General features: G+C 72.3%; 399 protein-coding genes, 8 tRNA genes, 1 other RNA gene, 10 pseudogenes and 2 riboswitches (2 of these 420 only partly in view). Of the genes and pseudogenes, 186 read left to right on the top strand and 232 right to left on the bottom strand.

Annotated elements, in window-relative coordinates; all coding sequences use genetic code 11:
• Positions 1–717 carry the 3' portion of an NAD(P)/FAD-dependent oxidoreductase gene (locus OG455_RS22220; RefSeq protein WP_266296314.1) on the top strand. The gene continues 474 nt to the left of window position 1, outside the view, so only the last 717 of its 1,191 coding nucleotides appear in the window; its start codon lies beyond the left edge, outside the window; the stop codon is at positions 715–717.
• 80 nt (positions 718–797) lie between these two features.
• On the opposite strand, the gene OG455_RS22215 is transcribed toward OG455_RS22220, so the two are convergent.
• Complete coding sequence (locus OG455_RS22215; protein WP_266296312.1) at positions 798–2,090, bottom strand: GNAT family N-acetyltransferase; 1,293 nt, start codon at positions 2,088–2,090, stop codon at positions 798–800.
• Positions 2,091–2,172: 82 nt separating this feature from the next.
• Entirely contained in the window at positions 2,173–3,612 is a 1,440-nt protein-coding gene (locus OG455_RS22210; RefSeq protein WP_266296310.1) for an MFS transporter, read from the bottom strand.
• A 93-nt stretch (positions 3,613–3,705) separates the two neighbouring features.
• On the opposite strand from OG455_RS22210, the gene OG455_RS22205 reads away from it, so the two are divergent.
• Entirely contained in the window at positions 3,706–4,626 is a 921-nt protein-coding gene (locus OG455_RS22205) for a LysR family transcriptional regulator (RefSeq protein ID WP_266296308.1), read from the top strand.
• A gap of 45 nt (positions 4,627–4,671) precedes the next feature.
• Here the strand turns inward: OG455_RS22205 and OG455_RS22200 are convergent, their stop codons facing one another.
• Positions 4,672–5,001: a helix-turn-helix domain-containing protein gene (locus OG455_RS22200; RefSeq protein WP_266300908.1), complete on the bottom strand. Its 330-nt coding sequence runs from the start codon at positions 4,999–5,001 to the stop codon at positions 4,672–4,674.
• A 299-nt stretch (positions 5,002–5,300) separates the two neighbouring features.
• Between OG455_RS22200 and OG455_RS22195 the strand changes: the two genes are divergently transcribed.
• Positions 5,301–5,711 carry a VOC family protein gene (locus OG455_RS22195; RefSeq protein ID WP_266296306.1) on the top strand — a complete coding sequence of 137 codons (411 nt, stop codon included), beginning with the start codon at positions 5,301–5,303 and terminating at the stop codon, positions 5,709–5,711.
• Between the two features lie 49 nt (positions 5,712–5,760).
• Here OG455_RS22195 and OG455_RS22190 read toward each other — a convergent pair whose 3' ends face one another.
• From OG455_RS22190 to OG455_RS22170, 5 genes are all read right to left on the bottom strand, one after another.
• Positions 5,761–7,068: a C40 family peptidase gene (locus OG455_RS22190; protein WP_266296304.1), complete on the bottom strand. Its 1,308-nt coding sequence runs from the start codon at positions 7,066–7,068 to the stop codon at positions 5,761–5,763.
• A 227-nt stretch (positions 7,069–7,295) separates the two neighbouring features.
• Positions 7,296–8,246 (bottom strand): hypothetical protein, encoded by a 951-nt coding sequence (locus OG455_RS22185; protein WP_266296302.1) that lies wholly within the window; start codon positions 8,244–8,246, stop codon positions 7,296–7,298.
• Between the two features lie 164 nt (positions 8,247–8,410).
• The gene (locus OG455_RS22180) at positions 8,411–10,378 is read right to left on the bottom strand and encodes a threonine/serine exporter ThrE family protein (protein ID WP_266296300.1); all 1,968 of its coding nucleotides are present in this window, start codon (positions 10,376–10,378) and stop codon (positions 8,411–8,413) included.
• Positions 10,379–10,608: 230 nt separating this feature from the next.
• The gene (locus OG455_RS22175) at positions 10,609–13,050 is read right to left on the bottom strand and encodes a hypothetical protein (RefSeq protein ID WP_266296298.1); all 2,442 of its coding nucleotides are present in this window, start codon (positions 13,048–13,050) and stop codon (positions 10,609–10,611) included.
• Positions 13,047–15,053, bottom strand: coding sequence for an ATP-binding protein (locus OG455_RS22170; protein WP_266296297.1), 2,007 nt, complete (start codon positions 15,051–15,053; stop codon positions 13,047–13,049). Before OG455_RS22170 ends, OG455_RS22175 begins: the two co-directional genes overlap by 4 nt.
• Positions 15,054–15,325: 272 nt before the next feature.
• Here OG455_RS22170 and OG455_RS22165 point away from each other — a divergent pair, with 272 nt between their 5' ends.
• Positions 15,326–15,643: a hypothetical protein gene (locus tag OG455_RS22165; RefSeq protein WP_266296296.1), complete on the top strand. Its 318-nt coding sequence runs from the start codon at positions 15,326–15,328 to the stop codon at positions 15,641–15,643.
• 7 nt (positions 15,644–15,650) lie between these two features.
• Here the strand turns inward: OG455_RS22165 and OG455_RS22160 are convergent, their stop codons facing one another.
• Complete coding sequence (locus tag OG455_RS22160) at positions 15,651–17,048, bottom strand: TetR/AcrR family transcriptional regulator (protein WP_266296295.1); 1,398 nt, start codon at positions 17,046–17,048, stop codon at positions 15,651–15,653.
• Between the two features lie 197 nt (positions 17,049–17,245).
• On the opposite strand from OG455_RS22160, the gene OG455_RS22155 reads away from it, so the two are divergent.
• Positions 17,246–18,403: an acyl-CoA dehydrogenase family protein gene (locus OG455_RS22155; RefSeq protein ID WP_266300907.1), complete on the top strand. Its 1,158-nt coding sequence runs from the start codon at positions 17,246–17,248 to the stop codon at positions 18,401–18,403.
• Between the two features lie 188 nt (positions 18,404–18,591).
• Here the strand turns inward: OG455_RS22155 and OG455_RS22150 are convergent, their stop codons facing one another.
• Both OG455_RS22150 and OG455_RS22145 read right to left on the bottom strand, forming a co-directional pair.
• Entirely contained in the window at positions 18,592–18,870 is a 279-nt protein-coding gene (locus tag OG455_RS22150) for a hypothetical protein (protein WP_266296294.1), read from the bottom strand.
• A 58-nt stretch (positions 18,871–18,928) separates the two neighbouring features.
• Positions 18,929–19,525: a TetR/AcrR family transcriptional regulator gene (locus tag OG455_RS22145; protein WP_266296293.1), complete on the bottom strand. Its 597-nt coding sequence runs from the start codon at positions 19,523–19,525 to the stop codon at positions 18,929–18,931.
• A 186-nt stretch (positions 19,526–19,711) separates the two neighbouring features.
• On the opposite strand from OG455_RS22145, the gene OG455_RS22140 reads away from it, so the two are divergent.
• From OG455_RS22140 to OG455_RS22130, 3 genes are all read left to right on the top strand, one after another.
• Positions 19,712–21,349 carry an MFS transporter gene (locus tag OG455_RS22140; protein ID WP_266296291.1) on the top strand — a complete coding sequence of 546 codons (1,638 nt, stop codon included), beginning with the start codon at positions 19,712–19,714 and terminating at the stop codon, positions 21,347–21,349.
• A gap of 413 nt (positions 21,350–21,762) precedes the next feature.
• Complete coding sequence (tatA, locus tag OG455_RS22135; RefSeq protein WP_266296289.1) at positions 21,763–22,035, top strand: Sec-independent protein translocase subunit TatA; 273 nt, start codon at positions 21,763–21,765, stop codon at positions 22,033–22,035.
• Between the two features lie 149 nt (positions 22,036–22,184).
• Positions 22,185–23,498 (top strand): hypothetical protein, encoded by a 1,314-nt coding sequence (locus tag OG455_RS22130; protein ID WP_266296287.1) that lies wholly within the window; start codon positions 22,185–22,187, stop codon positions 23,496–23,498.
• Here the strand turns inward: OG455_RS22130 and OG455_RS22125 are convergent.
• Together OG455_RS22125 and OG455_RS22120 are read right to left on the bottom strand one after the other, a co-directional pair.
• The gene (locus tag OG455_RS22125) at positions 23,453–24,196 is read right to left on the bottom strand and encodes a response regulator transcription factor (protein WP_266296285.1); all 744 of its coding nucleotides are present in this window, start codon (positions 24,194–24,196) and stop codon (positions 23,453–23,455) included. The genes OG455_RS22130 and OG455_RS22125 overlap by 46 nt on opposite strands.
• The gene (locus OG455_RS22120; protein WP_266296283.1) at positions 24,193–25,380 is read right to left on the bottom strand and encodes a histidine kinase; all 1,188 of its coding nucleotides are present in this window, start codon (positions 25,378–25,380) and stop codon (positions 24,193–24,195) included. Before OG455_RS22120 ends, OG455_RS22125 begins: the two co-directional genes overlap by 4 nt.
• 243 nt (positions 25,381–25,623) lie before the next feature.
• Between OG455_RS22120 and OG455_RS22115 the strand changes: the two genes are divergently transcribed.
• Entirely contained in the window at positions 25,624–26,283 is a 660-nt protein-coding gene (locus tag OG455_RS22115; protein WP_266296281.1) for a zinc ribbon domain-containing protein, read from the top strand.
• A gap of 34 nt (positions 26,284–26,317) precedes the next feature.
• Here the strand turns inward: OG455_RS22115 and OG455_RS22110 are convergent, their stop codons facing one another.
• Positions 26,318–27,310, bottom strand: coding sequence for an MmcQ/YjbR family DNA-binding protein (locus tag OG455_RS22110; protein WP_266296279.1), 993 nt, complete (start codon positions 27,308–27,310; stop codon positions 26,318–26,320).
• Positions 27,311–27,490: 180 nt separating this feature from the next.
• Here OG455_RS22110 and OG455_RS22105 point away from each other — a divergent pair, with 180 nt between their 5' ends.
• Complete coding sequence (locus tag OG455_RS22105; RefSeq protein WP_266296277.1) at positions 27,491–28,162, top strand: MerR family transcriptional regulator; 672 nt, start codon at positions 27,491–27,493, stop codon at positions 28,160–28,162.
• A gap of 7 nt (positions 28,163–28,169) precedes the next feature.
• Here OG455_RS22105 and OG455_RS22100 read toward each other — a convergent pair whose 3' ends face one another.
• Complete coding sequence (locus OG455_RS22100) at positions 28,170–29,867, bottom strand: protein kinase (RefSeq protein ID WP_266296275.1); 1,698 nt, start codon at positions 29,865–29,867, stop codon at positions 28,170–28,172.
• A gap of 372 nt (positions 29,868–30,239) precedes the next feature.
• On the opposite strand from OG455_RS22100, the gene OG455_RS22095 reads away from it, so the two are divergent.
• Both OG455_RS22095 and OG455_RS22090 read left to right on the top strand, forming a co-directional pair.
• On the top strand, positions 30,240–31,070 hold the full coding sequence (locus tag OG455_RS22095; RefSeq protein WP_266296273.1) for an ABC transporter ATP-binding protein: 831 nt from the start codon (positions 30,240–30,242) through the stop codon (positions 31,068–31,070).
• 190 nt (positions 31,071–31,260) lie between these two features.
• The gene (locus tag OG455_RS22090; protein ID WP_266296271.1) at positions 31,261–32,199 is read left to right on the top strand and encodes a triacylglycerol lipase; all 939 of its coding nucleotides are present in this window, start codon (positions 31,261–31,263) and stop codon (positions 32,197–32,199) included.
• A 71-nt stretch (positions 32,200–32,270) separates the two neighbouring features.
• Here the strand turns inward: OG455_RS22090 and OG455_RS22085 are convergent, their stop codons facing one another.
• The 6 genes from OG455_RS22085 to OG455_RS22060 form a co-directional block, all read right to left on the bottom strand.
• Positions 32,271–32,870 carry a cation transporter gene (locus OG455_RS22085; protein ID WP_266296269.1) on the bottom strand — a complete coding sequence of 200 codons (600 nt, stop codon included), beginning with the start codon at positions 32,868–32,870 and terminating at the stop codon, positions 32,271–32,273.
• A gap of 105 nt (positions 32,871–32,975) precedes the next feature.
• Positions 32,976–34,019 (bottom strand): GNAT family N-acetyltransferase, encoded by a 1,044-nt coding sequence (locus OG455_RS22080; RefSeq protein ID WP_266296267.1) that lies wholly within the window; start codon positions 34,017–34,019, stop codon positions 32,976–32,978.
• Between the two features lie 272 nt (positions 34,020–34,291).
• Positions 34,292–34,579, bottom strand: a complete 288-nt coding sequence (locus OG455_RS22075; protein WP_266296265.1) for a hypothetical protein — start codon at positions 34,577–34,579, stop codon at positions 34,292–34,294.
• 8 nt (positions 34,580–34,587) lie between these two features.
• A complete protein-coding gene (locus OG455_RS22070) occupies positions 34,588–36,054 on the bottom strand; it encodes a hypothetical protein (RefSeq protein ID WP_266296263.1) in 1,467 nt (488 codons plus the stop codon).
• Positions 36,054–36,386, bottom strand: coding sequence for a WXG100 family type VII secretion target (locus OG455_RS22065; RefSeq protein WP_266296261.1), 333 nt, complete (start codon positions 36,384–36,386; stop codon positions 36,054–36,056). The genes OG455_RS22070 and OG455_RS22065 overlap by 1 nt, the downstream gene beginning before the upstream one ends.
• 101 nt (positions 36,387–36,487) lie before the next feature.
• Positions 36,488–36,907, bottom strand: coding sequence for an ATP-binding protein (locus OG455_RS22060; protein WP_266296259.1), 420 nt, complete (start codon positions 36,905–36,907; stop codon positions 36,488–36,490).
• Between the two features lie 167 nt (positions 36,908–37,074).
• Here OG455_RS22060 and OG455_RS22055 point away from each other — a divergent pair, with 167 nt between their 5' ends.
• The 3 genes from OG455_RS22055 to OG455_RS22045 all read left to right on the top strand — a co-directional run bounded on the left by OG455_RS22055 (position 37,075) and on the right by OG455_RS22045 (position 39,162).
• Complete coding sequence (locus OG455_RS22055) at positions 37,075–37,890, top strand: helix-turn-helix transcriptional regulator (RefSeq protein ID WP_266296257.1); 816 nt, start codon at positions 37,075–37,077, stop codon at positions 37,888–37,890.
• Positions 37,887–38,078, top strand: coding sequence for a DUF397 domain-containing protein (locus OG455_RS22050; protein ID WP_266296255.1), 192 nt, complete (start codon positions 37,887–37,889; stop codon positions 38,076–38,078). The genes OG455_RS22055 and OG455_RS22050 overlap by 4 nt, the downstream gene beginning before the upstream one ends.
• Before the next feature lie 235 nt (positions 38,079–38,313).
• A complete protein-coding gene (locus tag OG455_RS22045) occupies positions 38,314–39,162 on the top strand; it encodes a hypothetical protein (RefSeq protein ID WP_266296253.1) in 849 nt (282 codons plus the stop codon).
• Positions 39,163–39,241: 79 nt separating this feature from the next.
• On the opposite strand, the gene OG455_RS22040 is transcribed toward OG455_RS22045, so the two are convergent.
• Entirely contained in the window at positions 39,242–40,891 is a 1,650-nt protein-coding gene (locus tag OG455_RS22040; protein WP_266296251.1) for an NRAMP family divalent metal transporter, read from the bottom strand.
• A gap of 352 nt (positions 40,892–41,243) precedes the next feature.
• A riboswitch (M-box (ykoK) riboswitch) is annotated at positions 41,244–41,421 on the bottom strand.
• A gap of 223 nt (positions 41,422–41,644) precedes the next feature.
• Between OG455_RS22040 and OG455_RS22035 the strand changes: the two genes are divergently transcribed.
• The 7 genes from OG455_RS22035 (at position 41,645) to OG455_RS22005 (ending at position 48,931) form a co-directional block, all read left to right on the top strand.
• The gene (locus tag OG455_RS22035) at positions 41,645–42,001 is read left to right on the top strand and encodes a winged helix-turn-helix domain-containing protein (RefSeq protein WP_266300906.1); all 357 of its coding nucleotides are present in this window, start codon (positions 41,645–41,647) and stop codon (positions 41,999–42,001) included.
• Positions 41,998–42,231: a hypothetical protein gene (locus OG455_RS22030; protein ID WP_266296249.1), complete on the top strand. Its 234-nt coding sequence runs from the start codon at positions 41,998–42,000 to the stop codon at positions 42,229–42,231. Before OG455_RS22035 ends, OG455_RS22030 begins: the two co-directional genes overlap by 4 nt.
• Positions 42,228–42,923, top strand: a complete 696-nt coding sequence (locus OG455_RS22025; RefSeq protein WP_266296247.1) for a sensor domain-containing protein — start codon at positions 42,228–42,230, stop codon at positions 42,921–42,923. Before OG455_RS22030 ends, OG455_RS22025 begins: the two co-directional genes overlap by 4 nt.
• Before the next feature lie 122 nt (positions 42,924–43,045).
• The gene (locus OG455_RS22020) at positions 43,046–43,891 is read left to right on the top strand and encodes an ABC transporter ATP-binding protein (protein ID WP_266296245.1); all 846 of its coding nucleotides are present in this window, start codon (positions 43,046–43,048) and stop codon (positions 43,889–43,891) included.
• Positions 43,888–46,500 (top strand): FtsX-like permease family protein, encoded by a 2,613-nt coding sequence (locus OG455_RS22015; protein WP_266296243.1) that lies wholly within the window; start codon positions 43,888–43,890, stop codon positions 46,498–46,500. The genes OG455_RS22020 and OG455_RS22015 overlap by 4 nt, the downstream gene beginning before the upstream one ends.
• A gap of 334 nt (positions 46,501–46,834) precedes the next feature.
• The gene (locus tag OG455_RS22010; protein ID WP_266296241.1) at positions 46,835–48,439 is read left to right on the top strand and encodes a serine/threonine-protein kinase; all 1,605 of its coding nucleotides are present in this window, start codon (positions 46,835–46,837) and stop codon (positions 48,437–48,439) included.
• Positions 48,440–48,490: 51 nt separating this feature from the next.
• Positions 48,491–48,931, top strand: coding sequence for a hypothetical protein (locus OG455_RS22005; RefSeq protein ID WP_266296239.1), 441 nt, complete (start codon positions 48,491–48,493; stop codon positions 48,929–48,931).
• A gap of 492 nt (positions 48,932–49,423) precedes the next feature.
• Here OG455_RS22005 and OG455_RS22000 read toward each other — a convergent pair.
• The 10 genes and pseudogenes from OG455_RS22000 to leuE form a co-directional block, all read right to left on the bottom strand.
• Positions 49,424–49,591: pseudogene (locus OG455_RS22000) on the bottom strand (integrase); the annotation flags it as partial.
• A gap of 323 nt (positions 49,592–49,914) precedes the next feature.
• Complete coding sequence (locus OG455_RS21995; RefSeq protein WP_266296237.1) at positions 49,915–51,267, bottom strand: hypothetical protein; 1,353 nt, start codon at positions 51,265–51,267, stop codon at positions 49,915–49,917.
• A gap of 144 nt (positions 51,268–51,411) precedes the next feature.
• Positions 51,412–52,530 carry a ComEC/Rec2 family competence protein gene (locus tag OG455_RS21990; protein WP_266296235.1) on the bottom strand — a complete coding sequence of 373 codons (1,119 nt, stop codon included), beginning with the start codon at positions 52,528–52,530 and terminating at the stop codon, positions 51,412–51,414.
• Entirely contained in the window at positions 52,527–53,237 is a 711-nt protein-coding gene (locus OG455_RS21985; protein ID WP_266296233.1) for a response regulator, read from the bottom strand. The genes OG455_RS21990 and OG455_RS21985 overlap by 4 nt, the downstream gene beginning before the upstream one ends.
• A 16-nt stretch (positions 53,238–53,253) precedes the next feature.
• Positions 53,254–55,479, bottom strand: coding sequence for an ATP-binding protein (locus tag OG455_RS21980; RefSeq protein ID WP_266296231.1), 2,226 nt, complete (start codon positions 55,477–55,479; stop codon positions 53,254–53,256).
• A 779-nt stretch (positions 55,480–56,258) separates the two neighbouring features.
• A complete protein-coding gene (locus tag OG455_RS21975) occupies positions 56,259–59,441 on the bottom strand; it encodes a type I restriction endonuclease subunit R (protein WP_266296229.1) in 3,183 nt (1,060 codons plus the stop codon).
• Positions 59,441–60,673: a restriction endonuclease subunit S gene (locus OG455_RS21970; RefSeq protein ID WP_266296227.1), complete on the bottom strand. Its 1,233-nt coding sequence runs from the start codon at positions 60,671–60,673 to the stop codon at positions 59,441–59,443. Before OG455_RS21970 ends, OG455_RS21975 begins: the two co-directional genes overlap by 1 nt.
• Positions 60,670–62,640: a class I SAM-dependent DNA methyltransferase gene (locus tag OG455_RS21965; RefSeq protein ID WP_266296225.1), complete on the bottom strand. Its 1,971-nt coding sequence runs from the start codon at positions 62,638–62,640 to the stop codon at positions 60,670–60,672. Before OG455_RS21965 ends, OG455_RS21970 begins: the two co-directional genes overlap by 4 nt.
• Positions 62,641–62,708: 68 nt before the next feature.
• Positions 62,709–62,782: transfer RNA gene (locus OG455_RS21960), tRNA-Thr, on the bottom strand.
• A 173-nt stretch (positions 62,783–62,955) separates the two neighbouring features.
• Entirely contained in the window at positions 62,956–63,618 is a 663-nt protein-coding gene (gene leuE / locus OG455_RS21955) for a leucine efflux protein LeuE (protein ID WP_266296223.1), read from the bottom strand.
• 146 nt (positions 63,619–63,764) lie between these two features.
• Here leuE and OG455_RS21950 point away from each other — a divergent pair, with 146 nt between their 5' ends.
• The gene (locus tag OG455_RS21950) at positions 63,765–64,361 is read left to right on the top strand and encodes a TetR/AcrR family transcriptional regulator (protein WP_266296221.1); all 597 of its coding nucleotides are present in this window, start codon (positions 63,765–63,767) and stop codon (positions 64,359–64,361) included.
• A 22-nt stretch (positions 64,362–64,383) separates the two neighbouring features.
• On the opposite strand, the gene OG455_RS21945 is transcribed toward OG455_RS21950, so the two are convergent.
• From OG455_RS21945 to OG455_RS21920, 6 genes are all read right to left on the bottom strand, one after another.
• Positions 64,384–66,048 carry an alpha/beta hydrolase gene (locus tag OG455_RS21945; RefSeq protein WP_266296219.1) on the bottom strand — a complete coding sequence of 555 codons (1,665 nt, stop codon included), beginning with the start codon at positions 66,046–66,048 and terminating at the stop codon, positions 64,384–64,386.
• A gap of 107 nt (positions 66,049–66,155) precedes the next feature.
• Positions 66,156–67,307 carry a hypothetical protein gene (locus OG455_RS21940; RefSeq protein ID WP_266296218.1) on the bottom strand — a complete coding sequence of 384 codons (1,152 nt, stop codon included), beginning with the start codon at positions 67,305–67,307 and terminating at the stop codon, positions 66,156–66,158.
• Positions 67,308–67,495: 188 nt separating this feature from the next.
• Positions 67,496–68,710 (bottom strand): DNA polymerase III subunit delta', encoded by a 1,215-nt coding sequence (locus tag OG455_RS21935; RefSeq protein ID WP_266296216.1) that lies wholly within the window; start codon positions 68,708–68,710, stop codon positions 67,496–67,498.
• Between the two features lie 142 nt (positions 68,711–68,852).
• Positions 68,853–72,119 (bottom strand): dTMP kinase, encoded by a 3,267-nt coding sequence (gene tmk / locus OG455_RS21930; RefSeq protein WP_266296214.1) that lies wholly within the window; start codon positions 72,117–72,119, stop codon positions 68,853–68,855.
• A gap of 163 nt (positions 72,120–72,282) precedes the next feature.
• Positions 72,283–75,165 carry a type I DNA topoisomerase gene (gene topA, locus OG455_RS21925; protein ID WP_266296212.1) on the bottom strand — a complete coding sequence of 961 codons (2,883 nt, stop codon included), beginning with the start codon at positions 75,163–75,165 and terminating at the stop codon, positions 72,283–72,285.
• Between the two features lie 362 nt (positions 75,166–75,527).
• The gene (locus tag OG455_RS21920) at positions 75,528–76,046 is read right to left on the bottom strand and encodes a hypothetical protein (RefSeq protein ID WP_266296210.1); all 519 of its coding nucleotides are present in this window, start codon (positions 76,044–76,046) and stop codon (positions 75,528–75,530) included.
• Between the two features lie 166 nt (positions 76,047–76,212).
• Between OG455_RS21920 and OG455_RS21915 the strand changes: the two genes are divergently transcribed.
• A complete protein-coding gene (locus OG455_RS21915; RefSeq protein ID WP_266296208.1) occupies positions 76,213–76,476 on the top strand; it encodes a hypothetical protein in 264 nt (87 codons plus the stop codon).
• A 35-nt stretch (positions 76,477–76,511) separates the two neighbouring features.
• Here OG455_RS21915 and OG455_RS21910 read toward each other — a convergent pair whose 3' ends face one another.
• From OG455_RS21910 to bldG, 5 genes are all read right to left on the bottom strand, one after another.
• Entirely contained in the window at positions 76,512–78,053 is a 1,542-nt protein-coding gene (locus OG455_RS21910) for a methyltransferase (RefSeq protein ID WP_266296206.1), read from the bottom strand.
• 48 nt (positions 78,054–78,101) lie between these two features.
• Positions 78,102–78,965 (bottom strand): hypothetical protein, encoded by an 864-nt coding sequence (locus tag OG455_RS21905; protein ID WP_266296204.1) that lies wholly within the window; start codon positions 78,963–78,965, stop codon positions 78,102–78,104.
• A gap of 320 nt (positions 78,966–79,285) precedes the next feature.
• On the bottom strand, positions 79,286–81,754 hold the full coding sequence (locus OG455_RS21900) for a sodium-translocating pyrophosphatase (RefSeq protein ID WP_266296202.1): 2,469 nt from the start codon (positions 81,752–81,754) through the stop codon (positions 79,286–79,288).
• Between the two features lie 531 nt (positions 81,755–82,285).
• Positions 82,286–82,696, bottom strand: a complete 411-nt coding sequence (locus OG455_RS21895; RefSeq protein WP_266296200.1) for an ATP-binding protein — start codon at positions 82,694–82,696, stop codon at positions 82,286–82,288.
• A 435-nt stretch (positions 82,697–83,131) separates the two neighbouring features.
• Positions 83,132–83,473, bottom strand: a complete 342-nt coding sequence (gene bldG / locus OG455_RS21890) for an anti-sigma factor antagonist BldG (RefSeq protein WP_266296198.1) — start codon at positions 83,471–83,473, stop codon at positions 83,132–83,134.
• Between the two features lie 274 nt (positions 83,474–83,747).
• Here bldG and OG455_RS21885 point away from each other — a divergent pair, with 274 nt between their 5' ends.
• Positions 83,748–86,069, top strand: coding sequence for a DEAD/DEAH box helicase (locus OG455_RS21885; RefSeq protein WP_266296196.1), 2,322 nt, complete (start codon positions 83,748–83,750; stop codon positions 86,067–86,069).
• Between the two features lie 351 nt (positions 86,070–86,420).
• Here the strand turns inward: OG455_RS21885 and OG455_RS21880 are convergent.
• The 7 genes and pseudogenes from OG455_RS21880 to ssd form a co-directional block, all read right to left on the bottom strand.
• Positions 86,421–86,792 (bottom strand): annotated as a pseudogene (locus OG455_RS21880) (Rv3654c family TadE-like protein); the annotation flags it as partial.
• Between the two features lie 56 nt (positions 86,793–86,848).
• The gene (locus OG455_RS21875; protein ID WP_266300905.1) at positions 86,849–87,238 is read right to left on the bottom strand and encodes a TadE family type IV pilus minor pilin; all 390 of its coding nucleotides are present in this window, start codon (positions 87,236–87,238) and stop codon (positions 86,849–86,851) included.
• Positions 87,239–87,434: 196 nt separating this feature from the next.
• Positions 87,435–87,815: a DUF4244 domain-containing protein gene (locus OG455_RS42105; RefSeq protein WP_323185548.1), complete on the bottom strand. Its 381-nt coding sequence runs from the start codon at positions 87,813–87,815 to the stop codon at positions 87,435–87,437.
• A gap of 126 nt (positions 87,816–87,941) precedes the next feature.
• A complete protein-coding gene (locus OG455_RS21865; RefSeq protein ID WP_266296194.1) occupies positions 87,942–88,817 on the bottom strand; it encodes a type II secretion system F family protein in 876 nt (291 codons plus the stop codon).
• A gap of 8 nt (positions 88,818–88,825) precedes the next feature.
• A complete protein-coding gene (locus OG455_RS21860) occupies positions 88,826–89,896 on the bottom strand; it encodes a type II secretion system F family protein (RefSeq protein ID WP_266296192.1) in 1,071 nt (356 codons plus the stop codon).
• Between the two features lie 239 nt (positions 89,897–90,135).
• A complete protein-coding gene (locus tag OG455_RS21855; RefSeq protein ID WP_266296190.1) occupies positions 90,136–91,323 on the bottom strand; it encodes a TadA family conjugal transfer-associated ATPase in 1,188 nt (395 codons plus the stop codon).
• Positions 91,324–91,493: 170 nt separating this feature from the next.
• Positions 91,494–92,606: a septum site-determining protein Ssd gene (ssd, locus tag OG455_RS21850; protein ID WP_266296188.1), complete on the bottom strand. Its 1,113-nt coding sequence runs from the start codon at positions 92,604–92,606 to the stop codon at positions 91,494–91,496.
• A gap of 700 nt (positions 92,607–93,306) precedes the next feature.
• Here ssd and OG455_RS21845 point away from each other — a divergent pair.
• Complete coding sequence (locus OG455_RS21845) at positions 93,307–94,323, top strand: HAD family phosphatase (RefSeq protein ID WP_266296186.1); 1,017 nt, start codon at positions 93,307–93,309, stop codon at positions 94,321–94,323.
• Positions 94,324–94,770: 447 nt separating this feature from the next.
• Here OG455_RS21845 and OG455_RS21840 read toward each other — a convergent pair whose 3' ends face one another.
• A complete protein-coding gene (locus tag OG455_RS21840; RefSeq protein WP_266296184.1) occupies positions 94,771–95,700 on the bottom strand; it encodes a Fic family protein in 930 nt (309 codons plus the stop codon).
• 197 nt (positions 95,701–95,897) lie between these two features.
• Between OG455_RS21840 and OG455_RS21835 the strand changes: the two genes are divergently transcribed.
• On the top strand, positions 95,898–96,908 hold the full coding sequence (locus OG455_RS21835; protein ID WP_266296182.1) for an ATP-binding protein: 1,011 nt from the start codon (positions 95,898–95,900) through the stop codon (positions 96,906–96,908).
• A gap of 497 nt (positions 96,909–97,405) precedes the next feature.
• Positions 97,406–99,739, top strand: coding sequence for a SulP family inorganic anion transporter (locus tag OG455_RS21830; RefSeq protein ID WP_266296180.1), 2,334 nt, complete (start codon positions 97,406–97,408; stop codon positions 99,737–99,739).
• A 63-nt stretch (positions 99,740–99,802) separates the two neighbouring features.
• Here OG455_RS21830 and OG455_RS21825 read toward each other — a convergent pair whose 3' ends face one another.
• Positions 99,803–100,735, bottom strand: coding sequence for a chitinase (locus OG455_RS21825; RefSeq protein ID WP_266296179.1), 933 nt, complete (start codon positions 100,733–100,735; stop codon positions 99,803–99,805).
• A gap of 207 nt (positions 100,736–100,942) precedes the next feature.
• Entirely contained in the window at positions 100,943–101,467 is a 525-nt protein-coding gene (locus OG455_RS21820) for a hypothetical protein (RefSeq protein WP_266296178.1), read from the bottom strand.
• A 514-nt stretch (positions 101,468–101,981) separates the two neighbouring features.
• Here OG455_RS21820 and acs point away from each other — a divergent pair.
• A complete protein-coding gene (gene acs, locus OG455_RS21815; RefSeq protein ID WP_266300903.1) occupies positions 101,982–103,937 on the top strand; it encodes an acetate--CoA ligase in 1,956 nt (651 codons plus the stop codon).
• 198 nt (positions 103,938–104,135) lie between these two features.
• Here acs and OG455_RS21810 read toward each other — a convergent pair whose 3' ends face one another.
• Positions 104,136–105,671 carry a serine hydrolase gene (locus tag OG455_RS21810; protein ID WP_266296176.1) on the bottom strand — a complete coding sequence of 512 codons (1,536 nt, stop codon included), beginning with the start codon at positions 105,669–105,671 and terminating at the stop codon, positions 104,136–104,138.
• Between the two features lie 507 nt (positions 105,672–106,178).
• Here OG455_RS21810 and OG455_RS21805 point away from each other — a divergent pair.
• The 8 genes from OG455_RS21805 to OG455_RS21770 all read left to right on the top strand — a co-directional run bounded on the left by OG455_RS21805 (position 106,179) and on the right by OG455_RS21770 (position 114,054).
• The gene (locus OG455_RS21805; protein WP_266296174.1) at positions 106,179–106,997 is read left to right on the top strand and encodes an ABC transporter ATP-binding protein; all 819 of its coding nucleotides are present in this window, start codon (positions 106,179–106,181) and stop codon (positions 106,995–106,997) included.
• A gap of 55 nt (positions 106,998–107,052) precedes the next feature.
• Positions 107,053–107,901: a hypothetical protein gene (locus tag OG455_RS21800; RefSeq protein WP_266296172.1), complete on the top strand. Its 849-nt coding sequence runs from the start codon at positions 107,053–107,055 to the stop codon at positions 107,899–107,901.
• 25 nt (positions 107,902–107,926) lie between these two features.
• A complete protein-coding gene (locus tag OG455_RS21795) occupies positions 107,927–109,207 on the top strand; it encodes a sensor domain-containing protein (RefSeq protein WP_266296170.1) in 1,281 nt (426 codons plus the stop codon).
• A 182-nt stretch (positions 109,208–109,389) separates the two neighbouring features.
• Entirely contained in the window at positions 109,390–110,034 is a 645-nt protein-coding gene (locus OG455_RS21790; protein ID WP_266296168.1) for a response regulator transcription factor, read from the top strand.
• A 399-nt stretch (positions 110,035–110,433) separates the two neighbouring features.
• The gene (nhaA, locus tag OG455_RS21785; protein WP_266300902.1) at positions 110,434–111,723 is read left to right on the top strand and encodes a Na+/H+ antiporter NhaA; all 1,290 of its coding nucleotides are present in this window, start codon (positions 110,434–110,436) and stop codon (positions 111,721–111,723) included.
• A 129-nt stretch (positions 111,724–111,852) separates the two neighbouring features.
• A complete protein-coding gene (locus tag OG455_RS21780; protein ID WP_266296166.1) occupies positions 111,853–112,320 on the top strand; it encodes a phage holin family protein in 468 nt (155 codons plus the stop codon).
• Positions 112,321–112,707: 387 nt separating this feature from the next.
• Positions 112,708–113,592 (top strand): alpha/beta fold hydrolase, encoded by an 885-nt coding sequence (locus tag OG455_RS21775; RefSeq protein WP_266300901.1) that lies wholly within the window; start codon positions 112,708–112,710, stop codon positions 113,590–113,592.
• A gap of 258 nt (positions 113,593–113,850) precedes the next feature.
• Positions 113,851–114,054, top strand: a complete 204-nt coding sequence (locus tag OG455_RS21770) for a hypothetical protein (RefSeq protein ID WP_266296165.1) — start codon at positions 113,851–113,853, stop codon at positions 114,052–114,054.
• Between the two features lie 12 nt (positions 114,055–114,066).
• Here OG455_RS21770 and OG455_RS21765 read toward each other — a convergent pair whose 3' ends face one another.
• The 8 genes and pseudogenes from OG455_RS21765 to OG455_RS21730 all read right to left on the bottom strand — a co-directional run bounded on the left by OG455_RS21765 (position 114,067) and on the right by OG455_RS21730 (position 123,240).
• On the bottom strand, positions 114,067–114,768 hold the full coding sequence (locus OG455_RS21765; RefSeq protein WP_266296164.1) for a metal-dependent hydrolase: 702 nt from the start codon (positions 114,766–114,768) through the stop codon (positions 114,067–114,069).
• 373 nt (positions 114,769–115,141) lie between these two features.
• Positions 115,142–116,329 (bottom strand): MarP family serine protease, encoded by a 1,188-nt coding sequence (locus OG455_RS21760; protein ID WP_266296163.1) that lies wholly within the window; start codon positions 116,327–116,329, stop codon positions 115,142–115,144.
• A gap of 85 nt (positions 116,330–116,414) precedes the next feature.
• Positions 116,415–117,083: a CoA pyrophosphatase gene (locus tag OG455_RS21755; RefSeq protein WP_266296162.1), complete on the bottom strand. Its 669-nt coding sequence runs from the start codon at positions 117,081–117,083 to the stop codon at positions 116,415–116,417.
• Positions 117,080–117,919: an endonuclease III gene (gene nth / locus OG455_RS21750; RefSeq protein WP_266300900.1), complete on the bottom strand. Its 840-nt coding sequence runs from the start codon at positions 117,917–117,919 to the stop codon at positions 117,080–117,082. The genes OG455_RS21755 and nth overlap by 4 nt, the downstream gene beginning before the upstream one ends.
• Positions 117,920–118,092: 173 nt before the next feature.
• A pseudogene (locus tag OG455_RS21745) lies at positions 118,093–118,273 on the bottom strand (IS5/IS1182 family transposase); the annotation flags it as partial.
• Between the two features lie 604 nt (positions 118,274–118,877).
• Positions 118,878–119,259 (bottom strand): annotated as a pseudogene (locus tag OG455_RS21740) (6-pyruvoyl tetrahydropterin synthase family protein).
• 44 nt (positions 119,260–119,303) lie between these two features.
• Complete coding sequence (locus OG455_RS21735) at positions 119,304–121,985, bottom strand: AAA family ATPase (protein WP_266296161.1); 2,682 nt, start codon at positions 121,983–121,985, stop codon at positions 119,304–119,306.
• 580 nt (positions 121,986–122,565) lie between these two features.
• Entirely contained in the window at positions 122,566–123,240 is a 675-nt protein-coding gene (locus tag OG455_RS21730; RefSeq protein WP_266296159.1) for a TetR/AcrR family transcriptional regulator C-terminal domain-containing protein, read from the bottom strand.
• 127 nt (positions 123,241–123,367) lie between these two features.
• Here OG455_RS21730 and OG455_RS21725 point away from each other — a divergent pair, with 127 nt between their 5' ends.
• Positions 123,368–123,694: a hypothetical protein gene (locus OG455_RS21725; protein ID WP_266296157.1), complete on the top strand. Its 327-nt coding sequence runs from the start codon at positions 123,368–123,370 to the stop codon at positions 123,692–123,694.
• Between the two features lie 254 nt (positions 123,695–123,948).
• Entirely contained in the window at positions 123,949–124,623 is a 675-nt protein-coding gene (locus tag OG455_RS21720; RefSeq protein WP_030288117.1) for a Crp/Fnr family transcriptional regulator, read from the top strand.
• 50 nt (positions 124,624–124,673) lie between these two features.
• On the opposite strand, the gene OG455_RS21715 is transcribed toward OG455_RS21720, so the two are convergent.
• The 4 genes from OG455_RS21715 to OG455_RS21700 all read right to left on the bottom strand — a co-directional run bounded on the left by OG455_RS21715 (position 124,674) and on the right by OG455_RS21700 (position 127,397).
• Entirely contained in the window at positions 124,674–125,495 is an 822-nt protein-coding gene (locus tag OG455_RS21715) for an MBL fold metallo-hydrolase (protein ID WP_266296143.1), read from the bottom strand.
• Between the two features lie 193 nt (positions 125,496–125,688).
• Positions 125,689–126,606, bottom strand: a complete 918-nt coding sequence (locus OG455_RS21710) for an NUDIX domain-containing protein (protein ID WP_266296141.1) — start codon at positions 126,604–126,606, stop codon at positions 125,689–125,691.
• A 168-nt stretch (positions 126,607–126,774) separates the two neighbouring features.
• Positions 126,775–127,239: a RidA family protein gene (locus OG455_RS21705; RefSeq protein ID WP_266296139.1), complete on the bottom strand. Its 465-nt coding sequence runs from the start codon at positions 127,237–127,239 to the stop codon at positions 126,775–126,777.
• Positions 127,239–127,397 carry a DUF4177 domain-containing protein gene (locus tag OG455_RS21700; protein WP_100889483.1) on the bottom strand — a complete coding sequence of 53 codons (159 nt, stop codon included), beginning with the start codon at positions 127,395–127,397 and terminating at the stop codon, positions 127,239–127,241. The genes OG455_RS21705 and OG455_RS21700 overlap by 1 nt, the downstream gene beginning before the upstream one ends.
• A gap of 261 nt (positions 127,398–127,658) precedes the next feature.
• Between OG455_RS21700 and OG455_RS21695 the strand changes: the two genes are divergently transcribed.
• A complete protein-coding gene (locus tag OG455_RS21695) occupies positions 127,659–128,675 on the top strand; it encodes an ArsA-related P-loop ATPase (RefSeq protein ID WP_266300899.1) in 1,017 nt (338 codons plus the stop codon).
• Complete coding sequence (locus tag OG455_RS21690) at positions 128,672–129,895, top strand: ArsA family ATPase (protein WP_266296131.1); 1,224 nt, start codon at positions 128,672–128,674, stop codon at positions 129,893–129,895. The genes OG455_RS21695 and OG455_RS21690 overlap by 4 nt, the downstream gene beginning before the upstream one ends.
• A gap of 171 nt (positions 129,896–130,066) precedes the next feature.
• Here the strand turns inward: OG455_RS21690 and OG455_RS21685 are convergent, their stop codons facing one another.
• Positions 130,067–130,390, bottom strand: coding sequence for a WhiB family transcriptional regulator (locus OG455_RS21685; protein WP_145905440.1), 324 nt, complete (start codon positions 130,388–130,390; stop codon positions 130,067–130,069).
• A gap of 434 nt (positions 130,391–130,824) precedes the next feature.
• Between OG455_RS21685 and OG455_RS21680 the strand changes: the two genes are divergently transcribed.
• Positions 130,825–133,224 (top strand): transglycosylase domain-containing protein, encoded by a 2,400-nt coding sequence (locus tag OG455_RS21680; RefSeq protein WP_266296127.1) that lies wholly within the window; start codon positions 130,825–130,827, stop codon positions 133,222–133,224.
• A gap of 100 nt (positions 133,225–133,324) precedes the next feature.
• Here OG455_RS21680 and OG455_RS21675 read toward each other — a convergent pair whose 3' ends face one another.
• On the bottom strand, positions 133,325–133,783 hold the full coding sequence (locus tag OG455_RS21675) for a GatB/YqeY domain-containing protein (protein ID WP_266296125.1): 459 nt from the start codon (positions 133,781–133,783) through the stop codon (positions 133,325–133,327).
• A gap of 205 nt (positions 133,784–133,988) precedes the next feature.
• Between OG455_RS21675 and OG455_RS21670 the strand changes: the two genes are divergently transcribed.
• The 3 genes from OG455_RS21670 (at position 133,989) to OG455_RS21660 (ending at position 136,340) form a co-directional block, all read left to right on the top strand.
• On the top strand, positions 133,989–134,933 hold the full coding sequence (locus OG455_RS21670) for a metallophosphoesterase (protein ID WP_266296123.1): 945 nt from the start codon (positions 133,989–133,991) through the stop codon (positions 134,931–134,933).
• Positions 134,934–135,009: 76 nt separating this feature from the next.
• Positions 135,010–135,083, top strand: a tRNA-Pro gene (locus OG455_RS21665).
• A 348-nt stretch (positions 135,084–135,431) separates the two neighbouring features.
• Positions 135,432–136,340: a restriction endonuclease gene (locus tag OG455_RS21660; protein WP_266296121.1), complete on the top strand. Its 909-nt coding sequence runs from the start codon at positions 135,432–135,434 to the stop codon at positions 136,338–136,340.
• Between the two features lie 91 nt (positions 136,341–136,431).
• On the opposite strand, the gene OG455_RS21655 is transcribed toward OG455_RS21660, so the two are convergent.
• The 3 genes from OG455_RS21655 to OG455_RS21645 form a co-directional block, all read right to left on the bottom strand.
• The gene (locus OG455_RS21655; RefSeq protein ID WP_266296119.1) at positions 136,432–136,881 is read right to left on the bottom strand and encodes a tyrosine-type recombinase/integrase; all 450 of its coding nucleotides are present in this window, start codon (positions 136,879–136,881) and stop codon (positions 136,432–136,434) included.
• Positions 136,882–136,950: 69 nt separating this feature from the next.
• Positions 136,951–137,442, bottom strand: a complete 492-nt coding sequence (locus tag OG455_RS21650; RefSeq protein ID WP_266296117.1) for a TrmO family methyltransferase — start codon at positions 137,440–137,442, stop codon at positions 136,951–136,953.
• Positions 137,443–137,455: 13 nt separating this feature from the next.
• Entirely contained in the window at positions 137,456–138,838 is a 1,383-nt protein-coding gene (locus tag OG455_RS21645) for a Tat pathway signal protein (protein WP_266296115.1), read from the bottom strand.
• 448 nt (positions 138,839–139,286) lie between these two features.
• Here OG455_RS21645 and OG455_RS21640 point away from each other — a divergent pair, with 448 nt between their 5' ends.
• From OG455_RS21640 to OG455_RS21630, 3 genes are all read left to right on the top strand, one after another.
• Positions 139,287–139,436 (top strand): hypothetical protein, encoded by a 150-nt coding sequence (locus tag OG455_RS21640; RefSeq protein ID WP_266296113.1) that lies wholly within the window; start codon positions 139,287–139,289, stop codon positions 139,434–139,436.
• Positions 139,433–139,636 (top strand): hypothetical protein, encoded by a 204-nt coding sequence (locus OG455_RS21635; protein WP_266296111.1) that lies wholly within the window; start codon positions 139,433–139,435, stop codon positions 139,634–139,636. Before OG455_RS21640 ends, OG455_RS21635 begins: the two co-directional genes overlap by 4 nt.
• Before the next feature lie 85 nt (positions 139,637–139,721).
• Positions 139,722–140,744, top strand: a complete 1,023-nt coding sequence (locus tag OG455_RS21630; RefSeq protein WP_266296109.1) for an NAD(P)-dependent oxidoreductase — start codon at positions 139,722–139,724, stop codon at positions 140,742–140,744.
• On the opposite strand, the gene OG455_RS21625 is transcribed toward OG455_RS21630, so the two are convergent.
• Complete coding sequence (locus OG455_RS21625; RefSeq protein WP_266300898.1) at positions 140,741–141,571, bottom strand: glycosyltransferase family 2 protein; 831 nt, start codon at positions 141,569–141,571, stop codon at positions 140,741–140,743. The two genes, OG455_RS21630 and OG455_RS21625, sit on opposite strands and share 4 nt — an antisense overlap.
• 61 nt (positions 141,572–141,632) lie before the next feature.
• On the opposite strand from OG455_RS21625, the gene OG455_RS21620 reads away from it, so the two are divergent.
• The 3 genes from OG455_RS21620 to OG455_RS21610 all read left to right on the top strand — a co-directional run bounded on the left by OG455_RS21620 (position 141,633) and on the right by OG455_RS21610 (position 144,593).
• Positions 141,633–142,394 (top strand): hypothetical protein, encoded by a 762-nt coding sequence (locus OG455_RS21620; protein ID WP_266296107.1) that lies wholly within the window; start codon positions 141,633–141,635, stop codon positions 142,392–142,394.
• 396 nt (positions 142,395–142,790) lie between these two features.
• Positions 142,791–143,729 (top strand): hypothetical protein, encoded by a 939-nt coding sequence (locus tag OG455_RS21615; protein WP_266296105.1) that lies wholly within the window; start codon positions 142,791–142,793, stop codon positions 143,727–143,729.
• A gap of 207 nt (positions 143,730–143,936) precedes the next feature.
• Complete coding sequence (locus OG455_RS21610; protein WP_266296103.1) at positions 143,937–144,593, top strand: hypothetical protein; 657 nt, start codon at positions 143,937–143,939, stop codon at positions 144,591–144,593.
• Positions 144,594–145,015: 422 nt separating this feature from the next.
• On the opposite strand, the gene OG455_RS21605 is transcribed toward OG455_RS21610, so the two are convergent.
• Positions 145,016–146,440, bottom strand: coding sequence for an ATP-binding protein (locus OG455_RS21605; protein WP_266296101.1), 1,425 nt, complete (start codon positions 146,438–146,440; stop codon positions 145,016–145,018).
• A gap of 700 nt (positions 146,441–147,140) precedes the next feature.
• Here OG455_RS21605 and dacB point away from each other — a divergent pair.
• A complete protein-coding gene (gene dacB, locus OG455_RS21600; protein ID WP_266296099.1) occupies positions 147,141–148,766 on the top strand; it encodes a D-alanyl-D-alanine carboxypeptidase/D-alanyl-D-alanine-endopeptidase in 1,626 nt (541 codons plus the stop codon).
• A 1,291-nt stretch (positions 148,767–150,057) separates the two neighbouring features.
• On the opposite strand, the pseudogene OG455_RS21595 reads toward dacB, so the two are convergent.
• The 4 genes and pseudogenes from OG455_RS21595 to OG455_RS21580 form a co-directional block, all read right to left on the bottom strand.
• Positions 150,058–150,162: pseudogene (locus tag OG455_RS21595) on the bottom strand (N-acetyltransferase); the annotation flags it as partial.
• Between the two features lie 35 nt (positions 150,163–150,197).
• Positions 150,198–150,617, bottom strand: a complete 420-nt coding sequence (locus tag OG455_RS21590; protein WP_266296097.1) for an arsenate reductase ArsC — start codon at positions 150,615–150,617, stop codon at positions 150,198–150,200.
• A gap of 47 nt (positions 150,618–150,664) precedes the next feature.
• Positions 150,665–151,411 (bottom strand): MIP/aquaporin family protein, encoded by a 747-nt coding sequence (locus OG455_RS21585; RefSeq protein WP_266296095.1) that lies wholly within the window; start codon positions 151,409–151,411, stop codon positions 150,665–150,667.
• Positions 151,408–151,800 (bottom strand): helix-turn-helix transcriptional regulator, encoded by a 393-nt coding sequence (locus OG455_RS21580; RefSeq protein ID WP_266296093.1) that lies wholly within the window; start codon positions 151,798–151,800, stop codon positions 151,408–151,410. Before OG455_RS21580 ends, OG455_RS21585 begins: the two co-directional genes overlap by 4 nt.
• Positions 151,801–151,885: 85 nt before the next feature.
• Here OG455_RS21580 and OG455_RS21575 point away from each other — a divergent pair, with 85 nt between their 5' ends.
• Entirely contained in the window at positions 151,886–152,395 is a 510-nt protein-coding gene (locus OG455_RS21575) for an ArsI/CadI family heavy metal resistance metalloenzyme (RefSeq protein WP_266296091.1), read from the top strand.
• 192 nt (positions 152,396–152,587) lie between these two features.
• Here the strand turns inward: OG455_RS21575 and OG455_RS21570 are convergent, their stop codons facing one another.
• Positions 152,588–153,895, bottom strand: a complete 1,308-nt coding sequence (locus tag OG455_RS21570; RefSeq protein WP_266296089.1) for a hypothetical protein — start codon at positions 153,893–153,895, stop codon at positions 152,588–152,590.
• A gap of 204 nt (positions 153,896–154,099) precedes the next feature.
• Here OG455_RS21570 and sigJ point away from each other — a divergent pair, with 204 nt between their 5' ends.
• Positions 154,100–155,044: an RNA polymerase sigma factor SigJ gene (gene sigJ / locus OG455_RS21565; RefSeq protein ID WP_266296087.1), complete on the top strand. Its 945-nt coding sequence runs from the start codon at positions 154,100–154,102 to the stop codon at positions 155,042–155,044.
• 123 nt (positions 155,045–155,167) lie between these two features.
• Positions 155,168–156,373: an NAD(P)/FAD-dependent oxidoreductase gene (locus tag OG455_RS21560; RefSeq protein ID WP_266296085.1), complete on the top strand. Its 1,206-nt coding sequence runs from the start codon at positions 155,168–155,170 to the stop codon at positions 156,371–156,373.
• A 216-nt stretch (positions 156,374–156,589) separates the two neighbouring features.
• On the opposite strand, the gene OG455_RS21555 is transcribed toward OG455_RS21560, so the two are convergent.
• Positions 156,590–157,273: an SGNH/GDSL hydrolase family protein gene (locus OG455_RS21555; RefSeq protein ID WP_266296083.1), complete on the bottom strand. Its 684-nt coding sequence runs from the start codon at positions 157,271–157,273 to the stop codon at positions 156,590–156,592.
• Between the two features lie 55 nt (positions 157,274–157,328).
• On the opposite strand from OG455_RS21555, the gene OG455_RS21550 reads away from it, so the two are divergent.
• Positions 157,329–157,967 (top strand): TetR/AcrR family transcriptional regulator, encoded by a 639-nt coding sequence (locus OG455_RS21550; RefSeq protein ID WP_266296081.1) that lies wholly within the window; start codon positions 157,329–157,331, stop codon positions 157,965–157,967.
• Between the two features lie 107 nt (positions 157,968–158,074).
• Here the strand turns inward: OG455_RS21550 and OG455_RS21545 are convergent, their stop codons facing one another.
• The 3 genes from OG455_RS21545 to OG455_RS21535 all read right to left on the bottom strand — a co-directional run bounded on the left by OG455_RS21545 (position 158,075) and on the right by OG455_RS21535 (position 160,239).
• On the bottom strand, positions 158,075–158,872 hold the full coding sequence (locus OG455_RS21545) for a hypothetical protein (protein ID WP_266296079.1): 798 nt from the start codon (positions 158,870–158,872) through the stop codon (positions 158,075–158,077).
• Positions 158,869–159,216 carry a PadR family transcriptional regulator gene (locus OG455_RS21540; protein ID WP_266296077.1) on the bottom strand — a complete coding sequence of 116 codons (348 nt, stop codon included), beginning with the start codon at positions 159,214–159,216 and terminating at the stop codon, positions 158,869–158,871. Before OG455_RS21540 ends, OG455_RS21545 begins: the two co-directional genes overlap by 4 nt.
• A gap of 129 nt (positions 159,217–159,345) precedes the next feature.
• On the bottom strand, positions 159,346–160,239 hold the full coding sequence (locus tag OG455_RS21535; protein WP_266296075.1) for a phytanoyl-CoA dioxygenase family protein: 894 nt from the start codon (positions 160,237–160,239) through the stop codon (positions 159,346–159,348).
• A 220-nt stretch (positions 160,240–160,459) separates the two neighbouring features.
• Between OG455_RS21535 and OG455_RS21530 the strand changes: the two genes are divergently transcribed.
• The 4 genes from OG455_RS21530 to OG455_RS21515 all read left to right on the top strand — a co-directional run bounded on the left by OG455_RS21530 (position 160,460) and on the right by OG455_RS21515 (position 164,246).
• Complete coding sequence (locus OG455_RS21530) at positions 160,460–161,239, top strand: SigE family RNA polymerase sigma factor (RefSeq protein WP_266296073.1); 780 nt, start codon at positions 160,460–160,462, stop codon at positions 161,237–161,239.
• Positions 161,236–162,198: a hypothetical protein gene (locus OG455_RS21525; protein ID WP_266296071.1), complete on the top strand. Its 963-nt coding sequence runs from the start codon at positions 161,236–161,238 to the stop codon at positions 162,196–162,198. Before OG455_RS21530 ends, OG455_RS21525 begins: the two co-directional genes overlap by 4 nt.
• Positions 162,199–162,276: 78 nt before the next feature.
• The gene (locus OG455_RS21520) at positions 162,277–163,263 is read left to right on the top strand and encodes an N-acetylmuramic acid 6-phosphate etherase (RefSeq protein ID WP_266296069.1); all 987 of its coding nucleotides are present in this window, start codon (positions 162,277–162,279) and stop codon (positions 163,261–163,263) included.
• The gene (locus OG455_RS21515) at positions 163,260–164,246 is read left to right on the top strand and encodes an N-acetylglucosamine kinase (protein ID WP_266296067.1); all 987 of its coding nucleotides are present in this window, start codon (positions 163,260–163,262) and stop codon (positions 164,244–164,246) included. The genes OG455_RS21520 and OG455_RS21515 overlap by 4 nt, the downstream gene beginning before the upstream one ends.
• Before the next feature lie 27 nt (positions 164,247–164,273).
• Here OG455_RS21515 and OG455_RS21510 read toward each other — a convergent pair whose 3' ends face one another.
• Positions 164,274–165,461, bottom strand: coding sequence for an FAD-dependent monooxygenase (locus OG455_RS21510; protein ID WP_266296065.1), 1,188 nt, complete (start codon positions 165,459–165,461; stop codon positions 164,274–164,276).
• Between the two features lie 132 nt (positions 165,462–165,593).
• Between OG455_RS21510 and OG455_RS21505 the strand changes: the two genes are divergently transcribed.
• Positions 165,594–166,367, top strand: coding sequence for a TetR/AcrR family transcriptional regulator (locus OG455_RS21505; RefSeq protein WP_266296063.1), 774 nt, complete (start codon positions 165,594–165,596; stop codon positions 166,365–166,367).
• On the opposite strand, the gene OG455_RS21500 is transcribed toward OG455_RS21505, so the two are convergent.
• Positions 166,368–166,997: a hypothetical protein gene (locus OG455_RS21500; RefSeq protein WP_266296061.1), complete on the bottom strand. Its 630-nt coding sequence runs from the start codon at positions 166,995–166,997 to the stop codon at positions 166,368–166,370. It lies immediately after the preceding gene.
• A gap of 327 nt (positions 166,998–167,324) precedes the next feature.
• Between OG455_RS21500 and OG455_RS21495 the strand changes: the two genes are divergently transcribed.
• Together OG455_RS21495 and OG455_RS21490 are read left to right on the top strand one after the other, a co-directional pair.
• Positions 167,325–167,957, top strand: coding sequence for a TetR/AcrR family transcriptional regulator (locus OG455_RS21495; RefSeq protein ID WP_266296059.1), 633 nt, complete (start codon positions 167,325–167,327; stop codon positions 167,955–167,957).
• Between the two features lie 166 nt (positions 167,958–168,123).
• A complete protein-coding gene (locus OG455_RS21490) occupies positions 168,124–170,313 on the top strand; it encodes an MMPL family transporter (RefSeq protein ID WP_266296057.1) in 2,190 nt (729 codons plus the stop codon).
• A gap of 7 nt (positions 170,314–170,320) precedes the next feature.
• On the opposite strand, the gene OG455_RS21485 is transcribed toward OG455_RS21490, so the two are convergent.
• Positions 170,321–173,050, bottom strand: coding sequence for a LuxR family transcriptional regulator (locus tag OG455_RS21485; RefSeq protein ID WP_266296055.1), 2,730 nt, complete (start codon positions 173,048–173,050; stop codon positions 170,321–170,323).
• A gap of 100 nt (positions 173,051–173,150) precedes the next feature.
• Between OG455_RS21485 and OG455_RS21480 the strand changes: the two genes are divergently transcribed.
• From OG455_RS21480 to OG455_RS21470, 3 genes are read left to right on the top strand one after another with little or no spacing between them, the layout of a single operon-like run.
• Positions 173,151–173,513, top strand: a complete 363-nt coding sequence (locus tag OG455_RS21480) for a nuclear transport factor 2 family protein (protein WP_266296053.1) — start codon at positions 173,151–173,153, stop codon at positions 173,511–173,513.
• 57 nt (positions 173,514–173,570) lie between these two features.
• Positions 173,571–174,974 carry an MFS transporter gene (locus OG455_RS21475; protein ID WP_266296051.1) on the top strand — a complete coding sequence of 468 codons (1,404 nt, stop codon included), beginning with the start codon at positions 173,571–173,573 and terminating at the stop codon, positions 174,972–174,974.
• Positions 174,975–175,019: 45 nt separating this feature from the next.
• On the top strand, positions 175,020–176,840 hold the full coding sequence (locus OG455_RS21470; RefSeq protein WP_266296049.1) for a prolyl oligopeptidase family serine peptidase: 1,821 nt from the start codon (positions 175,020–175,022) through the stop codon (positions 176,838–176,840).
• A gap of 56 nt (positions 176,841–176,896) precedes the next feature.
• On the opposite strand, the gene OG455_RS21465 is transcribed toward OG455_RS21470, so the two are convergent.
• The 6 genes from OG455_RS21465 to OG455_RS21440 form a co-directional block, all read right to left on the bottom strand.
• Positions 176,897–177,697 carry an SURF1 family protein gene (locus tag OG455_RS21465; RefSeq protein WP_266296047.1) on the bottom strand — a complete coding sequence of 267 codons (801 nt, stop codon included), beginning with the start codon at positions 177,695–177,697 and terminating at the stop codon, positions 176,897–176,899.
• Positions 177,698–177,818: 121 nt separating this feature from the next.
• On the bottom strand, positions 177,819–179,045 hold the full coding sequence (locus OG455_RS21460) for a hypothetical protein (protein ID WP_266296045.1): 1,227 nt from the start codon (positions 179,043–179,045) through the stop codon (positions 177,819–177,821).
• The gene (locus tag OG455_RS21455) at positions 179,038–179,559 is read right to left on the bottom strand and encodes a SigE family RNA polymerase sigma factor (RefSeq protein ID WP_266296043.1); all 522 of its coding nucleotides are present in this window, start codon (positions 179,557–179,559) and stop codon (positions 179,038–179,040) included. The genes OG455_RS21460 and OG455_RS21455 overlap by 8 nt, the downstream gene beginning before the upstream one ends.
• Before the next feature lie 339 nt (positions 179,560–179,898).
• Complete coding sequence (locus OG455_RS21450; RefSeq protein ID WP_266296042.1) at positions 179,899–180,972, bottom strand: aspartate-semialdehyde dehydrogenase; 1,074 nt, start codon at positions 180,970–180,972, stop codon at positions 179,899–179,901.
• On the bottom strand, positions 180,969–182,249 hold the full coding sequence (locus OG455_RS21445; RefSeq protein ID WP_266296041.1) for an aspartate kinase: 1,281 nt from the start codon (positions 182,247–182,249) through the stop codon (positions 180,969–180,971). The genes OG455_RS21450 and OG455_RS21445 overlap by 4 nt, the downstream gene beginning before the upstream one ends.
• Before the next feature lie 337 nt (positions 182,250–182,586).
• Complete coding sequence (locus tag OG455_RS21440; RefSeq protein WP_266296040.1) at positions 182,587–184,044, bottom strand: MFS transporter; 1,458 nt, start codon at positions 184,042–184,044, stop codon at positions 182,587–182,589.
• 208 nt (positions 184,045–184,252) lie between these two features.
• On the opposite strand from OG455_RS21440, the gene OG455_RS21435 reads away from it, so the two are divergent.
• Positions 184,253–184,786 carry a MarR family winged helix-turn-helix transcriptional regulator gene (locus OG455_RS21435; RefSeq protein ID WP_266300897.1) on the top strand — a complete coding sequence of 178 codons (534 nt, stop codon included), beginning with the start codon at positions 184,253–184,255 and terminating at the stop codon, positions 184,784–184,786.
• A 21-nt stretch (positions 184,787–184,807) separates the two neighbouring features.
• On the opposite strand, the gene OG455_RS21430 is transcribed toward OG455_RS21435, so the two are convergent.
• From OG455_RS21430 to ffs, 5 genes are all read right to left on the bottom strand, one after another.
• Positions 184,808–185,473, bottom strand: coding sequence for a DUF5063 domain-containing protein (locus OG455_RS21430; RefSeq protein WP_266296039.1), 666 nt, complete (start codon positions 185,471–185,473; stop codon positions 184,808–184,810).
• Positions 185,466–186,065, bottom strand: coding sequence for a recombination mediator RecR (gene recR / locus OG455_RS21425; RefSeq protein ID WP_266296038.1), 600 nt, complete (start codon positions 186,063–186,065; stop codon positions 185,466–185,468). The genes OG455_RS21430 and recR overlap by 8 nt, the downstream gene beginning before the upstream one ends.
• A 252-nt stretch (positions 186,066–186,317) precedes the next feature.
• Complete coding sequence (locus OG455_RS21420; RefSeq protein WP_266296037.1) at positions 186,318–186,662, bottom strand: YbaB/EbfC family nucleoid-associated protein; 345 nt, start codon at positions 186,660–186,662, stop codon at positions 186,318–186,320.
• A 107-nt stretch (positions 186,663–186,769) separates the two neighbouring features.
• A complete protein-coding gene (locus OG455_RS21415; RefSeq protein WP_266296036.1) occupies positions 186,770–189,064 on the bottom strand; it encodes a DNA polymerase III subunit gamma and tau in 2,295 nt (764 codons plus the stop codon).
• A 60-nt stretch (positions 189,065–189,124) separates the two neighbouring features.
• Positions 189,125–189,215, bottom strand: an RNA gene (gene ffs / locus OG455_RS21410) — signal recognition particle sRNA small type.
• 144 nt (positions 189,216–189,359) lie between these two features.
• On the opposite strand from ffs, the gene OG455_RS21405 reads away from it, so the two are divergent.
• Positions 189,360–189,444, top strand: a tRNA-Ser gene (locus OG455_RS21405).
• An 80-nt stretch (positions 189,445–189,524) separates the two neighbouring features.
• On the opposite strand, the gene OG455_RS21400 is transcribed toward OG455_RS21405, so the two are convergent.
• Positions 189,525–190,868: a hypothetical protein gene (locus OG455_RS21400; RefSeq protein WP_266296035.1), complete on the bottom strand. Its 1,344-nt coding sequence runs from the start codon at positions 190,866–190,868 to the stop codon at positions 189,525–189,527.
• A 33-nt stretch (positions 190,869–190,901) separates the two neighbouring features.
• Here OG455_RS21400 and OG455_RS21395 point away from each other — a divergent pair, with 33 nt between their 5' ends.
• Positions 190,902–191,297: a hypothetical protein gene (locus OG455_RS21395; protein WP_266296034.1), complete on the top strand. Its 396-nt coding sequence runs from the start codon at positions 190,902–190,904 to the stop codon at positions 191,295–191,297.
• A gap of 138 nt (positions 191,298–191,435) precedes the next feature.
• Here the strand turns inward: OG455_RS21395 and OG455_RS21390 are convergent, their stop codons facing one another.
• On the bottom strand, positions 191,436–192,665 hold the full coding sequence (locus tag OG455_RS21390) for a site-specific integrase (RefSeq protein WP_266296033.1): 1,230 nt from the start codon (positions 192,663–192,665) through the stop codon (positions 191,436–191,438).
• A 10-nt stretch (positions 192,666–192,675) separates the two neighbouring features.
• Entirely contained in the window at positions 192,676–192,978 is a 303-nt protein-coding gene (locus OG455_RS21385; protein WP_266296032.1) for a helix-turn-helix domain-containing protein, read from the bottom strand.
• A 281-nt stretch (positions 192,979–193,259) separates the two neighbouring features.
• Here OG455_RS21385 and OG455_RS21380 point away from each other — a divergent pair, with 281 nt between their 5' ends.
• Together OG455_RS21380 and OG455_RS21375 are read left to right on the top strand one after the other, a co-directional pair.
• Positions 193,260–194,381, top strand: a complete 1,122-nt coding sequence (locus OG455_RS21380; protein WP_323185645.1) for an IS630 family transposase — start codon at positions 193,260–193,262, stop codon at positions 194,379–194,381.
• Positions 194,382–194,470: 89 nt separating this feature from the next.
• Positions 194,471–195,433, top strand: coding sequence for a WGR domain-containing protein (locus OG455_RS21375; protein ID WP_266296031.1), 963 nt, complete (start codon positions 194,471–194,473; stop codon positions 195,431–195,433).
• Positions 195,434–195,562: 129 nt separating this feature from the next.
• On the opposite strand, the gene OG455_RS21370 is transcribed toward OG455_RS21375, so the two are convergent.
• Positions 195,563–196,267: a helix-turn-helix domain-containing protein gene (locus tag OG455_RS21370; protein ID WP_266296030.1), complete on the bottom strand. Its 705-nt coding sequence runs from the start codon at positions 196,265–196,267 to the stop codon at positions 195,563–195,565.
• A gap of 281 nt (positions 196,268–196,548) precedes the next feature.
• Between OG455_RS21370 and OG455_RS21365 the strand changes: the two genes are divergently transcribed.
• The 10 genes from OG455_RS21365 to OG455_RS21320 all read left to right on the top strand — a co-directional run bounded on the left by OG455_RS21365 (position 196,549) and on the right by OG455_RS21320 (position 208,073).
• The gene (locus OG455_RS21365; protein ID WP_266296029.1) at positions 196,549–198,342 is read left to right on the top strand and encodes a DnaB-like helicase N-terminal domain-containing protein; all 1,794 of its coding nucleotides are present in this window, start codon (positions 196,549–196,551) and stop codon (positions 198,340–198,342) included.
• Between the two features lie 162 nt (positions 198,343–198,504).
• Entirely contained in the window at positions 198,505–199,281 is a 777-nt protein-coding gene (locus OG455_RS21360; RefSeq protein ID WP_266300895.1) for a DUF2637 domain-containing protein, read from the top strand.
• Between the two features lie 246 nt (positions 199,282–199,527).
• Positions 199,528–200,400 carry a hypothetical protein gene (locus OG455_RS21355; protein ID WP_266296028.1) on the top strand — a complete coding sequence of 291 codons (873 nt, stop codon included), beginning with the start codon at positions 199,528–199,530 and terminating at the stop codon, positions 200,398–200,400.
• Positions 200,390–202,120: a relaxase/mobilization nuclease domain-containing protein gene (locus OG455_RS21350; RefSeq protein ID WP_266296027.1), complete on the top strand. Its 1,731-nt coding sequence runs from the start codon at positions 200,390–200,392 to the stop codon at positions 202,118–202,120. The genes OG455_RS21355 and OG455_RS21350 overlap by 11 nt, the downstream gene beginning before the upstream one ends.
• A gap of 119 nt (positions 202,121–202,239) precedes the next feature.
• A complete protein-coding gene (locus OG455_RS21345; protein WP_266296026.1) occupies positions 202,240–203,571 on the top strand; it encodes a helix-turn-helix domain-containing protein in 1,332 nt (443 codons plus the stop codon).
• Positions 203,572–203,675: 104 nt separating this feature from the next.
• Positions 203,676–203,879 (top strand): hypothetical protein, encoded by a 204-nt coding sequence (locus tag OG455_RS21340; RefSeq protein WP_266296025.1) that lies wholly within the window; start codon positions 203,676–203,678, stop codon positions 203,877–203,879.
• A gap of 57 nt (positions 203,880–203,936) precedes the next feature.
• A complete protein-coding gene (locus OG455_RS21335) occupies positions 203,937–204,677 on the top strand; it encodes a hypothetical protein (protein ID WP_266296024.1) in 741 nt (246 codons plus the stop codon).
• A 2-nt stretch (positions 204,678–204,679) separates the two neighbouring features.
• Positions 204,680–205,981 carry a UDP-N-acetylglucosamine 1-carboxyvinyltransferase gene (locus OG455_RS21330; protein ID WP_266296023.1) on the top strand — a complete coding sequence of 434 codons (1,302 nt, stop codon included), beginning with the start codon at positions 204,680–204,682 and terminating at the stop codon, positions 205,979–205,981.
• Positions 205,982–205,983: 2 nt separating this feature from the next.
• Positions 205,984–207,027, top strand: coding sequence for a serine hydrolase (locus tag OG455_RS21325; RefSeq protein ID WP_266296022.1), 1,044 nt, complete (start codon positions 205,984–205,986; stop codon positions 207,025–207,027).
• Between the two features lie 11 nt (positions 207,028–207,038).
• Positions 207,039–208,073, top strand: a complete 1,035-nt coding sequence (locus OG455_RS21320; protein WP_266296021.1) for a UDP-N-acetylmuramate dehydrogenase — start codon at positions 207,039–207,041, stop codon at positions 208,071–208,073.
• A gap of 273 nt (positions 208,074–208,346) precedes the next feature.
• Here the strand turns inward: OG455_RS21320 and OG455_RS21315 are convergent, their stop codons facing one another.
• The gene (locus OG455_RS21315) at positions 208,347–209,798 is read right to left on the bottom strand and encodes a hypothetical protein (RefSeq protein ID WP_266296020.1); all 1,452 of its coding nucleotides are present in this window, start codon (positions 209,796–209,798) and stop codon (positions 208,347–208,349) included.
• Positions 209,785–209,907 carry a hypothetical protein gene (locus OG455_RS21310; protein WP_266296019.1) on the bottom strand — a complete coding sequence of 41 codons (123 nt, stop codon included), beginning with the start codon at positions 209,905–209,907 and terminating at the stop codon, positions 209,785–209,787. Before OG455_RS21310 ends, OG455_RS21315 begins: the two co-directional genes overlap by 14 nt.
• 335 nt (positions 209,908–210,242) lie before the next feature.
• Between OG455_RS21310 and OG455_RS21305 the strand changes: the two genes are divergently transcribed.
• Complete coding sequence (locus tag OG455_RS21305) at positions 210,243–210,659, top strand: hypothetical protein (RefSeq protein ID WP_266296018.1); 417 nt, start codon at positions 210,243–210,245, stop codon at positions 210,657–210,659.
• A 96-nt stretch (positions 210,660–210,755) separates the two neighbouring features.
• Here the strand turns inward: OG455_RS21305 and OG455_RS21300 are convergent, their stop codons facing one another.
• Positions 210,756–211,973: an IS110 family transposase gene (locus OG455_RS21300; protein WP_266300894.1), complete on the bottom strand. Its 1,218-nt coding sequence runs from the start codon at positions 211,971–211,973 to the stop codon at positions 210,756–210,758.
• A 342-nt stretch (positions 211,974–212,315) separates the two neighbouring features.
• Between OG455_RS21300 and OG455_RS21295 the strand changes: the two genes are divergently transcribed.
• Positions 212,316–212,885 carry a peptide deformylase gene (locus tag OG455_RS21295; RefSeq protein ID WP_266296017.1) on the top strand — a complete coding sequence of 190 codons (570 nt, stop codon included), beginning with the start codon at positions 212,316–212,318 and terminating at the stop codon, positions 212,883–212,885.
• 89 nt (positions 212,886–212,974) lie between these two features.
• Here OG455_RS21295 and OG455_RS21290 read toward each other — a convergent pair whose 3' ends face one another.
• From OG455_RS21290 to OG455_RS21280, 3 genes are all read right to left on the bottom strand, one after another.
• Entirely contained in the window at positions 212,975–214,546 is a 1,572-nt protein-coding gene (locus OG455_RS21290) for a hypothetical protein (RefSeq protein WP_266296016.1), read from the bottom strand.
• A 670-nt stretch (positions 214,547–215,216) separates the two neighbouring features.
• Positions 215,217–216,521 (bottom strand): hypothetical protein, encoded by a 1,305-nt coding sequence (locus tag OG455_RS21285; protein WP_266296015.1) that lies wholly within the window; start codon positions 216,519–216,521, stop codon positions 215,217–215,219.
• A gap of 159 nt (positions 216,522–216,680) precedes the next feature.
• On the bottom strand, positions 216,681–216,854 hold the full coding sequence (locus tag OG455_RS21280) for a hypothetical protein (RefSeq protein WP_266296014.1): 174 nt from the start codon (positions 216,852–216,854) through the stop codon (positions 216,681–216,683).
• Between the two features lie 837 nt (positions 216,855–217,691).
• On the opposite strand from OG455_RS21280, the gene OG455_RS21275 reads away from it, so the two are divergent.
• The gene (locus OG455_RS21275) at positions 217,692–218,492 is read left to right on the top strand and encodes an HNH endonuclease (RefSeq protein ID WP_266296013.1); all 801 of its coding nucleotides are present in this window, start codon (positions 217,692–217,694) and stop codon (positions 218,490–218,492) included.
• A complete protein-coding gene (locus OG455_RS21270) occupies positions 218,489–219,790 on the top strand; it encodes a GNAT family N-acetyltransferase (protein WP_266296012.1) in 1,302 nt (433 codons plus the stop codon). Before OG455_RS21275 ends, OG455_RS21270 begins: the two co-directional genes overlap by 4 nt.
• A gap of 155 nt (positions 219,791–219,945) precedes the next feature.
• On the opposite strand, the pseudogene OG455_RS21265 reads toward OG455_RS21270, so the two are convergent.
• Both OG455_RS21265 and OG455_RS21260 read right to left on the bottom strand, forming a co-directional pair.
• A pseudogene (locus OG455_RS21265) lies at positions 219,946–220,149 on the bottom strand (site-specific integrase); the annotation flags it as partial.
• A 381-nt stretch (positions 220,150–220,530) separates the two neighbouring features.
• Positions 220,531–222,147: an ISL3 family transposase gene (locus OG455_RS21260; protein ID WP_266296011.1), complete on the bottom strand. Its 1,617-nt coding sequence runs from the start codon at positions 222,145–222,147 to the stop codon at positions 220,531–220,533.
• Between the two features lie 68 nt (positions 222,148–222,215).
• On the opposite strand from OG455_RS21260, the gene OG455_RS21255 reads away from it, so the two are divergent.
• The 3 genes from OG455_RS21255 (at position 222,216) to OG455_RS21245 (ending at position 224,137) form a co-directional block, all read left to right on the top strand.
• Entirely contained in the window at positions 222,216–222,392 is a 177-nt protein-coding gene (locus OG455_RS21255) for a hypothetical protein (protein ID WP_266301101.1), read from the top strand.
• Positions 222,393–222,599: 207 nt separating this feature from the next.
• Positions 222,600–223,571, top strand: a complete 972-nt coding sequence (locus OG455_RS21250; protein ID WP_266296010.1) for a helix-turn-helix transcriptional regulator — start codon at positions 222,600–222,602, stop codon at positions 223,569–223,571.
• Positions 223,568–224,137, top strand: a complete 570-nt coding sequence (locus OG455_RS21245) for a peptide deformylase (protein WP_266296009.1) — start codon at positions 223,568–223,570, stop codon at positions 224,135–224,137. The genes OG455_RS21250 and OG455_RS21245 overlap by 4 nt, the downstream gene beginning before the upstream one ends.
• Positions 224,138–224,209: 72 nt before the next feature.
• Here OG455_RS21245 and OG455_RS21240 read toward each other — a convergent pair whose 3' ends face one another.
• Entirely contained in the window at positions 224,210–224,875 is a 666-nt protein-coding gene (locus OG455_RS21240; protein WP_266296008.1) for a nitroreductase, read from the bottom strand.
• Positions 224,876–225,456: 581 nt separating this feature from the next.
• On the bottom strand, positions 225,457–225,654 hold the full coding sequence (locus OG455_RS21235) for a hypothetical protein (RefSeq protein ID WP_266296007.1): 198 nt from the start codon (positions 225,652–225,654) through the stop codon (positions 225,457–225,459).
• Between the two features lie 173 nt (positions 225,655–225,827).
• On the opposite strand from OG455_RS21235, the gene OG455_RS21230 reads away from it, so the two are divergent.
• The 3 genes from OG455_RS21230 (at position 225,828) to OG455_RS21220 (ending at position 227,452) form a co-directional block, all read left to right on the top strand.
• Positions 225,828–226,292, top strand: a complete 465-nt coding sequence (locus tag OG455_RS21230) for a hypothetical protein (protein ID WP_266296006.1) — start codon at positions 225,828–225,830, stop codon at positions 226,290–226,292.
• Between the two features lie 345 nt (positions 226,293–226,637).
• Entirely contained in the window at positions 226,638–227,099 is a 462-nt protein-coding gene (locus tag OG455_RS21225; protein ID WP_266296005.1) for a prevent-host-death family protein, read from the top strand.
• Positions 227,096–227,452 (top strand): hypothetical protein, encoded by a 357-nt coding sequence (locus OG455_RS21220; RefSeq protein ID WP_266296004.1) that lies wholly within the window; start codon positions 227,096–227,098, stop codon positions 227,450–227,452. Before OG455_RS21225 ends, OG455_RS21220 begins: the two co-directional genes overlap by 4 nt.
• Positions 227,453–227,611: 159 nt before the next feature.
• Here the strand turns inward: OG455_RS21220 and OG455_RS21215 are convergent, their stop codons facing one another.
• Together OG455_RS21215 and OG455_RS21210 are read right to left on the bottom strand one after the other, a co-directional pair.
• Entirely contained in the window at positions 227,612–228,823 is a 1,212-nt protein-coding gene (locus tag OG455_RS21215; RefSeq protein ID WP_266296003.1) for a Shedu anti-phage system protein SduA domain-containing protein, read from the bottom strand.
• Positions 228,824–229,252: 429 nt separating this feature from the next.
• A complete protein-coding gene (locus OG455_RS21210; RefSeq protein ID WP_266296002.1) occupies positions 229,253–230,242 on the bottom strand; it encodes a YafY family protein in 990 nt (329 codons plus the stop codon).
• Positions 230,243–230,298: 56 nt separating this feature from the next.
• On the opposite strand from OG455_RS21210, the gene OG455_RS21205 reads away from it, so the two are divergent.
• The gene (locus OG455_RS21205; protein ID WP_266296001.1) at positions 230,299–230,766 is read left to right on the top strand and encodes a hypothetical protein; all 468 of its coding nucleotides are present in this window, start codon (positions 230,299–230,301) and stop codon (positions 230,764–230,766) included.
• Entirely contained in the window at positions 230,763–231,389 is a 627-nt protein-coding gene (locus tag OG455_RS21200; protein WP_266296000.1) for an NIPSNAP family protein, read from the top strand. The genes OG455_RS21205 and OG455_RS21200 overlap by 4 nt, the downstream gene beginning before the upstream one ends.
• A gap of 442 nt (positions 231,390–231,831) precedes the next feature.
• On the opposite strand, the gene OG455_RS21195 is transcribed toward OG455_RS21200, so the two are convergent.
• A complete protein-coding gene (locus tag OG455_RS21195; RefSeq protein WP_266295999.1) occupies positions 231,832–233,196 on the bottom strand; it encodes a glutamate decarboxylase in 1,365 nt (454 codons plus the stop codon).
• A gap of 689 nt (positions 233,197–233,885) precedes the next feature.
• On the opposite strand from OG455_RS21195, the gene OG455_RS21190 reads away from it, so the two are divergent.
• Positions 233,886–234,287, top strand: coding sequence for a hypothetical protein (locus OG455_RS21190; RefSeq protein ID WP_266295998.1), 402 nt, complete (start codon positions 233,886–233,888; stop codon positions 234,285–234,287).
• Between the two features lie 604 nt (positions 234,288–234,891).
• Positions 234,892–235,812 (top strand): hypothetical protein, encoded by a 921-nt coding sequence (locus OG455_RS21185; protein ID WP_266295997.1) that lies wholly within the window; start codon positions 234,892–234,894, stop codon positions 235,810–235,812.
• A gap of 290 nt (positions 235,813–236,102) precedes the next feature.
• Here the strand turns inward: OG455_RS21185 and OG455_RS21180 are convergent, their stop codons facing one another.
• Positions 236,103–237,209, bottom strand: coding sequence for a winged helix DNA-binding domain-containing protein (locus OG455_RS21180; RefSeq protein WP_266295996.1), 1,107 nt, complete (start codon positions 237,207–237,209; stop codon positions 236,103–236,105).
• A complete protein-coding gene (locus tag OG455_RS21175) occupies positions 237,206–238,378 on the bottom strand; it encodes an epoxide hydrolase family protein (protein WP_266295995.1) in 1,173 nt (390 codons plus the stop codon). Before OG455_RS21175 ends, OG455_RS21180 begins: the two co-directional genes overlap by 4 nt.
• A 63-nt stretch (positions 238,379–238,441) precedes the next feature.
• On the opposite strand from OG455_RS21175, the gene OG455_RS21170 reads away from it, so the two are divergent.
• Entirely contained in the window at positions 238,442–239,407 is a 966-nt protein-coding gene (locus tag OG455_RS21170) for a YafY family protein (protein ID WP_266295994.1), read from the top strand.
• A 194-nt stretch (positions 239,408–239,601) separates the two neighbouring features.
• Here OG455_RS21170 and OG455_RS21165 read toward each other — a convergent pair whose 3' ends face one another.
• Positions 239,602–240,417 carry an AraC family transcriptional regulator gene (locus OG455_RS21165; RefSeq protein ID WP_266295993.1) on the bottom strand — a complete coding sequence of 272 codons (816 nt, stop codon included), beginning with the start codon at positions 240,415–240,417 and terminating at the stop codon, positions 239,602–239,604.
• A gap of 139 nt (positions 240,418–240,556) precedes the next feature.
• Here OG455_RS21165 and OG455_RS21160 point away from each other — a divergent pair, with 139 nt between their 5' ends.
• Together OG455_RS21160 and OG455_RS21155 are read left to right on the top strand one after the other, a co-directional pair.
• Complete coding sequence (locus OG455_RS21160; RefSeq protein ID WP_266295992.1) at positions 240,557–240,934, top strand: VOC family protein; 378 nt, start codon at positions 240,557–240,559, stop codon at positions 240,932–240,934.
• 24 nt (positions 240,935–240,958) lie between these two features.
• Entirely contained in the window at positions 240,959–241,375 is a 417-nt protein-coding gene (locus OG455_RS21155) for an SRPBCC family protein (protein WP_266295991.1), read from the top strand.
• A 252-nt stretch (positions 241,376–241,627) separates the two neighbouring features.
• Here the strand turns inward: OG455_RS21155 and OG455_RS21150 are convergent, their stop codons facing one another.
• Positions 241,628–242,350 (bottom strand): TetR/AcrR family transcriptional regulator, encoded by a 723-nt coding sequence (locus tag OG455_RS21150; RefSeq protein WP_266295990.1) that lies wholly within the window; start codon positions 242,348–242,350, stop codon positions 241,628–241,630.
• A 97-nt stretch (positions 242,351–242,447) separates the two neighbouring features.
• On the opposite strand from OG455_RS21150, the gene OG455_RS21145 reads away from it, so the two are divergent.
• Complete coding sequence (locus OG455_RS21145; protein ID WP_266295989.1) at positions 242,448–243,641, top strand: FAD-dependent monooxygenase; 1,194 nt, start codon at positions 242,448–242,450, stop codon at positions 243,639–243,641.
• A 236-nt stretch (positions 243,642–243,877) separates the two neighbouring features.
• On the opposite strand, the gene OG455_RS21140 is transcribed toward OG455_RS21145, so the two are convergent.
• Together OG455_RS21140 and OG455_RS21135 are read right to left on the bottom strand one after the other, a co-directional pair.
• Positions 243,878–245,299 (bottom strand): DHA2 family efflux MFS transporter permease subunit, encoded by a 1,422-nt coding sequence (locus OG455_RS21140; RefSeq protein ID WP_266295988.1) that lies wholly within the window; start codon positions 245,297–245,299, stop codon positions 243,878–243,880.
• A 14-nt stretch (positions 245,300–245,313) separates the two neighbouring features.
• The gene (locus OG455_RS21135; protein ID WP_266295987.1) at positions 245,314–245,946 is read right to left on the bottom strand and encodes an NADPH-dependent FMN reductase; all 633 of its coding nucleotides are present in this window, start codon (positions 245,944–245,946) and stop codon (positions 245,314–245,316) included.
• A gap of 113 nt (positions 245,947–246,059) precedes the next feature.
• Here OG455_RS21135 and OG455_RS21130 point away from each other — a divergent pair, with 113 nt between their 5' ends.
• Complete coding sequence (locus tag OG455_RS21130) at positions 246,060–246,746, top strand: TetR/AcrR family transcriptional regulator (RefSeq protein WP_266295986.1); 687 nt, start codon at positions 246,060–246,062, stop codon at positions 246,744–246,746.
• 393 nt (positions 246,747–247,139) lie between these two features.
• Here the strand turns inward: OG455_RS21130 and OG455_RS21125 are convergent, their stop codons facing one another.
• Positions 247,140–248,318, bottom strand: coding sequence for a hypothetical protein (locus OG455_RS21125; protein WP_266295985.1), 1,179 nt, complete (start codon positions 248,316–248,318; stop codon positions 247,140–247,142).
• Positions 248,319–248,771: 453 nt separating this feature from the next.
• On the opposite strand from OG455_RS21125, the gene OG455_RS21120 reads away from it, so the two are divergent.
• Positions 248,772–249,920, top strand: a complete 1,149-nt coding sequence (locus OG455_RS21120) for a metallophosphoesterase (RefSeq protein ID WP_266300893.1) — start codon at positions 248,772–248,774, stop codon at positions 249,918–249,920.
• Between the two features lie 95 nt (positions 249,921–250,015).
• On the opposite strand, the gene OG455_RS21115 is transcribed toward OG455_RS21120, so the two are convergent.
• The 3 genes from OG455_RS21115 to OG455_RS21105 form a co-directional block, all read right to left on the bottom strand.
• Entirely contained in the window at positions 250,016–250,642 is a 627-nt protein-coding gene (locus OG455_RS21115) for a glyoxalase (protein WP_266295984.1), read from the bottom strand.
• Positions 250,643–250,771: 129 nt separating this feature from the next.
• The gene (locus OG455_RS21110; protein ID WP_266295983.1) at positions 250,772–251,428 is read right to left on the bottom strand and encodes a response regulator transcription factor; all 657 of its coding nucleotides are present in this window, start codon (positions 251,426–251,428) and stop codon (positions 250,772–250,774) included.
• Positions 251,425–252,627 (bottom strand): sensor histidine kinase, encoded by a 1,203-nt coding sequence (locus OG455_RS21105; protein WP_266295982.1) that lies wholly within the window; start codon positions 252,625–252,627, stop codon positions 251,425–251,427. The genes OG455_RS21110 and OG455_RS21105 overlap by 4 nt, the downstream gene beginning before the upstream one ends.
• 169 nt (positions 252,628–252,796) lie before the next feature.
• Here OG455_RS21105 and OG455_RS21100 point away from each other — a divergent pair, with 169 nt between their 5' ends.
• Complete coding sequence (locus tag OG455_RS21100; RefSeq protein WP_266295981.1) at positions 252,797–253,705, top strand: ATP-binding cassette domain-containing protein; 909 nt, start codon at positions 252,797–252,799, stop codon at positions 253,703–253,705.
• Positions 253,702–254,448, top strand: a complete 747-nt coding sequence (locus OG455_RS21095; RefSeq protein WP_266295980.1) for an ABC transporter permease — start codon at positions 253,702–253,704, stop codon at positions 254,446–254,448. Before OG455_RS21100 ends, OG455_RS21095 begins: the two co-directional genes overlap by 4 nt.
• A 163-nt stretch (positions 254,449–254,611) precedes the next feature.
• Here OG455_RS21095 and OG455_RS21090 read toward each other — a convergent pair whose 3' ends face one another.
• Positions 254,612–255,898 carry an MFS transporter gene (locus tag OG455_RS21090; RefSeq protein WP_266295979.1) on the bottom strand — a complete coding sequence of 429 codons (1,287 nt, stop codon included), beginning with the start codon at positions 255,896–255,898 and terminating at the stop codon, positions 254,612–254,614.
• A 2-nt stretch (positions 255,899–255,900) separates the two neighbouring features.
• Complete coding sequence (locus OG455_RS21085) at positions 255,901–256,875, bottom strand: DMT family transporter (RefSeq protein ID WP_266295978.1); 975 nt, start codon at positions 256,873–256,875, stop codon at positions 255,901–255,903.
• Between the two features lie 134 nt (positions 256,876–257,009).
• Here OG455_RS21085 and OG455_RS21080 point away from each other — a divergent pair, with 134 nt between their 5' ends.
• The 4 genes from OG455_RS21080 to OG455_RS21065 all read left to right on the top strand — a co-directional run bounded on the left by OG455_RS21080 (position 257,010) and on the right by OG455_RS21065 (position 262,441).
• The gene (locus tag OG455_RS21080; RefSeq protein WP_266295977.1) at positions 257,010–257,927 is read left to right on the top strand and encodes a LysR family transcriptional regulator; all 918 of its coding nucleotides are present in this window, start codon (positions 257,010–257,012) and stop codon (positions 257,925–257,927) included.
• A gap of 72 nt (positions 257,928–257,999) precedes the next feature.
• Complete coding sequence (locus tag OG455_RS21075; RefSeq protein ID WP_266295976.1) at positions 258,000–258,824, top strand: M55 family metallopeptidase; 825 nt, start codon at positions 258,000–258,002, stop codon at positions 258,822–258,824.
• 118 nt (positions 258,825–258,942) lie between these two features.
• Complete coding sequence (locus tag OG455_RS21070; RefSeq protein WP_266295975.1) at positions 258,943–259,713, top strand: class I SAM-dependent methyltransferase; 771 nt, start codon at positions 258,943–258,945, stop codon at positions 259,711–259,713.
• A gap of 334 nt (positions 259,714–260,047) precedes the next feature.
• Positions 260,048–262,441 (top strand): helicase-associated domain-containing protein, encoded by a 2,394-nt coding sequence (locus OG455_RS21065; RefSeq protein WP_266295974.1) that lies wholly within the window; start codon positions 260,048–260,050, stop codon positions 262,439–262,441.
• A 98-nt stretch (positions 262,442–262,539) separates the two neighbouring features.
• On the opposite strand, the gene OG455_RS21060 is transcribed toward OG455_RS21065, so the two are convergent.
• Positions 262,540–263,964, bottom strand: a complete 1,425-nt coding sequence (locus OG455_RS21060; protein WP_266295973.1) for an amino acid permease — start codon at positions 263,962–263,964, stop codon at positions 262,540–262,542.
• A 233-nt stretch (positions 263,965–264,197) separates the two neighbouring features.
• On the opposite strand from OG455_RS21060, the gene OG455_RS21055 reads away from it, so the two are divergent.
• On the top strand, positions 264,198–264,821 hold the full coding sequence (locus OG455_RS21055; protein WP_266295972.1) for an HhH-GPD-type base excision DNA repair protein: 624 nt from the start codon (positions 264,198–264,200) through the stop codon (positions 264,819–264,821).
• A gap of 46 nt (positions 264,822–264,867) precedes the next feature.
• Here the strand turns inward: OG455_RS21055 and OG455_RS21050 are convergent, their stop codons facing one another.
• On the bottom strand, positions 264,868–267,624 hold the full coding sequence (locus OG455_RS21050; protein WP_266295971.1) for a lectin: 2,757 nt from the start codon (positions 267,622–267,624) through the stop codon (positions 264,868–264,870).
• A gap of 110 nt (positions 267,625–267,734) precedes the next feature.
• Here OG455_RS21050 and OG455_RS21045 point away from each other — a divergent pair, with 110 nt between their 5' ends.
• The 4 genes from OG455_RS21045 (at position 267,735) to OG455_RS21030 (ending at position 271,239) form a co-directional block, all read left to right on the top strand.
• Complete coding sequence (locus OG455_RS21045; RefSeq protein WP_266295970.1) at positions 267,735–268,499, top strand: rhomboid family intramembrane serine protease; 765 nt, start codon at positions 267,735–267,737, stop codon at positions 268,497–268,499.
• A 96-nt stretch (positions 268,500–268,595) separates the two neighbouring features.
• Entirely contained in the window at positions 268,596–269,780 is a 1,185-nt protein-coding gene (locus OG455_RS21040; RefSeq protein ID WP_266295969.1) for a hypothetical protein, read from the top strand.
• A 132-nt stretch (positions 269,781–269,912) separates the two neighbouring features.
• Positions 269,913–270,209, top strand: coding sequence for a type II toxin-antitoxin system VapB family antitoxin (locus tag OG455_RS21035; protein WP_266295968.1), 297 nt, complete (start codon positions 269,913–269,915; stop codon positions 270,207–270,209).
• Between the two features lie 268 nt (positions 270,210–270,477).
• Positions 270,478–271,239, top strand: coding sequence for a LytR C-terminal domain-containing protein (locus tag OG455_RS21030; protein WP_266295967.1), 762 nt, complete (start codon positions 270,478–270,480; stop codon positions 271,237–271,239).
• A 139-nt stretch (positions 271,240–271,378) separates the two neighbouring features.
• Here the strand turns inward: OG455_RS21030 and upp are convergent, their stop codons facing one another.
• Positions 271,379–272,014 (bottom strand): uracil phosphoribosyltransferase, encoded by a 636-nt coding sequence (gene upp / locus OG455_RS21025; RefSeq protein WP_266295966.1) that lies wholly within the window; start codon positions 272,012–272,014, stop codon positions 271,379–271,381.
• Positions 272,015–272,121: 107 nt separating this feature from the next.
• Between upp and OG455_RS21020 the strand changes: the two genes are divergently transcribed.
• The 6 genes from OG455_RS21020 to OG455_RS20995 all read left to right on the top strand — a co-directional run bounded on the left by OG455_RS21020 (position 272,122) and on the right by OG455_RS20995 (position 275,795).
• Positions 272,122–272,388, top strand: coding sequence for a hypothetical protein (locus tag OG455_RS21020; RefSeq protein WP_266301100.1), 267 nt, complete (start codon positions 272,122–272,124; stop codon positions 272,386–272,388).
• Between the two features lie 283 nt (positions 272,389–272,671).
• Positions 272,672–273,235, top strand: coding sequence for a tRNA adenosine deaminase-associated protein (locus OG455_RS21015; RefSeq protein WP_266295965.1), 564 nt, complete (start codon positions 272,672–272,674; stop codon positions 273,233–273,235).
• A gap of 47 nt (positions 273,236–273,282) precedes the next feature.
• Complete coding sequence (tadA, locus tag OG455_RS21010) at positions 273,283–273,792, top strand: tRNA adenosine(34) deaminase TadA (RefSeq protein ID WP_266295964.1); 510 nt, start codon at positions 273,283–273,285, stop codon at positions 273,790–273,792.
• A 66-nt stretch (positions 273,793–273,858) separates the two neighbouring features.
• Positions 273,859–273,948: transfer RNA gene (locus OG455_RS21005), tRNA-Ser, on the top strand.
• 140 nt (positions 273,949–274,088) lie between these two features.
• A complete protein-coding gene (locus OG455_RS21000; RefSeq protein WP_266295963.1) occupies positions 274,089–274,304 on the top strand; it encodes a hypothetical protein in 216 nt (71 codons plus the stop codon).
• 288 nt (positions 274,305–274,592) lie between these two features.
• A complete protein-coding gene (locus tag OG455_RS20995) occupies positions 274,593–275,795 on the top strand; it encodes a hypothetical protein (RefSeq protein WP_266295962.1) in 1,203 nt (400 codons plus the stop codon).
• 47 nt (positions 275,796–275,842) lie between these two features.
• On the opposite strand, the gene OG455_RS20990 is transcribed toward OG455_RS20995, so the two are convergent.
• The 8 genes from OG455_RS20990 to OG455_RS20955 all read right to left on the bottom strand — a co-directional run bounded on the left by OG455_RS20990 (position 275,843) and on the right by OG455_RS20955 (position 284,669).
• Complete coding sequence (locus OG455_RS20990) at positions 275,843–276,427, bottom strand: hypothetical protein (protein ID WP_266295961.1); 585 nt, start codon at positions 276,425–276,427, stop codon at positions 275,843–275,845.
• A 142-nt stretch (positions 276,428–276,569) separates the two neighbouring features.
• Positions 276,570–277,937 carry an NAD(P)/FAD-dependent oxidoreductase gene (locus tag OG455_RS20985; protein WP_266295960.1) on the bottom strand — a complete coding sequence of 456 codons (1,368 nt, stop codon included), beginning with the start codon at positions 277,935–277,937 and terminating at the stop codon, positions 276,570–276,572.
• Positions 277,937–279,535, bottom strand: coding sequence for a class I adenylate-forming enzyme family protein (locus OG455_RS20980; RefSeq protein WP_266295959.1), 1,599 nt, complete (start codon positions 279,533–279,535; stop codon positions 277,937–277,939). Before OG455_RS20980 ends, OG455_RS20985 begins: the two co-directional genes overlap by 1 nt.
• Positions 279,532–280,494, bottom strand: coding sequence for a UbiA family prenyltransferase (locus OG455_RS20975; RefSeq protein ID WP_266295958.1), 963 nt, complete (start codon positions 280,492–280,494; stop codon positions 279,532–279,534). Before OG455_RS20975 ends, OG455_RS20980 begins: the two co-directional genes overlap by 4 nt.
• A 107-nt stretch (positions 280,495–280,601) precedes the next feature.
• Positions 280,602–281,417: a class I SAM-dependent methyltransferase gene (locus tag OG455_RS20970; RefSeq protein ID WP_266295957.1), complete on the bottom strand. Its 816-nt coding sequence runs from the start codon at positions 281,415–281,417 to the stop codon at positions 280,602–280,604.
• A gap of 80 nt (positions 281,418–281,497) precedes the next feature.
• Entirely contained in the window at positions 281,498–282,001 is a 504-nt protein-coding gene (locus OG455_RS20965) for a hypothetical protein (protein WP_266295956.1), read from the bottom strand.
• Between the two features lie 303 nt (positions 282,002–282,304).
• Positions 282,305–283,441 (bottom strand): DegT/DnrJ/EryC1/StrS aminotransferase family protein, encoded by a 1,137-nt coding sequence (locus OG455_RS20960; RefSeq protein ID WP_266295955.1) that lies wholly within the window; start codon positions 283,439–283,441, stop codon positions 282,305–282,307.
• 28 nt (positions 283,442–283,469) lie between these two features.
• Positions 283,470–284,669, bottom strand: a complete 1,200-nt coding sequence (locus tag OG455_RS20955; RefSeq protein WP_266295954.1) for a DegT/DnrJ/EryC1/StrS aminotransferase family protein — start codon at positions 284,667–284,669, stop codon at positions 283,470–283,472.
• 253 nt (positions 284,670–284,922) lie between these two features.
• On the opposite strand from OG455_RS20955, the gene OG455_RS20950 reads away from it, so the two are divergent.
• From OG455_RS20950 to OG455_RS20905, 10 genes are all read left to right on the top strand, one after another.
• On the top strand, positions 284,923–285,960 hold the full coding sequence (locus OG455_RS20950; RefSeq protein ID WP_266295953.1) for a Gfo/Idh/MocA family oxidoreductase: 1,038 nt from the start codon (positions 284,923–284,925) through the stop codon (positions 285,958–285,960).
• Complete coding sequence (locus OG455_RS20945; RefSeq protein WP_266295952.1) at positions 285,950–286,951, top strand: sugar phosphate isomerase/epimerase; 1,002 nt, start codon at positions 285,950–285,952, stop codon at positions 286,949–286,951. The genes OG455_RS20950 and OG455_RS20945 overlap by 11 nt, the downstream gene beginning before the upstream one ends.
• Positions 286,945–288,267: a M20/M25/M40 family metallo-hydrolase gene (locus OG455_RS20940; RefSeq protein WP_266295951.1), complete on the top strand. Its 1,323-nt coding sequence runs from the start codon at positions 286,945–286,947 to the stop codon at positions 288,265–288,267. The genes OG455_RS20945 and OG455_RS20940 overlap by 7 nt, the downstream gene beginning before the upstream one ends.
• A complete protein-coding gene (locus OG455_RS20935; RefSeq protein WP_266295950.1) occupies positions 288,258–289,538 on the top strand; it encodes an Ldh family oxidoreductase in 1,281 nt (426 codons plus the stop codon). Before OG455_RS20940 ends, OG455_RS20935 begins: the two co-directional genes overlap by 10 nt.
• Positions 289,535–290,503, top strand: coding sequence for a Gfo/Idh/MocA family protein (locus OG455_RS20930; RefSeq protein ID WP_266295949.1), 969 nt, complete (start codon positions 289,535–289,537; stop codon positions 290,501–290,503). Before OG455_RS20935 ends, OG455_RS20930 begins: the two co-directional genes overlap by 4 nt.
• Complete coding sequence (locus OG455_RS20925) at positions 290,500–290,910, top strand: hypothetical protein (protein WP_266295948.1); 411 nt, start codon at positions 290,500–290,502, stop codon at positions 290,908–290,910. The genes OG455_RS20930 and OG455_RS20925 overlap by 4 nt, the downstream gene beginning before the upstream one ends.
• Before the next feature lie 375 nt (positions 290,911–291,285).
• Complete coding sequence (locus OG455_RS20920; RefSeq protein WP_266295947.1) at positions 291,286–291,450, top strand: hypothetical protein; 165 nt, start codon at positions 291,286–291,288, stop codon at positions 291,448–291,450.
• Positions 291,451–291,523: 73 nt separating this feature from the next.
• Positions 291,524–291,817, top strand: coding sequence for a Dabb family protein (locus OG455_RS20915; RefSeq protein ID WP_266295946.1), 294 nt, complete (start codon positions 291,524–291,526; stop codon positions 291,815–291,817).
• Positions 291,818–292,039: 222 nt separating this feature from the next.
• A complete protein-coding gene (locus OG455_RS20910) occupies positions 292,040–292,960 on the top strand; it encodes an RNA polymerase sigma factor SigF (RefSeq protein ID WP_266295945.1) in 921 nt (306 codons plus the stop codon).
• A 172-nt stretch (positions 292,961–293,132) separates the two neighbouring features.
• The gene (locus OG455_RS20905; RefSeq protein WP_266295944.1) at positions 293,133–294,023 is read left to right on the top strand and encodes an RNA polymerase sigma factor SigF; all 891 of its coding nucleotides are present in this window, start codon (positions 293,133–293,135) and stop codon (positions 294,021–294,023) included.
• A gap of 100 nt (positions 294,024–294,123) precedes the next feature.
• Here the strand turns inward: OG455_RS20905 and OG455_RS20900 are convergent, their stop codons facing one another.
• Positions 294,124–295,053, bottom strand: a complete 930-nt coding sequence (locus OG455_RS20900; protein WP_266295943.1) for a tyrosine-protein phosphatase — start codon at positions 295,051–295,053, stop codon at positions 294,124–294,126.
• A 397-nt stretch (positions 295,054–295,450) separates the two neighbouring features.
• Here OG455_RS20900 and OG455_RS20895 point away from each other — a divergent pair, with 397 nt between their 5' ends.
• The 8 genes and pseudogenes from OG455_RS20895 (at position 295,451) to OG455_RS20860 (ending at position 305,596) form a co-directional block, all read left to right on the top strand.
• A complete protein-coding gene (locus OG455_RS20895) occupies positions 295,451–297,691 on the top strand; it encodes a hypothetical protein (RefSeq protein ID WP_266295942.1) in 2,241 nt (746 codons plus the stop codon).
• 193 nt (positions 297,692–297,884) lie between these two features.
• Positions 297,885–299,348: a GT4 family glycosyltransferase PelF gene (gene pelF, locus OG455_RS20890; protein WP_266295941.1), complete on the top strand. Its 1,464-nt coding sequence runs from the start codon at positions 297,885–297,887 to the stop codon at positions 299,346–299,348.
• Positions 299,345–300,850: a hypothetical protein gene (locus OG455_RS20885; protein ID WP_266295940.1), complete on the top strand. Its 1,506-nt coding sequence runs from the start codon at positions 299,345–299,347 to the stop codon at positions 300,848–300,850. Before pelF ends, OG455_RS20885 begins: the two co-directional genes overlap by 4 nt.
• 109 nt (positions 300,851–300,959) lie before the next feature.
• Positions 300,960–301,952: an SDR family NAD(P)-dependent oxidoreductase gene (locus OG455_RS20880; protein ID WP_266295939.1), complete on the top strand. Its 993-nt coding sequence runs from the start codon at positions 300,960–300,962 to the stop codon at positions 301,950–301,952.
• Between the two features lie 59 nt (positions 301,953–302,011).
• Positions 302,012–302,716: pseudogene (locus tag OG455_RS20875) on the top strand (NDP-sugar synthase); the annotation flags it as partial.
• 122 nt (positions 302,717–302,838) lie between these two features.
• Entirely contained in the window at positions 302,839–303,744 is a 906-nt protein-coding gene (locus OG455_RS20870) for an NAD(P)-dependent oxidoreductase (RefSeq protein WP_266295938.1), read from the top strand.
• Positions 303,741–304,550: a spherulation-specific family 4 protein gene (locus OG455_RS20865; RefSeq protein ID WP_323185545.1), complete on the top strand. Its 810-nt coding sequence runs from the start codon at positions 303,741–303,743 to the stop codon at positions 304,548–304,550. Before OG455_RS20870 ends, OG455_RS20865 begins: the two co-directional genes overlap by 4 nt.
• Complete coding sequence (locus OG455_RS20860; protein ID WP_266295937.1) at positions 304,547–305,596, top strand: endo alpha-1,4 polygalactosaminidase; 1,050 nt, start codon at positions 304,547–304,549, stop codon at positions 305,594–305,596. Before OG455_RS20865 ends, OG455_RS20860 begins: the two co-directional genes overlap by 4 nt.
• Before the next feature lie 69 nt (positions 305,597–305,665).
• On the opposite strand, the gene OG455_RS20855 is transcribed toward OG455_RS20860, so the two are convergent.
• Positions 305,666–305,863 (bottom strand): hypothetical protein, encoded by a 198-nt coding sequence (locus tag OG455_RS20855; protein WP_266295936.1) that lies wholly within the window; start codon positions 305,861–305,863, stop codon positions 305,666–305,668.
• Between the two features lie 125 nt (positions 305,864–305,988).
• On the opposite strand from OG455_RS20855, the gene OG455_RS20850 reads away from it, so the two are divergent.
• Positions 305,989–306,948: an aldo/keto reductase gene (locus OG455_RS20850; protein ID WP_266295935.1), complete on the top strand. Its 960-nt coding sequence runs from the start codon at positions 305,989–305,991 to the stop codon at positions 306,946–306,948.
• A gap of 76 nt (positions 306,949–307,024) precedes the next feature.
• Here OG455_RS20850 and OG455_RS20845 read toward each other — a convergent pair whose 3' ends face one another.
• The 4 genes from OG455_RS20845 to OG455_RS20830 all read right to left on the bottom strand — a co-directional run bounded on the left by OG455_RS20845 (position 307,025) and on the right by OG455_RS20830 (position 312,955).
• On the bottom strand, positions 307,025–308,107 hold the full coding sequence (locus tag OG455_RS20845; protein ID WP_266295934.1) for a C40 family peptidase: 1,083 nt from the start codon (positions 308,105–308,107) through the stop codon (positions 307,025–307,027).
• A complete protein-coding gene (locus tag OG455_RS20840; protein WP_266295932.1) occupies positions 308,104–309,282 on the bottom strand; it encodes an SPFH domain-containing protein in 1,179 nt (392 codons plus the stop codon). Before OG455_RS20840 ends, OG455_RS20845 begins: the two co-directional genes overlap by 4 nt.
• Before the next feature lie 89 nt (positions 309,283–309,371).
• On the bottom strand, positions 309,372–312,119 hold the full coding sequence (locus tag OG455_RS20835; protein ID WP_266295930.1) for an Ig-like domain-containing protein: 2,748 nt from the start codon (positions 312,117–312,119) through the stop codon (positions 309,372–309,374).
• Between the two features lie 206 nt (positions 312,120–312,325).
• Positions 312,326–312,955, bottom strand: coding sequence for a helix-turn-helix domain-containing protein (locus OG455_RS20830; protein WP_266295928.1), 630 nt, complete (start codon positions 312,953–312,955; stop codon positions 312,326–312,328).
• Between the two features lie 64 nt (positions 312,956–313,019).
• Here OG455_RS20830 and OG455_RS20825 point away from each other — a divergent pair, with 64 nt between their 5' ends.
• Positions 313,020–314,303 (top strand): MFS transporter, encoded by a 1,284-nt coding sequence (locus tag OG455_RS20825; RefSeq protein WP_266295926.1) that lies wholly within the window; start codon positions 313,020–313,022, stop codon positions 314,301–314,303.
• A gap of 52 nt (positions 314,304–314,355) precedes the next feature.
• On the opposite strand, the gene OG455_RS20820 is transcribed toward OG455_RS20825, so the two are convergent.
• The 3 genes from OG455_RS20820 to OG455_RS20810 form a co-directional block, all read right to left on the bottom strand.
• A tRNA-Arg gene (locus OG455_RS20820) sits at positions 314,356–314,431 on the bottom strand.
• A 39-nt stretch (positions 314,432–314,470) separates the two neighbouring features.
• A tRNA-Arg gene (locus tag OG455_RS20815) sits at positions 314,471–314,543 on the bottom strand.
• Between the two features lie 155 nt (positions 314,544–314,698).
• Positions 314,699–314,789: transfer RNA gene (locus OG455_RS20810), tRNA-Ser, on the bottom strand.
• 201 nt (positions 314,790–314,990) lie between these two features.
• On the opposite strand from OG455_RS20810, the gene OG455_RS20805 reads away from it, so the two are divergent.
• A complete protein-coding gene (locus OG455_RS20805; RefSeq protein ID WP_266295924.1) occupies positions 314,991–318,383 on the top strand; it encodes a PAS domain-containing protein in 3,393 nt (1,130 codons plus the stop codon).
• A gap of 92 nt (positions 318,384–318,475) precedes the next feature.
• Here the strand turns inward: OG455_RS20805 and OG455_RS20800 are convergent, their stop codons facing one another.
• Entirely contained in the window at positions 318,476–320,152 is a 1,677-nt protein-coding gene (locus OG455_RS20800; protein WP_266295907.1) for a long-chain fatty acid--CoA ligase, read from the bottom strand.
• Between the two features lie 147 nt (positions 320,153–320,299).
• The gene (locus OG455_RS20795; protein ID WP_266295905.1) at positions 320,300–321,658 is read right to left on the bottom strand and encodes an FAD-dependent monooxygenase; all 1,359 of its coding nucleotides are present in this window, start codon (positions 321,656–321,658) and stop codon (positions 320,300–320,302) included.
• A gap of 77 nt (positions 321,659–321,735) precedes the next feature.
• Between OG455_RS20795 and OG455_RS20790 the strand changes: the two genes are divergently transcribed.
• A complete protein-coding gene (locus OG455_RS20790) occupies positions 321,736–322,386 on the top strand; it encodes a TetR/AcrR family transcriptional regulator (protein ID WP_266295903.1) in 651 nt (216 codons plus the stop codon).
• 51 nt (positions 322,387–322,437) lie between these two features.
• On the opposite strand, the gene OG455_RS20785 is transcribed toward OG455_RS20790, so the two are convergent.
• Positions 322,438–323,415: a LysR family transcriptional regulator gene (locus OG455_RS20785; RefSeq protein WP_323185644.1), complete on the bottom strand. Its 978-nt coding sequence runs from the start codon at positions 323,413–323,415 to the stop codon at positions 322,438–322,440.
• Positions 323,416–323,526: 111 nt separating this feature from the next.
• On the opposite strand from OG455_RS20785, the gene OG455_RS20780 reads away from it, so the two are divergent.
• Together OG455_RS20780 and OG455_RS20775 are read left to right on the top strand one after the other, a co-directional pair.
• Positions 323,527–324,468 (top strand): zinc-binding dehydrogenase, encoded by a 942-nt coding sequence (locus tag OG455_RS20780; protein WP_266295899.1) that lies wholly within the window; start codon positions 323,527–323,529, stop codon positions 324,466–324,468.
• 87 nt (positions 324,469–324,555) lie between these two features.
• Entirely contained in the window at positions 324,556–324,969 is a 414-nt protein-coding gene (locus OG455_RS20775; protein WP_266295897.1) for a nuclear transport factor 2 family protein, read from the top strand.
• Positions 324,970–324,973: 4 nt separating this feature from the next.
• Here OG455_RS20775 and OG455_RS20770 read toward each other — a convergent pair whose 3' ends face one another.
• The 7 genes from OG455_RS20770 to OG455_RS20740 form a co-directional block, all read right to left on the bottom strand.
• On the bottom strand, positions 324,974–326,005 hold the full coding sequence (locus OG455_RS20770; RefSeq protein WP_266295895.1) for a DUF1906 domain-containing protein: 1,032 nt from the start codon (positions 326,003–326,005) through the stop codon (positions 324,974–324,976).
• A gap of 208 nt (positions 326,006–326,213) precedes the next feature.
• Entirely contained in the window at positions 326,214–326,543 is a 330-nt protein-coding gene (locus OG455_RS20765) for a hypothetical protein (RefSeq protein ID WP_266295894.1), read from the bottom strand.
• Between the two features lie 280 nt (positions 326,544–326,823).
• Positions 326,824–328,188 carry an FAD-binding oxidoreductase gene (locus OG455_RS20760; protein WP_266295893.1) on the bottom strand — a complete coding sequence of 455 codons (1,365 nt, stop codon included), beginning with the start codon at positions 328,186–328,188 and terminating at the stop codon, positions 326,824–326,826.
• A 126-nt stretch (positions 328,189–328,314) separates the two neighbouring features.
• Positions 328,315–329,133: a hypothetical protein gene (locus OG455_RS20755; protein WP_266295891.1), complete on the bottom strand. Its 819-nt coding sequence runs from the start codon at positions 329,131–329,133 to the stop codon at positions 328,315–328,317.
• A gap of 138 nt (positions 329,134–329,271) precedes the next feature.
• The gene (locus OG455_RS20750) at positions 329,272–330,069 is read right to left on the bottom strand and encodes a hypothetical protein (RefSeq protein ID WP_266295889.1); all 798 of its coding nucleotides are present in this window, start codon (positions 330,067–330,069) and stop codon (positions 329,272–329,274) included.
• A gap of 95 nt (positions 330,070–330,164) precedes the next feature.
• Positions 330,165–330,252 (bottom strand) — tRNA-Ser (locus tag OG455_RS20745).
• A 68-nt stretch (positions 330,253–330,320) separates the two neighbouring features.
• Positions 330,321–332,108, bottom strand: coding sequence for a S1C family serine protease (locus tag OG455_RS20740; protein WP_266295887.1), 1,788 nt, complete (start codon positions 332,106–332,108; stop codon positions 330,321–330,323).
• A gap of 230 nt (positions 332,109–332,338) precedes the next feature.
• A riboswitch (TPP riboswitch) is annotated at positions 332,339–332,485 on the top strand.
• Between the two features lie 108 nt (positions 332,486–332,593).
• On the opposite strand from OG455_RS20740, the gene OG455_RS20735 reads away from it, so the two are divergent.
• Both OG455_RS20735 and OG455_RS20730 read left to right on the top strand, forming a co-directional pair.
• Positions 332,594–333,928, top strand: a complete 1,335-nt coding sequence (locus OG455_RS20735; RefSeq protein WP_266295885.1) for a cytosine permease — start codon at positions 332,594–332,596, stop codon at positions 333,926–333,928.
• Between the two features lie 65 nt (positions 333,929–333,993).
• On the top strand, positions 333,994–334,872 hold the full coding sequence (locus OG455_RS20730; protein ID WP_266295884.1) for a glycerophosphodiester phosphodiesterase family protein: 879 nt from the start codon (positions 333,994–333,996) through the stop codon (positions 334,870–334,872).
• Positions 334,873–335,241: 369 nt separating this feature from the next.
• Here the strand turns inward: OG455_RS20730 and OG455_RS20725 are convergent, their stop codons facing one another.
• Entirely contained in the window at positions 335,242–335,454 is a 213-nt protein-coding gene (locus tag OG455_RS20725) for a hypothetical protein (RefSeq protein WP_266301099.1), read from the bottom strand.
• Between OG455_RS20725 and OG455_RS20720 the strand changes: the two genes are divergently transcribed.
• Both OG455_RS20720 and OG455_RS20715 read left to right on the top strand, forming a co-directional pair.
• Complete coding sequence (locus OG455_RS20720) at positions 335,353–335,898, top strand: ATP-binding protein (protein ID WP_266300892.1); 546 nt, start codon at positions 335,353–335,355, stop codon at positions 335,896–335,898. The genes OG455_RS20725 and OG455_RS20720 overlap by 102 nt on opposite strands.
• An 80-nt stretch (positions 335,899–335,978) precedes the next feature.
• Positions 335,979–336,962, top strand: a complete 984-nt coding sequence (locus OG455_RS20715) for a DUF5926 family protein (RefSeq protein ID WP_266295883.1) — start codon at positions 335,979–335,981, stop codon at positions 336,960–336,962.
• Between the two features lie 320 nt (positions 336,963–337,282).
• Here the strand turns inward: OG455_RS20715 and OG455_RS20710 are convergent, their stop codons facing one another.
• Positions 337,283–338,032, bottom strand: coding sequence for a bifunctional DNA primase/polymerase (locus OG455_RS20710; protein WP_266295881.1), 750 nt, complete (start codon positions 338,030–338,032; stop codon positions 337,283–337,285).
• A gap of 504 nt (positions 338,033–338,536) precedes the next feature.
• Here OG455_RS20710 and OG455_RS20705 point away from each other — a divergent pair.
• From OG455_RS20705 to OG455_RS20695, 3 genes are all read left to right on the top strand, one after another.
• Positions 338,537–340,135: a PP2C family protein-serine/threonine phosphatase gene (locus OG455_RS20705; protein WP_266295879.1), complete on the top strand. Its 1,599-nt coding sequence runs from the start codon at positions 338,537–338,539 to the stop codon at positions 340,133–340,135.
• A gap of 140 nt (positions 340,136–340,275) precedes the next feature.
• Entirely contained in the window at positions 340,276–341,775 is a 1,500-nt protein-coding gene (locus OG455_RS20700; RefSeq protein WP_266295877.1) for an aminopeptidase P family protein, read from the top strand.
• Between the two features lie 262 nt (positions 341,776–342,037).
• Positions 342,038–343,078 carry a helix-turn-helix domain-containing protein gene (locus tag OG455_RS20695; protein ID WP_266295875.1) on the top strand — a complete coding sequence of 347 codons (1,041 nt, stop codon included), beginning with the start codon at positions 342,038–342,040 and terminating at the stop codon, positions 343,076–343,078.
• Between the two features lie 36 nt (positions 343,079–343,114).
• Here OG455_RS20695 and OG455_RS20690 read toward each other — a convergent pair whose 3' ends face one another.
• Positions 343,115–343,612 (bottom strand): rhodanese-like domain-containing protein, encoded by a 498-nt coding sequence (locus OG455_RS20690; protein WP_266295873.1) that lies wholly within the window; start codon positions 343,610–343,612, stop codon positions 343,115–343,117.
• Positions 343,613–343,874: 262 nt separating this feature from the next.
• Between OG455_RS20690 and OG455_RS20685 the strand changes: the two genes are divergently transcribed.
• A complete protein-coding gene (locus OG455_RS20685; RefSeq protein ID WP_266295871.1) occupies positions 343,875–344,660 on the top strand; it encodes an aquaporin in 786 nt (261 codons plus the stop codon).
• Between the two features lie 21 nt (positions 344,661–344,681).
• On the opposite strand, the gene OG455_RS20680 is transcribed toward OG455_RS20685, so the two are convergent.
• The 8 genes from OG455_RS20680 to OG455_RS20645 form a co-directional block, all read right to left on the bottom strand.
• Positions 344,682–345,962 (bottom strand): hypothetical protein, encoded by a 1,281-nt coding sequence (locus OG455_RS20680; RefSeq protein ID WP_323185543.1) that lies wholly within the window; start codon positions 345,960–345,962, stop codon positions 344,682–344,684.
• Between the two features lie 180 nt (positions 345,963–346,142).
• Complete coding sequence (locus OG455_RS20675) at positions 346,143–347,351, bottom strand: hypothetical protein (protein ID WP_266295869.1); 1,209 nt, start codon at positions 347,349–347,351, stop codon at positions 346,143–346,145.
• Positions 347,352–347,654: 303 nt separating this feature from the next.
• The gene (locus OG455_RS20670; RefSeq protein WP_266295867.1) at positions 347,655–348,245 is read right to left on the bottom strand and encodes a GNAT family N-acetyltransferase; all 591 of its coding nucleotides are present in this window, start codon (positions 348,243–348,245) and stop codon (positions 347,655–347,657) included.
• Between the two features lie 190 nt (positions 348,246–348,435).
• On the bottom strand, positions 348,436–349,008 hold the full coding sequence (locus OG455_RS20665) for a GNAT family N-acetyltransferase (RefSeq protein WP_266295865.1): 573 nt from the start codon (positions 349,006–349,008) through the stop codon (positions 348,436–348,438).
• Positions 349,009–349,136: 128 nt separating this feature from the next.
• On the bottom strand, positions 349,137–349,943 hold the full coding sequence (locus OG455_RS20660) for a pentapeptide repeat-containing protein (RefSeq protein WP_266295863.1): 807 nt from the start codon (positions 349,941–349,943) through the stop codon (positions 349,137–349,139).
• 107 nt (positions 349,944–350,050) lie between these two features.
• Positions 350,051–350,935, bottom strand: a complete 885-nt coding sequence (locus OG455_RS20655) for a LysR family transcriptional regulator (protein WP_266295861.1) — start codon at positions 350,933–350,935, stop codon at positions 350,051–350,053.
• A gap of 91 nt (positions 350,936–351,026) precedes the next feature.
• A complete protein-coding gene (locus OG455_RS20650; RefSeq protein WP_266295859.1) occupies positions 351,027–351,821 on the bottom strand; it encodes a hypothetical protein in 795 nt (264 codons plus the stop codon).
• Positions 351,822–351,990: 169 nt separating this feature from the next.
• Complete coding sequence (locus OG455_RS20645; RefSeq protein WP_266295857.1) at positions 351,991–354,426, bottom strand: glycosyl hydrolase family 18 protein; 2,436 nt, start codon at positions 354,424–354,426, stop codon at positions 351,991–351,993.
• A gap of 343 nt (positions 354,427–354,769) precedes the next feature.
• On the opposite strand from OG455_RS20645, the gene OG455_RS20640 reads away from it, so the two are divergent.
• Positions 354,770–356,473 carry a DUF4132 domain-containing protein gene (locus tag OG455_RS20640; RefSeq protein WP_266295855.1) on the top strand — a complete coding sequence of 568 codons (1,704 nt, stop codon included), beginning with the start codon at positions 354,770–354,772 and terminating at the stop codon, positions 356,471–356,473.
• 58 nt (positions 356,474–356,531) lie between these two features.
• Here OG455_RS20640 and OG455_RS20635 read toward each other — a convergent pair whose 3' ends face one another.
• Positions 356,532–357,989 carry an MFS transporter gene (locus OG455_RS20635; RefSeq protein ID WP_266295853.1) on the bottom strand — a complete coding sequence of 486 codons (1,458 nt, stop codon included), beginning with the start codon at positions 357,987–357,989 and terminating at the stop codon, positions 356,532–356,534.
• A 156-nt stretch (positions 357,990–358,145) separates the two neighbouring features.
• On the opposite strand from OG455_RS20635, the gene OG455_RS20630 reads away from it, so the two are divergent.
• A complete protein-coding gene (locus OG455_RS20630) occupies positions 358,146–359,138 on the top strand; it encodes an Lrp/AsnC family transcriptional regulator (RefSeq protein WP_266295851.1) in 993 nt (330 codons plus the stop codon).
• A 30-nt stretch (positions 359,139–359,168) separates the two neighbouring features.
• On the opposite strand, the gene OG455_RS20625 is transcribed toward OG455_RS20630, so the two are convergent.
• Positions 359,169–361,547 carry an FtsX-like permease family protein gene (locus OG455_RS20625; protein ID WP_266295849.1) on the bottom strand — a complete coding sequence of 793 codons (2,379 nt, stop codon included), beginning with the start codon at positions 361,545–361,547 and terminating at the stop codon, positions 359,169–359,171.
• Positions 361,544–362,248 carry an ABC transporter ATP-binding protein gene (locus tag OG455_RS20620; protein WP_266300890.1) on the bottom strand — a complete coding sequence of 235 codons (705 nt, stop codon included), beginning with the start codon at positions 362,246–362,248 and terminating at the stop codon, positions 361,544–361,546. Before OG455_RS20620 ends, OG455_RS20625 begins: the two co-directional genes overlap by 4 nt.
• 209 nt (positions 362,249–362,457) lie before the next feature.
• On the opposite strand from OG455_RS20620, the gene OG455_RS20615 reads away from it, so the two are divergent.
• Together OG455_RS20615 and OG455_RS20610 are read left to right on the top strand one after the other, a co-directional pair.
• Complete coding sequence (locus OG455_RS20615; RefSeq protein WP_266295847.1) at positions 362,458–363,774, top strand: sensor histidine kinase; 1,317 nt, start codon at positions 362,458–362,460, stop codon at positions 363,772–363,774.
• 14 nt (positions 363,775–363,788) lie between these two features.
• Complete coding sequence (locus OG455_RS20610; protein WP_266295845.1) at positions 363,789–364,472, top strand: response regulator transcription factor; 684 nt, start codon at positions 363,789–363,791, stop codon at positions 364,470–364,472.
• 3 nt (positions 364,473–364,475) lie between these two features.
• Here the strand turns inward: OG455_RS20610 and OG455_RS20605 are convergent, their stop codons facing one another.
• From OG455_RS20605 to OG455_RS20590, 4 genes are all read right to left on the bottom strand, one after another.
• A complete protein-coding gene (locus tag OG455_RS20605; protein WP_266295843.1) occupies positions 364,476–364,724 on the bottom strand; it encodes a hypothetical protein in 249 nt (82 codons plus the stop codon).
• A gap of 44 nt (positions 364,725–364,768) precedes the next feature.
• The gene (gene alc, locus OG455_RS20600) at positions 364,769–365,905 is read right to left on the bottom strand and encodes an allantoicase (RefSeq protein WP_266295841.1); all 1,137 of its coding nucleotides are present in this window, start codon (positions 365,903–365,905) and stop codon (positions 364,769–364,771) included.
• Positions 365,906–365,975: 70 nt separating this feature from the next.
• On the bottom strand, positions 365,976–366,887 hold the full coding sequence (locus OG455_RS20595) for a LysR family transcriptional regulator (protein ID WP_266295839.1): 912 nt from the start codon (positions 366,885–366,887) through the stop codon (positions 365,976–365,978).
• 67 nt (positions 366,888–366,954) lie between these two features.
• The gene (locus OG455_RS20590) at positions 366,955–367,587 is read right to left on the bottom strand and encodes an ATP-binding protein (protein ID WP_266295837.1); all 633 of its coding nucleotides are present in this window, start codon (positions 367,585–367,587) and stop codon (positions 366,955–366,957) included.
• Between the two features lie 252 nt (positions 367,588–367,839).
• Between OG455_RS20590 and OG455_RS20585 the strand changes: the two genes are divergently transcribed.
• From OG455_RS20585 to OG455_RS20545, 9 genes are all read left to right on the top strand, one after another.
• The gene (locus OG455_RS20585) at positions 367,840–368,643 is read left to right on the top strand and encodes a hypothetical protein (protein WP_266295835.1); all 804 of its coding nucleotides are present in this window, start codon (positions 367,840–367,842) and stop codon (positions 368,641–368,643) included.
• 131 nt (positions 368,644–368,774) lie between these two features.
• Positions 368,775–369,518 (top strand): YcnI family protein, encoded by a 744-nt coding sequence (locus OG455_RS20580; protein ID WP_266295833.1) that lies wholly within the window; start codon positions 368,775–368,777, stop codon positions 369,516–369,518.
• A gap of 94 nt (positions 369,519–369,612) precedes the next feature.
• Entirely contained in the window at positions 369,613–370,287 is a 675-nt protein-coding gene (locus tag OG455_RS20575) for an SCO family protein (RefSeq protein WP_266295831.1), read from the top strand.
• Positions 370,287–370,772 (top strand): copper chaperone PCu(A)C, encoded by a 486-nt coding sequence (locus tag OG455_RS20570; RefSeq protein ID WP_266295829.1) that lies wholly within the window; start codon positions 370,287–370,289, stop codon positions 370,770–370,772. The genes OG455_RS20575 and OG455_RS20570 overlap by 1 nt, the downstream gene beginning before the upstream one ends.
• A gap of 7 nt (positions 370,773–370,779) precedes the next feature.
• Positions 370,780–372,882: a copper resistance protein CopC gene (locus tag OG455_RS20565; RefSeq protein WP_266295827.1), complete on the top strand. Its 2,103-nt coding sequence runs from the start codon at positions 370,780–370,782 to the stop codon at positions 372,880–372,882.
• A 2-nt stretch (positions 372,883–372,884) separates the two neighbouring features.
• Positions 372,885–374,108: an iron uptake transporter deferrochelatase/peroxidase subunit gene (efeB, locus tag OG455_RS20560; RefSeq protein WP_266295825.1), complete on the top strand. Its 1,224-nt coding sequence runs from the start codon at positions 372,885–372,887 to the stop codon at positions 374,106–374,108.
• Positions 374,109–374,214: 106 nt separating this feature from the next.
• Complete coding sequence (pheA, locus tag OG455_RS20555) at positions 374,215–375,150, top strand: prephenate dehydratase (RefSeq protein ID WP_266295823.1); 936 nt, start codon at positions 374,215–374,217, stop codon at positions 375,148–375,150.
• A 495-nt stretch (positions 375,151–375,645) separates the two neighbouring features.
• Positions 375,646–376,920, top strand: a complete 1,275-nt coding sequence (gene serS, locus OG455_RS20550; protein WP_266295821.1) for a serine--tRNA ligase — start codon at positions 375,646–375,648, stop codon at positions 376,918–376,920.
• Positions 376,917–377,762, top strand: coding sequence for an HAD family hydrolase (locus tag OG455_RS20545; RefSeq protein ID WP_266295819.1), 846 nt, complete (start codon positions 376,917–376,919; stop codon positions 377,760–377,762). Before serS ends, OG455_RS20545 begins: the two co-directional genes overlap by 4 nt.
• A gap of 43 nt (positions 377,763–377,805) precedes the next feature.
• On the opposite strand, the gene OG455_RS20540 is transcribed toward OG455_RS20545, so the two are convergent.
• Positions 377,806–379,500 (bottom strand): LCP family protein, encoded by a 1,695-nt coding sequence (locus tag OG455_RS20540; protein ID WP_266295817.1) that lies wholly within the window; start codon positions 379,498–379,500, stop codon positions 377,806–377,808.
• Positions 379,501–379,711: 211 nt separating this feature from the next.
• Here OG455_RS20540 and OG455_RS20535 point away from each other — a divergent pair, with 211 nt between their 5' ends.
• Positions 379,712–380,452 (top strand): FadR/GntR family transcriptional regulator, encoded by a 741-nt coding sequence (locus OG455_RS20535; protein WP_266295815.1) that lies wholly within the window; start codon positions 379,712–379,714, stop codon positions 380,450–380,452.
• Positions 380,453–380,532: 80 nt separating this feature from the next.
• Positions 380,533–381,819, top strand: coding sequence for an MFS transporter (locus OG455_RS20530; RefSeq protein WP_266295813.1), 1,287 nt, complete (start codon positions 380,533–380,535; stop codon positions 381,817–381,819).
• A gap of 69 nt (positions 381,820–381,888) precedes the next feature.
• Here the strand turns inward: OG455_RS20530 and OG455_RS20525 are convergent, their stop codons facing one another.
• The 10 genes from OG455_RS20525 to OG455_RS20480 form a co-directional block, all read right to left on the bottom strand.
• Complete coding sequence (locus OG455_RS20525; protein WP_266295811.1) at positions 381,889–382,605, bottom strand: ABC transporter permease; 717 nt, start codon at positions 382,603–382,605, stop codon at positions 381,889–381,891.
• A 30-nt stretch (positions 382,606–382,635) separates the two neighbouring features.
• Positions 382,636–383,553 carry an ABC transporter ATP-binding protein gene (locus tag OG455_RS20520; RefSeq protein WP_266295809.1) on the bottom strand — a complete coding sequence of 306 codons (918 nt, stop codon included), beginning with the start codon at positions 383,551–383,553 and terminating at the stop codon, positions 382,636–382,638.
• 9 nt (positions 383,554–383,562) lie between these two features.
• Complete coding sequence (locus OG455_RS20515) at positions 383,563–384,474, bottom strand: ABC transporter permease (protein WP_266295807.1); 912 nt, start codon at positions 384,472–384,474, stop codon at positions 383,563–383,565.
• Positions 384,471–385,412: an ABC transporter ATP-binding protein gene (locus OG455_RS20510; RefSeq protein WP_266295805.1), complete on the bottom strand. Its 942-nt coding sequence runs from the start codon at positions 385,410–385,412 to the stop codon at positions 384,471–384,473. Before OG455_RS20510 ends, OG455_RS20515 begins: the two co-directional genes overlap by 4 nt.
• A 172-nt stretch (positions 385,413–385,584) precedes the next feature.
• Complete coding sequence (locus tag OG455_RS20505; RefSeq protein WP_266295803.1) at positions 385,585–386,655, bottom strand: hypothetical protein; 1,071 nt, start codon at positions 386,653–386,655, stop codon at positions 385,585–385,587.
• On the bottom strand, positions 386,652–387,668 hold the full coding sequence (locus tag OG455_RS20500; RefSeq protein ID WP_266295801.1) for a hypothetical protein: 1,017 nt from the start codon (positions 387,666–387,668) through the stop codon (positions 386,652–386,654). Before OG455_RS20500 ends, OG455_RS20505 begins: the two co-directional genes overlap by 4 nt.
• On the bottom strand, positions 387,665–388,567 hold the full coding sequence (locus OG455_RS20495; RefSeq protein ID WP_266295799.1) for a hypothetical protein: 903 nt from the start codon (positions 388,565–388,567) through the stop codon (positions 387,665–387,667). Before OG455_RS20495 ends, OG455_RS20500 begins: the two co-directional genes overlap by 4 nt.
• A gap of 58 nt (positions 388,568–388,625) precedes the next feature.
• On the bottom strand, positions 388,626–389,465 hold the full coding sequence (locus OG455_RS20490) for a hypothetical protein (RefSeq protein WP_266295797.1): 840 nt from the start codon (positions 389,463–389,465) through the stop codon (positions 388,626–388,628).
• A gap of 264 nt (positions 389,466–389,729) precedes the next feature.
• On the bottom strand, positions 389,730–390,773 hold the full coding sequence (locus OG455_RS20485; RefSeq protein WP_266295795.1) for an NAD(P)-dependent alcohol dehydrogenase: 1,044 nt from the start codon (positions 390,771–390,773) through the stop codon (positions 389,730–389,732).
• Positions 390,774–391,343: 570 nt separating this feature from the next.
• Entirely contained in the window at positions 391,344–392,342 is a 999-nt protein-coding gene (locus tag OG455_RS20480) for a hypothetical protein (RefSeq protein WP_266295793.1), read from the bottom strand.
• Positions 392,343–392,532: 190 nt separating this feature from the next.
• Here OG455_RS20480 and OG455_RS20475 point away from each other — a divergent pair.
• Positions 392,533–392,656, top strand: a pseudogene (locus OG455_RS20475) (LLM class flavin-dependent oxidoreductase); the annotation flags it as partial.
• Between the two features lie 45 nt (positions 392,657–392,701).
• Here the strand turns inward: OG455_RS20475 and OG455_RS20470 are convergent.
• Both OG455_RS20470 and OG455_RS20465 read right to left on the bottom strand, forming a co-directional pair.
• Positions 392,702–393,103: a DNA-binding protein gene (locus OG455_RS20470; RefSeq protein ID WP_266295791.1), complete on the bottom strand. Its 402-nt coding sequence runs from the start codon at positions 393,101–393,103 to the stop codon at positions 392,702–392,704.
• The gene (locus OG455_RS20465) at positions 393,100–393,348 is read right to left on the bottom strand and encodes a type II toxin-antitoxin system CcdA family antitoxin (RefSeq protein ID WP_266295789.1); all 249 of its coding nucleotides are present in this window, start codon (positions 393,346–393,348) and stop codon (positions 393,100–393,102) included. The genes OG455_RS20470 and OG455_RS20465 overlap by 4 nt, the downstream gene beginning before the upstream one ends.
• Positions 393,349–393,409: 61 nt before the next feature.
• On the opposite strand from OG455_RS20465, the pseudogene OG455_RS20460 reads away from it, so the two are divergent.
• Positions 393,410–393,622: pseudogene (locus OG455_RS20460) on the top strand (LLM class flavin-dependent oxidoreductase); the annotation flags it as partial.
• A 178-nt stretch (positions 393,623–393,800) separates the two neighbouring features.
• Here OG455_RS20460 and OG455_RS20455 read toward each other — a convergent pair.
• Positions 393,801–394,688, bottom strand: a complete 888-nt coding sequence (locus tag OG455_RS20455) for an LLM class flavin-dependent oxidoreductase (RefSeq protein ID WP_266295787.1) — start codon at positions 394,686–394,688, stop codon at positions 393,801–393,803.
• A 229-nt stretch (positions 394,689–394,917) separates the two neighbouring features.
• Between OG455_RS20455 and OG455_RS20450 the strand changes: the two genes are divergently transcribed.
• Complete coding sequence (locus OG455_RS20450) at positions 394,918–395,565, top strand: DUF433 domain-containing protein (protein ID WP_266295785.1); 648 nt, start codon at positions 394,918–394,920, stop codon at positions 395,563–395,565.
• Positions 395,562–396,023, top strand: coding sequence for a DUF5615 family PIN-like protein (locus tag OG455_RS20445; RefSeq protein ID WP_266295783.1), 462 nt, complete (start codon positions 395,562–395,564; stop codon positions 396,021–396,023). The genes OG455_RS20450 and OG455_RS20445 overlap by 4 nt, the downstream gene beginning before the upstream one ends.
• A 35-nt stretch (positions 396,024–396,058) precedes the next feature.
• On the opposite strand, the gene OG455_RS20440 is transcribed toward OG455_RS20445, so the two are convergent.
• Positions 396,059–396,304 carry an LLM class flavin-dependent oxidoreductase gene (locus OG455_RS20440; RefSeq protein ID WP_266295781.1) on the bottom strand — a complete coding sequence of 82 codons (246 nt, stop codon included), beginning with the start codon at positions 396,302–396,304 and terminating at the stop codon, positions 396,059–396,061.
• A gap of 92 nt (positions 396,305–396,396) precedes the next feature.
• Here OG455_RS20440 and OG455_RS20435 point away from each other — a divergent pair, with 92 nt between their 5' ends.
• Positions 396,397–396,678: a hypothetical protein gene (locus OG455_RS20435; protein WP_266295779.1), complete on the top strand. Its 282-nt coding sequence runs from the start codon at positions 396,397–396,399 to the stop codon at positions 396,676–396,678.
• Positions 396,675–397,067, top strand: coding sequence for a type II toxin-antitoxin system VapC family toxin (locus tag OG455_RS20430; RefSeq protein WP_266295777.1), 393 nt, complete (start codon positions 396,675–396,677; stop codon positions 397,065–397,067). The genes OG455_RS20435 and OG455_RS20430 overlap by 4 nt, the downstream gene beginning before the upstream one ends.
• A gap of 45 nt (positions 397,068–397,112) precedes the next feature.
• Here OG455_RS20430 and OG455_RS20425 read toward each other — a convergent pair.
• Positions 397,113–397,350 (bottom strand): annotated as a pseudogene (locus OG455_RS20425) (LLM class flavin-dependent oxidoreductase); the annotation flags it as partial.
• Positions 397,351–397,435: 85 nt separating this feature from the next.
• Between OG455_RS20425 and OG455_RS20420 the strand changes: the two are divergent.
• The 4 genes from OG455_RS20420 (at position 397,436) to OG455_RS20405 (ending at position 401,529) form a co-directional block, all read left to right on the top strand.
• A complete protein-coding gene (locus OG455_RS20420) occupies positions 397,436–397,747 on the top strand; it encodes a hypothetical protein (RefSeq protein ID WP_266295775.1) in 312 nt (103 codons plus the stop codon).
• A gap of 52 nt (positions 397,748–397,799) precedes the next feature.
• Positions 397,800–399,047 carry a hypothetical protein gene (locus OG455_RS20415; RefSeq protein WP_266295773.1) on the top strand — a complete coding sequence of 416 codons (1,248 nt, stop codon included), beginning with the start codon at positions 397,800–397,802 and terminating at the stop codon, positions 399,045–399,047.
• A gap of 16 nt (positions 399,048–399,063) precedes the next feature.
• The gene (locus OG455_RS20410) at positions 399,064–399,225 is read left to right on the top strand and encodes a hypothetical protein (protein ID WP_266295771.1); all 162 of its coding nucleotides are present in this window, start codon (positions 399,064–399,066) and stop codon (positions 399,223–399,225) included.
• A gap of 240 nt (positions 399,226–399,465) precedes the next feature.
• Complete coding sequence (locus tag OG455_RS20405) at positions 399,466–401,529, top strand: phosphocholine-specific phospholipase C (protein WP_266295769.1); 2,064 nt, start codon at positions 399,466–399,468, stop codon at positions 401,527–401,529.
• 84 nt (positions 401,530–401,613) lie between these two features.
• Here OG455_RS20405 and OG455_RS20400 read toward each other — a convergent pair whose 3' ends face one another.
• The 5 genes from OG455_RS20400 to OG455_RS20380 all read right to left on the bottom strand — a co-directional run bounded on the left by OG455_RS20400 (position 401,614) and on the right by OG455_RS20380 (position 406,560).
• Complete coding sequence (locus tag OG455_RS20400) at positions 401,614–402,753, bottom strand: hypothetical protein (protein ID WP_266295767.1); 1,140 nt, start codon at positions 402,751–402,753, stop codon at positions 401,614–401,616.
• Between the two features lie 369 nt (positions 402,754–403,122).
• Complete coding sequence (locus OG455_RS20395) at positions 403,123–403,773, bottom strand: hypothetical protein (protein ID WP_266295765.1); 651 nt, start codon at positions 403,771–403,773, stop codon at positions 403,123–403,125.
• Positions 403,770–405,032 carry an MAB_1171c family putative transporter gene (locus tag OG455_RS20390; protein ID WP_266295763.1) on the bottom strand — a complete coding sequence of 421 codons (1,263 nt, stop codon included), beginning with the start codon at positions 405,030–405,032 and terminating at the stop codon, positions 403,770–403,772. The genes OG455_RS20395 and OG455_RS20390 overlap by 4 nt, the downstream gene beginning before the upstream one ends.
• Positions 405,029–405,697, bottom strand: coding sequence for a hypothetical protein (locus OG455_RS20385; RefSeq protein WP_266295761.1), 669 nt, complete (start codon positions 405,695–405,697; stop codon positions 405,029–405,031). The genes OG455_RS20390 and OG455_RS20385 overlap by 4 nt, the downstream gene beginning before the upstream one ends.
• Before the next feature lie 302 nt (positions 405,698–405,999).
• Positions 406,000–406,560, bottom strand: coding sequence for a helix-turn-helix domain-containing protein (locus OG455_RS20380; RefSeq protein ID WP_266295759.1), 561 nt, complete (start codon positions 406,558–406,560; stop codon positions 406,000–406,002).
• 346 nt (positions 406,561–406,906) lie between these two features.
• Between OG455_RS20380 and OG455_RS20375 the strand changes: the two genes are divergently transcribed.
• Positions 406,907–407,782: an HAD family hydrolase gene (locus OG455_RS20375; RefSeq protein WP_266295757.1), complete on the top strand. Its 876-nt coding sequence runs from the start codon at positions 406,907–406,909 to the stop codon at positions 407,780–407,782.
• A gap of 43 nt (positions 407,783–407,825) precedes the next feature.
• On the opposite strand, the gene OG455_RS20370 is transcribed toward OG455_RS20375, so the two are convergent.
• From OG455_RS20370 to OG455_RS20320, 11 genes are all read right to left on the bottom strand, one after another.
• Positions 407,826–408,650, bottom strand: coding sequence for a phosphate ABC transporter ATP-binding protein (locus OG455_RS20370; RefSeq protein WP_266295755.1), 825 nt, complete (start codon positions 408,648–408,650; stop codon positions 407,826–407,828).
• A 66-nt stretch (positions 408,651–408,716) separates the two neighbouring features.
• A complete protein-coding gene (locus OG455_RS20365) occupies positions 408,717–409,637 on the bottom strand; it encodes a sortase (protein WP_266295753.1) in 921 nt (306 codons plus the stop codon).
• On the bottom strand, positions 409,634–411,616 hold the full coding sequence (locus tag OG455_RS20360; RefSeq protein WP_266295751.1) for a substrate-binding domain-containing protein: 1,983 nt from the start codon (positions 411,614–411,616) through the stop codon (positions 409,634–409,636). Before OG455_RS20360 ends, OG455_RS20365 begins: the two co-directional genes overlap by 4 nt.
• A 59-nt stretch (positions 411,617–411,675) precedes the next feature.
• Positions 411,676–412,824, bottom strand: a complete 1,149-nt coding sequence (gene pstA, locus OG455_RS20355; RefSeq protein ID WP_266295749.1) for a phosphate ABC transporter permease PstA — start codon at positions 412,822–412,824, stop codon at positions 411,676–411,678.
• Between the two features lie 176 nt (positions 412,825–413,000).
• The gene (gene pstC / locus OG455_RS20350) at positions 413,001–414,005 is read right to left on the bottom strand and encodes a phosphate ABC transporter permease subunit PstC (RefSeq protein ID WP_266295747.1); all 1,005 of its coding nucleotides are present in this window, start codon (positions 414,003–414,005) and stop codon (positions 413,001–413,003) included.
• A 110-nt stretch (positions 414,006–414,115) separates the two neighbouring features.
• Positions 414,116–416,875: a hypothetical protein gene (locus OG455_RS20345; RefSeq protein ID WP_266295745.1), complete on the bottom strand. Its 2,760-nt coding sequence runs from the start codon at positions 416,873–416,875 to the stop codon at positions 414,116–414,118.
• Positions 416,876–417,041: 166 nt separating this feature from the next.
• Entirely contained in the window at positions 417,042–417,641 is a 600-nt protein-coding gene (locus OG455_RS20340) for a hypothetical protein (protein WP_266295743.1), read from the bottom strand.
• A 194-nt stretch (positions 417,642–417,835) separates the two neighbouring features.
• On the bottom strand, positions 417,836–418,900 hold the full coding sequence (locus OG455_RS20335) for a PstS family phosphate ABC transporter substrate-binding protein (protein WP_266295741.1): 1,065 nt from the start codon (positions 418,898–418,900) through the stop codon (positions 417,836–417,838).
• Between the two features lie 317 nt (positions 418,901–419,217).
• Entirely contained in the window at positions 419,218–419,628 is a 411-nt protein-coding gene (locus OG455_RS20330) for a hypothetical protein (RefSeq protein ID WP_266295739.1), read from the bottom strand.
• Positions 419,621–420,133, bottom strand: a complete 513-nt coding sequence (locus tag OG455_RS20325) for a DUF1508 domain-containing protein (protein WP_266300889.1) — start codon at positions 420,131–420,133, stop codon at positions 419,621–419,623. Before OG455_RS20325 ends, OG455_RS20330 begins: the two co-directional genes overlap by 8 nt.
• Before the next feature lie 314 nt (positions 420,134–420,447).
• A complete protein-coding gene (locus OG455_RS20320; RefSeq protein WP_266295737.1) occupies positions 420,448–420,930 on the bottom strand; it encodes a DUF3224 domain-containing protein in 483 nt (160 codons plus the stop codon).
• Between the two features lie 93 nt (positions 420,931–421,023).
• Between OG455_RS20320 and OG455_RS20315 the strand changes: the two genes are divergently transcribed.
• Positions 421,024–421,995, top strand: coding sequence for a YafY family protein (locus OG455_RS20315; protein WP_266295735.1), 972 nt, complete (start codon positions 421,024–421,026; stop codon positions 421,993–421,995).
• On the opposite strand, the gene OG455_RS20310 is transcribed toward OG455_RS20315, so the two are convergent.
• Positions 421,983–422,456, bottom strand: a complete 474-nt coding sequence (locus OG455_RS20310) for an ATP-binding protein (RefSeq protein ID WP_266295733.1) — start codon at positions 422,454–422,456, stop codon at positions 421,983–421,985. The two genes, OG455_RS20315 and OG455_RS20310, sit on opposite strands and share 13 nt — an antisense overlap.
• Positions 422,457–422,611: 155 nt before the next feature.
• Between OG455_RS20310 and OG455_RS20305 the strand changes: the two genes are divergently transcribed.
• Together OG455_RS20305 and OG455_RS20300 are read left to right on the top strand one after the other, a co-directional pair.
• The gene (locus OG455_RS20305; RefSeq protein WP_266295731.1) at positions 422,612–423,451 is read left to right on the top strand and encodes a helix-turn-helix transcriptional regulator; all 840 of its coding nucleotides are present in this window, start codon (positions 422,612–422,614) and stop codon (positions 423,449–423,451) included.
• On the top strand, positions 423,448–423,645 hold the full coding sequence (locus tag OG455_RS20300; RefSeq protein WP_266295729.1) for a DUF397 domain-containing protein: 198 nt from the start codon (positions 423,448–423,450) through the stop codon (positions 423,643–423,645). The genes OG455_RS20305 and OG455_RS20300 overlap by 4 nt, the downstream gene beginning before the upstream one ends.
• 17 nt (positions 423,646–423,662) lie before the next feature.
• On the opposite strand, the gene OG455_RS20295 is transcribed toward OG455_RS20300, so the two are convergent.
• The 6 genes from OG455_RS20295 to OG455_RS20270 all read right to left on the bottom strand — a co-directional run bounded on the left by OG455_RS20295 (position 423,663) and on the right by OG455_RS20270 (position 429,085).
• Positions 423,663–424,382, bottom strand: a complete 720-nt coding sequence (locus OG455_RS20295) for a YafY family protein (RefSeq protein WP_266295727.1) — start codon at positions 424,380–424,382, stop codon at positions 423,663–423,665.
• 68 nt (positions 424,383–424,450) lie between these two features.
• A complete protein-coding gene (locus tag OG455_RS20290; protein WP_266295725.1) occupies positions 424,451–425,395 on the bottom strand; it encodes an alpha/beta hydrolase in 945 nt (314 codons plus the stop codon).
• Positions 425,396–425,468: 73 nt separating this feature from the next.
• Complete coding sequence (locus OG455_RS20285; protein ID WP_266295723.1) at positions 425,469–425,894, bottom strand: DUF6542 domain-containing protein; 426 nt, start codon at positions 425,892–425,894, stop codon at positions 425,469–425,471.
• Between the two features lie 178 nt (positions 425,895–426,072).
• Positions 426,073–426,660, bottom strand: coding sequence for an RloB family protein (locus OG455_RS20280; protein WP_266295721.1), 588 nt, complete (start codon positions 426,658–426,660; stop codon positions 426,073–426,075).
• A complete protein-coding gene (locus OG455_RS20275; RefSeq protein ID WP_266295719.1) occupies positions 426,653–427,966 on the bottom strand; it encodes an ATP/GTP-binding protein in 1,314 nt (437 codons plus the stop codon). Before OG455_RS20275 ends, OG455_RS20280 begins: the two co-directional genes overlap by 8 nt.
• Positions 427,967–428,164: 198 nt before the next feature.
• Entirely contained in the window at positions 428,165–429,085 is a 921-nt protein-coding gene (locus OG455_RS20270; RefSeq protein WP_266295717.1) for an MBL fold metallo-hydrolase, read from the bottom strand.
• A 146-nt stretch (positions 429,086–429,231) separates the two neighbouring features.
• Between OG455_RS20270 and OG455_RS20265 the strand changes: the two genes are divergently transcribed.
• The 3 genes from OG455_RS20265 to OG455_RS20255 all read left to right on the top strand — a co-directional run bounded on the left by OG455_RS20265 (position 429,232) and on the right by OG455_RS20255 (position 431,854).
• Complete coding sequence (locus OG455_RS20265; RefSeq protein WP_266295715.1) at positions 429,232–430,155, top strand: AraC family transcriptional regulator; 924 nt, start codon at positions 429,232–429,234, stop codon at positions 430,153–430,155.
• A gap of 122 nt (positions 430,156–430,277) precedes the next feature.
• Positions 430,278–430,700, top strand: coding sequence for a GntR family transcriptional regulator (locus OG455_RS20260; RefSeq protein ID WP_266295713.1), 423 nt, complete (start codon positions 430,278–430,280; stop codon positions 430,698–430,700).
• Positions 430,697–431,854, top strand: a complete 1,158-nt coding sequence (locus OG455_RS20255; RefSeq protein ID WP_266295711.1) for a DUF1648 domain-containing protein — start codon at positions 430,697–430,699, stop codon at positions 431,852–431,854. Before OG455_RS20260 ends, OG455_RS20255 begins: the two co-directional genes overlap by 4 nt.
• Positions 431,855–431,909: 55 nt before the next feature.
• Here OG455_RS20255 and OG455_RS20250 read toward each other — a convergent pair whose 3' ends face one another.
• Positions 431,910–432,392, bottom strand: a complete 483-nt coding sequence (locus OG455_RS20250; protein WP_266295709.1) for a MarR family winged helix-turn-helix transcriptional regulator — start codon at positions 432,390–432,392, stop codon at positions 431,910–431,912.
• A 92-nt stretch (positions 432,393–432,484) separates the two neighbouring features.
• Between OG455_RS20250 and OG455_RS20245 the strand changes: the two genes are divergently transcribed.
• Positions 432,485–433,048, top strand: a complete 564-nt coding sequence (locus OG455_RS20245; protein WP_266295707.1) for a carboxymuconolactone decarboxylase family protein — start codon at positions 432,485–432,487, stop codon at positions 433,046–433,048.
• Between the two features lie 96 nt (positions 433,049–433,144).
• On the opposite strand, the gene OG455_RS20240 is transcribed toward OG455_RS20245, so the two are convergent.
• The 16 genes from OG455_RS20240 to OG455_RS20165 all read right to left on the bottom strand — a co-directional run bounded on the left by OG455_RS20240 (position 433,145) and on the right by OG455_RS20165 (position 454,873).
• Positions 433,145–434,941 (bottom strand): GAF domain-containing sensor histidine kinase, encoded by a 1,797-nt coding sequence (locus OG455_RS20240; protein ID WP_266295705.1) that lies wholly within the window; start codon positions 434,939–434,941, stop codon positions 433,145–433,147.
• 123 nt (positions 434,942–435,064) lie between these two features.
• Positions 435,065–435,469 carry a hypothetical protein gene (locus tag OG455_RS20235; protein WP_266295703.1) on the bottom strand — a complete coding sequence of 135 codons (405 nt, stop codon included), beginning with the start codon at positions 435,467–435,469 and terminating at the stop codon, positions 435,065–435,067.
• 152 nt (positions 435,470–435,621) lie between these two features.
• Positions 435,622–439,248 (bottom strand): thiol reductant ABC exporter subunit CydD, encoded by a 3,627-nt coding sequence (cydD, locus tag OG455_RS20230; protein ID WP_266295701.1) that lies wholly within the window; start codon positions 439,246–439,248, stop codon positions 435,622–435,624.
• Positions 439,249–439,252: 4 nt separating this feature from the next.
• Positions 439,253–440,287, bottom strand: a complete 1,035-nt coding sequence (gene cydB / locus OG455_RS20225) for a cytochrome d ubiquinol oxidase subunit II (RefSeq protein WP_266295699.1) — start codon at positions 440,285–440,287, stop codon at positions 439,253–439,255.
• Between the two features lie 16 nt (positions 440,288–440,303).
• On the bottom strand, positions 440,304–441,848 hold the full coding sequence (locus OG455_RS20220; RefSeq protein ID WP_266295697.1) for a cytochrome ubiquinol oxidase subunit I: 1,545 nt from the start codon (positions 441,846–441,848) through the stop codon (positions 440,304–440,306).
• Between the two features lie 251 nt (positions 441,849–442,099).
• Positions 442,100–442,720: a Uma2 family endonuclease gene (locus tag OG455_RS20215; RefSeq protein WP_266295695.1), complete on the bottom strand. Its 621-nt coding sequence runs from the start codon at positions 442,718–442,720 to the stop codon at positions 442,100–442,102.
• A 101-nt stretch (positions 442,721–442,821) separates the two neighbouring features.
• A complete protein-coding gene (locus tag OG455_RS20210; protein ID WP_266295694.1) occupies positions 442,822–444,459 on the bottom strand; it encodes a cell wall metabolism sensor histidine kinase WalK in 1,638 nt (545 codons plus the stop codon).
• Positions 444,460–444,466: 7 nt separating this feature from the next.
• Entirely contained in the window at positions 444,467–445,276 is an 810-nt protein-coding gene (locus OG455_RS20205) for a response regulator transcription factor (protein ID WP_266300888.1), read from the bottom strand.
• Between the two features lie 159 nt (positions 445,277–445,435).
• Positions 445,436–446,125: a VC0807 family protein gene (locus OG455_RS20200; RefSeq protein WP_266295693.1), complete on the bottom strand. Its 690-nt coding sequence runs from the start codon at positions 446,123–446,125 to the stop codon at positions 445,436–445,438.
• A 241-nt stretch (positions 446,126–446,366) separates the two neighbouring features.
• Positions 446,367–447,122: a hypothetical protein gene (locus OG455_RS20195; RefSeq protein ID WP_266295691.1), complete on the bottom strand. Its 756-nt coding sequence runs from the start codon at positions 447,120–447,122 to the stop codon at positions 446,367–446,369.
• A gap of 76 nt (positions 447,123–447,198) precedes the next feature.
• Positions 447,199–448,407: an ABC transporter permease gene (locus OG455_RS20190; RefSeq protein ID WP_266295689.1), complete on the bottom strand. Its 1,209-nt coding sequence runs from the start codon at positions 448,405–448,407 to the stop codon at positions 447,199–447,201.
• Entirely contained in the window at positions 448,404–449,288 is an 885-nt protein-coding gene (locus tag OG455_RS20185) for an ABC transporter ATP-binding protein (protein WP_266295687.1), read from the bottom strand. Before OG455_RS20185 ends, OG455_RS20190 begins: the two co-directional genes overlap by 4 nt.
• Positions 449,288–450,964 carry a biotin/lipoyl-binding protein gene (locus tag OG455_RS20180; protein WP_266295685.1) on the bottom strand — a complete coding sequence of 559 codons (1,677 nt, stop codon included), beginning with the start codon at positions 450,962–450,964 and terminating at the stop codon, positions 449,288–449,290. The genes OG455_RS20185 and OG455_RS20180 overlap by 1 nt, the downstream gene beginning before the upstream one ends.
• 359 nt (positions 450,965–451,323) lie before the next feature.
• Positions 451,324–453,612: an FtsX-like permease family protein gene (locus tag OG455_RS20175; protein WP_266295683.1), complete on the bottom strand. Its 2,289-nt coding sequence runs from the start codon at positions 453,610–453,612 to the stop codon at positions 451,324–451,326.
• Positions 453,609–454,352, bottom strand: a complete 744-nt coding sequence (locus tag OG455_RS20170) for an ABC transporter ATP-binding protein (protein WP_266295681.1) — start codon at positions 454,350–454,352, stop codon at positions 453,609–453,611. Before OG455_RS20170 ends, OG455_RS20175 begins: the two co-directional genes overlap by 4 nt.
• Positions 454,349–454,873, bottom strand: a complete 525-nt coding sequence (locus tag OG455_RS20165; protein ID WP_266295679.1) for a PadR family transcriptional regulator — start codon at positions 454,871–454,873, stop codon at positions 454,349–454,351. Before OG455_RS20165 ends, OG455_RS20170 begins: the two co-directional genes overlap by 4 nt.
• 143 nt (positions 454,874–455,016) lie before the next feature.
• Here OG455_RS20165 and OG455_RS20160 point away from each other — a divergent pair, with 143 nt between their 5' ends.
• Positions 455,017–455,412 (top strand): VOC family protein, encoded by a 396-nt coding sequence (locus OG455_RS20160; protein WP_266295677.1) that lies wholly within the window; start codon positions 455,017–455,019, stop codon positions 455,410–455,412.
• A 44-nt stretch (positions 455,413–455,456) separates the two neighbouring features.
• Here OG455_RS20160 and OG455_RS20155 read toward each other — a convergent pair whose 3' ends face one another.
• The 3 genes from OG455_RS20155 to hisC form a co-directional block, all read right to left on the bottom strand.
• A complete protein-coding gene (locus OG455_RS20155; RefSeq protein WP_266295675.1) occupies positions 455,457–456,200 on the bottom strand; it encodes an SDR family NAD(P)-dependent oxidoreductase in 744 nt (247 codons plus the stop codon).
• Positions 456,201–456,405: 205 nt separating this feature from the next.
• Positions 456,406–456,939 (bottom strand): hypothetical protein, encoded by a 534-nt coding sequence (locus tag OG455_RS20150; RefSeq protein ID WP_266295673.1) that lies wholly within the window; start codon positions 456,937–456,939, stop codon positions 456,406–456,408.
• Positions 456,940–457,126: 187 nt separating this feature from the next.
• The gene (gene hisC, locus OG455_RS20145) at positions 457,127–458,206 is read right to left on the bottom strand and encodes a histidinol-phosphate transaminase (RefSeq protein WP_266295671.1); all 1,080 of its coding nucleotides are present in this window, start codon (positions 458,204–458,206) and stop codon (positions 457,127–457,129) included.
• 393 nt (positions 458,207–458,599) lie between these two features.
• Between hisC and OG455_RS20140 the strand changes: the two genes are divergently transcribed.
• Both OG455_RS20140 and OG455_RS20135 read left to right on the top strand, forming a co-directional pair.
• Positions 458,600–459,775, top strand: a complete 1,176-nt coding sequence (locus OG455_RS20140; protein ID WP_266295669.1) for a LacI family DNA-binding transcriptional regulator — start codon at positions 458,600–458,602, stop codon at positions 459,773–459,775.
• 152 nt (positions 459,776–459,927) lie between these two features.
• A protein-coding gene (locus OG455_RS20135; RefSeq protein WP_266295667.1) for a metallophosphoesterase crosses the window boundary here: on the top strand, positions 459,928–460,067 show its beginning. Its footprint extends 1,072 nt past the window's final position; the window shows 140 of its 1,212 coding nt (coding positions 1–140); it begins with the start codon at positions 459,928–459,930; its stop codon lies beyond the right edge, outside the window.

The raw sequence follows: 460,067 nt of genomic DNA, 5'->3' as shown, positions 1-460,067 counted from the left end.
GCGGACGGGATGCGCTCGCAGGTGGCGCGCCAGGTCCGGGCCGAGGTGCTGGCCGGCGCCGCGCCCAGGAGCTGCGCGTACTACGCGTTCTGGGACCTGCCGCCGGACAACGTGCTGTCGATGACCCGGGCCGACGGTGTGCTGGTCGGCTCGACCGGTACCAACGACGCCACCATCGTGGCCTGCTACCTGCGCCAGGAGGAGTTCGCCCGGGCCCGGCAGCGGCCGCTGGAGGTCTACCTGGAGACCATCCGCGAGCACGACGGCGAGCTCTACGAGCGCCTGCTCCATGCCGAGTTGACCGAGCGGCTGTACGGCACGGGCGACCAGCGGAACTTCATCCGGCAGGCCGCGGGCCCGGGTTGGGCCCTGGTGGGCGACGCCGCCGTGCACAAGGACTCGATCACTGCCTGGGGCATCACCGACGCCTTCCTGCAGGCCCAGCTGCTCGCCGACACCCTCGCCTCGGCCCCCGAGCCGGACCAGGCACTGACCGAGTACGCCACCGCCCTGCGAGGCGCCGCGCAGGGCGGCTACCAGGTCACCCTGGCCGCCGCCGAGCTGAACCTCGACGACACCGGCCTCGCCCACCTGCGCCGCCTGGCCGACCACCCGGAACTCGCCGACCTCTTCTTCTCCATGGCCTCCGGCGCCGCCACCCCCCAGGAGTACTACACCGCCCTCCAGGCCCACCCCCTGCCCGCCACCACGGGCTGAGCCGCCGCAGGCAGCCCGACGCGTGCGAACCCCCTTGCCGGTCGGCCAGGGGGTTCGCACGCGTCAAGCCCTACGTTCCGTCAGAAGCTGTCCGGGTTCCACGCCTTGAGCGGCGTGCTCAGCAGCCGGTCCAGCGCGAACGCCGCACCCGGCCGCAGCTCCTCCACCAGCCCGCCCGCCGCGAGCCGGCTCGCCGACTCGGCGCCGAGGTAGAGCGTGCCGAGGGCGCGGGCGTCGAGCGCGAGGTCGGGCTCGTCGGCGGTCTCGACGGCCTGCCCCGCTCCCTCGGCGTCCGCCGTCAGGGCCCAGCGGCCGGCGACGTACCCGGCGGGGTCGGTCACCTCCAGGACCACCCGGCCGGCGCCGGCGTAGCGGCGGGCCGCGAAGGCGGCGGGCAGGTCCAGCACCCGCAGCCAGGTGAAGTCGGTGTTCTCCTCGTACGGCTTGGTGCCGCGCGGGTCGACCAGCAGCAGCGGCAGCGGGCTGTCGGGCCCGACGTTGGGCGCCTGCACCTTGCTGACCCAGTCGACCGAGCAGAGGTAGCGCCACAGGCTGACCTCGGTCGCCCGGTCCAGCGCGAGCAGGTCCCTGACCTTCAGGGTGCAGTCGGGGTAGCTGCCGTCCCAGTGGTCCTCGACCTGGTAGGTCGCGAGGCCGGTGACGACACCGGCGGCGTCCCGGTGGACCACCGCGAACGGCTCCTTCCAGGAGTGCCCCGGCGGCTTGAGCTGACCGGTTGCCGCCCCCCAGTACGCCTCGTCCCGCGAGATCGCGCCCGGTCGGCCACGGCGCCAGCGCTCGTGCAGCTCGGGTCCGATCTTGGCCAGCTCGGTCATGTCCACCAGGTCGAGCCGGCCACCCACCGCGGCGAAGGAGGCCGGCAGGTCGGTGCGGATGCCGCCGGAGCGGCGCAGGTCGACCAGCCAGCCGTGGTGCTCGGTCGCGGGGCCGAAGCCGAACCGCCCGTAGATGGCGTACTCGGCGGCGATCAGGATCGCCACGGCCTCGCCCCGGTCGCGGGAGGCGGCGAGGTCGCGGGCCATCATCCGGCTGAGCAGGCCGCGCCGCTTGTGGGTCTGGGTGACCGTCACGCCGGTGATCGCCGAGACCGGGAGCAGGGCGCCACCGGGCAGCGTCAGTTCGAAGGGCATGCTGCGGAAGGTGCCGACGCAGCGACCGCCGTCGAAGGCGCCGACCATCCGGCCCGGGTAGTGCCGCAGCCGGCGGTACTCCGCGCCGTCGGGCTGGCCGGTCAGCAGGAAGCCGGTGTTGACCGCGGCGCCCCAGACGCCCACCTCGTCCTCGCCGAGCGCCCGGATCTCGATCTCGTCGGTGGTCTTGGTGGCGCTCTCGGCGGCTTCGTCGGTGCTCATCCGACCACCGTAGGACGGGCGACAGCACCCCGGCATCCGATTTTCCCGCTGCTCGGCCGGGAGCCGCCCGCCGTATCCGCGGTCAGCCCGAGCGACGCACCCGCGCCGCCGCGACCAGCCCGCACGCCAGCACCCCGGTCACGACCAGCACCGCGCCCGCGCCCGCCAGGCCGCCCGCCGTGCCGAGCACCGCGACACCCAGCGCCGAGCCGCCCTGCCGGATCCCGTTCAGCGCGCCCTGCCCGGTGGCGGCCAGCTCCACGGGCGCGGCCACGGCCATCTCGGCGGCGGCCCCGGGGATGGCGAGGGTGCCGGCCGTGGCGAGCGCGAGTTCGGCCGCCACCAGCACCGGCATCGACACCTGGTCGCCGCCGCAGCAGAGCAGCAGCGCGCCTGCCAGCACGGTCAGGGCCATGGCGGTCAGCAGCACCGGCCGGGCCCCGTGCCGGGCCACCAGCCGCCCGGTGAGGAAGGGCATCACGCAGATCGGGAGGGTCAGCGGCAGCGCGGCCAGGCCGGCGCGCAGCGGGGAGAGCCCGTCCTGGTGCTGCAGCCAGACGTCGATCAGGTACATCCCGCCGAAGAAGGCGAAGCAGGAGACCGCGGCGGCCACCAGCGCGGCCCGCACCCGGGGCAGCGCGAGCAGCGCGGGCGGCAGCAGCGGCGCGGCCACCCGGCGCTCCACCAGCGCCAGCGCCGCGAAGGCCGCCACCGCGGCGGCCATCGGGAGGAGCGCGGCCGGCGCGCTCCAGCCCGCGCTGCCCGCCTCGACCAGGCCGAAGGTGAGCGCGCCGAGCCCGCCGGAGGAGAGCAGCAGGCCAGAACTGTCCAGCGCCCGGACGGTCCTGACCGGCGAGCTGGGCAGCCGGCGCGCGAGCAGCAGCGCGGCCAGCGCGATCGGCGGGTTGACCAGGAACACCAGCCGCCAGCCGCCGAGTTCGACCAGCCCGCCGCCGAGCACCGGCCCGATCGCGGCGCCGATCCCGCCCACCGCCGCCCAGGCGCCGATCGCCCGGGTGCGGCGGGCCGGGTCGGGGTGCAGCGCGATCAGCAGCCCCAGCGAGGCGGGCACCAGTCCCGCGCCGGCGGCGCCGAGCAGCGCCCGGCCCGCGATCAGGGCGCCGACGGCGGGTGCGGCCGCGCAGAGCGCGGAGAGCAGGGCGAAGGCGCCGAGCGCGGCGGTGTAGACGCGGCGCGCGCCCCAGCGGTCGGCGAACACGCCCGCTGCCAGCAGCAGTCCGGCGAAGACCACGGTGTAGGCGTCGACCGCCCAGGGCAACGTGGCGGCCGAGGCGTGCAGTGACCGTTGGACGTCCGGCACGGCGACGTTGAGGATCGAGGTGTCGAGCAGCACGAGCAGGTTGCCGATGGCGATCCCGGCGAACGCCAGGCGGGAGCGGGCACGGGCGCGGTCCGGTGGGACGGCGTCGGTCGGTGGCGCCCAGGTGCCGGTGCCGGGCTGGGTGCCAGTCTCGGTGCCAGTCTCGGTGCAGGTCTCGGTGCCAGTCTCGGTGCGGGTCATGGCAGCAGCCTGTCCCGCCGCCCGGTCGCCGAGCGACGCCGCAAACCCGATCACCCCATCGGAGACTCCGATGGGCCGTGGCATGCTGGCCGGGTGGACTCCCGCTACCTGCGCGCCTTCGTCGCCGTCGCCGACCACGGCGGGATCTCCGCCGCCGCCCAGCGGTTGGGCTACGCCCAGTCCAGCGTGAGCGCCCAACTCAAGCGCCTGGAGGCGGACCTGGGCACCGGCGTCCTGCTGCGCGCGGGCCGGGGCGCGACGCTCACCGAGGCCGGGCAGCGCCTGCTGCCGTTCGCCCGCGAGGCCCTGGAGCTGGAGCAGCGGCTGCGCCGGGCCACCCTCGGCGAGCGGCCCCGGCTGCGGATCGGCAGCCAGGAGTCGCTGGCGCACGCCTGGTTGCCGGAAGTGCTCGCGGCGCTGGAGTACGGAGCCGGCGGCGCCGGGTCGAGCGCCGATGTGGAGCTGGTCGCCGGCAGCCGCGCCCAGGTGGACCGCGCCTTCCACGCCGGCGAGTTGGACGTGGTCTTCCGGTACGACGACAACGAGCGCACCCTCGACCCCTCCACCGTGGTCGGGCACGACCGCACCGTACTCGCGGCCTCGCCCCGGCACCCCCTGGCCGGCCTGGAGTCGGTGACGCCGGATCAGTTGCTCGCCTACGAGTTCCTGGTCGCCGAGCCGAACTGCACCTCACAGATGCTGGTCGACCGCTTCGGGCGCGACCTGCTGCTGGACGCCCAGCTCTCGATGGTCACCGGCTCGCTCTCGGCCCTGCTGCGGCTGGCCGGGCACGGCCGCGGCCTGGCCCTGCTGCCGCAGCTGTCGGTCGCCCGGGAGCTGGCAGCCGGCGAGCTGGTCGAGCTGCGCCTCTCCGAACCCGCCCGGCCGGTCAGCATCGTGGCCCAGTGGCACCCGCGGCTGGGCCTGGCCGAGCGCCCGCTGCACGCACTGCTCGACCTGGCCCGCCGCGCCGACCCGCTGCCGGACGTCGCGCCGCGGGCGGAGGTGGGCTGAGCCGGCCGTTCGCCCCCGGGCCCCGCGGCCGTCGCCCATGACCGGCTATCCGGCCGCGGCCGCCTGGTCGTAGACGGCACGGGCCCGGTCGATCTCGTGCAGGTGCCGCTCCGCCCAACCGGTCAGCGACAGCAGCGAGTCGTAGAGCTCACAGGCCATCGGCGTGGCGAGGTACTCCACCTTCGGCGGCACGGTCGGGTAGACGGTGCGGGTCAGCAGGCCGTCCCGCTCCAGGTTTCGCAGGGTCAGCGTCAGCATCCGGCGACTGATCCCCTTCACCTGCCGCTCCAACTCGGTGAACCGGGCGGGCCCCTGGGTGGTGACCAGCAGAATTCCGATGCTCCACTTCCCGCTCACCCGCCCGAGCGCCTCCATCACCGAGCAGGCCGCCGCCGCGGCGGGCGACTCGCACTCGACGGCGGCACCGTCCCGGACCGCCGCACCACTCTGCCCCTGGGCCATGAGGGCCCCCCTTCCACCGGGCCCCATGGTCACAGAACGTGCCCTCGGTTACAAGGCGTGCCCCTGGCAGCTCGGCACCCCACTCCTCGGCGCGCTCCGGCCACCGCCCCGAAGTGGGTTCCCGCCATCGGTCACATTCTCCCGCCGGGGTCCGTCATTGCGGTGGCGAACCACCAGAGGTCGCCGGACCGGCAGTTGGAGAGGACAGCACGATGCTGACGAACATCATGTACGTGACGCTCTACGTCACCGATCAGGACCGCGCGCTCAGGTTCTACACGGAACAACTCGGCCTGGAGAAGCGCGTGGACCACCCGGGCCCCGACGGACGCTTCCTCACCGTCGGCGTCCCCGGCAGTGCGCTCGACATCATCCTCTGGTCGAACACCGCCGCCTCGGGGCAGCCGGCCGGCCCGCAGCAGGGCGCGACGCCCGGTCCGGTCCTCCTCGAATCGGACGACCTGCGGGCGGACTTCAAGGTCTTCCGCGACCGCGGTGTGCCGTTCGACAAGCCCGAACCGGAGGACTACGGCTTCGGGATCCGGATCGAGGCGACGGATCCGGACGGCAACCGGATCTCCCTGCGCCAGCGCGCGTCCTGGCAGAGCCCTCGCGAAAGCTGACGGGGCCCTTGAGTGGCTGGGGCCGCCCCTACAAGCCGGCCCCGGCCGCTCAGGGGCGGGCGTAGAAGTCGGGGGTGCCCATGATCCAGAGGCTTGCCTGCTTGATCGGCACGCCGGTGCGCGGGGCCTCGATCATCTGGTCGTCACCCAGGTAGATGGCCACGTGGTAGATGTCGGCGGCGCGGCCGGTGTGGGTCCAGAAGACCAGGTCACCCGGGCGCAGCTGGTCGTAGGTCACGGGGGTGGACTCGGCGTACTGGTCGGCGGCGAAATGGGTCAGCTGCCGGCCGCCCTGCCGCCAGGCGAGCATGGTCAGGCCCGAGCAGTCGTAGCCGTCCGGTCCCTCGCCGCCCCAGACGTAGGGCAGGCCGAGCTTGCCGCGGGCGAAGTCGAGCGCCGCCCGCGCGCCCGCCTCGGACCACGGTGCGGCGGGCGGTGGTGGCGCGGCGGGACCGCTCGGCGCTGCCGGAGCGGCCTGCTGCGACGCCGCCGCCTCGGCAGCCGCGGCCTGCTGCGCCGCCTGCTGCCGGGCAGCGGCCTGGGCTGCGGCCTGGGCCGCCGCTGCCTGCGCCGCCGCCTTGGCGGCCGCCTCGGCCTGCTGGGCGGCGATCGCCTCCAGCGCCTCCTGCCGCGCGCGTTCGAGCTCCACGGTGGTGCTGCGGGCGGCGGCCAGCTGGGCGAGCAGGCGCTCGCGGCGCCGCCCCAGCTCGGCGACCCGCGCCTGCTGGGACGCGAGCCGGGACTGTGCCTGCTGCCTGGCCTGGTCCACGGCCGCCGCGGCGCGCTGAGCCTGGTCGGTCGCGCTGCTCGCGGCCCGCGCGGCGTCGGCGGCGGCCTTGGCGGTGGCGGTGGCCGCGTCCAGGATCTCCCGGGTGCTGCGCCCGGCGGCGCCCACGGCGGCGGCCCGCTCACCGGCCTCGCGCGGACCGTGCGCGTTCAGCAGGTCGTTGATCGCGGTCAGCTCGGGGCTGCCGCCCAGCCGGTAGGTGGCGGCGGCCAGCCCCGCCGCGTCCTCGGCGGCCGCGGCCCGGGCGGCTTCGGCGGCCACCGCCCGGGTGCCGGCATCGGCGACGGCGGCGCGGGCCCTGGCCAGCTTGACCTGGGCCCCGTCGTAGGCCTCCACGGCCTGTTCGGCGACCAGCCCGGCCTGCTCCAGCTCGGCCCGCGCACCGGTCAGCCGGGCCTCGATCGCCGCGACGGCCGCCGCCTGCCGGTCCGCCTCGGCCCGGGCACCGGAGACGGCGCCGGCCGAGGGGTAGGGCGGGTCGTCGGCCAGGCTGGACGCGGGCACGGCCAGCAGCGTGGCGAGCGCGGTCAGGGTGAGCAGTACGGCGGTCAGCAGTCTGCGTGGGAGCACGAGTCCTCACCGTCCAACGATCAACAAAATATCCCATCACGTGACTAATCGGTCACTGGACGGCATGCTCTCAAAACGGGACGGCGCTCAGCGCCAGGACCCGTGCCTCATGCGGGTGATCGTGGGGCACCTGATGTCGGACCGGCCCCGGTGCCCCGCCACCGGCCCCGGCGGCTGCCCTGCCCTGCTCTGCTCTGCCCTGCCCTGCCCTGCCACCGCCCGCCCCTTCAGGAGCTGCGCCGCCGCGGGCCCCGGGGGCGGTAGGAGCGGGCCCGACCGGCCTGCACGGTGCGGCGGCGCTGGTCGGCGCCGCGCTCGGGCGCCTGCTCGCCGCGGGCCGAGCGGGCGGCGTCCAGGTGCGCGGCGGCCCGGGCGGCCATCGCCTCCGCCATCCGGTGGGTGGCCGTGTGGTGCGCGGGCACTTTGTCGGGGGCGCCGGCGATCAGGTCGAAGACCCAGGTGCGGGCCCGGTCGGCCCTGGTGTGCAGCCGGCGCTCGCGGCGCAGCGCCCTGGCCAGGCGGCGCGGGCGCCCGGCGTACCGCCAGCGGGCCCAGGGGCTGGACGGGCGGGCCAGCCGGATCGCACCGATCCAGGAGAGGCCGGGCACCATGATGCCGAGCAGTCCGGTCCACACCTTGCCCTTGAACAGCGCGACCACGGACATCAGCGCGTTGACCGAGATCACCGCGACCAGCCCCCACCGCCCCGAGCCCGCGCCACCGCCCGGCGTCGGCACCACCCCGAGCGGCACGTACCCGGTCAGCAGCAGCGCGGTGAGCAGGATGCCGAGGATCACCGCGTCCACCGATTTGCGGCCCTGCTCGCTCCAGTAGACGTCCTCCAGGTGCAGGATCAGCGCGAACTCGTCCAGCACCAGGCCGCAGCCGATCCCGAAGAGCAGCCCGAACCAGTCGATCCAGGGGTGTCCGCCGTTGGTGGCGATCACGCCGATCCCGGCCACCAGCAGGCAGCCCACCCCGAAGACCATGTGGTGGATGTGCAGCCCGCCGGGGGTGATGTTGCCCGGCCACCAGCGGACCTGGGCCCGGATCATCCGGACGCTGACGCGGATCAGGACGAACGAGCTGATGAAGCCGACCAGCAGCAGGAAGAGCGGTTGCTTGTGGGCGGCGACGATGTGCTCGCGGTATCCCTCCACCAGGCCGGCGATCTGCATGGGCGGTACGTCCTCGGTACTTCGTCGGTGCTTCGTCAGTGCTGTGGCAGTGCTTCGTCGGTGTTTCGTCAGTGCTTCGTCAGTGCTTCGCCGGAACTGCCGGCGGAACTCCCGCGCGACTCCCGGCGGCGCGGCGTGCGCGCTTCGCTGCGTCTAACGGTTCATCAGAAGCCTCGGGTACGTTTCGCCGCGCGCCGCGGTCCGGTCAGGTACGGCACCAGGCGTCCCTCGCCCCCCGCGAGCGTGCCGATCCCCGGCACCTTCATGAAGAGCCGCGCCACCTCGCCGCCCAGGTTCACCCCGATCGCCAGCGCCATCGCGATCGCGGCCGCCCGGCTGACGAAGACCAGCCCCGCGGAGGGGTGGCCCTGGGCGAAGGAGAGCATCCCGAGGTAGAGCGCGGAGCCGGGCATCAGCGGGCCGAGCGCCGCGGTGACGTACGGCAGCGCCGAGGCGTAGCGGTAACGGGCCATCAGCTGGCCGAAGAGGCCGACCAGCCCTGCGGCTATCCCGGTGGCGATGATCGGCGAGATCCGCGCGTTGTAGGCCAGCACCCCGTAGACGGCCCAGCCGATGCCGCTGTTGAAGGTGACCAGTGCCAGCGTGCGCCGGCCGGTCTGCAGCAGCATCGCGAAGAAGAGGGTGAGCAGCATCGCCGCGACCAGCTGGACCGGCGGGTTGTAGATGCCGCTGAGCGACTCGGCGGGACGCAGCTGCGCGTCGTAGCTCACCCCGGCGTAGAGGACCAGCATCACGCCGATCACGATGCCCGCCACCAGGTAGACCACTTCGAGCAGCCGGGCGGCGGCGGTAATGTAGAAGCCGGTCAGACCGTCCTGCACGGCGGCGACCAGCGCGCGCCCGGGCAGCAGCGCGAAGAGCCCGCCGGTGATCACCACCGAGCCGCGCAGCCCGGCGCTGCTGAGCGACAGGATGATCCCGCAGAGCGCGGCCGGCATCGCGGCCAGCACGAACTGGTAGAACTCCGGCAGGCCGCGCCCGGCCACCAGCGAGGCCAGCCGGTCACCGATGATCGCGGCCACCACGGCGTTGACGAAGACCAGCCAGGCCTTGGCGTCCACCCGGCCGCCGACCAGGAAGGTCGCCGCGCCGGCCAGCAGTCCGGCGGTGACCGAGAGCAGCCAGGCCGGGTACGGGTGCCGGTTGCGGCGGATCAGGGCCAGTCGGCGGTAGGCGTCGTTGACGGTGATCTTCTCGGCGGTGATGTCGGCGACCAGCCGGTAGACGGCGGCCAGCCGCGTGTAGTCGGAGGTGCGGCGGCGCACCACCCGGGCGGCGGTGACCGGGGCCTCGACCAGCGACGGCTGGTAGGAGATGGAGATCAGCGTGAAGGTGACCTGCGGTTCGCAGCGGTCCAGCGCGAAGGCGTGGGTGACGCCGAGCATCGCGGCCTCGACGTCCTCCGCGCTCTCGCCGCTGGCCAGCAGCAGCTCACCGATCCGCAGCGACAGGTCGAGGATCCGCGGCACGTTGCGGGCGGTGGCCTCGGACCTGGCCTCGCGCGCGGTGCGCTCGTAGGCGGGGCGCTCGGACATCGGGATGCGCAGCAGGGTGCGCATCCGGTCCGGCCAGGGCGCGCCGCCCGGCGCTCCCGGGTTCAGCAGCGGGATGGCGCCGCTGGCGGGGTTGTAGCCGACGGCGCGCCAGACCTCGGGCGGCAACGTGTCCTCGGACCCGCCGCCGACCTCGACGAAGGCGGCGAACTCGGCGGGCACGGCCGACGCGGTGGGCACGGCCGACGCGGCGTCAGAACCAGGATCGGTCGGCGCGGCCGTCTCGACCGTCTCATCCGCCTCGGCCGCTCCATCCGCCTCAGCCGTCTCACCCGTCTCACCCGTCTCACCCGTCTCCGGCGCGCTCGGCCCGGTCTCGGTGGCCGGCCCGAGCAGCCCCTCGGTCTCCAGCGGCAACGGTGCCAACGGGATCAACTGGACCTGGTCGGCCGGCGGGGCCGCGTTGCCGAGCAACCCCTCGGTCGGCGGCGCCTCGGCGGGGGCCGGCGGCGGGGGCACCGCGCCGGGAGCGGACCGCGCCCGCCCGCCGCTGCCCCGCTCCGCACCCTGCCCGCCGCGCGCACTCCTGCCGCCGCCCGGTCGGCCCCGCTTCGGCACTGCCGCTCCTCACCGCCCCGGGGTGGCCGTGCCACCGCCCGTGATCTTCGCCTCCACCTTGCCCGATGCAGAGTCGGGACGCATATGTACAAGTCGTCCAGGCTTGTCGGGAAGGTTCCGAAGTGCAGACGATACGACGATCGGCTGGTCCGGAGCACGCCGCGCCCAGGGGCCCGTGACGCTCGGACCCCGCGGTGCTCGGACCCCGCAGCGCTCAGAGCCCGCAGCGCTCAGAGCCCGTAGCGCTCGACGATCTCCTGGTGGCGCGCCGGATCGGCCCCGGCCGCCTTGGCCAGGTCGAGCCAGCTGAGCGGGTGGGCCCAGCCGGCCGTGAGCCCGGTCAGCAGCGCGTCCGCCTCGGCGGCCGCGGCGGTCGGCGGCACCCCGAGCGCGGCGTAGACGCCCGGCAGCCCGGCCCGCTCGTCGGCCGGATCGGTGATCACGTACTGCTCACCGCTGTACGCCCAGATCCCGTAGCCCGCCTCCCCCAGCGCGCCGCGCAGCGCCGTCCAGGCCTCGGTGCCCGGCCAGGCGCCGTCCACGAAGTAGGTGGTGTAGCCGGCGGGGTCGAGCAGGGTGAGCAGCTCGAAGGTCGGCCGCCAGCGGTCGCGCTGCTCCTGGTCGGCGTCCTCGGCCGGGAACGGCTCCAGCAGGGCGGGGGCGAAGACCACCACGTCCCGGTGGTTGAGCGCGATGTCCTCGCCGAGCACCGGCAGGATGCGCGCGGTGGCCGGTCCGGTCCGCACCGCGGGCAGGTCGGTGGGCGCCCCGTTGCTGAGCCTGGCCCGCACCGTGACCACCTGCCACTCCTCGTCGACCGGCCCCTCCGGCTCGTCGAACTCGATGCCCAGCCGGGCGCCGGCCTCCCGGACCACGGCCCAGTCGCGGTTCGCGGTGGCGGCGGTGGCCAGGTGCCAGAGGTCGCCGGAACGGACAGTGCGGTGCAGGTCCTCGGGCGCGGCGCCCTGGAGCGGCAGGGCGTGCGCCAGCAGGTCCTGGTAGAGCCGCTGGGCCAGGCCGTGGTCACCCAGCTCGGTGGCCGCGGCGGCGGCCAGCCGGCGCGGGTTGATCCGGTCCGGCTCCAGCGCGAGCAGTGCCTCGCAGCTCTCCACCGCCTGGGCCCAGCGGCTCTCGGCCACCGCCCAGCGCGCCCGGATCCAGTGCGCGTCGGCCGGGCTCGCGGCGTCGAGGCGGTCGGCCAGCCGGCGCAGGCCATCGCCGTCCCTGGCCTCGATCAGCACCGAGGCGAGCATGCCGACCAGCTCCTGGTGGCCCGGGTCCTGCTCCAGCCGGGCCCAGAGCAGCTCGGCGGAGGCGCGCTCGTGGCCGAGGTTCGCCAGCCCGGCGGCCAGCCGCAACAGCAGCTCGGTGGCGTCGGACACGGCCTCGCCGGTGGCGGCCGACGGCTCACCGGACGGCGCGCCCGACGACTCGCCGGCCGCGACGGCGCGCCAGCGGGCCGCCAGCAGATCGAGCTCCGGCTCCGGATCACGCTGCTCGCGATCGGCCTCCTCGCCGTCGGCCTCCTCGCCGTCGACCTGCCCGCCGTCGACCTGCTCGTGCTCCGCCGGCGGCTCGGCCACCACCAGCGCCTCGGCCGCCGCCCGCAGCTCGGCGAGCTCGGCGGCCACGCCCTCGGTGCGCCGCAGCAGGACCAGCTTGCGCTCCCCGGTGGCCACCAGCGCCAGCGCGACCTCCCGGGCCCCGCGCCGCACGGCCAGCCGCGCGGCCGTCAGTGCCAGGTCAAGACACGGCCGGTGCGAGCCGGCCGTGTCCAGGTAGGAGACCCAGTGGGCCAGCCGGACCCCGAGCCGCCAGTCGTTCGGGTACCGCTCGGCGGCCACCAGGCGCTCCACGGCGTCCGTCCAGCGGTGCCGGATGTCGGCGAAGCCCTCGGCCTGCTCCACCGCCGGCAGCTGCGCCAGGGCCTCGTCGTAGCGGCCCAGCGCGGCCAGCGCGCGGGCCCGGATCACGCCGAGCTTGCGCCGGTCGTCATCGTCCAGGGTGTGCCGGGCGGCGGTGTAGGCCTGCTCGGCCGCGGCCAGCGCGGCCAGCGCGTCCTCGTACCGGCCGAGCTTGAAGAGCGCGGCGGCACGGGCCTGACCGAAGGAGAGCGAGACGCTCTCGCCGGCCGCCTCGATCCGCAGCTTCGCCCGGTCCAGATGGGCCAGGGCGGCGTCGGCCCGGCCGTCGTCCTCCAGGGTGTCGGCGTACTCGCGGGAGAGGCAGTCGAAGCAGGCGCGGGCCGGCTCGACCCGCTCCAGCGCCTCCTCCAGCACGGCGAGCCGCTCGGGCACGTAGCCGGGACCGTCGATGTTGGCGTGGCAGATGGTGAAGTCCTGCACGGCGCAGACCGACTGCGGGCAGCCGGCGGTCTCCTCGCGGTGCGCGAACTCCAGCAGCGAGACCGCCTCGGTCATCGCCCGCTCGCCCTGGTGCCGCTTGTTCAGCAGGTTCTGCAGCCGCCAGTGCCGCAGGAAGACCTCCACCCAGGGCAGCCCCAGCGCCCGCGCCGAGGCGAGCGCCTCCGGGTACATCGCGTCGAGCTGCTCGTTCCGCCCGTCGACGGCGTGGCCGGCGATCTCCACCAGCGCCGTGGCGAGGCGGTGCTGGCCGGACTCGACCAGCCGGCCGTGGGTGTCGTGGACCCAGCCCCACACGTCGGTACTCATCGTTCGCTCTCTCCCTGCTCGCCCTGCTCGCCCTGCCCGTTCTGCTCGCCCTGCCCGCCCTGCTCGTTCTGCGGGCCGCCACCGAGCAGCCGGTCCAGCCCCGCTGACAGGCCCGCCGCTGACAGCCCCGCCACCGACGACTCTCCGGTCGACTGCCCCTGCGCGACGGGCGCGGTCAGCGCGGCCACCGCCGTGCCGACCCCGGCCAGCGCGGCGCCCAGGTCGCCGCCGCCCGGACCGGCGCTGCCGGCCGCCGCCATGATCACCTTGAGCGAGCGGAGCAGGCCGGCCGCCGTGGCGCTGCCGGTGTGCCCGGCCCGGTAGGCCCGCAGCAGGTCCTGGACGGCGGGCGAGGCGGTGTTCAGGTAGAGCCGGGCACGGACCGCGCCGTCCGTCCGCGCGGTGAACGCGCGGGCCAGCCGCAGCGCGGCCGAGGGGATCCGGGCGTCCGCCTGGTCGTCCTCGATCCGTGCCTTCAGCTCGGCCTCCCGGTCGGGCACCAGCACCAGCGGCAGCCCGGGCGGGTCGAAGCGGGCCGGCACCAGCTGCTCGCCCGGGTCCGCCAGCGCCGCGCTCAGCCAGCCCAACTCCTCGGCCGGCAGCGGCCGCTCGGGGTCGCGGAAGAGCTCCTTGTTGCCGTCCTCGCTGCCCAGCTCGACGATCCGGCAGTCGCGCAGCAGCGCGTACCGGCGCAGGAACGGCAGCACCGCGTACCGGTCGCCGCGCGCGATCGGCACCCGCATGGCCCGGTAGAGCATCTCCTCGAAGCCTCCGCCGGTGCCCAGCGCGACATGCAACACGCCCCCGCCGGCCGCCCGCAGCGCGCCGGCCGTCAGGTCGCCCTGCGAGCTGGGCACCGGGACGTCGTCGGCGAGCAGGGTGAAGAGCCGGTCGTCGCAGAGCGCGGCGCCCAGCAGGTCCTGGCCGTGCCGGGCCAGGATCCGGCGCCAGGCGGCCGGGTGCAGCCGGGCGGTCTCGTAGAGGCCGTTGACGATCGCCTCGCTCAGCGCCTGCTGCAGCGCGCGGTAGTTCTCGTCGCGTTGCAGGTCCTCGCGGCTGGCGGTGGGTGTCAGCCGACTGGACTCGACCACGCCGCCGATGAACCCGGCCCAACTGGGCAGCAGGTCACGGGCGTCGTCGGCGAGCAGCATGCCGCGCAGGTAGACGGCGAGGTCGCGGTTGTCGCTGCTGCCGTAGCTGCCGCCGTCCTGCACCCAGAGCAGCCCGATCGCGTCGGTCGAGCCGTCGACCGGCTGGAACGGGAAGGCGGTCAGCGGCTCGAAGCGGCGCCCGAAGGCGGCCGCGAACTCCATCCGGGCCGCATGCTGGTGGCCCTGCGGGACCGGCTCGCGCCAGGGCACCGCGATGTCGTTGACCGGCTGCTCGTCGTCGCCGACGTGCACCGGCACGGTGAGCAGCACGCAGTAGCGGCCGAGCACTTCGCGCAGCGCCTCCTCGTCGGCCAGGTGCGCGTGCTCGGGCTTGAGGGCCAGCTCCACCACTGTGCCGGGGACGGGCCTGGCCGGCACCGGCTCGACGCTGTACTGCTCGCCGCCCCGGCTGCGGTAGCGGTGGCCGAGGGCCGGCTCGCGGTGCGAGGTGGTGGTGACGGTGACCTCCTCGGCCACCGAGAAGGCGGAGAGGAAGCCGAGCCCGAAGGCGCCGATCAGCTCCTCGTTGCCGGTGACCTCGCGCAGCAGCCGGGTGTAGCCGGTACCGACGGTGGCCAGGTAGGCGTGGATCTCGGGCTCGGTCAGGCCCGCGCCGGTGTCCTCGATCGACAGCCTGCGCGCGGTGGCATCGGCGCGCACCCGGATCAGCGGCTCGTACGCGGCCGCGGCCTGCGGATCCTCCAGGCGGCGGCGGGTGTGCGAGTCGTGCGCGTTCTGGACCAGCTCGCGCAGGGCGACCAGCGGCGTGGAGTAGAGGTGGGTGGCGAGGACGCTCACCAGACCGCCGAGATCGACCTCGGTGGTGCGCAGGTTCTCCTGACCTTCAGACATGGTGCCCCAGTCTGCCAGTCCGACAATCATGGGACCACCGGTTTCCGGGCCGTCGGATCGACCACGCTCGCCCAACTCTGCGGTGGTTAAACATGTTTCGGGCGATACCTGGCCCTTAATGACCCCATCGAGCGAATTGCCACCGGATCGCTGGCCTCCGGCCGGAGCAGCGGGCGATGCTGATCGAGCGACGTCAGGCAACCGGCGCACCCGGGGCGGCCACCCCGTGAGCGCCAACTCGCAGCATTACCAGTACTCCTAGGGAGACCATCGTGTCCCGTACCCGTGCCATCACCGCCGTCACCGCGCTCGGCGCCTTCCTCCTGCTCGGCATCGGCAGCGCCCAGGCCGACAACGGCGCCGGCGCCAGCCAGGGCTCCAACAGCAGCGTGGTCAGCAACTGGGGCTCCGGCAACGTGGTCGGCAGCGTGACCGGCAACGGCAACGCCGCCCAGCAGACCGCCACCGGCTCCGGCGGCAGCAACCAGAACAACACCACCGGCGTGGCCGGCAACTCCGGTGGGGTGGCCGCCGAGCAGGGCAACCTCAACTTCCTGCACTCGGTGCACTACCTGCCGGTCGCCGGCTGAGTCGCGCTCAGCCGGCGACGGCCGGAAGAGCAGACCGCTGACGAAGGGGCGGGCCCGGCGCCGGGCCCGCCCCTTCGGCCGTCCCCTCGGCCGCCCCTTCGACCGTCCCCTCGGCCGTCCCTCCGGCCGTCCCTCCGGCCGTCCCGAGCACCGCGTGCGCCAACCGGTGCAGCAGCGGCGCGAGTTCCGCCCCCGGCGCCCGGGAGCCGTTCCGCACACCGTCGTTGACCAGGGCGAACATCGCGTGCACCCGGATCCGGGCCTCGGCCTTGTCGTCCGCCGGCCGCACCTGGCGCAGCAGTTCCACCCAGAGCCGCAGGAAGTCCCGGCGGAAGTCCAGCGCGGCCTTGCGGTCCGGCTCGGCCAGCCGCTCGGTCTCGCTCACCATCGCTCCCAGGTAGTGGTGGTGGCGGCAGGCGAAGGCCACGTAGGCGCACAGCCCCCGATCCAGCGCGGCGGCCGGCTCGCCCGCGGCCAGCAGCACCGGTGCCACCTCGTGCCAGAGTCGCTCGCGGCAGCGGACCAGCGCGGCGGCCAGCAGATCGCCCTTGGCCGGGAAGTGCTTGTACAGGCTGGGCCCGGCGATCCCCACCGCCGCCCCGAGCCGATCGGTGCTGACGTTGTCGAATCCTCGTTCGTCGAAGAGCCGCACCGCCGCCGCGAGCAGTTCCTCACGCCGCCCGGGCGCCGCGGCCACGCCGGACGGAGCGGTCTCCGCGCCCCGGAGCTGAACTGACGGATCGCCAGACACCTCGACCCGCAGGACCTCGGAAAGCAGGACCTCGGACAGCAGCTCGGCCATCAGCCGCTCGAACCGTCGGCGCGGCGGCGCGAAGGTGTGGTACGACAGACTGCCCGCCACCGAAAGTGCCGACCAGACCAGCAACTCGCACTGCTGGGAAGACAGTTCAGGTCGATCGGCGGCTATGATCCGGCTCGCGGCGCGGACGCTGGCGCGCAGCGCCCGACGCAGTTCCGCCCGGCTGGGCGGCGGCAGCAGCCGGGCATCGCGCTGCCACAAGGTGGCAAGCGCACGCTCGTCCAGGGCCACCGCCGCGAGCGCCTCGGCAAGCACCGCCGGCCCGCCCCGCCCGGCACCGCCCCGCGCAGCTCCGACCTGCGCAGCTCCAGTCTGACCGGCACCGCCACGCGCCGCCTCGGCCACGGCCACGGCCGCCGCCAGCTCGCCCAGCCCGCCGCGCACCGCCTGGCGCAGCAGCTCGGGCTTGCCCCGGTAGTGCCGGTAGAGCGCGGGGGCGGTGATCCCGACCGCCGCCGCCACCTCGGCCATCGCCACCTGGTGGTAGCCGCGCCGGTGGAACTGCTCGGCGGCCGCCGCCAGGATCTGCGTCCGCCGCCCGCGCGGTCGGCGCGCGGGACCGCCCCCGACCCCGTCCGCTGCCATCCGCCCGCCTCCTGCCGACACCCGCCGCCGCCCGCCACCGGCTAGCAATCATTCACATAAAGCCCGCACAGGTCTACTGCCGCAGCATGGCTGAGCACGCCGGTCGGCTGCGCGCGGGCTCTGGACAGGAAAGCTACTGGGGATTAACTTGGCGAGCGATCAGCACCCCGCAGGACCCGCGCGAAGGGAGCGCCGCCGTGCGCCGCACTGTGTACAACGAGGACCACGAGGCGTTCCGGGCCACCATCCGGGACTTCATCGCCAAGGAGGTCGTCCCGGTCTACGAGAGCTGGGAGGCCGAGGGCCACCCGCCGCGTGCCTTCTACAACAAGCTCGGCGAGCTGGGCATCTTCGGCATCGAGGTGCCCGAGGAGTTCGGCGGCGCGGGCGAGACCGGCTTCAAGTACCAGGCGGTGATCACCGAGGAGGTGGCCCGCGCGGGCGTCAGCTTCGGCTCCTCGGGCGTGCACACCGGCCTGGTGCTGCCCTACATCCTGGAGTACGCCAACGAGGAGCAGAAGCGGCGCTGGCTGCCCGGCTTCGTCTCGGGCGACATCATGACCGCGATCGCGATGACCGAGCCGGGCGCCGGCTCCGACCTCGCGGGCATCACCACCACCGCCAAGCTCTCCGCGGACGGCACCCACTACGTCCTCAACGGCGCCAAGACCTTCATCACCGGCGGCGCGCTGGCCGACCTGGTGCTGGTCGTCGCCCGGACCAGCGCGTACGACCCGGCCAACCGCCGGGCCGGCCTGTCGATCCTCTGCGTGGACACCAAGTCCGAGGGCTACTCGGTCGGCCGCAAGCTGCACAAGATCGGCCTGCGCACCTCCGACACCGCCGAGCTGGCCTTCTCCGACGTCAAGGTCCCGGTCGCCGACCTGCTCGGCGAGGAGGGCAAGGCGTTCAGCTACCTGACCCACAACCTGGTCCAGGAGCGCCTGGCGATCGCGGTCGGCGCCTACGCGGCCGCCGCCGCGGCGGTCAACTTCGCGCTGCAGTACGTCAAGGACCGCAAGGTCTTCGGCCAGGCGGTCGCGGAGTTCCAGAACACCAAGTTCGTGCTGGCCGACTGCAAGTCGCAGGTCACCGCGATGCAGACGATGGTCGACCAGTCGCTCGAGCTCTACCAGAACGGCGAGCTGACGGTCGCGGACGCGGCCGAGGGCAAGCTGTTCTGCACCGAGGCGGCCTCCGTCGTGATCGACAAGTGCCTCCAGCTGCACGGCGGCTACGGCTACATCCTGGAGTACCCGATCGCCCGCCTCTACACCGACAACCGGGTGTTCCGGATCTACGGCGGGACCAGCGAGGTCATGAAGACGATCATCGCGAAGTCGCTGGGGCTCTGAACGCCGGGGCTCTGAACGCCGGGGCTCTGAACGCCCTCGACCGCGACCGCAGGGGGCCACCGCCGTACGTACGGCGGTGGCCCCCTGCGGTCGCGGCGCGGTCGAGGCGAGGGCGAGGCGCACGCGGCGGTGCGCGGCGGTGCGCGCGAGCGTCGAGCCGCGGGGCGGCGGCCCGCTCGTCCGCGCGCCTAGTTGAAGCTCGGCTGGTTCGGCGAGTTCGCGCTGCGCCAGGCGTCCAGCCCCGCCTGTGAGGCGGCGCGGGCCTGCTGCAGCGCCCGGGCGGCGCGCTCGCTGGGCGGGGTGTCCAGCTGTTGGACCCAGCCCCGGCCGGCCGTCGCCAGCGCCACCCCGACCAGCACCGTGCCGAGCAGTCCGGTCACCGCGCCGACACCCCCGAGCAGCAGGCCGGTGCCGAGCAGCTTGCGGTTGGGCTGGAATCCGCCGAAGGTCTTCTGATTGATCGTCATACGGCCCACTGTCGGCGAGCCGGTCACCGGCCGCACCCCGAGCGGGTCCGACCGGGCGTCAGGACGGCGCGGCGGCCGAGCCGAGCACCCCGGAGGCCAGTAGCTGCAGCCCGCGGAACAGGTCACGCCCGCGCGGCACCTGGTCCGGCGCGACCAGCCACTGCGCGGCGACGCCGGCCAGCATCGCCTGCAGGAAGGCACCGCGAAGGATCTCGTCCTCGGTGTCCGGCACCTCCTCCTTGCCCTGGAACATCGCGGAGAGCCCGAGCCGGGCGTCCTTCTGCGACTCCCCCAGGGTCGACGCGATCTCGGGCAGGTGGTCCACCTGCGCGATCATCTCGAACTGCGCCTTCCACAGACCGCGCCGCTCGGCGAAGGTCTCCAGGATCCGGTCCCAGCAGAGCTGGAAGCGCTCCTCGGGCGTCAGCCGCTGGCCGGCCGTCGAAGCCAGTGCCGTGCCCACCGCCCGGCCCCAGTCCTCCATGGCTTCGATCAGCGCCGCGTTCATCAACGCGTCCTTGGAGCCGAAGTGGTAGCCGATCGCGGCCAGGCTCACTCCGGAGGCGGTGGCGATGTCGCGTGCCGTGGTGCGGCCGTAGCCCTTCTCGGACAGGCAGCGCTTGGCCCCGGCGAGCAGGGCTTCTCGGTTTCCCATGGCCCGATGGTACCCGGCGGGCGTACGTCCGTCTTGGACGGTCGTTTCAGACATTCGATTCACACACGCGAACCAGACGAGCGAGTGAGACATCTGAGTAAGACATCTGAGTGAGACGCACGAGTGAGACAGGTGAATGAGACATACGTACTAGACAGACGTCTGAAACGGACGTACCTTCATCCCATGACCGCAACCAACGGCCTCGCCGGCCGACGCGCCTGGGCGGGACTCGCCGTCCTCCTGCTGCCGACCCTGGTCCTCTCGATGGACATGGGCGTCCTCTTCTTCGCCGTGCCGTTCATCAGCACGGACCTGCGGCCCAGCGGCACCCAGCAGCTGTGGATCATGGACATCTACTCGTTCCTGCTCGCCGGGCTGCTCATCCCGATGGGGGCGCTCGGCGACCGGATCGGCCGCCGCAAGCTGCTGATGCTCGGCGCCGCCGGGTTCGCCGCGGCCTCCCTGCTGGCCGCCCGCTCCGACGGCGCGGCGCAGCTGATCGCGGCCCGCGCGCTGCTCGGCATCGCCGGGTCGACCCTGATGCCCAGCACCATCGCGCTGATCCGCACGCTGTTCACCGACCCGAAGCAGCGGCGGGGCGCCATGGCCGCCTGGACCGGCGCGCTGACCGGCGGCGCCACCCTGGGCCCGGTGGTCGGCGGCCTGCTGCTCGATCACTTCTGGTGGGGCTCGGTGTTCCTGGTCTCGGTGCCGGTGATGGCCCTACTGCTGCTCCTCGCCCCGCTGCTGCTGCCCGAGTACCGGGCGCCGCGCACCGGCGGCTTCGACCTGCTGGGCTCCGGGCTCGCGCTGGCCGCCGTGCTCCCGACGGTCTACGGCGTCAAGACCCTCGCGGTGGACGGGTTGAGCGCCCTGTCCGCGGTGGCGCTCGCGGTCGGCCTGGTGATGGGCGCGCTCTTCGTCTGGCGGCAGCGCACCGCCGCGTACCCGCTGATCGATCTCGACCTCTTCCGCAACGGCACCTACAGCGGCGCGATCACGGTCAACACCATCGCGATGTTCGCGATGATGGGCTTCACCCTCTTCACCTCGCAGTACCTGCAGCTGGTCAAGGGCATGAGCCCGCTGACCGCCGCGCTCTGGGCGCTGCTGCCGAGCGTCGGGGTCGGCGCGGCGGTCGGCGTCTCCGGCGCGCTGGCCGGCCGGGTGCGCCCGGGGCACCAGATGGCGGGCGGCTTCCTGGTCGGCGCGGTCGGGTTCGCGCTGATGACCCAGGTCGGCCCGCACTCCCCGCTCGCCCTGATCCTCACCGCCGCCGGGATCCTGGCCGCAGGCACGGTCGGCACCATGACCCTCACCGCCGACCTGGTCGTCTCCGCCGCGCCTGCCGAGCGGGCCGGTGCCGCGGCCGCCACCTCGGAGACCGCGACCGAGCTCGGCAGCTCGCTCGGCATCGCGTTGCTCGGCGCGGCGGGCGCCGCGGTCTACAAGTCGCAGCTGGCCTCCTCACTGCCGGCCGGCCTGCCGACCGAGGCCGCCCGGGTGGCCCACGACTCGCTCGGCGGTGCGGTGACGGTGGCCGCCGGCCTGCCTGCGGCCACCGCCCACCAGCTGCTGGCGGCGGCCGGGTCGGCCTTCACCTCCGGCCTGCACGTGGCGGCCTCGGTCGGCCTGGTCTGCCTGCTGGGCGCGGGCCTGCTGGCGTCGCGGCTGATGCGGCACCTGCCGGCGGCGGGAGCGGAGACCGCAGGAACCGCACAGGCCGAGCACCAGGCCCAGCACCGGGCCCAGCAGGCCGAGGAGTCGGTCACGGAGGAGCGGGTCACGGAGGAGCCGGTCACGATGGAGCTGAGCGCCTGACGGCGGCTCGACCGAGATGGAGCCCGCGTGGTGTTCGCCGCGCGGGCTCCACCTGGTTCACCCTCAGGAGTGACTTGCGGCACTTCCGGGTTGACCAGTGACCACGCCCGGGCAGCTCCGGCATCCTCCGGCCCGGCCGCCCCGCCGCCCCACCCCGGGCGCGGTCCGACCGACGCCTCGCAGGTATGGTCGGCCGCCTGCCGGGGAGCCGACCGGGGAGTCGGCCGGGCTCCCCGAGTGGTCTAGACCACACGCGAGAGAAACCGGCTGAATCCTCCCCTGTCACCGGCTCTTTGACCACCGTTTCCCGAGCGGTGTATACGTTCCGGCGCGGGGCCAGGCATACTGGCGGTGTCGGGCGGCTCCGCCCGGCCCAGCAACCGCGAGAAAACCGAAGGGACCGGTGGTCAGGGATGTTCCGCAACGGTCTGGAGCCCTGGCACCTCCTGGTGGTGCTGGCTGTCGTCATCCTCCTGTTCGGCTCCAAGAAGCTGCCGGAGATGGCCCGAGGCCTGGGCAAGTCCATGCGCATCCTGAAGGCCGAGACCAAGGCCATGCGCGAGGACGACACCCCGGCGACCGACACCACGGCCAACTCCACGGCCGCCGAGCAGCCGCGGCCCGCGGTCGAGCCGGTCACCGTCACCAAGGCCGACGAGACCTCCAAGTCGAACACCACCGCCTGATTCCGAGCGGTTTCCGAAGCCCCTGACAGGCCGTCCGCGGACGGCCTGTCAGGGGCTTCGACGTGTCCGGGGCCGTTCGGCCGCCGACTGGCCGCCCCCTCTGTCCTGGTATCTGCTGATCTGACAGCGGCTACCGGAGGTGACGGCGGATGGGCACCGCACTGGAGCGCCCGCGGCGCAGGTCGAAGTCGGCGTTCGCCGTGCTGCTGATCGTGCTGGCCTCCGTGCTCGCTCCGCTCGGGGTGCTCTCCGTCTGGGTGAAGTCGCAGCTCACCGACACCGACCGCTACCTGGCCACGGTGGCCCCGCTCGCCCACGACCCGGCGGTGCGGTCGGCCGTCACCAACCTGACGACCGACCAGATCATGAAGTACCTCCCGATCGACTCGCTGCTGAACGGGCTCGCGCCCGATGACCAGTCCCTGCTCAACGGCCTGCTCGGTCAGCTGGGCGGTGCGCTGAACGACGGGCTGACCGGCTTCGTGCGCGGCCAGGTGGCACAGGTGGTGGACAGCGACGCGTTCGCCGCCGTCTGGGTGGCCGTGAACCGCACCGCCCACGCCTCGCTGGACAAGGCGCTGACCGGGCAGGGCGGTGGCGCGGTGCGGATCAGCGGCGACACCGTGACCCTGGACCTCGCCCCGCTGATCGACCAGGTGAAGACCGGCCTGGTCGCCGGCGGCCTCCCCCTCGCCGCACAGATCCCCGAGGTGCACACCGACTTCGTGCTGGTCAGCTCGGACACGGTCGGCTCGGTGCGCCTCTGGTTCCGGCTGCTCGACCTGGCCGGCTTCTGGCTGCCCGTGATCACGCTGGCGCTGGCGCTGGCCGGAGTACTGCTGGCGCGGCGCCGCCGGCGGGCCGTGATCGGCGCGGCGCTCGGCATCGCGGGCGGCGCGGCGGTGCTCGGCATCGGGGTGGACGTATTCCGGGCCTTCTACCTGGACGGGCTGACCGCCGGGGTGGACCAGGCGGCCGCCGGTGCGATCTACGACGCGCTGGCCCGGTTCCTGCGCAGCTCGGTGCGGACCGTGGTGGTGCTGGGCGTGCTGGTCGCGCTCGGCGCCTGGCTGACCGGCCGGGGCCGCCAGGCCCGGACGGTGCGCGGGCTGTGGCAGGCGGGGCTGGGCGCGGTCCGGCAGGCGGCCGAGCGGCTGGGGCTGCGGCTGGGCGCGGTGGGGCGGTTCACCCACCGCTTCAAGGCCTGGCTCGGGTGGGCGGCGGTGCTGGTGGCGGTGGTCGTCCTGCTGCTCCGGGGCTACCCGACGGCGGGCACGGTGCTCTGGCTGGCGGTCGCCCTGCTGGTGGTGCTGGCGGTGCTGGAGTTCCTCGACGAGCCGGGCGAGGCCGTCGGCGGGTACGGGAGCGGGCGCGGGGAAGGGGACGGGGACGGCGACGGCCAGGGGCCGAGCGACGGTCAGCCGCCGTCCTCCGCGGGGACCAGCCCGACCCGGTACGCGTAGCGGACCGCCTGGGCCCGGTCCCGGGCGCCGGTCTTGGCGAAGATCCGGTTGACGTGCGACTTGACCGTGGCCTGGCCCAGGTAGAGGCGCGCGGCGATCTCCCCGTTGCTCAGCCCCTGCGCGATCAGCACCAGCACCTCGCGCTCACGCTCCGTCAGCAGTTCGGCGGGCGGGGACGCGGGTGGCGCGGCGGGCGCGGTGGGCGAGGCGGCGGCGACCGGGGAAGGCAAGGGGGTGGCGGCGGCCAGAGCCGCGTCGACCAGCCGCTGCTGGACCACCGGGTCCAGGAAGGTCTGCCCGGCGTGCACCGCCCGGATCCCGGCCTCGATCCGGTCCGAGTCGGCGTCCTTGGTCAGGTAGCCCCTGGCGCCGGCCCGCAGCGCGGGGAAGACCGAGGCGTCGTCCGCGTAGGTGGTCAGCACCAGCACGGGCGTGTCCGGCAGCTGCTCGGCGAGCGCCGCGGTGGCGGCGGTGCCGTCCAGCACCGGCATCGACAGGTCCATCAGCACCACGTCCGGCCGGTGCTCCAGGGCGGCGGCGACCGCCTGGGCGCCGTCGGCGGCCAGCGCGACCACCTCCATGCCCTCGTTCAGCCCCACCAGCAGGGCCAGCCCCTCGCGGGTGACCCGCTGGTCGTCGGCGATCACCAGGCGGATCACCTGCCGCCCTTCCGCCGCGCGCGGCTCGGGAACGCTCATGCCGGAACCTCCATCGTGACCAGCCAGCCGCTCGGGGTCGGCCCCGCTCCGGCGGCGCCGCCGACCCGTTCGATCCGCTCGCGCATCCCGCGCAGGCCGTTGCCGCCGCCGCCCGACGCCTCGGCCGCGAGCGTGCCGGCGGTGTTGGCGACGGTGAGCACCACCCGGTCGGGACGGTACTCCAGCGCCACTTCGGCGCGCGAGCCGCTCGCGTAGCGGGCCACATTGGTCAGCGCCTCCTGCACCCCGCGGTAGAGCGCGAACCCGGCCTGCGACTCGCAGACCCGCTCGGCGCCCCGCACTTCGAGGGCCACGTCGAGCCGCAGGTCCCGGCCGCTGCGCTCGACCAGCGAGGCCAGGTCGGCCAGGTCCGGCAGCCGGTCGCCGCGCAGCGCGCCGACGGCCTGCCGGGCCTCGTCCAGGCCCTCCCTGGTCAACTCGACCGAGCGGCCGATGATCTGCTGGAGCAGCGGGCCGGCCTGATCGCGCTCGGCGATCTTGCGGGCCCCCTCCAACTGGATGGCCAGGGCGGAGAGCGACTGGGCCAGCACGTCGTGCAGCTCACGGGCGATCCGGGCCCGCTCGGCACCGGCCGCCGCCCTGGTCTCCGCCTCGCGGGCGTCCTCCAGCTCGGCGAGCAGCAGCTCGGTGCGGTCGTGGCTGGCCCGACTGGTGCGCAGCAGCTGGGCGGTGACGGCCAGCACCACGCAGAGCAGCACCGCGGCACTGGCCGCCTCCAGCGGGAAGTCCGCCGTCAGTGCCATCACCACGGCGAGCGCCAGCGTGGTGCTCCCGCCGATGATCAGCGCCGGGCGGGGTTCCAGCCGGATGAAGCAGGTCATCACGACGCCCGAGACCGGCAGCACGTTGAGGGTGCCGTACGGCTCCAGCGCGGTGAGCAGCACCGCGGGCACGCAGGCGAGGACCGCCAGGACCAGCCGTGTCCTGGGCGCGAGGCGAGGCGGGTGCCCGGTGCCGACCACCGACATCGCGACGGCGTACCAGAGCAGCACCAGGCTGACGACCAGTCGGCGCCCGGACAGCCCCGGCGGGTACGCGCTGGTCCAGCTGGAGATCGCCACCCCGGCCAGCAGCAGCCAGCCGAGCGGGCGCAGCCGGGCCGTGTGGCCGTCGCGTCGTTGCTGGGCCCGGGCCTCGGCACGGGCCACCCGCTCACTCACCATGACTGGCAGCATAGGGAACCGGGCCGGCGCCGTGACCAGCCGGGCCGGTGGCCGTGACCAGCCGGGCCGGTTCGGTGGCCGGCCGGGCCGGCGACGGGAAACGGGCAGGTGAACAGCGGTCAGCAAGGCTTCCGTTCAGCCGGGCTGACGTGGCACCCTTCGGGACCGAGAACCACCGGGCGGCGAGTGACGTCGTACGGCTGGCCGACGCGTCGACACGAACCACCCTGGGGGGACCCACCAGTGAGCACCGAGATCTACTTCACCAACAACTCCCGCGACCTGTGCGAGCAGTACGGCACCGGCGCGGGCTTCCAGTTCGAGTTCAACTGCCAGCGCTGCTACGACACCTGGCGTTCGCCCTTCGAGGCGTTCAACACCGGGCGGGCGGCGGGCTGGGTCAGCAAGGGCGTCGGCGCGGCCTGGAGCCTGCTGGGCGGCAACGGCAACACCATCAGCAACGCCGCCGACGGCCTCGCGGGCGCGAGTTGGGGGCATGCCAAGGACGCGGCCTTCGAGCGGGCCATCGCCAGCGCGCAGAACCACTTCCACCGCTGCGCCCGGTGCACCCAGCACGTCTGCGACAACTGCTGGAACCCGGCCCAGGGCCTGTGCCAGGGCTGCGCGCCGGACACCGCGGCCGAGGCCGAGGCGGCCCGCCGGCGCGGGCTCAACGAGGAGGTCAGCCAGCGCGCCTACGCGGCGGGCCAGCAGGCGGCACAGGCCTACGACGTGACCACCGAGCGCCAGCTGGTCTGCCCGCAGTGCAACGCCGAGACGCACGGCGGCGCCTTCTGCGCCGGCTGCGGCTTCAAGCTCGCCTCGCCGGCCAACTGCGCCGGCTGCCAGGCAGCGGTGCCGGAGGGCGCCGCCTTCTGCCCCGGCTGCGGCAGCAGGCAGTAGCGGTCGCGGGGCCGGCACGCGGCGGCGGGCCGCCTCAGCCCGCCGCCGCGGCGGTGATCGTCACGTACAGGTAGTCGTCCAGGACCTTGGCCAGCGGGACCGTGGGCCGCCCCAGCGCGGCCGGCAGCTCGGCCTCCGCGAGGCCGGACTCGGCGAGCACCGCGCGCGCCCAGGCCCGGCCGCAGCGCAGGTGGCGGTGGAAGGCCGCGCCGTCGCGGGCGCCGTGCAGGCGGGTGGCGATCGCCGCGTCCCAGGGCATCACGGCGGCCGGGCGCAGCGCGTAGAGCGCCTTGGCGGCGGCGGTCGGGCCCAGGGTGCGGGCGGGCGAGACGCGCAGGGCGGCGAGCTCGGCGTAGGCGGTCGCCAGCGCCGAGATCTGATGGTCCGTCAGATTACTGATGGCGACGCCCTGTTCGGGGAGACTCGCACCGTGCTCGGTCCACCAGGCGGCGAGTGCCGCGTCGAACAGGTCGGGCTCACCCGGGCGCGGATAACGGATCCGGCAGCCCCAGGAGTTGAGCCAGCGGTGCAGCGCCGCCCGGTGCTCGGCCGCTGCCAGGTCGGACCCGGAGCCGGTGGCCGCCGCCCAGCGTTGCCACCCGGAATCGACGCCGTAGCCCGCGAAGACGGCCGCGGCCGAGCGCAGTTGGGCCAGACTCGGCCCCGGGACGAGATCGGCCGCCGCGCGTTCGGCAGCGTGCTCGGCGGCCACTCGCTTGGGGACCACCATCCGCCAGGCCGCCTCGACGATCTCGCGGAGTTCGGCCTCCTCCACCACGGCCAGCCGCAGGCGCAGCCAGTTGTAGCGCTCGTCCGAGGGCAGCGGGGGCAGGAAGGTCTCGGGGGCGGCGGCCAGCAGCATCGGCCGCTCCTCCTTCGGGCAGGCGAAGCCGAGCAGCGTCTCGTCCGGCGACAGCGCCAGGTAGACGAGCCGGCCGACGCGGAACTTCACCTGGTCCCGGATCAGGTGCTCCTCGGTCCGCGGCAGCACCGCCGCCAACGCCCGGACCTGCTCGACCGTCGCCATCGCGCCCACCCTCGTCCGCGTCCCGGTGCACCGCCCGACGGCGCACCCCTCGGCGGGCATGGTGCCACAGCTGACCGACAGTCAGGTTCGGGAGAGGTCTGGCTGCCGCACCCGCGGGGCGCCTAGGGTGGTGCTTCACCGGCATCACCGCTGCTCCAGGGCGGGAGAGGAGAGCGGCCTGTGCGCGTCGGGGAGCTGAGCCGGCACACCGGGGTCCCGGTGCCCACGATCAAGTACTACCTGCGCGAGGGCCTGCTCCCGGCCGGCGAGTTGACCTGTCCGAACCAGGCGCAGTACGGCGAGCGGCATGTGCGCCGGCTCAAGCTGGTGCGCGCCCTGCTGGACGTCGGCGGGCTCTCCATCGCCGCCGCCCGCGACGTGCTCGGCGCGCTGGACTCCCCCGAGGTCTCGCTGCACGCCACCCTGGGCATCGCGCAGCGGGCCATCGCCCCGGCCCGTGGCGACGCGGTGGAAGCCACCGCACCGGCCGAGACAGACGATCCCGCCTGGCGCGAGGCGGTCGGCGCGGCGAACGCCTGGGTGGCGGCGCACGGTTGGCAGGTGCGGGAGGACGCTCCGGCCCGCACCTCGCTCGCGCGGCTGATCCGCACCCTGCACGAGCTGGGCCACCCCGACCTGCTCGACCTGCTCGACGAGTACGCGACGGCCGCCGAGCGGCTGGCCGCCGCCGAGTTGGCCCTGGTCGGCCGCCGCCCGGACCCGGACGGCCGGGTGGAGGGCGCGGTGCTCGGGACGGTGCTGGGCGACGCGCTGCTCGCCACCCTGCGGCGACTGGCCCAGGAGGACGCCTCGCGGCGCACCTTCACCGGGCCGACCGTGTCAGCCATCTGACGTTCGGTCAGTTGTTCGCGCTGTCACCGTTGTCGCCGTTGCCGTCACCACCGCCGTCCCCGTTGCCGCCCCCGTCGTTTCCCCCGTTGCCGCCCGCCGCGCTGCCGCCGCCCTGGGCGTTCAGCGAGGTGATGATCGAGTCGAGCCGGTGCTGCCAGGAAGCGGAGGTCTGCGCGTCCACCGTGTGCTTCTTCGCCAGGTCGCGGACCTGCTTCTGGGCCGCTTTCAGCGCCTGAACGGCTTCCGGCGCCCGCCCCGCGGCTGCGGCCGTCGAGGCGACGTCGAGCGTGTGCAGCAGCGGGACCTGCCGGTCCTTCGGCAGCGCGGCCGCGGCCATGTCGGCGCGCAGCGCGCCGATCGCGGCGACCGGGGTCGTCGGCGACGGCTTGGCGGGGGTGCCGGTCGCCGTGCCGGGCAGGGCGGCGGCCGGGGTCGCGGGGTCGACCGGAGCGGTGACGACGGAGGTGGCGGAGGCCGGCGGACGGGCGCTCTGCTTGGTGGGGGCGGCGCTGCCGGAGGAGGAGTTGGCGAAGGCCAGGGCCCCGACCAGACCCACCACCGCCAGGCCCGCCGCACCGAGCGCCAAGGCCATGGCACGACGCGGGCGCCGGGCGGGAGCGTCGGCGCCGGCGCCGGCGCCGGACCGGTCGCCGGCGTCGAACCCACTGCCCGGGTAGTCGGGCAGCGGCGCCATCACCGAGGTGTGCGCGCCGCCCCCGTGCGCACTCCCGTGCCCAGCCCCACTCCCGCCCCCGTGCCCACCCACGCGCAGCGGCGGCGGCTCGGGCAGCGGGGCCGTCATCGGCGGCAGCACGGTGGTCCGGTCGCCGTCCGCCCCCGGGGCGGAGGTGGCCAGCAGCTCGGCCGTGCGGTCCACCGCGCCCGCCACCGTCACCGCCGCGAGCAGCTCGGCCCTGGCGGCGCCCGCGTCGGCCGGCCGGTCGGCGGGGCGCTTGGCGAGCAACCGGGCCACCACCAGGTCGAGGGCCGGCGGCACGTCGGGGCGGCGCAGGCTGACCGGCGGCGGCTCCTCGGTGACCTGCTTGAAGGCGACCCCGACCGGCGTGTCGCCGATGAACGGCGGCTGTCCGGTGAGCATCTCGGTGAGCACGCAGCCCAGGGCGTAGAGGTCGGCCCGTCCGTCCACCTCGGCCGCGGTGGCCTGCTCGGGCGAGAGGTAGGCGGCGGTGCCGAGCACGGTGGCGGTCTGGGTCAACTGCTGGCCGGCGGCCGAGGCCCGGGCGATGCCGAAGTCGACGACCTTGACCCCGCCGTCGTCGGTGATCATCACATTGGCGGGCTTGATGTCCCGGTGCACCAGGCCGGCCCCGTGCGCGACCTCCAGCGCCTCGCACACCGCAGCCGCGATCCCGACCGCGCGCTCGACCGGCAGCGCCCCCTGCTCGGCCAGCACCGAGCCGAGCGACCGGCCTCTGACCAGCTCCATCACGATGTACGGGGAGTCCTGGTCCAGCCCGGAGTCGAAGACCATGGCGATCCGCGGGTGCACCAGCATCGCGGCGTGCTGGGCCTCGCGGCTGAAGCGCTCGGCGAACCGCGGGTCCTCGGCCAGGGCGTTGTTGAGCACCTTGACGGCCACCGGCCGCCCGAGCACCCGGTCCATGCCGTGGTAGACGGTGGCCATGCCGCCGACCCCGAGGGTGCCGACCAGTTCATAACGGCCGTTCAGTGCTCGTCCGATCACTGGTCCTGCTCCTCACGCTCCGTCGGCCGGCCACCCGCGCGCCCGGCACCCGCGCCATGATCCGGTATCACCGCGCCCCATCCCCAGCCGGGGCACCGCAGAGGGTACCGGCGACGGCCCGCGGCCCGGGAGTCCACCAGCTGGAACAGTCCTCAGGCCGCTGCCGACGACTGCTAGCGTGCTGATCCCGAACGCGGAAGCCCGGTGCGGACACCCGGTGAGTACGGACGTGGGACGGCGCCGCCCGGTTGCCCCGGCCGCCGACGAATCCCGCGCCGACCCGCACTGAACCGGCCCGCACTGAGCCGACCCGAGCCGCTCCACCCCGTCCCGCACCACCCCGTCCCGCACCGACCTGCGAGGAGTGCCCCCATGACCGCCGCCGCCACCGACCCGGCACCGCACGGCCCGCTGCTGCACGCCGAGGAGGTCGACGTGGTGCGCGACGGCCGCTACCTGCTGCGCTCCGTCTCCCTGACCATCGAGCCCGGCGAGCACTGGGCCGTGCTCGGCGCCAACGGTGCCGGCAAGAGCACCCTGCTGGGCCTGCTCGGCGCGGTCTCCCACCCCACCAGGGGCGTGGTGCGGGTCCTCGGCCGCCAGCTGGGCCGGGTGGACATCCGCGAACTGCGCGCGCACCTGGGCCACGTGAACCCCCGCCACCCGCTGCGCTCACCGCTGACGGTCCGCGAGGTGGTGCTGACCGGACTGACCAACACCATCGAGCCCGACCTGCACCGCGAGCCCAGCACCGAGCAACTCGCCCACGCCGACGAGCTGATCGCCACCCTCGGGATGACCCGCCGGGCCGGGGCCGCCTGGACCACCCTCTCGCAGGGCGAGCGCGGCCGGACCCTGATCGCCCGCGCGCTGATGCCCCAGCCGCGCCTGCTGCTGCTCGACGAGCCCGCCACCGGACTCGATCTGACGGCCCGTGAGCAACTGCTGAGCAGCCTGGACGAGCTGCGCGAACGGCACCCGGAGCTGGCCAGCGTGCTGGTCACCCACCACCTGGAGGAGCTGCCCAGCAGCACCACGCACGCGCTGCTGCTGCGCGAGGGCGAGTGCGTGGCGCGCGGCCCGGTGGCCGAGATCGTCACCACCGAGCTGGTCAGCGCCTGCTTCGACCACCCGATCCGGATCACCCGGGAGGACGGCCGCTGGGCCGCCCGGGCCGACCGGCGGCCGACCGTCCTGGTGTAGTCGGCGGGTTGGCGACGGGGCGAGCGGGCGAGCGGTGCGCGGCCGAGAGGCGGCACCGTTCCCTCCTCCGGGTGTCAATTAGCGCGCGGTGTCTGGCCAAGGCCGTAACTCGGAAGTAACTTACCGGCCAGTTCCCCGGTGCGCCCCCACGCACCGTTCGTGTACCTCCCACCCCACCCGGAGGACAGCCATGTCTGGAACAGCCCCGCGCTCCACCCTGCCCGGAACCGGGTTCGCCCGGCGCCTCGCCACCCTCGCGGCCGGCTGCGGCCTGCTCACCGCCGCGCTGGCCGGCGCCGCCCCGGCGCAGGCCGCCGCCCGTGGCGCCGGCGACCCGATCGCCGCCGCCCAGGCGCTCGCCGCCCCCGGCGTGCCCGGCGCCAACAACTGGTCCTGCCGCCCGAGCGCGGCCCACCCGCGCCCGGTCGTGCTGGTCCACGGCACCTTCGCCAACGGCTCGGACAACTGGCTGACCGTCGCCCCGGCGCTGGCCGCCGACGGCTACTGCGTCTACGCCCTGACCTACGGCTCGGTGCCGGGCGTCCCGGTGCTGGCGGCGCTCGCCCCGGTGGCCGACTCCGCGCAGCAACTCGCCACCTTCGTGACCGGGGTGCTGGCGGCCAGCGGCGCCGGCCAGGTCGACGTCGTCGGCCACAGCCAGGGCGGCATGATGCCGCGCTACTACCTGAAGTTCGACGGCGGCGCGGCCAAGGTGCACACCCTGGTCGGGCTCGCCCCGAGCAACCACGGCACCACGCTGGACGGCCTGACCGTGCTCGCCCAGTCCTTCCCCGGCGCCCAGGCCCTGGTCTCCTCGGCCTGCCCCGCCTGCGCGGACCAGGAGGTCGGCTCCGCGGCGCTGACCCGGCTCAACGCGGGCGGCGACACCATGCCCGGCGTCCACTACACGGTGATCGCCACCGAGGACGACGAGGTGGTCACCCCCTACACCTCGCAGTTCCTCAGCGGCCCGAACGTGGAGAACGTGACGGTCCAGCAGCTCTGCCCGCTCAACCACCCGGACCACGTGCTGATGGCCGTGGACCCGGTGGTGCTGCACGAGGTCCGGCACGCGCTGGACCCCGCGCACGTGGGCGAGGCCGACTGCACGGCCAACGTGACCGGCTGAGCCGGCACTTGACGGGTGCCGAACCGCCTCGCCGTGCGGCGAGGCGGTTCGGCGAGGCGGTGCGGCACCCGTCAGCGGGTGGCGCGGGCGGCCTCCCGCACCTCGTACACCGCGTAGCCCGCCAGCGCGTAGCCGGCCAGCGGGTCCGCCCACCACCAGCCCAGCGCCCCGTCCAGCAGCAGGCCGAGCAGCACCGCGAGGGCGAGCAGCCCGTCGACCAGCGTGACCCGGCCCTCGGTCCGCAGCACCGGGTTGTCGAGCGCCGCCCCGGTGCGGGCCTTGCCGGCCGCGAGCAGGAACATCACGGCGGCGGTGGCCGCCGTCCAGGCGACGCCCAGCGGTGAGTGGTGCGCGCGGAAGCCGGTGGCCAGCAGCAGCGTGGACTGGACCAGCAGGTAGCCGGCCAGCAGCGCGAAGGCGCCGCCGATCAGTCGCAGCGCGATCTTCTGGCGCGCCTTGCCCGACCCCGTCAGCTCCCAGAGCACGACGGTCGACGCGCCGATCTCGATCAGCGAGTCCAGCCCGAAGCCGGCGAGTGCCACCGAGCGCGCGGCGAGCGCGGCCACGGCGAGCACGACGACGCCGACCACGTTCCAGCCCAGGGTGGCGCATTCGAGGGCGACACCCCGGCGGAGCAGGGTCTGGCGGGAGATCTCGCGAACGGTCCACACCAGCGGCAGTCTGCCAGCCGCCGGTCCCGGCCCGCCAGGAACTGCGGATGGCAGGGCCGTACGTTCACCCGGCCCCGCCGCCTCCGGCGCCCCGGCCAGGCCGGCTCAGCTGCCGGTGGAGGACGCGGTCAGTCGTTCGGCCAGCCTCGCCGTCGCGGTCTCGGACCAGATCACCGTCCGAGCCGCGTGGTAGCCGAGCGCCTCGTTGATGCCGATCATGTGGGTGTTCGTGGTGGCGGTGGTGGTGAGGATGCGTTCCATCTCCGGCCGCTCGTCGGTGAGTCGGCGCATCATGGCTGCCTTCATCGCCAGGCCGAGCCCGTGGCCGCGGTGCGCGGCCGGCACGGAGGTGTCCTGGATCAGGCCCAACTCACGGCGGTGCGGCGGCCTGTGGATGACGTGGACGCCGACCACCTGGTCGGTGGCGTCCTCGATGGCGACCACCACCAGCTGCTCGGTGCCGGCAGCCGCCAGTTCGCGGTCGGTCTCGCGGATCCGGGCCGGCGTCCACGGGGTCGGCAGGTAGCTCGTCCGGCCCAACGGGGCGTCCTCGATGGCCTGCCGGGCCACGGCGTAGGAGTCGATGAGCGGCTCGGGAGTCACTCCCGTCCATTGCTCCAGGCGGTAGCCGGTCGGCACCGGAACGTCCCACAGCTGCGCGGGAGTCGAGGCTATGGGCAGGACCTGCAACACCATGCTCTGGGTCACCTCGAACCCCAGGCCGCCCGCCCAGCGGGCGGCGGGGGAGTCCGGATTCATGAAGAACCCGAGGACGGTGTCGCGCCGGGTCTCCAGGACGGCGGGCAGCACGGCACGGAGCAGTGCGGTGCCGACCCCGCGGCGCCGCAGTTCGGGGTGCACCTGGACCTCGACGTTGACGATCCCGCTGTTCGGGCCCTCGGGAAGCGCGAACCCGACCGAACCGGCCAGGCGTCCGTCCAGGTGGCCGACCCAGAAGCGCCACGGTCCGTCCTCAAGTGGCGGCGTGCGCAGGCGCCCGATCGCCGCTTCGTAGCTCAGCGGCGGGTCCTTGGGCGTGTCCACCGCCACGGTCGCCGCCCGCATCGCGTGGTAGTCGGCGAGGAGTTGCTCGGGCGCGTGGTGGGGGTCGAGGGGCTGGATGTCGAGCGTCTGAAGGTCGAGGGTCACCGGGGTCTCCGTGGTAGCTGGTATGACGATACGTCCGCTCACGAAACGTATGGGCAGCACCGCCGGTGGGCCAGTCAATTAAGGGAATCAGGGCGCGTACTTGAGCGTGAACCACACCGTCTTGCCGACCCCGCACTCCGCCTGGGCCCTGCTGCGCCGCAGCCCTGCCATCCCTCCCGCCAAAACCCCACTGCCCAGACGTCAGCGCAGGCCGACCCACCGAACCTGACGCTTTCAGGAGAACGAACACTCCGCCCAAAAAGGGCTGCAGCCTAGTCCGGCGGCAGGGGAGCCTGCTCACTTCCAAGGAAAAAGAAATTGTATACCTGCTGCAAGTAGGTGTACAGATCATCATCGGTTTCGAACTCGATGAAGGTGAGGTCACAGTACTCACCACGCGACAGGCTGCGCTCGGCCAATAGCCCATCGAGCATACTGCGGACATCCTCGGCATACGCCGATCCGGACTGTACAATTCCAGCCTTGATTCCATCCATATAGTAGTAGGCAACTTCGACATTGAGATACTGCTCGATAAATCCGGCTGGATCGATGCTCAAGGCTCTCCTCATGGATGCCTACCCGGTGCGGGATTGGCGTAAGATGTCACAAGATTATAGCCGCCATTTCCATCAGGTACATACACAGCTATGATGTTTCCACCCTCAAAATCGACAGGGAGATACTGCCCAGGGTTCGCCGGATCCTTGTAGAAGCCCGTGAACTTCAGATGCCCACTGGGTCCGAGTATGTCCTCGATTGGGGTTGACGTAGGAGGCAAGGCACCCCCATTGCTACTGATCTTCTGCCGCATGTAGTTGTCAACATCGACCAGTGCCTTCGGATCATTGTAGCGCGTTGCATAAGGGCCGCACTTATGAACTCCGCCCGTATCTCCATCCACGGTAGTGCCCGTCAAGGGATCAATGTGGTCCTTTGACTTCACATGACCCGCGTTGCTGGACGACGAGGTGTAGGTCTTGGGCGTACCATCCGGATTCGTTATAGTCGTACCCAGACGTCGCTGAAGTGTCGGATCGTCTGGATCAAGATGCCTCCCAGGAGCATGCCCTTGGTTTCGCAACCCAGCGAGCTGCTGAGCGTCAGCCGGACTCAAACTATCGCCATCGACCTGCGCCCCCTTCCCCTTTCCCGCCGCACCGCCGATGGCTCCACTCAGGACGTCAAGAAGATTGACATTTCCACCGTCGAAAAGCGCGTCCTGACCGGCTCCGACGCCAGCGCCGACGATCATGCGGCCCGGAAGGGAGTCCAACGCGGTGGGCAGTCGGGTGGCGATAGCAGCCAGCGACGGGGCAATGCTGCCGGACCCGTCGGCGGCAACCGAGAGGGCCTTCGCCCCCGCACCCATACCGCTGGTGAAGCCGCCGGCGAGAGCGCCCGTCCCGGCAGAGTCGAGGATCTCGGTGGCGCTGATGCCCTTTTGGTCACCGAAGCCGATCTTGATGGGCTGAGCAACAGCTAGGTCGATGGTCGCCGACTCGACCGCGCCGAAAGCGGCCCCCGTCAGGACCGTTCCCGCGATGTCGGCGACAGCGGTGGCGACCGTGACCCCCAAGGCGTCGGCTGCGGAGACGATGGCGGCCGACGCACCGATAGCAGCGCCCTCGGAGAGACCGCCCGTGAAGAAGGCGAGCGTGGTGCCGGCAATAAGGACGCCGCCGACCAGGGCGACCTCTTCCTCCAGCTTCTTCTTGGCTGCGGCGATCTGGTCGGCGTACTGCGAGCAGGCCTTGGCCATCGCACGGCAAGAGGCGGAGGCATCAGGCAGCCAGCCGGAACCGCTCGTGTAATAGCGGGCCCAGAAGGTGTCGAACGCGCTGACCGCTGGGCCGCTGTTGCCGTGGATAACCCCCTGAGCAGTGGAGTTGGCAGTAGCGGTACTGCTATCAATGGCGTCGGCGAGGGTGTTCCAGGCGGTGGCCACTTGGCGCAGCCCGTCCTCGTCGGCGTCCGGCCACCACATTCCTGTCAGCTTACGGACGATCTTCTCCGCGTCTTGCTTGGCGCCCACTACTCGCTCGCCTTCGCGGACAGCCCGGCGGCCGATGCGGTGTCAGCACCTTGATGGTTGCCGGCCATCGCCTCCAGGCCGAGATGAATACTGGCAAGGCCTTGCACGAGGACGCCCATGCTCTGAATGAGCTGAGTGTGCTGCGGGGTGTACGCCGCAGCAAACGCTTTGCCCTGCTTGTCCGCTCCCCAAGGTGAGCCGATCCTACCGAGCGTGGACTCCAGGTTCGCGACCGCAGCCTTGATGTTCTCGCTGTCGGACGTGAACTGCGGTGCTGCTGCCAGGATCTCGTCCGGATGGACAGAGAACCCCCCCCCTGCTGCGTCGGACATGAGTGCCCCCGGCTTCCATGAAGTACGTCTGTCCGATAATACCCATGGTACCGAGGTCGCTACAGATGGTTTCGGAGGTTCGCCGCTCCGCAGGCCAACCCTCAGGGCGCGTACTTGAGCGTGAACCACACCGTCTTGCCGACCCCGCACGCGCGCGGGTGGGCGCCCCAGGCAGTGGCGAGGGCGGCGAGGAGTTCGAGACCACGGCCCGACTCCTCGTCGGGGCCGCTGGCGCGTGGGATCGGGAGCGTGCGGTCGGCGTCGGAGACCTCGACGCGGAGGAGGGTGGCGGTGGGGTCCAGGGTCCAGCGGGCGGCGAGGTAGCGGTCGCGGGGGCAGCGGGCGTGCCGGCAGGCGTTGGTCATCAGCTCGGAGAGGAGCAGGACGGCGGTGTCGACGGCCTCCTCCGGCAGGCCCCACGAGGCCAGTTGCAGGCGTAGGTACTCGCGGGCGAGGCCGACGCTGCTCGCGGTGCGGGGCAGGCGGTGCTCGGCGGCGAGGGGCTGCTGCTGCGTGGGCATGGCGGGTCCTTGCAAACGCGGAGGGGCGGATCAGCACCCGAACGAGGCGTGATCCGGGGATCGGACTCCTACGGTGCTGGTCGGGCCGTAGCCTCGGAAGTGACGAGACGGGTCCAGCGGGCCGAGTACCCGCCGTGTACCCGGGAAAATTTTTTGGGGGCGCCAGGATGACCGGAACACCCGAGCGACCCCTGGCGTGGCAGTACTGCGGCAACCAGCTCAAACTGTGGCGCGAGCGAGCGGGTGTGACGCGGGAGCGACTGGCCGAAGAAGCCGAGTATGACTACGAGACCGTGAAGTCGATGGAGCAGGGGCGGCGGAAACCGACCCTGAAGGTGCTCCAGGCGGCCGAGCAACTCTGCGACGCACGCGGGTTGCTGCTCGCGGCGGCCGGATACCTGCGGCCGGAGCGGTTCCCGCACCACGCGAGGAGCTTCGTGGCGGTGGAGGACGAGGCGATCGTGCTGAACTCGTACGAGAGCCTTCTGATCCCCGGGCTGCTGCAGACCGCCGAGTACGCTCGGGCGCTGATCGCGCACCGCACCCCGCCGCTCGACGACGACGCGGTGGAAGCGCGGGTACAAGCGCGACTCGAACGACAGCAGAAGCTCACCCGGACCCCGCCCATCCTGTTCAGCTTCACGATCTTCGAGGCCGCACTGCGCACGAGAGTGGGCGGGCCAGAGGCGATGAGGCGGCAGCTCCAACACCTGCTGGAGACAGGACAGCTGCGCAATGTGTCGATCCAGGTGCTGCCGGTCGACAGCGGCGCTGACGCCGCGGCGCTCGTCGGTCCCTTCGTCCTGGTAGAAACCGGCGATCACCAGCGCTACGCCTATGTGGAGGGCCAGGCGACCGGCGCCCTGTACAGCGACGCACAGACGGTGAGCACTCTCGAACAGCGCCATGGCATGATCCGGATGCAGGCCCTCGGGGTTGGGGAGTCTGCCCGGTTCATCGAAGGGTTGATGGAGGAGCTATGAGCGCCGAACTCGCGTGGTTCAAGTCCAGCTACAGCGACAGCGACGGCGGCAACTGCATCGAGGCCGCCCGCTCCCCCGAGATCGTCCGCATCCGCGACTCCAAGGACAAGGCCGGCCCGCAGCTCGCCTTCTCCCCCGCCGCGTGGGCCGGATTCGTCACCTTCGCGGCCCAGCAGCCCCTTCGCTGAGACACCCGAGCTTCGGGCTTCGGCACCCGAGCTCTCCTTCTGAGGAACGGTGGGCGGCCTACTCCCACCCACCCCCCAAGGTGCGCGCCGACCATTGAATATGACTTATCGTCACGACTTGCCACCACCCCGCGACTGCGGTGTACGGTTCGCGCAAAGGCAAAGAAACGACCCCCGCCGGTGCTACCAACACCATGCAGGGGTCTGACCGACACGAATCGAGTCAGTCGATCCAGTGGCTACCACCCACCCTACTGCCGCGCCCGGCTACGGCAAGCGGTCCGCGCCGTCGCAACACCCCCTCGAATCGCGCACCTTCGCGCACCTGCCCGAGCGCGAGGCGTACCTCGCCGCCTTCCTCGACCGCCTGCCCGACGGCGCGGCCGTCGACGCCAAGACGCTCGCGGCCGCCCAGCCCCGGTTCGGGCAGCAGGCCGTCCGCAGTGCGCTGCGCCACCTCGCCCGACTGGGGCACCTGCTGCGCATCCGGGAGACCGTCGGTGAGGGCGTCACCCGCTGGGTCTCCCGCACCTACTTCTCGCGCACGGCCCGGGCCGCCTCCTGGTGGGAGCGGTTCCTGACCGACCGCCGCACGGGCGGGAGTGCGGACCCCTCCCCCGCGCCCCCGGCGCGCTCCTTCTCGTACCGCGCGCTGGCCTCGCTCGCGGCCGCCGACCGGCGGATGATGCTCTCCGCGCGCGAGTGCGAGGAACTGGAGGCGCTCGCCGCCGAGTGGTTCGCACGCGGGGTGACGGTGGAGCAGTTCCGCTTCGCGCTCACCAACGGGCTGCCCGCGAGTGTGCAGTGCCCCGGCGCCTTCGCCCGGCGGCGCCTGCTCGACCGGGTGCCGCCCGAGCCCGCCCCCGCGCCCGTCCGAGCACCCGTCCGAGCGCCCGTCCCCGAGCCGCCGCTGACGGCCACGCATCAGCAACCCCACCGGGCCACCTGCCGCACCTGCCACGCCGCCGGCCCGCCCGGTTCCCTCCGGGAGGACGGGTTCTGCCCCAAGTGCCGCGACCGCGGCCACACCGCCACCTTGATCGCCGGTATCCGCGCCACCATGAGGGAGCGCCCGCGGCCGTGAGGAGGCAGCGCCGCCCTGGGCAGGGCGTGCACAGGCACGCCCCCGACCGACTCTGACGGGACGTCAACTCACCGAAGGCTCAGTGCCCGAGCGCCGTCCGGACGAGCTTGATGACGACCAGCACCATCGAGATCAGCAGGTAGGTGCGGAGCGCGCCCATGCCGATCTTGCGGCCACTGGACATCACCGGGCGGGCCAGGGTCTCCAGCGGGGGCATCCGCCAAGTGTCCCTTCCCGTGCGGTCGATGGGGTCCTCCTTGGTCGCGGTGCGCCGCCGGGTGAAGGCGAAGCCGGCCGCCAGCACCCCGACCACGCCGCAGCCGGCCATGATGTCCAGGATCGCGCCGGAGGAGATGTCCGGGAAGAGCACCGAGGCGGTCAGGACCACCGAGAGGGTCACCAGCACCCCGACCACCGCCGAGGTGAAGGCGTTCGTCCTGGGCCCGTTGGTCCACGGGCCGAGCACCTGGCGGTCGTTGCAGAGCAGCAGCAGGAAGACCGAGGCGGAGGGCAGCAGCACCCCGGCCAGCACCTGCACGCCCTGGGTCAGCAGGCCCAGCGTGTGGTCGCTGGCAACCAGCACGATCGCCGCCGCCGCGCAGACCACGCCCGCGTAGACGGCGTAGAAGCCCTTCGCACCCTCGACCCCGCGGTGCAGCGAGTGCTTGAGGCCGAAGACGTCACCGATCGCGTAGGCCGTGGAGAGCGAGACCGCGAAGGCGCCGATGATCGAGGCGTCCAGCAGCGCGATCGCGAACAGCACGCCGACCAGCTTGCCCGAGTGGTCCGCCAGGCCCTTGGCCACCGCGCCCGCGTCCGAGAACTGGCCGACGCCGTCCGTCCCGGCGAACGCCGCCGCCGTGAAGCCCATCATCGCCGCCGCGCCCACGACCACGATCACGATGCCGATCCACAGGTCGACCTTCTCGTACTTCATGAACCGCGGCGTGATCCGCTTGTCGATCACGTACGACTGCTGGAAGAAGAGCTGCCACGGCGCCACAGTGGTGCCGACGATCGAGATGATCAGCAGCATCACGGTCGCCAACTGGCCGGTCCCGCCGGGCATGTCGGGCACGACGAAGTCATGCGCCAGCTGCGAGGTCTTCGGGTGGACCATGAAGTAGATCGGCACCAGCAGCAGCGAGCCGGCGCAGAGCGCCACCGCGATCCGCTCGAAGCGCCGGAACGAACCGGTGAACGCCGACGCGATGATGATCCCCGCCGCCAGCACCACCGACAGCACCTTGGGCAGCCCCAGGTAGCCGGCCGCCAGCGTGATCCCGATGAACTCCGTCACCAGGGTCAGCGCGTTCAGCAGGAACAGGTCGATCACGCTGAACGCGCCCCAGAACCTGCCGAAGCGCTCCAGGATCAGCCGGGCGTGCCCGACCCCGGTGACCGCGCCCAGGCGCAGCACCATCTCCTGGTTCACGTACAGCACCGGGACCAGCAGCAGCAGCGTCCACAGCAGGTGGGTGCCGTAGTTCTGCCCGGCGTTGCCGTAGGTCGAGAACGCGCCGGCGTCGTTGTCTCCGACCATCACGATCAGGCCGGGGCCGACGATCGCCAGCAGCGTCTTCAGCTTGGCCGACAGGCCCTTGCGCTCGGCGGTGTCGTCCAGCCGGATCGTGCCCAGCGCACCCTTGATGTCGCCCAGGTGGGCGTCGTCCAGCACCGCGGCACGCGGAGCGGGAACCTTCGAGTCGAGCGTCACGTTGGTGGTCATGGTGAACCTCCCTCAGCCCCCACGCAGTCAGGGGGAGTTCGGAGGCGCGCGGCAGCGATCCCCGCTACGGGGCGCCGAGTTGCCCGGGTGGCACGAGGCCGACCGGAGCGGATCAGGGCATGGCGGATCGCGCGTCGGACGGCGCGGCGAGCCGCGGGGCCGATCGGCGGGAGCGCGTAGCGAAGGTGGTTACCGCGAGCCGAAGAAGTACGAGTCGTACGAGGACAGGCGGGGGTAGGGGCAACTATGGCCCGGACTACTGCAGTCCATCTCTCTCGCCTCCTCCCGGCCGGTGCGCGCGACACCCGCTGCGCACTGCGACACGGCAAGGAGCTCGCCGCCCCCGAGGGACGGCTCACCCCAACTCGTCAGAGCTTTGGCACTTCACGGCGTAATCCAACTCACCCGAGCCGGAAGCCACTTGGGATCAACCCTTAGGTCGGGAAGATCTGTCCTGATCCGGAGCGTCTCTCGACGGTTGGGATCAGTGGCCTGTGTCCGTGAAGACGCCTCACCGAACGAGGTGCCTGCTAAACCTCGACCAGCTTAGACCCGATCCGATGGAACGCTTGCCGTATTTACTAAATCTTGACCATCCGGCCCTGGACACCGCCTGCGGATCAGGGCACGCCACGGCGCCCCATCCGCCGGCCGACCATGGTTGACCGCCATTCCAGTCATGTGTAAGTTCTGACTTACAGGGTCGACAGGCTGAAGGCTTGCAGGCCTCGAAGATCGCGAGGAGGGTGGGCCATCAACAGCGAGGAACTGCTGGCGTTTCTCGCCGCAGTGGGTCACGCACAGCGCCTGCGGGTGGTCGTCGAGCTCGCCGACGGACGGATGTACGTCAGTGAGCTGGCCCGTCGACTGGGCATCTCCCGCCCACTGCTCTACATGCACCTGGAGCGGCTGGAGGCAGCCGGTCTGGTGGTCGGCCGGCTCGAACTCTCGGATGATGGCAAGGCCTTGAAGTACTTCGAGCTGGTCCCGTTCGAGCTGCGGATCAATCTGGAGACGATCCTGGCCGCCGTCCAGGAGGATCAACTGGCCGACCCGGGCGGACCGGAGGCCGAGCAAGAATCGAACGACCTTAAGGGGAAGCGGACATGACCGGCGCCATCGTCGCCATCGCTATCGTCACGATCGTCATCGGCGGCATCACGACGAGCGTGGTCTCGCACTTCAGGCTGCAGCGGCACCGCGCGGACGCCGTGGCGCTGGCCGGCTACCGCAAGCTGGCCGAGCAGGCGGTCGCCGCCCAGGAGGCCCAACAGGCCACCCTGACCGAGCTGACCGAACGGCTCGCGTCGGTCGAACTCCTGTTGCGAAGTGTGGAATGAGCACCTTGCGAGCAGTCCGCCTGCGGACCAGCGCCAACCCGTTCCGGATGCTCTTCTCGGCCGCCCCCTGGCAGGCGGCCGCCTACCTGGCCTGCTACCTGGTGACGGGCCCGGCCCTGTTCGCCGTGGCCGTCGTCACGGTGGTGGCGGGCGCCGTGCTGGGCCAGTTCACCGTGGCACTGCCCCTGCTCGCCGGCCTCCCGTGGATCCTGCGGGGCTGCGCGCAGGTCGAACGCGGCCGCGCCGCCCTGATCGCCGAACCGATCCCGTACGAGTACCGGGCGGTCACCGAGCCCGGCCTGACCGCCCGGATCAGGACCCGCTGCACCGATCCCGCCACCGTGCGCGACTGCGCCTACCTCGTACTGCTCTTCCCGCCGCTGCTCGCGCTCGACGTGCTCGCCCTGGCCCTGTGGGTGGCACCGCTCGCCGGCACCGTGCTGCCGCTGCTGGCCTGGGCCGACGGCGCCGCGGGGCACAGCGTCGTGCTGCGGATCTGGGGTGACGACCTCCCCTCCGCACTGCTCATGGCAGCCGGCTGCCTCGCCCTGGCGGCGGTGCTCGGCAGCCGCCTGGTGGTCGCCGCCGCCCGCCTGCACCTGACGGTCGCGCACGCGGTGCTGCGCCCGCCCACCGACCCGCTCGCCGAGGCGAAGCGGATGCTCAGCGAGCCAGGCCCGCTGCATTTCTGACGGGCCGTCATCCGCATTCGATCACCAATGCGCTGCGCCCACGGCCACGGCCGCTGGTCAGCCATGCCCAACAGCCATGCCCGCAGCCATGCCCACAGCCATTTCCAAGGGGGAGAAAGCACGTGAACAGCACGGCAGTCAGGCACCCGGACGAAGTCGTCCGACTCCAGGACATCTCCAAGACCTACGGCAACGCCAAGAACAGGGTGGCCGCGCTCGACGGGGTCACCATCGGCCTGCGGCGCGGCAGCTTCACCGCGGTGATGGGGCCCTCCGGGTCGGGCAAGAGCACCTTCCTGCAGTGCGCCGCGGGCCTCGACCGGCCGACCTCCGGCTCGGTCATGCTCGACGGCACGGAGCTGTCCGGCCTCAACGAGCGGGAGTTGACCAAGCTGCGCCGCCGGCGCGTCGGCTTCGTCTTCCAGGCCTTCAACCTGCTGCCCGCGCTGAACGTGCTGGAGAACGTCACCCTGCCGCTGCGCCTGGCGGGGATCCGGCCCAGGTCCGCCGAGGTCGACGAGATCATCGAACGGGTCGGCCTGGGGGCCCGGCGCAAGGCCCGACCGGCGGAGCTCTCCGGCGGCCAGCAGCAGCGCGTGGCCGTCGCCCGGGCGCTGGTGACCAAGCCCGCCGTGCTCTTCGGCGACGAGCCGACCGGCGCGCTGGACACCCGCACGGCCCGCGAGGTGCTGACGTTGTTGCGCGAGTCCGTCCAGTGGGCCGGGCAGACCATCGTCATGGTCACCCACGACCCGGTGGCCGCCTCGCACGCCGATCGCGTGCTGTTCCTGACGGATGGTCAGATCATCGACTCCCTGGAGCGGCCGACCGCCGACCGGGTCGCCGAGCGGATGACCCACCTCGGCGCCTGGGGCGACCAGCCCGCCGCGCGGGGCCTCGCACAGGGCCTTGAGCAGGGCCTTGAGCAGGGCCTCGCGCACGGCCTCGCGCAGGGAGAGCAGCGGTGATCAGGATCGCGCTGCGCACCCTGCGCTTCCACCGGATCGGCTTCCTCGCGTCGTTCATCGCCATGTTCCTCGGCGCCATGATCGTGGTGGGCTGCGGTGGCCTGCTGGAGACCGGCATCCACGACGCGGCTCCGCCGCACCGCCTCGCGGCCGCGCCGATCGTGGTCTCCGGCGACCAACTGCACCCGGACACCCGCAACGGCGTCTTCCCCGAGCGGGTGCCGGTGGCGCTGTCGCTGGTCGACGGCATCCGCTCGATCCCCGGCGTCTCGGCCGCCGTGCCGGACGTCTCGTTCCCGGCGGCGCTGGTACCCGGCGGCGGCCACGGCATCCAGCAGACGACCGGCCGCGACTGGTCGGCCGCGCAGCTGTCGCCCTACGCCCTGGACCAGGGCAGCGCGCCCACCGGTTCCAGCCAGGTCGCGCTGGACAGCCGCCTGGCGGCGTCGGCGGGCCTGCGGATCGGCTCGGGCGTCGCCCTGGACGTCCACGGCGGCACCCGGCAGTTCACCGTCACCGCCCTGGTCAGCGGCCCGGGCGACGCGGCGACGGTCTTCTTCGCCGACGCCGACGCGATGGACTTCGCCGTCCGGCCGGACACCGCCGACGCCATCGGCGTGTTCACCACCCCGGGCAGTGACCCGGGCCAGGTGCGCGGGGCGATCAGCGCGCTGGTGGCCGGCGAACAGGTCGACGTGCTCGTCGGTGACGAGCGCGGCCGGGCCGAGGACCCCGCGGTCGTCACCCACGGCAAGAACCTGATCCCGCTGGCCGCGGTCTTCGGTGGACTGTCCGTCATGGTCACCGTGTTCGTGGTGGCCGGCACCCTGGGCCTGTCGATCCAGCAGCGCCGGCGGGAGATGGCGCTGCTGCGCGCCACCGGCGCCACGCCCGGCCAGCTGCGCCGGCTGATCCTCGGCGAGACCATGCTGGTGGCCCTGATCGCCACCGCGCTCGCCTGCTACCCCGGCCCCCGGCTCGGACGCCAGCTGCTCGCCGCCTTCGTCCACGGCGGAGTGGTGCCCGCCGGCATCGTCTACCGCGCCGGAGCGGTCCCGATGTTCGTCGGCGCGGGGGTCGCCCTGCTCACCGCGCTCGGCGCCGCCTGGATCGCGGGCCGGCGCGCGGCCCTGACCCGTCCCATCGAGGCGCTCGCCGAGGCCGCCCTGCAGCGCCGCTGGTTCAGCTGGGTCCGGCTGCTGTTCGCCGTGCTCTGCCTGGCGGGCGGGACCGCGCTGGCCCTGGTCACCGCGCTGGTGATGGATCCCCGGAAGGCGGGCAGCACCGCCACGCCCGGGGCGATGCTCTGGGTGGCCGGCTTCGGACTGCTCGGGCCCGGCCTGAGCAAGGTCATCACGGCGCTGCTGCGCCGCCCGCTGGCCGCCTTCACCGGATTCTCCGGCCAGCTGGCCATGCTCAACGCCAAGGCCCGCTCGATCCGCCTGTCCGGGGCCGTGATGCCGGTCATGCTCGCCACCGGGCTGGCCACCTCGCTGATCTACCTGCAGACCACTCAGGCGGGCGGGGACGACCGGGCGTTCACCGACAACCTGCGCGCCGACCTGGTCCTCACCTCGGCCACCGGCGGGCTGCCGCCCGCCCTGGTGGACACCGTCCAGCAGCTGCCCGGCGTCGCGGCGGCCTCCGCCCTCACCTCCAGCTCCCTGTTCCTGGAGCCCGCGCAGAGCCCGGCGCAGAGCCCAGGGCAGAGCCCGGCGCAGAGCCCAGGGCAGAGCCCGGCGCAGAGCCCCGCCCCGCAGGCCGCCGGAAAGCACGACCGCAAGGTCGACGTCCCGGACCTCCCGGTGTTCGGGGTCTCCCCCCAGGGCGTGGCCGGCACGACGTCGATCCAGGTCCTCAGCGGCAGCCTCGACGACCTCAGCGGCGACACCGTGGCCCTGCCCACCGCGGACCTCGGCGGGCACCGGCTGGGCGACCTGGTCCCCACCCGGCTCGGCGACGGGACCCCGGTCAGCCTGCGCCTGGTCGCCACCGTCAGCGCCCGGCGCGGATACGAGACCGCGCTGGTCCCGGCCCCCCTGCTGCTCGGCCACACCACCAGCGGCCTGCTGCCGCAGATCCTGGTGCGCGGCGCCGCCGGCCAGGACACCGCCCAGCTCTCCCGGCGGCTGTCCGCACTCGCCGGCAGCACTCCCGGGCTGCGGGTGGTCAGCCGGGACCAGGTCACCGCCGCTCACCAGGACAGCGACAACACCCAGGCCTGGATGGCCTACCTGCTGGTGGTCATGGTCATCGGCTACGCGGCGATCGCCCTGGTCAACACCCAGGTGATGGCCACCGCCGAGCGGCGCGGGGAGTTCTCCCTGCAGCGCCTGATCGGGGCCACCCGGGGCCAGGTGCTGCGGATGACGACGGTCGAGTCGCTCCTGGTGGCGCTGGCCGGCCTGCTGCTCGGCACGCTGGTCGCGGCGGCAACGCTGGTGCCGCTGAGCCTGAACATCCTCGGCTCCCCGATCCCCGCCGGGCCGGTGTGGATCTTCCTCGTGGTGGTCGTGGCGGCCCTGGCCCTCACCCTGTCCACCACCCTGCTCTCCACCGCCGTGGCCCTGCGCGTCAGGCCCGCTCTGGCGGTCGCCGGCCGCGACTGACCCGCCGGCGCCCGCTGCCGACCGTGTCGGCGATCGGCTACCACCGCCGCCGGACACCACCGGCTGCTCTCCGTACGGGCGCACCTGCTGGAGAAGGCCGGCGACGCGGCCGGGGCCTACGAGCACTACCAGCGCGCCGCGAAGGCCACCGCCGGCATCGCCGAGCGGCGCCACCTGGAGTCCCGAGCCGGCCGGCTGCGGCCTCGGACCCACCTCGGCCACCCGGTCCAGCAGATGCAGGAGCACGCACAGCCCGAGCCGCGGCCCGATAGAGTGCTCGATCGGTAGGGCGCACCCGGAGCAGCCGCGCCCCCAGGGCCGTGACGGGGTGGAGATGCACGGAGCAAGGCTGGACGACCGGTACCACCTGGAATCAGTCCTGGGCTCCGGCGGCATGGGCCAGGTCTGGCGTGCCTTCGACGAACGGGTCGCCCGCCCGGTGGCGGTGAAGCTGCTGACGGGCGCCGACCCGGCCTCCGACGGCACCGAGCGGTTCGCCGCGGAGGCCAGGGCCGCCGGCAACCTCAGCAGCCCGCACATCGTGACCATCCACGACTTCGGCCGGGCCGGCCCCGAGCACGGCGGCGCGCCGTTCCTCGTCATGGAGCTGCTCAACGGGCAGTCCCTGGAGGAGATCGTCCGGCAGGGTGCGCTTCCGCCCGTGCCGGACGTGCTGGACTGGACCCTGCAGATCTGCACGGGCCTCGCCGCCGCCCATCGTGCCGGGATCGTCCACCGGGACGTCAAACCGGCGAACGCCATGCTGCTGCCCGGGAGCACGGTCAAGATCCTCGACTTCGGGATCGCCAAGCACGTCTACGAGGAACTCTCGCTCACCGGCGCGGGCCACATCGTCGGTACTCCTGCCTACATGTCCCCCGAACAGGCCCGAGGCGACCGGAACATCGGCCCCGCCGCGGACCTGTACGCCGTCGGCTGCCTGCTCCACACCCTGCTGACCGGACAGCCGCCCTTCTCGGGACAGCCACTGGCGGTCCTCCAGCAGCACCTCACCCGTGAACCCGAGGCCCCGAGCACCCACCGCGCGATCATCCCCGCGGGCGTCGACGACCTGACCCTGCGCCTGCTCGCCAAGACCCCCAGCCACCGCGGCACCGACGCGGCTCAAGTGGCCGAGGAGATACGGGCGTTGCTCGCGCCGCCGGCACCGCGCCGGCGGGCGGAGCCGCTGCCGCGCCCGGCTCCGGCTCCGGCTCCGGACCTGTCCTCCCTGACGACCCGTAGCGCCCGGTGGTCACCCGCTGTCCCCCACCCTCCGACAGTCCTCGCGCCACCGGCCGCGGCCCCGCAGGCCGCTGCCTCCGCCCGGCGGGAAGCCCCAGCCCCCGAGACCACGCCGGAACCCGCTCCCGCATGGCCAAAGGCGCCGAGGAGCAAGGCCGTGCGGCGGGCCGCCGCGGCAGGCGGCGCGCTGGCCGCCCTCCAGGTCTTCGCGTTCGCCTCCTGGTCCGCCACCTGGGCGGTCGTGGTCGGAGTCGCCGTCGCCCTGGTCCTCGCACTCGGCATGAAGCTCGACGAGCCCTCCAAGGGCGTCGAGGACGGCACCGGCGGGTTCTTCGTCTCGATGGGCGTGACGATCGTCTCCTGCCTGCTGCTCCTGATCGTCTCGCCGATGCCCTGGTGGGGTGTGCTGATCACGAGCTGGGTCATGTGCCCGGCGCTGCTGGGCGCGCAGAGACCGCTCGTCAGGAGCCTCGGCCGCACGCTGACGCGTCGCGGCTCCGAGGTGCAACTGGCGGTGAGCGCGGCCCTGGTGAACGCGACGATCGCCACCGGGTTCCTCGCCGGCACCTGGCTGCCGGTGCTGATGACGGCGGTCCTCGGAGTACTGACGTGGCTCGTGCTGTCGACAGCGGTCTCCGTCCTCATGCCCTTCAAGCCGCCGCGGGCGTCCCTGGACGCCTCACCCACTGGCTGACCACGTCACGCCGGTGGCACACGAAGGGTGCCTTCCTGTACTGATGGGCCCATGAAGAACGTCGCCCCGTACCTGCCGGTGCTCCTGGTCGTCGGTGTGCTGGCTGTCACGGTCGCGGTATCGCGCGCACGCCGTCGGCGCGAGCGCGCGACGCTGGCCGCGCAATGGGCCTGGCTGCTGCGCGAGCAGGAGGCCCGGCGGTCGGCGGGCGCTCGGCTGCTGCAGGTGGCGAGCGTGTACCAGCGGGCCCGGCGGGGGTCGAAGGCTCAGGTCCGGTGGTGCGACTCGGGGAGGCTCCAGGACGCGTGGTTCGAGGGCCGGCACGTGCCTCCGGGCGCGTTCATGTTGGTGACGGGCCAGGTCGGGTGGGGCCCGCACAACCGGATCCGGGATGTGCTGTACGTCGGGCCCGCGCAGGTGCACGGCTGGGTGCCCGCCTCGGCACCCACGGCGTGGCAGCGGGAGCAGTCAGCCGGACGCTCCCCCGCCTAGGCCACAGGGAAGACCAAAGGCCCAGGTCATGGGCTGCATGACCTGGGCCTTCACTGAGCCGCCTTCGGGATTCGAACCCGAGACCTACGCATTACGAGACCATGAGCGATCACATTGCATGGTGTCGCACCGTGCTGCCTCGTGATGTTCTGGCTGGCCAGAGCACTTGCGGCAGGTTAGCCGGTGACATCTCGCGTTGCGCCGTCCAAAGGCATCCGTCCACCGACTGTCCACCGGAGCCGCCAGATTGCGGCCCTGATGCCCGAATAGGCCCGTTGTCGAACTTCTACAATAGAGCCCTTGTGGCACCGCTTGACTGTCGGAGGACGATCCGCCAATTCAGGGCGCTTCTTTGAACATTTCGATTTATGGACCACCGTGATGACAACATTGGCAACCACAGTGGCAACAGTGACCGTGCCCTGGCCGATGGCTGAAGGCTGCATCCTTATCGGAAGGCGACTGCTCCCGCACCACTTCCTGCAGCCCTTCCACGGCCAGCAGGCGCTGGAGGTCAGCGGTCACAACTCGGTATGCCTTGCCGAGCCTGAGCACTTTGCATGGGTACTCTCCTCGCTTGGCCAATCCATAGCCAGTGCTCCGACCCAGGGACAAGATCCTGTTCGCCGTCTGCAAGTCGACGGTCGGAGGAAGAGCCATCAGGTACTGGCGAAGCAACGACACTCCCACCAGCGGAAAATCAACGATGGGAGCGGCCTGGCCAGGCTCGTCCGGCACTGATCCCCTCCACCTCTCGTGCGACTGCAAGCTATCGCCCCCAACATGGATGGACTTGCCCGCTCGAAGCACCGCCATTCGAGGGACTCAAGGAAATCACCCGCACGGGTGACCTCCTACCCGATGAGGTGACGCTTTGCTGCTCGGCCACGGGGCACCAGACCGGTGTACTCACAGACAGGCAGAGAGTGATCTTCGCGCAATGCCTCGGTCACCGCCTGTCGGCGCCGGGTAGGGCATGGCAGTCATCTCTGCTCGTCCTCGGAGCCCCACGGCAACGACCGGATGGCGGTGACGGTGAGGTGCCGGCAACGGATGCGCTCGTCCAGCCACTTCGCCGTCTCGGGTCGTTCCAGAACCCTGAGCAGTTCCCGGCAGCGATCTATACCTTCAGACTTGGGGCTGGCCACGATCAGGTGGTTGTCCACGGCCACGGGCTCGTCGCCAACCACGAGCACCCCAGCCCCCCTGCTCCCGCCCTTACTGCCCTGACCGGGGCGTGAGGTACGACGCATGACGACGAAGGGTGGCGCGATCAGCCGCTTGGGATAGTTCCGGACACGTTCAGGCAGACTCATCTCGCCCTCAGCTGGCAGGTCCCGGGCTGTGAGGTAAGGGGCCCGCGGTCCTGTCCGAGGGTCACGATTGTCGACGACAGGCCCGACCCGGATGTCGAAGAGGTCTTCCAGTGTCCTCCCGGTGGCTGCCTGCGGCTCCGGCCACCAGGAGACTTCTCCTGAATGCCCCCGATGGCGCCGCACGGTGGAGAGCAGGAAGACGTCCACATCGGTGTGAATGTCGAACATGCCGTGCGGCTTGATCTGCTCCACTGTGAGCAGTCCGGCCAGCTCGTCGCGCCACGCGCGGTACCGACTTCCGCTGCGCAGCACATCGGGCAGGACCGCCGTGAGCCTCCCGCCGCCGCGCAGTGCCGCTGCCGCTGCGGCGGTGAACGTCGCCGCCTGGGAGGTGCTGCCCGAAGACCAACGGCAGGAGGGCGTTGCTTCGGCCATACCGTAGGGCGGGTTGAGCAGGATGTGGCCGCGGAACCGGGCAGAGGCTCCACGGGACTGCAGCTCCTGTAGGCCGTCCCCTAGTTGGAGCAGCGGAAACGCCCCGGCTACCCGGTCTGACGCAAGCCGAGTATCACTTCCGACCTGCCGGTGCCGCTCCAACAGTGCGAGGACCAGCCGCATCCGGGCAGCCGTGATGTACGGCTCCTGTAGGTCGTGGCCTCGCAGCCGCCTGTTCCAGTCGGTCAGGGTTCTGGCAGGCGTGGCCGCCAGCGGCAGTCGGGCGGTGGCGGCGAGCAGGAGGTCACCTGCACCGCAGGTGGGATCCCAGTACGTCCGTGTGTCCGGCTGGACACCGATCGGCGGCAACAACTGCTCGAAGGATTCGCGGACTGCACCGGTGGTGAAGAAGGACCCGGTGTCCCGTCGAATCTGCCTGGGCACCAGCGACCGCAACTTTGACGCGGCCTGGCCGTTGAGCGCCGCATGGACGTCGTCAGCGATTCGCTCCCAACGGCCACGTGATGCCTCGGCAGCCAGCAGCCCGAGCTGACGGGCGTAGGTGTCGTACGGTACGGCTCCCATAGCGCTCCCCCTCCTCGTGATCCAGGAGGTGAAGTTCCGGGGATCAGTGTGCTTCAACGCTCCAAGGTCAACAGCATTCTGCAGCAGGATGACGGACGGCAACAGCCGATCCGTCATCCTGCTGCGACCTGCCTGATAAGGACCCTACGCCTTGGGGGTCTTTGACGGCTTTGGCTGCGTCACCGCGCGTGCGGCGGACCGCTGGCGCGGTAGCGGCAGTGGGACGCGGCACTGCGCCGAGTCCACCGACGCCGTCACGAAATCGCGGTGGTTCTTCAACGGCGGGTCGAAGGACAACTCACCGGCGTCCGCGGTGACGGAGATCGTTCCAGCGCAGCAGCGCCCGCCGCCCCGGCCGGCAGCGGGCCGCTGGGCCAGATGGTGAGCCGCAACCTGCTGATCCTTGTCATGGCAGTGGGCGGACAACTGTGTGCAGGCGATATGCGCCTCAGGGGCTGCCTCCCTGACGCCGGCCACAATCTCCGGGTGGGGGTTTCGGGGCCGAAGCCCCCCACCGATGGAGAAGACCACAAGATCCGGCGAAACCAGCTGCGTGAGGTTCCTGGCGAACTCCCGCGGCGCGCGGCTACTCCCGGGCAAGCCGCCGTGGTGCGGGAAGACCAGGACCGACGCCGACAGCTCCTGCTTGGAGTCCACGATGTGCGCCAGCCCTGCGGCATCGACGTCAGCCGCGAGCAAGGCCACTGGCTGCCCGTCCAGGTGGACTCGGATCACCACGGACGTCGAATTGCTGGTCAAGGAGCCGTGCTGGGACGGCTGACTCGTACTGCCGCCGAGCACCATGGTGATGTCAGGGTGTAGCACCTCAAGCCTGGCCCGCCCGCAACGAAGCACCTGGCCTGTCTCAGTGGTGATCATCTGATGACCATCCAAACCGCCCCGACGCTTGCGCATCATGACGGCCATCTGCAGGCGCTTCCAGATCGCCGTGTCCTTGCGCCAGTCCGGATTCATCCAGACGGTGCCGATAGTGAACGCGTCGTCGAGCAATAAGGCAGGCGATCCGCCGATATGATCCTCATCCCCATGGGAGAGCACCAGGTGGACCATCCTTGAGACTTTCCGGCGTTCCAGCTCCGCCTGCGGAACCGTGCCTGAACGCCCGGCGTCAATGACCGCGCACAGGTCTCCGTCGTGGACCACTGCCGAGTTGCCGTGCCCGACGTCGAGGATGGTGATACCAAGGGAAGCAGTGTCGCCGTCCGGTACGTGGCCACTGACCTGGGTGAGGTTGTCGCTCACACGAACATCCGCTCGCTCGGCTGATCGGGTGAAAGCACAATATTGCGGTAGTAGAGGTCTTCGGGCTTCTGTGCGTAGCAGTTGACCTCAGCCTCCAACCACTGTCCGACCAGGCTCTCGGACCGCAGGCCGGTTGCCTCAATGATCGGATCCAGCGGCATCCAGATCGGGGACTTGATGTCCCACCCCACGACAACGACCTGGGCCCGACGCACCTCCCCCTTGGGGTCGACTCCGAGTACCTCGATCGGGGTCGGGAAGGCTCGGCGTTCGCGGGCGAAGTCGCCATTCAACTCAGCCACCGCGCGGGCCATGGCCGGCAGGATCTCCTCGTCGAGATCGGATTTCCCGACCACCTGGGGGATGCCCATCCGCCAGCGGCTGATCGAACCCTGTTGGGCAGTGTTGATGTGGCTACTGATCAACACTGCCGGCAGCGGGGCAGAGCTCTGCAGGTTGGCCTTGCTGACCACCTCGGCCCCAGTGAAGCCGACCCGGCCGTGACCGCTCAATACGTGGTCGCAGATAAAGGCGTCGTACTGCCCGACCAGGGACGCCAGGAAGGCATCCGCGTCGGAGTTCGGGTCGAACTCGGTGATGATGGTGGTCTGGTAACCGGCGTCCTTGAGCCGGTTCTCCACCGCCATGGCGTCCCGTCGGTCGTCGTCAGCGATGACGACCGATGCCCCCCTGGATAGCGTCAGCACTCCCCTACCGCTCCCATCAGTCGAACTGCCCACCGTCAGTGACCGCACCCGTTCGAGCCGGCAGTTGCACCAGGATACGCGCTCCACCCAACTCCCCCTTCGCGCGCGCCTCCTGCCTCCCCTTCAGGTCTCCGACGATGTCGCGGACAATAGTCAGACCGAGCCCAGTGCCGTTGTCAAAGGTCGTCTTCCCAGGCAGCCAGATCGACTTGAGCGCGATGCCGATGATGCCTGGTCCCGAGTCGTCAACGCAGAGCACGACGTCCTGACCAGTCGCGTCCTCCCGGTCCACCAGCCGGGTCCGGATGCGGACGATGCGCTCGGGGCCCATCGGGACGTCTGTGCGAGTGAAGGCGTGGGCGGCGTTGGCCAGCAGATTGGACAGGACGGACTCGATGTCGGCCGTCGTGGTACGGACCGCCGCACCCCCGGCGTGCAGATCGAAGAGGATCTTGATGTTCCGCTCGTCGAGGTAGCCCTCGAACAGCTTCACCACCGAACGACAGGTGGCATCAATATCAATATCCCCGACCTCACGCTTGCTCTTCTCCAGGAGGCTGAGCGGGAGTCGGGCGAAGGTCTCCAAGGTTTTCGCACTGTCAATGGACGACTCGATGGGGCTCTTGAACGACTCCTCGTACACCTCAGCGCTGACATGCGGTTCGATCCTGCGCCGCAGGGTCTTCAGCCCACTGCCGATCCTTGCGGCCGGGCGAAGCGCTTCATGAGCGAAAACCGCCGTGCTCGTCCCGACCGTGGCCAGGGATCGGTAGAGCAACAAGTCCTCGCGAAGGGCCTCGATTTCCAGCCTCTGGATGTCCACCACACGGGTCGCACTGTCGGCGAGCGATCGCAGAGTGGCCTGGTCGCTGGGAGCATCGATGGGAAGCATGCCCTCATCGGGAGGTGCGATGGCGGCGAGGATCTGCTGGAAGCGGACTCCGGCTTCCTCCGCATCGTCATGGGCTTTGGTCGCAGCACCCACCCGCGCCTGCTCACGCTTGTCGAGACGCTGGTCAGCAGCCCAGTCCATGGCGGACTTGGCAAACTCCTGAAGCTGGCTGAACTGGAACGTCTCGACAAAGCCGCTACGGTCGGTCTTAGGACGCAGCACATCGCCCTGGTCGGCCACCAGCAGTCGGCCCAACGCCGTAGCCGTTGACGGCCGCAACTCCGGGTTGCCGGCGCGGCGAAGGTTGATGTTCAGCCAGTCATTGCCCTTGTCGCCATAGGGCTGCACCCGCAGTCCCCGGTGGTAGAGATGGATCCCGCCGACCTGGCGAAGCCAGCCTTGGATCTCCCGCGTCGGCTGCTCAGCCAGCCTGACCTCCTTCTTGGTTGCCGAAGGATTTAGATTGAACATCCAGAGCTCAAGGGTCGCAGCAGGCGCGTCGAAAGCCATGGGCGGAGTCGGGTTCTTCTTCTTGCGGCGGGTTCCCTGGCGGTGCCCCACGTCCGCGTGACCACCCATGAATTCAGCTTCATCACGCCAGTTGTACAGCGTCGCTGACGCCTGCCCGTTGCCGTCCAGTACCGCTACGAGCCGATACTCGAAGTAGCGCAGGAGCTTCGAGTTCACCAGCCGTGAGAGCTCCGTGTATTCCGGGGCATCGCACACCACCTGGAAGGCCGTGCTGTCAGCGAACGGCCCGCTGAGCAGAAGCAGCGATCGGGCTAGCTGCTCCGCCGCGCTCGGGGAGATGCTGTGGCGGAGACCGGTGACAGCGACCGTGGTCCCCTGCCGCCATACGGCGGACCCATCGGAGACAGACGGGTCGAATTCCCGCGTCACTATCCGCAGGGGCACATCCTCGACAGCCTGCGCAGCATCGATGCGATCCCAGTCGATTCTCAGGACATGCTCAATACCAGGCTCGGCCCGGGACCGCGTGGTCACCGTCACCGTGGTACCGAGCCGCAGCGCGGCGAGTCGACCGAGCCCCTTCTCGCCGACCTTGCGCCGTCCGAGGCGAAGGGTGTGTGTGGACGAGACCTTGCCAGATTTGCCAATCAGCAGGAACCCTGACGCTAGCTCCGCCTCTGTCATCCCGTCACCGTCATCGGAAACGGTCAGCGTGCCTCCCGCTTCGGATGCACCACTCAGCTTGATAGTGCACAGCGCCGCATCAGCGTCGTAGGCATTGCGGACCAGCTCCATGATCCCCAAATCGGGATGTGGAACGAGCTCTTCGCCGAGACGGGCAAGGATCTCTGGGGCGAAGCGGAGTCGATGGTCGATCAAGCGAGCCTCCCCGATACGAACGGTGCTGGGCAGTCCCCTACCCCCTCGCCCGCATGGTAGCCGGGCGACAGCGCAGCAGGGCAGGGCGCAGGTGGCGACCAGACGACACTTGCCTATAGCTGGCTGCAACCGAACCGACACTAGGAGCTCTGCCTTGCCGGAAACGGACGGCCCCAGCCGCAGTCTTGTGACCGCCGAGGATCACCCCTTCTGCACTACCAATGCACGCTTGTCCACCGACTGTCCCCCAAGGCGCTCCGGCGCCGAGTAGACCAACTCGCCATCGCCGACAAAGCCGCAGTTCACAGGCACGACGGCGAATCGATGACACCAACGAACCGAAGACCTACGCATTGCGATGCATCGAGTCCAGGTGCCCGATTTGCCCGACTCCCATGGTCATTGGAACGAGAAAACCCCAGGTCAGAAGCCTGACCTGGGGTTTACCTTGAGCCGCCTTCGGGATTCGAACCCGAGACCTACGCATTACGAGCCCGGGGGTGATCATGTTGGCTGCTACCGCCGTCGGTCACCTGGTGACGAAACCGCAGGTCATGGCACGGTCACGTGCTCCACGATCCTGCTCGGACCAGCATGTACCGCACTGTCCGCTCACGCATCGCCCCTCCCTCCGGGAGGAATCGATCGAGGGCAGCATTGATGTGGTTGAGGATCTCCGCCGCGGACGGCGGAGTCTTGTCGCCCCCCGCCATCGCCCTGTGCCGAGGTGCACGGCCTCGGCGGCCTCAAGCCCCCCGGGGGCAGCCCCGCAGACGTCGTCACCCAACGGGTGGCGCGCCGCGCCGCGCCGCGATGGCAGCGTGGATCATCGCGCCGATCTCCACGATGATCCTGCCGGCGTCGGCGTGGCCGGAGGCGATGTAGTCGGCGATGGCGTTGTGGGAGTTCTGGTTCGCGAACACCGCGTCGACGACGGCGTCGCCCAGGTCCGGCGACTCGAGGAACTGGGCCCGTGAGTTGGCGCCCGCCTGGTCGACGAGGTCCTCGTTCTCCAGGAGGACGGCGCCGAGGATGTCGACGAACCCTTCGACCTGGCCGCGGGAGAACTCGGCTCCGAAGAGTTCGTTGAGCCGGTCTATGACTGCCTGAAAGGCAACCATGACGGGGTCCGGGGTCCTGCCGGAGCCGGCGGCGCTGATACCGCGGATGCCTGTGCCGCCGCCGAGGCTGATGTCGATCGCGGCGTTCCTGGTGTGCTTGATCTTCTTGAGCTCGACGTCGGACAGGTCGATCTCCGCGGTGACCGTGGTGGGTCGGATGTACCGCTCGAGCAGGCGCAGGAAGATGGACCGCTTCTCCAGCTGGGTGTCGGCGTAGTCGACGACCTGACTCATGAAGTCGTACAAGCGCACGAACGTGGCGACGTCCTTGCAGAACTGGTCGAGAGCATCGACCTCGGCGGTGTCGTCACGCTTGACCGCGTCGATGTACCGCTTGGCGTACTCGTCCCGGGCGGGCTTGATCGCCGCGGCGAGGGCGTTGTTGCCGGCTCGGTCCAGCCACGCGGTGGCGCAGCTGTCGACCTGGGCGTCGGTGAAGATGCCGGCCTGGTCGAGTTTGGCGGAGATGTCGTGGACGATGTTCGGGTCGGTCGTGGTCTCGAGGCGGGCGTCGGTGTAGTACGGCTCGAAAGCCTTGCGGATCTCCTCGGGGTCGTTGACGAAGTCCAGGACGAACGTGACGTCCTTGCGCTCGCCCGACGGCGCGCGATAGGTGCGGTTCAGCCGGGACAGGGTCTGCACGGCCAGTACCCCCGACAGGCGCTTGTCGACGTACATCGCGCACAGCAGCGGCTGGTCGAACCCGGTCTGGAACTTGTTCGCGACGAGCAGGACCCGGTACTCCGGCCCGGCGAACGCCGACGCGATACCGGAGCCGACCTTGGTGGGGTTCATCGAGGTCTCGGTGAACGGCCCCGGGCCGGTCCTGGGGTCGTCGACGGAACCGGAGAAAGCGACCAGGGAGCCGACGCCGGTGTAGCCGCGCTCGGCGACGTACTTGTCGATGAGCGTCTTGTAGCGGACGGCGGCCTTGCGGGAGTCGGTGACGACCATGGCTTTGGCGTGCCCATCGAGCAGGTGGGCGACGTTCTCACGGAAGTGCTCGACGATGATGGCGCACTTCTGGCTGATGTTCGTCGGGTGCAGCCTGACCCACCGCATGATGCCCTTGGTCGCGGCGGACTCGTCGACGAGCTCGTCCTCGACCGCACGCGCGTCCTGGACCACGCCGCCGACGGTGTCCGACTCCTTGACCGCGGTCCGCGCGATCTCGAACGCCGTGTTGTACGTCTGGTAGCCGCGCAGCACGTCGAGGATGAACTCCTCCTCGACGGCCTGCTTCATCGTGTACGTGTGGAACGGGTGCGGGATCCCGTCCGCGTCCGGAGTGCCGAACAGCTCCAGGGTCTTGGCCTTCGGGGTCGCGGTGAACGCGAAGAACGACACGTTCGGCGTCGTGGCCCGCGCGGTCATCTGCGCGACGAGCTCGTCCTCCGCGGACACCTCGCCACCGTCGTCCAGGTCCCCGAGCTCGGCAGTGGACAGGATCTCGCGGATCCTGCCCGCCGTGGCACCCGACTGCGACGAGTGGGCCTCGTCCGCGATGACCGCGAACTTCTTGCCCGCCAGCCCCTGGTTCGCGGCGATGGCGTCCATCGCGAACGGGAACGTCTGCAACGTGACGACGACGATGAGCTTGCCGCCGGCCAGCGCCTGGGCCAGTGCGGTGGACTTGGACCCGGCCTTGCGGGCCTCGACCTCGTCGACCGTGGTGATGATGCCCCCGCCCGACGCCGATCCCGTGTCGGCGGAGTCGATCTGACGCACGGCCACCTGGAGCTGGTCGTCCAGGACCGTGCGGTCGGTGACGACGATGACGGTGTCGAAGACCTTCTTGTCGTTCTCGTCGAAGAGACGCGCGAGGCGGTGCGCGGTCCACGCGATCGAGTTGGTCTTCCCCGACCCCGCCGAGTGCTGGATCAGGTACCTGCTGCCCGGACCGCTCTCGCGGGCGTGGGCGACCATCCTCGTGACGGCCTCCCACTGGTGGTAGCGGGGAAACAGCAGCGTCGTGGACTTCTCGATGGCCCCGGTGATCGGGTCGCGCCGTTCGCGGGTCTCGGTGTGGCAGAACTTGCCCAGGATCATCAGCCAGTTGTCCCGGTCCAGCACCTTCTCCCACAGGTACGACGTCGCGGACCCGTGAGGGTGGGGAGCGTTGCCCTTGCCACCCTGCCCGTCGCCCGCGTTGAACGGCAGGAAGTACGTCTTCGCGCCGGCGAGCTTCGTGGTCGTCCACACCTCCTCGTTGGAGACCGCGAAGTGCACCAGGGCCCGGTTCCCGAATCCGAGCAGGGGCTGCGCGTGCCCACCCGCGTCCTTCGGCGCGCGGGCCTTCTTGTACTGCTCGATCGCCTCCGCCACGGACTGCGTGAAGTCCGTCTTCAACTCCAGGGTCGCCACCGGGAGGCCGTTGACGAACAGGACCAGGTCGAGGGACCGGTTGTCCTTCGTCGAGAAGTGCACCTGCCGCATCACCCGGACACGGTTCCTGCTGTAGTCCGCCGTGGTCGTGGCGTTCATCGTGGTGGCGGGCTTGAACTGGCACATCCGCAGCGAGGCCGAGACGTGCTTGAACCCCCGGCGCAGCACGTTCAGGGTGCCCCCGCCCTGCGCGGCATCGGTGTCCAGCACCTTGCACAGCCGGTCGAGCAGCACCTCACGCGACTTCTGCTCCGCCGCGGTGCCGGCCCTGGTGGCCTTGGCGAACTCGTCCGGCTGCGTCTCCTCGAGCCACGCGAAGACATCGTCGGGAATGAGCGCCCGCTCGCGGTCGTACACGACGCCCGGCTCGTGGTCGGTGGGCGAGTACAGCCAGCCGCTCCTTGCCAGGTGGGTACAGAACTCGGTCTCGAACGACTTCTCGTCGTAATCCGCCATCACGCCCCCGATGTCGCGGCCCGCCCCACGGCGCGCACGTCCAGTTGCCCGGTCACGGCGGCGGTGATGAGCGCCGCGCGCCGCTCCTTCGCCAACACGATGTGTTCCTTGGCCTTCGAGACCAGCGCGTCGATCCGCGACGTCTGCTCATCCAGGTCTGCCGCGATCGCCTGCTGCTCGTGCAGGGGCGGACGCGCCACCCGCAGGTTGGCCAAGTCGTAGCACGTCAGTCCGCCCTTCGTGCTGCCGTTCTCATCGCTCATGAGCCGAAGGTCGTCATACCTCGAGCGCAGTGCCCACAGCAGGTAGCGCGAGTCCCAATGCGCTGCCTCGGGCTGCACGTACGCGACATGCTGGCTCACGGTGGCTTCGATCTCGAGGATGGTCGCCATGCCGCGCGTCCGTCCCTGACCGGTCAGTCCGACCAGGACGGCTCCGGGGCGCACGATCGGCAGATGGCATTCGAGCCGCGCCCGCTCGGTCACGTACTGATCGGATCCTGTCACGGACGCGGAATTCACCACAGCGCTGTTGAGCCACGGGAGATCCCCTCCGAACCAGAACGCCGCCTGTTCCCGTCTGGGAGTCGAGCCGTTCCCCACCCGCGTGCGACGGGCCAGTTTGTCGGGTGTCGACGCCGTACTCGCGGCGTCGATGGCGACGCGGATCACCGCCGCACGTCGTTCATGGAGGGTGTCGATGAGCTGGTTCTGCTTGCCGATCAGCGTGTCGATCCGGGACGTCTGCTCGTCCAGGTAGTCCGCGATCGCCCCCTGCTCCTCCAACGGCGGCAGATAGGCATCGAGGGCGGCGATCTGCGCTACTCCGATGCCCGGCTGCGCGGCGGTGACCGAGTACTGCCCCAGGTCCATCGTCCGGAGCAGGTGAGCCAGCCATCTGGCGTCCACCCCTCGTGCCGGCGTACTGACGATGGCGTGTTCACTCGCCCAGAACGCGCCCCTGGCGAGGTGGACGTTGCCGCAGAGCGCGCCCTGACGGCCGATCAGGACATGGACCCCGTCATGGGTCGGCACTTCCGTGAACCCGCGCACACCGTTGCCGCCGTAGACCGGGACGCTTCCCGCGTCCTCGATCCGCTCGGCGGTGATGGCGTCTCCGGCCCGCATCTCGGACACCAGGTGCTTGACCTTCGTCCGGCGCCACGCCGCCGGCACGTGGACGCCGCCCAGCCAGGCGATGTCGGACTTCTTCCTGGCACGCTCCGCCGTCACTGCTCGACCTCGCGGAGGAGGTCCATGATCTCGGCGACGACCTTGTTGAGGTCGGCGTCGATCTCCTCGAGCGGGCGCGGCGGGGTGTAGGTGTAGAAGTGGCGGGTGAAGGGGATCTCGTAGCCGACCCTCGTCTTGGAGCGGTCGACCCAGGCGTCAGGTACGTGGGGGTGCACCTCGGCGTCGAAGTACGCGTCGATGACAGCTCGTGCCGCTCCGTCGGCCTCGGCGGTCTTGGGGGTGCCGTTCCAGCCGAAGGGGATGTTCTCGGTGTCGCGGAGCTTGGTGTCGGGCTCGATGCCGCCCTTGGGGTCGCGGATTTCGTCGGCGGTCTCGTCGCGCTCCCCGAGGGCGGTCCACAGCGCCTTGCGTTGCGGCGCCGACAAGATCACGCCCTGGGAGCCGAGGTGCTTGCCCAGGTCCGCTGTGAAGGCCTCCTGATTGCGGTACAGCTCCTCGCCGAAGGTGGCGAGCACGCCCGCGAGCCGCTCGCGGTCCACGGTCTTCAGCTTCGGGTCGGTGCGCGCCGCTTCGATGCGTTCCGCGGTGCACGCGAAGTTCAGTCGCAGCGGGCGCTCGATCGTGATGGTCCAGTAGCCGAAGTCCTCGTTGTCGAACACCTTCGACGTCCCGCTCTCCTCGAAGGCGTCGTAGTCGGCGAGAATGGCGGCCCGGTCGTCGTGGCTGATCTCCACCCGCTTCGAGCCGAGGGACTTGCGCATCTTCGTGTACCGCCCGGACCCGTCGATGAGCTGGACCCGGCCGGTGCGCTCGGCGGCCTTGTTGTTGTCCAGGACCCACACGTACGTGGAGATGCCGGTGTTGTAGAACATGTCGTTCGGCAGGGCGACGATGGCCTTCACCATGTCCATCTCCAGCAGCCAGCGGCGGATTTCCGACTGCCCGGACCCTGCGCCGCCGCTGAACAGCGGCGAGCCGTTCATGACGACACCGACGAGGCCGCCGCCCTCGCCGCGCGGGCGCATCTTGGACGCGAGGTGCAGCAGGAACAGCATCTGACCGTCGCCGACGCCGGGCAGGCCAGGGCCGAACCGGCGGGTGAAGCGGAGCTTGTGCTCCTCCTTCACGACCTTCTCCGCGGCCTTCCAATCCACCCCGTAGGGCGGGTTGGACAGGCAGTAGTCGAAGGTGCGGCCGGGGAACTTGTCGTCGGCGAGGGTGTCGCCGAGCTTGATGTTGTCGGGATCCTGGCCCTTGGCCAGCAGGTCGGACTTGCAGATCGCGTAGGACTGCGGGTTGATCTCCTGCCCGTACAGCGTCAGGCGGGCGTCCGGATTCTGCGCGCGCAGGTGCTCCTCGGTCAGCGACAGCATGCCGCCGGTGCCAGCGGTCGGGTCGTACACCGTCCGCACGACGCCCCTGGCGCCGAGGGCGTCGTCGTCCTCGGCGAACATCAGGTCCACGACCAGGCGCACGGCGTCACGCGGGGTGAAGTGGTCACCGGCGGTGGCGTTGGACGCCTCGGCGAAGCGGCGGATCAGGTCCTCGAACAAGTCGCCCATGTCGGAGTTCGACATGACGTCCGGGTGCAGGTCGACCTTCGCGAAGCGCTCCACCACGGTGAACAGGCGGTTCTTCTCGGCGAGGTCCGCGATGATCTCGTTGAACCTGAACCGGTCGAACACGTCGATCGCGGAGGAGAACGAGTTCACGTACCGGGTGAGGTTCGCTTCGAGGTCGTCCGGGTCCAGGAGCAGGGTCTCCAGCGTGAACTTGGACGTGTTGTGGAACCGCAGACCGGTCGCCCGGCGCACCAGGGAGTCCTTGCGCAGGTCCGAGTCCACCCCCGCGATGAGCTCGGCGATCTGCTTCCGATGAGGCTCGAGGATCGCGTCCAGGCGGCGCAGGATCGTCATCGGCAGGATCACCGACCCGTACTCGTGCTGCTGGTACGGGCCTCGCAGCTGGTCTGCGATCGACCACACGAAGCTGCTGAGTCTGCTCACTGGCTATGTCCTCGTCTTCGAAAAACAACGAACCCCAGGTCAGAGGCTTGACCTGGGGTTCATCTCGGAGCCGCTTTCGGGATTCGAACCCGAGACCTACGCATTACGAGTGCGTTGCTCTGGCCAACTGAGCTAAAGCGGCGGCACCGCTGCCAGGCACAGCCCCCGAAGGGACAGGTGTGCGTCGGCAACGCGGGCCAGTCTACACAGGTCCGAGGGGTGATCCGTAACGCGAATCGGACCCGACCCGGACCGGACACGGACCCGACTCCGACCCGGCCTCCGCCCGGCCCCGGCGGCCGGGCGGAGGGCCTGTCAGGCGGAGGAGACGGCGAGCTTGGCGGCGAAGCCGGCGAAGAGCAGGGCGACGGCGCTGGTGAGGCCCGCGGAGAGGCGCTTGCGGCGGCGGAAGGCGGCGGCCAGCCGGGTGCCAGCGAGGATCAGGGTGGAGAGGTAGAGGAAGGAGAGGAGCTGCAGGATGCCGCCGAGCAGGATGAAGGAGAGGGCCGGGGCGCTGTAGTGGGGGTCGACGAACTGGGTGAAGAAGGAGAGCAGGAAGAGGATCGCCTTGGGGTTGAACAGGCTGATCACCAGGGCCCGGCGGAACGGGCGCTCGGTGTCCGCGACCGGCGCCGGCTCCTCCCCCGCCTCGGCAGCGGCGGCAGCGGCGCGGTGGTCGCGCCAGAGGACGCGGGCGGCACGGAGCATGCCGACGCCGATCCAGAGCAGGTAGGCGGCGCCGCCGAACTTGACCACCGCGAAGACGTCCGGGTTGGCCTTGAGCAGCGAGGCGGCGCCCAGTGAGGTGAGGCTGATCAGGGTGAAGTCGCCGAGGAAGACGCCGGCGGCGGCCCGGTAGCCGGTGCGGACTCCCTTGCGGGCGGCCACCGAGAGCACGTAGAGGGAGTTCGGGCCCGGCAGCAGCACGATGACCACCGCCCCGAGCGTGTAGGTGGCGAGGTCGGTGACTCCCAGCACGATGAGCTCCTCGGGCTGTCGGGGGTATTCGGGGGTATTCGGGGGTACGACGCGTGGATGGCGGCTGGTTATCGTACCGGCCATTCGCACGGCGGTCGCCTCGGATCGCGATACATAACAAACGTTTGGTAGGTAGCATGAGGCCCATGCCGCCCGCCCGTGGAGACCATGAAGCCCGCCGCCGTGACGTTTCCGAGGCGGTCTGGCGCGTGCTCGCCGCTCGCGGCTTCGGCGCACTGACGCTGCGCGCGGTCGCCGCCGAGATGGGCGCCTCCACCGGGCTGCTCACCCACTACTTCCCGAACAAGCAGGCGCTGCTGCGCACCGCGCTGGAGGTGCTCGACCAGCGCAACCAGGAGCGCCCGCGCTCCACCCCGCCCGCCGAGGGGCTGGCGGCGCTGCGCACCGCCCTGCTCGACAACCTGCCGCTGACCGCCGAGCTCGCCGACGCGAACCGGATCTGGGTCAGCTCCTGGGACGTCGCCCTGGCCGATCCCGAACTCGCCGCCGAGCACGCCGAGCGCTACCGCAGGTCCCGCACCCGGCTGGCCGGCCACATCGCGGCGGCCAAGGCCCGCGGCGAGCTGCCGGGCACCAGCCGCGCCGACGACCTCGCCGCCGCGGCGCAGTCCTTCACCCTCGGCCTGATCACCCAGGCGCTGCTCGCCCCGGCCGAGTTCCCGCCGGAGCGTCAGATCAGGCTGCTCGACGACTGGTTGGCGAACATTGCGGCGACGGCCTGAACGAACCGCGCCCGAGTGCCCGTCACTTCGAGCAGCGCAGCCCCTGGGCCGGCGCCTGCCCCTCCAACAGGTAGTGGTTGACCGCCGAGTCCACGCAGTCGTTGCCGCGCCCGTACGCGGTGTGCCCGTCGCCGTCGTAGGTCACCAGCCGCCCGGACTCCAACTGCCCGGCCAGCGACTGCGCCCAGGCGTACGGGGTGGCCGGGTCGCGGGTGGTGCCGACCACCACGATCGGCGCCGCACCGGCCGCCCGGACGGTGTGCGGCGCGCCGGTCGCCCTGATCGGCCAGTAGGCGCAGGAGAGCGCCATCCAGGCCATGTCCCGGCCGAAGTGCGGCGAGGCCTGCTCGAAGTCCGGCACGGCGCGCTGCACGTCCGCCGGGGAGGTGAAGGCGGGCGGCAGGTCCAGGCAGTTGACGGCCATGTTGGCGAACATCAGGTTGGGGTAGCTGCCGTCCGCGGCCCGTTCGTAGTACGAGTCGGAGAGGGTCAGCAGCCCGCCGCCGTCACCGCTCTTCGCCGCCGCGAACGCGCTGCGCAGCTCGGGCCAGAGGAACGGCGCGTACATCGCCTCGATCACGCCGGTCACCGCCTGGGCCTCGGTCAGCTGCCGCGGGCCGGGGCCGGGCAGCGGCTTGGCGTCCAGGCCGCTGAAGAGCGCGTCCAGCTGCTGCCCGGCCTGCTGCGGGTTCTGGCCGAGGGGGCAGTCCGAGCGGGTGTCGCAGTCCTGGACGAAGGAGTTCCAGGCCGTCTCGAAGCCGCCGGCCTGGGTCCGGTTGCCGGTCAGCGAGTCCAGCGAGGGGTCCATCGCGCCGTCGAGCACCATGCGCCCTACCCGGGTCGGGAAGAGCCCGGCATAGGTCGCGCCGAGCATGGTGCCGTAGGACTTGCCGACGTAGTTGAGCCGGGCGTCGCCCAGCAGCGCCCGCAGCACGTCCATGTCGCGCGCCGCCTCGACAGTGCTGACGTGGCCCAGCAGGGCGCCCGTGTGCTGCTGGCACCCGGCGGCGAACTCCTGGTCCGCGGCGACCAGCCGGTCGATCCCGGCCTGGTTCTCCGGTGTGGTGTCGACGGCGGTGTAGGCGTCCATCCGGTCGCCGCTCAGGCAGCTGACCGGGGTGCTCCGGCCCACCCCGCGCGGATCGAGGCCGACCAGGTCGTAGGCCGCGCGCACGGCCGGCTGGTAGCTGCCCGCCACCGACTCGGTGTACTCCACGGCCGAGCCGCCGGGGCCGCCCGGGTTGAGCAGCAGCGAACCGAGCCGCGGCGCGCCGCCCGCGCCGTCGGCCGGGCGGCGCGCCGCGGCGAGGGTGAGGTCGCCGGCGGCCGGGTGGTCGTAGTCGAGCGGCACCTTGAAGCTGGCGCACTCGAAGCCGTTGTCGCAGGGCTGCCAGTCCAGGTGCTGGGCGTAGTACGAGCCGAGCGCGGCGGGGACGGCCGTGGGCAGCGGCCGCAGCGGAGTGGCCCCAGCAGCACCGGCAGCAACCGAGCCGGAGGCGGCGCCCGACCCGGACGCGGCCCCCGGGCCGGACGCGGCTGCCGGGCCGGAGGCGCTGCCGTCCGAGGAGAGCGGGCTGTGCCCGGCCGAGGCGGACCGGTGGCCTCCGGCGCACCCCGCGAGCAGCAGCCCGGCGGCGGCCAGCGCGAGGGCCCGGCGGAGCGGGGCGGCGGGCTGGGCAGAGCGCATGCGGAGTACTCCCCTCGGGGGCCGCGCCCGGTCAGGGGCGGCCGGGCGGGCGGCTGCTGGTGCAGCGTAACCGGCGGACGGCACAGCGCCCGGCCCATGAGCGCAGGTCAGCCCGCCGGATGGGCGAGCGCGTCCATCAGGTACTGCGCGGCCGCGCGGACCAGGCGCAGCCGCGCGCGCTCCGGCGTGTAGTCCTGGACCACGTCGGAGATCTTCACCACCGCGCGCGCCGCCTGCCCCTTGCCGGCGCGCAGCGCGTCCGCGACCTTGTGCGCCGCGGCCAGGCCGTCGGTGTCGCTCTTCGCGGCGGCGAGCAGCAACCGCGGCGCGGGGCCCGACGGGGCGTCAGCGGCCGCCTGGGCCAGCGCGGCCGCGTCGTACCGGCCCGAGACGGCCGCCGCCGCCCCGTAGAGGTCGGGGCGGGTCAGGCCGGCCGCGACCGCGCACGGCGCGCCCCCGTCCACCCCGAGGGTGGCCCAGCCCTGCGGACCGGGCGGCAGGGTGCGGAAGGCACCGGCGACGGCGGCCCGCAGCGCGGCGTCGTCGCCCAGCGCCTGCGGGGCCGCTGCCACCAGGTCGCAGGGGTGCTCGGTGCCGCTCGGCGCCGCGGGCGCGACGGCGATGAACGGGTGCGCGCGACCGAGCTTGATCGCGGAGGCCAGCCCGTCGAAGACGTCCGGCAGTTCGGCGTCGGCGGTCCGCCCCGGCCCGGCGGCGTGCAGCACCAGCACCGGGAACCGGGCCACCGGGTCGTCGGCGTAGTGCGGCGGCAGCCAGACCCGCACGTCGCGCGGCCGCCCGTCCGCACCGGGCACGGCGGCCTGCAGCAGCTCGCCCTCGGCGGGGTGGGAGACGGTCTCGAAGCGCACGGCGGCCCGGCCCGACGAACCGCCCACCGCGGCCCCCGGCAGCGGCACCGGCGGAGCGGCAGCCGCGGAAGGCGCGGGCTGCGCGGGCGGCGCTAGCACCGGCGCCGCCCGGACGGCGTCCGCCACCACGGCCTCGGCCCGGACCGGTCGGACACCGCCGACCAGGCCGCGGTGGCCGCCCAGCACGGCGGCCACCGCCAGCCCGGTGGCGCACATCCCGCAGCAGACCGCGCCCAGCAGGCGCAGCACCACCGGCCGCAGATCGGCGGTCAGCTCGTAGGTGCGCGCGGCCCGCTCACCGCGCCAGCGGCTGAGTGCGCCGTGGGCCAGCCAGCAGGCGAGCAGCAGGACGACGACGAGCGCCGGCAGCAGGAGCAGCGGACGGGGCACAGAGCACCACCTAGGGGAGTCAGAACTCGCTCCCCAGCCTGCAAGACGCCGCCGCCGATCGGGTGGAGCGTCCCGGGCGGGCGCGCACGTTCACTCGAACGAGCGAGGTGGTCCGGCCGCTCCTGACACCCCGTCACCCGACTCCCCCAGCGGGCCGCGCGGCACCCCCGGCCCGCGGTGCGGGGGCCTCAGCCCGCGCGCAGCGCCACCGTCATCGCCTCGACCGCCAGCAGCGGATCGACGTTGCGGTCCAGCGCGCGGCGGCAGGCCAGCACCGCCTCGATCCGGCGCAGCGTGCTCTCGGGCACCGACGCGGTGGCCACCCGGTCCAGCGCGGACCGCTGGTCCTGGTTGGCCAGTGCCCCGCGCGCGCCCAGCTGCAGCGCCAGCACGTCGCGGTAGAAGCCCAGCAGGTCCAGCAGCGCGACCCCGAGGGTCTCGCGGCGGGTCCGGGTGGCCCGGCTCTTCTGCCGCTTCTCCAGCTCCTTGACCGCGCCGGCCATCCCGCGCGGGGCCTTGCCACCGAGCCCCTCGGCGGCGCCGTAGGCGGCCTTGAGGTCGTCGGTCTCCTTGGCGTCCCTGGTCTCGGCCAGCGCCTCCGCGTCCGCCTTGGCGGTGTCCACCAGGCGCTGGGCGGCGGCCAGGCAGCCGCCGATGTCGGCCACCTCCAGCGGGATCCGCAGCACCTCCAGGCGGCGGGTGCGGGCCTGCTCGTCCACCGCGAGGCGGCGCGAGCGCTCGATGTCGCCCTGCCCGGCCCGGGCGGCCAACTCGGCCACCGCCGGCTCCACCCCGTCGCGGCGCACCAGCAGATCGGCCACCGCCTCGGCCCCCGGGGTGCGCAGCACCAGGTGGCGGCAGCGCGAGCGGATGGTCGGCAGGGTGTCCTGGACGGACGGCGCGCAGAGCAGCCACACCGTCCGCGGCGAGGGCTCCTCGACGCCCTTGAGCAGCGCGTTCGCCGCGGCCTCGGTGAGCCGGTGGGCGGCGTCGATAAGGATCACCGACCAGCGCCCGCCGGTGGGGTAGCTGGACGCCCGCAGCACCAGCGCGCGCATGTCGCCGACGCCGATCGACAGGCCGTCGCTGCGGACGAACTTCACGTCCGCGTGGCTCTCCGCCATCACGGTGTGGCAGCCGTCGCAGAACCCGCAGCCGGGCACCCCGCCCAGGTCGAGGTCCGGACTGGTGCACTGCAGCGCGGCGGCGAAGGCCCGGGCCGCCGTGGTCTGGCCGGCGCCGGGCGGACCGGTGAAGAGCCAGGCGTGGGTCATCAGCGAGGCGTTGCCCGTGACCGGCTCGCCGGAGCGCCCCGCGAGCGCCGTCGCCCGGGCGGCCCGCGCGGCGGCGGTGAGCTGCTCGACCACCCGCTCCTGGCCCACCAGGTCGTCCCAGACGGCCACCGCTGCTCCTACCGACGTGCTGAAGATCCGAACCCGCTACCGACGCCCCCGAGCATACGGCGCAGCGCCGACACGCCGAGCGGGCCCGGCGCCGGGCCGGGCCCGCTCGGCGTGGAGCCCGGCCGCCGGGCCCGGCCCCGCCTCACTTGCGCTTGCGGCGCCCCTTGCCGTCCTCCGGCTCGCCGTCCTCCGGCCCGGCGTCCTGCCAGCGCGCCCACTCCTCGCGGGAGCCGAGCAGCGAGTCGGTGAGCGTCGGCAAGTCGTCCATCGGTGTCTCCTCGGCCCAGGACGGTCGCGACGGGCGGCGCACCTGGGTCTGCTCCTCGGTGGGCACCGCGGGCAGCTCACGGGTGGGGTCGACGACCGGCGGCTCGGAGCGCCACAGCCCCGGCGGCACCCGCTCCTCGACCGGCCGTACCGGCCGCGGACCGCCCGGCGTCCCGCGACCGCCCGGCGCGGCCTTGGGCAGCACCGCGGTGCGCTCCGCCGCCGCCTCGGGACCACGCCGGGCCGCCAGGGCCTCCGCCGCCGCCACCGCCGCCTGCCGGTCCTGCTCGGAGATCTCCTCCGTCAGGTCCTCCGGCCCGGCCGCGGCGTCGTCCCCGGAGCCGCCGCCGGCACCGGACGCCCCAGTGGCCGCACCCGCGCCGTCCGCACCACTCGCACCGCCCGCGCCACCCGCACCACCCGCACCGCCCGCCGCCAGCGGGAGCTCCGCGGTGACCGCCGCGGCGTCGTTCGCCGCAGCGGCGGCCGCGGCCGCCGCCTCGGCCAGCCTGGTCGCCTCGGCCCGCTGCAGCGCCTCCTCGGCGCGGCGGCGCTGCTCGGCCCGCTGCACGTCCCGCTGCCGCTGCAACTCGGCCTGCTGGGCGGCCTCCGCCTCCTGGCGGCCCCGCTCGGCGGCCTCGGCTGCGAGCCGGGCCTCCTGGGCGGCCTTGCGCTCGGCCTCCTCGGCCGCGAGCCGCTCGGCCTCCTCGGCGGCCTTCCTGCGCGCCTCTTCGGCGGCCTTGCGAGCATCTTCGGCGGCCTTGCGCTCGGCCTCCTCCTTGGCGAGCCGCTCCTTCTCCGCCTGCTCGGCACGGAGCTGCTCCAGCAGTTCGAGCCGCTTGCGCTCGGCCGCCTCGGCCTCGGCCTTCTTGCGGGCCTCCTCGGCCGCCCGGCGCTCGGCCGCCTCCTTGGCCAGCCGCTCCTGCTCGCGCCTGGCCGCCTTCTCCTGCTCGGAGAGCGGCAGCTCGCGGTCGAGGCGGTGGCGGATCGCGGTGGTGACCAGGGCCGGCGCGCTGCTGCCGTCGACCACCAGGTACCGCACCGGGTCGGCCGCCGCGAGGGCCAGGAACCCGGCCCGGACCCGGGCGTGGAACTCGGTCGGCTCGGACTCCAGCCGGTCCAGCGCCTCGGTGAAGCGCTCCCGGGCCTTGGTCGGGTCGACGTCCAACACCACGGTCAGGTCGGGCACCAGGCCGCCGGTGGCCCAGCGCGAGATCCGCGCCACCTCGGTGGCGGCCAGGTCGCGCCCGGCCCCCTGGTAGGCGATCGAGGAGTCCATGTACCGGTCGGTGATCACCACGGCACCACGGGCCAGCGCGGGCCGGATCACGTTCTCCACGTGCTCGGCCCGGTCGGCCGCGTAGATCAGCGCCTCGGCGCGGTGCGACAGGCCGGTGTTGCCCACGTCCAGCACCAGGCCGCGCAGCCGCTGCCCGACCGGGCTGCCACCGGGCTCACGGGTGAGGACCACCTCGTGCCCCTTGCTGCGGATCCACTCGGCCAGAGCCTGCGCCTGGGTGGACTTGCCGGCCCCGTCGCCGCCCTCCAGCGCGATGAAGAACCCGGTGCCGCTCGCCCGGTGCTCGGGGATCTCGCGGCCCCGGCCCAGCGACTCCAGCAGCTCGCGGCCGAAGGGCACGGTGCCGCGCTGGTCGTCCGTCCTCAGCAGCACCACGCCGGCCAGCGCCAGGGTCAGCACCCCGGCGGTGGCGACCGCGAGCGCCGCGCCGCCGTGGATGAAGGTGAAGCTGCCCGGCCCCCGGCCGCCGTAGTCGACCTCGCCGTAGCCGGCCGCCAGCAGCGGCAGGAGGACCAGCGCGCCGCCCACCACGGTGCGCAGCACCGCGTAGAGGTGCTCGGTGACCCGGGGCAAACGGGCCTCCTCCACCTCCTGGGCCAGCAGCGAGCGGCCGACCCCGATCACGATCCCGGCGGCCGTCCCGGCCACCGCGGTGAGCAGCAGGATCAGCACGTAGTCGAAGACCAGGCCGGCCAGGATCAGCGCCGCGCCCAGGACCAGCAGCGCGATCGCCAGCAGGCGGCGGCGCGAGAGCGCGGGCAGTGTGACCCGGGTGAGCCGCAGGCCCAGCCAGGGCAGGCCGGTGGCGGCGAGCACCAGCAGGCCGTAGCCCACCGGCCCCGCGCCGTGCTCGACGGCGGTGAGCAGGGCCAGCGCGGCGGTGCCCGCCATCGACGCGTAGGCGGCGGCGACGGCGAAGGTGAAGTACGGGGCGGAGCCGGTGCGGCCCTTGCCGAGCGCCGGACCCGGTGTGGCGTCGGTGGGCGCGCTCAGGCCCCGCAGCGGGGACGCGGGCGATCCCGCTGCGGCCCGGCGCGGCAGGTCCTGGAGATGGAGCAGAGCCGCCGAGGTGGCGAAGAACGCGGCCGCGCCGAGGCCCGCCACGGTGAGTTGGTGCTCCCGCAACCAGTGCGAGCCGAGCGCGGCGGCCAGGTTGTTGACGAGCGTGAAGCCGATCAGCGCGAGCGCGGCCAGCGGCACGGTGGCCCAGCCGGTGCGCAGGTCGAGCGTGCGCAGGGTGTCCAGGTCGGCCGTCGAGGGGCGCTGCTCGGCGGGCGGCGCGTAGGGGGTGGCGGCCGGCAGCAGGGCGGGGGCGGTGGCGCCCTTGGCCACCGACCAGACCCGCTCGGCGGCACCGGCCGCGAAGACGGTGGCGAGCAGTGCGTAGGTCGCGCCGGTGCCGGGCACCCAGACGACCCACCAGGAGGCGACCGCGATCAGCACCGCGCGCAGCCCGTCCGCCCCGATCAGGGTCCAGCGGCGGTCCAGCGGGCCGGTGAGCAGCCGGTGCAGCGGGCCGAGCAGCGCCAGGCCGACCAGCGCGGCGGCGGCCAGGCGGACCGCGAAGACCAGGGTCAGCGCCAAGGCGACCCCCCGGTAGCCGCCGCCGAACTGGCCCGCCCGGCTCGCCGCGGCGACGGTCAGCGCGACCAGCACCAGGAAGGCCAGCCGGTCGGCGGTGCCGCCGAGCAGCTGGGTGACCCAGAGCCGACGGTACGGGCGCAGCCGCAGCAGCGCCCGGGCGCGTTCGCCGGTGGTCCCCGCGGGGGCCACCTCCGGTCGGTCGGGCGGCGGGGTGGCGGCGGCCTCGGCGGTGGGGACTGGCTGCTGCTCGCTCGTCATACGGTCAGCGTAGCGGGCGGGGCATGGCCGGAAAGGGCTCATCGACTTCCGGATCCCAGCCATGACGAGGTTGTGACGCACTCCACCCCCCGGAACGGGCGCGGCCCCGGTCCGACCGCGGTACGCGATCGGACCGGGGCCGCCCGGCTCGGCCGACGGGGTGTCAGTCCTCGTCGGTGCCGGCCGCCGGCTCGGCGGCGGCCTGCGTGGCCGTCGCCTTCTTCGCCGCCGTCTTCTTCGCGGTAGCGGCCGTGGCCGTGGTCTTCTTCGCGGCGGTCTTCTTGGCCGCCGTCTTCTTCGCGGCCGTCTTGGTGGCCGTGGCCGCCGCCTTCTTCGCCGGGGCCTTCTTGGCCGGGGCCTTCTTGGCGACCTTCTTCACCGGCCCGCGCGCCCGCTTCTCGGCGAGCAGCTCGTAGCCGCGCTCGGGCGTGATGGTCTCCACCTCGTCGTCCTTGCGGAGCGTCGCGTTGGTCTCGCCGTCCGTCACGTACGGACCGAACCGGCCGTCCTTGACCACCACCGGACGCTCGCTGACCGGGTCGGTGCCCAGCTCCTTGAGCGGCGGGGCGGCCGCGGCCCGACCGCGCTGCTTGGGCTGGGCGTAGATCGCCAGCGCCTCCTCCAGGGTGACCGTGAAGAGCTGGTCCTCGCTGGTGAGCGAGCGCGAGTCGGTCCCCTTCTTGAGGTACGGGCCGTAGCGGCCGTTCTGCGCGGTGATCTCCACGCCCTCGGCGTCGGCGCCGACCACCCGCGGCAGCGAGAGCAGCCGCAGCGCGTCCTGAAGCGTCACGGTGTCCAGCGCCATCGTCTTGAAGAGCGAGGCGGTGCGCGGCTTGACCGCGTTCTTGCCGGTCTTGGGCGTGCCCTCGGGCAGCACCTCGGTGACGTAGGGCCCGTAGCGGCCCGCCTTCGCGACCAGCGGGTTGCCGCTCACCGGGTCGGTGCCCAGCTCGACGTCGTCACTCGGCCTGGCCAGCAGCTCCTCGGCCAGCTCGACCGTCAGCTCGTCCGGCGGCAGCTCGTCCGGGACGTCCGCGCGCAGGCCCGGCTCGCCCTCGACCGCGGCCGCCTTCTCGACGTACGGACCGTAGCGGCCGACCCGCAGCGTGATCTCCCCGCTGAGCGGGAACGAGCTGATCTCCCGGGCGTCGATCGCGCCCAGGTCGGTGACCAGCTCCTTCAGGCCGCCCAGGTGGTCGCCGTCGCCGTTGCCGGCCTCGGCCGCGCCACCCACCGCGGCGCCCTCGCCCTCACCGAAGTAGAAGCGCTTGAGCCACGGCACGGACTGCGCCTCGCCATTGGCGATCCGGTCGAGGTCGTCCTCCATCCGCGCGGTGAAGTCGTAGTCGACCAGCCGGCCGAAGTGCTTCTCCAGCAGGTTGACCACCGCGAAGGAGAGGAACGACGGCACCAGCGCCGTCCCCTTCTTGAAGACGTACTTGCGGTTGATGATCGTGTCGATGATCGAGGCGTAGGTCGAGGGCCGGCCGATCTCGCGGTCCTCCAGCTCCTTGACCAGCGAGGCCTCGGTGAAACGGGCCGGCGGCTTGGTCGCGTGGCCCTCCGGGGTGAGCTGGTCGGCGGAGAGGGCGTCGCCCTGGGCCACCTGCGGCAGCCGGCGCTCGCGGTCGTCCAGCTCGGCGTTCGGGTCGTCGGCGCCCTCGACGTAGGCCTTGAGGAAGCCGTGGAAGGTGATGATCTTGCCGGAGGCGGAGAACTCGACGTCCCGGCGGTCGGCCGAGGTGCCGCCGACCCTGACCGTGACCGACTGGCCGACCGCGTCCTTCATCTGCGAGGCGACGGTGCGCATCCAGATCAGCTCGTAGAGCCGGAACTCGTCGCTGCTCAGGCCCGTCTCGGCCGGGGTGCGGAAGCGGTCGCCGGAGGGGCGGATCGCCTCGTGCGCCTCCTGCGCGTTCTTGACCTTGCTGGCGTAGGTGCGCGGCGCGTCCGGCAGGTAGGAGGCGCCGTAGAGCTGGGTGACCTGCGCGCGGGCCGCGTTGATCGCGGTCTCGGAGAGCGTGGTGGAGTCGGTACGCATATAGGTGATGAAGCCGTTCTCGTACAGCTTCTGGGCCACCTGCATGGTCCGCTTCGCGCCGAAGCCCAGCTTGCGGCTGGCCTCCTGCTGCAGCGTGGTGGTGCGGAACGGCGCGTACGGCGAGCGGCGGTAGGGCTTGGACTCGACGCTGCGCACGCTGAACGCGGTCTGCTCCAGGGCGGCGGCCAGCGCGCGGGCGGCCTGCTCGTCCAGCTGCAGGGTGTTGGCGCTCTTCAGCTGCCCGTCGGAGCCGAAGTCGCGGCCGCTGGCGATCCGCTTGCCGTCCACCGAGGCCAGCCGGGCGCCGAAGCTCTCCGGGTTGGCCGCGTCGGCCGGGGTGCGACCGGTGCCGAAGGTGGCGACCAGGTCCCAGTAGGAGGCCGAGTTGAAGGCGATCCGCTCGCGCTCGCGCTCGACCACCAGGCGGGTGGCCACCGACTGGACGCGGCCGGCCGAGAGCTTCGGCATGACCTTCTTCCAGAGCACCGGCGAGACCTCGAAACCGTAGAGCCGGTCGAGGATGCGGCGGGTCTCCTGGGCGTCGACCAGGCGCTGGTTCAGCTCGCGGGGGCTGGCCACCGCCGCCTGGATCGCGTCCTTGGTGATCTCGTGGAAGACCATCCGCTTGACCGGCACCTTGGGCTTGAGCACCTCCTGCAGGTGCCAGGCGATGGCCTCGCCCTCGCGGTCCTCATCGGTGGCGAGGAAGAGTTCGTCGGACTCGGCCAGCAGCTGCTTGAGCTTGCTGACCTGGGCCTTCTTGTCGCTGTTCACCACGTAGATGGGGGCGAAGTCGTGGTCGACGTCGACGCCGAGCCGGCGCACCTCGCCGGTGTACTTGTCGGGGACCTCCGCCGCTGTCGCGGGAAGGTCGCGGATGTGTCCGACGCTCGCCTCGACGATGTAGCCGGGGCCGAGGTAGCCCTTGATCGTCTTCGCCTTGGCGGGCGACTCGACAATGACGAGTCGCTTGCCGCCCTGCGCGGTCTCGCTGGTCGGGGACACCTTCGCTCTTCTCTCCCGGTCGTTTCCTGTGCGCTGGCCGACGGCCGGCCCCAGAGGCCACCGATCGTTCGTACGACCGGCCGCCGAGGGCAGCGCGGGCTCTCGCCGCCCGGCACACCACCGCCTGGGGCTGCCGCATCGCGACGACCCCACCAGCGGAGTGTGACCGTACCCTGGCCACCCTTGTCAAACGGACTGATCCAGGTTTTTCACCGGCAAGGCCGACCGACGCCACTCGAACGGTAACCCGATGACGGACGTTCCCGCCTCGTGGTTATCCACGGCGAGGGGTCCGCGTCGCGGGCCATCGGGGCTGGCCAGGGGCTCGCGGGGGTGGCGGGAAGGGGTCGCGGGAAAGCGGCTCAGCGCAGCACGGCCAGGCTCAGCAGGCTCAGGCCGCCGGCCAGCGCGCTGGTACCCAGCAGGGTCCAGAACACGTCAAGTGGCAGTGAGGCGGCGATGCCCTTGCCGGTCAGCACCACGGTGGCCGGGCGGACCGGGTCGTAGGAGACCCGCACCTCGCTGCCGGGCACCAGCAGGGCGGGGCGGCGCAGCGGAGTGCGGCCGCGCGGGCGGGCGAACACCGGGAGCGACTCGGCGCGGCCCACGGCGGCGTCCTCGCTGGCCTCCGCCCTGGCCTGTGCCATGGCCTGTGCCCTGGCGAGCGCCGGCCGGCCGACGGTGGGCAGCGTGGCGTAGGCGAGCAGCGGGGCCGGGTCCAGCGCGTCGACCGCGGCCGGGTCGGGGACCACCAGGGCGGTCACCGGGATGCCGTGCCGGCGCAGCCGGTGGCGAAGGCGCAGCTCGGCCGCGCACCAGAACAACAGTGCGCCTCCGAAGAACGCGAGCACGCCCCCCGCCACCGCCGTCGGCATCTCCACCTGCGCCCCCTGCCCCGCTCACCGAAGATCTTCCGCTCCGGAACGTGGCAGGCGGGGGCCAACCGGACACCGACAACCGTCGAACCCGGGGGAAATGACAGGTCACGGATCAGTGAACCGCGCCCGCGGGGCCGCACCCGGCGGACCGGCCGGGCAGGTGCCCGCCGTGGGCATCGACACCGACCGCCTCGGCAGCTACGCCGGCCCCACGGCCTTCACCTTCAGTGACGATGCCGCGGCCAGGTCGACCGACCGGGAGACCACCTCGGCCGGTCGCCCCGTCGGGCCCGCCGAGGCGCCGGGGCCACTGCTCGCACGAGCGTACGGCCGCGCCGGTGCCGCTGGCGCGCGTGCGCCGCCGCCGCGCGCGGGCGGACCGGGAGCGCCGACACCAGCTGGCTCCACCACCGTTGGCAGCCAGTTGAACTGACTGAGTGTCAGGACTCCTGGAAGGCGGGCGGCGGGCTAGGCGGCGGGCTCGACGAACCCCTGCTCGACCAGCAGCCGCAGCGAGTCCGGGGCCCGCTCACGCAGCTGCCGCGGGTCCTCGCCGAGCAGGTGCGCGATCGCGTCGAGGATCTCGCCGGCCGTCAGGGTGCCGTCGCAGACGCCGGCGAAACCAGCACCCACCGTGTCCACCTTGGTGGCCCGGCGCATGCCCCGGGCGTTCCGCAGCACCACGTGCTCCGGGTCCTCGGCGCCCGGGGCACCGACCTGCTCCTGCACCACCTCGTCGGCCAGCTGGTAGCGGGCGGCGAGCAGCGCGGCGTCGTCGTGGCCGCGCAGGAAGTCCTGGCGGGCGAACCAGTCCTCGATGTGCGGGCCGAGCGGCTGCTCGACCGGGTGCGGCCACTCCTCGATCCGCACGGCGGGCCGCTCGGCGCCCGCCGCCCGCAGGGTGATCCAGCCGAAACCGATCCCCTCCACCCGCGCCGCCTCGAAGGCGTCCAGCCACTCGTTGTAGCGGGCCTCGTAGGCGGCCCGCGGCGCCAGGTGGTCACCGCCGTCGCGCAGCCAGAGCTCGGCGTACTGCGCCACGTCCTGGACCTCGCGCTGCACCACCCAGGCGTCCAGGCCGGTGCCGGCCACCCAGCCGGCCAGCCGCTCGTGCCAGTCCTCGCCCTTGACGTGCTGCCAGTTGGCCAGCAGCTGGCAGTAGCCGCCGGGCTCCAGGTGCGCGGCGGCGCCCCGGACCAGCGAGCGGCACAGCTCGTCGCCGGCCATCCCGCCGTCCCGGTAGACGAAGCGGGAGCCGGGCGAGATCACGAACGGCGGGTTGGAGACGATCAGGTCGAAGCGGCGCTCGCCGACCGGCTCGAAGAGGCTGCCCTCGGCGGTCTCGGTGCTGCTGAAGCCGGAGAGCGCCAGGGTGAGCCGGGAGAAGGCCAGCGCCCGGGGGTTGAGGTCGGTCGCGGTCACCCGCTGGGCGTGCCGGGCGGCGTGCAGCGCCTGCACGCCGGAGCCGGCACCCAGGTCGAGGGCGGACCGCACCGGGCGGCGCACGGCCAGCCCGGCCAGCGTGGTGGAGGCGCCGCCGACGCCGAGCACCAGCTCGCCGCGGGGCACCCCGGCGGCGCTGCCGCTCGCGCCGATGCCGCCCGCGCCGCCGACCGCGCAGCCGAGGTCCGAGACCACCCAGGCGTCCGAGCTCTCCAGCCCGGCCACCTCGTTGGCGTACGGACGCACGTCGACGGTGGCGCGCACCTGGGCGGCGTCATCGGCGGAGCGCTCCAGCCAGCCGTCCGCCAGGCACTCCTCGACCGGCAGGGCGGCGGCCGCGGCCGGGTACGGGACCGGCTGCTGGAGCAGGAAGAGCCGGACCAGGATCTCCAGCGGCGTCCCGCCCCGGGTGGCGCGCAGCGCGGGCACCGCCTCGCTGCGGGCCAGCGCGGCGTAGCCCGTGGGGCCCAGCAGGTCGAGGCAGCCGTCCGCGGTGTAGGAGGCGGCGAGCAGCGCCTCGCGCAGGCGGGCGAGGCGGGCGGGGTCGGGAGTGGGGAGCTTGGTCACCCCGCCATTGTCCCGCCCGCGGGCGGCCCGACCGACCGGGGCGCGCTGCTAGCCGGGCGAGGCGCCGGCCGCCGCCGGGCTGCCCGACCCACTGCCCGACGGGGCGGCGGACTGGCCGGTGGAAGGGGGAGCGGAGGGGGCGTTGGACGGGGCACTGGATGGGGCGGCGGAGGCACTGCCCGACGGGCTGCCGGACGCGCCGGCAGAAGGGGACGCGCCGGCGGCCGGGCTGCCGGCCGGGTTCGCACTGCCCGAGGCGCCGGGACTCCCCGAGGCGCCCGCGGCCGGGCCTGCGTCCTGGCTCTTGCAGCCGGGCTGCTTGGCGATCGCCGTTCCGAGGTCGCCGGTCTGCACCTTGCCCAGCGCGCCGGTGGAGAGTGTGGACAGCTGCTGCACCTGGTCGCCGATGCTCTTCAGGCCGTCGGCGAACTTCGCCTGATCATCCGTGGGCAGCGCGGTCAGCTTCTTCTGGACGTCCTGGTAGCCCTGCGCCGCCTGCCGCAGCTCGTTCACCGCGTCCTTCTGCAGTCCGGCGCCGTTGTCGACCTTGGGTGCGCCCGCCTTGTCGATCGCATCGGCGATCGACTGGTTGGCGGTCCCGAGGTTGCCGAGGTCGGTGGCCAGGCGCTTCTGCAGATCGGCCGGCGCCTCGCCGTCCTTGACCAGGCCGGTGTCCTTCATGGCGTCCTGCGACTGGGTCACCGGGGCGCGCAGCCCGTCGCAGACCTGCTTGGCCCAGTTGCCCAGCGCCGCGCTGTTGTCGGTGGAGCAGGCGGCCGCACCGGTGGCGAGCAGCGCTCCGAGCAGCGGCAGGGTGAGCAGACGGCGGGCCGATCCGCGCGCCGGAACCGGCCGGCCCCCGCTCGCTCCGGTCACCCCGGACCGTTCGTCCGTCCGCACTCGCTCGTCCACCTGGGAGCCCTTCCGTCCAGTCCCGAACCGTCCCGGGTGAACCTACCCGACACCGGAACGGGGACGGTCGGGGCGGCCGTCGCGGTTCCACGCGCCTCAAGGCCCGTCCACCTCGGGCCCGCTCGCAGGGTCGCGGTGGCCTGACCGGCCGGCCAGAGGATGCGGATGCGCATGAGGACTCCCTCACCAGTTCAACAATTTGCTGCTCAACAATTTGTCAACTGGGATCCCACCACACGCACCCGCACCCCCGCCAGGCCGGTCCAGGCCCTGAGAAGACCGCGCTCGGCCCGGCCCGTCGCGCCCGCGCGGCGCTTCGCTCAGCCGCCGGCCGGCGCCACCGCCTCGCCACCCACGACGTCCCCGCCGGCCGTGCCCCCGCCCGCCGTGTCCCCGACGGCATCCGGGGCGTCCGGGGCGTCCGGGGTGGCCGGGGTGGCCGGGGCATCGGGGGCGTCCGCGACATCCACCGTCCGGCGCTTGGAGACGTACACCGCGCCCACCACCACCAGCACCGCGACCGCCGCGACCGCGCCGCGCAGCCCCGCGCTCGCGTGCGCCCCGTAGCTGAACCGCACCACGGCGGGCGCGATCAGCAGCGAGACCAGGTTCATCACCTTGAGCAGCGGGTTGATCGCCGGGCCCGCGGTGTCCTTGAACGGATCGCCGACCGTGTCGCCGATCACCGTGGCCGCGTGCGCCTCGCTGCCCTTGCCGCCGTGCGCGCCGTCCTCCACCAGCTTCTTGGCGTTGTCCCAGGCCCCGCCGGAGTTGGCCAGGAAGACCGCCATCAGGGTGCCCGTGCCGATGGCGCCCGCCAGATAGGCGCCGAGCGAGCCGACCCCCAGGCCGAATCCCACCGCGATCGGAGCCAGCACCGCCAGCAGCCCGGGCGTGGCCAGTTCGTGCAGCGCGTCCCGGGTGCAGATGTCGACCACCTTGCCGTACTCCGGTGTCTCGGTGCCGTCCATGATCCCGGGGTGCTCGCGGAACTGCCGCCGCACCTCGTAGACCACCGAGCCGGCCGAGCGGGAGACCGCGTTGATGGCCAGCCCGGAGAAGAGGAAGACCACTGCCGCGCCCAGCAGCAGCCCGACCAAGTTGTTGGGCTGCGAGATGTCCAGGCTCAGTCCGGCCGGGCTGCCGATCACCGCGCTGCCGCCCGCACTGCTGACGGCGTCGTTGATCGCGTCGGTGAACGAGCCGAAGAGCGCGGTCGCCGCCAGCACCGCGGTCGCGATCGCGATGCCCTTGGTGATCGCCTTGGTGGTGTTGCCCACCGCGTCCAGCTCGGTCAGCACCCGGGCGCCGGCGCCCTCGACCTCACCGGACATCTCGGCGATGCCCTGCGCGTTGTCCGAGACCGGACCGAAGGTGTCCATCGCCACGATCACACCGACCGTGGTGAGCAGACCGGTGCCCGCCAGCGCGACCGCGAAGAGCGCGAGCACGATCGAGCCGCCCGCCAGCAGGTAGGCCCCGTACACCGCCGCGCCGATCAGCACCGCCGAGTACACCGCCGACTCCAGGCCCAGCGAGACGCCGGACAGCACCACCGTCGCCGCACCGGTCAGCGAACTGCGGCCGACGTCACGCACCGGGCGGCGGCTGGTCTCGGTGAAGTAGCCGGTCAGCTGCTGGATCAGCACCGCGAGCACGATCCCGATCACCACCGCCGCCAGCGCGAACAGCCGCGGATCGCCGTGGTGGCCGCGGATGCCGTCCGGCACGTGGCGCAGCGCGCCGAAGCTGGACGGCAGCACCAGGTAGACCGCGCCCAGCACCAGCAGCAGCGAGACGGCGGCGGAGATGAAGAAGCCCCGGTTGATCGCGGCCATCCCGCTGCGGTCCCGCTCGCGCGGCGAGACCGCGACGATGCCGAGCACCGCCGTGACCACGCCGATCGCCGGCACGATCAGCGGCAGCACCAGGCCGGTGTCGCCGAAGACCGCCCGGCCCAGGATCAGGGCGGCCACCAGGGTCACCGCGTAGGACTCGAAGAGGTCCGCCGCCATGCCCGCGCAGTCGCCGACGTTGTCCCCCACGTTGTCGGCGATGGTGGCGGCGTTGCGCGGGTCGTCCTCGGGGATGCCCTGCTCGACCTTGCCGACCAGGTCGGCGCCGACGTCCGCCGCCTTGGTGAAGATGCCGCCACCGACCCGCATGAACATCGCCAGCAGAGCGGCGCCGAAGCCGAACCCCTCCAGCACCCGCGGCGCGTTGGCCTGGTAGATCAGCACCACCACGGCCGCACCCAGCAGGCCCAGGCCCACCGTGCACATGCCGACCACGCCGCCGGTGCGGAACGCGATCCGCATCGCCTTGTGCTGCGCGGGCCGCTCCTGCCCGGCGATCACGCCCCTGGCCACCGCGGCCACCCGGACGTTGGCGCGCACCGCCAGCCACATGCCCAGGTAGCCGGTGGCCGCCGAGAAGACGGCGCCGACCAGGAAGAAGACCGAGCGGCCCAGGCGCTGCGACCAGTTGTCGGCCGGCAGCAGCATCAGCAGGAAGAACGCGCCGGCCGCGAAGACGCTCAGGGTGCGGAACTGGCGGGCCAGGTAGGCGTTCGCACCCTCCTGGACGGCCCCGGCGATCCGCCGCATCACCGGCGTGCCCGCGTCGGCGGCCAGGACTTGACGGACCAGCAGCACCGCGACGCCGAGCGCCCCGAGAGCCACCAGGCCGATGATCAGCACCACCAGTTGATTGCCACCGGTGAGCACGGCGCCGCCCGACGAGCCACCTGACGGCCCATCGGCCAGAACATCCAAGATTCGTGGTCGCACCGGTGCTGCTGAGACGGATTTCAGTACGTCAGATGTGGGTGAAGCACTCGCGATGATCGTGAATCCGGCCATGCGTCCTCCCCGACGACCGGCACGCCGACCTGTCCGTACGGCGCGCAAGTGGCTCTGGTGGCACAGGCGACCGGACCGGACTCCCCGGCCCGACCGGATATCCCGACGGATATCCACGAGCGAGTGTAGGAATCATCGACGGATTGATATAGACCGCGTGCGGCAGAGAATGAAAAGAATCATGGGCGGCGCCGAAAACCCGGGGTTTTCGGCGCCGCCCATGATTCTTTGTTCGTTTCCTCGCGTCACTTGACGCCACTTCACATCACTTCACATCACTTCACGCACAGGAAGACCCGGCTGATTCGTGGCGGCACCTGATGCACGCCACCCTCCGCTCCCTCGCCCGTCCCGGGCGCGGGCGTGCCCCCGCACGGTACGTGTGGGGGCACGGGCTGGGGTGCGGGCGCACCAATGCATGGACGCTCTCGGTGAACTGCTGGACCGCGCTGCCGCCGATCAGGCCGGCTGCACCGCCCAGCTCATCCGGATCAGCCCGCCGGCCTCGTCCCGGCCGACCTCGACGTCCTCGACCAGCCCGGTGATCACCGCGAGGCCGAGGGTGTCGTCGGAGCCGTCCGCACCGTCGTCCTCACTCGGCTCGGCCAGCTCGCTGAGCTCCCCGGCACCGTCACCCACCTCGATGACGAAACGCTTCTCCTGATCGGTCAAAGCCACCCGCACCGCGCCACCCAGGCTGCCGCGCTGGTGCAGGCCGACGGCGCGGGAGCAGGCCTCACCGACCGCGAGCCGGACCTCGTCGAGCACCGACTCGTCCACGCCCGCGCGTCTGGCCACCGCCGCCGCCACCAGCCGTGCCGTCCGCACGTGCTCGGGAAGGGGGCTGAATCGCAGTTCGACGGTTGCCATCTCTCCCTCTCGGGGTTGTCGCCGCGTCGGCGTCACCACTACCTCGGATCTCGTCCTGCGCAGATCGCCTTCGGAGCGCGGCTGACGCGCCGTCCGCAGGCAGCAGCGACGCCCCTGAGGGCGTCACCGCACAGAAGAATCAGACCTCCTGACGGACTGCCACCGCCGAGATGCCGTCCCCTGACTGTCATCACCGAACTGCCGTCACCGGACTGTCGTCACCGGACTGTCGCCGACAACCCGTTGCCAACACGCCGCCATGGAGCGGACATCGTCAACGGGCCATCGGCGACCGAGCGGCCGCGACAGTCGGAGGGAACGGGCCGGCGGCCGGAGCCGACTCACACAGGGTGAGCGTCCCGGACCGGCCGAGCAGACCGAACCAGTCGGTCCGGCCGGCCTGCCGCCGGGCCGGAACTCCGGCCGGTCGGCCGGTCAGTCCGTCGAGGCGACGGCCTCGTCCACCGAGGAGTGGATCGGGAACACCTTGGTCAGACCGGTGATACGGAAGATCTTGAGGATGCGCTCCTGGGTGCAGACCAGGCGGAGCGAGCCCTCATGCGCGCGGACCCGCTTCAGGCCGCCCACCAGAACGCCCAGACCGGTCGAGTCCAGGAAGTCCACGCCCTCCATGTCGACGACCAGGTGGTAGCTGCCGTCGTTGACGAGCTCGACCAGCTGCTCGCGAAGCTTAGGGGCGGTGTACACATCGATCTCGCCGCCCACCTCGACGACCGTGCGGTCGCCGACTGTACGGGTCGACAGGGACAGGTCCACGGAACCTCCAGCACCTTGCCTTGCTACGTCATATTGCGTTCTTCGGCGAGTCGGGCGGCATCGGCCGTTCTCAGTTGCCGATCCCGGCCGGACGGCCGCCACCGTTCCAGGTGCTGTGGAGCACCTGACCGGTTCCACCGCATGGCCGAGTGACCGGCCCAGGTGCCGCCGGTCCGGCCAACTGGCCGCCACCGCATCATTCAACCACCTGGCAGCATGCCCGCACGATGGCTTGCCGCGATTGTCCGTCACTCCAGTGACACACTGGGTCTCCATGCCGCCCAGCCACCGCCTGCCCGAGGCCCTGCTCGACACCCTGGTCGCCAGCCGGGGCCGCTCGGACCGACTCACCCATACGGAGCATCTCCCCGCGCGCCAGGCCCGGTATGCCCCTTGGCCTGCATCAATCCGCCACGAAATCCGCGCCGCGGCGGCGGAACTCGGTGTGGCCCGGCCCTGGGCCCATCAGACCGAAGCCATGAACCTGGCCAAAGCAGGCCAAACTGTGGTGATCGCCACAGGAACCGCCTCGGGCAAGTCGCTCGGCTACCTGGCGCCGGTGCTCAGCGACCTGCTGGACGGCACCGAGGCGCCCAACGGGCGCGGCGCCACCGCGCTCTACCTCGCCCCCACCAAGGCGCTGGCCGCCGACCAGCGCCGCCGGGCCACCGAGCTGGCCCCTGACCGAGTACGCGCCGCGCTCTACGACGGGGACACCCCGCCGCAGGAGCGCGAGTGGGTCCGCCAGTACGCGAGCTACGTGCTCACCAACCCGGACATGCTGCACCGGGGCATCCTGCCGGCACACGCCCGCTGGTCCTCCTTCCTGAAGGCGCTGCGCTACGTGGTGGTGGACGAGTGCCACAGCTACCGGGGCGTGTTCGGTTCCCACGTCGCCCAGGTCCTGCGACGCCTGCGGCGACTCTGCCGCCGCTACGGCTCCGATCCCGCCTTCCTGCTCGCCTCCGCGACCTCGGCCGACCCGGCTGCGGCGGCCGAGCGCCTCACCGGCCTACCCGCGGTCGCGGTGACCGAGGACGCCTCGCCACGCGGCCCCGTGGTCTTCGCCCTGTGGGAACCGCCGCTCACCGAACGCGTCGGCGAGCACGGCGCCCCCGTGCGGCGGACCGCCACCACCGAGGCCGCCTACCTGCTGACCGACCTGGTGGCGGCGGGCACCCGCACCGTTGCCTTCGTGCGCTCCCGCCGAGCCGCCGAGCTGGTCGCGCTGCAGGCGCAGGAGAATCTCGACGCACCGCTCGCCAGCCGGATCGCCGCCTACCGCGGCGGCTACCTGCCCGAGGAGCGGCGCGCGCTGGAGCGTGACCTGCACTCGGGACGACTGCTCGGGCTTGCCTCGACCTCCGCGCTGGAACTGGGCGTCGACGTCTCCGGTCTGGACGCGGTACTGCTGGCCGGCTACCCCGGAACCCGGGCCTCCCTCTGGCAGCAGGCCGGGCGGGCCGGGCGCGAGGCCCAGGGGGCGCTCGCCGTCCTGATCGCCCGCGACGACCCGCTGGACACCTACCTGGTGCACCACCCGGAGGCGCTCTTCGCCCGTCCGGTCGAGGCGACCGTGCTCGACCCCGACAACCCGCACGTCCTGGCTCCGCACTTGTGCGCCGCCGCCGCCGAGCTGCCGCTCGGACCCGACGACCTGGAGCTGTTCGGCCCCTCGACCGCCCACCTGCTGCCGGTGCTCGAAAAGCGGGGGCTGCTGCGACGCCGCACCGACGGCTCCTGGTACTGGACCCGCCGTGAACGGGCGGTCGACGCCGTCGATCTGCGCGGAAGCGGCGGCAGCCCGGTTCAGATCGTCGAGTCCTCCACCGGTCGGCTGCTGGGCACTGTCGATGCCGCGGCCTCGCACACGACCGTGCACACCGGAGCCGTCCACCTCCACCAGGGACGGACCTATCTGGTCCGGGAGCTCGACCTGGAGTCCTCGGTGGCCCTGGTCGAACCGGCCAACCCCTCGTACACCACGACGGCGCGGGACACCACGGCCATCTCCGTCCTCACCACCGACCGCACCGAGGCCTGGGGCGAGGGCAGGCTGCACTTCGGCTCGGTCGAAGTCGTCAACCAAGTGGTCGGCTTCCTGCGCAAGCGGATCTCCACCGGCGAGGTCCTCGGCGAGACCAAGCTCGACCTGCCACCCAGGACGCTGCGGACCAGGGCGGTCTGGTGGACCGTCACCGAACAGCAGCTGCTCGACGCGCTGATCCCCTTCGACCAGCTGCCCGGCGCCGCCCATGCCGCAGAGCACGCCTCGATCGGCCTGCTGCCGCTCTTCGCGACCTGCGACCGCTGGGACATCGGCGGCGTCTCCGTCCCGCTGCACCCCGACACCCAGTTGCCGACGGTCTTCGTCTACGACGGCCACCCCGGCGGGGCCGGCTTCGCCGAGCACGGCTTCCGCCGCGCGGCGCAGTGGCTGGCCGCCACCCGGGACGCGATCGCCTCCTGTGAATGCGAGCGCGGCTGTCCGTCCTGCGTCCAGTCGCCCAAGTGCGGGAACGGCAACGACCCGTTGGACAAAGCGGGCGCGGTCCGGCTGCTGACCGTGCTGCTGGCCGGCGTGCCGGACGCCTGATAGCCGTAGCCGGGCGAGTGCGCGACCGGCATCCGCCCGGTCCAGGGCCGCTCTGTCCAGGGCCGCCCGGTCCAGGGCTGCCCGGTCCAGGGCTGCTCTGTCCAGGGCTGCTCTGTCCAGGGCCGTTCGCTCCACAGCCCGCGCTTCCCATCCGCTCGGCCCATCTCTCACCGCCGCGGGGCCGCCTCCGCCGCAGTCCGCTCCGGGGCCGCTCTGTCGAACAACGATCGGCCCAACAGTTGCCTGCCCGACACTTGCCTGCCCAACAGTTGCCGGCTCAAGGCGGGGTGAAGCCACGGTGGCGGTCTCGGGTTCGTCGGGGCCACCGAAAGCCCAGACCGGCCCAGCCCTCGCCCGCGCGGTGGCCGGACCGAGCGGCACTCGCACCCCACGCACCGGCACCGCCACTTCGACCTCGACGCTGTCCGTCGCAAGGTCCACCGCGCATGAGACCAAGGTGGCCCGATGCACGGCCGCCAAGGCCGCCGCGCGGGCGCAGCCACCATCGGTATCCAGCAGGAGGTGGTCAGCGGCCGCCAAGGCGGACAGGTCGGCTACGGCCTCGGCACGGTGACGGGCAGTCACAACCGCCCCGAGTGCCAGGGCAGCCCCGAACACCGCGCAGCCGAGGAAAGCGAGCCCCGTCAACCAGACCGTCGCCGAACCACGCTCACGGTCCGTCAGCGACGACAGCGGCACCGGCGCAATCGCGGCCCTCGACATCATCGCTGCAATCGCTGCGATCACTGCCACCATTGCCACCATTGCGATCACTGCCATCACTCCGGCTCCCTTCCGATACGGTCCTCCCGAATGGCCTCGGCCCGCGCCGAGACCTTCATCGACAGCGCAGCGGCCAGCCGTCCGGGCCCCAGGCACTCCGCCTCCACCAGGACCTGGACCGTGTCGGCGTTCTCGGCGACCTCGACCGTGGCCCCACGCGGTGCGACGGCTTGGGCTCGGGCGACGGCATCGCCGTCTCCTCGCGCCGCCGACCGGGCCCCCGCCCGAGCGGCGTCGATGCAGCGGAGTTGCGCCGCGGCAGTCAGTACGCCCCAGATCAGCACCGTGGTCAGCAGCAGGAAGGTCGGCAACACCACGGCTGTCTCCGCGGTCACGTACCCGGCGTCCCGCACGCCCCTCCTCGGCGTCAGCGCCGACCTCGGCATCAGCGTCGGCCGGGCCCGGGTGCGCCGCCCCAGCCGGGCGGGTCCTGGCACTCGTCCGAACTTCTGCCCTGGCCTTCGTCCAAGGCCTCGCCGAGCCCGGGCGGCGTGGAGAACCACGGGACCCGAGGTTGGGGCCAACGGCCAGGGCCGCCCAGTGGCCCGGTTCCGGCGGGGACCGGCGCCGGCTCCACACCGATCAGACCGCATGGAGCGCCCGATCCAGCAGCTCCGCCAGTGCACCACTGACCGCGCCGCTCGTCACGACCTTGTACAGCAGGGCCGCGAACCCACAGGCCGCCACGGTGCCGACGGCGTACTCAGCTGTCGACATTCCGAGGTCCGAGGCACCCGCGAACCTGCGACGGGGCCGGGCGGCGAGCCGCCGCAGCACACCACGCACGACGTGCCCCAGGCGTCGGCGCTGTCGACGGCGCGGCCGACGGTGCGAGGGCCGTCCGGGGCGGGCGGGCTGCTCCGGGCAATCGGGCACCGGCGCCCTGCTCGAACCGCCGGCCAGCGACCGCAGCTCGGCGGTTCGCTCGTGCGCCGGGCAGGCGGCGAAGGTCACGGCGGGCATGCTCCTGCCGGCGCCACCGTTCGTCCTGCTCAATCCGTTCATGGCTCTTACGTCCTTCCTGAAGAGATCGCCGACAGGGCGACCTGCTGGATACTCACTTCGGTTACGTGTCGGCACAGAACGTGCTCACAGCCGCTGGGTGAACGAAGCCGCGAGCCCCACCACCACAGGCACCACCCCGATGAGGACGAACGCCGGCAGAAAGCAGAGCCCCAGTGGCGCGGTCGCCAGGACCCCGGCGCGACGCACCCTGGCGTGTGCGGCACGGCCGGCAGCCGCCCGCTGCGCGAGGGCCAGCCCCGCCAGCGGGGCGGCAGGCGGAGCCCCGCTGACGGTTGTGCGCACCAGGCACCGGGCGAGCGGCGCCAAGGCCGGGCACTCATCACCCAGCCGCTCCCAGCAAGCCGCCGGTGGCGTGCCCAGCTCCAGCTGCGCCGAAGTGGCTGTCAGGCGTGCCCGCATCGGGTCCCCGATCGTCCGCGCGACCGCTTCCGCCGCCTGGGCAGGCGAGGCGGAGGAGCCGAGGCATGCCGCCAGGAGCTCAGCGGTCAGCGGGAGTTGGGCCATGAGCAGCTCCTGCTCCCGAGCTGATCGCCGATCCGGCGAGCGGATCACGAGAAGCCAGTGGCGAACCAACAGCGCCGCCATCACCCCCGCGACCAGCCCGACAACGTGGGGGAAGGCGGCCGCGATCACCAACCCCAGGAGTGCCGGCAGCACGGGCCCGACGCGCGGCCGGAACCGACCACCCGCTCCGTCACCCGAGGCCGCCGTACCGCGCCGCGCCGTCACCAACGGGGCTGCGGTCGACCGGCGTGGCAAGGGCTCTCGCTCACCCTGGCACCACTCTTCGAGCCCCAACCGAGCCGCCCGCCGTCGACCGGCCCGCCCGCGCAGCCTGCGCCCGACGAACGTCATCAGCAGCACGATCGGGGTGAAAGCCCCAGCAAGCACCACCAGCGGTAGCAGAGCAGAAGTCATCGGCGGCACGTGGACGCCCACCGTCCCGCTCACCACGACACCCCCAGCCCACCGCCGGCCGCGGGGTGCCGTACTCCGGCCCCCGGCCGACGCACGCAATCACGCCGCCACCACGGAGAGTCGGTCCGCGGCCCGGCCGACGGTCGCCCGTGCCCCGGCTCCAGCTGATGCTGATGCGGCCGTCGGTGCGACCGCCGCGTCCGACCGTCTCGGGGTGCGCTGCCACGAGAGTCGCGGCAGGCCGACTCCTGCCCAACCGCTCCACCGCTCGCCGCTCCGCGACCTGCCGCTGCCGCACCACCGGCTCCCCGCCCCAACCCCGGCCGTCTGCCGACGCGGGACGCCCGCACCACGGCTCGCCGGGCGGCCCGCCCCTGTGCCGGTCCGGCACTCCGCTCTCGCGGTCGCCGCACCGCTCCGGTGTGGAGGTCCGGATCGGCCAGCGCGCCACGCACGATCCGGCCGCTCCAGCACAGTCCCGCAAGCTCCAGGACGACGCCCGCGGCCAGGCACCCCCACCCCAGCGGGGTGTGCAGCAGGACCCGCATCGGATCCGCGCCGAGCGCGACACCGAGCAGCAGGCCGAAGACCGGGAGCACAGCCAGCAGCACAGCGGTGGTCCGGGGCCCGGCCAACTCACTTCGGACCTCGTCTCGCAGCGCCCGGTCGGCTCGCAGGGCCTCGGCCACCTGTTCGAGGGCCGTGGCGAGGCCGGTACCGCTGTCCGCCGTGACCTGCCAGCAAGCCGCGATCGCGGAGCCGCCCCCACCGCCGGGCAGCGTCCCCAACCAGCGCAGCGCGCTGGGCACATCGGCGCCGTAGCGGCCGGCCACCAGTCGGGCGACCGCCTGTTCGCCGAGACGCTCCAGCAGACCCGCCGTGGCCCGCCCCGGACCAGTGACGCTGTCCAGAGCCTGCTCGGGCGTCGCACCGCTCCGCAGCTCACCCGCCAACGCGGCGCAGAGCTCGATGACGGCACCGGCCCGCTCCCGCTCCTCCCGAACCGCCCGGCGCCGCTCCCGCCAGCGGCAACTGGGGAAGACCAGCAGCACCGCGGCCGCCGGAGGCACCGGCGAACGCAGCAGACCCCCGGCGACCACTCCGCAGGGCAGCGTCAGGAGCTCCGGGACCAGCCAACGCGGCCGTGGCCCGCCCGGTCCCAGCAACCGCCGCAACCGCCGCACGGCGATCCGGAGCAACGCCCAGGAAGCACCCGGGCGTCCCAGCACACCCTGTGACCGCCGCCGCGCCAGCGCCCGTCGGTTCAGCCACGACCAAGCCGCTGCGGCAAGCGCGCAGAGCATTACGGCCAAGGCGAGTTGAAGCTGTCGTCCACCCATCACCGCCCCCGTTCCAGAGCAACACCGCGCGCCGCGCAGAGCTCCGTCAACCGCAGCCAGCCAGGCCCGTGGTCCACCGAGCCGTCCGGTCCGAAGAGCACGGCGGGAACGGTCACGGCCAGACCGGTGGCATCCCCGGCCAGAGTGTGCAGCTCCGCGACCCGCCGCCGACCGGTGCGTTGATCGCGCACCAGGTGGATCACCACGTCCAACGCGGCACGCAGTTGACTGTGCAGCGCCCGGCGTTCCAACCCGGCCATCGAACCGAGTGCTTCGAGCCGCGCCGGCACGTCGGCTGCCGTGTTGGCGTGCACCGTGCCGCAGCCGCCCTCGTGGCCGGTGTTGAGGGCGGCCAGCAGGTCGAGGACCTCGCTGCCGCGCACCTCCCCGACCACCAGTCGGTCGGGACGCATGCGCAGTGCTTGGCGGACCAGGTCGCGCAGGGTCAGTTCGCCGAGCCCTTCCTGGTTCGGCGGCCGGCTCTGCAGGCGCACCACATGAGGGTGTGCGGGCCGCAGCTCCGCCGAATCCTCGGCGATGACGATCCGCTCGGCTCGGCCGACCAGGCCCAGCAGCGCGGCCAGCAGCGTCGTCTTCCCGGTGCCGGTCCCCCCGCTGATCAGCAGCGACAGTCGAGATCGCACGATAGCGTCGAGCAACTCGGCCGCGGGAGCTCCAAGTGCCCCGGCCGCTACCAACTCACCCAACTCGAAGGGCCGCTGCCGTGCGATCCGCAGCGAGATGTGCGTGCAGTCGGCCGCGATCGGCGGGAGAACCGCGTGCAGCCTGGTTCCGTCGGGCAATCGGGCGTCGACCCACGGGCGGGCGTCATCGAGCCGACGACCGGCCGCGGTGGCCAGCCGGTGCGCGAGGTGCCGCACCGCCTCCGCGTCGGGGAACCTGACCGACGACTCCCGACGGAGCCCCCTGCCATGGTCGGCCCAGACCTCGTCGGGTGCGTTGACCAGCACATCGGTCACATCGGGCGAACTAAGCAGGGCGTCCAGCGGCCCTGCCCCGACGAGCTCCGCCCGCAGGGCGCTGACGGTGTGCAGCAGTTCGTCGCCGCCGAGCGGGGGCCGCGCTGCCCGCAGGGCCGCCGCCACCTCGGCGGTGGTCGGCGAGGCACCGGACTCCGCGAGGCGCAGCCGGACGGCATCGAGCAGGGCGGTGGCGCGTTCGGGCATCTGGGTGCCCTGGTCCGCGGTGTTCGGGCGGCGCCGGAGCGCGGCGAGGGTGGGCCTCGGCCTGGACCGGTCGAATCGAACGCCCCAGGACAGCTGCCGCTCCGGGGCGTCGCCGCCGGCTTTCGTATGCGTCGTATGCGTCGTATGAGTTGCAGGCGTTGCAGGCGTCTTCATGATGCCGTTGCTCCTTCGGTACCGGGCAGAACTTCGTTGAGATAGGCGGCGCAGAAACGGGCCAGCGGGCCACCGGACCGCTGGCCCGGTGGTCTGCCGCGCTCGGCGTCGAGCGTCAGCCCGGCCTCGTGGGTGATCTCACCCGCGAGCGGGAGCCCGAGGCCTCGGGCGATCTCCGCGCCGCGCAGGCCCACCGGCCCTGGCTGGCGGATCACCGCTCGCAGGTCCGCCAAGCGCGCTCCGGCGGTGGCTGCCACTCGCCCGGCCGCGGCCAGCGCGCGCACTTCCGCGGGGATCACCAGCAAGCCCGTGTCGGTCTGCTCCAAGGCCTGGACGGCGACCGGATCGAGTTGGCGCGGCAGGTCGAGGACGACCAGTCCGCCCCGGCGCCGCGCGGCCTCCAGCACGCAGCGCATCGCCGCCGACGGGACCTGCGGCGCGGCGCCCCGGTCCCAGGAGAGCGTGCTGATCCGGTGCAGCACGGGTAACGCCTGGGCGAGCTCGGCGCTGTTGACCCGCCCCCGCGCGTCGGCCAGGTCGGGCCAGCGCAGCCCGTCGGCACCCTCACCGCCGAGCAGCACGTCCAGCCCACCGCCCAGCGGGTCGCCGTCGATCAGCATGGTGCGGTGACCGGCTCGCACCGCCGCGACGGCCAGCGCACAGGCGAGTGTCGACGCCCCGGCACCGCCCCGACCGCCGAGCACCGCGACGGTCAGCGCCGGGGGGCCGACGCCCTCGACCACATCGGCGATCCGGTCGAGCAGCCAGGACTGCGCGTCGGGCAGGAACAGCACCTGCTCGGCGCCGAGTTGGACGCCGCGGACCCACACCTCGCAGTGATCTGGTCCGCCACTCAGCAGCAGCACACCGGGGCGGCGGGGAAGCTCCGCGCAGCGCTCGTACTGGTCATCGCCGAGCAGGACGATGGGGGCCGCCTCCCAGAGGCGGCGTGGCGGCGCCGTGGCCAGCAACTGGGGCTCGGCCCCGACCGCCGCGCAGAGCTTGAGCAGGTGCTCCGCCAACTGCTCGTCCCCGGTGAGGATCAGGGGTCCGCCGGAGCCGGGCTCGTGGACTGTCGGGTCGTACTGGTCGATGGTTGGTGCGCGCATGGCTGCCTCCCCAGAGCGGGCTGCTCGCTGACGCTCCGCCGGTCGAGCTCCGCGCACCACCGGGTGAGGCGACGCGCGGCGAGCTCGCCCCGGGCGGGGCGGGCGACGACATGGGTGCCTCTGCCCGCTGCCCGTCCGATGCGGCTGATCCTCATCGGTCCGAGCTCTGGCTTCGGCTTGGCCTCACAGTGCCCTCCGGCCGCCGACCCGTCGTCCACTCATCGATTCCCTGTGGATAAGTCAAGGGATGTGGATATCGGAACTCCCCCGGACGGATCGTGTTCACCCGTCCGAGGAGTTCCGTCCAGCGAAATTGACACCGCCTCGGGGCGACCCTTCGCAGCCCTGAGAAGCGCCCTGCGAAGGGCGCTCAAATAATTACCGAGAGTGACGAAAATGAATCGGCGCGAACCTCAGCCGACTCCACCGGACGCCGCCCCCAACCCCCTCGAACGCCACCCCCGACGCCTCACGAGGGCCTGAAAATGGCCCCGGACATGCGACGACCCCCGCCGGGGGGGAGAGCGGGGGTCGTCTATCCACGGTCCGACTCGGGGGGGAGGAGCCGGACCGGGTTAGCACGGTCGCGAACGATCCGTGACTTCCATGGTGTACCCGAGCGGCCAGAAACACAAACCAGCACACCCTCACGTCCACCGAATGGCGGCGCCCGAGAGACCGCCATCTATCCTCGGTTCCTGTGGACACCACCGAGAACGCCGACATCGTAGGCGGTGCCGAGAACTCCGAGCCGGAGACCGCACCGAATGCCGCGCCGAGCGACGCCACGATTGTCCCGCCGACCACCGAGCCGCCCCCCGCCGGCGCCGTGGGCGCGGCCTCGCAGGCGACGGCCGCGCCAGAGCAGGAGGCGACCACGCCGGGGCACCCGTCGCCCGGCAGACCACCCGTCGGCCCCGGGCGTACCGCCGCCTTCTTCGACCTCGACAAGACGATCATCGCGAAGTCGAGCGCGCTGGCTTTCAGCCGCCCCTTCTACCAAGGCGGCCTGATCAACCGTCGAGCGGTGCTGAAGAGCGCGTACGCCCAGTTCGTCTTCCTGGTCGGCGGGGCGGACCACGACCAGATGGAGAAGATGCGGCAGTACCTCTCCGCGCTGACCCGGGGCTGGAACGTCCAGCAGGTCCGCGAGATCGTCGCCGAAACGCTGCACGGGCTGATCGATCCGATCATCTACGAGGAGGCAGCGGCGCTGATCGAGCAACACCACGCCGCCGGACGGGACGTGGTGATCGTCAGCAGCTCCGGCGCCGAAGTGGTCGAGCCGATCGGCGCGCTGCTCGGCGCCGACCACGTGATCGCCACCCGGCTGGCGATCGAGGACGGCTGCTACACCGGCGAGATCGAGTACTACGCGTACGCCGAGAACAAGGCGGCCGCGATCCGCGAACTGGCCGATCGGGAGGGTTACAACCTGGCGGACAGCTACGCGTACAGCGACTCGATCACCGACCTGCCACTGCTCGACGCGGTCGGGCGCCCATCCGCCGTCAATCCGGACCGCAGCCTGCGCAAGGAGGCCGTCGCGCGCGACTGGCCAGTGCTGGTCTTCGATCGTCCGATCGAACTCCACCGCCGGCTGCCCGAGTTCAAGGCGCCGAGCCGCTCCGCACTGGTCACCATCGCGGTCGGCACCGCATGCGTGAGCGCAGCGCTGGTCTGGCAGTTGGCCAAGCGGCGCCGGCCGGCGAGCTGACCACCGGACTGACACCGCGCCGACCGCCGGGTCGACCGCAACCCGCGGTCGGACCCCCTGGAGCGGCGCGGATGCCGATCAGTCAGCCAGTGCCAAAACGGACAAAGGGTAAAGACTTCGCCATTCGAGTTCCGTTTGCCCTGGATCCGAGATACAAAGGACTCACGGCCCGCGAGACCCGGAAGGACCCGAAGAGGTCAGACCGACACCGCAGTTCAGGCCACACGGACCGCGTACAACATCTGAGCACCCACGTGCAGCCGACCCGCGATTCGGGCCGCCGCACCAGGCGAACGGGCTGGATCCCCGCCTGATGGGCACATCCGGTGCACGCATGGTCACTCGGACCGTTGTACCAGCGGCGACATCAGCAATCGGGATGTCGCCGCAACTGTGCGTCCGGGCAGACCCGGCAGTGCCCAGGCGCACCCGGCGGCGACGCGCCGCTCAGACCATCCCGCGCTGCATCGCCTCGCAGACCGCCGTACTCTCCCGCACGCCGAGCCGCAACGCCGCCGCACAGTGCGCGATCCAGCGCCCCAGCCCCTCGGGCGTGCCGGTCAGGTAGCCGGCCAGGGCCTCGCGGTAGGCCGCGGTGCCGAGTTCGACCAGCCCCACCTCGGCCGGGCAGATCGCCTTCGGGTCGAGACCCTCGGCGATCAGCACGATGCGCTGCGCCGCCCGCGCCACCAGGCCGTTGTGGCTGCCGAACGGGCGCAGCGCCAGCAGTTCGCCATGGACCACCGCGGCGGTGACCAGCGCCGGCGCGCCGCCCTGGGCACCTGCCGTGCGGCCCGCCAGCAACTGCGCGAGCTGGTCCAGGCGAGCTGCCACCTCGGTGGCCGGCGGAGCGGGCGGCAACACCACCACTGGCCCGCGGCCCGCCTCGGCGCCCGGCGCCTGAGCACCGGCCGGCAGGTCGACCGGCGCCGCCACGCCCTGCGCCGGGGCCAGCTCCAACGGGAAGAGCTCATCGGCCGGTTCGCCGTCCTGGCGTGGCCGACCCGCCGCGCTGCTCGCGTCACCGGCGGCCAACAGGTGCAACCTCGCCAGCACCTGCAGCGGCGAGGTCCGCCAGACGCTCAGCAGCTGACCCGCCTCCGCTGAGATCCGCAGCGCACCGCCGACGACGCGCTCGTCCGCGCCCGCGCTGAAGTCGCTGCGCCGACGCACCTCCTCCAGCGGCCAGTCGGCACCGGCGAGCGCGGCCGACGCCCTGGCCCCGCGCAGCGCGGCCTCCGATGTGACCTCGGGCGCGCGGCGGCGCATCACCCGGTGCCCGTAGAGCCGGTCAACGGCCTTGCGGACCTCGGCGACGGACTCGGGCACCCCGGGGAGCGCGGCCAGCGGGGCAAGCGGATCTGTTCCAGTGCTCACCTACCCGAGAGTAACGACACCCTGGGTGAGGACCGCACAGCAACCCCGGCTTCACCCGTTCGAGCCAATCCGTGCTTCCCTTCGGCGCAGCGGCCCAAACCCCGACTACGATGACCACTATCGGAGACGATAACGATTATCAACAAGTCCGCCGAGACCCGTGCGGTGATCGACGGTAGCGAGAGCCGGGAGTCCAGATGAAGATCGCTTTCGTCGGCAAGGGCGGCAGCGGCAAGACCACGCTGTCCTCACTGTTCATCCGCCACCTGGCCGCCGCCGGGCGCCCGGTGATCGCGGTGGACGCCGACATCAACCAGCACCTGGGCCCCGCACTGGGCCTGACCGATGCCCAGGCCGCCCAGCTGCCCTCGCTCGGAGCCCACCTGCCCCAGATCAAGGAGTACCTGCGCGGCAGCAACCCGCGCATCGGGGCCGCGGCGGAGATGATCAAGACGACCCCGCCGGGCCGCGGCTCACGCCTGCTGCGCATCGTCGAGGAGAACCCCGTGTACGCGGCGTGCGCCCGCCCGGTGGCGCTGGACGAGGGATCGGTGCGACTGCTGGTGACGGGCACCTTCACCGAGGAGGACCTCGGCGTCGCCTGCTACCACTCCAAGGTCGGCGCCGTGGAGCTGCTGCTCAACCACCTGGTCGACGGGCCCGACGAATACCTGGTCACCGACATGACCGCAGGCTCGGACTCCTTCGCCTCGGGGCTCTTCACCCGCTTCGACCTGACCTTCCTGGTGGCCGAACCGACCCGCAAGGGCATCTCCGTCTACCGCCAGTACAAGGAGTACGCACGGGACTTCGGAGTCGCGCTGCGAGTGGTCGGCAACAAGGTGCAGAACGAGGACGACCTCGCCTACCTGCGCCGCGAGGTGGGCGGCGACCTGTTGGCCGCCTTCGGCCAGTCAGCGTGGGTGCGCAGACTGGAGCAGGGGGCCGAGCCCGCGCTCGACACACTGGAGCCGGAGAACCGGGCCGTCCTGGAGGCGCTGCGCGGGCAGGCCGACGCCGCTTTCCAACTCCGCGACCCCGGGCGGTACACCGCGCAGGCCGTGGACTTCCACCTGCGCAACGCGGAAAGCTGGGGCAACGCCAAGGCAGGCGTCGATCTGGCGACCCAGGTGGATCCGTCGTTCGTGCTGGAGCAGGCGGCCCTCGCCCACGCGGCAGCCGCCGACCCGGCCGGCACGCCGGCCTGAGGCGCTCCGACCAGGCGGCCGGGTTCGCACCCACGGGGGAGGCGAACCCGGCTCTTTGACGTCCCGCCACCGATCGTGGGGCAGCGGCCCGCAGCCACGACCGCGAAGCTGCGGCCGGCCCACCCCGCCCCGGGCCACCCCGCCCCCGCGGCCCGGGCCACCCGCTCCGCCCCGGCCAGGAGCAGCGACGAGCCATGGGGCGCTGCCGCACGTTAGTGCGCCACCCGCAGGAGTGAATCTCCGCTTCAGGGCTCCCGCACACACTTACGCTATGCAAAGCTTCCATTACTCACAGTTTGCCAAGTCTTGGTGCAAAGCCCTCTGGATGTACGAGGCCGACGGCCCGTGAACCGCGCCCACCCGCCGGCGCGGCACGCGCAGCCGTCTCGGCCCGCCGCCACGTCCCACGGCACCCGATCCGACCGGTCGCACCCGCGACGGGCTTGGCCACAGCAACGGACTCAACGCTGTTCGTTCCCCTGGAAGGACGGGAAGCCATGGCCCTCGACACTCCCCCGCCGCCGCCACCGACCTCGCCGCGCACCGGTGCCACCACCGAGAGCCATGCCCCGCCGCCCGCTCCGACCGCCACTCGGGCCCGCTTCCGCACGCCGAATTCGCAGGATCTGACGGCCTCCCTGGTGGTCTTCCTGTTCGCGCTCCCCTTCTCACTGGCCATCGCGCTGGCCGCCGGCGCACCACTGACAGCGGGCCTGGTGGCCGCCGCGGTGGGCGGCATCGCCGTCGGGCTGACCGGCGGCACGCCGCTCCAGGTGAGCGCTCCCTCCGCGGCCCTGACGGTGATCACCGCCGGTTTGATCGCCCGGTACGGCTGGCAGGCCACCTGTGCGATCACACTCACGGCCGGCCTGCTCCAACTGCTGCTCAGTGCGATGCGGGTGGCCCGCTCCGCGCTGGCGCTGTCCCCGGCCGTCGTGCACGGCATGCTGGCCGGTGTCGGCATCACCATCGCGATCGCGCAGTTCCATGTGGTGCTCGGCGGTTCACCGCAGGGCTCCTCGCTCGCCAACCTGACCGCCCTGCCGGCCCAGTTGTCCGGACCGCACCCGCCCGCGCTCGCGGTGGGTCTGCTGGCGATCACGCTGCTCTACGGCTGGCCGAGACTCCACCGGCTCCCGGGGCGTGCCGGGCGGATCGGCGCCCTGCTCGGCCGCGTACCCGCTGCCCTGGTCGCGGTCGCCGCCGGCACCGGGCTGGCCATGGCCTTCGACTTCCGGCTCGCCCGGGTGGAGCTGGTCGACTGGCCCGAGCACGACCTCGCCGCCCTGCCGCACGGCTCACCGCTCGCGATCTTCGGCGCGGTGCTGACCGTTGCCGCGGTGGCGAGCGTCGAATCCCTGCTCTGCGCCGTCGCGGTCGACCGGCAGGTCGGCCGACCGGGTGATCTCAACCGGGAGCTGCGCGGCCAGGGGCTGGCGAACCTGCTCAGCGGCCTGCTGGGCGGTCTGCCGGTGGCCGGTGGCACGATCCACAGCTCGACCAACAGCCGCGCGGGCGCGCGCAGCCGCTGGGCCGCCGTGCTGCAGGGCTGCTGGCTGCTGGTCGCGGCCGTCGCGCTGATCGGCGGCCTGCGCCGGATCCCGCTCGCCGCCCTGGCCGCGCTGGTCATGGTGGTCGGCATCCAGATGGTGAGCGCCGCGCACATCCGCAAGGTCCACCGGTACCGGGAGTTCACGGTCTACCTGGCCACCGTGCTCGGGGTGGTGGTGCTCGGCGTCCCGCTCGGGGTCGCGACCGGCGCTGCGACGACCGCGTTGCTCGGCCTGTACCGCCTCACCCGGGCCCAGATCGAGCTGACCACCTGTCGCGACGGCTCCCACGAGCTGCGGACGCACGGCCCGCTGACGTTCCTGTCGGTACCCAGGCTGACCGCCGTGCTCGCCTCCGTCCCGCACGGTGCGCGGGTGACGATCCGGCACGACGGAGCCTTCCTCGATCACTCGGCCTACGAGGTGCTGCGCGCCTGGCGGGACGACCGCCTGGCGCGGGGCGACCAGGTCGTCATGCTGACCGACCGCCAGCACGGCGAGGTCCTGGATCCGGACGGCACGGTGCGCACCGCCGATGGCACCGGCCCGCACCGCTGCCGCGCCTGGACCCCGTGGGTTGGTCACCACTGCATCGACCAGGAGGGCGACCCGCACGGCCGCCTGCTCAACGGGGTGCGCGGCTTCCAGACACACACCGCGCCGCTGATCCGGCCCGAGTTGGCCCGGCTGGCCAGGGAGGGGCAGACGCCCTCGCAGCTCTTCCTGACCTGCGCCGACTCCCGTCTGGTCACCAGCATGATCACCAGCAGCGGGCCGGGGGACCTCTTCACCGTCCGCAACGTGGGCAACCTGGCGCCCGCTCCGCACGAGCCGGGCGCGGCCGACGATTCGGTCGCCGCCGCCGTGCAGTACGCGGTCGAGGTGCTGGAGGTCCGCAGCATCACGGTCTGCGGGCACTCCGGCTGCGGCGCGATGAAGGCCCTGCTGAACGGCGTCCACGAGCAGCCGGGACGACCGACCCCGCTGGCTCGCTGGCTGCGCAACGGCCGTGGCTCGCTGGCCCGGCTCGCCCGGGTCCCGGCCGAGTTCGCGGATCGACCGGTCGCCGATGAGGTGGAGCAGCTGGGCATCACGAACGTGGTGCAGCAGCTCGACCAGTTGCTCGCCAACCCTGCGGTGGAGCGGCGGGTGCTGGACGGCAGCCTGCGTCTGATCGGCATGTACTTCGACTTCGCCACCGCCCAGACCTACGTCCTGGACCAGGAGACCGGGCGGTTCGCCGCCGTGGCCGTGGTCCGTGAGATCGCGAGCGCGGCCTGACAACAGCCGCGTGGGCGAGTGGTGGGTAGGAGCCCGGCCGGCTCCTACCCACCACTCGCACCGTCAGCCGGTGATCTTGTTGAAGATCTTGGAGTAGGCGTAACCGGCGCCCTTGTCGTAGCCGTCGACCTCCCAGAAGGCCAATTCCTGCACACCGTTGGCGGCGGCGAAGCTCTCCAGGGTGCCGGCGTTGGCCTGGGTGAAGTTCTCGTTGTCGTCGTTGCGGCCCGCGATCGGGGTCAGGCCGATCCGCTCCCAGACCTGGGCCGAGGAGCCCCCGTAGAGTCCGGCCAGCTGGCCGTGGGTCGCGGTGGCCGCAGACTCGGCGTCCTTCAGGGCGTTCTGACCGTTGCCGAAGTCCATCGTCATGATGTTGACCAGGTTGACCTGGACACCCTTGCTCTTGGCGCCCTTGAGCAGGTTGAGCGCGTTCGACTCCAGGCCCGTGGGGTCAACCGGGACGGTGAAGTCCACCTGCACCGAGGGGTTGGCCTTCTGCAGGGCCGCAAGCGCCTGGTCCCGGCGGGAGTTCGCCGCGGTGTCGTCCAGGACGCTCCCTTCGATGTCGAAGTCGAGCCGGGTGACACCGTAGGTCTTGACGACGTTGGCGTACGCGGCGGTCAGCGAGGAGACCGAGGTGCAGGTCTGGGCCAGCTCGCCGCCGGATTCACCGCCGAAGGAGATGATCACGTTGCCGCCGGCCGACTTGAGCGCGCTGACCTGCGAGGTGAAGGCCCCGAGCGAGTCGTTGCCGTCCTCCCAGATGGGCGTGCAGCCGGACTTCGGCGTGAGGAAGGCCAGGGTGTAGTACTGCCCGCCGCTGGCCTTGTGGTCGGCGGCGAGGTCTCCCGCGTCCGAGCCGCTGATCTGCAGGTACGGTGCGGCGTAGTGAGCGGGGAAGGCGGCGGTTGCCGCCTGGGCGGGAGCGGCGGAGAGAGTGAAGCCGAGCGGCAGGAGAGCGGCGGCGAGAGCGGCGAACCGGAACTTCTTGTCCATGACAACCTTTCAGGCGCGGGCCCGCCCTGTGCGCGACGCGGCACGATGGGGGCGCGTCGGACCAGGGCGTGGGGGGAGGCGGCACTGGTTAGTAAAGGTTCCTTACCTTAGCCATGGATGGTGGCGCCGCTCCCCAGCGCTGTCAAGAGTGCGCGCGGCCCCCCTCCGGCAAGGGAGTTGCGCGAGACGGACGACCGGCGAGCAGGGTCAGGCGATCAGCCGGCCCAGGTCGGCGGGCGTGACGTAGCCGGGCCAGCGGCCGTCCTCGAAGAGGTGCACCCCGGCGTCCTGGTAGCACTGGTCGACCAGTTGGGAGCAGATCTGGTGCCTGGTGTCGGCGACATATCCTTTGAGAAGCGCGTTGCCAGGGACCTTGAACCGGTGTGCCGCCAGCGCGGCGTAGTCGAAGAAGCTGTACGGCACCCGCAGGTAGCGGCGGGCCGCCGCGACGATCTCGACCCGCTGATCGTTCGTCAGCGGGACAATGCCACTGGACCATCGGATCGGGCGGCCGTCGTACTCGGCCAGTGGAGCCCGCTGGGCTCCGCCGGGTTCGGCTTCGATCACTTCGCCGTCGCCGACCAGGACGAAGGCGTGCTCGTAGTCGGCGAAGCCGTCGCCGTTGAGCCACTGGCCCACGCGAATCAGCCGACCGATATCGCCGCCCATGTGCACCACCGCGAAATCGCCGGGTCTCGGCAGTGGGGCGGAGGTGGCAGGAGATTCCGACATGGCTCAACTCCCCGAGAGTGCCGCGCCAGGGGGTGCCCCATCCTCGATCCTCGATGCCGCGATCGCCGCGGTCTCGACAGGGACCGATGACGGCGCTCCTGAGCTGGTAGCTCCAGTGGAGTACCGGTGCGGACCGGCGTCAAGGCCGCGCGCAGGGTCGAACACGAGGCCAGCTGCCAGGTCAGCTACCAGGCCGGGGCGCGGGCGGGCGCGGGCGGATCGCGTGCGATGTCACCGGCAGGACGACACGCCCCACGGACGGAGATCGAGAAACCGGAAATCCTCCATCGCTCCGGACGGAAACCCGCGTCACCTCGGGCTTGACGGCGACCGATTGATCAAAGGTCTACACCAATTTTCCTGGTCCCCTTGTCAACCGACCTGTTCGCCTGGTGAGCTGTGTGCTGGGACACACGGGACAATCCCTAGGCAAGGGACTTCCCGCAGCACTGGCGCCAGCTCCTCGCGGGGCCGCGAGGAAAGCGCCATGAACAGACTCGATGAGGAGTGTGCGTTGAGCAACGAGAGCCTGGCCAATCTGCTCAAGGAGGAGCGGCGCTTCGCGCCGCCCGCAGAGCTCGCCGCGGCCGCCAACGTCACCGCGGCCGCGTACGAGCAGGCGTCCGAGGACCGCCTCGGCTTCTGGGCCGAGCAGGCACGCCGCCTGGACTGGGCCGTTGAGCCGACCCAGACCCTGGACTGGTCGAACCCGCCGTTCGCCAAGTGGTTCGCCGACGGCACCCTGAACGTGGCCTACAACTGCGTCGACCGCCACGTCGAGGCCGGCCACGGCGACCGCGTCGCCATCCACTTCGAGGGCGAGCCCGGCGATGGCCGCGCGATCACCTACGCCCAACTCAAGGACGAGGTCTCCCAGGCCGCCAACGCCCTGCGCGAACTGGGCGTCGCCAAGGGCGACCGGGTGGCGATCTACCTGCCGATGATCCCCGAGGCCGTCGTCGCGATGCTCGCCTGCGCCCGCATCGGTGCGGCGCACTCCGTCGTCTTCGGCGGCTTCTCCGCCGACGCCGTCGCCTCCCGCATCCAGGACGCCGACGCACGCCTGGTGATCACCGCCGACGGCGGCTACCGCCGCGGCAAGCCCTCCGCCCTCAAGCCCGCCATCGACGAGGCGCTGGCCAAGTGCCCGCAGGTGGAACACGTCCTGGTGGTGCGCCGCACCGGCCAGGACGTCTCCTGGACCCAGGACCGGGACGTGTGGTGGCACGAGATCACCGAACGCCAGTCCACCGAGCACACCCCCCAGGCGCACGAGGCCGAGCACCCGCTCTTCATCCTCTACACCTCCGGCACCACCGGTAAGCCCAAGGGCATCCTGCACACCTCGGGCGGCTACCTCACCCAGGCCAGCTACACCCACCACGCGGTCTTCGACCTCAAGCCCGAAACCGATGTCTACTGGTGCACCGCCGACATCGGCTGGGTCACCGGCCACTCCTACATCGTCTACGGCCCGCTCTCCAACGGCGCCACCCAGGTCATCTACGAGGGCACCCCCGACACCCCGCACCAGGGCCGCTTCTGGGAAATCATCCAGAAGTACAAGGTCAGCATCCTCTACACCGCCCCCACCGCGATCCGCACCTTCATGAAGTGGGGCGACGACATCCCCGCGAAGTTCGACCTCACCTCGCTGCGGATCCTGGGCAGCGTCGGCGAGCCGATCAACCCCGAGGCCTGGATCTGGTACCGCGAGCACATCGGCGCCGGCAAGACCCCCATCGTCGACACCTGGTGGCAGACCGAGACCGGCGCCATGATGATCAGCCCACTGCCCGGCGTCACCGAGACCAAGCCCGGCTCCGCCCAGCGTGCCCTGCCCGGCATCTCGGCCACCGTCGTCGACGACGAGGCCCACGAGGTCCCCAACGGCTCCGGCGGCTACCTCGTCCTCACCGAACCGTGGCCCTCCATGCTGCGCACCATCTGGGGCGACGACCAGCGCTACATCGACACCTACTGGTCCCGCTTCCCCGGCCGCTACTTCGCCGGTGACGGCGCCAAGAAGGACGACGACGGCGACATCTGGCTGCTCGGCCGCGTGGACGACGTCATGCTCGTCTCCGGCCACAACATCTCCACCACCGAGGTCGAATCCGCCCTGGTCGGCCACCCGGCCGTGGCCGAGTCCGCGGTCGTCGGCGCCACCGACGCCACCACCGGCCAGGCCATCGTCGCCTTCGTCATCCTGCGCGGCACCGCCACCGACAGCGAGGAACTGGTCGCGGAGCTGCGCAACCACGTCGGCAAGACCCTGGGCCCGATCGCCAAGCCCAAGCAGGTCAAGATCGTCAGCGAGCTACCCAAGACCCGCTCCGGCAAGATCATGCGCCGCCTGCTGCGCGACATCGCCGAAGGCCGCGAAGTCGGCGACACCACCACCCTCGCCGACTCCTCGGTGATGAACCTCATCCAGTCCCAGCTGCCGCACGCCGCCAGCGAGGACTGATCCTCCGGTCGTCCGGAACAGAGGAACGGCCCAGGGCCTCCACCGCGTGCTGCGGTGGAGGCCCTGGGCCGTTGCACGGCCCCCGCGGGGCGCCGGAGCCCCCTGGCCTACGTCCGATGCCGGGCGGCCGGTGCCAGGTGGCCGATGCCGGGCGGCCGATGTCAGGTGGCGCCGGACACCCGACGGGCAGACCCGGCATCAGCCGCCCTGCTGGTCCTCGGTGAGGCGCCGCAGCGTCTCGTGGGCCGTGTGCAGGAAGCGGCGCCGGTTGGCGGGCGGCGAGCTCACCAGCGCGACCAGGCCGGTGCCGGCCTCTGGGACGAAGCCCGCGAAGGCGAGGAAGCCCCGGGTGCCGCCCTCGTGGAAGAGCAGCTCCTGGACCACCGGCTCGGGGACCACCGGCTCCGGGGCCCGCTGCTCCAGACGTTCGCGGGCGCTCGCCCACGCTCCGCGGTCCCGGGCAGCCGGCGCCCGCGTGGCTGCCCGGCGGACATCGGGCTCCTGCCCGGGCGGCCAGGGCGCACCGTCGACCAGGGCCGACGGTACCCGAGCCGCCAGGGCCGGTCGTGCGGCCCGACCCGGCGACTCGTCCGCCCGAGCTCCGCGCAGCAACTCGGCGGCCAGGCCCGCGCGCGCGCCGTCCGGGGCGAGGACGTCCGGTATCGACCCGATCGGACGCTGCTTCCAGCCCAGGCAGATCCGGGTACCGGCCAGCCGCCAGGCCACCCGCGGTCGGCGGACCTCGCCGAGCGCGGTCCGCAGCGCGGACTCGGCGTTCTCCGCGGCGCCCTCCACCACCAACGCCTGCAGGTAGCGGAGCATGTCGTCGGCGCTCGAGCGCAGCGCGGCCGCCCCGGGCAGCGCGGGCATCCGGAACGACGGGACCCGCCGGCCCCGGCGGTATCCGCTGCCGACCTCGCCACCCGGACCGCAGGAGGTGTCCAACAGCCCGAGCGGCCCGCAGACCCTGCTGGCGAGCAGGTCCTCGTACCGGATCCCGGCGGCGTTCTCCAGCACCATGCCGAGCAGACCGCAGCCGAGGCTGGAGTAGCGCACCCGGGTCCCGGGGGTGCCGCGCACCGGTGTGCGGGCCAGCGAGTGCAGCACGTGAGCCACGCCGAAGGTCGCACAGGGCCGGGTGTACCACTGCGGTGTGGCGCTCGGCAGCAGCCCGACCGGCAGCCTCGGCAGGCCTGAGGTGTGGGTGGCCAGGTGCAGCAGGGTGATCGGCCGTTCCTTGGGGTATCCCGGGACCGCGCCGACGGGCAGGTAGCGATCGATCGGATCGTCGTACCGCACCTCACCCCGGGCAGCCATCTCGGCGAGCAGCAGGGTGGTGAACGTCTTGGTGACGGAGCCGAGTTCGAACCTGGTGTCGGCCCGGACCGGACGCAGCGCCGCGGGGTCGGTGTAGCCCCGGCAAGCGACCGTCCGCTGGTCCCCCTGGACCACCGCGACGGCGACGCCACTCTGCGGTGGCAGGCCCTGGAAGAGCGGGCGCAGTCGCCGTTCGATGCGCAGGGCGTCGGCCGAGGCGAGTTCCTGGCCGAGCGGCGTGCGGGCCCCCGCGAGCCGGACCGACGGTCCTGCGGGGCCGCCGAACCGGGATGAACCCGAACGGCGGACGGCGGAGGCGGAGCGGACGACCGGAACGGGCGGCCCCGCGAGGACCGGCAGAGCGGTCGAGAGGCCCTGCGAGCCCGCCGCGGCGGGCCACGACGCCGTCTCAGGCACGGCCGCCGGGCTCGGCGTGGGAAGAGTGCTGGTCGGGTCCCGCGGAACGGCGGGCCGCGGTGGCGCCGCAGGCGGAGGCGGCACGGGCGGAGGCGACACGGGCGACCGGCCGACCTGCGATAACAGGGGCGGCGCGCTCTGCGGGCCCTCACCTCCCGCTGCTGGGTACGGCACGGCGGCACGGCCGGACGGCACCGCCGCGGTGGGCCCGGCCGGATCGGCCGGTTCCTGAACGGACATGGGGTTGCCTCCGAAAGGAGTGGGGCTCGGCCGCCTACACAGGCAGCACGTTGAAATGACGATAAGTTCGTCCACGGTCCGCCGCATGTGCTCAATGCTCTCCGGGACAGCGGAAGTCGAAGCCGGTCCGGCCCACAACAACGGTGCTCGGTCGGCCGCGCCCGGCTGCTCGTGCTAGCACGAGCCCGGGCCTCGGGTGCCAGCACGCAGTGAAGACGGGTGCCAACGCCCGTGCGCGAAGGTGCCCGAGATCGCCACGCTGGTGCCATGAGAAGAACACCCAGCGCGACCATCGAAGGCACCGGTCCGGGCCTGGCCACCGCACCCGTCCAAGCCCTCAACCTCACCCGGAGCTACGGCCGCAGGACCGTCGTGGCCAACGTGAGTTTCAGCGTCCGTCCGGGCGTCGTCACCGGGTTCCTCGGGCCCAACGGGGCCGGCAAGTCGACCACGATGCGGCTGCTGCTCGGCCTGGAGCAACCCGACTCCGGCCACGCCCTCATCAACGGCCGACCGTACGCCGCGCTCAGCCGACCGCTCACCGAGGTCGGGGCACTGCTCGAGGCCCGGTCGTTCCACAAGGGCCGCTCCGCCCGCAGCCACCTGCTCGCGCTCGCCCAGGCCCAAGGCCTGCCGGCCAGTCGGGTGGAGGAGGTGCTCACGCAGGTCGGGCTGGGCGCGGCCGGTCGGCGACGAGCCGGCGGCTTCTCACTCGGCATGGCGCAACGACTCGGCGTCGCCTCGGCCCTGCTGGGCGATCCCGCGATCGTCATCCTGGACGAGCCGATCAACGGCCTCGACCCGGAGGGTGTGCTGTGGATCCGCACTCTGGTCAAGCGGCTCGCCGCCGAGGGCCGAACGGTCCTGCTCTCCTCGCACCTGATGAACGAGATGGCGGTGACGGCCGACCATCTGCTGGTCATCGGAGCAGGCCGGTTGCTCGCCGACTGCTCGACCGGCGAGTTCATCCAGCGTCACACCGACGCCGCCCTCTACGCGGCAACGCCCGAGGTCGCACGGCCCGCCCTGCTGGAGCAGGCCTTCCTGCGCCTCACCGCGAGCAGCGCCGAGTACCAAGCATCCTGAGTGGCCGTCAGGTCCGTTGTCCCACCTCCTGCCCATCCCCATCGAGGAGCCCGTCGTGAGCACCGCAACCCTCCACTCGCCCGCCACTTCGAGCTCCGCCGCCGCCCGCGGCCGGGCACGCCGGGCCGACTTCCGCTGCTTGATGCGCAGCGAGCTGACCAAGTTGTCCACACTGCGCTCCACCTGGTGGTCACTCGGTGCCATGATCCTGCTGAGCCTGGCCTTCACGGTGCTGGCGACCAGCACTCTCACCTCGCAGTGGGGCACCATGTCCACCGCCGACCGCTCGGACTTCCAGCACAACACCATCGGACTCGTCCTCCAACCAGCGGCGCAGTTCGGCCAGTTGGCAGTCTGCGTGCTGGGCGTCCTGCTGATGTCCGGCGAGTTCTCCACCGGCATGATCCGTGCGACCGTGCTGGCGGCACCGCGCCGAACCCCCGCGCTGGCAGCCAAAGCAGTCACCTTCGCCGGTCTGGTCTTCGTCCTGGCCGAACTGGTCGCCTGGCCGGCCGTCCTGCTCGGGGCCTCGATCACCCGAAGCCACGCGAGCCTCTCCGCCACTGATCCGGCCACCATCCGAGCCGCGCTCGCTTTCGGGGCCTACATGGCGCTGATGGGACTGATCGCACTGGCCATCGGCACCCTGGTGCGGCACACGGCGGGCGCGGTGAGCCTGGTGGTCGCAGTCCAGTTCGTCCTGCCGATCGGGCTGAGCCAGGTGAGCGGCAGCCTCGGCGCCCACCTGACGGGTGCGGTGCCCTCGGGTGCGATCGCCATGCTGGGCAGCGGGCACGACTCGAGCACGGCGTACAGCCCGCTGGCGAGCTTCCTGATACTCGGGGCCTGGGCCGCAGCGCTGCTGACGGTCGCGGGCCTCGCCTTCAAAAAGCGCGACGTGTGAGATCACGATGAGCCAGACTGGCCGCATGGCAGCGGGGACCATAATGCGCGAACACCTGACGGCACGCTCCTGGCGAGAGCGGCTCTACTCACTGCTCAGCCTGCCGCTGGCTGCCCTGGGGCTCGCCGCGGTGGTGCTCACCACCATCCTCGGCCTGCTCTCGGCCGGTCTGCTCTTCCTGCCGATGCTCGCGCTCAGCCTGCGCGGCGACCGAGCACTCGGCGCCCTCTACCGAACGCTGGCCCGCGGTCTGCTGCGCCTGGAGATCGCGGCACCGCCCCAGCCCCCGCGGGCTCCCGGCCTCTCCGGCCTGATGGGACAGCACCTGGGCGATCCAGCCGCCTGGCGGGTCTGCCTCTACCTACTCATCCGCATCCCATTGGGGGTCCTCCAGTTCACCCTGGGCTTCCTCTGGTGGGCCTACGGCCTCCTCTTCCTCTGCTATCCGCTGCTCTGGAAGCTGGAGCCACAGCACGCGGCCGACAAGTCCGGCGTCGTCCACAGCTTCGGCCTGGAGATCGGCGGGTTCTACTTCGACACCTGGCCGCGCGCGCTCCTGGTCGTGATGATCGGCGTCCTGGTCCTGCTGACCTCACCCTGGCCGAGCCGACTCCCCCTCCTCGCCGATCGCTTCCTGATGCCCCGCCTGCTCGGCCCGAGCACCGCCTCGCTCCGCCTGGCCCAGCTCACCGAGACCAGGGCACACGCGATCAACGAGGCGGCGGCGACCCTGCGGCGGATCGAGCGGGACCTGCACGACGGCGCCCAGGCCCGGCTGGTAGCGCTGGGGATGCGACTGGGCCGGGCGGAGCGGCAACTGGCCCAGGGGAACACCGAGCTGGGCCGATCCTTGATTCGAGAATCACGACAAGAGGCCAAGGAGATCATCAGCGAGCTGCGCGAGCTGGTGAGCGGCATCCACCCGCCCGCGCTGGATGCCGGCCTGGGTCCCGCACTGACCACGCTCGCCGCCCGATCGGCCATCCCGGCCCAGGTCGAGCTGGACCTCCCGGAGCGCCCGCCGGCCGCCATCGAGACCATGCTGTACTTCGCCGCGGCGGAGCTGCTGGCCAATGCGGGCAAGCACAGTGGGGCCAAGGCGGTGACCGTCTCGGTCCGGGCGGCAGCGGGACGGCTGCGGCTGCTGGTGAGCGACAACGGGAAGGGCGGGGTCCGGCTGGACGGGTCGGGCAGCGGGCTGCGCGGACTGGCCGAGCGGGTCCGGGTCGCTGACGGGGTGCTCAGCGCCGTCAGTCCGGTCGGTGGTCCCACCACCATCTCGATCGAGCTGCCGGCCCTGGGCTGACAGGCCGGGCCGCCGCCCTACCCTCCATCGCCCCGCCCGGCCGCCGGACCGCCCCGGCCGGACCGCACCGCTCACCGCCTGCGAGCATCTGACAGATCGACAGGTCAGCTCAGGTCAGGTCAGCTCAGGTCAGGTCAGGTCAGGTCAGGTCAGCTCAGGAAACAGGAAGGAACCATAAGACGATGCGGGTGGTAGTGGCCGAGGACACCGCGATTCTCCGAGCCGGGCTGGTCCAGCTCCTGGAGGAGGAGGGCTACCAGGTGGTGGCAGCGGTCCCGGATGCCGAGCAGTTGCGGGTGGCAGTGCTCGAACACGGCCCGGACCTGGTGGTGTCCGACATCCGCATGCCGCCCACCCACACCGACGAGGGCCTGCGAGCGGTGATCGACCTTCGGTCAGCCAATCCGAAGCTGGCGGTCTTGATCTTCTCCCAGTACGTGGAGACGCAGTACGCCAGTCGGCTACTGGCCGGCGGGTCCGCCGGTGTCGGCTACCTGCTGAAGGAACGGGTCCTCGACGCGCAGGACTTCATCGATGCCCTGGAGCGGGTGGCGGCGGGCGGTACCGCGCTCGACCCCGAGGTGGTCAACCAGCTGATGGGCGCCAGCCAGACCCGCAGCTCGGTCGACGAGCTCAGTCCACGGGAGCGGGAGGTCCTCGCACTGATGGCGGAGGGACGGTCCAACGCGGCGATCGCGACCGGGCTGGTGGTGACGGAGCGGGCCGTTGAGAAGCACGTGGCCAATATCTTCCTGAAGCTCGACCTCCCGGTCTCGGCAGCGGATCACCGACGGGTGCTGGCCGTCCTGCGGCATCTGGGTGCCTGACGGCGGGCAGGGCGAGGGGAAGAGCCCGGGCGGCGGGGCGGGACGGGAGACGGCAGGAGGGGCGACGGGCCAGGAGCCGTCCGCAGCGCGGGGCCAGCAGGACTGCGCAGCGGCGCAGGGCCGGCCCGGCAAGCATGCCGATACAGCCATAAAATGCGACAAACCGGATATCGGCCCTTGGCATCTCATAGACTGTCAACGTCGCGGCAGGACAGCGACAGCTCTTCGAGGCGCGCCGGGAAGTCTGGTCGGCACCGCACCACCGGTGTATCCGCATGCCCTTCCCGTGCCCTGGAGGTCCCTCGCGTGGCCAGCCCGCCGCCCCATGACCCCTCGTCCGGCCACCCGACCGACCGCCCCTCAGACGGTGGGGCTCCACAGCGGCGCCAGTTCCTCGGCCTGCTCCCGCTGCCCGAACGCCGGTATCTGACCGAGGCGCTGCGCACCGAGACCGTCGGCGGCATCCTGCTCCTGATCGCCGCCATCGCGGCACTCATCTGGGCCAACGTCTGGCCGCACGCATACGAGAGCGTCCTCGACTACACCATCGGTCCTGCGGGGCCCCTGCATCTGGACCTCTCGCTGGAGGCCTGGGCCAAGGACGGGCTGCTCACCGTCTTCTTCTTCGTCGCGGGCATCGAGCTCAAGCGCGAGTTCGTCGCCGGCGAGCTGCGCTCGCCCAGTGCCGCGGCGCTGCCCGTGGTCGCCGCGGTCTGCGGGGTGGCGCTGCCCGCCGCCGTCTTCGCACTGGCCAACAGCGGATCCGGCGGGCATCCCGGCGGCTGGGCGATCCCGACCGCGACGGACATCGCCTTCGCCCTGGGTGTCCTCGCCGTGGTCAGCAGTCACCTGCCGTCCGCGCTGCGGGCGTTCCTGCTGACCCTGGCCGTGGTGGACGACCTGATCGCCATCCTGATCATCGCGGTCTTCTACAGCGCCGGCATCAAGTTCTGGGCGCTGGGACTGTCACTCGCGGGTCTGGTGCTGTTCTGGTTCCTGCACCGGCGTGGCGTGCACGGCTGGTATCTCTTCGTGCCGCTCGCCCTGGTCATCTGGGCGCTGATGCACGAGAGCGGCGTACACGCGACGGTGGCCGGGGTGGCGATGGGCCTGCTGCTGCGCTGCCACCGCGAGGGCGACGAGAAGCAGTCCCCCGGCGAGCACATCGAGCACCTGGTCCGGCCGCTGTCGGCCGGGGTGGCGGTGCCGCTCTTCGCGCTCTTCGCGGCAGGCGTGACGATCTCCCCCGCGGCGATCGAGGACGTCTTCACCCAGGCGATGCCGCTGGGCATCGTGCTCGGCCTGCTGGTGGGCAAGACCGTGGGCATCTTCGGGGGTACCTGGCTCGCCGCCCGGTTCACCAAGGCGGAGCTGAACCCCCAGCTCACCTGGGCGGACCTGTTCGCCGTGTCCACGCTGGCGGGCATCGGTTTCACGGTCTCCCTGCTGATCAGCGAGCTGGCCTTCCCCCACTCCACCGAACTCGCCGACCGGGCCAAGGCCGCCGTGCTGATCGGCTCGCTGCTCTGCGCCGTGGTGGCGACCTTCCTGCTGAAAGTGCGCAACCGGCACTACCGCCGGCTCTGCGAGGAAGAAGACCTCGACAGCGACGGGGACGGCATTCCGGACGTCTACCAGCGGGACGATCCCTCCTGGCCAGGTCATCGGCTGTCCGAAGGGTCAGCATGATGGGATGGTCGCCGGGCGGGCGTGGGCGAGTGACACACCGCCCATCGCGGGCGGCCCGAAGTGGTGCCTGACTGGCCGGTAGGGGCATGATTCTGAGCTGTCCGGAATCTCAGCAGAGGAGAAGACCAGATGTCCGCAGGAACCGCAGGTCCGTCCAGCAGCTCCCGGGCGCCCTACGAGGGTGAGCGCTCGGTCGGTCAGCTGTTCGCCGCGGCCACGGCTGACCTGTCGGCCCTGGTCCACGACGAGATCGCGCTGGCCAAGGCCGAGATCCGACAGGACGTCAAGCGCGGCCTGAAGGGCAGCGTCTCGGGGGTGGTGGGCGGTGTCGTGGGGCTCGCCTCGATTCCGATGTTCAGCTTCGCGCTGGCCTACCTGCTGAAGTTCTGGGGTCTGCCGCTGGGCCTCGCGTTCCTCGTCGTCGGATTGGCCTACGTCGTGGTGGCAGTGATCCTCGCCGTGGTGGCTCTGCGGTTCCTCAAGAAGGTCGGGCCGCCGCACCGCGCCATCGAAGGTGCCCAGGCGACCGCTGAGGTGCTCAAGAACGCCCGCCCCCGGCCGGCCACGGCCGAGGAGCTCGCTGCGCTGGAGCGCTGAGCGGGGCCCGCACCCGGGTACCGCGTACGGGTTGCACCGCGGTCGGCCGTAGCCCGTACGAGTGCCGGGGCCGTGTTCCCGGCCGGGATGTGACACGCTCTCGGTATGCCGCTAGACCAGACGCCCGTTCCGTCCGCCACCACAGGACCGCACTCGAGTTCGAAGCACGAGGAGGAGGCGGAGCGGCCTCAGCACCCGGGCATGTCCGGGGAGCCCGTCGCCCCGTCGACCGCGCCCGCTCCCGCCGCTGAACCGGACGCCACCCCGGACGCCACCCCGGCAGCCCGACCGGTGCCGGCCGAGCCGGTGTCAGGCACAGGCAGCGGCACGCAGGGCCTCTCGGGCGCCTCTCCGGTGGGCGGCCGACCGGTCGGCTGGAACATCCGGATGCCCGGCCCCTGGACTCACCGCGATCTGGCTGCCAACGGCGCCCGGTTCCACATCGCGGAGCAGGGCGAGGGACCGCTGGTCCTGCTGGTGCACGGCTGGCCGCAGTACTGGTGGGCGTGGCGGCACCAGATGGCGGCACTGGCCGAGGCCGGCTTCCGGGCGGTCGCCCTGGACCTACGCGGTACGGGCGGCAGCGACCGCACCCCGCGCGGCTACGACCCCGCCAACCTCGCGCTCGACATCACCGGGGTGATCCGGTCGCTGGGCGAGCGCAGTGCCCACCTGGTCGGGCACGCCGGTGGCGGTTCGCTCTCCTGGGTGGCGGCGGTGATGCGGCCCTCGGTCATCCAGAGTCTGACGGTGGTCTCGGCCGCGCACCCTCGGCAGTTGCGGCGGGCGCTGCTGCGGGACCGCAAGCAGGTGGCCGCGTTCGACCACGTGCTCGGCTTCCAGCGGCCCTGGATACCGGAGCGGCGGCTGGTCGCCGACGACGCCGCGCAGATCGCGGGCTACCTCGCCGACTGGACCGGTCCGAACCAACTGGACGCCGAGGCGGTGGCGAACTACCGCAAGGCGATCCAGATCCCGAGCACCGCGCACTGCTCGATCGAGCCGTACCGCTGGCTGGTGCGCTCGATGGGCCGCCCGGACGGCATCCAGTTCGCGCGACGGATGAAGAAGCCCGTGACCGCGCCGACGCTGCACATCCAGGGGGCGGCCGACCCGGTGCTGCTGGCGCACACCGCGCTCGGCGCGGGCGAGTACGTGGCGGCGCCGTACCGCTGGCGGTTGCTCCCCGGGGTGGGCCACTTCCCGCACGAAGAGGTACCGGACGCGCTGAACGCCGAACTGGTCGCCTGGGTCCGCGAGCACAAGCGCTGACCGGCGGGCCCGGATCGGGGAAACGTACCCGGGACGTGCCGGGAACGGGCCGGGAACAGGCCTGGAACGGGCCGGGAACGGGCCTCGAACGGGCGCGGATCCGACGCCAGGGTGAGCGTCGCGCGGGCCTGCGGGCACATGTCCCGCCGGACCCGGTCGATATGACGAGATGTTGCTATGCCGCAGGCATAGGCCCGCTCGCCCCAATGAGGGTGGTTACCCCAAGGGGCGTACGGGCATCCATCCTGCATGACCTGGATGCCCGATCGCACCGCCGCACCTCGCGGACGACGTGTCAGCCGCAGCTCGCAGAGCACCCCGTACTCGACTTCCGCCCCGCACCAGAACGAGTGGGTGCGGGAGTCGGAACACCCGGCCACCGAGCCCCACCCCCTGGGCATCCCGCGCATCCTGGGCCGACGCGCCCGCTGGGTGAGCGCCCGGCTGCGCCGCGAGGCCTGAGCGTCGGCAGCATCAGCTGATCACCGCGGGCTCAAGGGCCGTGAACCAGAGCAGGGCGAAGGTCGCGACCGTCATGATCGGGACCAGCACCTTGGTCTCCACGTTGTTGCCGCTGCGCTTGATCAGCACGATCTCGTAGCGCTGCTTGTGCGGCCAGAGCCAGGGCGCGCCCATCTTGGTGAGGCTGTCGCCCAGCAGGTGGGCCAGCGTGCCGAGCGCGACGGCGTAGGGCAGCCAGCCCGGCGCGGCGGGCATCCAGCGGTCCAGACCGAAGGTGCCCAGCGCCGAGAGGACGATGACACTCAGCCAGGTGGTGTGCCCTTCACCCGGGATGTGGAACCGCAGCGCCTTCACCGCGAGGGCGAGCAGGAAGAAGGTCATGCCGAGGGTGAACGGGCGACCCAGGTAGGTGACGCCGGCCCAGGTGCCGCCGCCCATCAGCGCGACGAAGAGCAGCGAGTGGGTCGCGTGGCGGTGGCCGCCCGAGATCCAGGCCACGAAGCGGCAGAGCACCTTGGAGAACGGGCCGAGGAAGTTGGCGATCGTTCCGTCGTGGTGGTCCAGGTCGGGCAGCAGCGCGGCCCCGGCGCAGAGGACCGTCCCGAGCAGGATGTCCGCCGGCTTCAGGTGGGTGTGCAGCAGCAGCGGCGGCAGGAACGGCGCGGAGGCCGCATACAGCATCGCGCCGCTGACCGCGTGCGAGTGACCCATCATGGCCGGTACTCCTTCGTGCTTGGCGTCGGCTGTCCTGCCGCTCGGGCCCCCGCGCCAGGCCGATTGAGCCGAACGGGTGAGCGCGCCGACGCTATCAGGAAGAACTGACGGTTCGACGGATACCGGCCAGGTCAGCGGGGCTGCCCCCTGGCCGGATCGCGCCGACCCCGCCGCCGGGGGACGAGAACGGACGTGGCGTCAGCCGGAGCCGACGCCACGTCAGGGACATGAGCGGTCGACAGACGCGGGCGCGGGCATCGGACCGGCCGGGTGCGGCCAGTGCGGCCAGTGCGGCCGGGGGGCCGGAAGCGGCCCCGGTGCGCTCAGGAGCTGCCAGGCGCGAACGGGCGCGGCCAGGTGCGACCGGCGAGGGTCAGAGGGCGCAGCCCTGGGTGTCCGCCTGGGTGCTGTCGGTGGCGCCCGCGATCGCGTCCGGTTTCACCTCGGCGGCGGTCAGCACGTAGCCGGTGTCGGCGCTGTCCAGCGACTTGGCGAAGACGACGCCGTACACCTCACCGTCCGTGGTGAGCAGCGGCCCGCCGCTGTTGCCCTGGCGGACCAGCGAGCGGATCGAGTAGACGTCCCGGACCACCTGGCCGCGGCGGTAGATGTCCGGGCCGTTGGCCTGGATCTCGCCGCGGATCCGGGCGGGCTGCACGTCGAAGGCGCCGTTCTCCGGGAAGCCGGCCACGATCGCGCTGTCGTTGGTCCTGGCCTCGCCGGCGAAGGTGAGCGGCGGGGCGTCGAGCTTGGGCACCTCGAGGATCGCGATGTCCCGCTGCCAGTCGTAGAGGACCACGGTGGCGTCGTAGAGCTGGCCGGTGCCGCCGATCTGCACGGTCGGCTCGTCGACACCGCCGACCACATGGGCGTTGGTCATCACCCGGTGCGGTGCGAAGACGAAGCCGCTGCCCTCCAGGGTCTTGCCGCAGGAGGGAGCGGTGCCGACCACCTTCACCAGGCTCTGCCTGGCCCTGGCCAGCGCGGGGTTGGCGGCCAGCGCGGGGTCGGGCGCGGGAACATCGGTGATCGGCTCGTGCTCGAACGGGTTGAAGACCTGCGGGAAGCCGTTCTGCGAGAGCACCTTGCTGAAGTCGGAGAACCAGTTCGGCGCGTCGGCGGGCAGCGCCTCCTGGACCCCGCCCAGCACCTTGGAGGTCCGGACCTGCTTGGAGACGGTGGGCATCGAGGTCCCGGCCAGCGCCGAGCCGATCAGCCAGGCCACCAGCAGCATCGACAGCACGTTCACCACCGAGCCGCCGAGCGCGTCCAGCACCTTGGCGGGGCCGCGCTCGCCGATCCGACCGCGCAGCTTCCAGCCCAGCTGAGTGGTGGCCGCCTGCCCGACCGCCGCGAAGACGATCACCACCACGACCGCCACCACCGAGGCGGTGGTCCCCGGACTGAGGTGGTTGAGCACCAGCGGCAGCAGTTGCACCGCGATCAGCCCGCCACCGAGGAAGCCCAGCACGGAGAGGATGCCCACCACGAAGCCCTGCCGGTACCCGGACACGGCGAAGCCGATCGCGGCGGCGAGCAGCAGGAGATCGAGCACGTTCACCCGGTCACCCTCCCATGGATGTCGGACCGCACGGCAGCGGCCCCGGCCACCGACCACTCGGCATGGTGAACCGGGGCCGCAGGCCTCACGGCATGGTGATCAGCCGCGAGCTGTCCCAGGGAAGCTCGAAGCCGCTGTGATGCAGCACCCGGTCGATCACCCCGGCCGTGAACCCCCAGACCACCTGCCCGGCGACGGCGAAGGCCGGCCCGCTGAAGCCCGAGGGATGCCGGTAGCGGCCGCGGTTGGCCGGGTCGGCGAGCACCGAGATCGGGACGCGGAAGACCTCGCCGGTCTCCCCCGGATCCACCGGCGCCACCGGGCTCTCCGTGCGCCACCAGCCCAGCACCGGGGTCACCACGAAGTCACTGACCGGGATGTAGAGGGCGGGCAGCGTCGCGAAGACCTGCACCCCCGCCGGGTCCAGGCCGGTCTCCTCCGCCGCCTCGCGCAGTGCGGCGGCCACCGGGCCCGCGCCCTGCGGATCGCCGTCCACCGCGTCCAGCGTGCCGCCGGGGAACGAGACCTGGCCGGCGTGCGACCGCAGTTCCAGGGACCGCACGGTCAGCAGCAGGTCGGGTCCCGCGGTCCCCTCACCGAAGAGCAGCAGCACCGCGGAGTGCCGCCCGCCCTCGGCCGGCGGCAGGAACCGGCTGAGCTGCTCGGGGCGGACCGTCTCGGCTGCCGCCCGGACCGGCAGCAGCCAGTCCGGCAACCCCTCGCGCACGATCGCGGTCGTCGCGCTGCTGGTCACCTGGCCGCCCCGTTCGCCGCCGGGGCAGTGCCGGCTCCGCCCCCGGCCGCACCCTCGCCCGCGTCAGTGCCCGCGCCCGTGCCGGCGTCGACCGCCTCCCCCGCGGCCGGCGCCGCGCTGCCCGGGTAGTCGGCCGGGGGCCGCAGGCGCTGGCCCGGTTGGCCACCGAGTTCGTACTTCAGCAGCTTGGCCGCCAGCACGGGGTCGGTCTCGCCCACCCCGTAGGAGGGGCAGAGCTGCGCGATCGGGCAGGCCCCGCAGGCGGGCTTGCGGGAGTGGCAGATCCGGCGGCCGTGGAAGACCACCCGGTGCGAGAGCATCGTCCACTCCGACTTCGGGAAGATCTCCGCGACGGCGGCCTCGACCGCCACCGGGTCCTCCTCGGTGGTCCAGCCGAAGCGGCGGGCCAGTCGCCCGAAATGGGTGTCCACGGTGATCCCGGGAACGCCGTACGCGTTGCCCAGCACCACGTTGGCGGTCTTCCGGCCAACCCCGGGCAGGGTGACCATCTCGGCCAGGGTCCTGGGCACCTGACCGCCGAAGTTGTCGCGCAGTGCGATCGAGAGGCCGATCAGCGCCTTGGCCTTGTTCCGGAAGAACCCGGTCGGCCGGATGATCTCCTCCAACTCCTCCGGCACCGCGGCCGCCAGGTCCGCCGGCGTCGGGTACGTCGCGAAGAGGAGTGGTGTCGTCTGGTTCACCCGCAGGTCGGTCGTCTGCGCGGACAGCACGGTGGCCACCAGCAGTTGGAACGGCGACTCGAAGTCCAGCTCCGGATGCGCGTACGGGTACAGCTCCGCCAACTCGCGGTTGATCTTCCGGGCTCGGCGCACCATCGCCAGCTGCGACTCCGGCTTCTTCGGCTTCGCGGCCACCGGTGCGGTGGGCGCGGCCTTCCGGACCTTGCTCTCTGCCATGCACGAAGGCTACGCCGCAGGCCCGACCGATCGGAGCCGATTCAGCGCGATGCCTCATGCAGGAGGCACTGACGGTCAAAGCAGCAGATGCAGGCCGCAGCACCCAGCAGCCGGTCCTCCAACGGAAGGCTCCAAGGCCGGCCCGGCCGTACGGTGTCGTCGCCCTCTCGCCTCAGCGCCGTCATCAGCTTGCGGAAGTCCCGCAGACTCAGCCCAGTGAAGGGGGGCTATCCAGGACGGTGACGGTTCCGACGCCGTGATCACACCAGCCACGCCATCCGCGACGAAGAGCAGCGGATCGAACGGCATGTACAGGGTGGCGAGCTCCGCACCCGCGCGAAGGGCCTGCTTCTCGGAGGCGATGCGCTCGGCAGACCAGATGAGCCCGTCGCCCTACTCACCCTCGATGCCGTTGCTCTCCCGGAGGAGGGCGGCGAGGTCCTCAGGCAGTGGCTGGCCGAGGACCGTGACGCAGCGGACCAGCGACTGCTCCGATGCAGGGGGCTGAAAGAGTGCCGTCCCGGGCAGGGCCGCCACAACTTCGGTCCACACGATGGAATCGACCGCCATGAGCGTGGCCACTGATCGAGCGGGCCTGCGGCCCCTCGGCATCGGCAGGCGCATTTCGCCTGATCAGCGACCTCTGCAGGAGAACAGCGGAAGCCGATAAAGCGCGGCGCCCCGCCCAAGAGCATCCGCCTCACCGGCCGAACCAGCGGGATCGATCTCTCCTGGCCAGGCAACCCTGGTCGCACCTGGGCCGCGTGCGACTCCAACCGAATCGCTGCTCCAGCACTCGGCTACACCCGATGCGAGATCATTCCGAGGGATAGCACATGCACCGTGATTCGATCCAGTGCGCCGCACCCGGCACATGTCAGGGCTGCATTGGCAGCGGCCGATACGTGGCCCAGGTCTTCGGAGTCTCCGAAATGCTCACAGCCGTGAGCTCCGGGAACTGCCCGATCCAGAGGCCGAAGATCCACATGGCCAGATTTTCAGCTGATGGCGAGACACCCCCCCCCCATCGCTTCATTGAGATGCCGATGGTCGAGGGTATCGTCCATCCATTTCTTGAACGCATCGAGGTCGCGATAGTCGCGAACAAAGCCGGCCTCAGTGAGGTCATCCGGATGCGCGGACAGTTCGAGGACGACGATGTAGTTGTGGCCGTGCATACGGGCGCACTGGTGCCAGGAGGGGAGTCTGTCGAGGACATGACTCGCAGAGAAGTTGTACTCCTTGGTGATGGTCAGCATCGCGTGCTCCCCTCCATGTCCCCTTCTCATCGCGCGGTGTCTGATCAACTCCGCTCCCCATCTTCGAGGATCCAGCGGTTGAGTGGAACCTCCTGAAGGAAGTCGCGGCGTTGCTCGACATCGTCAATGTGGTCGGCCTTGCGGATGATCGCGGTACGAGCACGCTCGAGCAGTTCCTGGGCTGTGGGCTCGTCGCCGGTCGCGTGCATGGCCCTCGCAGCATGGAAGAGGACCTCTTCGGTGCGAAGCGCCGGCATGTCGCCGACCTCATCGAGGATACGCAGTGCCTCCTCAGCCAGAGCGCGGGCAGCAATGTGATCGCCGAGAAGTAGGTGGGTGCGGCTGCGGAGGGTGAGAGCAGCAATTTGGCTGCGGACCATGCCGGTCTGGCCGGTCTCCACATAGGTGTCCAGAGCGAGCTTGTCAGCGCGGCGCAGCTGCTCGCTGTCACCGTTGGCGAGGTCGAGCAGGAGGTCCGCGTAGAGGTTACGCACGATAGGGACAAGGTTCGCCAGCCAGGTGCGCTCAGTCTCCAGCCATGCCTGCTGGATCAGCTCCAGGCTGTCATGGCGACGTGCTGGCTGTCGGGTGAACAGTTGGGCCAACAGCGCGGTGTTGTAAGCACGCCACCCACTGTCGCCGCCCCGCTTGTCCTCGAACTCGATGGCTTCACGCAGCGTGCGCTCGGCCGGCGTCCAGGCACCCATGGCGGTCTGGACCTGGGCAAGGTAGTTCAGCGCTATCGGCAGCTCAGCGTGCAGAGGTTCGGAGCGCAGTCGCTCGACGCAGCGCAGCAGCCTGGTCAGTGCCTCCGTCAGGTGCCCGGTGTCGTACAGGCTGATCGCAAGCTGCATCTCCGCGAGATTTCGGGCGTGCTGGAGCACCGGGTCGCCTGCTGCCCCGAGCGCAGGGTCGGCGGCATACATGCGCTCCACCTCACGCAACTGCTCCAGCCCCTCGGAGAGGCGCCGCTTGGAGACCTGGCGGCCGTACTCGACCTTGGCAACGAACACCGCCACCGGGTCGTCGGCCAGCTCGGCCTTCTCGATCGCCTCACGCAGTTTGACGAGGGAGGGCATCAGGCCCTGGGTGGCCAGCAGCGACTTGCCACGCAGCAGAGCGGTGCGGGCGATCAGCTTCGGATCGCCGTACCGTGCGGCAGCCAGTTCCGCCTCTGCGGCCAGCCCGTCGACGTCGGGTCCACCAGCTGGTTGTGCTTGGCCGCGCCAGCGAACCTCGGTCAGGGACAGCAGAAGTTCGATAGCGCTGACCAGGCGGCGGTCTCGCTCCGGTGTCTGCGCCGGCAGAGAGCGAGCCGCCCGGATCGCCACCTCGCAGTGCGATTCCGCCTCGACGAAGGACAGCCCGTCAAGTGCGGCCGTGCGGGCCAGGTCGTAGTGGGCATCCGCGGATGCCTCCAAGCAGGGCAGACCGCCCTGGTCCAGGTGATGGGCAATCTCCAAACGCCTCCCGAGTGCCGCCTCGTCTGCCGGCTGGTCGGCCAGCGCACGCGCGATGCGCGCGTGCCGAGAACGCCTCAGCTCGGCTGTCTGCTGCTCGTAGAGCACCTGCCACAAGGCGCGGTGCTCGAAGGCGTAGCAGTCGGACTGCTCGAACCTGGCCCAGGCGGGCGGTTCCTGAACAGTGATCAACTGGTGCTCGGCGGCGATCCGGCTCAGCCGCTCCATCACTTCGTCGTGCGGCTGCTCAAGCGTTTCGGCGACCACGCGGGACAGGAACATCGCACCCTGGACGGCGCCGACAGCGATCAGCCGCCGATCGCGTTCGTCGAGCGGTCGAATCCGGGCTTCCACCACGCGGCTCACGCTGGAAGGCAGAACGATCTGTGTGCCGTTGTCCGGGCGCCATTCCTCCAGACACAGGGAGACGAACACAGAGTGACCGCCAGTGAGCCTGGACAGCTCGGCGGACAGTCCACGGGGCGCCCCGGGATGGCGGAGCCGGACCAGTTCCTCAACCGCGTCGGCCGGCAGTCCGGTCAGCGAGCGCCGCACGGCCAGACCTTCAACCTCCCAGCGGTCCAGCAGCGCCGCCACCCCCGCCGCGGGCCCGTTCGGCTCCTCGGTGCCGTGGGCATGGCTGAGCACCAGCGCGATCGGCTCGTCAGCAAGCTTGTGTACCAGGCGGTCCAGGATCATGAGGCTACTGGGGTCGATGTTCTGCACATCGTCGACCAGCAGAACCACCGGGCGGCCCATTCGCGCAAGATCCAGCAGGGCGTCAGCAATTCGGACGGCAGTCCCCTGCTGAATCGGCATCACACTGTCGAGCGGCACCGAGCCCGAGTCCAGGGCCGCCTTGGCGACCTCCCGGCCAGCCGTCCACGCGACCCCCAGGCCAGGGACGATCGCCGACAGCACCTCGGGAGCGGACTTGGCCGCGCCCCGACCCGCGCCCCGCAGTACCCGCCTCAGCCAGCCGCGCTGCTCGCTCTGCTCATGCAGCTGGAGGAGAAGGTCCACGGCCGGAGCGTAGGTCAGCCCGGAGCCGATCTGCGGGTAGCAGCGCGTAGAAGCCACCTGGCACAGTTCGGACAACCCGGGGTCGCCACCGATCTGCCGGGCGAACTCTCCCAGCAGGGCCGACTTCCCCATCCCCGACCGGCCTTCGAGCACCACCACTCGCCCCTGTGCCTCCGTCAGCCCTTGGACAAGCGCCAGCAGTTCGGCCATGTACTCCACACGGTCAACGAAGTCCGTCGGCACTCCAACCCCCCACAACGTCCGAGCTCGAACCCCAGGCGCACGACGCGCACATGCCGAGCCGACCCTATGCCAACCACACAGGTCCCACAGACGAACTCCCGAGCTACTGCAGACCCGTTCACCCGTACGCGGCCAGCGGACCGGCACACGTCACCTCGGCTCCCGCGGCGTCGGACCAGCAGAGCCGCAGCGGGAGCTGTACCTGATCTGGCTAAGCCGCCACGCCGAATGACGTCGTCCTCGCCGCGCCAAAGGGTTCTCCAGCGCCGCCAACTCGCGGTTGATCTTCCGGGCTCGGCGCACCATCGCCAGCTGCGACTCCGGCTTCTTCGGCTTCGCGGCCACCGGTGCGGTGGGCGCGGCCTTCCGGACCTTGCTCTCTGCCGTGCGGGAAGGCTACGCCGCCCGCTCAGCGGCAGGGAGCAGATCGCGGACTGCCGGGTGCCGGACCGAGGCGCGCGAGGCCGGGCCCGGCCGTCTGACGGGCAGTCAACCGCGAGGAATCTCAGGAGGGGCGGCGGCGCGCGGCCGGCGGCTCACGGGGCGGGCGCGACGCCGGCCGCGTCCCCAGCCTCACGGGTCAGTACGGCCGGCCCTCCGCGTAGTCCGCCGCGTAGCCCGCGAGCAGGATGTCGACCGCCCGCTCGAAGCGGGCGTCGAAGTCGAGCCCGGCCCGGGTCGCCGCCACCTGTGCCAGCAGGGGGTACCGGGCCGGGTCGAGCGGCACGGAGTCCAGGTCGGGGGCGTCCTCCGTCTCGCCGGGCGTGCGGCCCACCTCGGCCAAGGCGTGGCCGACCACGAAGACGGCCAGCGTGTTCAGCAGGTCCAGCGCACGGCCGAGCGGCAGGCCCGCCGCGGTCAGGGCGGCGAGCCAGCCTTCGAGCAGGTCGAGGTCGGCCGGCGAGCTGAGCGGATGCGTGGCGACCAGCGGCAGCACGCCGGGATGGCGCAGCAGCTCGCGGCGCAGCCCGGTCGCGAAGGCGCGGGCCCACGGCGTCCAGTCCGCGCCGGGCGCCGGGTCGGCGGGCAGTTCGATCGCGGCGGCCCGCCGGACCACCTGGCTGACCAGCCCGTCCAGCAGGGCCTGCTTGTTGCGCACGTGGTGATAGAGCGTCATGGCCTCGACCTCCAGCTCCGCACCGAGCTTGCGCATGGTCAGCGCCGCCAGCCCGTGGCGGTCGACGAGGTCCAGTGCCGCCTCCAGCACCCGCTCACGGCTGAGCCCGGCCTTCGGACGGGCCCGACGATCCGCCATGGTCACTCCTCCTCGTTCCGGAGTCCGGACCATTTCGGGACCCGGACCCCTCTTGACGATTCTTACGACGTAAGGGCACTCTAGTGCCAACGGAAAACTTACCTCGTAAGAATCAACGGAGACCATCATGCTGCTCATCGCCACGGCTCTGCGTCGGATGAACGACGGCGTCGACTACGCCCGCTTCCGCGAGGCCTGGCTGCCGGACGAGACCTTCGCCGACGACCCGCGCCGCCGGGTGCTCAGCGCGCTCAACCTGGCCGACCCGCAGGAGATCCTGACCTGCGCGATCATCGAGGGCGACCCGGCCGACATGCCCGCCTGGATGGAGCGCCTGGCCCCCGGCGAGCAGCGACGGATGGACCGCCTGGCCGGCATGGTCGGCCCTTCGCTGGGCGGCGCGGTCTACCGGGTGGTCGGCGACGACGACCTCTCCCGCCCGATCACCCACTGAGGCCGTCACCGAGGCCGCTCCAAGAGATGACCGATCAGTAACCAATGCGTACGGATGGCCGTGTACCGGGCTCCAGAGCGCACCCCCTCCTCATATGATCGGAGCGACATGCGCCATGCTTGGTGATGAAGAGCACTGTTTCTCCATCGCCGGGGGATCGTCGGAGACCGTCGATACCACCGGAAGCATGGCGGAACACCAGCACGCGAGCCGCCCGACGGGCCCCACCTCGGGCGGCGAACAGGAGGAAGCACGTGGACGACGTTCTGCGGCGCGCCGCGCTCTTTGCGGCGCTCGACGACGAACAGGCCGGCGAGCTGCGCGCTTCCATGACCGAGGTGACCCTCGCCCGTGGCGAGTCGCTCTTCCACGAGGGCGACCCGGGCGACCGGCTCTACGTGGTCGCCGAGGGCAAGGTCAAGCTGCACCGCGCCTCGCCGGACGGCCGCGAGAACATGCTCGCGGTGCTCGGCCCGAGCGAGATGATCGGCGAACTCTCGCTCTTCGACCCGGGCCCGCGCACCGCCACCGCCAGCGCGCTGACCGAGGTCAAGCTGCTCGGCCTGGGCCACGGTGACCTGCAGCCCTGGCTGCACGCCCGGCCCGAGGTCTCGATCGCGCTGCTGCGCGCCATCGCGCGCCGGCTACGGCGGACCAACGACGTGATGAGCGACCTGGTCTTCTCGGACGTGCCCGGCCGGGTGGCCAAGGCCCTGCTCGACCTCTCGCGCCGCTTCGGCGTGCAGTCCGAGGAGGGCATCCACGTCGCCCACGACCTGACCCAGGAGGAGCTGGCCCAGCTGGTCGGCGCCTCCCGGGAGACCGTGAACAAGGCGCTGGCCGACTTCGCCGGCCGCGGCTGGCTCAAGTTGGAGGCCCGCGCGGTGGTGCTGCTGGACGTCGAGCGGCTCTCCCGCCGCTCCCGCTGACACCCCCTCCCGCCGGCGCGGCGGCGGGCGCCGCAGGCGCCGCGGGCTCGTCAGATGAGCCCGTGGTCCTCCAGGTAGCGCAGTTGGGCGCGGACCGAGAGTTCGGCGGCCGGCCAGAGCGCGGGGTCCACGTCCGCGTAGACCCGGGCCACCACCTGCTCGGCCGTCCGGCAGCCGGCCTCGACCGCCGTCTCCACCTGGGCCAGCCGGGCCGCCCGGTGCGCCAGGTAGTACTCGACCGTGCCGAGCGCGTCGGCCAGCACCGGGCCGTGCCCGGGCAGCACGGTTCCCACGCCGTACTGGGCCGCCAGTGTCCGAAGGCGGCGCAGCGAGTCGAGGTAGTCGCCGAGCGCCCCGTCCGGGTGGGCGACCATCGTGGTGCCCCGCCCGAGCACGGTGTCGCCGGTGAGGATCGCCCCGTCCGCCGGGAGGTGGAAGGTGAGCGAGTCCGCCGTGTGTCCCGGGGTGGCGACCACCCGCAGCTCCAGGCCACCGACCTCGAGCACCTGCCCGCCGTGCAGCCCCTCCTCGCCCAACCGCAGCGCCGGGTCCAGCGCCCGCACCTGGGTCCCGGTCAGCTCGGCGAACCGGGCCGCTCCCTCGGCGTGGTCGTGGTGGCCGTGGGTCAGCAGGGTGAGCGCGATCCGCTTGCCCCGCTGCTCGGCGGCGGCCAGCACCGCGCGCAGGTGGCCCTCGTCCAGCGGACCGGGGTCGACCACCACGGCCAGCTCCGAGTCGGGCTCGGCCAGCATCCAGGTGTTGGTGCCGTCCAGTGTCATCGGGGAGGCGTTGGGGGCGAGCACGCAGAACGCGCGCTCGGTGGCGACCCCGCCGACGGTGGCGGCGGGGTCGCCAGGGAGCAGACCGGTCACGAGTGGGTCCTCAGCGTCATCGACACGTGCGGGGCGTCCTCAGGAGGGGGTGGGCCGGCTCAGCGCACGGGCCGGCAGCTCACGGACCAGGGACCGCTGGGGCGCGACGGCCGGGAGGTCCGGCCCGTCGCAGGCCAGCGACCGGGTCATGGGGCGGGCAGCCAAGGCACGGGGGCGGAGCGCGCGAACCACGTCATTGTGGATCATCGGCTTGGGGTCCTTCCTCGGGATAGTGTCCGTCGATGGTCAGCTCCTCATAGCCTGACCAGCGAATAGTCATACGATCACCCATCAGCTCGGCCTGGCCAAGCACCGGGGTCAGGGTGCGCCGCTCGGCCAGCTCCAGCGCCTCGCGCGCGGTGCGGGCCGGCAGCAGCTCACGGAGGACCGAGACGGTCGGCGGGAGCATCCCGTACCGGCCCTCGGCGTAGCCCTCGACCGCCTCGGCGGGGGTCAGCCAGGCCACCTGGTCCGCCTCGCCGACCTGGTGCGCGGCCTGCTGGCCGGGCGGCAGCACGGCGACGAAGAACCAGGTGTCGTAGCGCCGCTCCTCGAAGGCCGGGGTGATCCAGCGGGCCCAGCCGGCCAGCAGGTCGCTGCGGAGCACGAGCTCGTGCTCACGGCAGAAGTCGGCGAAGGAGAGGCGGTGCGCCTCCAGTGCGGCCCGCTCGGCGCTCCAGTCGCGCTCGGGGGCCATGGTGTGCGCGTCCGGGCCGGCCAGCAGGACGCCGGCCTCCTCGAACGTCTCCCGGACAGCCGCGCAGACCACCGCCTGCGCCGTCGCCCGGTCCACCCCGAGCCGTGAGGCCCACTCCTCGGGGCTGGGCCCGGCCCAGCCGAGCTCCTGCTCGGCGTCACGCGGGTCCACTCCACCGCCGGGATAGGCGTACATGCCGGCCGCGAAGGCCATCGAGCTCTTGCGACGCAGCAGGTAGGCCAGCGGGCCCGGCCCGGCGGTGGGCGACGCGTCGTCGCGCAGCAGCACCACGGTCGCGGCCCGCTTGGGCACCACCGGGGTCAGGGTGCCGGCCGCCAGTGCCCGGATGCGGTCTGGCCAGCCGGGCGGCATGGGGGGAGCGGCCGGGGGCGGGCCGGGGAGGTTCGCTGCCATGTCCGGATGCTATGCACCCGGACATGGCGCTGAGAAGGGCCCGGTGGGGCGGAACCGGACGATCACGGTCCGGCGGGTCCCGGGCCCACCTGCCGGCCCACCTGCCGACGGGCCGGGTGATCAGCGGGTCAGCTGATCAGCGGGTCAGCTGATCAGCGGGTCAGCGGCTCAGGCGCGGACCCGGACCTGGATCTCCACCTCGACCGGCGCGTCCAGCGGCAGCACCGCGACGCCCACCGCGCTGCGCGCGTGCACACCCGCCGCGCCGAGCACCTGGCCCAGCAGCTCGCTGGCGCCGTTCACCACGCCGGGCTGGCCGGTGAAGTCGGGGGCGGAGGCGACGAAGCCGACCACCTTGACCACCTGCTCCACCAGGTCCAGGTCACCGATCACCGACTTCACGGCGGCCAGCGCGTTGAGCGCGCAGATCTGCGCGAGCTCCTTGGCCTGCTCGGCGGTGACCTCGGCGCCGACCTTGCCGGTGTACTGCAGCTTGCCCTGCACCATCGGCAGCTGGCCGGAGGTCAGCACGTGGTCGCCGGAGCGCACCGCCGGAACGTACGCGGCGACCGGGGCCGCCACCTCGGGGAGGGTCAGGCCGAGCTCGGCCAGCCGGCTCTCGACCGCGCCCATCAGTTCTTCTCCCGCTTGAGGTAGGCCACCAGCTGCTCGGGGTTGTTCGGCCCGGGCACCACCTGGACGAGCTCCCAGCCGTCCTCGCCCCAGGTGTCCAGGATCTGCTTGGTCGCGTGCACGAGCAGCGGCACCGTTACGTATTCCCACTTGGTCATGGGGGTGACTCTAGACGGTCCGCGACCGCCGCCGTCCGATGTGAGGTGGGACACAAAGCGGGCCGCGAGGGCGCCCGGCACCCGGATGCTCCCGGCATCCGGCCCGGGCGCTGGTTACCCTCGCGAGGAGGGCCCAGTGGAGGGAGACCGAGCGTGCCAAGGACCCAGCAGCCCACCCCCGCCGCAGCGGCGGCCGGAGCCGCCGAACCCACCGAGGCCGCGGAGCCCGGCGGGGCGTCCGGCGGCCCGGACTGGGAGGGCGTGCGCCTGCACGTGGTCAGCGGGAAGGGCGGCACCGGCAAGACCACCCTGGCGGCGGCGCTGGCGCTGGCGCTGGCCGCCGAGGGGCGGCGCACTCTGCTGATCGAGGTGGAGGGCCGGCAGGGGATCGCCGAGCTGTTCGGCAGCAGTGCCCTGCCCTACGAGGAGCGGAAGATCGCCACCGTCTCCCCGGCCAAGCTGGGCCTGCCCGGGCGCGGCACCGGCGAGGTGTTCGCCCTGGCGATCGACCCCGAGCAGGCGCTGCTCGAGTACCTGGACATGTTCTACAAGCTCGGCCGGGCCGGGAAGGCGCTGCAGAAGGTCGGCTTCGTCGACTTCGCCACCACCATCGCCCCGGGTGTGCGCGACGTGCTGCTGACCGGGAAGGCCTGCGAGGCTGCGCGGCGCAAGGGCCCTGACGGGCGCCTGCTCTACGACGCGGTGGTGATGGACGCCCCGCCCACCGGCCGGCTCACCCGGTTCCTGAACGTCAACTCCGAGGTCGCCGGGCTGGCCAGGTTCGGTCCGATACACAGCCAGGCCCAGGCGGTGATGAGGGTGCTGAAGTCGCCGCAGACCGCGGTGCACCTGGTCACCCTGCTGGAGGAGATGCCGGTGCAGGAGACCGTGGACGGCTTCACCGAACTGCGCGAGGCCGGACTGCCGGTCGGCGGTGTGCTGGTGAACATGGTGCGCCCACCGGTGCTGGACGCGGCGGCGGTCGCGGCGGTGCACGGCGACCACCGCGAGGAGGTGGCGCTGGCGCTGGTGGAGGCCGGGCTCGGCGGGCGGTCGCGCACCGCGGCCACCCGGCGGGCCGCCGTGGAGCCGCTGCTCGACCCGCTGCTGGCGCAGGCTCGCGAGCACGCCGAGCGGGTGGCACTGGAGCGCGAGCAGCGGGCCGACCTGGGCGCCCTGCGGCTGCCCGGCTACGAGCTGCCCCTGCTCAGCGGGGGCGTGGACCTGGGCGGGCTGTACCGGCTGGCCGGCGAGCTGAAGCGGCAGGGAGCGGCATGAGCGGCGGCAACGGCAGCAACGACGGCATGAGCGGCGGCAACGGCGGCGGACTCGACATCGACCGGCTGCTCGACGACCCGGCCACCCGGATCATCGTCTGCTGCGGCTCCGGCGGGGTCGGCAAGACCACCACCGCCGCCGCCCTCGGCCTGCGGGCCGCCGAGCGCGGCCGGCGGACCGTGGTGCTCACCATCGACCCCGCGCGCCGGCTGGCCCAGTCGATGGGTCTGACCGAGCTGGACAACACCCCGCGCCCGGTGAAGGGCGCCGCCGGCCCGGCCGGCCCGGGCGAACTGCACGCCATGATGCTCGACATGAAGCGGACCTTCGACGAGGTCGTGCTGGCCCACGCCGATCCCGAGCGGGCCCGGGCGATCCTGGAGAACCCCTTCTACCAGTCGCTCTCGGCCGGGTTCGCCGGCACCCAGGAGTACATGGCGATGGAGAAGCTGGGCCAGCTGCGGGCCACAGGGGAGTGGGACCTGATCGTGGTCGACACCCCGCCCTCGCGCTCGGCGCTGGACTTCCTCGACGCGCCGGGCCGGCTCGGCTCCTTCCTGGACGGGAAGATCATCCGGGTGCTGATGACCCCGGCCAAGGTCGGCGGGCGCAGCGCGATGAAGTTCCTCAACGTCGGGATGGGGCTGCTCACCGGCACGCTCGGCAAGATCTTCGGCGCTCAGCTGCTGACCGACCTGCAGACCTTCGTGGCCGCGATGGACTCGATGTTCGGCGGGTTCCGGGAGCGCGCGGAGGGGACCTACCAGCTGCTCAAGGCGCAGGGCACGGCCTTCCTGGTGGTCGCCGCGCCGGAGCGGGACGCGCTGCGGGAGGCCGCGTACTTCGTGGACCGGCTGGCGGCCGACCAGATGCCGCTGGCCGGGCTGGTGCTCAACCGGGTGCACAGCACCGGCGCGCCCCAGCTCACCGCGGAGCGGGCCCAGGCGGCCGCCCAGGCGCTGGAGGAGAACGGCGGGGAGCACGAACCGCGCCAGGCGGAGGCGGAGACACTGGCCGCGGGGCTGCTGCGGCTGCACGCCGAGCGGGTCGAGGTGATGAGCCGGGAGCGGCGGACCAGGGACCGGTTCATCTCGGTCTATCCCGATGTGCCGCTGGTCGAGGTCCCGGCGCTGGCCGGAGATGTGCACGACCTGGACGGACTGCGCGTGATCGGACGTCAGCTCGCCGGAGAGTCGATCCGGCCCGGGGAACCGGCATGAGGAGCGCGGCCTGAGCGGCTCGACCTGGGGAACCGTGGCCTGAGCGGGCCGACCTGAGGAGCGCCGCCCGTCCGACCGTCCGGTCGGCGGAAGCGGAGGCGACGAGCGAGTACGACGAGTAGCTGCGACGGCTAGGTGCGACCGGCGACCCCGGACCCCGGGGCCGCCCGGTCAGCCGGCCTGCGCGTAGTCCGAGAGGATCACGCCGGTGGCGAGCGACTCCTCGTACTCCGTGCGGGCGGTCTCCAGCAACCTGCGCCACGAGATCACCGTCGGGCGACGGCGCAGCAGCGCCCTGCGCTCCCGCTCGGTCATCCCGCCCCAGACGCCGAATTCCACCCTGTTGTCCAGCGCGTCCGCCAGGCACTCGGTGCGCACGGGACACCCGCTGCACACGGCTTTCGCCCGGTTCTGCGCCGCCCCCTGGACGAACAGTTCGTCCGGATCGCTCGTGCGACAGGCAGCCTGCGCACTCCAGTCATCTACCCAGCCCATCCCGGCGCCGTCCTCTCCCGAATCGAGGCTCCCCCACGGCGGTAACGGCATATTCACCGCTGCCAGTTGAGGACGTTACGGAAGATTGGCGGAGCGCAACAGCCCCTTGGGGTCCAATCTCGAATGACCCGATCGGACTATGGGTGCCGGTCAGATCACTCGTTGGAGTGATCGCAGGTCGCGGCCCTTGCCCCCGCCCCGATCGTCCGCTTTGCCGCCACTTTCGTCACGGAGCGCCACGGCGCTCCCGCGAGTTCGCGCCGCCGGAGCGACACAGCGGGCGGGGCAGCTACCTCATACCCCGTCAAATCGGACAACTCTCAACACTCACAGGAGTGTTTGAAGCCTACGGAGCGAAGCTGTCGCAAGCTTGTGACAAGCCTAGGCGAACACCTGCCCTCATGCCCTGATTTTGGCAACGTAGAGTCCTCCCTATGGCACCGAAGCGCTCCTCAGCACCCCAGCGCCCCCGCCGACGGCGCACCTCCCCCTTGGAGTTGGCCGGGCACGGAATCAAGTTCCTGGGCGTCAGCATCCTCTCCGGCGTCCTGCTGGCGGGCCTCGCACTGCCCGCCGTGGGCGCGATCGGCCTAGGGGCGAAGGACGGCATCCAGAACTTCGACAACATCCCGGACGACTTCAAGACGCCGACCTTGTCGCAGGCCTCGTACATCTACGACGCCAAGGGCAACCAGATCGCCAAGGTCTACGCCGGGAACCGGGACCGGACGATACTGACCCAGGATCAGATGTCGCCGCTCACCCGCGAGGCGCAGGTGGACATCGAGGACGCGCGGTTCTACCAGCACGGCGCGATCGACCCCAAGGGCGTGCTGCGCGCGATCGGGAAGAACGCCTCCTCCGACGCCGCCTCCGAGGGCGCCTCGACCCTGACCCAGCAGTACGTCAAGAACGTCTTCGTCGAGGAGGCCGGCGACGACCAGGCCGCCTTCAAGGCCGCGACCGAGAAGAGCCTGGGTCGCAAGATCAAGGAACTGAAGTACGCGATCCAGTTGGAGAAGGACCTGACCAAGGACCAGATCCTGACCAACTACCTCAACATCACCTTCTACGGCCACCAGGCCTACGGCGTCGAGGCGGCCGCCGAACGCTACTTCGGCAAGTCCGACAAGGACCTCGACGTCGCCCAGGCGGCCCTGCTGGCCGGTATCGTGCAGAACCCGTCGGCGTACGACCCGATGGCGCACCCCAAGGCCGCCCAGACCCGGCGCGACACCGTGATCGACAAGATGCTGCAGTACAAGCACATCACGGCGCAGCAGGCCAAGGACGCCAAGGCGGCCGGCCTGGAGCTGAACTACCAGACGCCGCAGAACGGCTGCATCACGGCCAGCAGCGGCATGGCCTTCTTCTGCGACTACGTGCAGAAGGTCGTGGAGAGCGACCCGGCCTTCGGCACCTCCTCGGCGGCCCGCAGCAAGCTCTGGTCGCAGGGCGGCCTGAAGATCACCACCACCATCGACCCGGACAAGCAGGCCGCCGCCTACAGCGCCGTCACCTCGCAGGTGAAGGTGACCGACTCGGTCTCGGCCGCGATGACCATGGTCAAGCCGGGCACCGGTGAGATCCTCGCGATGGCCCAGACCCGGCCGTACGGCCTGGACTCCGGTCAGCACCAGACCGTTGTCAACCTGAACGTCGACGCCGCGATGGGCGGCGGCAACGGGTTCCAGCCCGGCTCGACCTTCAAGGCGATCGTGGCGGCAGCGGCCATCGACAGCGGCAGCGCGCAGCTGAACACCAGCTTCCCGTCTCCGCCGCAGATGCCCTACCCGGACATGACCACCTGCGGCGCGCCGTACAAGAACACCAAGCACGAGACCGTCAGCAACGACAGCCCGAGCGAGTCCGGGCCGTTCATGATGCCGGAGGCGATGGCCCGCTCCATCAACACCTACTTCGTCTCGCTGGAGCAGAGCATCGGGCTCTGCGCCGTCACCCAGATGGCCAACAAGCTGGGGATCAAGGGCCAGGCCAGCGGCAAGCCGCTGGACCCGTTCCCGTCCATGACCCTGGGTACGGAGTTGATGAGCCCGCTCGACATGGCCGGCGTCTACGCCACCTTCGCCGCCCGCGGCGTGCACTGCGACCCGATCGCGATCAAGTCGGTCACCGGCCTCGACGGCAAGCAGCTGACGGTCCCCCAGGGCAACTGCCAGCAGGTGATGCAGCAGAACACCGCCGACAGCATCAACACCCTGCTCAAGGGTGTGACCGAGAAGTCGGGTACCGGTGCCGCGCTGAACCTCAGCGACAACCGTCCGATCGCCGGTAAGACCGGTACCACCGACGGGCGCAAGGCCGCCTGGTTCGACGGCTACACCCCCGACCTGGCCGGCGTGGTCTGGCTCGGCGGTCCGGAGAGCAGCGTCACGATGGACCGGAACATCGTCATCGGCGGCCACCACTTCTACGACACCGACGGTGTCTACGGAGCCAACGGCCCCGGCCCGATCTGGCAGCAGGCGATGGACCAGGCGCTGAAGGGCACGCCGGTGAGCCAGTTCACCCTGATCCAGGGCGCGCCCTCCGCGACGGCGTCCACCGACACCCCGCCGCCGGGCCAGACCCCGAACCCCGGCGACCCGAACAACCCGGGCAGCCCGCCCGCCAGCCCGCCGGCCAACCCGCCCGCGAACCCGCCGGCCAGCAACGCCGGCCTGGTGACCAGCAACCCGGTCCCGCCGATCACCTCGCTGCCCGGCGCACCTGTCGGCGGCACCACCGGTGGCGGCTTCACGCTGCCGGCGGGGCTCATCGGCGGCGGCAACGGTGGCAACAGCGGCAAGCCGGGTCGGCCCGGCCGCCACTGAGGCTCCGCCGACACGGAAAGGGCCCGGGGCCCCTGGACGATCCAGGGGCCCCGGGCCCTTTCCGTGCCGAACCCGTGCCCGAACCCTGCCGGCGAGCCGCCTACCGGTTGCTCAGCGCGGCCTTCACCGCGGCGGCCACCCGGCCGCCCTCGGCCAGGCCCTCCACCTTCGGCCGGACGATCTTCATCACCGCGCCCATCGCCTGCGGCCCGCTCGCCCCGCTCTCGGCCACCGCCGCGGCCACGATCTCGGCAAGCTCCCCGTCGCTGAGCTGCTTGGGCAGGTACTCGGCCAGCACCACGTCCTCCGCCAGCTCCCGCGCGGCCGACTCGGCCCGCCCCGCGTCGGCGAAGGCGGTCGCGGCGTCCCGCCGCTTCTTCGCCTCGCCCTGGATCACCTGGACCACCTCGGCATCGGAGAGCTCGCGCTTCTCCTTGCCGGCCACCTCGGCCCGGTTCACCGCGGTCAGTGTCAGTCGGAGCGTGGACGAGCGCAGCTCGTCCCGAGCCTTGATCGCGGCCGTCAGGTCGTCCCGCAGCCGCTCCTTGAGCGTTGTCATGGGCCCATCCTCACACCTGGGCGGCCGCCGTGCCCGTGAATAAGGACGCCGGTGGCGGCGGCCGCACCCGGGAACGCCGGCCGGGAAACACCGGCCGGGAACTCCGGCCGGGAACGAACGCAGTACCCACCTGGCCGACGGGATGTCAGTCAGCTGAGGGAAGGCCCGGTTCTCCCGGACAGGCCGGGTCTGCGACCATGGACCGATGCGAAAGCTGTACTCCGTTCCGCTCGCCGTCGTCGCCACCGGAGCCGCCGGGCTCGCCTACTCCGCCGGGTACGAGGTCCGCTCGTTCCGCCTGCGCCGGGTCGACGTCCCGGTGCTGCCCCACGGGGCCAAGCCACTGCGGGTGCTGCACGTGTCGGACGTCCACATGGTGGCCGGCCAGCGGAAGAAGCAGCACTGGCTGCGGAGTCTGGCCGGGCTGCGGCCCGACCTGGTGGTGAACACCGGGGACAACCTCTCCGACCCGCTCGGCGTGCCCGCCACGCTGGACGCGCTCGGGCCGCTGATGGAGTTCCCCGGGGCGTACGTCTTCGGCTCGAACGACTACTACGGTCCGGCCCGCAAGAGCCCGACCCGCTACCTGAAGGCGCTGGCCAACGGGAACCACGGCCTCAACAACGCCGACGGCACCGGACGGGCCGGCATCTCCGGGGCGGTCCACAACCCCTGGGAGAAGCTGCGCGACGGCTTCGACGCGGCCGGCTGGCTGGACCTCACCAACGCCCGCGGCCGCCTCACCCTGGGCGGGCTCGACATCGAGTTCACCGGCGTGGACGACCCGCACATCCGCCGCGACCGCTACGCCGAGGTGGCCGGCGGTCCCTCCGCCGACGCCGACTTCTCGATCGGTGTGGTCCACGCGCCCTACCTGCGCAGCCTGGACGCCTTCACCGCCGACGGCTACCCCCTGATCCTGGCCGGCCACACCCACGGCGGCCAGCTCTGCGTCCCCTTCTACGGCGCTCTGGTCACCAACTGCGACCTGGACGCCAAGCGGGTCAAGGGCCTCTCCACCCACCGGGCCGGCGGCAAGCAGGCCCACCTCCACGTCTCCGCCGGCTGCGGCACCAACCGCTACACCCCCGTCCGCTTCGCCTGCCCCCCCGAGGCCACCCTGCTGACCCTGACTCCGCGCCCCCGCTAACCGGATTTCGTCTCCTGACCTGCATGGGATAGAGTTCTACTCGTTGCGCCGGAGACGGAAGCAACAAAGGCAGGACCGGGGTGTGGCGCAGCTTGGTAGCGCGCTTCGTTCGGGACGAAGAGGCCGTGGGTTCAAATCCCGCCACCCCGACCCAGGTCAGAGGCCCTATCGGAGAGATCCGATAGGGCCTCTGGCGCATGCGCAAGCACGGAAGTACAGCAACCGCAGTGGCTCTCCGCAACTGCCAGCAGACAGAGCAGGGCTCCTGAGGGGCCATCGGCCAGCAAGCGCACTGGGGCCAGCCAACGGAGTGACCCCGACGGAACTCTGGCGACAACGCGTCCGAGGCTGAGATCACGTCAGCTGACATGGGATCCGCCAGTCACGCTGCCGAAGGCTGCGCCGCGGGCAGGACCGGGCCAGGTGCTCGCCCGGCAATCAGCCGCCTGTCCTACCCCTGCTACATGCTTGGGCAGTCACCGACGCTGGAGTGGAGCCGTGCCCGAGATCCCCGCCACATTTCTTTCAGGCAAACCCCGCAGCCGACCTGAGCCGAGTCCCATCAGGCGCTTCTGCTCGGAATGCGTCCTATGCGGCAAGCCTCTGGTGCCCGGCGGACAGAGGTACTTCACGGTCGGCGCGGAGAACGGTTGGCCGCTCGCCTGGCACACTCCGACCGAGAACACGACATGCGTCGCAGGGGTCAACCCCACCCCGGTCACGCTCGTCGCGCTGAAGCCGGGTGACCATATCTTGGGGCCGAGTGGAACACCCATGCTCGTCCACGAGTGCAAGAAGATACGCGAGCCGGGCCAGCCTCCGCACTACCGCCTCCGTACGGGCAGCTCAGCGCCCGTCTACCTGGATAACGCGCACTTCTTCTTTGTGCCCGACCCGGATTCACTGGCACGTTTGAAAGCAGATGCCAGCGCCAAACCGACGGATCTGCTTCCCGCTGACGGCTACCTCTTCCCCACGCACGACTCGTTGCGGATCAGTCCTTCGAGGATCGATCGCCTCACTCCTGTCCAGTTTGAGCAGTTCGTTTCCGCGCTCCTCGAACGCGCTCACTGCGCTATCACCCGGCGTGGCGGCAGGTCTAACGACATGGCGGCCGACGTCCTCGCGACCACTCAGGATGGGGTCTACCTCGCGGTCCAGTGCAAGCACACCCAAGTCGGCCGAAAGGTCGACGCTCCGACCATGTACGAGGTGAACGGCACGGCTGGCCCCGAGCACGGGGCGAGGGTAGCGCTCGTAGTGACCAACGGCGGCTTCACAAAGCCCGCGCTGGCGTTCGCCGAGCGGCACGAGATCCTGACCGTCGGGCGGGACGACCTTGCAAAGTGGGCCAATGGGACGCTGACCCTGGCTGACATTCTCAGCAACTCGACCCCGAGTCGCTGACACGCGTCCGGCCCAGAGTGCCAACGTCACATTCACAGGAAACGCCACTGGCCCGGCCGGAGTCGTCCGGCCGGGCCAGTCAGTTGATCAACTACTCCTGTGCTTCGGCATCACCCTCGGCCGCAGAGGTCGACGGCGCCTCGGGATCACCTTGCGCCCCGACAGGTCGCGAACCGTCGAGCGTCGCCCCGAGCTTCCTGAGCGCGTTGCGCGTCTGCTCCGACGGGACCTGGGTGTAGATCTCCATGGTCACCGCGAACTGCGAGTGCCGGAGGATCTGCATCGCCACGCGCGGGTGGACGTCGAGGGCCGCCAGGAGCGTGCCGCAGGTCTTGCGGGTGTCGTGAACGCGGATCAGCCGCACGCCGGCCTGCTGGCAGCGGAACTCGAAGCGCCGGTTGAAGTTGCGCGGTTCGACCGGCGTGCCGTACTTCGTGGTGAAGACCAGGTCAGACTCCGTCCACATCTCGCGTGCGGTGAGCTTGTGGGCGGCGCGGCTCTTCTCGCGGAGCAGGAGGGCCGCACGGCAGAGGTCCGGCAACGGGAGCCCTGACTCCGCGGAGAGACATGGAGCCACCGATGCTCGCAATCGGACAGTCACGGTCCGCCGTCAGTCACTGGCCGTGGGCGCGAAGTAGTCGCGGAGCATGACAGTCGTCCATTCGGCCTGGCGTTGCTCTCCGCGAGGTCCCATCTCACCGAACCACGGCTTCACGTCCAGGACCGGCGTGCCGTCGACGGCGTCGAGGTCTTCGACGTGGAGGTCCAGGCCGTCGACCTTGAGCAGGCGGCAGCGGGAGACCCCGAGCCAGTTCAGGCGCCGCATGTTGCGGTGCCCGAAGATCCCGACCTCCGGCCAGTCCGGGTTGTCCCGGGGCCGGCGGGCTCCGAGGTTCAGGTCGGTCGGGTCGGTGAGGTGGAACCGGAAAACGACCTCCAGGTGTGAGAAGTCCTCAAGGCCCTTGGTCGCGTCGGTGGCGAAGCGGGAGCCGTCCAGCCGGATGATCGCCCGGGTGCCGCCCCAGAAGTCGTCGGTGGGTTCGATCCGGCCGCCGACCACGTGGCCGAGGGCCTCGACCTCGAACGTCTCACGGTCTGCCATCAGTGACTCCTCATCAGGCTGTTTCGGACAGGTACGCGGCAGCGCGGGCGTCGATCTCGCTGATCGCCGCAGTACCGCGCCGCCGGAAGGGGGAGAGCAGGGTGCGCATGTCGGCGGCGGCCTGCCGAGTGCGGCCGGACCGTACGCCGTCCATGGCGTCGAGCGCCTGCGACCAGGTGGCACAGGCCCGGTCGATGTTGTTCATCTGCGCGTACACGGAGCCGAGGTATCCCAGCGTCACCGCGTGAGTGCGGGTGAACTTCGTCGCCTTGCGGGTGCGGACGCTGTGGTGGAACTCGCGCACCGAGCCGTCAAGGTCTCCTATGTCGCGCAGGGCGCACGCGGTCTCGTGGGCCAGGCTCGCCTCACCGAAGAAGAACACCCGGTCCGGCTCGGCGATGTCGTCGCTGGCGGCGGACAGGTCGTCCTCGGCCCGCAGCAGCGCCTTGGCGGCGGCGTTCTTGCGGCCGGCGGAGGCCAGGCTCCGGGCGTGGACGACGCCGAGGAGAGCCCGCTCTCTTGGGGAGGCGAGCGCGTACCGGTCGCCGTCGACGGAGGCGGCGGCGAGGTTGAGAGCCTGCTGGTGGTGTCCGAGGTCGATGGCCTGGTGCGCCATCGCCCGCAGTACGTGAGCGGCCATCGGCGGATCGCCGGCCTCGGCCGCGAGTTTCACCGCCTCGGCGAAGTACCGCTGCGCTGTCGCGTGCTGGCCACCGTCGAACGCCATCCAACCCGCCAGGTAGGCGAGTTCGCTGGCCGCCGAGAAGAGATCACGGCGAACACGCTCGTCCGTGAACTTCCCTCGCAGGTAGGCGGTGACGTCGGTCGCCAGGTACTGCACCACGGACGACCAGGCGTGACCACCGCCCCGCCGCTGATCGACCTGCGAGAACAGGGTGGTCATGTCGCGGACGGCTGCCAGGTCGCCAGGGCCGACCCGCCGCGTTGCGGCAGAACTGCGCGCACTGCCCCGTTCGGCCATCCGCTGCCACCAGTCTTCGCCGGGCAGGGAGAGCGCGGCCACCGAGTAGACCGCCACCCCCAGGGCCCGCCTGCGTTCCACGTCCACGTCGGTTCTCCCGAGTTCGGCCAGCGCGCTCAGCGTATCGGCGTCCCAGTCGGGTTTTTGGGGCGCGGGCGTGATCAGGCCGATCTCCTCCAGCGTCACGACCCGTCCGCCGAGCGCGCGGCCCAACGCCTCGGCCAGGAAGGCACCGACGTTCCCGGCCGGCTGACCGCCGTTCTTCCAGTGCGTGATGCTCGACTTGTTGGTCTCCAAGAGCTCGTCATGCTCGGCCGCCACCCGCCTGACCAGGCGCGCGATCGCATCGCCGGAGAGTTTCGTCTCGTCGATGACCTTCCGCAGCCGCTCGTTCGGTTCCCTCGTCGGCGCCAAAGCGCACCTCCTGACGGGCCGTTAAACCGCTTAAACCGCATAGCGTGCCCAACACCGTACTCCCAGTAGCGATTAGGCGGTTCACTAACTGCATGCCGCTCCGCAGGGTGGAGCCGATTCGGGTCCTGGACCCCTGCGGAGCTGCGGCCTGCGGCGGCTCCAGCCATGCATCGGCACGAATGCCGCCCCGCCAACTCGCGACCCCGGAGAGGCTGATGACGACTGCCGACCGCACACCGCACCCGTGGAGCCTCAATGGCGCCTCCACGCTCGTGGACCCCAACCGTCCGATCCCGCGCCGATCCCCGAGTCCGACGCGGGAGGGCGCCGCCGCGACCAGCAACCGCATGTTGCTGGACGAGCACCGTAGCAAGGACGGGCTGTGCGTCCGGTGCGAGAGCCCCTGGCCCTGCGACGTGACCAGGAGCATCCGCTTCGGGAGCGCCGCGTGAACAGCACCGAACTCCACATCCGGGCCGGCGACCGGACCGTCATCTTCGTCCCGAACCGGGAACGCGCTCGCCGACGTGCCCTGGTCCTGCGCCAGCTCGCTGCCGGCCGTCGCCGCCGCAAGCACCACCGGGAGTTGGCGGCGTGAGCATCGGCAACTCCCCGGACTTCAAGCTCCCCAAAGACCGTCGACAGGGCCTGTACATCCGCACGTTCAAGCTCGCGGCCGACGGGACCCGATACGACGACTCCGGCGTCATCAGCGTCGAATCGGAACCCGACGCCTACGCCTACCACCCCTCGGCCACCTGGCCCGCCTGCCGCTGCCCGCAGCACCGCGACAGCTGACCCGGCCCGTCGCCGGCAGGCCGCCGGGCCGACCAGCACGTCCCTCCTGCACCACCCACCCCGCGCGTGAGAGGAAGAACGTCCCTTGTCGCTCGAACAGCTCTCAGGAAAGACCGTGCTGGTCACCGGTGCCGGTGGCCTCATCGGCAGCCGCATCACGTCCCAGCTCCGCCAGCTCGGCGCCCGCCCCATCTCGGTGTGCAAGCTCGACGCCTACCCGCACGAGGTGTATCGCGAACGGTTCGGCATCGACACCACCGACCCGGACTTCATCGTCGGCGACATCGCCGAGCCGGACCTGATGCGCAAGGTGATCTCCGGCTGCGACTACGTGATCCACGCCGCCGCCCTGGCCGACGTGGCCGCCTGCACCCGCCGACCGCTGGACGCCATCGACACCAACATCACCGGCACCCAGCGCGTCCTGGACGCCGTCGCTGCCTCCGACCGGGTCCGCAGGATGGTCTTCGTCTCCTCCGCCAGCGTCTACGGCAACGGCGACCACACCAGCCACCCCACGCAGTTCATCGAGGACACCGCGGTCCAGCCGGTGTCGGTCTACGGCAACAGCAAGGCGTGGGGCGAGTACCAGACCGCCGCCGTCCTCGGCGACGCCGGCATCTCCTACGCCGTGGTGCGGTACTTCTCGGTCTACGGCGAACCGCAGGTCGTCAAGGAGCGGAGCCACTCCTGGGTGGTCGCCTGGTTCGCCATGCGGGCCGCACTGGGCCTGCCCCTGCACCTCAACGGTGGCGGCCACCAGATCCGCGATCTGGTCCACGTGGACGACATCGCTACCGGCACCCTGTGGGCGCTGGTAGCACCTCGCGCGCACGACGAGACCATCAACATCGGTACCGGAACCGGTACTTCGATCCGGCAAGTCGCCGAACTCGTCCGCAGCCACTTCCCGGACGTGCCGTTGGTCGAGACGCCCATGCCGCCCGGCGACCCCGAGGGCGGATACGCCTCCGTCCAGCGAATGGAAGAGCTGCTGGGCTGGCGGCCGAGCATCACGATGGCGGAAGGCGTCGCCCGCTACGTGGCCTGGCTGAAGGCCACCCCCGCCGCCATCCCCGACTGGATGCGCCAGGCGGCAGCCGCCTAGATGATCGGCGGACGCCCGAGCCGGGTCATGGTCCACACCGTGCGCCAGCGCATCGGCTTGCGCCGTCCGCACGGTGTCCGCCAGCCCTCCGCGAAGCCCGCGAACCACGCCTTCAACCCAGCCACATCCCGGGTCCGGGCAACGGTGAGCGCCATCCACACCCCGAGGTAGACCGGCACCAGCAGAGCAGGCAGGTGCCGGCGCGCCAGGTACACCCGGTTTCGGGCGTTCACCCGGTAGAAGAAGGAATGCCGGGTCGGGCTGGTACGCGGGTGCTGGAGCAGCAGCTCGGGGACGTACAGCACCCGCCATCCCGCATCCAGCGCCCGCCAGGCCATGTCGGTTTCCTCATGCGCGAAGAAGAAGGCGTCCGGCCAGCCCCCGACCTGCTCCAGCATCGTCGAGGACAGCGCGTGGCCGCCGCCGAGGAAACCGGTCACCTCCCCGCCGCGCATCGGATCTCCGGCCCGCAGCCGGGGGACATGGCGCCGCTGGGTGACGCCGGTCTCGTCCGCGATCCGGAAACCGACGATCCCCAGCCCGGAGTCGCCTTCGTACAGGGCGGCGATCCGCGCGAGGACGTCGTCCGCGACCAGCAGGCCGTCGTCATCCAGGTCGATCACCACGTCGACGTCCCGCAGGTGCTCCAGGGCGACGTTCCGGCCGCCGGTCACCCCGAGGTTCTCCGTCAGCTCCACGCCCTCCACCCATGAGGGCAGTTCCGGCAGCGCGCACCCCTGGCCGACCAGCACGACCTTCGTCGCCTTGACCGTCTGCATCTCCACCGAGGCCAGCAGCTCGGCCAGTTCCTTCGGCCGCGTGCCCATGGTCAGGATCGCCACGCCCAGCTTGACGCCCACCGAACCTCTTCCCTTCGAGGAACCAGAGATGACCTCACGAACGCCGGATCACAGCACCGCGTCGCTCAGAGAACTCGCCGAGAACCGGAGCCTTCCAGCCCATCAGGTCATGGACCAGGACACACTCGCCTGGATCGCCAGAAACCGGCCCGAAGCCTCAGCAGCGCCGCCCACCCTGCCACATCCGCCGCTCATGCTGGTACCGAACGTCACCTGGTTCGCAAAACACCAGCTCGTCGACTCCATCCACGGCATCCGGCACAACGCCCGCGTCTCCCTGCTCGCCGGCCTGCTCGCCCAGGAGTACGGACTCGACCGCGATCACACCGCCGCCCTCTGCGCCGCCGCCGCAGTCCACGACTGCCGGCGTCGCGACGACCGCCACGACTCCGGACACGGCCGACGGGCCGCAGCCTGGTTCACGCGCAACCAGCACGCCGTGACCACCATGCTCGGCCGCGAACTCCCGCCCGACCTCTCCCAGCAGGCAGCCAGCGCCATCGGCCTCCACGACGTCCCGTACGCGGACTTCACCCCACTGCAGAACCTCGCCTACCAGCGGGCGCCCCACCTGATCGACCTACTCAAGGCAGCCGACTGCCTGGACCGCTACCGCCTTCCCCTCATCCGCTGGTGGCCCGATCCCGCCCACCTACGCATCGTCATCCCCGCATGGCTCCACCCTGTCGCCTTCGACTTGGTCGTGCGAAGCGAACAAGCCCGGCTCGACGGCGCAACCAACCACGGAGCACTCATCCACGCCAGCCAGATCCTCACCCCCCTGCAGTAGGAGGCTGTCCATGCACAGCGAGTGGGACAACGCCCACACCGACCACACCAGCAGCGCCACGCGGCCCGGCCCGTCCGGCCTCGCCGAGACCGAAGCCGACTGGCGCCACCAGCTCGCACGCGAGACGCCCAACGGCTGGCTGCTGAGCGGCAACGCCATGACCAGGACGCTGGCTGCCGGCCACCCCATCCACCTGATGCACACCACCGTGGCCCTGGACGCGATCCGCGCCAGCGGACACCTCTACGCCTCCACCGGCTGCCTGGTCGCGGCCCTGTACTGCGCTCCCCTCACCCCGAGCCCGCCGGCCTACGGCCCCACAACCTCGGCACCTACCTGCTGGAGACCAAGAAGCACACCCGCACCCTGGTCTTCGAGATCACCCCCGACGCCCCCGTGCCACCCAAGGGCATCGACTACCTCCGGCTGGGCGCCATCCACCTACGCACCTACCTCACCCACCGCAGCTTCCTCACCGAGCCCGAAGACGCCCAGCTCCGCCGAGCAGTGCTGGACCGGCTCCATGCAGCAGCACCCTTCCTCGACACCATCCTCGCCAACGCCACTGGGAGGCAGACACCGGAAGCCGACTTCATCGACCAGCTCGCCGCCACCGTGCCGGCCTTCCCGTTCCTCGGCTACCTCTACTTCGAGGTGCTGTCCGAGTACCTGATGCTCCACTCCACGACCCTCGAGACCAAGGCGTACGCCCAGCTCGGAGAGATGAACAACCGCCTCTACAAACGGCTGGCCTTCTCCGCGGTCCAGGGCATGGACCAGCTCTTCGACCTGTCCCGCTTCAACCCGGGATACGACCGCCTCCTCCAACTCGTCGGGCAGATCGAAGCCAGCCTGACCTCCGGGGTCGCCAGCTTCACCAGGCGACGCCTGTCGCATCTGTTCGCCAGCGTGGCACTCGCGCCCGGCCAGGACGCAGCGTCCGTCACCTTCCGCGGCGCGGACTTCGACGCCCTCGCCGTGACCGCACCGCACCTGCTGGGCCAGCTCATCTTCCGCGAGATGCGCATCATCGACCGCTACCCGCAGCTCTACCTCGCCTTCGAGCAGGCCAAGGCCCTTGAGGCGTGGGACTACTGGAACACCAACGGCATCCCGACGCCTTTCAACGGCACCATCCCGAAGGGCGAGATCGGCATCAACACGGCCTACCCGCGAGCTGACTGCACGGTATGGACCGCGGAGACCTGCGAGCGCGGCCTGGTTCACCCGGTCGAGCAGCTCAACGTGACCTTCCTCCCCCGTCTCGCCGAGCTGTCCATGACCGCGATGCGGAGGGACACGACTGGAAAAGCAGCCGGGCACTGTCAGCCGTGACGTCGTCGAGGCGACGCCCATCCGGCAGCGCAGACCCGCTGGCCAGTCTGCCAAACTTGCCCCGTGGCCTAGGACGACGTACGGCACGTGCAAGCCGTAGAGCCGCGAGCATTTGCTCTGCCTCAGCAACTGCGGTTCGCACCACCGTATGCCGATCGCAGCCCAAGTCCGGAGGGTTACGCCTACTGGTGGCAGCTTTTCCGACTCGTGTTCGACCTACCCAACCCCGCATCGTTCGCGAAGCTCCCAGGGATCTCTGCTGCCGAGCTGGGGATCCTGCGTCGATACGTCCATACCTGCCAGGAGCTGTCTGAGTCCACGATCCTCAGCCACAGCAGCGGAGTCTCCATCAACATGAGTGACGGAGTCGAGGCGGTGATTGCAGACTTCCCAGCGAAGGAAGCCATCCGAGGGACCACCGTCCTCTTCCGCCAGATGGCGAGCGCGCAGGAGCCAGCAAGCTACAGCCAGGTACGAAAGATCATCGGCCAAATTGCACATCAGCATCACGACGAGCACCGCGATCAACGGCTAGAGCTTCAACGACTGTGGAACCGCGCCCACGGGCAGCTGAACTCCCGCCTGCTCACAGCGATGGCAGACCGCAAGGCACTCGAACTGATGGGGGCACATCCGAACCTGCCCGTGCCAGGCGAGGACGTCAAGCCACAAGAGGTCCTGTCCCTCTTCCAGTACGGAGACCTGATCCACTGGGATCGCCACGCCGAGGCGTTCCAGGAGGTCGCCAATGACGACTTCCAACACAAGTGGCAGACCCTCAAGTTCCTCTCCGTCATGACACAGCTGAGCCGCTTCTACCTCGGATACTCCCTACTGGTTGCCAGGGCGGTTGGTGACCACTGAGACGGTCCAACAACTTCAGTTGGCATCCCGGCCCCCAGCTGTGGATGAGTCATCCTGGGCCAGCGTGCAATGGGCGGCAAAAGTACAGCAGCAAAGTACAGCAACCAGGCCGTCCAGCAATGACCACCAGCACCCCTGGCACCACCTCTGACCTGCGCAGATGACCTCAGCGACCACGCTGCCCGTGATTCGGGACGAAGAGGCCGTGGGTACAAATCCCGCCACCCCGACCCAGTAACACCAGCTCAGGCCCGTTCCCCCGCGAGGGGGGCCGGGCCTGACTGCTTTTCAGGGGCGGTTCTGGAGTAATCCTGGAGAAGATCTTCCGATTTCTCCCAGACCAGGATGCCTGCGGACCTCAGCCCAGCCGGCTCCTTGATCTTGTTCGCCCCGCTCGGCAGGGCTCAGCGGACAGCTACTGGTCAGCGGGCGCGCCAGGCGCCGAGCAGTTCATCCGGTCCGTACGTTGCCTGGAGCCCGGCACAGCTGACGCCGCTTCGGGAGACTGCGACGAGCGGTACCGGGTCGTCTGTGAGCGCGGCCCGGTGCTTGTGGAGGGCGGCCAGGTCGTGAGCGTCGAACGGGGATGTCTCCAACCACTTGATCGACCCGAGAAACAAAAGCTGCTTGGCAACGGGCTGAAGATCAGCGCCGACGAGATCGATCTCGACGTCGTTGCTACGGGTCCAGTAGCCACCGACTGCCGGGGCGGCCGGCAGATCGCCGTCGGGCAGGATACGCACGAGCGACTCCCGGATCAGCGGCTCGACTGCGCGACCTCGCCAACTGGACCACTGCTCCCGGACTCGCGCCAGAGTGAGGTCACCACGCATGCGCTCAATCTCTGCCATGTGCGGATCCAGGAAGGCCAGCCAGAAGCGCAGGTAAGGGTCCGCCACCCGGTAGCGGCGTTCCTTGGAGGGCTGGAGGGAGATCGGCAGTTCGGCGGCCACGACGCGCTTGTCGATCAGTAGGTCGGCCGCCCTGGTAAGCGTGCTGTGCGCGATGCCGCCGGCGGCCCGGGCGATGTTGGTGAAGGTCCGCTCGCCCGTCCCGATCGCTCGCAGCACCTCCCGGCCCATCGCCTGGGGGGGAAACTCCGCAGCCAGTGACCGTTCGGCCGAGACCAGCAGGGCAGAGATCGGATTCTCCAGAGCTGCGCCGAGGAACTCCCACATCGAGGCGCCGACCGGCCATTCTCGACAGATCAGCGGCAGCCCACCTGTGATCAGGGCGGCGTCGAAAGCGGCTGCGGGCTCCAGTTCGAGCATCTCGCTGAGGTCGGCCGGGTTGAGCGGCCCCACGACCATCTCGCGTCCGCGCTGGTGGAACGGTCGGTCGTAGCTGTTGAGCGCCTCCATCATCGACAGATCGGAGCCGACCAGCAGAAGAAGGACAGGCTTGCGACTGAGCAGGCGGTCCCACGCCCGTTGGAGCATGCCCTCGAAGGCGTCGATGCGTTCCATGAGGTACGGCACCTCATCGATCACCACGACGCTGGGTGAGTCGTCGGGCAGTATCTCGGCCAACAGGCGAAAGGCAGCGTTCCACTGGGTCGGTGCCTCCTCCGCGAAGAGGCCCTTGTCCGGCAGCGTGGAGGTGGCGACCGCATCGAGCAGCTCCACCAGTTCATCCTCGGCAGATCCGCCGCCGGCTGTGAAGAACAACTGAGGGACCTCCGCACGCCGCAGGAACTCTTCGACCAACGTCGACTTCCCGACCCGTCGCCGCCCTCGCATGAGCAGGCACTGACCGGGCTGTACGGCGTCGGCGCCAGCTTCTCGGACTTCGTGGAGTGCGTGGTCCAGGATGCGCAGTTCTCGACCCCGACCAATAAACCGATGCATGTGGGGACCCCATCAGGGTGGCGGAGACAGTGGCGGCACATTAGTAGCGCTAGAGATAGTATCTCACCGGAAACTATCTATCCCTTGCGCGTGCCATGTCGACGCAAGCGAGCCTCCGGGCCTCCCGTGCCAGAAGTACAGCAGCGAAGTACAGCAACCGGGGCGTCCAGCAATGGCCCCCAGTGCACCCGGCAGCGCCTCTGACCTGCGCAGATGACCTCAGCGACCACGCTGCCTGTAATTCGGGACGAAGAGGCCGTGGGTTCAAATCCCGCCACCCCGACCCAGTAGTACGAGTAAGGGCCCTATCGGAGAGATCCGGTAGGGCCCTTACTCGTTCTGCGTGACCAACAGAGTGGCTGTCCCTCAGAGCCGAGCTTGAGCAGGTCATCCATGACCACCGCGCCGGTCTGGATCACGGGCCCCCTTGATGACTCAGCCGGCCACGCGCGGGCTGACGGGCCGCCCACTGTTCGACCCCGACTCATACGGGTGCCCGGCTTCGACCAACCGAATGAGTTTCACACCCCACGCCGTCAGCACACCGCGCAGCAGCCCCGCCCCCGGAGACCGCGTACCTACCATGCGCCGTGAGCGCCCTGCAGAACGGGGCTTCCGCCTCCAGAACGGTTGACGAATGAGATCAAGGATCCGTGGTCGGCTTCGGGCCTGGGCCACCGTCGGCGTCACGCTCGCGGTCGTGGCAGGTACGGCTGCCGCCGCCACACCTGCGGAGAACTCGCACAGCGACCTCGGGCCCGACATCGCGGCGATCATGAACAAGCCCGCGTACAAGCACGCGCAGTGGGGTCTGCTGGAGATCGACGCCGAGAACGGGCGGGTCGTCCACTCGATGTACCCCGACCAGTTCTTCATGCCGGGTTCGACCGTCAAGCTGATCACCATCTCCGGTGCCTGGCACGACCTCGGCCCGGACCACCGCTTCACCACGCCGGTGAACGCGGTCGGCCGACTCAACGGATCGACCCTCACCGGGAACCTGGCACTCGTCGCTCAGGGCGACCTCACCATGGGCGGCCGGACCAAGCCGGACGGGTCGGTCGACTTCACTCCCATCGACCACACCTACGCCGACGACGTCCCGGGCGCCACCCTCACGCCCGAGGACCCGCTCGCCGGCCTGGACCAGATCGCCCAGCAGGTCCGCGCCTCGGGCATCACCACGGTCGACGGCGATGTCGTGATCGACGCGCGGCTGTTCACGCCCCCGCCGATCACCCCCCAGCCGACGCCCCTCATCATCAACGACAATGTCATCGACCTGCTGAGCACGCCGACCTCCCCCGGGCAGCCCGCCCAGCTGAGCTGGCGCCCGCAGGTCGCGCCGTACCAGGTCACCTCCAACGTCCAGACGGTGGAGGCCGGTGGCACCACCGACATCCAGGTCTCCACGTCCCCCGACGGCACCGCGATCACGCTCTCCGGCACGATCGCCGCCGACGCCCAGCCCACCCTGAAGAACTCCCAGATCCAGGACCCCAACGCCTTCGGGCGCACCGCCCTGATCGAGGCCCTGGGCCGCGCCGGGGTCACCGTCACCGCCCCACCGACCGGGCCCAACCCGGACAGCACGCTGCCCGCCTCGTACACCGGCGATCCGCAGGTGGCCGCCTTCGTCTCACCGCAGTACCGCGACTACGCCAAGCTGATCCTGAATGTCAGCCACAACCTCGGCGCCAACCTGGCCCTGTGCAACATCGCCGTGAACCACGGCAGCAAGAACTGCTTCGACGCCTTCCCGGTCATCCACGACTTCCTCGCCCGGACGGCGAACGTCGACCCGACCCAGTTCCAGATGGCGGACGGACGCGGTGACGTTCCTGTCGACCGCGTCACCCCCACCGGGCTCAACCAGTTGCTCGCATACTGGCTGCGCACTCCCGACGCGGACGCGTTCCGCACCTCACTGCCGATCCTCGGTGTATCCGGCACGGGTGCTCTCTACTGCACCACCGACTGCCCGGCCAAGGGCAAGGTCTTCGCCAAGCCCGGCACCATCATCGGCGGCGACCTGCTCAACCAGCAGATCGCCATCAACGCGCAGACGTACGCGGGCTACCTGCAGGCGGACGACGGCCACCTCTACACCTTCTTCATCGGCGTCAACGGCGCGGCGGCACCGACCATCCAGGGATTCTTCGACACCAACGACGACGTCGACCAGATCGCCGTCATCCTCCAGCAAGAGGCGTGCGCGGAACACGGCGCCGACCGCTCGCACCACAAGGCCGTCATGTCCGCGAGTAGGCCACTACCCCGGGCGGGCACAGCCGCGAAGTACAGCAACCGCCCCGTCCGGCAGTGACCACCAGCGCCCCTGACACCACCTCTGACCTGCCCGGACGACCTCAGCGACCACGCTGCCCGTAATTTCGGGACGAAGAGGCCGTGGGTTCAAATCCCGCCACCCCACCCAGTAGTAGAGAGGCCCTATCGGAGAGATCCGATAGGGCCTCTGACGTTGTGTACAGCAGCAAAGGACAGCATCCGCAGCAACCGTCGGCAGCGAGCTCAACCGAGACGAGGCCGCTGACCAGCGTCGTCCGGCGTTCGTGGAGCCCGGACCTCGGGTTGCCGGTCCCTCTCGGGCGGCAGTCAGTACTGATCCGGATGGCGCCCCATGGTGGCTCCAGCGACCGACCAGGGGTGCCAGCACGGCGACCCGGCCTCTTGGACGCCCCTGACAGCCGCGGGCGAATCGAGCCGTTCCTGGCCGTGGATCTCGACGTTCGCCCCTCGCCGAGCGCGGCGCTTCGTCGCCGGAGGGGAAGGGCGAAGGGTCAGCCGCATCTAGGAGGCGGTCGGAGGAGGTGTCGGTGCCGACGGTGGGGCCGCGCCCGCTGAGGTGCGGCGTAGCGTCCACAGAGCGCTGAAAGGGCGGCGTCGCGGACCGACGTGCGCATCGGCAGGTGTGTCCGTGGTCGCCTCGGTGGCGGCCGCAAGGGCGGGTTGGCCTTGTCGTCCTTCACGTCGGCCGGCCTCCAGGGCCGCCGCGAGGCCTCGGCGGTGGAGCCGGCGCAGCAGAAGAGCCGCCGTCAGGCAGAGGGCCAGTGCGACGAGGACGGCTGCGGCCCGGTAAACGGGAAGGATCACGACGGTGACCGACCTGGTGCTGGTGTGCCCGTCGGGATTGGGGACCGAAACACTGAGGCGGCACAGGCAGAACATCGGTGGACGCGGGGACCTTACACGATCCTCACCGCCGGCCGAGCAGGTCACGAAGTGGCTCCATACGCCACCGACCTCAACACCCGCGAGCACATACGGCTGCCGCAAGTCTCTGCGGAGGGCACACCGCGCTGGCTCTCCGCGACGACGGGGTCTGCTTCTTCCTCTTGCGAGCATGGGAGTCCGACTGGCTTGACCGGTCCGGCCACACCCGCCCGCCACTCCTGCGGGTCGATCTCCCTGGGCATCTGACGTAGATGCCCAGGCTGCCTCTTCCTCCGGCTGGAAAGTACAGCAGCGAAGTACAGCAACCGCCCCGGCCCTCCCCGACCGCCAGCAGCACCTGCTGGCGGTACGCCGGCAGAGCCGAGGGCCCGCCGGCGCCATCGAGCGGCTCAGGCCACAGTCGGACTGCGGCGTTCGACGAGATCGAAGGCCGCCCAGCTGGGGGCGACGGCCTCGAACGTCGCGTTCCCCTCGTCGATACCGAGCTGATAGATCGCCAGGACCTGCTCGGCGTGCTCCGGCAGCATCCGGGCAACTCGGACGGCGGTAATCGGGTCGACGCTCACGCGCGTGCCTCGATGCCGAGTTCGGCGATCAGGGCCCGGATGCGCCGCTCGATCTCGTCGCGGATCGGGCGGACGGCCTCGACGCCCTGCCCGGCCGGGTCCTCCAGCTTCCAGTCCAGGTAGCGCCTGCCGGGGAAGTACGGGCAGGCGTCGCCGCAGCCCATGGTGATCACGACGTCGGAGCTCTGCACGGCCTCGACGGTCAGCACCTTCGGTGTCTCGGCGGAGATGTCGATGCCGGCCTCCCGCATGGCCTCGACCGCTGCGGGGTTCACGGTGTCGGCGGGGGCGGAGCCGGCCGAGCGTACCTGGACGCGGTCCTGGCCGAGGTGGGTGAGGAAGGCGGCGGCCATCTGGGACCGTCCGGCGTTGTGGACGCAGACGAAAAGCACGGACGGTACGGCGGGAGTGCTCACGGCAGGGCGCTTTCTTGGTCGAGAAGGGGAGTGAGGGGAAGGCCGGGTCAGCGGCCGGAGGTGGCGAGGTGGTGCTCGCCGTGCGGGACGACGACGTCCTCACCAGCAGGCGTGGGTCGGCCGAACAGCACGGCGACCAGGGCCACGCCGGCGGCCAGGCCGACGAGCTGGGCGGCGATGAACGGCAACACCGAGCCGGGGGCGATGCCGGCGAAGGTGTCGGTGAAGGCCCGGCCGACGGTCACCGCCGGGTTCGCGAAGCTGGTGGAGGACGTGAACCAGTACGCCGCGCCAATGCAGGAGGCGACCGCGACCGGTGCGAAGTGCGCACGGCCGGTGCGGGCCAGGCCGAAGATCAGCAGGACCAGGCCGGCAGTAGCCACGACTTCGCCCAGCCACAGATGCGGGGCCGAGCGGTCGTGGGTGGACCAACGCACCAGCGGCTCGGCGAACATCGCGTCGGCCAGTACCGCGCCGCCGATCGCTCCGGCGATCTGCGCGGGCACGTACGCGGCGACCTCGCGCAGGGTCGGCCCGTCGCCTTCACGGCGTCCGGTCCACCACGCAGCGAGGGTGACGACCGGGTTGAAGTGGGCGCCGGAGACCGGGCCGAGCAGAGCGATCAGCGCACCAAGGCCGAAGACGGTGGCCAGCGAGTTGGCCAGCAGCTGCACGCCGACGTCCTGGGAGAGCTTGGTGGCCTGGATGCCGGAGCCGACCACGATGGCGACCAGCGCGCCCGTCCCGACGAACTCGACAGCGGTCCGGCGGCCCAGTGGAGCCGGCTCGGTCATCTCGAAGCCCCCACACCCGCCGGAACAACCCCGGCCGGAGCCTCCAGCAGAGACGACAGCCTGGCCAGGGCGGCGGGCAGCACCCAGTAGTAGACCCAGGTCCCCCGTCGCTCGGAGCCGACCAGACCAGCCTCGCGCAACACCTTCAGGTGGTGGGAGATGGTCGGCTGGGATACGTCGAAGGGGCCGGTCAGATCACAGACGCATGCCTCGCCACCCTCGTGCGAGGCGATCAGAGACAGCAGCCGCAGCCGCACCGGATCGGCCAGGGCCTTGAACATCTTCGCCAGGTCGACGGCGGCCTCTTCGCCCAGTGGCTCGCGGACCATCGGCGAGCAGCACACCATCGCTTCGTCCTGGCCGAGCACCGGCAGTTCCAGATTCGACATGCGTCTATGTTGACAGTCATCTATCCGAGGAGCAACCTTGCCTGCATCGACAGCCGTCGATACAGCATCGACCGGGGAGACCACCATGTCCCGTGTTCAGCTCGCCCTTCGCGTCGCCGACCTCGAAGACTCGATCGCCTTCTACTCCGAGCTCTTCGGCACCGAGCCCGCCAAGCGCCGCCCCGGCTACGCGAACTTCGCCATCACCGAGCCCCCACTCAAGCTCGTTCTCCTCGAAGGCACCGCCGGCGAGGACACCTGCCTGGACCACCTCGGCGTCGAGGTCGAGTCCAGCGGGCAGGTCACCGCCGCGACCGACCGTCTGAAGGAGGCCGGCCTGGCCACCTTCGAGGAGAACGACACCTCCTGCTGCTACGCGCTCCAGGACAAGGTCTGGGTCCACGGACCGGGCAAGGAGCCCTGGGAGGTCTACGTCGTCAAGGCCGACGCCGACGCTCTCGGCAAGAGCGCCGACGGCGCTCCGGAAGCCTGCTGCGGCACCACCGCCTGCTGCACCCCCGACGAGCAGCCCGTCGACCCCGCCCAGACAGCAACCGAGGCCAAGACCGCCGCTGGATGTGCCTGTTCAAGCTGATCAGCACCGGGAGAGACGCCCGCCCCGCGCGCTCCCACTGCACCAGTCATACGCCGATGGCCCAGCCGGAGTGGCGTCCGGCCGGGCCCCGACTCGTTATGCGTGACCAGCTGAGTGACTGTCCCTCAGAGCCGAGCTTGAACAGTTCGTCCATCTGTCGGGCCGGCATACGACGGCGCAGTGGACCCTGGTTCAGCGATCGCCGCCCTTGGGCTCCAGGTCGCCGATCACTCCGACCCGGATGCCGAACCACGGGTAGGTGAGGTTGAAGAACACGTTGTCCTGGGGCTGGAGGCCGACCGCGGAGGGCCACATCTGGAACGCGCCCGCGTTGGACACGCCGCCGTGCGCGCGGCGCCAGATCCGTGCGGAGTCGCCTCCGGTCGGTGGGGGTGTGATCGTGTCGGTCCACTCGACCGCGTTGCCGCCCTGGTCGAGGGTGCCCCACGGTGAGGTGGTCCTCGCCTGGCCGACCGTACTGAGGCTGCCCTGGTAGAGGTTGGCGTAGCTGACAGGATCGAGCCCGAACGGGTTGACGGTGGCGCAGACGTCGGGCTGCACCTCACCAGGGCACCAGTTCGGCGCCGGCCGGCCGGTGGCGTGGTACGAGGCGAGTGGCTGGGTCGCCGCGTTGACGACATCGCCGGTGGTGGGGTTGAGGACCGTGGGGGCAGGGGCGGTCGCGTCGCCGTCGCCGAAGACTCCCGGATTGGTCGGGTACTTCCAGTAGGAGTCGGTGCCGCCGCCGTTCGGGTCGTAGTAGGCCGCCTTGATCCACTCGTCCTGGCTCGGTACGACGAAGCCGGAGTCATGAGCTCGGGTCGCGTCCGGCCGGGCGAGGTCGTACATTCCGCGCTCGGTCTGTGGCGACAGTTCGACCTGGTACGTGACGTAGTTGAAGCCCTTGTCGCTGCTGTCCCGCTTGGAGATCAGTCGGCCGTTGTACAGCGCGTTGACGAAGCGCGCGGCCTTCAGGAAGTTCGCGAAGCCATACGGCTTGTCCGCCCATTCCGGATACGCCACGGAGTAGTGGCAGCCGTCGCCGGCGTCGGCGGAGAAGTTGATCGAGCCGTACTTCGGCCACGCCGAGGAGCTCTCGGTCCTGTCGTAGAGACCGTGGGGGTCACGGCCCGCAGGGTCAACCGTGTTCAGGAAGGCCACCCACTCGCCGACCGTGACCTCCAACTGCCCGATCTCGTAGGGGTCTCGGACGGCGCCGACCGTCAGGCAGTCACTCGACGTCGGCGGGGCGTCGGCGCACGTGCGGTACACGGCGTCCGTGAACGGGACGACACCTACCGCGGGGTTGCCGGGCGCACCGACCCTGGCGGTCGTCACGGTGATGACCGCGCCCCCACCGTGGGCGGCGGGGTCGGGTGAACGCGATCCGGCGGCAGCGGCACTCGAACCGAGCATCGCGTGCGAGGCGAGCAGCACCGAGACTCCGCAGGCAGCCAGGACGGCCCTGCTGAGACGAGTGCGGCTGAAGACGACGTGCATGGGCAACCCTTTCGGCCCTTGCGGCTCGCCCGTGGCCGCAAGCGGCGCGGAGCGGCCCGACGATCACGACAGCGGGTAACCACAAGCTACCCCTCTCGCTACTCTCCGCACTCGCGACATGGCGGGACCCGCACTTCCACTCCGTCAGCCTTTCGTTGGTACAGCAGCGAAGTGGAGCAACCAGGGCGAGTAGGATCCGCGAGCATGGCCCTGAGCATGAGCGACGTGGACCGGTTCGAGGCTGCCAGGCCGCGGCTGGAGGCCATCGCCTACCGGCTGCTCGGCTCGGCGGGTGAGGCGGAGGACGCCGTGCAGGAGACGTTCCTGCGCTGGCAGGCGACCGACGTCGAGCGGATCGAGGTGCCCGAGGCCTGGCTGACGAAGGTCCTCACCAACTTCTGCCTCAATCAGCTCACTTCGGCCCGCGCCCGGCGCGAGACGTACGTGGGGAGGTGGCTCCCCGAGCCGCTGCTCGCCGGCGACCCGATGCTCGGCCCGGCCGACACCGCGGAGCGACGCGAGTCGGTGTCGTACGCCGTCCTCGTCCTGCTGGAGCGCCTGTCGCCCAACGAGCGGGCGGTGTACGTGCTGCGCGAGGCCTTCGACCACCCGCACCGGGAGATCGCCGGGATCCTGGACATCACCGAGGCCGCCAGCCAGCAGATCTACCACCGGGCCAAGAAGCACCTCGCGGACGGCAAGGCGCGCACCGAGGTCGACGAGGCCACTGCCCGCAGGATCGTCGAGGAATTCCTGGCCGCGGCGACCAGCGGCCGCACCGAACCCCTCGTACGCCTGCTCACCCAGGACGCCGTCTCGGTCGGCGACGGCGGTGGGAAGGTCCCTGCCCGCGCGAAGGCATTCGAGGGCGCGCTCGCGGTCGCCAAGTTCCTGCGCGGCCTGTTCAAGCCCAGCGAGGCCAAGCGGGCCCATGTCGGCGGCGCGCCCGAGATCCACGCCACGACCGCCAACGGCGAGCCCGCCATCGTGGCGGTCGTGGACGGCCGGGTCATCGGGATCACCTGCCTGGAGGTCACCGCAGGGGGCATCGCCGCGGTCCGCAGCCAGGTCAACCCCGACAAGCTCGTGCGCGCGACCGAGCAGTGGGCCGCCGCGGACCACGGGGATTCCCCGCTCTACACCCTCTGATCCGACACGCGCACGCTGTGACGTGCTTCACATCCCGATCCTGTCAGGAAACGCCGGGCTGCCCGGTTCAAGGGGCGAAACCGCGCAAGACAACGGCGGACCCGCGCAGACAGGAGCAGGCTCATGCAGCACCGCATCGTCGTCCTCGGAGCCGGATACACCGGAGCCGTCGCCGCCGGCCGCCTCGCCAAGCGGCTGCACCGCGAGGACGTCGCCATCACCCTCGTCAACCCCGAGCCCGACTTCGTCGAGCGTGTCCGGCTGCACCAACTCGCGGCCGGCCAGGACCTCGCGCCCCGGCCGTTCAGCGAGATGTTCGCGGGCACGGGCGTGGAACTGAAGCTCGCGAAGGTCACCACCGTGGACGTGGACCGCAAGACGGTGACGCTCACCGCCGTGGACGGCCCCGCGCGGGAGGAACTGCAGTACGACACGGTGCTCTACGCCCTCGGCAGCGGCTGGAACGACGAGGGCGTACCCGGCAACGCCGAACACGTCCACGAGGTCTCCAGCCGCCGCGGAGCCCTCCGCCTGCGCGAGCGCCTGGCCACCTTGGACGCCGGTCGGCCCGTGGTCGTGGTCGGCGGCGGCCTGACCGGCCTGGAGGCCGCGACCGAGATCGCCGAGGCGCGCCCGGACCTCGATGTCGCCCTGGCGGCTCGCGGCGCTCTCGGTGACTGGCTCTCGGAGAAGGGTCGCGCCCACCTGCGGAAGGTGGTGGACGAGCTCGGCGTCAAGGTCCACGAACACACGGAGGTCAGCGCCGTGGCGGTGGACGACGTGACGGCGGCCGACGGCACGACCATCCCCGCCGAGGTCACCGTCTGGACCGCGGGCTTCGCCGTCCACCCGATCGCCCGTGCGACCGCCATGGAGCTCACCGACCACGGCCAGATCGTGGTCGACTCCACGATGCGCTCGGTCTCCCACCCGGACGTGTACGCCGTGGGCGACGCGGCGATGGCGATCGGCCCGGGCGGAAAGCCCCTCCGCATGTCCTGCGCCTCGGGCGTTCCCATGGCCTGGCAGGCCGCCGACGCGATCGCCGCCCGCCTCACGGGCACCAAGGTCCCCAGCGTCACCATCCGCTACTTCCAGCAGTGCATCTCCCTCGGCCGCAAGGAGGGCCTGATCCAGTTCGTCACCGCCGACGACCGAGCGGTGGACCGCGCCCTCACGGGCCGCGTGGCCGCCCTCTACAAGGAACTGATCTGCAAGGGCGCGGCCTGGGGCGTCGCCCACCCGACCGTGGGCATCCCGTCCCGGCGCCGGCGTGTCGTGCGGCAGGAGACCCGAAGCCGTGCGGGGGTGGAGGCGACCGCGGCCTGACCGCGCCCCGTGGGCCGTGAGTGCGGCTCGGTGCTCGTGCGGGGCGGCCGGATCAGGTTCGAAGCGCTGCAGGGCGCGCCGCGCAGGGAGCAGAGGGCGGGGGGCGGGGGCGGGGGCAGGGAGCAGGGGAAGCCGGTCCTGAGTGGCTTTCAGGTCCCGTTCGGCGCAGGGTCGGGAGGTTGACCTCGGGCCGCCGCCGCTCCCCGCGCCCGCGGCCTACTCGGGCGTGGTGGTGTCGAGCAGGCCCGCGAGTGACCTGACCACCTCGGCGGCCAGCACCGCCTGGCCCGATGCGGAGAAGTGGATGCCGTCCGCGCTGAGCAGGTCCGGCCGGTCGTTGACCGGGTGGTCCGCCATGTCGATGACGAGGGCACCGTGGTCGCGGGCCACCTCGCGGGTGATGGCGTTGACGGTGCGGACCCGGTCCGGCCAGTCGGGGAACCCCGGGACGACGAAGGCCCGCCCGAGCGTGAACGTGGTCAACTGCGCTCCGGTACCGGCGGCGAGTGCGAACAGCTGCCGCAACTTCCCTTCGATGACGGTGAAGTCAGGCCGCGCGTGGAACAAGTCGTTCGCACCACAGGGCAGATGGAGCAGGTCGGGGGCGAATTCGGCGATCCGGTCGAACTGTGTCGCCAGGGCTCCGGCGGTGGTCGCACCCACCTCGGCGAGGTTCAGGTAGGCCAGATCGGGGTGGACGCGGCGCAGCACGTCGGCGACCCGGTCGGGCCAGCCCAGGCTGGCGTAACCAGGGCTGGGGCCGCCCGTTCCCGCGGAGAGGCTGTCGCCGATGCCGGCGAAGCGCCGCCAGGGGGCGCGGGCGAGGAGTTCGGCGGCACGGGGCGATGGCAGGCAGAAAGGATCGGTCTCCTCGGTGCGGGAGCTCGCTTCGATGAGCATGAAGTAAACGTACGACCGTTCGTGTGTGCCTGGCAAGACGTGGCAGGATGGAGCCATGAGCGAGCCGGACCCGCCCCAGGAAGCCACCGACCAACGCCTCCTGCGCGGCGCGCGGGCCAGGGCGGCGATCTCTCGGCACGCGGTCGATGTGGCCTCGCTCGAAGGGCTCACCGGTCTGAGCATCGGCCGTCTGGCAGCCGACCTCGGACTCAGCAAGAGCGGCATCGCCACCCTCTTCGGGTCCAAGGAGAACCTGCAGTTGGCCGTCGCCGCCACGGCCCGCGAGGTCTTCCTCGACGCGGTCGTCAGCCCCGCCTCGAACGCCCCGAGCGGTGGCGCCAGGCTGCGGGCGCTGACGGAGTACTGGCTCGCCTATGTCCGGGCGCCGCTCTTCGCGGGCGGCTGCTTCTGGGCCGCCGGCCTCGCCGACTTCGACAGCCGGCCGGGCCCGGTCCGTGACGAGCTGATCCGCCACCGCCGGCACTGGCTCGCCCTGCTCACCGGCGAGTTCGAGCAGGCCCTCGCCGCCGGCGAGGCTCCCGATCTCGATCCCGAACTCGCCGCCTTCCAGCTCGACGCGGTCCTCGTCGCCGCGAACACCGCCCTGCGGCTCGGCGACGAGGACACCCCGGAGAAGGTCCGCCGTGTGCTCGACGGGCTTCTCACGCCGAGGCGCCAGGCCGACGAGCGGTAGCCCGGCCAGGAGTGCCCGCGGCGCGGGAGTGCCGCGGGCGCAAGGGCGGCGGGCGGTGGCGGGTGCAAGAGCGGCGGGTGCGCAAGGGCGGCAAGCGCGGGCGGCGGTCAGGCGTCCCCGGTGCCCGCGAGGCCCTCGCGCTTGAGGCGGCGCCAGGCGATGGCGAAGCCGACCGGGGCCGCGACGCACGCGCCGATCAGCATGGGCAGGCCCAGGCGGGCGCCGCCGAAGTGGACGGCCAGCCCGACGACGAGGGCGGAGACCAGGCCGGAGACCAGGAACTGCTTGAGCTTGCCCCGGTAGGTGCGGCCGAGGAAGAGGCGCTGGTCCGGCGTGGCCGGCAGGTCGTCGAGCCGGGCCGCGGGGCCGGCGGTGGCCGCCTTCGGGCGCTTGAAGTACAGGAAGTAGAGCCACTGGCCGCAGGGCTCCCAGCCCTCCGGGACGAGCCCGGCCACGATGGACGGGCGGTCGCGCAGGCTCACCGCGGTCTCCCGGCGGTACTCCCAGCGCATGGCGGCGTCCGGTGAGCGACGGCAGACGAAGCGGCCGAGGCGGTCGAGCCCCTCCACCTCCCAGCCCTGGTCGCCGTAGTGGTTGAGGTACTTGCGGTCGGTGTAGATGTCGGCGGCCCACTTCCAGGTCTCCGCCCCCGCCTCGGGCCGCTCGTCGACCCGGCCCGAGGTCAGGCGCGCGGCGAACTCCTGCGGCGCGCCGAACTCCTCGTACGGGTCGGGGGATCCGCTCTCGGCGAGATAGCCGCCGAGGTCGGCGACGGTGGCGGTGACCTCGGCGTCCGGCAGGCCGGCGGCGCGCAGCCGCCCGGCCAGGTCCGCGAGGTAGGCCGCGCCCGCCTCGCCCGGGACGCTGGTGGCGCCGCTGTCGGACTCCGTGCTGCTGCTCGTCATGGTGCTCCCCCTGGTTGCGTGTTGCTCAGCATCGACTTCACCGCCGTGTGGAACTCCCGCCAGGAGGCACCCTGTTCGGCGAGCTCCTGGCGGCCCTGATCGGTGAGCTGGTAGTAGCGGCGCCCCGGTCCGCGCTCGGCGGCTCTGAACTCGCCGACCGCCAGGCCGGCTTCCTCAAGCCTGTTGAGCACCGGATAGAGGGTGCCGCCCTTGATCTCACCGAGCCCGGCTCCGGCCAGGGCCTTGGAGATCTCGTACCCGTAGCTCTCGCCCTCGGTCAGGCAGGCGAGCACGAGCAGGTCGAGAACGCCCTTGAGCCAGCTGGATCTGCGGTCTGTGGCCATGGGTGTATTCCATCACCAGCTAGATAGGAATGCAACCTAGATGGGAGTCCGATCCGATCTGGGGGATCCGAGCCGAGCGAGCGGCGTCACGCTCCCGCGCGGCCGGGGCCGTCCGCCGGGGAGCCGCCGTCAGGGCCGCAGCGGCGGGTGGTGCGGGTCGAGCAGGCCGCGCGCGGCCAGGTAGCCGTGCAGCGGAGTGGTGTCCGGGTAGTGGCCCCACTGGTGGTCGCCCGCCGACTGGCCGGGGGCGGCCAGCGGGGCGCCGAGCAGCTGGCGCTGGACCGGGGTGAAGGCCACGGCCGCCGGGGAGGCGAGCAGCGCGGAGTTCTCGTCCCGGTTGTGCGACCAGCGGTGCGAGTAGGCGATGAAGACGCCCTTGCGGGTCAGCTCCGAGTGGTTGCCGGTGCGGGTGTGCCAGAGCCGGCGGTCGAAGAAGACGGCGTCGCCGGGCTCGGCGGTGACCTCCACGGCACCGGGCGGCTCGGGCCAGCGGATGTCGCGGCGCGGCGGGCCGTCGATCCGGTTGCTCAGGTGACTGCCCGGCACCACCTTGAAGTTGCCGCGGCCCGGCACGGAGACGTCGGAGAGCCAGAAGGCGACCTTGACCGACAGGCGCGGGCGCGGCTCGGTCTCCAGCTCGCGGTTCTGCCGCCCGCCGTCCTGGTGCCACTCGAAGCGGTAGGGCTTGGGGACCCGGATCGGCGGATGCACGTCCAGGTGCGAGTGGTAGACGTGCACGTTCCAGCCGAGCACCGACCAGACCAGCGGGAAGGTGCTGGGATGGTCGGTCAGGTGCACCGCCTCCGGCAGCGCGGCCACCGCGCCGAGCCGGTGCATCGAGCCGTCGGCGCCCACCCGGCCGGCCGCGCGCTCCTGGGCGTACACCCGGTCCAGTGCGCGGGAGTAGCGCTCGACCTCGTCGTCGGTGAGGGCGGCGGGTACCACCAGGTAGCCGTCCCGCTCGAAGCGGGCGCGCTGCTCGGTGGTCATCGCACGTGCGGTCCGCGTGGTGCTCGTGGTCATGGTCTCTCCAGCTGTGGCAGTCGACATGGCTGTGGCAGTCGGTGGTTCGCCGGCCGTGGCGCCCGGTTCGCTCCCGTCCGAAACGCGGCCCGGCTCGGGCGGGTTGACACCGCGCGATGTGACAAGGGCCACAGGCTCGGGAGACAACCCACCGCACACGCCTCGCGTTCTTGGACGGTGCGGCAGCGAACGGCACCGCACCGGAACTCGAGGAGACGGCGTGCGGCGCAGCGAACGGGAAGCCCGGTTCGAAGAGTTCGTGCTGGCCCGCTCCCCCTCCCTGCTGCGCCTGTGCCACCTGCTGACGAACGACCGGGGCCTGGCCGAGGACCTGCTGCAGACCGCGCTCGCCAACTGCTACCGACGCTGGGACCAGGCCAGCTCCCAGGGCCGAGAGGAGGCCTACGTGCGGGCCGCGATCGTCAACACGCACATCAGCACGGTGCGTCGGCGCAGGCTGCAGGAGATCCTGACGCTGCAACTCCCGGAGACCGGCCGGGACGAGGCCTCGGCCGCCGTGGACGACCGCGACCTGCTGCGCCGGGCGCTGGCCGGGCTCGCACCGCGGACCCGGTCCGCCGTGGTGCTGCGGCACTACGTCGGACTGACCGAGGCGGAGGCGGCGCAGACCCTCAGCTGTTCGGTGGGCAACATCAAGCGGCTCAGCTCGCGTGGACTCGCGCAGCTGCGCACCGCGATGGGCCACCAGCCCTCCGGCGCCTCGGGGTTGACGGGTGTGCCGGGCACGGCGGGTGCCACGGAAACCGCTGACACCACAGACATCACGGACACCACAGACACCACGGACAGCACGGACACGGCCGGTGCCGCGGCGGCGGGCACCGCCAGCGAACCGCCAGCGGCGAGCGCGGCGAACCCGCTGAGCGCGCCCGGCGCGCCGCACTCGCCGCGCCTGCCGAGTCCACCGCGGCTGCCCGGCCGGCCGACCACGAAGATCAGCGGAGCGCCGCTGCGCGCGATGCAGGGAGCCACCCGATGAGCACCCCGCCCGAGCCGTTCCCCGAGCCGTTCCCCGAGTGGTCCTCCGAGTGGTCCGAGGAGCGCCTGGAGCACGAACTGGCCGCACTGGCCGGCGCCATCGAGCTGCCGTCGCCCGAGTTCCAGCACCGGCTGCGCGACCGGATCGCGCAGACCCGCCGCCGGCGCCGGGCCGTACGGCTGGCGGGCGTCGCGGTCGGCGCCGCCGCCGCGCTGGCCCTGGCGCTGACCGTCTCGGTCCCCGACCGGGCCGACCGGGCCGACCGGGCCGACCGGGCCGACCGGGCGGTGCCGCCGGCCACCGCGACGTCCTCGCCGACCGCCCCGGCCGGGCCGCCATCGAACCCGAGCGCCCCAGCGGCCGGCAATCCGACCGACAGCACTCTGCCCTGGTGGGTCTACGGCCTGACGGCCGACAGTCCGGACTACTCCCTGCAGTTGACCTCGTACTGGGACCAGCAGGGCGGGGGCCCGCACGACGAGGTGCGGCTGCTGGACGACGAACCGATCGGCGACCAGTTCGTCCTGCTGGCCACCGGTCGTCAGCCGGACGGCCGGCAGCGGCTCCTGCTGCTGCGCAGCAACCTGAGCGGCGAGCAGGGTCTGACCGGCGCCACCCTGCAGCTGCTGGCCGACCGGCCGGCGCCCGTCCTGCCCGCCGCGCCGATCGCGCTGCTGGTCAAGGACCCGGCCGCGGCCCGCACCACCGTGGACGTACTGGCCCCGCCCTGCCTGGCCGGCACGCGGATGCTGAACGTGGACAACGTCCCCGCCGACGGCAACGGGCAGTGGCAGCAGATCCACCCGGGCATCTGGCGGACCGACACGGCGACCGGGGACGCCGGCCGGTTCGCGCTCAGCTGCGCCGGCGTCAGTGACGGTGCCCAGTACCAGCTGTCGCGCGACGGGGGGCCGCTTCCGCTGCCCGCCGGAACGGTCTCGCTGCTCATCGGCGAGTGAGCGCGCGGGAGGCACCGGTGGGGAGCGGGCGCTGACAGACTGCTGACGGACCCGCCGCGCCTGTGAAGGAGCCTCCCCGTGCCGCTGGACGTCGACGACGCGTCACCCGACCGCACCACGTTCGAGGACCGGGACAGCTGCGATCCGGGCGGCGACGATCCCGCGGCCGCCCTCCCGCCCACCGAGCGCCGCAACCCGGCCAGTCTGGAGCTGGACCGGTTGGACACCGCGGCGGTCCTGCGGCTGATCAACGACCAGGACGCGACCGTGCCCGGGGCCGTCCGGGCCGCGCTCCCCCAGCTGGCCGAGCTGGTCGAGGCCGGCCTGCGGACGCTGCGCGCGGGCGGCCGGGTGCACTACTACGGCGCCGGTACCGGCGGGCGGATCGCCCTGGGCGACGCCGTCGAGCTGGGCCCCACCTACGGCGTGGGCGAGGAGGCGTTCGTGGCCCACCTGGCGGGCGGCCCACCCAGTGCCGCTGTCGCCCGGGAGGGGGCCGAGGACGAGCCGCCGGAGCCGGCCGAACGGGACGCCCCGGTCGCCGGCGACCTGGTGATCGGGGTGACCGCGAGCGGCGGCACCCCGTACGTGCTGGGCGCGCTGCGGGCGGCCCGCGCGGCGGGGGCGACGACCGCGCTGCTCTCCGGCCATCCGCAGGCCCCGGCGGCCGCCTTCGCGGACCTGCACGTGCTGCTGGAGACCGGGCCCGAGGTGGTCACCGGCTCGACCCGGATGAAGGCGGGCACCGCCCAGAAGCTCGCGCTCAACGCCTTCTCCACCGCGCTGATGGTGCGCAGCGGACGGACCTGGTCCAACTTGATGGTCAGCGCCTCCGCCCGCAACGCCAAGCTGCGCGAGCGGGCGGTGCGCACCCTGGTGGCGGCCTGCCGGGTGACCGGGGAGCAGGCCGGCGCGGCGCTCGACGCGTGCGGCCAGGAGACCGTGACCGCCCTGGTGGTCCTGGTCGGCGGCTGCTCACCGGAGCGGGCCAGGGCGGCGCTCGCCGCCAACCACGGGCACCCGTGGGCGGCGGTGCGCGGGCTGCGGCCCGGGGCCGAGCGGTGAGCCGGCTCTTCCTGGGCGTGGATGGCGGCGGCAGTTGGTCGCGTGCCGTGCTGCTGGACGCGGCGGGCCGGGAGTGCGGGCGCGGCGCGGTCCCGGGGCGCAACGCGACGGCGGAGGGCGCGGAGGCCTCGATCCGGTCGCTCGCCGCCGCGGTGCGCGAGGCGCTGGGCGAGCGGGCGGCGGACCGAGCGGCGGACCGAGCGGCGGACCGAGCGGCGGACCGGGTGGCGGACCGGGTGGCGGACCGGGTGGCGGACCGGGTGGCGGACCGGGTGGCGGACCGGGTGGCGGGGTGCGCGGTCGGGCTGGCCGGCTTCCGGGCGCTGGCCGATCGCGCGCGGTTCGCCGAAAGCTGCCGGGCGGCCTTCGGCATCGCGGCGCCGGTGGCGCTGTATCCGGACGCGGTGCCCGCCTTCGCGGCCGGGACCGACCGGCCCGCGGGCGCCGTGCTGATCGCCGGGACCGGGACGGTCTGCTGCCTGGTGAGCGACCGTCGGGTGGAACGGTTCGGCGGCGGCCTGGGCTGGCTGCTCGGCGACGAGGGCGGCGGCTTCTGGCTCGGCCGCCAGGCGGTGCGCCTGGCGCTCGCCGAGCCGACCGGGCCGCTGGGCGGCGCCGTGCTGCGCCACTGCGCGGCGGCCGATGGGCGCGAACTGCTGCGCTGGGCCTACGACGGGCCGCCGCGGCGGTTGGCGGCGCTCGCACCGCTGGTCAGCACCGCCGCCGAGGCCGGCGACGGGGCCGCGCTGGCGATCGCCGAGCGGGCGGCGGGCCACCTCGCGGAGCTGGTCCGGTCGATGGACGGCCCTCCTGGTCCGCTGGTGCTGGCCGGCTCGGTGGCCGTCACCCCGGGGCCGGTGCGCCGCCACCTGCTGACGCTGCTGACCGATCCGCGCGGCGGCCACCCCGGCCCGGTGACCACCGCCGGGGACCCGGCGCTCGCGGCCGCCCGGCTGGCCCTGATGGACCATCAGGACGCCTGATCGGCGGCCGGCCCGCCGCCGGGCCGCTCAGGCGGCCGCGCCCGCGTAGTGCGGCATCCCGTCGAGGGTGGTGACCTTCTCGCCCGCGCGCAGCATCATGTCGAGCATCGGACGGGTGCTCAGCATCCGGTTGCGCAGCGCGGCGCCCAGCCGACCCTTGGGGGCCAGGAACCGCCCGGTGCGGTCGCCGCCCTGCTGGCAGCGCTCGGCGAACCCGCGCAGCCGGGCCTCGTAGGCGGCGAAGGCGGTGATGTGGTCGCCCTCAGCGGTGGCGAGTTCACCCGCGAGCACGTAGGCGGCGGTGATCGCGGTGCCGGTGCCCATGCCACCCAGGGTGGCGCCGCAGGCGGCATCGCCGATCAGGGCCACCCGGCCCTTGGACCAACTGGGCAGGTCGGCCCGGCTGATCGAGTCGAAGTAGAGGTCGTCGGCGCCGTCCAGGGTGGCTAGCAGCGCGCGGGCGTGCCAGCCGGTGCCGGCGAAGGCATCGGCCAGCATCCGCTTCTGGGCCTGGACGTCGCGGTGGTGGATCGGCAGCCGCGGGGAGGCGAGGAAGAGGGTGGCGTGGGCCCAGCTGGTGTCGCGCGGGTCGACGGCCAGGCCCACGCCACGGCCGGGCTCGTTGTACATCACGGTGCCCTCGGTGGCGGCGAAGCCGGGGTTGGGGGTGCGCCAGCCTGCCACGTAGTAGCCGAGGTGGCGCACGAAGCGCTCCTCGGGGCCGAAGACCAGTTGACGGGTGCGGGAGTGGATCCCGTCAGCGCCGATCACCAGGTCGAAGGTGCGCTCGGGGCCGTGCTGGAAGGCGACCCGCACGCCGTCGGGCTGCTCGCTGATCGCGGTGACGGAGTCGCCGAAGAGGTACTCGGCACGGTCCTCGCTGTGCCGGTGCAGCAGCGCGGCCAGGTCACCGCGCCGGACCTCCAGCTCACCGCCGGTGAACTCGCCCGGCAGGTGAAGCAGTTCGCGACCGCTCGCGTTGACGAAGGACATCGGGCTGCCGCCGGTGCGCAGTTCCCGCAGTTCGTCCAGGATGCCCATCCGCTCCAGCACGGTGCGATGGGTCGCGCCGCGGAAGTCGACGGCGTGGCCGCCGGAGCGCAGTTGCGGGGCCAGCTCGACGATGGTGGGGCAGAAGCCGAAGCGCCCGAGCCAGAAGGCAAGGGCGGGGCCGGCGACGGAGGCTCCGGAGATCAGCACGCGGGTGTTCCTCATGGCGTCCCCCTGTGGGCGCAGATCGGATCTAGTACTGCGTCCGGCGGACTCAGTAGCTTCTGTGTACAGTAGACACCGTTCTTGACGACCCGTCAAACAAGCAGGCAGGGCAGGGCGAACCAGGAGGCGGCGATGGGGCCAGCGGAGTCGGCGGAATCGGCCGGGACAGCAGGGACGGCCAGGCCGGCGGAGACGCCGGAAGCGGCGGACAGCACCTACCAATTGCTCTGGGGCAGCCGCCCTCAGTCCCGGCGCGGGCCGAAGCCCGCCCTGACCCTGGAGCGGATCGCCGCCGCGGCGATCGAGGTCGCCGATGCCGAGGGCATGGCCGCGGTCTCGATGCAGCGGGTGGCCGGGGCGCTCGGCAAGACCAAGATGTCCCTCTACCGCTACCTGCCGGGCAAAGCGGAGCTGGTCGCGGTGATGACCGACATCGCGATGGGCGAGCCGCCCGCACCGGTGGCCCCACCCGGGGACTGGACCGCCGGCCTGACCCACTGGGCCCGGCAGCTGTCAGCCGCCCTGGCCCGCCACCCCTGGCTGCTGGAGACCACGGTCGGGCCGCGCCTGCTCGGCCCCAACGAGCTGGGCTGGCTTGAGGCGGCGCTGCTGTCGCTGGACGGTACCCCGCTCCGCGGCGCCGAGCGGACGGACGCCGTGCTGGTGGTCGCCGGTCACATCCGCGGCATCGCGCTGCAGGCCCGGGCCACCGCGCCGGGCGAACTCACCGAAACCCAACTGGCCGCCGGGATGGCCCGGGTGGTGCGGTCCCATGGCGAGCGGTACCCCGCCGTCAGCACCGCACTGCTCGACGCCGCCGCGAACGGCGGGCAGGACCAGGGCCTGGACTTCGGGCTGCGCTGCATCCTCGAAGGGCTGCGCACGCTGATCGAGCAGGCCCGCTGATCAACTCTCCCGAGCCGCGGGCGACGCCGGGGCGGGCAGAACCTGCCCTGCCGGCGCCGGGTCGAGCGGTGACAGGTCGGGCGCCGGGGCCGGTCCGGGCGCGGCGGCGGCCGGGATCCGCTCGGGGCTGAACTGCTCGCTGACCCAGAGCCGGCCCCCGCCGCGGCAGTCGACCAGGTAGTCCCGCCCGACGCTCCAGGGCCGCGCGGGGCCGTAGGGCCAGGAGCGCGGGGCGAAGGAGACCGGGCGGCATCCCAGCAGCAGCCGCCGCTGGGCGAGATGGCGCAGCAGCGGGACCCCGGGCGGTGGCGTGAGCGACTCGGCCAGGTGGGCGGGCAGATAGGCCTGACTGCCCGCGAGCGTGGCCCCCTCGGGGGTGACCAGTCGGTCGCGCCGCAGCACCAGCGGGAGCGCGGCCCCGTCGACCGCCAACGCCTCGCGCACGACCAGCGGAACGGCGGCCGGCTCGACCCGCTCCTGACCGTCCGGCACCGCGTGCACCGGGGTGCCGACCAGCGCCGCCAGCAGCCGGCCGGCGGACCCGTCGAAGGCGAGCAGCAGCCGGGTCACCTCGGGATACGCCCACGGCCGTCCGGCCGGCCGCTCGGCCACCTCCGATCCGGGCACCACGGCACGCACCTCAGCTCTCATCGCCCAGGCGTCAGCTCGGTTGCCTGTCAACAGTTCTGACTGGAAGTCAATTATAGACACCAGGCAATTCATGAACGCAAGTCCTACTTTGCTCTCAAGTCACAGTTGCTCACAAGGGATGGCGCGACAGACCCACGGAGGTTCCGGCCGGGCGAGGACCTGCCCGCGAGGCCCGGCCCGGCCGGCCGAGGCCCGCACAAGTCTGCGGAGAATAGTTAGACCGTGGTATAAAAATGCGTCGGTGCGGGCTACCCCTACTCAGCCGACCTGGGCCGAGCCGAACGCCGAGCCGAAGAGGAGACCCGCATGGACCCGCGTCCGTCCGCCGCCGCCCCCACCCTCGGCCGCCGCGAACGCAACAAGCAGCGGGTCCGCGAGCGCCTCTACGCCGCCGCCATCGACCTGTTCATGGCCAAGGGCTACGACCACACCTCGATCGACGAGATCGCCGAGCGCGCCGATGTGGCCCGCGGCACCTTCTTCAACTACTTCCAGCGCAAGGAAGACCTGATCACCGCCTGGGGCGAGCGGCGCCGCTACAACCTGATGGAGCTGCTGGCCGAGAGCGAGGGCGGCGGCAGCAGCCCGATCGGCCAGCTGACCCACTGCATGACCGTCCTCGGCCGGCTCAACTGGGAGGAGCGGGGCCTGACGGTCGCCATGCTCACCGCCTGGGTCAAGGCCGGGCGGCCGATCCTGGAGGAGCCGTACGTCGCCGAGATCTTCGCCGGGATCGTCAAGGCGGGCGTCGCGCAGGGCGAGTTCCGGCAAGGCCTGGAACCCGAGCAGGTCGGCAACGTGCTGCGCGACCTCTACCTCGGCGCCCTCTACCGCTGGACCAGCGAGCCCGAGGCCGGCGGCCCCGAGGCACTGGGCCTGGAACTGCACGCCATCCTGCGGCTGCTGCTGGCCGGCGTGGCGGCCCCACCCCAGCCGTAGGCGCACCCCAAACCGTGACCCCAGCCCGGCCACAGGGCGCACCCAGCCGTAGGCACACCCCGGCCGCACCCGCGCCCTCGGGCCGGCCGGGCGCGGCCCGGTCGCCTACCTGATTGGGCGTATGTCGCACGGATGGACCGCAACCGTCACGACCTACCGTCAGCTCATGGCAACGCCCACCCAGAGGCCTGGCGGCCTGCAGCGGCTCGGACACTGGTGCGCCCGACACTGGGCGGTGGTGCTCATCGGCTGGCTGGTCGCGCTGGGCGGGCTGCACGGGCTGCAGAACAGCATCGGCGGCACCTACTCCGACGACTTCTCGCTGCCCGGCGTCCAGTCGCACACCGGGCAGGAGGTCCTCGCCGCCCATGCCCCGAGCTCCGGCGGCAACGGCTCGCAGATCGTGCTGCACGACCCGAGCGGCCCGCTGACAGACGCCTCGGGCCCGATCGGCCAGAGCGTCACCGCGCTGCAGCAACTGCCGCACGTGCTCTCCGTGGTGAACCCGCTGCCCGCCCCCGGCGCCCCGCCGACCGGCGCGCTCTCGGCCGACCAGACGATCGGCTACATCACCGTCCGCTTCGAGGCCAACCCCTCCGTCTACGGCACCGACTACCTGCACGGGGTGGACAGCGCGGTGGCGCCGATGCGGGCGGCCGGCCTGGAGGTGGAGTACGGCGGGCCGCTCGGCGAACTGGCCAGGCCCGACACCAAGGACCTGACCAGCGAGGCGATCGGGTTCGCGGTCGCCGTGGTGGTGCTGGTGATCGGCTTCGGCAGCCTGATCGCGGCCGGACTGCCGCTGCTCAGCGCGCTGATCGCGGTGATCGTCGGCCTGGCCTGCCTGAGCCTGCTGGCCATCGCCCTGACCTTCGCGAGCGTCTCGCCGACCCTGGCCACCATGATCGGGCTCGGCGTGGGCATCGACTACGCGCTCTTCCTGATCACCCGGCACCGCCAGTTGCTGATGGACGGGGCCGAACCGGCCACCGCCGCCGGGCAGGCGGTGGCCACCAGTGGCCGGGCGGTGGTGGTCTCCGGCTGCACCGTGGTGATCGCCCTGGCCGGCCTCTCCGTCTCCCGGGTGAGCTTCATCGCCCTGCTCGGCGTCGCCGCGATGGTCACGGTGGTGACCGCGGTGCTCGGCGCGATCACCCTGGTGCCGGCGCTGCTCGGGCTGATCGGGCGGCGGATCGACCGGTTCTCCCTGCGCACCCCGGTGGCGGAGAGCAGCCCGGTGAGCGCCGAGAAGGGCGCGGGCTTCTGGCACCGCTACGCCCGCCGGGTCGAGCGCCGCCCGTGGTGGTTCCTGGCCAGCGGCCTGGTGGTGATCGGGGTGCTGACGATCCCGCTCTTCTCGATCCGGCTCGGCCACATCGACGACGGCGCCGACCCGACCAGCTTCACCGACCGGCGCGCCTTCGACCTGATCTCCGAGGGCTTCGGACCGGGTGCCAACGGACCGCTGACCATCGTGATCGACCAGAGCGGCGTGCCGGCCGGCGAGCAGCAGGCGCTGCTGACCAACCTGCAGCACGCGCTCACCGGCGTGCCGAACGCGGCCAGCATCAGCCCGCTGCAGCCCACCTCGGACGGCCAGGTGCTGATCGCCACCGCGATCTCCACCGGCGCGCCGCAGGACGCCGTGACCACCAGCCTCTTCAACCACCTGAAGGACGACTCGCTGCCGCAGGGCACGACGGGCACCGCCGCCAAGGGCTACCTGACCGGCACCACCGCGGCCCAGCTGGACTTCCTGGAGCTGGTCGCCAAGCGGCTGCCGCTCATCATCGCGGTGGTGGTGGGCCTGGCCTTCATCATCATCCTGACCGTCTTCCGCGGTCTGCTGGTGGCGCTGAAGGCGGCGGTGCTCAACCTGCTCTCGATCGGCGCCTCCTACGGCGTGGTGGTGGCCGTCTTCCAGTGGGGCTGGGGCGGCCCCGCGCTCGGGGTCTCCGGGACGGTGCCGATCGAGAGCTACGTGCCGATGATGATGTTCGCCATCGTCTTCGGCCTGAGCATGGACTACGAGGTCTTCCTGCTGGCCCGGGTGCACGAGGACTGGGTCAGGACCGGCAACAGCAAGGACGCCGTGGCGCACGGCCTGGAGATCACCGCCCGGGTGATCACCTGCGCCGCGCTGATCATGGTCAGCGTCTTCGCGGCCTTCATCCTGAGCGACAACATCGTGGTCAAGATGCTGGGCCTGGGCCTGGCGGTGAGCGTCCTGGTCGACGCCACGGTGGTGCGGCTGCTGCTGGTCCCCGCGGTGTTGACGCTGCTGGGCCCGCGCGCCTGGTGGCTGCCGCGGTGGCTGGACCGGATGCTGCCCAAGGTGAACGTCGAAGGGGACTGACGCGGCGTCAGATCAGCTGGGCCAGACCGGCCCTGGAGGCGATGCCGAGCTTCGGGTAGGCCTTGTAGAGGTGGTGGCCCACGGTGCGGGGGCTGAGGAAGAGCTGGGCGGCGATCTCCCGGTTCGACAGGCCCTTCGCCGCGAGCCGGGCGATCTGCTCCTCCTGCGGGGTCAGCCCGGCCAGCGGCCCCGCCGCAGCGGCCACCGGGGTGGCCGATCCGGCCGCGCCCAGCTCGGCGCGGGCCCGCTCCACCCAGGGGCCGGCGCCGAGCCGCTCGAAGACCTCCAGGGCGGCGCGCAGCCTGGTCCGGGCCTCGGCCTTGCGCCGGTCACGGCGCAGCCACTCGCCGAACAGCAGCTCCGTGCGGGCCAGTTCGAACGGCCGGCCGGCGACCGCGTGCAGCTCAAGGGCCGCCAGGTAGCCCGACTCGGCGAGCTCGGCCGGCCCCAGCAGCGCCTGGCAGCGCAGCACCAGCGCGCGGGTCCAGGCCGGCTCGCCGATCCGCTCCGACCAGGTCGCGAACCGCTCGAAGGCGACCTCGGCCCGCTCGGGGCAGCCCAGCCGGACGGCCGCCTCCACCAGGTCGGGCACGGTGCGGATGGCCGACAGGTGGTTGCGGTACACCCCGGCGGTGTGCGGCTCCAGGCGCTCCACCACCTCGGCGGCCCGGCCCTGACCGAGGTCGTGCAGGGCCAGCGCCCACTGGCTCCAGGACGTCCCGGCGGCCGGGGCGCCCCAGGCCGTCGCCTGGTCGGCCAGCGCCTCGCCGACCCGCCGCGCGACCAGCTCGCCCTCCCCTCGCAGCGCCGCCAGATAGGCCTCCAGCGCCGAGAGTTGGCTGATCCACTGGGGCTGGGCGGTGTCCCGGGCCAGGGCCAGGCCCTCGGCCGCGGCGAGTTCGGCGTCCCGGTGGCGGCCGTGGAAGAGTTCGGCCTCGGCGAAGAAGAAGAGCAGCGTGGGCAGCAGGCCGATCGCCCCGGCGGCCCGCGCCTCGGCGACCAACTCCGCGGCCAGCTGGTAGGTTTCCGCGTCCCGGCCGGGGATCAGCGAGGCGCCGCAGAGCTGCACCAGCTCGCGCGGGCTGTCCACGCCGGCCGCCCTGGCCAGCTCGACGGCCTCGCTCAGCGGACGGGCGGGCGGCACCGGCAGGCCCAGCGGCCGGCCGGCGGCCGAGATCAGGTAGTCGACCAGCGGGGCGCTCGGGTCCGCGGGCCGCAGGTCGAGCGCGGAGAGGCGGCCCAGCAGGTCGAGCACCCGCTCCTCCCCCAGGTACCAGGCGGTGTGGAAGGCCTGCAGCAGCAGCCGCGCCGACAGCGCCGGGTCGATCTCGCGCGCGGCGCCGCGCAGCAGCAGGCGGTGCGCCTCGGGATAGCCGCCGCGCCAGAACTCGGCGGTCGCGCGCACCCAGTCCAGCACGGCCAAGGTGAAGGGCTCGTCGGCCAGTTCGGCGCCGCGCTGGGCGAGCGACGCGGCCCGGTCCGCCTCCGCGGCGTCCAGCGCCGATTCGGCGGCCAGCAGCAGGCAGCGGATGACCCGCTCGCGGTCGGGAGCCAGCTGCGCGGCCCGCTCGTAGGCGGCGGCCGCGCCCGAGTGCCCGCCGCGGGCCACGGCCCGGCGCGCGGTGCCCTCCAGCGCCTCGGCCAGCTCGCCATCGGGGGCGGTCGCGGCCAGCGCGAGGTGCCAACTCCCGCGGTCCACTTCGCCGGTGTCCAGCAGTGCGGCGCCCAGGGCCCGATGGGTCGCCAGCTTCCGGTCCAGCGGCGCGCTCTCCAGGATCGCGGCGCGCAGCAGCGGATGGCGCAGCGTGCAGCGCCCGTCCGGGGTGCGCCGCAGCAGGCCCGCCTGCTCGGCGGCGGCCAGGTGCCCGGCGCCCGCACCGAGCGCCTCGGCGGCCGCCAGCACGGTCGCCAGCTCACCGCTCTCCTCGGCGGCGGCCACCAGGAGCAGCGTCCTGCTCGGCTCGGGCAGCCGCGCGACCTGACCGTGGAAGGCCGCTCTGAGCCGCTCGGTGAGCGCCAACTCGCCGCCCTGGTAGTCCTGGTCACCGGCGAGCGCGGCGGGCAGCTCGGTCAGCGCGAGCGGGTTGCCGCGCGCTTCCGCCAGTACCCGGTAGTGCAGGCCGACCCTGCTCCGGTCACCCAGGCCGGAGTGGGCCGCGAGCAACTCGGCGGCGGCCGACGGGTCCAGCGGCGCCAGCCGCAGCTCGGGCAGGCCTGGCGCGGGGAACGCCCCCTCGCCGTCCCGGGCCGCGAAGAGCAGCACCACCCCCTCGCTCCCCAGGCGCCGGGCGGCCAGCAGCAGCGCGTCGGAGGAGGAGTGGTCCAGCCACTGCGCGTCGTCCACCAGGCAGAGCAGCGGCCGCCGCGCGGCCAGTTCGGCCAGTAGTCCCAGCGCGGCCAGTCCGGTCAGCAGCCGGTTGGCCGGGCCACCCGCCTCGGCCAGCCCGAACGCCGCCTCCAGGGCCCGGCGTTGCGGCACCGGCAGCGCCTCGATCAGCGGGACACCGTGCCCGAGCAGCAGGTTGAGGCCGGCGAACGGCAGGTCGGCCTCGTACTCGACGCCGGTCGCCCGGAGCACCTCGAAGCCCTCACCCGCCTGCTCGGCCGCGTACTCCAGCAGCGTGCTCTTGCCGATCCCCGGCTCGCCGCGCAGCACCAGAACCCCGCTGCGACCGTTTTTCGCCCCTGTCAGCAGCTCCGCTATCGCGGCCTGCTCACCCGCTCTCCCGTACAGCATGGGTCGACCATACCTAGGGATGACCGATTCGGCTCGTGCGTATTCAGCCTAACGTTTTGACCTGCAAGAACAACCGCAGAACACAAGATGGGGCAGGAACATGACGAACCTTCAGCAGCTGGCCGAGCACTACATCGCCACCTGGAACGAGACCGACGCGGCCACCCGCCGCAAGCTGATCGACACCCACTGGGCCGCCGAGGCCCGCTACACCGACCCGCTGGCCGAGGTCGCCGGGCGGGACGGCGTGGACGCCGTCATCGGCGCCGTGCAGGCCCAGTTCCCCGGCCTGGTCTTCACCCTCGGCGCGGTGGACGCCCACCACAACCTGGCCCGGTTCACCTGGGACCTCGGGCCGGCCGGGGCCGAGGCGCTGGTCGTCGGCTTCGACGTGCTGGAGGCCACCGAGGACGGCCTGATCGGCGCGGTGCACGGCTTCCTCGACAAGGTCCCCTCTCTCTGAAACCCCAGGGCGCCGGCGGCGACGCCGCCGGCGCCCCTCCCCCAAGGAGCCTGAAGCATGACCACCACCGTTGCCCCCGCCCCGGCCGCCACCGCGGCGCACCAGCCGCACCGCGGCCTGCTGCCCGTCGTGCTCACCGCGAGCTTCGTGACCTCGCTCGACTTCTTCGTCGTCAACGTCGCCATTCCTTCGCTGCAGAACGAGTTGCACGCCGGCCCAGCGGGTGTCCAGTGGGTGGTGGCCGGCTTCGGCCTGGCCCTGGCGGCCGCTCTGGTCCCCGCCGGCCGGCTCGGCGACCGGTTCGGGCGCCGCCGGATCTTCGCGCTCGGCCTGCTGCTCTTCACCCTCTCCTCCGCCGCCTGCGGGCTGGCCCCGACCACCGGGACCCTGATCGCGAGCCGGGTGGTGCAGGGCCTGTCCGCCGCGCTGATGGGCCCGCAGGTGCTGGCCATCCTGCGCGACACCTACTCAGGACCCGCGCAGGCCAAGGCCTTCGGCAGGTACGCGCTCTCGATGGGCATCGGCGCGGTGCTCGGTCAGCTGATCGGCGGCCTGCTGATCCAGGCCGACCTGTTCGGTCTCGGCTGGCGCAGCTGCTTCCTGATCAACGTGCCGGTCGGCGTGGTGGTCCTCTCCCTGGTCAAGCGCTGCGTCCCGGAGTCGAAGGCCCCCGGGAAGACCGGCCTCGACCTGCTCGGCAGCACCCTGATCACCAGCGCGCTGACCGCCCTGGTCCTGCCGCTGATCCAGGGCCAGTCGCAGGGCTGGCCGCTGTGGACCTGGCTCTGCCTGGCCGGCTCGGCCGTCCTCTTCGCGCTCTTCGCCGTGCACCAGTCCCGGTTCGCCGTCCACCCCGTGCTCGACCCCCGGCTGCTGCGCGAGCCCGGCTTCATCGTCAGCTCGGTGAGCCAGCTCACCTTCAACATGGGACAGGCCTCCTTCTTCCTGGTGCTCGCCATCTACCTGCAGCAGGGCAAGGGCATGAACGCGCTCGGCTCCGGTCTGCTCTTCGTCTCGATCGGCGGCGGCTACCTGCTCACCTCGCTCAGCGCGCACCACGTCTCCGCCCGGCTCGGCCGGCACGCCGTCGCCCTGGGCGCCGTCGGCATGGCCGCGGGCCTGGGTGTGCTCGCCCTGACCGCCGACCAGATCGGCACCAGCGGCAGCGCCTGGTGGCTGGCGCTCGGGATGTTCCTGGACGGGCTCGGCATGGGCCTGGTGATCGCCCCGCTGACCAGTGGAGTGCTGGGCTCGGTGCGGCCGGAGCTGGTCGGCTCGGCCGCCGGAGTGGCGGCGACCACCCCGCAGGTCGGCGGCGCGCTCGGTGTCGCACTGCTCGGCAACCTCTTCTACAGCACGGTCCAGCACGGCTACACCCACGCCTTCAGCCTGAGCATGCTGGTCCTGGTCGCGCTGGAACTCGCGGTGGCCGCGCTCTCCCAGCTGCTGCCGCGGAAGTGACACCCCACTGCCGGACCACCGCCCATTCGTGCCAGAGTGACTCGGATGAGTAGCGAGAAGAACGACGTGCCCGCCTGGGAGCAACGCTTCCGGGCGGCACGGGTGTCTCTGCCCGACTGGGCGGACGACGCGCCGGAGCGTTCGCTGTACGTCTCGAACGCGGCCGGGACCTACGAGGTCTACGCCTGGGACCGGAGCACGGGCACCCACCGGCAGGTCACCGACCGCCCCAGCGGCACCACCGACGCGGCGCTCTCCCCCGACGGTGCCTGGATCTGGTGGTTCGACGACACCGACGGCGACGAGTACGGCGTCTGGCGCCGCCAGCCCTTCGGCGGCGGCCCCGACCAGGAGGCGGTCCCCGGCCTCGCCCCGTCCTACGAGGCGGGCCTGGCGCTGGGCCGGGACGGCACCGTGGTGGTCGGTCGCTCCACCGACGAGGACGGCACCACCCTGCACCTGCTGCGCCCCGGTGCCGCCGAGCCGGTCGAGATCTACCGGCACGCCGAGTACGGCGGGATCGGCGACCTGTCCCACGACTCCGCTCTGCTGGCCATCGAGCACACCGAGCACGGCGACGCCATGCACAGCGCGATCCGGGTGCTGCGGATCGACGGGGCGGGCCGGGCCACGACGGTCGCCGAGCTGGACGAGGTGACCGGCCGCGCCGAGCCGCGCGGGCTGGCCTGCCAGGGCTTCGCGCCGGTGCCGGGCGACAGCCGGCTGCTCCTGGCCCACCAGCGCCGCGGCCGCTGGGAGCCGCTGCTCTGGGACCCGCTGACCGGTGCCGAGACGGAGCTGGTGCTGCGCGGCGAGGACGGCGGCCCGCTGCCCGGCGACGTCTCCGCCCAGTGGTTCCCGGACGCCAGGACCCTGCTGGTCGAGCACGAGTTCGAGGCCCGCAGCGAGCTCTTCGGCTACGACCTGGCCAGCGGTGAACTGACCCGCCTGGACACCCCGCGCGGCACGGTGGCCGGTGCCACCGCCCGCCCCGACGGCACCGTGGAGTTCCTCTGGTCCTCGGCCGCCGAGCCCTCGGCGGTGCGCTCCACGGCCGGCTCGGTGGTGCTGCGGGCACCCGGCGCGGTGCCGCCGCGCTCGGTGCCGGTGGAGGACGTCTGGGTGGAGGGACCGGGCGGACCGGTGCACGCGCTGGTCCAGCGCCCGGCCGGTCCTGGCCCGCACCCGACCCTCTTCGAGGTGCACGGCGGCCCGACCCACCACGACAGCGACTCCTTCGCCGCCGGCCCGGCCGCCTGGCTGGACCACGGCTTCGCGGTGGTCCGGGTCAACTACCGCGGCTCCACCGGCTACGGCCAGGCCTGGACGGACGCGCTGCGCGAGCGGGTCGGCCTGATCGAGCTGGAGGACATCGGCGCGGTGCGGGCCTGGGCGGTGGAGTCCGGGCTGGCCGACCCCGAGCGGCTGGTGCTCTCCGGCGGATCCTGGGGCGGCTACCTGACCCTGCTCGGGCTCGGCACCCAGCCGGACGACTGGTCGCTGGGCCTGGCCGCCGTCCCGGTCGCGGACTACGTCACCGCGTACGGGGACGAGATGGAGGCGCTCAAGTCGCTGGACCGCACCCTGTTCGGCGGGACCCCCGAGGAGGTGCCCGAGCGGTTCCGGGCCTCCTCGCCACTCACCTACGTGGAGCGGGTGCGGGTGCCGGTCTACCTCAGCGCGGGGCTCAACGACCCGCGCTGCCCGATCCGGCAGATCGAGAACTACGTGGCCCGGCTGGCAGAGCTCGGCACCCCGCACGAGGTGTACCGCTACGACGCCGGGCACGGCTCGCTGGTGGTGGAGGAGCGGATCAAGCAGCTGCGGCTGGAACTCGACTTCGCCCGGCGGCACCTGAAGCCGTAGGCACGACGGGGGTACAGGCACGACGGGGGTGTAGGCACGACGGGGCGGCGGGCGCCTCAGGCCTGCTGCTCCTCCAGGACCGGGAGCAGACCCAGCGCCCGGTCCTGGGCCGCCTCGGCCTCACGCCAGGCCAGCCGGAACCACATGAAGCAGACGAAGCCCGCGAAGACGAACCACTCCAGGGTGTAGCCGAGGTTCTGGAAGGCCCGCGCGTCCAGGCCGTTGCCGCCGTCCGGCTGGGTGGTCGGCACGGCGGTCAGGCCGGCCGGCACCCCGTCGGCGGCCACCCAGCCGTCATAGACCGGGTAGGGCAGCAGGTTGACCAGGGTGGCCGGGCTGATCATGCCCAGCTGCCCGGTCGGCAGGCCGCCGTTGACCGCGCCGCTGGTGTCGCTGGTCTCCGAGGCCTGCAGCCGGCCCTCGACGGTGACCTGCCCGGTCGGCGGCGCCGGCACCGCGGCGCCCGGCGAGCCCGGCAGCCAGCCGCGCACCACCGCCACCGCCCGGCCGGTGGCGGTGCGCAGCGGGGTGAGCACGTAGTAGCCCTGGCGGCCGTCCAGCGCGCGGTCGGGCACCAGCAGCTGGTGGGCGGCGTCGTACTGGCCGGTGGCGGCCACCGCGCGGCCGAGGGTGGTCGTGCTGACCTGGGCCTGCGGCCCGCCGAGCACCGTCTCCAGCGGGCCGGCCGCCGGCTGCGCGGAGCCGCCCGGAGCGGCCGGGGCGGCGGTGTGGTGGCTGGAGACCCGGCCCTCGAACCGGCTCAGCTGCCAGGAGCCCAGCCAGAGGCAGACCGCGATGGCGACCAGGGCCAGCACGGTGCCGCCGAGCCAGCGTGCGGTCAGGAGGAATCGGTACACACCCCTCACGGTAACCACCGATTCCGGACCGCCCGGCACGGCCCCCCGTGCCGGCCCCCGGCACCGCTCCGCCGAGCCGCCGAGCCGCCGGGGAGTCCGGGGACGCGCGGGGACGCGGGCGCTACCCGGTGAGCTGCGGGGCCGCCTGGTAGAGGGTGCCGCCGCCGCAGACGCCCGTGATGGTGGCGTCGGCCGCGTCCGGGCCGGTGCCGAGCGGGCGGTGGCCGACCGTGACGGCCGCCGGGGCCGTCGGCGCCGGGTCGGCGGTCGCGGTCGGCGACGGGCTCGGGGTGGTCGTCGCCGGGGCCGACCCGCTGCCGGCCTGCGGGCTGGCACCGGCGGCACCGGCGGCACCGGCGGCCGTGCCTGCCGCCGGTGCGCCGTTCACCGGCACCGGGGCGCCGTGCACGGCCCCGCCGGCCCCGACCGCCCCGCCGGCCGCGGTCGGCGGGGTGGTCGGGCCGGCCGCGGCGCTGGCCGCCGGCGCGACGACGGTGGCGCTCGGACTCGCCGCCGGGCTGCTCGCACCGCCCGCGGGGCATGGCGCGTCCGGCAGGAAGGCGAACGGGAGCCGGTAGCCGCCGCCGGTGGAGAGCAGCAGCTGCCCGGCCGCGCCCGCCGGGTCCGGCAGGCCGGTGGCCGGGTCGCCCGCCGCGTGCGCGAGCACCCGCACCGTCCCGCTGCCGCCGACGACGGTGGCCGTGACCGTGCCCGGGTCGGTCAGCAGGCAGGGGCGGCCGGAGACATTGGCCACGGTGAACGCCCCGTAGACCCAGCCCGCGCCGTCCGGCGCGCCCACCGTCGCCTGGCCGCCGCCGAGGTCGGCCCGCGCGCAGCCGGGCGGCACCGACGCCGTCGAGCTCGCCGGGCCGGCCGGCGCGGCGGGCGTGCTGCCGCGGTCCGGCGAAGGCGGGTCCGCGCTGCCTGCGGAGGCGGTGGGGCTCGGGGTGGAGCTGGGGCCGCCGCTCGGTGCGGCGGTGCCGGTGTCCGGCAGCGGGAGCGGGACCACCGACCGCTCGCCGCCCGGGTGCGCCGTGGCGCTGGGCCGGCTGCTCGCGGTGGCCGGGGCGGCGGCGCTCGGGGCGGTCGCCGAACCGTCCGAGAGCTGGAACGCGTCCAGGCCGCCCAGCGTGGGCACCGCGGCGGCCGAGACCACCGCGATCAGCACCGCGCCGGTCCAGGCCTGGCGGTGGCGGGCCCGGCGGGCCGGGATGGCGCGCCGGATCCGCGGCAGCGCCTCCGGGTCCGGCTGCAGGCCGGCGACCGAGCGGTGCAGCATCGCGCGCAGCGCCTGCTCCTGGCCCCAGGTCGGCTCCGGCTCCCCCGCGGCGAACTGATCCTCAGTCATGACTGCTCTCCATCAGCACCCGCAGCGCCGCCAGTCCGCGCGAGCCGTACGCCTTCACCGCGCCCACGGAGACCCCGAGCAGTTCGGCCACTTGAGCCTCCGTCATGTCGGCGTAGTAGCGCAGCACCAGGACCTCGCGCTGACGCCTTTGCAAACCCTGCAGAGCCGCCTTCAGCTGGTCGCGTTCGAGGGCATCGTAGGCGCCCTCCTCCGCACTGGCCATGTCAGGCATCGGTTTGGGCAGCAGCCGCAGGCCGAGCAGCCGCCGACGCAGCGTACTGCGCGACAGGTTGACCACGGTCTGCCGCAGGTAGGCGAGGATCTTCTCCGGTTCGCGCACCCGCCGCCGGGCCGCGTGCACCCGGATGAAAGCCTCCTGGACCACGTCCTCGCAGCTGGACTGGTCGTCCAGCAACAGCGCGGCCAGCCGCAGCAGCGCGCGGTAGTGGGTCTGGTACGTGGTCGTGAGCAGGTCGACGCTGGCGCCGGCGGTGTCAGTGGCGGCCGTGGACATCTCCGACTCAACCGGCTGCCGCACAGCGCCGCGCGGCACCCGTACCGTAGGCGCCGTCGCCATCACTGCCAGGTCTGTCACGACCATTGGACACTCGATCCCCCCTCAGGGTTGCCCCGTTCGGCGGACATTCTTCCGTAAACACCCGAGCCCCCTCCACCGGGAAGGGGGCTCTGGTGCTATTCGGGCGCTATTCGGGTGCTATCCGGATGCTGGCCGGGCGCTACTCAGCCGCGACCCTGGTGCGGCTGAGCTGCGTCCCTGCTGCGTCCCTGCTGCGTCCCTGCTACGAAGGGCCCCGATGCGACTGCTCCTGAGGCGACTGCTCCTGAGGCGACCTCAGCCGAGCAGCTCGGCCGCCACCAGCTCACCGATCTGCGCGGTGTTCAGCGCCGCGCCCTTGCGCAGGTTGTCGCCGCAGAGGAAGAGGTCGAGCGCCTTGGGGTCGTCGAGCGAGCGACGCACCCGGCCGACCCAGGTCGGGTCGGTGCCGACCACGTCGTTGGGGGTCGGGAACTCGCCGGCCGCCGGGTTGTCGTAGAGCACCACGCCGGGGGCCTGGGCCAGGATCTCCTGCGCCCGCAGCTGGGTCACCTCGCGCTCGAAGACCGCGTGCACGGCCAGCGAGTGGGTGGTGACCACCGGGATCCGCACGCAGGTCGCCGACACCCGCAGGTTCGGCAGCCCGAGGATCTTGCGGCTCTCGTTGCGGACCTTCAGCTCCTCGGAGGACCAGCCGTCCGGCGCCGGGGAGCCCGCCCACGGCACCGCGTTCAGCACCAGCGGCACCGCGAACGGACCGCTGTCGCCGATCAGCGCGCGCAGGTCGCCGGCCTGCTCGCCGACCGAGGTGCCGGCCACCTTGACGGTCTGCTCGCGCAGCGCGTCGATCCCGGCCTGCCCCGCCCCGGAGGCCGCCTGGTACGAGGCGACCACCAGCTCGGAGAGCCCGAGCTCGGAGTGCAGCGCGCCGATCGCGACGATCATCGAGAGGGTCGTGCAGTTCGGGTTGGCGATGATCCCGCGCGGGCGGATCCGGGCCGCGGCCGCGTTGACCTCGGGGACCACCAGCGGCACGTCCTCGTCCAGCCGGAAGGCGCCGGAGTTGTCGACCACCACCGCGCCCTTGGCCGCCGCGATCGGCGCCCACTGCGCGGAGACCTGGTCGGGGACGTCGAACATCGCGACGTCGATCCCCTCGAAGGCCTCCTCGGTGAGCGCGACGACCTCGACCTGCCGCCCACGCACGGTCAGCCGGCGCCCCGCCGAGCGGGCGGAGGCGATCAGCCGGATCTCGCCCCAGACGTCCTGACGGGCGGAGAGGATGCCCAGCAGCACCGTGCCCACCGCGCCGGTGGCACCGACCACCGCGAGGTTGGGCCTGGCGCGCTGTTCCGCTCCGCCGCCGGTCATCGCCCGGTCCCGCCGTAGACGACGGCCTCGTCGGTCTGGCTGTCCAGACCGAAGGCGCTGTGCACGGCGCGGACCGCCTCGTTGACGTCGTCGGCCCGGGTGACCACCGAGATCCGGATCTCCGAGGTGGAGATCAGCTCGATGTTCACGCCGGCCTCGGAGAGCGCCTCGAAGAAGGTCGCGGTGACCCCGGGGTTGGACCGCATACCGGCCCCGACCAGCGAGATCTTGCCGATCGCGTCGTCGTAGCGCAGCGACTCGTAGCCGATGCCCTCCTTGACCCGGCCGAGCGCGTCGATGGCCTTCTGGCCCTCGGTCTTCGGCAGGGTGAAGGAGATGTCGGTCAGCCCGGTGGACGCGGCGGAGACGTTCTGCACCACCATGTCGATGTTGACCTCGGCATCCGCGATGGCGCGGAAGATCCGGGCGGCCTCGCCCGGCTTGTCCGGCACCCCGACGACCGTGACCTTCGCCTCGGACGTGTCGTGGGCGACTCCGGAGATGATGGCCTGCTCCATCTCGCCCCCTTCGGGCTTGTTCGGGTTGGTGTTGCTGACGATGGTCCCCGGGAGACCGGAGAAGGACGATCGTACGTGGATCGGGATGTTGTAGCGCCGCGCGTACTCCACACAGCGGTCCAGCAGCACCTTGGAGCCGGAGGACGCGAGCTCCAGCATGTCCTCGTAGGCGATCCAGTCGATCTTGCGGGCCTTCTTCACCACCCGCGGGTCGGCCGTGAAGACGCCGTCCACGTCGGTGTAGATCTCGCAGATCTCGGCCTTGAGCGCTGCCGCCAGGGCGACCGCGGTCGTGTCGGAGCCGCCCCGGCCCAGGGTAGTGATGTCCTTGCTCACCTGGGAGACGCCCTGGAACCCGGCGACGATCGCGATGTTGCCCTCGTCCAGGGCGGAGCGGATCCGGCCCGGCGTGACGTCGATGATGCGGGCCTTGTTGTGGACCTGGTCGGTGATCACACCGGCCTGGCTGCCGGTGAACGACTGGGCCTCGTGGCCCAGCGCTCTGATCGCCATCGCCAGCAGGGCCATGGAGATCCGCTCGCCCGCGGTCAGCAGCATGTCGAACTCGCGACCGGCGGGAATAGGGGATACCTGCTCGGCGAGTTCGATCAGCTCGTCCGTCGTGTCGCCCATCGCGGACACCACGACGACGACCTCATGGCCGGCCTTCTTGGTGTCCACGATTCGACGGGCCACGCGCTTGATGCCCTCGGCATCCGCAACGGATGAGCCGCCGTACTTCTGCACGACAAGGCCCACGTGCGCTCCTCGACTAAGTCGTCTTCGGGGGGTGGTGCCCGACGCGGGGTGGCGCCGTCCGGTCCCCCCAGACCCCCTGGGGCGGGGGTACTGCGGTCGCCGGTCAGTCTACCGAGCAGGGGGCGGCCGTCAGCCGCAATCCATATCATGAGACACGCGTTTCAACTGGTGAACGCACGTCGAGCGGGTCGACCGGCGACTCTGCGGGCGGTGGGGCGCGGGCTCGGAAGAATTCGCGACCGGCGGTGCCGAGGGCTCGGAATTTTCCGGGGAAGATTTTTCGGGAAATCCGCGAAACCCGGGCTGCTCGGGCTGCTCGGGGCGCCGGAGTGCGGGCTCAGCCTGCCGCGGGCATCGGCGCCTGGACCGCCGCCGCACTGCCCGGGGTGCCCACCCGGGTCACCACGCGGACAGCCTCGCCCCGGGCTGCTTCGACCTGGACAGCCTCGCCCCGGACCGGCGCGACCTGGACAACCCCGTCCCGGACCGCTGCGTCCCGGACCGCTGCGACCTGGACCGCTGCGACCTGGACAGACGCGACCTGGACCGCTGCGGCCTGGTCCACGCCGGCCGGTAGCAGTCGGGCGAGCCGCAGCAGCAGCGCCCCGCCCGCCAGGGCCGCCGCCGCCACCAGCAGCCAGGGCAACCGGGCGTCCACCGCGAGCAGCCCGGTGAAGAGCGAGGGCGCCACCGTCTTCGCCAGCGACCAGGAGAGCTGGTAGGTCGCCAGGTACCGCCCGCGCAGCGCCACCGGCGCGGCGCTGGTGGCCAGCGCCGAGGAGGACGGGTTGTGCACCAGCTCGCCCAGCGTGGCCACCACCACCAGGACCAGCAGCCCGCCCAGCGCCACCAGCACCGCGTGCGGTCGCACCGTGCCCAGCACCGCCTGGCCGAGCGCCGCCGCCGCGAACAGCCCCGCGCCCAGGGCCGCCGTGCGGGTCCGCCGGCCGAGCCGCCGGGCCAGCCGCGCCACCGGCACCCCGGCGACCGCGCAGAGCACGGTGTTCAGCACGAAGGCCGCACCGGTGAGCGACTGCGGGGTGCCCAGGCAGCTCACCGCGAAGACCGGCAGCAGCACCGACAGCGCCGAGTACCCGAGCGCGATCAGGAAGTTCGCGCCGGTCAGGCCCAGGTAGCGCCGGTCGGCCAGCACCGTGCGGTAGCCGCAGTCCTGGCAGGCCGCCGAGGCCCTCGCCGCCCCCCGCGCCACCGCCGGCACCTTCCGGGCCAGCAGCGCGGCGAGGACGAAACTGGCCGCGTTCAACCAGGCCGCCGCCGTGAACCCGCGGTCGCCCAGCACGGCGATGATCAGCGAGGCGAGCAGCGTCCCGGCGCCGAGCCCGGCGTTGGCCAGACTGCGCGCGATGGCCTGCAGCCGCTCGACGTCCGCCCCGCGGGCCAGCTCGCCGATCCGGGCCTGCTGGGCCACCGGGAACCCGCGATCGCCGATCGAGGTGAGCAGCGCCACCGCCGCGAAGGCGGGCAGCGAGCCCGCGAACGGATAGGCCGCGAAGCCCAGCCCGCGCACCAGGTAGAGCGCGAGCTGCAGCCGGCGGGCGCCGAACCGGTCCACCGCCGTGCCGACCAGCGGCAGCGCCGCCATGGCCGCGAACCCGGTCACCGTGAGCACCGCGCCGATCAGCGGCAGCGGCAGGCCGGTGACGTGCCGGAAGAAGACCAGGCTGAACGGGACGTACATGCCGGAGCCGACCGAGTCGATCGCCATGCCGGTCAGCAGGGCACGCTCGCCCGGAACCCGCACGGGCTCGACGGCCGCTCGCCTGGTGGGGAACACGGGTACCTCCGGGGTGGTGGGTAGATCAGTCATAAGTAACTTAGCAGCAAGCTACTTATATGCAAGCCTTTCTGTGGCAGACTGGTGCCCTGGAGCAGCGGCGCACTGGGCGGCGAGGCGCTGGGCGGGGCGGCACGGCGAGGCGCTGGGCGCCGCGGCGGTGCGAGGCTCGGCGGTGCGCAGCGCACGGAGCGGAGTGGTGGTCGAGATGGGAGCCGAAGTGGCGGCAGAAGGCGCGGGCGGGGCCGAGCGGGAGGCGGATGCGGTGGACGCGATCGTCGAGCAGTGGCGGGTGGTGCGGCCCGAGTTGCAGACCGACGCCATGGCGGTGTTCGGCCGGATCTACCGGCTGGCCAGGGTGATGGGCGACCGGATCGAGAAGATCTACCAGCAGTGGGGCATCAGCCGGGGCGAGTTCGACGTGCTCGCCACCCTGCGGCGGGCCCCCGCCCCGCACGCGCTCTCGCCACGCGAGCTGACCGCCACCCTGATGCTCACCACCGGCGGCATGACCGGACGGCTGGACAAGCTGGAGCGGGCCGGCCTGGTGACCCGCTCACCCGACCCGACCGACCGGCGCGGCCTGCGGATCACGCTGACCGAGCGGGGTCTGACGGTGGTCGACCAGGCCGTCGCCGCCGGGCTTGCCGAACAGCAGCGGGCGCTGGCCGGGGCGGGCTTCACCGGCGAACAGGCGCAGCTGCTCAACGAGCTGCTGCGCGGCCTGCTCGCCGCGGTCTGAGAGGGGCGGGCCGGGTGGGCCTCAGATCCCCAGCTCGGCCGCCATCAGGTCGCCCGCCTGCTGCTCCAACTGCTCGTCCGTCAGCCCGTCGTCATCGGTGTCGGCGCCGTCCGGCACCGCGCCGATCGGGCTGTCCAGCCGCACGTGCGCGATCAGTGACTGCAGCGCGCGCAACACGGCGGTGCAGGTCGAACCCCAGGTCGAGAGGTAGGAGAACTGCCACCACCAGAGCGCCTCGCTGACCCGCCCCTCGTCGTAGTGGGTCAGCCCGTGCCGCAGGTCGCTGACCACGCCGGCCAGGTCGTCCGAGATCCGGAAGGCGTTCGGCTTCTCGGGCAGCCCGTACGGGTCGAAGACCTCGTGGTAGACGTCGATCGGTGCCAGCAGCTCGGCGAGGTGCTCGCGCAGCTCGACCCCGTCCGGCTCCGGACCGGCGTCCGGCTCGAAGCGGTCCTCCGGCAGCACGTCCTCGATCGCGCCGAGCCGACCGCCGGCCAGCAGCAGCTGGGAGACCTCCAGGAGCAGGAGCGAGACCGCGCTGCCCGGCTCGTCGCCCTTGGCGATCTCGGTCACCGCGAGCACGAAGCTCTTGATCGAGTCCGCGATCTGCACCGCGAAGTCGTCCGGTTCGGCCGCGTGGGCCTGCTGGACCGTGTGCACCGCCTGGTGCGCGCTGTTCTCAGACATCGAGCAGTCGTCTCCCTTCGAAGGCCCGGCCGAGGGTGACCTCGTCGGCGTACTCCAAGTCCCCGCCGACGGGCAGCCCGCTCGCCAGCCGGGTCACCTTCAGGCCCATCGGCTTGCAGAGCCGGGCCAGGTAGGTGGCGGTCGCCTCCCCCTCCAGGTTGGGGTCTGTGGCCAGGATCAGCTCGCCGACGCTGCCGTCGGCCAGCCGGGCCAGCAGCTCGCGGATCCGCAGATCGTCCGGGCCGACGCCCTCGATCGGGCTGATCGCGCCGCCCAGCACGTGGTACCGCCCCCGGAACTCGCGGGTGCGCTCGATCGCCACCACGTCCTTGGGCTCCTCGACCACGCAGATCACCGTGAGGTCGCGGCGCGGGTCCAGGCAGACCCGGCAGCGCTCCGCCTCGGCGACGTTGCCGCAGACCGCGCAGAACCGCACCTTCTCCTTGACCTCCAGCAGCGTGTGCGCCAAGCGCCGCACGTCCACCGGGTCGGACTGCAGGATGTGGAAGGCGATCCGCTGCGCGCTCTTGGGCCCGACGCCGGGCAGCCTGCCCAGTTCGTCGATCAGGTCCTGAACCACGCCCTCGTACACCGCTCTGCCTTTCCACTGCTCACACGACCCGGCCGTACCGCTGTACCGCCGGTGCCATCATCCAACGAACCGGGCGCCGGACACACCGTCCGACGCCCGAAAATCGACTCTGATCGAACTGTTCCGCTCCGCGACCCCGATTGGTCACAGCCACGGACGGGCCGCGAACGGCAGGCGCAAGAACTGCAGACGTCAGAACTGCCGATGCCAGACCGGCAAACGCCAGAACGGCAGACGCCAGAACGGCAGACGTCAGAACGGCAGGCCGGGGATGCCGCCGCCCATGCCGCCCAGGCCCTGGGTCAGCGGGCCCATCCGGTCGGCCTGCAGCTTCTGCGCGGCCGCGTTGGCGTCCCGCACCGCCGCGAGCACCAGGTCCGCCAGCGTCTCGGTCTCCTCCGGGTCCACCGCCGCCGGGGCGATGGTCAGCGCGACCAGCTCGCCGCTGCCGGTCACCGTCGCCTCGACCAGGCCGCCGCCGGCCGAGCCGGTCAGCTTGGTCTCGGCCAGCTCCTGCTGGGCCTGGGCGAGGTCCTGCTGCATCTTCTGCGCCTGCTTGAGCAGCTGCTGCATGTTGGGCTGGCCGCCAGGGAACACGGTTCACTCCTGCCTAGGTACGCGTGGGTAAACGCGGGCTCGCTCGGGCCGGACCGCGCCACCGCAGGACCACGTCGGGGTCGAGCCTACGCGCTCGGCGGCGCGGCTCAACGGCCGTGCTGGATCTCCTCCAGCACCGTCGCGGCCAGCTCGCGCATGATCAGCTCCTGCCCCGACACGCTCTCCCCGTACGCGGCGGCCACGGCGGCGTCGTCGATCGAGACCTCCTCGTCCTCCGGCGCGATCGGGCCGGAGGCGGCCGCCTGCGGCCGGCTCTGCGCATGGGCCGCACCCGGCGTCGTTCCCTGCGCCGGGCCCTGGGGCGGCTGCTGGTACGACTGTTGGGGCTGCTGCTGGGCCTGCGGGCCCGGGCCCGACTGCGGGGCCCCCGGGGCGGCGTGCGGCGCGGGCACGGCGGGCTGCGCGGGCGGTGGGCCGGCGAAACCGCCGACCGCCGTGGCGGTCGCCAGCGGCGCGGCCGGGCGCGGGGTCTGCGGAGCCGCACCCCAGCCGCCGCCACCACCATTGCCGCCACCACCGCTGCCGCCGGTACCGGACTGCGGCAGCTGGGTGCCACCGGACGGATCGACGATGCACTCGACCCGCCAGTCCACCCCGAGCGCGTCGGCCAGGGCCTGGCGCAGCACGTCGTCGCTGTTGCTGCTGACGAAGCTGTCCCGAGCACCAGCGTTGATGAACGAGACCTGGAGCGTGCTGCCGTCGAACCCGGCCACCTGGCCGTTCTGGCTGAGCAGGATCCAGGTGAACCGCCGCCGGTTCTTCACCGCGTCCAGCACCTGCGGCCACAACTGCCGCACCTGGGCCGCGCCCTGCTGCTGCTGACCGCTCGGCGCCGCCTGCTGCGAGGGCTGCGAAGGCTGCGAAGGCTGCGGCGCGACGGGGGTGGGTGCGGGGGTGGGGGGCTGTTGGGCGGGGGGCTGCTGGGTAGGCGCCTGCTGGACGGGCGCGGCCTGCGCGGGGGCGGGCTCGCCGGGAGCGGGGAAGCTGCGCGGGATCGGCCAGGCCCCGGGGGCCGGCGCGGCCGGGGCGGGTGCGGGCTGCTGCTGAGCGGGTGCGGGCTGCTGCGCGGGCGCCGGGGCCACCGCCTGCGGGGCCACCGCGTGCGCGGCCGCCGGGGCCTGGGCCTGGGCCGGCGGCACCTGGGCCACCGGCGCCATGGTCGGCGCAGCCCCCATCCGCACACCGGGATCCAGCTGCACCGCTCCGGCGCCCAGCATCGCGCCCGCGCCCCGCCGCTCCAGCTTGTCCAGCCGCGCCATCAGCGACAGTTCGTCCGAGTACGCCCCGGGAAGCATGACGCGGGCGCAGATCAGCTCCAGCTGCAACCGCGGCGCCGCGTTCCCGCGCATCTCGGTCAGGCCGGTGTTGACGATGTCGGCGGCCCGGCTCAACTCCGCCGACCCGAAGGCGTCGGCCTGCGCCTGCATCACCGCGATCCGGTCCGCCGGAGCGTCGATCAGCCCCTTCTCGCCGGCCTCCGGCACCGTGGCCAGGATCACCAGGTCACGCAGCCGCTCCAGCAGGTCCGTGACGAACCGCCGCGGGTCGTGCCCGCCCTCGACCACCCGGTCGATCACCTGGAAAACCGTCGCCCCGTCCTGCGCGGCGAAGGCGTCGACCACCTCGTCCAGCAGGGCCGAGTCGGTGTACCCGAGCAGTGAGGTCGCCATCCGGTAGGTGACGCCGCCCTCGGCCGCTCCGGCGAGCAGCTGGTCCATCACCGACATCGAGTCACGCACCGACCCGGCGCCGGCCCGCACCACCAGCGGGAAGACCGAGTCCTCGACCTGGATCTGCTCCCGCCCGCAGACCTCGACCAGGTAGTCACGTAGCGTCCCGGGCGGCACCAGGCGGAACGGGTAGTGGTGCGTCCGGGACCGGATCGTCCCGATCACCTTCTCCGGCTCGGTGGTGGCGAAGATGAACTTGAGGTGCTCCGGCGGCTCCTCCACCACCTTCAGCAGCGCGTTGAACCCGGCGGAGGTCACCATGTGCGCCTCGTCCAGGATGAAGATCTTGTACCGGCTGTGCACCGGCGCGAAGAACGCCCGCTCCCGCAACTCCCGCGCGTCATCAACGCCACCGTGTGAAGCGGCGTCGATCTCGATCACGTCGATCGACCCGGGCCCACCCGTCGCCAGGTCGGTGCAGGACTGGCACTCCCCGCACGGCGTCGGCGTCGGCCCCTGCGCGCAGTTGAGGCAGCGGGCCAGGATCCGCGCGCTCGTCGTCTTCCCGCACCCCCGCGGCCCGCTGAACAGGTACGCATGGTTGACCCTGTTGTTGCGCAGGGCCTGCTGGAGCGGAGCGGTCACGTGCTCCTGCCCGATGACCTCGGCGAAAGTCTCGGGGCGATAGCGGCGGTACAGGGCTAGGGACACGCCACCGACGATATCGGGACACACGGACAAACGCGTCGCCCCTGGTCCCACCAGGAACGCAAGGACCCCTCGTGCACCCGCCAGAGCCCTCCTACCCTTGCTGCCTTCCGGCCCTGGGGGGATTCAGAGAGATAACGCCGCACGAGGGGCTGGCACAAGAGTAGCGGATCCCAGCCCCCACTCCGCACCCCCACCCCGCACCCCCACCCCGCTCAACGATCCGCAGGCATCCACCCACACCCACCTGCGGATAGGTGGTCGCGAGCACCCCCGAACATGTACTAAGCTCTCCCACGGAGGATTCGCCTAGTGGCCTAGGGCGCACGCTTGGAAAGCGTGTTGGGGGCAACCCCTCACGAGTTCGAATCTCGTATCCTCCGCACCCGCCCGCCAGGGCAGATGAAGGACCCGACCGCGCTGCGGTCGGGTTCTTCGTCGTTTCGTGGTCTCGGTTTTGGTCTCAGTTGGGCTTGTCGCCGCCAGGAGCCTGCAGAGCAACGACGCCGTGCGCGACAGCGAGCAGGAACAGGGCCGCGTGCAGCACAAGGGCCACATGGTGCCGCGGGGGACAGTCACACAGACCGTGGCCCACATCGTTACGCAGGTTCAGTCCATGCTCACCGTCGGTCAACAGCAGCGCGAACGAGCGACTCCAACTACCGTCAAACCCGGCCGCCGGCATCTGGGCAATCAGTGTGCCCAGCTGGGTCACGCCACCAGGGGCCGCTCCCTTTGCGAAGCCGACTACCGGAACGTCCCGGCCGCGCTCGATCTCGCGAAGCAGGTCCTCGACTCGTGGCAAGGCAAGATGCACAGCTGCGTCGTCATTTCCTGCCCAGTAGTACAGGAAGGCGTGCAGGAGCATGCGCGTCTTGGATGCCGAACCGACGACATCGTGAGCGATCGCTGCTTCCAGATCTTGCTCGCTGGGGCAGAAGCGCTCGCCGATGCGGTCAAGCATTGCAGCGACTGCGAGCCCCCGCCGTTGAAGGCAGCACAACTGGAACTCCGCTTGGGCGTTAGCAAGTGCGTCGCTGCTGGCGGCAGCAACCGGCACCGGCCCCACTGGGTTGACGGCGCCCTGCGCTATCCCGAAGCGGAGCGGAGCGGTTCGGATCATTTCTGTCGCTGCTCGCCGGGCAAAGTCAAGGTTCCCAGCAGGAGGCCATGTACCAACGACCCTCCGCAGCGCTTCGGCAAGGTCAGCCGCCCCATCTATCTCGGCATGAGCCAGGTCTACCTCATCTTGCGACAGCTGCAGAGTGACCACTCGGGTAGTAACCAGCCCAAGCTCTGCCGTGCCCATGCTCTGGATCATGAGTGTTACATCCCGGAGCAAATCGGGCATTCCAAGGTCCCGTGCAGCGGTAGCAGCATCGTTCAGGTCCAGCAGACGAAGCATCCCGGTGTTCTGCTTTGCGTGATCGATCATCGCCATGACTGTCCGGCGATTGATGTCCTTTTGGGCAATCGGCTCGGGGGTCATGACGCGTAGCATGTGCAGAAATGCCAAGTGGAGCTGCAGGTTGTCGCCGCACTCCGTGCAGGCCCGCTCGATCAGGTTCCGGACCACGTCCGGTTCCAGCCGGCGGACATGCAGTACCTCCAGAAGCCGATAGATCAAACCGAACGGCGCCGCGCTGAGATCGAGTAGATCGCCTGTCAGCGAGATGATCTGCTCGACCGCTCGGTCACGCAGATCGCGTTGGTTCATCTCCACGGCAAGGGCGACGGCGCGAGCGAGAGACTCAACAGCCCGAAGACGGCCACGGGTGAGGTCCTCGCCATGAAGAAGAGTCGGCACTGCTTCTAGATACGCGCTGATTGCATCACGCGCATGGAGATGACGTGGGGCTACACCGGCGGTGTACAGCAGATCACGAAGGTGCGCACGCAGAACTGCACTCCGAACTTGGGCAGCGTATGCGTCCCACAGGGCAAGGACGTCGTGTGGGATGTCCCGCAGGTCACGCGGCCAGGGAACTTCGCCACCGCCCGCGTAGCCACCGCGGAAAGCACCACTTGGGGTCAGCTCAAAACAGACAGCCGCTCGCAATGCCTCCAAGTGCTCATGATCGTAAGAGCCGGACTCCAAGCTGTGCACTCGCTCTGCAAGCCGCTCGTGAACTTCGAAGAAACTGAGAAAGCACTCACTCGCTCGGTCAACCTCTTTGGTGACCACAGCATCAACAGCGACCATACGCACCTTCTGTCCGAGGGGCATTCAGTATGAGCCTGCAACCGTGACAGCAACAGACTCTTGCCACTTCGGTGCTACCGAAACAAGCCGTGCCACCCGTTGGCCTCTTACCTCCGGACGGGGCACCAACTTCAGTAGAGTTGGTGCCCCGTTCCCCTCGACCCCGCGTCGCTAGACCTTCTCGAACTCTCCGGGCAGTGCGCCCCACAGAGCCGCGCCGATCTTCTTGCCGACATCGTTCAGCATCGGCTCGGTGACGTGCTGGTAGCGCTGGGCCATCGCGGTGGAGGACCAGCCCATGATCGCCATGACGATCCGCTCCGGCACGCCGAGCAGGAGGAGGACAGTCGAGGCGGTGTGACGGGCGTCGTGGAGGCGGCCATCGCGGATGTCTGCCTCACGCAGGAGCCGCTTCCAGTGGTGGTAGTCGGTGCTGGGGTTGAGCGGCCCGCCGGTCTCCGAGGTGAAGACATAGCCCTTATCCGTCCAGAGGTCGCGGGCGAGGGCCCGCTCGCGGTCCTGCTCCTCCTTGTGCTGCCGGAGGATCACGACGAGTTGCTCGGGCAGCGGCACCGCGCGCCGCCCGGCTCGGGACTTGGTGTCCTTGGTCTCGCGCCGGATCGGCTCCTTCTGCGGGCAGAAGCCGGGCTTGCGCCCGCAGCGGTCGCCGCAGCCGTGCTGGTACTTGGGCCGCAGCCGGCCGCGGCGGACCCAGGCGACGCCGCGGGCGAAGTCGACGTCCTTCCACTGGAGCCCGAGCACCTCGCCCTGCCGCAAACCGAGAGCGAGCGCGAAGAGCCAGCGAGCGGAGTTCCGGCGCTTGCGCGCCGTCTCCATGAGCGCCTGGACCTCCTCGATCTCGAACGGCTCGACCTCCTCCTCTTCGAGCTTCGGAGCCTTGGCGATCGTGGCCACGTTGCGGGTGAGGTGGTCACGCCGGACGGCCTCCCCGAGGGCTACCCGGACGGTGCGGTGGGCCTGGTGAGCGGTGCCGGCGGCGCTGCCGCCATCCCGCATCTTCCGGTAGAAGCGCTCCAGGTGCTCGGGCTCCAGTTTCTCCAAGCGATGCGCGCCGAGGCCGGGTATGAGGTGCACGCGGACGGCGACCTCGTATCCGGCGTACGTGTTCTCGCTGACGGTGCCGGGGACGATCTCCTTGATCCAGTGGGTCAGCCACTTGCCGACCGTCCACTTCTGGCCGGCCTTGGGCACGGTGCCGTTGTCGCGCAGCTTCTCCAGCTTGCGAACCTTGGCCGTGACCTCGGGGCGGGTCTTGGCGCTGACGTGACGGCGGTCGGGGGTGCCGTCGTCCTTGATGCCGACCGTGACGCGACCGTGCCAGCGGCCGTCGCTGCCCTCGTAGATCGAGGAGTCGCCGTTGGGCTTGCGGGTGTTCGACATTCGATCCCCCTCAGGCCGCGAGCGCGGTGGTCGAAGCGGTGGCCTGCGTGCGGGCGGCCACGTACTCCTTGAGCACCTCGGCGGGCACTCGGCGGAGACGGCCGATCGTCACGGACGGGACTTCACCGGAGGCGACCAGGGCATACATGGTCGTCCGCCCGACGCCGAGGCGGCGTGCGGCCTCTTCGACCGTGAGGGCGACGAGCGTGGGGTCCGGAGCCGCGTCGCATTTCGCGACGAGGGCTAGCAGGCTCTGCTCGGGCAGGCCGAGGGCCTCTGAGAGGCGGGCAAGAGAAAGGGCGGGCTGAGGCATGGGACTCCTCGTCGACCGCACAGGGCTGGCACCCCGAGCGGCCTGATCGTGTGATGGGTGGTCATGACGGCGCGATTCCTCGCCCAGGTGCGCTAACACCTGGAGCGAGACGCGGACGGGTCTGGCGGCCCGTCACGCGTGCCGCGTGGTTCGGGGAGTCGGGTCAGACCGGTGCTCCCGTGGGCTTACTGCTAGTGCTTTGACCGGGATGGTTCGCCGGGGTGGCCCTTGCGGCGGTTGGATGTGCGGTGACGTCCGTGGATCCGACGGCTGGGGGTTTGGTGGCTGAGTCTGTCCGTGTGCGCAGGTTGACTGACCAGGAGGGGCAGAAGCTGCAGCAGATCGTGCGCCGGGGTAGCACCAGTTCGGTGCGGTTCCGGCGGGCGATGATGCTGCTGGCTTCGGCCGGCGGGAACCGGGTCCCGGTGATCGCGCGGCTGGTGCAGGCCGACGAGGACACCGTCCGGGATGTGATCCACCGGTTCAACGAGATCGGCCTGGCCTGCTTGGACCCTCGGTGGGCGGGAGGCCGTCCCCGCCTGCTCAGTCCTGACGACGAGGACTTCGTCGTCCAGACGGCCGCCACCCGCCCGACCAAGCTCGGCCAGCCCTTCACCCGCTGGTCGATCCGCAAACTCGCCGCCTACCTGCGACGTGTGCACGGCCGCGTGATCCGGATCGGCCGCGAGGCGTTACGGTGCCTGCTCGCCCGCCGCGGTGTCACCTTCCAGCGCACCAAGACGTGGAAGGAGTCTCCGGACCCCGACCGGGACACCAAGCTCAACCGCATCGAGCACGTGCTGCATCACTTCCCGGACCGGGTGTTCGCGTTCGACGAGTTCGGACCGCTCGGCATCCGGCCCACCGCCGGCTCCGGCTGGGCTCCTGCCGGTCACCCCGAGCGGCACCCCGCGACCTATCACCGCACCCACGGCGTGCGGTATTTCCACGGCTGCTACTCGATCGGCGACGACACCCTCTGGGGCGTCAACCGCAGAAGGAAGGGCGCCGCGAACACCCTGGCCGCACTCAGGTCGATCCGCGCGGCCCGACCGGACGGCGCCCCGATCTACGTCATCCTGGACAACCTGTCCGCCCACAAGGGCGAACGGATTCGCCGCTGGGCCAGGAATAACCGGGTGGAGCTGTGCTTCACCCCGACCTACGCGTCCTGGGCCAACCCGATCGAGGCCCACTTCGGGCCCTTGCGGCAGTTCACGATCGCGAACTCGAACCACCGCAACCACACCGTCCAGACCCGGGCCCTGCACGCTTACCTGCGCTGGCGCAACCAGAACGCTCGCCACCCCGACGTGCTCGCAGCCCAACGGCGCGAGCGTGCCCGTATCCGCAGCGAGAAGGGCATCCGCTGGGGCGGACGGATGCGCATCCTGGCGTCCTGACCACCGGAGAAGCAAGCTCGCGGGCGAGCGATAGGGTCACCCGCGTGCGGTCCCGGCGCAGGCCTACCGCAGGCGGCATGGGAGGCCCGATGACCACATGGCGGCGGTTCGAACGCCGAGAGGCCACGCTCGAATTTTGGGAGATCCGTCAGGAAGGGATCCGCTGCTTCCTTCGCTGGGGCTCTGACCGCACCTCGGGCAAGGGGAGCACGACGATCCTCGACGACGAGGAACAGGCGCGGCGCCATGCAGCACGCAAGATCAACGAACGTCTCCGCAAGGGCTTTACCGAGGTAGACCCGCCGTGCGATCCGGCAGAAGCCGAGGCCGGGACACCGGTGCTGGACGTCATCACCAGGTCTGCCGGTCCCCACGCGCCGGCACCCCAGTACCTGCCGGTCGACGGCTTCGACCAGGTCTACCGCCGCGCGCACACGCCCGATCACCCGATGGGCTTCTTCGAGTACTACGTGCTGTGTGAGCAAGGGCGCAGAGCGGTCCGCTTCACAGTGCGAGCCAGCAGCCACCAGGACATGGTGGTGGCCGGGTTCCTGGACTTCCTCTGCACCAGACGTGACCTTGCCTTCGGCGGCCAGTCCCATCACAAGGTGGCCTTGCCGAGCCCAGTCGGGTCCTTCGATCACGCGCTGTTCTGCTCGCCGGCACTGGGCCGCGCGTGCGCTGCATATCCGGCAGCGGCAGCGCGGGTCGCGACAGCTTTCCCCGTGTTCAACTGCGAGATCGGGGACGAGGATCCGGAAGTGCTGGTAGACGCCCGCATCCACGGTCACGCCGCGCTGCCCTACAGCGACTGGGGACGGCCGCCGTATCCCGCCGTTGACATGCGCTTCGACATCCAGCCGTCGCACTACCGACCGTCACCGAAATTCAAGGTCTATCGGTCGGTCGACCTTCAGAAGCTCATGGACGTACTGCCCACGGCATCGCCGCAGAGCTGGCTGGAGGTGCGGTCCTTCCGAGGCGAAACCACGCGCCTCCAACCCGACACGACCATGTCCTTCGCTGACGTGTTGTCCTCTCTGATCAACTGAAGAAACGGCCTGGCTGCTGTCTGTCCCCGGGCTTCCGAGCGTCACCAGACCGCAGCCGGTGAACCTTCTCGGTCACGGCACTAGCTGAGCGGCCTCACAAGACGGATGCCTGTGCACGTCCCCCGGGCTCTAGATTTCCTCATCCGCAGAAGGCTGACTGCCGGACGCATCGGGGGTCTCTTCGGAGACGTGCCCCCAGTCGTCGTGGTGGCTGAGGTCGAGGTAGGCAAGTTCTGACGGCAGGGCCGGCGGCGTGATACCTCTCCTGCGCATCGTCGATCTCCGGGCCTGGATTTCCTGCGAGTAGTCGCCGATGATCTCGTCGAACTGATTGACCAGCTTGACGTTGGCCTCGCGGGTCGCCGCGTCACGGGCCGTGGCGACTTTGCGGCGGTACTCCTCCGAGCTACCGATCGTCTTCTGCAGGCCGTGAAGCGTCTCGTTGTAGAAGCGGACCTCCTGGAACCGCAGCTCCAGGTCGTCGGCCGGCTCATGGTCGGGCATCTGCTCCCCGCAGACCCACTGGAGTGCATCACCGGTCGAGTGCATCGAACCCGGGAGAAGCTCGATCTCCCCGACCTCGCCCAGGGGGACGAGGAAGACGACCGGGGGGACGCCGAGCACTTTGGCAAGGACCAGCACCTCGGCCACGTCGACGCTGGAGCGCCGGCCGTTCTCAAGGTTGGCAATGACATTCCGCGCGATCGGGTAGCCCAGCTTCGCGCAGGCCGCAGCGACGTCCTGCGCGCTCATCCCCCGCTCCTCGCGGAAGCGCCGGACCGCCTCGGCGACGCGGCCGGTCACGCCGGCCTGCCAGTCCTTGGGGTTCGTCATGGCAACAAGATAGCGAGCCAACACAGGCGAAGTCAACATTCAGCACATGCGTCGTGTTGCAGCGACACAAAACCTGTCTTGACGGAGCACACTTGGTGTGTGTTTACTCTGCGTACGTTGACGGACTCAGGCCAGCACGATCGGCCGCGCGAGCCCGGAAACGAGGGCGGCCCCCGGTGTTAGCGCACCGAGGGCCGTGAAGGCTCCCTATCTGACCACCCATCAAGACGATCAACCGCCGTGCGGCCTGCCAGGGCCTGATGCACGGCGGGAGGGAATCCATGTCCCAGCCTACGGGCCCGGCACACGGGCCGTCGAGCTCCGGTGCAGCCGGTGCCGTCTTCGAAGACGACCACACGGTGTTCCCGAAGGGGACACCACCGAATGACCTGGACTCCGAGAGGGCGGTCGTCGGCGCCTGCATGGCGCTGGGCAGGCCGGCCATCGACGCGGCGCGGGCCATCCTCGACGCCGGCGACTTCTACCGGCCCGCCCACGAGACCATCTGGCGCGCGATCCTCGGCCTTGCCTTCGAAGGGGCCCCGACGGCTGCGGTCGCCGTCGCCGACCGGCTTCGAGGCGCCGGTGCTCTGGAGCGCGTGGGCGGCGTGAACTACCTGGTCCGGCTCGCCGCCGAGGCGCCGCCGTCGGCGGACAACGCCGACTACTACGCGGCCATCGTGCGACGCGAGTCGGAGCTGCGGAAGCTGCATGCCACGGGCATCCGGACCGTCCAGCAGGCTCTGCTGCCCGGCGCCCAGCCGGACGAGATCCGCAGCGCGCTCGATGCCGAGGTCCGTGAGGGACGCGAGCGCGCGCTGGCCTCCGGGAACAGTCGCCTGTCGCGCTTCATGGTGGACGGCTGGGACTTCGTCACCAAGACCGGGGCGGACAAGGAGCCTCTGTGGGGCACGCGCGGGGAGACCGTGTGGGCAGCTGGCGAGAGCCTGATGATCGTCGGCGCCCCCGGCGTCGGTAAGACCACCATCGCCCATCAGGTGATCTTCGCCCGGATCGGCTTGAGCGACTCGGCGCTCGGCATGCCCGTCGCCGAGAGCAAGCGCGTCCTGTACCTGGCGATGGACCGACCCCAGCAGATCGCACGGGCCATGGCCCGACTGGTCCGGCCCGAACACGAGAAGCTGGTCCGCGAGCGGCTGCTCATCTGGGAGGGCCCGCTGCCGACCAGCCTGGACAAGGAGCCCGGCCTCCTCGCCGAGCTGGCCACCGCACACGGCGCCGACACCATCGTCATCGACAGCCTCAAGGACGCCGTCAGCACGCTCGTCGACGACAGCCTCGCCATCGCCTACAACAGCGCCCGCAACCGGGCCCTGCGCGAGGGCATCCAGGTCCTGGAGTTGCACCACCAGCGCAAGGCCACTGCGGACGCCCCGCGCGGCCAGCGCCCCACCCTCGACCGCGTGTACGGCTCCACCTGGCTGACCTCCGGCGCGGGCAGCGTGCTGTTCATCGCCGGTGAGGCTGGCGATCCCGTCGTCAACCTTCACCACCTCAAGACCGTCACCGGCGAGATCGGCCCGCTCACCATCGTCCACGACCACGAGGCGGGCACCAGCGCCATCGAGGAGACCATCGACATCGCCGAACTGCTGCGCGCGGCACAGAACGGCGTGACCGCCAAGCAGCTGGCCACCGCCATGACGGGAGACACGAAGCCCGACGCCGCATCCATCGGACGGGCCCGCCGACGTCTGAACACCCAGGTCAAGTCCGGGCTCGCCGAAGTGGAGAAGGGCTCCGCCGGCGGCATCGGCGGCGGCAAAGAAGACCGGTACTTCACCTCCGCCCGCCACATCAGCACCAGCACCCCGTCGACCCTGGTCGAGCAGCCCGCCATCCCGCTGGCCGTCGTACCGGCCACACCGCAGAACACCACCGCACAGGCGCCCGCCGAGCCTGCCCTCATCGACGCCGAGAGCCACCGGGTCGCCGCCGCGACGGCCACGTCACGAGGAACAGGGCGTTTTCGCGAGCGTTCACGCACCCCCGCCGCCGCGACCGTCGTACAACCCGTTGTCGCGCCGGACGCTCCCAGGAAAAACCGCAGGTAGAAGCGTTTTCGCGACCGTTTACGCCGTTGTCGCACCCGAGCGTTTTCGCGCGGCCCCCCCTTTAGAAGGGGGTTCGCGTAAACGCCTCCGGCAATCGCGCTCCCCGCCACCACTCGACCCGCGAGGACCACCTTCCGCATGACCGCCACCAACACACGCCGTATGCCCCGCCCGGACGCCGTCCTCGTACAGGCCGCCATCGCGGGCGCCCTGTCCTTCGCCCACCTCCACGACATCGCCGAAGCCGCCGGGCAGCACGGCTGGAAAGCCTGGGCTTACCCCGTTTCGGTGGACCTGCTGCTCGTCGCAGCCTGGCACCGCATGCGGACCCTGCGCACCAGCGGACGCCCGGTCGGCACCGCCTGGACCTGGTTCGCCATCGCCCTGGTCGCGTCCCTCGGCGCGAATGTCGCCACCGCCGGACTGCTCGACCTCGCCCACGTCCCGGCCTGGCTACGGATCCTGGTCGCCGGATGGCCCGCCCTCGCCTTCTTCGGCGGCACCCTCCTCGCCCACAGCACCGCCGCAACCGCGACCACCACCGAACCGAAGCCCGCCGAGCGCGAACTCCCGCTCCGCGAAAACGCCGAGCCTGCACCGGCAACCGAGCCCGCACCGGTGACGGACGCGAAGCAGGACGACCAGCCCGCCGACGAACTGGTGCCCGAGCCCGACGACGACGTCCGGCCCGACAGCCGGGAACCGGTGGTCGGCACCAAGCGCACCGGCCGCAAGCCCGCCGCCTCCATGGACGAGCTGGTCGAGACCGTCCGCCCCGCCGTCGAGAAGCACGGCCCCACCCAGGCCGTGATCAAGACGGCCCTGCGCGAGGCCGGCATACCGATCGCCAGCGACCGCCTCGGCAAGCTGACCCAGCGCTTCAAGGACGAACAGGCCACCCGGCAGGCCGACGTGCAAGCCAGTGTCTCGGCGGCCTGACACCCCCGCCGCTCGCCCGAACACCAGCCGCTTCGGGACCGGGCGAGCGGCCTCTCACCGGCGCTGACCAACGTTCACCGGAACTCCCCCGCCCATCCGAAGGTCCCGGAAGTCCTGAACCGGTGCCGTCTACACCGGAATTCCGGCAGCGCCAAACCCAGCTTCCGCCGGACCATCACCCCACATCCGGCGAACACCCCGCCAACCGACAACCACTCGCCCCGCCAGGAGAACCGGAAGATCCCCGTGCCCGACCAGCAGCACCACCTCGACCCTGCTTCCGACTCGCCCGAGCAGGACGCCCAGCGACGCGGAGCCGGTAGCGACAAGCCCGGCCGTGGCGGCATACTCGCCCGCGTCAAGCACGCGCTGCCCTGGACCAGCCACGGTCACGACGACGACGGAGCAAGCTGGGGCAAAGTCCACAACGCCGTTGGCGCCGCGGACTTTGCGCTTGACCCCGCCCCAGGGGTCGCGGGGCAGGACCAGCGCGAGGGCGCGCCGGACCAGGAGGTCGTGACCGGGGGCGGCCACGTCCAGGACGAGCTTCCCGAGCACGATGCCGAGCCGCCGCAGCGCAGCGACGCCGAGCGCGTCGTGCGTGAAATGCCGACCGCGACCGCCGCCGAGTTCCTCCACGAGCGCGTTCCGGTACTCGACCGGCCGCCGCTTCCGGAGGACGAGCGCATCGCTGCGATTGCCAAGCGGATGTACCAGCCGCGTTCCGGAACCAAGCGCGACGACCAGCTCACCTGCTCGGTGGAACCGACCGAGAAAGTCATGATCGACCTCGCCGCCGCCAAGCTCGAACTCTCGCGCTCCGCGTTCCTGGCGAACTCCGGCATGAGCGTCGCCCTGGAGGTCGTGAAGACCGGCCGCCCCGACGGCTTCGTCCCCCTGCCCGACCGCAAGGCCGTCGACCGGCTCACCAAGGACCTCGGCACCCACCAGCGGGCGATCGACCGCGCCGGCAACAACCTCAACCAGCTCATGGTTGAGATCTACCGGGGCGAGCTCCCCGAGCGCGCCATGCAGGTCCTGGATGCCCTCCACGCCTGCGCGGCCGAGGCCCGCCTCGCCTACCAGCGCATCCTGCCGGGAGGCCGCCATGGTGCCTGACGTCTCCACCGGCTCGCGCACCCGCGGTCTGCTCTCCTACCTCTTCGGCCCCGGCCGGCGCGACGAGCACACCGACCCCCACATCGTCGCCGCGTTCGCCATGCCCGGCCTGCCCGACCCGGGCCGCTCCCCCCTCGACCAACACCAGGACCTGCTGACCGAACTGGCCGACTACCTCGACCAGCCCGTACGCGCCCGCGAGCAACGCCTCGGCGCGAAGGTCCCGCAGCACGTGTGGCACTGTCCCGTCCGTACCGCGCACGGCGACCGCTACCTCACCGACGCCGAGTGGGCCGAGGTCGCCCGCCGCATCGTCCACGCCACTGGCATCGCGCCCGATGGCGACGACAAGGGCTGCCGATGGATCGCCGTACGTCACGCCGACGACCACATCCACATCATGGCCACCAGCGTCCGCGAGGACGGCCGCCGGCCCCGCAACAAGCGCGACGGCCAACGCGCCCAGGCCGAGTGCCGCAAGATCGAGAAGGAACTCGGCCTGCGCCAGCTCAACTCGGGTGACGGCACCGCAGCCCCGATGCCCACCAGCGCCGAGCAGGCCAAGGCCCAGCGCGCTGGCCACCAGCAGACCGCGAAGGAGTGGCTGCAGGAACAGGCCCAGACCGTCACCGCAGCCAGCCGCGACGAGCAGGAGTACTTCTCCACCCTCACCGCCCTCGGCATCCAGATCCGCTACCGCATCGGACCCGAGACTGGCGACGTCCTCGGCTACAGCCTCGCCCGCCCCGGCGACGTCAACGCCGCCGGCGAGCCCGTCTACTTCGGCGGCTCCACACTCGCCCCCGACCTGTCCATCAACCGCCTGCGCGAACGGCTCGCTGCCCAGCAGCCCACCACGCCCGCACGGGGCACAGTCGAACCGGACCGCTGGCGACAGGCCGAGACCACCCTGCGGTCAACCCTCCTCCTCACCTACCAGGGCCAGCACCACCCCGCCGAGTCCGACGCCGTCATCCAAGCCCAGGCCGCCGCCTTCGGTGAACTCCTCCACACTGCGGCCCTCTCCGCACCCGACCACGCCCGCGCCGAACTGCGAGCCGCCGCAAGCGCGTTCAACCACGCCAACCGATCCCGCATCCGCGCCGAACACCAGCAGGCGGTCGCCCTCCGCTCAGCCGCCAAGCAAGTCCTGCACGCCGCCGACTCCGGCGAAGGCGGCACCACCGCCGCCCTGCTGTCCACCGCCATGTTCACCGTGATCGCCATCGCACACTGGCACCAGACCCGAGGCCACCAGCAACAAGCCCACGCCGCCCAACAAGCCCTCGTTCACCTGCGAACCGCCTACCGGCAGACCGCCGAGCCCGTCATCGCCGACCTCACCCGCTGTACCCCCACCCCCAAGACCGCAGACCGCCTCGCCGCCCAAGTCCAGACCGCCATCCCCGACCACGCCCAGCGCATCCTCGCCGACCCATCCTGGCCCGCCCTGGCCACCGCCCTCGCCCAGGCGGAATCCGCTGGCCAGCTACCCCGTCGCGCTCTCACCGAGGCCGCCCAGCTACGGGAGCTGACCACCGCCGACCGCCCCGCCGAAGTCCTCCTCTGGCGTCTACGCAACGCCACCGCCGACCGCATCGACCAGCGCGCCCAGGCCGCCCGCGCGCGCACCACCAGCACCACCGCGAACCCCACGCTCACCGGACCCGCCGTACCGACCGGCGCCAAAGCCGCCAACGACCCCACCCGCCGACGGTGATCACCTCGCCGAATCGGCCGCTGGCCACGGCAGCGCGGTGAACGCCGGCGTCGCCCCGAAAGCCCTACACCGCGCCCCCAATCATCGGTACGGTAGCCCTCTGTAATGGTTTCAACACGATGCCGGGGGCCAGCGTGGGGAGCAGTGGCATCACGTTCGGCAAGTTCATCGCACTCCGCCGCGCCGAGATGGAGTGGACGCAGCTCCGTCTCGCCGCCGAGCTCGACCGCAGCGAGGTCTGGATGTCGCTGGTGGAACGCGACCTGCAACAGGTAAAGGATCTGACCCTGCTGCGTCGCCTCACGGCGGTGCTGGGCTGCGAGCTCAGCGAGCTGATGGCCTTACCGCAGCCAGCCGCGGATCGGCCGAGGTCCCGCCCCCGCAAGTCCGCCTCCGCTACGCTGACGAGCACTTCCGCTGCCGAGGAGGACGATGTGCGACGCCGCCCGTTCCTGACCCTGGCGGCTGCCGCCCTGTTCGCTCCGGTCGCCGGCCAGCAGGCCGCGAATGCCGAGACAGCCTCGCCCTTGGCCGGGCTGGAAGATCTGCTGCTCTACGGACCGGGCCGGATTCCAGCGCCTCGGCGCGAGCCGACCCAGGAGTCCGTAGCCGCTTCCCTACTGACGTCGCGCCAGGAGTTCAAGACTGCGAAGTACGACGCGCTCACCGAGGCTCTGCCGGTTCGGATCGCCGCCGCCCAGATGGTCGGCACGCCGGAGGAGCGAGCCCGCAATGTCGCCCAGCTCTACAACCTCGCGGTGCGGCTGTGCATCAAGGCCGGCGACAACAACCTGGTGGCCATCACCGCGGACCGCGCGTTGACCTCCGCCCGTGCGGGCGATGACCCGTTGGTGGTCGCCGAGTCCCAGCGGATGGTCTCCAGCTCGTGGCGTCGTCAGGGCAGTCTGGCCAGGGCAACTGACATCGTGGTGGTCGCCGCCGAGGAACTCCTCGCCGACAACACGGTGCCCGAGACCGCCCGTCTGGCAACCCGCGGCGACCTGTACGCCACGGCTGCCTACACCGCCGCGAAGACTGGTGATCGCTCCTACGCACACTCGCTGATCCGCGAGGCAGCCGACAGCGCTGCCGCAGCCGGGCGGACCTCCGGGCTGGTGGACGGGATCCAGGGCATCGCCCTGCACGAGCTATCCGTCCACTACGAACTCGGCGACGCGGGCAGGGCTATCGAGCTGGCCGCCACCATCGACCCCGCCTCACTGCCGACCGCCGAGCGGCAGGCCCGCTTCTTCATCGATGTGGCCCGCGCGTTCGACCAGTGGGGCAAGCCCGAGCAGTGCTACCGGGCCCTGCTCGCGGCCGAGGAGGCGGCCCCGCAGGAACTCCGGCGGGGGGCCGTGCGCGACCTCGCCACCAACCTGCTGCGGCACGACCGCAAGCTGCCCGGAGTCCGAGACTTCGCCTCCCGTGCGGGCGTACAGATCATCTGACCCGTAGTCGTATTACGGCCCGTAGCCCGGCTACGGATCCGGCCTTCGGCACGGCGGTTCACTGGGAATCTCCCCATCCGCCCCCTGTTGCCGAAGGCCCTCACATGCCCACGCACAGCACCGCCATGCCCGCCGTCGGCCCCCGCCACGCAGCGCCGGACGACGACCGGCTCGGCACCTTCCTGACCGCCTGCTGGGCGGCCCTGCACCTGCCCGTGCTCGCGCTGCTCGGCCTCATGGTCCACAGCCACCCCGCCGAGGCCAGTGCCCAGGTCCCGGCCACCGCCCCGGACCTGCCCGTCTCGTAGCTCCGCAGGCCACACGTCCCCTTCTTCCACTCGCTCGCCCGAGAGGAGATGCAGCCCATGAACCGGCTGACCGACGCGCCCACCATCGATACCGAGTTGGAGCGCATCGACTACCGCACCACCCCCGCGTACTACTTCGACACCGAGCACGTCACCGACCCGGTCGTGCTGCACCTGCTGAACTGCTGCCCGACCGTGTTCGGCCTCAAGAAGGCCATCGCCGACCTGATGGCCGGTCACCTGGACATCCCGCTGCCGGAGCCAACCGGGGTCATCGAGCCCGGCGCCACCGTCCGCGGCCACGTGGTCGTGGCGCCCGGAGCAGTCATCGCCGAGGGCGCGTTCGTCACCGGCCCGGTGCTGGTCTGCCCCGGCGCCGTCATCGAGGCCGGCGCCCGGGTGCGCGACAACACCGTCATCGGCCCCGACTGCCGGATCGGCTTCGGTGCCGAGGTCACCCGCTCCCTGCTGACGGGTGGGATCTTCATGAAGCACACCAGCTTCGTCGGCGACTCCGTGCTCGGCCTGGGCGTCAACATCGGCGCTTTCGTCTCCACCACCGGCCTGCGCGTCACCTCCGGCCCGGTCACCGAGCCGGCCACCGAAGAGGTCTGCGCCTACCTCGACGGCCACCGAGTGGCCACCGGCCAGACGAAGTTCGGCGCGGTGATCGGCGACGGCGTGATCGTCCCGGCCGGCACCGTGCTCCAGCCCGCCACCCTGATCGGCGCGCATACCCTGCTCTACCCCAAGACCCAGGTCGGGGGCTTCTTCCCCGCCGGAAGCCAGGGAAGGTGACCATGACCACCACCAACGCCACCACCGCCGACGAGCGGGCCGTGCGGATCACCGGCGGCAACCGCCTGGTCGGCACCACCACCGTGCAGGGCAGCAAGAACATCGCCCTGCACCTCTACGCCGCCGCGATCCTGGCCGACGACCCACTGACCCTGATCGGCGCCCCCGAGATCCTGGACACCCTCGTGGTCGCCGACATCCTGCACCGCACCGGCACCCGCGCCAGCGTGACCGGTAGCGAGTTCGCCACCCGCCCGGCCGACTCCTACTTCCCCGTCATCCCCGACGACCTCGGACGGCGCATCCGCACCACCGCAGTGATGGGCGGCGCCCTGCTGGCCCGCGCCGGCAAGGTCACCTTCCCCACCCCCGGCGGGGACGCCTTCTGCGCCCGCTACATCGACCGGCACCTGGCCACGATGGAAGCCGCCGGGGCCGAGGTCGAGGTGAGCCGGGGCCGGGTACGGGCCCGCTTCACCGGCAAACGGCTGCCGTTCATCACCGACGCCGAGACCCGCTCGTGGGGGCCGAGCCTGGGCGCGACGGTCACCGCGATGCTGCTGGCCGCCCGGACCCCGGGCACCTCCGCGATCCTCAACCCCAGCGTGGAACCCGAGGTCACCCACACCGCCGCCCTGCTCTCGCAGGCCGGCGTCGGCATCGAGTGGCGGGGCAGGAAGGCCCTGAACGTCACCGGCACCGACCGCATCCGGGGCGGGGTGTTCACCGTGCCGCCGGACCGGCTGGAGGCCGCCACCATCGCGCTGGCCGCCGCCATCACAGGCGGCACCGTCCACCTGGACGGCTTCCCGCCGGCCGCGTTCCCGGACGGGCTGGTGTCCGTGTTCGCCGACGCCGGAATCCAGCTCGACCCGCTGGACAGCGGAACGGCCGTCAGCACGCCGGCCGGGCCACGGCCGGTACAGATGGCCACCGGCCCGCACCCCGGCTTCCCGACCGATGTGCAGCCCCAGCTGACCGCTTTTCTCACCCAGGCCGAGGGCACCTCCCGCATCGACGAGCGGATCTACACCCAGCGCGACACCCACCTGCCGGCCCTGGCCGCGTTCGGCGCCGCCGTCAACGCGACCGGCTCGGTGATCACCGTCCGGGGCTGGTCCGCCCTCACCGGCGCCGACGTGGCCGGGGAGGACATCCGGGCGGTGACCGCTCTCGTGATCGCCGCCTTGGCCGCCGAGGGCACCTCTACGATCCGAGGGATGTATCACCTGCGGCGCGGATACGGCAGCCTGCTGCCGAAGTTGGCCGCGCTCGGTGCCGACCTGACGATCGACCAGGAGTAGCCGTGACCAACACCGTGCCGTGGAAGCCGAACGCGCTCGCCGACCTGCGCGAGTGCCTGGACCTGATGACCGCTGACGGCACCGTGCCCGGCGGAGTCATCGCCCACGGCACCTTCGACACCGAGCCCGGCTACCTGACCTCCGGCGTCGTCGCCCCCGAGTGCGGCGACGCCCGGCCGGGGGCGGACACGGTGTACGACGTGGCGTCGCTGACCAAGGTCCTGGCCACCTGGCCGCTGGTCGGCACCTCCCTCATGGACGGCTTCACGCTGGACACCCCGATCCGCGAACTGCTGACCGGCATCCCGACCGAGGCACCCGGAGGCCGGGTGACGGTTCACCAGGTCCTGGCCCACACCTCCGGCCTGCGGGCCGACACCCGCCTCGACCAGTACCGCCACCGCACCGAGCCGCTGGCCGACCTGATCTGTGGAGAGCCGCTGATCGCCGACCCCGGAGCCGGACACCGCTACATCAACCGCGGCTTCATCCTCCTCGGCCTGGCCCTGGCCAACTACCGCTGCCAGCGCCTGGACGAGCTGGCGGCCGAGCTCTGGCAGCACCTCGACATGACCAGCACGACCTACGGACCGGTACCCCGCTCCGCTCAGGTCGCTCCGACCGAGCAGCGGTTGACCGGCGGGCCCCGGCTGTGGGGGATGCCGCACGACGACAACGCCGCCCTGCTCGGCGGAGTCGCCGGCCACGCCGGGGTGTTCACCACCCCAGCCGACCTCGCCACCTTCGCCACCCACCTGCTGACCTCGCACGCCACCGGCGGGCCCCTGGGCCGCTGGCTCGCCCACAGCATGCAGCCACAGGCCGAGATCGAGGCGGGCCTCGACCGTGGCCTGGCCTGGATCCTCGCCGACGAGGGCCGGGTCGCCTACCACCACGGCTTCACCGGAACCAGCCTCTACCTCGCCCCGGCCACCGGCCGCTACCTGGCCATCTGCACCAACGCCGTCTACCACCACCAGGACAACCGCACCCGCTTGGCCCCGCTGCGGGCTCTCGCACTCAAGGCGATCACCGACGAAACCTAGGAGGCCCAGCCGTGCCCAGCACCACGCTCGCGTCCCTGACCACCCTGCGGCTCGGCGGCCCCGCCGAACACGCCCTGACGATCTCCTCCCCCGCCGACTGGGCCGACGCCGTCAGGGCCATCGGGCAGCGCGACGACCAGGCGCCCGTGGTGCTGGGCCACGGCAGCAACGTCATCGCCTCCGACGCCGGACACCCCGGCACCGTCGTGGTGATGAACACCGAGGGCATCACCGCCACCCGCGTCGACGACACCACGGTCGACGTCACCGTCCAGGCCGGCCAACCGCTCACCGACCTCACTGCCTGGGCCGCTGCCGAACAGCTGGCCGGGATCGAGTGCTTGGCCGGCATACCCGGCACCACCGGTGCCGCCCCGGTCCAGAACGCCGGCGCCTACGGTCAGCAGATCTCCGACACCCTGGACCACCTGACGGTGTGGGACTGGGAGATGAACTGCATGCGGACCCTGCCCGCCGAAGCATGCCGACTGCGGCACCGCGACAGCCGCTTCAAGAACAATCCCGGCCGCTGGACGATCCTCACCGTCACCTTCCACCTCATCCGCTCAGCCGCCGCCCCGGTCGCCTACCAGCCGCTCGCCGACGAACTCAGCGTCCCCGTCGGCACCCGCCCGCCCGTCGCCGAGGTCACGGCCGCCGTCCTCGCCAACCGCCACCGCCGCGGACTGCTCCTCGACCCCCACGGCCCCGACGCCCGCCAGGCCGGATCGGTCTTCCTCAACTCACCCGTCACCGTCACCCAGGCCGACCACTGGTCCGCCGCCGGCTGCCCAGTTCACACCGACAGCGATGGACAGCTCCGGGCCAGCGCCGGGTGGCTGTTGGAACACAGCGGCTACCGCCCCGGCAACAAGATCGCTGACGGCATCCGTTGCTCGGACCGCCGCGCCCTCACCCTTACCGCCCACGACGGAGCGACCGCGACGGGCTTCGCCCAAGCCCTCACCGAACTCTCAGCGCAGGTCGAGATCGCAACCGGGATCAAGCTCCGGCCCGAACCGATGTTGGTCGGCGCCTGGGCATGAGGAGTCCCGTGAGCGCCGACACCGTGCCCTCCTCACCGTCATCAGCAGCCACGGCGACGGCAGGCGTCGACACTTCGCCCGAGGCACCAGTGACCCGCCGCTGCACGCCCGTTTCCGCCCCGAATAGCGCGCTTCCGCGCCACCGCCAACAGAAACCGACGGGTTCCCGGAATCCGGGAGCAGAACAGCCACGAACCAGCCGCAGAAGGTCTATTCTGACCGGAAGCCTGCATCGGGTGTTCGTGGCTGCTCTGCGTGAGGACTACTTGGTTCTCAGCTCGGCAGCGCGGCGAGGTGACGCTTGATACCGGAGTCGAGGCGGAGCTTGTCCGGGGTGCCCGGGAAGTCGCGGACCGCCTGCAGGAGCTCGCGCTCGGGCCGTCCCGTGATCTTGACGTCGATAACGTTCAGGAGCTCGTCCCACTTCTTCTGGGACAGTTGACGCTGCAGCTGGCTTGAGATCTCGGCGTCGGCGAACGCTCGGAGGGCGAGCGATGCCTGCTCCGGGTCAAAGCGGCTGATCAGGTCCAGGTAGATCTCGTTAGCCGCGAACGCCTCGCCGTGGCCGTTGGTGAGGAACACCGTGATCAGGGTTTTGACGTACTGTCGTGCGAGGCTGTCCGGGACCGCCCCGTGTTCTCCGACGAGTTCAGCGAGGCGTCGCGCCACGCGGGGCTCGTTGTAGAAGTTGTCCCGGGCGAGGTGCACGTTCAGCAGGTCTTCGACCGCCTCGGCCATCTCCGCGACCTTAATCTCGTCGGGCAGGTAACTTCCGCCCTGGACAAGGTCGATGAGTTGGCGGGCGAGGACGGCCTGGGCCTGGTCGGCGTTGGCCAGGAAGCGCGCGAGGCGGGTACCAACCCAGAACCGGGTGTCCTCAGAGACGTAGGGCCAGAGCTTCGGCCAGAGGTCGCGAATGTTGTCGAGGGTGTGCGGCTCACCGCCGATGGTGGTGTAGACCCCGAAGAGTCCGATGGTCAGGGTGTCCGCCTGCTCCCCGGGGAGGCCCTTGAAGAAGACCGCTGTCTGTGCCAGGTAGTTGCTGTCCAGCCTGTCAGCCTGGACGTTGACCAGCAGCTTCTTGATCTCGGCAACGACGGTGTTGTGCGGGAGCGTGATCACCTCACGGATGCACGTCTCCAGCCAGTCGGCGAGCTGGAGGCCCGTCAGCGAGACCTGGTTGGGGTGAGCCGCGCTGGCGTAGTTGCGCATGAACCGGATGTGGTCGACCTGGTGATAGCCGACGTCGCTGATGAGCCCGATTTCCCGAGCCCCGCTGAGGAGCTTCGCGTCGTCGAGCTTGACCAGGTCCTCGGCTGTCTTGAGCTCCTTGCGGCGGCTCTCGCTCTTCTCCGCGACGGCGTAGAAGTACGAGATGTCGTAGCCGATCACGCGCTTCCGCAGCTCGATGACCGTCTCGTCCCAGAGGTAGTTAAGCGCCGCATCGAACAGTCCAACGGAGCCCGCCATGATCATCTTGGCTATGTAAGCCGACCGCGCCCGCTGTTCGTCGTTCAGGCCGGCCAGGGCGTGCTCAGTGGTCGCCAGCAGAGCAAGCCGGTGATTGAGGGCAACCAGGACGTCCTCGGTCGGCAACCCCAGGTCGTCGAGCCGGGCCAGGATCAGGTCCTGGAAGTCTCGGAGCCCGTCAAGGGCGTTTTGCGGCTCTCGTCGTACGACTTCTCCGGAAGCGCTGGCAGCTGGCAGCGACTCACTCTCTGTCATGCCGGAAGGGTAGGTCCAGGATGGTGTCGGTGTCGCCGGATTTCACCTGATTGTCAGTTGATCGCGCCTTGATCGGATCGACCTTCTTGTCCGGGTGGGCGGCGGCCACGTATATCTCGTGGCGGTCGCGCTGCAGATGCCGAAGACGCGCATGAGGCGGACCGGGGCGGGGGTCAGCATGTCAGCGAAGGTGTAGCCAGAGTCGGCGGTCAGCTGGCTGGAGTTGGAGAGGACTTCGCCCGCCGAGCCGAGGAAATCCTCAATGCGGGCGAGGCCATCTGGAAGCGCTGGCTGGACCTCGAGGCCGCCAAGTCCCGCGCGACGCCGTCCGCGGCTCCACCGGCCCCGCGCCGACCCGAGCAACCATACGCGACGGGGTCGGCGATCGTCGTCGCACACGACGGCGCCCGCCTGGGCTTCGACGGCGCCCAGTACCGGCTGACGATGCGTCGGCTGCTGCGCAACACTGGCAGCGAGCCGATCACCCGCTACCTGATCCGTATCAGCGTCTACCGATACCCCGGCGAGCCCGAACGCTCCAACGCCCACTACCGCGAACACCCGCTGAACTGGGACGAACTCGCGCCCACAGCGACCTGCCACGGAGAGGCGATGAACTGGCAGGCCAAGCACGACCGCGACGCGTTCAAGGAAGTGTGGCTGCTCTTCGAGAACGAGCACGGCCGCTTCCCGCTCTACTCGGGCGAGGAGGTCTGGATCGAGTACGCCTACTCGGTCGGCGAGGAGAAATGGGCCGCTGGTTCCAATGCGCGGTCCGCCTGCCCACCGAGCACCTGGAAGTCGAAGTCGCCTTCCCCACCGACCTCGATCCTGCGGTGTAGGGCACCGAGACGTCCATGACCGCCGAGGCGGCGCCGCTTCGGACCGCCCCAATACGGCGCAAGGAGGATTCCCAATGATGTTGTCAAGCCTGAGCGGTGACGCCGGGTGACTACGTCATGGTGCGGGAGTAGTGAGCCGGCCGGTGGTTGCTTCGAAGGTGCGGTGGTCGCGTATGAGGGCCCAGAGCACGTTGAGGCGGCGCCGGGCCAGGGCGAGCACGGCTTGCTTGTGGGATTTTCCCTCGGTGCGTTTGCGCTGGTAGAAGCGCCTGGACTCGGGGCAGTGGATGGCGGCGACCTGGGCGGAGAGGTAGAACATCCGCAGCAGGCGTCGGCTGTAGCGGCGCGGGCGTTGCAGGTTGCCGCTGACCTTGCCCGAGTCGCGGGGAACGGGGGCCAGGCCGGCGACACCGGCGAGCCGGTCGGGGCTGCCGAAGGCGGCCATGTCGCCTCCGGTGGCGGCGACGAACTCGGCGCCGAGCGTGTCGCCGATGCCGGGCATGCTGGTGATCACCTCGGCGTCGGGGTGATCGCGAAACCGGCCCTCAATGTGGGTGTTGAGCTGGTCGATCTCCTCGTCGAGGGCCATGACCTCCCTGGCCAGGGTGTGGACCATCGTGGCGGCGGTCTTCTCCCCGGGGACGACGGTGTGCTGGGCCTCGGCGGCGGTGACCGCGGCGTCGGCGGCGCTCTTGGCGGTGGTGACAGTGCGGACGCCGTGGCTCTTCAGCCACGTTGTCAGGCGTGCCCGGCCGATCCGCCGCAGCGCGGCAGGGCTCTGGTAACCGGTCAGCAGGATGAGGGCGGTCTTGGAGGTGCTGTAGTCGAAGGCCCGCTCCAGAGCCGGGAAGTACTCCAGCAGCTGGGCGCGGAGCCGGTTGATCGCGCGGGTCCGGTCGGCCGACAGGTCCATGCGGCGGGCCGTCATGATCCGCAGGTCCACCGCGATCTCGCTGGTCTCGGCCAGCGGCTGCAAGTCGCGCCGCATCCGGGCGGTGTCAGCGATGACGAACGCGTCCTTCGCGTCTGTCTTCCCGCTGCCCCGGTATGCGGCCGAGGCGTGGTGCACGGTCCGGCCCGGGATGTACAGCAGCTTCTGCCCGTGGCTGACCAGGAGCGCGATCCACAGCGCGGCCCCACCGGAGTTCAGGTCGACCGCCCAGGTGACCGGGCCACCGTCGGCCAACTCCAGGACGTCGCCGAGCAGTTCCAGCAGTTCGGGCTCGTTGTTCGGCACCCGGCGGGAGAGGAGCTTGGTCCCGTCCGTGTCGATCACCGTGCAGTGGTGCTCGGCCTTGCCCGCATCCGTCCCGGCCCACAGTTCGGGCACCAGATCCTCCCTCCGTCGTGCTTGCCATTGCTCCCAGCAGACGACCTCGCCGACGCGTCCATACGAGCGATTCAGTTCGCGCATCCCAATCAGCGGTCGAGTCGTCGCGGGGCGCCGGCGGCCAATCCTCCTCAGCCACGACAGCGGCAATGCGATGGAAGCCATACCGGACGCCCCTGGGTGTCCCGATCTTACGAATGACCCGAACTAACCCACGAAGAAAGGTATGGATGGGATGCGCGTCTTCTCCTGGAGCACGTCCGCGCCGGCCCTCCACGCCCGGTACCGTCTGGAATGGCGGTTCCGGGCCCGACCCGAACGCGATACGTCCCAAGGGGAGTTCAGGTGATCCAGGTGCGGCCCAGCGAGCAGATGCGTGGCCTCGGCGTCGTCCAGGAGGGCGAGCCCGTACTCGCCGAGCCCGCCCGAGCGTTCGATCTGCCCACCGAGCGCGGGGCCGCCGAGCAGGTCATCGAGAAGCTGTTCACCGCGATGGAGCGCATCGGCCAGGTCCACCCCTTTGCCAAGGGCATGGGCATCGCGGCACCGCAGATCGGGATCGGCCGGGCCGCCGCCATTGTCCAGCCCGCTTGCCCGGACGCTCCGGCGATCGTCCTTCTGAACCCGCGGATCACCGACCGGTCCGACGAGACGGACGAGCAGTTCGAGGGCTGCCTGTCGTTCTTCGACGTTCGCGGCTTGGTCCCCCGGCCACTGCGGATCACCGTGGGGACCACCACCCTGGACGGCCAGGTGGCCACCACCACCTACGAACGCGGACTCGCCCGCCTGATCCACCACGAGATCGATCACCTCGACGGCCTGCTCTACACCGCACGCATGGCTGCCGGCGCCGAGCCCATCCCTGTCGAGCAGTACCGGCAGACCGGCCAGACATGGTCCTATGACAAGTGAGCACCTGCACAGCTCGTTGGGGCCCGTCGTCAACACCGACGCACCAAAGCCCGCGCCGGTGCAGCGCCCGCAAGGGCGATTTGTGGGTGCTACCAACAACAGGCACCGAACTCGTAGTGCGATACCCCGGCATAAACGGTTACCGTGCCGTCATCGAGCACCTCGCCCCATGGGCGATTTGGTAGCGCGATGTCAAAAGCGCTCGCACCGCAACCCTCACAGCAGTCAAAGTGGTCCTGCCAGGCCGTCACATCCACGTCGGTGCGGGGGTTTCGCATCACGTGGATATCGTGACCGCTGCACTCGTCATTCGGACAGGGCTCGCCATGGCCGCAGTCTGAGGTGCCGCACGGACAAGGGCCTTCGCATTCCGCCGGCTCCCAATCCTGGGTGGCCATCGCGCGTTCTCGGAGTGTCTCCTGATCTGCTGTCAGGACTGTTAGGGCTGCCACGACGTCACGCCGGGATTGTACAGTTGCTACTTGGACAGCATCGGCGAGCGCAACCACATCCGTCAGGTCAGGATTAGTTCCCACTAGCCATACGGTCGGCGGGTCCGAGATATTTTCTCCGTTGCGGTAAAGCCGCGCGAAGAATGAACGGGTGCCAGTGTCATATCCCCAATCGCTGCCCTTGTCCCACCCGGGGAGCGGGAGGGCGAGACTGAAATCGTCGATAATCCGTTGCCCTGGCTGGACATAAAGTGCCGTCATGCGATGCCAGTCGCAATGTGCCAGGTCACCGCGGACGACGGTCGTGCACTTTTCATCTAGGGCCGGATTCCCTCGACAGCGCCGCTTGCTCCGATGGTCCCGGCAATACGTCTCTGTGGCCGGGACCAGTTGATCGCACTGCCTTTCCCTCAGGTCTCCCGGCGCCATACAGCGCTGCCGATGCGCAGCTACCGGATGACGATTTACTGAAACGCCATCTGCTCTCCGCTGCTCGATCTCGCGGTGAATACGGGCAACAGTCTCATTGCGAGCCATTCCCTCCTGCCTGTAGACCGTCCCTCTCGTCGTCAGTAGGGTCGTGAAGGCAGCTGGCGTAAGTTGCGGCTCCAGCATCAGCCGCAGATCCTCATCGCCAAGCACATACTCCACCGATTCGCCCGACCTCTGAACAGTGCGAAGACGCTGGCTGGTGACTAGTTCAAGCCAAAGCTCCAGCATCAGTTCGCAGTCGTCAGAAACAGGCTGGAAAAACCAGCCCTTCTCCGCGTCGTTGACCGTCCGGATACCACGGTGAGCCTCTGTTCGGGACTCCTTCTTCGCCCGATCGCGCAGCCTCTGGGAGCGAGCCAAGTCGGTGAGACCAAGATTGGCCGCACGAGGAAATCCTCCGGTAACTACATGCCTGGCGGCATACAGCGTGTCAACCGTCTTTGCAACCAGCTGGCCGACGTCCACCTGGTCGGAATAGGCGCGCAGGCATCGATAGTCTCCATCGAAGAGGTTATGCCCGATGATCAGGTCTACTTCATCGGCCGCAGCACTGAGGTCTGACAAGTTCCGATCCCGAAACGCGTAAAACGCAACTTGCCGCCAGATCTCCCGCCCCGGAATGCCAGCAGCTTCCTGCCGCTCCACCACCAAGAATCCTACGACGTCGATGTCCCAGCGCTCAGGAAGTCGCTGCCCCGCTACCCGCGCATAGTCCACGTCAAGTACGCCAACCTTGCGAGGCCCTCCTGGAGGCAGCTGCTTTACTGGGGGCGTGCTATAGCCGGGCCCGCAACCTCCGTAACGGTTTGCGTCCACGATGCTCGGATCCGGCGCCACAATGGGAGTCCAAGTCTCCATGACTTCCGCGCTCGCGTACTCGGTGTCCGCCTTGCCATGCGTACACACCGAGTGCGCCACGCAAAATGCAAATCCTCTACGACGCAGATCCAAACCCCCCGCATCGCCGGATAGTTGACTCTCGGAGAACACCCAGATGTAGATCGGAACTGCCAGGTCAGAACGGAGGTACCACCCTGCTTGGAGCGGCGCACGGGGAGAATCGACCTGCGGACAGAAATCAGACGAATATCCGTCCGGAGCTTGCGCTGTAAACTTCAGAAGTGGCTGACCGGCTTCCAGGGCGGCGTCGATCAGCGCTTGGAATCCCCAACCCCGCGAGGGCACGCGCGGGCCCCCGAGGGTGATCGTCGGGGGTCGCTGTTCGTACGGGTATACCGCACCTGTCCGCTGAGCCCGCGTCGCCGGCTTCTTCTTTCGCTTCTTCGGCATTCGGCCACGGTAGCCGCACCTGCCGACAGCAGCATCGGCCCGTTGGCTCGACTACTCACCGGGGAACTTCACCCTCGTCGTCCCGTGGTTGCGCCCGCTACGGCGAGCGTGGGCTACGCGGCCGCGCGTTCACAGCGTCTTCAGGGGGGTGTCGTTGCAGCCACTTGCGCGCGGCGGCCTCTCCGAAGCCGCGTGACCTCAGTAGGTCAAGGGCGAGGGCGCGAACCTCCCGCGCGTTGTCCACCCTGTCCAGGTGTGCCTTCATGCGCGCCACGACCTCGGCCTGATCGATGTCGTATCGGCCGTTGACCTTCTGCGCGAACTGGGGCAGGAGCTTGTAGTAACGACGTTCGCTAATCCCGACTTGAGTCCATGGGTAGCGGTCCGGCGCCTCGCGCTTCCTATGCTCCTTGATCGCGATGTTTGCTTTCCGGCGCACGTAGCGGCGGGCTGCCTCCGCGCCTTGAGCCGGGTCGAAGCCGGGACGGACCAGTTGTTCGAGCAAGGTCGCTGCTGCAGACATCAGGTTCGGAGCGCGGGTCTCGCGCTTGATCCGCTCGACCTGCTGCCGGTACGCAATGGCGAGCGCGTTGGCCAGCGCGGGCTCGTCACTGCCGATGTAGCCGTGCCAGTACCCCTTCAGGATCAGCTGGCATGCGATCTCGCTGGGAGTTGAGGCGGGGTCGAGGGTGACGGTCGGGATCCCGTGGCCGTGAATGGCCTTGGCAATCTTGGCCCAGGGCCGGTTGGCGGACTGCTGAACCCCTTCGGTCCAGACGCGCGCGGCGAATGCCCACTCGGCTGGCTGCCGTGTCGTGGGAGCCATGATCAACATGGGCTCGGTGGCAACGAGCGGGATTGGTTCGCTGCCGGTCACCTCCTCGTCCAGCAGCAGTTCGAGGAGCCGTCCTTCATCCTCGGTCTCGCTCGTCACCCATATGAGGCGGCGGGAGATCTGGATCCACCAGCCGCCGACAGCAACGCCGAGGATCGGGATGCTGAAGCGAACAGCAGGGTCCATTGCCCGGCGCATGATCTCCATGCGCGGCTCGGGGTCTACCATGCCAAGCCCACGCAGGACGAAGTCTCTAGAAAGCCACCCCTTTCGTGACGCCTCCGCGAGCAACTGGCCAGCGATCCAAAGCGCATCGGCGACGGGAGCTGCTGTCGGGGCGGGAAGAGGCAGGGATGCCACCTGTAGGACGGCCGCGATCTCTGGGTTGACCGGATCGGGGATCGCCCACGGGCCATCCATCGGATCCATCGAGCCGATCCGCAGGTCCGGGACGTCGACGAACAGTAGGCCGTTGGGTTCGAAGGTCGACGTCGTTCGACGCGCCGCGTGGAAACTGCGGCCCGAGAGCGTGTCTATCTCACGACCGACCTGGCCGAGGATCTCCACGATTCGACTGCGGTCAGGGTTTCCCCCGACCTGCCGGGCCACCTCGTCTACGAGGCTCTCGGACCAATGTCCCATCTGGGCAGTATACGAGGGCATGGAGAACACTCACAGGTGTACCGAGCACCAGACGCTTTGCCCCTCTTACGGAGATGCGAGGGATCAGGAGCCCAGCGATTGGGCGGCGATCACCAAGCGGGGGCAGGCCTTCGGATTCTGGGCCTTGATCCTCACGCTCGCAGCAGTCGTGATGCTCGCGGCACTCGGCCAGCCCTGGGTGGCCGGCATCGTGACCACCACGGCGGTGCCGACCATCCTTCCGATCTTCGCGACCATCGGCTGCCGTCACACCCCAGCCGCCGGGGCGCGCCAGACGCCCGAACCTGCTGTCCAAGAGCCGCCTGGCTCGCCCCCTCTCCCGGAAGGCACCAGGGGGTACGCGGATGGCCGCCCCAGCCGGTGGGGAGTCTGAGCACCCGTCAGCGGCGTACAACTCCCTATGCGACAGACTGGGCGCGGTGCGGTCCGTGGGGGCGTGGGCTCGTGATTCGACAACGCCGCGGCCGAAGCCTTCAACTCGCCGATCAAGGTCGAGTACATCCACCGGCACCCCTTCAAAACCTGCGCCCGAGCACAGCCGCCGATCTTGCGCTTCCTTGATCCCGAATTTGCTCTTCGAGCCGGCGTCGCCGAGCCCCTGGCCGACGCCGGTACCTCGCGCCTAGCGGGCTGGTATTTCGAGGATTCTCCAGACGCTCCGCGCCCCGCGAAGCGCCGTGGTGCCCAGTCGACGGCGCCCTCACCCTGGTCTCAGTTCTGGTCTCATTCACGCCCGTTCGACAGGGTTCAGATCGGGACCTCGGCCTTGCTCCGCTGCAGTTCAGAACGGGTGCGAACCCCGGCGGACAGCGTTCGGGAGAATTGGAAAGCGTGTTGGGGGCAACCCCTCACGAGTTCGAATCTCGTATCCTCCGCACCCGCCCGCCAGGGCAGACGAAGGACCCGACCGCACTGCGGTCGGGTCCTTCGTCGTTCCGTGGTTGCAGTTTTGGTTGCAGTTGCCAGGATCCACCGGATGGGGCGGGTGCACGACCGCATCCGGCTGATGGCCTCTCTGACCGAGCCATCGCATTCGCGCCCGCTGGGCACCGCTCCTCTGGCAGGGTGCAATCCATGGCCGTGTCCGAAAAGACTCGCAAGATCATCTGGTGTGAAGTGGGCGGCAGGTGCGCGATCTGCCGGGCGCAGGTGGTGACACTCGGGACTGACTGCGACGACCCCTCGGTCTTCGGCGAAGAGGCCCACATAGTCGCCCGCTCGAAGGGAGGACCGAGAGCCGGCTTGGTGGACGACGCATCCATCGACAGCCATACGAACATGGTCCTGCTGTGTAGCAAGCATCACAAGCAAATCGATGACCAGCCAGGCCACTTCACGGTGGATCGACTGCGCGAGATCAAGGCCAAGCACGCCGCATGGATGCGCTCGCTCGGCGAGACCACGCCAGGGCGGCTGAAGTTGGTGCCCGACCCAGAGTTCCCGCAGCCTCGGATCCTGAAGCTGATCACCCGCGGCAACCCGCTGTGGAACATGATCAAGTCCAGCGTCACCTTCGAGTACGCGCTGCCAGACGGCCTCCCCGAGGAGGATGAAGACCTCATCCTGGAGTTCCTGGGCCTGGTCCAGGACTACTGCGACATTGCAGCTGAGCTGCACAGTGTGCGCGAGAACCGCGACGCCGAGAAGGGGTTGCAGAGCTACCTGAGCACGCTCGCCGAGCGCAACTTCTTGGTGGGCGCCTTCGTACGCCACATGCTCTTGATCGATGGTTCCGGCCAGGAGGGCACGCCCTGGCCCATGCTCCGCGTCGAGGTCCGGCCAGCTTCGCACGCCACGATCACGGACGAGAGCGGCAGGCCATATTCAAGCGAGCAGCCGAGCACGGGAGTACCTGGCGAGGAGCAGAGCGCATGACTGAGCGAACGATCTACCTTGACCCCGATCGACACGACCCCAGCTCTCGAAGGATCAATGTCCGGCCCCACCGTTGGTACGCCATGGTCGAGCTCGACCGCGATGGGTACGTCGATGCCTTGACCCGACGGGGAAGCTCCCCAGATCTTCCGACCGCCTACACGGAGGCCGTCACCCACGCGCAGCGCACGTCCTTCGATCACATCCGGTACGACGGGTATCTGGGCGCTCTCTCATGTAGCAGTGGACCAAGCTGGGTCGGTCTGCCTGTTCCCTTTGCCCAGGTCGAATCGGCAGTGCAGGCGCTGTCCGGTGCCGAGCTCAACCGCGACTTCAGCGGACTTCACGCTCTCGCTGACCGGCTGGCGCTCCCCATCGAGGACTGGCTTGCGCCTGGCGAACGGGAGCTGGTCCGCGGCGTCAACTTTTTCGCACCACCCGGCGTTTTTCTGCGCTTCCTGCGCGGCAAGGCCAAGCGGCACGGGGTGCGTCTCAATGGCCGGGCCACCGCCGGCAGCGTGTGGGTTCGCCCGACACTGCCGTTCATCGAGAAGCACAAGCGGGAGCTGTTTCCCGAGCAGCACCCCGGCTGGGTGGACCGATGGACCGGACACGTTGAGCCGGAGGATGCGCCTTACCGGCCATGGGTGGGTGGCAGAGGACAGAACCTCAGCCACCGCGCGGCCCCCGTCCAGTTCCAGCATGTACAAACGCCGAGTGACAGCAAATGCCCCTGCGGAATGACCCTGCGAGCTCCTGAGGACGGCGGAAATGAACACGCTGCCCACCACGCGACGTGGGCGATCGGCGTTCGGGTACCCAAGAACTTGGACTGGTGGGGCGACCTGGCCGTGGTGACGACCGAGTCGCCGATTGCCTGGCGGAAGCTGACCTACCAGGTGGGGCGGATGCCTCAGCGAGAGAACGGCTACGACGCCAACTCGTGGTCGCACCTAGGTGAGCCTGCGCAGACCCCGGACAGGGTGCGCGCATACCTGCTGCAGGCCAACGGGTACGTCATCGGCTACCTGGCGACCCACGACGTCCGATGGCACCACCACTGGGACCTGCTCGATGATTCGGAGAACGGCGATCAGGACGACACCCTGCGTCCGTGCATCGACCTGATCTGGGTGGCGGACTCCTATCGCCGAAAGGGCGTTGGCGCGACGCTCGTACAGACCCTCGCAAACGACTCCGGGTGCGAGATCACCGATGTGTCGTGGTCGACCCCGGTCAGCGACGCCGGCCTGCGCCTCGCACGCCGGATCTCGCCCGGCGGCATCTGGATCAGCTAACGCGGCAAGCGGTATCCCGGCGACAGGCTCCGCCGTGAGCGGCGACTCTGCGCTGCGACAGCACTGCGCGATCTGCGATAGCACCAAACGGGCCTGCGCCGGAGCCGTGCCCTCGGCTGGACCTCAGCCAAGGGCACGGCTCCCTTCGTTCGGCTCTATTCGGCCGTTCCGGAGACACCGGACCAGAGCAAGTCACCGATCTTGTTGGCGGTGTCCCTGAGAACCGGGCCCGTCAGGTGCTGGTACCGCCGGCGCATCCGAGCGGACTTGCCGGGCTCCCACCCCATGATCGCGTCGACGACCGCATCGGGGACACCCAAGATCAGCAGGACAGTGGCAGCGGTGTGGCGGGCGTCGTGGGTGCGCCGTGAGGCGCTGTGGTTCGAGTGGAGGTGAGAGACCTTCGCCGCTGATCCTGTCGCAGCAGGACGGTGGAGCTGAGGGCAGTCTGATCCGGGTGGCGCCGGTGAGGGCGGTAAGCGGCCCTGACAAAGCCGGGACGGGCCAGTACTGCCAGATGGTCCGGGTTCGGCGAGCGGGACGGAGAGGAGTACGCGAGGAACCGGCGTTTGACATCCCCTTTATGCGACGCCAGCTCGAACCTGGTGGATCTGGGCTGGAAGCGGTGCGTACCCGTTGCGGGTTGGGCGGGGTGTCGGCAACGGCTGAAATCGGGTTCTGGATCACTTTCCGTGCTGATATGACTGATCGTCACTGACCGTGCTGGGGTCGGGTGCCGGTCACGGGGCGAGGAGCACGCGCTTGCGCAGGAGGTCCAGGCCCGCGCGGCCGAACATCTGCCGCTTCAGCATCTTGATCCGGTTCACCTGCCCCTCCACCGCCCCCGAGCTGAACGGCAGACTCAACCCCGCCACCACCGCACCCAGATCAGAACCGATCCCGTTCACGAACGACACCAGCTCGGGCAGGCCGGTGGCCTTCACCTGGTCGATCCAGCCTGCCAGTTGAGTGTGGCCGGTGCGGGCGGTCATCATCTCGGCGAAGGTGCGGACGTGGTCGGCGGTGGTGGCGAGCTGCGGGCACCGGGCGAGGACGCCCTTGAGCTTGAGGGTCTCGTCCGTGGTGAGGCTGTCGGGGTGGCGGGTGATCCAGGAGGTCACGTCGCGGACCGAGGGCGGCCGGGTGGAGCGATCCTGCGGCTGGGCGCCGGACCGTAGGGGCCGCAGGTAGTCGCGCAGGACGGTGAGGCCGCCGGTGTAGCCGACGGCTTTGATCTCGTCGAAGAGCGTCTTCGCGGTGGTGCAGCCTTCCTGCCACCGCTGATGGAGGTAGGGCTTGTAGTCGTCCAGGACGCTCGTGCGGCCCTGCCACTTGCCGACCACAAGTTCCTCGGGGGCGGTGGCGCGGGCGAACCTGCGCACTGTGCCGCGGGCCAGGCCCAGTCGGCGGCTGATCTCCCGCCGGGACAGGCCCTGGGCGAGCAGGTCGTGTACGGCCTGGTGTCGCTCGCTGGTGCGGTCCGCGTATCGGTGGGCGCCCCTGGCCGCCTTCGCCGTCGTGGTGACCTTCTCCAGTTCGGCGAGGGCCGCCGCGGATTCCTCGGGGGTGGGAACGTGGGCGGGTTCGCGCAGCTGGGTGGAGTGCCGGGTGACGCAGCGTTCCACGGCTTCGGTGAGATTGTGGAACAGGTGCCAGCGGTCCGCGACTTGGACCGCGTTGGGTGCGCCGAGGCGGGCGCCTTCGGCGTAGGCGATGGCGCGGTCGCGGCAGATGACCTCGACGCCGGGGTGCTCGGTCAGCCAGCGGGCAAGGGTGGCTGCCTCGCGGTCGGGCAGCAGGTCGACGGGACGGCGGGTCTCGATATTGATCAGCACGGTGCCGTAGACGTGACCCTTGCGCAGGGCGAAGTCATCAACTCCGAGCACTCGTGGTGCCGTTGTCGGTGGATCGGGCATCGCGCGGATCAGCCTCAGCAGCGTCGAGCGACTGACCTTCGAGCTGAGGACGCTGGACAGCCGGGCGCCGGCTCGTCCGGCCAGCATCAGCGCCACTGACTGCAGGACGGTGTGCAGCCGCAAGCTCCGCCGCCCGTGGCGGAAAGTGAGCCCGGCGACCTGCTCGACGAACGTCGACCGGGCGCACGACGTCGCGGGGCAGCGGAAGCGCCGGACCTGCAGCTTCACGACCACTCGCCGGCCACCGACCGCCGAGTCCGCCAGCCGGCGCTCGTAGCGGCTGTGGACCCGACGTGATCCGGCGCCGCAGGCAGGGCAGAGCGCCTCGGGCGCACACGCGCAGGCCGTGACGGTCACGCTGTCGCCGCCGATCTCGATGTTCGCTATCTCTAGGTCGCCCAGGTCTGGGAACAGGACTTCCTCAACATCCACGTCGCTCACGACTGTTGATCATCACGCATGTGGCGCGACCCCAGCCCGGGAGCATCGAAAGTGACCACAAGTCGTTGGTGTCGTTCGTGAACGGGATCGGGTCTGATCTGGGTGCGGTGGTGGCGGGGTTGAGTCTGCCGTTCAGCTCGGGGGCGGTGGAGGGGCAGGTGAACCGGATCAAGATGCTGAAGCGGCAGATGTTCGGCCGCGCGGGCCTGGACCTCCTGCGCAAGCGCGTGCTCCTCGCCCCGTGACCGGCACCCGACCCCAGCACGGTCAGTGACGATCAGTCATATCAGCACGGAAAGTGATCCAGACCCCGATTTCAGCCGTTGCCGACACCCGGGTGTCGACCCGGGCTGGCAAAAGAAGGAAACCGGCGACCAGGAGCGTGACAGAATGATGAATCGAGATCACTCACGGTTCATTCATCTCATCCAGCAGCCAGGGCGGGGGCCTTGATGGACGAGCGCGACGACAGCCCGACCGTTGAGCAAGCCGCCGAGGCGTTCGCAGCGGAGGTCTCGTACTGGCGCGAGGTGCGCGGCCTGTCCAAGCGGGGGCTCGCCCTCAAGATGGGCTTCGACCCGTCGTACGTGAGCCACGTGGAATCCGGCCGGCACAAGCCGACCGAGGACTTCGCGCGTCGCTCGGAGGAGACCCTCAACGCGGGCAAGGCCGTCTGGAAGCGCTGGCTGGACTACGAGGGTGCCAAGAACCGAGCGGCCCCGGCTGCGGCTCCACCAGCCCCGCGCCGCCCCGAACAGCCGTACGCGACGGGCTCAGCGATCATCGTGGCCCACGACGGCGCCCGCCTGGACTTCGACGGCTCCCACTACCGGCTGACGATGCACCGACTGTTGCGGAACACCGGCAGCGAGCCGATCACCCGCTACCTCATCCGCATCAGCGTCGACCGCTACCCCGGCGAGCCCGAGCGCTCCAATGCCCACTACCGCGAACACCCGCTGACCTGGGACGAACTCGCACTGACCGCGACATGCCGCGGGGAGGCGATGAACTGGCAGACCAAGCACGACCGCGACGCGTTCAAGGAAGTGTGGCTGCTGTTCGAGAACGAGCAGGGCCGCTTCCCGCTCTACCCGGGCGAGGAGGTCTGGATCGAGTACGCCTACTCGGTCGGCGAGGAGAAGTGGGGCCGCTGGTTCCAGCGCGCGGTCCGCCTGCCCACCGAGCACCTGGAAGTCGAACTCGCCTTCCCCGCCGATCTCGACCCAGCGGTGTGGGGCACCGAGACATCCATGACCGCCGAAGCAGCACCCCTGCGGACCGCCCCGATCCGGCGCGATGAAGGCGGAATGCGCCTCTTCTCGTGGAGCACCCCCACACCAGCCCTCCACGCCCGGTACCGTCTCGAATGGCGGTTCCGGGCCCGACCCGAACGCGACACGACCCAAGGGGAGTTCAGGTGATCCAGGTGCGGCCCAGCGAGCAGATGCGTGACCTCGGCGTCGTCCAGGAGGGCGAGCCCGTCCTCGCGGAGCCCACCCGAGCGTTCGACCTGCCCACCGAGCGCGGGGCCGCCGAGCAGGTCATCGAGAAGCTGTTCACCGCGATGGAGCGCATCGGCCAGGTCCACCCCTTCGCCAAGGGCATGGGCATCGCGGCACCGCAGATCGGGATCGGCCGGGCCGCCGCCATCGTCCAGCCCGCCGACCCTGGCAGCCCGCCGATCGTCCTGCTGAACCCGCGGATCACCGACCACGCCGACGAGGCGGACGAGCAGTTCGAGGGCTGCCTGTCGTTCTTCGACGTTCGCGGCTCGGTCCCCCGTCCGCTGCGGATCACCGTGGAGACCACCACCCTGGACGGCCAGGTGGCCACCACCACCTACGAACGCGGACTCGCCCGCCTGATCCACCACGAGATCGATCACCTCGACGGCCTGCTCTACACCGCACGCATGGCTGCCGGCGTCGAGCCCATCCCCGTCGAGCAGTACCGGCAGACCGGCCAAGCGTGGTCCTACGAGCGGTGAGCGCCAGCACAGCTCGCGCTGAGCGCACGTCCGGGCCTAGGGAGTGTCCTGTCGATCTCGGCCGTCCAACAGTCACACTCCGATGAAGCTCACCGTTTCCGTCATATCCGCCCGCCCGGTGCGCAGTTGCGGCACGCCCTCCTTCTCGAACCCCACTGAGACGCCGCAGAACAGCACGAGTCCGTCACCGGCTCCGGCTGCCCGGCTGACAGTCTTCCGGTACACGGTCCACATCACCTGGGGGCAGCTGTGCAGCCCCTCGGCCCTCAACAACAGCATGACCGTCTGCAGGTACATCCCCGCGTCAGCCCACTGCCCCGGACCCATCGTCCGGTCGAGGTAGCAGAACAGGACGGCCGGCGCCCCGAACGCCTCCGAGTTCAAGGTGGCAATCTTCCTGGGCCGGTCCGGGTCGTCGCGCTCGATCCCCAGCGATTCGTACCGCTGGGCGGCGGCCGCAGCAAAGCGGTCCAGATATGGCGAGGCCAGCCCGTCCGGGTACATCGGATACTCACGCTCGTCGCCGGGGTCCCCCGCCAGTGCCCTGGCTGTCGCGGTCCGCTTGAGTTCCGCCAAGGGTTCACCGGTCACGACGTACAGACGCCATGGCTGGAGGTTCCCGCTGGACGGAGCCCGCGTCGCTGCGGTCAGCACTCGTTCGAGTACCTCCTTGGGCACGGGCTCATCGCTGAACGCCCGCACGGCCCGGCGACTGTCCACGGCCTCATACACATCCACGTCTTCGCGTCCTCTCATTCAACCGAGCCCCTCCACCGTATTCAGCCGTCAGTACCGAGCCTCGCCGAGGGTTGGAAGACGTCCCGACGATCAGTCCAGCCATTGATAGGACTGTGGGAGACAGAGGTGACTTACCGGATGCTCACTGCCTAGGACGTTCCACTCGGTGTCAACGAACAGCCGCTCTGCCGCTCTTTCCGGTGATCACCGCCCTGATCGACACCGCAGAGGCCCGAGCATCGCAACACTCGTCGAGTGGCCGACCCAACAACTCACGCACCGGGCGAGCCCCGCCAGCCCCGGGAAGACCAGTTCGGGCCAGCAGGAGAGATGGCCGCTGGCGTCGACCGTGTGCAGTTCCCGCTCACGCGCTGGATTCTCGCGCCTCGGACGACATGGCGCGCCCGCCGCTTGGCCGCCGATTTCGGGGCTGGGATGGATGCGCGTACCGCCTGGGTGATGGCGCGGCTGGCGCGGCACCCCGAGGAGTACGACTACGCGATGGCGCACCTGGACGGCGAGGAGCAGACCGAGTGAGGCTGCACGGCATCGCCGGAGTTGAGAAGGTCCTTCGACCGTGCCTACTCGGTCGGTGGAGCTGATTCGTTGGCTGAGCGCTCGACGAGACCGCTGAAGAGGATTTCCGCGAGCCGCTGCGTCTTCCACTCCGGCCACTCTTCGAGCTCGAAGTGGACCTCAGTCTCGCCGCTCTTCCAGCAGTTGTACTGGCCTACGGACGTCCCCTGAGGGTGGTCGCACCCGGCCGGTTCCTTCTTCATGCCTGGAGCATCGCACAGCTCAGGTCTCGGGATGAGAGGTTCAACTGAACGCGCCCGGTGGCGTTCACGGGCTCCGGCAGGGGGCATGGACTTGTCTGCCGTATGGGGGAACACACGCCGAGGTTGCCCTCAACCGAACGGCCTCGCGCAAGCCCGCAGTGACAATCGCCGCTATGACATCGATGACGGCAACCGTCCGCCAGGCCCTGCAAACCGCGCTGGCCAGCCGGGCGACGGTGAGCATCCGCAGGACCCTGGTCGAGATGCTCGAACGGGAACCCTCCAAGACAGAGATCTCGGCAGCCAACAAGGCTGCCCGGATGATTGCCGAGGACGGGGACGCAATCCTTATCTCGCTACTTCCTTCCCAAGCTGGCGCCGATGCGTATGTGCCTGCGGCCAGGGGGCAGCGTGCGTCGAACTACCTGACCGTCGACGAGAAGATCATCAAGGACTTGCCCTGCCGCGTCAGGTTCGCCACAGAGAAGTGGGACACGATCATCGACGAAGGCATGCGGTCAACGCAGCAGATGATCGAAAGCGACCCGCTTCTGTCGGCGTTCCTGCCGGGCTGGAAGGCCGAACCGCGTGCCGAGAAGCGGGCTCGCCTCATGGCGGAGGCGGCAGGAGCCAGCTGACCAGAGACGTCGCGAGTAGGGGTTGTCGGGCCTGGTGAGCGGAGCCAGCTGGTCTCAGTTTTGGTCTCATTCACCCCCGTCCAGCCGGGTTCAGCCGCCGCCCAGCGGTCCGCTCCGCCGCAGGTCAGGACGGGTGCGAACCCCGGCGGACAGCGTTCGAGAGAATTGGAAAGCGTGTTGGGGGCAACCCCTCACGAGTTCGAATCTCGTATCCTCCGCCGGCAGATGGCCCGGACCGCACAGCGGTCCGGGCCATCGTCGTTTCTGCCCCCCAGGGCATCGCTGATCCGGACCGCTCAATGTCCACCCTTGACTTCGGAACGTGTTCCGAAGTAGCGTGGCGTCATGTCCACTCTCACCGTCTCGTTCTCTGACTTGTCGAAGAACTCCAAACGGGTCGCCGACACCGTGGAGCAGGCCCAGCGCATCCACGTCTCGCGCCGCGACGGCGAGGATCTCTACCTCACTACCGAGCGGCATGATCGGCAACGCGAGGAGACCGCCGACGTCACCGCGCGTCTGTTTGCGGCCCTGATCAGCAGCGATGAGGGTGCACGGGCCGTGCTCCTCGCTCTCCCCACAGTCTTTCCCTGGACCCGGCACCTGTCAGCCGAGGAAGTGCGGGAGTTCGTCGTTGACCTCGTGGACAGCACTCGCGATGTCGTGGAGCTGGACGTACACGCCAACCTGCACCGCGTGATCGTCGAGTGGCGTGCCACTGCCAGGATCCTGGCCGATCCCGAACTGACCGCACAGCTCTCCGCCCCTCTCACCGGCGAGGACCACGGCGAGGTCTCCGCGCCATGAGTCCAAAGCGCGGCGACGACGTCGCACCACCGCCCGTCGGCGACGAGTGGCGGCTCCGCTTCGCTACGAGCGAGGCAGCAAAGGGCTGGAGCGATCTCTGCACCGAGGCAGCTGGGAACAGCCGCCGCTGCTTCGAGGCCCTGCGCACCAACCCGCTGTCGATGAGCGATCCGGATCGTCAGCATCGGCTGCGCGGTCGCCTCGCCACCCGCGACCTCGGGGGCGACGAACTTCCCCAGTGGGAGTACGAGGTGACTGCCAGCGGGCGGGTGCGCTATCTCGTCGACGAGGTCAAGCGAACCGTCCATCTCGTGTACGCCTCCACTCGGCATCCGAAAGACACTGACAGTTAGTTAGAGGCAGGAGACAGGGAACGGAGTCGTCTAACCAGGTTCAACGGCGTTCTGGGGCAACATCTCCCGCATCGATTCTCTTATCCTCCGCCGCTGGAACCCGGCCCGGACCGCGACGCGATCCGAGCCGAAGCCGCCACCTGGACAGGCCAGGAAAACCTACTCTCCCGGGGCACTACCGAGGGATCGTTCCGCGTGCTCGATGAGCTCCTTGTAAGTCAGCACCTCAACCCGGTTCAGGTGGGTGTTGAAGATCCGAAGTGCCTCGTTGATCTCTTCCTCCGGCACCTGCGGCTGAAGCGCTGGATGTCCGATGAGGACGAGCGCGCTCGCGCGACGCGTCTCAATTCCGAGCTCGTCTCGCACCCGCTGCCTGTTCTCGTCCAATCCGACCAGATAGTTGACCGCTTGGCCCACGGCGTCGTGCACCTGGGCAGTGGGCACCCAGGCATTGCGGTGTTTCTTCACCAGCGAATGGTCCAGGCCCATAGCCCGCTTGAGCTCAACGATTTGGAGAGCCCCGTCGCCGCGGACGAGCGGGATGTCGATCTCGTCGCCAGGCACCAACCTCCGTTGCGCGGCTTGCCCGACGAAGCGGCCACCGAAGATCCAGTGCTGACCATCCAAGGCCCGTTGAAGGTCGAGTTCGGAGGCACCCGGATCCTCCACTGCCTTGCGGAGGAGGGAAAGCCCAGCAAAGCGCCTTTGAAGCTCAGCCGCCCTGAAGACCATCTGTCCGTCCGTGTCAGCAGCGAGAAGAGCCAGAGCATCCGGCGACGTGACGATACGGCGGACGGCCTCGGCGAGGTCCTCCACGTCAACTCGTTCCTGGAGCACTCGTTCCAGCCAAACTGCCGTCTCCGCACGCCCCCGAAGGATCCGGTAGCGTCCAGGTCGATCCGACGGCGCATCGAGGAACTTTGCATCCTCACTCAACTGCGCAATGTAGGCGATAAGTTCTTCCACTCCGGCCCCCGGATTAGCATCAAGGAATTCCCGGCTGACCTCGCACACGTATCTGAAGTTAATGCTGAGTACCCCCGCTGTGAGCTTCTGGAGATGCTCGTTTCGTGCACCGTCCTGGAAAAGCCGGTACCTCTCCTCGAAGTCAGGTTTCAGGATCCGACCCGCCGCGAAGTCAATGGAGTCCTGTACAAGCCGCACGACCTGCCACTCGTTCGCGCCAGCTGCTCGCGAGCGGACCATCTGCAGCAGTCGCACAAGCTCCTGGCCACCCCTGCGGTTTCGGCCACGGCCACCCGTCATGTGCGCAATGACCGAGGCAATCGCAGCCCTCACCCCCTCGTCAGCTGCCTCTTGCTGCACGATCTTCAGTTGTAGTTCCAGTGCCCAATCGGCTCTACCAGTCATGCGGGCGACAGTACCGATAGGCTCCAACAGTCCAAGATGGCTTCGCCATGCGCGGTCCAGGCAATACTCGCGAAGGCAAATACACCCCCTCGGTGAACCGCCACCACAACATGTCAGTCACGCGGAGCACAGCCATGGTGGTTGCAGTTTTGGTTGCATTCACCCATGTCCGGAGGTGTCCGCAGCCCACTAATCGGACTGATCCGCCGCAGGTCAGGACGCCTACGACCGCCACCGGATGGCCGGACGGACAGCTGGAAAGCGTGTTGGTGGCAACCCCTCACGAGTTCGAATCTCGCATCCTCCGCCGGCAGACGGCCCGCCAGTCACCCCAGCCGGCACGCTCCACGTGCGCGGTCCCCGTCAGCGGTGTGGACAGCCCCTGACGGAGGCACTACGCAGGAATGGACGTAGGCCCACCGGGCGAACTCACCGCCATCGGGCCTGAGCCCCGTAACGTTCGGCGAGTTCGCGGACGGTCGCCGCGAGGCGCGCCCGCAGATCGAGTGGTTCGAGGACCTCCACGTCGATGCCCAGCTTCAAGAACTCACCGTGGGCATGGTCGAGTGACTCGATCGGCACGGCCGCCCTGGTCCAGCCGTCCGCATCCACCACTCCGCCGTCCACGACCGCCCGGTCGACCGCGTGGCCCAGCAGCTCGCGGACCCGGGCGGCACCGCGCGGCGACAACCGCACCACCGCCTCTGCGGTGTGCAGCCGCGCATGGAAGTCGGCGAGCCGGTTCCGCCAGTGGGCAGCCAGGTCGAACCCTGCTGGCGGCTCGAACTGCTCGTCCAGGGGCCGCAGTTCCATGATCTGGTCGACCCGGTACGTGCGTGCGGTGCCGCCGCCCGCAGCGGCCACCAGGTACCAGCGGCCGGCCTTGAGTACCAGTCCGTACGGTTCCAGGCGCCGCTCCACCTCGGTGGGCGCCTTCCACCGCCGGTAGCGGACCCATACCGCGTGCCGGCCCCAGACCGCAGCGGCGACGGCCGCCAGGTGCGGCGTCCTGTCGACATTCCCGTACCAGCCGGGTGCGTCGAGGTGGAAGCGCTCCTGGATCCGCCCGGCCTGCTCCCGCAGCTCCGCCGGGAGGGAGGCCCGCAGCTTGAGCTGGGCGGCTACCAGCTGATCGCCGAGGCCCAGCTCGGCCGCCGGACCGGGCAGCCCGGCCAGGAATACGGCCTGTGCCTCACCGGCGGTGAGCCCCGTCAGCCGGGTGCGGTACCCGTCGAGCAGCTGGTAGCCGCCGCCGTGCCCGGCGTCCCCGTACAGCGGGATGCCTGCCGTGGCAAGCGCCTCGACGTCCCGGTAAACCGTCCGGACCGAGACCTCCAGCTCGTCGGCGAGCTGATGGGCTGTCATCCGTCCTCGGTTCTGCAGGAGCAGGAGCAGCGAGATCAGTCGGCCGGCGCGCATGGCTGCCAGTATCCGCTGACAGGAGATGACAGTGGACCGACTCTAGCCTCCGGGGCATGAACGACTTCGACTTCCTTCACGGCTCCTGGGATGTGGACAACCGCAGGCTGACCGAGCTCCTGGTCCGCAGTGACAGCTGGGAGGAATTCCCCGGCCAAGCCGTCGTCCGCCCGCTGTTCGGTGGGAACGGCAACATCGACGAGATCACCTTCCCGACCCTGGAGCGCCAGGGCGTGACCCTCCGGCTTTTCGACCAGGACCGGAAGGAGTGGTCGATCCACTGGGCCGACAGCCGCACCGGCCGGCTCGACCCGCCCGTCGTGGGCACCTTCGTCGGCGGCCGGGGCGACTTCTACGGTGCGGACACCTATCGGGGCCGCCCGATCCGGGTCCACTTCGTCTGGCAACGGCTCACGGCCGACTCGGCCCGCTGGGAGCAGGAGTTCTCGGTGGACGGCGGGCAGAGCTGGGAGCTCAACTGGGTCATGGAGCTCAGCCGGGCCCGGACGAAGGACGCCTCGTGACCATCGTCGAACTCCGGCAGTACACCCTCCACCCGGGCGCCCGCGACACCCTGATCGAGCTCTTCGAACGCGAGTTCGTGACCGGGCAGGAGGCCGTGGGCATCACCGTCGGCGGCCGGTTCCGGGACCTGGACGACCCGGACCGCTTCGTCTGGCTGCGCAGCTTCCCGGACATGGCAGAGCGAGCGCGAGCGCTACGAGCCTTCTACTACGGCCCCGTCTGGCTGGCCCACCGCGACGCAGCCAACGCCACCATGCTGGACTCGGACGACGTGCTCCTGCTGCGCGGTCCAGGCTTCGTCGCCCCGGACGGCGGCGGGCCAGCCGTCGCGACCATCTGCCATCCGCTGGACACCGCCGCCTTCGCCGACCACTTCGAGCAACGTCTGCGCCCGGAGCTGGCCGCCGGGACACTGCCTCTGGCGGTTCACCGCACCGAGCATGCGGAGAACACCTTCCCGGCCCTGCCCGTGCGGACGGGCGAGGACGTCCTGGTGTGGTTCACCACGGGGGACGCAGCACCCCTGCCGGACCTCTCGGCGCACCTGAAGTCCGCACCGCAGCAGTTGCTTCTCTCGCCGGTGACGCGGCGGAGGCACGATGGGCCAGTCTCTGGAGGATGACTGACGACCACCCGCCAGCCACGCCGGCACGGCCCTGACCAGGCGGAACACGGACATGCCGTGGTCTCAGTTCTGGTCTCATTCACCCCCGTCCAACCAGGTCTCAGTTCTGGTCTCATTCATGCCCATCTGCCGGGGTTCAGGCGGCGTGCCGAGACTTCCTCTGCCGCAGGTCAGGACGATGGCGAACCTGTCTGCACAGTGACGAGGAGAATTGGAAAGGGTGTTGGGGCAACCCCTCACGAGTTCGAATCTCGCATCCTCCGCAGCCGCCCGCCCGGGCAAACGTCGGCCCGGACTGTTCACCAGTCCGGGCCTTCGTCGTTCTCTGGTTGCAGATTTGGTTGCATTCACTGCCGTTCGGAACCGTCCGCAGCCGCAATGCCAGAGGCGGGCCTCTCTGCAGGCGCCCACGCCGCCGGACGGGTGCCGGCTGCGACTGTCAGTAGCCGGTGCCGCGCTTGACCTGGGCCCGCTCGACCTCGGTGGTCGCTCCCTTTTGGTCCAAGGTGGCACACGCATCGGCGATGTCGCGGGTCAGGCGGTCGATCTGGTCGCGGCTCAGGGTCTCCTTGACCAGGGCCCGCAGGATCTTCACCCGCTCCGCGTTGGGCGGGAGCGTGTACGCCGGCACCATCCAGCCGCGCTCGGCCGAGAGCTGCCAGGCGATGTCGGACTCGTCGTAGGCGTGCTTGCCGGCGAGGCGGAAGGCGACCAGCGGCAGCTGCTCAAGATCGCTGCCGATCACTTCGAAGCGGCCGCTGTCACGCAGGTTGTCCGCCAACGCGCGGGCGTTCGTCTGCATCGTCTGCATGACGTAGGTGTAGCCCTGACGACCCAGCCGCACGAAGTTGTAGTACTGCGCGAGCACCATCGACGCACCGGTCGAGAAGTTCAGCGTGAACGTCGCGTCGGTCTTGCCCAGGTAGTTCTCGTGGAACACGAGGTCCTTGGCCAGGTCCGACTCCTCACGGAAGACCAGCCAGCCGATGCCGGGGTAGACCAGGCCGTACTTGTGGCCCGAGACGTTGATCGATCGGACCTGCTCGAGCCGGAAGTCCCACTTCGAGTCCGGGTAGAGGAAGGGCCACACGAAGCCGCCGCTGGCGCCGTCGACGTGGATCGGGATGTCGAGGTCCCGCTTCTCGCGGACCTCCCGCAGGAGCTTGTCGATCCCGACGACGTCGTCCTTGTGACCGGTGAACGTGGTGCCGACGACGGCGACGACGCCGATCGTGTTCTCGTCGAGGTGGGGCTCCACGTCCTCCGGGCCGATCGTGTACTTGTCCTCGGCAAGCGGCACGATCCGGGGCTCGACGTTGAAGTAACGGCAGAACTTCTCCCACACGACATGAACGTCACCGCCGAACACCAGGTTGGGCCGGTCGAACGACAGGTTGGCCGCCTTGCGGCGCTCCCGCCAGTTCCACTTCAGCGACAGCGCGCCGAGCATGATCGCCTCGGACGAGCCCTGGGTCCGACAACCGGTGGTCTTGCCCGGCGCGTGGAAGAGATCGGCGAGCATCCGCACACAGCGCTGCTCGATCTCGGCGGAGATCGGGTACTCCGCGTGATCGATGAAGTTCCGGTGCAGGTTCTCGGCGATGATCCGCTGCGCCTCCGGCTCCATCCACGTGGTGACGAACGTGGCGAGGTTGCGCTGCGGGTCGCCCTCCATGGCGAGGTCCTCGCCCACCAGCCGCATAGCGTCCGTCGCGGTCATGCCCTCCTCGGGAAAGGTCTCCGAGGGAGCGGGCATGGTCAGGAAACGGTTACCGAACAGGGTCCCGACGTCACTCTTGCTCATGTCGGCGACTCAACCACCACCAGGCCGGGAGCCCTGCCCGGGACTCGTGAGCCGGACTCGAAAAATACCCGAACGACCTAGCTTCCCGAACAATCGACTCGCCGCCGGCGCCTCCCCCTACGACGTGTGGCCCGGGGGATGGATGACGTCAGCCGGGGCGCCGGGAACGGGCGGCGCCGCCATGACCTGATCGCAGTAGCACACCGCACCCCGGCCGGCAGATCAGCCGGACCACCAAGGACTGGGTCGAGACCCACGTTCCCGACCGGACCGGGCCGAACTGCACCACCCACCTCACCGTCGGCCTCGACACCGTCGAACACCTGAAGGCCCTGCAGCCAATCTGACGCCGCTGCGGCCTCTTGGTCAGCCGCACGGGTGAAGTCCGCGCGGGGCGGATCGCCCGGGGAAGTGAGTCGTGGCATCGGTACGTAACGTGATTCGGGGACTCGCCGCAGGCGGGCCGTGCCACCGCATCCCCCAAGGCCAAGAGGTCTGTCATGAATCGTGTCATCGCCCTTGCTGTTGGTACGGCCGCCGCCCTCGCCTCTGTCTCCGGATGCAGCAGTTCCGGTACCACCACTTCCTCGACCCCGGGTGCGGGTGCGAGCGTCAGCGCCCCGACGACCACCACCGGCTCCGCCGCTGCCGGCGGTAGTGGCTCCCCGTCGATCGGCAGCGCCGCCACGGTGAAGACGGCGAGTTCGCCGCTCGGTCAGATCCTGGTCGACGGCTCCGGCAGGACGTTGTACCTGTTCAAGGCCGATACCGGGACGACCTCGACCTGCACCGGCTCCTGCGCGCAGGCGTGGCCGCCGCAGATCACGACCGGGACACCCAACAGCAGTGGGGTGACCGCGTCCAAGGTCGGAACGACCACGCGATCGGACCAGGTGATGCAGGTGACCTTCAACGGCCACCCGCTGTACTACTTCGCCGAGGACGCAAACCCCGGACAGACCAACGGTCAGGGCGTCAACGCCTTCGGCGCTTCGTGGTACGTGGTCAGTCCAAGCGGTGACGCGATCACCAGCGCGGCCTCTGCCTCGGCTTCCCCGTCGGCCAGCTCCAAAGGCGGCAACGGCTACTGAGTGGGGCCGGGGACTGGCGCGGTGACTGATGCTCCGTTTCCGGTCCCCGACCCTGCTTCACGTGGTCCCCGCTGACCTCCAGCCTCGCGCCGGCGGCTTGCATCGCCGCCAGGTGGCGGTCGATGTGCCGGCGGCAGAGCACTACGGCCGGCGGGGTGCGAATCGATGACGATGTCCGACGCGACCCCGGAACCAGCAGCGGCAGGGCAACGCCGGACCACCGTTGCTCGCGAGCGGACGATCACACCCCGCCGTCAGCCCTTGGCCGCAGGCGCGAAGTGGCCGCGGAGCCACTGCAGATCACCGTGGGGAGCACCACCCTGGTCGGCCGGCTGGCCACCACCACCCACGAACGCGGACTCGCCTGCCTGATCCCCCACGAGACCACCTCGACGGTCTGCTCGACACCGCACGCACGGCCGCCGGTGTCGACCCCGTCCCTGTCGAGCAATACCGACCGACCGGACGGGCACGGGCGTACGAGCGGTATCCATGAGCCCCTGACCGTCGGATCGCGGCTAATGGGATTGCATACCACACAGCAAGCTGACACGGTATCAGCACTTCGATGTACGGGGCGTTCTGACGACCGCGGGGGCCTCCCATGACCACGCCTGCGCCACCGGGCGACCTCACCGCCGGGTACGACCGGCCGCCCTACTGGCAACCGTCAGTGCCACGGCGGGAGCCGCGGGAGTGGGTGCTCGACCTGCTGTTGCCCTGGCGGCTGGCGAGCCGGGTGTACGGGCCCTACCGGATGCTGCGGATGTCGGCCTCCGGGGTCGCGGCGGAGGCGGGGGCGGAGCTGCTGGATCCGGTGCTGCAACCGATGGTCACGCAGCTGGTGGCACAGACGCTCGACCCGCTGGTGGAGCGTCTGATCTGGGCCCGGGCGCTGTTCGGCCTCGGCGTGATCCTCTTCGTCGTGCGACTGGCGACCGGGGCCTCCGCCGACGAGCTCTTCCAGGACGCCTTCGGGGACAGCATCGTGGTGCTGCTCACCGGGCCGGTCGCGCTGCTGCTCGCCTGTGTGCCGCTGGTGCTGCTGGCCCGGACCGGGACCAGGCGGCGGGTGGGACGCCTGGTGGCCCGGCCGCTGTTCACCGGTGTGGTCACTTTCGCGGCTTTCCTGGCGCTGATGAAGTCCGACCCCGGCGCGTACGTCGGCAACACGGTCGGGCTGCACCTGCTGCTGCTGATCTGGCTGCCGGCCTTCACCCTCCCGACGGTGTACCTGATACACCGGAATTCGTTCGCGATGCGGGCGCACCCGCTGGTGCGGCCATTGGTCGCGGTGCTGCTGGTCTGGCTCACCCTGATCGGGCACGTCACGCTGGTCGACACCAAGGGCACCACGACGAGCGGCGCGGCGGCGCTGGCCGGACTGCTGGTCGGGCCGGTCGGGGTGACGGTCACCGCAGTGATCGAACTGGTGCGACTCAGACGCCGTCACCGGGTCGGCTTCCGCGGCCCGTTGCCGCCGCTGCCCCCTCAGGAGCCACGGGGCACGCGGGGCACGCAGTAGCGTCAGCTCCCTTCCGGCAGCAGCCGGCCGGCCGGTGCGGCGGCGGGGTTCGGGCTTGCCGGTCACCCCGGGCACCCCGGACACCTCGGACATCCACTGACAGGTTGACGGCGGCCCTGCCCGGGCAGGCCTCGGGCCGGACTGTTCACCAGCCCGGGCCTTCGGCGTTCTCCGGTCGCACTGGGCACCTGCGATGGCCACGGCACCCGCATGAGATCCGGTCCCGCCCCGGAGCACTCTCAGGCCGATGACGGGCGGGAATGGAGAAGTGCGGCTGGAGTTCAGGTCCGTCATCCCGGCTGCGGCGGCTCGAACACGATGTCCCGGGTCGCCGCCTTGACCGCCGTGAAGGCGAGCAGCCGGGCACCCTCGTCAACGATGTCCTCCCGTTCGGTGGCCGTCAGGCTCCGGAACGGACGGACCGTCAGCGTCGCCGTGTCGCGCTTCGTGGCCACCCTCCAGGTCGCGGCGACGAAGCCGTCGACGAGTACCGCGCGGGGCATCTCCATGGTTCCGGCGAAGCCCTGGTCCGCGCAGCTCACGGTCAGGACGCGGGTGCGGTCGGCGTGGGAGAGCAGCAGGTTGTCGAAGTCGTAGAGGAAGCGCACGGGGGCCGGGGTGTCCGGGTGCGGGCGGGGCGCGTCGGGGAGGTCGTAGAGTTCGCGGCCCTGCTCGTCGCGGAAGACCGTGAGCTGCGGCCGGAGTCCGTCGATCACCTCGGCCAGCCGGGTCAGCCCGCACCACTGCTGGACGTCGCGTACGGTCGCGGGCCCGAACGCGGCGAGGTAGCGCAGCACCAGCCGCTGCACGCTCGCCCGCTGCTCGACCGGGCGCCCGAGCCAGGCTTCCACGGGCGTGTGGGCGGCCCGCCCGCTGCGGCCCCACAGCCCGCGTGGCGGAACCTGGACCAGCGGCACGGACGAGCGGACCCCCTGGGCCATCGCGGCCGGATCCCGATCCGACCACCGCTCGGCCAGCGCCCGGCCCAACTCGCTGAAGGTCAGCGGCTTTTCGCCGAGCAGTTCGCGGCCGACGGCGGCCAGCTCGGCACGGTCCAGACCGGCCAGGTCGCGGCCGAAGGACCCCAGCGTGCTGCGCTCGATGACCGGCTCGACCAGGGGGCGCAGCCACAGGCAGTCGGCGGCGGTCACCAGGTGGATGGTCGAGCGCATCAACGCGATGCGTACCACGCCGGCTTCCCGGAGCAGGTCGCACGTCCGCTCGGGTGTGTAGTCCACCAGGCGGGTCCACAGTCCGACATACCAGGTGTGTGGGGTCTGCGCCTGGAGCCCCACCAGCCGTTCGAGCACCTGCGGTACGTCCAGTTCCCAGCGGCGCAACAACAACTGCCGTTCCAGGGTGGCGCGGTTGAGGGCTCTGGCCGACAGCGGCGTCATGACGCCCCCTCGGCCCTGAGCAGTCGGAAGAAGGTCCGCACGTCAGCGATGAGCAGGTCCGGGGCCTCCAGCGCGGCGAAGTGTCCACCCCGGTCGAACTCCGACCAGTGGGTGATGTTGTTGCCCGTCTCGGCGTAGCGACGGATCGCGACGTCCTCGGCGAAGACGGCGACGCCGGTCGGGGTGGTGGCGGGCGAGGAGTGCCAGGTGCCGGAGTGCATGTTCTCGTAGTACATCTGCGCGGCCGAGCCGGCCGTGCCGGTGAGCCAGTACAGCATCACGTTGGTGAGCAGCCGGTCCCGGTCGACCGCGGTCTCGGGCAGTTCGGCAGAGGGGAAGGTCCACTCCTTGAACTTCTCGACGATCCAGGCGAGTTGCCCGACCGGCGAGTCATGCAGCGCGTACGCCACGGTCTGCGGCCGGGTGGCCTGGATCTGGAAGTAGCCGCCGCCGTCGTCCAGGTAGTTCTTGAGCCGTGCCAGCCTCGCCCGCTCCGCTTCGGTGAAGGCGGCCTTGTCCTCCTGCGCCACCTCCCCGAACGGGATGAATCCGAAGGTGGCCGCGTTCACATGCACCCCGACGACCCGCTCCGTGGCGACCCGGCCCAACTCCGGTGCCACGAACGCGCCCAGATCGCCGCCCTGGGCGCCGTACCGCTGGTAGCCGAGACGGCTCATCAACTCGGCCCAGGCGGCCGCGACCCGGCCGGTGTTCCATCCGGTCTCGCGGGTCGGCCCGGAGAATCCGAACCCGGGCAGCGAAGGGATCACCAGGTGGAAGGCGTCCGCGGCGTCACCGCCGTGTGCGACCGGGTCGGTGAGCGGGCCGATGACGTCGAGGAACTCCACGACCGACCCCGGCCAGCCGTGGGTGATGATCAGCGGCATGGCGTCCGGCTCGGGCGAACGCACGTGCAGGAAGTGCACGTTCTGCCCGTCGATCTCCGTGGTGAACTGCGGGATCCCGTTCAGTTCGGCCTCGTGCCCGCGCCAGTCGTACGACGTGCGCCAGTACTCGACCAGCTCCTTGAGGTAGCCCAACGGCACGCCGCGGCTCCACCCCACACCCGGCAGTTCGGCCGGCCAGCGGGCGGCGGTCAGCCTGACGTGCAGGTCGTCAAGGTCGGCCTGGGGGATGTCGATACGGAAGGGAGTGATCGTTTCGCTCATGAGGGGAAAGCTATCGGCACCAGCGGACACCTTCTGTCCTATAGGGCTGGCAGGCTCTGCGACGTGAAGGAAACCTCCGCCCGCCTGCTCCGACTGCTGACGCTGCTGCAGTCCCATCGCGAGTGGTCCGGCCAGGACCTGGCCGATCGCCTCGGGGTGAGCACCCGGACCGTCCGCCGGGACGTGGACAAGCTGCGCGACCTCGACTACCCGGTCAACGCCGTCAAGGGCATCGACGGCGGCTACCGCCTGGGCGCCGGCGCCCAGTTGCCGCCGCTGTTGCTGGACGACGAGGAGGCGGTGGCCATCGCGGTGGCACTGCGCACCGCCACCGGCAGCGGCGTCGCGGGCATCGGCGAGAGGGCCCTACGCGCCCTGGTCAAACTCGAACAGGTCCTGCCGGCCCGGCTGCGGCACCGGGTCAGCGCCCTCCAACCGTCCGCCGTGCACACCCCCAGCGCCGCTCCCGCCGTCGACGCCGAGGTCCTCACGACGATCGGGACGGCCTGCCGCGACCACCGGCAACTGCGGTTCGACTACCGCGGTCACGGCGGCAACGCCAGTACCCGACTCACCGAACCGCACGAACTCGTGACCTGGGGCCCCCGCTGGTACCTGGTCGCCTGGGACCTCGAACGAGCCGACTGGCGCACCTTCCGCGTCGACCGCATCCACCCCCGCACCCCCACCGGCCCGCGCTTCACCCCCCGCGAGATACCCGGCGGCGACCCCGCCGCACACGTCGCCCACGGCATATCCCAACTGTGGCCCTGCCGGGCCACCATCCGCCTGCACGCCCCCGCCCACTCGGATGCCGCACGCACGGCCGCCAGCTACGGCACCATCGAGCCCATCGACGACCGGACCTGCTTCCTGCACGCCGGCGCCGACAGCCCCCGCGCACTCGCGTTCCTCCTCGGTGCCCTGGAGGTCGACTTCCACGTCCAGGACTCCCCCGAACTGGCCGCCCACCTCCGCCGCACCGCCGACCGCTTCCACCGCGCCTCCAGCCCCCAGGAGACACCCTGAGAGCGCCGACCTGTCGGCCCCTGGTGTGCCGCCCGACCAGCGCGTCGGCGAAAGGCGCGCATGGCCGTTCCACTCGAACCGGCACTCGGCTGCCGCACGGCGTCCTTCGCCCTGTCACCGCGCGTCCCAACGACGTCGGGCGCTGGCGTCCCGAGGACCGTCGATACGAACCGCCCCGCCGAGGTGGGGCGCGGTCAGTGCGCGGACGCCAGGAGCCGCCGCACCGCCGTCGGGGTTCGGCCCAGGTACTGGCGCATGGTTCGGGTCAGATGGGCCTGGTCGGCGTAGCCGAGGTCGGCTGCCAGGGTGCTGAGGCTCTGTTCGCCGGCCTCCAGGCGGTCGAGGGCACGGCCGATGCGGACACGGTGGCGGTAGCGGGTCACCGAGATGCCGAACTCACGTGGGAACGCCCGGCTCAGGCGGTAGGGGGAGGCACCGAGCGACTCGGCCAGGGAGAACAGCGTGTCCGAGGCCGGGTCTCCTTCGGTGATCGCCTCGCGGGCGGCTGCCACGAGGTCCCGGTCGTGTCGGGCGGACGCTCCGGCGATCGGTGTCCCCGCGGCGGTGATCCGGCCGATGGCGGTCGAGAGGAGAGCCAACAGTTCCTCCGCGAGCGCGTAGTCGACATCTCCCGACTCCGCGGCACGGAGGAGGCGGCGGTGGGCCAGGTCCAGGCGCGCGTCGACGTAGACGGTGTGCGCGGCCTGCCCCGCGGTGTCCCCGGCCAGGGAGCGCCACAGCTTCGGCGTCACGCTGATCGCCGTGCAGACGTCGCCGCCGGCAGGGTGGGCGAAGCTCTCCTCCTCGCCCGGGGAGCCCACATAGGCCAGAGTCGCGTCGATGTCGGCGGGCACGCCGGCGGCCCGCCTGCGGAAACGGCCTCGGCGCACGAGCACCACGCGATACTCGCCGCAGACTTCCGGTACCGACCAGTGGGTGTGGTCGTCGCGGCAGGTCACCGAGCTGATGCCGAAGTCGGGACGGGTGGCGACGGGAACGGCGGTGAGCACCTTTCGAACGCTACGCGGCCGGTCTGACAGCCGCGGCAAGGATGTTCAAGACGGGGGCCTGCCGCCAGGAGCACGCTGGCGGGGTGCGAGGGGCCGTCTCCTTCGCGCCTCGCCCGTACCGACATCAGGAGTCATCGGCATGCCTGCTCTCGAACAGCTCAGCACCGTGGTCATCGACTGCGCCGATCCGGCCGCGCTCGCCGCGTTCTACCAGAAGGCCACCGGGTGGGAGATCACCTACAGCGACCAGGACTTCGCGTCGCTGGGCGCCGGCGACGGCACCCCGGTCCAACTCGCCTTCGTCCGCGTGGAGGGCTACCAGGCACCCGGCTGGCCCGACGGCGCCAAGCACACGCACCTCGACTTCACCGTCACCAACCTGGAGGGCGCGACGGAGGAACTGCTCGGTATCGGAGCTTCCCGGCACGAGTTCCAGCCGGGCGACGGCCAGTGGATCGTCCTCACCGACCCCGAGGGCCACCCGTTCTGCCTGACACCCGTCACCACCGGCAACTGAGCCCCGCACGGAGGAGACCGACCCATGGCATCCATCCACCGCGACATCCTGATCGACGACTCGGCCGAGAACGTCTGGGCCGCCATCCGTGACTTCGGCGAGGTCCACAAACGCCTCGCACCGGGCTTCGTCACCGATACCCGCGTCGAGGGCGACATCAGGATCGTGACCTTCGCCAGCGGCACCGTCGTGCACGAGCTGATCGTCGACATCGACGACCAGGCCCGGCGCATCGCCTACGCGGTGGTCGGCGGCTCCCTGGAGCCCGAGCACCACCATGCGTCCATGCAGGTCTTCGGCGACACCGAGGGTCGCAGTCACTTCGTCTGGATCATCGACGTGACGCCGGACAGCTTCGGGGAGCCCATCGCCGAAATGGTCGGCCAGGGCATCCACGTGATCAAGCGCACCCTTGACCGAGAAGCCACCCCTACCCACTGAACAACAGGCTGTCGGCACTCGGCCTGGTTTCAGTCCCGGTTGCGTTCACCCCCGTACAGCGGTCTCCGCAACCCGGCGCACGAGCCACTCCGCCGCGGGTCAAGACCTGTGCGGCCACGACCACGGAACGACGGCGGGCCCGACCGCAGTGCGGTCGGGCCCGCCGTCCGCCCTGCCGGGCGGATGCGTGGAAGTCCGGGCAGGCGCGGAGGAACTCTTCCTGGGCCGGGCGGTCGTCGGACGGCGAGCCTGTCAGCGCTGATCACGCGGCACGTTCTGCGACCCACCCGCCGGCGTCGGACCGGCAACCACCAGGTCGGCAAGGCCGTCGAGGATGCGATCGAGGCCGAAGGTGAACTCGTCGTGCGGTTCGCTGATGTCCGTTGCCGTGATGACAGCGTGCAGGGCGGGGAGCCGGCCGGGGTCGACCAACCTGGCGAGCTGTTGCTGATAGGAGGTCATGAGCTCACCTGGAGTGCGGTTCTGAGCGCGCGCCGCGGTCAGGATGACGGCCTCCTGGGTGGCGGTGTTGCGGACGTAGCCACTGACCAGCATGACCGCGGACAGACGTTGCGGCGGGGTTAGCCCGGTGCGGTCGAACGCGGCAAGAGCCCGGTCCAGCCAGCTGAGCTGATGCGGCATCGCGGGCGGGCCGTCGGCGGCGATCTGCAGGACCCATGGATGCTCGCGCAGTACTGCCAGATGGGCATGGGCCCATCCGGTCAGGCCTGCTCGCCAGTCCTCACCGGGCTGCGGCGCGTCGGGCGGGGTGTCGAAGACGGCGTCGGCCATGAGCGCGAGGAGTTCGTCCTTGCTGGACACATGCCGGTACAGGGCCATGGTGGTCGCGCCGAGGTGGGTGGCCACCCGCTTCATGGAGACCGCCGCCAGACCCTGGGCGCCGGCGACAGCCACCCCGCCGGACACCACCTTCCGCAGGGTGAGGTGGGGCCGGGGTCGAGGGTTCTCATCCACGTCTACTCCCTGTCTCTTGCGCGTCGTTCCATCAAGTGTATAACGTACACATCGAAGCGTACGGCATACACATTGGCACGTGACTCGGGGGCTCTCCATGGACGTTCTCATTTCCGGCGCAGGCATCGCAGGGCCGGCCCTGGCCTTCTGGCTGCGACAGGACGGCCACGCCGTCACCGTGGTGGACCGCGCACCTGAGATGCGTGCGAGCGGCCACGCGGTCGACATCCGCGGCGCGGCCGTCGAGGTCGTCGCCCGGATGGGGTTGCTGAACCAGGTCCGTGCGGCCGACACCGACAAGCAGGGCATGGCCTGGGTGGACGACTCGGGCAAGCGGGTGGTGAGCGTTCCTTCGGGGTTCGCCGAGGTCGCTCCCGAGGATGTCGAGATCCCGCGCGGTTCGTTGTCGGACATCCTGTTCGAGGCCACCCGCGACACGGTGGAGTACGTCTTCGGTGACCGCATCGCCGCCATGCGGCAGGACGCCGAGGGCGTCGACGTCACCTTCGAACACGGTTCTCCTCGGCGCTACCACCTGGTGATCGGCGCGGACGGCCTGCACTCGACCACCCGGGCGATGGCCTTCGGCCCCGAAACCGACTACGTGCGGCACCTCGGCCTGCACATGGCGATCTTCACCACCGAAAACCGCCTCGACCTGGACCGCTTCGAGTTGGCCCACATGACCCCGGGACGGCTCGCCACCCTCACCCACAGCAACGGCGAGTCCGGAGCCCGCGCCGCGTTCTTCTTCGCCAGCCCCGCCGGCCCCGCCGACACCCCCGATCACCGCGATGTCGAGGCACAGCGCGCCATGGTCGCCGATGCCTTCGCCAACGCGGGCTGGGAGATTCCCCGCCTGCTGCGAGAACTGCGCACCGCCCCCGACTTCTACTGCGACTCCACCAGCCAGGTGGTGATGGACCGTTGGTCGGCCGGCCGGGTAGCACTGCTCGGCGACGCCGCCTACAGCCCCTCCCCGCTGTCGGGCCAGGGCAGCAGCCTCGCACTGGTCGGCGCGTACGTCCTGGCGAGCGAGCTCGGCCGGGCCCAGGGCGACCACACCGCCGCCTTCGCCGGCTACGAGACCAGGATGCGCGACTACGTCCAGCAGAACCAGAAGCTGGCCAAGGACAACGTCACCCGCTTCGCGCCCACCTCCTGGGGAGCGATCCGCTTCCAGAACCTGGCCATCAAGACCATGAAGTACCTGCCCTGGCGCGGCTACATCATCAAGCAGGCCACCCAGGGACTGCGCGAAGCCTCCAACGCCATCGCCCTCGACGCCTGACACCGGGTGCGTGTGCCGCTCACGTCATGCGGCCCGCCGCACCGGATCGACCAGCGCGAAAGGCACAGCCGACGACTCCGGCCCCGGTTCTTGGTCTCGGTTCACGATCCGGCCGACTCGGCGCCGCGCCTCGCCGGGTTCGGGGCCGCTGTCCCCGAGCGCGGCGAACACCTGACCCGTTCGCCCGGCCTCCGCCTCGGATCGGGGAGCGGCCGGGCGTGCTCGCGCCCGGCCGGTCAGGGCCGCCGTCGCGGAAGCAGTGACGCGGGCAGCAGCGCCAGCGCGAGCAGGACCGCCGCGACCTCGTACGCGATCCGGAAGCCCGCCGGGTCCGCGCCCGCCGAGCCCAGCACCACGGAGGTGAGCGCCGTCCCCACCGACGCGCACAGCTGCGAGTTGATGCTCAACGCGGTGCTCGCCGCGGCCATTCGGTCCTTCGGCAGGTCGCGGCTCGCGGTCGTCATCGTCGGCATCAGCACCATCCCGGAGCCGACGCCCATCACCATCGCCGAGCAGACGACCCGCCAGGCCGCCACCCCGTCCGTCCCGACCTGAATCGCCGTCAGTGCCATCCCGAGCGCTCCCACCGCGATCCCGGCCGGGATCAGCCGCCGCGGCGACGCCTTGTCGATGCGCCGCGCGGCGATCTGCATCGTCGCGCCGACGGTGAGCCCGACCGGCGCGCCCAGCACTCCCGCCGCCGTCGCGCCCATGCCCCGGACCTGCTGCCAGTACAGCGGCCCGAGCAGCAACGATCCGAAGTAGCCGAGTGTGAACAGCGCGAGCGTGCCGATCCCGACGGCGAACGTGCGGTCGCGCAGCAGCCGCAGGTCGAGCAGCGGCTCACGGGCCGTCAGCGCGCGCCGCACGAAGGCGGCGACGAGTACGGCACCGGCCAGGGTGGGGACGATCGCGCCAGGCGCGGCGAAGTCACCGCGCTCCGCGCCCCGGGCCAGCCCGAACAGCAGCAGCGCGAGGCCCGGCGAGAGCGTCAGCAGGCCCGGGACGTCCAGCTTGGGCGCGGATGAGGTGCTGACCGGCGCGTCGGGCCGGAGCAGCTTCGCGGCGAGCGCCAGCGCTGCCGCGCCCACGGGCAGGTTGACGAGGAAGATCCAGTGCCAGGACACGGTGTCGATCAGCCAGCCGCCCAGGATCGGCCCAGCGGCCGGTCCGACGAGGATGGGAAGCCCGAGCAGCGCCATCGCCCGCCCGAGCCGTGCACGGTCCGCGGCGCGCATCACCATCGCCATACCGACGGGCATGAGCAGCCCGCCGCCGAGCCCCTGCACCGCGCGGAACGCGATCAGGCTGCCCGCGTCCCACGCGCACGCGGCGAGCAGCGACCCGAGCGTGAACAGCGCGAGGGCGGTCAGGTAGGCGCGCTTGGCGCCGATCCGTCCCATCGCCCACCCCGCGGTCGGGATGACGGCGGCGAGCGCGAGCGTGTACGCGGTGGCGGTCCACTGGATCGTCGCCAGCGGGGCGCGGAAGGCCTCGGAGAGGCTGCGCAGCGCGACGTTGACGATCGTCATGTCGAGTACCGACATCAGCGAGCCGATGATCACGACGGCGATCGCGCGGTTGAACACCGCGGACGCCCTCCGGTGCTCCTCCGGCGATGACTCGACTGCCGCTACTGCGGCCTGTGTCGCTGCCATCTCCCGAGCCCCCTTCAGCCCTCGTAGGGCCGGGTCGCGCGAGCCGCCCGCAGCGCCCGCCCCCACCAGGCCAGCTGGCCGAGCATGCCCTTGGCCGCGCCCTCGCACACGGCCGTGTCGCGCGGCGCACCGTTCTCCGCGAGGCCCGACCACGGCGCGTGCAGGCTGACGGAGTCGCGCACCGTCATGGCGTGCAGCTCGGCGAAGACCAGCCGGAGCTGCTCGACGGCGCGCAGGCCCCCGCCGAGCCCGCCGTAGGAGACGAAGCCGACCGGCTTGGCGTGCCACTGCCCGTGGTGCCAGTCGATGAGGTTCTTCAGTGCGGCCGGGAAGCTGTGGTTGTACTCGGGGGTGACGATGACGAAGGCGTCGGCTGCGTCCAGACGCGGTGTGACGTCTGCCAGTGCGGCTACGGCCTCCGGGCTCGGAGTGCCGCCCCAGCCGGGCATGACGAGCGGCAGTTGGACGTCCAGGAGGTCGATGACGTCCAGTTCCAGCCCTGCGTGGCCCACCGCGGTGCCGAGGAACCAGTCGGTGACGGCGCGGCCCACACGGCCCTCGCGAACGCTGCCGACGATGACGGCAACGCGCAGCGGCGCGTCCTCGTGAGCAACGGTGGCCGTGGGCACGGCTTCGGTGGCAGGCATGGCGATGTCCCCTCCTTGAGCGGGTCGGCCGCCCGCTGCGGCTCCCGCTCCGGTAAAGTACAACGTACGTTGTTAAAAGTGCAACGCTCGTTGTAGATCGTGAGGAGGCAAGTGTGGGCAGCGGCAACGACGCCTGGATGGAGAGGGCCCGGCACGAGGTCCCGTCCCGGAAGCTGGAGAAGCAGCTCGCCATCGCGAGCGCGTCCTGCACGGTCTTCGGCCGTGAGGGCTACGCGCGCGCCTCGGTCGATGCGCTCGCCGCCGCGGCCGGCGTCTCGACGCGCACCCTCTACAACCACTTCCCCGGCGGCAAGGCGGAGCTCTTCCGCACCGTCGTCACCTGGACGTCGGGCGAGGTGCGGGACGCCCAACTCGCCCGAATGCAAGCCCTGCTGGACCCGGAACGCCCGCCGCACCCGGATGACCTGGAGCGCGACCTCGTCGCCCTGACCCGCGCGTTCGTCGGCCTGATCACCGACTTCCCGAACCACTTCGCACTCGTCCGCCACATCCACGCCGAGGCCGACCATGTGCCGCCCGAGGTGCTGGAGGCGTGGGAGGACGCCGGGCCGGGACCGGTCGGCCGCGCGCTCGCCGACATGATGGCAGGCCTCGCCGCGGCAGGCCTGATCGATGTGCACGGCGACGCGGCCCTGGCGAGTACTCACTTCATGGCGCTGACCTCACACACGATCGTGCAGCTCTCCCGCTACGGCGTCCTCCCGCTACCGAAGGAGGAGACCAACCGCTTGATCACCGGCGGCGTCGCCGCGTTCCTACGGGCGTACCGCGCCGGGTGATCCAGCGGCACCGCTCTCGCCGGGGGCCGCGGAAGGGGCTCAAGCGGAACGATCGGCTCCCGGGGTCACCCGCAGTGTGTCGATGTCGCGCGCCACAGGGTCGGGACGTGCTGGTAGCGCCTCGACCTCACGGCCGAGGACGGCACTCTCGGCCCGACGGAAACAGGAGCCGCCCACGCAGAACGCTCGGCCGGGAAACCCCGGCCGAGCGCCTGCGCACGGTGCTCGCGGCCTGACCAGCCGACCGCGTGTCGCGACGACTCCTGGAGACCGCCTTTCCGGTCGGGGCCTTCGCCGTGCCGTGGTCTCAGCTGGTCTCAGCTGGTCTCAGTTGGGGTTCTGGGCTCGCCGCCCGACCGCCGGGTGCCGGCCCGGAACCCTGGCCGACGGGGATCAGGCGGCGAAACTGAAGTACCCGTAGCTCGGTGCGGCGATGAAGGTCAGGTAGTTGTCGGCGCCCGCCGCGGCGACCGGGGTGAGTCGGTTGGTGGTGCTGCCGTCGCCGAGCTGGCCGTAGCCGTTGTAGCCCCAAGCCCGAACCGTGCCGTCGCTCAGCAGCGCCAGCGCGTGCACCTGACCGGCGGCGATGGACTTCACGTTGGCGAGGTTCGGGACGGCGACCGGGGTGAGCCGGTTGGTGTTGCTGCCGTCGCCGAGCTGGCCGTAGTTGTTGTAGCCCCAGGCCCGAACCGCACCGTCACCCAGCAGGGCGTAGGTGGAGTTGCCGCCGGCCGCCAGGGAGCGGGCATTGGCGAGGTTCTGGACGGCGGCCGCGGTGGAGCGGTTGGTGGTGCCGCCGTCTCCCAACTGACCGTAGCCGTTGTAACCCCACGCCCACACCAGGCCGTCGTTCAGCAGCGCCGCGCTGTGGTTCTGGCCGCCCACGAGCGACTGGGCGTTGTTCAGTCCGGCCACGGTGACCGGGTTGGAGCGATTGACGTTGCTGCCGTCGCCGAGCTGGCCGTATCCGTTGTAGCCCCAAGCCCGAACCGTGCCGTCGTTCAGCAGCGCCAGGCTGTGGTCGCAGCCGGCGGCGATCGCCCGCACACCGCTCAGCCCGGCCACGGTGACCGGGTTGGAGCGGTTGCTGTTGGTGCCGTCGCCGAGCTGGCCGTAGCCGTTGTAGCCCCACGCCCGAACCGTGCCGTCGTTCAGCAGCGCCAGGCTGTGGTGGCAGCCGGCGGCGATCGCCCGCACGTCGCTCAGCCCGGCCACGGTGCCGGGTGCCGCGTGGTTGGAGGTGCTGCCGTCGCCGAGCTGGCCGTAGCCGTTGTAGCCCCAGGCGTCCACCGTGCCGTTCCGCAGCAGGGCCAGGCCGAAACCGTCGGTGTTGGCCCCGCCCGCCACCAGCGAGGTGAGGTCGGCGCCGGTCAGCCCGGCGATCGCGCTGGGTGTGGACCGGCTGCTGGTGTCCGCCGCGCCCAGCTGGTAGGTGGAGTTGCTCCCCCAGCCCTTCGCCCGGCTGTCCTCGGCGGTGGCACTCGTCGGCAGCGCCAGCGCCGCGAGCGAGGTCGCGCTCACCAGCAGGGCGGTCAGGATCCGACGCGGGGCATTCGCACGCTCGACGCGCAACGGTCTCATGGCATCAGTCGCTTTCGTCAGGGCCCACACAAGGGTTGGGCGGCTTGACAGTCCTGGACGGCGGCAGTGCGCGGATGGCGCTGGACCCGCCGGGGAGGAGGCTCCCAAGCGGATCGTCCGCATACAAGCCAGGCGCGCCGCCACAGCTCCGGGCGTTCGCGAGTTCACTCGTCCGGACCACGAGCCACTCCGCCGCAGGTCAGAGCCTCTGACACCGAGGCCCGGGCGACTCCAACGGCCGCCGTGTGCCGGATGATAGGGGCAACGGATGTGAGGGGCAGCGCGGTGACGGACAGCGAATCCATCGGGTCGGAGTCGGACCTTCGGTCGAACGGTCGGGGGTCCGAGACCGCCGTCGCCGGCGCCCGGTCCGAGGTCGGGGTCGGGGAGGCACCCGCCCCGAGTGCGGAGGCCCGGGACGGGAGTACGCGGCCTCGGCGTTCCCTGCGCCGGCGGCTGGCCGTGGCTGTCCTGGTCCTCGTGGTGCTGTGCCTCCCGCCCTGGTGGACGCTGTTCGCCTCCGGCGTCCACTGGCCGTTCCCGGTCTTCCTGGTCGGCACGGTCGTCCTCGCCCTCTGGCCGGCCTTGTTCCCGTTCCTGATGGTCGCGGGCCACGGGGCACGACGGAACGACCGGGCCGCTCGCGTCGCGGACACCTCCCTCGGGGTGGTCTGGGTGCTGTTCACCTGGTCGGTGCTGGGCGCCTCGGTGGACCTCGTGCTGAGCGGGCTGGACGTCGGCGGCACCGATCGGGCCAGGGCCGTCGCCCTGGCCGTCGCCGTGGTCTCGGCCGGGCTGCTCGGCTGGGGACACTACGAGGCGATGCGCGTGCCCCGCGTGAAGCGGCTGGATGTGCGCGTCCCACGGCTCGGCGGCGGCCTGGACGGGACCCGCGTCGTGGTGCTGGCCGACACCCACTACGGGCCGATCGACCGGGCGAACTGGTCGGCGCGAGTCGCCGAGGCGGTCAACGCGCTCGACGCGGACGTCGTGGTCCACGCCGGCGACATCGCCGACGGCACCCCCGCCCAGCGCCGGGAGCAGTCCGCGCCGCTCGGCACGATCCGGTCGCGACTGGCCAAGGTCTATGTCACGGGAAACCACGAGTACTCCGGTCAGGCCCAGGGCTGGCTGGACCGGATGGCGGATCTGGGCTGGGAACCGCTGCACAACCGCCACGTCACGGTGGAGCGCGGCGGGGACTCCCTGGTGCTCGCGGGTGTGGACGACGTGACCGCGGAGTCCTCCGGCCTGGCCGGACACCGCGCGAACCTGCTCGGCGCGCTGGCGGGGGCGGACCCGGCCCGGCCCGTCCTGCTCGTCGCCCACCAGCCCAAGTACGTCCCGCAGGCCGCTGCCGCCGGCATCGACCTGCAGGTCTCCGGGCACACCCACGGCGGCCAGATCTGGCCGTTCAACTTCCTCGTCCGGCTGGACCAGCCGGTGGTGCACGGCCTGAGCCGACACGGGGAACGGACCCAGCTCTACACCAGCCGGGGCACCGGCTTCTGGGGGCCGCCCTTCCGGGTCTTCGCACCGAGCGAGATCACCCTGCTCACGCTGCGCTCGGGCGGTGCCTCGCCCGCGGCGTAGCGCACCGGAGACGGCCACGGTCGGCCACGGTCGGCCTCGGACCTGGTGCGTCGGTCGTGCGGCCGGCGCCACCGCGCGCCTGTTCGCGGCCCTGGTCAGTGGGGCTCGGCCGGCGCCGCGGCCTCCCAGGCGAACCCGTCCGGGTCGGTGAAGGGGCCGGCGGTGCTGCCGATCGCGAGTCGGTGCGATCCGGTGCCGTCGGGAGAGACGCCGGCGTCCTTGGCGAGGGCGCGGCGCTTGTAGAGCGCCAGTTTGACGGGGCTGGAGCCGGCGGCGAACTCGACGTACACGCGGCCGAAGCTCTTCGCCACGCTGAGGCCCCGGTCGAGGTAGAAGCGTTTGCTCGCGGCCACGTCGGCGACTCCCAGCAGGAGCACGACCGCGTCGATCTGCCCGGTGGCCGGCCCGGTGTCCTTCTTCGCCGAGGTGGCGACCTTCCAGATCGTCCCGTCCGGGGCCTGTACGACACCGCCGTAGCCCCAGAGCGACTTCGCGGCCGGCTTCAGCGAGGTGGCACCGGCGTCGAGGGCGGCGGCGACGAGGCTCTTGACGGTGGCCGGCCGGGACACCGTGAGCGACAGGGTGAAGCCGCGGAAGCCGGTCGTCGGTTCCGCTCCGGCCCGCAGGCGCAGCCGCGCCTGCGGGCCGAAGGCGGTGGTGTAGAAGAGCTCGGCGGCCGCGGGGTCGGCCACGTCGAGGGTGAGGGACTCGATGGAGGTCATGGCTGCCACGCTAGGTGCGGGTCGGCGGCCGGTGCTTCTCGAATCCTGACCGGTCCCATCGGGACGACGGCCGTGGTGCTCTCCGTGGCCGGACCCCGGGGCCACGGGTGGGCCGCGCCCGCTCGCCCCTCACGACCCACCGGGGTCCACGAAGCCCGACTCGTAGGCGGCGACCACCGCCTGGGTGCGGTCGCGGGCGCCGATCTTGCCGAGCAGGGAGCCGACGTGGGTCTTGACGGTCTGGACGCCGAGGACGAGCTCGGCGGCGATCTCGGCGTTGGACATGCCGCGGGCCATCAGGCGCAGCACCTGCGCCTCCCGCTCGGTGAGCGCGGCCCGGTCCATGGCGGCGCGGGCGGCCGGGTTGTCGCGGCCCGCGGCCAGGCGGCGGATCGCGGCCGGGAAGAGCAGCGACTCACCGGCCGCCACCAGCCGGACGGCCTGCGCGATCTCGGCGGGGCGGGAGCGCTTCAGCAGGAAACCGTCCGCGCCGGCCCGCAGCGCCTGGTGGACGTAGTCGTCGTTCTCGAAGGTGGTCAGCACCAGGATCTTCGGCGGCGTGGCCGAGGCGCGCAGCAGGGCGCGGGTCGCGGCGAGGCCGTCCATCTCGGGCATCCGCACGTCCATCAGCACCACGTGCGGACGCAACCGCCCCACCAGGGGCAGGACCTGGGAGCCGTCCGAGGCCTCACCGACGACCCGCAGGCCGTCCTGGACCGAGAGCACGGCCCGCAGGCCGGCGCGGACGAGCTCCTCGTCGTCGGCGAGCAGGATGTCGATCATCACGCGCCCAAGCGTAGGGGCAGCCGCACCCGCAGCTGCCAGCTGCCGTCCGCCGGGCCCGCGGTGGCCTCGCCGCCGAGCAGGGCGGCCCGTTCCCGGATGCCGCGCAGGCCCGCTCCCCTGGTCTGCCGCCAGGGCTGACCCGTGCCCAGCGGGTTGGCGCAGTGCAGCCGGAGCTGCCCGTCCCGCACCTCGATCCGGAGCTGGAGGGCCGCGCCCGGGGCGTGCCGCAGCGCGTTGGTGACGGCCTCCTGCACGATCCGGTGCGATTCGCGCGAGAGCACGCCCGGCAGTTGGGCCGCCGCCACCTCGATCCGGGCCTCGACCCGGGTGCCCGCGGCTCGGGCGGTCTCCAGCAGGGAGGCGACCTGGTCGAGGCCCGGCTGCTCGGTGGTGGCCGCCTCGGGCGTCTCGCGCAGCAGCATCAGGGTGCGCTCCAGGTCCTCCATCGCGCGTCGGCCGATGTCCTCGATCACCCCCAGCGCCTTCTCGACGAAGACCAGGTCACCGGCCCCGACCTCGCGGGCCGCGCCTGCCTGCAGGACCGTCACCGTCAGCGCGTGCCCGATGGAGTCGTGCAGCTCGCGGGCGAGCCGGTTGCGCTCCAGCAGCCGTTCGGCGCGCAGTTCGGCAGCCGCCAGCCGCTCGGCGGCCGATGCTCCCAGCATCGCCGCGGCCAGGGCGAGTTGGGCCCGCCCGGCCAACTGGACCAGGGCCAGCGTGAGCAGCAGGACGACGGGAGCCAGCAGCGGGTACCAGAGCTGTCCGGCCTCGGCGGGCAGGCTCACGCCGTAGACCCGGGGGCCGGTCGGCCGGCCGGGCGCCGCGCACAGGGCCACCACGGCCGACAGCGTGTGGATCGTCAGGTAGCCCACCGCCGTGCCGAGCGCGACGCGGCCGTAGAGCCAGGCGGCGGTGCGGCGGCGGTCCGCCCAGGAGCGCGAGGGCGCGATCCCGATCGCGTCCGGGTCCTCGGGGCGCAGCAGCAGTCGGCCCTGCAGGCCCTCGGCATGCCGCGTGCCGGGGATCATCGCGGCCGCCGTGAGCAGCACGGCGCAGACCGCGCCGCCGAGCGTCAGGACCTGGGCGGTGGACCGGCCCGTGGTGCCCGGGTAGATCAGCACCACCACCCCGTAGAACACCATGCCGATCAGCAGGTGCAGCCATCTGGTCCAGAACACCGAGCGGCGGATCGTCTTCACCGCCTCATCGTGCCAGGCCACGCGGGTCGAGCGGCTCCCTCTCGGGAGGGAGGCGCCGCCCCCGCGCGAGTGAGGCACTCCCCTCTCGGGAGGGAAGTGCCGCAGTGGGGGCGCGCGGTTGGCTGGCGGAGCCGGGTCAGCGGACGCGGCAGGAGCGGAAGGAGGCACCGTGATCGAGGTCCACGGCCTCAGCAAGGTGTACGGGGAGAAGCCGGTGGTGTCGGAGCTGAGCTTCCGGGTGGAGCCGGGGCGGGTGACCGGCTTCCTGGGGCCCAACGGCGCGGGGAAGTCGACGACCATGCGGATGATCCTCGGGCTGGACCGGCCCACCGCCGGCCGCGCCCTGGTGGCCGGCCGCCCGTACGCGGAGATCGCCGCGCCGCTCCGCGAGGTCGGCGCGCTGCTGGACGCCGACGCGGTGCACGGCGGCCGCACGGCCCGCGGCCACCTGCGCTGCCTGGCCCGCAGCAACGGCCTCCCGGACCACCGGGTGGCGCACGTGCTCGCCCAGGCCGGCCTGACCGAGGCGGCCGGACGGCGGATCAAGGGCTTCTCGCTCGGCATGCGCCAGCGCCTGGGCGTGGCGGCGGCACTCCTCGGCGACCCCGGGGTGCTGCTGCTGGACGAGCCGGTGAACGGGCTCGACCCCGAGGGCATCCGGTGGATCCGCACCCTGCTGAGGTCGCTGGCCGCCGAGGGCCGCACCGTCCTGGTCTCCTCGCACCTGATGAGCGAGATGGCGCTGACGGCCGACCACCTGGTGGTGATCGGCCGGGGCAGGCTGCTGGCCGACCTGGGCACCACCGAGTTCATCGATGCCCACGGCCGGACCGCGGTCCGGGTCAGGGCCGTCGATCCGGTCAAGCTGGGCGCCCTGCTCGGCGGCTCCGACCTGCGGGCCGAGCCGGTCGGCGACGGCGCGTGGGAGGTGACGGGCACGGAGCCCGAGCGGATCGGTGAGCTGGCGGCCGCGAACGGCGTGGCCCTCTACGAACTCTCGGTCCGGCAGGACTCGTTGGAGGATGCCTTCATGCGGATGACCGCGGACGCCGTCGAGTACAAGGCGGTGCCGGCGTGAACGCCCGGGCCGTCCTGCGGTCGGAGTGGACCAAGGTCGGCACGCTGCCCTGGCTCTGGGCGCTGCCGGTCGGCGGGGTGGTCACCAGCATCGCCGCCTCGCTCATGGTCTGCGCCGCGTACGGGAACGTCCAGGACCTGTTCGTCCGGGACCCCAGCCTGGCCGTCTACTACGGCCTGTACTTCGGGCAACTCGCATTCGTCTGCTTCGGGGTGCTGCTGATCGGGCAGGAGTACAACTCCGGCACCATCCGCGGCTCGCTCACCGCCGTCCCCCGCCGCGGCCTGCTCTACGGGAGCAAGCTCGCGCTCGGCGCGGGCGTGGGACTCGCGGCGGGCCTCGCCTGCTCCGCCGGGTGCCTGCTGGTCGGCCGGGCGACCCTGTGGCGGGCCCACGTGGTCTGGAGCGACCCGGCTCCGGTGCGAGGCGTGGTGGCCTGCGCCCTCTACCCCGCGCTGCTGATGGTCTTCTGCCTGGGCGCCACCACGATGCTGCGCAACCTCACCGCCGCGATGGGACTCCTGGTGCCGGCCATCTTCCTGGGCACCAACCTGCTGAGCGGGGTCCCGGGGGCGCGAGCCGTCGTCCAGTTCCTGCCGGACCGCGCCGGCCAGTACGCCATGCGCTTCGCGGACGACCCGCACACGGTCTACGGCCACTGGACGGGCCTGGCCGTCATGGCCCTCTGGGCCGCCGCGGCCGCGTACGGCGGTCTGCGCACCCTGCGTGGCCGGGACGCGTAGCGGGGCTACCTGCGGAGCGCTTCGAGGGGCGTGTGAAGGGCTGCAACCAGCACGCGTCCACGGATTCCACTCATGGCCGGCGCCACCCTGCTGGCGTTGAGCGCCTGCGGCACGCACTCGTCGACCGCCGGACAGGCGGCCGCGGAGCGGGCACAGGGCCGGGTCAGGACCGCACCGCCGGGGCCGGACCTGCCGCACCGCTCCCCACCGCCCCTTGCTGCTCCGGAAGTTCGCGCCGCCGCCGGACCGGGGAGCAGAAGACGGGCAGGAAGGCCGTCGCCAGGAAGGCCGCGCCCACCCAGAGCGTGGTCCGCACCGAGGCCAGCTCACCGATCAGACCCGACACCGCGGAGCCGACCGCGAGCGCGCCCGTGAGCAGGAAGCGGAAGGTGGCGTTCATCCGGCCGAGCAGGGCGTCCGGCGTCGCCCGCTGCCGCAGGCTCACCCCCAGCACGTTGTCCATCCCGGTCTTGAACATGGCCAGCAGCCAGCCGGTCCCGGCCACCCACAGCCCGGGGCCACGGCCCACCAGCGGGACGAGCAGCCCCGCCGGCGCCAGCCAGAGGCCGAGCAGGCCGAGCGTGCGGCCGTAGCCCAGGCGCCTGGCGAGCGGCCGGGCGCAGCGGGCACCGAGCAGCAGGCCCACCCCGCCCATCGCCCAGAAGAGTCCCAACACGGCTGCTGAGTAGTGGAGTTCGCGGATGAACAGGACCGGGAGCATGGTGTTGACGATCTGCGAGCCGAGGTTGGTGAGGGCCGCGGTGAGCGCCAGCGCCCGCAACTCCCCGTTGCCGAAGACGTGCCGCACCCCCTCGGCGATCTGCGCGCCCAACCGCACGGCCGGCCCGGACAGCGGCGGGCCCGGCCGGGGCGCGGGTCGGATCGCGATCAGGCGCAGCGCCGAGGCCAGGAAGCTCGCGGCCGCGCCGGCCACGGCCACCGGGGCGGTGAGCAGTTGGACCAGCCCGCCGCCCGCGCCCCGGCCCGCCACATTGGCGAGGGCGATCAGGCTCACCACGGCGGCGTTCGCCCGGACCAGCCCCGCGCGCCCGACCAGCTGCGGCAGCACGCTCTGCGAGCCGACGTCGAAGAAGACGGTGGCGATGCCGCTCAGCAGCACGACCGCGTACAGCTGGGCGAGCGTGAGGGAGCCGAGCCACCAGGCCAGCGGGACGGTGGCGAGGATGACCGCCCGCAGCAGATCGGCACCGATCAGCACCCGCCGTTGCCGCATCCGGTCCACCCAGGCTCCGGCGGGCAGGCCGATCAGCAGGAAGGCGACCGTGCTGAGCGTGGCGAGCGCCCCGACCTGGCCGGGACTCGCGTCGAGCGCGGAGACGGCGATGAACGGGATGGCGACGTAGCCGACGTTGGTGCCGAGCTGGCTGAACGTCGTCGCGCTGAAGAGGGTACGGAAGTCGGCGTTGCGCCAAGGTGATTCGACCTGCATGGTCAGTTTCGTCCTGTGCTCGATGTCTCGGACACCCGATCTCGGCGGGCTCTCGATCCGGTGCCCCGCCGCGACGGGGCGCCGGGCGGGCCGGCGGCGGTCGGGGCAGCGGTGCCACTGCGTGGCCGGCGCTGACGGCGCGTCAGCCCCACGCCGATCAGCACCAGCGCCATGCCCGCCAACACCCGTCCCCCCACCCGCTCGCCGAGGACGATCGCGCCCAGCCCCACCGAGACCACCGGCAGCAGATAGCCGACGGTGGCCGCGGCGGTGGGTCCCTCGTCGGCGATCAACCGGGTGTTGAGGTGGAACGTGACACCCGTACCGAGGACACCCAGGACCACCACGGCGGCCACCGCGCCGAGCGTGGGCGTGGCCGATGCCGCTGCCGCCGGCCCCGCCGGCAACGCCAGGGAGCTCAGACCGGCGGCGGCGAGGAGTTGGGCGGCCGAGCGGGCCAGTGGCGCGCTCCCCGAACCGACCAGGTACCGGGCCATGTAGGCGAAGGCCACCGCGTAGCTGAGGGACGAGGCGAGCAGCGCCGCCCCGCCCCAGCCGGCCAGGCCGCCCCGCTGCCACGGGGCGAAGATGAGCACCGCGCCGCCGAAGCCGACCAGCAACCCGGCCACCCGGACCGGACCGAGGCCGCGCTCCGTGCCGAGCGCGGTCCCGATGGCCAGGGACCACAGCGGAGTGGTGGCGTTCAGCACGCCGGCCACGCCGGAGTCGACGCTCTGTTCGGCGATGCCCTGCAGGAAGAACGGCAGCGCGTTGCAGAAGAAGGCCGCCACCACGAGGTGGCCCCAGGTCCGCCGGTCGCGCGGCAGCCGGCCGCCACGGGCGCGGGCCAGGAGCAGCAGCACCCCCGCTCCCAGCAGGCTGCGGATGACGGTGATGTGCAGCGGGGAGAGGCCGCCGTCCAGGGCGAGCTTGATCCACAGGAAGCCCGATCCCCACAGCAGCGCGAGGACGGCCATCCGGACGAGGGTCGCGCGCGAGCCGCTGAGCACTGTCCACCTCCCCGGTCGGTCCTTTCGGCTCCTCGTACGGTCTCCCGGGGATCGCTGTAAGACAAGCGAAAAGATCTGCAGGGAGGATTAAGCTCACCTACATGCTTGATGTGCGACGCATGCAGTTGCTGCGGGCCGTGGTCACCAGCGGCTCGGTCACCGCGGCGGCCCGGAACCTCGGATACACCCCGTCCGCCGTCAGCCAGCAGATGGCGGCCCTGGAGAAGGAGGCCGGGATCGAGCTGCTGGAGCGCACCGGACGCGGGGTGCGCCCGACGGAGGCCGGGCGGCTGCTCACCGACCACGCGGCCGCCATCGGCCGGCACGTCGCCGAGGCGGAGACCGCGCTGGCCGAGCTGCGGGCCGGACGAACCGGCCGGCTGGCGGTCCGCTACTTCGCCACGGCGGGAGCGACCATGGTGGTCCCCGCCGTGGCGGCGCTGCGCCGGGAGCAACCCGGCATCCGGATCGAACTGCGGCTGAGCGACCCCGAGGAGTCGCTCCCCGAGGTGCGGGCGCGCGGCGCCGACGTGGCCCTCGTGGTCCGCCCGCCGGACCACGGGCCGGTCGACGGCATCCGGTTCACGCACCTGGCCGACGACCACTACCTCGCCGTCCTGCCCAGCGGCCACCGGCTCGCCGCGAAGGAGCGGCTCGACCTGGCCGACCTCGCCGACGAGCCGTGGGTCGGCAGCGACACGCCCGGTCCCTGCCTGGACCCGGTCCTCCAGGCCTGCGGCGCGGCCGGGTTCAGCCCGGACTTCGTCGTCGAGAGCGGCGACTACGCCACGGCGCAGGGGTTCGTCGCCGCCGGGCTCGGCGTCGGCCTGATCCCGCGGATGGGGCTGGGCAGCCGCCACCCGGGCGTGGTCGTGCGCGCGGTCCGCAACCCGGAGCCGGTGCGGGCGGTCTACGCGGCGGTGCGGGCCGCGGCGCCCACCCGCCCCGCGCTGAGCCGGCTACTCGACGCACTGCGGGAGGCGGCCGGGAACGTGACGGTGCACCAGTCGGCGCCGTGATCGCCCACCACCTCGGCCCACCCCGCGTGCCAGACTGCGGCGACCGGTCAACAGCGCCTGGCGGGAGGGCCCTTGAAAATCTTCATTTCATCGGACATGGAGGGGACGGCCGGGGTGGTCGACTGGGAGCAGTGCCGCTCCTCCGGCGCCGACCACGGCCACTACCGGGAGTTGCTGCTGCAGGAGGTCAACGCGGCGATCGAGGGCGCCGAGAGCGGCGGCGCGAGCGCGTTCCTGGTCAACGACTCGCACGGGGCGATGGCCAACCTGCGCCCGGACGCCCTGGCCGGCCGGGCCCGCTACCTGGCCGGCCGGCACAAGCCGTTCTACATGATGCAGGGCCTCGACCCCTCCTACGACGGCGTCTTCTTCGTCTCGTACCACGGCTCGATGGGCGGCCCCGTCTCGACGCTCTCGCACACCTACAACCCGCGCGCCATCGCCGAGGTGCGGCTGAACGGGCTGCCCGCCGGCGAGAGCGGGATCAACGCGCTGGTGGCGCTCGGGCACGGCGTCCCGATCCTGCTGATCACCGGCGACGAGGTGACGGCGCGGGAGGCACGGCCGTTCTGCCCGGGGGTGCGCGCCGCGGTGGTGAAGACCTCGGTGTCGCGCTTCGCCGCCGACAGCCTGCACCCGCAGGAGGCCCAGGACCTGATCCGGGCCACCGCCCGGTTGGCGGTCGCGGAGGCGGACCAGGCGGCCCTGCCCGCGATCGAGCTGCCCGCCACCCTGATCGTCCGGTTCCGCGACGCCGGCCTCGCCGAGCTGGCCACCTGGGTCAACGGTGTGCTGCCGGTCGACGAGCTGACGGTGCGGATCACCGACGACGACCCGCTGCGGCTCTACCGGGCCTTCGTCACCGTCGTACTGCTCAGCCGCGCGCTGCCCGAGTGAGCGGGCGGCCCGGCCCGGCCCGCGGTACGGGTAGCGGTCCCTGATCCGCCGGCCGGGCGGCCGGGCCGGCGGACGGAAATCCCTGGCCGCTCGCGCCACTCACTGGGATGATCCGCCCATGACTGAGGAAATGCGGACATTCGAGGAGCTGGTGGCCGAGGCCGAGCAGGCCCCGGTCACGGGCTGGGACTTCTCCTGGCTGGCCGGCCGGGCCACCGAGCAGCGCCCGTCCTGGGGCTACCAGCGGCTGCTCGGCGAGCGGCTGGCCGGCGCCCGGGCGGCACTTGACCTGCAGACCGGCGGTGGCGAGGTGCTGGCCGGCGCCTCGGCCCGCGCGCCGCTGACCGTGGCGACCGAGGGCTGGCCGCCGAACGTGGCGCGGGCGACCCGGCTGCTGCACCCGCTGGGCGTGGCCGTGGTGGCGGACGAGGACCGGCCGCCGCTGCCCTTCGCCGACCAGGCCTTCGACCTGGTGACCAGCCGGCACCCGGTGACGGTGTGGTGGGAGGAGATCGCCCGGGTGCTGCGGCCCGGCGGCGGCTACTTCTCCCAGCAGGTGGGCCCGGCCAGCGTCTTCGAGCTGGTGGAGTTCTTCCTCGGCCCGCAGCCCGAGCAGGTGCGCGCCGGGCGCCACCCGGAGCACGCCCGGCAGGCCGCCGAGGCCGCCGGGCTGCGGGTGGTCGACCTGCGGTCCGAGTCACTGCGCACGGAGTTCTTCGACATCGGCGCGGTGGTCTACTTCCTGCGCAAGGTGATCTGGATGGTGCCGGACTTCACCGTCGAGCGGTACTGGGAGAAGCTCCGCGAGCTGGACGAACTGATCCGCCACCAGGGCCCGTTCACGGCCACGACCGCGCGCTTCCTGATCGAGGCGCGCAAGCCCGCCTGAGGAGCGCCAACGCCCGCCCGACTCACGGGCGGGCCGCGCCAGGGGGCGCGCGCGGCCCGCCCGCGCCCCCTGGCGCGGCCAATCCCGGCGAACCGGCCCGGGCAAGCGCACCGCGCCCTAGACTGACGCACAGTCACAGAGCCGTCGCAGCCCGCGAGTGGCGCCGGAGCGCGCCCGGAACGCGCCCGGAGCGCCATGGGTCGCGGGCCGCCCGCACCGAGCGAGGTGAGCCGTCATCACCGAGACACCACCCCCCGAACTCGCCGCCTGGCTGCACGGGCTCGACGAGGAGCGGCTCTACCGCCTGCTGCGCGCCCGGCCCGACACCGCCGGCGTGCCCGAGCCCGCGCGCCTGACCGAGCTGGCCGAGCGGCTGGCCCGCCCGGCCGCGGTGGGCGCCGTGCTGCGCCGTCTGCCGCTGCCCTGCCTGCAGGCCGCCGAGGCGCTGGTCGCGCTCGGCGGTCCGGCCCCCCGCTCCGAGTTGGCCCGACTGCTGGACGCGCGCGAGGGCGAGCGGGCGGCGGGCCTGGACACCGCGCTGCTGGCGCTGTCCGGCCAGGCCCTGGTCTGGCCGGACGCGCACGACCGGCTGGCCTGCGTCCCGGCGCTGCGCCAGGTCTGGCCCGACGCACTCGGCCTGGAGCCTCCGGTCACCGAGCTGCTGGCCGAGGCCACCGGCGATGAGCTGCGCTCCATCCTGGCCCTGCTACGGCTGCGGGTGCCCGCCACCAAGCAGCAGCGGCTGACCCTGCTCGCCGAGCGGTTCGCCGAACCCGGCTGGCTGACCGCGGTGTTGGCCGGCGCCCCGCCCGGGGTGGGTGAGCTGCTGGCGCAGGGCGCGCGGTCCGGGGTGGTGCGCCAGGCGCTGGTGGGCGCCGCCTCGGGTGAGGCGGGGCGCGCGGCGCGCTGGGCGCGCGAGCGCGGGCTGCTGGTGCGGTCCCACCACGGGTACGGGTCGGCCCGGATGCCCGCCGAGGTCACCCTCGCGCTGCGCGGCCCCGGCTGGCACGCCCCGTTCGATCCGGCGCCGCCCGAGCCCGACCTGGTGCGGGTCGGCCCGCCGGAGGTGGAGCGCGAGGCCGTCGCGGCCGCGACCACCTTCGCGTCCCAGGCCGCCTCGGTGCTCGCCGAGTGCGTGGCCCGCCCGCCTGCGCTGCTCAAGAGCGGCGGGGTCGGCCCGCGCGAGCTGGGCCGGCTCGGACGGCAGACCCAGTGCCCCGAGCCGGTGGTGCGGCTGGTGCTGGAGAGCGCGGCCGCGGCCGGGCTGCTGACCGGCGCGGCCGACCCGGGCCCGAGCCGCGCGAGCCGCCCGAACGGCAGGGGCGGCCCGCGCCGGACGGTCGCCCCGAGCAAGCACCCCGCGACCGACCCGGAGTCGGGCGGCGGCCAACTGCTGGTCACCGCGGCGTACGACACGTGGGTGCGGCGGGACCCGGCCCGGCAACTGGTCGAACTGGCGCTGGCCTGGTGGACGCTGCCGTTCACCCCGACCGCCGCCCAGGACCGCGAGGGCAAGGCGTGGCCGGCCCTGATCAGCCGCCCGCCCAGCCAGAGCTGCCGGCACGCCAGGCGCGGGGTGCTCACCGCGGCCGCCCGGCTGCCCGCCGGGCGGGGCGCGGCGCGGGCGAGCGGCCTGGGCCGGCTGGCCGCCTGGCACCGCCCGCTGGCCGATCAACTCCCCCAGGACGGCACACCGTTCGCCACGGTGATCCGGGAGACCGAGCTGCTCGGCCTGGTCGCGCGCGGCACCCTGTCACCGCTCGGCGCCGCACTCGCCGAGCAGTGCGCCGAGCGGCCGACGGCGCTGCTGGACTGCGCCGCGCGGCTGCTCCCGGCCGCGACGGGCCGAGCCCTGCTGGGCACCGACCTGACAGCGGTGGTGACCGGGCCGCCGACCGGCCCCCTGGCCGCCCTGCTGGACGCGGCCGCCGACCGGGAGGCCCACGGCACCGCCTCGATCTGGCGGTTCAGCCCCGCCAGCGTCCGCCGCGCGCTGGACGCGGGGCGCGGTCCGCAGGAGCTCACCGCCGAGCTGGCCGCGATCAGCACGGCCGCCGGAGCCGAGGGCCGACTCCCGCAGCCGCTCTCCTACTTGATCACCGACACGGCCCGCCGGCACGGCCGGATCAAGGTCACGGCACCCGGCTGCGTACTGCACGGCCCCGATCCCGGCCTGCTCGCCGAGCTGGCCGCCCACCGCCGGCTGGCCGCGCTGCGACTGCGACTGCTGGCCCCGACCGTGCTGCTCAGCGCGGCCGAGCCGGAGGCGACCCTGACGGCGCTGCGCGCCGAGGGCTACGCGCCGATCGAGGAGGCGGTCGACGGCACCGTCCGGGTCGAGCGGGTGGGCGCCGAACGGGCTCCGCTGGTGCCCGCCCAGCGGCCGGCGCCGCGCCCCGGGCGGACTCCGGCCTCCCCCGCCGAACTCCGCTCGCTCGCAAGCCGGTTGCTGACCGCGGCGGTGGCGGAGCCCTGGCAGCCCGCGGTGGACCGCCGGACGGAGGAGGCATTGGCCGACCGGGCCCGGCAGTTGACGCCCTCGGCGATCCGCCGGCTGGCCGGCGCGCTGGAGGCCGACCACGCGATCACCATCACCTACCTGACCCCGGACGGCGAGCGGACCGTGCACACGCTGAGCGGCCTGGAGTTCGACCCGCCCTTCCTCTACGCCCGTGACGGGCGGGAGGAGTTCGCGCTCGCCCGGATCCAGGACGTCCAGCCGGCCTGACCAGGCGCCCCGCAGCCCGAGCCGGCCGCACCGCGGAGCGGGGGCCCGCCGATCCGGCAGGCCCCCGCTCCGCGTTCACGCCACACCCATCGCCACCGCTACCCGGCGACCGGGTCGGCGGCCCCACCGGTCACCGCGCGCCGCCGCAGCTGCACCACCCGCGAGGCGATCAGCACCACCGCGGCGGCGACCAGCGAGAGGACCATCTGGATCCGCCCGTCGTGCGTGGTGAACATGTAGCCCACCACGAAGACGATCAGCCCGATCGTGGCCCAGGTCAGGTACGGGAAGAGCCACATCCGCACGGTCAGCCGCTCGGGCGCCTCGCGCTCGATGATCCCGCGCATCCTCAGCTGGGTGCAGCAGATCACCAGCCAGACGAAGAGCGCCACCGCGCCGGAGGAGTTCAGCAGGAACTGGAAGACGGTGTTCGGCGAGGTGTAGTTGAAGAAGACCGCGACGAAGCCGAAGACCACCGAGGCGAGGATCGCGGTGCGCGGCACCCCTCGCCCGGTCACCTTGGCGAAGGCGGCCGGCGCGTCACCGCGGCGGCCCAGCGAGAAGGCCATCCGGGAGGCCGTGTACATCCCGGAGTTGAGGCAGGAGAGCACGGCCGTCAGCACGATCACGTTCATCACCTGGCCGGCCCCGGGGATCCCGACGTGTTCCAGCACCGCGACGTACGGACTGCCCTTGACCGAGGCGGAGTCCCAGGGCAGCAGGGTGACGACGATGGCGATCGAGCCCAGGTAGAAGATGCCGATCCGCCAGATCACGCTGTTGGTCGCCTTGCTGACCGCCTTCTGCGGGTCGGCCGACTCGCCCGCCGCCAGGGTGACGATCTCGCTGCCCATGAAGGCGAAGACCACCGTGAGCATCCCGGTGAAGACCGCGCCCACACCGTGCGGCAGGAATCCTCCGTGCCCGAACAGGTTGCTGGTGCCCACCGCGTGGGTGTCCGGCAGCAGACCGCAGATGGCGAGCACCCCGATCACGATGAACGCGGCGATCGCGACCACCTTGATCCCGGCGAACCAGAACTCGAACTCGCCGTAGGAGGCGACCGAGAAGAGGTTGGTCGCGGTGAGCACCGCCATCACCAGCAGCGCGAACGCCCACTGCGGCACCGCGGGCAGCCAGCCGTTGAGGATCTTCGCGCCGGCGGTGGCCTCCACCGCCAGCACGACCACCCAGAAGAACCAGTACAGCCACCCGATCGTGAAGCCCGCCCAGCGCCCGAGCGCCTTGTCCGCGTAGGCGGAGAACGAGCCGCTCTGCGGGTCGGCGGCGGCCATCTCGCCCAGCATCCGCATCACCATCACCACCAGCGCGCCGGCCAGCGCGTAGGAGAGCAGGATGCCGGGGCCGGTCGCCGCGATGCCCGCGCCGGAGCCGACGAAGAGACCGGCGCCGATCACCCCGCCGATGGCGATCATGGACAGGTGGCGGTTCTTCAGGCCGGCCTGCAGGTGGCCGGCGGATTCCTGCTGTGGGACCGAGCGCTTCGGGGTGTCCGTGCTCATGGGTGGTTTCACTGCCTTTCTCGCGCGGCGGGGATGCTCCGCGCAATGCCAGGGAAAGGTAACCCGTACTGGAAATCCTGGTAACCCCAAAAGCCCATTTCAATCCACTATTTGAGGACTATCTGAGGTACTGGCCGGTGTACTGATCCGTCATCGGAATGTCCCGCCCGCCGCCGGGGGCGGCATCCGGCGTGTTGCGCGACCGGCGCGGCCGCGGCACCGACGATGGGTCCATGTCCGTATCCCTGCACCTCGCCCAGCAGCCGGACGCCGACGCGCTGCTCAGCCGCAGCCCGCTGGCCGCCCTGGTGGGCATGCTCCTGGACCAGCAAGTGCCCATGGAATGGGCGTTCGCCGGGCCGCTGGCGATCGCGCGGCGGCTGGGCGGCGACGACCTGGACGCCCGCGAGATCGCGGCCTACGACCCCGACGCCTTCGCCGCCCTGCTCTCCGCCAAGCCCGCCGTGCACCGCTATCCGGGCTCGATGGCCAAGAGGGTGCAGCAGCTCTGCCAGTACCTCATCGAGCACTACGACGGCGACGCGTCGGCCCTGTGGCGCGGGGCGGCCGACGGCAAGGAGCTGCTGGCGCGGCTCACCGCGCTGCCCGGCTTCGGGGCGCAGAAGTCGCAGATCTTCCTCGCGCTGCTGGGCAAGCAGTTCGGCGTCCGCCCGACCGGCTGGCGGGCGGCCGCGGGCCCCTACGGGGAGGACGGCTGCCACCGCTCGGTCGCCGACATCACCGACCCCGAGTCGCTCGCCGCGGTCCGCACCCACAAGCAGCAGGCCAAGCAGGCCGCGAAGAGCGCGAAGGCGGCCGGGACCGGGAAGGCGGCGCCGGGGAGGACGGCGAAGTAACCCGCCCGCCCGGCGGCGCCGGGCGGGCGGGTCGGAACGGATGCCCTCAGGCCGGCAGCGTCCAGCGCTGCCCGGCGCTCCGGTCGCAGTCCCAGAGCCGCAGCCTGGTCCCCCGCCCGGTGCGGCCGTCCGGGGCGGCCAGGCAGCGGCCCGCCGACGGGCTGTAGAGCGAGCCGTCCGCGCGCGGCCACCACTGCTGGGCGCCGGTCCCGTTGCAGGTCCAGAGCTGCACCACGGTGCCGTTGGCCGTGCCGCTGTGGTCGACGTCCAGGCAGCCACTCAGGGCGCGCACGGTGCCGTCGCCGGCCGGGGTCCAGCGCTGGGCGTCGGTCCCGTTGCAGTCCCAGAGCTGGACCGGGGTGCCGTTCGTGGTGCCGCCCTGGTCGACGTCCAGGCACCGGTCGGCCGGGCCCGTCACCTCGCCGGTCACCGGTCGGGCCGGGCCGACGTCGAAGGAGGGCGGCGCGTCGCGCGGGTCGTGACCCCAGTCGGGGTCGGGGTCGGCGGCCAGCTGGTACTCCAGGGTGCCGCCCTTGGTGATCAGGTCGGCGCCCAGCCAGGGCCGGGTGCTGGAGCGCCCGTCGACCCGCAGCCCGTGCACGTACTCGACCTGCGCCGACGCGCCCGGCGCGCTGATCTCGATCACCGTGCCGTCGCCCCGGGTGATCGTGATCCGCGGGAAGAGCGGGCTGGCCAGCACCAGTTCGGCGCGGCCCGGCGCCTGCGGGTAGAGGCCGAGGGCGGCCCAGACCGCCCAGGAGGACATCTCACCCAGGTCGTCGTTACCCACCTCGCCGTCCGGGCGGTCGCCGAACAGCGTGGTCAGCGCGCGCCGGACCACCTCGGCGGCGCGGTCGGGGCGGCCCGCGTAGTCGTAGGCCCACGGGGTGTTGAGCGAGGGCTCGTTGCCCAGGTAGGCGTACGGCGAGGCGGGGCCGGCGTTGAGCTGCTGGGTGAAGGCGTCCAGCCGCTGGACCACCGCCGCATCGCCGCCCATCGCGTCGAAGAGCCCGCGGTGGTTGAACGGGACCATCCAGGTGTACTGGGCGGCGTCGCCCTCGGCGTAGCCGTCCTGCAGGGTGAGCCGGAAGTCGGGCCAGCTGCGGTCGGCGTTGCGCGGCTGCAGGTAGCGGCTGCCGGCGTTGAACAGGTTGCGCCAGTTGGCCGCGGCCCGCAGCAGCGTCTCGTGCGTGCCCTTCTCGCCCAGGCGCCCGGCGAGCTGGGAGAGCGCGAAGTCGGCGCTGGCGTACTCCAGGGTGCCGGCGGCCGGCCCCCACTCGCCCGAGGTGTCGGCGGGCAGGTAGCCGTGGCTCTCCTCGGCCAGGTGGCCGGTCCGCTCCCGCGCGTCGCTCCGGCCGGCCACCGCCAGCTTGAGCAGCCCGGCCGCGTCGAAGTCGGTGCCGCCGAAGGCGTGGATGGTGGCGGCGATCATCGGCAGCGGATCGCCGATCATCACCCCCGTGCCGCCGTTGGCCAGCGTCCAACGGTCGAAGTAGCCCGCCTGGGCGCCCTGGTTCACCACCGACTGCGCGATGTCGGACGCCTCCTTGGGGGCCAGCAGCGCGATCAGCTGGACCTCGGAGCGGTAGACGTCCCAACCGGAGAAGTCCGCGTACTGGACCCGGCCCGGCTCGACCCGGTGCGGTCTGCCGTCGAAGCCCGGGTAGCCGCCGTCCGCGTCGCTGAGCACGCTCGGGTGCAGCAGCGAGTGGTACAGCGCGGTGTAGAGGACGCGCAGCTGCTCGGTGGTGCCGCCGGCCACCGCGATCCGGCCCAGCAGGTCGTTCCAGGAGCCCCGGACGGTGTCGCGGACCTGGTCGAGCCCGGGTCGGCCCGGCTGCTCCGCGTCCAGGTTGGCCCGGGCGCCGTCGGCGCTGGTGAAGGAGATGCCGACCCGCGCGGTGACCGGGGCGCCGGAGCTGGTGTCGAAGGAGACCAGCGCCTGGGCGCCCGAACCGGCGTCCGGTGCGTCGGGGTGGGTCGCCTGACCGGGGCCACGGTGGCCGGCCAGCGCCGCCTGGGCCGCCGCGGTGCGTGCCGGCTGCGGGGCGATGCCCGGGCTCTCCCCGCTGGCGCTGCGCCGGGTCGGGTCGAGGCGGCCGCCGCGCACGATGCCGGCCCGGGTGAAGGGGTGGTCGAAGACGGCGGTGAAGTAGATCCGGTAGCGGTTCTGGGTGCCGCAGAAGCCGCCGCCGTCGGTGTACCCGGAGATGCTGTCGGTGCCGATCGTCAACGCGCCGCTGGCCTGGTTGAAGGCCCGGCCCGCGTCCACGGTGAGCGAGGCGGTCTGCCCCGCCGGGTAGCTGAACCGGGCGATGCCCGAGCGCTGGGTGGTGCTGAGCTCGGTGCGCAGCCCGTTGTCGAAGGTGACCGCGTAGCTGCCGGGGGCGGCACTCTCGTGGGCGTGCGAGAAGGTCTCGTGGCCCACCGGCGTGTCACCGAGCATCGGCAGGAACGGGATGTTGCCGTAGTCGCCGCAGCCCGCGCCGGAGATGTGGGTCAGGCTGAAGCCGCGGATCCGCTGGTCGTCGTAGAGGTAGCCGCCGTGCTGGTAGGTGACGGTGTCCGGGCTCCACTGCACCATCCCGAAGGGCGCGCTCGCCCCGGGGAAGGTGTTGCCCGCGCCGCCGCCGTTGCCGAAGTCGATCGCCCCCTGCTTGGTGCCGACGAACGGGTTGACGTACTGCGCGGGATCGCTGACCGTGGTTCGGAGCCGGGCGGTCGCGGCGACCGCCGGCGTGCCGCTCGCACCGGTCAGCAGGGCCACGGCCAGCGCTGTAGTGATGATCTGACGGACGCTCATATGATCATCGTGCGTCTCGTCGCCATCCCTTCCCGGCCGCGACAGACCAGGTGTCCCTCCAGCGGCCTACCATCGGTGCCCGGCAGACCTTCGACCCGGGGGAGCACGACATGGCGGAGCGCAACATGGCGGAGCACGAACCGCGCGGCACCGAGGCCCGCATGATCGCGGAGGCGCGCAGGGCGTTCTTCGTGATCTTCGGATTCCTCTGCCTGATCTGGGTGGTCCAGCTGGGCAACTGGGCGGACGACGAGGCGCTGGTGCGCGACTACGGGATCCGCCCGCACGACCTGCTGCGCCTGCCGGACATCTTCACCGCACCGCTGCTGCACGTCAGCTGGGAGCACCTGCAGAGCAACTCGGGACCGCTCTTCATCTTCGGCTTCCTGGCTGCCTACCGCGGGGTCAAGAAGTTCCTGCTGCTCACCCTGCTGATCACGGTCACCAGCGGCCTGGCCGTCTGGGTCATCAGTTCGAGCGACGGGGTCACGGTCGGCGCCAGCGGGCTGGTCTTCGGCTATCTCGGCTACGTGGTGCTGCGCGGGCTCTTCGACCGGCACCTGATCGACGCCCTGATCGGCGTGGTCATGGCCGCCTCCTTCTCCTACGAGCTCTCCGTCGCGGTGCCCGGCGCGCCGAACGGGGTGAGCTGGCAGGCCCACCTGGGCGGCCTGGTCGGCGGAGTGGTGGGCGCCTGGCTGCTGCGCGAGCGCGCCGCCAGGGCGACCGGCGAGCCGAGCGCGCGCCCGAACACGGCGGGCGCGAGCACGGCGGGCCCGGACGGCGCGGGGCGGGGCACGCCGGCGAAGCCCGCCGGCGTGGAGCTCAGCCCGCGCTCCGAGTTGCTCAAGGAGCTGGACGACCTCGGCCTCTGACTCCCTCTGGCCTCTCCGGTCTAGACCATCTTGGTCGGCTGCGGCTAGCGTGGGGCCCTCCGCCGCCCCGCCCCACCTGCCGCCCGGAGCCGCACCGTGCAGTCCGCCGTCCTCGCCTTCGCCACCGACCTGATCGACGAGGGCGCGGACGCCTTCTTCGGCAACCTCACCGAGCGCTGCGGGGTCGGCGGGGTCACCCTCGCCTCGGTCTACCACGAGGCGCGGGACGTGTTCCCGCACCACCCCACCCGGGTGGTGCGCTACCTGGAGCCGGGCGCGGCCTACTTCCGTCCCGACCCGGCCCGCTGGGCCGGGCGCCGGCTGGCGCCGACGGCGGCCGCCGCGATCGGCGAGCGCGACCCGTTCGCCGAGGCGGCCGAGCAGACCCGCCGGCGCGGCCTGAAGCTGCACGCCTGGACCGTCTTCTGCCACAACGACCGGCTCGGCTTCCAGCACCCCGACTGCGCGCCCGCCAACGCCTTCGGCGACCGCCACCTCACCGAGCTCTGCCCCGCCCACCCCGAGGTCCGCGAGTACGCCCACACCCTGGTCGACGAGCTGGCCCGGTACGGCGTGGACGCGATCCGCGCCGAGTCGCTGCACTTCCACGGCCTGCGGCACGGCTACCACCACGAGCGCTACTTCGAGCGCCTGGGCGCGGTGGCCGAAGCCCTGCTCGGCCTCTGCTTCTGCGCGCACTGCAAGGCCGCGGCGCGGGAGCGCGGGGTGCCGGCCGAGGAGGTCCAGCGGGTGGCCGCCGCCGAGATCCGCCGCCGCCTGGCCGACGAGCGGGCCGCCGAGGAGCCGGGCGCCCTCGACCAGCTGGCCGACGGCGCGCTGGCCGCGTACGTGGACGCGGGCGCGGCCACCGTCACCTCGCTGGCCGCCGAGCTGGCCGAGCGTGCCGGCCGGCACGGGATGCGGCTGAGCTTCATGGACGGCGGCGGCCCCGGCACCGGCTGGCTCTCCGGCATCGACCTGCCCGCGCTGGCGAAGGCCGGGGTGGGCGTGGAGACGCTGGGCTACGCCAGGACCGCCGAGGAGGTGCGCGAGAAGGTCGCGGCCTTCGCCCTGCACGGGGTGGCGCCCCAGGCGCTGGCGGTGATCCTGCGCCCGATGGCCGAGGACTGCGACGGGCCGGAGAACCTGGCCGCGAAGATCGCGGTGCTGCGCGGGCTGGGGGTGCCGGAGGTCGAGTTCTACAACTACGGGCTGATGCGGCTCTCCTCGATGGACCGGATCGGGGCCGCGCTGCGCACTGCTCCGAGCGCCGGTGCCTGACCCCGTTTTCGCGGGCGCGAGTTATCCGGGAAGCGCCGCATTCCGGGTTCATCCGTAGACGTATCGTCAGTATCGCCTACCAGGACAGCGCGCTTGCTGCGCCACGCGCCACCCAAACGGTAGGCTTTCCGTGTGATCTTCAAGCGCATCGGCAACGGGCGGCCGTACCCGGATCACGGCCGAATCAGCACTCGACAGTGGGCGGACGTGGCCCCCCGTCCGGTGCGACTGGACCAGCTGGTGACCACCAAGGGCCAGTTGGACCTGGAGACCTTGCTCGCCGAGGACTCCACCTTCTACGGCGACCTCTTCGCCCACGTGGTCAAGTGGCACGGCGACCTCTACCTGGAGGACGGCCTGCACCGCGCCGTCCGCGCGGCCCTGCAGCAGCGCCAGGTCCTGCACGCACGCGTGCTGGAGCTGGACTGAGGCCGGGGCGGCCGCACGGCCGGCTGATGGCGGTTCAGCAGTCCTCCTGACTTCCCCGGACGAAGCGGCCGAATGATCGTCAGTACACCCTTTCGAGTGCTCGGGTGCGCCAAATGATGATCATTTATTACCTTCGTCCGAAGAACCGGACTAGGCTGCCGAACACGGCCGCAGCGTGTCGCGGACCCGGTGTCCCGCCGCGCTGCCTGCCAGACCCGTCGCCTGTCGGCAAGGCTGCCCTTCCTCCCAGGGGAGACAGACTGTGAGCATGTTGACTCCCCAAGGGTTGAAGGGGAAGCAGTTCCGGATCACCGGCACCAGCTATCCGCGGCTGGGCCCACCGCCGCGCCGTGGCCGCCGGGTGGTGATGTTCGTGGGCTCGCTGCTCGCCCTGTCGCTGATCGCGCTGGGCGGGGTGCAGGTCTTCGACATCTTCACCGGCAAGGCGAAGCACGGTGCCGCCCAGGCCTGCGCCAGCGCCCGGGCCTCCGCCTCGGGCAAGCCACTGGCGGTGCCGGCGGCGGCGACCTCGGCGCCCGGCTCACCGCCCGCTCCGGGCTCCCCGGCCGCCTCGGGCGCACCGGCCGCCTCGGGCGCACCGGCCGCCGGCTCGGCCGCCCCCTCGACCGCGCCACTGCCCGCCGTCACCGCGGCGCCCCAGCCGCAGGCGGTCACCGTCAACGTGCTGAACGCCACCGACAAGGCCGGGCTGGCCGCGAAGACCGCCGACGAGCTGAAGCAGCGCGGCTTCACCGTGGGCAAGGTCGGCAACGCCCCGTCCGCGCTGGAGAACAAGGTGCCCGGCAGTGCCGAGCTGGTGGCCGGCCAGTCCGGTGCCGGCGCGGCCGCCCTGCTCGGCGCCCAGGTCGGCGGCGCGACCACGATGGCCGACGCCCGCACCGACGGCAGCGTCGACTTCGTGATCGGCGAGGGCTACACCGCGCTGCTCGACCCGAACGCCGCCGCGACCGCGCTGGCCGCCGCGCTGAAGCCGTCGCCGAGCGCCTCCCCGCTGCCGGGCAGCTGCTGACGGCCTCGCGAGGCCCGGCGGCACCCCGCACCGCACCACCGCACCACCGCACCACCGCACCACCGCACCAGATGAACGAAAGAGCGGTGCTCCGACCTCGGAGCACCGCTCTTTCCGTCCGATCAGCGAGCCGACGCCGTCAGCCCGCCGTGCCGTACAGCCGGTCCCCCGCGTCGCCGAGGCCGGGGACGATGTAGCCGTGCTCGTTCAGACGCTGGTCCAGCGCGGCGGTGACCACGGTGACCGGCAGCCCGGCCAGCTCCTTCTCCATCACCGCGACGCCCTCCGGCGCGGCCAGCAGCACCACGGCGGTCACATCGGTGGCGCCCCGCTCGATCAGCAGCCGGATCGCGGCCACCAGCGTGCCGCCGGTGGCCAGCATCGGGTCGAGCACGTAGACCTGGCGGCCCGACAGGTCGTCGGGCATCCGGGTCGCGTAGGTCGAGGCCTCCAGGGTCTCCTCGTTGCGGACCATCCCGAGGAAGCCCACCTCGGCGGTCGGCAGCAGCCGGGTCATCCCGTCCAGCATGCCGAGCCCGGCGCGCAGGATCGGCACCACCAGCGGACGCGGGTAGCTGAGCCGGGTGCCGGTGGTGACCGCGACGGGGGTGGTGATCTCGACCTCGTCGGTCCGCACGTCCCGGGTGGCCTCGTAGGCCAGCAGCGTGACCAGCTCGTCGGTGAGACGACGGAAGGTCGGGGAGTCGGTGCGCTCATCGCGCAGCGTGGAGAGCTTGTGGGCCACCAGAGGGTGGTCGACGACGTGGATCCGCATAATCCGACCTTAACGGCGTTCCACGGCCGGGGACGACCCCCGTGGCGTCGGCAGCCGGGTGGGACAGCTGTGGTATCAATCCGGGACTTCTGGGAAAGTCAGACCGTATGAAAAGGAACCCGGGCCCGGTCGACGGACCCCCCGAGGAGCCCGGCGCGGATCCGAACAGCGCCGCCCGCACCACCCGCACCGGTTCCGGCGCGGGTGCCGAGCAGCACGTCGTGCGGGAGACCCCGGCCGAACGCCGCCGGCGCCGCGCGGTCTTCCTGCGGGAGCTGGCCGAGGCCCGCGAGCTGCGCGCCCGGGTGCAGCCGCGCAAGACCAAGGAGCGCCGGATGCGGGAAGCGCTCCGCATGCGCACCTTCCGGATCTGACACACCGCGGGCGACGGTCCGCCCACCCTGCGATACCCGTCGGACGCCCCCGGGACACCCCGCACCCGGCTGTTCCCGCTCCGTTGCCCCGCCATTGGCCGGACGATCCCCGGTTTCCGACACGACCTGCGAAGACGCGCTGCCGAACACTCCCCGAGAGGCCCGGGTTTCTGTCACGATGCCGGTGGGACGGTCCGAACAGCGGGCCGCCTCTGGCGCGGGGGCGGCCAGACCGCGTTCGCCCGAGATCGCCTACGGCCGAGACCATTTGGGAGTGTCCCTGGTGGCGTACTTCGCTGCAGTGCTTGCTCGCACCGAGGACGGGTGGGATGTGAGCGAGACCGAGTTGGACAATGTCGAAACTCTTGCCGATCTTGCCGACCTGGCACGCGGAGCGGCACAGGACGACAACACTGTGCTGCTTTTCATCGAACAGGAGGACTCCTGGTTCGCCGTCGTCCGGGTGGACGGTGAGGAGGATCCGCGGATCTTCGTCTCCGACGCCGCGGCGGCCAAGCGCAGCTCCTACGGGGACGTGGTCCTCACCGACGAGCTGGTCGGCCGGGCCGGCGACAGCGAGTTCGAGGACCTCGACAGCCTGGTGACCGAACTGGAGGAGAGCGAGGACGTCGAGCCCTCCGACACCGACGAGGACGAGGAGCTCCCGCTCACCGGCCCCGGCGGCGTGCCGGTCGGCCCGCTCGGCGACGCCCTGCTGCTGACCGACCTCGGCATCAGCGAGAAGGACCTGCTGGCGCTCAGCGTCGAGGGAGCCGAACCCGGCGAGGCGCTCTCCGAGATCGCCGACGCGCTCGGCTGCGCCGAGGTGCTGGAGGCGGTTCGCTGACCGGCCGCGGGTCGGGGTGGGGCCCGCCAGTGCCGGACACTGGTGGGATGCAGCCCCACCTCGACCTCGCACCGCTGCCGGCCCCGGTGCGCCCCGACCCGGTCCGAGACCGCTGGACGCCCGCGATGCGGCTGGCCATCGCCGAGGCCGAGCTGGCCACCGGCACCGGTGACGTCCCCGTCGGCGCGCTGGTCCTGGGCCCCGACGGCGCCGTCCTGGGCCGCGGTCACAACGAACGCGAGGCCGTCGGCGACCCCACCGCGCACGCCGAGGTCCAGGCCATCCGCCAGGCCGCCCGCGCGGTCGGCGAGTGGCGGCTGACCGGCTGCACCCTCGTGGTCACCCTGGAGCCCTGCACCATGTGCGCCGGCGCCATCGTGCTGGCCCGACTCGACCGCGTGGTCTACGGCGCCCTCGACGAGAAGGCCGGCGCCGCCGGCTCCCTCTTCGACGTGCTGCGCGACCGCCGCCTCAACCACCGCCCCGAGGTCATCCACAGCGTCCTCGCCGACGACTGCGCCACCCAGCTGCGCGCCTTCTTCGACACCCACCGCTGAAGGCACCCTCCCCAGCCGCCCCAAAGGATTTCGCTCCCACCCGAGGCGTCCGGTAGAGTCTCTCTCGGTAGCGTGTCCGAGCGGCCAAAGGAGCACGCCTCGAAAGCGTGTGTGGGGGCAACTTCACCGTGGGTTCGAATCCCACCGCTACCGCCACTGAGCAGTCCCGAAGGGGCCGTCCGCGAGATTTCGCAGACGGCCCCTTCGGCGTTCGGCGGAAGTCCAGAGCCTGCGTTGAGGTAGCGCGGACCGGAGCGTGGCACGCTCGGGGGAAGCGACGCGCAGGGGAGGAACCGATGGACGGTCAGGGCGGGTTCGGCGGGCACCACGGTGGTCACCAGCACGGCGGGGGCGACCAGGGCGGCGGCTTCCTGTGGGTCCGTGAATCGTACGGTCGGGACGTCGAGCGGCCGGCGGGCACCGCCACGCGGAGCCGCGCGAACTCGCGGTGGCCGCTGCTGCTGGTGCTCGTGATCGCCGCGGCCGCCCTGCTGATCCCGCTGGTGCGCTGACGCCTCGCGAACGCTCAGGCGGTCGAAGAACGGACGAAGGGCCCCGACCGGGACGACGGTATCCAGCGGTCGGGGCCCTTCGTCGTCCCCACGGTGAGGGGGTGGTTCGGTTACCCACGGCTGTTGCCCGCTCGTGACAGAAGACGGACGGTTCCCGGATCGCCGGTGCGAGAGGATTCTCACATCGCACAGAGCAGCGAGCGGCCGACCGGGGAAGACCTAGGGGGGCGGCGGTCGGGCTCGAGGCGAAATCCACCGCCCACGCCCACTGTTCCTGGGGGAACCGCCATGTCCGCTCGCGCCCGTCGTCGTGCCACCGCCATCAGCCTCACCATCGCCGTCACCACCGGCGCGGCCCTGCTGCTGACCGCCTGCGACCCCAGCTCCACCTCCTCCGCCGCCGGCTCGGCGGCACCCTCGCCGGCCAACTCAACCGCGCCGATCGCGGCTTCCGCCCCGACCTCCGCGGCACCGCAGAGCGCTGCCCCGAGCACCGCCCCCACCGCTGCCGCCCCGAGCACTGCCACCACCCCCTCCACCGCTGCCGCCCCGAGCGCCGCGCCGACCACGGCCGCCGGCTCGCCGGCGGCGGCCCGGCCCGCGAGCCCGGTGCCCACCACCGCGCCGACCACCGCACGCCCGCAGGCCCCGGCCCCGGTGGCGGCGAAGCTGAACGGCACCGCGCGCAGCGGACTGACCATCAGCGACGGCACCCGGTACGTGGTGATGAACGGCACCACGATCGACTTCGGCACCGCCGTGCGCGACCTGGCCTGGTCCCCCGACGGCAAGAAGGCCGCGTTCATCGACGGCGCGGGCGACCTCGCCGTCGCCAACCCGAACGGCAGCGGGCGGGTCACCGTCGCCGAGCACCCGGCCGGCCAGAGCTGGTCGCACCCGGCCTGGCAGGTCTCCGCAGCCTCGCCCCAGGGCTACTACGCCGCCAAGGACAACCTCTTCTTCACCTCCACGAAGGGTGGGGTGTCCCAGCTGGAGGGTGTCCCCGCCACCGCTGTCCACGGCACCCCGCGTGTCCTGGACCTCGGGCCGTACTCGGACAACAACGTCACGCCGAACCCGATGACCGAGAACCTCTGGCCGGCCGGTGCCAACGCGAACGGAACCACCGTCTACGCGAACAGCGACAGCGGCGAGGTCTACATCCGCGACGAGTCACTTCGCCAGCAGGGCGGCGCGGTCGCCAAGGGCTCCGAGCCCGCACTCTCCCCGGCCGGCGACGAGATCGTCTTCGTCCGCTCGGTGGGCGGACACGACCACCTCTTCGAGACCAGCATCAACAGCCCCAAGAGCACCACCAAGGACCTGACCCCGCACGCCACCACCGACTACACCGAGCCGACCTGGTCCGCCGACGGCAAGACCATCGCCACCCGCACCCCGGCCGGCATCGCCACCCTCCCCGCGAACGGCTCCGCCACCCCGACCCTGGTGTCCGGCTACACCGGCCTGCCCGCTTACCGGAACAACTGACCGCACACCGCCACCACGCGCGGCACACCGCGCTGTCGCGGGCCCGCTCAGCCGACCGGCCGGGCGGGCCCACCACCGTGCCCGGCCAGTTCGGCGCGCAGCTCGGCCAGGTGCGCGTCGGCGTTGTCGTGCGGGAGGTACTCGATGACGTCGACGAAGCGGAAGAGCACCCTGCTGCCGGTCACCGCGAACTCGTAGTCGGCGAAGCCGACCACCGCGCCGAGCGCGCCGCGCACGGCGCCGCGCACCACGGCGGCGGTCAGCTCGTCCGGGTGCTCGGCCGTCAGGGCTCGGCGGGCGTTGGGCCTGGCCAGGTAGGGGCAGACCATCGAGGCGTAGAGCATGCAGGCGCGGTGCCCCGGGCCCTCCAGGGTCGGGGCGAGGTTGCGGTAGGGCCGGCCGGCGGCGAGCGCCGCGCCGATCGCGGCACTCTCCGCGGCCCCGACCACCCGCCACACCGGCCCGCGCGGCATCAGCACGTCGCAGACCGAGCACTGCCGCTGCCGCGCGCAGTCGGCGCTGCGCTGGTAGTCGGTCAGCGCGAACTGCGGCCGGCCGTCCTCCCACGGGGTGATGGCGGGCACGGGGTAGCCGCGGTCGTCCCGCGGTCGGTCGTGGACGGTCGGCGGCATGGGTACGAGATCGAAGCGCACATCGTCATACCTATCAGCCCTGCGGCTGTGCGGACCAGGGAGATCGGCCAGGGAGATCGGCCAGGACCCGGCCGCGAGACGGCCGGGCCGCTGGGCGCCGGAGCCCCTCAGCAGCGGTGCGTCAGGCCGCACCCGCCGCGACCTGGTCGGCCGGTCCTGGCTCGACCGACCGGCCCAGGGCCGCGGCCAGCCGCTGGGCGGGCAGCGCCGCCGAGCCGATCGCGGCCTCGCTGTTGGGGCGCAGCGCCACCCAGTCGCCGGCGTAGTCGATCCGGCGCAGCGGACGGGCCAGGAAGGCGGGGCGCAACCGCAGGGCGGCCGGGGTGGCTTCGGGCAGTCCGTGCTCGTGGCGGAAGACCCGCGCGGTGCGCAGGGCGGCGGCCAGCCCCGGCAGGAAGCGGTCGGCCTCGGTGACGGCGGTGGTGACGACCTCGGCGTCCGGTGCGGTGAGCAGGTCGGGGATCGCCCCGGGCGCGAGCAGCAGGCTGACCAGCCCGCGCCCGGGCGGCACCCGCCCGGGCGCCTTGAGGTGGTCCAGGATCGCGCCCGCCACCACCCGGCTCTCGGTCGCCGGGATCAGCAGGCCGTAGCTGGGGGCACGGGTGGGCGCGGGCAGCGGGCGGTCCAGCAGGCAGGCCACCTTGAGCATCGGGGTGTAGCCGCAGGCCGCCAGGTAGGGGCGCTCCTGCGCGGGTACGCCCGGGTGCAGCGCGAGCGCCGCCGGCGCGGGCAGCGCCAGCACCACCTGGCGCGCGGTGCGCACGATGCCGTCCGCGAATTCCAGCCGGACCGCCGACGGCCCCTCGACCACCCGGTGGAGCGCCGCGCCGGTGCTGACCCGCAGGCCCGCCGCCACCCGCCGGGCCAGGGTGTCCATGCCGTCCCGGTAGGTCAGCCAACGGGTGCCCACCCCGCCGGTGGCCGCCAGCATCGCGGCCATCGGACCGATCGCCGAGCGCTCCGAGCGCCAGCCGAAGAAGCAGCCGGCCAGCGGCTGGAGCAGCGCGTCGTGCAGATCAGGGTGGTAGCGCTCGGAGAGTTGACTGATCGTCAGCTCTCCGAACGCGGTGGCCTCCGGGTGGTCCAGGTCGATGCGCCCGCGTAGCGCGGCACCGAAGCGCAGCCAGTCGAGCCGACCGCGCGGCGACATCCCGGCGCCGGTGAGCAGACCGAGCGGGTGGCCGAGCCGGGCGTGGGCACGCCCGCGCCGCCACAGGGCCAGCGAGCGTTCGATCGGCAGCACCTCGGCCGGGGCGAGGCCGACGGCGCGGCTCAGCTCCCAGGTGGCGTCGTAGCCGCGGGCCGCGATGGTCTCGGCGCCCTCGTCGATCCGGTGGCCGTCGAGCACGCTGGAGGCCATCCGCCCGCCGACCCGCCCACTCGCCTCGAAGACCCGCACCTCGCGTCCCGCCCGGGTCAGGCGGTGCGCGGTGGCCAGGCCGGCGACGCCCGCGCCGATCACCGCGACGTCCAGTTCCGGCGCGGCCATCAGGTCCACCGCCCGGTCCCGTGCCCGACCGCGCCCGCCAGGTAGCGGGTGCGCAGCTCGTGCCGGCGCACCTTGCCGGTGCCGGTGCGCGGCACCGCGTCCCAGTCGAGCAGCAGCGGTTCGGCCAGTTCGGGCAGGTCGCGCACGGCCCGCCGCCAGCGCCGCGGGTCCAGCCCGCCGTGCTCACTGACCAGGATCGGCAGCGGCGGCCGGTGCCGGCCGGCGTCCAGCAGCACCGCCTCGACGAGTTCGGGCAGCCGGTCGTGCAGCACGTCCTCCAGCTCGACCAGGCTCACCCCCGGCATCCCGTCCACCTCCCGGTCCAGCAGCAGCAGCCGTCCGTCCCGTGTGCGCGCGCCCAGGTCGCCGGTGTTGAACCAGCGGCCGGTGCGCTTGTCCGCCCAGCGCTCCGGCTCCCCGACGTAGCCGGTGCAGAGGTTGGGCGTGCGGACCAGGACCACGCCCACCTCGCCGCGCCGCACCGGGCGCAGCGTCCGCGGGTCGACCACCCGCAGGCCGATCCGCAGCGGCACCGCGCGGCCCAGGTCCCGGGTGGTGGGGTGGCGCTCCTCGCGCCCGGCCAGGGCGCGCCGGGTGAGGAAGCGGAAGGTGACGGGACCGGTCTCGGTCTGCCCCCAGCCCTGCAGCCAGACCGGCGACCGGTGCCGGGAGGCGGCCAGGAAGGCGCGCACGGTGGGCGGGTGGATCGCGTCGAAGGTGCTGGTCAGCACCCGCAGCTCGGTGAACGGAGTGTCGGGCTCGGCGGCCAGCCGCTGCCAGCGCACGTAGGTCGAGGGCAGGGCCTCCAGCACGGTGGGCGGGTGGGCGCCGAACAGCCGGGCGGCGGTGGCCGGTTCGCTGTCGGCCGCCACCGCCACCGTCTCCGGCCTGGCCCAGAGCGCGGAGATGGTCCAGGAGACCGCCCGGCCGTGCGCGTAGGCGATCGCGTTGCCCACGGTGTCCCCGGGGCGGACCGAGATCAGCGGCCAGCGGTGCGCCTCGAAGGCGGTGATCTTCCGCACGATGCTGGTGGTGGTGTGCACCACCAACTTGGGCAGGCCCGTGGTGCCGGAGGTGTGGTTGATCACCAGCGGGTCGTCGTCCGGCCGCCGGTGCACGGGGGGCACCGCGAAGCCGCGCAGCGTGGCCGCGTCGATGGCACCGGGCGAGGGCCCGTCCAGGCTGACGGTGCGCACCGGGTGCGCCGCCCCGCCGAGCGCCAGGGTGTAGCGGTCGGAGAGCAGCAGCGCGGGGTCCAGCCGAGTCAGCAGCGCGGCCAGCGCGGCCGGCTCCAGATGCCCGGAGAGCAGTGCGGGCACCGCGCCGATCCTGGCGGCGGCGCAGGCCAGCAGCGCGTAGTCCCAGTGGTTACGCTTGTGCACGGCCACCCGCTGGCCGGGGCGGACTCCGGCGGCGGCCAGCATCGCGGACAACTCGCGAACCAGTTCGGCCAGTTGCGGGATGGTCCAGCGCTCGCCGTGCTCGGCGGCCAGGTCGAGCGGGCGGCTGAGCTGGACCACGGTCGGCGAGTCGCGCTCGGCCAGGGTCTCGAAGAGCGGACCGAGGTCGAGCGGCCTGGGCCCGGGCAGCAGCCTCACGCGGCACCGCCGTTCAGCAGGCAGGCGGCCACCAGCAGGGCGCAGCAGACCCGGTGGGTGTGGATGCCGAGCCGGCGGGCCCGCAGGATCTGCCCGGCGACCAGCCCCAGGGTGAACTGGCTCGCCCGCAGCGCGATCACCGGCACCATCAGGACCGCGAACCACCAGGGCGCCAGGCCGAGCAGCGAGGGCACGGTGAGCAGCGCGGCCTCCAGCAGCGAGAGCGCGGCCACGAAGGCGGCGTTGCCGGCCGGCGAGGCCAGCACGGCCACCGTGCGGCGGCCCACCGCGCGGTCGCCCGCGATGTCGTTGACGTTGGAGTAGACGCCGAAGAGCAGCGGGCCCAGGCCGAAGACCAGGCCCTGGACCAGCGCGAAGGAGTCCAGCCGCCCGGTGAGCAGGCCGTAGGGGACCAGCACGAAGACCCAGCCGTAGAAGGCGAGCAGGAACTCCTGCCAGCCTCGGTAGCTGAGCTTGAGCCACCAGGAGTACTGGAAGCCGGCGAAGGCGCAGGCCGCGGTGGCGAGCAGCGTCCAGCCCGGGCGGGCCGGCGCGAGCAGCACCGCGCCGCTCCAGCAGGCCAGTTGGACGGCGATCGCCAGCCAGGCGAAGGACTGCGCCTGGCGCTCGCCCAGGGCTCCGGCGATCAGCGGCTTGCGGGCCAGCCGGCGGGCCGGGGCGTCGGGACCGTAGTTGGCCGCGTCGCTGCCGTCGCGGTAGCCGGTGATGTCGTCGAAGGAGCAGAGGCCCGCGAACATCGCCACCCCGCCGAGCAGGAAGAGCAGCAGGACCGCGGCCCCCTCGGCACTCAGCGCCTGGGCCGGCAGCACCATGGCGAGCAGCAGCGGGGTGGCCAGGTAGTAGTCGTAGATGTCGAGTTTGGCCAGGCGGGCGTAGACCCGCCAGGAGACCGCGGGCCGGGGCGGGTAGCGGTGGGCGAGTGCGGTGTTGTCCAGCAACGGGGGTCCTCTCCGCGCGCCGGGGACGGGCGCGCGCGGGGTCGGGGGCGGGTCGGCGCGGCGGGCGGGTCAGCGTGGGCGGCAGATCAGCGCGGGCGGCGGGCGGGTCAGCGCGGGCGGCGGGCGTGCACGGAGTAGAGCACCGGGGAGACCGCGCGGAAGTCCGGGTGGCGCATCACCAGTCGCAGTTCATCGAGCTGACCCTCTGTCAGCCCCTGTGCCAGCAGCCGCTCGCGCAGGCCGTCGAGGTGGCTGACCAGCAGCTCCAGGCCCGGGTGGCCGGCCTGCCAGAGCAGCACGGTGGGCTGCGGGTCGAGCCCGGTGAAGCCGGCCTCGCACAGTTGGGCGGCGCAGTCGCGCCCCCAGCACGGGTCGCCGCCGGCCGCCCTGAAGAGCTCGGACTTGGCCGTGAGGAAAGCCTCGTAGAGCTCGGCCGAGCGCCCGTCGGGCGCCAGCAGGACCGGCCCGTAGGAGACGTCGAACTCGTCGATCTGCAGCCAGCCGCCGGGCTTGAGCGCGGTCAGCAGCCGGTCGAGCACCGCGCGGCGCCGCGGCACGTGCTGGAGCACCAGTCGCGCGTGGATCAGGTCGAACGCGCCCTCCGGCAACGGGTCGTGGCCGATGTCGTGCTGCTCGACCGCCAAGTTGGGGCGGCCCTGGATCCGCCTGGTGTCCAGGTCGGTGGCCAGCACCCGGCCGCCCTCTCCGACCTGGTCGGCCAGCCAGTGGGCGACGCTGCCGTTGCCGGCGCCGATCTCCAGGCAGTGCCAGCCGGGGCCGACCCCGGTAGCGGCCAACCGCCCGGTGCTCCACGGGTCGTAGGCCGCCTCCAGGCAGCCGTACTGGGCGAGGGGGTGGTCGGTGGAGTTGTCGAAGGCGTAGCCCGGCTCGCCGGAGCGGGCCTGGACGAGCAGCTGGGACATGGGAGTTCCTCATCGATGAGCGGCGACATGCGGCGGGGAGCCGTCGACGGATCGACGGCTCCCCTGGAGCTGCGGGTGGATCAGCTGAAGCTCACGTCGTAGACGCCCTGGGCGCGCGGCGTGAAGTGGGCCTCACCGGTGATGCCCTCGTACGAGCCGGTGCCGCCGTTGACCACGCCGTTGAAGTGGGTGTCGTCCGGGTTGGCCCCGTTGTCGCTGATGCCCAGGACGGTGCTGAACGAGATCTGGCCGCCGCGGTCGAACTTGATCAGGCCGGTGCAGAAGGCCTCGTCCTTGTTGGCGCCGATCTTGTCCTTGTCGCAGAGGTCGTAGGCGGTGCCGATGACGTTGCCGTCAGAGTCCTTGACCCGTGCGGTGCCACCGAACGAGGAGCCGACCGCCTGGGGGGCGCTGGCCTCGTCGTTGGTGTTGCTGAAGTCCAGGGTGAGGTTCTGGACGTTGGCGGCGCGGGTCGTCGGCGCGTTGTCCGCGAGGGCGGGCACGCTCAGCGCACCGACCGTGCCGACCACCAGACCGGCGATCGCCAGGGCGACGGAACGCTTGGTGGTGACGACTCGTTGCATGAATCCTCCTAGGACGCGTCGGGCCGGGTGCCCGAACTCGGCGCTAGTTGATCACAGTCGAGCATCAAGTCGTCACGCTCCGTGTCGTGGGCGGGTCGGCTCGGGTCGCCACTCGGCCACCCTTGCGCCGCAAGGGATCTTGGTCCGCGAGGTCACGCGGCCACCACCGTTCAGGGGGTCACGGACGTCACCCGGTCGGGGAAAGATCTTCACCCGTACGGCGGGGTCGGACCGAGCGGCTGCGACCGACCGGTCCGGGCCCGGTGAGGCACCCCGACTTTTGGCGCAGGAGGTCAACTGGTTTCAGTTGAACGGGAAATCACATACCGCGTCCGCGATCCGGACGATCTGACCATCCGTCAGATGCGGGTAGACCGGGATCGACAGTGCCCGTTCGGCCGCACGCTCGGCGGCCGGCCAGCCGTCACCCGGGAGGACGTACGGCGCGAACGCGGGTTGCCGCGGCAGCGCCTGCGGGTAGTAGGCGTGCGAGGCGACACCGCGCCGGGCCAGGTGGGCCCGCAGCGCCTCCCGGCGCTCGGCGAGCAGCGTGTAGACGTAGAAGCAGCGACCCTCCGTGCCCGGCGGCGGGGCCAGCACCCCGCGCTCGGCCAGCGGGGCGAACCGCTCGGTGTAGTAGCGGGCGATCGCGGCCCGCCGGGACAGGCGGTCCGCCAGACCCGGCAGGCGGTGGCGCTGGAAGGCCGCCTGCAGCTCGTCGAAGCGGCTGTTCCAGCCGATCCGGTGGTGGGTGAACCTGGTCCGGCCGTCCTGCCCGTGGTTGCGCAGCATCCGGACCGCCCGGCCCAGTTCGGCGTCCCGGGTGACCACCGCGCCGCCCTCGCCCGGCATCCCGAAGGTCTTCACCTGGACGAAGGAGTACACCCCCGCCTCGCCCCAGAGCCCGGCCGGCCGCCCCTCCAGCACGCCGCCCTGCGCCACCGCCGAATCCTCCAGCAGGCGCAGCCCGTGCCGCCGCGCCAGCTCGGCGAACGCGGGCAGGTCGGCCATCACGGAGAACATGTGCGCCGGCAGCAGCGCCTTGGTGCGCGGGCCGATCCGCTCCGCCGCCGCGAGGGGGTCGATCACCATCGTCCACGGGTCGATGTCCGCGAAGACCGGTCGGGCCCCCACGCTCAGCACGCTGGAGGCCAGCGGGGCGCAGCCGAAGGCCGGCACCACCACCTCGTCACCCGGGCCGACCTCCATCGCGGCCAGCACCAGGGTCAGCGCCGAGGTGCCGCTGCCGCAGGCCACCACCTCGGCGCCGCCCAGGCTCTCGCCCAGCTCCCGCTCGAACGCGGCGGTCTGCTCGCCGAGGATGAAGCGCTGGCTCGCGCTGGTGCCGGTCTCGCGCAGTAGCCGCAGCAGGACCGCGCGGTCGCCCTCGAAGAGGTCCGGCGGGAAGAACGGGATCTCGGCCAGCTCGGTGGTGCTCATGCGCTCTCCCGCTGGTGCTCGGTGGTGCTCATGCGCTCTCCCGCTGGTAGAAGTCGCTGATCAGCCCGCAGACGGTGTCCACCTCGGCCAGGCTCAGCTCGGGGTGCAGCGGCAGCGCGAGGGTGCGGGTGCAGGCCGCCTCGGCCACCGGGAACTCGCCCGCGCGATAGCCGAGTTCGGCGAAGCACGGCTGTAGGTGCAGCGGCGAGGGGTAGTAGACCTCGGTCTCCACGCCGTGCCCGGCCAGGTACGCGGCCAGCGCGTCGCGCCGCTCGGCCTCGATCAGGTAGACGTAGAAGACCTGGCCCTCGATCCCGCCCACCCGCGGCCGCCGCAACACCCCGGGCACCCCCGCCAGCCGCTGCTCGTAGGCGGCGGCCAGTTCGGCCCGGCGGGCGATGTCGGCGTCCAGCCTGGTCAGCTTCGCCAGCAGCACCGCGGCCTGCAGGTCGTCCATCTTGCTGTTGCAGCCGGCCAGCGAGGTGGTGGTGTTGATCGCCGGGAAGTCGCCGATGGTCCGCCCGAAGCGGCCGTGGTGGCGCAGCGCGTCCACGGTGCGGGCGATCTCCTCGTCGTCGGTGAGCACCGCGCCCGCGTCACCGATCGCGCCCAGCGTCTTGGTCGGGAAGAAGGAGAGCACCCCACCGGCCCCGAACAGCCCGGCGTGCCGCCCGCCTTGGCGCATCCCGATCGCCTCGGCGCTGTCCTCGACGACGGTCAGGCCGTGCCGGTCGGCCAGCTCGCCGATCGCGGCCAGGTCGGCCAGCCGGCAGAACAGGTGCACCGGCATCACGAACCTGGTGCGCTCGGTGAGCACCGCCTCCAAGCCCGCCGGGTCCAGCGCGTAGCTCACCGGGTCGATGTCGGCGAAGACCGGCCGGCCGCCGGCCAGCACCACCGAGCTGGCCGAGGCGACGAAGCTGAACGCGGGCACCACCACCTCGTCCCCCGGCCGCAGTCCGGCCGCGCGCAGCAGCAGGACCAGCGCGTCCGTCCCGCTGTTGACGCCGATCACGTGCCGGGCACCGGTGTACCGGGCCAGAGCGAGCTCCAACCGCTCGACCTGGCGGCCGTGCGAGAACTTGCCGTCGTCCAGCACCTCCAGGGCGCGCTCCTCGATCAGCGGCCACAGCTCGTCGAAAGCGCGGGCCTGGGTGAAGAAGGGCACCGGGCGGCGGCCGGCCGCCTGCCGGGGCAGGCCTCCGGCGGCCGTGACAGGACTCTGCAAAGCTCCCCCTGACAGGTTCGGGGCGGGTTCGGGGGCCCGAGATTATGTCAACTGTCGAGCCCCATACCGTCAAAAGAGTGCTGATTGGTCGTAAACCACTCTTTCGTGAAGGAACCACCCAGAACGAATTGACTTGCCGTCAGCATGATCGGCACTCTGGCGCCGACCCCGGACTTCTCACGGACCGCTGACCATGGACCGCAGACCGCCGGCCCGCCGGCCGCAGCTGCGCGAGCAAGGAGGACACCGCGCGATGCTCCGCACGCTCATCGTCGGCCTCGGCCGCGCCGGCGCCGGACTGCACCTGCCCGTACTGCGCCGGCTGCGGCGCGAGATCGGCCGCCCGTTCGCCGACACCCCGCCGCTCGCCGTGGACCCCGCGCCCACCGCCTGCCCCGACCCGGACCAGGTCGAGCTGCTCCCCTCGCTGGCCGCCGCCCGCGACCGGCTGGACCCTCGGCACACCGTGGTGCACATCTGCACCCCGCCGCGGCACCGCGCCGGACTGGTCGAGGAGTTGGCCGGTCTCGGCTTCCGCAAGCTGATCATCGAGAAGCCGCTGGCCGCCCACCCCGCCGATCTGGCCGCGCTCGCCGAAGTGGTGCACCGCGAGCGGTTGGACGTCTCGGTGGTCGCCCCGTGGCTGGCCAGCACGCTCACCGACCGGCTGGTCCAGCTGGTCCGGGAGGGCGAGTTGGGCGAGCTGCGGCGGATCGCGGTGCGCCAGCACAAGCCCCGGTTCCGGCGCTCGCTGATCACCCACGGCCACCCCACCGCCTTCGACATCGAGATCCCGCACGCGCTCGGCGTGGCCCTGCTGCTGGGCGGCGACGCGGAGGTCACCGCGGCCCACTGGCACGATCTGCGGGTCGGCTCCGAGGTCCGCCCGATGCTCGGCGGCGCCCGGCTCGAACTGGCCCACCGGGGCGGGGCGCGCACCGAGATCGTCTCCGACCTGACCTCGCCGGTCCGCGAGCGCCGGATCACGCTGCGCTTCGCGCGCGGCACCGCGACCGGCCACTTCCCCGGCAGCTCCGACGACGAGTACGCCCAACTGCGCCTGACCGGACGGCGGCTGAACAGCCGGGAGGTCTTCCCGGACGACGCGCTCGGCAGCTACCTGACCCGCGCCTACCGCCGCTTCCTGCTCGGCCCGCTGCCGCCCGAGGCCGAGTTCGACGGACACGTCCGGGCGGTGCGCCTGCTGAGCGAGGCCAAGCGCCTCAGCGGCGCCGACCTGCTGCTGAACCGCGAGAGCTCGACCGAACGGGAGTTGTCCTGTGTCCACTGAACTGTCCCGGCCGTCCACCGAACTGTCCCGACCGGCCACCACCGAACTGTCCCGGCTGCCCTCCACCGGCCACTCGCCCCCCGGCGTCGAGCGCGGGACCCGGCGCCGGATCGACTACTGCGGGATCGCCGACGAGGCCGCCGTCGACCTCGCGGGACAGCTCGCCGCGACCCGCGAACTCGGCTGGCAGTCCATCGAGTTGCGCACCATCGACGGCCAGCCGCTGGAGCTGCTGAACGGCCCGGCCTTCGCCCGCGCCGCCGCCCGGATCGCCGAGGCCGGCCTGGCCGTGCCGGTGGTCGCCTCCCGGATCGGCGGCTGGTCCCGCCCGATCAGCTGCGACCTGGACCAGGAGCTGGCCGATCTCACGGTGCTCGCCGACCGCTGCGCGGTGCTCGGCACCCGCTACCTGCGGATCATGTCCTACCCCAACGACGGCCTGACCGAGGTCGCCTGGGAGCGCGAAGTGCTGCGCCGCACCCGGGTGCTGGCCAAGCACGCGGCCGACCGGGGCCTGGTCCTGCTGCACGAGAACTGCTCCGGCTGGGCCGGCGCGGACGCCGGGCGCGCGCTGCGACTGCTGGAGGCCGCAGGCCCCGAGGCCTTCGGCTTCCTCTTCGACACCGGCAACGGCGCCGCCTACGGCTACCGTTCGCTCGACCAACTGCGCACGCTGGCACCCTATGTGAAGCACGTCCAGGTCAAGGACGCGACCGGCGGCCCGGCCGGGGTGACCTACACCCTGCCGGGCGCGGGCGAGGCGGCCGTCGCCGACTGCCTGCGGCTGCTGCTCGACACCGGCTACCAGGGCCACTGGTCGATCGAACCGCACCTGGCGGTGCGCCCGCACGAGCACTACCGCGCCGAACCGGCCCGCTGCCGCGCCGCGTTCGCCGCCTGCGGCGAGGCGCTGCGCACCCTGGCCGAGCAGTTGGCGGCGGCCGACGGGACGGTGTGGCACCCCACCGCGGCCGGTCTGGCCGCATGTTGACCGCGGCGGACCACCGACTGCTGCTCGACCTGCTCGCGCTGCCCACCGCCGGCCCGCTGGAGGAGCCCGCGGGCACCCCCCGGCTCTGGGCGGCGCAGCGGCGCTACGCCGAGGCCGCCGCCGAGTCGGGCTTCACCGTGCTGCACCACGCCGCCCCCCAGCGCGCCTGGGCCGAACTGCCCGACGTGCCGCTGCCGGTGCGCGCGGCCGCCGCCGACCCCGCCTTCCTGGCCGAGCAGCCGAGCCTGGTGCTGCAGTCGGGGCCCGCGTCCGCGCGCGAGCGGACCGTGATGTTCAACGTCCACCTCGACACCGTGGCGGGGCAGCAGCCGGTGCACCGCACCGGTGGCACCTACTACGGGCGCGGCGCGGTGGACGCCAAGGGCCCGGCCGTCGCCCTGCTGGCCGGGATCCGGGCGGCCCGCGCCGAGCGGCCCGGCCTGGCCGACCGGACCCGTGTGCTGGTGCAGGCGGTGGCCGGCGAGGAGGGCGGCGCGCTCGGCACCATCGGCACCCGCCCGCTGGTGGCCGCCGGGCACTACGGCCGGTTGAACGTCTTCTGCGAACCCACCGGCAACCGCGCGCTGACCCGCTCGACCGCCGCCATGACCGCGCGGATCGAGGTGGCGGGCCAGGACGCGGTGGACGACCGGCCCGCCGCCGGACACAACGCCACCGTGCTGCTCGGCTTCCTGGCCCAGCACCTGGCCGGCTCGATCAACCCCGGCCCCGGCCGGCTCTGCGTGGCCGGCCTGCACACCGGCCACCTGCACAACCGGGTTTACGGGCAGGGCGAGTTGCTGCTCAACCTCGCCTACCCCGACCCGGCCACCGCCGAGCGGCTGGAGCGGGCGGTGGTCGAGGGCCTGGCGGCGGGCCTGGCCGCCTTCGCCGAGCGCTTCGCCGCCAACCCGCTGCTGGCCCGCACCGCGGTGGACGCGGCCGCGATCACCCGGCTGCGCTGGCTCAAGCGCGGCCTGCCCGCGCTCACCGACCCGGCCGCCGAACAGCCCTGGCTGCCCCGGCTGCTGGCCGCCGCCCGGATCCCGCGCTGGCCCGCCGAGGAGCCCGGCTTCACCTGCGACGCGATCTGGCTGGCCGACCGACCCGACACCGCCACCGTGGTGCTCGGCCCCGGCTCGCTGGAGGACAACAACGCCCACGCGGACGGCGAGTTCGTCCACGTCCACGAGCTCGCCGCGTTCGCCCGCTCCGTCGCCGACCTGCTGCTCGCCTTCGACGCCGAGCGCCCTGCCTCGCCGCCCTCCCCCCGGCTGCCCCACCCCACCCAGGAGGCCAACCCCGCATGCCGCTGACGCCCCTCGCCACCCCGCTCGCCGGGCCTGGAACCGGGTCCGCCGCCGAGGTGGAGACCACATCCGCCGCCCTCGCCTCCGCCGAGGCCGCCGGGTCCGCCGCCGAGCGCGCCGCCGAGGCCGAGGGCGACGGCGCCCGGATCGGCGCCCCGCGCACCACCCGCCCCGCCGTCCTGGTCCGCTACCCCGAGCTGCTCCGCTTCACCACCGAGGTCTTCACCGCCCGCGGCCTGCCCGCGGCCCGGGCCACCACCGCCGCCGAGGCGCTCTGCTACGGCGATCTGACCGGCCTGACCTCGCACGGCCTGGTCAACCTCACCCGGCTCTACCTGCCGCTGCTGGACGAGGGCCGGGCCGATCCGGCGGCCGAGCCCGAGACGCTGGCCGACCGCGGCGCCGCCGTGCTGCTCGACGACCGCCGGGCGCTGGGCCTGTGGGCGGCCCCGGCCGCGATGGACCTGGCGATCGAGCGGGCCGCGAGCTTCGGCATCGGGCTGGTCTCGGTGCGCGGCGCCACCCATCTGGGCTGCGCCGGCTTCCACACGCTGCGCGCCGCCCGCCGGGGCCTGATCGGCCTGCTGGCCGCCAACTGCGGGCACCAGAAGATCGCCAGACCGCCGGGCGGGCGGCTGGCGATGCTCGGCACCAATCCGCTGAGCGTGGCCGCGCCGGCCGGCGACCGGCACCCGTTCGTGCTGGACATGAGCACCACGGCGGTGCCCACCGGGCGGGTGCGGGCCGCCGCCCGGGCCGGACAGGCGGTGCCGAGCGGCTGGCTGGCCGACCAGGACGGCGCGCCGGTCACCGACCCGGCGGCCTTCGACCGGGGCGAGGCACACCTGCTCTGGCTGGGCAGCCGCCCGGAGACCGGCGCGTTCAAGGGTTACGGCCTGGGCCTGGTGGTCGAGGTGCTGGGCGCGCTGCTGGCCGGCGCGGGCCTGGGACCGGAGCCGGCCGCGCTGGCCGGGGACGGCGGCCCCGCCGGCCGGGACGACGACATCGGCTACCTGGCACTGGCGATCGACCCCGGCGCGCTGCGGGACGGCGCGGACTTCGCCCGGCAGGCCGGCTCGCTCTTCGGCGCGCTGCTGGACTGCCCACCGCTGGACCTGGCCCACCCGGTGCGCTACCCCGGCTTCCCCGAAGGCGAATTGGCGCGGCGTCAGTTGCGCGACGGGGTCGAGCTGTCACCCGCCCGGTTCGCCGAGCTGACCGAACTGGCCCTGGCCACCGGCCTGAGCGCCCCCAAGCCGATCGGAGGCACGCCGTGACCGCCCCCCGCAAACTGGCCGTGATCGGCCTCGGTGTGATCGCCAAGTTCTACCTGGCCGCGATCGAGGCCGACCCGGCCTTCACCCTGGCCGCCGTCTGCGACCTCGACGAGGCCGCGCTGGCCGCCCCGCGGGCCGCCGGCATCCCCGGCCACCTCGGCCACCGCGAGCTGCTCGCGGCCCACCGCGACCTGGACGGCGCGATCGTCACCGTGCCCAACGACGCGCACGCCGCGCTCTGCCGCGACCTGCTGGCCGCCGGGCTGCCGGTCTGCGTGGAGAAGCCGCTGGCGACCGAGCTCTCCGACGCCCGGGCGCTGACCGCGATCGCCGCCGAGCGCTCGCTGGTGCTCTTCACCGCCTTCCACCGCCGCTACAACAGCCAGGTGCTGGAGTTGGCGGCCGCCTGCGCCGGCACCCCGGTCGCCAAGGTCAAGGTCCGCTACTTCGAGCGGATCGAGGACCACATCGGCCAGGACGCCTGGTACCTGGACCCGGCGCGCTGCGGCGGTGGCTGCGTCGCCGACAACGGCCCGAACGCCTTCGACCTGGTCCGGCTGCTCTTCGGCGAGTCCGAGCTGAGCGTGGTGCGGGCCGCGATCACCCGCGACGCGGCGGGCCTGGACCGGCAGGCGGCGCTCGACCTGGTCACCGCGGGCCCCGCCCCGCGCCGGGCCAGGGTCGAGCTGGACTGGTCCTATCCGGGCGAGTTGAAGGACGTCGAGGTCACCCTGGCCGACGGCCGGGTGCTGCGGTCCGACCTGCTGGCCGGGCACCAGGGGTTCAAGGCCTCGCTCTGGCACGAGTACCGGGGCATCCTGACCGCCTTCGGCGCCACGATCGAGCGCCCCGCCGGCCGCCGCGACGGCGGCCTGGCCGCCCTGGACCTGGTGGCGGCGGCCTACCGGCTCGACCGAGACGACGCCACCCACGTGTTCCGTCCCACCGCCGCGGAGGCACGATGAGCGCGGTGCGGGAGGACGGCGCCAAGCGGGCGGTCGCCGGGGAGCTGGTGAAGGTGCTGATCCACCGCCGCGAGGACCGCGGCATGACCGTGGAGCCGTACGCGAGCCGGTGCGTGCGGGCCGGCGAGCTGCACGAGCTGGTGACCACGGACGTCGCCGACGGCACGCCGGGGACCAGGGTGGACCGGGTGGGGTTCCTGGGCTTCACCGAGATCTCCCGCGCCGGGGTGATCGACCGGGGCGACACGGTCTGGATCGGCGGGCGGCCGGTGGGCACCGTGCTCGGTTTCGACGCCTGCCACTTCCCCAACCACTACAACATCCTGATCTGCACCGGGGAGCCGGTGACCGGTGAGGAGCTGGGGCTCTGCCCCGAGGCCGAGGTCCGCTTCATCCAGCAGCCCTGAGCAGGCCGGCAGCTGCGAGAAGGAGAGTGGGGGGAGCGGTCCCGGGGGAACGGACCGCTCCCCCGGCGGAGCTCCCACAACCGGACGCCGCGTCAGGGGGTACTCACGGCGTCGGGTCCCACAGCGGGGAACTCCGGATCCACGTACCGCCGATTCCTGCCAGATCCTCGGTACAACACCCATCCTGCCGCCGGGCCCCGCCGGGCGGCAGGCGTACAAGGACCCGTCTCCCGGGGACCTTCGTCCCGCGGAGTGAACGCGTTGCACACCTGATTCGGCCATCCGGTGGATAAGCTGCTCGCTGGGACCGGCACCCGACCGGGCCCGGACGCGGGCGCGGGGCTGGAGCGGACGAGGCGGAGGCGGGCGTTTCCGATGGCACAGGCAAGGCGGATCGGCATGTATCTGCTGCTGATCTTCGTGGTGTACACGATCATCCACTCGCCCGCACGCGCGGCGGAGCTGGTCCAATCGGGCTTCGTCGGGATCTCGGACGCGGCCAACTCGGTGGGGGCCTTCATGACGGGTCTCATCAAATAGGACCCTGCCCCGGCGCCCGAAGCGGGCGGGTTACCGTGTCCGGGTCCACCCTCGGCCCCGCAAGGAGCACCCCGTGATCCGCCACCTGGTCCTGTTCAAGCTCAACGAAGGCATCGCGAAGGACGACGAGCGCGCGCTCGCCGCCGCCGAGGCCTTCGAGGGGCTCGACCAGCAGATCCCCGAGCTGCTGGAGTGGCAGCACGGCTTCAACGTCAGCCCGCGTGACATCGCCTACGACTACGCGATCAACAGCCTGGTCGCCGACCAGGACGCGCTGCAGGCCTATGCCACCCATCCGGCGCATGTCGTTGGTGCTCAGCAGTGGCGGGAGATCGCCACCCTGGTGGTCGCCGACTTCGAGGTCTGACCAGCGCCCAGCAGGTCGATCGCACTCGAACGACCCAACGGCCCCCCGCCCCGCGACGACTCCCGAGGAGTCCGCGCCGGACCCGGGGGGCCGTCGCCTTGTTGACGCCAGGTCAGCAACACGCCTCTGGCCGGTACTTGAACGAATGGCGTCCGTCTTGTGATGCTATGACCGATTTCGCCGGGCAGGACAAGGTGGTGAACTAGGGAGGGTGACGCGTCCGTGCGGATCCAGGACGATACGCCGGACACCGGCACGGGCGGTCCCGAGGCCGGGCCCGACCCGGGCGCCGCGACCACCACCGCGGTGACCGGCGCCGCTCCCACCCCCACCCCCGGCCCGCGGGCCGAGGAGGCGCGCACCGAGGAGCACGGCGCCCCGGGCCCGATCGACGTGCGCACGCTGACCCGGGTGCTCTTCGAGCGGCTGGCCGAGCTGCCCGCCCAGGCCCCCGAACGCGAGCAGGTGCGGGCCGCGCTGATCGAGGTCAACATCCCGCTGGTGCGCTACGCCGCCACCCGGTTCCGCAGCCGCAACGAGCCGATGGAGGACGTGGTCCAGGTCGGCACCATCGGCCTGATCAACGCGATCGACCGGTTCGACCCCAGCCGCGGCGTGCAGTTCCCCACCTACGCGCTGCCCACCATCCTGGGGGAGATCAAGCGCTACTTCCGGGACAACGTCCGCACCATGCACGTCCCGCGCCGGCTGCAGGAGCTCTGGGTGCAGGTGAGCGGCGCGATGGAGGAGCTGACGGTGCTGCACGGGCGCACCCCCAAGGTCCCCGAGATCGCCGCCAACCTGCGCATCCCCGAGGAGGACGTGCGCGCCTGCCTGGACGCCGGGCGCGCCTACAACGCCGCCTCCCTGGAGGCCGCCCAGGAGCACGAGGGCGGCCTGGCGCTGCTCGACCGGCTCGGCTACGAGGACTCCGCGCTGACCGACGTGGAGCACCGCGACATGGTCCGGCACCTGCTGGTGCAGTTGCCCGAGCGCGAGCGGCGGATCGTGATGCTGCGCTTCTTCGCCAACCTGACGCAGTCCCAGATCTCCAACGAGCTCGGCATGTCCCAGATGCACGTCTCCCGCCTCCTCACGCGCATCCTCACCAGGCTGCGCACCGGCAACAACTGGGACGAGTGAGCAGGACCCGGGCATCGCTGCGCGTTACTGCCACGTGACAACTCGCGATGTTCGGGTTTGCCGTGCTCGCGGTTCCGGTAAGCAAGCGGTTGGGGGACGCCGATCACTCGGCGCGCACCGGGGAACCGCCGAGCGGAGGCTCCCGTTGGACCAGTCACAAGGGGGTGGGTGCATGTCCGCAGAGCTGGGCAGCGCAGAGATCCACGGTGGTACGGCGGTGGCCGAGCACGCTCCGGAGCAGGCGGCGGCCGTGGCGCCCGCCGTCCCGCCGCCGCCCGTCCCCGAGCCGACCGCGGCGCCGGGCCTGGACACCCGCACGCTCTCCCGCTCGCTCTTCCGCCGGCTGGCCACGCTGCAGGCCGGCACCCCCGAGCACACCTACGTCCGGGACACCCTGATCGAGCTGAACCTGCCGCTGGTGCGCTACGCCTCGGCCCGGTTCCGCAGCCGCAACGAGCCGATGGAGGACATCGTCCAGGTCGGCACGATCGGCCTGATCAAGGCGATCGACCGGTTCGACCCGGACCGCGGGGTGGAGTTCCCGACCTTCGCGATGCCCACCGTGGTCGGCGAGGTCAAGCGCTTCTTCCGGGACACCAGTTGGTCGGTCCGGGTGCCCCGGCGGCTCCAGGAGCTGCGGCTGGCCCTCACCAAGGCCGGCGACGAGCTCGCCCAGCGGCTGGACCGCTCCCCCACCGTGGCGGAGCTGGCGGTCTGCCTGGGGGTCAGCGAGGAGGACGTGGTCGAGGGCCTGGCCGTCGGCAACGCCTACACCGCGAGCTCGCTGGACTCGACGCCCGGCGACGAGGACGGCGACGGACCCCTGGCCGAGCGCCTGGGCTACGAGGACCTGGCGCTGGAGGGCGTGGAGTACCGCGAGTCGCTCAAGCCGCTGCTGGCCAAGCTGCCGCCCAGGGAGCGGCGGATCATCATGCTGCGCTTCTTCGGCAACCTGACCCAGTCCCAGATCGGCGACGAGATCGGCATCTCCCAGATGCACGTCTCCCGGCTGCTCACCCGCACCCTCACCCAGCTGCGCGAGGGCCTGACCAGCGAGAGCTGAGCCGCGCCCGGCCGCGCCCCGGGCCGGCAGCCCGGGGCGGGGTCGGGCGCGGTCGGCGCGGGGTCGGGCCGGGTGCGGGGTCCGGTGGGCTCGGCGCGGCTCAGTGGCCGGCGTCGCCGAGCAGGTTCTTGCGCAGACCGGCCAGCACCGCCTCCTCCAGGCCCAGGCCGTCCCGCCAGAAGGCCTGGAAGTCGCCCCAGCCGGTCTCGACCTCGGCGAAGGCCGCGGCCAGGTAGTCGCGGTCGGCGCGGAAGAGCGGCAGCAGCAGCGAGGGGTCCGCCATCAGGCCGCGGGTGCCGAAGCTGTCCACGATGTGCTCGACGATCGCGGCCGAGCGCACGTTGGTCAGCAGGTAGTCCTCGTAGACCGTCTCCTGGTCCACCCCGAGCGCGGTGAGCAGCAGCGCGGCGGTCCAGCCGGTGCGGTCCTTGCCCGCGGTGCAGTGGAAGAGCACCGGCGGGCCGTCGGGCGCCGCCAGCAGGCGCAGCACGGTGGCGAAGCGCTCGCGGGCCAGCGCGTCGGTGACGAACCAGCGGTACAGGCCGATCATCATCTGCGCGGCCCGGCCCTCGCCGAGCAGCGCCTCCTGCTTGGCGGGGTCACGGTCGGCCAGCGCGTCGCGCAGCGCCACGTAGATGTCGTAGTCGGCGGCGAAGACCGGCAGATGGTGCAGGGTGATCCCGTCCGGCCCGGCGGCGCTGACGCTCAGTGGGCGGTCGGAGAGCTCCACGGCCGAGATCTCGGCCACCGGGAGCCCGGGCACCCGGTCGGGACCGGCCTCGCGGACCTCGTCCAGGCTGCGCAGGTCGACCACGTGGCGCACCCCGAGGGCGGTGAAGAGCGGCAGGTCGGCCTCGACCAACCGGTTGAGGCCGTCGCTGCGCAGCGCCACGCCGCTGCGCAGCACCCGGCCGTCGGCCGTCCGGTAACCACCCAGGTCACGGGCGTTGACCGCGCCCGCCAGGCCAAGGCTGCGGGCGGCCAGCTCCTCGACTGCGGCGGCGCTTGCCGCGACGGGCTGCTCGGTCACTGGGGCCTCCATGGTGTGCTCGTGGTCATCGCTCGGGTCATCCGGTCCGACCAGGGTACGAACCGGATCCGGCGCGCCACGCACCCGGGCGGCGACCGTGTACGACGTGTTTCGGCAGGTGAGACGCTTTCATAAAGCGAAACTTGTCATGATCCGACCGGTTTCTGCCTCCTTAAGGGCGCCTTAACGACCGCAGGGTGACGAACATGGCCCACAAGTGAACGTCTATGACAGATTCGCTGCACTCTCACCCATTCGGCCGATAAACCAGGTAGTTCTGCCCCACCATGTTCCGCAGTGCCTCGCACGGCGGGCCGTGCGACGCGGGGGAGACACAGAAACATCAAAGGTCGGACGCGGGGGCAGTCCGTCCTTTTCATGGGGAGGAACACCGAACATGGGTCGAGCGACCCGTCGTGCTGCCGCCTGCGCGGCAGCCGGTCTGCTGGCTGCCGGACTGCAGACCTCGACCGCCTTCGCGGCGGTACAGAACCGAATCGACCTCACCGTGCTGGTGGTCGACGACGGCGGTCCCGCCACCGCCGCGATCACCGCCGAACTCGCCAGTGAGGGCACCCCGTACACCGTGGTGAAGCTGTCGGACCCGAACCGTCCGACGATCACCGCCGGCTACCTCAGCGACACCGTGAACGGCGCCCCCCGGGCGAAGTTCCAGGGCGTCGTGCTGCCCAACGAGAACCCGTTCGGCACCGGCTCCGCCGAGATGACCGCGCTCGCCTCCTACGAGGCCACCTTCGGCATCCGCCAGATCGACGCCTACACCTACGCCAACCCCAACGTGGGCCTCAACTGGGCGCAGAACCCGGGCTACATCGGCTCGCTGGACGGCACCCAGGGCGCCGTCACCACGGCCGGCCTGTCCGGGCCGTTCGGCTACCTCAGCGGCAACGTGCCGTTCGAGCAGCCGGAGCCCGGGGTCTCCACCAGCTACGGGTACCTGGCCACCCCGCTGGCCTCGGCCGCACTGCCCACCGGCGCCTCGTTCACCCCCCTGGTGGACGCGCCGATCCCGGGCACCGGCTCGCGCGGCTCGCTGGTCGGCGAGTACGACCACGACAGCCGCAAGGAGCTGGTGGTCACCTTCGTCTACAACCAGTACCAGCAGCAGTACCGCCTGCTGGCCCGCGGCTTCGTGGACTGGCTGACCCAGGGCATCCACCTCGGCTACGACCGCAACTACTTCGCGGTCCACGTGGACGACCTGTTCCTCTCCGACGACCGCTGGGACACCACGCTCAAGTGCACCCCCGGTGACGTCACCTGCCCGCCGGGGAGCAACAACACCGACAACGACCCGATCCGGATGACCCCGTCGGACGTCAACACCGTGGTGGCGTGGGAGAAGGCCAACAACTTCACCCTCGACTTCGCCTTCAACGGCGGCGGCAGCGCCGACTGGGAGTCGGACAACAACACCACCACCGACCCGCTGCTGACCGCCTTCAAGGCGAACTCCAGCTCGTTCCGGTTCATCAACCACACCTGGGACCACCCGTTCCTGGGCTGCGTCCAGAACGTCACCGTGGTGCCGTGGGTCTGCTCCACCGACACGAGCGGCAACACCCAGTGGGTGGACGAGAACACCATCCAGACCGAGATCTCCGAGAACACCGCCTGGGCCAAGCAGCAGGGTCTGCCGACCGACCCGAGCGAGCTGATCACCGGTGAGCACTCGGGCCTGGTGACGCTGCCGCAGCAGCCCACCGACAACCCGAACCTGGCGCCCGCGCTGGCCGCCAACGGGATCAAGTGGACCGGCTCGGACGCCTCCCGCGAGCCGAACCAGCGCGCCGTCGGCAGCTCCACGCTGACCGTGCCGCGCTACCCGATGAACGTGTTCTACAACGCGGGCCACACCAACGAGGAGGTGGACGAGTACAACTGGATCTACACCAGCAAGGCCAACGGCGGCAGTGGGATCTGCGAGACCTCGGGCAACTCCACCTGCCTGCCGGCCGCGCTGGACACCACCACCGGGTACGCCTCGTACATCGTGCCGATGCAGACCAAGATCGACCTCGGCTACGTGATGAACAACGACCCGCGGCCGAACTTCATCCACCAGTCCAACTTCGCCGAGGACCAGATCGCCTACCCGGTGCTCAACTCGATCCTCGGCACGTACAAGAGCCTCTACGCGGCGAACACCCCGATCGTGAACCTGCGCGAGAGCGCGATCGGCACCGAGCTGCAGAAGCGTTCCGCCTGGAACGCGGCTGTCGCGGCCGGCCAGGTCACCGCGTACCGGATCGGCAACACGGTCACCGTGCAGGCGCCCTCCGGGGTGCAGGTCGAGGCCACCATGCCGACCGGCACCACCCAGCAGCAGCTGCTCGGCAGCTCGGCCTTCGGCACCGCCTACGCCGGTTCGCTCTCCGGCTGGGTCTCCCCCGGGACCTTCCAGGGCTCGGTGACCCTGCAGCTGGCCGCCGCGGCGGCGCCGAGCTCGGTCAAGGCTCCGGCCGCCACGGTCAACGCGGCCGCCACCGCGGCCCAGAAGACCGCCAAGGCGCCGAAGACCACCGTCCCGGCCGGCACCGCCAAGGCCGTCCCGGTCGGTCCCGGTGACACCCAGCGCACCAAGGGCAAGTCCCTGGTGCCGGCCGGCACCAAGTAGGTCAGCAAGCAAGGCGCCACCTGAGGCACCACGCACCACCGCAAGGCAAGCAAGTCCAGTACCAACTAGCTCCACGCGTACCACCGGCACCACAACGCGGCGGTACGGGCCGCGCGGCGACCCCGCGCGGCCCGTACCGGCGCTGCGCCCGGCCGCCACCGGGCGCAGCCGATTTGGGGGGAAGGGAAGCAAGATGCGAGTCACCTTGCTCACCGAGGGGACGTACCCGCACGCGCATGGCGGCGTCAGTGTGTGGTGCGACCAACTCGTCCAGGGCATGCCCGACGTCGAGTTCGACATCATCGCGGTGACCGGCACCGGCAGCGAGCCGCTGGCCTGGGAGCTGCCCCGCCAGGTCCGCACGGTCACCACCGCACCGCTGTGGGGGCCGCCGCTGCCCGGCAAGCCGCCGCGCGGCCGCGAGCTCCGCCGCTTCCTGGACGCCTACGAGCGCTTCCTGCACTCCGTCCTCGACCCGGTCTACGCCACCCACTTCGGCACCGAGCTGTACGGCTTCGCCGACTTCGCCCGGCGCGGCCTGCTCGCCCCGGCGCTGCGCAGCGAGGGGGCGCTGCGCACCCTGCAGCAGGTCTGGCACCGCCCCTACCTGTCCACCGCCGCCGCCGAGCCCACCCTGCACGACGCCCTGCACGCCACCGACCTGCTGGAGCACGCGCTGCGCCCGCTGGTGGTCGAGGTGCCGAGCGACGGGGTGACGCACGCGGTCAGCGGCGGCCTGGCCGCGCTGCCCGGGCTGATAGCGGCCCAGCAGCACAACGTGCCGTTCCTGCTCACCGAGCACGGCATCTACCTGCGCGAGCGCTACCTCGGCTACCGCACCGGGCCCTACCGCTGGCCGGTCAAGGCGCTGCTGCTCGGCTTCTACCGGATGCTCGCCGAGGAGAGCTACGCGCGCGCCGCCCTGGTCACCCCCGGCAACCGGTACAACCGGCGCTGGGAGGAGCGCGGTGGCACGCCCTCCGAGAACATCCGCACCGTCTACAACGGGGTCGACCCCGAACTCTTCCCGGCCGCCGGGCCCGAGCCCGAGCTGCCCACCATGAGCTGGGCGGGCCGGGTCGACCCGATCAAGGACCTGGAGACCCTGATCCGCGCCTTCGCGATCGTCAAGGCCGAGCTGCCCGAGGCCAGGCTGCGCCTGTTCGGCGGCACCGCGCGCGGTGCCGAGGGCTACCGCGACGGCTGCATCGCGCTCGCGGCCGAGCTGGGCCTGGCCGACTCGGTGGTCTTCGAGGGCCGGGTCGAGGAGATCAAGGACGCGTACGCGGCCGGCAGCATCGTGATGCTCAGCAGCATCAGCGAGGGCTTCCCGTTCACCCTGATCGAGGCGATGAGCTCGGGGCGGGCCACCGTCTCCACCGATGTCGGCGGGGTGCGCGAAGCGGTGGGCGACACCGGACTGGTGGTGCCGCCGCGCGAGCCCGAGCCGATGGCGCGGGCCGCCCTCGAACTGCTGCGCGATCCCGAGCGCCGGGCGGTGATGGGCGCCGGCGCCCGGATCCGGGTGGTCGAGCAGTTCACGCTGCGCCAGACCATCGACGCCTTCCGCGGCATCTACGCCGAACTGCTGGGTGAGAAGAACGACGAGAACACCGGTCTGACGGTGCTGCAGCCCGCGGCCGAGGGGGCCGCATGAGCGGGCCGCTGCGCCTGGTCCCCGACGAGGGGACCCCCGGCTGGGCGGAGGAGACGATGCTCCTGCGCACCCTGCCGCGCCGCCGTCCCCGGCCTGCCTCGACCCCTGCCCTGCCCGAGCTCTCCCCGGACCCCTTGGACGACCTGGCAGAGCGGCTCGCCGAGTTGTGCGCCGACGCGGTGCACCCCTACGAGATCGCCGCGTTCCTGGAGTCGGACGGCCTGACCGACGAGCAGGCCGCGCTGGTCTACGGCCGGGCCGACGCCTTCACGCTGGCCGAGGACCTGTTCGCCAAGGTCGCCCGCCGCTACCCGGGCCCGCCCCCGGCCGCCACCGACCCCTGGCGGGCGGACCCGTGGCGCTGCGTGCTGCGCGGGCTGGTCTTCGCCCTGCCCGGGCTCGGCTACCTGCTGGGCGCCGGCCTCTTCGCCGCGAACCGGACGCGCTTCGGCCTGCCCTCGGGGATGGCCGCGCTGGCCGCCGCGACCCTGCTGAGCTGGGCCTTCAACCAGGCCCTGGCGCACCGGGCGTACGGCTGGCTGAGCCTGGCCGACCGCCGCTCGGCGGCCCGCACCCTGGCGGTGGGCGCGCCGCTGGGCGCGCTGCTGGCGGCGGGCGCCGGCTGGCTGATCGGCGGCCCGCTGGCGGCTTTACTGTTCACCATCGGGCAGTCCGCCTACCTGGGCGCGGCCACCGTGCTGCTGGTGCTCGGCCAGGAGAAGCTGCTGCTGGCGGCGCTGACGCCGTCCGCGGCGGGCGCGGTGCTGGTGCGCCTGGTCCCGCTGCCCGGCTGGGCGAAGGCGGCGATCCTGCTGGCCACCCTGGCCGCCGCGGTGGGCCTGGCCGCTCAGCAGCTCCACCGCTGCCTCAGTGGCGACGGCTCCGGTCCGGCCGGGCCCGCCTGGTCGGCCACCGCCGCCTCCGGGCTGTTCGGGCTCGCGGTCGGCACGCTGACCATGATCGCCGGTCTCGGCCCGACCCTGCACCACGCCGTGCACCCGGACGCGCCGCCCTCGCCGGGCGCGAACGCCACCGGGCCTGCCCTGGTCGCGCTCACCCTGAGCCTGGGCCTGGCCGAGTGGCTGCTCTACCGCTACCGGAGCCTGGCCACCACGGCGCTGCGGATCAGCACCAGTCCGGGCGACTTCCGCCGCCGCACCGCCCTGGTGCTGCTCGGCTGCCTGCTCGGCTACCTGCTCGCGGTGGCCGCGCTGGACTACGCGGGCACCGCCCTCTGGGCACACGCCCCCTTGATCGGTCCGACCCAGTTGGCCGCACTCCTGCTGCTCGCCGCCACCCTGTGGACGGCACTGCTGCTGCAGGCGCTGTCGGTCGCCTGGCGTACCGCCGGCCTCTGCCTCGCGGCGGCCGGGTTCGAGAGCACCGTTCTGCTGATCGGCGGCGATCCGACCAGAGTCCAGCTGTACGGCTGTGGAGCAGCCGCCGCGCTGCTGGTCCCCCTGGCCGTGATCGTCCTCGGCCGCACCACCCGGCACCGCTGAGCACGAGCGCCACAGCGCACCACAGCGCACCCGCACCACTGACCGCACACTGACCGCACCCGCACTGATTCCCTGCCACCACACCACACAGAGAAGGCAGTTCCCCGACATGAGCACTGTCGCAGTCACCGGCGCCGAGGGATTCATCGGCTCCCACCTGACCGAGCACCTGGTCGCCCACGGGCACCGGGTGCGCGCCATGGTCCAGTACAACTCGTTCTCCAGCTTCGGCTGGCTGGAGACGCTTGACTCGGACACGCTCGACTCGGTGGAGATCGTCCTCGGCGACGTGCGCGACCCCGGATCGGTGAACGGCCTGGTCAAGGGCACCGAGGCCGTCTACCACCTGGCCGCGCTGATCGCCATCCCGTACTCCTACCAGGCCCCGCACTCCTACATCGACACCAACGTCAGCGGCACCCTCAACGTGCTGGAGGCGGTGCGCCACCTGGACGTCCCGCGGCTGGTGCACACCTCGACCAGTGAGACCTACGGCACCGCGCAGACCGTACCGATCACCGAGGACCACCCGATCAACACCCAGTCCCCGTACGCCGCTTCCAAGGCGGGCGGGGACCGGCTGGCGGACTCCTACCACGCCAGCTTCGAGACCCAGGTGGTCACCCTGCGGCCGTTCAACACCTTCGGCCCGCGCCAGTCGATGCGGGCCGTGATCCCGACCGTGATCGCGCAGATCGCCGCCGGGACGCGGGAGATCACCCTGGGCGACCTGCGGCCCACCCGCGACTTCATGTTCGTCAAGGACACCGCCGCGGCCTTCCACGCGGTGGGCACCGCGCCGGCCGAGACCGTGGTCGGCCGCACCTTCAACGCCGGTACCGGCGGCGAGATCTCGGTCGGCGACCTGGTCACCCTGGTCGGCAAGCTGATGGAGGTCGAGCTGAGCGTCCGCGAGGACACCCAGCGCCTGCGGCCGGCCAACTCCGAGGTGATGCGCCTGGTCGCCGACGCCAGCCGGCTGCGCGCGGCCACCGACTGGGCGCCGGCGCACTCGCTGGAGGCGGGCCTGGAGAAGACCATCGCCTTCTTCCGCGACCCGGCCAACCTGGCACGCTACAAGACCGACCTGTACAACGTGTGAGCCCGTCCAACATCAACTTCGTCTGAGCACGTCCACCTCAAATCGTGGGGGAGACCACCATGCACGCAGTGATTCTGGCCGGGGGCAAGGGCGTCCGGCTCCGGCCCTACACCACCGCCCTGCCCAAGCCGCTGGTCCCGATCGGCGACCAGCACGCCATCCTGGAGATCGTGATGCGTCAGCTGGCCGCGGCCGGCTTCAAGACCGTCACGCTCGCCATCGGGCACCTGGGCCACATCATCCGCGCCTACGTCGGCAACGGTTCGCAGTGGGGGCTGCGGGTCGGCTACGCCGTCGAGGACACGCCGCTGGGCACGATGGGCCCGCTGCTGACCATGCTCGACCGGCTGCCCGAGCACTTCCTGGTGATGAACGGCGACATCCTCACCGACCTGGACTTCGCCGGGGTGCTGAAGCACCACGAGGCGTCCAAGGCGCCGCTGACCATCGCGACCTACGCGCGCGAGGTCAAGATCGACTTCGGGGTGCTGACCACCGAGGCGGGCACCATCACCGGCTTCCGGGAGAAGCCGAGCATGGACTACCGCGTCTCGATGGGCGTCTACGGCGTCTCGCGGGCCGCGCTGACCAGCTACACGCCCGGGCTGCCGCTGGGCTTCGACGAGCTGGTCCTGGACCTGCTCGCGGCCCGGACCCCGCCGTCGGCCTACGAGTTCAACGGCTACTGGCTGGACATCGGCCGGCCCGACGACTACGACCGGGCCAACGCCGAGTTCGCCGCGCGCCGTTCGCTGCTACTGCGGGACGACCGCACCGAGCGCTCGCTGAACGAGCTCTCCCGGGCGGCCACCGGCGTGGCGGAGGAGGCCATCGAGCTGGACCCGACCGAAGCCGCCCCGGTCGGCGCGGCGGACGGGCGGGCCGCGTGAGGATCCTGCTGCTGGGTGCGGACGGCTTCCTCGGGCAGCACATCGCCGCCGCCCTGCGGGAGCTGCCGGACGCCGAACTGGCGACCGCGGGCCGCCGTCCGTCCCACGACCTGCGCCTCGACCTGACGATCGATCAGGTCGAGCCACTGGCCGCCGAGCTGGGGCGCCTGGGGCCCCAGCTCGTGGTCAACTGCGCGGGTGCGGTGGCCGGTGGCGCCCGGCACCAGAGCGAGGTCAACGCCCGGGGTCCGGCGATGCTCGTCGAGGCGCTGGAACTCGGGCTGCCCAAGGCCCGGTTGATCCATCTGGGCTCGGCCGGCGAGTACGGCCCGGCCGAGTACGGCAGCTCGCTGAGCGAGCGGGACCTGCCGCGCCCGACCGGCATCTACGGGGCGACCAAGCTGGCCGGGACCCTGGCGGTGGCCGAGTCCGCACTGGACGCGGTCTCGCTGCGGGTCTTCAACCCGGTCGGCCCGGGCGCCTCGGCGGCCTCGCTGCCCGGGCGGCTGGCGGCCGAGCTGGCCGCCCACCCCGGCGGGGTGGTCACGGTCGGTGACCTGTCCGCCTACCGCGACTTCGTGGACGCCCGCGACGTCGCCTCGGCGGTGGTCGCCGCCGCGCTGTCCACGGAGCCGCTGCCGCGCATCCTCAACGTCGCCGGCGGCCGGGCGCAGCCCGTCCGGGCGATCGCCGAGGGCCTGGTGGCGGCGGCCGGGTTCACCGGCCGGATCGAGGAGACGGGAGCCGGTTCGGACCGCTCGGCCTCCGTCTCCTGGCACCAGGGGGACATCTCGCTGGCCGGGCGGACGCTCGGCTGGCAGCCCCTGATCCCGCTGGAGCAGAGTCTGCGCGACCTCTGGGCCAGTGTGTCCGCCGAGCCACCGGCGGCCGACCACCGATGAACAGCACTTCCGCGGCCCGCCTGCTGGTGCCGCTGTACGTCCACCCCGCGGTGGACCCGGCGGCCTGGCAGGCGGTCGCGGCCGCCGGCCCCGAGCGGGTCCGGGCCGTGGTGCTCAACGTCGCCAACGGCCCGGGCCCCGAGCCCGACCAGGCCTTCGTCCAGGCCGCCGCCGAGCTCGCCGGGGCCGGCATCCCGCTGCTGGGCTACGTGGACACCGGCTACGGCCGCCGCCCGCACGCCGAGGTCGTCGCCGAGGTGCTGAACCACCGCCAGTGGTACGGCACCACGGGGGTGTACTTCGACCAGGCCGCGGCCCACCAGGCCGCGCTGGCGCACTATCGCCGGCTGACCACCGCGGCCCGCGCGGCCGGCTGCGAGCTGGTCGTGCTCGGCCACGGCGTGCACCCCGAACCATCCTTCGCCGGGCACGAGTTGGGTGACGTCCTGGTGACCTTCGAGGGCAGCTGGAGCGAGTACGATGCCCTGGTGCTGCCGCTCTGGACGGGTCACCACCCGGCCGAGCGGTTCTGCCACCTGGTCTACGGGGTCCCGGCCGAGCGGGCCGAGGCGGCGGGCGCGCTGCTCGCCTCCCGCCGGGCCGGCGTGGGCTGCGCGGTCCCCGGGTCGGGCACCAACCCCTGGAGCGAGCTGCCCTACGGCCTCGGCACCGCCGACGCACCACCCGCACCACCCGCACCACAGACACCACCGGCACAGCTCGCGCTGGTGGTGCCGCCACCCGCCGCCACGGGAAACCCCGCCACTCCACCATCGAAGCCGACGCACCTGGAGTGCCCGCAGTGACCCGTCGTACCGCTGCCCTGCTGGCGGCCCTGACCCTGACCACCGGCCTGTTCGCGAGCGCCTGCTCCAGCGGCGGAGGCGATGACGACTCGCAGTCGCCCGCGCCTGCGCCGGCCACCAGCGCGCCGAACTCGCCCACCGCGCAGCCGAGTCCCTCCGCCGGCCCGTCGGACGCCGGGTCGCCGAGCAGCTCACCCAGCGCGGCCCCGAGCGCCTCCGCCCCGGGCGCCGGTACCCACTCGCCGTCCGCGCCGCCCGCGCCGTCGGGGTCGGCCTCACCGGCACCTGCGTCGAACCCCGCGTCCGCGCCGGCCACCGGGCCCGCCTCGCCGGGCGGCCCGGGCCAGGCCCTGTGGCACCCCGCCCCCGGCACCAGCTGGCAGTGGCAACTCAGCGGCACCGTCGACCAGTCCGTGGACGCGCCGGTCTACGACATCGACGGCTTCGAGAACGACGCCTCGGTGGTCGCCTCGTTGCACGCCAAGGGCCGCAAGGTGATCTGCTACATCAACGTCGGTGCCTGGGAGAGCTTCCGCCCCGACGCCTCGTCCTTCCCCAGCTCCGTGCTCGGCTCCAGCGACGGCTGGAAGGGCGAGAAGTGGTTCGACATCCGGCAGATCAGCGTGCTGCAGCCACTGCTGGCCAAGCGCTTCGACATGTGCAAGGAGAAGGGCTTCGACGCGGTCGAACCCGACCTGCTGGAGGCCTACTCCAACAACTCCGGCTTCCCGGTCACCGCCGACGACCAGCTCGCCTACAACAAGATGATCGCCCAACTGGCCCATCAGCGCGGCCTGGCCGTCGCACTCAAGAACGACGTGGACCAGGTCCCGCAGCTGGTCGACTACTTCGACTTCTCCGTCGACGAGCAGTGCGCGGAGTTCCAGGAGTGCGACGGGTTGACGCCCTTCATCAAGCAGGGCAAGGCGGTGCTGCACGTCGAGTACAACGTGCCGAACAGCCAGTACTGCGCGCAGTCCAAGCAGCTCCAGCTCAGCTCGATGGAGAAGCACCTCAACCTGGACGCGTGGCGCGAGCCGTGCTGAGCACCGCCCGCGCCCGCCTGGACCAGCGCCGACCGGGTATCGGCTGACCAGATACCGGCCGACCAGGTACTACTTGACGGCGAGCCAGACCACCGCCACGACGACGAGCAGCGCGACGACCGCACCGGCCGCGATCAGGCCGGTGCGGCTGTTGCCGCCGCCACTGCGGTGCACGGAGACATTGCTCGGGGCCTGGGCCGCCGGCGTCTCCACAAAGGCCCGGAACATCTGGGTGCTGCCGGCGGGGTCTTCATAGTTCTCAGCCATGGCATGGGACTCTAACCAATCCTGGCCCGCCCGGGACAGTCCGACCCCTCCCCGGAGTGAGCGCCCGACCCGGAGTGAGCGCCCGCCCCGGAATGACCGCCGCACGGCGCGGGTTGTTCAGCAGCATGACCGACACCCTTGCCCCCGCCGTCCCGCTCGGCCCCTCCGAGCTGTCCGTCTTCCCGTTCTCGCTCGGCGGCAACGTCTTCGGCTGGACCGCCGACGAGGCGCAGTCCTTCGCCGTGCTGGACGCCTACGCGGCGGCCGGCGGCAACTTCGTCGACACCGCCGACGTCTACTCGTCCTGGGCCCCCGGCAACCAGGGCGGTGAGTCGGAGACCGTCCTGGGCAACTGGCTGCGCACCCGCGGCAACCGCGACCGGATCGTGGTGGCCACCAAGATCGGCCAGCACCCGCAGGCCAAGGGCCTGGGTGCGGCGAACATCCGCACAGCCACCGAGGCCTCGCTGCGCCGGCTCGGCATCGAGATGATCGACCTGCTCTACACCCACTTCGACGACCCCGAGGTCCCGGTGGCCGAGATCATCGGCGCGCTGAACGGCCTGGTGAAGGAGGGCAAGGTCCGCGAGATCGCCGCCTCCAACATCAGCGCCGAGCGGCTGGCCGAGTCGCTCGACTTCTCCGACCGGGAGGGCACGGCCAAGTACATAGCCCTGCAGCCGCACTACAACCTGGTCTCCCGCGCCACCTACGAGGGCGAACTGGCCGACACGGTGGCCGCGCACGGCCTCGCCGCCGTCCCCTACTTCGCGCTCGCGGCCGGCTTCCTGACCGGCAAGTACCGTACGGACGGCCCGAGCGTGGAGAGCGCCCGCGCCGAGGGCGCGCGCCGCTACCTGGCCGACCCGCGCGGCCCGCGGGTGCTCGCCGCGCTGGACACCGTCGCCGCCGCCCACCAGGTCGAGCCCGCCTCGGTGGCGCTGGCCTGGCTGACCGCCCAGCCGACGGTCGCCGCCCCCATCGCCAGCGCCCGCACCGTCGAGCAGCTCGCCCCGCTACTGGCCGCCACCACCCTGCGGCTCACCCCGGAGGAGCTGGCCCTGCTGGACACCGCCTCCGCGTGACACGGCGACCGGCCCCTGTCCACAGGCTGTGGACAGGGGCCGGTCGCGCACCGCGCCGAGCTCTCGCCGCGACCCGTTACGGCCGGCCGAGGTAGCTCGGGAAATAGCCGGCATTCAGCGTCGCGATCCGCACGTTCCGCCCTGGGCGCGGGGCCTCGACGTACTGGTTGCCACCCAGGTAGATGGCCACGTGGTGGATGCCGGAGGCGCGGTCGCTGTCCGACCAGAACATCAGGTCGCCGCGGCGCAGCTGACCGGCGCTGATCGGCGTGGTCGCCGCGTACTGGTCGTCGGCCACCCGGGGCAGGTCTATCCCGCCCCGGCGGTACGCCTGCTGCACCAGGCCCGAGCAGTCGTAGCCGGACGGTCCGTCACCGCCCCAGACGTAGGGCTTGCCGAGTTGGGCGAGGGCGTAGGCGATGGCCGACTCGGTGGCGGAGGAGCTCGCGGTGCCGGCCGTGCCGGTGGCGGCGGCACCGGAGCCGGTGCGGCTGAGGTAGACGTCGTAGTGCGTGGTGTAACGCCACTCACCACTGTCGTTCTGGAACCAGTACTTGGACCCGTCCCAGCCCTGCCGCATCCCCTCGCCACCGCCGTCCACCGGCTGAGCGGGCTGAGCGGGCTGAGCGGGCTGGCTCGTCCGGCTCACGTACACGTCGTAGTGACTGGTGTACCGCCACTCGCCCGCCGCGTTCTGGAACCAGTACCTCGACCCGTCCCAGCCCTGCCGCATCCCGTCGCCACCGCCGTCCACCGGCTGAGCGGACTGGACGGGCTGAGCGGACTGAGCGGACTGAGCGGACTGGCTCGTCCGGCTCACGTACACGTCGTAATGGCTGGTGTACCGCCACTCGCCCGCCGCGTTCTGGAACCAGTACCTCGACCCGTCCCACCCCAGTCCGCTCGGGACCGGGTCGGCGGCGGCCGTTCCGGCACCGAAGCCGAGGCCGACCACGCCGGCGCCCGCGAGCACGGTGGTGGCCAGGCAGGCCCCCCGCAGGGAACGGCCCACACGCGGTATTCGCGCGCGCCGCCGAGCGAGCCCGGCCAGTGACGCCGTCCGCGCCACGCAGTGCGGGCACCCGCACACCTGCGGCGCCGGCAGCTCGCCGCTCCGCTCCTCGAAGCCGATCAGGGCGGGACCGGTGGCTATCCTCATGCTCGATTCCCTTCCTTCTTCCTGGCGCTCTGCCCGGTGGCCCCGGCGGTGCGGCCGGCGGCCGGCGCCGGGACGGTGCCCGGCAGCGCGCTCGGCACCCCGGCGGGCGCGACGAAGGCGACCAGCAGTTGCTCCATCAGCGCGCTGCGGGCCGCCCTGTCCAGTTCATGGGCGGTCGCCCGCTCCAGCCGGCGGACCGCCAGCGCCGCCGCCTCCACCGCGTCGTCCACCAGCACGGTGCGCAGCCCCGCGTCCAGCTCGGCCAGCCGCCGGCGGCGCATCGAGTCGGCCACCTCGGGCGCGTAGTCCAGGGCCAGCGGCTGCACCGAGAACACCTCCAGACCGGCCGGCGCCGCTTCGGCGGCCACCCCCCGGGTCAGCTCGTCGGCGAACCACTGACCGTCGCGCAACGCGGGGCCGGGCGCCGCGTTGCTGTCACAGGGCAGGGTGCTGGCGACCCGGGTGAGCACCGCGTGGATCTGCTCGCGCAGGTAGTCCTCGTGGTCCCCGACCGCGAAGACCGCGCGGGCCGTGTCCTTGATCCGCCACACCACCAGCAGCCGGACCACGATGGGCGTCCCGCTCCGGTCGATGACCTGCACCGGATCGCTGCGCCAGTGCCGCAGCCTGATGTCCACCCGGCGGCGACGCAGCAGCGGGTTGACCCAGAGCAGCCCGGTCCGGCGCACCGTCCCCCGGTAGCGGCCCCAGCGGCTGAGCACCCGGGTCTCACCACCCGCGTTCGCGAGCAGCCCCGCCAGCAGGAGCAGGCCGACCGCACAGCCGATACCCGCCGCGAGCAGCGCCCAGCCGGTGACCACCGGACCACCCGCCGCCCGGGCCGCGGCACCGCGCAGATCGGGGAGCGGATGGGCCAGCCTCGGCACCGCTCCGACCCGGGCCAGCACCAGGGCCACCGAGGCCGCCGCGAGCAGCAGCGCGAAGAGCGCGAGCCACCCGGGAAGCGCGAACGCCCCCCGCTCACGCAGCTCCGGAACCACCTTCGGCGGGCGGCGGGCGGCCACCACCGCCCGCGTGTCCACAAGCTGCGGACGGGGCGCGGCCGCCGGGGCCGGCAGCGGGAGCGGCTGAGTCTCGGCGGCAGCCGCCGGCCTCTTCGGGAGCGGGGTCGCCCCGGCAAGGGTGCGATGGGCGAGGTCGCGGGGGCCATCCATATGGGGATCCTCCGAGTCGATGTATTACGCGCAGTCAGATTAAGTACATAACCCAGCAAATGCGACATTTGGCTGACAGTGTGTCGTGGTCACCTCCGCCGGCTGCCCGGGCCCCGGGCGAGCAGCCGCCGGGTGATCAGGGCGGTGCCCGCCAGGATCAGCAGCACCCCGCAACTCACCGCCCGCCACCCCCCGAACCTGACCCGCCGCACCGAGGCGCTGTCCGCGACCGGCGGCGGGCCCAGGGGCTGCGGGGAAGCGGCGGGAGAAGTCGGCATGACCGACTTCTGGGACGAGGCGGTACCGCCGTTCGAGCTGGACGCGGCGGAGAAGGTGGGGCTGGGAGTGGGGGTGGGGCTGGGACTCGGGCTCGCGCTCGGGCTCGGACTCGCGCCAGGCGTGGGACTCACGCTCGGACTCGCGCCGGAGGCAGGGCTCGCGGTTCGGGTGGGAGTGGGACTCGCACCGGAGGTGGGACTCACGCCCACACTCGCGCTCGGCGTAGGACTCACGCCCACACTCGCGCTCGGCGTAGGACTCACGCCCACACTCGCGCTCGGCGTAGGACTCACGCCCACACTCGCGCTCGGCGTAGGGCTCACGCTCACACTCGCGCTCGGCGTAGGGCTCACGCCCACACTCGCGCTCGGCGTAGGACTCACGCCCACACTCGCGCTCGGCGTAGGGCTCACGCTCACACTCGCGCTCGGCGTAGGGCTCACGCCCACACTCGCGCTCGGCGTAGGACTCACGCCCACACTCGCGCTCGGCGTAGGACTCACGCCCACACTCGCGCTCGGCGTAGGACTCACGCCCACACTCGCGCTCGCCGCCGCCACCCGCACCCGCACCGGGTCCCCCGCCGTCGCGTTGCCGGCCCGGTCGGTCGCCGTCGGGGTGAGCAGTTGCTCCCCCACCCCCAGATCCCGCAGCGCGTTGCACCGCCAGCTGCCGTCCACCGCCGCGACCGCCGCGCACAGCGCCCCGTCCCCGCCGGCCAGCACCGTGATGGTGGCCCCGGGCTCGCCCCGGCCCGCCAGGCCAGGGCGCACCACGTGCAGTTCCTCGCCCGGACCGGGCGCGGTGAGCACCGGCTTCGCGGGCGGCACCGTGTCCACCACCAGCGCGGTCGGCCGCCCGACCGCGTGGTGGCCGGCCGCGTCCACCGCCGTCGCCGTCAGCAGGTGCGGCCCCTCCGCGAGCTCCTCCACCGGCAGGCAGGCCCAGGAGCGGTCCGCCGGCACGGCCGTGCTGCACAGCTCGTTCCCACCCCCGCCCCCGCTCGGGTCGCCCTCCGCCACCGAGACCGTGCTCCCGGCGCCGCCGGTGCCGGTCAGCAGCAGCCCGGGGTCGTTGGTGTACGCGGGCAGCGTGAAGAGCGGCGCCGCCGGCGGCGTGGTGCTGACCGTGATCCGCACCGGGTCCCCGGCCAGCTCCGCGCCCCCGCTCGTCGTCTCGGCCAACTGGAGCGTCTGGTCCCCGTCGGCGAGCGCCGCGTCGGGCCGGCAGCTCCAGCCGCCGTCGCCCCGCACCGTCGCCCGGCAGAGCGTCACCTGACCCTCCTCGACTGCCACCGTCGCGCCCGGCACGCCGCTGTCGCCGGAGAACTCCGGCCGCTGATCGCCGACCTCCGCGCCCGCCAGGGGGTTGGTGAGTTCCGGCTTGGCCGCGCCGACGCCGAGCCGGATCGCCTGGTCCTCCACCTCGCCGGCGTCCGCGAACCCGTCGGCGGCCACCACCTGGGCGGGGTCGCGGGCGATCCGCAGCCGCGCCCAGGTGTCCCCGGCGGCGACGTTCGGCGGCACGATCCACTCCAGCGTCGCGCTGCTCGCCCCGGCGGGGATGTCCACCTGGGCCCGCTCGGTGGGGTCGAAGCGTCCGTCGCGGTCGAAGTCGATCCAGCCGGCCAGCGTCGCCGCGCTCTGGCCGGGGTTCACCGGCACCGTGACGTCGTAGTAGCCGCCGATCGCCGCATCGGGCGGGAAGACCACGGTGGGGTCGTTGGTGGTGTGCTCGACCCGGCCCGGCTGCAGTTGCGGCGGCGGCTGGGGCCCGGCGCCGCGGTGGCTGAGCCCGGCGGTCGGCACCGCGCCCGCGGCGTCACTGCCGAGGAAGAGGTCGGAGATCACGTGCGAGGCGTTCCCGTAGCCGACCGGCGCGCTGCCCAGCGTCTCGTCCAGCGTGACGGTGAACGCCTGGAGCAGGTCGGGCAACGCGGTGGCACTGCCGGGGGCGGCGGTGTCGCGGCGCTCGACCCGGAACGTCGCGGTGTCGAAGGTGCCGTCGAGTTCGAGGGTGCCGGCCGGATCGAGGGCCGCGTCGGCGGAGCCGTCGACGCCGGCGGGGGCGAGCGCGCCACCGGCCGCCGTCCAGCCCCGCCACGGCGAGCGGGCGGTCAGCGCGGGGGCGCCCGGGGTGCCGCCGGTGACGCTCAGCCGCAGGGCCGAGCTGGTGCGGCCGCCCGGGCCGTACGCCGCCCCGGCCAGGCCGCTGACGTGCAGTCGGGGATCGCGCACCGGTCGGGAGAAGCTGAGCCGCAGGGTGCCGAGGGTGCGCCAGCTGCCGTCCGGCTGCGGGCGGTCGGTGTCGATCCGCAGGGTCTCGGCGGGCGCTCCGGGGCGGATCCCGTCCGTGAAGGGGGTCGAGGCGCCGTCGGCCAGTGTCCCGGCGGCGGGCCACGCGGTGACCCCGGGCTCGGCGGCGAAGTCGAGGTCGACCGCCAGGCCGGAACGCAGCACCGCGCGCTGGTCCTGGGACCATCCGTCCGGCGACTGCTGCGCCTGTGAGACGGCCGGCAGCCAGCCGATGGTGACCGCGACGGCCAGTGCGGCCGCCACCGCCACCGGCCGCCGCAGGCGGGTAGCGCCGCGAGGCCGGGGCCGGGGGCAGGGGCGGGGGCGGGTCGGACTGCCGTTCCGTGGCGATCTCGCGGGCATGACACCCTCCTGTGCACACGATGTGACAAGAAGGAATCACGATCTAACGCTCTGTCATGGATGCCACTCGGCAGGGCCCCCCGCAACCACCCGGACGGCCGCAACGGCTACGGAGCGTCCGTCCGGACCTTGTACAGCATGGTGAAGGCCTTCACCTCGACGCACTCCGCCTCCGGCAGCACCGCGACCTCCTCCTCCGCCCGCGCCGCCTCGTCCAGCACCGCCAGCAGCCGGTCCCGCAGCCGCACGGCCTGCTCCGGCCGCAGCCGGAAGGTGCTCTGCCGGAACGCCCCGCCCACCCCTGGCACCCCTGGCTCCTCCTCCGACGCGGAGCCGAAGTCGATCCGGTCGCCGAGGAAGTCCCGCTCGGCATCGCGCCGCACCAGGTCCAGCACAGCGAGCACGGCCGCCAGCCCCTCCGGGCGGTGCCCCGAGTCGGTGGCGAAGATCTCGGGCGAGAGCTGGATCTGCGACTGGCGCACCTGGTAGCGGCTCTCCACGATCCCGGAGACCAGGCGGGTGCCGGCGACCGCGATCAGCTCGGCCCCTTCGAGCTGCTTGATGTGCCGGTAGAGCTTGGTCGGCGGCTCCTCCAGTTCGGCGGCCAGCTCCTTGACCGTCATCGGCCGCGGCTGATGCCTGGCCAGCGCGCCGAGGATCGCCAGGCGCAGCGGGTCGGCGAGCACCTTGAGCGTCGCGGCGTCATTGACCAGGCGTTCCTTCGCGCTTTCCAGCATCCGGCCATTCTGGCAGGCGTTCAGGGCTTGTGCGATCGCTCACTCATAGGAAACCATTCACAACATGGTGAACATTCCCCTTCGGCGAAATCGCCGCTTCCAGCTGCTCTGGGCCGGCTCCGCCGCCGCCCTGCTCGGCACCCGGATCGCCGACACCGCCTATCCCCTGCTGCTGCTCGCCACGACCGGCTCACCGGTGCTCGCCGGAGCCTTCGCGAGCGTGGAGTTCACCGCCGCACTGCTCTGCGGGCCGCACGCGGGCGCGGTCGCCGACCGGTACGACCGGCGCCGGATCCTGCTCCTCGCCGAGACCGTGCGGCTGCTGGCGGCGGCGGGGGTGGTGGTCGCGCTGGCACTGGGTCACTTCACCTTCGGGCAGGCGGTGCTGGTCGCCGCGGCGACCGGCGCCGCGAGCGCCTACGCCGGACCGTCCCGGATGCTCGCGGTCCGCTCGGTGGTCCCCGCTGCCCAACTCCGGCAGGCGCTGGCCCAGGAGGAACTGCGCGGCAGCAGCACCTCGCTGCTCGGGCCGCCGCTGGCCGGGCTGCTCTTCGCCGCCGGGCGGCCCCTGCCGATCCTCGGCACCGCGCTGGGCTCGCTGCTCTCCCTCGCCGCCGTCCGGGCCGCGCTCCCCCGCACCCCCGCCGCCCGGGCGGCGGCCCCCGCCGCACCGGACCCGGACGCCGACCCCGGCCATCAGCCCGGACCGCTCCCCCCGGCCACCACCCCGCTGCGGCTGCTCTTCGGCAGCCCGCTGCTGCGCGCCACCCTCGGCGCGGCCATCCCGCTGAACCTGGTCGGCTCGGGCATGACGCTGGTGGTCCTGGTGCTGCTCCGCTCGCGCGGCGCCGACGGCACCACCGTCGGGCTCACCCTGGCCGGCGAGGCCGCCGGCGCGATCGGCGGCGCCTTCCTGGTGGGGCGACTGCACCGACTGGCCGGCCCCGGCCGACTCCTGCTGGGCGCGGCCTGGCTCTGCGTCCCGCTGCTGCTCGTCCTGTTGCTGCCCGGCGGCCCGGTGGTGGTCTTCCTCGCGCTCGCCGCGATGAACCTGGCACTGCCCGCACTGCGGGTGATGATCGACGTGCTGATCTTCCAGCAGGTGCCGGACGGGCTGCGCGGCAGGGTGATCGCGATCACCCTGACGACCGTGATGCTCGGCGTACCGCTCGGCAGCATGCTGGCCGGCCTGCTGCTCGACCTGCTGTCGCCCGGCAGTGCGCTGGTCGTCTTCGCCGCCCTGCTCGCCCTCGGCCTGCTGCCCTCGACCGCCGGCCGGGCCCTGTGGACCGCGCGCTGGCCGACGGCGCCGGCCGCACCGGCCACCGTGCCGGCCCGAGCGGCCTGAACCGGCCTCGGAAAACGCCGAAGGCCCCTCGCGGGAGGGGCCTTCGATCAGGTGGTGCGCTCAGCAGGATTCGAACCTGCAACCTCTTGATCCGTAGTCAAGTGCTCTATCCGTTGAGCTATGAGCGCTCGGACGGCTCCGAGGGGGAGCCGCGAGCGGTGGAACTGTGCGCTCAGCAGGATTCGAACCTGCAACCTCTTGATCCGTAGTCAAGTGCTCTATCCGTTGAGCTATGAGCGCTCGCCCCGGCGGCTGGGCCTCCGGGGCGTTGCGGGGACAACATTACATGACCGTCGACCTGGGGTGAAATCGATAAGTTCCGGGCGGGTCAGCACCGATCGGGCGCACAGACGCCGAGAGCCCCGTCGACCGAAGTCGACGGGGCTCCCATCGGGCGGAGGCTGAGGGATTTGAACCCTCGATCAGGAATAACCCCGAAACCGCATTAGCAGTGCGGCGCCATAGACCGGACTAGGCGAAGCCTCCATCCACTCGGACCAGCACCGTCTCCGGTGTGCTCCGCGTGCAGGAGATGATGCCACAGCTCGGGGCTCCGGCACCAACCACCGCTTACGTTACTAGGCGGGTCGTCCTCTCGGCAAAAACAATGGGATACTCCAACCCCCGGAGGCAGCCCGGTCCGCGAGCGCGAACCGCAAGTCGTAAGTCGTGAGGAGACCTGTCGACGTGAGCAGCAGGCCGATCCGAGGCGCTGCTCGCCTCGCCGCGATACTCGACGCGTTGCCCGACGCGCTGCTGCTGGTGAACAGCAACGGCACCGTGGTGGACGCCAACCAGGCCGCCGTCCGCAGCCTGCAGACCCCCGGCACCTCCCTGGTGGGGATGGGCGTGCTCGACCTGCTCCCCGACTTCGACCCCAGCCGGATCCCCGGCTCGATGCGCCCGGCCCCGCGCGACCGCGAGGAGGCCGACCGGCCGGTGCGGATGACCGCCCGCCGCACCGACGGCAGCACCTTCCCGGTCGAGGTCTCCGGCAACGACTTCGCCGACGAGAACAGCAGCGAGGGCCGCGGCTACGCGCTCCCCCCGCTCGTCCCGTACGACCCCTACCGGGACGGCGGCCCGCGCGCCTCCGGCCCCGGCGACCTGCTGCTGCTCCTGGTCCGCGACCTCTCCAGCCGGCTGGGCGTCGAGGCGGAACTGCGCCGCCAGCACAAGCAGACCGAGATGATCCTGCGGGCGGCGGCCGAAGGCGTGCTCGGGGTCGACCTGGAGGGGCGGGTGGTGCTGGTCAACCCGGCCGCCGCGCACATCCTGGACTTCAGGGCCAGCGAGCTGGGCGGCCGTGAGCTGCACCCGCTGGTCCAGCACTCCCGCGCCGACGGCACCCCGCTGGCCGCCGACGAGTCCGCACTGCTCGACACCCTCACCTCGGGCCGCAAGCACCGGGTGCGCGGCGCCACCCTCTGGCGCAAGGACGGCCGGGCGGTCACGGTCGACCTGACGACGGCTCCGGTGCGCGACGGCGACCAGCTGGTCGGCGCGGTGATGACCTTCACCGACCGGACCAGGGAGCTGGCCCTGACCGCCCGCGCCGACCACCTGACGGCGGTGCTGGAGACCGAGGTCAGCGGCGCCCTGGAGGCACTGCGGCAGCGGATCGACGCGCTGGCCGGCGACCCGGCCGGGCAGCTGTGGCCGGAGGCGAACTGGACGCTGCGCGCGTTGGCCGACGACTGCCGCCGGTTCGGCCTGCTGGTCGACGGCGTGCTGGCCCACCAGCGCCACGAGCAGGAGACCGGCACCGGCGAGGGCCGCGAGGACGGCGACTCGCTCGACCGCGCGCAGACCTCGCTGGACAAGCTGATCGCGCGCGCGGTCGAGTTCGCCGGGCAGTTGGTCGGCCCCGGCCGGCTGCGCTTCTCGGTGCACGCCGCCGCCGTCGAGGTGAGCGCCGACCACGAGAAGCTGGCCGAGGCGCTCGCCCACCTGGTGGCCGACGTCAGCGGCACCGAGCTGTCCGGCGGCCCCGGCACCGGCGGCGGCCAGGCGCCGATGGTGGTGCTGGCCGCGGCTCAGCGCGGCGAGGTGGCCCGGATCGAGGTGCGCGGCCCCGGGCGGGGCGGCAGCCGGGTGCACGTGCCGATCGCGCGCGGACTGGTGGAGCGGCACGGCGGCGTGCTACAGCCCCACGAACTGCCCAACCACGCGGGCACCACCTACGTGGTGGAGCTGCCGCTCGACCCGGCGGCGGCCAGCGCCGCGGCCGCGCGGTCGGCGGCGAACGGCGGGCGGCAGGTGCCGCGCGAGACCGACACGGCGGTGCTGCCCGAGATGCCGGGCCTGACGGACGAGCCCGGCAGCGCCGCGGAGCCCGACGGAGCGCACCCCGGGAGCACCGGGGCGGACCGGGCCGCGAGCCCGCGCAAGGCCGGCGCCGACGGCGGCACCGGGCGCGGCCCACTGGCCCTGGGCCCCGGCCCCGTCGAACCGGGCGTTCCGGGGAGCCAGAGCAGCCAGGGGCACGCTGCTGAAGGGGCCCCGCCGGCGGCCGAAGCGGCCCGCGGCCCGTTCGCGCTCGGCCCCGGGCCGAGCGCCGAGGAGCAGCCGCCCGCCCAGCCCTCACGCCGCCGGCGGGCGCTGCCCGCGCAGCCGGGCCCTGCGGTACCGCCCGCCGGCGCGCTCGCGCTGCCCGGCGTGCCCGACCTCGACACCCCGCGCTACCCCGGTCTGGAGCACGCGCTGCCGCCGCTGCCCGCCGCACCGCCACTGCCCGCGCCCGGTCCGGCCGCCGAGCAGCAGCAGCCGACCGGGCGGCGCCGCCGCCTGGGCATCCCGGGGGCCGCGCAGCCCGCACTGGAGTCGGCCCGGGCCGGCGAGGACCCGGCGGCGGCCGGCCCCTCGGCGGCGCTCGCCCTCACCGAGTCGGCACCACCGGTGCCCGCGGCACCGCCGATCGTGCCGCCGCTGCCGCAGCAGGTGCCGGTGGGCAGCGGGCTGGGCGAGCTGGCCCCGCCGCGGCCGTCCGGCTTCGCGAGCGCTTTCCCGGCCGCCTTCCCGACCCCGCAGGCCGGCGCCGCCGCTCCCGCGGCACCCGGGCCCGCCGAGTCGCGCACACCGCCGCGGCCGATCGCCGAACTGCCCCCCGCGGCGGTCGACGGGCCGTCAGGCAGCGGCCCCGGCTTCGCCTTCGGCGCCGGAACCGGCACCGGCCCTGGCGTGGGGACCCACCCGGGCTCCGGCTCCGGGTCCGGGTCCGGTTCCGGGGACACCGAGAGCGGGCTGCCCCGGCTCTCCGGCGAGGACGATCCGGCGGTGCCGGGTGCCGACACCGCGCCGCGGGTGCCCGAGTACCCGGACTACCCGACGATGGTCAACCCGACCGCCGACGGCCGCCCGCGCCGCCTGCTGGTCTGGCCCGAGCCCGACCCGTCGACCAAGCAGGCGCTCCAGGAGCGCGGCTACCGCCCGGTGATAGTCCGCTCCCGCGAGGAGGTGGACGCCCAGGTCGCCGCCTATCCCGCCGCGCTCTTCGTCGACCCGCTGACCGGCCCGATCACCCGCACCGCGCTGCAGTCGCTGCGCACCGCCGCGCTCAACAGCCGGGTCCCGGTGCTGGTCACCGCGGGGCTCGGCCAGGCCACCCGGGACGCCGCGTACGGGGCCGACCCGGCGGTGCTGCTGCGCGCGCTGGCCCCGCGCGACAGCGAGAACCACGCCGCGCGCGTGCTGCTGGTGGAGGGTGACCCGGACATCGCCGCCGCGCTGACCAGCAGCCTGGAGCGGCGCGGCATGCACGTGGAGCACGCCGTCTCCGAGAACGACGCGGTCTCCAAGGCGAGCAGCGTGCAGCCCAACCTGGTGGTGATGGACCTGCTGCAGATCCGCCGCCGCCGGTTGGGCCTGCTGGACTGGCTGCGGAGCAACGACCGCCTGCACCGCACCCCGCTGGTCGTCTACACCTCGGTCGACCTGGACCCGGCCGAGCTGCCGCGGCTGCGCACCGGCGAGACGGTGCTCTTCCTCGCCGAGCGCTCCACCAGTGCCGACGTGCAGGCGCGGATCGTCGACCTGCTGGGCCGGATCGGCTCGCTGGGCGAGGTGGCGACGGCCGGTTGACGGCCGGTTGACGGCCACGGCCGGCGGGCATCCGCCGACCGGCCGTGGCCGCGGAGCCGGCCCCGGTGGCGGCCCCGGCACGGCGCGGCGCCTCAGTCCTTGCCGAGCACCGTGACGTCCAGCTCCTCGGCGGCGTAGGAGGCGCGGATCACCTTCTTGTCGAACTTGCCGACCGAGGTCTTGGGCACCGAGGGCACCAGCACCCAGCGCTCCGGCAGCTGCCAGGAGGCGATCCGCCCGGCCAGGAAGCCCCGCAGGCCGCGCAGGTCGACGGTGGCGCCGGGCCGCAGCACCACGGTGGCCAGCGGCCGCTCGCCCCACTTCTCGTCGGGGACCGCGACCACGGCCGCCTCGGCCACCTCAGGGTGGGCCATCAGGTGGTTCTCCAACTCGACCGAGGAGATCCACTCACCGCCGGACTTGATCACGTCCTTGGCCCGGTCGGTGAGGGTGAGGAAGCCGTCGGCGGTGATGGTGCCCACGTCACCGGTGCGCAGCCAACCGTCCTCGGAGAACTTGTCCTCGGGGCGCTCCGGTTCGCGGCCGGCCCCGCCGTAGTAGGCGCCGGCGATCCACGGGCCGCGCACCTCCAGCTCACCGGCCGACACGCCGTCGTGCGGCACCCGCTCGCCGCCGGGGCCGATCAGCCGGGCCTGCACGGAGGCCGGGAAGACGCCCTGGGTGACCCGGTAGGCCCACTCCTCGTCGGCGGGCAGGCCGGCCGGGGGCAGGCCGAAGGTGCCCAGCGGCGAGGTCTCGGTCATGCCCCAGGCGTGCACCACCCGGATGCCGTGGCGCTCCTCGAAGCCCCGCATCAGCGCCGGCGGGCAGGCCGAGCCGCCGATCACCACCTGACGCAACGAGGAGGTGTCATAGGGTTCCTGACGGTCCGTCGGGTGGTCGAGCTCGTCCAGCAGGCCGTTCCAGATGGTCGGCACCGCCGCGCTGACGGTGGGCCGGACCCGTTCGATCATGGCGGCCAGCGGCTGCGGCTGCAGGAAGCGGTCGGGCATCAGCAGGCTCGCCCCGGACATGAACGCGGCGTGCGGGATGCCCCAGGCGCCGACGTGGAACATCGGGACCACCGGCAGCGCGATGTCCTGCGGGGCGAGACCGAAGGTGGCGGCCGAATTGACCTGCAGGCAGTGCAGGTAGACCGAGCGGTGGCTGTAGACCACGCCCTTGGGGTCGCCGGTGGTGCCGGAGGTGTAGCAGATCATCGCCGGGCTGCGCTCGTCCAGCTCCTCCTGCCACGGGTAGTCGGTGGGGCGACCGGCGATCAGCTCGTCGTAGTCGTGCACGGTGCCCGCGAACCCTGCCAGCAGCGTCCGGTCGCCCTGCCCGCTGACCACGATGTGCTGGAGGGTCGGCGCGAGGTGGGGCAGCACCCCGGCGAGCAGCGGGAGCACGCTGCCGCTGACGATGATCGCGTGGTCGGCCGCGTGGTCGATGATGAACGCCAACTGCGCGGCAGGCAGCCGCAGGTTGAGGGTGTGCAGCACCGAGCCCATCGAGGGCACCGCGAGGTACGCCTCCAAGTGGTCGGCGTTGTTCCACATCAGGGTCCCGATCACGGTGTCGGGCGTGGCGCCCAGCTCGTCGCGGAGCGCGTGGGCGAGCTGGGCGGCGCGGGCGCCGACCTCGGCGAAGGTGCGCACCTCGGGGCCCTGCTCGGTCCAGGTGGTCACGGTCGCCCGGCCGTGGATGGTCGCACCGTGCCCCAGGATCCGGGCGACGGTGAGCGGTACGTCCTGCATGGTGCTGAACACGCGGGTCCTCCTTGACCGGGCTGCCTGCCTGCGGTCCACCCTGCTCGCTGCGGGTTGCTACCGGCAAGTAGCCGGATGGTCCGCTGCCGATTCTGGCCCGCCGGACGAACGGATGTCAGTAGGTCACCCCCGATTGAGACGATCAGCTCAACGACCGGTGGTCGGCACGGGCCGCGCCCCCGCCAGGCTCGGCACGGCGGAGGTCGGCGGGTGCCAGTCGAGCATCGGCGCGGCGCCCCGGACCACGGCGCGCTCGGGCAGTCGGCCGGCCAGCGCGAGCACGGTGTCGCGGGCGGCGACGGCGAGCGGGGCGCGCAGCGCGACCAGCCGGGACACCTGGCGGGAGCGGGCGGCGACCTGGGTGGTGCGGGGCAGCCGGGCGGCTGAGTAGGCGGCCAGGCCGGCGTCGCCGTCGGCGTGGTCGGCGTGGTCGGCGTGGTCGGCGTGGTCGGCGTGGTCGGCGCCGGCATGCTGCGCCAGCACCACGGCGTCCTCGATCGCCTGGCAGGCACCCTGACCCTGGAACGGCGTCATCGCGTGGGCCGCGTCGCCGAGCAGCGCGGTGCGGCCGAGGTGGAAGGCGGGCAGCGGGTCGACCAGTTCCCAGACGTCGTGGCGCAGCACCCGGGCCGGGTCGGCGGCGGACAGCAGGGCGGGCAGCGGGGCGAACCAGCCGCCGAAGCGGCGCAGCAGCTCCGCGCGCTCGTCACCGTCGGCGGCCCGGCCTCCGGGCGGGGTCCAGGCGGCGGCGTACAGGTAGACCCGGTCCTCGGCGAGCGGGACGGCGCCGACCAGCGCGCCACGGCCCCACGTCTCGCCGATCGGGATCGACAGGCCCGCCGGGCGGGACACCACGGTGCGCCAGGTGGTGCAGCCGGCGTAGCGGGGGCCGGGGTGATCGGGGAAGAGCAGCGCGCGGCTGGGTGAGCGCAGGCCGTCGGCGGCCACCACGAGGTCGGCCCGCTGCTCGCCCTCGCCGGTGGGGCGGGGGTCGCGGGTGGGGCGGGGCTCGCGGGTGGGGCGGTGATCGCCGGTGCCGGGCGGCGGCCCGCCGACCGGCGTGAGCCGCAGGAGGGCGGGGCGGTCCGGGTCCGCCGGGTCGCCGGGGTCCGTCAGCCGGGCCTCGCTGCCGGTGCGGATCACGCCCGGCGGGAGGCGGTCCGCCAACGCGGCCACCACGTCCGCGCGGTGCAGCACGACGATCGGGTCGCCGTAGGCACGGGCGAAGCCCTCGGTGCTGGTGCGGGCCAGCCGCCGCCCGGACGGGCGCCGCAGCGCCGCCTCGCCCTGGGCGGCCGCGCGGGCCCGGATCGCGTCGCCGACCCCGAGCAGGTCCAGGGCGCGCAGCGCGTTGGGCGCGATGCTCAGGCCGGAGCCGATCGGGTCGAGCGAGCCGGCCCGCTCGTGCACGGTGACCCGCCAACCGCGCCGGTGCAGGGCCAGCGCGGCGGTGAGGCCGCCGATTCCGGCGCCGATGACGGTGGCGTGCTTCTCAGGCTGCTTCATGACAGCACCGTACTACGTCCATAGTGACAAGTCACTACATCCGTAGTAGGGCCAGTGGAGGCGGGATGATCGGTGGCATGAGTTCGCCGCGCGCCGCCCTGATCGCCGACACCGCCATCGCCCTGATCGCCGAGCGGGGCCTGCGCGGCCTGACCCACCGGGCCGTCGACGAGACCGCCGACCTGCCGCCCGGCACCACCTCCAACCACGCCCGCACCCGGGCCGCGCTCCTCGCGACCGCGCTGGACCGAATCGCCGAACTGGAGGCGGCCACACTGCTGACGGCCGAGAGCACGGCCGGATCCGGGGCGGTGGCCGGGCCCGGGACGGTGGACGGGCCCGGGACGGCGGACGGGAGGGTCGGCGGCTCCTCGCCCCGGGAGCTGCTGGCCGAACTGCTCGCCCTCGGCGTGCACCAGGCGCTCACCGTGGGCCGGCCCCTCACCCTGGCCCGCTTCGAGCTCGCGCTGGAGGCCACCCGCCGCCCGGAGCTGCGCGCCACCTACGACCGCCTGGGTGCGCGCTTCACCACCCAACTCGCCCAGTTGCTGGCCTTCGCCGGCTCGCCCGACCCGCACCGCCACGCGCTGAGCCTGGTCCGCTGGTGCGAGGGCGTGCTGTTCCACGCGGTGGCCGGCGCCGGGCAGGCCCGCACCCCCGAGCCGGCCGAGCTTCGGGCGGAGGCGGGCCGGTACCTGGACGCGCTGTTGAGGGCGCCGACGGCGTAGCGCCCGCCCCCGGACCAGAACTCCCGGCCTCGCGCGCTCAGCTCCGCCCGCTCAGCTCCGCCCGCTCAGCTCCGCGCGCTCGGACTCGGGGAGCCAGTCACGCTCCGGGTGGTACTCCAGCCAGCGGTTGCGCCGACCGGCCTCGGCGAAGCCGCGCAGCAGGGCGGGGACGCCCGGGTGGCCGGTGCGGCGGGGCCAGACCAGCGACCAGGCGTAGAGCGGGGTCGGCTCGACCAGCGGCACCGAGCGCAGACCCGCGGCCGCCGCACCCTCGGGCAGCGGCAGGTCGGCCGGGAGCACGGTGAACGCGTCCGGCTCCTCGCGCAGCTGGGTCAGGAAGTGCTCGGCCCCGAGGTTGGCCTCCGGCACCACCGCCTCGCCCCACTCGAACCGCTCGGCGAGGCGCTGCAGGAAGTCCAGCCGCTCCAGCGCGGCCGGCAGCAGCAGTCGCCCGCCACGCAGCTCGGTGGGCCGCAGCGCCTCGGCCGCCGCCAGCCGGTGGCCCGGACCGAGCACCGCGTCCACCGGTTCGAGCCGGACCAGGCGGTGCGCCAGCGCCTCGTCCCGCCGGTCCCCCAGCGCGTGGTAGCGGCCGAACCCCGCGTCGACCTCCTCTCGCAGCAGCGCGCCGACCACGGCCGGCAGGTCGCGCCCGTGCCCGATCTCGACCCTCAACGGCAGCTCCGCGTGCACCACCTGACCCACCGTCCGCAGCGGCGCGAACAAGTGCCCCCAGACGTCCAGCCGCAGCGGCCGCACCGTCCCGCGGACGGCCTCCACCGCCACCGCGCCGGCCGCCAGCAGCGCCCGGGCCGGGGCGAGGAGGCGCTCGCCGGCCGCGGTCAGCGTCACGCCGCGCCCGTCGCGCTCCAGCAGCCGCTCGCCCAGCGCCTCCTCCAGCCGCGCGACCCGCTTGGAGAGCGCCTGCTGCGTGATCGACAACTCCTCGGCGGCGTGCCGGAAGTGGCGGTGCTCGGTGACCGCGAGGAAGGCGCGCACCTGGGCGAGGTCGAGGTCCACGCCCGCCATCTTCGCCGACAACCGCCGGTTGTCGGAGCACCGGGGCGGTTGTTGGCCGCCCCGGTGGGCCCGGCGGTTAGCTGAGGGCACCGCAGCGAAGAGCCCGAAGGAGCAGAGCAGATGAAGGCGTTCATCCCCACCGACAGCCCCCGGACGACCGGTCCCGCGGTCCGACTGGCCGAGGTCGCGGAACCGGTGCAGCAGTCCGACCAGGCCCTGATCAAGGTCGAGGCGTACTCGGTGAACCGCGGTGAGACCTTCGTGCTGGAGCGCCCGCCGGTCGGCTGGCGCCCCGGCAAGGACGTGGCCGGACTGGTGGTGCAGGCGGCGCCGGACGGCTCGGGGCCGGCGGTCGGCTGCCGGGTGGTGGCCCACCCGCCGGCGCTGGGCTGGGCCGAGTACGTCGCGGTGCCGACCACCGCGCTGGCCCCGATCCCCGACCACCTGACGGCCGCCACCGCCGCCGCGCTGCCGCTGGCCGGCCTGACCGCGCTGCGCCTGCTGCGCGCCGCCGCCCGGCACACCGGCCACCTCGCGGGGCGACGGATCCTGCTCACCGGGGCCTCCGGCGGGGTCGGTCACTACGTCACCGAGCTGGCCGCCGCGGCCGGGGCACGGCTGACCGCCGTCAGCGCCTCGGCGGAGCGCGGGGCGCGGCTGCTCGAACTGGGTGCCGACCAGGTAGTGCCGACGGTCGCGGCGGCCGAGGGGCCGTTCGACCTGGTGCTGGAGTCCACCGGCGGCGCGAACCTGCCGCTCGCGCTCGACCGGCTGGCGCCGCGCGGGCTGCTGCTCTGGTTCGGGCAGGCCAGCCGTCAGCCGGTGACGCTGGACTTCTTCAGCATCCTCAACGGGCCGGTCAGCGCGACGATCCAGCAGTTCAGCTACGCCGACGTGGACGGACCGGACGGGCCCGACCTGGCCACCCTGGTGCGGCTGACCGCGGACGGGCAGCTGCACCCGGAGCTCGGCACCGTCCGCGACTGGACGCGGACCGCCGAGGTGCTGGACGAGCTGCGCGAGCGCCGGATCCGGGGCAACGCCGTGCTGACCGTCAGCTGAGTCGATGCCAATAGTTGATTGACCATCAAATCTGTCTTCTGTTCAATCATCCTTGCCCGAACAACCACTGCTGAGAGAGGCTTCACCATGTCGAACGAGCTCACCCCCAAGGACGTCGTGGTCCGCTACGTCAACGCCGTCGCCGAGGGCGACCTGGCGGTCATCACGGACAGCTTCGCCGAGGACGCCACCTGGACCTACCCGGGCGACGTCCCGCTGACCCGGGTCTGGAGCGGCCGCGACGCGATCATCAACGACTTCCTGGGCAGCGGCGGCGTGCTCTTCGCCCCGGGCGGGACCCCCAAGGTGACGCTGACCAACGTCATCGCCGACGGCGCCCAGGTGGTCGCCGAGTGGCGCTCGGAGGGTGTCGCCAAGGCCGGCGCGATCTACGACAACCTGTGCCTGGGCGTCTTCACGGTGCGCGACGGCCGGATCGCCTCGGTGCGCGAGTACACCGACACGCAGCACGTGGCGAAGGTGCTCTTCCCCGAGGCGTGACGCCTCAGCGGGCCACGAGTGTGTCCAACTGGTCTCGATCGATGACCAGTTGGACACCTCCATAGGACTCCGCCACGTTGCCGACCAGCTGGTGGGCCCGACGGTGGCCGCTCCACTGGTCGTCGGCCAGCACGCCGCCGCCGTCCAGGGCGGCCCGGCCGTCCCAGCGGGCGTACCAGACGGAGTCCGGCAGCGGGGCGGCGCCGGCCCGGGCCGCGGCGGCCAGATCGCCGACCCCGGATTCGAGGCTGGAGTAGAAACCCGAAAAGTAGCCCGCGCCGTGCAGGCCCTGGGTCCAGCCGAGGGTGAAGTCGATCACCGCCCGGGCGCAGTCGGCATCCCCGGGCTGGTAGGCCTCCATGTCCAGGTAGACCGGACTGCCCACGCCGATGCCCAGCCGCTCGGCGCCCAGCACCGCCTCGGCCGCCTCCTGGCGCCCCTGCTCCACGGCGTGCGCCGGGTCGATCCGCTGCGGCTTGTTGGACGCCTTGCTGCACGGCGCCTGCAACCCGACGTGGGTGGGGATCAGCCGCCAGCCGAGCGCCCGGACCTGGCGCACCCAGTCCGCGGTCAACCGGCTCTGGCCGCAGGCGCGTTGGCGGCCGCTGATGTAGATGCCGACCGCACCGTACGGGGAGGTCCCGCGCCAGGCGCGCATGGCCTCCAGGGGCGGGGCGCTGCAGGCGTCGAAGGCGCCGCCGGCGAAGACGGTGCGCGGACCGGCGGCCAGCGCGGCCGCCCCGGGGTCGGGCAGCACCGTGGGGGGCGCGGGTGGCGCGGCGGGGGCAGCAGGCGCGGCGGGCGCGGCGGGATCAGCCGGTGCTCCCGGTGCTGCCGGTGCTGCCGGATCAGGTGAGGCGGCACCGGGCGGCGCGGCCACGGAGACGGCCACGGGCACCGCGTGCCGGGCCGCAAGTGTCCGGTTGGCCGTCTCCGCGTACGCGAGCGGCAGTCCCCGCACCGCGCTCCCGTCGGTGGCCAGCAGCAGAACCAGGGCGGCGGCCGAGAGCGCCGCCGGACGCAGATAGCGGACCATCCCTCGATCCTGGCCGCGGCTGACGCCGTACCGGGTCAACCGGGGGCGGACGCGCCGGGTGCGCACCACTGCTCCACCCGGACGGAGCAGCCCGGCCACCCACCCGGGGCCGGACGCCCGGGGCCGGACGCGCCGGTGGGCGGCGCCGTCGCCGGCACCGCCCACGGACCCTGAGCCGCGGTGACCCTTTCCGCCGCCCGTCACCGACTCACTTGATGATCGGTGCGAAGTCGATCTTCACGTCCTTGTTCGACTGGTCCGCGTAGACCCAGCCCGAGTTGTCCTTCACCCCGAGGGTGTTGTTCTGGTTCGAGGCGCCGCTGCCGGTCGCGGTCTGCTGGGTCCAGTTGTAGTTGCCGTCCACCGAGCCGAAGATGTTGCCGCTGCCGACGTTGGAGACGACGCTGCTGTTGGCACCCTGATCGGCGCCGGCCACGTTGTCGGCGAACGCGGCGCCGGCACCAGCCAGCAGCAGGCCTGCGGCGAGCGGGGCTGCGGCCAGCGCGACGGCCACCCGTGCAGTGCGGAAGCGAGCCATGAGATCCTCCAGAAATCCGGAAGTGGGTTAATTGCTGCGGGAGTTCGCGGCCAGACGAACCCCTGCGGGCTGCGACGCCGAGATCAGGATTCAACCGCCGCGGGGCACTCCGCCAGCCCCCACCAGGCAATTCGCTCGATCGCGTGACGTCGGAAAGCTAAACCCGGACCCCGGAAGAGCCGATATCCACAGGTCGTTCTTCGGCCATCGCAGCGCCCGGCCACCCCGGGCCCAGCGCCCGCCGGCGCCGCGCCACCCCCTCGCGCCACCCCGGAATGGCTCAGAACAGCTTGCCCGGATTGAGGATTCCCAGCGGGTCGAACAATCCTTTCATCTGCTTTTGCAGCTCCCAGCCGACCGGCCCCAGCTCCCGGGCCAGCCACTCCCGCTTGAGCAGCCCCACCCCGTGCTCGCCGGTGATCGTGCCGCCCAGCTCCAGACCGAGCGCCATGATCGCGTCGAAGGAGTCCTTGGCCCGGGCCACCTGGTCCGGGTCCTTCGCGTCGAAGGCGACGATCGGGTGGGTGTTGCCGTCCCCCGCGTGGCAGCAGACGCCGATGGTCAGTCCGCAGCGCTCACCGATCTCGGCCACGCCGTTCAGCATCTCGGCCATCCGCGAGCGCGGTACCGCGACGTCGTCCACCATCGTGGTGCCCAGGGTGTCCATCGCGGTCAGCGCCAGGCGCCGGGCCTGCAGCAGCAGTTCCGACTCGGCCTGGTCATCGGCGGGCACCACCTCGGTGGCCCCCGCCGCCCGGCACAGCTCGGCGACCGCGGCCAGCTCCTGGAGCCGCTCGGGCCCGTCGAAGGCCACCAGCAGCAGCGCCTCGGTGCTCTCCGGCAGCCCCATCCGCCCGAACCGGTTGACCGCCTTGACGACCACCGAGTCCATCAGCTCCATCAACGAGGGGGTGAAGCCGGCCTCGATCACCGCGTTGACCGCCGCGCAGGCCGCCGTCGCACTGGCGAACTCGGCCGCCAGCGCGAGCTGCGGCGCGGGCGCGGGCCGCAGGGCGAGCACCGCGCCGACCACCACGCCCAAGGTGCCCTCGGAGCCGACGAAGAGCCGGGTCAGGTCGTAGCCGGCCACGCCCTTGGCGGTGCGCCGCCCGGTGCGCAGCAGCCGCCCGTCGGCCAGCACCACGTCGAGGCCGAGCACGTACTCGCCGGTCACCCCGTACTTGACGCAGCACAGGCCGCCCGCGCCGGTGCCGATGTTGCCGCCGATGGTGCACGACTCCCAGCTGGACGGGTCCGGCGGATAGGCCAGGCCGCGTGCCTCGGCGGCCCGGGAGAGCTGGGCGTTGACCACCCCGGGCTCCACCACGGCGATCCGGTTCACCGGGTCCAGCTCCAGGATCCGGTCCATCTTCACCAGCGAGAGCAGGACACAGCCGGCCACCGCGTTCGCCCCGCCGGACAGGCCCGTCCTGGCGCCCTGCGGCACCACCGGCACCCGCAGTTCGCTCGCGGTGCGCAGCACGTGCCGCACCTCCTCGACCGTGGTCGGGAAGACGAGCACGGCCGGCTCACCGGCCTCGCAGAACCCCGCCATGTCGTGCCGGTAGGCGGCGGTCACCGCCGGATCGACGACCACCGCCGCCGCGGGCAGCCCCGCCAGCAGACGCTCCATCAGCTCGCTCATCACAGGCCCCTCTCGTCGTCCGAGGAGCCCAGTGTGACGGAAGCCCGCGGAGGCGGGGGTGGGTGTCCGCGGGGGCGGGCCCGGCGGAGCGTTCCCCGCCGGAGCGGTGGTCGCGGCCCGGCGCTCTCAGCGCTCGGTGCCCTGGTAGACCCCGCGCACCACCGCGCCGACCTCCCCGGCGGAGGCGGCGTTGCCCACCACGATCAGCACGTAGTTGTCGTCGTACCAGATGCACAGTGAGCCGAAATCGCTGTCGCTGTCACTGCTGTCACTGCTGTCACCGCTGCCGCTGTCACCGCTGTCACCGCTGTCACCGCTGTCACCGCTCCCGCCGCTCCCGCTGTTCGCCTGGTAGCACTCCGTCGTGCCGCCGATCCCCAGGTCAGGATGGGTGACCTTGGCCCGATCGGCGATGTCCCCCCGGTTGCCGGCGAGCCAGCCCGCGAAAGTGTGGTCGGCGTTACGGCCGATCGCCACGCTCCAGGCGGCCTCGTCGGAGGAAGCGGCGGCGGCTCCGTAGCCGGCCTGCCTCAGATCTGCCAGGCCCGCCCGGGAGGCATTGGACTGGTCGATGAGCGAGTCACGGCCGTCCGAGCCGTCGGCCATCGCCTTGCCCTCGACCGAGTGCGGCAGCGCGATGTCCACCGGGTCCGGCCTGGTGGAGGAGGAGACCGCGAGCACCACACCGCTCAGCACCGCGATCCCGGCGACGACGGCCACCGCCGTCCACAGCCCCTTCCGGGGCGTCCGCGGCGGTGGCGGCGGGTACCCGGGCGGCACGGCGTAGCCGGGTGCTGCCGGGTAGCCGGGGGGCAGCGGCCCGCCGGGCGGCGGGTAGGCAGGGGGTGGGTAAGCGGCTGACGGGGCCGGGCCCGGAGCCGGGGGCAGGTACGGCGGCGGCCCCGAAGGCCCGCCCGGCGGCGGATACGGCTGCTCGTCGGACATGTCGGTCTCCCCCTCGACCAAGGCCTGTGCGCACCCGGTGGCGGCTGCGGGACGAAGGTAGCACCGTCATACGGGAAGTTCAGCCGATTGGGCGTCATCCCTTCCCCGTCCTGGTCCCGCCGGCCGCCGGCCCCGGTTTCAGCCCGCCCGGCGCCGCCCCGCGGCAGCGCCACCACGCACCGTCAGCACACCGACCAGCGCCGCGATCAGCACCGCGAGCACCAGGCTGACCGGCCCGAAGCCCCAGCCCAGGCCGTGGTGGTCGCGGTCCGCGCCCATCCAGTCGGCGAACGAGGCACCCAGCGGGCGGGTCAGGATGTAGGCCAGCCAGAAGGCGAGCACCGCGTTCAGTCGCAGCTTCCAGTGCGCGAGCGCGGGCAGCGCGATCGCGACGGTGAAGGCCACCCCGGAGGAGAAGTAGCCCAGGCCCACCGTGGTGGCCGTCATGTCGCCCACCGCCGTGCCCAGCGCGAAGGTGGCCAGCACGGCCGCCCAGTAGCAGAACTCCCGCTTCGGGGTGCGCACGCTGTGGATCGACAGCGTCCCCTCACTGATCCGCCACCAGGCGAAGACCGCCAGCAGCACCACCAGGAACCCCGGCGCCGAAACGGTGTACGGCACCCCGAACCCCACGTGCAGCACGTCCGCCGCCATCGTCCCGAAGACGCTCACCATGGTGACCGCCAGCCAGTACACCCACGGGATGTACCGCTTCACCCGGAACTGCAGCGCCAGTGCCGCCACCAGCAGCACCCCGCCCAGCCCGACCGCGGGCACCGGATCGAGCGTGCGCACCAGGAAGTCCGAGGCGTCCTCACCCATCCCGGTGGTGAGCACCTTGGTGATCCAGAACAGCGCCGTGACCTCGGGCACCTTGCTCAGCAGGCGCTCCGCGGCGGCGGCCGGCTCGCTCGGCCGCAGTTGAGCAGTCGTCATGAGCCCTACCCTGCCAGGCCCGCCTGAAGGAGAGCTGAAGATCCGAAAAGACCCCGGCCCCTGACCGTTGTCGCTGGTCAGGGGCCGGTCCGCGGCGGAGAGCGTGGGATTCGAACCCACGGTACGGGGTCACCGCACGACAGTTTTCAAGACTGTTCCCTTAGGCCGCTCGGGCAGCTCTCCAGGCGGAGGTCAGCCTAACGGGTCCGCGGGGGTTCGGTGCACCGGTTTGCGGCTGGGCGGGACGGGGGTTACTGGTCGCCGGAGCGGCTGCCCAGGGTGACGCTGGTGTGGCCGGAGGTGCCGTTGCGGGTGTAGTCGACGTCCACCTTGTCGCCGGGGGCGTGCGTCCAGATGGCGCTGACCAGGGCGGGACCGTTGTCGATGATCTCGCCGCCGAGCTTGGTGATCACGTCGCCCGGCTTCAGGCCGGCCTGGTCGGCAGGGCCGCCGGGGGTGACGGCCGGGGTGCCGCCGACCGGGGAGGTCATGATCTGCGCGCCGTCCCCGCTGTAGTCGTCGTTGCGCAGCACGCCGAGGGTCGCGTAGACCGGGGTGCCGGTGGTGATCAGCATCTGGGCGACCCGCTTGGCCTGGTTGATCGGGATCGCGAAGCCGAGGCCGATGCTGCCGGCCTGGCCGCTGCCGCTGGAGTTGGACTGGATCGCCGAGTTGATCCCGATCACCTGGCCGCTCGCGTTGAGCAGCGGGCCGCCGGAGTTGCCCGGGTTGATCGAGGCGTCGGTCTGCAGCGCGTTCATGTACGAGGTCTGGGTGCTGGCCTGGTCACCGGAGGCGACCGGGCGGTTCTTGGCGCTGATGATGCCGGAGGTGACGGTGCTCTCCAGGTCGTACGGCGCGCCGATGGCGATCGACACGTCGCCGACCGCGACCTGGTCGGAGTCGCCCAGCGGGAGCGGGGTGAGCTTCTCGCTCGGCTGCGCGTCCAGCTTGACCACCGCGAGGTCGTAGCCCTTGGCCTTGCCGACCACCGAGGCGGGGTAGGTGTTGCCGTCGGAGAACTTGACGCTCAGCTTGCCGCCGTTGTCCGCCGGGGCGACCACGTGGTTGTTGGTCAGGATGTGGCCCTGGGTGTCGAAGATGAAGCCGGTGCCGGTGCCGGACTCCGAGCTGCCCTCCGCCTTGATGGTGACGGTGCTGGGCAACGCGGTGCCCGCGATGCCGGCCACCGAGTCGGGTGCCCGGTTGAGCGCGACCTGGTTGTTGGCGCTGGTGGTCGTGGTGCTGGAGCGACTGTTGCCGGTCAGGGCGGACGAGCCGGAGCTGCCGTTGCCCTTGAGCGCCGCGCCGGCCACCCCGCCCGCGACACCGGCCACCAGGGCGACCGCGGCGATCAGCGCGATCAGCGAGCCCTTGCCCTTCTTGCGCGGCGCGGGCGGCGGGGCGAAGCCGCCCGGGTACTCGCCGGGGAACTCCGGTCCGCCGGGGTAACCGGGGACGCCGCCCTGCGGGTGGCCGGCGAACTCCGTCCCCTCCGGGTAGCCGGGCAGGCCCTGCTGCGGGGTCGACCAGGCATCGCCGATCGGGGTGCCGGCGCCGAACGGGTGGTGCTGCTCGCCCTGCGGGGCCCCGGCGGCCGGCAGGCCGGGGGTGATCGGGGCGCCGCCCACGGGCGGGGCGGCGAGCGGGGCCGCGGGGGCCGCGTACGGGTTGGCGGGCGGCTCGACGGCGGGCGCCGACGGGACCGGCGGCGGGGCGTCCAGGTAGCCGGGCGCGGCCGGCGGCGGCGCGTCCAGGTAGGTCCTGGCGGGCTCGGCGGGCGGCGCGGCCGGGGTCGGCTCCGGGGCGGGCACCTTGGTCAGGGCCAGGGTCGGCTGCGGTGCCACGGGCCGCTCGGGCGCGCTCGCGTCCGCCACGCCCGGGTCCGCCGCGGGCAGGACCATCGTCGGCTCGCTCGCCGCGGGCTCGGTGCCCGCCCGGGGGTCACCGACCGCCGAAGTGCCCCCCGGCTCGCCGTGCCCGCTGGAGAGCTGCTCCCCCTGCGGACCGGTGGAACCACTCTCGTGCTCGGTGCTCACGGACGACCTCCATAGCTGACAGGGACCTTGGCCCCTAGTTTTTCCTATGCCCGATCTGGTTGCCGTAAGGGGCCGCCTGAAGAACTGGTAAGAATCCTTAGACGGACCGAACAGGCCCCCGTTCGCCCTGCTCGCGACACCCGAACGGCCTCCCCGAGGCGTTCCGCGATCCGGACGGCGCACTGCCGTGCCTTGGCGTAATCCAAGCGCCGGGCTACCCTGTCGCTTCCTGATCGACACGCGGGAGCTTGGACCCACCAGGCTGAGAGTGCGCTGATCGACCGTACGCCATGGCGGTGACGCCGGTGCGGTCGAGGGAGTGCTGACCGCCGGAACCTGTCCGGGTAATGCCGGCGTAGGGAGTCCTGGCCATGACGGCTGCTTCGCCTTCCCCATCTTCGCCTTCCCCGTCGTCACCCTCCTCGTCCTCCTCGCCCTCCTCGCCCTCGTCGCCCTCGTCGTCCTCGTCGTCCTCGTCGACGGCGGTGCTCGAACCGCGGGCCGCGGCCGGCCACGCCGAGGCACCGCTGGTGCTGGACACCGCGCCGCCGCGCACCCTGGGCTTCAAGGACCAGTTCGCGCTCTGGGCCAACCTGGGGATCAGCCTGATCGGCTTCACCAGCGCCGCCACCGTGCTGGGCCAGCCCGGCAGCGAGCTCTCCTTCACCGCGGCGCTGACCGCGATCGTGGCGGGCACCGTGATCGGCACCGCGATGCTGGGCGTGGCCGCGCTGATCGGCGCCCGCACCGGCGCGCCGGCCATGGCCGTGCTGCGCGGGCTCTTCGGCACCCGGCTCTCCTACGTGCCGACCGTGCTGAACATCGCGCAGTGCGTGGGCTGGGGCGTCTACGAGCTGATCGTGATCGCCTGGGGTGCCCAGACGGTGGCCGGTACCCAGGGCTGGCGCTGGCTCTTCGTGGTGCTGGCCGGCCTGCTGACCACCGTGCTGACGATCTGGCCGCTGGGGTCGATCGCGGCGCTGCGCAAGTACGTGGCGATCGCGGTGGGCGTGGCGATGGTCTACTACACCGTCCAGCTGGGGCGGCAGGGCTGGCCCGACCCGGGAGCCGGCAACTGGCACGGCTTCCTCGGCGCGACCGACGCGATCATCGCCGTCTCGATCTCCTTCGTGCCGCTGGCCGCCGACTACACCCGGCACTCGCGCACCGGGCGGGCCTCCTTCTGGGGGACCTTCTCCGGCTACACCGTGGCCCAGGTCTGGTGCTACCTGCTCGGCCTGATCGCGCTGCTCCAGTCGCACGGCAACGCCGACAACCTGCTGGACTCCTTCACCGGGGTGACGGCCGGCTGGGCCTTCCTGCTGGTCCTGGTGCTGCGCGAGGCGGACCAGTCCTTCGCCAACGTCTACTCGACCGCCATGTCGGTGCACAACCTCTTCCCGAGGGTCGACCGGCGGCTGCTGACCGGCGGGATCGGCCTGCTGGTCACCGTGCTGGCGCTGCGGATCACCGAGTTCACCAACTCCTACTACGCCTTCCTCGGGCTGATCGGCTCGGTCTTCGTGCCGCTGCTCGCGGTGCTGGCCGCCGACTACTTCCTGGGCCGCGGCCGGCGCGGCTGGGACATGTCGCAGCAGGCACCGGCCCGGCCACTGATGCTGCTGCCGTGGGCGTTGGGCCTGTGCACCTACCAGTTCCTGGCGCCGACCCAGCACGCCGGACCCTGGACGCGCTTCTGGACGGACACCCAGTCCTGGGCGCACTTCACCCCGCAGGAGTGGACCTCCGCCTCGCTCTTCTCCTTCCTGGTCGCGGGCCTGCTGACGCTGGGGCTGAACCGGCTCTCGGACACCGCCTGACCTGCGGAACCCGGCGTTGGGGTGCTCGTCGCGTCCGGGTCACCCGGGCCGCTTAGGGTGGTGCCGTGACGACTCCCGACCTCTCCGCCGCCGACCCCGCCCGCACCGCACCGGGGGTCCAGGTGGTCGCCCACCGCGGCTCCTCGGCCGCGCTGCCCGAGCACACCCTGGCGGCCTACCGGCGGGCGCTGACCGAGGGGGCCGACGCGGTCGAGTGCGACGTCCGGCTGACCAGGGACCGGCAGCTCGTCTGCGTGCACGACCGGACCATCGCCCGGGTCTCGGACGGCGGGCGCAAGGTGGTCTCCACGCTCACCCTGGCGGAACTGGCGGCGCACGACTTCGGCTCCTGGAAGCCGGTCGCCGACGAAGCACCAGCGGGCCCCGGCCGCCCCACCGGTGACGGCGGCGCGGCGGATCCGGAGCGGCACTCGGTGCTGAGGCTGGAGTCGCTGCTGGAGCTGGTCGCCGACTGCGGACGCCGGGTGGACCTGGCGATCGAGACCAAGCACCCGGTGCGCTACCGGGGCGCGGTGGAGGCCGAGCTGGTGCGGATGCTGCGCCGCTTCGGGATCCAGGGCGCGCCGGCCGGCGAGGGCGACCCGGCGCGGCCGCACGCCAGGCTGATGAGCTTCTCCGGGCTGGCGCTCGGCCGGCTGCGGGACTCGGCACCGGAGTTTCCCCGGGTCTTCCTCTTCGAGCACCCCTCGCTGCTGCGCCTGTGGCCCGGCGCCGGGCTGCCGGCCGGCGCGGTGATCGCCGGACCGGGCATCGAACTGGTCCGCCGCAAGCCGGAGTTGGTGACCCGGTTGCGGGCCGCCGGGCACCGGGTGCACGTCTGGACGGTGGACCGCCCCGAGGACGTCGCGCTCTGCCTGGAGCTCGGTGTCGAGGCGATCATCACCAACCGCCCCCGGGACGTGCTGGACCAGCTGGGCCGCTGATCGACCGTCCCATCGGACACACCCGCCACACCCGCCACACCCGGACCGTCCACCGCACGGCCACCGCATCACCTCGTGCGGCCGCCGTCCGCGCCCGCGCCCACTGCGCCGATTTGGCGTACGCGGGCGCGAAACCGGGTGGCGCACTGGCCGACGCGGACGGAATCCGCCCCCTCGATTGACGCAGCGTAAGCAGCTAATCACCTTTTGCGCACAGCGTGTTGCGCCAACCTCGGCGACTTCACAATTGACGGACCACGAGCGAGTCAACCCGTTTCCGGCGCATTCCCCCGGGGCATCCATCCCTCGGCAAACGCTGAAGGAGGTCCGGGGGTGGCGTTGATGGTGGCGCGTGAAGTGCCGACTTCATCAACCATGGCGGTGCCGCACGGCCCGGCCAGTGTCGGGGCCGCCCGGCGCCGGCTGCGGCGTGATCTGGGCGATCGCGAGGTGCCCGATACCGTCATCGATGACGCGGTTCTGATCCTTTCCGAACTGCTCAGCAATTCCTGCCGCTATGCGCGGCCGCTGGCTCCATTGCTGGATCTCGCCGGGGGGGCGCCCGACGAATTCCCACTGCATCCCACTGATTTGGCGAAGCCCCAGGAGCGGGCGGAATCCCGGCCCGGCAGGCCTACCGCCGAGGCGGCGGCCGTCGCCTCGGCGGGGTCCGCCGAGGTGGAGGAGGCCGCCACGCTCGACGAGCTGCTGGTCGGCGCCGGGGTGCACCGCCACCCGGCGGCGGCGCACGAGGCGGCCGGGACACCGTGTCCCGAGCAGCCCGGCGGGGTGCTGGTGCGCTGGCAGATGCACACCGACGGCCTGCTGAGCCTGGAGGTCACCGACGGCGGCGCGAGCACCCGGCCGCTGCCGGCCAGCCCCTCGCTCACCGCGAAGGGCGGGCGCGGCCTGAGCATCGTGGGCCAACTGGCCGTCGACTGGGGGGTGCGGGACGCGCCGGGCGAGGTGACCGTCTGGGCGGTGCTGCCGGCCTGGCCGGCCAGGCCGGCCCGCCGCTCGGCCTGAGCGGCGGCCGGAAAGGGAGCGCGCCGATTCTCAGTAGGCTGCCCGGAGACAGTGCCCACCATCCCCGGGAGAGCCGCACCATGGCCAAGAAGGCCGCCAAGAAGTCGTCCCAGCCGAGCCGCGCCGCCGCGCCGGACGGCGCCGTCCCCGTCGTCGGCGCCCGCGAGGACTGCCCCTGCGGCTCGGGCCGCCGGTACAAGGCCTGCCACGGCCGGCAGGCCGCGCACGCGGTCCAGGAGCTGGTGCACCGCCCGTTCGAGGGACTGGCGGGTGAGGCCGACTGGGTGGCGCTGCGCGAGCTGGTGCCCGCCGCGACGGTGCCGCTGACGCTGGCCGCCGGCGTGGCCGACGGGGCGTCGGGCGAGGTGCCCTCGGTCACCCTGGCCACCGTGCTGCCGCTGGCCTGGCCGGCCCTGCGCCGCCCGGACGGCTCGATCCTGCTCGGCCTGCAGACCCAGTCCTCCTCCGGCGACCTGAGCCGCGACCTGGCGGACGCGCTGGCCGAGGCCCTGGTCACCGAGCCGGGCAACCCGGTGCCGACCCGCCGGGCCGCCGCCGACGGCCCCCGGCTGCAGGACCTGCTCGACCCGGCCGCGCCGTTCGTCCCCGCGGTGCACACCGGCTTCGAGTTCTGGCTGGAGGACGCCGAGGCCGCCTCCGGCGAGGTCGCGGCCTCGCTGGAGCGGGCCAACGCCTCGGCGATCCCGACCGAGAAGCTCTCCTCGGTGGACAGCGCCTACTGGTGCGGCACCCCGGACAAGAACCACCTGCGCTGGGTGATGACCGTGCCGGAGGAGCAGCTGCTGGACGCGCTGGCCCGGCTCGCCGCCCTCGGCGAGGCCTCGGTCGGCGAGGGCACCCGGCTGGTCGGCTCGTTCCGCGCGCACGGCCTGACCGTGCCGGTCTGGGACCTGCCGGTGGCGATGTCGGCGGCCGACTGCGAGAAGCCGGCCGCGGCCTTCGCCGAGCGGCTGACCGGCGCACTGGCCGCCGCCGCGCCCCTGACGGGCGAGGAGCGCCGGGCCCGGGCCAACCTGGTGAGCCGTCAGGTCACCCTGAACTGACCGAACATGGCGCACTGTGATCAAATCTGATCATGTGAGCGTGAGTCCGGTCACATCCGACCCCGGAAACCCGGAAAACCCGGGGCCGAGCCGCGCAGGGAAATTGGCGACGGCGCGAATCCTTGTTACTGTTCAAAACAGTCCGGCCGCTGGTGCATCCCCCGTCGCCAGCGGCCGGATCTTCCATGTGGGCTGCCGAGAAGGCGTCGTGACAATCCCGACGGCCTTTCAGCACATCACGGCAGCCCTTCCGGAAGTCGTCAGCCGACCCTCGGCAAGCCCCCTGAGGACCATCGGCGCGGGACCATCAGCGTCGGCCCTCAGTGGGCCAGCCGGCTGCCGTCCGGCGCCGCCGAACCCGCCGCCACCAGCGCCTCCAGCAGACTCGCCACCGGCGGCAGCCACACCCCGCCGGCCGGCCCCGGCACCGGCCGGCGCACCCAGCGAACCCCCGCGCCCTCCCCCGGCCTGCGGCCGGGGGCGCCCCCGTCGCCGACCCGCGAGGGCGGCAGCACCAGGAAGCCGCCGGGCCCGTGGTAGCGCACCGAACTGGGCACCACTCCCGGCCCGCCGCCGGGGCCGAGGGTCCGCTCCTGATCCACCAGCGACTCGGCCAACTCCTGGTAGGAGTAGGGCGCGACGAGCAGCGCCCAGCGGGTCGGGCCGGCCAGCACCGGGCCCGGGGTCAGCCGCAGCGCGTCCAGGTAGCCCAGCAGCGCCCCGCCCACCGCGGCCGGCACGCTGACCGCCGCCACCGCCCGTCCGGTCGCCACGATCACCGGCGCCTGCGGGCTGTGCCGCTCCCACCACCAGCGCACCATCCGGGGATCGGTGGTGGCCGCCAGCAGCGACTGGTCGTGCGGGTGCGCGGCGGGCACCGGGCAGCGCGGGTCGTCGCAGGAGCAGACCACCTGCGGGCCGGCGGCCGACTCGCCCGGACCACCGACCCGCTCGACCAGCACCGCGCCGGGCACCACCGGCCAGTTCCAGTGCTGCGCACAGGTCAGCGCCGCCTGGAGCAGCGCTTGCCGGGCCTTGCGGTGCCTGCTGGACTCCCGCGATTCACGCATGGGCACTCGCTTCCTCTCCGCGACCGGATGGATCAAGACCGAATGGATCAAGACCGAAGGGGCGGCCGGCGGACCGGCTCACAACCGACTGGCTGGGCAGTTACCGACTGGTTCAACTGCTGGTGCGGCCGGGGAGCCGCGGGATGTGCTCGGCGTCATGCGCGACGGGACGCCGACCCGGGCAGGCCTCGGGCGCGTCCCTGGAACGAGAATCCCTCATGCGACCAGATGGACGCCCTTCTGCGGCCTCTGGTTCCACCGTACGAGTGAGTGACGTCTGGTCAGCACGGTTGCCGGGCGGGGGGATCCCTACGCTCCGGGCAGGGTCCGGCAACCTCTGGACAGCTTCTGCCCGCTCCCGGCGCCCTCCACGCACGACGCAGAACCAGCCATCCGGCGGGGTCCCGATCCTGGACACGCGCCGACCGTCCTGTGTAGAAGTGGGGCATTGGAGTGGTTTGGCAACCCTTTGTACGGTACGGCCACAGCGCTGGGAGTCGCGGCATGAGTGACAAGCGTCCGTCCGGCGCGGCCGGCACGAGCGGTGCTTCGCCCGAACCGGCCGAGAGCCCCGGCTGCGGGGAGGGTCCGCCCCCGGTGGCCGGACGCCTGGCCACCCTGCTGGACCTCCCACAGCCCACCGCCCCACCCGCGGTGCCACCGGGGCGGGGCGCCGAGCCGCCGGTCGAACCGGCCGAACCGGCCGAACCAGCCGAACCAGCCGGCGTGCTGGACCAGTTGCCCCCGCTGGAGCGCCTCGCGGCGCTGGACCGGCTGCACCGGCACACCGAGCGGCTGGCCCGGGCCCGCGGCCTGGCCGCCACGCTGACCACCCTGCTCAGCTCCGGCGGCGAACTGCTCGGCGCCGGACGCGCGTTGCTCGTCCCCATCGCCCGGGAGAGCGGCGAGGGCCGCGCGGCCACCACCGGGGCCGGCGAGCCGGCGACCGCCGCCCTGCGGGGTCCGGCCGGGGGCTGCTGGCAGGACCACACGGGTCACGGCCCGATGGTGGGCCTGGCCCTGGACCACGCCGCGATCGGCGCCTTGGAGACGGTGCCGGTCGACCACGGACCGTTCGCCGGGCTGCTGCGCGGCACCGGGCGCCCGCGCCAGCTGCTCCACCGCGATCTGGCCGCCGTCGCCGAGGTGGCCCCGCGGTTCCGCGAGGTGGCCGCCGGCCTCGGCCTGGGCGCCTGCTTCGCGCTGCCGCTGGCCACCAAGGAGGACGGCCCGCTGGCCGCCGCCGTCTGGTTCTACCCGAACCCCGGTCAACCCACCGAGCTGCAGCAGGAGTTGGCGCGCGACTACCTGGCCTTCGCGGCTCCCCTGCTGGCCGGCCGGCTGGCCGCCGAGCGGGGTCTGCGGGCCACCGAGGCGCTGCGCCGCGGCCTGCTGCCCGACCACCTGCCCTACCTGCCCGGGCTGCGGCTGGCGGCCCGCTGGGTGCCGGCCGGCCTGGACAACTCGGCGGGCAGCGACTGGTACGACGCGATCGCGCTGCCGGACGGCTCGATCGGGCTGACCGTCGGCTCGGTCTCCGGCGACGGCCCGGGCGCCGGGCCCGCCTCCGCCACCGCCGCGGCCAGCGCGATGGGCCGGTTGCGGGCCGCGCTGCGCGCCTACGCGGTGCTGGAGGGCGAAGACCCGGTGGCCGTGCTCGGCGACCTGGAGCTGCTGCTCAAGTCCTGCGAGCCGGCCCGCACCGCCACCGCCGTCTACGCCTGCCTGGACCCCGAGGAGCGCCGGATCACCCTGGCCGGCGCGGGCCACTGCCCCCCGCTGCTGGTCACCCGGTACGGCGCCAACTTCGTCGAGACCTCGCTCTCCGCCCCGCTGGGCATGCTCAGCTGCTGGGAGGCTCCGGGCGTGGAGCTGGGTGTCGAGCGCGGCGACCTGCTGGTGCTCTACACCGAGGGCCTGGCCCGCCACTGCGGCCCCACCCTGCACGCCGGCCAGGCCCGGCTGCGCAAGGCCGCCGCCGATGCCCCGCGCGAGGTGCGCCACGACCCGGACCGGCTCTGCGCGCACCTGCTGGAGGTCTGCGTGCCCGACGTCACCGGGCTGACCGACGATCTGGTGCTGCTCGCGGCGCGCTTCGAGTAGCCCCACCGGCGCCGGGACGGGCCCCGCCCCTCCCGAACGGTTGATCGGCAGGTCATCCGTACCATGGGAGCCGAAGCCGCCCGTCACGTGTCGCGACCCGACGCGCCCGGGGCGGCGTGACTCGCAAGGAGGCGACGAACGTGACCGAGGACCGCACCCCGGCAACGGCGGAGAACCCCGAGGGGGCCGGCACCGACGAGGAGTCGGCCGAGCAGCCGATCAAGAGCCGCAAGAACGGCCTGTACGGCGAGGTCTCCGACGAGCTGGCCGCGTCCATGAAGTCCGGCTGGGCCGACACCGAGCTGCGCGGGCTGGCCCCGATCGAGCAGGCCACGCACACCGCCGCCCGGCGGGCCGCGCTCTCGGCCGCCTTCCCCGGCGAGCGCCTGGTGGTCCCGGCCGGCAACCTGCGCACCCGGGCCAACGACACCGAGTACGCCTTCCGCACCGCCAGCGAGTACGCGCACCTGACCGGCGACCAGACCCAGGACGCCGTGCTGGTGCTCGAACCGCGCGCCGAGGGCGGCCACGAGCAGGCGGTCTACCTGCTGCCGCGCTCCGACCGGGAGAACGGCGAGTTCTGGCTGGACGGCCAGGGCGAGCTCTGGGTCGGCCGCCGCAACAGCCTGGCCGAGGCCGAGCAGTTGCTCGGCCTGCCCACCCGGGACGTGCGCAAGGCCGCCGAGGAGCTGGCCGCCGCCGACACCGCGGTGCCCACCCGGATCGTGCGCGGCTACGACGCCGCCCTGGAGGCCGCGGTCACCAGCACCGAGGAGGGCGACGACGAGCTGAAGGTCTTCCTCAGCGGCCTGCGCCTGGTCAAGGACGAGTGGGAGGTCGGGCAGCTGCGCGCCGCCTGCGCGGCCACCGCCAACGGCTTCACCGATGTGGTGCGGGAGCTGGCGCAGGCCCGGGCCACCTCCGAGCGCTGGATCGAGGGCACCTTCTGGCGCCGCGCCCGGGTCGAGGGCAACGACGTCGGCTACGGCTCGATCGCCGCCGCCGGCCCGCACGCCACCACCCTGCACTGGGTCCGCAACGACGGCGAGGTCCGCCCCGGCGAGCTGCTGCTGCTGGACGCCGGAGTGGAGACCGCCAGCCTCTACACCGCCGACATCACCCGGACGCTGCCGATCAGCGGCACCTTCTCCCCGCTGCAGCGCAAGATCTACGACGCCGTGTACGAGGCCCAGGAGGCCGGCATCGCGGCCGTCGAGCCCGGCGGCCGGTTCCGCGACTTCCACGACGCCGCCCAGCGCGTGCTGGCCGGGCACCTGCTCGCCTGGGGCCTGCTGGACGCCTCGGTCTACGACGTGGAGAAGGTGCTGGAGCTGGGCCTGCAGCGCCGCTGGACCCTGCACGGCACCGGCCACATGCTCGGCCTGGACGTGCACGACTGCGCCCACGCCCGCCGCGAGCAGTACGTGGACGCCGTGCTGGAGCCGGGCATGTGCCTGACCGTGGAGCCCGGTCTCTACTTCCAGCAGGACGACCTGACGGTCCCCGAGGAGTACCGCGGCATCGGGGTGCGGATCGAGGACGACATCCTGGTGACCGCCGAGGGCAACGAGAACCTCTCCGCCGCGCTGCCGCGCACGGCGGACGCGGTCGAGGCGTGGATGGCGGAGCTGACCGGCTGAGGCCCGGCCGCAGCCACCGCCGGTGCCCGGCCCCGCTCGTGCGGGGCCGGGCACCGGTCTTCGGGGCGGGACGTCCATCCTCTCGGGGCGTCCATCCCCTCGGGGTGTCGCACTCGGGGGCGTCGCAGGGTGACTTCGGAACGGTTCCCGGCAGCTTCGATCACCATCGGTCCGTGCCGCTCCCGGACCGGTTGACGGACCGCCGGCAGGGCACCGCGCACTACACTCGCCAGCAGTTCCGCCACGGTGAACAGGGGGATCGATGACCGAGCGGAGTGCGTCGCGAGCGGTGGACGTGGTGATCGGGCGGCGGCCCGAGCCGGTGCACACGGTGGGGGTGTACGCCTACGAGGGCATGGCACCGTTCGAACTCGGCGTGGTGGTGGAGGTCTTCGGGCTGGCCCGGCCGGAGCTGGCGGGGCTGCTGGCGTCCCCCTGGTACGGGCTGAAGGTCTGCGCGGACGAGCCGGGCCGGCCACTGAACGCGCTCGGCGGTTTCGCCCTGACGGCGCGCCACGGGCTGGACGAACTGGCGGCCGCCGACACCGTGATCGTGGTCGGGGTGGCCAACACCTTCAGCGGGGAGGTGCCGGCCGGGCTGGTCGCCGCGCTGCGCACGGCCCACGAGCGCGGGGCCCGGATCGTGTCGATCTGCTCGGGCGCCTTCGCCCTGGCCGCCACCGGACTGCTGGACGGCCGGGAGGCCACCACGCACTGGCGGTACGCCGAGCTGCTGCGGCAGCGCTACCCGGCGGTCCGGGTCAACCCGGACGTGCTCTACGTGGACCACGGCGACCTGCTGACCAGCGCCGGCAGCGCGGCCGGCATCGACCTCTGCCTGCACCTGGTGCGCCGTGACCACGGCGCCAAGGTGGCCAACACGGTGGCCCGCCGCTTCGTGGTGCCGCCGCACCGGGACGGCGGGCAGGCGCAGTTCATCGAGGCCGCGGTGGCACCGGTGGCCGAGGAGGAGGACGGGATCGCGGCCAGCATGCGGTGGGCACTGGAGCACCTCGGCTCACCGCTGACGCTCTCGCTGCTGGCCCGGGCGGCCCGGATGTCCGACCGTTCGTACCTGCGCCACTTCACCGCGCGCAACGGGACCAGCCCGATGCGCTGGGTGGTCACCCAGCGCATCGCGGCCAGCCTGCCGCTGCTGGAGTCGCTGGACGGGACGGTGGAGGAGATCGCCGCGGCGGTCGGCTTCGAGAGCGCGGCGACCTACCGGCACCACTTCGGCCGGACCATGCGCACCTCGCCGACCGCCTACCGGCGCTCCTTCGGCACCGGGGTGGCCCAGTAGCGCTCGGTCAGGTCCGTCCGGCCCCGCGACCTCGCCTCAGCAGACCAGGCCCAGGTCGGCCGGGGTGGCGGTGGCCGGGTCCACCGGGCGGCGGCCCTCGGTGGGCCAGCCCTCCCGGATCCAGTACTCCAGGCCGCCGATCATCTCCTTGACCTCGCGGCCGAGCGCGGCCAGCTTCATCGCCCCCTTGGTCGAGCCGTTGCAGGCCGGGCCCCAGCAGTGGACGAGCAGCAGGCCCGGCGGCAGGTCGGCGACCTTCTCCGGGGTGATCTCGGCCAGCGGCAGACTGATCGCACCGGGCAGGTGCGTCCTGCGGTGGGCGCCCTCGATCCGGACGTCGACGATGGTGAAGTCCTGCCGGCCGTCGCGCAGCGCGTACCAGACGTCGGCCGGGTCGGCCTGGCAGCCGAGGCGCTCGGCGAAGAAGGCGAAGGCCCGCTCGGGTGCGAGGGCCGGGATCGCGGTGACGGGCGAGGCGGTGGGCGCGGGGGCAGGGGCGGCGGGGGCGGTGGGGGCGGTGGGGGCGGCGGTCACGGTCGGCTCCTGGGCGGTCGGGGCTCGGGGCGGTGAGTCGATCCTCCGCCGCCGACCCCTACCGCCGACAGTGGCGGCAACGACTACGACCACCAAGATCCCGCCAACTGGTCTCCACCGTGGGGCCTGACGTTGCGTGAGGGTCAAACGCACGCCGTGTACGAGTCTCCGACCATGGCTCGGACGCGTGACCCGGGCCTTGGAGGTACCGCTATCCGGACGGGCATTGTGACCCCGCGTGCCCTGACTGGACGATGGTCCGATGATCCTCAGCACTCCCTCCCTCGGCCGCAGGGCAGCCGCCGAGGCCGTGGGTACCGGCATTCTCTCGCTCACCGTGATCGGGTCCGGCATCCAGTCCGTGGCGCTCAGCCAGGACGGCGGGGTCCAGCTGCTGACCAACACGCTCGCCTCGGTCTGCGCGCTCGGTGTGCTGATCGCGCTGCTCGGGCCGGTCTCCGGAGCCCACCTGAACCCGCTGGTCACGGCCGGCGTCTGGTGGACCAGCCGCGGCACGGCGCAGGCCCTGCGGGTGCGCGAGGTGGCCGGCTACGCGCTCGCCCAGCTCGCCGGGGCAAGCGGCGGGGCGCTGCTCGCCGGGCTGATGTTCGACCGGAGCACCATAGGGCTCGCGCACCAGGCGCGCAGCGGGCCCGCGCAGTGGACCGGTGAGGTGGTGGCGACGGCGGTGCTGCTGCTGGTGGCTTTCGGGTTGGCCAGGTCCGGCCGACAGCGCTACGCCCCGGCGGCGGTGGCCGGCTGGATCGCGGCCGGGATCTGGGCCACCGCCTCGGGCTGCTTCGCCAATCCGGCGCTGACCGTGGGGCGCTCGCTGAACGCGGGGTACACCGGCATCGCGCCTGGCTCGGTGCCCGGGTTCCTGCTGGCCCAGCTGCTCGGCTCGGTGATCGGGCTCGCGCTGGTGCGGCTGCTCTTCGGCCCGGACCGGCCGCACGGCGCCGGTCCGGACGGCGGGAGCGCGCCCGGCGCCGGCGCCCGTCCCGCGGGCGGGGCCGACGAGCCGGCGGCCCTGTTCAGCCACGCGTAGCCGGGTGCGGCGGGCACCGCCTCAGCCGGCCTCGGCCCCCATGGCGGCCGGGGTGCGCGCCTCGCCACTCGGGCGCGGGATCGTGCCCCGGCCCTTGCCCCGACGCCCGCCGGCCCCTCGGCCGCCCCCGCCCTCGGCGCTGCCGCGGCCGCGGCCGCGGCGCGGCTTCTTGGTGGGCCAGAGCAGCACGTAGGCCGTGGAGACCACCACGAAGGCCAGCCGGATCAGGCCGCGGGTCGAGTCGCTCGGGATCAGCAGCGTGCCGCCGTAGAGCGAGGCCAGCGCGATCCAGCTCCACCAGGGCACCAGGCGGCGCTGGCCGACCGCGTCCCAGAGCAGCGTGCCGAGCAGGATGGACGCCGTGTAGTACGTGTAGACGCTCGGGTCCAGCAGGATCCGGGCGTTCGCGCCGACCAGCACCACCGCCGGCCAGCGCCCGCGCCGCACCGCCAGGGTGCCCAGGCCCATCCCGACCGCGAACTGCGCGGGCCGGTCCCACCAAGGGGTGGAGGGGTCGGAGACGCCCAGCCAGCGCAGCGAGGAGGCCGGCTGGTTGGGGATGGTGAACTTGGCGGCCGCCATCGATCCCAGGTTGCCCAGGTAGAACGGCAGCCAGGCGACGGCCACCAGCCCCGCGCACCACAGGAAGGAGCGCTTCCAACTCGACCGGGGCAGCGCCAGGATGAGCGGCAGGAAGGAGATCGCCCAGGGTTTGGAGTCCACCGCCAGGGCCAGGAAGATGCCCACCGCGGCCGGCTTGTTCCGCACCAGCGCGTGCACCGCGAGCATCGTGAAGAAGAGCGCCAGCACGTCGTCCAGGTGCGCGAAGCGCACCGAGACCTCGACCCACATCGGGATGAAGGCCAGCCCGGCGATCAGGATCCGCTGCTGCAGACGGCGGTGGTTGGTGCCGGTGCCGCGGTAGTACCAGGCGGCGGTGCGCCCGACCAGGACCAGCATCACCAGCCCGAGCGCCGACATCGTGCCCTCGGCCAGCACCTGCCCGACGGACTCGGGGAACGGGGCGAAGAGCCTGGCCGCGGCCAGGCTGACCGGCCCGATCTGCAACTCCGGGTGGTGCGCGTAGAGCGAGAGTCCGCCGCCCTGCTGGTTGGCGAAGAGCAGTTGCTCGCCCTCGCGCAGGTAGTGCCAGGAGACGCCGCCGCTGGGCAAGACGATCAGGAACCAGAGGATGGTCCAGGCGACCAGGAGGACGTGGTGTCTGCGGACAGGCAGGCTGGCGATCCGGCCGGTGTTCGACCCGTAATCGGTTGCACTGCTGTCCGCGCTGGCTCCGCGCACCTCTGTTCCTCTTCCCCGCACCGGCCCCCCCGGCCGGACATCCTATGCGATCAGTTGGAACAGCCCACCGGCTGTGGCGTGGCGCACATGTGCCCTGGGCCCGGCCGAGCAGTGCTCGCCCCGGACCCAGGACAGGTGGATCGCCGGTCCGCTCAACGGACGGCGCAGGTCAGGCGCGGGTCAGGCGTGCCGCGCGCCGCCCTTGCGACGACGGAGCAGGACCAGGGTGCCCACGCCGGCCGCGAGCACACCGGCGCCGGCGATCGCGATCGGCGTGGCATCGCTGCCACCGCCGGTGAAGGCCAGGCTCTTCTCGTCCGCGGCCTCGGAGGCCTGCGCCTGCTGCACGGCGGCGGCCGGGATCGGCACCACCACAGCCTTCGGCGGCTGCACCGGGAAGGGGGTGACCGTGATGTCGGTGGACGAGGCGGACGGGGTGGCGACCGCCGCCGGGGAAGAGCTGGACGGGCTCGTCGAGTGGCTCGGCGAGGCGCTCGCGGACTGGCTGGCCGAGGCGGAGGCCGACGGCGAGGACGACGGCGAGGACGACTCCGAGGCCGAGGCGCTCGGCGAGGACGACGGCGAAGAGGACGCCGAAGCGGAGGCGGACGGCGAGGAGGACGGCGAGCTGGACGCGCTGGCCGAGCTGGAGGGCGAGGAGGACGCCGAAGCGGAGGCGCTCGCCGAGGCCGAGGCCGAGGCGCTCGCCGAGGCCGAGGCGCTCGCCGACGGGCTGGACGACGGGCTCCCGGTCGGGTGCCCGCCGTGCGGCGGCAGCACGCAGAAGAAGGCGGGCTTGCTGGTGGACAGCTCGCCGGCCTGGGTGGGCACCTTGTCGGCGTCGACCGGCGCCCAGTAGGCGACGAACTGCGCGAAGGCGGGCCCGGTCGGGTTGTCGTCCGGCAGCCCGAGTCGCACCTTGATCGAGACCGACTTGCCCGCCTTGACGAAGATCAGCGCGTCCGGCGACGGCTCCCCGCTGTCGTCCAGCGGGCCGAGCAGCCGGACGGTGTCCAGGAAGGCCGGGATGGTGCTCTCCTGCCAGTCCTGGCGGGCCTTCTTGTAGTCCAGGAGGAGCTGGGTGTTGTCGAAGTCCAGCGCCTGGTCGTTCACCTGGACCGCCGGGTAGAAGACCAGGTCGCTGCCGGAGGTGTTGGTCAGCTGCACGGTGAACTCCGTGGGCTGGTCACCCGCCGTGACCGTGTGCTTCAGCCCCTCGACCTGCAGCTTCGGCTCGGCCGAGGCCGGCACCGCCGCGGGCGGCACCGAGGCCGCGGGGCTGGTCGTCACCGAAGCGGCGAGCGGTGCCGCGAAGGCCGCGGCGCCGCCGGTCAGCACCACCGAGCATGCCAGCGTGCCGGCCGCGGCCAGGGCGAGAGAACGACGCATGGGTGTGAGCACCTCATCATCAGGATCCGCGCCCATGGAGAGACGCCCCTGGGCCGACGGGAGAAGTTCGACGGAGAATATCGGACGAACTCATATCCGTAGGACCACGGTTCACGGCCCATCGCAAAATCTCCGCACCGCACGCAGATCCCACGCCTGCCGTTCGGCCTGCGGTCCTACGCCCCTCGCCCAGGTGTCCGCAGGTCAAGCACGGGGCATCCGGAGCGCCCAGCCCGGCACGGAATCTCCACATCCCCAGCATTCACCCAGCACATCCCCAGCAAACCGTCACCTGTGGCACCGTCAGGTCTGATCACCTGTCACCAGCGGTGTCCCGTCCCGCCAGGCCGGCTGCGGGCGGTCCGCGTAGAGGTGGAGCAGGTCGCGGTAGATCGGATCGAGCCGCAGTCCGTGGTCGATCAGCCCGAGCCGCTCGGCCACCGCGCGCGACCCGGCGTTGTGCGCGTAGATCCAGGCGAAGACCGGGAGCTCGGCGTTGTGCTCCCGGGCAGCGGCGAGCCCCGCCCGGCTCAGCTCGGTCGCGTAGCCACGGCCCCAGTGGGCGGTCGCCAGCCGGTAGAAGAGGTTCCAGTGGCCGCGCCCCTGCTGGGCCTGCACCCCGCCGATCCCGATCACCGGGCCGGCGCCACCGCCGTCACCGTCGCCGCGCAGCCGTACCGTCCAGTAGCTGAGACCGTCCGCCCAGCGCTCCGCCGCCCGCTCGATCCAGTCCCGGGTCTGCTCGATGTCGGTGTGCCGGCCCTGGGGCAGGTGCCGCCACGCCTCGGGGTCCGAGTTGATCGCGTAGAGCGGCTCCAGGTCGTCCAGGCTCACGGCGCGCAGTTCGAGGCGCTCGGTGGTGACGACGCGAAGGGCGCCGGTGGTCTCCGTCATGGTCGGAGCGTATGCGCGGCACCGGACCGACCAGGGCCCGGGCCAGCTCCCGCACCGGCAGCCGCGCGGCCGGCACCCCCGGCGCCCGCCGGTACGCCACACCCGCGAGCAGCTCCGGGGCGCCCCGAGCGCGGACCAGGCGTGCGCGGTGGGGCGTCGTACTCCGTCGCCGCCGCTCCGTTCGCGTCGGTCATCCCTGCCGCACCGGCATTTCGCCAGGTCGAGGTGCCAGGTCGAGGCGCCAGTCGTTGCAGCGCATGAGGTTGCCGGGCGGGTACTCGAAGTCGCAGGCCTCGACCAGGGTGAACCCGGCGCGGCGGCAGAGCGCGTTGGACGCGAGGTTGTCGACCGACGGGAAGGCGTGCAGCCAGCGGTGCCCGCGCTCCGCCCGCGCGGCGGCTGCCGCGGCGGCCACGGCGGCGGCGGCCACGGCGGCGGCGGCGATCCCCCGGCCCTGGAACGCGGGCAGCACGCCCCAGCCGGTCTCGTAGCCGGGCTCGCCCCGCCACTCGTGCTCCCAGTACCCGATGCTGCCGGCCACCTCCCCCGTCTCCGCCAGCACCACCCCGAACATCTGCGCGGTCTCCGAGCCGCTGAGCCGGACGTAGCGCTGGTGCCGCGCGAGCACCTGCTCCGCCGTCTCCGGGCCGCCGAGGTGCTCGGTCATCTCGGGGGCGTTGGTCCGGTGCAGCAGTTCGAGGAACTCGGGCGTGTCCGCCCAGGGTTCGAGCCGGATCTGCGGTGCGGGGGCGCGCTCCGCCATGGTCGGTCACCTCGGGTTTCGGATCGATCGTCAGGCACTGGTGCCACAGGTAGCGCCTTGGATTCGATCATGAAGGTCCGACAGCGTGATCCGCGGGGCTGGGCGGGGCGGGGCTGGACCGGACTGGGCTACCAGTGCGACGGGCGGGTGAGGCCGGCCGGGAGCTTGGTGGCCGCGTCGCCCTTGGCGGCGTTGAGCTGGGGCTGGGTGAGGAAGAAGGCGCCGGTGAGGTCGGCGCCGTGCAGCCTGGTGTCACGCAGGTCGGCGCCGATCAGGTCCGCGGTGCGCAGATCGGCCCGGGTCAGGTCGGCGGCGATCAGGTAGGCGCCGCGCAGGTCGGCGCCGCGCAGCGAGGCACCGGCGAGCTTGGCGCCGATCAGGTCGGCGCCGCGGCGGTCGCGCTTCTTGCCCGGCACGGTGGCCCGCACCAGCTCACCTGCCCGCAGCAGCAGCGTGTTGACCCGGCCGCGGTGGGCGGGCAGGTCCAGTGCGAGCAGGGCGGCGGCGTCGGTGCCGGCGGCCAGCGCCTCGGTGGCGGCCAGCAGCTCACGCAGCTCGGGGCGCAGCTCGGCCGCCGGGGCGAGGGTGAGCGCCTCGGCGAGGTACCAGAGCAACTCGTGCAGCTGGCGCACCACCGGGAAGACCGCGAACATCTGGCCCGCGGTCCCCGGTGCCTGGCGCCAGTCGGCGCCGCCGAAGGTGACCTGGGAGACCCGCTGCCCGGCGCCGAAGCAGTCGTAGACCGTGCAGCCGGCGAAGCCCTGCTGCCGCAGCCGGGTGTGGATCCCGCAGCGGAAGTCGGCCTGCAGGTTGCGGCAGGGCTTGCCCGCCTCCTTGGTGACCGCGAAGTCCGCGGAGGCCGTGAAGGGCAGCGCGACGCAGCACAGGCCGAAGCAGTTGGCGCAGTCGCCGGTCAGGGCGGTGGACTCGGGCACGTGGGTCCTCTCCGAGGGCGGGATCGCTGTCGAGTAGAGCCGAAGCGCAGGTCAGGCGTCCAGTCAGGCGTCCAGCCGGGCACCCGAGCGTCCGGCCGGGCGTCCGGTCATGCCGCCACGCCCGCCGCCGCCGCGCCGCGCAGCTCGCGGATCAGCGCCCGCACACCCAGCGTCCGTGCCAGCTCCGGGGTGGTCACGTAACCCACCGTCCGGGTGGGCCGCTCCGCGCCCAGGTCGGTCACCGCCACCGTGGCGGGCGCGTCCAGCAGCGCGAGCCGGGGCATCACCGCCATCCCCATCCCGCCCGCCACCATGGAGAGCACCACGCTGTCCTCGCCGGCGTCCAGCCGGGTGGCGGGCAGCCAGTCCTGGACCGCCCACCACTCCCGCGTGTAGGAGGAGCAGTTCTCGGTCCAGTCGATCAGCGGCAGGGTGCGCGGGTCGGTGTGCCCTGCGGGGTGGACCAGCGAGTAGGCCTCCTCGAAGAGCTCTCCGGCCACCAGGCCCTCCGGCAGCCGGTAACTGCCGCTCAGGGTGGCGATGCCGAGGTCGGCCCGGCCGTCCTGGACCTCGCCGGCGGTGCCGCGCCCGACCTCGGGGACGATCCGCACCTCGGGGGCCAGGCCCGGGTGGGCGGCCTTGATCCGGCTCAGCACGGTGGGCAGCAGGTGGACGGCGGCGGTGCGGAAGGCGGCGATCCGCAGCGGACCGCTGAGCACCTGGGTGCTCGCGCCGCGCGCCTCGTCGGGCAGCGCGTCCAGCAGCCGCAGGATCCGGCGGGCGTGGGCCGCCGCGCGCACCCCGGCCGCGGTGGGGCGGGCGCCGTGCCGGCCGCGGTCGAAGAGGACCGTGCCGATCTTGCGCTCGCAGGCGCTGACGGCGTGGGAGACGGCGGACTGGGTCAGCCCCAGCGCCTCGGCGGCGGCGGTGAAGCTGCCCGCGCGCTCGACGGCGACAAGGATCCGCAGCTCGCGGATGGCGAGGTCGTTCACACCGGTCACCGTACTCCGCCCGCCCCGGTGGACCGGAACGGGCGGAGTGGGCACAGCGGCGCGGTGGGCGATCGCGGGTGGTGACCGGCGGTCAGTGCTGGTCGGGGTGCGGCGCGTAGCTCGGGTGGCCCGGCTGGCCGCCGTACGGGTTCTGCCCGTCGTAGGGGTTCTGGGCCGGCTGCTGCTGCGGGAACGGCTGGGCCGGCGGGGCGGGCTGGGGAGCGGCCTGCTGCGGGAACGGCTGCGCGGGCGGTGCGGCCTGCGGCGGGAACGGCTGACCCGGCGCCGGCTGCGGGTAGGGCTGACCCTGCGGCAGGCCCTGCTGCGGGTAGGGCTGACCCTGGGGCAGGCCCTGCTGCGGGTAGGGCTGACCCTGCGGCAGGCCCTGCTGCGGGTAGGGCTGACCCTGCGGCGGCAGCATCTGCCCGGCCACGGCCGGCGGCAGCGAGCCGTCCGCCATCGCCCCGGGCGGGAAGGCGGCGGAGAGCTGGTCCATCTCGGCACGCCAGTAGCGGTGGATGTTCAGCCGGCGCGGCTTGCTGTCACCGGGGAGCTGCAGGTACATCGAGCTCCAGATGGTGGCCCGCTTGACCCGCTCGACCGGGAAGGCGTTGCGCGGGTAGACCCCGACCACCTCGCCGGGCCGGTTGGTCCAGCGGCTCGCGACGTTGACCACGACCGAGCTGTTGGTGAGGGTGAGGAAGTAGAACCGCCGGGTCAGCGCGACGATCAGACCGAGCAGCGGGACCTCGTCGAAGACCGCGTTGAGCCAGGGGCTCGGGCCGGTCTCCACGTGCACGCACGCGATGAACGTCTCCCCGGGCGGTGCCACCTGGGAGAGCTTCTCGATGACCTGAGCCTTCTGCTTGGCCCGGCGAATTGCCATGGTTTTTCCCTCTTGCCCCGTCTGGTCCGCGGCGGTGCGCCGCGGTGAAATCGGCTGAGATTAGCAGGTGGTAGTGACGGGCGGAACAGCCGCGGCCCCCGGCGCCGAGAGCTCGCGCCGGGGGCCGTACGGGCCGTTCCCGCCCGTGGTGCTGCTTGCTGCCCGCTGACTACTTCATGCTGCTGGTCATCGCGTTGACCAGGCTGCCCGACGGGTCGTCGGCCTCCAGCGAGTAGGCGAAGATGCCGCCCAGGCCCTTGCTGGTGGCGTACGCGCCGCGGGCGGTGATGGCCTGCGGGGTGTCACCGGTGAAGAGGTTGGTGCCGTCGTAGATCCACGAGCTCTGCGTGGTCGGGTCCCAGTGCACGTTGGCCGCACCGGTCTTGCCGGTGGCCACCAGCTCCTTCCAGAAGGCCACGCCGGCCGCCTGGCTGGTGCTCTGCGCGGCGGACGGGCCGGTCGCGCTCTGGTAGAGGCCGTTGGTGCTGCCGGCCGGGACGCCGGTCCAGCCGCGGAAGTAGAACGGCACGCCCAGCACCAGCTTGGAGGCCGGGAAGCCACCCTTGATCCCGTACGCCGGGTCGCCGTTGATGAAGGCGTTGACCGCGTTGTCCACGGTGTACTTCTCGGTGCCGGGGGCGATCGGGGTGCTCGGATCGCTCGGGCTGTTGTAGAGCGGGTCCTGCAGGTTGGTGGGGCCGGTCGCGTCCCAGGCACCGTGCATGTCGTAGCTCATGATGTTGCCGTAGTCCAGGTACTTGCCGATCTGGTCGGTCTGGACGTTGGTGATCTTGTCCTGGCCGCTCGGCAGCGCCGCGGTCAGCAGGAAGTGCTTGCCGATGCTGCTGCCGTAGGCGTCCAGCTCGTTGCGGAACTCGGCGAGCAGCGCGGTGTAGTTGGCGGTGTCGGCGGGCGAGGTGTGGTTGCCGGCGTGGCCGCCGGTGGAGGCCGGGTACTCCCAGTCGATGTCGATGCCGTCGAAGATGCCCGCGGCCGAACCGGTGCCGCCGGAGGCGTCACCCGAGACGGTGGGCAGGTTGCCCTTGATGAACATGTTGATGCAGGAGGAGACGAACTTCTTCCGCGAGGCGTCGGTGGCGGCCACGTCGGAGAAGAACTTCGAGTAGGTCCAGCCGCCGATCGACAGGGTGAAGCGCAGGTTCGGGTTCTTCGCCTTGAGCTCGCGCAGCTGGTTGAAGTTGCCCTTGATCGGCTGGCTCCAGGCGTCGTTGGTGCCGTCGACGCTGTTCGCCGAGGTGTACGACTTCTGGTAGTCCGCGAAGGCGTCGCCCGCGCCGTCACCCGCGTTCGGGTCGCTGTCGTTGGTGTCGGCGGCCTTGATGGTCTCGAAGCAGGTCTGGTTGGTCGGGTCGATGTTCTCGAACGCGTAGGTCATCACGTTCAGGCCGGAGGCCGCGCCGCTGGCCGCCACGCTGCTGGGGTAGTAGGCGTTGCCGTAGATGCCCCACTGCGAGAAGTACGCCGACTTCACCGCGCCGGTGGGCAGCGCGCCGGTGGTCGCGGCGACCGGGGCGGACTGGGCGCTGCTGTGCCCGGCCACGTCGTAGCCCTGCACGGTGAAGGTGTAGGCGGTGTTCGGCTGCAGCGAGCTGACGGTGACCGAGGTGCCCATCGAGGTGGCGACCAGGTTGCCGCCCGAGTAGACGTAGTACGCCGGCACGTTGCCGTTCTGGCCGCCGTCGGTGGAGGCGGTCCAGTTCAGCGTGACGGTGTTGTTGCTGACCTTCGCGCTGACCCCGGCCGGGGTGCTGACCAGGCCGTCGCCGCCGGGCGCGGGGCTGCCGCTGGGCGAGGCGGTGGGCGAGGCGCTCTGGCTCGGGGACGCGCTCCGGCTCGGCGAGGCCGACTGCGAGGGGGAGGCGCTCTGCGAGGGCGAGGCGGACTGGCTCGGCGAGGCGCTCTGCGACGGCGAGGCCGACTGCGAGGGGGAGGCGCTCTGCGAGGGGCTGCTGGAGGCGCTCTGGCTCGGGGACGCGCTCTGCGACGGCGAGGCGCTCTTCGAGGGCGAGGCGCTGCTGGTGCCGGTGCTCGGCCCGGTCAGCGCCAGGTCGTCCGCGTTGTAGGTGCCCTGGCCGTACCAGCCGTGCACCCAGACCGTCACCGAGGTGGTCGAGGCACCGGTGGTGAAGGTGGTGTTGAGGTTGCTCCAGCTGGTGTTGGAGGTCCAGGTGCTGGTGTCGGTGGTGCCGGTGCCGGTGACCCCGAGATAGGCGTAGTTGCCCTTGAGCCAGCCCGAGAAGCTGTAGGCGGTGCTCGGGGTGACCGCGACGGTCTGCGAGCACTGCGCGGTGTCGCCCGCGCTCGCGGCACCCGCCAGCGCGTAACTGCCGCCGTGCGGAGCGGTGCTGGTGATGCTGCCGAGGCCGCCGGAACAGGTCCAGCCGGCCGGCGTGCCGGTCTCGAAGTCGCCGTTGCTCAGCAGGTTGACGCTCGCGGCGGAGGCCGTGCCGCCGGCCAGCGTGGCGATGCCGGCGGCACCGGCGATCAGCGCGGTGGCGGTGGCCAGGACGGTCGCGTTGCGGAAGGGCCGTCGAGCGGCGTGGGGCCGCTCGACCTGCCGGGTGGCGGTAGCGCGTTCGGGCATGGTCGCTCCAGGAGTCACGCCCGGCGGTGGGGTTCCGGGCGCAGTGTGGGGGGAGGTGTACCTGGGTCGGGCAGGTGCGCACCCGGCCCGACCGCGCTTCCGCGGATTGGCGCAGAACGTATGTCCTGATGACCCTTCGGGTCAACAGGTCTGTACCAATCCGCAATCTGACGGAGTCTCCGACCGGCCCAAACGTCCGAATTCGTCCGCCAATGGCCGAGCGACGGTTGAACAGGTCTCTACCATTCGACCTTTCGTTCGAGTGCCGCGGCGCTCCTGGGCCGGCCCTGCGTGTTCCCGGCGCGCCCCGATGCGGTAGGACGTACGACGGGGGTGAGCGTGGATGAAGCGCTGGCAACGACTGTTCCTGCTCGGCGGCGAGTTTCCGCGGGTGACGGGCCTGCGGCACGGCTCTCCGTTGCGGCCCGGCCCGCTCGGCCGGGCGCTGGTGCGGGCCGGACGCCAGGACGTGCTGCGCAGCCGGACCGACGGCGCCCAGGACGCGCCGGCCACCACCGCGCTGCTCGACGCCCTCCCGGCCGCGACCCGCCGCGAGATCGCGCTGCGGCTGCAGCACGAGCGCACCGGCCTGGTGGCCGAGGACTACGAGTGGGCGGCCACCGTCGCGCTGCGCGAGGCACACTGCGGGTGGCGGCCCGAGGAGGTGCACGAGCTCTTCGCGCTGGCCCTCAAGGGCGTCGACCCGCTGCACCCGACCACCCGCTGGCTGACCACGGAGAGCTGCCTCGAACTGCCGCTGGCCGCGTACGAGGAGCTGGCGCCGGCCGAGCGCGAGGCGTTCCACCCCTACCTGCGCACGCTGCTCGCCGTGCGCTTCGGCTGCCACACCGACTTCCACGGCCCCGACCAGCGGCCCGACCCGGAGCAGCGCGCCTTCGCCGAGCGGCTGCGCGCGCTGCTGCCCACCGAGGTCGACACCGGGACGCTACTGCCCGCTGACGACCCGTTCGCGAGCGCGGCCCGCTGCGGGCTCGGTGCCACGCTCTACCAGGAGCCCGCGCTGCGGCTGCTGGGGCTGTGCGCGGACGCGACCGAGCTGCGGCCCGACTACCGCTGGCTCGGCCGGGTCAGGGAGGCGCTGCAGCTCGCTCCCGCGCTCAAGGAGCCCCTTCGGGTGCTGCTGGCCGCCGGGTACGGCGAGCCGACCGGCTGCCCGGCGAAGGCCTGGCACGCGGGCCCGCCGAGCGAGCGCGGCGGGCAGTTGCTGGGTGCGCTGGCCTGGGCGGCGGTGGTCGCCGAGGACCACCGGGCGATCCAGCACCTGGGCCTGGCCCTGCGCTGCCACGCAGGCCGCGCGATGGAGGAACTCCCGCCCGGCGCCGCCCACTTCATCCGTGCCGGGCTCGCCGCGCTGGCCGCCCTGGCCGGCGAGTCGGGTGCGGGCCGGCACCGCCGGCTGCTGACCGCGCAGTCGCCCGCCGCCGCCCGGCTGGCCCGCGAGGAGCTGGCCGCGGTCCGCGACCTGCCCGCCGGGGTCGATCTGACCGGACTCACCGTGCCGGTCGGCGCCTACACGGCGGTCTTCGTCTTCGACCCCGCCGGCTCGGTGGAGCTGCGCTTCCGCAACCAGGCCGGCAGCCTGCTGACCCGGGTCCCCTCCCAGGTCCGCGAGCGCCACCCGGCCCGGTACGCCGCGCTGCGCTCCCGGCTGGCCGAGCTGCGCGGGCAACTCCAGACCTACCGAGGCGCCTTGGCCGAGCGGCTGGTGAGCGACCCGGGGACCCCGGCGGCCCGCTGGCGCGCCGCCTTCCTGGACAGCCCCGGGCCGGCCGCGCTCACCCGGACCCTGGTCTGGGAGATCGACGGCCGGTCAGGCCCGGTGCGGGGCCTGCCGGTGCGCCGCGCCGGCTCCGAGCACTGGCTGCTGCGCGACCTGGCCGGCCAGGTGCACGAACTGGCCGACGACACCCTCGTGCGGCTCTGGCACCCGCACGCCGGCGAGCCCGCGCAGGCCGAGGCCTGGCGGGCGGCGCTGGCCGAACGCGGGCTGCGCCAACCGGTGGCCCAGCTCCAGGAGCCCGGCTGAGGACGCCCGCCGAGCGGCCGCGGGGGCGGGGGCGGGGGCGGGGGCGGCGCGACAGGACCTACGACCTGGCCGCCGCGACCGCGTCCGTCGGCGCCGCCTGGGCCGGGGCGGCGGCCCAGGCGGGCGGGGGCGTGCGGCGGACCAGGGCGAGCACCAGGACGCCCGCCACCAGTCCGGTGCAGCCCGCGATCAGGAAGACCCGGTCCAGGCCGGCCGCGAAGGCCGCGTGCAGGTCGGGGCGGCCCACCGCGTGGCCGGTGAACTCCCGCACCCGGTTCTGGAAGATGGTGCCGAGCAGCGCGATGCCCAGCGCGTAGCCCAGCTGGCGCGCGGTGTTGATCGCGCCGCTGGCCATCCCGGCCCGCTCGCGCGGCACCGCCGCCAGCGCGGTGGACATCAGCAGCGGGGTGGACATCCCGACGCCGACGCCGGTGACCAGCAGGCCGGGCAGCAGCGCGGCCCAGCCGGAGCCGGCCGACACCAGGCCGAGCAGCAGGGTGCCGCCGCCGATCAGCAGCAGGCCCACGCCGATCGGCAGCTGCGGCGCGAAGCGGTGCATCACCTTGCCGCTGACCAGTGCCACCACGAAGGCGGCCAGGGCCAGCGGGCAGACCGCGAGCCCGGCGTCGAGCGGGCTGAGGTCCAGCACCTGCTGCAGCCAGAGCGAGGTGTAGGTGAGCTGCGCGAAGGCGGCGGCGGTGAGCAGCAGGCCGGCCAGGGTCAGGCCGAGGAAGGTGCGGTTGCGCAGCAGGCCCAGGTCCAGCAGCGGCTGGCCCGAGCGGCCGGCGCGCAGTTCGGCCAGCACGAAGACGAGCAGCGCCAGCACGCCCACCGCGATCGGGCCGAGCACCATCGCGCTGCCCCAGCCCTTGTCGCCGCTCTCGATCAGCCCGTAGGTCAGCGCGCCGGCGAAGGCGGTGAAGCTGACCGCGCCGAGCAGGTCGAGCCGCCCGCGCGCCGCGCCCGCGCCGCCCTTGAGGTAGCCCAGGGTCATCGCCAGCGCGAGCACCGCCACCGGGACGTTGACCATGAAGATCGAGCGCCAGCCGAACTGGTCGGTGAGCAGCCCGCCGAGCACCGGCCCGACGGCCGCCGCCGCGCCGTTGACCGCGCCCCAGACGCCGAACGCGGTGCCCCGGTCGCGGCCCTGGTAGGCGCCGTTGAGCAGCGCGGTGGTCGAGGTCATCATCGCGGCGCCGCCCACCCCCTGGGCCGCCCGGGAGGCGATCAGGGTGGCCGCGTCGGGCGCCAGCGCGCAGGTCAGCGAGGCGGCGGCGAAGACGACCAGGCCGCCGAGGTAGAGCCGGCGGTGGCCGAGCCGGTCGCCCAGCGAGCCGAGCGCCATCAGCAGCGCGGCCAGCACCAGGGCGTAGATGTCCACCACCCACTGCAGGGAGGTGAAGGAGGAGTGCAGGTCGGTCGACATCTTGGGCAGCGCCACGTTCACGATGCTGACGTCGACCAGCAGCATGAACGCGCCCAGGCAGATCGCCGCCAGGGGTATCCACTTGCGCACAGGAACTCTCCGAATCACAGAACGAATCACAGAAGGGGGGAAGAGGGGGCGGGCGAGGAGGGAAGGGGTGACCGGCCCACGATCACCCGAAACCCCTTGAATTCTTCAACCATCTGCCTTGATCCGGAGTATTTCGACATCAGGTAGCCTGGCCTGATGGATCTCGACACCTTCGACGACCTGGACCGGCAACTCGTCCACGCCCTGCAGCTGAACGCCCGCGCGCCGTTCAGCCGGATCGCGGCGGTGCTCGGCGTCTCCGACCAGACCGTGGCCCGCCGCTACACCCGGCTGCGCGGCGCGGGCTGGATCCGGGTGCTGGGCCTGACCGACCCGGAGGCGCTGGGTGAGGTGCGCTGGCACGTGCGGGTGCAGTGCACCCCGGACGCCGCCGGCACCGTCGCCGAGGCGCTGGCCCGCCGCGAGGACACCGTCTGGGTGCTGCTCAGCTCGGGCGGCACCGAGATCAACTGCTCCACCCGCGCCCACCCGGCGCAGCCCGACCACTCGCTGCTGCTGCAGCGGCTGCCGCGCACCCCGAGCGTGGTCGGCGTCACCGCGCACTGCGTGATGCACACCTTCTTCGGCGGATCGCTCAGCCTGGTGATGAAGTCCGGCTCGCTGACCGCCGAGCAGGTCGCGGCGCTGGGCCCCGGGGCGCCCGTCGAGCGACCCTCGGGCCCGCCACCGGTGCTGGACGAGGCGGACCGGCTGCTGCTGGACGCGCTGGCCCTGGACGGCCGGGCGCCGCTGGCCGAACTGGCCGGCGCCACCGGCTGGTCGGCCAGCACGGTGCGGCGCCGGATGGACGAGCTGGAGGCCTGCGGGGTCCTCTACTTCGACCTGGACGTGGACTGGCGGATCTTCGGCGTGTACACCGCGACCACCCTGTGGCTCTCCGTCGCCCCGGCCGAACTCGCGGCCACCGGCGCCGCGCTGGCCACCCACCCGGAGGTGGCCTACGCCTGCGCGACCACCGGGCCGACCAACCTGCACGCCGCGGTGCTCACCAAGGACATCCAGTCCCTCTACACCTACCTGACCACCCGGATCGCCTCGCTGCCCGCGGTCCGCCAGGTGGAGACCGCCCCGACCATGCGGGTGGTCAAGGGCCCGGGCCCGTTCCCGCTGCCACCGCGACGTCGCTAGCGCGGGCGGGAACGGACCCGGCCGGGGGCGCTACTCGGTGCGCAACGCCGTCGCCGTCCGGGCCCTGGCCGCCCAGCCGGCCGGCAGCAGCGCGCCGAGCATCGCGATCACCACGCCACCCAGCCCCAGCAGGCCCAGCTCCGGGGCGTGGTAGACGTCGGTGACCTGGGTGGGCAGGGCGCTGTCCATGCCGTGCCCGACCATCGGCAGGATCAGGTCGTGCAGCGCGATCCCGCCGGGCACCCCGAGGATCCCGCCGACCAGGCCGATCCCGGCCACCGAGGTGAGCACCATCGCGGTCACCTGACCAGGCGTCATGCCGAGTGCCTTGCAGACGCCGAGGTCGCGCACCCGCTCCCGGGTGTCCAGCACCACCGCGTTGAGCACCCCGAGCCCGGCGACCACCAGCAGCATCAGGGTGAGCAGCGCCGTCATCGCGTCCACCATGACCACCATGTTCGGGGTCGCCACCTGGCGCGGGGTGCCGCGGACCCCGAGCGGAGCCAGCGCCGCGTTCAGCCCGCCCAGGTAGGAGGCGATCGGGACGCCGGGCTTCAGCGCGACGTGGTAGCCCCAGATCGCCGGTGCCTGGGGGCCGGTCAGGAAGGCGGGCAGGTCGGCGCTGAGCTCCACCCCGCCCTGGCCCGCGTTGAACGACTCGCCGACGATCACCGCCGAGACGCTGCTGCCCTGCGAGGTCAGGGTGAGCGTGTCGCCGACCCGGTGGCCGGTGCTGGTCAGGAAGTGCTGCGGCGCGACCACCTGCCCCGGGCCGGTCAGCCAGTGCCCGGCGAGCATGTCGTAGCCGGAGGCGAGCGAGTCACCGGTGTAGAGCATGGTCTGGACGGGGCCGGCGACCCCGGAGACGGTGGCCTGCACGCCGTTGGTGCCGTAGTAGCCGGCGGTGCCCGGCTGGGCCTGGATCGCGGCCACCACCATGGCGTCCTGCGCGGCGCTCAGGGGCACGGGCAACTGCTGAGCCCCGTCTGCCTGACCGGGGGCGGCAGGGTGCGGGGAGACCATCGGGTCGACGGTGACCGCGTACCCGCTGTCGACCTCCCGGGAGCGGCCGATCGCGTTCGCCGAGGAGGTCAGCCCGCCGGCGAAGGTCGCGGCGGCGGTACTGAACGCCACCACCGCCACCAGCGCGGCGGTGCGCACCGGGCGGGCGAACGGCCCGGCCAGGCCGTAGGAGACGGGACGCGGCACCGGCAGCCGGGCCGCCAGGCGGTGCGCCCACTGCCCGCGGCCGGTGCGCGGGGCCCGCCCCACCGCGATCGCGTCCACCGTGCGCAGCCGCCCGGCCCGCAGCGCGGGCACCAGCGCGGCCAGCGCGACCACCAGCAGCGCGGCGCCCCCGACCGCCGGGTCGACCCACCAGGCCACCGTCGACGAGGCCGAGCCGTACGCCTCCTGGGCGTCACCCAGCAGCGGCGTGGCCAGCAGGTTGCCGCCCACCAGCCCGAGCAGCGTGCCCAGCGCCGCCGGCAGCAGTGCCTGGGCCACATAGGCGCGCACCACCTGGCCCGGGGTGAAGCCGAGTGCCTTGAGGATGCCGATCCGCCGCATGCCGGAGCCGACCGCGCCGCTGACCACACTGGCCACGATGATCACCGACATGACCAGCCCGAGCCCGCCGAAGGCCAGCAGGAACGGGGCGATCGACCGCGCGTTCTCGTCGGCGGCCAGCTTGGCGTCCAGATAGGACTGGGTGCCCAGCAGCGCGCCGGGCGGCAGCGCGCCGGCCAGCTCGGCCCGGTCGGCGTCGACCTGCGCCTGGGTGCCGGCCGCGGCGAACCGGTAGAGCTCCTGCTGCTGCGCCGCGCCGCCCGGGCCGCGCAGCGCGTCGAGGCCGGTCGGCGTGGTCCAGGCCTGAGCGGTCCCGCTCACCGAGGAGGCGAGGCCGACCACGGTCAGCGCGGCGCCCGAGGTGGTCCGCACGGTGGTGCCGACGGCGAACTCCGGACCGGTGTAGTCCGTCGATACCACGATCTCCCCCGGCGCGCTCGCCCAGCGACCGGCCGACAGGCTCAGCTCGTCGACGCCTCCACCGGCGGCGCTCGGCCGCCCGACCGTGAAGAGCTGCGGCCCGGGTTGGCCGTTGTCCAGCACCGGGGTGAGGGTGGTCGCGGGGTAGGGCCCGGCGACCGCCGTCACCCCGGGCAGCCGCCCGGTGGCGGCCAGTTGCGCGGCGCCCACCGCCCCGGCGTCGAGCCGGACGACCAGGTGCGCGCCGCGCTGCCGGGCGAAGGCGTGGTCGAACGGCGCCGAGGCGGCCGCCAGGAGCGAGCCCGCGACCACCGCCGAGACCACCGCGACCATGGTGACCAGCACCGTCACCAGGGTCTGCGACCGCCGCCGCCCCACCCCGGAGCGGACCACCGTGCCGAGGGCGCCGCCGCGCTTCATCGGGTCACCGCCGAGGTCTCGCCGCGGGTCTGCCGGTCGAGCGCGACGCGGCCGTCCACCAGGTGCAGCCGCCGACCGGCGCAGGCCTCGGCGAGCGCCTCGTCGTGGGTGACCAGCACCACCGTCTGGCCGCCGCGGTTCAGGTCGGTCAGCAGCTCGCGGACCTCCTGACCGGCGGCGCTGTCCAGTGCCCCGGTCGGCTCGTCGGCCAGCAGCAGCGCCGGACGGTTGATCAGCGCGCGGGCCACCGCGACCCGCTGGCGCTCGCCGCCGGAGAGCCGGCCCGGGTAGGCCCGGGCGTGCTGGGCGATGCCGAGCGTCTCCAGCAGTTCGGCCGCGCGGGCCGCGGCCGCCCGCCCACCGGCCTTGGCCAGCTGGGCCGGCAGCAGGATGTTGTCGGTGACGGTGAGGTCGTCCAGCAGGTTGAAGAACTGGAAGACCATCCCGATCCGCTCGCGCCGGAACCGCGCCAGCTCGCGCTCGCCGAGTCGGTCGAGCCGCTGCCCGGCCACCGTGACGCCGCCCGAACTCGGCTTGTCCAGACCGGCGATCAGGTTGAGCAGGGTGGACTTCCCACTGCCCGAGGGCCCGGTCACCGCGAGTGCCTCACCCTCCTCGACGGTGAGGGTGAGCGGCCCGAGGGCCGGGGTGTCGCTGTCGTAGTGCCTGGCCGCGCCGGCCAGTTCGATCACGTGGCCCATCAGGTCTTCCGTCCTGTTCACCGGGGTCGTGCTGTCGGGAACGACGCTAGGAGCGGGCCGCTCCCGACCGCGTCGGCCGCCGAATCGACAATCCGTCCTCCTCGGGGAGGACCGGCGCCGGAGTCCTCCTTGCGAAGTACACCGCCCGGTCGGCGGGACGGTCACCGGGATCGATGCGGAACGGAGGAGTCCGGCCGCACAATGAGCCGGTGCCCACCCCTGATGAACCACGCGACTGGCGGCAGTTGGCGCGCGAGACACTGCGCAGCGACGAGCGGACGGCCTGGCCGGACCGCCGCACGATGCTCGCCGACGCGCTGCTCGGCCTGTTGCTGACCGCCGCGGTGCTCTACGCGGGCACCTTCGCCAGCATCGGCCGGCGGAGCCTGGACTCGCAGGACGGCCCGCTGCCTTACTCCTGCCCCGCGCAGGAGTTGTGCCACGCGCTGCCCGGCCCCTCCGTCCCGGTGCCGCTGGAGCCCCGCGAGTACGCGCTGCTCGCACTGACCGCACTGCCGCTGGTGGCCCGGCGCCGCTACCCGCTCGCGGTCTTCTGGGCGGTGCAGATCGCGGCGCTCGACACCCAGGCCTACGGCAGCTGGCTCAGCGTGCTGGGCTGCGCCGTCGCCGCCCGGAGCGCGGTCGCCCACAGCCGCAACCTGCCGCCGGTCCTGGGCAGTTTCGCGCTCGGCGCGGTGCTCGCCGCCACCGTCCTGGACCGGAGCGCCGAAGCCGCCTGGCCGCTGATCACCCGCCCGTACGTGATCCTCAACGTGGTCGCGCTCATCGCCGCCGTGGTCCGCCACTCGCGGCAGACCCTGACGGCGAGTCAGCAGCGGCTTGCCGAGGTGCGGTCGGCCCAACAGGCGGCGACCGCCTTGGCCGTGGCGGAGGAGCGCGCGCGGATCGCCGCCGAACTGCACGACGTGGTGACGCACAACGTCAGCGTGATGGTGATCCAGGCCGGCGCGGCCCGCCGGGTGCTGGACAGCTCGCCCGACCTCGCGCGCGAGGCGATGCTCGCGGTGGAGTCCGGCGGCCGGGCGGCGATGGCCGAACTGCGCCACGTGATGGGCCTGCTGGCCGCCTCCGGCACCGGCCGGGCCGCCGACGGCAGCCCGGACGAGCTCGAACCGCAGCCCGGCCTGGACCAGTTGGCGGCACTGGCCGCGCGGGTCGGGGCGGCCGGGCTGCCGGTCACCCTGGCCCTCTCGCTGCCGCCCGAGCCGCTGCCCTCCGGAGTCGACCTGACCGCCTACCGGGTGGTGCAGGAGGCGCTGACCAACGCGCTCAAGCACGCGGTCGGCGCCCAGGTCTCGGTGACGATCGGTCACGACGAGCAGTGGCTGCGGATCGAGGTGGCCGACACCGGCGGCACCAGGAGCCCGCAGGCGGCCACCGGCGGCGGCCGCGGCCTGATCGGGCTGCGCGAACGCCTGGCCCTCTATGGCGGCAGCCTGGACGCGGGACGGAGAATCGGCGGCGGCTACCTGATCGAGGCCCGCCTGCACCGGCGGACCGGCTGAACCGGAGGACTCCCATGGACACCACACCGCTGCGCGCCGTCATCGCCGACGACCAGGCGCTGGTGCGCACCGGGTTCAGGATGATCCTGGCCAGCGACGGCATCGAGGTGGTGGCCGAGGCGGTGAACGGCGCCGAGGCCGTCGCCGCCGTCCGCCGCACCCGCCCGGATGTGGTGCTGATGGACATCAGGATGCCGGAGCTGGACGGCCTGGAGGCCACCCGGCAGCTGCTGGCCGGCGGCGGCTGCGAGAGCAAGGTGATCATCCTGACCACCTACGACCTGGACCACTACGTCTACGCCGCGCTCACCGCGGGCGCCAGCGGGTTCCTGCTCAAGGACGTCAGCCCCGAGCACCTGGTCGCCTCGATCCGCCTGGTGCGCTCCGGCGACGCGCTGCTGGCCCCCGCCATCACCCGCCGCCTGATCGAGCGCTTCGCCCACCGCGACGAGGCCCGCGACCACCTCCACCGCGACCTGGCCGCGCTCACCCCGCGCGAGCTGGAGGTGCTGCGGCTGATGGCCACCGGCCTGAGCAACGCCGAGCTGGCCGACCGGTTGACCCTGGGGCAGACCACGGTGAAGACCCACGTGACCCGGATCCTGACCAAGCTCGGCCTGCGCGACCGGGTGCAGGCGGTGGTGCTCGCCTACGAGACCGGCCTGATCGCGCCCGGCGGCGGCTCGGCGCAGGGCTAGGGGTTAGGGGTTCTCCTGGGGCAGGTACTGGGACCGGTCGTGCTCGTCGGCCAGGAACGGGACGGACTGGAACCAGACCACCCCGCAGGAGCGGCAGCAGGGCTCCGCGGTCCGTCCCCACTCGGTCGGCTCGCGGGTGGCCGACCCCAGGGCCAGCGCTCGGCCGCACAGGCCCTCGATCTTCTCGCCCTGGACCATGTGCCACTGCTTCACCGGGCCGGACGGGCCCTGGTCGCCGTACTCGGCGTACATCCGATGCAACATATGTCCACAGTGCGCCCGGCTCGGGGCCGACGCTAGGCGAGCGAACCGTGCAGGCGCAGCCGGGCGACGCCGCCGTCCGGGAAGACGTCGATCCGGGCGTGGGTGGCCGGCCGCTGGGCCGCGCCACCGGCGGCCTCGCCCGGTGCCGTGCCCGGTGCCGTGCCCGGTGCCTCGCCCGCCGCCGCGCCGAGGACGAAGCGGTGCACCGCGTCGGGCTGCAGTGCGGTGCGCGGCAGCAGTTCGAACCAGCCGGGCGCGGCGTGGTCGGCCGGGTCACCGGCCCGCGGGTCGGTGGCGTCGAAGCCGAGCACGGCGGCCCAGCCCGCCGCGTTGCCGAGGTAGTTGCCGGTGTCCACCTCAAGGGCGCGGACCACGCCGCGCCCGGCCAGCCGCAGCCGGACCCAGTCGTGGCCCTGATCGCGGCGGCGGCGGTTCTCCCAGCCCTCGCCCATCTCGCGGGAGCGGCCGGGCATGATCAGGTTGACCGGCGGCGAGAAGAAGCGGTCGGAGGCGTCCTCGACGCTGCCGCCGTGCTCCAGCGCGGCCAGGTCGAAGCTGCCGAGCGCCGCCAGCCAGGCCGGATCGGGGCGGCCGGTGCCGTGCACCCGCAGCCGCGCGATCCCGCCGTCCGGGAACTGCTTGAGCCGCAGGTGGGTGAAGCGGCGACCGTCCGTGACGGCGAAGCCGTTGGCGGCGTGGCCGGCCACCGCGCTCGGCGCGACGATCTCGTGCCACGGCACGGCCGCGTCGAGCAGCTCGGCCGGGCCGGGCAGGCCCGGCAGCTCGGCGGCCTCCACGCTGATCCGCTGCGGGGGGTTGCCGCGGAAGTGGGCGGTGTCGACCACGATGCCCTGGATCACACCCGGCAGGCCGAGCCGGATCAGCGCCCAGTCGTGGTCGGCGGCCACCGGGTGCGGGTGGGCGGTGTCCGCGCCCCGGCGGCGGCGGCTCTCCCAGCCGTCCATCAGCTGGCCCTTGGGCCCGAAGGTGTGCGGACGGAAGCGCGGGGTCTCGGGGCGCAGCAGGTTCTCCCGCTCGGCGAAGTGCTCGTCGCTGGCGGCGAGGACCGCGGCGCCCAGGCGGCGGTCGGCCAGGTCGGGGAGCCGGCGGTAGCCGGCGTCGGCGGCGAGGTCCTGGTAGTCGGCGTAGCCGGGGTCGTAGGTCGTCATGGCTCCACTGTGCGAGGCGATGACTCTTCAGGTCCATCGCGAATAACTGATCGAAACGTTGAGCCAGGCTTCACAGTGCGGCGGACCTCACGATCTCGGAGAGCACCCGGCGCAGCGGCGGCGCCTGCTCGGTGCCCGCCCGGACGGCGGCCACCACCCGGCGGCTGGGCAGGTCGGCGGGCAGGGTGCGCACCGCCACGCCCCGAGCCCCCTGGATCGACCCGGCGCCCACCAGCAGTCGCGGCACCAGCGCCACCCCGAGGCCCGCGCCGACCATGGTCAGGATCGCCGCCCAGTCGGCGGCGGTGTGCGCCCGCTCCGGGACGAACCCGGCCTCGGCACAGGCTCCCAAGGTGATGTCCCGCCAGGGACCGGACCCTCCGAAGATCCAAGGCTCGTCCGCCAGTTCGGCCAGCCGCAGCCCCTCGCGGCGGGCCCACGGGTGCTCCAGCGGCAGCGCGACGTCCAGCGGGTCGTCCAGCACCGGGACCTGGACGAACCTGGGGTCCTCACCCGCGCTCCCCCGGACGTTGAGCGAGACCGAGACGTCCACCGCCCCGGCCGCCAGCAGCGCCACCGCCTCGGCCGCCTCCGCCTCCACCACCCGCACCGCCAGCCGCGGCGCCGACTCGCGCAGCCGCACCACCGCCGGCACCACCAGCGCGGTGATCGCCGTCGCGAACGCGCCGACCCGCACCTCCCCCGCCTCCCCGTGCAGGTAGCCCGCCAACTCCGCCTCGGCCTGCTCCAGTTGCCCGAACACCCGGTCCGCGTGCCGCAGCACCAGCCGGGCCGCCGCCGTCAACCGCACCCGCCGCCCGTACGGCTCCACCATCGGCGCCCCCACCTGCCGGGCCAGCGCCGCCAACTGCTGCGACACCGCCGACGGCGTTAGATTCAGCCGCGCCCCGGCGGCGGTGACGGTGCCGCACTCGTGCAGTGCCCGCAGCACCCGGAGCTTCTTGAGGTCCCAGTCGGTCATGGGGGGGAGGGTAGGAGAGAACGGGCCGTCCACCCGCGCCCGCCGGTCAGGAAGGGCCGCCCGCCGGTCAGGAGGCCACCCGCAGGGCCGGGCGGTTGAGCAGCTTGTCGAAGCTGACGATCGCGCCGCGCTGGGGGTGGTTGTGCAGGCGGACGTGGTCGGTCAGGGCGCGGATCAGGAAGAGGCCGCGGCCGGACTCGGCGCCGAGGTCGGGCAGGGTGTCGAGCTCGGGCAGCCGGGGCAGCGCGGGGTGCGGGCGGCCGGGCGGCAGGACGTGGGTGTCGTAGGGAGTGGGGCGGGTGCGGCGGGCGGGGCCCAGCGCGGCGGGGCCCGGCAGGGTGGCGCGGCCGCGGCGGCGGCGCGGGCGGGTGTGGGGGCGCGCGGTGGGCAGCGCGGGCAGGGCCGGCAGCTGGGCGCGGGCCGGCACCAGGTGCGGGCCCGCGGGCAGGCCTGGACCGGAGTCGACCACCTCGATCCGCAGCAGGTCGCCGTCGAGCGCGGCGGTGACCTGGAAGCCGTCGCCGCGGTGCGCGCCCGCGTGCTCCACCGCGTTCGCACAGGCCTCGGTCAGCGCGAGACCGAGGTCATGGGCGATCTGCGGGTCGACGCCGGCGCTCTCCATGGTGCCGAGCAGGAAGCGCCGGGCCAGCGGAACGCTCGCCAGCTCGCGCTTGAGGTGCAGAGTCCACCAGATGTCCACGACCGGTCCCTCCTGGCTGGGGCTCCACATACAACTAGGTATTTCCGAGCGATCCGGCCGTGAACCGTCGCCGGACGAGCACTCCGCCCATTCGGCGGATGGACTGCCGCGGCACGGTATGCCGAACGGCGCGCGTCTCACTCGAATGCGCCGGGGCCATTGGAGGGACCCCGGGCAGCCGGGCGGACGCGGCGGAGTCGATTCGCCCCCCGCCCCGGGCAGCCGCGGACCCGATGAGATGATGGCCCGGCCATGACCGACCACCAGCCCGCACCGCATCCGGACGCCGCCCCGGCGCTCCGCCCCGCGCTGCGCGCCGGGTGGGACCTGCGGCTGCTGCGGGCGGTCCCGTTCGCGCTGGTCTGCACGGTGGTGGCCACCGCGGGGCACACCATGGGCGGCGGCGGCACGGTCGCCGTGCCGACCCTGCTGCTCGGCTTCACCCTGGTCGCCGCGCTCGCGGTGCTGCTCGGCGGGCGCGAGCGCTCGCTGCTCGGCATCGCCGGTGCGCTCGGCTCGGGCCAGCTCGGGCTGCACCTGCTCTTCCACGGCACCGGCCACCAGATGATGGCCGGGATGACGATGGACCAGGCCGCCGGCCGGCTGGTCTGCAACGACCTGCCCGGGTTGCCGCACACGCTGCCCGCCGGGACCAGCCCCGCCCAACTGCTCGGCGCGGCCGGCCTGGACCCGAGCGCCTACCACGCCGCCGCCACCGCGCCCTGGTGGCAGTTCGGCCTCAGCCCCGCGATGCTGCTCGGCCACCTGCTGGCGGCCGTGCTGGCCGGCTGGTGGCTGCGGCGCGGCGAGGCGGCGCTGTGGCGCGTCATCCGGCTGGCGCACGGCGCCGCCCGCGAGGCCCGGCAGCAGTGGACCGCTCCGCTGGGGCGGGCGCTGGCGCTGGTCGCCGCGGTGCTGCGCGGCCTGCTCGCGGTGGCCGGGGCCGGGGTGCGCGGGCCGTGCCCGGACACCGGGAACAGCCGTCCGCCGGTGGTCCTGGCGCTGCGGCACAGCGTGATCCGGCGCGGTCCGCCGGTGGCGGCCCGCGCGCGCTGACCCCTCGTCACCACCGGGATCGGGACACCACCGGTCGACGGTGCGGGGGCCGGGCGCGCGCGTACGCACCCGTCCTCACCCCCGCTGTCCAGGGCACCGGTGTGCCCTGCTCCCGTTGGAGACCTGCCACGATGCGTTCCCTTCCCGCCCGCCGTTCCGCCGCCGCCGTGCTCCTCGCGGCCGGCGCCGTCCTGGCCACCGCCGTTCCCGCCTTCGCGCACGTCACCGTGCAGCCCGGCACCGCCCAGCAGGGCGGCTACACCGCCGTCGCGTTCCGGGTGCCGGACGAGAGCGACAAGGCGAGCACGGTGAAGCTGGAGGTCACCGTGCCGACCGACCACCCGATCGCCTCGGTCTCGACCCAGCCGCTGCCCGGCTGGACCGCCACCGTCGACAAGACCCACCTGGACACCCCGGTGAAGACCGACGACGGCGACTCGGTCACCGACGCGGTCAGCAAGATCACCTGGACCGCCGACGCCACCGGCAAGGTCGGCCCCGGCCAGTTCCAGGAGTTCAAGATCTCCTTCGGCCCGCTGCCCAAGGACACCGACAAGCTGGTCTTCAAGGCGCTGCAGACCTACGACGACGGCACCGTGGTGCGCTGGATCGACGAGGCCAAGCAGGGCCAGCCGGAGCCGCAGCACCCGGCCCCGACGCTGACCCTCACCCCCGCGGTCGACGCCGCCGCGGCGGCCGCCGTCAGCACGCCGGGCGCCTCGCGGGACGGCGCCGCCGTCGCGGCGGCCAAGTCCGACGACTCGACCGCCCGCACCCTGGGCGTGGTCGGCATCGTGGTCGGCGTGGTCGGCGCCGCCCTCGGCGCGCTCGGAGTGATCGGCGGGCGCCGCAGGAGCGGCACCCCCGCCTCCTGAGCCGCCCCGGCCGGGGCCGTCCCGCCCCCGCGGCCGGCCGGCCCCGGCCGGACCCCAGCACCGCCCAGCCCTCACGAAACGGACAGTCACAGGTATGAAGCCCCTCTCCTCCCGTCGGCGGGCCGCCGGTGCCGCCGCCCTCGCCGTCGCCGCCGCCCTCGCGCTGACCTCCTGCGGCTCGGGCACCACCAAGGCGTCCGACGGCGCGGCCGTGGTCTCCCAGGAGAAGCAGAACTCGCCCTACCAGGGCACCGTGCTGGCCAAGCACTTCGACAAGCCCGACCTGGTGCTGCCCGACACCAGCGGCCAGCCCTTCGACCTGCGCCGGCGCACCGCGGGCCGGACCACGCTGCTCTTCTTCGGCTACACCAGCTGCCCCGACGTCTGCCCCACCACGATGGGCGACATCGGCGTGGCGATGCAGAAGCTGACCCCCGAGGAGCGGGCCGAGGTGGACGTCGTCTTCGTCTCCACCGACCCGCAGGTGGACACCCCCACGGTGCTGCGCACCTGGCTGAACTCCTTCGACAAGGACTTCATCGGCATGACCGGCGACCTGACCAAGGTGAAGGCGGCCGCGCAGAGCCTGGGCATCCTGGTCGAGGACCCGGTGGTCAACAAGGACGGCACGGTGACCTCCTCGCACGGCGCCCAGGTGCTGGCCTTCCTGCCCTCCGACGACAAGGCGCACGTGCTCTACCTGAGCGACACCTCCACCGCCACCTTCGAGCACGACCTGCCGCTGCTGGCCAAGGGGGTGGCGGCCTGATGCCCGCCTCCCGGGAGTTCCGCCGCACCGCGCTCGCGGGGGCCGCGGTGGCCGCCGCGCTGACCGTCAGCGCGATAGTCGTGGCGGGCGCGGGCGGCCACGACGCGAGCGCGAAGCTCAGCGTCACCGACTCCTACATCCCGCTGCCCGCCGCCGGCACCAGCGACAGCATGGCGGCCGGCTACCTGACGGTCCGCAACACCGGCGGCGCCGCGGACACCCTGGTCCGGGTGAGCAGCCCGGGGGCCGGCTCGATCAGCATGCACCGGTCCACCGACACCAGCATGGACGAGGTGGACAGCCTGCCGGTCCCCGCCGGGGGCACCCTGCGACTGGCCCGCGGCGGGCTGCACCTGATGATCATGGGCTGGCAGAAGCAGCCCGCCGTCGGCGACCGGCTGGAGCTGGACCTGCACTTCGCGCACGGCGGCACCATCGTGGTCCAGGTGCCGGTGCAACCCCTCACCTACCGACCCGGGAGCTGACCTCCAGATGCTGCTGCGCCAAGCCCGGACCTGGCTCGCCACCGCCGGTGCGCTGCTGGTCCTGCTGATCGGCACCGCCTCGCCCGCCGCCGCGCACGCGGCGCTGCTGCAGACCGACCCCGCGCAGAACTCGGTGGTGGCCACCGAACCGGCCGCCGTGACACTGACCTTCAGCGAGGGCGTGACGCTCTCCGGCGACTCCGTCCGGGTGCTCGACCCGGGCGGCAAGCCGGTGGACCTCGGCAACCCGGGCCACGCCGACGGCCGGGGCGACACCGCCACCGTCGGCCTGCGGCCCGGCCTGGGCAACGGCACCTACACGGTCGCCTGGCGGGCCGTCTCGGCCGACACCCACGTGGTCGGCGGCGCCTTCACCTTCTCGATCGGCGCGCCCTCCGACACCTCGGTCTCCACCTCGCAGATCCAGGGCGCGCAGGCGAACGGCACCGTCTCCGCGCTCTACGGGACCGGGCGCGCGGTGGCCTACGGGGCGTTCGCGCTGCTGGTCGGGGTGGCGGCCTTCGTGCTGCTCTGCTGGCCGCGCGGGGCGCAGGCGCGCTCGGTGCAGCGGCTGCTGATGGGCGGCTGGGTGGGGCTGCTGGCGGCCACCGTCGCGGTGCTGCTGCTGCGCGGCCCGTACGAGCAGGGCAGCGGGCTGGGCCGGGTCTTCGACCTGTCGCTGGTGCGCGGCACGCTGGACGAGCGGCTCGGCACCGCGCTGGCCGCGCGGCTGCTGCTGCTGGCGGCGGGCGGGGTCTTCCTGTCGCTGCTGGTGGGGCAGCTGGGCCAGGAGTCCGCGCCGGTCGCGGCCACCGCACCGAGTGGCGACGCGGAGGAGGACGAGCTGCGCCGGCTGGAGCGGCGGGCCGCCGAGCGGCCGCTGCGCGAGGCGCGGCTGGCGCTCGGCGTGGGCGGGGCGCTGCTCGCGCTGGGGCTGGCGGCCACCTGGGCGGCGGCCGACCACGCGGCGGTCGGCATCCAGGTCTGGGTCGCGCTGCCCTTCGACATGCTCCACCTGGTCGCGATGGCCTGCTGGCTGGGCGGCCTGGTCGCGCTGGTCCTCGCGCTGCGCGACGGGGCCGGGGTGGCGGTGGCGGACCGGTTCTCCAAGGTCGCGCTGGTCTCGGTGGCCGCGCTGGTGGCGACCGGCGTCTACCAGGCCTGGCGGGGCGTCGGCTCCTGGGGCGCCCTGGTGGACACCGAGTACGGGCGGCTGCTGCTGATCAAGGTCGGCCTGGTGCTGGTGATGCTGGGCGCGGCCTTCTTCTCCAGGCGCTGGACGGCGCGGTTGCGGGCGGGCGCGGGGGTGCCGGCCACGGCGGACGCGGCGGCAGACCAGACGGACAAGGCGGACCGGGCGGACGAGGCGGACGTCGAGCGGGCCGACGTCCGGGTCGGTGCCGCGATCGGCCTGACGGCGGACGACAGCGTGACCGACAGCGCCGGAACGGAAAGCGCCAGAACGGAAAGCGCCGGAACGGACATCGACGCCGGCCCCGGGCTCGACCCCGGGCGGCGGGCGCAGTTGGAGCGGCAGCGGGCGGCGGTGGCCGCGGCCGGAGTGCGCCGGGCCCAGGACGGCTCGCCGACGCAGGCCGGGCTGCGGCGCTCGGTGCTGATCGAGGCGGTGGTGGCGATCGGCGTGCTGGTGGTCACCACGCTGCTCACCAACGCCCCGCCCGGCCGGGTGGCGGCCCAGGTCGCCGCCGCGAGCTCCGGCGGCGGCAGCGCGGCGGCCGCGGCGCCGAGCGGGGGCGCGGGCGCCCGCACCGTGGAGCTGAAGATCCCCTACGACACCGGCGGCACCGAGGCGGGCGCCAAGGGCACCGCCACCCTCACCGTCAACCCGGCCACCACCGGCGCCAACCAGCTGACCCTGCAGGTGGCGAACGGCGCCGGGCAGCCGGTGGACGTGCCGGAGGCCCAGCTCTCCTTCACGCTGCCCGACCGCGACCTGGGCCCGCTGCCGGTGACGCTGACCAAGTCCGGCACCGGCCGCTGGAGCGGCACCGCGCAGATCCCGCTCACCGGCGAGTGGGTCGCGGCGGTGGTCGTCCGCTCCTCGGACATCGACCAGGACACCGAGACCAAGCAACTGACGATCGGCTGAGCATGACCAGCACACGAGAGAGCGGCTTCTCCCGGCGGGCGCTGCTCGGCGGCGCCGGGGCCGGGCTCGCCGTCGGGGCCACCGGCGGCGCGCTGGCCCGGGCGGCGGCGGTGCCCGGCGCGCCGTCCGGGCCGCCCGCCCTGGGCGCCGCCGAGGTCGACCACCAGGGCCCGCACCAGGCCGGGATCCTGCAGCCGCAGCAGGCCAGGGCGCAGCTCGCCGCCTTCGACCTGGCCCCGGACGCGGGGCTCGGCGGGCTGCGGGCGCTGCTTCAGCAGTGGTCGCGGACCATCGCCCGGCTCACCTCGGGCGAGCCGGCCACCAGCCACGAGAACCAGATCGCGCTGGACGCCGGGCCCAGCTCGCTGACCGTCACGGTCGGCTTCGGCGCCACCCTCTTCGACAAGGCGGGCCTGGCCGACCGGCGGCCGCCCGCGCTCACCCCGCTGCCCGACTTCCCGCTGGACGCGATCGACCGCGCGCGCAGCGACGGCGACCTGTGGGTGCAGATCGGCGCCGACGACGCGCTGGTGGCCTTCCACGCGCTGCGGGTGCTGCAGCAGCAGGCGGCCCCCGCCGCGAGCGTGCGCTGGCAGATGGCCGGCTTCGCCCGCACCCCTGGCGCCACCGCAAGGCCGATGACCGGGCGCAACCTGATGGGCCAGGTGGACGGCACCAACAACCCCGAGCCGACCGATCCGGACTTCGCCGCCCGGATCTTCGCCACCGGGCCCGACTGGATGGCGGGCGGCAGCTACGCCGTCCTGCGCCGGATCCGGATGCTCCTCGACGACTGGGAGAACCTGCCGACGGACCGCCAGGAGCGCTTCATCGGCCGGCGCAAGTCCGACGGCTCCCCGCTCTCCGGCGGCACCGAGAGCACCCCGGTCGACCTCGCGAAGCAGAACCCGGACGGCACCCTGGCGATCCCCGCCGACGCCCACGTCCGGGTGGCCGCGCCGGCCGCCAACGGCGGCGCGGCGATGCTGCGGCGCGGCTTCTCCTACGCCGACGGGGTGCTGGCGGACGGCTCGCCGGACGCGGGGCTGCTCTTCGTCGCCTTCCAGGCCGATCCGGCCCGCGGCTTCGTCCCGGTGCAGCAGAAGCTGGCCCGCGGCGACGGGCTCTCCCGCTTCCTGCGGCACGAGGCGAGCGGGCTTTACGCGGTGCCGCCCGGGGTGCGCGACGGCGCGGGCTACCTGGGGCAGGCGCTGCTGGAGGGGTGAGGGCCCCAGCGCGGGACCACGGTTCGGACTTCGGCTCCGCCCGGGCACCGGAGTGGCTAAGGTGGCAGACCTGCTAGTGGTCGGAACGAGCTCACGGAGGCGCGGCATGTCGGCGACCCGCTACACCTACCTCGGGCCGGCCGGCACCTTTACCGAGGCCGCGCTGCACACCCTGCCGGAGGCGGCCACCCGGGAGCTGGTCCCGCTGACCTCGGTGCAGGCCGCGCTGGACGCGGTGCGCGGCGGCGAGGCGGCCGGCGCCTTCGTGGCGATCGAGAACTCGGTGGAGGGCGCGGTCACCGCGACGGCCGACGAACTCGCCTTCGGCGCACCGCTGATGATCTACCGCGAGGTGCTGCTGCCGATCAGCTTCGCGCTGCTGGTGCGCCCCGGCACCGAGCTGTCCGACATCAAGACCGTCACCAGCCACCCGGTGGCCCAGCCCCAGGTGCGGCGCTGGCTGGGCACCCACCTGCCGGACGCCCGCTGGGAGGCGGCCGCCTCCAACGCGGACGGCGCCCGGCTGGTCCAGGACGGGCAGGCCGACGGCGCCTTCGCCGGCGAGTTCGCGGCCGCGCTCTACGGGCTGCACCCGCTGGTCACCGACATCCATGACGCCGAGGCCGCCACCACCCGCTTCGTGCTGGTCGGCGGCCAGGGCCGGGTCGCCTCGCCGACCGGCTGGGACAAGACCTCCCTGGTGGTCTGGCTCGGCGACAACCACCCGGGCGCGCTGCTGGAACTGCTGCAGGAATTCGCGGTGCGCGGGGTCAACCTGATGCGGATCGAATCCCGGCCCACCGGCCAGGGACTCGGCAACTACTGCTTCTCGATCGACTGCGAGGGTCACCTGAGCGAGCGGCGGGTGGCCGAGACGGTGATGGGCCTGCGGCGGATCTGCCCGCGGATCCGGTTCCTCGGCTCCTATCCGCGCGCCGACCGGCGCGATGCCACGCCGCGCCGGGCGGGCTCCTCGGACGAGGATTTCGTCGAGGCCGCGGATTGGCTGGCCCGCTGCCTGGACGGGCGCGGCGAGAGCTGAGCGCGGGCCGGGGCGGCCGCCGGGCACCCCCGCGTCAGCTCCTGGCCGCCTTTCGGACATCTCCGCGAAAGGCGGCCCACCGCGTCATCCACAGGGCGGTGACCTGCCCTCTCCGCCATCCACAGGCGGGGCTTCCCGGAAGTTATCCACCGGTTATCCACAGGCCTGGGGATGAGTCGACAAACCGGCTTAGCCACTCCCAGGTCCGATCCGATCATCATTAAGCAGCTCAAAACGGACTGATCGCACCAGAGTCACCCTTCTGCCAAGAAGTCACCTCTCCGAGTGGCAGAATTCGCTCAGCCGGGACGGCGAAACCGGGTTTGAAACCTCGAAGAGCCGATTCAGGGGTGCCCCATTCCGCCCCACACCGCAATCCACAGGGCCCGGTCCGGGCCTGTGGACAAATCCCGGCGGCGGGGCCGCACGACTCAGTTATCCACAGGGAGCGATAAGTTATCCCCAGCCGGGTCCGGCCCCGGTAGGCTTGCCCCCGTGATTGACCTCCGCCTGCTTCGTGAAGACCCTGACCGAGTGCGCGCCTCGCAGCGCGCCCGTGGCGAGGACGTCGACCTGGTCGACGCCCTGCTCCTGGCCGATGAGCGCCGGCGGTCCTCGGGCAGTCGCTTCGACGAACTGCGCAACGAGCAGAAGGGGCTCGGCAAGCAGGTCGCCAAGGCCCAGGGCGAGGAGAAGGCCGCCCTGCTCCAGCGCACCAAGGAGCTGGCCGCCGAGGTCAAGGCCGCCGACGCCGAGCAGAGCCAGGCCAAGGAGGAGGCCGAGCGGCTGCAGCGCTCGCTGGCCAACCTGCTCGACCCGGCCGCCCCGATCGGCGGCGAGGAGGACTTCGTCACCCTCGAGGAGATCGGCACCCCGCGCGACTTCGCGGCCGAGGGCTTCGAGCCCCGGGACCACGTCGAGCTCGGCCAGCTGCTCGGCGCGATCGACATGGAGCGCGGGGCCAAGGTGGCCGGCGCCCGCTCGTACTACCTGACCGGCCCCGGCGCCCTGCTGGAGCTGGCCCTGGTCAACATGGCGATGGCCCAGGCCACCGCGCTCGGCTTCATCCCGATGATCACCCCGGCCCTGGTCCGCCCGGCCGCGATGGACGGCACCGGCTTCCTCGGCCAGGCCGCCGAGAACGTCTACCACCTGCCGGACGACGACCGGTACCTGGTCGGCACCAGCGAGGTCCCGCTCGCGGCGTACCACATGGACGAGATCCTGGACGTCGACAAGCTGCCGCTGCGCTACGCCGGCTTCTCCTCCTGCTTCCGCCGGGAGGCCGGGACCTACGGCAAGGACACCCGCGGCATCATCCGGGTGCACCAGTTCGAGAAGGTCGAGATGTTCGTCTACACCACCCCGGAGGAGGCGGAGGCCGAGCACCGCCGCCTGCTCCAGTGGGAGAAGGACTTCCTCAACGCGCTGGAGCTGCCCTACCGGGTGATCGACGTCGCCTCCGGCGACCTGGGCTCCTCCGCCGCGCGGAAGTTCGACATCGAGGCCTGGATCCCGACCCAGGGCAAGTACCGCGAGGTCACCTCCACCTCGAACACCACCGAGTACCAGGCCCGCCGGCTGTCGATCCGGGTGCGCGAGGACGGCAAGGCCCGTCCGCTGGCCACCCTGAACGGCACCCTGGCCGCGGTCCCCCGGCTGATCGTGGCGATCCTGGAGAACCACCAGCAGGCCGACGGCTCGGTGGTGCTCCCCGAGGCACTGCGTCCGTTCCTGGGCGGCCGGACCACGCTGGACCCGGTCAAGTGACCACCGGGCTGCCGTACCGGCTCATCGCCACCGATCTGGACGGCACCCTGCTCGACCCCGCGAAGGCGGTCACCGAGCGGACCCGCGCCGCGCTGGCCGTCGCGACGGCGGCCGGCGCGGTGCACATCGTGGTGACCGGCCGGGCGGCCGCCTGGGCCCGCCCGGTGCTCGACGGCTTCGGCTACACCGGCATCGCGGTCTGCGGCCAGGGCGCCCAGGTCTACGACGCCGGGGCGGGCAAGCTGCTCACCTCGATGACGCTGGACCGCAAGGTCGCCCAGCTGGCCCTGGCCAAGCTGACCGCCGAGCTCGGCCCGCTCGCCGTCGCGGCCGCCCAGGACGGCATGCACGGCCGGGTGCTGGCCCAGGCCGACTACCGGACCAGCGTCACCTCGGACGATCTGCCGCTGGGACGGGTGGCGGCGGCCGCCGAGCTCTTCGCCGAGCCGATCGGCAAGCTCTTCGTCCAGCACCCCGGGCTGACCGACGACCAACTGGCCGAGGCCGCCCACCGGATCGTCGGCGACCTGGTCGGGGTCACCCTGGCCGGCCCGCGGCTGGTCGAGCTGCTGCCGCTGGGCCTGTCCAAGGCGACCGGCCTGGCCGTCGCGGCCCGCCGGCTGGGGCTGCGGGCGGCGGACACCATCGCCTTCGGCGACATGCCCAACGACCTGCCGATGCTGCGCTGGGCCGCCCACGGGGTGGCGATGGCCGACGCCCACCCCGCGTTGCTGGCGGTGGCCGACGAGGTCACCGCGAGCAACGCGCAGGACGGCGTCGCCCTGGTGCTGGAGCGGCTCTACGGCGGCCTCGGCGCGGGCTCCGCGGCTCAGCCGCGGTAGCCCGGCCGTACTCCGGGTGCGGCTGCCCCGGCCGCCGCGCGGCTCAGCCGTTGTAGCTGAGGTTGGCGCACGGGTCGTCGTCGGCCGAGCGGGCGTTGTCGGCGATGCTGGACGGCAGCGGGGCCGGGGCGGCGGACGCCGCGGCCGCTGACGGGGCTCCGGCCGACGGGGCGCCACCTGCCGTGGTCGCGTAGTCCTTGCCGAGGACCAGGTTCAGCCCCGCGGCGCTGCCCTTCTCCAGCCTCGCCCCGGGGAAGAGCCGGGCCAGCTGCTGAGCCGCCGTCAGATCGGTGGCGCCGTACTGGATCACGGTGGTGTCGTGGTTCTGCGCGGCCGCGTTGGCCAGCCCCGCCACGGTGAACCCGGCGGCCTTCAGCTCGGCGGCGGCCGTGGTGCTCAGGCCCCGGGTGGTGGTGCCGTTGTAGACCGTCACCTTGGCTCCGGCGCCGTTCACCGCGGCCGGCGAGGGAGCCGGCGGGGACGCCGGGGCGGCACTGCTCGCGCCGCCGCTCGCCGGAGCGTCGGCCTGCTGACCGCCGGCGTCCTGCCCGTCCAGGGTGCGGTCGGCCTTGACCGCCGCCCAGAGCCGGTCCGAGTCGGGCTTCACCCAGGCCACCCGGGCACCCTCGAAGCGCCAGGGCACGGTGATGAACTTGACGTCGTGCAGGTCGATGTTCTTCATCGACAGCCCGAAGCTCAGCAGCTTCTCGGGGGTGGCCAGGTCCGGGTCGACGGTCACCGACTTGGTGGCGGCGTCGGCCAGCGGCAGCAGGGTGGTGGGGTCCATCCCCTGGCCCTTGACCTTCTTGATCAGCGCGGAGAGGAAGGCCTGCTGACGCTGCATCCGGCCGATGTCGGAGCCGTCCCCGATGCCGTGCCGCACCCGGACGTAGTCCAGCGCCTGCTGCCCCGAGACGTTCTGCAGGCCCTTGGCGAAGATCTGGCTGCCCTTGTGGCCGAGGTTGGGGTCGAGGTCGCCCTGGTAGACGGCGTTCGGCAGGCAGACCTGGACGCCGCCGACCGCGCCGGTCATCGCGGAGAAGCCGGAGAAGTCCACCACCAGGGTGTGGTCGACCCGCAGCCCGGTCAGGTGCTCCACGGTGTTCTGGGTGCAGGCGGGGTTGCCGGTGTCGGTGTTCCCCATCGAGAAGGCGGCGTTGAACATGGTGTTGGGCTGCGGCTTGGTCCACTTGCCGCCGACCAGGCAGGACGGGATCTCGACCAGCGAGTCGCGCGGGATCGAGACGCCGACGGCGTGCTTGTGGTCGGCGTAGACGTGCAGCAGGATCGTGGTGTCGGAGCGGGCGCCGTCGTCACCGCCGCCGCCCAGGTCGCTGTTGCCGCCGCCGCGCGAGTCCGAACCGATCAGCAGGACGTTGACCGGCTTGTTGCCGTTGGCGTCGGCGGTGGCCGCCGGCGGGCGCTCGGTGGCGATGCCGGCCCGGTCGAAGCTCTTGATGTTGCCGGTCAGCCTGAGGTAGACGGCGCCGGTCGCGCCGACGCCCAGCAGCACCGCTCCGGCGGCGGTCCAGACGATGATCTTCTTGCGGCTCGGCCCGCGCCGGGACCTGGCCCGGCGGGCGGCGGCCCGGCCACCGGCGGCAGCGGCAGCGGCAGCGGCAGCGGCAGGGGCAGCGGGGGCGTCGCCTCCAGCGGGAGCGCCACCGGGCGGGCCGGAGCGTGCGGACCGCTGCCCGGGGACGCCGCGGCCGGCCGAACGTGCCCTCTGTCCTGGCATGCGCGCTCCCCCTCCGACGGCCCACCGGCTCCACTTGTCTGCGGAGCATATAAAGCCACCATCTCGATCACTTGACCGGGTCTTGACTTGCGCTATGACTGAACCAGGGAGGCGGTCCGATCCGTACCGCCAGTTGTAGGATGACCGGGCAAGAGGTTGTAGGATGACCGGGCAACGGGACAGGTCCCCGGACGGCGATCGGAGGTGGCGGGTGAGCGGCGAGCAGAACGGCGGCGGCACCCTGCAGGCCGCCGGTCGGCGCTCCCTGGTGGACGCGGCGATCGAGCAGCTGCGCGAGCAGCTCGCGGCCGGCGCCTGGGCGGTCGGCGAGCGGATCCCGACCGAGCACGAGCTGGCCGAGCGGCTGCGGGTAGGCCGCAACACCGTGCGCGAGGCCGTCCGGGTGCTGGTGCACGCCGGCATGCTGGTCACCCGGCAGGGCGAGGGCACCTTCGTGCGCAGCACCAGCGACCCCGCCTCGGTGCTGCGCGGCGTGCAGCGCTCCGGCGTGCGCGACGTGCTGGAGGTGCGCGCGGCGCTGGAGGCCGAGGCGGCCCGGCTGGCCGCCGTCCGGCACACCCCCGAGGACCTGCGCCGGATGCGGGCCGCGCTGGCCCGCGAGGCCGAGGTGATCGCCGCGCACCCCGAGCGGGGCGGCCGCGAGGCCACCGTCGAGCACGACCTGGAGTTCCACACCGCGGTCGTCGAGGCCGCCCACAATCCCGCCCTCACCGAGGTCTACCGCTACTTCGGCGCCTCGGTGCACGAGGCGATGCGCACCGCGTTCGGCGACCACGAGATGCCCGAGGTGGTCGTGGCCACCCACGCGGCGCTGGTCGACGCGATCGAGAGCGGCGACCCCGAGCGGGCCGAGGCCGCCTGTCGCGCGCTGCTGGCCGAGCCCACCGCGGCGGTCGAGCAGCTGCTCGCGGAGTTCGCCGCCCGGAAGTAGTCGGAAGCCGCCGGGCCCGCACCCACCGCGGGTCCACGCTTCCCCCTGCCACGCCCGATTTCCCTAGAAATGGCACCACCATGTCCGTCACCCGGGCTCAGCACTCGCTGCCCACCTCGGTCCTCCCCGTCCGCTCCCGGCTCGCCCACCCGGCGCTGCTGCTGACCGGCATCGTGCTGGTCGCGCTGAACATGCGGGCCTGCCTGGCCGCCGTCTCCCCGATGGTCGGCGAGATCCAGCACACCTTCGGGCTCTCCACCACGGTCAGCGGGCTGATCACCACCGTGCCGGTGCTCTTCCAGGGTGTCGGCGCCCCGCTCACCCCGCGGCTGACCCGCCGCTTCGGCACCGAGCGGGTGGTGCTCGGCGCGGTGCTGGTGCTGGCCGCCGGGGTGCTGCTGCGGGTGCTGCCCTCGGTCGCGGCGCTGTACGGCGGGTGCGTGGTGATCGGGGTGGCGATCGCGGTGCTGAACGTCTCGATGCCCGGCCTGGTCAAGCGGGAGTTCCCGCAGCGGGCGGCGGCGATGACCGGGGTGTACTCGACCACCATGCTGGTCGGCGCCACCCTGGCGGCCGGCAGCTCGGTGCCGCTGGAGCACGCGCTGGGCGGCGGCTGGCGGGCCTCCCTGGGGGCCTGGTCGCTGCTCGCGCTGGTGGCGGCGCTGGCCTGGCTGCCGCAGGTGCTGAAGGCCCGTCAGGAACGGTCGGCGGGCGCCGTGCCGGCACAGACACGGGCGCCGGCACAGACACAGGTGCTGGCACAGGCACAGGCAGGGCCGACGGCCGGCAAGCCGATCGCCGGCATCTGGCGGCTGCCGCTGGCCTGGCAGATCAGCCTCTTCATGGGCGTCTCCTCGCTGATGGTCTACACCCTGGTCGCCTGGATGCCGACGGTGCTGGCCGATCACGGGATGAGCCGGGACCAGGCCGGCCTGGTCTTCGCGTTCAGCAACCTGGTGCAGGTGGCGGGCGCCTTCCTGGTGCCGCTGCTGGCCGGCCGGCTGACCCGGCAGCGCGGGCTCGCGGTGGCGATGGCCGCGCTGAACGCGGCGGGCGTGACCGTGCTGCTGCTCGCCCCGGTCTCCGGCGCCTGGGTGGCGGCGGCGGTGCTGGGCCTGGCCCAGGGCGGCTCGCTCGGCCTGGCGCTGGCCTTCATCGTGCTGCGCACCGACAGCGTCGCGGGCGCGGCCCAGCTGGGCGGCATGTCGCAGGCGGTCGGCTACCTGATCGCGGCCCTCGGCCCGGTCGGCGCGGGCGCGCTGCACCAGCTGACCGGCGGCTGGACCGCGGTGCTGGTGGTGCTGCTCGTGCTGGCGGGCGCGGCGGCGGTGGCCGGCTGGGGCGCCGGGCGGGACCGCACGCTCTGACGACCGACCGCCCTCACCCGTCCTTACCCGCGCCGGCCTGGCCGGCGCGGGTGGGGACGGGTGGCGCGGTCAGTCGTCCGCGTTGAGGGTCAGGCCGGCCAGCCGGACCGTGGCGAAAGCGGTGGCCCCCACGGCGACGACCAGCAGCAGCGGGATCGCCGCGCCCAGCGCGACGTCGGCGGTGATGGCGCCGGGTGAGGCGATGGCCTTGGCGACCGACAGGCCCCATTGCTGGATGCTCAGCGTCCTGGCGCCCTTGACGAAGTTGCCGACCAGGCTCTCCCAGATCAGCGCGTACGCCAGCCCCACCACCACCGCGTTGCGGGTGACGACGCCGAGCAGCAGGAAGAGCGCGCTGTAAGCGGCGCCCGCCACCAGCGTGCCCACCGTGTAGGCGAGCGCCAGCCCGTCCGCGGTGCCGTCCAGGATCAGCCCGGCGACCAGGGTGGGGACGGCGGCGAAGACCCAGGTGGTCAGGACGGCGACGGCCAGCTTGGTGAGGACGATCCGCCACCGCGGCAGCGGCTTGGCGAGCAGGTAGACGATCGAGCCGTCGTCGATCTCGGTCGAGATGACGCCGGTGCCCACCACCAGCCCGAGCAGCGGGACCAGGGTGCCGAGACCCAGCGTGCCGAGGATCTTGACGGCCAGGTCGTGCTTGTCGGCGCTGGAGGCGCTCGCCACCGCGGCGAGCAGCACCAGCAGCACCGGGACGACCAGCAGCAGGATGGCCCGCCGCCGGCCGAGCAGACCGCGTACGGTCAGCCGTGCCACGGTCAGGTTCACGGTAAGGCCCTTTCTACGGTGTTGCGGTGGTCAGGAGTTGACCAGGTAGGAGAAGACGCTCTCCAGCGACTCGTCCGCCGGGGAGACCGTCAGGAGCCGGATGCCGGCCTCCTTGGCCACCTTGGGCAGCAGGGTGGTGAAGCCCTGGAAGTTGATCGCCTGGATCCGCAGCGCCCGCTCCTGCCAGTCCAGTTCGATGCCGGCCGTGGAGCCGTCGGCGATCAGCGCGGCCGCCAGCCGCCGGTCGTCGCTGGAGCGGACCAGGTAGCGGTGCGGGCGGTTCGTCATCAGCCGGCGGATCCGGCGGAAGTCACCGGAGGCGGCGTGCCGCCCCGCGACCACGACCTCGATGTGCCGGGCCAGTTGCTCGACCTCCTCCAGGATGTGCGAGGAGAAGAGCACCGTTCGGCCGTCGGCGCCGAACCGGCGCAGCAGCTCCATCAGTTGCAGCCGCTGGCGCGGGTCCATGCCGTTGAACGGCTCGTCCAGCAGCAGCACGGCCGGGTCGTGGACCAGCGCCGAGGCCATCTTGACCCGCTGCTTCATGCCCTTGGAGTAGGTGCCGGTCTTCCGCTCCTGGGCGTACTCCATCTCGACCAGGGCCAGCGCCCGGCGGGCGGCGGCGCCCGGGTCGGGCAGGCCGTGGAGTTCGGCGTTGGCGAGCACGAACTCCCAGCCGGTCAGGTAGTCGTACATCGACTCCCGCTCCGGCACCAGGCCGATCGCCCGGTAGACCTCCTGGTTGCGCCAGATCGGCGCGCCGTCCAGCGTCACGCTGCCGGCCGAGGGCGCCAGGAAGCCGCTCATCAGGTGGATCAGGGTGGACTTGCCCGCGCCGTTCGGCCCGAGCAGACCGGTCACGCCGGGCCCGATCGACATCGAGACGTCGTTGACGGCGACCACGTTGCCGAACCAGCGGGAGACCTTGTCGATGGTGATGACTGCCATGACGACCCCTCAGATCTTCCGGTAGCGGCGCAGCAACAGCAGGTACGAGCCGACGACGATGGCGAGGATCTCCAGCCCGAAGACCACCGTGCCCAGCGCCCCGGGGGTGCCCTGGAAGTCGGGCGTCAGGCCGCAGACCTGGTTGACGAAGCGCTCCACCACCGAGCCCGGCGCGATCACGTAGGCCCAGGTCGCGCTGGTCGCCCGGGTGCTGTCCAGGCCGCCGGAGAGCCCGGCGACGATCGTCGCCACCACCCCGGTGACCACCAGCACGCCCATGATCGCCGCGACCCCGAAGCCGCGCCGCGGCGTGGCCGCCGCGACCCCCAGCCCGATGGCCGAGAAGACCACCGAGTAGAGCGCGGCGTCGAGCAGCCCCATGCCGAGGTGCGCGGTGTTGTGGCCCAGGTCCAGCCCGCCGAGCAGCGCGCCCAGGTAGAGCACCAGCAGCGGCAGCACGGTGACGATGAGCATCGCCACCACCAGCGCGGCGCCCTTGGCCCGCACGTAGTCGGCGCGGGTGATCGGGCGGGAGAAGTACAGCGGCACGGTCGCGTAGCGCAGATCGCGCGAGAGCAGCACCGGGGCCTGGGCGGCCACGAAGATCTCCGCGAAGAGCAGGCCGATCCCGTTGAGGTACTGCGGGTAGTCGGTGGGCAGCTCCGTGCTGCCCTGCTTGATCGCCACGACCACCACCACCGCGGCCGGCAGCGTGATCGCGGCCAGCATCAGCATCGGCAGCACCTTGGAGCGGGCCGAGCGGCCCAGGCCGAAGGCGCCGCGCAGGCCCTGGACGAAGAGCGAGCGGGTCGCGTAGCCGCGGCCCAACCGGGGGCCCTGGTAGCCCCGGTAGCCGATGTTGTGGATGACCCCGTCGGGGACGGCGGAGGCGGGCGGCGGGACGTCGGACTGCGTGCTCATCGGCTGCCCCCGGCCGGCTCGGTGAAGATCTCGGCGACCCGGTGGCGGCGCTGCTCCAGGCGGACCAGGCCGAGGCCGAGGTCGGCCACGGTGTCGCGGATCAGGTCGTAGGTGTCGTCGCCCGCGAGCTCGACCAGCAGGATGTGCCCGCCGTCGGGGCTGACGCTCAACCCCGCGGCGGCCAGCCGCTGCTGGACCTGCTCGTCGGCGGTGCCCTCCGCGTTGTCCGTCACCTCGACGGCCAGCAGCTGGGTGGCCTCGGTGAAGGAGGCGGTGGAGGAGGAGCGCAGCAACTTGCCGCCGTCGATCACCACCAGGTGGTCGCAGGTCCGCTCCAGCTCGCCGAGCAGGTGCGTGGTGACCAGCACCGAGATGCCGAACTCGCGGTGCACCTTGCGGATCAGCCCGAGCATCTCGTCCCGGCCGACCGGGTCGAGGCCGTTGGTCGGCTCGTCCAGCAGCACCAGCCGCGGGTCGTGGACCAGCGCCTGGGCCAGCTTCACCCGCTGCTTCATACCGGTGGAGTAGCCGCCCATCGGGCGGTAGCGCTCCTCGTACAGGCCGACGTGGCGCAGCACGTCGGCCGTCCGCTCGCGCGCGGCGGTGGCCGGCAGCCCGGACATCCGGGCCATGTGCACCACGAACTCGGTGGCGGACACGTCCGGCGGCAGGCAGTCGTGCTCGGGCATGTAGCCGACGAGCTCGCGGATCGCCGACCCCTCGGTGGCGATGTTCAGGCCGAGCACCTCACCGCCGCCCGAGGTGGCGGGTGAGAGCCCGAGCAGGATCTTGATGAGCGTGGACTTGCCCGCCCCGTTGGCTCCCACCAGCCCCACCACGCCCGGCTGCACCTCTACGGTGAGCTGGTCGAGCGCGGTGATGGCGGGGAACCGCTTGGTGAGGGCGTCCGTTCTGATGACTGGCGACGCGGTGGACACCCCTCGAACCTAGTGCCCCGGAGCACCGCTCGGATCTGGCTGTGGGCGGGGACCGTCTCCTGCTGCGGGATGACAGCGGGCGGCACCGCCCCCTAGGGGTTGTCCGGACACGAAGCTTCGGCGGCCTCGGCGGCGCCCGGCGCGAGAGCGCGCTACGTACCCTGACGGTCCGTCATCCGAGCAGGTCCGCCTGCAGCAGCACCACCTGGCGGAAGGCCTGGTTCGGCACACCGTGCGGATTGGTCATCAGCACGGTGGCCACCAGGTCGCCGGAGCCGAGGTAGGCGGCCTCCGCGACCGGCTGCTGGGCAGCGAGCGGGCCGACCTGGATGCCGCTCTTGGTGGTGAAGCTCGCCGTCGGGACCCGGAAGTCGAAGTCGTCGATGCCGGTGGTCGCCTGCTCGACCGCCCGCAGGCTGCCGTCCGCGGTCAGGCTGCCGTAGAAGTCGCCGCCCTCGTCCGCCGAGCCGAACTTGAGCAGCCAGATCTCGGTGCGGGTGCCGTCCTCGGCGGTCCAGACCCGGGTGGCGGCCGCGCGGCAGGCGTCGTCCGCCAGCAGGTTGGGCATGTTGGCGGAGCCGTTGTGCAGCTTGGCGTAGTCGCCGCAGACGGCCGACGCGGCCAAGGTGCCGGCCGCGGCCGGGGCGGCGCCGGAGGAGACCGGGGCGGCGGACGTGCTGCCGGACGCGGCGGTGGTGGCGCCAGGGGTCGCGCCGGCGGTGGCGCTGGGGGCGGCGGCGGACGCGGTGGTGCTGGGTGCGGCGCTGGACGCGGTGCTGGTGGCCGCGGCGCCGCCCGGCAGGGCCTCGCGGGGTGCGGGCAGCACCAGGGCGCGCAGGTCGGCGTAGTGCCGGTGGCCCGCGGCGGAGTCGCTCGGTGCGGGCCTGCTGTCCGGGAGTTGAGGCAGCGTCAGGGCGGCGAAGGTGTAGCGGCCGTCGTTGGGCGTGGCGAGACCCGGGATCCTGGTGCGCGCGGGCGCGGTGACCGCGACGGCGGTCGCGCCCGCGGTGGCCGCCAGCAGCACCACGGCGGCCGCCCAGCGCAGCACGGTGGACGCCCGGGGACGGCGCGGCGGGGGCGGCGGGAGCAGCGGCTCCTGGCCGGGGACGGCCCAGGGGTCGAAGGAGTACTCGACGGCGGGCCCCGGGGACGGCTCGGCGGGCGGCGCGAAGGACGGCCCGGCGGGCGGCTCGGGGGCGTGCTCGGGGGTCTGCTCGCGCTGCTCGGGGGTCTGCTCGGTCATACGGACGCTCCGGGAAGGGCCAGCCGCTGCAGCTGCTGACGGAAGATGGACACGGCCTCGCTCAGCGGCAGCGGCGCGACCCCCTCGACGTGCATGGTCACCAGCAGGTCGCCGACGGCCGCCGTGCACTCCATGCCGTCGATCGGTGCCGACGGGTCGAGCTGCGGCAGGAAGCAGCGGGCGTCCGGGTGGTCGGGGACCTGCGGCCCGTCCCGGAACACGCCGAGATCCGCGGCGAGCGCACCGTCGAAGGCGTTCTCGGCCTTGACCGACTGCTGGTCGAACTGGTCCAGCCAGATCGTCGCGACCATGGTCCCTTCGTCGCTCTGGTAACTGCGCACACCCGCGCCCCGGTGGCCCTCGGCCTGCAACTCGGCCTTCACCTTGTCGCGCTGGTCCTTGGGCAGGTCCTTGACCTGCGCGTCCAGGTAGCTGCTGAGCTGATCCTTGGTCAGCGCGGTGTCGTCGCCGTAGACCCCGTCGTCCGGGCCCAGCCGGAAGGCGGTCGGCACCGGGAGCAGGAGGTCCCGCATCGAACCGAAGTGCACACCGTTCGAACCGGCGCCGTACGCCGGGCCGGTGGACGTCGGCGCGGGTGCGGGTGCGGGCGAGGCCGAGACGCTCGCGGAGCCGGGAGCCGGCGCGGCCGCCGTGGCGTGATCGGGCGACGCCGCGATGATGACCGCGCCGATGCCCGCGCCGACCAGCACCGCCGCCGCCATCGCCGCCACCACGCGCAGCGCGGAACCACGGCGAGGGGCGGTGGGGGCGGCGAACTCGGTTGCGGGGGAGGCGAAGTCGGGGGCCCGGAACGGGTCCGCGGGGGGCAGCGCGGGGTCCGGGACGACGGTGGCCGCGGGCGCGGGCGCGGGCGCGGGCGCGGATGCGGGCAGCGGCTCGGCCGGGGCGCTGCCGGTTCCGGCCTGGACGAGGTCCTGGACGGGGTCCTGGGCGGGGTCCTGGTCAGGATTCTGGTCAGGGTCCTGGGCGGAGTTCTTGTCGAGGTCGCTCATGCCAGCCGCTCCCACTGCTGCTCGGCCAGGTCGCGGACCGAGTCCGCGCTCACCTGGGCGGTGCCGAAGGCCTCCACCCGCACCACCAGGTCGCCCCGCCGGGTGACCGCCGCCGCGTAGTAGAACTGATCGTTGGTCTCGAAGTAGGTCGACGGCGTGCTGTCCGCGTGGAACCCGCCTTCCAGGCCGTCCGCGAACGGCGTCCCGCCACTGCGGGCCGCCGTCGCCTGCTGGATGGCCGAGGCCGAGTTGTCGGAGAAGTACTGGACCAGCTGGACCCGGTACTTCACCCCGTTCTGCTCCCAGCAGTTCATCACCGCCCGGCGGAACCCGGAGGTCAGCAGCTCCTGGAAGTCCTTCGCCGCCAGGCCGTCCTCGTCGGCGAGTTGGCCGGCACTCTCCCAGTCGCCCGGGTCCGCGACCTGGAAGTCGTCCCAGTCCTGCGCGCCGTCCGGCTTGGGCAGCAGCAGCGGGCGCAGGTCACCGTCGATGGGCAGCGGCTCGGGGGCGAGCGCCGCCGAGACCTGGGCGTTCAGGCGGGTGACCGGGTAGCCGGGTGCGGCGGCCGGCTGCAACGGCGGCAGCGGGGTGGGCGGGCGGCGCGCCTGGATCGCGTAGCCGATGCCGCCGCCGAGCAGCGGGCCCAGCAGCAGCGCGCCGACCAGCGGCAGCACGATCCGCCCGCGGCGGCGCGCCGGACGCGGGGCCGCCTGCGGCGGGACGGTCGCGGAGAAGGGATCGACCAGGACATCGAACCGGACGGTGCCGTCGGCGGGACCCTCGACAGCGGAGGCGGGCTGCTCGGCAACGGCGGGCCGGTCGGGGGCTTCGGGCCGGTCGGGGAATTCGGGCCGGTCGGGGGCTTCGGGCCGGGCGGGGACTTCGGGCGGCGTGCTCACGGCGGGCTCCTGCGCGGGCGGGACGGGGGTCGAGGGCGGACCGCTGCGGTCCGCGGCCTCAGCCACCGCTGCCCAACCGGTCGTGCTGGCCCTGCATCGCGGTCGACAGCAGCGAGGTGTCGGGGTCGCCCTTCACGTACACGTGCACCTCGTACTCGACGTCGCCGACCGAGCTGACGCCGGCCATCTCGCCGGTGAACGCCTGCTGGTCCGGCTTGAAGAGGAAGCCCTTGGCCGAGCTGTCGCCGGTCACCGGGATCGAGGTGCCGCTGTCGAAGCCGGTCGACTGGGCGAAGGCCCGCGCGTTGTCGGCCGAGGAGAACCGCATCAGCCGGGTGGAGACCTCGGTCTGCCCGTCGGCGCTGCGGTACCGGCGGGAGACCGCCTCCTGGTAGCCGTAGGAGTCCAGGATCCCCTGAGTGTCGCCGGGCTTGTCGTAGTCCTTGGCGATGTCGGCCACGGTGAGCGCGGTGCCGTCCGGGTCGCCGTAGGGCTGGGCGCCGCCCGGGACCGGGAGCAGGAAGTAGCGCAGGTCCCCGCTGTGGGAGTCGCCGCTGACGGTGCCGTGCAGCGTGCTCGCCGGCGCGGGGGCCAGCGTGATGCTGGGCAGCGGCACCGGGGTCGGGCTCGCGCTCGGCAGGGCACCGGGGCTCGGCGCGGCCGCGAGCGGACCGGCCGCCGACGCCGCGGCCGACCGGTGGTGGCCGGGTCGGCCGACCGCGACGGTGACGGTGGCGCTGGCCGCGGTGATCGCGAGCAGCCCGACCGTGGCGAGCGTGATGGTGACGGCACGTGGCAGCCGACCGGACCGGGCACCGGGCGGCTCGGTCGCGGTGACGGAGGCTTCGACTGGCCGTACGTCTGACCGTACGTCAGTGACAGGATCGGGCGCGGACAACTGGCTCCCCCCACGGAGTGCACGAGCGAGACCCGTGGCGCTGTGCCGAACCCGGCCGCACCAAAGGTCACCTGGCAGTATGAGAGATCACCGAGCGCGCTCACCAATGCGAAAATCCGGCCCCATTCTCCCATTGCTCCACCTATCGGACACGTCGTGACCGAACCGCAACGAGCCGCGCGCACCCGTGCCGCTGGAGCGGCACGGGTGCGCGGAAGGACGCGGGCGGGAGACCACGTCCAGCTCAGGGGGCTCGCGGGCCCGCTACGGGATCGTGATCACGACCTTGCCGAACGGGGCGCCGTCCCGCAGGTGCCGGTAGGCGTCCAGGGCCTCGTCGAAGCCGAAGACCCGGTCGATCACCGGGTGGATCCGGTGCTCCGCCAGCGTCCCGTTGAGCGCCTCGAAGCTCGCCCTGCTGCCCGCCGCGAGCCGCTGCAGGGAGAAGAAGCGGCCGTTGAAGACATCGGTGTCGACCGTGGTCCCACCCGAGGGGAAGGCACCCGCCACCGAGATCTGGCCGTTGAAGCCGATCGACCTGATGGAGTTGGCGATGGTGGGTGCCCCGACCGCCTCCAGCACGAGTTCCACCCCGCGCCGCCCGGTGAGGTCCAGGACGGCCGACTCCCAGGCGGGCGTGACCCGGCGGTCCACCACCTCCGCGGCACCGAGCTCCTTCAGCCGCAGGGCCTTCTCGTCGCTGGAGGTGACCGCGATGACCCGGCCGCCCAGCGCCGCGGCGAGCTGGACGCCGAACAGCGCCACCGCCCCGGCGCCCACCACGAGCACGTTGTCCCCCGCCGACATCGGCCGCGGCCCGGTGGTCAGCGCCGACCAGGCCAGCACCCCGGCGCAGGGCAGCGTCGCGGCCTCCTCGAAGGAGAGGTGCGCCGGGATCGGCACCACCGACTCCTCGTCCACCACCTGGTACTCGGTCAGCATCCCGCCGAGGTTGGCCCCGTGCTGCTCACTGACGAGCGGCAGGGTCATCGGTCCGTCGATCCAGCGGCGGAAGTAGGTGACGGCCACCCGGTCGCCGGCCTTCGCACGGCTGACGCCCTCCCCGACCGCGACGACCTCGCCCGCGCCGTCGCTGAGCGGCACCACGCCGGGCGCGGCGGGCACGGCGTAGGTCCCGTCGAGGATCATCAGGTCCCGGCGGTTCAACGAGGCCGCGCGGACCCTGATCAGCACCTGGTTGGCGCCGGGCTCGGGAATCGCGCGCCCCCGGCGGACCAGCCCGTCGAGGCCGTCCTCGTGGCGGTCGAAGTGGTAGCCGGCCGCGGTCCCGCCCTGTGTGTACGTCATCGTGCTCGTTCTCCCCAGCCATCGCTGTCAGGTAGGTTTCTGACGGGTCCTCAGCTCCGTGCCCGCCGGTTTCCCGCTACGGCTCAGGACAGTACGCGCACAATCGGTTCTCGGAATCAGTCATCGATAGGTATGCCGACCGCCCGACCGGGCCGGCGGCGGGCCGGCGGCGCTCACCTCGGTCCAACGTGCGAGCGACCCCCAGCCGGACGGTCAGGTCACGATGCCGGCGGGAGAGCTTGGAGAGCGCCTCGCCGTCGAGCCCGAGGTGCCGCCCACGCGGCATCCGCCGGACCGGCCTCTTCGCGATGGGCGGCGTGCTGCGCGCGGGTGCGCTCAGCCCTGGCAGTGCTGGGGGATGACTGCGGGGTCCGCACTGTCTGCACCGTGCTGGGCGGAGCGTGGTGCCGGTGAGCCGCCGACGTGCCTGAGCCCTGCCGCGAGCGGGTCACGGCAGGGCTCAGGGGGCTTGTCGGCATGGCACGGAGCGGCAGTGTCGTGGTCGGCGGGCCTGGGCCGCGAGTGCGGGCCCGTGACGATCCGACGCGGAGCACCGGCCCCGCTCCGGGCTCAGTGGCGGGCCGTCGAGCGACGGCGTGCGGCCAGCGTCACCGCGCCCGCGCCGAGGACCACCAAGGCTCCGCCGGCGCCGATCAGCAGGCCGGAGGAGGAGCCGCCGCCGGTGAAGGCGAGCTGCTTCCCGGCGGTGGGCGCCGTGGTCGGGACAGCCGTGGTCGGGACAGCCGCGGGCGAGGTCGCCGCCATGGGCTGCACGGCGGCGGGCTGCACGGCGGCGGGCGAGGTCGCCGCCGCGGGGTGAGCGGCGGCGGCCTGGGTCGGCGCGGTAGCGGCGGGCGGGGCGGACTTGGCGGGCGCGGACTTGGCCGGCGCGCTGCTCGGTGCGTCCGGGCGGACGATGTGCAGGGTGCGCACCGCGCTCGCGCCGCCGGGCGCGGTACCGAAGTACACCGTGACGTCGTGCTGGTCGGCGGGCGCCTTGGCGGAGAGCGAGACCTCGAACATGAAGCGCGAAGCCCGGCCGTCGTCCAGGTGCTGGGCGAGGCTGGAGGTGTCGGCGTAGATCACCGGGTCGGACCCGTGGTTGACCGGCAGCGTCATCAACCGCCCGCCCGTCATGACCTTGACGGTGAAGTCCTCGGGCCGCAGGTTGGTCCCACCACCCTGGTGGGAACTCGCCAGCGTGTTGTCGAACCCGAGGACCGGTCGCAGGCCGTCGTACGCCGCACCGGTGAAGTTGGCCATCTCCACGTCGAGTTCGACCGGGCCGCCGCCCGCGGTGATGGTCGTGGGCGTGCCCGGCAGGAAGGCGACCGTCGGCTCGCCCTGGTGCACCGCGGCGGGCGCGACCGGCACCCCGGCAGCGCTCGGCACGGCAGTGCTCGGCGCCGGGGCCGGGGCCGCGGACGTCTCGGGAGCCACCGCGACAGTGCCACCCGAGCCATCGGCCCAGGCCGTCGAGGCACCGCCGAGCAGCGGCATCGCCGCTCCGAGCACGGTGGCGGTGGCGGCGGCCAGCAGACGGGCGCGACGGGCGAAGCGAGCAGACATCGGAAAGTCCCCCAGGAAACTCGGACACGGAAGAAGGCGGGTAGTGCGCCTCACTCCTGCTCCACTCACATGTTCGGAGACCTGGCGGACGCTCTGTGGAAATCTTCTCGTCCTGATGTCCCCTCAAGTTCTCTCTACTGTCCGCGTCGTGTAACAGAGCCGCTTACGCACGATGCCTTCTCCGCAAGGCCTCTCCTGGCGGTCCTTCCGCGATGAGCCCCGGGGCGGTCCCCACCCTGACCGCCGCCGCAGCCACCGCGCGGATCCACCTCGGCACGCTCGTCACCTCGGTCAATCCTCGTGCACCTGGCACAGCCTGAAGCTGTCCGCGCGGCACGTACCGGTAGCTCCGCCGACGCTCAGACCGCGATGAGCCGGACGCGGCTGCCGCAGAGTTCGGCCATGTCGTCGACATCCGAAGTCAGCATCGCCACGGGCCCCGGCTGACGAAGTGCCATCTCGGCGACGGTCGCGTCGATCGCGTACTTGTGGCCGTGCAGCCCGGCTTGCTTGAGCAGCTCCGCCGATGCCTTGGCAGCCTGCTCGGTGACCGACTCGACCTTGACCCGCGAGAGCGTCCAGCTCAAACGCGGCATGTTCGCACGCGCGTGCGTGACCTCCACGATGGTGTTGGCGCAGACCACCAGATCAGCTGCCATCGAGTGGAAGACCTGAAGCATCGCGAGAACGCCTCGGTCCTGGGCGATCCATGCGGACAGGCCCTGTGAGTCCAGCACCACCGTCTCGAAGCGGTCACTCACGCGGCGCTCGCCGCACCCTTGGACTCCGCGGAGCCGAAAACCCTGGCGTGGGCTTCGGACAGCTCCTTATCGGTGAACGTGCCGTGCTCCTCCTGGTGCCGGCGCAGGTCGTCACCGAGCAGTTGATGCCGGATCTGACGAGCGACCGCCTCGGCCACGTAGCCGGAGATGTTGTCGGTGAGCTTCTTGAGCTCGGCCACCTGCTCGGTCGGGAGGGTGACCGTGATGCGGGTCGTAGCGGACATAGAGAAAGCATACTGCGGTATGCGCCTAGAGTCCGGCTCTTCGACACGTAGGGTCGGAGCCATCCGTCCGAGCACAGTGATCCTCCCCATCCACCGGTGGAACGAGGGCCAGAAGATCTGGCGGCGGGCCGAGGAACTCGGGTTCCACGCCGCATACACCTATGACCACCTGTCGTGGCGGAGCTTCCGTGAGGAGCCGTGGTTCGGCGCGGTCCCGACCCTCACGGCGGCCGCCGCCACCGAGCGGATCCGGCTCGGCACGCTGGTCACCTCGGTCAATCCTTTTTCATCCATCGCGTGCTGACCTGCAGGAACGTGGATTCGGCAGCCTGCTGGCGGGGTCTCGCGGCCCGCTGAGTCTCGACGCCTGTCCGCCAGTGGCCGACCAGCCGGTGGCGGACAGATTGCTCCGCGTGGGTCGGCGGCGCGAACCACGCGGAGCAGGGTCCGGCTCAGCCAAGTTGAGCCAGGCCCTCGGTGGCGATCCGCTCGAACACGTCGAGGTCGTTCTCGAAGATCGAGTCCGGGACCGGCCAGTGGATCACCAGCTCGGTGATGCCCAGCTCCTGGTACCGGCCGGCCCAGTCGACGAAGGCGTCGAGAGACTGCAGCGGCTTCTCCGCGGTCGAGCCCTGGAGCAGTAGCTTCTCCAGCTCCGCCACGTCCCGCCCGCGCGCCTCGCAGGCCGCCGTCAGCTTCTCGATCTGCTTCGCGATCACCCCGGGCGCCTGCTCCACCGGCACGTCCGCCGGGCCCTTCGGATCGCCGTACGTCACCCAGCCCTGCCCGTACTCCGCCGCGAGCCGCAGCCCGCGCGGCCCGGTCGCCGCCACGTAGAACGGCACCCGCGGCCGCTGCACGCAGCCGGGGATGTTACGCGCCTCGACCGCCGAGTAGTAGCGGCCCTCCTCGGAGGTGGCGTCCTGGCCGAGCAGCTTGTCCAGCAGCGGCAGGAACTCGCCGAACCGGTCCGCCCGCTCCTTGGGCGACCACGGCTCCTGGCCCATCGCCGTCGCATCGAACCCGACCCCGCCGGCCCCGATCCCGACCGTCAGCCGCCCGCCCGAGACATCGTCCAGGCTGACCAGCTCCTTGGCCAACGTCACGGGGTGACGAAAGTTCGGCGAGGTCACGAGGGTGCCCAGCCGGATCCGCTCGGTCGCCGTCGCGGCGGCGGTCAGCGTCGGGACCGCGCCGAACCAGGGCTCGTCACGGAAGCTCCGCCAGGAGAGGTGGTCGTAGGTGTACGCGGCGTGGAACCCGAGCTCCTCGGCCCGCCGCCAGATCTTCTGCCCCTCACTCCACCGGTGGATGGGAAGGATCACGGTACTCAAGCGCATGCCCTCGACCCTACGCGCGTGCTCCGGCGAGTGAGCTTTCGAGTAACCCACAGTGATGACACCCGCGCAACCGCTGACCTTGCGCCCTACGGGACTCAGTGAAGCCCGCGCTCCAGACCATGACGGTGCGTACCGGTGCCCCCATCCGGGTGAAATGCTGGCGAGCCTGATGCCCGTACGGGACGATGAAGTAGCGTCGGATCGTCGTCTGGAGCCAAGGAGGTGCCGCATGTCGTACGAGCCCAAACTGGCTGCCGCGTTGTCCGGTGCGACCCTGCGGCAGCTGTCGCACTGGCGACGGGCCACCGGCGAGCGCGGCGCTGTCCTGGTGCCGGAGATCTCGGCGTCTCGTCCGATCCTCTACTCCTTTCGCGACGTGGTCGCCCTGCGAGCCTGTGTCCGCCTTCGCGAGGAGGCATCCCTGCAGAAGATCAGGCGGGCGCTGAGCACGTTGCGCGAGGGCCTCGACGAACGGGAACACCTCTCGGCCTACCGACTGGTCGCGGGCGGTGACACGATCTACCTGGCAGACCCGGACCACGCAGTGGACCTCGTGCGGAGCAAGGGCAATGTCGTCATCCACGACATGGTGGAGGTGCTTGCGCCCTTCTACCGTGGTGGTCGACGAATCCCGGACCTCCTTGAACCCCGGCCACACGTGTCCATCGACCCTGCCGTGCGAGGCGGCGAGCCAGTCGTCGAGGGGACACGCATCCCGGCGACAGAGGTCGCCGCTCTCCTACGGGACGGCGTGCAACCTGAGCAGATCGGCGACTACTACCCGGGCGTGACAGCAGAAGCAGCGCGCGACGCAGCGGACTTCGCCGACTATGTCGACAGTTACGAGGACGCGGAAATCCGGCAGGCAGCGTCTTGAAGCTGCTGCTCGACGAGAATGTGCCGCTTCCCATGGCACGGATCGTGCGGCTGCTCCTGAAGCACCACGTCGTCGAGCATGTAGCCGAACTCAGCGGCTGGGCGGGAACCAAGGATGTCGACCTCTACTCCCGTGCGGCAGCGGACGGCTTTCAGATCGTAGTCACGAATGACACGAAGCAACTGAGCCGTCCACTCGAGGTGGTCGCCGTCGCCGAGTCGGGCCTGCATCGCATCGAGTACCGCCAAAATCACAAGCACGGTGGGTTGGTGGGTCTCGGTGCGGCTATCGCCGCTGTGTGCGCCGGCCTACCCCACGCCTTGGCTGAACTCGAGCAGGCGGACGGCCAGCGTCTGATCTCGCTGAATGCGGTCGACCCGTCCCAACAGAGCCGCTTGCGGATCGTGGATCCTGCAAGCGCCCCGCCCAAGTTCTGGCCCGCCGACTCGCAGGGATAGTGGCATCAGGGGCTGAACCGGCGAAACATCGCAGGTCAGGCTGCGATAGGTGAAACGGGATTGACCGAGGTGACCAGGGTGCCCAGCCGGATCCGCTCGGTCGCCGTCGCGGCGGCGGTCAGGGTGGGGACCGCACCGAACCAGGGCTCGTCGCGGAAGCTCCGCCAGGAGAGGTGGTCGTAGGTGTACGCGGCGTGGAACCCGAGCTCCTCGGCCCGCCGCCAGATCTTCTGGCCCTCGCTCCACCGGTGGATGGGGAGGATCACCGTGCTCAGTCGCATGCCCTCGACCCTACGGGAGCGGTTGCATCAGCAGGAGCGAGGCGCGCCTGTCGGACGGGCCCGGCTAGTAGGTCATGTACTACACTGGTTCCATGGATGCGTCCCGCCCTGGCAAGACCCGTGTCACCAGTGTCTCCTTGCGCACCGAGACCCTGGAGGCGATTCGTGCACGTGCCGGAAAGCAGGGAGTTTCCTCCTACATCGAGGAGGCCGTGCAGCGGCAACTCCAACGCGAAGCCATCGATGAGTACATCGCCACTGCCGAAGCGGAGCACGGCCCGGTCGACCCGACCGAGGTGGCGGCCAGGGCCGAGCGCATCCGCGCCCACCATGCCACGCACCGTGACAACTCGGCTCCGGCAGACGCCGCGTGAGCGGAACGCTCGTTCTCGACAGCGAGGCGCTCTCCAAACTCTCCCGCCGGCACCGCGATATGACGGTCTGGCTGGATGTAGCGCGAACCCTCGACCTGTTGGTCGTCACAAGTGCGGCGACTCTGGTGGAGGCTCGTGACCCCAGAGTGCCCCAGGCCGCGTTCGACCACGCCGTCTCCCTGACCAAGGTACGCCCGATCACAGAGGAGATCGCCCGCGCCGCAAGCAAGTTGCTCGCAGCCGAAGGGTTGCACGGCCACAAGTACGCCATCGATGCGATGCTCGCGGCCACGGCACACCTCGAACGGGGCGACGTCACCGTTGTCACGAGTGACCTGGATGACTTGCGCAGACTGTGCCACCCGCGCGTCGCAGTCGAGCCGATCTGAGCGCCTACGCCAACCCTCTCGCAGCTTCTTCGCCGATCAGCCCCCGATGGGTGAACGAGTATTGACCGAGGTGACGAGCGTGCCGAGGCGGATCCGCTCCGTCGCCGCGGCGGCAGCCGTCAGCGTGGGAACCGCCCCGGACCACGGCTCCTCGCGGAACCACCGCCACGACAGGTGGTCATAGGTGTACGCGGCATGGAACCCGAGGTCCTCGGCCCGCCGCCAGATCTTCCGCCCCTCGGCCCACCGGTGGATGGGGAAGGATCACTGTGCTCGGACGCATGGCTTCGACCCTACGCGTTCGCTCCGGCAGGTGAGATTCGAGCGACCCGCGGCGACGGCACCCGCACGACCGCTAGCGTGGCGCCATGGGTGCACCGGGCAGGGCCGAGCTTGAGGCCATGGTCGACGAGGCCACCGTCGACGCCTACGGCGAGGACGAGCAGCTGAGCGGTCTGTTCACCATGCTGCGGGAGAATCTCGCGGTGCCGTTCAGCACGACGGTCCTCGGCGTCGAGGTGACCGTGCGCGGCGTCGATCTCGCGGAGGACGGCCGGATCGTCGCACTGTGCTCTCGCGGCCGCGTTCGACAGAAGATCGGGATCCTGGAGCTGCCGATGCCAACACCTGCCCCTTGTGGCGCCGAGTGGGTCGAGGCGTACCGCCACTGGGCCGGCTGACACCGAGCAGCTCACACCTCATTTCGGAACTGGCTTGCAGGGAGAGCAGGACATGGCGATCGCGGTTCGGGATGCGGATCACGGCGAGCGCTCGCTCACCGATCTCATCGAGCGCAGTGCCGAGTTGAAGGGAGAGCTGGTCGCCTTCGCGCGGAGCGCTCGCTTCGACCGGTGGCTGACGCCTCTTCTACTGGAGGCCGCAGGCCCTGAGCGGCGGCTGGGCGAAGGCGACGCGATCCGGATCATCGACCACTTCATCCTGCGGTACCGCCTGCCGGGAGGTGCCACCGTGGTGGACCGATTCGTCGCCTCACGGCGGGACTTGAGCGAAGTCGATCGGGAGATGCTGCTCGGCTGGCGTGGCCCGGTCGAGGGCGTCTTCGAGATCCGGCGCAAGGACGGGGATGGCGTCGTCCTGCTGAACCTGGTCGACGACCTGGAGTACCGCGTGTACTCGAACGTCGGGCCGAGCGCCTTCCGTGGAGTGTCCAAGGGACAGTTCCTTCTCGCCTGCTTGGTGCCCATCCACTCGGCCGACGGTGTGTGGTTGATCTCCGGGATGATGTCGTCGTACCCGAAGTCCAGCGCCACCGAGATCGCCCGAGCCGCGGTCCAACTGGCAGCCGGCCAGCCCGAGCTGGTCTTCCGCAACCCCGAGAAGATCGAACAGGGCTGGCAGCGGATGCGGGAGGACCGGGCCGCCTTCGTCGAATTCTGCGGTGGTGACGAACTGGTCCTTCCCCCAGCCGAAGCCGAGGACCTGCTCAACTCCTACTACCGGCACCGGCAGGAGGCCACCACCGCCGCACACCCCGACCGCGCACAAGGCAGGCGGCTGCCCGGGCTGGACTTCCCGGCATTCGAACTCCCACGGGGCCTCGCAGACTCGGAGACGATCGGCGTCATCTACGACGAAGTTGACGGAATGAACTTCTACGCGGACTACGGGATGCTGCGGGACCTCTTCGCCGACCCGGCCCTGACGGGCCGTAGGAAGCACCAGGACCTGCTGCGCACATACCTGCGCGAGGACTCGATCGCCCCCCTGCCGATCCGCCGCCTGGCCGCCGCCCACCCGGAAACCACCGACGCGGTCTTCCGGAAGCTGCTGCGGAAACCCGGATTCAGCTGGGCCGAGCACGGCGAGGACCTGTTGCGCCGACGCAAGCCCTGGTACTACGCGCAGGAGCCCCGACCCGGCGTCTCCGTGATCGGCGAGCGCCTCAGCGAACTCGCCGCCGGCGGCCGACGGCGGAAGCTCACGAGAGCGCGGCGCGTCTCGGTGGCCTCGTCCAGGTGAAATCCTGGCGAGCCTGATGCCCGTACGGGACGATGAAGTAGCGTCGTTCGTGCTGTCCGGAAACGTCATCACGATGGTGGACGTCACCGGTACCGACGCGACGGTCGATCCCGACGGGGACGCCGCCCAGACCCTGAGCACCATGGCGACGTGCCTCGGCACCTTCCCGACGAAGTGAGAGGCGACAGCACGGTGGGACGCCCGCTCCGGTCTACGCTCCGGTCGGGCCGAGCGAGCGTCCGGCCTACCGTCATACCGTATGCCTACTGGTAGAACCGCCTGAAACCAACGAAGTTGGCGCAGGGTTCTCCAGGCCTTCCCCCGCGCTCCGCCGTACGTTATCGGTCGACTCATGAGACTGTCTGCGCACCCGCGTCGTCCCGTGCCGCCCCCGGAGCCCTCAGGAGACAGGCCTGCCATGACCGACATCAACCGCCGCCGGCTCATCCAACTGGCGGGCTCGACCGCCGCCCTCTCCGCGATGTCCACCAGCATCGCGCGCGCCGCGGACATCCCGGCCAACCGCGGCACCGGGAGCCTGCGCGACGTGGAGCACATCGTCGTGCTGATGCAGGAGAACCGTTCCTTCGACCACTACTTCGGCACCCTGCGCGGCGTGCGCGGCTTCGGCGACCCGCGACCGGTGACGCTGCCCAGCGGCAAGCCGGTCTGGTACCAGTGGGACGGCAGCAAGGACGTGCTGCCGTTCCACCCGGGCGCGGAGAACCTGGGACTGCAGTTCCTGGAGGACCTCGCGCACGACTGGAACAGCGGCCACCAGGCGCGCAACGAGGGCAAGTACGACCAGTGGGTGCCGGCCAAGACCGCCACCACGATGGCCTACCTGACCCGGCAGGACATCCCCTTCCACTACGCGCTGGCCGACGCGTTCACCATCTGCGACGCCTACCACTGCTCGCTGGTGGGCCCCACCGACCCGAACCGCTACTACATGTGGACGGGTTGGACCGGCAACGACGGCAAGGGCGGCGGCCCGGTCATCAACAACGCCGAGGCCGGCTACTCCTGGACCACCTACCCGGAGCGGCTGGAGCAGGCCGGCGTCTCCTGGAAGATCTACCAGGACATCGGCAACGGCCTGGACGCGAACGGCGGCTGGGGCTGGATACAGGATGCCTACCGGGGGAACTACGGCGACAACTCCCTGCTGTACTTCGACCAGTACCGCAACGCCAAGCCCGGCGAGCCGCTCTACGACAAGGCCCGCACCGGGACCGACAACAAGTCGGGCGAGGGCCTCTTCGACCGGCTGACGGCCGACGTGGTGGGCGGCACGCTGCCCCAGGTCTCCTGGATCGTGGCACCCGAGGCCTTCACCGAGCACCCCAACTGGCCGGCCAACTACGGCGCCTGGTACATCTCGCAGGTGCTGGACGCGCTGACCGCCGACCCCGAGGTGTGGAGCAGGACGGCCCTGCTGATCACCTACGACGAGAACGACGGCTTCTTCGACCACGTGGTACCGCCGTACCCGCCGGCCTCGGCGGCCGAGGGGCAGTCCACCGTGGCCACCACCGGGGAGCTCTTCACCCCGGCGGCCGGCGACTCCGCCACCGCCGGCCCGTACGGCCTGGGCCAGCGGGTGCCGATGTTCGTCGTCTCGCCGTGGAGCAAGGGCGGCGCTGTCTGCTCGCAGACCTTCGACCACACCTCGATCATCCGGTTCATCGAGCAGCGCTTCGGGGTGCACGAGCCGAACATCTCGCCCTGGCGCCGCGCGGTCTGCGGCGACCTGACGGCGGCCTTCGACTTCCGCCGCCCCGACGCCGAGGTGCCCGGCCTGCCCGACACCGCCGGCTACCTGCCGCCGGACCAGGACCGGCACGCCGGCTACGTGCCGGTGCCGCCGGCCGACCCGGCGCTGCCCAAGCAGGAGCCCGGGGTGCGCACCGCCCGCCCGCTGCCCTACGACCTGGCCGCCGACGGCCGGGCCGGCGCGGACGGCCGGCTGCGGATCGACTTCGCCAGCCACGGCGCGGCCGGCGCCCACTTCCTGGTGACCTCCGCGACCCAGCCCGGCGGCCCCTGGACCTACACCGCCGAGGCCCGGCGGCAGGTGTCGGGCACCTGGACGCTGGCCGCCGGCGCGTACGACGTCACCGTGCACGGCCCCAACGGCTTCCTGCGGCAGTTCAGCGGGCAGGCCGGCACCGCCGGCGTCGAGGTGACGGCCCGTCATGACGGGGACAGCGGGCAAGTGGAGCTGGTGCTGACCAACAGCGGATCCGCTCCGGTCACCGTCACCGTCACCGACGCCTACGGCAACGGCAACGACCACCCCGCCACCTACCGCCTGCGGCCGGGCGCCCACCAGCGCCACACGGCCCACCCGCACCACGGCAACGGCTGGTACGACCTGTCGGTGGCCACCGCCGAACAGCCCGGCTTCCTGCGCCGGCTGGCCGGGCACGTGGAGACCGGCCGGGCCGGCACCAGCGACCCGGCGATCGCCACCACCTGAGGCGGCGGGCAGCGGGGTGGCGGCACGCAGGGGCCCTGGCCCACCGACGGTTCCCCGCCGGTCGGACCAGGGCCCGTGCCGGACTCAGTGCAGCCGGTTCAGGGTGTTGGTGGCGTCGTCCACGAAGTAGACGCTGTCCTTGTCCCGGTCGACGGCCAGGCCGAACAGGGCGCCCGCGCCGGGCGGGTTGCCGCTGGAGTCGAGCTGTCGGGTGGCGATCTGGTCGCCGCACCAGGTGGTCTCCACGATCAGCCCGTCGCCGCCGTTGACCGTCAGGATGTTGCCGTTGGGGGCGATCGCCAGGCCCAGCGGGGAGTTCAGGTGGTCGGCGATGGAGACCTGGCGCCCGGTGCCGGCATCGCTGTCGCGGCGCTCCGCGTCCGGGATCGCGGTGATCCGGTTGCCCAGGGTGTCGGCGACGTAGAGCTTGCCCTCCCGGCCGAGGCCCAGGCCGGTGGGGCCGATCACCAGGGCGGCCGGGTCGGTCCGCTGGCCGAATCCGGAGCCGATCACGGTGGTCGCCACCCGGCGCGGCGGCTCGTCACCGGGGCCGGTGCGCAGGGTGATCCGCAGCACGGTGCCCCGGTCGACCCTGTTGCCGCCGCCCGCCACGGTGCCGTTGAGCACGTTGCTGACGAAGAGCTCGGTCCGGTCGTCGTGGCTCACCGAGGTCATGTCCCACGGGCCGTTGATGCCGTCGCCGGCCAGCGTCTCGCGGACCGTGCCGTGCTTGTCGAGCACCAGCAGGCAGCCCGCCCCGGCGGTGGCCGCCGTGCCGTCCGTGGTCGGCAGGCTGCCCACCACCACCCAGCCGCCGGGCAGCACCGAGAGCGCGGTGGTCAGCCCGACCCCGCCGGGGCAGGGGCCGGGCAGGTTGTTCGGGTCGATCCGGGCGAACTGGCGCGCCTGCCCGTCGGGGCTGATCTGGACCAGCGTGGTGCCGGTGCCCTGCTGGTTCTGGCTGTTGTTGAAATTGCTGACCAGCACGGATCCTTCGCGCAGCTCACCCGCGTTCTCGTGGATCACGGCGGTGCCGTACGGGTTCACATCACCGTTGGCCGGGACGGTCGAGGCCACGGTCGACACGGTGTCGAGCTGGGCGATGAAGGGGACCGGACCGCTGGGCCGGATGTCGACGGCGTGCGCGGTGCTCGCGCCGACCGCCGTGGTGACGGTCAGCGCGGCCAGCACCGCGAGGCGGCGGGTACAGGGACGAACTCTCACGTGCTGCCTCCTGGGCAGGCGCGGGAGCGGCGCCCGGCTCCAGGCATCGGGCCGCTGACGCCGCTGAACGGAAGAGGGTCGGAGCGAGGCCCGAAGAGGCGCCGAGCACTCGGCCGCCCGCCTCGCTCCTGACGTCACGTTAGGCAGTGCGCCGGGCGGACGCGCGGGCTGCTGCGCCAAATGACGCGCCGCGGCCCGGAGCGGCGACGGCGCGGCCGGGGCGGGGCGGGCACCCGGCACGGCGGGAGGGGGCCCGCGGCGGCCCGGCGGGGCCCTGCGAGGGCTGTGCGAGGGCTGTGCGGGGCCCTGTAGCGGCTCGGCGGGCTCGGCTCGGCAGGGGGGCGGGGTCCCCCGCTCCCCCTGCGGATCTCAGCGCAGCGCGAGGAAGACCGGCGTCGCCACCGCCGCGCCGAGCACGGTGCCCACCAGCACCTGCGCCAGGGTGTGGTCGCGCAGCGCGACCCGGGACCAGCCCACCAGCGCGACCAGGAGGTGGAGCGCGAGCAGCCACGGACCGTACTGGCAGGCGAGCATCACGATCGCGCCGGACGAGACCGCGGTGTGCACGCTGACCTTCCACACCGTGGTGACCGCGAGGATCACGGCGAGGCTGGCCAGCATCGCGGCGACCAGGGCGACCATCGCCGCCGGGGCGCCGAAGGCCAGCATCAGGGTCATCCCGAGCGTCACCGAGGCCATGATGAGCGGTATCACCACCAGCCGGTCCTGCCGTCGGCGCACGTGCCGGTCACCCCAGTGGCCGCGTCGCTCACCCGCCTTGATCAGCAGGATCGGGATCACCCCGGCGAAGAGGGCGGCGACCAGGCCCCAGCCGACGCCGGCCCAGCGGTCGGCGTGCCAGCCGGTCAGCAGGGTGACCGCGATGATCCAGTTCTTCGGCTCCAGACCGTCGGTGACCAGCCGCGCGCCCCGCGCCCGGCCGGCGGGGTCGTTCGGGCCGACCGCGATCGGCGGGGCGGTGCCGGGGGCGGCGGGGGTCGGGCCGGGGAGCGGGGTCATGGGGTTCCTTGCGGCTGCGGGTCGGGCGAGGGCTCGGGCGAGGGCTCGGACTCGGACGCGCCGAAGGCGACGGCGGCGGGCGAGCCGTAGGCGGCGGCGAGGCGGAGCAGGCGCCCGGTCTCCGCCTCGAAGTCGAGCTCGGCGGAGCTCTCGGCGGGGCCGGGCACGGCGCCGCCCGCCGGCGCCCGCCCGGCCAGCCGCCTGGCCCGGGCGGCCCGCAGCAGCAGCGCCTCGACCAGCTCCGGGCGGGCGGCCGCCCCGGGCTGCCGGGCGGCCCGGTCGCGCAACTCCTGGTCGGTGTGGCCGGCCAGCACCAGGGCGGCGTCGCGGATCTCGATCACCCGCCGGTGCAGCAGCACCCGCGGGCTGCGGCCCAGCCGGGCGGTCAGCACCACCTCGGGCACCGCCCCGGTGAGCTCGGCCCAGAGCGGCCGCAGTCGCCGCGCGGTGCGCCAGGCCCGCACCGCGGCCCGGGCACCGTCGGCCGCCGGGATCGAACTGCCCAGCAGGACCAGCGCGATCGCCGCCCACTCGATGCCGTCGAGCATCGAGGCGCTCATGAACATCGGCCGGTCGAAGAGCTGCAGCAGCACCTGGCAGATCCGCAGCACCGAGTAGAGAACCCCGGCCGCCGTGCCCGCGCCCAGCACCCGCAGCCCGGTGCGCAGCCAGCCGGCGCCGGCCCGGCGCGCGTAGGTGCCGAAGAGCCAGCTGCCGAAGCCCATCGCGGACCCCAGGTAGCCCGCCACGATCAGCGCGTACACCGCCGCCGGTACCGACCCCGGGTAGGCCTGGTAGAACTCCGCGACCTCGCCGGACTGCCGCAGCAGGGCGAAGCTGACCACCAGGCCGACCTGTGCGGTGAGCAGCACGGCCAGCTGCGGGCGGCGCAGCCGGGGCGCCAGCTCGGGGCGGGCCGTGGCGGTCAGGAAGGAGACCAGCGCACCGCAGGCGACCAGGCCGATCAGGTGCTTGATCAGCACGGCCACGTTGGGCACGCCGAAGGCCGTGTCGATCGGGACGGCGAGCGCGGGCAGGCCCAGGGTGGCCAGGACGCTGACGCCGGCGAAGGCCGTCCACAGGGCGCGCTGGCGCGGGTTGCGGACGGCGGCGGGCAGCCGCCAGGCGGTCACCAGCCAGAGCATGGCCAGCACCGCCGCATGGGCGGGCGGCACCTGGCCGGCGAGCTGGGCGACGCGCGCGGCGGCGGGCGAGGTGACGGTGCCCTCGGCGGCGGCGAGCAGGGGCGGCGGCGTCACGAGCGCCGCGCCGGGTGGCCGAGGGCGTCGTTGAGGCGGGTCAGCACGGCGTCCGCGCCGGGGGCGGCGCCGTCGGCCCCGGCCCGGGTGGCGCGCTCCAGGATCAGCGTGGCGAGCGTCTCGGCGTCGGCCTCCTGGCGGCTGCTGTAGCCGTTGCGGGCGAGCAGCGCGAGGACCCGGTCGGTGGCCAGGCCCAGCTCCAGGTCCGCGGCGCGGTCGGCCGCGGTTGCCGCGGAGGCGGATGCGGCGGCCGCGAGCCCGGCCTGCTCGGGCTGCCCTGCCTGCCCTACCTGCCCTACCTGCCCTACCTGCTCAGCCCGCTCGTCCCGCTCGTCCCGCTCGTCCCGCTCGACGCGGGCGGCCTGCTCGACGAACGCGGTGAGGTCGGCGAGCGAGGCGCCCTCCGGGTAGACGTGGTCGAGCAGCATGTGCGAGATCTCGTGCAGGACGATCTGGGCCTTCAGGATGGGTGCGGCACCAGCCTCGAAGAAGATCAGGTCGACGGTCTCCAGGCCGACCCAGAGCCCGCACGGCAGATCGGCCCCGGCGGCGTCCGCCAGCGGCACCAGGCGCAGCGGGCGCCCCCGCTCACGGGCGATGGCCGCGCAGAACTCCTCCAGCTGGAAGGGGCGGGGCACGACGAGCCGGTCCGCCAGCGCGGTCAATCGGGACCGCCTGCGCCATCCCATGGCCGCCTGCCCTCTCCGCCGTCGCTCCACCACCGCACCGCCAGGGGGCGGGGCCGGTGGGCCGAGCGTGCCCGGACGATCGAACAAGAAGCTTAAACGCTCGGTCGAGCGTCGGTCACGTGCGGTGGCGTGCAGGTGCGATGTCCTCCGCATACGGTCTCCTTCACCGCACGGAGCGTCACCGGTCCTCCCTGGACGGGGCCTGCCGGGCGCCGCGCGGCGCCGCGCGGCGCGGTGCGGCGCGGTGCCGGGCGCCCGGGTGCCGGGCGCCGCCGGGATCAGGACGACGGGTCGGGCCGAGGTCGGCCGCGCCGCACGCGGCCGACCTCGGGCAGCCCCTCGACCTCCCGGACCTGGTCGACGATCGCCCGCAGGCCCTTGAGCGCGCGGGGTGACAGGCCGGCCAGCCGGAAGGCGACCGCGCGGATGTTGCTGTCGGCGAGCACATCCGCCAGTTCATCGGCCGGACCGGCCGGAACCGCCGCAGCCCTGGCACCGGCCGCCGCCGGCGGCAGCGCGCCCGCCTTCAGCTCCCGCACCCGGGCATCCACCCGCTCGGCGACCGTGTCGTCCAGGAAGTAGGCGGCGGGCACCCCGAAGAAGGCCGCGATGGCCTCCAGGGTCTTCACCGTCGGGTTGGTCTTGGCGCCGGTGCGGATCTGCTGCAGCGTGCCGTGCGAGACGGTCGGCCCGGTGGGCCCGGCCTGCTCGCGGATCGCGTGCGCCACCTCGTGGTAGCTGAACGGACCGCGCCCCGCGGGGTGGATCTGCTGGAAGAGGTGGTCGAGCTTCTGGGCGATGGTGCGCCGACTGTCCTGGGCCTGCTCGGGCTTCGACATCGCTCGCCCCTCCCTGCTCCCCCGGGTCCGCGGGGAGCGCCGAGACCGGATCGCGCCGCACGCGGATGCTGTTTCCGTGCTGAAGGCCCCAGTATCCACTGAAATGGACGCCCCGGACGAGCGGAACGGAAAGTTCCTCCTCTTTACGCGGCGCGGCGTCGTCGTGCGATTGCGGTTGACAGGCCAGGGAGGGTACGGCGTATGTTCGACCGCAGGCCGTCCAACAGAATAGATGGACCAGCCCGACGGCGCGCGGTCACACGGGGGTTGACCGCGCGCCGTCAAATCTTTTGGAAGGTCCGGCGGAGCCGGCCGCGCCCGCGCGGGCAGCTGCGAGGATGGCCGGATGACCCAGCCGACTCCGCGCCCCCGCCTGATCGCCACCGACCTCGACGGCACCCTGCTCTGCCAGGGCGGCACCGTCTCCACCCGGACCGCCGCCGCGCTGATCGCCGCCGAGGAGGCGGGCCTGCGGGTGGTCTTCGTCACCGGGCGGCCGCCGCGCTGGATGCAGCGGCTCGGCGAGCACATCGGCGGCCACGGGGTGGCGATCTGCTCCAACGGCGGCGCGGTCTACGACGTGCACCGTGAGCGGCTGCTGGAGAGCTTCCCGCTGAGCGACCCGGACGCCCGGGCCGTGGTGGCCCGGCTGCGCGAGTGGCTGCCCGGCACGGCCTTCGCCTTCGAGTACCCGGCCGGCTTCGCCCGCGAGCCGCAGTTCGAGGCCCGGATGTGGGGCGACGACGAGGCGCACGCGGTGGCCCCCGCCGAGCTGCTGCTGAGCGACGACAGCGGGCGCGCGAGCACCAGCGGCACCGCGAGCAGCGGCCGGGGCGTGGCGCTGAGCAGCTACAAGATCCTCGCCAAGCACCCCGAGCTCGACCCCGACACCTTCCTCGCCGAGGCGCGCGCCGCGGTCGGCGCGCTGGCCGAGATCACCCGCTCCAGCCCGATCGCGCTGCTGGAGATCAGCGCCCGCGGCGTCACCAAGGCCAGCACGCTGGCGCGCTGGTGCGCCGAGCTGGGCATCGACCGCACCGAGGTGGTCGCCTTCGGCGACATGCCGAACGACCTGGAGATGCTGGCCTGGGCCGGCACCTCCTACGCCGTCGCCAACGCCCACCCCGAGGTCCTGGCGGCCGTCGCCCAGCGCACCCTGAGCAACCAGGACGACGGCGTGGCCCGGGTGATCGAGGAGCTGATCACCCGGGCCGCGGTCTGACTCCCCGCCCGGAGCGCCCGCGGCGCCCGCAGCGGCGGGCCGATCAGCCGAAGCGGCCGTTGACGTAGTCGGCGGTCCGCTGGTCGGCCGGGTTGCCGAAGATCCGCTCGGTCGGTCCTGCCTCCACGATCCGTCCCGGGGTGTCGTGGCTGGCCAGGAAGAACGCGCAGGACTGCGAGACCCGCTGCGCCTGCTGCATGTTGTGGGTCACGATGACGACGGTCAGCCGGCCGCGCAGCTCGGCGATGGTCTCCTCGACCCGCCGGGTGGAGGTGGGGTCCAGCGCCGAACAAGGCTCGTCCATCAGCAGGATGTCCGGCTCCACGGCCAACGAGCGGGCGATGCAGAGGCGTTGCTGCTGGCCGCCGGAGAGAGCGCCGCCCGGGGTGCCCAGCCGGCCGCTGACCTCGTTCCACAGGCCGGCCTGGCGCAGGCTGTCCTCGATGAGCTCCTCGCGGCGCTCCTTGGTCACCTTGATCCCGGCCAGCTTGAGGCCGCTGGCCACGTTGTCGGCGATCGACATCGCCGGGAACGGGTTGGGCCGCTGGAACACCATGCCGATCCGGCGGCGCACCTCGGCGGGCCGCCGGCCGTGCGCGTAGACGTCCTCGCCGTCCAGCAGCACCTCACCGGCCAACTGGGCGCCGCGGACCATCTCGTGCATCCGGTTGAGGGTCCGCAGGTAGGTGGACTTGCCGCAGCCGGAGGGCCCGATCAGCGCGGTGACCTCGCCGGCCGCCATGCTCAGCGAGACCCGCTCCAGCACCTTGTGGGAGCCGAACCAGGCGGAGACCTCACGGGTCTCCAGGCCGGAGAGTCGCTCCGACCAGGCCGCGGCGGGCTGCTGCCCAGGGACGGTGGTGGTCATCGGACGGTCCTTTCGCCGGACTGACTCCGCTGGGCTGAGCAGTCGTCAGTTCTGGTGCACATCAGGTCAGTAGAGGTTGGGCAGCAGGGCGGCGGCGTTCTCGTAGCAGGCCCAGAGCAGGGCGGCCAGCACCGGCGCGAAGGCCAGGTAGGCCGCCCGCCGGTGCCAGTAGCGCACCGCCAGGGTGGCCGCCACCACGGCGGCCAGCAGCGCCGCCGCCCAGAGCTGGGCGGCGGCCAGCGCCCCGGTGTCCTGTGCCAGCGCGTGGTCGGCCGGCACCTGGGCGGGCCGCCCGCCGGGGTTGGGCTGCGGGTCACCGTCCAGCCGGGCCCCGACCAGCACGGTGCTGGTCGGGATCCAGCCGGAGTCGCTGGTGGTCAGCACCAGCCGGTTCGGGGCGGCGTCGCGCACCGGGTGGCCGCCGTCGCCGTAGGCGTTGACCGTGTAGGTGAACTGCCCCTGTCCGGTGGAGACGAAGATCTGGTCGCCGACCCGCAGTTCGGAGAGCCGCCCGAACGGCCCGCCGAACGAGGCACCCCGCCCGAAGAGCACCGCGACGCCCGCCTGTCCGGGCAGCGCGGTGTCCCGCCGGTGGCCGGGGCCGCGCATCAGGTCGCGCCCGGTGGTGCCCTCGACCACGACCACGTGGTGCAGGCCGATCCTCGGGATGTCCACGATCGCCACCGGCGTGCCGTCCGCCGCCGCGCCGACCGGCGCGGTGGCCTGGGCGAGCTGGTAGCGGAAGGTCTGGTAGGCGGCGGCCTGGTAGTGCATCTCCTGCAGCGGCGAGAGCGCGGTCAGGTAGACCACGAAGCCGAGCAGCAGTGCCGAGAGCAGCGTCGCCGTCCAGGCCGCCTGCAGCACCCGGCGCCGCCGGGGCGGCAGTCGCACTGGCGTGTCGTCAGTGGCCGGCCGGGCCGGCACCGGCAGCACCACGGTGTCGTCGGTGGACGAGACCGGCGCCGCCTCCTGGGCCGGCGCGCTCATCGCGGGCCCCCGGTGGAGCCGGCCTGGCGGCGGCGGCGCAGCCAGCCGCCGAGGAACGGCGGGACGGCCACCACGGCCAGCAGCTCCAGCGCGGTGATCGTGGTCAGCGTCCAGTTCTGCGGCCGGCCACCGACGTTGACCACGTTCGCGGCCACCTCGCTGGTGCCGCCGCCGCCTCCGCTGCCGCCGTCCTGGACCACCTCACCGGTCTGCGGGTCGACCGTGCCGCCGCCCGAGCCGCCGTCGGTGCCGTCGCCCGGGGTGGACCCGTTGGCCCCGCCGGCGCCCGCAGCGGCGCCACTGCCGCCCGCACCCGTCGTGCCACCGCTTCCGGCGGCACCGTTCGTGCCGGAGCCGCTCGAACCCCCGCTGCTCCCGCCGGCGGTACCGCCGGCGGCGCCGCTGCCGCCACCCGAACCGCCACCGCTCGCGCTCCCGCCGGCGGCCCTGCTGCCGGCCGCGCCGGCGGCGGCATTGCCGGCGGTGGCACTGCCGGTGCCCGCGGCGCCGGTTCCGCCGCTGCCGCTGCCACCGGAGCTACCGCCGCTGCCGCTACCACTCGAACTGCCGGAGCCTGCCGAGGGGTTGCTCCGGTTGCAGGTGAGTGGCTGCCCCTGGAGGTCGCAGGCGTTGGGCTGCGGCGCGGTCTCCAGGATGAGCAGCTTGCCGGTGGTGTCGTCGAAGGTCGGGTTGGGGCAGTTGTTGAGCGTGTTGGGGTCCACGTTCCCGGCGTAACCGGGGATGTGGGTGACCTGCAGCAGCCCGCCGCGGACCAGGCCCTGCGGGATGGGCGAGTACCCGATGGAGTCGATCCCGCTGTTGCCGGTCGCCTGCCCCGCGCAGAGCACGTAGTCGAGGTACTGGCTCAGCGCGGCGCCCTTGGGGTCGCTGAAGCGCGGCGGGACGGGCAGCGGGGCGCCCGCCCGCGGCACGATCACGTAGCTGTAGCTGGAGACGGGGTAGGAGCGCGGGTCCTTGTTGGCGTAGACGCCGTCGAGGTTCTGCTGCAGGAAGTTGGGGTCGCTCGGCGGGGTGGTGTCGTCGACCCCGCGGATCTTGGCCGCCGTCAGCGCGACCGCCACGTTGGAGGCGGTCGGCAGCGAGTAGTAGCCGGCGGGGTTGAGCACCTTGGCCACCGGCCAGCCGCTGGTCAGCGCGAAGGCGTACTCGTCGTAGCCGATCGCGCCCAGGCCCGAGGGCTGCTCGATGTAGTGGGCCACCTGGTCGGAGCCGTTCTGCGCGATCATCCGGCCCGAGGGCGGGAAGAACTCGGTGTAGTCCCCGCAGGCCACCCCGTTGACGCTGCTGCAGTACTGGTCCCACTGCGCCTGGTGGGTGTGCTCCATGAAGCGGCTGAACTGGGCGGTCGCGCCGGAGCCGTCGGAGCGGATCACCGGGGTGACCGGGATGTGCGGCAGGGTCTTGCCGTAGGAGGCGGTGATCTTGGGGTCGTCCCAGTAGGTGATCTTCCCGGTGAAGATGTCCACCAGGTTGTCCGTCGACAGCCGCAGATCGGTGATCTTCTTGCCGCCGATCGACAGGTTGTACATGAAGGCGGTGCCACCGGCCGTGATCGGTACGTAGGAGTAGCCGTAGACCGGGTTCTCCGCGGTGCCGACGCCGCTGCCGTGCTGCGCCTGGCTGGCGCCGTTGTCGTCCTGGGTGCGGAAGGGCACGTCGGAGGCGGTGAAGTCGTCCTGCCCGTTCTCCCACTGCTGGCGGCCGGCCGCCGAGCCGTTCGGGGTGAAGTTGATCGAGATGCCCCGGTCGGCGACGTCGGTGCGCCACTTCTCGATCGCCGGGCCGGCCCAGCTGGACCCGTCGGCGTTGAGCGAGGCGGCGGCGAAGGCGGTGCCGGCCGGGCCGAGCAGCACGGTGAGCGCGGTGAGGGCGAGCGTGAGCAGCAGCGCCAGTGCGCGCCCGGCCCCTCGACTGGCGCCCGGCGCGCGGGCGGGGCGGTGAGCGGTGGCCCACGGCATGGCGGTTCCTCCGAGGTGGCGGTCTGCGGTGCGGAGCGGGGTTCTGAAGGGGCGGCGGCTCATCGGGTCGCCTCCAGGCGGGCCAGCCGGCGCCGCTGGCGGCCGCTGAGGTCACCGGGCCGCCGGCCGCCGATCAACCGGGCGGCGACGAAGAGCACCAGCACCATCACCATCAGGGTCAGTCCGGCGGCGAAGCCGCGGGCCACCATGGCGGGGTAGGGCTGGCGGACGTAGTTCCAGATGTAGAGCGGCAGGCTGACCTGGTGCCCGGCGAACGGGTTGCCGTTGAACCCCGAGGTGAAGCCGGCGGTCAGCAGCACCGGCGAGGTCTCGCCGACCCCGCGCGCCATGCCGAGGATCACCGCGGTGGCCAGACCGGGGCGCGCGGTGGGCAGCACCACGTTCCACACCGTGCGCCACTGGCTGCCGCCCAGCGCGTAGGAGGCCTCCCGCAGGGTGCCGGGCACCAGCCGGATGACCACCTCGGCGGCCCGGGTGACGATCGGCATCATCATCACCGTCAGCGCCAGCGAGGCGGCGAAGCCGCAGGCCTGCAGGCCGAAGGTGAGGATCACCACGCCGAGCACGAACAGGCCGGCCACGATGGACGGCAGCGCGGTCATCGCCTCCACCAGGGTGCGCACCGGACGGGCGCCGCGGCCACCGATCTCGGACATGAAGACCGCCGCCGCGATGCCCAGCGGCACCGCGAAGAGCGTGGCCAGGCCCAGCTGTTCGACCGAGCCGACCGCCGCGTGCACCATCCCGCCGGAGGTGATCGGGGAGACGGCGGAGGTCCGGGACATGGTCTGGGTGAAGAAGTTGCCGTGCTGGGCCGCGTGCACGCCGCGCACGGCGATGAACCTGAGCTGCTCGATGATCAGGGAGGTGAGCAGCAGCCCCGAGCTCCAGGCCACCAGGGCGACCAGCCGCTCGCGGACCACCAGCCGGTCCCACTGCAGCACGCCGAGCGCGTAGCTGAAGCCGAGGAAGAGCAGGTACCACAGGAGGAGGAAGCCCTGGGCACCGCTGAACGGCAGCACCCGCTCGTAGAGCAGCCAGTCGAGCGCGAGCGAGCCGCCCAGCGCGGCCAGCAGGGTGCCGACCTCGGCGCGGGTCACCCCGCCGAGCCGGCGGCGGCGCTCCTCCGGCGGCCGCGGCGCGGCCGGGGCCGCCACCGAGCTCCCGGTCAGCTGGACGGTGGTCACGGAGGTGCCCCCTTCGGGTCCGGTGGGGTGGGTCGTCGCTTGCCGGGTGGTCGCTTGCCGGGTGGTCGCGGCCTGGGGGGTCGCGGCCTGGGGGGTCGCGTGCTCAGCCGTCGCGGCGTGGGTCGTCAGGTGCTGTGTCGTCAGGTGCTTGGACGTCAGGTGCTGGGTCATCGACGTCAGTCCGCCGTCGCCGCGCCGGAGCGGGAGCGGCTGACCACGATGCCCGCCAGCACGTTGACCACCAGGGTCAGCGCGAAGAGCGTCAGGCCGGCCGCCATCAGCGCGGAGAGCGAGAGCCCGTCGGACTCGCTGTAGCGCAGCGCGATCAGCGCGGAGATCGAATTGGCTCCCGCCTCCAGCACGTGGCCGCTGAACCGGAAGATCGGCGAGATGATCAGCGCCACCGCGATGGTCTCCCCCATCGCCCGGCCGAAGCCCAGCATCACCGCGCCGATCACCCCGCCGCGGCCGAACGGCAGCACCACCGTGCGCACCATGCCCCAGCGGGTGCTGCCGAGCGCGTAGGCGCCCTCCCGCTCGCCCTGCGGGGCCTGCGAGAAGACCTCGCGACTGAGCGAGGTGATGATCGGTGTGATCATCAGCGCCACCACCAGCCCGGCGATGAAGGTCGAGGAGGTGTAGGAGGTGCCGATGTCACCGGTGCGCACCTTCAGGAACGGCAGCACCCCGCCCAGGTGCAGCGCCGTCCAGCGCACCATCCCCAGGATCCGCGGCTGCAGGAAGAAGAAGCCCCACAGGCCGTAGACGATGCTGGGCACGGCCGCCATCAGGTCGACCATGGTGACCAGCCCGCGGCGCAGCCGCACCGGCGCGTACTCGGCGATGAAGAGCGCCGCGGTGAGTGAGACCGGCACTGCGAAGACCAGCGCGATCACCGCGATCAGCACGCCGTCGGGCAGCACCGCCGCGATGCCGAAGACGTGCGCGGACGGGCTCCACTTCTGCTCCGTCAGGAAGGACCAGCCGGAGGCCCGCAGCGCGTCGGTACCGCGCAGCAGCAGGAAGAAGGCGATCAGTCCCATGATCGCGAAGACCGAGTAGCCGGCCACCCGGAGCAGGCCGCGGAAGATCCGGTCCCCTCGGGTCGCGGGCGCGGTGATGGTGCGCGGGCGGTCGTGGTCGGGCGTCGGTCCAGGTGGTGCGAGCGGTGCTGAAGTCATGGCTGGATCAGCTCTCTTGGGCTCCGTCGGGGTGGTGGGTCCTCGGGGCGGCCGACCCGGTCCCCGGCCCCCGAACGGGGACGCCGGGGACCGGGCCGGCCGGCGTGGGATCAGCCCGTGCGACCGGGGCCGCCCGGGCGGCGCAGCCGGGTCAGCAGCCGGGCGCCGGCCGCCGTGCCGCCGAGCAGCAGCGCGGCCGGACCGCCGATCAGCAGCACGGCGCCGCCGATCAGCACCACCGGGAGCAGCAGTCGGGCCACCCCGGCCCGGTCCGGTGCCGGGCTGCCGACGAAGGCGACCGGGGCGGACGAGGGCGCGGACGAGGAGCCGGAGGGTGCGGCCGATGGGGCGGCGGAGCCGCTGGGCTTGGCCGAGGCGGCCGGCGGCAGCGGCCCGGCACCGATCTGGGCCAGGCCGGTGCCGCTGCCCGCGCCGGTCCCGGTGAGCGTGCCACCGCTCACGGAGCCGCCGGCGCCGCTCGTCCCGCTCGTCCCGCTCGTCCCGCCGCTCGTGTCGGTACTGGTGCCGGTGCCGCCGCTGGTGCCGGTGCTGCCCGTGTCATCGGTGGTCGCGGCCGGCTGGGTCGCGCTGTCGGTGTCCGGCACCTGGGCGGCCGGTGCCGTGGTGGCTGTCACCGGCGCCGTGGTCGTGGTGGTGCCGGCTCCCGTCGTGGCGGTGGGCGTCGGGGTCGGGGTGGGCGTCGGGGTGGGCGTCGGCACCGTCTGGTTGCCCGGCAGCGCGCTGTCCTGGTCCGCCACGTGCTGCAGCGCGCTCTGCGCCTGGCTCAGCTGACTGTTGGTCAGATCCGCGTAACCCGGGCCGAGTTCGCCAGGATTGCGGCCGTAGAGCTGGCCGCCACCCTGGCTGGTGACCTGCTGGAAGAAGCTGGAGACCGCACCCGCCTTGGCGTCACCCAGACCGGTGGTGGGGAGCATCGCGTACTGGACCACGGTCAGCGGGTAGGCCGCCGCGTCCCGGGTGTAGGCGGTGTCCTGGACGCCGTAGGGCAGCGTCTGGGTGGCGGTGGCGGGGTCCACCGGCATGTCGTTCACCGCGGCCTGCAGGGAGCTGGTCGTCGGGGCGACGTACGCGCCGGCCGGGTTGAGCAGCTGCGCCTCGGGCAGGCTGTAGGACTGCGCGTCGGCGCTGTCCAGCACCGCGATCAGCTGCCGGCTGCCGACGGGGGCGGCCGCGCAGTGCGGGTGCGAGCCGGAGCTGTCCAGGATCGGGCTCAGGCAGGTCGGGGTGTTGGAGAGGAACTTGCGCGCGGTGTCGTCCTGGCCGCTGAGCACCGGGTTCCACTCGTAGCGCTTCTCCGAGAGGCCGGTGCCGTCGGCGCGCAGGTAGCCCGAACTGTCCTGCGGGATCAGCAGGTCGACCGGGTAGCCGGAGAACGCCGGGCGCTGGTAGGCCGGGTCGACGTGCATGCCCCAGCCGTCGGGCTGGCCCTGCAGGAAGGCGGTGGCGTCGGGATCGCCCGCGATCCAGGCGGTGAGCTGGTGCACCAGGTCGGTGGAGCTGCCGACCACGATCGGCAGGCTGCTCGGGTTGCTCCTGTCGCAACTGGGCCAGACGGCCGGGGCGATCGCGCTCGCCGGGTTGAGCTGCAGGAACTCGGGGTCCTCGAAGATGCACCGCGGATTGCCCGCGATGCCGGCCGCCTGGAAGCCGGGGGAGGTCTGCGCGTAGGACTGGGTGAGCTCCTTGGCCAGCAACCGGGGGTTCAGGCGCATCTGGGTGATCGGCCGGCCGGTCTTCGGGTCGTCGACCGCGAACACCACCGAGATCGCCGAGTTGGCCAGCGGCGCGTAGACGTAGGGGCGCGGTGCCGGTCCGGGGTCCGCCCGCACGGTCAGCGCGACGTCGGCTCCGCCGCCCTGGAGGAAGGTCTGCCGGGCCTGCGGCTCACCGAGCGAGGTGTAGCTCGCGTACACCGGGGACTGGGCCAGGCACGCCCCGGCCCGCCACTGCTGGATCGCCCGCTCGCCCATCGGCAGTCCGGCGGTGGAGAAGTCGGCGTTCGCGCCGGAGCAGCTGTCCGCGGTCGGCGCGAAGCTCAGCGGGATCACCGCGCGGTGCGTCCAGGAGCAGGCCTCGCCGGTGGCGTTGCCGTTGCCGTAGTTGCCGGTGTTCATGATCGAGTCGGTCGCGAAGTTGTAGCTGCCGTCCGCGTCGTTGGTGTGGTCGTCGCAGTTGAGCGCGCCGCTGGAGTCGCCGTTGAGCAGGGCGTCGAGACCGACCGTGTCACCGCCGTAGTTCGGCTCCACCACGATCGAACAGGGGTGGGTGGCGTCGCAGTTGAGCGTCTGGCTCTGCGCCGAGGTCCAGACCTCGATGTCGGCCGAACCCGTGCCGTCCTGCCCGGTGACCGCCAGGGCCATGTTGGAGGGGAACTCCGGGGTGTTCAGGCCGGGCGCGGGCGAGCCCTGCTGGAATCCGGCCGCGGCCGGGTCGCCGTAGACGGTGTCGCCGTAGCAGTCGGTCGGCCCGGGGTCGGTGCCCCGGCACTCGTAGACCCGCACCGCGTAGAAGGCGTTGCCGTTGTTGAGGCCGACCGCGGTGACCGGCGCTTTCGTTCCGTCGACGGTGGGTGTGAAGCCCGACCAGGAGACGTGCACCACCTGGTCGGTCAGGTCGTAGGCCGGGGAGACCGTGACGCTGCCGTTGGGCCCGAGCTTGTTGCTGGCCGGCTCCCAGACCTGCGGCCCCTGCACCGTGCGCGAGCTGCTGTCCGCCTGCGCCTGCGGCAGCCCGCCGGCGCCGAGCGGCAGCACCACGAAGACGGCCGATATCGCCCAGGCCGCGGTGGCGGCCAGCCATGCGCGGCCCCACCACCTCAGCCCTCTCGGAGCTCGGTCTCGGACTCTCATCAGGGATACCTCCGGCGGGGCGCGGTGCGGATGTGCGGGCTACAGGCATGCGAATGGACCCACGGTTTCCCGTGAGCCCATTCGTCCATGCACGAGTGACACGTGATGACGACTCAGATGTACGAGGCCCCAACCGGGCCCCGATTGCCGGGGTTCGGCGGATTCGTCAGCTGCCGGGCGTGAAGGTCAGGTTGGCGGTGCCCGCGTGCTGGCCGGCCGTGAAGAAGGTGGTGCCGAGCTGGGTGTCCGCGTACTGCGCGCCGGCCGGGTCGATCTCCAGGTCGTCGGAGGTCAGGGTCTGGGTGCCGGCGGAGGTGGTCACCGAGGTGTTGCCGACCGGGTCGAGCAGCAGCACCGGCGCGCTCTGGCCCAGCGGAACGCCGGTGACGGCCCAGTTGTCGGCGCTGAAGGCGAGCTTGTTGAAGACCGCGACCTTGCCGGTCTTGATGTTGACCAGCAGCAGCCCGCCACCCAGCGAGACGTTGCCGTAGAAGCCGGGGAGGTTCACCGTGCCGCCGGTCACCGGGAACGTCGCGGAGAAGCCCGTGCCGCTGGTGAAGCCCGGGGTGGCGTTCGGCAGCGCGATCGCGATGATGCCGCTGGCCGCCGCGTCCTTCAGGAAGGTGCTGTCCTCCTGGACCACCAGGCTGCCGGTGGGCGCGGTGGTGGCGGTCGCGGCGAGGGCGGTGTCACTCAGGCCGGTGACGGCCAGGGCCGCGGCGGCGGCGACGGCGGTGACGGCGAGGCGGGCGCTGATGCGGGACATGATGATCTCCTTCGTGCACGGCATTGGGCTCGGAACCGGCCGACGGCCAGGGGTGAGGACCCCTGGCCGTCGGGTTGCGCGGGTCGTGCGGGTGCTGCGGTCGTACGGGTGCTGCGGGTGGCGCTGGTCGTTCGGGTGGTGCGGGTGCTACGAGTGGTGCGGGTGGTGCGGGTGGTGCGGGTGCTGCTGGTGGATCAGATGTGGGTCACGCCGCCGCACTGGCCGACCTTCAGGGCCTGGAAGCCGTAGCTGGCGATGTCGTTCTTGGCGGTGGTGTTGGTGCAGACCCAGCCGGCGGTGCCGAAGATCGCCTTCAGCGCCGGGTTGGCGCCGGTGCCGGTCCACTCGGCGTCACGGAACACGTTGTAGACCACGCGGCCGTAGTTGGTGGCGGTGTAGGTCGGGTCCAGCACGTGGGCCGAGGTGACCGGGAAGAGGCCGTCGGTGCTGCGGATGGTCAGGTTGCCGGGCGCGTCGGTCGTGGTGGTGTGACCGCCGTAGACCTGGCCGATGTAGTGCGCGGCGGAGTAGGGGACCAGCGCGTTGGCGTCGGTGGCGAACACCGCGTCGGTGCCCTCGTTCTCCTCCGGGGTGTAGCTCTCCACGCAGGCGCCGGGGGTGATCGAGGTGGTGCCGCCGCCGACCGCCTTCAGGAAGAAGGAGCGGGTGCCGGAGCTGACCTGCGGCAGGTAGGCGTCGATGGTGGCGTTGGCGCCGGTGTAGCCGGGGATGTCGGTGATCTGGTTCCAGTTGGTGATGCTGCAGGTGTAGATGCCCGCCAGGTCGGCCGTGGTCAGGTTGGCCGGGGCGTTGCCGGTGGAGAGGGCCGCCCAGGAGACGCCGTCCTTGGCGAAGGCCACGAAGTCGTCCGTGGTCAGGTCGCCGGTCTGCGGGCCGCGCGAGGAGCGGGCGAAGTTCACCGTGGTGCTGGTGTTGGCGTTCAGCGCGGTGATGCCGGCGCCGGAGCCGTTCGGGCGGGTGATCGAGGTGGCCCCGGTCTTGGTGGTGATGCTGCCGGCCGGGGTGGCGTCCCAGCTGTACAGGCGCGGCGAGGTGGTGTCGCCCTTGCCGGTCAGGTAGGCGTTGTAGTCGGTCGAGAACTGGTTCGACACAGCCTGCGTGGTGTCCGAACCGACGCCCACGATGTCCTGGGCGGCCGGGGTGACGGACGGGTCGGCCGAGGCCTGGCCGGCCGCGACGGTGGCCAGCGAGGTGGCGATCGCGAGGGACGCGAACAGCTTGGCAGCAGTGTGACGCATGGTGCTTTCCTCCGGTGGGAGAGGCAGGCATGACGTGTCCGGGTCCGGGGTCGAACCCGGGTGCCAGGGACCGCAGTTCCTTCGGCCCGTCCGGCGGGACCGATCCTGTCCAGTCGGCGGCGGCGCTGGAAGCTCCCTCGGCACCTGGTCGAGTACCGGTGAACTTCTGGGTTTTGTCGACAAGGACGTTTAACCGCAGGCCCGGCCAGCTGGTTCGTGAGCCCTCGCACCGCCCCGGGGCGGGCACGCGCTGCCTGACGTTCTTCTCGCGGTGGCGACTGGGGTCGCAACCGGCCACCTCCAGGTCATCCGCCGGCTCACCACGGCCAGCGGCCTTCACTCCCGGCGGTGCGCAACTCCCGCTCCAGCACGTTGAGTCCGCCGCGGAAGCCGGCCACGCCCTGGCGGCACTGGTCACGCCGAAGGTAGCCGCGCGCGCTGCGGGCCACCGGCTCCCCGGCGGCCGGGTCCGGGCGGGTGGTGCGCGGGGGGAGGTAGGCCGACCAGCACCAGGCGCGGGCCTGGTCCTGGACGAAGGTGTACCGCAGCGAGGCCCGCTCGATGAGCAACTCGCGCAGTGCGGCGACGAGTTCGGGCTCGGAGCGGTAGAGCCTTGCGGAGACGGCGAGTTGGCGTCCGTTGCCGGCGGCGAGCGACCAGCCGACCAGGCGGCCCGAGCCCTGGACCGCGAGGAGGCGCGGGCCGCGTGCGGCGGGGCGTTCAGGCATCGCCGCCGGGTCTCATGCGCGCGAGGGGCTCGGGCCGGTGCGCGGGATCGTGCACGGGTTCGTGCACGGGCCCGGCCTCAGCCCGCGGCACTGGCCGTGGTTCGGGTCCGGGGGAGCGCTCCCGCGCCGGGCCCGGCGGCTCGCCCGCCTGCCGTTCGAGCAGCGCCACGAAGCGCCGGAACGCGTTCTGACAGGTGGCGTACCGCTCGTACGCCCGGTTGGAGCGCGCCTCGGGGACCCCCCGAGAGCCCGGCACCACCCAGATCCAGCCGATCCCGTCTCTCACGTGCGTGATACGGGCCGTTAACCCGGCCGCGTCCACCCGCAGTGCCGCGAACGAGCGGTCCGCCTCCTGGGGGGAGTCGTACACCGGCGACGAGACGGCGACGATCCGCCCGTTCGGCGCCTTCAACTGCCACTGGTAACGTCCGTTCGCCGCACGCTCGATCTGAAACCCGCCCCTGACCGACTCCGTGCCGGACCGGTCACCGCCACCTTGGCCCACCAGGCCCACCCGCCCCTGTCCCCGGCGCCGCGCGGCCCCGAGGGAAGCCGGGGACACGTGGGCGTCGCGTAGAGATCCCGTGCTCGGCACCCAACCGGCCCAACCGTATGTGTGCAGAGCTGGACACAGATAGGGGCGATCACCGATCGGGCGTTCTATTGGCCGGGAAGTTCTCTCCCGTTAACGTTCAACTAAATCCACAACTGGCTTGCCAGCCAGGCGAGCTGAGTTGTCCGCGGACAGCTACGGGGGCGGGGGCGGGACGGGGGGCGGGACGGGGGGCGGCACGAGGGGCGGGGCGCCGGGTGCCTCGATCAGGGGCGGTCCAGGCCCTCGTAGGTGAAGGTGTAGTCGACGGACGACTCCCCGTGGCGCGAGGTGAAGTCGCCGCTGCCGCGCAGGCCCGCGAGCGCGCCGGTGCCCGAGCCGGGCACCACCTCGAAGACGCACCGCACGCCGCCGTCCTCGTGGAAGCTGCCGCGCTGCTCGACCACGAAGGCGCCCGCGCGACCGTCGAGTGTGCCGGTGATCAGTTCGAACCCGTTGAAGAGACCGGTCTTCTCGGTCGCGTACACCATCGTGTACTGGCAGGTGGTGCCGGTCGCGGTGAGGCCGCCGGTGAAGTCGTTGGTGACGGCGGCGCGGGCCAGCCGCGGCGCGGTGAGCGGGTCGGTGGGGGCGAGCGGGAGTTCCTCCCAGCCGGCGAAGGTGAAGGTGCCGATGGTGGTCACGGCGGTGGTCGCGGTCACGGCGGTGGCGGTGGTCGCGGTGGTGGTGGTAGTGGTGTTGGTGTCCATGCGCTTGTCCTCATCCGTCTCGGTTCGGTGTCCTCCCAGCCTGGGCGGCATACCTGACACCTCCTGTCAGGTAGCCGCGCCACAATGGCCGCCATGCGCGCCGACCGGCTCCTCTCGCTGCTCCTGCTGCTGCAGAACCGCGGCCCCCTGACCGCACCCGTGCTCGCCGCCGAGCTGGAGGTCTCCGTCCGCACCGTCTACCGGGACGTCGAGGCGCTCGGCGCGGCCGGCGTCCCGGTGCTGGCCGAGCGCGGCCCGGCCGGCGGCTACCGGCTGGTGGAGGGCTACCGCACCAGGCTCACCGGGCTCACCGACGCCGAGGCGGGCTCGCTCTTCCTGGCCGGCGCCCCCGGCCCCGCCCGCGACCTCGGCCTGGGCGCCACCCTGGCCGCCGCGCAGCTCAAGGTGCAGGCGGCGCTGCCGGGTCCGCTGGCCGACCGGGCACGCCGGGTGCAGGAGCGCTTCCACCTGGACGCGCCCGCCTGGTTCCGGGAGGCCGATCCGGTGCCCTGGCTCGGCGAGATCGCCCGGGCGGTCTGGGAACAGCGGGTGCTGCGCTGCGACTACCGGCGCTGGCGCGGCGAGGTGCGGCGCGAGCTGCGGGCGCTGGGCCTCGTGCTCAAGAGCGGGATCTGGTACCTGGTCGCGGCCCCGGGGGACGGCGGCGCCCCGCGCACGTACCGGGTCTCGCGCTTCCTCACCGTCGAGCTGACCGAGGAGGTCTTCGAGCGACCGGCGGGCTTCGACCTGCCCGCCTACTGGACCGAGTCGAACGAAAGGCTGACCGCGATGTTCTACCAGGGCAGCGCCGAGCTGCGGATCTCCCCGGACGCGGCCCAGCTGCTGCCGGCCCGGTTCGGAGCGGCGGGCGCCCGCGCCCTGGAGAGCGCCGGAGCACCGGAGGCGGACGGCTGGCTCCGGGTGGACCTCCCGATCGAGACCCTGGCGGTGGCGGTGGGCGACCTGCTGCGCCTGGGCGCGGCCGCCGAGGTACTCGGCCCGCCGGAGCTGCGGGCGGCCGTCGCCCGTGAGGCGGCGCTGGCCGCGGCGCACTACGCGTCATAGGCGGCGAGACTGTCCGGCCCTACCTCGCACCAGGCGATCTTCCCGATCGGACCGTTCGGCCGATCGGTGCAACCCCACTGCTTGGCCAGCGTGTTGACCAGCAGCAGGCCACGCCCGTGCTCGTCCTCCGGTGCGGGCACGGCGAGTTCGGGCCTGCTGCCGCCCGCGTCGTGCACCTCGATCCGCAACCGCTCACCGTTCGCGTGCAGGTCCACGAAGATCAGCCTCCCCGGCGCCCGGGAGTGGGTGACCGCGTTGGTCGCCAGCTCCGAGAGCAGCAACTCCCCCGTCTCCACGAACCGGTGACCGCCCTCGACGCTCGCCAGCAGCCCGCGCAGCAGCCGCCGGGCGAGCGCCGGGGTCCGACTGCCCCGGGGCAGCCAGCAGTTCTCGGCGGCTTCGAGGAGGAGGGGGGAGTGCGGAGAGTGCGGGGAGTGCGGGGAGTACGGCGTTTCGGACATCGGAAGCCTCCGGGAGAAAGGGCACGGGAATGCCCGGACGGCTGGCTGCGCCGGGCGGAAGGCGGTTTGCCGTTCCGGTATTAAGCATCGGGCAGCGTGGGTAGTGTGACGAGTGATCAGGGCTCCACAGCAGGTTTCGTGACCGGGGGTGCACCGTGGCTCGACGGAAGACGGATCAGGATGCGCTCACGCGTTCGCTCGTCCTGTTCGGAGTGGAGTTGAAGTTCCACCGGGAAAGGCAGGGCCTGTCGCAGCAGGATTTGGCAACCAAGGTCCATTGCGCGCGTTCACTGATCGGAATGATCGAGACCGGTCAACGTGCGCCCGCTGATGACGAGTTCCCGCGTAGATGCGATGAAGTCCTGAACACCGGCGGCTCTTTGGGCCGAATGTGGACGAGCATCCTGGACGAGGAGGCGAAAGCCGCCAAGACGCTCGACACCTATACCGAGATCGAACAGGCAGCCACCGCGATAAGGCACTTCCAGCTGCAGTGGCTTCCCGGACTCCTGCAGACGGAGGAATACGCCCGGACGCTCTTCGAACTGGACATCCCCGGCCAGCCCGATGCCATCGAGGATCGCCTGAGCGTTCGAATGTCCAGGCAGAATCGACTGAGCGGCGAGGACTCACTCATGTACACAGCACTGATCGACGAATCGGCGCTGCGACGCACCATTGGGAGCCCCGCCCTCATGCGACGGCAACTCGAACATCTGCTGACTGCAGGAGAACGGCCGAACGTGGTGATCCAGGCGCTGCCGTTCTCCGCTGCCGGGGCGTACCCGTTCGATGCATCAGTGATCTTCTTCGACCTCCCGGAGGAGCCACTCATTGCCTACATCGAGGCCCTGAACTACGGTCAAGTCGTAAGCGTCGCAAGAGATGTAGCAGTCCGAGCGCGACGTTTCGAAATGCTACGATCACACGCACTGTCCGTTCGTGAGACCCGCGCTCTGATCCGAAGCATCATCGAAGAGGAGGCCGAGAAATGATCCCTTCCGCATCCCTGTGGCGCAAGAGCTCCTACAGCAACCCCGAGGACGCCTGCGTCGAAGTGGTGGACCGCCTCCCCACCGTCCCCGTCCGTGACTCCAAGGACCCCGCCGGCCCCGCCCTCGACTTCCCCGCCCCCGCGTGGTCCGCGTTCGTCGCCGCCCTCCGCACCGGCGAGTTGCCCGGCTGCTGACCGGAGCGCCCGGTTCCTCAGGGCGCGGTGGCGAGGGGCGCGAGCGCGGTGGGCCGCGCCGCGTCGGCGGCGGACGAGCCGGCCAGCAGGGCGGCCAGGTCGTGGGGCGGTGCCTGCTCGGCGGTCGGGGTGGCCGCGGTGATCCGGTCCAGCCGGAAGCCGCGACCGGCCCGCCGGGTGCGGCACCAGGCGATGAGGTACCACTTGCCGTCGGCGGTGAGCAGTCCGGCCGGCTCCACCACGCGCTCGCTCTCCCGCCCCGCCGCGTCGGCGTAGGAGAGACGCAGCACCGTGCCGTCGGTGAGCGCCCGCTCCACCGCGGCCCGCACCGGCTGCGCGGTCCGGGCCGGCAGCGTGACGATCCGCGCGGCGAGCTCCTGGGCCGCCACCGTGGCGGGACCGGTCATCGAGGCCGCGATCTTCTGGGCCGCCGTGCGGGCCGCGCCCGCGTAGGGGGCCGAGGCATCGGCCGCGGCGAGTGCGGCGACCAGCGCCGAGGCCTCGTCGGCGGTGAAGCGGACCGGGGGGAGGGTCATCGCCGGGTCGATCGACCAACCCCCGCCCCGCCCGGTCGTGGCACGCACCGGGACACCGGTCTCCATCAGCGCCTGGAGATCGCGCTGCACCGTGCGCGCGCTCACCTCGAAACGCGCGGCGAGCGCCGCCACCGTCACCGGCCGCGGCGCCGCCGCGCGCAACTCCTCGACCAGGGCGTAGAGCCGGGCTGTACGGTTCATGGGGCCGACGCTACCCTCACGTCCTCACGCCCCTCACACCCTCACGCCCCTCACGCCCCTCACGCCCCTCACGCGCCGGCCAGGAAGTCCACCTGCCGCCGCAGCTCCCGCTCGGTGATGGTCGAGGGGAAGAGCGTGAAGCCGTGCATCGCGCCTGCCACGACGCCGAGTTGCACGGGCGCCCCCGCCACCTGCCACCGCTGGGCCAGGAAGAGCGAGTCGTCCAGCAGCGGGTCCTCGGTGCCCACGACGATCCGGGCGGGCGGCAGGTCGGCCAGATCGGCGAAGAGCGGCGAGACCTCCGGGTCGCGGCGCTGCTCCGGCCCCGTCCCCGGTGTGAGGAGCTCATAACTGCCCCGCAGTGATTCGGTGTTGCTCAGCAGCTGCCTGGAGCCGAAGGAGCGCTGACTCGGCGTCATCGACAGGTCGTACGGGCCGAAGAGCAGGTGTGCCGCCCGGAAAGCGCCGGTGATCCCGTGCCGGTCGCGAAGGCGCAGCAGGGTCAGGACGCTCAGGTGGGCGCCGGCCGATTCGCCGCCGATCAGCAACCGCCGGGTGCCGAACTCGGCCTCGGCGTGGTCCACCAGCCACCGGGCGGCCGCTTCGCAGTCGTCCGGCCCGGCGGGGAAAGGGTGCTCCGGCGCCAGGCGGTACTCCACGCTCAGCACGGCCAGCCGAGTCCGGGTGGCGAGCTGCCACAGCCTCTCGTCCTGCCCGTCCGCCGAGCCGAACGCCCAGCCGCCGCCGTGGATGTGCAGGTACACGCCGTCGACCTGGTCCGGCACGAACACCCGGACCTTCACCCCGCCCGCGACGACGCGGTCCTGGCCCTGCGGCAGCCGCACCGGCGGGGCGTCGCCACCGAGCCGGTTGCGCCGCAGCAGCGCCATGGTGGCCGCGTCCAGCGCTCGCCCCCGAGCCGGTCGGCCGGCGGCAGCGGTCTCGAAGCGCTCATTGAAGGCCAGGGTCTCGGCGAGGCAGTCCTCGTCCGTGATCGTCATCGTCATCGTCATGCGTCGACATTCGCAGCCGTCCGCGACAACGTCCTGTCACCCTTTTCCGGTGACCCGCGTCACATTTCCCCGCTCAGCTCAGCGACATGCCACGCCCGGCACCGCGCCCGGCGCCGCGCCCGGCGGCCACCCGCACCAAGGTCACCAGCAGCGCCGCCCCGATCGAGAGGAGGATCACCGGGAACGCCTCGGTGCCCCACCGCACCGCGCCGGCGGCCAGGGCGCTGCCCCGGTACTCGTCCCCGTGGCGGAGCAGTTCGGCCGCCGCTATGAGCAGCGGCACCAGCACCGGCGGCGCGAGGGCCACCCAGAGCCGGCCCGCCGGGGTGCAGACCCAGGCGGCCAGCAGCGTGCCGAGCACGGCGCCGATCGCGAAGGCGCGGCCGATGCCGCTGCCGGTGGTCTCGTCGACCGCGGCGCCCACCACGGGCAGGCCGACGGCGAGCGGGGCGGCGAACGCGTGCCAGCGGCGGCTGGCTGATCCGGCGTCGGTCGGCACAGGGGATCCCGTCCTGTCGGGGCACCGCTCTGGTCGCGGCGCCGGGTTGCGCCGTGGAGGAGGCGGCAGGCGAAGAAGCAGCGACGCTACCAGTGGCCGGCGCTCCCGACGAGGCCGGCGACGGCCTCGCCAGGCCGTGCCGTGCCGTACGCAGCACCGATCCGCGTGATCGGCATATTCAGGCGAGCATCTCGCTCACAATTTCATGCATCCGCGTCGACGGGTTCCTGTCGGCGAGACCCTCGCATTCGTCCCATCTCTTCCGGGCCCGCTCGACGGCATCGGCAACTCCGCCCTTGAATGGGCTGAAGTCCAGATCGGATTTGTCGTACCCGGGAACGTGCTTCGCCAGGAGCCGCTCCACGCTCTTGTACGAGGAAAGGTGCGAATCATGGCTGCGGAAGTGCAGGAGAAGCCAGTACTCGAAACACGGATCGGACACTGCCAACCCGATACCGGCCTGACGCGCCTCCTGGCGGGCGGCGGTCAGATCGAAATCATCGACATCCGTCACGACCCAACAGGCATCGAAGTCGTCGACGTTCGCCTTCCAATACTTCCGGGCGGCCCGGACCACGGAGAGCGGATCACCCGGCTCCGCCACGACCTTGATGGAGACCGTCATGTTCTTGGTTTCGCTCTTCAGTTCCTGGAGGTACTGCTTCTCCGTCTTCTTCGAGGCACAGAAGACGAGCAGCCGGCTCCTGAAGACCCGGCGGCAGACTTCCTTGCGACTCCTCGGGATCCGTCTGCGGAAATCACTCATCAGCCTGGCTCGCAGTGGACCGGGAGGCGTCGGCAAGAGCGGATCCGGCAATCTTCGGGATCGCGCCGATCGAACCACCGAGATACCGACGCTCCCAGTTCAGGCCCTGGGGGGGCTTGAAGTCGGTCAGCGGGAAAATTTCCGAGGCGCCGTCGGCCCCCTTCTCCGTGAACCAGATCTCGTCCCGCCTGAGAATTTCCTCCCCAGCACGCCTGCCGAGCAGCGACACGTCATGGCTGGTGAAAATGAGCTGAGCCGCGTTCGGATTCGACTCGGGCCCTTGGAAGAGCCGCACGAGTTGGCCCACCAGGAGCGGATGAAGGCTTGTGTCCAGCTCGTCGACCACCAGGGTATGGCCCTGATCGAGCGCATCGAGCACGAATCCGATGAGTCCGAACCAGGTCCGGGTCCCCTTCGACTCGTCTCCGAAGGAGAACTCCGCGTCACGTTCCCCGGAGTGCTCGAACACGGTGGTCTGCTGCTTCTGCGGGCGAAGCTGGCGCACCGCGGCATCAGCTGCCACCTGAAAATCCACCAGTTCAGCCGCCGGCTGCGATTCAACTGACAATTTGATCAACGCGTCCGCGTACTCCGGGCCGAGCACGGGCACGTGCGAGATGGTCCGCACGTTCGAGATCCCCAGGTCCGCAGCGCGAATCATCCGCCTTACTCGGTCGGATGCCTCGGCCGAGTCGAGCATGCCGGCGGTGTGCTGGCGGCGCACCCGCTCGTTGCTCAACTCGTCATTGATGAACCAGAGCTTCTTGTGGAACCAGTCGAAGACGTCCTGGAGCACTTCGATCTTCGCCCGCGCGGCGTAGCTGACGAACAGCCCGTTACCGGGCGTGATGTCCTGGAGCAGTTCCAGCCGCGGTGACTTCACGCGCGCCCCGAGGGTGTACTGATCCAGGCGCCGGTCGAAGACGACCTCCTCGACATCGCCCTCGTACCTGTGCAGCCATTCATCGGTGACCACTGATCCGTCGATGCCGAATCCATAGGAGTAATGCGTCCCGGAGGCGATGAAGTCGACCGCGAACGATGTCGGACGGCTCCGCGACTCCTCATCCAGGAGGAACGGGACCCGAGGTGTCCCCGGAGAGTGCAGCCACTCCCGGTTCTGCTCCGTGATCGCGTCGTGCATGAACTTCAACGCATTCAGGACATTCGACTTCCCGGAGGCGTTGGAGCCGTAGATGGCGGCTACCCGAAGCGCCCGCTCTTCTTTCCGGTAGACGCAGCGAAGATCCAGGTCCTGCTCATCCCGGAGAGAACGAAAATTGGCGATCCTGAAGCTCAACAGCATCGTGGCCCTCCTCCAGACGCGACCCGCAAGGCTTGTGAACAAGTGAATTGTCCAGGGCATACCTGGTTGTACGGTACGCGGCCCAACGTTCCGCGGGCTAGTGGGCGAGGTGCCGCGCCGTCGGCCTCCCCCGGATGGGGCCGGCTGACGCCATGCCGAGCCCCTCGCCCCTCGGCCCCGCCCTTCGGTCCCGCCCCCTCAGTGCTCCGCGCCCGCCCACCGGGTGATCGCGAAGCCGTCCCCCGCCCGGCGCACTTCGGACACCCCCGTGCCCCCGAAGTGCGCCGGGACGACCAGTTCCCGCTGCTCCGCGGCCCGGCCGAGCACCCGCAGGCGGGTGGCGGCGGCCAGCGCCGGATCCTCGCAGAAGCAGCTGTTGCAGCTGGGCTCCAGGATCTGCGCGGGGCTGTGCAGCAGATCGCCGACGAAGACCGCGCGGTCGGTGCCGGAGGCCAGTCGCAGCACCGAGGAGCCGGGGGTGTGGCCGGGCGCCGCCTCCAGCGTCAGGCTGCCGTCGATCCGGTGGCTGCCCTCCCAGAGCTCCAGCTGCCCCGCCCGGTGGACGGGGGCGATGGTTTCGGCGAAGAGCTGCGCGTCACCCTCGCGGCGGTCGCGCTCGGCCTCGTCGCGCGGGGCGGGGCGGCCCGCCTGCCCGGGGTCTGCGGCCGCGAAGTCGGCGGCGGCCAGCAGGTAGCGGGCGTTGGGGAAGGTGGGCTGCCAACTCCCTTCCCGCCACTCGGTGTTCCAGCCCACGTGGTCGGGGTGCAGGTGCGTGTTGACCACCACGTCGACGTCCTCGGGACGCACCCCGATGGCCGCCAGCTGGTCCAGGAAGTCGGTGTCCCAGCCGCCGAACTGCGGCATGGTCGGGCGGTGCCGGCCGTTCCCGACGCCGGTGTCGACCAGGATCGTGCGTCCCTCGCTGCGCAGCACCCAGGTCTGCACGGAGCCCACCATCGCGCCGCTCTCCGGCTCCCAGAAGTCGGGAGCGAGCCAGTCCCGGTTCTGCTGCCAGAACTCCGCCGCGATGCCGGGCAGCAGCATCGCCACCGGGACGAACGGCCCCCGCCGCTCAAGCACCCGGTTGATCTCGACCTTGCCCAGGGTGAGGTGTGCCATCGTTCCCCGTCCTTCACTCGTACCGTTCGGTGGCCCGAGCCTAAGGAGCCACCGATGAGCGCCTCAATGCGTGATCGGCTCAACTGGATACGCGAGAAGCTCACTTGGCTTCACTCCGATGACGCGCCCGGGCTACCTTGGGGCCCGTGGACGTACTCAGCGACGCGATCTCGGCCGTGCGGGTCGGACGGCCCTCCTCCACCCGGCTGCGGGTGGCGGGGACGTGGTGCGCCCGGGTGGCCGCCTACGACGGCGCCGGCTTCCTCGTGGCCCTGCGCGGCAGTTGCTGGCTGCTGCCGGACGGCGGCGGCCCGCCGCTGACGCTGGGCCCGGGCGACGTGGTGCTGCTGCCGCACGGCACCGGCTACGTGCTGGCCAGCGGACCGATGGAGCCCCAGGCCGTCGAGCGGGCCGTCATCTTCGAGGAGTGGGAGGCCCGCCGCACCGCGCCGCCACCGGCGAACGCCCCGGCACTGGCCGAGCTGCTCTGCGGCAAGTACCTGCTGGACGGCCGCCACCGACACCCGCTGATGGCCGAGCTGCCGGACGTGATCCACCTGCCGAACCGGGTCGGCGACCATGTCGAACTGCGGTCCGCGATCGAGCTGTTGGGGCGGGAGGTGACCCAGGACGCACCGGGCGCCGGGGTGGTGCTGCCGGGGCTGCTCGACCTGCTGCTGGTCTACCTGGTGCGGGCCTGGATGGCGCAGGAGCCGGCCGCCACCGACTGGTCGGCCGCGCTGGCCGACCCCGCGGTCGCGGCGGCACTGCGCGCCCTGCACGAGGCGCCCGAGCGCCCCTGGAGCAACGAGCTGCTGGCGGCCAGGGCCGGGGTCTCCCGGGCCACCCTGGGCCGCCGCTTCACCATGCTGGTCGGCCGGACCCCGATGGCCTACCTCGCCTGGTGGCGGATGACCAGGGCCGCCACGCTGCTGCGCGACACCGAGGCGCCGATCGACACCATCGCCCGCCAGGTCGGCTACGGCTCGCCGTACGCGCTCTCGCACGCGTTCAACCGCGCCTTCGGCACCACCCCCGGCCGCTACCGGGCCGCCCGCTCGGGCGGCTGAGCAGGCGGGGGCTCATGCGGCTCAAGGGGCTCACGGGGCTCAAGCGGATGCCAAGGCGCCTTGCGCTGCCTGTCGGTCTGTTCTATAAGTAATAGAGCAGACCGACAGGAATGGAAGCCATCATGCTCCTCACCCTTGACCTGAACAGCGAGGTCCCGATCTACCAGCAGCTCCGGGACCGCGTCGTGGAGGCCATCGCCGTGGGCGAGCTGGCCACGGGCAGCGCCCTGCCCTCGACCCGGGAGCTCGCGGCCGACCTGGGAATCAACTTCCACACCGTCAACAAGGCCTACGACCTGCTGCGGCAGGAGGGCCTGCTGATCCTGAACCGCAAGAGCGGCGCGGTGATCCAGCGCGACCCGGCCTCCGGCCCCCCGCCCACCGTCTTCACCGAGCAGTGGCGGGCGCGGTTGCGCACCCTGCTCGCGGAGGCGGCGGCGCAGGGCCTGGACGGCCCGGCGGTGCTGGCCGACTGCGCCGCCACCCTCGACGGCTTCGGCCTGCCGTCCGCACTACCCGCCCCGGAGTTGGGAGACCCGGCATGAGCACCACCGTCATACTTCTTTTCCAGGCCGCCGTACCACTACTGCTCCTGCTCGGAGCCTGGCTGATGCCCGCCCTCACCGCACCCACCCTGCCGTTCGGCGTGCGGGTGCCCGCCGAACGGGTCGAGGAGCCGGTGATCGCCGCCCAGCGCGGCACCTACCGGCGCTGGGTCGCGCTCGCCGGCGGGGCGGTGCTCCTCGCCGGGACGGCCTGGGGGCTGAGCAGCGGCAGTCTCCTCACCCCGGCCGTGACGACCTGCGCGGTGCTGGCCGTGGACATCGCGGGCTACCTGCGCGCGCACCGGGCGATCAGCGCGGTCAAGCAGCGCGAGGCGTGGTTCCGGGGGCTGCGCCAGGGCGTGGTCGCGGACACCTCGCTGCGCACCGACCCGGCCCGGCTGCCGTGGGCCTGGACGCTGCCGCCGGTGCTGCTGACGGCCGGGACGCTGGTGGCGGGCATCCTGCGCTACCCGTCGATGCCCGATCGACTTCCCACCCACTACAACGGCGCCGGGCGGGTCGACCACTTCGCGGCCAAGTCGGTGGGCAGCGCCTTCGCTCCGGTCCTCGCCCAGCTCGCGCTCACCGTACTGCTGATCCTGCTCTGCCTGCTGGTCTTCCGGGCCCGGCCCGACCTGGAGCCGGCCCGGGCCAAGGTGACGGCCGATCAGCACCGCCGCTTCCTGACCAGGATGGCGCGCTGCCTGCTGCTGTTGACCGCGTGCGCCGACCTGAGCATCGCGGTGGCGGCCTGGCAGATCTGGCGCGGTGACCACGAGATCGCGGTGCTGCCGGTGCTGCTGCCGCTCGTACTGGCCCTGGGCACGCTGCTGGTGGTGGCGATCCGCAGCGGGCAGAACGGCAGCCGGATCCCGGTCAGCACGGACGGTACGGTCGGCACGGTCGGCACGGACGACGCGCAGGAGCAACAGCGGCCGGCCGGCGCACGCGTGGAGGACCAGTTGGAGCACCAGGACGACGACCGGCACTGGCGCCTGGGCGGCCTGGTCTACCTCAACCGCGAGGACTCCGCGCTCTTCGTCCCCAAGCGGTTCGGCTTCGGCTGGACACTCAACATGGGCAGCCCGTACTCGGTGCTCTTCCTCGCGGCACTGCTCGTCCTGGCGGTCGGCCTGCCGCTGCTGACCGGCTGACCAGCCGGCTGACCAGCCGGCAGGCCGGACGGGCGGCGCGGCCCCGACCGGCGCCCTACTGCCCCAGCCACCCGGCCACGTCCAGCCGGAAGTACTCCGCCGGCACCATGGTCCGCAGGTCCCGTTCCAGTTCGCGCACCCGCCCCTCGCCCAGCCGCGACGCCCAGTCGGCGCGCAGCCGCTCGAAGACGGCGGCCGAGCGGGCCAGCAGGTCCAGGCCGTGCGGGGTGAGCCGGACCAGCTTGCGCCGGGCGTCGGCCGGATCATCGGCCCGCGCCACGTAACCGAGCGCCTCCAGCCGGTCGATCGTCTTGCCGGCCGCCTGCTTGGAGACGCCCAGCCGCCGCCCCACCTCGCTCGCGCTCGCGCCCTGCGGCCCCACGGCCTGCAGGGCGAAGCCGTGCGCCGGGCGGGCGCCCGGGTGGCCCTGCACGGCGAGTTCGGCGTGCAGCTGGTCGATGATCGAGCGGAAACCCGCGAAGAGCAGCAGTGGCAGCTCGAACCCGTAGCTCTCCCGCTCCGAAGCGCACTCACTCACGACGGACTCCCCTTGCGTAGATCGACAACTTGGTTTACGTTTTTAGTCAACCACGTTGTCCATTGCACGTCGAACGAGGAGACCGATCCGTTATGTCCCGACAGTACTTCCCCACCCACACCGTCGAGTCCGCCCCGGCCGGGTCCCGCTCCGCCATGGAGTCCACCCAGCGCCACCTCGGCCACCTGCCCGAGGCCGTCGGGCGGATGGCCGAATCACCCGAGGCGCTCACCGGATTCCTGGAGATGAGCGCCAAGTTCGAGCGCAGCACGATGGACCCGGTGGCCCGCGAGGTGGTGGTGCTCACCATCGCCACCCGCAACGTCTGTCACCTCTGCGTGGCCATGCACACCGCCAAGCTGACCAAGCTGAAGGCCGACCCCGCCGTGATCAGCGCCCTGCGCGACGGCACCGAGCTCCCCGACCCCCGGCTGGCCGCCGTCCGCCGCTTCACCCTCGAACTGCTCGCCACCGCCGGCTCACCCTCCACCGAGTCCCTGGACGACTTCCTGAGCCACGGGTTCACCACCCGCAACGCCCTGGAGGTGGTGCTCGGCATCGGGACCTACACCCTCTCCACCTTCGCCAACCGCCTCACCGAGGCCCCGGTGGACGAGCGCATGGCCGCCTTCGCCTGGGAGCCGGCGACGGTCTGATCCCCCGCACCGGCAAGGCCGGGCAAGCGCCCGGCCGCGCTGCCGCGCACCGCCGCACCGCCACAGCACCGCCACCGCACCGCCGCACCGGCCGCCTCACAGCCGCGCCGACCAGCGGACCCGGGTGCCGCGGCGACCCGGGCCCGGTTCGTGCCAGGCGTCGCCACCGAGGTTCTCGGCGCGGCGGCGCAGATTGGCCAGCCCGCTGCGTCGACCGCCCGCGGGGATGCCGACCCCGTCGTCGGTGACGGTGAGCAGCACCCCCGGACGACCCGGGCGGTCGGGCGACTCGGGATCACCGGAGAGCGGGTGGCCGCCGCCGTCCAGGTGGACGGTGGCGTCGACCTCGACGCCGACCCGGGAGGCGCGCGCGTGGCGTGCCGTGTTGGAGAGCATCTCGCGCAATGCGGCCAGGAGTTGACGGGCCGTGGCGTCGCCGACCAGGTACTCCACCGGACCTGCGAAGGTGACCGAGGGGCGGAACCCGAGCGCGGCGGCCGCCTGGCTTCCCTCGCGCAGCACCCGGGTGCGCAGGGTGTCCGGCTCCTCGCCGTGGTCGTCGTGCTGGAGCGCGTAGATGGTGGTGCGGACCTCCTGGATGGTGGCGTCCAACTCGTCCACCGCGTGGCCGATCCGCTCGGTGACCTCGGGGACGGCCGCCCGGCGCGCGGCGCTCTCCAGCATCATCCCGGTGGCGAAGAGCCGCTGGATGACCAGGTCGTGCAGGTCGCGGGCGATCCGGTCGCGGTCCTGGAAGACGGCCAGCCGCTGCTGGTCCCGCTGCCCCTCGGCCAGCCGCAGGGCGAGCGCGGCCTGCGAGGCGAAGGTGGCCGCGAGCTCCTTGGTGGCCTGGCTGAACGGACGTCCGCCCCGGGCCCGCCAGACCACCAGGCCGCCGAGCACCTGGCCGGCGGCGACCATCGGCAGCGCCATCGAAGGACCGTAGCGGCGGGCCAGTCGCATCACCAGGGCCGGGTCCTTCGACATGTCGTCGATGAAGACGCTCTCACCGTCGCGCAGTCTGGCCGCGTACCCCGTACCCGGCACCAGCTCGCCGATCACGTACTCGGCGTCCCGGCCCGAGGCGTGCGAGACCCGCAGGCCGCCGTCGCCGGTGGGCAACATGATCATCCCGAGCTCGGCGTCGGCCAGTTCGCGCACCTGCTCGGCGGCGACCGAGAGCGCGTCGTGCGCCTTGTCGGTGGAGAGCAGCGTGGTCGTCACGGCGGCCGCCCCCGCGATCCAGCGCTCGCGGCGGCGGCCCTCCTCGTAGAGCCGGGCGTTCTCGATCGCCACCCCGGCGGCGGCCGCCAGCGCGTGCACCACCTGGGCGTCCTCCGGGGTGAAGCCGCCGTCGCCGCGCTTCTCGGTCAGGTAGAGGTTGCCGAAGACCTCCTCGCGGACCCGGATCGGCTCGCCCAGGAAGGAGCCCATCGGCGGATGGTGCGGTGGGACTCCGGCCGAGCGCGGGTCCTGCGTGAGGTCCTCCAGCTGCAGCGGCTCGGGGTGGTCGATCAACACCCCCAGGATCCCGAGCCCGGCGGGCAGGTCACCGATCTCGGCGGCGGTGGCGTCCTCGATGCCGACGTGGATGAAGTCGCTCAGCCCGTGGCCGCCGGGCGAGATCACCCCCAGCGCGGCGTACCGGGCGTCGACCAGCTCCGCGGCACCGGCCGCGATCCGCTCCAGCGTCGCGTGCAGGTCCAGGCCCGCGCCGACCGAGACCACCGCCTCCAGCAGCCGCTGCATCCGGTCGGTGACGGCGGCGGCGGACTGCAGCCGCTCGGAGACCTCGGTCACCAGGGTGTCCAGGCCCAGCGAGGAGATCTCCGGCACCCGGTGGGGAACAGGTCCGGGCTGCGCGGGGTCGCCGGGCGCGGGAGTGGTCGCCATGCCTCGACCATAGGCGCTGCGGCACCGATTCACCGGCAGGGACAGGCCTGTGACCAGCGGCGGAACGGCCTGACGCGGCACGTCGACCGGCCCACCCCACCGCACCGCCATGCCGTCCGCCCCTCACTCATGGACCGAACCGCCGGCATCGCACCCCCGCACCCCCACCGGAACCCCATCAGCCCTCTGCCATGGACCGGTTGGCACCATCGACGATCGGCTGAGCAGGGTGCGGACGCCGCGCCTCGTGGGGCACCGGCCAGGCGAGCCCCACTCCGCTACAGGTGCGTTCAACTGCTCGGCCGCCCAGTCGGCCCAGTCACCGGCGGACTGCGAAGCGCGGATCCCGAACTCCAGGGCCAGCCATTCGCAGACCTGCACCGAATCGCCGATCCACTGGGCCTCCTCGCGCACCCGCTCCAGGACGGCGTTGCGCTCCTGGTTGCGGCGGGCGAACTCCTTGAGGCAGGCGGCGCCGCACTGGCGGCGAATCTGGTCCTCCGGTCGGACACGGTGGTGGTCGGGCACCCCACCCTGCGGCGCCTGGACTGGCTCGGCGTCCGTCTGCCACCTGTTCAAGGTGGGACCGGAGCCGTACATCGACCAGCGTTGGACCGGGTGGACGACCGCCGTGCTCGGGTGGCCGGTCCGCGCCGACGGAATCGGCGCGGACCGGCCGACTACACCCCCACCAGCTGATCCGCTGCCAACTCCCGCTCCCACAAAGCCCGGAGTCGTCCTTGAGGACGCAGCGTCAGCTCACTCCAGTCACCCCGCTCGACCACCCGGCCGCCGTCCAGCACCACGATCTCGTCCACCCCCGCCTCGGCCAAACCGGCCAGGCGGTGGGTGATCAGCAGGGTGGCCCGGCCCTCGGTGGCCGCCAGCAGGTCGGCCGTCAGGGCATCGGCGGTGGGCAGGTCGAGGTGCTCGGCCGGCTCGTCCAGGATCAGCAGCGGGAAGTCGGCCAGCAGCGCGCGGGCGAGCGCCAGCCGCTGGCGCTGGCCGCCCGACAGGCGCGCGCCGTGCTCGCCGACCATGGTGTCCAGGCCCTCGGGCAGGGTGTCCACCCAGTCGAGCAGGCGGACGGCGGCCAGCGCTCCGCGCAGCTCGGCGTCCGGCGCCCCGGGGCGGGCCAGCCGCAGGTTCTCGCGCAGCGAGCTGTCGAAGACGTGCGCGTCCTGGGCGCACAGGCCGATCAGCCCGCGCACCGCGTCGCCGTCCAGCGCCCGGCTGTCCACAGCCTGTGGACAGCCGGCGGCCAGGGTGATCCGGCCCGCGCGCTGGTCGAGCAGCCGGAGCAGCGTGTGCGCCAGCGTGGTCTTGCCGGAGCCGGACGGACCGACCACCGCGACGCGGCGCCCGGCCGCGAGGTCCAGGTCGACGCCGTCCAGTGCGAGGACCTGCTGTCCTGGCCACCCGACCCGCAGTCCGCGCACCGCGAGCGGGAACGGGGAGGCCGGTGCCGCGAGCGGCTCGGCGGGCTCGGCCACCGGGTCCGGGGTGTCCACCATCTCGGTCAGCCGCCCGGCCGCCGCCCGGCTGCGCTCGCGGACCTGGACCGCGCCGGGCAGGCCGGCCACCGCTTCGAAGGCGGCCAGCGGGGTGAGGATCACCAGCGCCAGGCTGAGGCCGTTCAGGCTGCCGGAGCGCACACCCGCCACGCCGAGGGCCGCGCAGGCGGCCACGGTCAGCCCGGTGAGCAGCGCGGTCAGGCCGGCGCCCAGCGCGGTGGTGGCGGCCGAGCGGGCGGCGAGGTCGGTCAGTCGGGCGTCGGCCGCCCGCACCGCGCCGAGCCGCTCGGGCAGCGCGCCGGCCACGGTCAGCTCGGCGGTGCCGGTGCAGGTGTCCACCACGGCCGTGGCGAGTTCGCCGCGGGCCGGCGCCTGCCGGCGCTCGGTGCGACCGGCCAGTCGGGCGGCCAGCACCGGGACCGCCGCGCCCGCGAGCAGCAGGCCCAGGGCCAGGGCGATCCCGGCGCCGGGCAGCAGCAGCGCCAGCCCCGCCGAGGCGGCCAGCGAGACGGTCAGCCCGACGGCGGCGGGCAGCCGCCAGCGCAGGTACCAGTCCTGCACCGCGTCCACGTCCGCGACCAGCCGCGACAGCAGGTCACCGCGCCGGAAGGCGGGCAGCGCGGCGGGCGCCAGCCGCTCCAGCCGCCGGTAGACCGTCACCCGCAGGCTGCCCAGGGTGCGCAGCACCGCGTCGTGCGAGACCAGGCGCTCGCAGTAGCGGAAGAAGCCGCGGCCCACCCCGAAGGCCCGCACCGAGGTGACCGCCATCATCAGGTAGAGCACGGGCGGCTGCTGCGAGGCCTTGGAGATCAGCCACCCCGAGGTCGCCAGCAGCGCCACCGCGCAGCCGAGCGCCAGGCTGCCGAGCAGCACGGCGAGCGCGAACCGGCGCCGGGGCCGGCCGGCCTCGGCGGCCGCGAAGAGCGCGGAGATCCGACGCAGCGGGGTGCCGGAGGAGCCGAGGGGCAGCGCGGGGGTACCGAGTGACAGTGCGGGGGTGTCCGCACCGGGTTCCACCGCGACGGCCTCGCCGGACCCGACGGCCTCGCCGGACCCAGCAGCCGACGCCGCCGGCACCGACATCGCCGCCGGCACCGTTTCACGTGAAACACCGCGGGGAGCACCGGCGACCTGAGGAGTCGTCAGCGCCACCCGCTCGTCCGCCACCGCCAGCAGCGCCGGGCGGTGCGCCACCAGCAGCACCGTGCGCGCCGGGTCGGCCGCCAGCGCCCGCACCGCCTCGACGATCGCCGCCTCGCTCAAGGCGTCCAGGTGGGCGGTCGGCTCGTCCAGCAGGACCAGCGGACGGTCCGTCAGCAGCGCGCGGGCCAGCGCGAGCCGCTGCCGCTGACCGGCCGAGAGACCCGCACCACCCTCGCCGAGCACGGTGTCCAGGCCCTGGGGCAACCGCTGCACGAAGTCCAGCGCGTGCGCGGCCGCCAGCGCGGCCCTGACCGAGGCGTACGAGGCCTGCGGCCGGGCCAGCCGCACGTTCTCGGCCACGGTGCCGGCGAAGAGCTGCGGGTGCTGCGGGACCCAGGCGATCTGAGCGCGCCAGGAGGCCGGGTCCAGCTCCGCCAGGTCGTGGCGGCTCCCGTCGGCGGCGGTGACCGTCACGCCGCCCGCCTCCGGCCGGACGAAGCCGAGCAGCACCGCGAGCAGCGTGCTCTTGCCCGCCCCGCTGGGCCCGGTGAGCGCGGTCGTGCTGCCGGGCGCCAGCCGCAGGGCCGCGCCGGACAGCGCGGGCACCGTGCGCCCGGGGTGGGTGGCGGTCAGCGGACCGACGCTCAACGTGGCGCCCGCGAGCGCGGGCGCGGGGCGGGTGCCGGCGGGCGGCAGCGGGGTCTCCAGGACGGCGAAGACCTCTTCGGCCGCCGCCAGCCCCTCCGCGCTGGAGTGGTAGAGCGCGCCGACCTGGCGCAGCGGGAAGTAGACCTCGGGCGCCAGGATCAGCACCAGCAGGCCGGTCCGCAGGCTCAGCGAGCCGTCCACCAACCGGAATCCGATCGAGACCGCGACCAGGGCGACCGAGATGGTGCTCAGCAGCTCCAGCGCGAAGGAGGAGACGAAGGCGATCCGCAGCGTGCGCAGGGTGGCCCTGCGGTACTCGTCGGTGATCCGCCGCACCGCCTCGGCCTGGGCCTTGGCGCGGTTGAAGACCTTGAGCGTGGGCAGCCCGCCGACCACGTCCAGGAAGTGGTGCGAGAGCCGGGCCAGCGAACGCCACTGCCGGTCCATCCGGTCCCTGGTGGCCCAGCCGATCAGCACCATGAAGAGCGGGATCAGCGGCAGCGTCCCGGCGATGACCGCCGCGCTCTCCCAGTCCGCGCCGGTGATCCTGGCCAGCAGCACCACCGGCACCACCACAGCGAGCGCGAGCTGTGGCAGGTAGCGGGCGAAGTAGTCGTCCAGCGCGTCGATCCCCCGGGTGGCCAGGGTGGTCAGCTCGCCGGTGCGCCGGCCCGCGAGGTAGCCGGGCCCCAGCGCGGTGGCGTGCTCCAGCAGACGCCCGCGCAGCTGCGACTTGACCCGGGCAGCCGAGCGGTGGGCGCTCAGCTCGGTGAGCCAGGCCACCAGCGCCCGACCGAGCGCGGTGGCCGCGAGCAGCAGCAGCGGGGTGGTCAGCTCCCGCAGGCCCTGGCCCTGCTGGAAGCAGCGGACCACGATCTCGGCGATCAGCGTGGCCTGGCCGAGCACCAGCACCGCGCCGAGGCCGCCGAGCAGCACCGAACCGGCCAGGAAGACCCGGGTGGTGCGGGCCTGGGCGAGCAGGCGGGGGTCGATGGGCTTCATCGGTTCAGCGCTCCGCGGCGGGTGCGGCCGGTGCGGCGGGCTCGGCCGCGGGGATGTGCTGGACGCCGATCCGCTTGCGGAACACCCAGTACGTCCAGCCCTGGTAGAGCAGCACGATCGGCGTGAAGACCGCCGCGACCACGGTCATCAGCTTCAGCGTGTAGGGCGAGGAGGCGGCGTTGACGACCGTCAGGCTCCACCGCGGGTCGAGGGTGGAGGGCATCACGTCGGGGAAGAGCGACAGGAAGAGCATCGCGACGGCGGCCACCACGGTCAGCCCGGAGAGGCTGAAGGCCCAGCCCTCGCGGGCCAGTTGGTTCGCGGCCAGCGCGCCGAGCAGCGCGAGGACGGCGACCACCAGGGCGGCCAGGCTCCAGCCGTCGCCGCGGTGCGCCTGGGTCCAGATCAGGAAGGCCAGCGCCAGCACCGCCGTCACCAGGCCGAGCCGCAGCGCCATGGCGCGGGCCCGCTCCCGGATGCCGCCCACCGTCTTGAGCGCGGCGAAGACCGCGCCGTGGAAGGTGAAGAGGACCAGCGTGGTCAGGCCGCCGAGCAGCGCGTAGGGGTTCAGCAGGGCCCAGAAGCCACCGGTGTAGTTCTTCTGCTGGTCGATCGCCACGCCGTGGACGATGTTGGCGAAGGCCACGCCCCAGAGGAAGGCGGGCACCAGCGAGGTCCAGAAGATCGCCTGCTCCCAACGGGCCTGCCAGCGCTCCTCGCTGCGCTTGTGCCGGTACTCGAAGGCCACGCCGCGGATGATCAGGCAGACCAGGATGATCAGCAGCGGCAGGTAGAAGCCGCTGAACAGGGTGGCGTACCAGTCGGGGAAGGCCGCGAAGGTGGCGCCGCCCGCGGTGAGCAGCCAGACCTCGTTGCCGTCCCAGACCGGGCCGATGGTGTTGATCAGGACCCGGCGCTCGGCCCGGTCCCTGGCGAGCAGCTTGGTCAGCACGCCGATGCCGAAGTCGAAGCCCTCCAGGAAGAAGTAGCCGATCCAGAGGACCGCGATCAGGACGAACCAGACGTCGTGGAGTTGCATGTCCCGCTCCCCGGGCTCAGTAGGCGAAGGCCAGCGGGCGGTCGGCGTCCTCGTCCGAGGATGGGCCGCGCAGCGTGGGGTCCTTGGCGGGCGGGCGCTCGTCGACGTCCGGTCCGGCCTTGGCGTACTTCACGAGCAGCCGGACCTCGATCACCGCGAGGATCGCGTAGAGCGCCGTGAAGGTGCTGAAGGCGATCACCTGGGTGGTCACGCTGACGTTGGGCGAGACCGAGTCCGCGGTGGTCATCAGGCCGAAGACGGACCAGGGCTGACGCCCCATCTCGGTGAAGATCCAGCCGAAGCTGTTGGCGATCAGCGGGAAGCCCATGGTCAGGATCCCGATCCGCCAGCTCCACTTGGTCAGTTGCGGGCCGAGCTCGCGGTTCCTCGTCAGCATCAGGCGCGGCGGCTCGTCCTCGCCGGTGCGGAACCCGGGGTCCAGGAACTTCTTGCGCCGAGTGGTCCAGAGCCCGATCGCGCCGGCCACGAAGGAGGTCATCCCGAACCCGATCATCAGCCGGAAGCCCCAGTAGGTGACGAAGATGTTGGGGATGTAGTCGCTCGGTCGGCCGCCGTACTTGGCGGCCTCGGCGGCGGCGGTGTCGTTGATGCCGGGCACCGGCGAGCTGAAGTCGCTCTTGGCGAGGAAGGACAGTATCCCGGGGATCTCCAACTCGACCGAGTTGTGGCCCTGGTTCACGTTGCCGATCGCGAAGATGGAGAACGGCGCGGGCGACTCGGTGTCCCAGAGCGCCTCGGCGGAGGCCATCTTCATCGGCTGCTGCTCGAACATCACCTTGGCCAGCGTGTCCCCGCTGAGCGCGGTGCCCAGGCCCGCGACCACGGCCAGCACCAGGCCCAGCCGCAGCGAGGTGCGCATCGAGGCGGTGGTGCGCCGGTCCACCTCGGCGGGGCGGCGCTTGGCCCGCCACAGGTGCCAGGAGGCGATGCCGACCATGAAGGCGGCGCCGGTCAGGAAGGCGGCGGTGAGCGTGTGGAAGACCACGACCAGCGTGGTGTCCTGGAAGAGCACCTGGGTGATGCTGGTGAGCTGGGCCTTCTTGGTCACCGGGTCGATGGTGTAGCCGTTCGGGTGCTGCATCCAGGAGTTGGCCGCCAGGATGAAGTACGCGGAGAGCACGGTGCCCAGCGCCACCATCCAGATGCAGGCGCAGTGGATCTTCTTCGGCAGCTTGTCCCAGCCGAAGATCCACAGGCCGATGAAGGTGGACTCGAAGAAGAAGGCGATCAGCGCCTCCATCGCCAGCGGCGCCCCGAAGACGTCCCCGACGAAGCGCGAGTAGTCCGACCAGTTCATCCCGAACTGGAACTCCTGCACGATCCCGGTCACCACGCCCATGGCGATGTTGATCAGGAAGAGCTTCCCCCAGAACTTGGTGGCGTGGAAGTACTTCTCCTTGCCCGTCCGCACCCAGGCCGTCTCCAGCCCCGCGACGACCGCCGCCAGACTGATCGTCAGCGGCACGAAGAGGAAGTGGTAGACGGTGGTGACGCCGAACTGCCACCGCGCGATGGTGTCGTGAGCGATCGCGAGCTGCACTTCGCCCTCATTCCTTCGATCCACTGTCCGGTTCGATGGGTTTCGATCCGGTTCGACCCAGATCTTGCCTCACGAATCGGACAAAACCGCCCTTTGCCATGAACAGCGCCATTGCTGGTCAAGCTTGCGAGCTTGTGAACGTGAACACGTTCACAAGCTCACCGTTGAGGACAGTATGCCGCACACCTGTGCGGCCGGAAGTGGCGGGGGTGGGGTGAAGACGGAGGGGAACGCTCGTGAACGCGTGAAGGTCAGGCCTGCTGGTCGAGCGGGCCGCCGGTGATCTCCGGACCGATCACGAAGCCCTTGGCCGGGCCCTCGGGAACGAGGGCCTCCTCGCCGTAGGGAGTACGGACGGACCTGGCGTAGGCGCCGCGCTTGGGATCGGGGCCGCTCAGGACGGTGACGGCGCCACCGGTGTCGTAGTCGTCGATGATCACGTAGACCGGGATGCCGGCCTGGGCGTAGGCGCGGTGCTTGCGGACCAGGTCGCGCTGGCGGGCGTCGCTGCCCGGGGAGACGGTCTCCACCACGAGGCCGACGCCGGAGGTCAGCACCCCCAGGCCCTCGGGGTGCTCGATCTCCTCGGTCTCGTCGGGCGCGACGAAGACGTCAGGGATCAGAACCTTGAAGCCGTGGATGACGTTGAAGTCCTGCGCCGGCCCGAAGCCACTGCCACGAAGGAAGTCGTGGAGCGCTCTGGCGAGACGGCGATTGACCTGAGCATGGCGACTGCCGCCGGTCGGTGACACCTCGATGACTCCCTCGATGATCTCCGCGTGGAAGCCCTCGGGAACATCCATGGACTGCCACATCTGCCACAGGGCCTGGTCCAGGTCCACGGTGATCACCTCGGTCGCGAGCGCCGTCATGAGGACACCTCTCTTCCCGTCCAGTGTGAGCGGCGGGGCCACCGTGGCACAAGCCGCAGCCGTACGGTCACACACCGATGGACGCGCGCAAGGGGGTTTGCCTAGTCACCACTCGATCGGGGCAGCGTCAGCCGGAAGGTGGCGCCGGTGCCCGGGCCGGTGTGCAGCACGAGGGCTCCGCCGTGGGCGCGGGCGAAGGCGGTGGCGATGGCCAGGCCCAGGCCGGCGCCGCCGCCGTCGTGGCGGCTGCGGGAGGCGTCGACGCGGTAGAAGCGCTCGAAGACGCGCTCGGCCTGGTCCTGGGTCAGGCCCGGTCCCGAGTCGGCCACTTCGAGGACGCAGCCGTCGGCGCCGGTGCCGACCCCGATCCGCACGGCGGTGCCGCGCGGGGTGTGCTTGACCGCGTTGCCGACCAGGTTGGTGACCACCTGGCGCAGCCGGGCCTCGTCGCCGAGCACGGCGGCCGCGCCGGGCGATCCGGACCCGCCGGGGCCGGTGAGCGAGACCGGGCGGGTGGGGTCCAGCGCGGTGAGGTCGTGCAGCGCGTCGGCGGCCAGCGTGCGCAGGTCCATCGGGGCCAGGTCGAGCGGGCGCTCCTCGTCGAGGCGGGCCAGCGTGAGCAGGTCCTCGACCAGGCCGCCCATCCGCACCGCCTCGCTCTCGATCCGGTCCATGGTCCGCTTGACGTCCAGGTCCGAGGCGAGCGCGCCCATCCGGTAGAGCTCGGCGAAGCCGCGGATGCCCGCCAGCGGGGTGCGCAGCTCGTGCGAGGCGTCCGCGACGAAGCGCCGCATCCTCGCCTCCGAGGCGGCCTGGGCGGCGAAGGCGGACTCGATCTGGTCGAGCATCCCGTTGAGTGCCAGCGAGAGCCGGCCGACCTCGGTGCCGCGCGGCAGCTCCGGCATCCGGTAGGAGAGCTCGCCGGCCGCGATCAGCTCGGTGCCGTCCTCGATCCGGCGCAGCGGCTTCAGCCCGGCCCGCACCGCGAAGGCGCCGAGCCCGGCGATCAGCAACAGCACCGCGCCGCCGATCGCCAGGAAGGCCTCGCCGAGCTTCGAGACGGTGGAGTTCACGTCGTCGAGCGAGCTGGCCACCATCACGTAGGACGACGGGTTGGTGCCGGGCGCGGGCGGGTTGGCCCGCTGGATCGGCAGGACCAGGGCCCGCCAGTGGGTGTCCCGGCCGCCGGGCAGGTCGAAGCCCCTGCCGAGGTGGTCGGTGACGGTCGCCTTGGTGACCCCGGACAGGTCGGGTTCGGGGTCACTGGCCGCGATCGGCTGGCGGTAGGTGCGCACCACGCTGCCGTCGGCGGCGAGCATCCGGACCTCGAACTCGCTCGGCAGGCCGCTCGCACTCTGCAGTCGCTTGGGACCGTCGTCGGGGTCCTGCTGCTCGGTGGGCGGTCCGAACCGCCCTTGGCCGGAGGCACCCGGCTGGTGCTGCCCGTTGCGGTGGGCGAGCTGGGTGCCGAAGCGCTCCAGCTGCTGGTCGAGCCGGCCGGTGAGCTGCTCGCGCACGGTACCGAGCACCACCACGTCGCTGACCACCAGGCCGGTGGTGACCAGCACCAGGGTGAGCGCGAGCAGTCGGGCCCTCAGCGAGAGCCGTCCGGTGCGGCGCAGCACGGCACCCGGGCGGATCGAGCGCAGCGTGGGCCGGCGCAGCGTGGGCGGGCGCAGCGTCGAGAAGACGTGCCGGATCTTCGCGCCTCCCGCACGCAGCACACGCTGTCCCCGCATGACCTCGTCAGTCCTGCGACTGCTGCGGCGGGCGGCGCAGCGCGTACCCGATGCCGCGCACGGTGTGGATCAGCTTCGGCCCGTGCTCGGGGCCGGAGTCCAGCTTGCGCCGCAGGTAGGAGATGTAGGACTCGACGATGCTCAGGTCGCCGCCGAAGTCGTAGGCCCAGACGTGGTCCAGGATCTGCGCCTTGGAGACCACCCGGCCGACGTTGGCCATCAGGTAGTGCAGCAGCTTGAACTCGGTGGGCGAGAGCGAGATCGGGCGGCCGTCCCTGGTGACCTCGTGGGCCAGCGGGTCCAGGGTCAGGTCGGCCACGGTGAGCCGGCCGTCCTCGGCCGGGCCGCCGGCCCTGCGCAGGATCGCCCGGATCCGGGCGATCAGCTCCTCCAGGCTGAACGGCTTGGTCACGTAGTCGTCGGCGCCGGAGGCCAGGCCGTGCACCTTGTCCTCGGTGCCGTCCTTCGCGGTGAGGAAGAGCACCGGCAGGTGATCGGCGGGGCGCGGACGGCCGGGGCGGGCGGCCAGGCCGGCCGGGTTGGCGATCTGCTGGCGGCGGGTCTGCTCGCGCAGCCGCTCGACCACGGTGAAACCGTCCAGGTCGGGGAGCATCACGTCGAGCACCACCAGGTCGGGGCGCTCCAGCGCGATCGCGGCCAGCGCCTCCTCGCCGGTGGCCGCGGACTCCACCCGGAACCCGGAGAAGCGCAGCGAGGCGGAGAGCAACTCGCGGATGTTCGGCTCGTCGTCCACCACCAGCAGGAAGGCCTCGCCGGAGAGCGCGGCCGCACTGGTGGAGACCGTTCCTGTCGTCACAGTCCCTGTCGTCACGGGGTCCGCCTCCCGGGGGTCTTGGGCTTGTCGGCCGAGCAGCTGATGGTTTCGGGAGGTTACGCGGAATTCATGAGAGTCCGATGAACGCGCCAAATCCTCCGTATCCGAAGGATCCAGCGCGTTCGGTACTCGTCAGTACGCTCAGGCCCGCTGGGCAGCAGCCGCGGCAGCCGCGGCCTGGCCGCGGGCCTGGGAGCGGCGGGCGTAGCTCATGGTCCAGAAGACCAGCAGGCCGGTGACCGCGTAGGGGAGGATGTTGTTGACGGTGACGGCCTGGCCGTCGGTGAGCGAGTAGACGCAGACCACCCGCACCACGGCCTCGATCAGGAAGCCGACGCCCCAGCCGATGGTCAGGTTGCGCTGCACCCGGCGGAAGCCCTCGTACTGCCACAGGCCGTTCCACCAGGCCACCTGCTCCGGGGTGCCGTCGGTGGCGAACTTGCGGCCGAAGTAGAACATCAGCGGCCGGCGGGCCGCCAGGGTGACCAGGCAGAGCACCCCGAACAGGCCGGTCACCACCGAGTCCTTGGCCAGCAGCAGCTTGGCGTCGTGCGGACCGATCAGGGCGGCGACACCGCTGAGCGCGATGAAGATCAGCGAGATCAGCGCGAACTCGTCGGCCCTGCGGTGCCAGGCGAGGTAGACCGCGATGTCCACCAGCGGGCCCAGGCCTCCGGCCAGCACAGCCTGGAAGTCGGTGGCGCCGTGGGCCTTCAACTGGTTGTAGATGAGGATCGGCGCCACGATGTTGAGGCCGATGCTGAGCACCCAGCCGAGCGCGGCGGCCGAGCCCTTCCGGGCAGGGGCGGGCGGCGGAGTGGGACTGGACATGTGGTTCCCCCGTGGAGCGGTCTGCGACGGCTCGCCGGCCGACGGCCGGGCCGCCGACATTGTGGCTGATCTGCGAGGACCCCGCCTAGGCCGGAATGATCACGATCTGATCCGACGGCCGGCCGGGCGCGCGCGAAGGCCCACGCGCGAAGGCCCACGCGCGAGGGCCCCGGAATCCTTCTCCCGGGGCCCTGCGATCCACCGTCATGCCATGGGGCCCGCGCCAAGGCGCGAGCGCGCGTCAGCCGCCGTTCGACGTGCCGCCGCCGCCCGTGCCGCCGCCGAACCCACCGCCGCCGAAGCCGCCCGCGGTGGTGCTGCCGCCCTCGGTCAGCTGGGAGGCGGTGTAGCCGCCGGAGCCGTCCGGGGTGCCCACCACGGTCACGCTCTGGCCCGGCTGCAGGTCGCTGACCTGGCCGTTCTGGGTGACCGAGACCTTGGTGGAGCTGCCGGTGGTGACCTTGACGATGTTGCCGTTGGCGTCGGTCAGGTAGACGGTGCTGCCGTCCACCAGCTTGACCGTGCCGCGGGTGAGACCACCCGCGCCGCCGGCACCGCCACCGCCGTAGCCGCCGCCCCCGGTGGCGCCTGCTCCGCCGGCACCCCCCGTGGCCCCGCGGCCACCTCGGGCGCCGCCGCTCTGGCCCGCCTTCTGGATCGCCGCGGTGATCGCCCGGCTGGCGGACGTGGTGTTGTTGCCGTGGTTCTTCTGGTACCACGCGCCGCCGGCGAAGGCCGAGGCCGCGATCACCCCGCCGGCCAGCAGCATGGTGACCCACGGCAGCTTGCGGCGCGGCGGGGCCGCCAGCTCGGCGGTGATGTCCCGGGCGTCCGGCGCGGTGGCCAGCAGCTCGGCGTGCGCCGCCGACTCGGCCGACAGCGCGGTCCCGCCCGAGGGGGCGGACGGCTGGCCGGCCGACTGGGAGATGGCCGGCAGCCGCATGGTGCTGTCCGCCGGGCCGGCAGCCCGGACCAGGTCGCTGTTGTTGGTAGGCATGGGCTCTGACTGCTCCCGCTCTGCTCGCTCGGTGATCATGACTGATCCGTGGTCGTACCGGTGGCCATCGCGCGCCTCACTCGTGCCGCAGGGCGTCGATGGGCCGCAGCGAGGCGGCCCGGTTGGCCGGGTAGCTGCCGAAGAAGAGGCCGATCGCCACCGCGATCCCGAAAGCGCCGAAGACCGAGGAGGGGATCACCACGGGCTTGATCCCGACCACGCTGAAGTGGGAGCCGAGGATGCCCGCGGCCACCCCGAGACCGGCGCCGAAGACCGAGAGCAGGGTCGACTCGGTCAGGAACTGGCCCAGGATCACTGCCTTCGGCGCGCCCAGGGCCTTGCGGATCCCGATCTCCCGGGTCCGCTCGGTCACCGTGACCAGCATGATGTTGGTGATCCCGATCCCGCCGACCAGCAGCGAGATCGCGGCCACCGCGCCGAGCAGCACGGTGAAGGTCTGGCTGGTGCTCTCCCGGGCGCTGAGCAGCGAGGTCTGGTTGCTCACCCGGAAGTCGAGCTTGCTGGGGTCGGTCAGCGAGTGCGTCCCCATCAGGATCTGGGTGATCTCGCTCTGCGCCTGCGTGGTGGTGTCGGCCGACGTGGCCTGCACCAGGATCTGGCTGACCGAGCTGAAACCGGTGAAGGCGTTCTGCACGGTCGGCAGCGGGGCGATCACCACGTCGTCCGGGTCGGTGAACCCGGTGGCGCCCTTGGTCTGCAGCACGCCGACCACGGTCAGCGGGGTGCCGCCGAGGCTGATCGTCTTGCCCACCGGGTTCTCGTTGTCGAACAGCTGCTGCGCGGTGGTCGAGCCGATCACCGCGACCTTGCGCGAGTTGAGCACGTCGTCGTTGCTGAAGTAGTCGCCGGAGGCGATCTTCTCGTTGGACGTCTCGAAGTACGCCGGGTAGGTGCCGATGACCGAGCCGGGGGTGTACGAGATGTTGCCGTAGACGGCGGCCGCGGTGGTGGTGACCACCGGGGCGACCGACTTGATGTCGGGCGCCGCGGCCGTGTCGGCCAGCGCGCGGGCGTCGTCCACGGTCAGCTTCTTGACGGTGCTGCTGGTGCGCGCGCCGCCGGAGCTGCCCGAGGTGACGGTCAGCGAGTTGGTGCCGAGCGAGGTGATGGAGTTCTTCACCGCGGTCGAGGAGCCGTTGCCGACCGCCAGCAGCAGGATCACCGAGGCGACACCGATCAGCACGCCGAGCATGGTGAGCGCGGAGCGCACCTTGTTGGCGGCCAGGCCCGCGAAGGCGAAGCGGATCATCTGCCAGAGGATCATGACCGGCCCCCGATCAGCGCGCCCTGCTGCTGGGCCGCCAGCTGGCGGCCCAGCACCGGCGGCGGGCCGACGACCGGGCCCTGCCGGACGTCCGAGATGACCTGGCCGTCCACCAGGCGGATGACCCGCTTGGCGTGGGCGGCCACCTCGTCCTCGTGGGTGATCAGCACGACCGTTCGTCCGGTCGCGTTCAGTCCGTCGATGATCGCCAGTACCTCTTCGGTGGAGCGGCTGTCCAGGTTGCCGGTCGGCTCGTCGGCCAGCAGCATCGCCGGCGCGGTGACCAGCGCGCGGGCCACCGCCACACGCTGCTGCTGACCGCCGGACAGCTCGTTGGGCTTGTGGTCGGCCCGGCCGGTGAGCCCCACCAGGGCCAGCGCCGCGAGCGCGCGCTTGCGGCGCTCGGCGGCCCGCACACCCGCGTAGGCGAGCGGGAGTTCGACCTGGGCCAGCGCGGTGGTGCGCGGCACCAGGTTGAAGGACTGGAAGATGAAGCCGATCTTGCGGTTGCGGACCAGCGAGAGCTGCCCCTCGTCCAGGTGACCGACGTCGATCCCGTCCAGCAGGTAGCGGCCCGCGGTCGGCACGTCCAGGCAGCCCAGGATGTTCATCAGGGTCGACTTGCCCGAACCCGAACTGCCCATCACGGCCACGAAGTCGCCCTGCTCGATGTCGAGGGTGACACCCAGCGGCTCGTCGGTGGCCGGGTCGGACGGGCCGCGCAGGGCGTGCACCGTCGCGTCACCGTGGCCGTAGGACTTGCGCAGCCGGCGGACCTGGATGACCGGCGGCGGCGCCTGCTGCGCTTCCGCCTGCGGGTCGCCCTGGGCGGCACCGGCCTGCGCCGGGCCGCCGCGATGGGCGCGGGCGCGGCGAGCCATCAGGCACCGCCCCGGGCGCCGCCGCCGCCACCGAAGCCGCCACCGCCGCCACCACCGGTGAAGCCGCCGGCGCCGCCGGTGCGACCCGCGCCGCCCGGGAACGAGCCGCTCGGGAAGCCGTTGCCGCCGCCGGTGCTGGCCGAGGTCAGCTGGACCTTGTCACCCTCGTTGAGGCCGGAGACCACCTGGACGGTGGAGTCGCCGACCACGCCGACCGTCACGGTCACCCGGGAGGTGGTGCCGTCCGCCTTCACCACGGTCGCGGTGCGGCTGGTGCCGGTGCCGGAGAGGGCCGCCGCGGGGACCGAGAGCGCGTTGTCGGCCTCGCCGGTGACCACCGAGACGGTCGCGCTCAGGCCGGTGCGCAGCTGGCTGGTGTCGCCGGCGATCTGCAGCGTCGCCGCGTACTGGACCGCGCTGCCGGCCGCGCCGCCGCTGCCGCTGCTCGACACCGGCAGCGAACTGACGGAGAGGACCGAGGCGTTGAGCGTGGTGGAGGACTGCGCGTTGAGCGTGACGGTGGCGCCCTCGCCCTTCTTCAGCTTGAGCGAGTCGAGCTCGGAGAAGTCGGCGGTGACCTGCATCCCGGTCGGGTTGGTGATGACGATGAAGCCCGAGGGAGCGGAGGAGGACGAGGAGCTGGTGGTCTTGCCGCTGCTGGAGGAGCTGGCGCCGGAGCTGCCGGAGCCGCCCGAGCCGGCGTCGCTGCCGGTGCCCGAGACGGTGTCGCCGACCTTGTTGGAGATCGACGCGACGGTGCCGCCGACCGTGGCGGTGAGCGTGGTGCCGGTCAGCGCCGTCTGCGCGTCGGTGACGTTGGTCTGCGCGGTGGCGACCTGCTGCTGCGCCTGGGTCAGCTGCTGCTGGGCCTGGGTCACCTGCTGCTGGGCCTGGGCCACGGCGGCGGGGTCGACCTTGGTGGTGGTGATGGTGGTCATCTGCGGGGCGGGGGTGTTGTTGCTGCCACCGCCGCCATTGTTGCCGCCACCGTTGCCGCCGCCGCCGTTGTTGCCGCCGCCGTTGCCGCCGCCATTGCCGCCGCCATTGCCGCCGCCGCTGTTGCTACCGCCGCCCGCCGACGAACCGGCCGTCGGGTCCGGGGAGGTGGTCGAGGTCGGCGTGGTGTTCGAGGCCGGGGTCGCGGTCACGGCGCCGCCGGCCGAGGCACTCGGGTTGGGGTGGGTGTACGAGGACTGGACGACGGCGCCGGAGCTGCCGACCGGGACAGTGGTGGTCGTGGTCGTGCCCGCCTGAGCCTTCGTCAAGTTGGCCTGCGCCGTGGTCACCCCGGCCTGCGCCGTGGCCAGCCCGGCCTGCGCCTCGGTCAGCGCGCCGTTCGCGGCGGTTACCGCCTGCTGCGCGGCCGTGGTGTCGACGGTGGCCAGCACCTCGCCCGAGGTCACCGTGTCACCGACCGAGACCTTGACCGCGGTCAGCTTGCCGCCTGTGACGAAGTTCTCGCCCGCGTCGGTGGGCGAGCTGAGGGTGCCGGATCCGGACACGGTGGCCAGGACCGTGCCCTTGGTCACGGTCGCCGTCCTGGTCTGCGGCTTGCCGGCGGCCGAGCTGCTGGTGCTGTTCACGGTGGTGTAAGCCAGCGCGCCCCCCGCGAGGAGGGCCACGCCGAGCAGTGAGTTGACGATGACGGCGCCACGCCGTCGCGGGAGGACCTTCATAGCGCACAAGACTCGCCCGGCGCTCTTGCGAAGTTCTGAGCGCAACCTGAGAGGATGCTGAAGCGTTCGGGTCGGACAAACGGCCCGGTCCGGGACATGTCTCCGAGGTCTTGGCGATCCTGGGAAACGCCTATGGCGCAACTCCCAGGATCTTCCCAGGCATCTCGGGCGCGGTATTCACGCCGGACCGTGCCGGGCTGTCGCCTTGTCGACCTTGTGGCCCGTGCCCGGCCTTGGTGTGACTGAACGGGCCGTGACCGAAGGACCTCGACCCGGGTCGGCGGGCACCCGAGGGACCCTAGCAGCAGCTGACTGATCATCAGCTGAACTGTGGAACCCCTGGGCGCCCGCGCCACCGGTCACTCGTTGCGTGCCGTCTCCGGGCCGGTGATCCGTTCGAGCAGGGGCAGGGTGGAGCCGATCACCCCGAGCGAGGCGGCCAGACCCAGCAGCACCAGCAGGTAGTAGGAGAGGTCGGGCGCCCGCACCGAGTAGCCGTACTGGGCCTGCAGGAAGAGCTGGGCGGCCACGAACCCCATCCCGATCGCCACCACGGCGACCACGAGCAGCGGCAGCGCGCTCTCCAGCAGCACCACCCGGCGCAGGACCGCCAGCCGCACCCCGGTCAGCCGCAGCAGGCTGAACGGGCGCTTGCGGTCGCTCAGGCCGCCCGCCACGGCGACGGCCAGGCTGCAGCCGGCGATCGGCAGGCTGATCAGGATCACCACGTCGGCGAGCTGCTGGTAGCCGCGCAGCTCCGCCGACATGTCGGAGCGGTCCTCGCCGATGGTCTCCGGCAGCCGCTCGGTCGGGTAGCTGCTCGCCAGCAGCGTGCGCGCCCGTTCGACCGCCGGCAGGGACCCGTCCGTGGCCACCACGACCAACTGCACCGGCAGGCGGTCGACCTGCTGGGCCGAAATGGTGGCGGTGGGCCAGTGCGCGGGCCAGATCTCATCGCGGTTCAGCCCGATGGAGCCGAGGAACGGTGTGATCGTGGCCGCCTCGGCGCCGGGGCCGCAGACGCCGAAGGCCGGGGTGGTCGCGAGCTGCGCGCAGTCCACCAGCGCGCCCGGGGGCGGTGGGCCCTTGGCGAGCGAGCCCTTGGCAGGCGGGAGAACCACCGGGTCGGAGGTGCCGAGGGGATCCGTGTGGACCACCGTCACGCCCGTCACGCCCGGGATCGCGCGCAGCGCGGCGAGGGCCGGATCCGGCAGCGGGCTCTCCGGGTCGACCGGCTGCCCCGCGGGCGTCCAGCCGTGGAAGTAGGAGCCGACCAGCACGTCGCGGACCGAGGTGCTCCCCTGTGGCACCCCGCGTTCCGCGGTCAGCGCGTCGATCACCCCCACGGCGCCGCTGGTGACGCAGAGCGCCAGCACCAGCCCGCTGACCGCGCGGAAGCCGGCCTTCGGGTCGTCCGCCAGCCGCCGCCCGGCCACCAGCACCGCCGGCCGGCCGGTGCGCCGGGCCATCAGCCGCGAGCCGACCATGGTCAGCCACGGCCCGGCGAGCACCAGGCCGCCCAGGATCAGCAGGATGCCCGGCACGAAGGCCCGCACCTGGCCGGCCGAGGTGTGTGGGCGCCGGCCGATGAAGTACGAGAGTTCGAGGACGCCCAGCGCCAGCGGGAGCACCCGGTAGATCCGGGGCGGCCGCGGGGTGGCCCGCCGGGTGACGCCGAGCGGGGAGATCCGCACCCGGCGCAGCGCGATCCGGGCCGCCACGGCCGCCGCCACCGGGACGCCGAGCGCGACCGCCAGCACGTCGTTCAGGTTCAGCGCCACGTCGCTGGTGAAGAACCGCGCGGTGGTGAGGTCGACCGTCGCCAGCAGCGGACGCAGCAGGAAGAACAGCCCGAAGCCGGCCACCGTGCCGGCCACCGCGGCGACGGTCGACTCCACCGCCGAGACCACCGAGATCTGCCGGGGTGTCGCGCCGACCAGGCGCATCGCGGCGAAACGCTGCTCCCGCCGGGTGGCGGCGAGCCGGGTCGCGGTGCCGATCAGGATGACCACCGGGAAGATCAGCGCGGCCGCCACCACCGAGAGGATCAGGTCCATCCCGTTGGCGTTGGTGCCCACCGGGCAGCTGGCGCACTCGCTCGGCGGCTTGGTCATGATCGAGGTGATCTGCCGGGCCTCGGGATCCGCCGACAGTTCGCCCGGGGTGTGGCCGATGACGATGATCAACGAGTCCGGCGCGGGCAGCGCCACCGAACCGATGGTGCCGATCCGCTGCCCGGGATAGCGGTCGGCCAGTTGGTCGGCCGGGGTGCCGCTGAGCAGCTTCGCCATGGCCGGCGAGGCGTAGTACTGCCCGGGGCCGGGCAGCTTCGGGATGCCGGGCGGCAGCGGCGAGTCGGGCCCGGTGGCGGCGACGTCCACCCGGCCGATGGTCCTGTCCTGGAACCTGTCGGCCCTGATCAACCACCAGAGCGGCTGGGTGCCGGCGGCGGGGGCGGCGCCCGAGTCCGCGACGGCCCCGCTGTCGAGCCAGGAGTTGCGCCCGTTCTGGGTGTTGGTGGCGTTGATGGCCGCCAGGGTGCCCAGCAGCATGCCGACCCCCAGCGCCACCGCCGCCGCGACGATGACCAGCCTGGCGACCGACTCCCGACCGGCGGCCAGCGTCAGTCGCAGTCCGAAGCGGATCACGAGGCCCGCCCCTGCCCGGAGAGCCCGGAGACCCCCGAGACCCCCGAGAGCCCCGAGACCCCCGAGAGCGAGGTCACCTTGCCGTCGCGCACCACGACCTCGCGGTCCGCGCAGGCGGCCACCCTGGGCTCGTGGGTGACCAGCACGACGGTGGTGCCCTGCTCGCGGGCGGTGCCGACCAGCAGGTCCATCACCTGCTCGCCGGTGAAGGAGTCGAGCGAGCCGGTCGGCTCGTCGGCGAAGAGCACGTCGGGCTCGGCCACCAGCGCGCGGGCCAGCGCGACCCGCTGCGCCTGACCACCCGACAACTCCCCCGACCTGCGCCGCTCCAGGCCCTCCAGGCCGAGCCGCCCGAACCACTGCCCGGCCCGCTCCAGCGCGTCGGCCCGGCGGGCGCCGCCCAGCAGCAGCGGAAGCGCGACGTTCTCCTCGGCGGAGAGCTCGGGCACCAACTGGCCGAACTGGAAGACGAAGCCGAAGCGGTCCCGGCGCAGTTCGCTGCGCTCGGTCTCGCGCAGGGTGTCGATCCGGCAGCCGTCGAACCAGACCTCCCCGGACTCCGGGGTGAGGATCCCGGCCAGGCAGTGCAGCAGGGTCGACTTGCCCGAACCGCTGGGGCCCATGATGGCGACGATCTCGCCGGCCGCCACCGCCAGGTCGGCGCTGCGCAGCGCCGGTGTCTGGCCGAAGGAGAGCACTGCCCCGCGCGCCTCGATCAGGAACTCGCCGTCGGCGCTCATGCGTTCACCTCGTCGGCGAGCGCGCCGAGGCGGGCGGCGGTCTGGTCGATCCAGCGCAGGTCGGCCTCCAGGTGGAAGAGCCCGTGGTCGGCGAGCAGCCGGTCGACCAGCGAGCCGCTGCGCCGGATCTCGGTCAGCTCGCGCATCCGCTGCAGGTGCGCCGCCCGCTGGGCGTCGAGGTAGCCACCGGCGTCGCGCCCGAGCATCAGGGCGAGCACGACCTTGGTGAAGAGCACCGTCTGCAGATGGGGTTCGGCCTCGGCCGGTGCGCCGAGCCAGGTCTCCAGCTCGGTGGCCCCCAGGTCGGTGATCACGTACCGCTTGCGGTCGGGACCGTCGCCCGGCCCGACCTCGCCGACCACCACCTTGCCGTCCCGGGCCAGCCGGCTGAGGGTCGAGTAGACCTGACCGGGGGGCAGCGGCTTGCCCCGGCCGAAGTAGGTGTCGTAGTCGCGCTTGAGGTCGTAGCCGTGGCTCGGCTCGCGTTCGAGCAGCCCGAGGAGGGCCAGAGGAACTGTCATGACTGAGTATCTACACTCAGTATCTAGTGGGAGTCAACACCGAGTATCTACTTACCGTCAGTCACCCCCTCACGTTCGACCGCCCGTTGCCCGGTGCGATGATGACGTCACGTCAGTCCGCCGACCCGCCGTCAGGAGCCCCTGTGACCTCCCGCGTCCGCAGCATCACCTTCGACTGCGCCGACCCCGCCGCCGTCGCCGCCTTCTGGGCCGCGGCGACCGGTCGGACGGTCGTCGACGACGGGACGGCGGAGGCCCCCGAGTACCTGCTCAGCGACCCCGGCGACCCCGCGCTGCCCAACCTGCTCTTCCTCCCCGTCCCCGAGGGCAAGAGCGTCAAGAACCGGGTCCACCTCGACCTGCAGCCCGCGGACCGCACGCGGGACGAGGAGGTCGCGCGACTGCTGGGCCTGGGCGCCGCGCTGCTCGCCGACCACCGCCGGCCCGACGGCACCGGCTGGGCGCTGCTGGCCGACATCGAGGGCAACGAGTTCTGCGTGGAGCGCAGCGCGGCGGAGCGGGCGGCGACAGGGGGCTGAGCGAGCGGTCCGGCCGGCCGGCCGACCCAGGCTCGGCCACCGGTTCAGGCGGCGTATCCACCGTCCACGGAGATCGCGGCACCGGTGATGTAGCGGCCGCTGTCACCGGCGAGGTGGGCCACCGTCGCGGCGACCTCGGACGGCAGACCGAACCGCCCGAGCGGCGTGACCCCGCGCTGCGGATCGGCCGCCGGCCCGTCGGCGGGGTTCATCTCGGTGTCGATCGGGCCGGGGTGGACCAGGTTGACCGTGATGCCCCGCGGTCCCAGTTCACGGGCCAGCGCCTTGGTCAGCCCGGTCAGCGCGGTCTTGCTCATCGCGTAGAGCGAACCACCGGGGAACGCGACCCGCTCGGTCATGCAACTGCCGATGCTGATCAGCCGACCGCCCTCGCCCAAGTGCCGCACCGCGGCCTGGAATGCGAGGTACGGCGCCCGCACGTTGACGTGCAGCACCAGGTCGATGTCGGCCGAGGACATCTCCTCGATCGGACCGAGCACGCCGGCCCCCGCGTTGTTGACCACGATGTCCAGGCGCCCGAACTCCGCGACCGCCTGCTCCACCGCGACGGCCACCGCCACCGGGTCCGCGCCGTCCGCCCGGACCGCCCAGGCCCGCCGACCCAGCGCCTTGATCCGGTCGACCACCTCCGCCGCGCGGTCCGCGCTGTGCTGATAGGTCAGCGCGACATCGGCGCCGTCCTCGGCCAGGCGGAGCGCCACCGCCTCACCGATGCCCCGGCTGCCGCCGGTCACGAATGCCACCCTGCCGTCGAGTACTGCGGTCATCGTCGTCCCATCTCCCGTGTGGATCACCTGACATGGAGATCCTCCGAGATCAGCGGCCGCAGGTCCGGCGGCAATCGGACCTCGCGTTGCGACCGCGCGGGACGCGATGACGGGCCGGGAAGCGGACGAGATCGTCATCGTCCAGGCCCGCTACCGCTACTGATCATTGCTGTGCCCCGGTGCCGGGCGGCCCGCGCCGGCGAGGTCAGCCGAGCAGGGTGCGGGCCAGGCGGCTCTGCAGGCCGGTGAAGGCGCGGGCTGTCAGCAGCAGCAGGAGGAGCAGCGGCACCCCGCCGGCCAGCGCGTGGCAGGCCCACACCCCGGCGTAGCTGGGGCCGCCCCAGGCATGCGGGTCGAAGCCGATCATGCCTATCAGGGGGCGGATCGGGTAGGCGAGGTTGATCAGGGAGAGGTAGCCGAGCCAGCCCAGGACCAGGGTGGCCGCGGCGTTGACCGGCAGGCCGATCAGGGCGTGCGCCAGCACCCGCCCCACCAGGCGGCGCGGCGCCGGGGTGGCCGGCTGGCCGAGCGAACGGCGGACCAGCGCCCGGTACCGCCGGGCCACACCCGGGCTCACCACCGAGGCGGCGGCGGCGAGCAGGGCGAGCGGGAGCGAGCAGAGCGCGTACCGGGCGCGGCGCCAGGCGGCGGCCGAGACGGCGCCGCGCAGCCGGGAGGCAGCGGGCGCGGCGGCCGGGGCAGCCGGGGCAGCCGGGGCGGGGACGGTCAGCGTGGTCATCTTCGGCCTCCAGGACGGCGGATCAGCAGGTCAGCTCCCCGATGACCACCATCCTGCCGCCGCCCGGCAGGCCCGTCAGGCGTGCCACCACGTCAGTTCCGAGGTGGTGCTGGCACCACCCCCGAAGCGGCCACCCCCGAAGCAGCCGCCCCCGCCCGCCCGCCCCGCCCCGCCCCGCCGGGGCCGCTCAGAGCTCCTTGCGGAACTCCTGCGCCGCCGCGAGGAACAGGTCGTTGCCGGCCACCTCGCCGATCGTCACCCGCACGCCCTCGCCCGCGAACGGCCGCACGATCACGCCCGCCGCCGCGCAGGCCGCCGCGAAGTCCAGGGTGCGCTCGCCCAGCCGCAGCCAGACGAAGTTGGCCTGCGAGTCGACCACGGTCCAGCCCTGGCCGGCCAGCGCCGCCGCGACCCGGGCGCGCTCGGCGACCAGCGCCTCGACCCGGACCAGCAGCGCGTCCTCGGCCCGCAGCGAGGCGACGGCCGCGTCCTGGGCGAGCTGGCTGACGCCGAACGGGATGGCGGTCTTGCGCAGCGCGGTGGCCACCTCCTCGTGGGCGATGGCGAAGCCGACCCGCAGGCCGGCCAGGCCGTAGGCCTTGGAGAAGGTGCGCAGCACGCAGACGTTGGGCCGCTCGCGGTAGAGCTCGACGCCGTCCGGGATCCGCTCGTCGCGGATGAACTCGCGGTACGCCTCGTCGACCACGACCAGGATGTCCCCGGGCACGGCGTCCAGGAAGCGCTCCAGCTCGGCACGGTGGATCGCGGTGCCGGTCGGGTTGTTCGGGTTGCAGACGAAGATCAGCCGGGTGCGCGGGGTGATGGCGGCGAGCATCGCGTCCAGGTCGTGCTCCTCGCCGGCGGTCAGCGGGACCGGCACCGGAGTGGCCCCGGCGACCTGGGTGATGATCGGGTAGGCCTCGAAGGAGCGCCAGGCGAAGATCACCTCGTCGCCCGGGCCGGCGGTGGAGGAGATCAGCGACTGGGCCACACCCACCGAGCCGGGGCCGGTCGCGATGTGCTCGGCCGGCACCCCGAAGCGCTGGGCCAGCTCGGCGGTCAGCTCGGTGACCGCCATGTCGGGGTAGCGGTTGATCGAGCCGGCGGCGGCGACGGTCGCCTCCAGCACGCCGGGCAGCGGCTCGTAGGGGTTCTCGTTGGAGGAGAGCTTGAAGGCGTCGACACCGGCGGGCTTGCCGGGCTTGTAGGTGGGGATGCCGTCCAGGCTCGGCCGAAGCCGGGGGCCCTGCGCTGCCGTACCGCTCACGGTGCTGTTCTCCTTCGTCACTGTCCAGGGCGCCCCTGTCCAGGGCGCCCCCGTCCGGGCCGGCCCGGTGGGGCGTGCCCGGTTGCCGGTGTGCGCCCCGGCGCTCGGTTGCGCGCCGGTCGCGTGCTCGGCCACCTGTCCCTGGTCGGGTGCTCAGAACGATACCGAGCGCGCTCACCCGTGCGAGTGAGAAGTTGGGCCGGGACACCGCCGAGGATCAGCCATTGTGCCTCGTTCCTGTGGCACATGTCAGAGGTAATCGGCCGAAATCAGACCACGGATCCAAGGGCCGGAACGAGCCGCGGGGGCGGAGAAACGGTTCTGCGGCGGCCCGCGGCGATCCCCGCACGCGTGGTTCGGCGAGGGGCCGGGGCGCCATACGATCGGTCCGCCATGACAGCAGCAGCCAATCAGAACGGTCGGCGACCCCCCACCTCACGACGTCTGGAACGGGCCGGCATCCGGGATGTGGCAGCAGCCGCCGGAGTGTCGATCACCACCGTCTCGGACGCCCTGAACGGGAAGGGCCGCCTGCCCGACGAAACCCGCAGCCGGGTGCGCGAGGTCGCCGAGCGCCTCGGCTACCGGCCGTCCGCGGCCGCCCGCACGCTGCGCACCGGCCGGTCCGGGCTGATCGGGCTGACCGTCACCACCTACGGCGAGGAGCCGTTCACCTTCACCGAGTTCGCCTACTTCGCCGAGATGGCCAGGGCCGCCACCAGCGCCGCGCTCGGCCGCGGCTACGCGCTGGTGGTGCTGCCCGCCTCCTCCCGGCACGACGTGTGGAGCAACGTCGCGCTGGACGGCACCGTGGTGATCGACCCGTCCGACCAGGACCCGCTGGTCAGCGAGCTGTACCGGTCCGGGGTCCCGGTGGTCAGCGACGGCAAGCCCGGCAACTGCCCGGTCACCGCCTGGGTGGACAACGACCACGAGGCCGCCGTGCTCGGCATCCTGGACCACCTCAGCGAGGCCGGCGCCCGCCGGATCGGCCTGCTCACCGGCACCAGCACCGACACCTACACCCGGCTCTCCACCGACGCCTACCTGGGCTGGTGCGAGCGGGTCGGCCAGGAGCCGGTCTACGAGGCCTACCCCGCGCACGACCCGGCGGCCGGCGCGGTGGCCGCCGACCGACTGCTGGCCCGGCCCGACCGGCCGGACGCGGTCTACGGGCTCTTCGACCCCAACGGCACCGACCTGCTGGCGGCCGCCCGCCGCTACGGCCTGCGGGTGCCCGAGGACCTGCTGCTGGTCTGCTGCAGCGAGAGCGACGTGTACGCCGGCACCGAGCCGCCGATCACCACCCTCTCGCTCAAGCCGCGCCGGATCGGGACCACCGTCGTCAACCTGCTGATCGACGCGATCGAGGGGGTCGACTCGGGCACCGGAGTGAACCTGGCCGAACCCGGCCAGGGCGCCCGGCTCTTCCCGCCCCGCTACCGCACCGCCGGGACCGGGCCGCCGCCGGGCACCCTGATGCCCACCGAGCTGATCGTGCGGGCCTCCTCGCTGCGCCGCAGCCCCCGAACCACCGTCAGCCCGCCCCGCACCCCGGGCGAGGGCTGAATCCTCCGGCCTTCGAGCGGGAGGGCTCCCACCGCCGCCCCTGCCGACCGCGGCCGGGCGGCGTCCCGCCGCGGCCGGTGACGGCGCGCTCGCGCAGATTGGATACCCACCGGGTGAGGACGATGGGAGCGGGCTCTTCCTATGATGGGCGAATGACACCCGAGGACCGCTTCCCCGGGCCTGAGCTGCCCCAGTCAGGCCCCCGCCCGCAGCAGGACCTCGACGTGCTGCCCTACGGCTCCTACTTCGAGCCCAATCCCCCTCAGGAGTACCCGGATTCACCAGGTCACCA

The organism is Kitasatospora sp. NBC_01287, from assembly GCF_026340565.1.
Taxonomy (GTDB): Bacteria; Actinomycetota; Actinomycetes; order Streptomycetales; family Streptomycetaceae; genus Kitasatospora.
This window is presented reverse-complemented; position numbering and strand designations above follow the sequence as displayed.

What these genes read in the sequence shown, in the direction of transcription:
- OG455_RS20415 (WP_266295773.1), top strand. Translation starts at nt 397,800, where the DNA reads ATGGCGATCGCGGTTCGGGATGCGGATCACGGCGAGCGCTCGCTCACC.
- OG455_RS21675 (WP_266296125.1), bottom strand. Translation starts at nt 133,783, where the DNA reads ATGACAACGCTCAAGGAGCGGCTGCGGGACGACCTGACGGCCGCGATC.
- OG455_RS21030 (WP_266295967.1), top strand. Translation starts at nt 270,478, where the DNA reads ATGTTGACTCCCCAAGGGTTGAAGGGGAAGCAGTTCCGGATCACCGGC.
- OG455_RS22175 (WP_266296298.1), bottom strand. Translation starts at nt 13,050, where the DNA reads ATGAGTACCGACGTGTGGGGCTGGGTCCACGACACCCACGGCCGGCTG.
- OG455_RS21510 (WP_266296065.1), bottom strand. Translation starts at nt 165,461, where the DNA reads ATGAGGAACACCCGCGTGCTGATCTCCGGAGCCTCCGTCGCCGGCCCC.
- OG455_RS20620 (WP_266300890.1), bottom strand. Translation starts at nt 362,248, where the DNA reads ATGGGCCACGTGATCGAACTGGCCGGCGCGGCCAGGCACTACGACAGC.
- OG455_RS20330 (WP_266295739.1), bottom strand. Translation starts at nt 419,628, where the DNA reads ATGCCTGAACGCCCCGCCGCACGCGGCCCGCGCCTCCTCGCGGTCCAG.
- OG455_RS20990 (WP_266295961.1), bottom strand. Translation starts at nt 276,427, where the DNA reads ATGCCGCCGACCGTCCACGACCGACCGCGGGACGACCGCGGCTACCCC.
- OG455_RS20625 (WP_266295849.1), bottom strand. Translation starts at nt 361,547, where the DNA reads ATGAAGCGCGGCGGCGCCCTCGGCACGGTGGTCCGCTCCGGGGTGGGG.
- OG455_RS21250 (WP_266296010.1), top strand. Translation starts at nt 222,600, where the DNA reads ATGGACGAGCGCGACGACAGCCCGACCGTTGAGCAAGCCGCCGAGGCG.
- OG455_RS20665 (WP_266295865.1), bottom strand. Translation starts at nt 349,008, where the DNA reads ATGGCGGAGCGCGCCCCCGCACCGCAGATCCGGCTCGAACCCTGGGCG.
- OG455_RS22215 (WP_266296312.1), bottom strand. Translation starts at nt 2,090, where the DNA reads ATGAGCACCGACGAAGCCGCCGAGAGCGCCACCAAGACCACCGACGAG.
- OG455_RS21175 (WP_266295995.1), bottom strand. Translation starts at nt 238,378, where the DNA reads ATGAGCGAAACGATCACTCCCTTCCGTATCGACATCCCCCAGGCCGAC.
- OG455_RS20880 (WP_266295939.1), top strand. Translation starts at nt 300,960, where the DNA reads ATGAGCACTGTCGCAGTCACCGGCGCCGAGGGATTCATCGGCTCCCAC.
- OG455_RS20780 (WP_266295899.1), top strand. Translation starts at nt 323,527, where the DNA reads ATGAAGGCGTTCATCCCCACCGACAGCCCCCGGACGACCGGTCCCGCG.
- OG455_RS20320 (WP_266295737.1), bottom strand. Translation starts at nt 420,930, where the DNA reads ATGGACACCAACACCACTACCACCACCACCGCGACCACCGCCACCGCC.
- OG455_RS21085 (WP_266295978.1), bottom strand. Translation starts at nt 256,875, where the DNA reads ATGGCCGTCCTCGCGCTGCTGTGGGGATCGGGCTTCCTGTGGATCAAG.
- OG455_RS21020 (WP_266301100.1), top strand. Translation starts at nt 272,122, where the DNA reads ATGAAAAGGAACCCGGGCCCGGTCGACGGACCCCCCGAGGAGCCCGGC.
- OG455_RS21055 (WP_266295972.1), top strand. Translation starts at nt 264,198, where the DNA reads ATGTCCGTATCCCTGCACCTCGCCCAGCAGCCGGACGCCGACGCGCTG.
- OG455_RS22200 (WP_266300908.1), bottom strand. Translation starts at nt 5,001, where the DNA reads ATGGAGGCGCTCGGGCGGGTGAGCGGGAAGTGGAGCATCGGAATTCTG.
- OG455_RS21555 (WP_266296083.1), bottom strand. Translation starts at nt 157,273, where the DNA reads ATGCTCATCGAAGCGAGCTCCCGCACCGAGGAGACCGATCCTTTCTGC.
- OG455_RS20155 (WP_266295675.1), bottom strand. Translation starts at nt 456,200, where the DNA reads ATGACCGCAGTACTCGACGGCAGGGTGGCATTCGTGACCGGCGGCAGC.
- OG455_RS21575 (WP_266296091.1), top strand. Translation starts at nt 151,886, where the DNA reads ATGTCCCGTGTTCAGCTCGCCCTTCGCGTCGCCGACCTCGAAGACTCG.
- OG455_RS20760 (WP_266295893.1), bottom strand. Translation starts at nt 328,188, where the DNA reads ATGAGCGAGCTGATGGAGCGTCTGCTGGCGGGGCTGCCCGCGGCGGCG.
- OG455_RS21185 (WP_266295997.1), top strand. Translation starts at nt 234,892, where the DNA reads ATGACCACGCCTGCGCCACCGGGCGACCTCACCGCCGGGTACGACCGG.
- OG455_RS20695 (WP_266295875.1), top strand. Translation starts at nt 342,038, where the DNA reads ATGACCGAGCGGAGTGCGTCGCGAGCGGTGGACGTGGTGATCGGGCGG.
- OG455_RS22110 (WP_266296279.1), bottom strand. Translation starts at nt 27,310, where the DNA reads ATGGCGACGGTCGAGCAGGTCCGGGCGTTGGCGGCGGTGCTGCCGCGG.
- OG455_RS20585 (WP_266295835.1), top strand. Translation starts at nt 367,840, where the DNA reads ATGACCGACCACCAGCCCGCACCGCATCCGGACGCCGCCCCGGCGCTC.
- OG455_RS20575 (WP_266295831.1), top strand. Translation starts at nt 369,613, where the DNA reads ATGAAGCCCCTCTCCTCCCGTCGGCGGGCCGCCGGTGCCGCCGCCCTC.
- OG455_RS20960 (WP_266295955.1), bottom strand. Translation starts at nt 283,441, where the DNA reads ATGAGCACCACCGAGCTGGCCGAGATCCCGTTCTTCCCGCCGGACCTC.
- OG455_RS21455 (WP_266296043.1), bottom strand. Translation starts at nt 179,559, where the DNA reads ATGTCCACGGCCGCCACTGACACCGCCGGCGCCAGCGTCGACCTGCTC.
- OG455_RS20675 (WP_266295869.1), bottom strand. Translation starts at nt 347,351, where the DNA reads ATGCGTCGTTCTCTCGCCCTGGCCGCGGCCGGCACGCTGGCATGCTCG.
- OG455_RS20775 (WP_266295897.1), top strand. Translation starts at nt 324,556, where the DNA reads ATGTCGAACGAGCTCACCCCCAAGGACGTCGTGGTCCGCTACGTCAAC.
- OG455_RS21090 (WP_266295979.1), bottom strand. Translation starts at nt 255,898, where the DNA reads ATGCAGGTCGAATCACCTTGGCGCAACGCCGACTTCCGTACCCTCTTC.
- OG455_RS42105 (WP_323185548.1), bottom strand. Translation starts at nt 87,815, where the DNA reads ATGCCCGCCGTGACCTTCGCCGCCTGCCCGGCGCACGAGCGAACCGCC.
- OG455_RS20335 (WP_266295741.1), bottom strand. Translation starts at nt 418,900, where the DNA reads ATGCGTCACACTGCTGCCAAGCTGTTCGCGTCCCTCGCGATCGCCACC.
- OG455_RS20750 (WP_266295889.1), bottom strand. Translation starts at nt 330,069, where the DNA reads ATGACGACTGCTCAACTGCGGCCGAGCGAGCCGGCCGCCGCCGCGGAG.
- OG455_RS20985 (WP_266295960.1), bottom strand. Translation starts at nt 277,937, where the DNA reads ATGGCCGCGCCGGAACTGGACGTCGCGGTGATCGGCGCGGGCGTCGCC.
- OG455_RS20185 (WP_266295687.1), bottom strand. Translation starts at nt 449,288, where the DNA reads ATGGCTCGCCGCGCCCGCGCCCATCGCGGCGGCCCGGCGCAGGCCGGT.
- OG455_RS20790 (WP_266295903.1), top strand. Translation starts at nt 321,736, where the DNA reads ATGAGTTCGCCGCGCGCCGCCCTGATCGCCGACACCGCCATCGCCCTG.
- OG455_RS21205 (WP_266296001.1), top strand. Translation starts at nt 230,299, where the DNA reads ATGAACGACTTCGACTTCCTTCACGGCTCCTGGGATGTGGACAACCGC.
- OG455_RS20300 (WP_266295729.1), top strand. Translation starts at nt 423,448, where the DNA reads ATGATCCCTTCCGCATCCCTGTGGCGCAAGAGCTCCTACAGCAACCCC.
- OG455_RS20595 (WP_266295839.1), bottom strand. Translation starts at nt 366,887, where the DNA reads ATGACCGACTGGGACCTCAAGAAGCTCCGGGTGCTGCGGGCACTGCAC.
- OG455_RS20610 (WP_266295845.1), top strand. Translation starts at nt 363,789, where the DNA reads ATGGACACCACACCGCTGCGCGCCGTCATCGCCGACGACCAGGCGCTG.
- OG455_RS20865 (WP_323185545.1), top strand. Translation starts at nt 303,741, where the DNA reads ATGAACAGCACTTCCGCGGCCCGCCTGCTGGTGCCGCTGTACGTCCAC.
- OG455_RS20710 (WP_266295881.1), bottom strand. Translation starts at nt 338,032, where the DNA reads ATGCGTGAATCGCGGGAGTCCAGCAGGCACCGCAAGGCCCGGCAAGCG.
- OG455_RS22125 (WP_266296285.1), bottom strand. Translation starts at nt 24,196, where the DNA reads ATGAGCGTTCCCGAGCCGCGCGCGGCGGAAGGGCGGCAGGTGATCCGC.
- OG455_RS21820 (WP_266296178.1), bottom strand. Translation starts at nt 101,467, where the DNA reads ATGTCGGAATCTCCTGCCACCTCCGCCCCACTGCCGAGACCCGGCGAT.
- OG455_RS21275 (WP_266296013.1), top strand. Translation starts at nt 217,692, where the DNA reads ATGGCCGTGTCCGAAAAGACTCGCAAGATCATCTGGTGTGAAGTGGGC.
- OG455_RS21000 (WP_266295963.1), top strand. Translation starts at nt 274,089, where the DNA reads ATGGACGGTCAGGGCGGGTTCGGCGGGCACCACGGTGGTCACCAGCAC.
- OG455_RS20885 (WP_266295940.1), top strand. Translation starts at nt 299,345, where the DNA reads ATGAGCGGGCCGCTGCGCCTGGTCCCCGACGAGGGGACCCCCGGCTGG.
- OG455_RS20365 (WP_266295753.1), bottom strand. Translation starts at nt 409,637, where the DNA reads ATGAGCGCGCCGGCCCAGGAGGCGGCGCCGGTCTCGTCCACCGACGAC.
- OG455_RS21060 (WP_266295973.1), bottom strand. Translation starts at nt 263,964, where the DNA reads ATGAGCACGGACACCCCGAAGCGCTCGGTCCCACAGCAGGAATCCGCC.
- OG455_RS21160 (WP_266295992.1), top strand. Translation starts at nt 240,557, where the DNA reads ATGCCTGCTCTCGAACAGCTCAGCACCGTGGTCATCGACTGCGCCGAT.
- OG455_RS22065 (WP_266296261.1), bottom strand. Translation starts at nt 36,386, where the DNA reads ATGTCCGACGCAGCAGGGGGGGGGTTCTCTGTCCATCCGGACGAGATC.
- OG455_RS21535 (WP_266296075.1), bottom strand. Translation starts at nt 160,239, where the DNA reads ATGACCACGAGCACCACGCGGACCGCACGTGCGATGACCACCGAGCAG.
- OG455_RS21390 (WP_266296033.1), bottom strand. Translation starts at nt 192,665, where the DNA reads ATGTCGAACACCCGCAAGCCCAACGGCGACTCCTCGATCTACGAGGGC.
- OG455_RS20240 (WP_266295705.1), bottom strand. Translation starts at nt 434,941, where the DNA reads ATGGCGACCACTCCCGCGCCCGGCGACCCCGCGCAGCCCGGACCTGTT.
- OG455_RS20215 (WP_266295695.1), bottom strand. Translation starts at nt 442,720, where the DNA reads ATGACGGCGCTCGCGACCGAGGTGATCACCGTGGACCTGGACCAGGCC.
- OG455_RS20530 (WP_266295813.1), top strand. Translation starts at nt 380,533, where the DNA reads ATGTCCGTCACCCGGGCTCAGCACTCGCTGCCCACCTCGGTCCTCCCC.
- OG455_RS21070 (WP_266295975.1), top strand. Translation starts at nt 258,943, where the DNA reads ATGACTGAGGAAATGCGGACATTCGAGGAGCTGGTGGCCGAGGCCGAG.
- OG455_RS22050 (WP_266296255.1), top strand. Translation starts at nt 37,887, where the DNA reads ATGAGCGCCGAACTCGCGTGGTTCAAGTCCAGCTACAGCGACAGCGAC.
- OG455_RS21685 (WP_145905440.1), bottom strand. Translation starts at nt 130,390, where the DNA reads ATGGGCTGGGTAGATGACTGGAGTGCGCAGGCTGCCTGTCGCACGAGC.
- OG455_RS20420 (WP_266295775.1), top strand. Translation starts at nt 397,436, where the DNA reads ATGGGTGCACCGGGCAGGGCCGAGCTTGAGGCCATGGTCGACGAGGCC.
- OG455_RS22160 (WP_266296295.1), bottom strand. Translation starts at nt 17,048, where the DNA reads ATGGCAGCGGACGGGGTCGGGGGCGGTCCCGCGCGCCGACCGCGCGGG.
- OG455_RS21995 (WP_266296237.1), bottom strand. Translation starts at nt 51,267, where the DNA reads ATGGGAGCCGTACCGTACGACACCTACGCCCGTCAGCTCGGGCTGCTG.
- pstC (WP_266295747.1), bottom strand. Translation starts at nt 414,005, where the DNA reads ATGACTTCAGCACCGCTCGCACCACCTGGACCGACGCCCGACCACGAC.
- OG455_RS22055 (WP_266296257.1), top strand. Translation starts at nt 37,075, where the DNA reads ATGACCGGAACACCCGAGCGACCCCTGGCGTGGCAGTACTGCGGCAAC.
- alc (WP_266295841.1), bottom strand. Translation starts at nt 365,905, where the DNA reads ATGACGACCTACGACCCCGGCTACGCCGACTACCAGGACCTCGCCGCC.
- OG455_RS20705 (WP_266295879.1), top strand. Translation starts at nt 338,537, where the DNA reads ATGAGTGACAAGCGTCCGTCCGGCGCGGCCGGCACGAGCGGTGCTTCG.
- OG455_RS20970 (WP_266295957.1), bottom strand. Translation starts at nt 281,417, where the DNA reads ATGTCCCAGCTGCTCGTCCAGGCCCGCTCCGGCGAGCCGGGCTACGCC.
- OG455_RS22145 (WP_266296293.1), bottom strand. Translation starts at nt 19,525, where the DNA reads ATGGGAAACCGAGAAGCCCTGCTCGCCGGGGCCAAGCGCTGCCTGTCC.
- OG455_RS20670 (WP_266295867.1), bottom strand. Translation starts at nt 348,245, where the DNA reads ATGACGGAGACCACCGGCGCCCTTCGCGTCGTCACCACCGAGCGCCTC.
- OG455_RS20650 (WP_266295859.1), bottom strand. Translation starts at nt 351,821, where the DNA reads ATGGCAATTCGCCGGGCCAAGCAGAAGGCTCAGGTCATCGAGAAGCTC.
- OG455_RS21825 (WP_266296179.1), bottom strand. Translation starts at nt 100,735, where the DNA reads ATGGACAAGAAGTTCCGGTTCGCCGCTCTCGCCGCCGCTCTCCTGCCG.
- OG455_RS21435 (WP_266300897.1), top strand. Translation starts at nt 184,253, where the DNA reads ATGGGAGCCGAAGTGGCGGCAGAAGGCGCGGGCGGGGCCGAGCGGGAG.
- OG455_RS21805 (WP_266296174.1), top strand. Translation starts at nt 106,179, where the DNA reads ATGAGAAGAACACCCAGCGCGACCATCGAAGGCACCGGTCCGGGCCTG.
- OG455_RS21235 (WP_266296007.1), bottom strand. Translation starts at nt 225,654, where the DNA reads ATGAAGAAGGAACCGGCCGGGTGCGACCACCCTCAGGGGACGTCCGTA.
- OG455_RS20580 (WP_266295833.1), top strand. Translation starts at nt 368,775, where the DNA reads ATGCGTTCCCTTCCCGCCCGCCGTTCCGCCGCCGCCGTGCTCCTCGCG.
- OG455_RS21690 (WP_266296131.1), top strand. Translation starts at nt 128,672, where the DNA reads ATGAGCGGCGGCAACGGCAGCAACGACGGCATGAGCGGCGGCAACGGC.
- OG455_RS21045 (WP_266295970.1), top strand. Translation starts at nt 267,735, where the DNA reads ATGGCGGAGCGCAACATGGCGGAGCACGAACCGCGCGGCACCGAGGCC.
- OG455_RS21470 (WP_266296049.1), top strand. Translation starts at nt 175,020, where the DNA reads ATGAGTAGCGAGAAGAACGACGTGCCCGCCTGGGAGCAACGCTTCCGG.
- tatA (WP_266296289.1), top strand. Translation starts at nt 21,763, where the DNA reads ATGTTCCGCAACGGTCTGGAGCCCTGGCACCTCCTGGTGGTGCTGGCT.
- OG455_RS21475 (WP_266296051.1), top strand. Translation starts at nt 173,571, where the DNA reads ATGACCACCACCGTTGCCCCCGCCCCGGCCGCCACCGCGGCGCACCAG.
- OG455_RS21395 (WP_266296034.1), top strand. Translation starts at nt 190,902, where the DNA reads ATGGAGATGACGTGGGGCTACACCGGCGGTGTACAGCAGATCACGAAG.
- OG455_RS21280 (WP_266296014.1), bottom strand. Translation starts at nt 216,854, where the DNA reads ATGGTCGCGAAGATCGGAAGGATGGTCGGCACCGCCGTGGTGGTCACG.
- OG455_RS21430 (WP_266296039.1), bottom strand. Translation starts at nt 185,473, where the DNA reads ATGTCTGAGAACAGCGCGCACCAGGCGGTGCACACGGTCCAGCAGGCC.
- OG455_RS21580 (WP_266296093.1), bottom strand. Translation starts at nt 151,800, where the DNA reads ATGTCGAATCTGGAACTGCCGGTGCTCGGCCAGGACGAAGCGATGGTG.
- OG455_RS21795 (WP_266296170.1), top strand. Translation starts at nt 107,927, where the DNA reads ATGGCAGCGGGGACCATAATGCGCGAACACCTGACGGCACGCTCCTGG.
- OG455_RS20340 (WP_266295743.1), bottom strand. Translation starts at nt 417,641, where the DNA reads ATGTCCCGCATCAGCGCCCGCCTCGCCGTCACCGCCGTCGCCGCCGCC.
- OG455_RS20630 (WP_266295851.1), top strand. Translation starts at nt 358,146, where the DNA reads ATGGATCTCGACACCTTCGACGACCTGGACCGGCAACTCGTCCACGCC.
- OG455_RS20520 (WP_266295809.1), bottom strand. Translation starts at nt 383,553, where the DNA reads ATGGCAGTCATCACCATCGACAAGGTCTCCCGCTGGTTCGGCAACGTG.
- OG455_RS21180 (WP_266295996.1), bottom strand. Translation starts at nt 237,209, where the DNA reads ATGACGCCGCTGTCGGCCAGAGCCCTCAACCGCGCCACCCTGGAACGG.
- OG455_RS21945 (WP_266296219.1), bottom strand. Translation starts at nt 66,048, where the DNA reads ATGCGCTCTGCCCAGCCCGCCGCCCCGCTCCGCCGGGCCCTCGCGCTG.
- OG455_RS21115 (WP_266295984.1), bottom strand. Translation starts at nt 250,642, where the DNA reads ATGACCTCCATCGAGTCCCTCACCCTCGACGTGGCCGACCCCGCGGCC.
- OG455_RS22120 (WP_266296283.1), bottom strand. Translation starts at nt 25,380, where the DNA reads ATGGTGAGTGAGCGGGTGGCCCGTGCCGAGGCCCGGGCCCAGCAACGA.
- OG455_RS21350 (WP_266296027.1), top strand. Translation starts at nt 200,390, where the DNA reads ATGGTGCCTGACGTCTCCACCGGCTCGCGCACCCGCGGTCTGCTCTCC.
- OG455_RS22030 (WP_266296249.1), top strand. Translation starts at nt 41,998, where the DNA reads ATGACCGGCGCCATCGTCGCCATCGCTATCGTCACGATCGTCATCGGC.
- OG455_RS21195 (WP_266295999.1), bottom strand. Translation starts at nt 233,196, where the DNA reads ATGAGCAAGAGTGACGTCGGGACCCTGTTCGGTAACCGTTTCCTGACC.
- OG455_RS20935 (WP_266295950.1), top strand. Translation starts at nt 288,258, where the DNA reads ATGCCGCTGACGCCCCTCGCCACCCCGCTCGCCGGGCCTGGAACCGGG.
- OG455_RS20290 (WP_266295725.1), bottom strand. Translation starts at nt 425,395, where the DNA reads ATGACGATGACGATGACGATCACGGACGAGGACTGCCTCGCCGAGACC.
- OG455_RS20505 (WP_266295803.1), bottom strand. Translation starts at nt 386,655, where the DNA reads ATGACCGAGCAGACCCCCGAGCAGCGCGAGCAGACCCCCGAGCACGCC.
- OG455_RS21950 (WP_266296221.1), top strand. Translation starts at nt 63,765, where the DNA reads ATGCCGCCCGCCCGTGGAGACCATGAAGCCCGCCGCCGTGACGTTTCC.
- OG455_RS20380 (WP_266295759.1), bottom strand. Translation starts at nt 406,560, where the DNA reads ATGTCGAAGCCCGAGCAGGCCCAGGACAGTCGGCGCACCATCGCCCAG.
- OG455_RS22090 (WP_266296271.1), top strand. Translation starts at nt 31,261, where the DNA reads ATGTCTGGAACAGCCCCGCGCTCCACCCTGCCCGGAACCGGGTTCGCC.
- OG455_RS20905 (WP_266295944.1), top strand. Translation starts at nt 293,133, where the DNA reads ATGTCCGCAGAGCTGGGCAGCGCAGAGATCCACGGTGGTACGGCGGTG.
- OG455_RS20540 (WP_266295817.1), bottom strand. Translation starts at nt 379,500, where the DNA reads ATGCCAGGACAGAGGGCACGTTCGGCCGGCCGCGGCGTCCCCGGGCAG.
- OG455_RS21835 (WP_266296182.1), top strand. Translation starts at nt 95,898, where the DNA reads ATGAAGATCGCTTTCGTCGGCAAGGGCGGCAGCGGCAAGACCACGCTG.
- OG455_RS22170 (WP_266296297.1), bottom strand. Translation starts at nt 15,053, where the DNA reads ATGTCTGAAGGTCAGGAGAACCTGCGCACCACCGAGGTCGATCTCGGC.
- pheA (WP_266295823.1), top strand. Translation starts at nt 374,215, where the DNA reads ATGTCGGCGACCCGCTACACCTACCTCGGGCCGGCCGGCACCTTTACC.
- OG455_RS21885 (WP_266296196.1), top strand. Translation starts at nt 83,748, where the DNA reads ATGCCGCCCAGCCACCGCCTGCCCGAGGCCCTGCTCGACACCCTGGTC.
- OG455_RS21490 (WP_266296057.1), top strand. Translation starts at nt 168,124, where the DNA reads ATGGCAACGCCCACCCAGAGGCCTGGCGGCCTGCAGCGGCTCGGACAC.
- OG455_RS20375 (WP_266295757.1), top strand. Translation starts at nt 406,907, where the DNA reads ATGACCCAGCCGACTCCGCGCCCCCGCCTGATCGCCACCGACCTCGAC.
- OG455_RS21050 (WP_266295971.1), bottom strand. Translation starts at nt 267,624, where the DNA reads ATGAGCGTCCGTCAGATCATCACTACAGCGCTGGCCGTGGCCCTGCTG.
- OG455_RS21650 (WP_266296117.1), bottom strand. Translation starts at nt 137,442, where the DNA reads ATGGCAGACCGTGAGACGTTCGAGGTCGAGGCCCTCGGCCACGTGGTC.
- OG455_RS20845 (WP_266295934.1), bottom strand. Translation starts at nt 308,107, where the DNA reads ATGAGGATAGCCACCGGTCCCGCCCTGATCGGCTTCGAGGAGCGGAGC.
- OG455_RS20405 (WP_266295769.1), top strand. Translation starts at nt 399,466, where the DNA reads ATGACCGACATCAACCGCCGCCGGCTCATCCAACTGGCGGGCTCGACC.
- OG455_RS22210 (WP_266296310.1), bottom strand. Translation starts at nt 3,612, where the DNA reads ATGACCCGCACCGAGACTGGCACCGAGACCTGCACCGAGACTGGCACC.
- OG455_RS20200 (WP_266295693.1), bottom strand. Translation starts at nt 446,125, where the DNA reads ATGTCCAGTCCCACTCCGCCGCCCGCCCCTGCCCGGAAGGGCTCGGCC.
- OG455_RS20180 (WP_266295685.1), bottom strand. Translation starts at nt 450,964, where the DNA reads ATGAAGGTCCTCCCGCGACGGCGTGGCGCCGTCATCGTCAACTCACTG.
- OG455_RS21775 (WP_266300901.1), top strand. Translation starts at nt 112,708, where the DNA reads ATGCCCGGCCCCTGGACTCACCGCGATCTGGCTGCCAACGGCGCCCGG.
- OG455_RS21335 (WP_266296024.1), top strand. Translation starts at nt 203,937, where the DNA reads ATGAACCGGCTGACCGACGCGCCCACCATCGATACCGAGTTGGAGCGC.
- OG455_RS20825 (WP_266295926.1), top strand. Translation starts at nt 313,020, where the DNA reads ATGGTGAACATTCCCCTTCGGCGAAATCGCCGCTTCCAGCTGCTCTGG.
- OG455_RS20410 (WP_266295771.1), top strand. Translation starts at nt 399,064, where the DNA reads ATGCCCGTACGGGACGATGAAGTAGCGTCGTTCGTGCTGTCCGGAAAC.
- OG455_RS21210 (WP_266296002.1), bottom strand. Translation starts at nt 230,242, where the DNA reads ATGCGCGCCGGCCGACTGATCTCGCTGCTCCTGCTCCTGCAGAACCGA.
- OG455_RS20295 (WP_266295727.1), bottom strand. Translation starts at nt 424,382, where the DNA reads ATGAACCGTACAGCCCGGCTCTACGCCCTGGTCGAGGAGTTGCGCGCG.
- OG455_RS20190 (WP_266295689.1), bottom strand. Translation starts at nt 448,407, where the DNA reads ATGATCCTCTGGCAGATGATCCGCTTCGCCTTCGCGGGCCTGGCCGCC.
- OG455_RS21375 (WP_266296031.1), top strand. Translation starts at nt 194,471, where the DNA reads ATGACCACATGGCGGCGGTTCGAACGCCGAGAGGCCACGCTCGAATTT.
- OG455_RS20315 (WP_266295735.1), top strand. Translation starts at nt 421,024, where the DNA reads ATGCGCGCCGACCGGCTCCTCTCGCTGCTCCTGCTGCTGCAGAACCGC.
- OG455_RS20270 (WP_266295717.1), bottom strand. Translation starts at nt 429,085, where the DNA reads ATGGCACACCTCACCCTGGGCAAGGTCGAGATCAACCGGGTGCTTGAG.
- OG455_RS21140 (WP_266295988.1), bottom strand. Translation starts at nt 245,299, where the DNA reads ATGGCAGCGACACAGGCCGCAGTAGCGGCAGTCGAGTCATCGCCGGAG.
- OG455_RS20255 (WP_266295711.1), top strand. Translation starts at nt 430,697, where the DNA reads ATGAGCACCACCGTCATACTTCTTTTCCAGGCCGCCGTACCACTACTG.
- OG455_RS21770 (WP_266296165.1), top strand. Translation starts at nt 113,851, where the DNA reads ATGCCCGATCGCACCGCCGCACCTCGCGGACGACGTGTCAGCCGCAGC.
- OG455_RS22005 (WP_266296239.1), top strand. Translation starts at nt 48,491, where the DNA reads ATGAAGAACGTCGCCCCGTACCTGCCGGTGCTCCTGGTCGTCGGTGTG.
- OG455_RS20260 (WP_266295713.1), top strand. Translation starts at nt 430,278, where the DNA reads ATGCTCCTCACCCTTGACCTGAACAGCGAGGTCCCGATCTACCAGCAG.
- OG455_RS20210 (WP_266295694.1), bottom strand. Translation starts at nt 444,459, where the DNA reads ATGCGGGGACAGCGTGTGCTGCGTGCGGGAGGCGCGAAGATCCGGCAC.
- OG455_RS21550 (WP_266296081.1), top strand. Translation starts at nt 157,329, where the DNA reads ATGAGCGAGCCGGACCCGCCCCAGGAAGCCACCGACCAACGCCTCCTG.
- OG455_RS20850 (WP_266295935.1), top strand. Translation starts at nt 305,989, where the DNA reads ATGACCGACACCCTTGCCCCCGCCGTCCCGCTCGGCCCCTCCGAGCTG.
- OG455_RS21895 (WP_266296200.1), bottom strand. Translation starts at nt 82,696, where the DNA reads ATGGCAACCGTCGAACTGCGATTCAGCCCCCTTCCCGAGCACGTGCGG.
- OG455_RS20950 (WP_266295953.1), top strand. Translation starts at nt 284,923, where the DNA reads ATGCTCCGCACGCTCATCGTCGGCCTCGGCCGCGCCGGCGCCGGACTG.
- OG455_RS20940 (WP_266295951.1), top strand. Translation starts at nt 286,945, where the DNA reads ATGTTGACCGCGGCGGACCACCGACTGCTGCTCGACCTGCTCGCGCTG.
- OG455_RS20500 (WP_266295801.1), bottom strand. Translation starts at nt 387,668, where the DNA reads ATGAGCGACCTCGACAAGAACTCCGCCCAGGACCCTGACCAGAATCCT.
- cydD (WP_266295701.1), bottom strand. Translation starts at nt 439,248, where the DNA reads ATGAAGCCCATCGACCCCCGCCTGCTCGCCCAGGCCCGCACCACCCGG.
- OG455_RS21725 (WP_266296157.1), top strand. Translation starts at nt 123,368, where the DNA reads ATGCTGCTCATCGCCACGGCTCTGCGTCGGATGAACGACGGCGTCGAC.
- OG455_RS20920 (WP_266295947.1), top strand. Translation starts at nt 291,286, where the DNA reads ATGGCACAGGCAAGGCGGATCGGCATGTATCTGCTGCTGATCTTCGTG.
- OG455_RS21680 (WP_266296127.1), top strand. Translation starts at nt 130,825, where the DNA reads ATGGCACCGAAGCGCTCCTCAGCACCCCAGCGCCCCCGCCGACGGCGC.
- OG455_RS21710 (WP_266296141.1), bottom strand. Translation starts at nt 126,606, where the DNA reads ATGGCAGCGAACCTCCCCGGCCCGCCCCCGGCCGCTCCCCCCATGCCG.
- OG455_RS20310 (WP_266295733.1), bottom strand. Translation starts at nt 422,456, where the DNA reads ATGTCCGAAACGCCGTACTCCCCGCACTCCCCGCACTCTCCGCACTCC.
- OG455_RS21525 (WP_266296071.1), top strand. Translation starts at nt 161,236, where the DNA reads ATGAGCACCCCGCCCGAGCCGTTCCCCGAGCCGTTCCCCGAGTGGTCC.
- OG455_RS22060 (WP_266296259.1), bottom strand. Translation starts at nt 36,907, where the DNA reads ATGCCCACGCAGCAGCAGCCCCTCGCCGCCGAGCACCGCCTGCCCCGC.
- OG455_RS20465 (WP_266295789.1), bottom strand. Translation starts at nt 393,348, where the DNA reads ATGTCCGCTACGACCCGCATCACGGTCACCCTCCCGACCGAGCAGGTG.
- OG455_RS20140 (WP_266295669.1), top strand. Translation starts at nt 458,600, where the DNA reads ATGACAGCAGCAGCCAATCAGAACGGTCGGCGACCCCCCACCTCACGA.
- OG455_RS21505 (WP_266296063.1), top strand. Translation starts at nt 165,594, where the DNA reads ATGGGGCCAGCGGAGTCGGCGGAATCGGCCGGGACAGCAGGGACGGCC.
- OG455_RS22040 (WP_266296251.1), bottom strand. Translation starts at nt 40,891, where the DNA reads ATGACCACCAACGTGACGCTCGACTCGAAGGTTCCCGCTCCGCGTGCC.
- OG455_RS21585 (WP_266296095.1), bottom strand. Translation starts at nt 151,411, where the DNA reads ATGACCGAGCCGGCTCCACTGGGCCGCCGGACCGCTGTCGAGTTCGTC.
- OG455_RS21605 (WP_266296101.1), bottom strand. Translation starts at nt 146,440, where the DNA reads ATGCATCGGTTTATTGGTCGGGGTCGAGAACTGCGCATCCTGGACCAC.
- OG455_RS20275 (WP_266295719.1), bottom strand. Translation starts at nt 427,966, where the DNA reads ATGCTGTTGAGCTTCAGGATCGCCAATTTTCGTTCTCTCCGGGATGAG.
- OG455_RS21765 (WP_266296164.1), bottom strand. Translation starts at nt 114,768, where the DNA reads ATGATGGGTCACTCGCACGCGGTCAGCGGCGCGATGCTGTATGCGGCC.
- OG455_RS20725 (WP_266301099.1), bottom strand. Translation starts at nt 335,454, where the DNA reads ATGCAGTGGGAATTCGTCGGGCGCCCCCCCGGCGAGATCCAGCAATGG.
- OG455_RS21620 (WP_266296107.1), top strand. Translation starts at nt 141,633, where the DNA reads ATGACCTCACGAACGCCGGATCACAGCACCGCGTCGCTCAGAGAACTC.
- OG455_RS20895 (WP_266295942.1), top strand. Translation starts at nt 295,451, where the DNA reads ATGGGTCGAGCGACCCGTCGTGCTGCCGCCTGCGCGGCAGCCGGTCTG.
- OG455_RS22185 (WP_266296302.1), bottom strand. Translation starts at nt 8,246, where the DNA reads ATGCAGATCGCCGGCCTGGTGGAGGGATACCGCGAGCACATCGTCGCC.
- OG455_RS20245 (WP_266295707.1), top strand. Translation starts at nt 432,485, where the DNA reads ATGTCCCGACAGTACTTCCCCACCCACACCGTCGAGTCCGCCCCGGCC.
- OG455_RS22150 (WP_266296294.1), bottom strand. Translation starts at nt 18,870, where the DNA reads ATGACGATCAATCAGAAGACCTTCGGCGGATTCCAGCCCAACCGCAAG.
- OG455_RS22095 (WP_266296273.1), top strand. Translation starts at nt 30,240, where the DNA reads ATGACCGCCGCCGCCACCGACCCGGCACCGCACGGCCCGCTGCTGCAC.
- OG455_RS21080 (WP_266295977.1), top strand. Translation starts at nt 257,010, where the DNA reads ATGCTTGATGTGCGACGCATGCAGTTGCTGCGGGCCGTGGTCACCAGC.
- OG455_RS20565 (WP_266295827.1), top strand. Translation starts at nt 370,780, where the DNA reads ATGCTGCTGCGCCAAGCCCGGACCTGGCTCGCCACCGCCGGTGCGCTG.
- OG455_RS20370 (WP_266295755.1), bottom strand. Translation starts at nt 408,650, where the DNA reads ATGACCACCACCGTCCCTGGGCAGCAGCCCGCCGCGGCCTGGTCGGAG.
- OG455_RS21790 (WP_266296168.1), top strand. Translation starts at nt 109,390, where the DNA reads ATGCGGGTGGTAGTGGCCGAGGACACCGCGATTCTCCGAGCCGGGCTG.
- OG455_RS20995 (WP_266295962.1), top strand. Translation starts at nt 274,593, where the DNA reads ATGTCCGCTCGCGCCCGTCGTCGTGCCACCGCCATCAGCCTCACCATC.
- OG455_RS20480 (WP_266295793.1), bottom strand. Translation starts at nt 392,342, where the DNA reads ATGTCTGCTCGCTTCGCCCGTCGCGCCCGTCTGCTGGCCGCCGCCACC.
- OG455_RS20440 (WP_266295781.1), bottom strand. Translation starts at nt 396,304, where the DNA reads ATGCGACTGAGCACGGTGATCCTCCCCATCCACCGGTGGAGCGAGGGC.
- OG455_RS21480 (WP_266296053.1), top strand. Translation starts at nt 173,151, where the DNA reads ATGACGAACCTTCAGCAGCTGGCCGAGCACTACATCGCCACCTGGAAC.
- OG455_RS21305 (WP_266296018.1), top strand. Translation starts at nt 210,243, where the DNA reads ATGCGTCGGCTGCTGCGCAACACTGGCAGCGAGCCGATCACCCGCTAC.
- OG455_RS20150 (WP_266295673.1), bottom strand. Translation starts at nt 456,939, where the DNA reads ATGACCACGCTGACCGTCCCCGCCCCGGCTGCCCCGGCTGCCCCGGCC.
- OG455_RS21700 (WP_100889483.1), bottom strand. Translation starts at nt 127,397, where the DNA reads ATGACCAAGTGGGAATACGTAACGGTGCCGCTGCTCGTGCACGCGACC.
- OG455_RS20485 (WP_266295795.1), bottom strand. Translation starts at nt 390,773, where the DNA reads ATGACGTACACACAGGGCGGGACCGCGGCCGGCTACCACTTCGACCGC.
- OG455_RS21330 (WP_266296023.1), top strand. Translation starts at nt 204,680, where the DNA reads ATGACCACCACCAACGCCACCACCGCCGACGAGCGGGCCGTGCGGATC.
- OG455_RS22010 (WP_266296241.1), top strand. Translation starts at nt 46,835, where the DNA reads ATGCACGGAGCAAGGCTGGACGACCGGTACCACCTGGAATCAGTCCTG.
- OG455_RS21135 (WP_266295987.1), bottom strand. Translation starts at nt 245,946, where the DNA reads ATGCCTGCCACCGAAGCCGTGCCCACGGCCACCGTTGCTCACGAGGAC.
- OG455_RS21705 (WP_266296139.1), bottom strand. Translation starts at nt 127,239, where the DNA reads ATGGGCGCGGTCGAGAGCCGGCTGGCCGAGCTCGGCCTGACCCTCCCC.
- OG455_RS21495 (WP_266296059.1), top strand. Translation starts at nt 167,325, where the DNA reads ATGGACCCGCGTCCGTCCGCCGCCGCCCCCACCCTCGGCCGCCGCGAA.
- OG455_RS20685 (WP_266295871.1), top strand. Translation starts at nt 343,875, where the DNA reads ATGATCCTCAGCACTCCCTCCCTCGGCCGCAGGGCAGCCGCCGAGGCC.
- OG455_RS20640 (WP_266295855.1), top strand. Translation starts at nt 354,770, where the DNA reads ATGAAGCGCTGGCAACGACTGTTCCTGCTCGGCGGCGAGTTTCCGCGG.
- OG455_RS22195 (WP_266296306.1), top strand. Translation starts at nt 5,301, where the DNA reads ATGCTGACGAACATCATGTACGTGACGCTCTACGTCACCGATCAGGAC.
- OG455_RS21670 (WP_266296123.1), top strand. Translation starts at nt 133,989, where the DNA reads ATGCGAAAGCTGTACTCCGTTCCGCTCGCCGTCGTCGCCACCGGAGCC.
- OG455_RS21875 (WP_266300905.1), bottom strand. Translation starts at nt 87,238, where the DNA reads ATGCCGAGGTCGGCGCTGACGCCGAGGAGGGGCGTGCGGGACGCCGGG.
- OG455_RS20645 (WP_266295857.1), bottom strand. Translation starts at nt 354,426, where the DNA reads ATGCCCGAACGCGCTACCGCCACCCGGCAGGTCGAGCGGCCCCACGCC.
- upp (WP_266295966.1), bottom strand. Translation starts at nt 272,014, where the DNA reads ATGCGGATCCACGTCGTCGACCACCCTCTGGTGGCCCACAAGCTCTCC.
- OG455_RS21560 (WP_266296085.1), top strand. Translation starts at nt 155,168, where the DNA reads ATGCAGCACCGCATCGTCGTCCTCGGAGCCGGATACACCGGAGCCGTC.
- OG455_RS20770 (WP_266295895.1), bottom strand. Translation starts at nt 326,005, where the DNA reads ATGGTCCGCTATCTGCGTCCGGCGGCGCTCTCGGCCGCCGCCCTGGTT.
- OG455_RS21730 (WP_266296159.1), bottom strand. Translation starts at nt 123,240, where the DNA reads ATGGCGGATCGTCGGGCCCGTCCGAAGGCCGGGCTCAGCCGTGAGCGG.
- OG455_RS20830 (WP_266295928.1), bottom strand. Translation starts at nt 312,955, where the DNA reads ATGCTGGAAAGCGCGAAGGAACGCCTGGTCAATGACGCCGCGACGCTC.
- OG455_RS21270 (WP_266296012.1), top strand. Translation starts at nt 218,489, where the DNA reads ATGACTGAGCGAACGATCTACCTTGACCCCGATCGACACGACCCCAGC.
- OG455_RS20170 (WP_266295681.1), bottom strand. Translation starts at nt 454,352, where the DNA reads ATGAGCGCCGACGGCGAGTTCCTGATCGAGGCGCGCGGGGCAGTGCTC.
- OG455_RS21315 (WP_266296020.1), bottom strand. Translation starts at nt 209,798, where the DNA reads ATGACAGAGAGTGAGTCGCTGCCAGCTGCCAGCGCTTCCGGAGAAGTC.
- OG455_RS20515 (WP_266295807.1), bottom strand. Translation starts at nt 384,474, where the DNA reads ATGAGCACGCAGTCCGACGTCCCGCCGCCCGCCTCCGCCGTCCCCGAC.
- cydB (WP_266295699.1), bottom strand. Translation starts at nt 440,287, where the DNA reads ATGCAACTCCACGACGTCTGGTTCGTCCTGATCGCGGTCCTCTGGATC.
- OG455_RS21450 (WP_266296042.1), bottom strand. Translation starts at nt 180,972, where the DNA reads ATGACCGGCGGCGGAGCGGAACAGCGCGCCAGGCCCAACCTCGCGGTG.
- OG455_RS21230 (WP_266296006.1), top strand. Translation starts at nt 225,828, where the DNA reads ATGACATCGATGACGGCAACCGTCCGCCAGGCCCTGCAAACCGCGCTG.
- OG455_RS20765 (WP_266295894.1), bottom strand. Translation starts at nt 326,543, where the DNA reads ATGGCTCGCTTCCGCACTGCACGGGTGGCCGTCGCGCTGGCCGCAGCC.
- OG455_RS21370 (WP_266296030.1), bottom strand. Translation starts at nt 196,267, where the DNA reads ATGACGAACCCCAAGGACTGGCAGGCCGGCGTGACCGGCCGCGTCGCC.
- OG455_RS20785 (WP_323185644.1), bottom strand. Translation starts at nt 323,415, where the DNA reads ATGGCGGGCGTGGACCTCGACCTCGCCCAGGTGCGCGCCTTCCTCGCG.
- OG455_RS20925 (WP_266295948.1), top strand. Translation starts at nt 290,500, where the DNA reads ATGAGCGCGGTGCGGGAGGACGGCGCCAAGCGGGCGGTCGCCGGGGAG.
- OG455_RS20450 (WP_266295785.1), top strand. Translation starts at nt 394,918, where the DNA reads ATGTCGTACGAGCCCAAACTGGCTGCCGCGTTGTCCGGTGCGACCCTG.
- OG455_RS22140 (WP_266296291.1), top strand. Translation starts at nt 19,712, where the DNA reads ATGACCGCAACCAACGGCCTCGCCGGCCGACGCGCCTGGGCGGGACTC.
- OG455_RS21625 (WP_266300898.1), bottom strand. Translation starts at nt 141,571, where the DNA reads ATGGGCACGCGGCCGAAGGAACTGGCCGAGCTGCTGGCCTCGGTGGAG.
- OG455_RS21360 (WP_266300895.1), top strand. Translation starts at nt 198,505, where the DNA reads ATGCCCCGCCCGGACGCCGTCCTCGTACAGGCCGCCATCGCGGGCGCC.
- sigJ (WP_266296087.1), top strand. Translation starts at nt 154,100, where the DNA reads ATGGCCCTGAGCATGAGCGACGTGGACCGGTTCGAGGCTGCCAGGCCG.
- OG455_RS21145 (WP_266295989.1), top strand. Translation starts at nt 242,448, where the DNA reads ATGGACGTTCTCATTTCCGGCGCAGGCATCGCAGGGCCGGCCCTGGCC.
- tmk (WP_266296214.1), bottom strand. Translation starts at nt 72,119, where the DNA reads ATGACGAGCGAGCAGCAGCCAGTCCCCACCGCCGAGGCCGCCGCCACC.
- OG455_RS20280 (WP_266295721.1), bottom strand. Translation starts at nt 426,660, where the DNA reads ATGAGTGATTTCCGCAGACGGATCCCGAGGAGTCGCAAGGAAGTCTGC.
- OG455_RS20395 (WP_266295765.1), bottom strand. Translation starts at nt 403,773, where the DNA reads ATGACCCCGCTCCCCGGCCCGACCCCCGCCGCCCCCGGCACCGCCCCG.
- OG455_RS20795 (WP_266295905.1), bottom strand. Translation starts at nt 321,658, where the DNA reads ATGAAGCAGCCTGAGAAGCACGCCACCGTCATCGGCGCCGGAATCGGC.
- OG455_RS21830 (WP_266296180.1), top strand. Translation starts at nt 97,406, where the DNA reads ATGGCCCTCGACACTCCCCCGCCGCCGCCACCGACCTCGCCGCGCACC.
- OG455_RS20715 (WP_266295883.1), top strand. Translation starts at nt 335,979, where the DNA reads ATGGCCAAGAAGGCCGCCAAGAAGTCGTCCCAGCCGAGCCGCGCCGCC.
- OG455_RS20840 (WP_266295932.1), bottom strand. Translation starts at nt 309,282, where the DNA reads ATGGATGGCCCCCGCGACCTCGCCCATCGCACCCTTGCCGGGGCGACC.
- OG455_RS20455 (WP_266295787.1), bottom strand. Translation starts at nt 394,688, where the DNA reads ATGCGCTTGAGTACCGTGATCCTTCCCATCCACCGGTGGAGTGAGGGG.
- OG455_RS22025 (WP_266296247.1), top strand. Translation starts at nt 42,228, where the DNA reads ATGAGCACCTTGCGAGCAGTCCGCCTGCGGACCAGCGCCAACCCGTTC.
- OG455_RS20570 (WP_266295829.1), top strand. Translation starts at nt 370,287, where the DNA reads ATGCCCGCCTCCCGGGAGTTCCGCCGCACCGCGCTCGCGGGGGCCGCG.
- OG455_RS21570 (WP_266296089.1), bottom strand. Translation starts at nt 153,895, where the DNA reads ATGCACGTCGTCTTCAGCCGCACTCGTCTCAGCAGGGCCGTCCTGGCT.
- OG455_RS21220 (WP_266296004.1), top strand. Translation starts at nt 227,096, where the DNA reads ATGAGTCCAAAGCGCGGCGACGACGTCGCACCACCGCCCGTCGGCGAC.
- OG455_RS20755 (WP_266295891.1), bottom strand. Translation starts at nt 329,133, where the DNA reads ATGTCCGACGAGCAGCCGTATCCGCCGCCGGGCGGGCCTTCGGGGCCG.
- ssd (WP_266296188.1), bottom strand. Translation starts at nt 92,606, where the DNA reads ATGCGCGCACCAACCATCGACCAGTACGACCCGACAGTCCACGAGCCC.
- efeB (WP_266295825.1), top strand. Translation starts at nt 372,885, where the DNA reads ATGACCAGCACACGAGAGAGCGGCTTCTCCCGGCGGGCGCTGCTCGGC.
- OG455_RS21215 (WP_266296003.1), bottom strand. Translation starts at nt 228,823, where the DNA reads ATGACTGGTAGAGCCGATTGGGCACTGGAACTACAACTGAAGATCGTG.
- OG455_RS21225 (WP_266296005.1), top strand. Translation starts at nt 226,638, where the DNA reads ATGTCCACTCTCACCGTCTCGTTCTCTGACTTGTCGAAGAACTCCAAA.
- OG455_RS20165 (WP_266295679.1), bottom strand. Translation starts at nt 454,873, where the DNA reads ATGACAGTTCCTCTGGCCCTCCTCGGGCTGCTCGAACGCGAGCCGAGC.
- OG455_RS21855 (WP_266296190.1), bottom strand. Translation starts at nt 91,323, where the DNA reads ATGCCCGAACGCGCCACCGCCCTGCTCGATGCCGTCCGGCTGCGCCTC.
- OG455_RS21540 (WP_266296077.1), bottom strand. Translation starts at nt 159,216, where the DNA reads ATGGCCACAGACCGCAGATCCAGCTGGCTCAAGGGCGTTCTCGACCTG.
- OG455_RS21485 (WP_266296055.1), bottom strand. Translation starts at nt 173,050, where the DNA reads ATGCTGTACGGGAGAGCGGGTGAGCAGGCCGCGATAGCGGAGCTGCTG.
- tadA (WP_266295964.1), top strand. Translation starts at nt 273,283, where the DNA reads ATGCAGCCCCACCTCGACCTCGCACCGCTGCCGGCCCCGGTGCGCCCC.
- OG455_RS21385 (WP_266296032.1), bottom strand. Translation starts at nt 192,978, where the DNA reads ATGCCTCAGCCCGCCCTTTCTCTTGCCCGCCTCTCAGAGGCCCTCGGC.
- OG455_RS20435 (WP_266295779.1), top strand. Translation starts at nt 396,397, where the DNA reads ATGGATGCGTCCCGCCCTGGCAAGACCCGTGTCACCAGTGTCTCCTTG.
- OG455_RS20195 (WP_266295691.1), bottom strand. Translation starts at nt 447,122, where the DNA reads ATGCCTACCAACAACAGCGACCTGGTCCGGGCTGCCGGCCCGGCGGAC.
- OG455_RS20605 (WP_266295843.1), bottom strand. Translation starts at nt 364,724, where the DNA reads ATGTACGCCGAGTACGGCGACCAGGGCCCGTCCGGCCCGGTGAAGCAG.
- OG455_RS21975 (WP_266296229.1), bottom strand. Translation starts at nt 59,441, where the DNA reads ATGGCGGATTACGACGAGAAGTCGTTCGAGACCGAGTTCTGTACCCAC.
- nth (WP_266300900.1), bottom strand. Translation starts at nt 117,919, where the DNA reads ATGGTGCGCCGAGCCCGGAAGATCAACCGCGAGTTGGCGGAGCTGTAC.
- OG455_RS20345 (WP_266295745.1), bottom strand. Translation starts at nt 416,875, where the DNA reads ATGAGAGTCCGAGACCGAGCTCCGAGAGGGCTGAGGTGGTGGGGCCGC.
- OG455_RS20855 (WP_266295936.1), bottom strand. Translation starts at nt 305,863, where the DNA reads ATGGCTGAGAACTATGAAGACCCCGCCGGCAGCACCCAGATGTTCCGG.
- OG455_RS21460 (WP_266296045.1), bottom strand. Translation starts at nt 179,045, where the DNA reads ATGACTGAGGATCAGTTCGCCGCGGGGGAGCCGGAGCCGACCTGGGGC.
- OG455_RS22130 (WP_266296287.1), top strand. Translation starts at nt 22,185, where the DNA reads ATGGGCACCGCACTGGAGCGCCCGCGGCGCAGGTCGAAGTCGGCGTTC.
- OG455_RS21365 (WP_266296029.1), top strand. Translation starts at nt 196,549, where the DNA reads ATGTCCCAGCCTACGGGCCCGGCACACGGGCCGTCGAGCTCCGGTGCA.
- OG455_RS21780 (WP_266296166.1), top strand. Translation starts at nt 111,853, where the DNA reads ATGTCCGCAGGAACCGCAGGTCCGTCCAGCAGCTCCCGGGCGCCCTAC.
- OG455_RS21345 (WP_266296026.1), top strand. Translation starts at nt 202,240, where the DNA reads ATGCCGGGGGCCAGCGTGGGGAGCAGTGGCATCACGTTCGGCAAGTTC.
- OG455_RS21155 (WP_266295991.1), top strand. Translation starts at nt 240,959, where the DNA reads ATGGCATCCATCCACCGCGACATCCTGATCGACGACTCGGCCGAGAAC.
- pelF (WP_266295941.1), top strand. Translation starts at nt 297,885, where the DNA reads ATGCGAGTCACCTTGCTCACCGAGGGGACGTACCCGCACGCGCATGGC.
- OG455_RS21340 (WP_266296025.1), top strand. Translation starts at nt 203,676, where the DNA reads ATGCCCACGCACAGCACCGCCATGCCCGCCGTCGGCCCCCGCCACGCA.
- OG455_RS20965 (WP_266295956.1), bottom strand. Translation starts at nt 282,001, where the DNA reads ATGCAACGAGTCGTCACCACCAAGCGTTCCGTCGCCCTGGCGATCGCC.
- OG455_RS21545 (WP_266296079.1), bottom strand. Translation starts at nt 158,872, where the DNA reads ATGACGAGCAGCAGCACGGAGTCCGACAGCGGCGCCACCAGCGTCCCG.
- OG455_RS20360 (WP_266295751.1), bottom strand. Translation starts at nt 411,616, where the DNA reads ATGCCGTGGGCCACCGCTCACCGCCCCGCCCGCGCGCCGGGCGCCAGT.